We start from the raw sequence: 453,567 nt of genomic DNA, 5'->3' as shown, positions 1-453,567 counted from the left end.
GGTCAGCTCGTACTCGACGTGCGGAGGGATCTCCGGGTACGCGGTGCGCGTCAGGATGCCGTCGCGGACGAGGCTGCGCAGCGTCTGGGTGAGGACCTTCTGCGAGATGCCGCGTACGCGTTTGCCGATCTCGGTGTACCGGAGCGGGCCGTCACCGAGCACGCCGACGATCAGCACGGTCCACTGATCGCCGATGCGGTCGAGCAGCGCGCGGGTGGGGCAGTCGGGGTCGTACGGGTTTCCGAGCACGTGACCTCCTCACTCTCCCCGGGAGAGTAACACGCCTAGTGAGAGGGAGCGGGCTGCATCAGCGCCTCGAACAGCAGGATCAGATGACGGCGGCCGCGCTCCCACCGCGCTTCCAGTTCGGTCTGGTCGCGGGTCGCCCAGCTGGCGATGAGGATGCCGCGGACGACGTCCATCGCCGTGTACACCGCGTGCAGGAACTCCGGATGCGCCGCGTGGTCCGGCAGCAGCGCCTTGCCGAACTCGACCAGGCTGCTGGTCGCGATCGGCTCGACCACGGCCATCTGGGCGCGCAGTTCCGCGTCGGTCCGCGACGCCACCCACAGCTCCACGGTCGCCGAGAACACCGGCCCCTGATGCATCTCCCACATCAGCTGCAACGCGTCGCCGACCGGGTCGGACGACGCCTTGAGCCGGTCGATCTCCGCCATCGCGACCTCGGTGCGCCTGGCCGCGAGATGCCGGATCGCGGAGGTGACGAGGTCGGTCTTGGTCGGGAAGTGATGCACCTGCGCACCGCGGGTCACCCCGGCGCGATCGGCGACGCGGGTGGTCGTGGTGCCCGCGTAGCCGTACTCGACGAGGCAGTCGATCGTGGCGTCGAGCAGCCTGACGCGCATCGCGGCGCTGCGTTCCTCCTGCGTGCGTCGTGGTGCGGCCATGCGCCTACTTTATGGTGCGCCGCGCGAGGCGCGGGCGACGACCGGCACCGACAGCGAAGTCCCGCCCAGCTCGAAGGTCACCTCGGCACCGGTCGCGGGCAGCGCCGGGTCGAACATGTCCCCGTCGGTCCCGCCCAGTACGAGCGCGAGCCGATGCCCCGCCGGGACGACGTGGTCGAGGCTGCTCAGCCGGAACGTCATCGTGTACGCCTTGCCCGGTACGAGCGGTTCGCCCCGCCACAGTGACCGGTGATGGCCGAGGTCGGCCCAGCCGGTGGCCACGATCCGTTTATCCACAGTGGTCAGATCCGCGACGGTGTCGAGAAAGCACCCGGTGTCCGCTGCGGTACCCGCGCCCCAGCAGGAGCGGGTCTCCGAGTTCTTGATGCCCAGCGCGGGGAACTTCGTGTTCCGCACGGTCGCAGGACCGTAGTCGACCAGCACCGCGCCGAGCCGTGCGCTCGGTTTGTCGGAACGGGCGGTCACCGTCACGGTGGCGGTCCCGGCGATCCGCGTGTCCGTCCGTACCGGCTCACCGGTGAAGACCAAACGGTCCGGGCTGGCTTGCGACGGGTTCTCGACCCACTTCGACGCCCCGCGCGCCGGGTCGTCGGTCACCGAAGCCGTACCGCTTCCCGGGCGGCTCGTCAGCCCGCCCGACGCCGAAGGCCACAACTCGCGCGACTTCGTGGCGAGCGGCCAGCGGCGTTCGTCGGTCCAGCGGTCCGGCGTGTGCTCGATCCGGATGGCGGGTTCGGTCTCGACGCCGTTGCGGACGCCGAGCAGCCACCGGTCGAACCAGCGGTGCAGCGTCTTCACGAACAGCGACCGGTCGAGGTCGAACGGGTCGACGTGCGCCGCCTGGTGCAGCCACGCCTTGCGCGGCACGCCGTGAGAGTTCAGCGCCTCCCACCAGGGCCCGAACTGGATCGGGTTGACGTTGAGGTCGTGGAAACCCATCGACGCGAAAACGCTCGCGCGTACCTTGCCGGTCTTCGCCACGTAGTCGAGGCCGCGCCAGTATTCGTTGAAGTTCCCGTCGGTTCCCGCGCGCCGCGCGTTGTCCTCCTCGAACGGGCGGCACAGCTTCTCGGCGCGTTCGTTGTACAGGCCGGGGCCGCCCGCCCAGCCGAAGTAGGCGCCGTGGGAATTGTGAACCTCGTAGTAGGAACTGACCCCGGCGATCGGCACGATGGTCTTCAAGCCCTCGATCCCGGACGCCGCCATCCCGATCGCCGTCGCCCCGTCCTGCGACTTCCCGATCGCGCCGACCGACCCGTTCGCCCAGCCCGCGCTGGCCAGCTCGGGCCCGAACGGCGTGCGGAACGCGTTCGCGCGCCCGTTGAGCCAGTTCACGACGCCGTTGCCGGACGCGACGTCGTCGAAGCATCCGGAGGAGCGATTGGTGCCCCCGACGTCGACCAGCACGACCGCGTACCCGCGCGGGACGAAGTAGTTGTCGTAAAAGAGCGGGAACTGCGACGGCGTGCCGTCGGGCAGGTACGTCTTCGGCTGGCGCTCGTTGCCGCGGCCGATCTTTTCGAAGTACGGGCTGACGTCCATGATCACCGGAACGCGGTGCCCGCGCGCGGCCGGTTCGGCCGGACGGATGATGTCGGCGGCGACGCGGTCGACCTGGCCGTCGCGGTCGAGGTCTTGGCCGGTCTCCACCCAGGCGGTCTCCCGGATGGCCTTCTCGTAGGAGAACACCGGCTCACTGACGCCGTCACGCAGGACGAACGCGGGCGTCGCGATCGCGGGTGCGGCGGTGAGCAGCAGCATCGCCACGACGGTGGCGGTCACACTCTTGAGCCCCATCGACCGAGTATCGCTTACAAAACCCGAACATCGTCCCCACAATTCTCGTATCCGGCCGCGCGACGCTCTTCGCATGCTGAAACACACCATCGCCGTCTGCCTGACCGCGGCCGGCCTCGTCGCCCTCGCCCCCGCCGCCTCGGCGCAGGCCCCGATCACTCTGAGCCCCGAAGAGTCGCAGCAGCTGTGCGCCGAATGGCTGCCCAAGCTCACCCAGCGCACCGCGAAGCTCACCGAACGCATCAACGGCGGCCCCGAGATCCGCGGTTCCGTGGCGAATCTCAAGGCCAGGGCCGAAAACCAGCGCAAGAAGGGTCACAACGACACCGCCGACAGGCTCCAGAAGCGGGCCGACACCCGCGGCGGACGGCTTCCCGAACTCGCCGCAGCGAAGCAGAAGCTGGACGCGTTCACGGGCGCGCACTGCAAGGCGGGCAAGTGAAGCGGCTCCTTGCCGCGTCCCTCACCGCGTTCGCGCTGTTCGGCGCGGCCGCCTGCACCGAGGAAAAGCCTGCTTCGAGCCCGGCGCCGGGTGAGCTGAGCGACGTCCAGCGGACCCTCGACGCGATCGAGCGGGACATGGCAGGCGACCCTGCCCCGTGACAGGATCGGCCGGTGACGACGCAACCGGGACGCGGGCTGGTACTGGTCGTCGAGGACGACCCCGCGATCGCCGAACTCGCCTCGCTGTATCTGCGGCGGGACGGGTTCGGCGTGCACGTGGAAGCGGACGGCGGCGCCGCGCTCGCCACGATCCGGCGGCTCCGCCCGGTCGCGATCGTCCTCGACATCGGGCTGTCCGGAATGGACGGTATCGAAATCTGCCGGAACCTGCGCACCGGCGGCGACTGGACGCCGGTGCTGTTCGTGACGGCCCGCGACGACGAACTGGATCGCTTGCTGGGCCTGGAGATCGGCGCGGACGACTACCTGACGAAGCCGTTCAGCCCGCGTGAGCTCTCGGCCAGGGTCCGGACCGTCCTGCGCCGCGCCGCCGGAGCACCGTCGCCCGCCGAGACCTACACGGCCGGTGGCGTCCGCGTCGACGTCACCCAGCGCCGCGTCTGGGCGGCCGACACCGAGATCGCGCTGACGTCGACCGAATTCGAGCTGCTCACCCATCTGGTGCGGCGGCCCGGTCAGGTGTTCAGCCGCGAGCAACTGCTCAGCTCGGTCTGGGGTTACGCGGCGTCGGCTGGCACGCGGACCGTCGACGTCCACATCGCCCAGCTGCGCGGGAAACTGGGCGTTCACAGTCCGATCAGGACGGTCCGCGGCATCGGTTACGCGGCGGACGCCGGATGAAACGGACGTCGCTCGCGCTGCGGATCACCGTGGTGTGCCTCGCGATCGCCGCGGTCGCGGTGGTGGTCGCCGGCCTGGTCGCGGCGCGGCTCGTCCGCACCGCCGGGGTCGAGGTGCTCCGGCAGTCGCTCTCGGCGCAGGCCGATGTGGTCGCGAGCCAGCTCGACGAGACCGGGATCGGCAATCGGCTCGCCGTCGGCAAGGTCGCGGAAGTCGTTCGCGGGCAAGGGATCGACGTGGTCGTCCGCCGTCCGAACGGGACACTCGACGGTGCCGGGACGGTCGCGGCGATCGCCGCTTCGAAAGCGGGACTGACGCGCGCCGGCTCGGACACGGTGCTCGTCGAAGGACGGCAGTACCTCGTCGAAGTCCGCACCGTGGGCGCGAAGGGCGCCGCGTTCGCGCTCGTCCAATCGACGAAGATCGGCGAGGCACGCGGACGGCTGCTGGTGCGCAACATCGTGCTCGCGCTCGGCGCCGGGCTGGCGGTCGCCGCGGTGGCGGGGCTGGTGCTGAGCCGGATGCTGTCGCGGCCGCTGCGCCGGGCCGCGTCGGTGGCGAACGGGATGCGGTCCGGACGCCGTGACCTGCGCGTTCCGGTCGAAGGCCCGTCCGAGGTCGCGGACGTGGCGAAGTCGGTCAACGAACTGGCCGACGCACTGCAGTACAGCGAGGCGCGGCAACGCGAGTTCCTGCTTTCGGTTTCGCACGAACTGCGGACGCCGCTGACCGCGGTCACCGGATTCGCCGAGGCGATCGGCGACGGCGTGGCCGAAGGCGAGGACGCGCGCCGCGCCGGGCAGACCATCCATCGCGAGGCCGTGCGACTGGAACGCCTGGTCAGCGACCTGCTGGAGCTGGCAAGGCTCGGCGCCGACGAGTTCCGCCTCGACCCGGCCCGGCTCGATCTCGCCGCGCTGGTCGGCGAATGCGCCGACGTCTGGCGGCTGCGGTGCGAACGGCAGGACGTCACGCTGCTGGTCGAACGGCCCGCCGGTGAGGTCCCGGTCATCGCCGATCCGCGACGGCTTCGGCAGGTCGTCGACGGGCTGGCCGAGAACGCGCTGCGCGTGACCCCGGCGGGCGCGCCGATCGTGTTCTCCCTGGTGACCGCCGAGGGACAGGCCTGGCTGGCGGTGCGCGACGGCGGCCCAGGGCTGGCGCCGGAGGACTATCCGGTCGCGTTCGACCGCGGCGTGCTGAACCGGCGGTACCGCGACAGCCGCCCGGTCGGTTCGGGGATCGGGCTCGCACTGGCGTACGGCCTGGTCACCCGGATGGGCGGAACGCTGACGGCGGGTCCGGCGCCGGAAGGCGGAGCCGCGTTCACCGTGGCGCTGCGGCTAGGGTGAACGAGTGGAGATGTTGCACCTGCGGTACTTCGTGGCCGTCGCCGAGGAACTGAACTTCTCCCAGGCGGCCCGCAGACTGCATATGGCCGCCTCCCCGCTGAGCCAGCGCATCAAGGATCTCGAACACGAACTCGGCCACCGGCTGTTCGACCGCAGCACGCATCACGTCACCCTCACCGCGGCGGGCTCCGCGCTGCTGCCCATCGCGCGGGACGTCCTCGAACAGGTCAACGCGATCCCCTGGCGGCTGCAGGAAGCGGTGAAACCGCGGCGGAGCACCGTGTTCATCGGCATGCCCGCCGGTGTGCACCCGGCCTTGCGCGAACGCGTCAAACAGCTCGAAGAGCGCAGCCACGACCGCTTCGAACTCAAACGCTGGCCGGGCACGACACCCGATCTGGTCGCCGCGGTGCACGAGGGCAAACTGGCGTTGTCGCTGGTCCGGATGCCGGTCGCCGATCCCGCGCTGGAGATCGTCCCGGTGCAGGTGGAGCGGCTCGGCGCCGTCGTCCCGGCCGACCGGTTCGCCGGGCGGGAGACCGTCACCATCGCCGAATTGAGTGATCTGTCCTACATTCCGTCGGCCTCGGAAAGCATTCCGGCCTATTCGGACGATATGGACCACACGTTGTCGAAGGCGGGCATCAAGAAAAGGCTCAAAGTCGGCGGAACCGAATATTCGGGCATTTCCGAATTGGTGGCGAACGGTTCCTCGTTCTCGATCACGATGCTCGACCCGGCCAGCCCGATGCATCTGTTCCTCGTCGACGGCGCCACCATCCTCCCGTTCTCGGATTTCCGCCCCCAGCTGGAGACCGCGCTGGTGTGGCGCCGCGACCGCGCCGCGGAGGGCGACCTCGCCGGACTGGTCGAGGCGGCCCGCGAGATCTTCGCCGAACCGCTTTCGACCTGACGCCATCCCCGGCAATGTCTGATTGATGACTAGATGTGCGGTTCTCGATGGGGGTCGTGAGTGGCAAGTGCCGTTAGAACGACCATTGCCACTCACGACCCCGCCACAAAACGCCTGAAGGACCCCTTCCTTGCGCCTAGGTACAGGAAGGGGTCCTTCATGTACTTCAAATTCGACTCAAGAATGGTATGACCACCGTGGTCATACCATTCTTCGTTTCTTGATCATTCCCTTTCCTGCTATTCGCGCCTAACTTCGGTTGTAGAGCGAACAACGGCGAAGGGAAGCAAAATGACACAAACCGCTACCGGACCGCTGGACGGTGTTCGCGTGATCGACCTCTCGACGGTGGTCATGGGCCCGTACGCCGCGCAGATCCTCGGCGACCTCGGCGCCGACGTGATCAAGATCGAGTCTCCGGCCGACACCGTCCGGGTCGGCAAGTTCCGCACGACACCGGGAATGACGCCGCTCAACCTGAACGTGAACCGCAACAAGCGCAGCGTCGCCCTCAACCTCAAGGACGAGGAGCAGCGCGAGCAGGTGCTCAAGCTGATCGACACCGCCGACGTACTGATCACCAACATGCGTCCCGGCGCGCTGAGCAGGCTCGGCATGAACTACGCCGACGTCGCCGCGCGCAACCCCGGCCTGGTCTACGCCCACGCGCAGGGTTTCCGCAGCGACTCCGACCGCGCGGGCCACGCCGCCTACGACGAGACCGTGCAGGCGTCGTCCGGTCTGGTCGACGTCGCGAACCGCGCCCTGGGGAGGCCGGTGTACCTGCCGACGATCATCGGCGACAAGGTGTCCTCCTTGACCATCGCGTACACCGTGCTCGCCGCGCTGGTGCACCGCGACCGGACCGGCGAGGGCCAGCGCGTCGAGATCCCGATGACCGACACGCTGATCGCGTTCAACCTGGTCGAGCACCTGGCCGGGCACGTTTTCGAGCCCGCGGAAAGCCCGACCGGCTTCGGCCCGTCGCTGAACCCCGGTCACCAGGCCGTGCACACCAAGGACGGGATGGCCTGCGTGATCCCCTACAACCCGCAGAACTTCCGCGACTTCTTCCACGCCGCCGGGCGGCCGGAACTGGCCGAGGATCCCCGGGTCAACGGCGACGCCATCGACGGCGCCGACCACGAAGCGCTGGCCGGGATGATCGCGGACTGCGCCCCGGCGCTGACCACCGAAGAGTGGACCGAGGTCTGCGCGAAGCACAGCATCCCGATGGCCCCGGTCCTGGAACTGGACACCGCGCACGACGACGACTACGTCCGCGACGGTCACCTGCTCGACGTCGTCGAGCACCCGAGCGAGGGCGCGATCCGCACCATCGGCATCCCGGTGAAGTTCTCCGCGACGCCGGGTTCCGTGCGGCGCCTGGCTCCCCTGCCGGGTCAGGACACCGAAGACGTCCTGCGTGAACTCGCCACCACTCGCTGAGGAAGAACCATGAGCACCAACGAAGTAAGGACCGAGCGGGTCGGCGCCACGCTGCTGATCACGATCGACCGGCCGCAAGCCCGCAACGCGGTGAACGCCGCCGTCGCCACCGGTCTGGCCGAAGCACTCGACCTCCTGGAAACCGATCCCGGCCTGCGCGCCGGAGTCCTGACCGGCGCGGACGGCTCGTTCAGCGCCGGCATGGACCTCAAGGCGGCACTGAAAGGCGAGTCGCCCGAGATCCCCGGCCGCGGGTTCGGCGGGCTGACCGAGGCCGAACTGTCGAAGCCGCTGATCGCGGCGGTCGAAGGCTGGGCGATGGGCGGCGGATTCGAACTGGCGCTGGGCTGCGACCTGATCGTCGCCGCCGAAGACGCCAAGTTCGGGCTGCCCGAGGTGAAACGCGGGCTGATCGCCGCCGGAGGTGGCGTGATCCGGCTGCCGAAGCGGATCCCGCACCACCTGGCGATGGAGTTCCTGCTCACCGGCGAGCCGATCGGCGCCGAGCGCGCCGGAAGCCTCGGTCTGGTGAACCGGGTCGTCCCGAGCGGCGAGGCCGCCGCGGTCGCCCTGCAACTGGCCGAACAGGTCGCCGCCAACGCTCCCCTGGCGCTGGCCCTGGTCAAGAAGATCGTCCGCGCCGCCGACGGAGTCCCCGACGCGCAAGCGTTTGCCACCCAGCGTGCGGAGCTTCCGGCGCTGATGAAGTCGGCCGACGTCCGCGAGGGCATGCAGGCCTTCGCCGAACGCCGCGCTCCACAGTGGACAGGTAAGTGAGATGAAGCAGCAAGAAGTCCTCCGGCATGTGACCACGCCGCTCACGAACCCGGCGTACGCGCCGGTGGTGCCCCGGTTCACGAATCGCGAGTACCTGAACATCGTCTACCGCACCGACGCCGACGCCCTGCGCGCCGTCGTGCCGGAGCCGCTGGAGATCGACGAGCCGCTGGTGCGGTTCGAGGTGATGAAGATGGGCGACGTCAGCGGTTACGGGCCCTACACCGAGTCCGGACAGGCGATCCCGGTGAGCTTCGAGGGTGAGCGTGGCGAGTACCTGCACGCGATGTACCTCGACAACTTCCCGGCCACCGCGTCCGGCCGGGAGATCAGCGCCTACCCGAAGACCATCGGATCGCCGAAGCTGTTCGCCGAGAACGGCGCGCTCGTCGGAACGCTCGACTACGGCAGCCAGCGCGTCGCGACCGCGACCATGGGCTACAAGCACCACCGGCTGGACGTCCGCGAGGCCGAAGCACAGATCACCGTGCCGACGTTCATGCTCAAGACCATCCCGGACTACGACGGTTCGCCCCGGGTCTTCGAACTGGTCCGCACCGAGATCACCGACGTGGTGGTCAAGGAGGCGTGGACCGGGCCGGCGCGGTTGCAACTGTTCCAGCACGTGCTGGCCCCGCTCGCCGATCTCCCGGTGCTGGAGGTCGTTTCGGCGAGCCACATCCTCACCGACCTGACACTCGCCCCGGTCAAGCCGGTCTTCGACTACTTGAAGGGAGCACGGTCATGACTTTCCGGAACGCCGCGGTGATCGGCGCGGGCACCATCGGCCTGTCGTGGACGGCGTTGTTCGCCGCGCACGACATGGAGGTCCTGGTCTCGGACCCGCGGCCGGATCTCGCCGACGCCGTCGCCGACGCACTGGAGACGTTCGCGCCGCATCTCGGCCGGGACGCCGCGGACCTCGCCCCTCGCGTCCACCTCGCCGCTGACGTCTCCGAAGCCGTCCGGAACGCGGATGTCGTGCAGGAGAACGGACCCGAGAACGTCGAGTTCAAAAAGGAACTGTTCGCGACCCTGGTCCGTGAGGCACCGTCTCACGCGCTGCTTCTCAGCTCGTCTTCCGCGATCCCCTCGACGGCTTTCGCTGCGGAGCTGGGCGACGCGTCGCGAGTCCTGATCGGACACCCGTTCAACCCGCCGCACCTGATCCCGCTGGTCGAGGTCGTACCCGGTGAGCGCACCAGCGCCGAGTCGGTGGATCGTGCCGTCGAGTTCTACCGGTTCGTCGGCCGCACCCCGGTGGTGGAACGCAAGGAGATCCCCGGTTTCGTCGGCAACCGGCTGCAGAACGCGCTGAGCCGCGAGGCGATCTACCTGGTGGAACAGGGTGTCGTGTCACCGTCCGAATTGGACGCGGTGATGACGAACTCGCTCGGCATCCGCTGGTCCACCGTCGGGCCGTTCCTCGGCTCGCATCTGGGCGGCGGCCCCGGCGGCTACCGGCACATGGCCGAGCACATCGGCAAGTCGATGAAGAAGATGTGGGCGGGCCTCGGTCAGCCCTCGCAGAACCCCGAAGAACAGGAACGGCTCATCGAAGCCGTGGAATCCGCTTACGGCTCCTCCACGTACTCGGAACTCGCCGAGGCGCGCGACCGCAAGCAGCTCGCGGTGCTGTCCGCTTTGGACAGTGCCGTCAGTACCCGCAAGGAGGAGAACTGAGATGACCGCCGACTTCTACGACTACGAGGATCTGCTGCCGGAGGAGGAGCGCAAGCTGCTGCTCAAGACGCGTGACTTCATGCGCGCCGAGGTCAAGCCGCTGGTGAACGAGTACTGGGCCAAGGGCGAGTTCCCGCACGAGCTCGTCGGCAAGTTCCGCGAACTCGGTGTCGCCGGGCTGCCCTACGAGGGCTACGGCGAGCACCTCCCGGCCACCAGCCACCTGCTCAGCGGCATGATGGCGATGGAGATGACCCGCACGGACCCGTCGGTGGCGACCTTCTTCGGCGTCCACAACGGACTCGCGATGTACAGCATCTACTCGGGCGGCGACCAGGAACAGCGCGACCGCTGGCTCCCGTCGATGGCGGCGATGGACAAGATCGGCGCCTTCGCGATGACCGAGCCGCTCGGCGGATCCGACGTCGCGGGCGGCATGCGGACGACGGCGCGCCGTGAGGGCGACACCTGGATCCTCAACGGTGCCAAGAAGTGGATCGGCAACGCGACCTTCGCCGACCTGGTCATCGTGTGGGCCCGCGACGAGGAAGACAACCACGTCAAGGGTTTCGTCGTCGAGAAGGATTCGCCCGGGTTCGTCCCGGTCAAGATCGAGAACAAGTTCGCGTTCCGGATCGTGGAGAACGCGGAGATCACCCTGACCGACGTCCGGGTCCCGGAGGCCGATCGGCTGCAGGGCATCGATTCGTTCCGCGACGTCGCCGAGATCCTGCGCGCGACCCGAGGCGGTGTGGCTTGGCAGGCGCTGGGCGTGATGATCGGCGCCTACGAACTCGCGCTGGACTACGCCAAGGAGCGCCGGCAGTTCGGCCGTCCGATCGCGCGGTTCCAGCTGGTGCAGGACCTGCTCGTCAAGAGCCTCGGCAACATCACCGCTTCGTGGGGCATGCTGGTGCAGCTCGCCCGGTTGCAGGACGCCGGGATCTTCAAGGACGAGCACTCGTCGCTGGCGAAGGCGTTCGTGACCTCGCGGATGCGTGAGGTCGTCGCCTGGGGCCGGGAGATCTTCGGCGGCAACGGGATCGTGCTGGACAACGACATCATGCGGTTCTTCACCGACGCCGAGGCGATCTACTCGTTCGAAGGCACCCGGGAGATGAACACGCTGATCGTCGGAAAGGCCATCACCGGCCAGAGCGCTTTCGTGTGACCTGACCGCCTGTCCGTGAAGGCCTCCTTGAGGGACCCAGGGTCCCTCAAGGAGGCCTTCACGGACTTGCTAGCGGTACTTGTCACCGCAGGTGCTTTGGCTTCCGGAGGAGAAGCCATCGCGGAAGGCGGCGACCCTGGCGAAGCCCGCCGGAAGTGTCCGGCCCCGGACGTCCGCCGCGATCAGGCTGTTCCGCGTCAGCATCTCGGCGATCGCCTCGTCGAGGTCGCCCGGTGACAACGTGAGCGCCCCGCCGTCCACGATGGTCGACGCCCAGAAACCGGTGAGACAGGCCGTCCGCTGCGCGGCCACCGGACCGTCGAGCCGGAAGCCGCCCTCCTGCTGGACCGCGAGCGTGTAACGCGACGCGACCTCCGCGAACGCGGCGAAGTCACCGATGCCGCCCTGCCGTCCCCTGCGCGGCGGGGTGCCGATCCGGACGAGGCCGTCGAGGTCGAGGTTGATCTGGTTGGACTCCGAGCAGTACGACGCGAGCGCGTCCTCGGCCGTCACGCCGCAAGCCGCTCCGGTGGTGAGCGTCGGCGGGGCGGCCGCGAGGCGGAAAGCCTGCCGCAAACTGGTGGTGAGGTCGGCCAAGGCCTGACGGTCGTCGAGGCGGACGTTCTCCGCCGCGGCCCGCTCGTCGGCCGCGCCTTGGGTACTACGGCCTTCGACTTCCCGCTCGTCGATCTCGGCGCATCGGGCGGGCCCGTCGGTGAACCCGAACTGAAACGCGGACACCCGATCGAACGCGTTGCCGTGCGCGCTGTCGTCGTCGAAAGCCACGCCGGCGGAATCGCGGATCTGAAACAGCGCCGTGAGCACCTCGTTCAGCCCGCGGCCGGTGGAGACCTGGAACATCGGCGACTTACCCTCGGCGACCCAACGGAGATACGACCCGGTGTAACAATCGGCCTGCTGCTCCTTGACGATCGACGGCGTCGCGGCGGGCAGCCCCAGCCGGAACTGGACGGCGTGGCCGATCTCGTGGGCGAGCACAGCCATCACCGCCGCCTGCCCGATGGAGTCGTTGAGCATCGGCAGCAGTTCGCCGCGATCCCAGGCGACGACGTCCTGCCCGGCACAGTAGAAGGCGTTCACCAACCCGGCCGTCGAGGTGCCGCAGATCTTCCGGCCGCGACCGGCCGAATCGTAGGAGACGAGGCTCGCCAGCGGCCGGAAGTCGCGCTTGAACACCGCGGGCAGATGCTCCCGCCAGTACCGCTGGACGTCGGCGACCGCGTTGGCCGCGAGCCTGTCGATCTCCCCGCCGTCACCACCGTCGACAGGGAGACCGGCGTCGAGCACGCCGGGCTTGAGACCGCTGGGGCCGTCGGTGATCTCGAGGCCGGCGACCAGGGTGGGATCCACCGGTTGCGCCACTCCGCCCACGGTCCCGGTGCAAGCGGTGAGGCAGAGGCTCAGCAGAATCATCCAGGCAGACCGACACTTCATCACACGATCCCCCGTCTCCCGTGGTTTCCGACGTCCTCTACACGGACGGCGGTTCGGTGCGGTTCAAAAGAATCTTGGGCGGGCTCGGGCTGGCGTTCGCAAGTAGGTGACTAATTGCTTCCTCGACCTGCGCCCAAATCACCCGGGAGTGGTAAATGGACTCGCTGATTGTCGCTTAAAATTACGAACGCTTGTTCGATTGTTTTGCGGTATTCTTGTGGGGTGTCCGAGACCTTTCTTCCCGAGTTGCCGCAGGAGTTGTGGCGCGCTGGCAAGCTGGAGCTTGCCCAGGGCGTGCAGCAGTCTTTGCAGGTGATCAGGATGGCCACCGCCGGACTGGGGCAGTTCTTGGCGGAGATCGAGTCTCGTGGTGTCAAAGACTTGTACGGCTATGGCCGCACGGCGAACTGGTTCGCTGATATAGCGGGATTGTCGGTTAGTGAGGCGGGTGCGGTGGTGAACCGGGCCATCGCCCTGAACCCCACGCGGACCTTGGACGGCACGGAGGTTCCGCCTGTCGCGCCCGCCACCGCCGCTGTCGCCGCCGAGGGGCTTGTCGGGGATGAGCGGATCGACCAGATCCTGGAGATCTTGAAGAAGCTCCCCGCCGATACCTCTGTTGAGGATCGGGCGAGTGCGGAGAAGATCCTCGCCGACCTCGCCCGCGACGCCGGACCCCGCCAACTCGCCGACGCCGAAGCGAACCTGCTCGCGTGGCTCGACCCCGACGGCAATGAACCGAAGGATCCTGAACCCAAGGAACCGCGCCGCGAGATCACCCTGGAACGCCGCAAGGACGGGTTCTGGAAGCTCACCGGTCTTCTCGATGACGAGACGGGTGCCCGCACCGCGGCGGCTTTGGAGGCGCACGCGGCGCCGCGGCCGGTGGACGAGTTCGGCCAGGCCGATCTGCGGATGAAATGCGAACGCATGGGTGATGCCTGGGTCGACATCCTGGACTTGGCGATCGCGTGCCCCGACCAGCCGGGCACCAGCGGCTACCGCACCCTGCTGCATGTCACCATCGGACTCGACGAACTCAAATCCGGTCTCGGCACCGCCTGCTTGGACTTCGTCGGCACGATGACCGCTCGCGAGGCCCGCCTGGCGGCCTGCGACTGTCTGATGCTCCCGGTCGTGATGAGCGCCGCCGGGGAACCCCTCGATGTGGGACGGTTGAGGCGGTTCGTCACCCCCGGCCAGAGACGCGCCCTCAACATCCGCGACGGCGGCTGCGCCTTCCCCGGCTGCCACCGGCGGCCCAAGAACTGCCACGCACACCACATTCACCACTGGGCAGACGGAGGCCCCACCGACCTCCGGAATCTCGTGCTGCTCTGCGGTTTCCACCATCGGCTGATCCACCACGGTGATTGGGAAGTCCGGATGGCCGCCGATGGGTTACCGGAGTTCATCCCGCCTCAATACCGAGATCCGCTCCGAAAACCCCGGCGCAACACCCTGCACCACGTGTGACCCGAGGAGCCCGCCAGCCGCACCGGCGACGGGCCCCTCGGCATGCCCAGCGGACTTGAAGTACATGAAGGACCCCTTCCTTGCGCCTAGGTATAGGAAGGGGTCCTTCACGTACCCGGGAACGCGTGAAGGACCCCTTCCCTCGGCTCAGCCGAGGAAAGGACCCCTTCACGCGCTCAAGTTCCGACCCGCCGGTGCCACCGAGATTTCCCGTTCCGTGAAGGCCCCCTTGAGGGACCCAGAGTCCCTCAAGGAGGCCTTCACGGAACGACGATCCCGAGCCAACAGAAATCCCCCACAGAAGCGTCCCGCGTGACCGGACCGATCACGCACGACTGTGTGGATTTCTGGTCATCCAACGCACCAAAATCCACACAGTCCCCACCGCAAGAGAACATGAAGACCTCCTGCTGCTCTGCGGTTTCCACCACGGTGATTGGCAAGTCCGGATGGCCGCCGATGGGTTACCGGAGTTCATCCCACCCCAATACCGAGATCCACTCCGAAAACCCCGCCGCAACACCCTCCACCACCGCTGAACCCGAGGAGCCCGCCAGCCACACCGGCGACGGGCCCCTCGCCATGCCCGCAGCTCCGTCTGACCGCTCAGTTCACGCAGCCGGCCATCTCGGGCGGCGCGGAAGACTTCGACGAAGGCGGAGCGGCGACCGAAGACGTGGCCGCCACCGGCTTGATCCCGATCCCCCCGGTCGGCTCCCCCACCGCGGCGGCACTCGTCGACGTCAGCGCGGACTTCACGAACGCCTTCACCTCGGCCGGGTCGACCTTGACCGCGTCGCCGTCGGACGGCGTCGGCAGGGAAAGGCTCTGGACGGGGATGGTCTGGAACTTCAGCGCCCCCGAGCTCATCCCCCGCAGCTGTTGCGCGAAGCCGATCACATCCCAGCCGCGGTCGAGTACGACCGAACCCTGGATCGCGCCGACCAGTGCGCTGAGCCTGGAGGGATCGGTGAACGTCCCGGCGTCGAGGACGGTCTTGGCCATACTCGAAAGGAACGCCTGTTGCCGCGCGATGCGGTCCAGGTCGCTGGGCAGCCCGTGCCGTTGCCGGACGAATGCGAGCGCCTGCGGCCCGGAAAGCAACTGTTTGCCCGCCGGGAACGATGCCCCGGAGAACTTGTCCTGCACCGGTGCGTTGAGACAGACCTCGACACCGCCGACGGCTTCGCTCAGCGCGGAGAAACCGGCCAGGTTGACCGCCGCGTAGTGGTTGATCGAAAGCCCGGTGAACTGCTCGATCGTCTGGATCGTGAGTTTGGCGCCCGCTTCGTTGGCCTTGACCTCGAGCTGCGGACCGCTCAAGCCCTGAGCGCGCAGGGTGTTCATCGCGGCGTTCTTGCCGCGACTGTACGCCGAGTTGATCTTGTGCTTGCCGAATCCGCCCGCGATGTCCACATAGGAATCACGCGGGATGGAGATGGCTGTCGCGCCCGCTCCGCCCGCCGGGATGTGGACCACGATCATCGTGTCGGTGGTGTCGCCGCCGTCGTCGTCGCTGCCGGCGTGCAACGCGTCAAGGACGTTCTGCGGCAACGGATTCCCGTTGGAGTCGGTCCGCGAGTCGATTCCGACGAGCAGGATGTTCTGCGCCACCTTCAGCGGCTCGCCCGCCGGGCCGTCGGGCACCTGCGCGGAGGGCGCGATCACGTCGGCCGTGACGATCGCGTCGTCCAAACGGCTCAACTGCGTCCACGCGAAACCCGTGATCCCCAGAACGGCCGTCGACACCAGGCCCAGTGCGACGCGGCCGCCGATCCGCCGTCCTCGCGACGTGAGCAGCACGACCTTCTCCCCGCTTCCGTGAATGATCCCCCGCGATCGAGGATCACCGCGTTAGCTGGGAATTACCTGAGAAACGTGTCATAGGCAGGTCTTAAAGCCCGTTCGGACCAGCCGAAGTGATCAAGCAGACAATCGATCGCGACACGGAGTGCCGGACCGACCGCGCAGCGCTTTCCTAGCGGGGCATCCGGCGCCAGATCGCGCGCGGCACCATGCGCATCACCGCGAACACCAGCCTCAGCAGTCCCGGGACCCACACCGTATCCCGGCGTTTCCGGAGCGCGGCGACCGTCGCGTCGGCGACCTGGTCGGGGGTGCTCGAGAACGGCGCGGGCGCCATCCCCTCGGTCATCCGGCCGATGACGAACCCGGGCCGCACGAGGAGAAGGTGCACGCCGGTGCCGTGCAGGGCGTCGGCCAGCCCGCTCGCGAAGCCGTCGAGGCCCGCTTTCGCCGATCCGTAGACGTAGTTCGCCCGCCGGACCCGCACCCCGGCGACGGACGAGAACACCACGAGGCTTCCGCTTCCTTGCTCACGAAGCACATTGGCCACATGTGTCAGCACACTCACGTGAGCCACATAGTCGGTGTGCACGATCGCGACGGCGTGGCCGGCGTCGGCCTCGGCGAGCGCCTGGTCGCCAAGGATCCCGAAGGCGGTGACGACGACATCGAGCGGTCCGTGCTCGGCGACGACCTTTTTGAGGAACGGACCGTGGCCCGCGAGGTCGTCGGCGTCGAACTCGGCGACGTCGACGGTCTCCGCTCCCGCGGCCAGCAGCCGCTCGGACTCCGTGCCGAGGTCCCCGCTCCGTCGCGCGGCCAGCACCATCCGGCGCGCCCCGCCCTTGGCGAGCCGCTCCGCGACCGCGAGGCCGATTTCGCTGCGTCCGCCCAGTACCAGCACCGTTCCGCTCACGGGACGCAGTCTGCCAGGCGGCTCGTCGCCGCCCGGCAGTGGCACGGTTCACAAACTGCAATTTTGCAGTCTCTGCATCTTTGGGCGTATCGTGGTGTCCATGCCCGAACCCGTCAAAGGTCTCCGCGAGCGCAAGCGGCTGGAAACCCACCGCGCGCTGGCGACCACCGCCGTCCGGCTCGTCGCCGAACGCGGTCTGGACCAGGTGACGGTCGAGGACATCAGCGCGGCGGCGGGGGTCTCACCGCGTACGTTCTTCAACTACTTCGCGTCCAAAGAGGACGCTGTCGTCATCGCCCACGCCGACACCGCCGAGCGGTCACAGCGCACCATTGAACGATTCCTCGCCACACCGAAGGAAGTCAGCGCTCCACGCGCTTTCGTCGATGCGCTGAAGGAGGAATTCGCCCACATCGACGAGAACCGCGAAGAGTGGCTCGGCCGGATGAAGGCGATCCACGAGAACGCCACGCTGCATTCGCGAGCGGTGGCCATGAATCACGACACCGCAGAGCAGACGATCGAGGCGATCGCGCGCCGCGTCGGCATGGACTCCAAGGCCGATCTCTACCCGACGTTGCTGCTGTCCGCGCTCGGCGGCGCGATCAACGCCGCGCTCATCCTCTGGTACCAGCAGGACGGCCGGGTGTCCGCGCTCGATCTGCTGGACGAAGCCGTCGAAACACTTCTCGCCGGGCTCCCGGAGCCCGGCGGCCGCGCGCGCTGACCGCGCCCGGCAGCACAGGAACACGAAGGGGGACCACCATGTCCGTATCCACGACCGAACCGCGAGAACCGGACGCGCCGCCGGGCGCGATGGGCCGCAAACAGGTCCTCGAAGCCATGTCGGGGCTGATGATGGGCATGTTCGTCGCCATCCTCGCCTCGACGGTGGTCGCGAACGCGCTGCCGCGGATCGTGTCCGAACTCGGCGGCTCGCAGTCCTCCTACACCTGGGTGGTCACCACCGAGCTGCTCGCGATGACCGCGACGGTTCCGCTCTGGGGCAAACTTTCCGACCTGTACAACAAGAAACTGCTGATCCAGCTGTCACTCGGGCTGTTCGTGGTCGGTTCGCTGGTCGCCGGTTTCGCGGGCAACATCGAGCTCCTGATCGGCAGCCGGGTCGCGCAGGGCATCGGCGCGGGCGGGCTCACCGCGCTCGCGCAGGTGATCATGGCGGCCATCGTTTCGCCGCGTGAACTCGGGAAGTACTCGGGGATCTTCGGTGCCGTGTTCGCCGTCGGTACCATCGCGGGCCCGCTGATCGGCGGCCTCATGGTGGACACGTCGTGGCTCGGCTGGCGCTGGTGCTTCTTCCTCGGGGTCCCGTTCGCGATCGCCGCGATCCTGCTCCTGCAGCGCACCTTGAACCTGCCGACGATCAAACGTGACGTGAAGGTCGACTACCTCGGCGCGTTCCTGATCATGGCCGGTGTCTCGACGCTGCTGGTGTGGTCCTCGCTGGCCGGGCACCAGTTCGCGTGGGGCTCGTGGTGGACGGCCGGCCTGGTGACCGCCGGTGTGGTCATCCTCGCCCTCGCCGTCTACGTCGAGTCGAAGGTGGCAGAGCCGATCTTGCCGCTGAGCCTGTTCCGCAACCACACGGTCACCCTGACCACCCTCGCGAGTTTCCTCGTCGGTGTCGCGATGTTCGGCGGGACGGTGTTCCTTTCGCAGTACTTCCAGCTGTCGCTCGGCAAGTCGCCGACGGTGGCCGGGCTCCTGAGCCTGCCGATGATCTTCGGCCTCCTCGTCTCGTCGACGGTCTCGGGCCAGCTGATCAGCCGGACGGGCAAGTGGAAGAGCCACCTGCTGCTCGGCTCGGTGCTGATGACCGCGGGCCTTGCCCTGCTGGGGACGCTCGACGCCCACACGAACCTCGTCGTGCTCAGCGCGTTCATGGTGGTGCTCGGGGTCGGCGTCGGCATGCTGATGCAGAACCTGGTCCTGGTGGCGCAGAACGACGTCGACGCGCACGACCTCGGCACGGCGACCTCCACGCTGTCGTTCTTCCGCAGCCTCGGCGGCTCCATCGGGGTGAGCGCGCTGGGCGCGGTGCTCGCGAACCGGGTCGTCGCGCTGATGAGCGAGAAGCTCGGACCGCTGCCCGGTGGCGGCGAGGGTGGCGCGGTGCCGAACATCGCCACGTTGCCCGAGCCGGTCGCGAACGTCGTCCGCGAGGCCTACGGGGACGCGACCAGCGAGTTGTTCCTGATCAGCGCACCGATCGCGCTGCTGGTCGTCGTCGCCGTCGCCTTCCTCAAGCACAAGCCGCTCAAGACCCAGTCGGGTAACGAGCGGCTGGCCGAGGAGACCGTCGCCTGACCACCACGACAGAGGGGCCCGGTTCGCCGAACCGGGCCCCTCTTTTTTCGCGCGCGAAGAACTACGGTGGAAATTCGGTAACGCGATCAAGTGGTTTCAGGCGGCACTGCCGACGCGAATCAGACGGCGCCGTTCGCTGCCGGTCAGCCCACCGAAAACGCCATCGGTCAACCCGTTGTCGACGGCGTAGGCCAGACAGGCGGAAATGACCGGGCATCGTGCGCAAACGGCCTTCGCCCTCGCCGCCTGCCGTGCGCCGGGACCGGTTTCGGTGACCGGGAAGAACAGTTCGGGATCCTCACCGCGGCAAGCGGCCTCACCGAGGTCGCCCGCCATTCTCGTTTCCATTTTCCTATCACCTCCTCTTTCCCGATTTTCCCTTCCTCGTCAAACGACTTCTCCCTCGATGCCGGGTATCCGGCCCCGTACTCCACGCAAACCTCACCTTGACCGAATCGTTACACTCAGCGGCCCGCTCACTGCACCTGTCCTGTGAGGGCATTCGCGTCAGGCGGCTGAGAGCGGTGAGTGCGGGTGATGGGCCACGACGGGTTCGACGAGTTCTTCCACGCCGAATTTCCGCTGCTCACCGGCTTTCTCTGCAAAACGGGCCACGCACTGGACCCGGCCCGGGACGCGGCGGCCGAAGCGATGCTCAACGCCTACGAGGACTGGCAGAGCATCACCCAGCCGGAATCGTGGGTCCGCCGCGTCGGGCAACGGCGCGCGAAGGAGCAGACCGCGGTCCGGGGCGACTGGGCCTTCGCCGACGCCGGCCGGGAGGACAAGCTCACCGTTCTCGCCGATGAGGCGTCGTCCATCCTGACCATGCTGGGGCGGCTGCCGAAACGCCAGCAGCTCGGCATGGCCTGGTCACTGGACGGCTACACGTCGCGGGAGATCGCCGGGGTGCTCGGGATCGCGGAGGAGGCCGTCCGCGCGACACTGCGTCACGCGCGCGGCCGGCTGGCGGAGACCGACCCCGAGTTCGTCGACCACCTGGACAGCGCGAACGCCGCCTTCATCGACGCGCTGCGGATGGGGCTCGACGCCGACGACACCCTGTCCCGGATCAAGAACCGCGCGATGATCAGGGAACTCGCACTGGTGGAGCCGGGTAAGGCGGAACCGGAACAGGTGACGGCGTCACGCTGGTACACCCTGGACGAGCCCGTCGCCGCCGCCGGACGAGGTGACCGGCGGGCGCTGGACCACCTGCTGGCCACCATCCGCCCGCTCGTGATCCGATACTGCCGGGCGCGGATCGGCAGACAGGAACGGACGTACGCCTCCGCGGACGACGTCGCGCAGGAGGTCTGCGTGGCGATCCTCCGCGCGCTGCCCACCTACCGCGAACGCGGACGGCCGTTCCTCGCCTTCGTCTACGGCATCGCCCAGCACAAGGTCGCCGACGCCCGCCGCGCCGCCGCCCGCAACCGCACCGAACCCGTCGCCGAAGTCCCCGACGGCGTCTCCGATTCCGCCGGCCCGGAACAACACGCGCTGCACAACGAATTGAGCGACCGGATGGGCGAACTGCTCCGGATCCTGCCGGACAAGCAGCGGGAGATCGTCGTGTTGCGGATCGTCGTCGGCCTTTCCGCGGAGGAGACCGCCGGTGTGGTCGGCTCGACGGCCGGCGCCGTGCGGGTGGCGCAGCACCGGGCTTTGACGCGGCTGCGCAAGATTCTCACCGAAGACTGGTGAGATCCGCGGATACCTGATCGTTCGCTTCGCGTGTCTGGGAGGACGACACACGTGATCGGGCGGACGACACGCGTGTTCAGACGGACGGCTCGCGGCTCACGGGCGGCAGCGTTCCGCGGTCGCCGCGGCCGTCTTCAGTTCGGGTGCCCCGAGGATGGCCGCGACCGGATCGAGCGCGCCGTGCGTGTCCTTCTGGGCGGAGATGAGTCCTTCGACCGCACGGGCTTGCGCCGCGGTGTCGTTCTTCCCGGCCGCGTCCAGATCGGCCTTCGCTTTCACGGTCTTGTCGCGTGCCGAGGTGTACTTCCCCAGAAAGTCCTTCTTCGCCGTCTCTCCGGCCGGGACCGGCGCCGCGGCCGCGGCGCCGAGGCCGTCGACGGTCTTGCTCAGAATGGTCGCGTAGTGCCCGAGCTGGTCGCTCGTGCTCTTCTTGATGGCCTCGACGGTGTCGCCGGTCGCCGAGGTCATCTTGTTGTTGCCTTCGATGAAATCCTTGACCGCGCCGCAGAATCCGTTCATCCAGGCCACCGCCACGGCCGATTCCGCGACGGACGGCGATGGCGACACCTGTGCCGCCGCCGGGCCCGGAGCGCAACCGGCCAGCACCGTCGCGGCCAGCGCGATCCCCGCCGCGCCCAGGATCCCGGTCGTCGTCTTGTGGGCTGCGCACATGTTCGTTTCCCCTCTCTTCCGGCAGGTTTTCCGGCCGGCGCGAGGACTTTGACATGGCGGAACACGCGGAGTCTGCGTCATCTGACTCAGAACGGAAGCTCCGCGCTCGAACTCGTAACGTTCGAGGCACGGCGGCCGGATGGCGTAACGAGGCGCGGACAGGAGGCGAGTACCGCATTACCCCTGTTCGCTTCGAGGGCAACCAGCCGAAGAGGAAGCACCATGGCCATCAAGATCATCGCAGCGCGGCTCGAAGGTGGGAAGTTCCACGAAAGCATCACGAAACTGCGTTGGATCAATCCCGGCAGCGGCGAAACCGGCGAGAGTTTCGTTTCGGCGATCGTGGCGTGGATCGAGGACGACGACGGCAAGGCCTACGTGGACGAGGGAATCCACCGGGTCGCCGTGGAGATCCTCAAGCTGACCTTCGGCCCGAAATTCCTGCGCACGCGGGCGGACGGGATCTGGAAGAACAACCTGCTGGAGCTGCCCCGTTTCTGAAGGAGGAGCGTCCACAAAGGACCGATGAGCCATCTTTCCGACGGCATCATCTCGAAGCCCTCACGTCCGCGCTGGACCTGACCATCGATCGCGGAGCCGACCTCAGTGGCCGACTGAGGGTAGGCGGTGAGAGTCGTGCCCCTCGGGCCACGACAAGTTGCGCACTCCACGAGTCGCTACAGGTGGCCTTCGTCAACGACTGGCAGCGCACCGGCGCGTTACCCCGCTGCCGGACCGGGCACCGCGGCCCAAGATCGCACCAGGATGATCGAGGTCAGATTGGCAGGAATACGTGCTTGTGACCAGTTCCCCGGATGGCTTCATGCTCGGCATGATCGCGATCGTCGCGCTACTCGCCATTGCAGTGATCCTGCTGGCGTACATCGCGTTCAAGCTCAGCGGTCGAAGCTGAGCTGTGAGAACAGCCCGCTCAAACGGTCTCAACCCCACATCGAGACCGTCTTCTGACAACCGCTCAACAGCACCGTGCGGCAATGCTCGCCGAAACCGGTGCGGATGAAGATGGGACAGGCCAACCTCGTCCGCACGCCGGTGAATGATCCTTCCCCACGCCCAACGCACTTGTCTTGTGCACGCAGGTATCGCCGCACCGCGTCCCCTGCCGCCGGGCCAAACGAAACTTGCTAGCCATCTCCGCCGATTGACCTCATCAAGAGCGCGGCAGACCCCGATCCCGCGAGGGCCGCCGGACCGAAGCATCAGATAGCGGTGACGCGCTGGGACTGCGGGCCCTTCTGGCTCTGGCCGATCTCGAACTCCACACGCTGCCCTTCATCCAGGGACTTGAAGCCGTTGCCCTGAATCTCCGAGTAGTGCACGAACACGTCTGGCCCGCCACCGTCCTGCTCGATGAAGCCGGAGCCCTTCTCGCTACCCGCTCTTCATCGTGCGTCAGAGCGAGGCACGCACAACAACTGACGGTCACGTGGAATGGCTCGGTGAGTGTGGCTTTCACCGCGGATCCGCGAAAGCCACACTCACCGCATTCACTTGAGGCGTACCGGAAGACTCGTGTGCCCATTCGAAATGAACGACGGCATCTTCTCCAGTTCGGAAACCTCCGCCGCCAGGGCCAGATCGGGGAACCGTTCGAACAGCGCCGGTAGTGCGAGTTCCGCCTCCAGCCGCGCCAAGGGCGCACCGAGGCAGTAGTGCACCCCGTGCCCGAACGACAAGTGCTGACTCTTCGACTCCCGCGAAAGCCGGAACTCGTCCGCGTCGGAACCGTGCGCCTCGGGCGAACGGCCCGCTGCCGCGTACGAAGCCAGGATCGCCTCGCCCGCCTTGATGTGCACGCCGTCGATCTCGATGTCCTCCACCGCGTACCGCAGCGGAAGGTTCGCGATCGGCGCCTGCCACCGCATGGTCTCGTCGATCACCTCGGCCCAGGTGTGCTCCCCGGAGCGCACCTTCGCCAGCTCCTCCGGATGCGTCAGCAGTGCCAGGATCGCGTGGTGCAGCAGGTTCACCGTGGTCTCGTGCCCGGCCGAGATCATCAGGATCAGCGTGTCGATCAGCTCGGCCTCCTCCAGCACCGAACCGTCCTCGTCCCGCGCGGCGATCAGGCCGCTGGCGAGGTCTTCACCGGGGTTCACCCGCCCGTTCGCCACCAGCTGCCCGAGAATCCCGTACATCAGCACGCCGTTCGCCTGCGCCTCCTCGGCGCTGAGCGAGGTGTTGAACACCCCGTCCACCGCGCGCCGCAGCTCCGGCCGGTGCTCCTCGGGCACGCCGAACAGCTGGCAGATCACCTCGATCGGCAGCGGGTAGGCGAAGTTCTCCCTCAGGTCCACCGAATCCGGCCCGGCGGCGAGCCGGTCCAGCAGGCCGGTGGTCAGCTCCTCGACCCACGGCCGCAGTGCTTCCACCCGGCGCGGGGTGAACGCCTTCGACACCAGCGAACGGAGCCGCCGGTGGTCGCCGCCGTAGGCAGTGAACATGTTCTGCACCGAGACCCAGATCCGCAGCGGCCAGTCCTCTGGGATCTCACCGTCGCGGTAGGCCGCCCAGTGCAGGTTCGGGTTCTTCGACACCCGCGGGTCGGACAGCAGTTTCCGCAGCAACTCCGGCTGGGTTACTGACCACGCCACCACTTCGCCAGGGAGTTCCACCAGTGTCGCGGCTCCCCGGGCGCGGAGTTCGGCGCCTTCGGCGTGGATGTCACGGCCGTTGGGATCGAGGACGAACGGGCGGGCTGGTGCCATGGGTGCTCTCCTGTCGGGTCGGGAACGGGACTGGCCGGTGCGACGACGGGGGTGAACAGGACCGGGAGACCGGCCAGCGCGCGGTGGAATGGGCCCGGCCGCCAGCGCAATTCGGTGTCCGGCACAGCCAGGCGCAGATCCGGCAGCGCGTCGAGCAGGGTCTCGATGGCGGTGGTGGCGATCAGCCGCGCCGGACCCTGCGCCGGGCAGGAGTGCACCCCGGCGCTCCAGGCGATGTGCGCGCGGTTACCGGCCCGCTGGGCCTCGCCCAGCTCGGGATCGGTGTTGGCGGCGGCGAAACTGATCACCACGGGCTCGTCGGCAGGCAGACGAGCGCCCATCAGGTCGGCCGCCGGATAGGGGTAACCAGCGGAGTAGTTGGCCATGGGCGGGTCGCCCCAGAGGATCTCCTCCAGCGCGTCCTCCACGTGCAGGCTGCCGCCGGCCAGGTCCCCGGCGAAGCGCTCGTCCACCAGCAGCAGCCGCAGCCCGTTGGCGATCAGATTCTGCTGCGGTTCGGTGCCCGCGCCCATCAGCAGCACCAACTGGTGCAGCATCTCCTCGTCGGTCAGCCCTGAGGGGTGCGCCATCATCCACGAGGGCACGTCCTGGCTCGGCTGCCGCCGCTTGAGCGCCAGCAGGTCCAGCATGGCCGCGGTCAGCTCAGCGTTGGCGCGCTCCGGATCCACCATGTCGAAGATCCCGCGCATCCCCGCGGTGAGCCGCTCGCCCAGTTCCGGCGGGCAGCCGAAGAGGTGGTTGAACACCTGAAGAGAAAGGGTTCCAGCGTACTCGGTGAGCAGGTCCGCCCGGCCGTTCCGGGAGAACTTCGCGATCAGCTCCCGCGCGGCCTTCTCCACGTAGTCCAGAAGGGCGTGCGGGTTCACCCGCGAGATGCTGTCGGTGACCGCGCTGCGGTAGCGCGCGTGCACCGCGCCGTCGGTGAACAGGCAGTTCGGCCGGTAGCCCATCATCGGCATCACCGGGTTGTCCGGCGGCTGATTGGCCTGCCAGCGGCGCGGGTCCCGCGGATAGGTCTGCGGGGAGCGCAGCACGTCCAGCGCCGCCTCGTAGCTCAGTACCAGGCTCGCGTTCACCCCCGGCGCCAGCTCGACCGGCGCGACGTGGCCGTGTTCCTTGCGCATCCGCGCGTAGACCCCCGCCGGGTTCGCGGCGAATTCCTCGTCGTAGAGCGGGGTGCGCGTGGCGTGAGCGGGACAGCCGGGGGGCGGGATGGCGGGAACGGTCACGAATGCTCCTGGCGGACGGGAGTGAACAGGTAGTCGACCAGGCTGATCAGCGCCGAGGCCGCGGACGCGCGATCGCGGGCGTCACAGGTGACCAGCCGGGTCTGGGGTAGCAGATCGAGCGCCTCGCGCAGCTCGGCATCGGGAAAACGCGGCGCGCCGTCGAACTGGTTGACCGCCACCGCGTAGGGCAGGTCCAGTTCCTCCAGCAGGCCCATCACATCGAAGGAGTCCTGCAGGCGGGTGGGATCGACCAGCACCAGCGCCCCGAGCGCGCCGTGAGCCAGGTCCTTCCACATCTGCGTGAACCGCTGCTGGCCCGGGGCGCCGAAGAGGTAGAGCACCACCTCGTCGCTCAGTGTCAGGCGTCCGAAGTCCATGGCCACCGTGGTGGTGTCCTTGCCGCGCACGCCGGACAGGTCGTCGACCAGTGCGCCCGCCTGGGTCATCCGCTCCTCGGTGCGCAGCGGGCGGATCTCCGAGAGTGTGCCGACAAAGGTGGTCTTCCCTACCGCGAACGGGCCGACGATGAGGATCTTCACCGAGGTCCGGACCGAGGCGGGAACGTATCGGTCAGGTGAGAGCACGGAGGCCATCGAGTACCTTCTGCAGGAGTTGCTGGTCGGGGACTTCGGTCTCGCGCACCGCGGCCCGTGATTCGATGTGCCCGCTGTCGAGCAGGTCCGACAACAGCACCTTGGTGACGCTGGTGGGCAGCTTGAGATGCGCCGCCACCTCCGCGACGGCCAGCGCGCCGCCCCGGCACAGCTCCATCACCCGCCGTTTTTCCGGGCTCAGCCCGGCCACCGGCGCCCAGGTGGCCAGCACCACGGTGGCCACGTCGAGGGTGTTGCGGGTCGGATGGGCCCGGCCCTCGGTGACCACGTGCGGCCGGACCAGCGCCCGTTCCCGCCGCTGCCCGCTCATGCCGGGTTGCCAGGTCCCTCGGCCGGAAAGCGCGGTGGCGCGGTGAGTTCCTGGCCGAGTCTTTGCACCAGCTCTTGCAATCGCGAGGAAACACCCTCGATGTCCACCCGGCCGGTGGTCGACACCGCGACGTAGGCGCCCTGTCCGGCGGAAGTCAGGAAGACGAACCCGCCGTCGAATTCGATCAGCGTCTGCCGCCACTGCTCCGGCGGCTGACGGCAGAACTCGCCGGTGGCGCGGGCGAGCGACTGAAGCCCGGAGACCGCGGCGGCGGTGCGCTCGGCGTCCTCCACGGTGATTCCCTGCGAATGAGCCATCAGCAGGCCGTCGGCCGAGAGCAGCACCGCGGAGATGGTCTCCGGCATCTGCAGGGCCTGATCGAGCATCCAGCCCAACCGGTTGTTGGTGGTGACGGAGCTGCTCACTGGAAATCCCTTTCGTCATCGGTGGAAGAAGCGCGGCCCTGGCGGGTGCCGCGCTGCCAGGCCGTGGCCGTGGCGACCGGGCTGTGGTTCACCGGGGACTCGGTCACTTCCGGCGCGGTGGGCGGCGGCACCGGAACCGACAGCGTGGTGGTGGCCGACGCGGTCGCCGGGGCGCGTCGGCGACGGCGAGGAAGGCCGTGCGCGGTGGTGCCCAGTTCCTCGGCCGGTTCGGCCGGCTGTGGTTCCGGCGCGGGAACGCGCACGTGCGGGGTCGGGCTGGGAGTGATCGCGGCCGGACTGGCAGGCGCGGCCAGCGACGGGACTTCCTGCGGCGCCGGCGCCGGGACGGCGGCGCGGGTGAGCAGCTCGCTCGGCAGGAACAGAACCGCGCGCACCCCGCCGAAGGGCGAGCGCATGTCCACAGAGACGCGGAAACCGTAGCGGCGGGAAAGCACGCCGATGACGGCAAACCCGATCCTCGGCGGCACACCGAGCGCGGCGATGTCCTGACCGCCGTGGCCTTCCAGTAACCAGCCCGCGCGCTGCACCGCTTCCACCGTCATGCCGACCCCGGCGTCGTCGATGACGATCGCCAGCCCGTTGTGTGCCTGCTGAAAGGTGACCTGCACGGGTGAGCCGGGCTGCGAGTGGCGGGCGCCGTTGTCCAGCAGCTCGGCCACCGCCAGCACCACCGGTTCCACGGCCTGGCTGACCACCGCGGTGTCCGAAGGCGCCGGGATCTGCACGCGCGCGTAGTCGCGGATGCGGCCGGTGGCCCCGCGCACCACGTCGGTCAGGGTCGCGGCGGAGCGCTGCAGGCCCGGCCACGAACCGCAGAGCACGGCGGTCGCCTGGGCGCGGCGGCCCAGCTGCGAGTTCGCGTGGTCCAGGCCGAGCAGACCGTCGAGCACGTCGGGATTGTCGTGGTGCTCCTCCATCGCCGAGATCAGCACCTGCTGCTCCCCCGCGAGGTTCTGCACCGTGCGCATCATCGCGCGCAGGGTGGCGGCGGCGGATTCGGCGGCGTTGCGGCGGGTCTGGCCGGTCAGCTCGCTGATCACCACGAGCAGTTCGCGGTGGGGGTCCTCGCCGTTGAAGGCACGCAAGGGGCCGGGCACGGTCACGGCCTGGTTGACCTGCGACTCGACGATGGCAGGCAACCGCCTGTGCAGCAGGTGCCGGTCCTCCTCCTCCCGCGCGCGGAGTTCGGCCAGCAGCTGCTCACCACGACGGCCGGTGTTGGCGGTGACCCGGCGCTGGCGCACCAGCAACAGCGCGAAGGCCGCGGCGAGTAGCGAGACGCAGACCAGCGCTGCCGTCAGCAGGGGGTACTCCATGAAATCCTCACGATCGACAGGGCAAGGACGCCTGGGCCGAGCCGGGAGATCATGCGGCAGCTCCACGGCAGCGGGGATCGAAGGACGTCATCAGCAGCGAGTACCGTAGCGCAAACACGCCGTGAGCGGCAGCCGCTTCCCGCGAGAAAAGTGGTTCTGTGCAGGCTAAGCCGAGCGGGAAAGTTCCGCATCGTGCCCGCGGGGCCACCGGCGGCGGGGACTCAGGGCGACGGAGGGCACCCGGATGCCGTCGACGGATGGGCTGCGCGTTCGGACAACGAGTCGTGTTCGTTCGTCCATCTTTTCCCGTGAAGCCCACGAAGCACTGTGCCCCAACGGCATCGTCGTCAAGTGAACGCGATCACCGGGTTCGCGTGATGCGCTCCGCTCTGCGCGCACGAAGAGGAACGCGGGAATAGCACCGGCACGACCGCGAACAAGCCAGCCGCCACCATTCGCGTGTCAGCGAACATTGCGAGGCCATCGAGCTCGTCAGGCCCAGCCAGGGGAACGGGTGCTCCGGCTCCCGGATCACCTCGTCAGGACCAGAGACCACGCCGACCGTGCTCACGCTGCCACCGTCACCCGCCACGATGTCCGACACCGTCGCCCGTGCCGCGCGCACCCTCGGCGCGGCACGGGCGGGCTGAGCGACGTGCGCGGTCTCGCACTACGGTCGTCTCGTGACACCTGCCGATGCCCGCGAAGCCCTCCTGTTCCACTCCGGCGCGCACCCGGATGTGGACGATCCGCGGTGGCAGACAGGGTTTCTCGGGTCTTTACGACCCTTCAGTGGCTTGCGCGAGGAGAACTACCATGAGGTGATGGCCGCGTTGCGGGCTCTCACCGAACAGCTGCAAGCCGACTCGGTGCCGCGTGAAGTCGTTTCCGCCGTGGTCGGGATCTGTCACTTCGCACGGGCCTGGGGCGTCGCGCCTGACGGCATGCTCCGTGGGAACGGCCTGATCGACGACGAGGACGCGGCGCGCCTCGAGGAATGGATCTGGGCTATCTCCTACGCACTGTCGATGATCTTGGACGGCGACGCGGCGGAGGCCTTCGCCGCGTACGACGACGAACGTCTCCGATAGACACGGATACGTGACAGGGCGCGAAGTCGTGGTGAAGGCGCGGGAAGACGACGGCCGCGCCGCTTCGTGTGTCGCCGCGCAGGCCCGGTTGGCCGAGGAGCAGGAGGTCGCGTGGGCGGCGGCGCACGACGTCCGCTGGGAAGTACTGCACGGCGCTCCCCGGGTTCGCATGACGTTGTCCGCGCGCAGGTGACTGAACGCCTGAGAGGAGGTCAGCAGACCTTGACGACGACCGAGTGCGCCTTGCCGCTCGATCGCAGACTCGGTGAGGCCCAGCAAGGAGAGATCAGATCGGTCCGTGCCGGTCACGTCCTAGCGGGGCTCCTTAACGAGGTAGAGCCTCGCCATCGATGCCGGGTGTCGCCGAGGCAAGCCGGCCACTGCGACGGAGCCAGATCTCCAAGGGAAGGGTTACCAGTGGAGGGATCGCTGCCAGGACAGCCATGATCGTGACCTTCCGGCTCCAACGCAAGGAGACCGCGGCGGCGATGGTCACGATCACATAGGCGATGAAGGCGATGCCGTGCATCATCCCGAAGATCCGCACGCCTAGTTCGGTGGTTTCGGTGACGTACTTCAGGAACATCCCGGCCAGCAGGCCTGCCCATGTCGCTGCTTCAACGAAGGCGACCGCGGCGAAAGCCTTTCCGATGCGGGCGATTGGGCGAGTGTCGACATCGATGTCGAGGGTCACGTTCCACATCCGTTCGTTGGGCAGTCGATCCAGCGATTATCCCGGACAGCCGTGCGGTTCTGTCGGCAGCCCGCGGCGGGCATGCCCGCCGCGCGGAGGCGGCGTGGGCGGACTTCCCCGAGCGCGGCCGTACCTACCTGGCCCCCCAGCTACAAAAAGAAATCATTCACGCGACGCTCGTGGCGAGGCCTGAGTTCAGCACAATGCCCACTGTGGACCTCGTACGCATCGTTGGATCGCAACGGGCGGCGGCCGGCGCCATAGTGCCGTTCCGGCACTGTGAGGTTCACCCCGGGTAGCGGACAGGCCGAGGGCGAAACCGTGGACGTCACTGACCTTCTGCTCGAGAACACGGATCACGCCCCGCCGACCTGCGACCGCACCCAGCTTGTCGAACTGTGGAAGCAAAGAACTCCGGACCTGCCGATGCCCCCACCGCAGCGGTTGTGACGAGGAAGCAGAACGGCTGCTACGCCACCACCGGCTCCGCAGAGCACTTCTCCAACTATCGGCACACCTGAGCAAACGGAGACAAAACGGAGCCCAATCGCGATTAACGCCAAGGGGAAATTGCCGCCGAAGGCCCAACAACCCTGCAGATCGGCAACGATTTTGACGCGGTGGGCCGGGTCGGGCTCGAACCGACGGCCAAGGGATTATGAGTCCCCTGCTCTAACCAACTGAGCTACCGGCCCCAAGGGTGACCTGACACCTCCGCGGGAGTCGCCCCAGCCCGAACAGCGGGTTTGCGAACGCACAGAAGTCCCAGTTCGCTCCAAGTTATCACAGCGCTCACCTGCCACGATCGCCTAGGCCGTGTCCGGTAAGTGTGTCCGATGGGCTTCGTGATCCAGGTGGTTCCTGGCGGCGCGGGCGGTTCTGCCTCGTACCGGGCTGTACTCGGCTGGACCGCCCGTGCCGTCAGGGACCACCTGGGCGCGAAGACCGCGGACAGACTTACCGGACACGGCCTAGGCCGAACAGCTGGTTTCCGGCACAGGACGGGGTCCGCTCGTCTAGGTTGCAGGGATCAACGCCGTGCGGCTCGCCGCCCGGGACACGCTGACCATCGGGATGGGCCTGGGGTATCAAGTCCATCGGGCAGGGAGGCGCTCGTGGCGAACCCTGTCGCCATCGGGCTCGGTGTCGTGGTCGTCATCGGCGTCGTGTTGTCACTGAGGGCGAGCATCCGGGCACTGCGGCGAGCCGGTCTCCGTATCGATGCGATCTTCTCCGACGAATTGGACGACCGGCCGCCGCCACGGTAGTCGATTTACGGTCCTGTTTGGACGGTCAGCCGCCCAATCCCGAGCCGCCGCCCGGCGTAGTAGTCCCCGGCAGCTCAGAAGTAGCAGTGGGCGGCGCTTGTGTAGTCGGCGTCGTGGTCGGTGGCGTGACCTTCGTCGGTGTGGGTGAGCTCTTCGGTGGGCTCGGCGTGGTCGTCACCGGCGCCCCGCCATACGCCGCGAAGCTGAACCAGATCGCCCCACCGGCCTTCGGCGTGGTCTGGTTGAACATCGCCCGCACCTGGAACGTCGTCGCCGTGTACGAACCCTGCACCGTGTTCAGCATGTACGCGTTGAACTGTCCCGGCGTGTTCGCCGAAACGACCACCGCTGCCGGGACGGTCCCCAGCGCGTGCTGCACGGTGCACATGCCGGCGCCATCGGTCACGCACGACGCCTCCGCGGCCTGCACGCTCGGTGCCGGCGACGGGCCGACGGCGCCGGATGTCCCGGCGAGCACCGTGCCCCCGGCGGCGGCGACGGCCAGCCCGGCGACGGCGACCGCGGCCTTCTCCCTGGTCCTCATGTTCGTCCTCCCTCTGATCCCCCGACAGCAGGGGTCGGACGCCGCGGCGCGATCGTTACGCCACGCCGAGCCGCCGCAGCGCCGGCCGCCACCGGTTCCCGCCGGTGGCCAGCCCCAGCGCCACCAGGCCCGCGCAGTACTTGCTCACCGACTGCTCGCGGATCCGCAGCTTCGCCAACGCTTCGGTGACGCTGTTGCGTTCGGAGGCCGACTTCACCTCCAGCAGCACCAGGTCGCCCCCGGCGGCCAGGCTTCGCGGCCCGGACCGCCAGACGAGTGACGTGTCGCAGGTGATGCGCGCGTCGGCGGTGACGAGGGTGGTTCGCCGGTAGTCGGTGATCAGCGCCGGGGTCAGCGGCCGGGGCGCGGGGCGGCCGTAGGCGGCGGTGAGGGCGTCGTCGAGGAACGTCAGCGCGGGCGCGGTCAGGCCGTGCGCCGCCTCGGCCGGATGCGGACGGCGGACCTTGACCGTTTCGTCGCGCCGTCCGCTGACCTTGAGCTCGCAGTAGGTGTCGGCCGAGTCGGTGTAGGTGCGCGTGCGGATCTTGAACCGGCGCCGCCGATCCTGCCGGTGCGCCCGGAAGATCGCCAGATCCGGGGTGTCGAAATAGGTCGACGAGTAGCCGAACACGCGTTGCCCCTCGATCTCCAGACAGCGCAGTGACGCCCTCAGCGACTCGGTGACGGCCAGGAAGTCGTTGAGCTTCAGGACGTATTTGCGGTCCGTCCGGCTCATCAGCCCGCTCGTGGCGACGACTTCCGCGAGCGACAGCGAAGGGAGTCCCTTGGCCACCGCGGCGACGGTGGCCGTTCCGCGCCCGCTCACCGGTGCCCCGCCGGGGCGCCGTGGACGACCGCGGCGGCGTCCGGCCGGAAGCGGACGTCGACGACGGTGACCTCGCGGACATAGTCCACTTCGGACACACTGTGCCGCACGACCGTTCCGCCGAGGCGCGCCCGCAGTTCCATCAGCATCGTCTGTTCGTCGGGGTACACGGTGTCGAGCACGACCGTCCGCCGCTGCGGACCACGGGTGCGCGACGGGTGGTCCGCGACGTACATGACGGCGAGCAGCAGGACGTTGAAGACGGCGACGATCCGCCAGTCCGCGGACGGCAGCCCGTTCACCAGACCCAGAACGAGCGCGACGAAGTAGTACGCGACCTCCTGCTGGCTGATCGAATCGGACCGCAGGCGGATGATCGACAGCACGCCGAACAAGCCGAACCCGAGCGCGCTCGCGGTCGGCACGGAAAGCAGCACGGCGACCGAAACGCAGACGCCGACGTTCAACGCGAGGTAGGCGCAGGCGAGATCACCTCGCAGGTGGCGACGGTAGTAGATACCGTAGGCGAGGATGACGGCGGCGACGAGGTCGACGGCGAGATGAAGCAGTGTCGTGGTCATGGAAACCACTGTGCCGCCGGAAGAAGAGACCGTCGTGAGAGCATGATGAGAACCGTCTCATCAGGACTCACCGAGCCGGTATCCCATCCCCCGCACGGTTTCGATCCGCTCGGCGCCGATCTTCGCGCGCAGGTACCGGATGTAGACGTCCACCACGTTCGATCCGGGGTCGAAGTCGAAACCCCAGACCCCGCCTAGCAATTGCTCGCGGGAGAGCACCTGGCCGCGGTTGCGCAGCAAGGTTTCCAGCAGCGCGAACTCGCGGGCGGTGAGGTCCTTCTCCTCCCCCGCGACCGAAACCTTTCGCGTGCGCAGGTCGAGCGAGAGCTCCCCGGCGCGCAGCACCGCCGGTTCGGCTTCGGGATTTCCCCGTAGCCGCAACCGGATCCGTGCCAGCAGTTCCTCGAACGCGAAGGGTTTGGCCAGATAGTCGTCGGCGCCGCCGGACAGCCCGGCGACCCGGTCGACGACGCTGTCCCGCGCGGTCAGGATGATCACCGGCACCGTCCGGCCCGCCGCGCGCAGGGCCCGCAGAAGATCCGAACCGTCGAGGTCCGGCAGCCCGAGGTCGAGGACGACCAGATCGTGCGCGCCGGTCAACGCCTCGGTCAGCCCTTCGGCGCCGGTCTTGACCCAGCGGGTCGCGAAACCCTGCGCCCGCAGCCCTTTCTCGACGAACGCGCCGATCCGGGCGGAGTCCTCCACCACCAGCACACTGGTCACCGGTCCACACCTTCCGCGACGGGGATCTCGATGGTGAACCGCGCGCCTTCGCCGGGCGCGGTGTCGAGCAGGACTCGGCCGCCGTGCGCCTCGGCGATCGCGGCGACGATCGCCAGGCCGAGCCCGGCGCCGTCGTCTCCGCTGGAGTTGCTGCCTCGTTTGAAGCGTTCGAAGATCCGGCTCCGCGAATCGGGCGGGACACCCTCGCCGGTGTCGCGGACCCAGAGCCGCGCCGTCGTCGCGGTCACTTCCGAGCCGAGGGCGATCTCCTGACCCGGCGCAGTGTGCCGGACGGCGTTGGAGACCAGTTGCAGCAAGGCCTGCGCGAGGCGCTGACCGTCCGCGCGGACGGTCATCTCGGCGACCGCGTCCAGCCGCCAGGCGCGGTCGGCCAGCGGGCGGGATTTGGCGAGGGTCTCGACGGTGAGGTCGGCGAGGTCGGTGTCGCCGGGCGCGAGGAAGTCGGGGCCGCCGGATTTCGCGAGGACCAGCAGGTCGTCGACGATCCGTTGCATCCGCCCGAGTTCGTCGAGGACCAGATGCCGGGTGGCCGCGTTCTCCCCGGGATCGTCACCCATCAGCTCGATATGGCCGCGGACGATCGTGATCGGCGTGCGCAGTTCGTGCCCGGCGTCGTCGATGAAGTCGCGTTGTCCGGCGAAGGCGCTTTCAAGCCTGTCCAGCATCGTGTTGAAGGTGCGGCCGAGCGCGGCGACGTCGTCGGAGCCCCGGACCTCGATACGGCGGGAAAGGTCGGTCTCGCCGATCTGTTCGGCGGCCAGCCGGACCTCCCGCACCGGCGCGAGGATGCGGCCGGCGACCAGCCAGCCGATCAGCCCGGCCAGCACCAGCGCGGCCCCCGACATCGCGGCCATCACGCCGGCGACGTCGTTGATCTCGCCCGCGGCGTGGTCGACGAACTCGACGATCACCAGCGCGCCGCGGCCCGGTGAGCCCTCGATGGTCACCGGGACGACGCCGTAGCGCGCCGACCCGACAGCGGTGGTGACCGTGCCGTAGGCCGGGCTCGTGGCCCGGGACAGTTCGGCGACGAACTTCGGGTCGGTGTCGAGCCGGACCGGCGGCTCGATGGCGCTCCGCCTCGACGCCACGCCGTCGCTGATCGAGAAGAACGTCTCGTACTTCTCGGGCAGGTTCCGTTCCAGGTGACGGCCGAGGACCGCCTCGACGGTGGCGGGTTGCCCGGCCGGGCGGGCGTCCGGTGACGCCAGGAAGGCGCGGAGTTTGCCGGTCTCGTGCGCGATCTCGTTGTCGAGCCGCTGGTCCAGCTGGTTGTGCAGGACGGTGCGGGTCGCCAGCAGCGACCCGGCGAGCGCCAGCAGCACGACCAGCAGGACCCACGCGAGGATCCGGGCGCGGGCGCTCATCGGCCCCGCTCAGTCGTCGAGGTCGAAGTCGAAATGGTCGTCACCGTCGCGGTCATGGTCGCGGTCATGGTCATTGTCATCATCGAGGTCGTCGTCGTGCCCGGCCAGCCGGGGCGGGACGACGGCGGGCGGGGCACCCGGCTCCCCCGGCCCGGTGACGGCCCGTCCCGCGGGGGCGACGACCGCCGGGCCGAGGTCGGGCGGCGACACCGCGGTGGCCGCGATGACGGCGAACGTGCCGGTGGCCGCCACCACGACGGCGGCGACCCCGGCCAGGACGATGATTCGGACTCGCATGACACCAGGCTGCCCGGCGCCGGTGAGCCACCGATGAGGACTCGATGAGAACTTTCTCATCGAGCCCGCGTCTCACTGGTGCGCGTGCGGATACTCCGGCGAGCGGTGCTGGAACGACAGGATGTCGGGGTTGCGGATCTTGCCCTCGCTGATCTCGATCGCCCGGTCGAGGATCGGATCGGCGGCCCACGCGGACGGGCCGGCCAGCACCTGCTTCAGATGCGGCAGCAGGGCGCCGCTGATCTCCCAGGTCGCCGAATCCCAGAGGTAGGACGGGCTGTGGTCGACGGCGTAGTAGGTGAGGCCGCCGACCTCGAAGGTCGGCTCCATGAACGTCGTCGGCTTGGCCCAGCCGAAGCCCATCGCCTCGTCGCAGGAAACGTCGATGACGAGGCTGCCGCGCCGGAACTCGGCGAGGTCTTCCTCGACGAGGAAAGTCAACGGCGCCTTCGGGTCCTGCAGCACACAGTTGACGACGATGTCGTGCCCGGCGAGGAACTCCGCCAGCGGCACGCGGCCGTCCTCGGTGATGGCGTGGCTGCGGCGGAGGTCGGCCGGGCCCTTCAGGTCGTGGTCGAGATGCACGATGTTCGCCGAGTGGATCGGCGAACCGACCGCGGTGACGCCACGGTGGGTGAGCACGTGCACGTCGTGGATTCCGTGGGCGTTCAGCGCCGTCACCGAACCACGCGCCGTGGCGCCGAAGCCGATCACGACGGCGCGGAGACGGCGGCCGTAATCGCCGGTCGAGCCGGTCAGCTGCAGCGCGTGCAGCACCGAGCAATAGCCTGCCAATTCGTTGTTCTTGTGGAAGACGTGCAGGCCGAAAGAACCGTCGCTACGCCAGTGATTCATCGCTTCGAAGGCGATGAGGGTCAGTTTCCGGTCGATGGCCAGCTGGGTGATCTTGTCGTCCTGAACGCAGTGCGGCCAGCCCCAAAGGGTCTGGCCCGGCCGGAGTTCGGCCAGGTCTTCCGCGAGCGGTTTGGCGAGGAGAATGACGTCGCAGTCCGCGATCAGTTGTTCACGGGAGCGCAGGCCCCCGACCAGGGGCGCGAGGTCCTCGTCCGGAATGCCGAAGCGTTCGCCGTAGCCGTTTTCGAGGAAAATGGACGTCCGGAGACCGGGGTCGATCCGCTCGAGATGCCGCGGATGGATCGGAAGCCGCCACTCGTTTTCTTTTCGCGAGTGGCAAATGACGCCGAGAGTGAGTTGGTCCACTTGGGGCCCCTTAAATAGACCTCCAGTCTAAACGCAAGGCCCGGCGTGGACTCAGGGTGTCCGAGAGCATCCCGTGCGCCGGCGTTCGAGCCCGCGTCGTCCTCGCCGCCGCCGACGGCATCGAGGCACTGCTCGCCGCGAGGTGAGAGGGACCGTTCCCCCTGCGGCCCATGGCGTAAAGTTCCCTTGAATCCAAGGGGGAATCCGTGCGTCTTCGGTCTGTGTTGTGTGCTGCGTTGATCTTGTTCGTCGCCGGCTGCGGAAGTACGCAGAAAACCGGCCAGGCCGCCGTGCCGAGCACCGCGGCGTCGAGTCCGGCGACGACGGCGGCCGCCACCGGGACCGAGCAGGCCATCCCGCGCACCCGGATCTCGCTGCCGGTTCCGGACGGCATGCGGGTGGAGCCGAGCCTGCCCGGTATCGGCCGGTCGAACTCCCGGACCTCCATCGTGGTCGTGGAGCAGCCCGCGAACGGCAAACCGGCCCGCGAAGCGATGGCCGAGATAGCGGCGGGCTTCACCAGCGAACAGGCCCGGCAGAAGGGGCTCGACCTGGAAAAGCCGGTCGAGACCACGATCGCCGGGTTCCCGGCCTTCCTGACCAGCGGCGTCCAGCGGGCATCGGCGGGCACCTTCGCCAAGGTCAACGCGATCCTCGCCGCCGAGGACGTGCTGGTGATCATCACCGGCACCCTCGAACCGGGCGACCCGCTGACCGTCGACGACGTCAAGAAGACCATCACCGGCGCCCGCTGGAGCACCGAGGCCGCGCCGGGCGACATCGGTTTCGACCTGACCCCGGCGGAGGGCTACCAGCGCAAGGAAGCCACCTCGAGCCTCAGCTTCACCCGTGGCGCGCAAGGCGGCCCCAAACTCATCGCCGCACCGTCGATGGGCGAGCCGCGGCTGCCCGGGGACAAGCGCGCCTACGCGGTCGACAGATTCGGGAAGCTGCCGGCGAAGCCGTCCGCCGACACGGTGACCGAGGTGACGATCGCGGGGATGCCCGGTTTCGAGATCGTCGGCCACGACAGCAAGGGCAAAACCGCGTACGCCGTCATGACGTTCACCGAAACCGGGTACATCCTCGTCGTCGGTGACTTCGACCCGGCCAAGGACGGCGACCAGCTTCCCGCCTTCAAGCAGATGGCGCGGTCGCTGGTACTCAAGTAGTCACTTGAACGCCGCCGCGTTCCGCGTCGCCCAGTCGGCGAAGGTCCGCTCCGGTCGTCCGAGCACCTTCTCGACGTCGGGGCTGACCCGCTGTTCGTCCTCCGTCGGCCTGCCGAGGATCGCGAGCGTGGCCTCCACGACCACCGGCGGCATGAACGCCGACATCGCCGCACGGGCCTCGTCTTCGCTCAATTCGGCGAAGCTCAGCGCCTCGCCCACCGCGGCGCTGAGGTCCGCCGCCTGCCGCCGCGGCGAGATCGGCTCGGGTCCGGTCAGCACGTAGGACCGGCCGTGGTGGCCGGATTCCCGCAGCACGGCCGCCGCGACGTCGGCGATGTCGGCCGGGTCGATGACGGGCAGCGCGACGTCGCCGAACGGCGCCGCGACGATCCGATCGGCCCGGATCGCCGGTGCCCATTGGAAAGCGTTCGACGCGAAGCCTCCCGGCCGCAGCACTGTCCACTCCGGACTCGACGCCTTGACCGCCTTTTCGTACGCGGGCGCGTGCCGCCCGGTTCCGACGCCCTGGGAGGACAGGAGCACGATCCGGGCGCCACCGGCCGCCGCGACGACCTCGGCGACGTCACCGCCTGCCGCCAGGAATTCTCCCGATGTCAGAAGGAAAACCCGGTCCGCGCCGTCGAAGATCTCCTTGAGCCCGTCGGCCCGGGCGAGGTCGGCCCGCACGGTCCGCACGCCGTCGGGCACGTCCGACGGCGAGATCCGGCGCGACACCGCCGTCACTTCTTCTCCTGCGGCGGCAAGGTTTTCCACCAGCAGACGTCCTACATTCCCGGTCGCTCCGGTCACCACGATCATGGTCGCTCCTCGGTTCGCGTTTCGTTGACGCGGCCGAAGCTACCGGCCCGGGGATAGTAGGTACCTAGAGGAAAGTAATGGGAAAACCGGCTTTTCGTGAGCGTGATCACACTCGCCAAACCGTCCACAAGGGACACTTTCGACCGGCGAAATGTCCGGTCAGCGGCTTTCGCTGGTGAGGGAAGAACGAACGTGTCGTGCAGCGGGGCCACTGCCGCTCCTGCGCTCGCGTTCTCCTGGTAGTGAGGGCCTCCTTGCCTACCCTGACGGTAGTGAAGGAGGCTTTCGCTACCGTCGGATGTGATCCCTGGTGACCGTGGGACGGCTGTGACCTCAGCGGCCGGTCGTGAAGTACATGAAGGCCCCCTTCCTTGCGTCTAGCGCAAGGAAGGGGGCCTTCATGTACTTCGGCAAGGCGTGACTCGCGTGCTTGGAGACGTAACTCACGCGAGTGCGGTCGACACCCGTCGAGACCTCCGGAGGACTTCCTTTGGCGACCACTTAGTCTCGGGCCCATGCCCGAAACCGCACTCGGCCCCCTGCGCGTCCTCGACTTCTCGCGGGTGCTCGCCGGCCCGTTCGCCACCATGCTGCTGGCCGATCTCGGCGCGACGGTGATCAAGGTGGAGCGGCCGGGCATCGGCGACGACACCCGCAGCTGGGGGCCGCCCTACGACTCGACCGGTCAGGCGACGTACTTCCAGTCGGTCAACCGGAACAAGACGAGTGTGGCGCTGGACCTCGGCGACCCGGAAGACCGCGCCCATGCCCGCGCGCTGGCGCTGGAGGCCGACGTCGTGGTCGAGAACTTCCGGCCCGGCGTGATGGACCGGCTCGGTCTCGGCCCGGAGGTCCTGCTGGCGGCGAATCCCGGCCTCGTCTTCTGCTCCGTCACCGGTTTCGGTTCCGGCGGCGGCGCCGCGCTGCCCGGTTACGACCTGCTCATCCAGGCCGTGGGTGGGCTGATGAGCATCACCGGCGACCCGGCGGGCGAGCCGCAGAAGGTCGGCGTCGCGCTCGTCGACGTCCTGGCCGGGCTGTTCGCGAGCGTCGGCATCCTTGCCGCCTTGCGCCACCGCGACCGCACCGGGCAGGGGCAGCGTGTCGAGATCGACCTGCTGTCCAGCCTGCTCGCCGCGCTGGTGAACCAGGGCAGCGCGTACACCTCCGGCGGGACGGTCCCGGCGCGGATGGGCAACCGGCACCCCAGCATCGCGCCCTACGAGCTTCTCCCCTGCGCCGATCACGAACTCGCGCTCGCCGTCGGCAACGACCGGCAGTTCGCCGCGTTGTGCGAGGTCATCGGTCTGCCGGAGGTCGCGGGCGACGTCCGGTTCGCGACCAATCCGGCGCGGGTCGAGCACCGGGACGGACTCCGCGCGCTACTCGAAGACCACCTGGGCAGGCGCCCGGCGGCCGAGTGGGCGGCGGAGTTGAGCGCGGCCGGGGTGCCCGCCGGAGAGGTCAACGACGTCGCGGGCGCGTTCGCCCTCGCGGAACGGCTCGGCCTGAGCCCGACGGTCGATCTCCCCCGGCCCGACGGCACCACCGTGCGGCTGACCCGCAACCCGATCGGCCTGTCGGCGACGCCGCCGCGATACGAGACCGCGCCGCCGGACGATCCCGCGCAGCTCACCCTTCCCTTGCCCGGCTGGAGCTGACGAAGGGCCGTCAGCGGACTGTCAGTGCTTCGTCAACGTCGGCCGCGAAGCTCCTGCCATGACCAACAGGACAGTCCTCATCTCCGGCGCGAGCATCGCCGGTCCCGCCCTCGCCTTCTGGCTCTCCCGCCAGGGCTACGCGGTCACCGTCGTCGAACGGACGGCGGAACTCCGCACCGGCGGCCAGGCGGTCGACTTCAAAGGCGCGACCCACCGCGCCGTGCTGGACCGGATGGGGATCCTCGACGAGGTGTACCGGCGCCAGACCGGCGGACACGACCAGACCATCATCGACGCCACGGAGCGGCCGCTGGCCGTCATGCCCGGCGAGTTCACCGGCGGTGACGTCGAGATCCGGCGCGGCGACCTGGCCGCGATCCTCTACGAACGGACCGTTCAGGACTGCGAGTACGTCTTCGGCGATTCCATCGCCTCGCTGACCGAAACGGCCGACGGCGTCGACGTCACCTTCGAGCGCGGTGCGCCGAGGCGGTTCGACCTCGTCTTCGGCGCGGACGGCATCCACTCCACCGTGCGACGGCTCGCGTTCGGCCCGGAAACCGACTACGTGGAACACCTCGGCCACTACTACGCCCTGGTCGAGACCGGGGAGAGCGACGACTTCCGCGGGCCCGGCGGCACCTCGATCATGTACAACGAGCCCGGCAGGCTCGCCGCCACCGGCGGACCCAAAGCGGCCGCGTTCTTCGTGTTCGCCTCCCCCGAAATCGCCTACGACCGCTACGACATCGGGCAGCAGAAGGAGATCCTGACCGCGGCGTTCGCCGACGGCGGCTGGCGGCTGCCCGAACTGATGGAGGTGGTGAACCGCTCGGACGACGTCTACCTGGACTCGATCAGCCGGGTCACGATGGACGGCTACTCAACCGGGCGCGTCGCGCTCCTCGGCGACGCCGCGTACGGCAACACCCTAGGCGGCTTCGGCACCGGGCTCGCCATCGTGGCCGCGTACGTCATCGCGGGCGAACTCGCCGCGGCGAACGGCGACCACGAGGTGGCCTTCCGGCGGTACGACGAGAAGTTCCGCGGCTACGCCAAGGTGGCCCGCGGCGCCAACGCAGGCCCGTTCCTCGCGCCGCCGACGAAACTGCGGATCAAGCTGCGCGACCAGCTGTTCCGGCGGGCGTTCATGCTGCGCTGGATGCTGTGGGTGACCGACAAGTTCGCCACCGACATCACCCTCGACGAGTACCCGGCGCTCGCCCGTCAGGGTTGATTCACAAGGCCGGCGCGGCACCCTGGCCGCGCTCGTCTCCGGCCCCGTGCTCGGCGACCTGGAGCAGGAGGCCCGCCGCCACCCGCACGATTTCCCGTTCGGCGGGTGTCAGCGTTTCGTCGAAGGCCCGCGCCAGCCAGCGGTTGCCGTCCCGCACATGCGCGCGCAAGGCCTCGCGGCCCTCGCCGGTGATCGCGATCCGCTGAGCCCGCCGGTCGTGCTCGTCGGGGCGCCGCGCGACGCGGCCTTCGGCTTCGAGCGCGTTCAGCACCCTGGTCAGGGACTGCGGCTGGAGTCCCTCGATCGCGGCGAGCGCGCTGACGGTCAGCGGCCCGCTGTGCCGCAGATTCGCCAGCACCGACGCGGCCAGCCTGCTCAAGCCCCGGTCTTCCCCGGGTTGTTCCGCCCGAAGCCGGGACGACAACCGCGAAACGGCCCAGCGCACCGACTCCGCGACCTGCGTGGTTTCACTCACAGTACAACGCTAACACTTGCTTCTTTAGTGGCAAGTCCAGGTCTGCGCATGTAATAAGCAAGCGTAAGCTTCGCATATGGCTCCGAGTCCGTGGCGTGTGTTCTGGGGTCTGCTGGAGCACGATCTGCTGATCACCCGGAAACAGCTCGGCGGAGTGCTGGCGCAGGTGCTCATGCAACCTCTGCTGATGCTGCTCGTGTTCGGGAAGGTCCTCGGCACGCTCGGCTACACCCCGCCCGGTTACGCGCGGCTGCTCCTTCCCGGGCTGGTCGCGCTGAACGCGTTCTTCGCCGCCGCGCAGAACGCGTCCTTCCCGCTCGCCATGGAATTCGCCACCCGCACCATCGAGAACCGGCTGCGGGCCCCCGTGCCGCTCGCCTGGATCGTGGTCGAGCGGATCTTCGCGGCGGCGTCGCGGGGCCTGGTCACCGCCGTCCTCATGGTCCCGGTCGGCGCGCTCGTTCTCGGCGAGCTGTCCTGGCGGGCGGCCGGTCTCCCGGCGGCGTTCGGCTACACCGTGCTCGGCGCGCTGGCCGGCGGCGACGCCGGGGTGACGATCGGCTCACTGGTCTCCCCCGCCCGGATCGGCATCACCTTCTCGCTGGTGATGCCGCCGTTGCTGTTCACCGGTTCCGCGCAGTTCCCCTTCCCCGGACTCGCCGCCGTCCCCTGGTTCCGGGCGCTGTGCGCGCTGAACCCGATGACCTACGTCAGCGAAGGCCTGCGCGGGGCGCTGACCCCGCAGGTCGCCCACCTGCCCGCCTGGCTCTGCGTGCTCGGGCTTGCCGTCGCGCTGGCCGTGTTCACCCCCGCGAGTCTCTGGGCGTTCCGAAGGCGGGCGATCACCTGACTTTCGGCGTGCGCGATCCCCCGTGCCGTGGTCGGCTGGGTTTCCCGCGTGACGTTTCCCGGGAAGCCGTGTCTTAACGATTGTCACCGGACCTTGGTGATGTGAAGGGAGCTTCGGCATGACGGCGCTGCACAGGTGCGCTCGATGACGACGTCGGCGAGAAGTGACGCGCCCGCCGCCGGCGAAACGGTGCTGGACGACGCGACACTCGTGGCGCGCGCCCGCGACGGCGAGATCCGCGCGTACGAGCAGCTCGTCCTGCGGTTCCAGGGGCCGATGTACCGGCTGGCGCTGCGGATGCTGGGGAACAAAGGGGACGCCGAGGACGTCGTCCAGGAGGTGTTCCTCGTCGCCTGGCGGCGGCTCGATCAGCTGCAGGAGGACGCGGCGTTCGTCGGCTGGCTCTACCGGACGACGACCAACCGGTGCCTGAACGTGATCCGCGCCAGGAAGCCGGTGGCCGACGTCGAGCTGGACCAGCAGGAATCCACCGGTTCGGCGGGGCGCCCGGAACGCGCGGCCGAGACGAGCGCGCAGCTGGCGGCGCTGACCGGGGCGCTGGACCGGCTGACCGCCGAGCAACGGGCCTGCTGGCTGCTGCGGGAGGTCCACGGCCGCTCCTACGAGGAGATCGCGAAGGCGATCGGGGCGACCACCACCGCGGTGCGCGGACGCATCGCACGAGCACGAGCGGAGTTGGCGGAGGTGATGGCGCCATGGCGATGAACCACGCGACTCAGGACTACTTGCTCCCGTGCGGCCGGGACGTCGAATTGGTTTGGGAACGGCTCGACGAGGTCGACGCGGGCCACGCGGACGCGCACGAACTCGAATGCCCGCACTGCCGGGCGACCCACGAGAGCCTCCGGGTGCTGCGCGGGCTGACCAGGGAGCTGGCCGACGACGACACCGAGCCGTCGCCGGATCTCACCAGCCGCATCATGTCCGCGGTCCGCGCCGAGGTCCGGCGTCGTGACCTGGTGCCGCTGGACAGCGCGGAACCGGGCGAGGTGCAGGTGAGCGATCAGGCGGTCGCGGCGGTGCTGCGGTTCGCCGCGGATTCCGTGGACGGCGTCCGCGCGCGACGCTGCCGGGTCCTGCCCGCGCCGGACCTCACCGACATGGCGGCCGTGAACGTGGAACTGAGCCTGGCGATCGCCCATGACTTCGACGGTGACTCGCTGGACGTGGTCCGTGAGCGGGTCACGGCGGCGGCGGGAGCCAGGGTCGGCCTACGCCTGGCCCGGCTCGATCTGGTGGTGGAGGACATCTATGACGCCTGAGCAGGCCCCTGCCAGACAACTGACCGAAACGGTGATCTCCCCACCGGTGATCGCGGCGGTCGCCGCGCACGCCGCGGCGAAGGTCCCCGGCGTGGTACGCCTGGAACCCGGGTTACGCGGGCTGGCAGGCTCGTTGACCCGGATCGCGCGGCAGCGGATCAAGGGCCTCGAACCGGCGCCGACCGAAGGAGTCCGCGCGGTCGTCGACCAGGACGACGTGCGGGTGGAGATCGACCTTTCGCTCTCCGGGCTGGACCAGGCCGCCGCGACCGCGCAAGCGGTGCAGCGTGCCGTCAGCCGGGCGGTCACCGAGGCGACCGGGCTCACCCCGTCGGCCGTCTCGGTGTCCATTTTGGACATCGAAATCCGTGGAGGACTGCTGTGACCGCACGTTCCGAACTGACCGCTTCGCTGCTGAGCACGCTTCGCGACGTACCGGGGCTGCGCGCGGCGAAGGCGTCGACCACGGCCGCCGCCTCGGCGGTGCCGTGGGATCTCGACGTGATGGCCGTCGACATCACCGAGAACGTCGTCGAGATCCGCGTCGTCGCGCTGGAGGTGCCGATCCCGCCGGTCACGGAGGCCGCCGGGGCCGCCTTGCGCGCGGTGCTGACCGGAACCCCTTGGGAGAACGCGAGTCTGCGTCTCGTGGTGACCGACGTGGACGCCGCCGCGCTCGTTCCCTGACAGACGAAGATCGCGGTGGCCGCGCCCGAGGGCGTGGCCACCGCGATCAAGGGTGGGGACCTAGTTCTTGTTGGTGCCCGGGGTCAGCACCTTGTCGATGACGAAGACGGTCGCGTTCTTGGTGGGGATGTTGCCGCACAGGACCTTCGCGCCGTTGACGGTCATGTTCTCGCCGGAGCCCTCGATCTTGACCGGGCCGCCCGCGGTGTTCAGGCTCTCCACGGACTTGGCGGACTCCAGGCCCTTGGCGTCGTAACGCTTCCCGACGACGTGGTACTGCAGGATCGGGGCCAGCTGGTCCGGCTTGCCGGCGAGCTCGGCGAACTTGGCGTCACCGAGTGCGGCGAAGGCCGGGTCCGCCGGGGCGAACACGGTGATGGCCTGCTGGCTGTTGAGCGTGTCCACCAGGTTCGTGGCCTTCACCGCGGCGACCAGTTTGGTCAGCAGCGGGTTGGTCGACGCGGCGCTGGCCACCGGCTGCGGGCCCATCGAGTCCAGCGAACCCGCCGCACTGCCCTGCGGCAACTGCGAACACGCGGGACCGAACACGTCGGCGTTGGTGGTGACACCGTCACCCGAGGCGGCACTGGACATCGGGGCCGACATCGACGAGGACGGGGCGGGCGCGGGGGCACTGCTGGAGCTGCCGGACGAAGCGCTGTCATTGCTGCTGCAGGCGGCCAGGGCCAGCGCGGTGACCGCGGTGAAACCGATTCCTGCGACGCGAAGCTTGTTCACGGAAAATCACTCCATTTGTTTTTCGGACTCTTACCGGGTATTCGGAACCACCACGGAATCGGATTGCCACTCTTTCGAGTGACCCCGATCACCGTGCGGTGAAACTGATGACATGCCAGCCCGTCGCACCGTCCGGAACGGTTCCGGCGCGTGCGTCGGTCTGGGTGTAGCCGGATTTGTCGACCGCGCGGACGGTGACCTGGTGACTGCCGGCCGGGACGTCGAATTCGGTCCACCACATCCGCCAGGTGTTGAGGCCCACCTCACGGGAAAGCATTGCGGGCTGCCAGTTCCCGCCCGCGCCGAGCCGGACTTCGACCCGCTCGACACCGGTGCGCTGCGCCCACGCGACACCCGAGATCCGGACCTTGCCCGCGGGTACCGTTTCGAATCCTTTCGGACTGTCGATCCTGGACTGCGTTTTGATCGGGGCTTGTTCGCCCCAGCCTCGGTCGAGCCAATACGCGCGACGCGCTTTCCAGGTGGTGATCTCCAGATCCTTGACCCATTTCGTCGCCGAAACGTAGCCATAGAGACCGGGGATGACCATTCGGGCGGGAAAACCGTGTTCGACCGGCAGCGGTTCCCCGTTCATCCCGATCGCCAGCATCGCGCCCCGCTCCGGATCGAGCGCGGCGACGACCGGGCTGCCCGCCGTCCAGCCGTCGACGCTGGTGGAGAAGATCTGCTCGGCACCGGGCAGGACTTCGGCCTCCCGCAACAGCTCTCCGAGGTCCACGCCGATGAAGTTCGCCGTGGACACGTAGGTGCCGCCGACCTCGTTGGACACGCAGGTCATGGTGATCGTGCGCTCGATCAGCGGCCGGTTGCGGATGTCGTCGTAGCTGTACCGTTTTTCGTTGCGCACCATGCCGTGCAGGCGGAGACTCCAGTCCTCGGCCCGGACCTGCGGCACCGACAGGGCGGTGTCGACGCGGTAGAAGTCGCGGTTCGAGGTGAGGAACGTCGGCGTGCCCAGTTTGGCGAAATCCGCGTCGGCCGGGATCGGCGGCGCCGGCTCGGCGGGAACGAGCCGCCCGATGGCCGCGCGGGAGGACTCCGCGTCTCGCGTGCCGGCGAGTAGCTGCCCTCCGGCCCCCGCCGCCCCCGCGGCCACGACGGCACCCGCCCCGGCCAGCAGCACCGACCGGCGCGACGGAGCGGCACCGGAGGCCTCCTCGACGGTTCGGGACCTCGTGATGGCGATGCGATGCAGCCAGAAGAAGACGCCGACTCCGGCGATCAGGCTGGCCAGCGGCGCGAGCAGGGCGACCGAATCGAGGTCGGGACGCTGCGACACGGCGAACCCGCCCAGCAGACCGAAAGCGGCGATCAGCACGATCCCCGGAACGGGCGACCGGCGCGAGGCGACCCCCGCCGCGGCCGCGGCGAGCACCATCACCAGGGCCATCCCGCCGAGCAGCACGAGCTTGTCGTAGACACCGAACGTGCGGACCGCGAAGTCCTTCAGCTCGATCGGGGTCAGATCGATCGCCCCGTTGCCGACCGCGAGGTACGGCGAAGCGTTGGCACTGATGAACCCGGCCACCAGATGACCGGCCGCCAGTGCCGCGGCGAGGGCCACGACACCGATCAGCGCCGCTCCGAAGAAGGGGAGGCGTTGGTTCCGATCGGCCCGCGAAGTCTTCATGCCAGGTATTCGCAGCCGTCGGGGCTACGGACTGGTTTCCTTTTGCGGCAAGGGAAATCGGCGCTTTTCGCAGGGGGCGTCACCAAGTATTCGTGGCGGAAGCCCCCGCGGACAGGTCACGAATCGGACACGGGCGCGAGTGCCGCGTCGGCCGGGGTGGTCGTGAGCGCCTGCCCGCCTGAGTACATGAAGGACCCCTTCCTTGCGCCTAGGTACAGGAAGGGGTCCTTCATGTACCTCGGCAAGGTGTGAAGGCCTGGCAGCAACCGCAGCCGGAACCCGCGTAGTACCTAAGACCCGAATCGCCACTCACGACCACCCGGCCCACCACCCGCCCGAGTTGCCCTGCTCACCCCGGCTTGCATGGTCATACACACCTATGCATATACTTCCATCATGTCCAAGGTACTCACCTCTCTGCCTGTCGGCGAACGCGTCGGGATCGCCTTCTCCGGCGGCCTCGACACCTCGGTAGCGGTCGCGTGGATGCGCGAGAAGGGTGCTGTGCCGTGCACCTACACCGCTGACATCGGCCAGTACGACGAACCCGACATCGCGTCGGTCCCGGGCCGGGCGAAGGCCTACGGCGCCGAGATCGCGCGCGCCGTCGACTGCAAGGCCGCGCTGGTCGAGGAAGGGATGGCGGCGCTGGCCTGCGGCGCCTTCCACATCCGCAACGGCGGTCGCACCTACTTCAACACGACCCCGCTCGGCCGCGCGGTCACCGGCACGCTGCTGGTGCGCGCGATGCTCGAGGACGACGTCCAGATCTGGGGCGACGGTTCCACCTTCAAGGGCAACGACATCGAGCGGTTCTACCGTTACGGCCTGCTCGCGAACCCGTCCCTGCGGATCTACAAGCCGTGGCTGGACGCCGCGTTCGTCAGCGAGCTCGGCGGCCGCAAGGAGATGTCCGAGTGGTTGCAGGCCCACGGCCTGCCCTACCGGGACAGCACCGAGAAGGCCTACTCCACGGACGCGAACATCTGGGGCGCGACGCACGAGGCCAAGTCGCTCGAACACCTCGACACCGGCATCGAGATCGTCAACCCGATCATGGGCGTCCGGTTCTGGGACGCCGAGGTCGAGATCGCGCCCGAGGACGTCACGATCGGCTTCGAGCAGGGCCGTCCGGTGACGATCAACGGCAAGGAGTTCGCCACCGCGGTCGACCTGGTCCTGGAGGCCAACGCGATCGGCGGGCGGCACGGGCTCGGCATGTCCGACCAGATCGAGAACCGGATCATCGAGGCCAAGAGCCGCGGCATCTACGAAGCGCCGGGGATGGCGCTGCTGCACGCCGCGTACGAGCGGCTCGTCAACGCGATCCACAACGAGGACACCCTCGCCAGCTACCACAACGAAGGCCGCCGCCTCGGCAGGCTGATGTACGAAGGCCGCTGGCTGGACCCGCAGGCGATGATGCTGCGCGAGTCGCTGCAGCGGTGGGTCGGCGCGGCCGTCACCGGCGAGGTCACCCTGCGGCTGCGGCGCGGCGAGGACTACTCGATCCTCGACACCACCGGCCCGTTCTTCAGCTACCACCCGGACAAGCTGTCGATGGAGCGCACCGAGGACTCGGCGTTCGGCCCGGTGGACCGGATCGGCCAGCTCACCATGCGGAACCTCGACATCGCGGACTCGCGCGCCAAGCTCGAGCAGTACGCCGGGCTCGGCATGGTCGGCGGCGGGCATCCGACGCTGATCGGCGCCGCGCAGGCCGCGTCGACCGGGCTGATCGGGGCGATGGACGCGGGCGGCGCGCAGGCGATCGCCTCCCGCGGCAAGGCCTCGGCCGAGGACGAACTGCTCGACCACGCCGCGATCGAATCCGGCACGGACTGACCCGAATATCCGGGACGCGAAAGCGCCGGGCGCGCGGCATCGAAGCCGTTCGCCCGGCGCTGTTCTCATTCGGCGATGGCCGGTTCACTTGCCGCTGAGCGCGGACCGCCGGTTCCCCAGTTCGTCGATCAACCGCTTGATCTCGACCTGGCCGATCGCTTCGGCCAGGACCGAAACCGACGCGATGCTCTCGATCCGGTACTGGACCGGCACCCCGCCCGAGGCCCGAGACTGCGCTTCGGCCTCCGCCTTCTTCTCCGCTTCGACGGCGCTGAAGACACTCCCGGCCCCGCCGTTGACGCAGCTGATCGAGCCCGAGCCGTTCAGCGGCAGGGTCGCCGTTTCCCGGCAGCTGCCCGCCGAGCGGCCGCCGATGGTCACGTTCGCGGTCATCGTGGCCTTGACCTGACCGGTGACCTTCCCGCCGCTGTTCGCCGAGGCGGAGTTGGACACGTTCGCGGTCACCGTGCAGCCCGAACCGCTGCACGCCACGGTCGCCGCGCCGTCCATGTCGAACCGCACACCGGTGTCGACGGCGTCGGACAGCTTCTGGGTGTTCACCATCAGCTTTTCGTAGACTTCGACGGTTTCCGACGGCGACAAAGCGTCCACATCGGAGTCACCGACTCCCGCGCCGGGCGGCATCTGCGGCAGCGACCCCGCGTCGGGCATCGTCGGGACCTTGGGCATCGACGGCATCTTCACGGAGTAGCGAAGAAGCCGGTGCGGCGCCTCCTTCGAGACGTACAGGTCCCCGGCGGGTGTGCTCGCCTTGAGCGCCGGGACGTCCCGGACGGTCTCGTTCTGGTCGCCGGGGATGTCCTCCGCCCGCTCCAGCGCCTCGCGCAGGCGGGCGGCGAGCTTCTCCGGGGACTCGAACTGCTGCAGGACCGGGCCGAACAGCGCTTCCTCGCCGGTGATCCACCGGTCCTTGAGGTCTTCGGTGCCCGCAGAGTCCGCACCCAAGCCGGGCAGCAGGCCGTCGGGTGCCTTGAAGAAGACCTTGCCGCCGACGACCAGGAGCTCGATCTTCTTGCCCTGGAAGGACATCGTGCCGGACGTCTCGCCGTACGCGGTGGTCTTCACGTCCGTCTCGATCATCCCGCCGACCGCGGAGGTGCTGTTGCGGACGGCCGGCGCCGAGGAAAGGCCTGCCAACGCCTGCTCGAAGGGTTCACGGCCCGCTTTCGACGGCCACAGCAGCCAGGTCGTCAGGCCGGCGAGGAGCACCAGCACCAGCCCGGCGATACCGCCGAACAGCAGCCACCGGGGTTTCCGGGCAGGCGGCGCCGGTGCCGGTTGCGGGACCCAGCCCTGCGGCGGCGGCCACTGCGCGCCTCCGGGTGGGAATGTTTGCTCCACGTCGCCCTCCATCACTGAATTCACCGGACGGCATGACGCTATGGAGGGATGATGAAAACTTGATGAAACGCGTGGGGCCGGATCCCGGCCGCGCCGGGCGGACGCGGCCGGGAAGCGGGTGTCAGCCCTTGCGGGCGAACGAGATCCGGTGCAGCCCGCCGGGTGTTTCGTCGGCCAGGTACAGCTCGCCGTTCAGGTCGGTGCCGAACGTGGTGGCGTCGAGCGGGAACTCGCCGATCCGGGCGCTTTCGTAGGTGCCGTCGGCCTTCTTGCGGACGGCCCAGGCGGTTCCCTGGCAGAAGTCGGTGGCGAGGTAGGTCCCGCCCGCCAGCGCGGCGTACTTCCTGCCGCGGTAGACGTGCCCGCCGATCACCGCGCAGCCCTCCGTGCCGGAGACGTAGTGGAAGACCGGGTCGGTGTAGGTCACGCCGTCCTTGCAGCGCGTCTCGTCGAAGACGACCGGACCTTCCTTGCAGGACCAGCCGAGGTTCGCGCCGCCCTTGTCCTTCGCGAGATGGTCGACCTCCTCGAACCGGCCCTGGCCGACGTCGCCGATCCACAGCGAGCCATCGGCCCGGTCGAAGGAGAACCGCCACGGATTGCGGAGCCCGTACGCCCAGATCTCCGCCCGCGCGCCCGCGACACCCACGAACGGGTTGCCCGCCGGGACGCAGTAGCGCAGCGGACGGCAGGCGCGGTTGACGTCGACGCGCAGGATCTTGCCGAGCAGCGTGTCCAGCCGCTGCCCGCTGGCCAGCGGATCGCCGCCTCCGCCGCCGTCACCGATCCCCCAGTACAGGTACCCGTCCGGGCCGAAGGCCAGCTGGCCACCGTTGTGGTTGGGGAATTCGGCATGCGGCTGGGTCAGCAGTTCGGTGAGCTCCCCGGTGTCCAGCCGGACCCGTGCCAGCGTCACCGCGCTGTCGGACTTGCGGGTGTAGGCGACGTACGCGCGCCTGTCCTTGGCGATCGCGAGCCCGAGCAACCCGCGTTCGACGTCCGCGCCGTTCACCTTGTCGCTGATGTCCAGAACCGGTTTGGCGGCGAGCCCGGTCCTGGGATGGTAGGCCCGGACGACGCCTCTCTTCTCCACGATGAGGATCCGGCCGCTCCCGTCGTCGAGCGCCGTGATCGCGGTCGGGTTCACCAGCCCGGACGCGACCTTGGTCGCCGTGGCGGTCAGTTCGCCGAGCGGAACACCCCGCGCTTCCACGGTTTCCGCGCTGCTCGCGGCCGGGAGCAGCGCTCCGGCCAAGGCGAGCCCGGCCACCAGGGACAACCCCCGGCGGAGGTGCCGTCGCGTCATGTGGACTCCAATCGCCGTTGAATGGTCTGGTCCAATTCAAGCGCGGCCGGAGCAGCGACGGTACCTCCATCCGCGAGCTTTTCGTCGGTTTCTTTCCGCCGGAGCCCCGTTGCCTACTCGCCCAAGATCGTTTTCTCGGCGTTCACTCTTCTATCGGGGCAATTCGGACATGAGCCATACCCCTGAGTAGCCACATGTATGACCTCTGTATGCTCCGCTCTCGCTCGATGGGATTAGTAACCCCCCATCTGGGCGAGCCGTTGCGGTCGGGGCCTGTGGTCGCATTCGGCACTGGCATTCGTGGTCCGTATTCGGATGGGAGACACATGCACGGCAGGTCAGTTCTGGTTCGCGGCGGGATCGCGGTGGTCAACGCGGCCGTCGCGCTGACGATGGCGGCCCCGGCCGCCCTCGCGGACGACGGCGCGGCTCGCGGCCGGGTCGTCGAAGGCAGCGGCACCGACGGTTTCAGCGTCAGCTTCGAGGGCGGGCAGAAGTACGTCACGAAGCTGTTCGGGCTGAAGCTCTCCGACGGCAGCAAGCTCAAGATGTACTGCGTGCAGGTCGAGGTCGGCATGCGCACCGACCAGGACATGATCGAACGCCCCTGGAACAAGTACCCGGACGCCGCTTCGCCGTTCAACAAGAACAACGCGAAGATCAACTGGGTGCTGCACCACGGCTACCCGGCGGTCGCCGTGAAGAAGCTCGAGGGCGCGCTCGGCAAGGACGTCAAGCTGAACGGCGGCCTGTCCGTCGAAGAGGCCGTCACCGCGACGCAGGCCGCCGTCTGGCACTTCAGTGACGGCAAGAACCTCGACCGCAAGAAGCCGCTGCCGCACGAGGGCGCCGAAGAGTCCGCCGACGTGCTGGCCGTCTACGACTACCTCGTCGGCAAGGACAACGTCGGCATCGGCCAGCAGCCGAAGCCGACCCTCGACATCGGCCCGGCCAAGGCCTCCGGCGCGACCGGCTCCAGGATCGGCCCGTTCAGCGTGGCCACCACCGGCGACATCACCGAGCTGACCAGCAAGCTGCCCGAGGGCGTCAAGGTCACCGACGCCGACGGCAAGGAGATCAAGGCGGCCGCCATCAAGGACGGCACCAAGGTCTACGTCGACGTCCCCAAGGACGCCAAGGACGGCAACGGCTCCTTCACGCTGAAGGTCAGCGGCCACCTCGACACCGGCCGCCTGTTCGTGGGCGAGAACTACGCCAAGGTGCCCGCCCAGTCCCTGATCGTGGCGGAGTCCGAGAAGACCTCGGTCGTCGCGAACGCGACCGCGAGCTGGAAGCAGGGTGGCGCGCCCGTCACCGAAACCCCGGCCCCCACCACCCCCGGTGGCGCCGAGTCGGGTGGCGGCGACGAGCTGGCCAACACCGGTGCTTCCGCGACCATGCCGCTGGTGATCGGCGGCGCGCTCCTCGGCGCGGGTGTGCTGATGGTGCTGCTGGTGCGCCGTCGCCGTAGCGAGGCGTAAGAAGCGAACGACGAAGCGGGGCCGGTCCACTGTGGACCGGCCCCGTTTTCATTGGGGGGCGTGGGTGGCAAGGGCATCGGAACGTGGGGGGTCGGGTTGGTCGTGAGTGGCGTTTCGGGTTAGAACCCGAAACGCCACTCACGACCCGCCGGACCGGCGCGCGTCGTAGTGCGTGCCCGGCGTATGCCCGAAGGCGCGGCGGAAGACGTCGATGAACGCACTGGTGGACGACCACCCGCAAGCGTGCGCCACCGCGGTCACCTGGGTGTTCTCGGCCAGGAGGACCAAGGCGCGGTAGAGCCGCAGCTGCGTGCGCCATTGCGGGAACGTCATGCCGAGGTCGGCTTTGAAGAGCCGGGCCAGGGTGCGGTCGCTCGCCCCGACGCGGGCGCCGAGAGCGGCCAGGGTCCGGTTGTCGGCCGGATCGGCGCTGAGGATCTCGCACAGGGCACGCAGCCGGGGATCTTCGGGCGTCGGCAAGTGCAGGGGTTGCTGCGGCGAGGCGCGAAGCCGGTCGAGCAGGACCGCTCGCAGCCGCCGGCGTTCCGGGGTGTCGTCGTGCGGCGGGTCGGTGTACGCGCAGATCAGTTCACGCAGGAGCGGGCCGACGGCGAGCACGCTCGGTTCTGCCAGCCGCAACGGGTTCACCGTGGCGGGCAGGCCGACCAGCCGGAGTTCGAGGTCGCCGTGCGCCTGATGGGCGTGCACGGTCCCGGCTGGCACCCAGATGGCCCTGGTGGCGGGCGCGACCCAGGAACCCCTGTCGGTGGTGATGGCCAGTACGCCACGGGCGGCGTAGACGACTTGGTGATCGTCATGCCGATGCGCGTCGACCGTCGTGCCGGAGGCCAGCGACCGGACCTGGGTCGGCGCCGCGGGCAAGTGGCGGATTTCCGTCATCGTCTGTCATTTTATCGGAAGCGCGACAGCCGTGGCCGCGACGAACATGGCGGGATGTCGAAGAACAAAGCGATCGTCCTGCTCTCGGCCGGGCACGCGTGCGTGGACGTGTATCAGGGTTCGGTCGCCGCGCTGGTGCCGTTCTTCGCCGCCGAGCGCACCTACGGATACGCGGCGGTGTCGGGCATCGTGCTCGCCGCGTCGCTGCTGTCGTCGGTGGCGCAGCCGGTGTTCGGCGCGCTGACCGACCGATGGGCGATGCCGTGGCTGCTGCCGGCGGCCACCCTCCTCGGCGGGCTCGGCATCGGCCTCGGCGGGCTGTTCGGTTCGTACGCGCTGACGCTCGTTTTCGTCGCGGTGTCGGGAATCGGCGTGGCCGCCTACCACCCCGAGGCAGCGCGGGTCGCGAGAATCGCCGGCGGCGGCGGGCATACGGCCATGGGCTGGTTCTCCCTCGGCGGGAACATCGGGTTCGCCGCGGCGCCCGTGCTCGTCGCCGCGGTCATGTCCCTCGGCGGACTCCGGATGTCGCCGCTGCTCGTCGTACCCGCACTGGCGGGCGCCGTGCTCTGCCTGCCCGTCCTGCGCGCGCTCGCCGGAAGTGCCCGCTTCCGCGGCTCGTCGGCGGACGCCGCGGGCGTCGACGACTGGAGGTCCTTCGTCAGGTTGTCGGTGGCGGTGGTCTTCCGTTCGATCGTGTTCGTCGGGCTGAGCACGTTCGTCTCGCTCTACGCCCAGCAGCGGGTCGGCGGCGGCACGACGACGGGCAGTGCCGCGCTGTTCCTGCTCTACCTCGGCGGCGCCGCGGGCACCCTGCTGGGCAGCAGGCTGGCCGGACGCCGGGGTCGCGTCACCGTGGTGCGCCGGTCATATCTGGCCACCATCGGCGCGGTCGCGGGCGTCGTGTTCGTGCCGGGCCCGGCGTTCTTCCCGTTCGTCCTGCTGGCCGCGGTGTGCCTGTACATCCCGTTCTCCCTGCAGATCACGCTCGCCCAGGACTACCTCCCCGGCCGCGTCGGCACCGCCAGCGGTGTCACCCTCGGCCTGACGGTCAGCATCGGCGGTCTCGCGAGCCCCGTCATCGGCACCGTCGCGGACCACACCTCCCTCCAGACGGCGCTGCTGCCGCTGACGGCGCTGCCGCTTTTGTGCTGGATCACAACGCGCACCCTGTCGGAGCCGTGCTCCGTCCAAACCGGAACGGCCGCGGAAGAAGAAATGTCAAGAACGCGTCGATAAATGATGTACGACCCTGTACACCATCGGTTACCGGCTGGTAGGTTCCGAGCATCCAAAACGTGATCCACTTCATGATTCAAAGGGGAGTCATGACCCGAAAGCCCGCTCGTCTGCTGGCCGTCGCGATCGCCCTCATCGTCACTTTCGCCGCCGCGCCCGCCGCCTCCGCCGCCACCGCGACCGATCCGTTCTACAGCTACGACGGCAGCGAACCGCTGTCTTCGTACAGTCCCGGAACAGTCTTGAAGACGCGGACGCTCAATTACCACGTCCTCGGCATTTCCACGCCGCTCAAGGTGACCCAGCTGCTCTACCGGACCACCGACGCGCAGGGAAAGCCGTCCGCCAACGTCACTTCGGTGCTGCGCAGCCTCACCGGCGACAGCACGAAAGCCGTTTCGTACCAATCGTTCTACGATTCGCTCAATCCCGAGCACGGCCCGTCGAGGGCGATCGCGGGTGATGTCTCGTTCGGCGGCCTGATCGCCAACGCGGAGTCGCTCTTCATCGCACCGGCGTTGCTGCTGGGCTACAACGTCGTCATTCCCGACACCGAAGGCCAGAAGGCGAACTTCGCCGCCGGGCCGGAATACGGGACGAACACCCTGGATTCGGTCCGCGCCGCGACACGGGCACCGGAAACGGGAATGAACGACAAGACCCGGTTCGGTCTCATCGGCTATTCGGGTGGTGCCATCGCGACCGGCTGGGCCGCCGCTCTCGCGCCGGATTACGCCCCCGAGGTCAACAAGAATCTCGTCGGTTTCACCGAAGGCGGCGTGCTCGTCAAACCGTCGCACAACCTCAAGTACGTCAACGGAAGCGTCGCGTGGACCGGCGTCATTCCGATGGCACTCATCGGCGTCTCGCGGTCCTTCGGTATCGATCTCAAGCCGTACGCGAATTCCTACGGCCTTCAGGTGCTCAAGGACATGGAAAAGGCGTCGATCGCCGACGCGCTCGGCCGTTATCCCGGGCTGACGTGGGAGAAGTTCGTCAAACCCGAGTACGTCAACCCGAACAAGGTGCTGCCGTACGTCGAGGCCGTGAACAAGATCAACCTCGGCTCCGCGCCGACGCCCACCGTGCCCGGCTACATCGCGCAGGGCAACAACGGTGTCGTGGAAGGCACTTTCGGCAACCCGCCGGGGATCGGGACCGGCGACGGGGTGATGGTCGCCGGTGACGTGCGGTCGCTCGCGCGCCAGTACTGCGACACCGGCAACAAGTCGATCAAGTACGACCAGTACAACACCTTGAGCCACGTCGGGGCGGCCGTCGCCTGGGCGCCGCAGGCCATCGGCTGGCTCAACGACCGGTTCGCGGGCAAGCCCGCGCCGTCCACCTGCGGAAAGATCGCACCCGGCAACTCCCTCGCCCCGGAGGTTCCGGTCGGCTGACCACGGAAGTCCGTGAGGGCCTCCTTCCCTACCCTGACAGTAGGGAAGGAGGCCCTCACGGACCACTGGTCCAACCACCGGGACCGGTACCGTGCGGCACGTGACCGAGCACCGCAAGCTGCCGAAGGGGCCGCACAATCTCAGCCGTGACGAGGTCGCCGGAACCCAGCGGGCCCGGCTGATCGACGCGGTACTCGAGAACACCGGTGAACGCGGCTACGTCGCCACCACCGTCGGCCACATCACCGCCACCGCGCGCGTGTCACGGACCTCGTTCTACGAACAGTTCGCCGGCAAACAGGACGCGTTCCTCGCCGCCTATCGCGACATCACCGGCGAGTTCATCACCCAAGGCGTCGCCGCGGGCGCACAGGCCGCGACTCCGCTGGACGCCGTCACCGCCTGCTGCGACTTCCTCGTCGACTACGTGCACCGGCGGCCCACCGCCGTCCGCGCCGTCCTGCTGGAGATCTACGCGCTCGGCGACGCGGGACTCGAAGTACGGGAGAACACCTTGCGCGCCGGGGAAGCCGTCTTCGACCGGACGGCGAAATGGCTGCGCGCCACCGATCCCACGCTGCCGGCGCCGCCACCGTTCACCGCACGGACGGTGGTCGCCGCCACCATCGAACTGATCACGCAGGCCATCTGGATCGGCACCGAAGAGGCTTACGGCCAGGCACGCGAAGCCGTCCGCTACACCTGGCTGCTCGGCTTGCTCGGGCACCGGAGCGTCGACGCCTAGCGGGCGAGGCGCCGTCGTTCGAACTCGACGATCAGCTTCGGGTACCGGCGCGGGAGCAGCCGGACGAGCCGGTCGACCAGTTTCGCGTCGTTTCCGACGAGTACACGCGATTTCCCGGCCTCGACCCCGTCGATGATGATGCGGGCGGCCTGGTCGGCCGGCATCTTCAGCAGCTTTTCGTTGTACAGGCGGACACGTTCCCGCTGTTCGGCGGTGGGTTCGATGCCGCGGGCCTGGGCCTCCTTCAATGCCGCCGAGGCGATGCCGGTCTTGACCCCGCCCGGGTGGACGACCGTCACCCGCACCGGATGCCTGCCCGCGATCATCTCGGTGCGCAGTGCCTCGGTGAAACCGCGGACGCCGAACTTGCTGGCGCAATAGGCACTCAACGTCGGCTGGGCCATGAAACCGTTGAGGCTGGAGACGTTGACGACCTGGCCGTCACCGGAGTCGATCAGATGCGGCAGGAAGGCCTTGGTGCCGTTGATGACGCCGAAGAGGTTGACCGCGAGCGTGCGGTCGTACAGTTCCCAATCGGCGTCGAGGACGGTCTGCCCGCCGCCCGCGATCCCCGCGTTGTTGTAGATCTGGTGCACCACACCGAACTGCCCGGCGACGGTGGCCGCGTACTCCAGGACGGCCGCCCGGTCGCTGACGTCCAGCGCGGCGCCCTGCACCTCCGCGCCAAGGGCCTTGACCTCGGCGACGGTCTCGGCCAGCCCGGTTTCGTCCACATCGGACAGTGCGAGCCGGGCACCGCGCCGCGCGAGTTCGAGGGCCAGCTGACGGCCGATGCCGGAACCGGCGCCGGTGACGACGGCGACCTTGCCGCGAACGCTGCTCATCGCGTTTCTCCTGCCGGGTCGAGGGCCAGTTCGGCGGTGAGCTCGACGAGCCTCTCGACGAGGCCCGGGGCGATGTGGTGGCCCATGCCGGGGATCTCGACGTAACGGGCTCCGCCGATGGCCTTGGCCGTCGCCCGTCCGCCGCTGTGGTGGACCATGCGGTCGGTGTCCCCGTGGACCACGACCGTCGGGCAGGTGATGCGGCCGAGTTCGGCGGTGCGATCGCCGCTGGCCTGGATCGCGCCGATCTGGCGGGCGATGCCGCTGCGGGCGCGCCGTCCGCCCGCCCGTTCCCAGAGAGCGGTGGCCCAAGCCGTTTCGACGTCCTTGTCCAGCGGGAACGTGGCCGAACCGAGGTGGCCCATCATCGCCAGATGCCCGGTCACCGACTCCTCGGCCGTCCGTGCGGGCCGCCTCGCCATGCGCAGCAACGTCGACCGCGCCGGCTGCCCGACGCGGCGGTGCCCGGTGGTGGAGAAGATCGACGTCAGCGACCGGACCCGGCCGGGGTTCCGGGCGGCGACGGTCTGGGCGATCATGCCGCCCATCGACATGCCGGCCAGATGCGCCTGCTCGACGCCCAGGTGGTCCAGCAGGCCGACGGTGTCCGCCGCCATGTCCCCCAGGTCGTACGCGCCGGGCAACGGGCGGGCCAGCAGTTGCCGGAGCTTGCCGGGATTCGGTGCCTTGATGCGATCCGAGCAGCCCGCGTCGCGGTTGTCGAACCGGATGACGCGGAAACCGCGGCGGGTGAACCCCTCGATCATCGGCCGCGGCCACGACGTGAGATCGAGACCGAGACCGGCGATCAGCACCAGCGGCACACCGTCGGCCGGGCCGTCTTCGCGGTAACAGATCTTCGGGCCGCCGGGCAGGTCGGCGAAGCTGTCGGTCACGAGCTCACCGCTTCCCGGACGTTGGCGTGGGAGAAGTGCAGCTCGGGATCGGTGATGTCGTCCGCGCGCAGCAGCTTGATGTCCGAGTGGTAGCTCATCGAGGTCAGCCATGGCATGCGGTCGCCTTGGCGCGGGAGCTGGTCGAGCGCGCGCTGGACGTATCCGGCGGCGAAGTCCAGGAACGGCTTCTTCGGCATGTCCGGGTCGGCGACGACAGGACGGCAGACGTCGTAGCCGTGGGCGTCCATATGCGCCAGCAGGCGGCAGAAGTGCTCGCACAGCAGGCCTATCTTGAGCGTCCACGACGAGTTCGTGTAGCCGATCGCGAACGCGGCGTTCGGCACGTCCGAAAGCATCATTCCCTTGTACGCGACGGTTTCCGGCAGGATCACCGGTTCGCCGTCGACGCTGAGCTTCGCCCCGCCGAACACCTGGAGGTTCAGGCCGGTGGCGGTGACGATGATGTCCGCTTCCAGCTCACGCCCGGATTCGAGCAGGATCCCCTTTTCGGTGAAGGTCGCGATCTTGTCGGTGACGACGTCGGCCTGCCCCTTCCGGATGGCGGCGAACAGGTCGCCGCCGGGGACGGCGCACAGCCGCTGGTCCCACGGGTCGTACGGCGGGTTGAAGTGCTCGTCGACCGGATAGTCCTTGGGAAGCTGCTTCTTGTTGACGTACCGGATGAGCCCGCGGGCGGTCTTCGGGAACTTCTGGCAGAACTGCCAGACCGCGAGTCCCTTGCGGATGTTCTTGCGGCGGGTGAGCGCGTACGCCCGCTCGTCGCCGAGGATCTTGCGCAGGCCGTTGGCGATCTTGTCCTCGCGCGGCACCGGCATGACGTAGGTCGGGGTGCGCTGCAGCATCGTCACGTGCGCCGCGGTCCCCGCCATCGCCGGGATCAGGGTGACCGCGGTGGCGCCGCTGCCGATCACGACGACGCGTTTGCCCGCGTAGTCGAGGTCTTCCGGCCAATGCTGCGGGTGCACGATCGTGCCGGCGAACCGGTCCCGGCCCTCGAAACGCGGGGTGAAGCCCTCGTCGTAGCGGTAGTAGCCGCCCGCGTTGAACATCCAGCCCGCGCTGAGCCGGGTGCGCTCGCCGGTGTCGGTGCGCTCGATCTCGAGCAGCCAGCGGGCCTCGTCGCTCGACCAGGCCGCCGAGAGCAGCTTGTGGTGGTAGCGGATGCTGGACTCGAGGCCGTTCTCGGAGACCGTCTCACGCAGGTACGACAGGATCCGGGGCGCGTCGGCGATGGACTGCTTGTCCCGCCACGGCTTGAACTCGTAGCCGAAGGTGTGCAGGTCGGAGTCCGACCGGATGCCGGGGTAGCGGAACAGGTCCCAGGTGCCGCCGGACGTGCCGCGGGCCTCCAGGATGGCGAACGTCTTGCCCGGGTTCTCGGTCTTCAGGTAGCGCGCGGCCCCGATCCCGGAAATCCCGGCACCGATGATGACCACGTCGAGGTGCTCGACGGGTGTGCTCGTCGTCATGCGGTACTCCAGCCTCGTCTCGGTTGTCTCCACGATGCGGGTCAGGCGGGGAATTGCGCTAGCACTATCTGCACCATCATGATGTACGGATGGTGCAAAGTGCCGCATCGCCGTGGCCGACCCTGTCCCCCGAGGCACGCGATCTCTTCCGGCGTGGCGCCGAGATCGTGCTGCATCCGCGCGCCGAGTGGATCGAGGAACTGCACGAGGCCTCGCTCGGCGGGGGCAGTATGCGCGCGGTCGCCGAGGACCCCGTCCTCACCGAGGGCACCAAACGCGCGAATTTGGCGAATCTGCTGCACTGGGCGGCCGCGAACGTGCAGCGCCCCGGGATGCGGGTGTCCGCCAACCTGAACCAGGAAGTGCTCGACGGCGCCCGCGACATGGTGCGCCGCGGCTTCGACTCCGGCGGCCTCGACGCCTACCGGCGGGCGCAGGGGGTGGCCTGGCGCCGGTGGATCGAGATCTGCTTCGACCTCACGTCCGACCCGGTGCTGCTGCGCGAACTGCTGGACGTCTCGTCGCTGTCGATCACCACGTTCATCGAGGACACCGTCGCCGCGGTGTCCGACCGGATGGCCGCCGAACGCTCGGAACTGACCCGCGGCGCCCACGCCGAACGGCGGGCCACGGTCACCCTCCTGCTGGAAGGCGCGCCCATCAGCCGCTCGCGGGCCGAAGCCCAGCTCGGCTATCCGCTCGCCGGCCCGCATACGGCCGCGATCGTCTGGAGCGGCTCGGCCACGCCGTCGTCCCAGCAACTCGAAAGCGCCGCCGAAACCCTCATGCGGGCCAGCGGCGCTTCACACCGGCTGACCGTCGTCGCCAGTGCCGCCGCCCTGTGGGTCTGGCTGCCCGGCCGGACCCCGCCGCGCGCGGACCGGCTCGCCGAAGACCTCGCGCCCCATCCCGACGTCCGGGTGGCGCTGGGGCGGCCAGGCAGCGGGATCGACGGCTTCCGCCGCAGCCATCTGGACGCCGCCGCCACCCAGCGGATGCTCGCCAGGCTCACCTCACCGCAGCAGATCGCGCGGTACCAGGACATCCAGCTGCTCGCCCTGCTCACCGGCGACCCGGCGCAGGCAAGCGAATTCATCGCCGACACCCTCGGCGAACTCCGGCACGCCGACGCCGAAACCCGGGAAACCGTCCGGACCTACGTGCACGAACTGGGCAACACGACACGGACCGCGGAACGGCTCTACACCCATCGCAACACCGTCGTCCGACGGCTGGCGCGGGCCGACGAACTGCTCCCCCGTCCGTTGGCGGAGAACGCGGTGAACGTGGCGGTGGCGCTGGAAACGTTGCGGTGGCTGGGAAGCGGCGCTTGAGGTCGCGAGTTTCGGCGAAGTGGGCGGGGTAAGGCAAACGTGGCATGGTCGGTGCAGGTGGTCGTGAGTGGCGATTCGTGTTCTATTGAACCGAAGGTCGAACGTGTCTTGTCGGGCGGAGTGTCCGAGGACCGGGGGCCGCTGGGTGGTCGTGAGTGTTATGTGTCGTTCTAACGACCCGAAACACTCACGACCACCCAGCGGCCGTGTCGCCACCTTTGCCTTACCTCTCAGTAACCCGAATCGCCACTCACGACCCGTGGCAGGTCCAGGTTCCGGAGCATGGCGCGCTGTTCGGCGGTCGGCTCACCCTCGACCGTGATGGTGAACGGGGGCGTTTCCTTGCGGGAGCGCAGAAAGTTGCCCCAAGCGATCCCCAGGTTCGCCAGCCCGGTCAGGGAGCCGGTCGACATGCGGATGGCCTCGAAAGCGCCCGTGTCGCCGGATTCCGCGGTGCTGATCGTCGCGGACCGCGTCACGTCGGCATCATCACGGAGCCAGTTGTAGAACTCTTTCAGCGCTTGTTCGTCGCCGGCGGCGTTGATCGTCAGCTCCACGGGACCTCCCTCGAAACGCGATATCCCTACCAGTCGCGGCTTTGTCCCGGGGCGTAACAGGAATCCTGTTCTGAGACTGACCGGTGATCCCGAGGGCGGACAACGATGTCATCGCTGCGCCATTTCGTCCTTTGCCTGATTCTGACGGCGATTCCCTTACCAGCAGGGAAACCGGTGACCGCCGCGCGGCAGGACACGTTCCCGGTTCCGACCGGCTGCACATCGGCCGCCTGCTCCGGCCGCACGTGTCCGATGTGGACGGTACGGTCCCGGCAGAGCAGTTCAAGGGCATCTTCATGCGGTTTCTCGCCGACCTGGCCGCCGCGACGAATTCCCCGGTATACCGTGACTACGCCCGGCGGCAGACGACTGGCGGACCCAGGCGAGCGGGCTCGGCGCGCTCACCGCGGCGTCGCGAGTGCTCCCCTCCTTGCGTCGGCCTCTAGATTGGAGGCATGGTTTCCCCCGCCGAAAAGGCCACCCGGCTGCAGGACTTGCACGCCGCCCCCGAACTGCTGCTCGTCGTCAACGTCTGGGACGCGATCACCGCGAAGGTCGTCGCCGAAACGCCCGGCACGCAGGCGCTCGCCACCCCCAGCCACGGCATCGCCTCCGCCCGCGGCTACCCCGACGGCGAGGTGATCCCCCGCGACGAGATGATCGCCGAGGTCGCCCTGATCGTCCGGTCGGCGGGTGACCTGCCGGTCACCGCCGACCTGGAAGCGGGCTACGGCGACCCGGGCGGCACGGTCGCCCGCGCGATCGAGGTCGGCGCCGTCGGCTGCAACCTCGAAGACCAGATGAAACCGCTGGACGAGTCCGTCAAAGCCGTCGAGGCCGCGGTCGCCGCCGCCCAGTCCGCCGGTATCGACTTCGTGCTCAACGCCCGCACCGACGCCTTCCTCCGGGCAGGCGACCGTGACCCCGAAGAGGTGCTGGCCGACGCGATCACCCGGGGCCGCGCGTACCTGGACGCCGGCGCGTCGAACGTCTTCGTGCCCGGCAAACTCGACGAAACCCAGGTCGCCAAGCTGGTCGAGGCGCTGGGCGAGCGCAAGGTGAACCTGATCGGCGTCCCGGGGTCGATCCCGCTGGCCACCGCGCAGAAGCTCGGCGTCTCCCGGGTGTCCTACGGGCCGTTCAGTCAGAACGTCGCGCTCACCGCGCTGGCGAAGCTCACCGAGGACGTCTACGCCGGCGGCGGCCTGCCCGCCGACATGCGCAAGCTGAACTGAACTCGGCGCTCCCCGTAGCGGGGTCAAGGGGACTTTCACCGCATCTCATGCGGTGAAAGTCCCCTTCGCTACACGTGCCGTCCCGTCACTCACGAACCGGCGGTGATCCGCACGCCGCTGTAGGGTTTTCCGCATGGTGCGCGGAGTCGGCCGGGCCGAAGGATTCCTGCTGGCCGGCGTGGTCCTCGCGGTGCTCGTGGTGACCGGGATCCAGGCCAGGTCCCTCGGCACCTGGCTGATGGAAGTCGTCTGGGTGCTGATCGGGCTGCCGCTGGTGGTGGCGCTGCGCAAACGCTTTCCCTTGACCCGCTTGCTGGTCTGGCTGTTGGCGCTGCACGCGATCGTGCTGTGTTACGGCGGCCAGTACACCTACGCGGAAACCCCCGCCGGGGAATGGGTGCAGGGGCTGATGGGCACCCAGCGGAACAACTACGACCGGTTCGCCCACGTCGTCCAGGGTTTCGTCCCGGCGATCGCCGTCCGCGAAGTGCTGCTGCGCCGGACCCCGCTGCGGCCCGGTGCCTGGGTCGCGTTCCTGACCGTCTGCGTCTGCGTGACGATCGCCGCCGGTTTCGAGTTCGTGGAGTGGTTCAGCGCGCTCGTCGCCGGTTCGGGTGCGGACGATTTCCTCGGCACCCAGGGAGACGTCTGGGACACGCAGTGGGACATGTTCCTCTGCCTGTGCGGCGCGGTGCTCTCCCTGCTGATCTGGCGCCGGGTGCACGATCGGCAACTCGCGGGTGATCGGCCGGGTTAGAGTGGCTCGCGTGACAGGGGGAACGGCATGACGCCGCGCGTCGGTGAAGACTTCGGGGGATTCCGGATCGACGGCATCCTCGGCCGCGGCGGGATGGGCGTGGTCTATCGCGCGTGGCAGCACCGCATGCGGCGGCCGGTGGCGCTGAAGGTCCTGCCGCCCCACTACGCCGAAGACCCGGTGTACCGCGAGCGTTTCGGCCGTGAGGCGGCGGCGCTGGCCAGGCTCGATTCACCGCATGTCGTCGCGGTTCACGACCACGGCGAGGTGGACGGCTGTCTGTACCTGGCGATGCAGCTGGTCGACGGGCCCGATCTGGCCAAGGTGCTCGAAGCCGGGCCGATGGACCCGGACCGGGCGCTGGCGGTGGTGGACCAGGTGGTCTCCGCGCTCGGCGACGCGCACGCCATCGGCGTCGTGCACCGGGACGTCAAGGCCGCCAACGTCCTGCTGCGGCCGCGTGCCGCGCATCACGACGAGGATTTCGCCTACCTGTGCGACTTCGGCATCGCGCGGTCGGCGGAGATCGACCGCGGCGCGGAGACCAGCGGCGTGATCGGCACCGTCGGCTACATGGCGCCCGAACGTCTTCGCGGCGAACCCGCCACCGCCGCTTCGGACGTCTACGCGGTGGGCTGTCTGCTGTGGGTGACCCTGACCGGCGAGCTGCCTTACAACGGCAGCCAGCCCGAGGTGATCGTGGCGCACGACAGGGCCCCGATCCCCCAGCTCGTGGTCGGCGATCCGCGCACCGCGGCGGTCAACGGTCTGCTGAAGTCCTTGCTGGCCAAGGATTCCCGTGACCGTCCCACGGTGCGTGAAGTACGTGACCGCATCCGGGCCATCCGTGCCGACGCGCCACCCGCCGGTGTCGTCGTCGAGCAGCCTCGCCGCCGCCGGACCGGTTTGGTGGCAGGCCTGGTGGCCGGTGCCGCACTCGTGATCGCGATCGTGCTCGCGGCGGTCTTCCTGGTGTCGCCGGGCGTGCCCGCCGCCGACCGGATCGGCCGCAGCACCCCGGCCGGGCTCACCTGCTCGCCGGTGACGGCGGCCGACGAGGGCGTCCGCGCGCAGGTCGTCTGCCAGACCGGCGGGGAGACCGGCGAGCTCCGGATCGCCGCCCTCGACGACGCCGACGCGGCCACCGCCTACCTGCGCACCGGCGCCGGAACGGACCCCGCCGGTCTCACCGCCGGTAAATGCCCCGCTGACCTGCCCGCCAAGCAGTCCTGGTCGCGCGACGGGCACAAGGGGACGCTGGTGTGCACGGTGCTCGGCACGACCACGCGCTACGCCTGGACCGACGACGAGCACGCGACCGTGTCGGTGCTCGACGGCCGGGTCGGCACGCCCTATCCCGCCGACCTGCGCGCCGTCGAAGACTTCTTCGCGGCGATCCGGTTCGGCTGAATCACCGCGAGCCGCGCTGCCAGCGTTCCATCAGCGCCTCCGGCGACGAACCCGGTGCGCCGAAGAACCAGCCGTAGATCAGTTTCGCGTCGTCGTCGAAATAGATGGCCGGGCTGCGGTCGTCGGCGGTGACGAACCGGATGAACTGGCCGACGACCGGGCCGCCGAGCCGGTTCCAGGTCCGCACCTCGACACTTCCCGGCACCACACCGCCGTTCGCCGAGTTCTCCGAGCGCAACTTGATCAGCGCGTCGTGGTCGGACGCCGAACTGAACACCAGCATCGCGCCGTCGGCCAGCGGGCATTTGACCGTCTCGGCCGTGCCGGTCGTGGCGGGGACCGCTTGGCACTTCGCGGACTGCTCGTTGAGCACGTGTGCCTGCGCGAAATCCCACAGCGCGCCGGAGGAGAACGCGGCCCCCGGTACCTCGGGGCGTTTGAGCACCCCGAATTGACGCGCGTCGTAGAACTCCACCAGTGCGGGGAGCCCGGTCTTCCGTGCCGTCAGCGTCGCGCTGACCGGACGGGGACTGTCGACGTCCCAGTAGACCGTCGATTCCCCGGACGGGAGTTCCCGCATCGCGAACGCCGCGCCCTGACCGAGGTTGCCCGCCGAACGCACCGCTCCGGCGGCGCTCGCGAGCGCCCTGGACTCGGTGAGCCTGCCCGGCACGTCGTAGGTGACCAGGGTGAGGGCGTACAGCCCGGCGTCGCAGCCGACCCGTTCCATCTCGCCGGGCTTCGCGGGCTGCTGAGCGCATCGGACCGCGCCGTCGAGCAACCGGGCGCCGAGCGCGCGGTAGCGGCCGGCAACCTGGTCGAGCGCGTAGCGGTCCGGTGGTGGCGCGGCGGGCTTTTCCTTGCCCTGCACGAAGACCACCACGCCGGTCGCGATCGCGGCCACCAGCAGTACCGCCCCGCCGAGGAGCCACCTCTTGCGTGCGCGAGAAGGAAGCAACCGTGTCGTGCGACCCGGACGGCCGTCCCAGGTGAGCCGGTTCTCCACGCGAGTGGGGTTCAGCGGGGGCCCGGTCGGCTCGGGATCACGTGGAAGGGCCGCTTCCAGCGTTCCCGAATCGCGCAGCGCGGCCACGAGCGAGTCGATTTCGGCCGCGCTGAACGCGTTTCCGGACTGCTCCAGCGCGGACCGGAGCGCCACCGGATCGGTCAGCGCGTGGCGGCCGAAGCGGCGTACGACTTCGGCGAGGCGGGGATCCCGGTCGTCCATCACGCGTCCGGATCCGCCCAGAACTTGCGGAGCACCTGCTGATCGTCGGTGCCCGCCTGCATGTAGACGGCGACGCCGGTGGAGTCCTCGTCGAAGTAGAGCCGGGCGTAGCCGTTTTCCGGCTCCAGGAAACGGATCCGGGTGCCGTCGCCAGTGCGCGGGGTGCCGACCGGGATGCCCGCGCGGATACCCGGCCGCCCCGGCACGTATTCCCAGCGCAGCGTCCGGATCGAACCGGGCCGCGCGCCGTCGTTGTCTGTCTGCAGCACCGTGCGCAGCGCGGTGAGCTGTTTGGGGAAGAACAGCACGCGGAAGCTGGCGATGATGCCGGAACCCAGCTCGCAGTTGACGGTTTCCCGGACACTCACGATGGATTTCGCCGCTTCGCAGCGGACGTCGGGGTGATCGAGGTACGGCTTCGCCGCGGCGAGCAGATCCGGATCCTTGAAGACCGCGGCCGCTTCCTCGGGAACCGGTGCCGAGGAAGATCCGCCCTGGGGCGCCGAACCCAACGGCGCCGAAGTGGGCACGGAGGACGACGGCGCGCCCGGTGGCGCGGCCTCCGGCTCGTCGTCACGGCCGAGCGCGAGGACCACGCCGGTCGCGGCGACGGCCGCCACCAGGACCACCGCCCCGGCGATCACGGCGATCCGGTTGCCGCGCTTCGGCTCCTCGCCGGTCAGCACCGTGGTCAACGCGGTGGTCGGTTCGTCGGCCGCGGTGTCCCTCGGGAGAAAGCCGAGTGCCGCGCCGAGTTGCCCGCACGCCCATTCCGCACCCGCGTCACCACCGCAAGCTTCTGTCGCCGCCCGATGGGCTTCGGCGGGCGTGCCCCCGTCTTCGAGTACGGCGCGCATCCGCTGGGCCGCGCCCGCCCCCGCCGCCGCGGCGAGCACGGTGATCTCGGCGTCGGGAGGCGGGTCGGGAAGACTGCGCAGCGCGCCGGTGAGGACGATCGGGTCGGACAGCGCGTCGCGTCCGTGCCGGTCCACCACGTCTTCGAGTGCGGTCAATGTGGTCATGGCGGTCAGTTAAGCCCATCTCGCTTCAAGGTCGCTTCAAGCTGCCGGAGGAACCTGAGATGATCGGCCCCGTGACGGTGGAGGTGCGGTTGCTGGGGCCGGTGGAGCTGGTCGTCGACGGCGTATCCGCCACACCTGGTGGTCTGCGGCCGCGGGCGGTGCTCGCCGTGCTTGCCGCTTCCGGGGAGGCGCCGGTGAACGCGGACAGGCTGGCGGAGGCGATCTACTCCGACACCGGCAAGCCCGCGTCCCGCGCCACCGTACAGGTCCACGTGCACCATCTGCGGCAGAACCTGGGGGCGCACGGGGGATCCCTGCTCCACGGACCGGCGGGTTACCGGCTTCTCGGCGCACGCGCCGACATCCGCGAGGCGGAGGACGCGATCGGCCGGGCGAGGGCCGCCGAACGGGCACGCGACACCGGCGGCGCCGCGGCGGGATACCGGCGGGCACTCGAAGTGTGGCGGGGCCCGTTCTGCGCCGACCTGCCGGATCACACCGCCTTCGGCCCCGCCCGCGCCCTCTACGCGGAGATGCGCTGGGAGGCGTTGGAGGCGCGGATCGCCGCGGATCTGCGCGCGGGTGACGTCCCCGGTCTGGTGCGGGAGCTCGAGGACCTGGTCTCCGGACATCCACTGCGGGAACGGTTCTGGGGTCAGCTGATGGTCGCGCTCTACCAGGAGGGACGTCAGGCCGAGGCCCTGGACCGGTTCCGGCAGGCGCGGCGGATCCTGGCCGAGGAGGCGGGCGTCGATCCGGGGCCGGCGTTGCGGGAACTGGAACGCGCGGTGCTCGCCCACGCCGGGACGGCGACCCTGCTGCGGGTGGCCGCCCCCGGTGCCGCCGGGGCCGGGCGACCGGCGCTGACCTGGGTCGACGGTTCGGGGCGGGCCCGCCTGCGGGAACTGCCCGTGCTGGGGCGGCTGGCCATCGGCCGCGACGCGAATGCCGACGTCGCCCTTCGCCATGACGGTGCCGTGTCCCGCGACCACGCCGAGATCACCGTCGGTGAGAGTGGCGCGGTCCTGGTGGATCTCGGTTCGCGCAACGGGACGTTCCATAACGGCGAACGCGTCGCGGGGCCGGTCCCGCTCGCTCCCGGCGACGTCGTACGCTGCGGCGACACGGTACTGGCGGTGACGAGCGGCGGCGCGGCGGTCAGCCCGGTGGACGGAACCACCCGGTAGAACGATTCTTCACGATCGACTGGTACCGTTCAACGAATCGCCTGTAATCCAGGTAACCAAGCAACGATCTCCTGTTCTGCGGGTTCGGCACGGCGGATACGGTCCTCGGCATGACTTTGCGAGCCGCGGCGGTGCGGCGGAAACCGGTCGCCGATCTGATCGCCGACAGTGAGCACGGCACGCTGAAGCGCTCCCTCGGGCTCGGGCAGCTGACCATGCTCAGCATCGGCGCGACGCTGGGCAGCGGGATCTTCGTCGTGCTCGGCGAAGCGGTGCCCGTGGCAGGCCCGGCGGTCGTGCTGTCGTTCGTGCTCGCCGGGATCACCGCGCTGTTCTCCGCGCTCTCCTACGCCGAACTCGCCGGAATGATCCCGGTGTCCGGTTCGTCCTACTCCTACGCTTACGCCACGCTCGGCGAACTGGTCGCCTGGGTCTGCGGCTGGTGCCTGGTGCTCGAATACGGCGTCTCGGTGGCGTCGGTGGCCGTCGGCTGGGGGCAGTACCTCAACGAACTGCTGCGGCTGGCGTTCGGATTCGCCATCCCCGACGCGTTCAGCCAGCCGCCGGGCTCGGGCGGGATCGTCAACGTCCCGGCCATCGTCGTCGTACTGCTCGCCATGTTCCTGTTGCTGTCCGGCGCGAAGGAGAGCGCGCGGGCCAACGCGATCATGGTCGTGGTCAAGGTCGGCACGCTGGTGCTGTTCTGCGCGATCGCGTTCTCCGCGGTCCGGGCGGCGAACTTCGCCCCGTTCCTGCCGCTCGGCCTGGCCGGGCTGAGCGCCGGCGCCGCGAAACTGTTCTTCTCCTACATCGGTTTCGACGCGGCCTCCACGGCGGGTGAAGAGGCGAAGAACCCGCAGCGGGATCTGCCGAGGGCGATCCTGCTCTCGCTCGCGATCGTCACCGTGCTGTACTGCCTGGTCGCCGTGGCGGCCGTGGGCGCGCTGCCGTGGCAGGAGTTCGACGGCAAGGAGGCCGCGCTCTCGCACGTGCTCGGCGCCGTTTCCAGCAACCCGCTGTGGGCCGGGCTGCTGGCCGTCGGCGCCATCGTGGCGATCTCCAGCGTCGTGCTGACCGTCCTCTACGGACAGACCCGCATCCTGTACTCGATGTCCCGCGACGGCCTCGTCCCCGCCTCGCTGTCCAAAGTGGACCCCAAGACCGGCACTCCCCGGATCAACACCCTGGTGGTCTCGGGCTTCGTCGCGACGCTGGCCGCGTTCATCCCGCTCGGGAAGCTGGCCGACGCCACCAGCATCGGCACGCTGTTCGCCTTCGGGCTGGTGAACGTCGCCGTCCTGCTGCTGCGAAAGCGGCAACCGGAGGCCCCGCGCTCGTTCCGCGTGCCGTTCTCCCCCGTCACGCCGGTCCTCGGCGTGCTGTGCTGCGGTTACATGATGCTCAGCCTCGACGGCGCGACCTGGATCGTCTTCGCCGGCTGGATGGCGCTCGGCCTGCTGATCTACTTCGGTTACAGCATGCGCCGATCCCGGCTCGCCGCGGATTCGCCCGTTCGCCGCCATAATTCCTAGCCTGTACAGCCGTAGTACGAGCCGGATCATTGAATTAACGGTGATCGGTAGGGGACACTTCCGTCCGCCCCACGGAAAACCCTACCGTGAACCGAGGTCCTTATGCGCCGATATGGCATTACCGTGCTGACCGCGTGCCTCGCCCTGTCCCTCACCCCATTCCCTGTCTCCGCCCAGGAGACGGCGACCGCCCGCGCTCCCTTCTGTTATGAGGAACCCGTACAACCGAAAGCCGATGTAAGTGACATAAAGGCCGGTTTCCAGTCCACGAAGTGGCTTCAGACGATCCAAGCCGTGTACAAGCGGCGCTGGCCCAGCGGAGAGGGTCTCGCGATCGCTCAGGCCAAGGACAAGTACTTCAGCCAGTTCGTGAACAAGACCAGCTTCAACGCCCTCGCCGAATCCCTGATGGTGGCGATCCATGAAGAGACCCACATGTGGGATCTGGATCCTTCGAGAACCTCCTGGGACGTGTACGTCTCCGCGTGGATCGACGCTTCCCGCAAGGCGATGAAGGTGCCGATCCACGGCGGCTTCCCGCGCCGCGAAATACTGCCGCTCATCACGGACGGTCTGACGCGTTCGATGGACGACATCTACCTGCGGGACCAGCAGCAGGGCTCGTACAAGATGCAAGGCGTCATCGCGGAACTCAACGCCGGACTCATGGGACTGCCCGCCGCGACCGTCGTCGCCGAGTACATCCAGGGAGTGGGCGCGAGCAATTCGCGGGACATCGCGGCCACGAACATGCGCTACCTCCAGCTCTACCTGCGCGTCGCCAAGGCGAACCATCCCGCTTACTGGGCCAAGATCAAGGCCCAGCCCGAATTGCGTGAATTCGTGCTCATCGAATTCCTCCGGACGGCCTACTGGCTGGATCAATCCGCGCCCCACGCCGCCAAACTCGGCAGTGCGGACGTGGCCAAGATCGTCGCCAAGAACTACGCCCCGGAGAACATCGCGATCATCGAGGAGTTCACCGGCGCCAAGGTGAACACGGGTACGGCCAGGAACTGCACGATCTGACGCCGGGGCAGGCGGTCGTGAGTGGCGCTTCGGGTTAGAACCCGAAGGGTGGCTTAAGTACCTACTGCCGGTGCGCTGGTGGCGGTTTCGCGTGACTGAACGGACGGCACGCGTGTTGGAAGGGACGGCACACGTGATCCGGCGGACGACTCGTGGCGGAACCCCGGCTGCGGTCGTGTCGTCCGTCCAGTCACGCGTGTCGTCCGTCCAGTCACGCGTGTCGTCCGTTCAGTCACGTGACATCGCCGGTGCTGGAACTCGTGAGTGGCGATTAGGGTCAGAACCCAATGCCACGTAGCTTAAGTTGATCTTGGACGGGGTTTTGATCGCAAGTGGCGACGGTTGCCGCAGGTCAAGCGCTCGGTTGTCCTGCCCGACGAAAGCCTGCACGCCCCTAGCGTCCACTGTGGACACATCTCGATGACTGAATGCCCGATTGATGATGAAATGGGCGGTTCTATCAAGGGGTCGTGAGTGGCAAAGGTGGTTCTAGCGAGCTTCCCCTTGGGTACCTATTGCGTGACCTGTGGCGCTTCTTGCGTGATGACGTGATGCCGGGTTGAAGTACATGAAGGACCCCTTCCTGTACCTAGGCGCAAGGATGGGGTCCTTCATGTACTCGGGTTCTGCGCGTGAAGGGCCCCTTTGAGACGTTCATCGTCTCAAAGGGGCCCTTCACGACATCACCACGATCGCGAAAACTCACGTGAGCGCCTGGCTGGAGTCCTTTGGGTACCTGGGGGAGGTGTGAAGGTCGAGTTTCCTCGGCTGAGCCAAGGGAAGGCGGCCTTCACGCGCCACTGCTGTGACTGCTGGCGCCTGTGGGGCGAACGCGGCGATGACCGAGTCCGGGGCCTGGCATCAACCGCAGCCTCAACCACGTAGGCACCTAAGACACCCTTGACTCTAACGCTCATTGCCACTCACGACCCCCTCTCGCAGCTGCGCAAAGTACCCAAATCGGGCACCTTGATCCGGACTGGCGTCCCGTCTGGACAGTCGCACCCCGGGTCCACTGCCGGTGACTTGTCCGGCTTGATCGAGCAGACCGGCAGCCGCCCAAGATCAACTTAAGCTGCGCGGCATTGCGTTCTAACCCGAATCGCCACTCACGACCCCCTCGCACCTGACCTGGGCCGAGGCTCCCTTAGTCGCATCAGAAGCGGCGAAGGGAGCCTTCATCCCACCCCCAGCCTCAGCAACCACAACGATGGCGGGTGAAGGCCACCTTCCCTACGGCACGAACACCGGCTGGTCCAGCGCCCAGAGCCAGGATCCGTCCGGCTGACGGCGGGCGACCTCGATGGTCGTCTCACCGGTGGTCAGCGTGGACGCGGTGAGTGCCAGGTCGCCGCCCACCAGCGCCGGATGCTGCCTGCCCGGCAGGAGTTCCGGCGCGGCCGCGACGAACTCCTCGTAGACCTTGCGGATCTCCGCGTGCCCGGTCGCGATGTTGCCCGGCGGGAACGCCAGTACGGCGTCCGGTTCGTACAACGCCACCAGTCCGTCGACATCGCCCGCGTTGCCTCGCTCGATGAAGAATTTGCCAAGATCGTTCGGCTCGGTGGCCACAGTCCTGCTTGTCATGGGGATGAGCCTCGCAGCGAATCACGACATCCTGTGTCGTGTATTCCGCTAGAGTTTTCCCATGCGTGCCGACCGGCTGGTCTCGCTGGTGTTGCTGCTGCGGCACCGCGGCCGGCTGTCCGCGACCACACTCGCCCGCGAGCTGGAGGTCTCCACCCGCACCGTGCTGCGCGACATCGAGGCGTTGTCCGCGGCGGGTGTCCCGGTCTACGCCGAACGCGGCAGGCACGGTGGTTTCGCGTTGCTGCCCGGTTTCCAGACCGAACTCACCGGGCTGAACAACGACGAGGCGCTCGCGCTGCTGATCGCCGGATCACGGCGCGGCGCGCAGGCGTTCGGCCTCGGCTCGGCGCTTGCCTCGGCCATGCTCAAGGTGATCGACGCGCTGCCGGAAAGCCAGCGGGACACCGCGGCGGGCGCGGCCAGGCGGCTGCTCGTCGACCCGGAGATCGACCTCCTCTCCCGCCGCGAGGCCGCCGAGGAGGTGTCCGACGCGATCGTGACCGAGGTGCGGCGGGCGGTGTTCGCCGGGCACAAGCTGCGCATCCATTACGCGCCGACGGGGCGGGCGGCGCAGTGGCGCACGGTGGACCCGATCGGGCTGGTCACCGTCCGGGACCGGGGTTACCTGCTGGCCACGAGATCCGGTGAAGACCGCACCTACCGGCTGTCCCGGCTGCGGGCCGCCGAGGAACTTCCCGAACCGGCGCAACGACCGGACCGGGTCGATCTGGACCGGGCCTGGCTGGAACGCAGCACGCGGTTCCGGACCGGCGGGGACCAGGTCGCCGTGCAGGTGCGCGTCGCCCCGGGGCGGCGGGAAGAGCTCGTGGGCACCGCGCTGGCCGTCCTCGCCGAGGAGACCGACGAGGACGGCAGGCTGCGACTGGAGGTGACCTTCCAGGACGCGCGCCACGCCGAATGGGCGTTGTGGCAGCTCTCCACGGACGCGGAAGCCCTGGCCCCGCCTTGGTTGCGCGCCTCCCTGCGCGACCGCGCCGCCGCGATCACCAGCCGCTACGACGAACCGTCCTGACTCCGGTCTCGTGAGCGGTGAGGGCCTCTCTACCCGCGAGAGTGCGGGCCGGGTGCGGCGCTGCCGCTGTACTCGTTGAGGCCTGCCACCAGCTCGGCGACGTCCGGCACGTTCTCGAATCGGCGCCGGTGGACGTCGGCGATCTTCGCGCCGATCTCCGGGTCCGGGTCGTCCGTGACGTCGTACGACACGAATCTGTCGATCAGCGGCAATCCGGTCCGGTCCATTTCGAGGTGCGCGGGATGATTCATGTACTGCTCGTAATCCTCGATGTCTTCGAGCACCGTGACGGCGCCGTACTCGAATTCCCCACCGAAGTCGGGGCCGACGACGCGAGCCTTGATGACGGGAATGGCGGTGCTGTGCTCGGCCATCCGCGCGAGCCCTGCCGTCTTTTCGTCCTCGGTGACACCGGGTTTGAGAGTGAACCGGATGCAGTGGTAGATCATCGGATTTCCTTTCACACGGAAGCGAAAGCGGCGGCGTGGTCGCGGGCGAAGCCGACGATGTCCCGCGCGGGTTTCCCGGTGAGGTCGGCGACGGACGTGTGCACTTCGGCGGCTTCGCCTCTGGCGTAGTGGGCGTAGTCCTCGACGAGGCCCTCGATCTGCCAGGGCGGGAGCAGACCGGTCAGCGCGGCGGCGAACTGATCGGCGGTCGTGTGGTGGAAGGTGACGCTCCGCCCGGTGGCCGTGGAGAGCGCGTCGGCGATCTGGGTGTGGGTCACGGCGCGGGGTCCGGTCAGCGTGTAGGTGCGGCCGGCATGTCCCGGACCGGTCAGCACGGCCGCGGCGGCGTCCGCGATGTCCCTGGTGTCGATGGCGCTGACGGCCGCGTCGCCGATGGGCGCGGCGAAGAAGCCCTGCGAGATGGTGCCGGCGAAGGCGAGCAGCGCTTGCAGGTAGAGGTTGGGGCGCAGCACGGTGTGCTCCAACCCCAGTGATCCGACATGCGCCTCGACTTCCGCGTGCCACCGCAGGAATCGCACCGGCGAGTCCGCCTGTGCCGCGTACTGCGAGAGCAGCACGAGCCGGTTCACCCCGGCGTCCCTGGCGAGGTCGGCGAACCTGATCTGGAGCGAGGCGGCGTCGGGTGCGGAGGGGCTGTTGAGGAAGGCCGCGTCGACGCCTCGCAGCGCCGCGGCGACCGATCCGGGATCACGCAGGTCGGCGACCACGGTTTCGGCGCCGGGAACGAGGTGACCGGGGTCGCGGGTCATGGCGCGGACGGTGACTCCGCGAGCCTGAAGGGCGGGGATCAAGGCGGATCCGACGGTTCCGGTCGCGCCGGTCACCAGCACGGTGTCCATTGTGGAGTGTCCTTTCGTTGCGGAGATCAGTGTCGTGTCCTTGCCGCGGAAACGAGCGACACCGCGAGGGCGATGACGACGAGCGCGGCCTCGCCGAGGAAAGCGGTCGTGAACGAGATGTCCCCGTGTGTTCCCGCGGCGCCGATGGCGATTCCGGCGAGCGCGGCGAGCCCGACCGCGCCGCCCAGTTGCTGCGCGGCGTTGACCAGTCCGCTGAGCAGGCCCGCTTCCCCGTCCGCGCTGTCGCGGACCGCCATCGCGGTGGCGTTGACGGCGCCCAGCCCGAGTCCGGCGCCGATCAGCAGGAACGCGCCCAGCAGGCCGGCCGAGAAGCCGCTGGTCGTCGGATCCAGTGCCAGCCAAAGAAAACCGGCGAGCAGGACGACGAAGGCGAGTGGCAGCGCGCGGCTCGGTCCGACGCGTTTCGCGAGCATCGGCGCGAGGACGCTGCCCACGATGATCATGACGGCGAGCGGGAGCTGGGTCATGCCGGTCGCCAGCGGGCTCATCCCGAGGATGTCCTGCTGGTATTGGGGAAGGAAGAAGAACAGGCTCGTCAGGGTGCCGCCGATCAGGACCATCACCAGGTTCGCCGTGACCACCGGTTTCCGGCGGAACACGCCGAGCGGGACCAGCGGCCGGGCGGAACGCCGCTCGACGAACACGAACGCCACCAGGGAAACGAGTCCGGCCACGAGGCCGACGATCGTGCCGGGCGCGGTCCATCCCGCGTCGGAGGCGGAGACCATGCCCAGCGCGAGCCCGGAGATCCCGACGGTGATCGTGACGGCGCCCAGCGCGTCGAACCGGCCCGGCCTGCCGGGGACCGGCGGCACCGCTCGCCACACCACGATCGCCCCGATGACGCCGAACGGCACCGGGGTCACGAACACCGCCTGCCAGCCGAGCAGTTCGGTCAGCGTTCCGCCGAGGAAGACGCCGACGAGACTGCCCGTTCCCGCGACCGCGCCCCAAATCCCCATCGCGCGGGTGCGTTCCGCGGGAGACGAGTAGATGCCGAGTACGAGCGAGAGCGCGGCGGGCATCAGGACCGCCGCCCCGATCCCCTGCCCGATCCGCCCGGCGATCAGCATCCCGCCGCTGGTGGCCAGCGCGCAGAAGGCCGAGGCGGCCAGGTAGACGCCCATCCCGGTCAAAAACACCTTCCTGGCCCCGAGTACGTCGGCGAGCCTGCCGCCGAGCAGCAGCAGACCGGCGAACGTCACCAGATAGCTGTCCACGACCACTGTCAGCTCGGCGGCGGTGAGCGCCAGCCCCTGACGGATCGTGGATCCGGCGAGATTCACCATCGCGGCGTCGAGAATGACCAGGAACATGGCTGACGCGAGGCCGACCATCGCCACCCCACGCGATATCCGTGTCTTCGCTCGTACTGTCATGCCGTAACGATCGCGCGGGCACTCCTCCGCTCGCGTCGGTGACAATCACCTAAGCCGGACACGGCTTGGTTCACCTCGCTAGGGTTCGGGCCATGGCCCCGACGTCCTCCCGCTCGCTCGTCGGCAGGCGGGACGAGCTAGATCGCCTCCTCGCCCTGGTCCACGCGGCGGGCCGAGGCGAGGGTGGCGTGCTCGTCCTCCGCGGTGAACCCGGCATCGGCAAGAGCGCGCTGCTGGACCACGTCGCGCACGCGACGGCGGGGGAATTCCAGCTCATCCGCGCGTCCGGTTCGGAGTTCGAGGGTGAGCTGCCCTTCGCCGCACTGCATCAGCTGTGCGTCCCGGCGCTGGCGCACCTCGACAAGCTGTCGGCTCCTTACCGTGACTCCCTCCTCGTCGCGTTCGGGCTGGCCGACGGCGCGCCGGACCCGTTCCGGGTCGGTCTCGCCGCGCTCGAACTGCTGGCAGGCACCGCGGGGGCGCGTCCGATGCTGTGCGTGGTCGACGACGCGCATTGGCTGGACACCGCCTCGGCGAGGGCGTTGACGTTCCTGGCGAGGCGTATCTCGGCCGAGCCGATCGCGATGGTGTTCGCAGCCCGTGACCAGAACCCGATCCGCGGGCTGGACGAGCTGCCGGGGTTGACGGTCGGTGGCCTGAGCGACGCGGACGCGCGTGCCTTGCTGGCCGAGGAGAAGACCGTGACACTGGACGAGCGCGTGCGTGATCGCCTGCTCGCCGAGGCACGCGGCAATCCGCTGGCCCTGATCGAACTGCCGAAAGCGGGTGGCTTCGCGCTGCCGGCGCCGTCGCCGATCGCGAGCCGGATCGAGCGGAGTTTCCGGGCGAGGATGGCGGAACTGCCCGCGGACGCGCGGCACCTGCTGATCCTCGCGAGCGCCGATCCCACCGGCGACCCAGCCCTGCTGTGGGCGGCCGCACGGCGGTGGGGCCTCGACGTGCCCGCCGAGAGCGCCGCCGCCGAAGCGTCCGGGCTGATCGTGTTCGACACGCGGGCGCGCTTCTGCCATCCGCTGGCGCGCTCGGCGGCGTACCGCGCGGCCGAGCCGGACCGGCGCCACGCGGCCCATCGGGCGCTGGCCGAGGTCACCGATCCGGAAGCCGCGGGAGACCGGCGGGCCTGGCACCGTGCTCAGGCCACCACCGGACCGGACGAGCAGGTCGCGGCGGAGCTGGAACTGTCGGCTTCGCGGGCGCAGGCACGCGGGGGTGTCGCGGCCGCCGCCGCTTTCCTCGAACGCGCGGCGGCGCTGTCACTCGACCCCGCCAAGCAGACCGAACGCACGCTCGCGGCGGCGCGGACGACGCTCGAGGCGGGCGGGACGGACGCGGCGGCGGATCTGCTGGCCAGTATCGACACCGAAAACCTGGCTGTCCCCCAGCACGCCTCGGTGGACTTGCTGCGCGGGCGGATCGCCTTCGTGCAAGGCGCGGAGGGTGCCGTCCGCGGGCCGGAACTCATCCTGCGGGCCGCGCAACGGCTCGCCGGAGTCGAGCCGGAGCGGTCGCGGGAGTGTTTCGTCGCGGCGCTGGAGATGGGGCTCGTCGTCGGAAGGGCGGCAGGCGTCCTGGACCGGGTCCTCGACGCGGCCCGTTCGGCGCCGCCGGTGTCCGGGCCGCCGGATCTTCTCGACGCACTCGTGCGGTTGACCACCGAGGGCCACCACGCCGGCGTACCGGCGCTTCGCCGGGTCCTCACCGGCGACGACGACGGCTGGACCAGGACACCGGCCTTGGCCACCGTGCTCGCGGGTGAACTGTGGGACATCGAGCTGCACGCGACGATCGTCGGCTGGCTGGTGCGGACCGGGCGGGGCACGGGAGCGCCGATGACCATCCGGCTCGGCCTGTCGCAGGTGGCGCTGCACGCGGTGCTCACCGGGAAGTTCGGACAGGCGATGGCCGCGATCGCCGAAGAGGAAGCGATCGCGGACGCCGTCGGCGATCCGCCGCAGCTCTACCCGAGAGTGCATCTGGCGGCGATGCGCGGACGCCGTCAGGAGGTGCTCGACCTGTTCGCCGAGGCGACGAGCCGGGGCAACGGCCAGCTGACCGCGAACGCCCACTGGGCCACAGCCGTGTTGTACAACGGACTCGCCGAGTACCCGGCCGCGCTGGACGCGGCGAAGCGGGCCGTGGCGAGCGGCGACCTGTTCCTCGCCGGCATCGCGCTGCCCGAGCTGGTGGAAGCCGCGGTCCGGTGCGGGGACGACGACGTCGCCCGGTCGGCGCTGGAATCGCTGGCCGAACGCACGGAACCCGCGGGAACCACCTTCGCCCTCGGTGTCGTGGCGGGTGCGCGGGCGCTGGTCAGCGACTCCGAAGACGACCACCGGGAAGCCCTCGAACACCTGGCCGGTGGCCCGCTCGCGGTGCATCTCGCGCGGGCGCACCTGCGGTACGGGGAGTGGCTCCGCCGCGCGGGGCGCCGTCGCGACGCGCGCGAACATCTGCGCACCGCGCACGAGCAGCTGTCGGAGATCGGGCTGGAGGCGTTCACCCGGCGGGCCGCCGACGAGCTGCGCGCGACCGGGGAGGTGGCCCGAAGCCGCTCCGGACACTCCTACGACCACCTGACCATGCAGGAAACGCATATCGCGCGCCAGGTCGCGGCGGGTGCGACTTCGAAAGAGGTGGCCACGCGCCTGTTCCTCAGCCCCCGCACGGTGGACGCCCACCTCCGCAACATCTTCCGCAAGCTCGGGATCACCTCGCGCAGGCAGTTGCGGGGCATGCCCGACCTCCGCGACGCGGATCAGTAACGCGAGGAAAAGGGGGCCGGCGGCCGAAGGACGCTTTCCCCGCATGCCATGCGACGAAAGCTCCCTTCACCGCACGAGACGCGGGGAAAGGCCCCTTCGGCCGCGTATGCCAGAATTGCGCTCAAAGATATCTTTGGAGTGAACATGTCCCGGATCGATTCGCCAACGGCTTGCGGACCGAATATTCGACGCCCACTCTGGGTTCGGCTATTCGATTCGCGGGCTCTGAGGGGGAGCGATGCGGTTCTACGACACCGAGTACCCGGCCGCCGTCTTTCGGGAAGCGGACTGGATTCGTTCGAGTTACAGCGGGCCCAATGGGGGAACCTGCGTGGAGGTGAATTTCGGCGACCAGGCCGTCACGGGGGTGCGCGACAGCAAACTCGGGCGGCGTTCGCCGATCCTGACCTTTCCCGCCCGCAGCTGGCAGGCCCTGCTCGAGGTCCTGAAGGGGCGCGACCGGCCGTCGCCCCGGGACGGTGCGAGCGGTGACCGTGGACGATCGGCAGCCCCCCACCGACCAGACCGTTCGCCGTGATCTCGGCGAGTTGCTGACCGCCGCGCGAAAGAACGCGGGCAAGCGGCAGGTCGACATCCAGCGGCTGATCGGGAAGTCGCAGAGCACGGTGACGAAGATCGAGCACGGGACCACGTCGATCTCCCACGAGGATCTTGGCCTCTGGATCACCGACTGCGCCGTGGAAAGCCGGCTTTCCGAGAAGATGTGGATGCTGTGGAGCAGGGCGAACGCGCCTCGGCGCGTCTGGTCCGGCGAGCGGATCGGCACCCCGGAATGGTTCGTGAAGGTACTGGCGACGGAGGCACGGGCCGCGGAGGTCCACTCCTGGACCGGCGAGCGGATCCCCGGCCTGATCCAGAGCGAGGCCTACATGTACGACCAGTTCGGCGGCACCGGGCTCAGCATGGAGGTCTCGCCGAGGTTCACCCAGCGCGTGAAGCGGCAGGAATTGTTCAACCATCCCGCCAAGGGTTTCGTGTTCGTGATCAGCGAAGCCGCGCTCGACCGGTTGTGCGCGCAAAAGGACGACATCATCGAAGACCAGCTCGGTCATATGCTGGCACTGACCCGCCGCGCCAATGTCACCATTCGCTACGTTCCCTACCGCGCGGCCGCCTACGTCGATCCGGATTTCATCATCTTCCGTCGCGCGGACCACGGAAAAGACATCGGATACAGCGAGAACAGCGCCGGTATCGACTGGTCGACCCGGCGGTCCATCAAGACCTACGCCAAGGCTTGGGACGCACTGCTGGACACCGCCGCCACGGCGGACGAGACCCGTACGGAATTGCACCGCCGGTTTCAGCGGCAAAGGTCCGGTGGCCCCGATCGCGAGTGAGCCTTCCTTCGAGTGCCGTCTATTGCGTGAGGTCACTCGGCCGCTACGTTCGGTCAAGAGGTTCAGGGTGGAGACGAGGAAGGGAACGGCCGTGGCCGAAGAGGCGTACCCACCACCGGGGGTCGACATGGGCAAACCCAGCGTCGCCCGGGTTTACGACTACTACCTCGAAGGCACCGCTTCCTGGGCCATCGACCGGAAATTCGGCGACCGGGTGCTCGGCGAATTCCCGATGCTGCGGCCGATCGCCAAGGCCAACCGCGTTTTCCTGCACCGGGTCATCCGCCATCTCCTGCGCCTGGGGGTCACCCAGTTCATCGACATCGGCGCCGGACTGCCCACCATGCAGCACGCCCATCAGGTCGCCGACGACGTGGCGCCGGGAAAGGCACGCGTGGTGTACGTCGACTACGAGCCCGTCGCGGTGACCCATTCCCAAGCCCTGCTGGAAGAACACGGCGATCCCCGGCGCCACGCCGCCGTCCACGCCGACCTGCGCGCGCCCGACCGGCTGTGGGCGAAGGTCGCCGAGCAGAAGATCCTCGACCTCGACGAACCCGTGGCCGTCCTGCTCATCGCGGTCCTGCACGTCCAGCAGCCGGCGTCCCCGCGCAGTGGCGACACCGGCGACGTCGGCCCGGCCTCCGTCGAACGCTATCGGGAACTCGTACCGAGCGGTTCCTATCTGGCGATCTCCCATATCACCGACGAAGGTGTGCCGCCGGAATACGAAAAGCCGCTGGTGAAGCTCAAGGAACTGTACGACAGCGGCAGCAGTCCGGTGATCTGGCGCAATCACGGCGAGATCCGGGAATTGTTCGGTGACTTCGACCTTCTCCCGCCAGGATTGACCTGGACAACGCAGTGGCATCCCGAAGACGCGAGCCCGGCCGAACCGGAGATCACGTTCGCGACCCCGAACGGCTCGCTCATCCTCGGCGGTGTCGGCCGGAAGCCCTGAAGCGCCTCGTCCTCGACTCGCTATGGTGATGGGAACGCCACCCGGAGACGAGGCGTCGCGACCTGAACCGAAAGGGATGGAACCACGGATGGCACCGATTCCGGATTCCTTCCCTCTCGATTGGACCGATCAGCGCCTCCAGGAACTGCGGAATGCGTTGAGCACGGCGATCTACCGCGACCGGGACATCGAACTCGTCGCGGTCGGGGCGGGGGTGCCCCCGGCCCGGATCTCCTGGAATCAGCCAGCCGAACGCCTGTGGTTCGACATTCTGAACGAAGCCGCGGCACACTTTCGGGTGAAACAATTGCTGACCGACGTCGGTGACAAATGGCCTGCGTTGGCCGCCCGCATCGACGAGTTGTCGAAGACGGCGCCGGTCCTCACCGCGCGGATCCCCGAGGACCAGGCTCCCGCGTTGACGCCCGATGACGGGCGCTGGACCAACTTCGGCGGCCTCGAGCGGCAGATCTTCGACGACGAGGAGACGTTGTTCGACGTGTCCTTCCTGGAACAGGGCCTGGACAGGGCGAAGTCGGTCTGCCGGATGACGGTGTCGTTCGAGAAGGAGGGCTGTCACGGCACGGCCTTCCGGATCGGCCCGCGCACGCTGCTGACGAACCACCACGTCCTCCACGACTGGCGGTATGGCGACAGGCGGGCGAAGGCCGTCCAGGCGGAATTCCACTACGAGCTGGACAGCGCCGGCGCACCGCGGACACCGGTCGTGATCCGGTGCGAGGCCGCGTCGATCGACGGCGACCGGGCGCACGACTTCGCCGTCGTCACCACCGCCGAGCCGATGCCGGACGACGTGCCGATCGTGCCGCTCCACCGGGCCGCCACCGTCGAAGCGGACGACCGCGTCTACATCATCCAGCATCCGCGCGGCCTGCCGAAGAAGATCGCCATGCACCACAACCTCGTGCGGTACGCCGATGACGACGTGGTGCAGTACTGGACCGACACCGAAGCGGGCTCGTCGGGCTCGCCGGTGTTCGACAGGTATTGGCGTGTCGTCGCGCTGCACCACCAATGGGTGCGATCGACGGCCGACGACGGTGTCGCCTATCGCAATCAGGGACGGGCCATCGGCCGCGTGGTGGAGCGGCTCACCGAACTCGGCGTCCCTCCGGGCCGGGAGTGACATGGTTCGTTGGATCCATTTCCCCGACTGGGGCGACGGCACCGCACGCCTGTTGCACGACACCCTCAACAAGGCGTTCTACCTGCGTGACGAACTGATCGACATCTACCGCGGCGCCGGCTTGGCGCCGTTTGAGGTCGATTGGGGCCAGCCGGCCGCGCAGCTGTGGCCGACGATCACCCGGGACGCAGCCGACGCGGGACGGCTGGCCCACCTGATCGAGCTGGTCAAGGCTCGTTGCCCGGCCGTCGGGCCGGATCTGGACGCCGTGCTCGCCGCGCACAACACCGACGGCAGCTGGTATTCCCCACGGGAACGGCATTTGTCGCTGCTGCTGGGGCCCGGCTGCCAGCGCGCGCTGCTCGACCGGCGGGATCTGCGCGCGCATCTGGTGGACCTGGCCAGGAAACAGTTCCCCGTCCTCAGCATCACGGGCGAACCCGGCAGCGGGAAGTCCTACAGCCGCCACCTCATCCAGCATATGGCCGGTGATCCCGCGCTCGCCTGCGAATTCAGGCTCGTCAACGTCGAGGACGACTTCTACGACCACGTCGACGCGACCGGCTTCATGACCGCACTCGCCGCCAGGCTGGGCCTGCCCACCTATTTTCCCGTCGACCAGCACACCGAACAAGCCCGAACGGTCCGGGAGCTAGTCGACGTCTTCGTCGGCCGTTTCGCCGCCCTGCCGAAGAAAATGCGGTGGATCTTCATCGACGGCCTCGACCGGCCGCAGGTGTCGTCGGGGGTGCACATGGTCGTCGCCCAGCTGGCGAAGGAGGTGGAGGCCGGCCAGCTCCCCGGCGCCAGGCTCATCGTCACCGGTCATCCCGGTGACTTCTCCCCCGCCGTGCTGGAGGTGCTCCGGCACGAGAAGCTGACCGGCGTCACCACTTCGCACCTGCAGGGTTTCTTCCGCGGGCTCGCGGATCACGTGGGCAAACCGATCTCGGACGACGAACTCGAGGCACTGGTCGACCAGGTGCTCGGCGAGGCGGACCTCGACGACCTCCGCGTGCTCGGAAGCGCCGCGTGCCGGGCCGCGCATCTGCATTTCACCCCGGCGGGTGCGCCATGACCTCTCCGCACGAATTACGGCTGCGCGCCACCCTGCTGTCGCATTACGAACTGCCGTGGCTGGGGGTGGGCGCCGAACTCGCCGAGAAGGCCGGGCCGGCGCTGTTCCCGGATTCGACAAGGGTCCGCACCGGCGACGGCCACCGGCATTGGCGGCTCAACGATTCCGTGCGCCGCTCACTCGTCCTGCAGGTCGGCTTCGCCGCGCTGCGCGACACCTGGGAGAGGATCCCGCGCAGGCCGTCCGACGACCGGCAATGGGCGATCGACCAGTACGTCGGCGCGGGTGCGCCGGTCGATCTGGACTCGCTCAGCCTTCCCCGGCTCCGCGCGGTGGCCTGGCTGGCACGCTGGCTCGGCGGGGCCGCCGAGCACGTGCCGACCGGGGACGAACTGGCGAGGGAACTCGGCGTCGGCGAACTGCTGGAACCGTTCCGGGTGCTCGCGGGCGACCATTTCGTCGGCCGCGCGGAGGTGTTGCGCGCACTGGAAACCCGGTTCCGCGACGGTGGCATGCCGGTGCTCGTCCACGGTCTCGGCGGGATCGGCAAATCCGCGGTGGCCGTCCGTCATCTGCTGAACCTCGCCGATCGGCGGCGCGCTTTGGTCGCGTACCTGAACTTCGACCACAGCGCGGTCGATCCGGCGGAACCGGTGAGCCTGGTCGCGGCGATCGCGCGGCAGGTGACCGTGCAGCTCACGGATCCGGCCGGGCACGACGCCGTCGCGAGCCTGGCCACCCGGTGCCATGAGCGGCTGCGCTCGGGCAAACGCGTCGTCGAGTCCCCGAGCGCCGGCAGCAGCGGCAGGCTCCCTCACGAGGACCTGATCGAGCGGCTGGCCGGTGCCCTCGGCGGCGAGCGCCTGCTGGTCGTCTTCGACACCTTCGAGGAGGTGCAACGGCGCGACCGGCCCATCCAGCGCCGGTTCTCGGACTTCCTCGGCGGGCTCTCGCGCCGGCTGGAGCGGCCGTCGATCGTGCTCGCGGGCCGGTCGCCCGCGCCCGAGCTGGACTTCGACGAGATCCGCCTGGACGGGCTCGACCACGACGAAGCCGTCGAGCTGCTGCTCAAGCTCCTGCCCGCGCATCCGCCGACGGACGCGCGGCGGATCGTCGACCAGGTCGGCACCAGCCCGCTCGCGCTGCACCTGGCCGCCGGGGTGCTGCGCAACGCCTCGGACGACGAGGCGCTGCGGGACATCGCCGTACACCGGGGGACGATCGAGGGCGAGCTGTACCGGCGCCTGCTCGGGCACATCCAGGACCCGGACGTCCGGCGCCTCGCCCATCCGGGACTGACCTTGCGCCGGGTGACACCCGAGCTGATCCGAGACGTCCTCGCCAAGCCGTGCGGTGTCGACGTGCCCGACGCCGAACGGGCGTTCGCCCTGTTCGACGGCTTGGCGCGCGAGGCGATGCTGGTGACCCGCACGCCGGACGGGCGCGCGGTGGTCCACCGCGCCGACGTGCGGCAGACCATGCTGCACCGCCTCGCCGCGGATGAATCCGTTGTGGCGAACCGGATCCACCGGGCGGCCGTGAAGTTCTACAGTGGACAGGGCGGGGTGGGCACCCGCGCCGAGGAGATCTACCACCGCCTGATGCTCGGCCAGCGGCGGGAAACCCTCGACACGCGCTGGGACGGCCGCGTGCTGGCCCATCTGCTGCCGACGCTCGACGATCTCCCTCCCGCGTCCAAGGCGTACCTTGCCGCGAAGTCCCCGACGCTGTCCGTCTCCGACGAGGACCTTCGCCAGGCCGACACCGAGGTCGGCAGACGGCTGGTGACCCGCCGGGCCGCGGAACTCGTCAGCGCGGGCAACGGCGAAGACGCGCTGCGGGAGCTGGCCGAGCACGTCGGCCGGACGGACGACGAGTCCCCCGTGCTGAGCGGGCTGCGAGTGCAGGCGCTGGAACAGCTCGGCCGGTACGAGGAGGCCCTGTCCGTCGCCGTCGCCGAACGCAAACGCCTGGCCCGCACCGGCGCGATGCAGGACTTCGTCCTCTTCACCCTGCACATGGCCAGGATGGACGAGCGGCTCGGACAGGCCGCGCGGGCGAAGCCCTACCTGCTCGAAACACTCGGCCAAACCCGCCGCCTGCCGCCGACCGGTCCGCATCTGATCTGCCGGCTGAGTCTTCTCGTGTGCTTGCTCCGGTTGCGACGGTACGGCCTGCCGCTGGGCGAAAGCCTGGCGGACGACCTGGGCACGGAGGCCGTCACGGTCGCCGATCGGCTGTCGATCAAGGAGATCACCGCGATCCCCGGCCTGTTGCGCGACCTCGCGGCCGAGCTGGGGGAACGGTCTCCCCGGCTGCTGAACGCCGCGCTGCGCCGGATCGGCCTCGCCGGTACGGAATCCGAGCTCGCCCTCGATCAAGACGACCCGACAGCGCGGGACATCGCCGAGTCGTACCAGTCGGACGCGGAATCCGCGCTGTACCGCGACTATCAGGACCACGGCGACTCCGTCTCACCGCACGGCACGCTTCCGTTCGGCGACGGCGCCGAAGGGGAACTCGCGAGACGGTTCCACCGGTCGGGCCGGGCGGCGGAAGCGTTGCCGCACTACGACCGCGCGATCGGCCAAGGCGGGCGGATCGCGCCGCTGCTGCTCGATCGAGGCTTGGCGCATCTGGCGCTCGACAACGTGCAGGACGCGGAGCGGGACCTGTCCGGCAGCCTGCGCCTGGCGCGCGAACAGGATCAGGGCCTGCTGCGCGCACACGCCCACCGGAGCTTGGGCACGCTCGCCAGGCATACCGGCGACTTCGCGACCGCGTTGCGGCACTACGAACTCTGCCTCCGCCTGTATGCCGTCGAGGCGCCGGACCTGCTTCCGGCGGCGCAACTGGATCAGGCCAAGGCGCTGCTCGACGCGGGGCTGTCCGGCGAGGCCGACACCGTGCTGGACGAAGCCCTGCCCGCGTTGCGCAGGCAGAGCTCGGGGCACGAACTGGCACAGGCGGAACTCGTCGCCGCCGCCGCGAAACTCCTCCAGGACGATCCGGAGGAAGCCCGCAAGCTCGCCGCTTCGGCGCAACGACGCTTCGCCCGTCGGCACGACGACGACTGGGTGGAGATCGCCAAGCTGACGCGGCTGCGGGCGGACACGGCACTGACGCTGGCCGGAACACCCGCCAGATCCGCGTCGGTGGCCAGGGCCACCGCGCTCGCCGACCGCCTGACCGAGTTCGGTCTCTCCGGCGAAGCCGCGACGGCGAAGCTGCTCGGCGTCCGCTTGGCGGTCCACAAAGGACAGCTGGACGTCGCTTTGTCCCTGCTGCGGCAGGTGCGCCGCCCTGGCAAGAACGCCCCGATCGAGCAGTGGGTGCTCTGGCATCTGGCGCGTACCGAACTCGCGGCCGCATCGGGCCACGGTCGTGCCCTGACCCAAGCGCGGCGCGGACTGACGGAACTCAACGCCACCAGGGACCGCCAAGGCGGGATCGACGTGGTGTCCGGTGCCGCGGCACACGGCAGGGAACTGGGCGAACTGGCCGTCGAACTGGCCCTGCGGCAGGGAAATCCGCAAACCCTGCTCCGTGTCCTGGAACTGACCAAGGCACAGGTGTACCGCTATCGCCCGCTGACGACGTCACGGGACCCGATCATGCGTGACCGGGTCGACGAGATGCGATCGGTGGCGTGGTCGTTGCACTCCGCGCGCCGGGAAGGAAAGCCCGCCACCCGGCTGGCGGCGCGGCTTTCCGAGTTGCAGCAGGACATCACGCGTCTCGCGTGGCATTCGAGCCCGTGGGGAAGCCCGCGGCCGGCGGCCGATCTCGCGAGTATCTCCGCGCAGCTGGGAAGCCGCGCGCTGGTCAGTTTCGCCCGCTCCGGGGAGACCTGGTACGCCGTGGTCGTGGTCGACGGTGCCGCACACCTCGTCCAACTGGGCTCCGCGTCCGAAGTGGACGAACGGGCCCGGAGGCTGCACGCCGATCTCGACGCGCTGGCCCCGGACGATCTCCCCCGCCCCCTCGTCGACGTCGTCGCCAGATCGGCTTCACATTCGGCGGAGCAGCTCGACCGGGAACTGCTGTCGCCGATCATCCGCGTGACCGGTGAGCGGCCGCTGATCATCGTGCCGACCGGCACCCTGCACGCGGTGCACTGGGGAGCGCTCCCCTCACTGGCGGGCACCGCAGTCACGGTCGCGCCGTCGGCGACGGCGTGGCTGGCCGCGGAAGACGTCTCCCCGCGACCGGGCGCCGGAGCGGTCGTGCTGGTCTCGGGGCCGCATCTTCCTTCGGCCGTCGGCGAAGTCGACGTCCTCCGCGCCATCCATCCGCAGGCGTGGACGCTGACCGGCCGGGAGGCGACCGTCTCGCGGGTCCTGGACGCCCTCGACGGCGCCGAACTCGCCCATGTGGCAGCACATGGCCGGCACGAACCCGGCAACGCGCTGTTCTCCCGCATCGACCTCGCCGATGGCCCCTTGTACGCCCACGAGTTCGTGAATCTGCGTCGTCCGCCCCGCCAGGTCGTGCTCGCCGCCAGCGAACTCGCCCTCTCCCGCATCCGGCCGGGCGACGAAGCGCTCGGGTTCGCCGGCGCGCTGCTCGCGTCCGGTTCGGCGACGATCGTCGCGGCGGTCAACCGAGTGGGTGATCAGGCGGCCGCGGCGGTGTCCGTCGAACTGCACGAGGAGCTCCGGCGGGGCCGGTCCATGGCCGAGGCGCTGGCCGAGGTCGTCGGCCGGGATCCGCTGCGCCGCCCCTTCATCTGCCTCGGCAGCGGCCATCGAGTGCCGTCGCGGTGAGCCTTCGAATCGTCAGATACCGGAATCGGCCGCGCCTGCGCTCAATGGTCACCAGCACGCGCCGGACAGGCGACGTCCGTGCGGCCGCACGGACGTCCTCGACCGTACCGGCTCGCGAATATTCGAGCATGCGCCATTTCTCACCCAGGAGAACTCACCCCACTGTGCTTTACTGCGAAGTAGAAAGCGACATGCCGCACCGAAAGTGAGATCGAGTCACACTTTCGGGTGCATTATGGGAAATGGCGAGACGCGGATTCACGCTCCGCGCCGGAGCGATTATTACCCCTCGACCGCTCACCCTCGTTGAGAGACCGGTCGCCGATTACCTACTCGTGCGACTCGCCTTCTCGCGTGCGTTTCTGCAAGCTGGCTTTCAACGGCGGTCGGGGAGGCAACGTCGTGCGACCAGTGTGTGCGTCGCCTTCCCGCACTCAAGCCAGAAATGGACGCGGCCCCCTGCTGGCACAGGGAGCCGCGTGAGTGTTCGTCGTGAAGCCAGACCCAGATCAAGAGCAAGGAGACACGAGAACATGGAGACCGTACCGTTCGATACCGGTGAACCGCCAGAGAAACCATCGCTCGATCCGGTCATTTCCGATCCCGGAAGTAACGTGGTGCCGCCCGCCGCGGCGGCGGAGTACGTGAGTCTCGACGAGTTGCTGGACGCCACGGCCATCCCGGCGCTTCAGCCCGCCGAAACCGCGCTGGTGTTCCAGCCGCCGTGCCGGTCTTCCGCCCGCGGCTGGTGGGACATGGCGAACCGCGTCACCTCCGGCGAGTGGAAGCACACGTGGCAGGCCGTCATCCTGCTCGTCGTGCTCGGCACCGTCCTGTGCGGCGTGCTGCTCGCCGGGTCCGTGGTGCTGCGGGCAGCGGCGCTCTCGGCGCTCGGCCTGTCGGCGTGGGTGTGGCTGAGCAAACGCAACGCGGCCCAGGCTCACCACGCGTAACCGGATCACCTGAGGAAGAAGGGACCATGCCGTGCCGCTGTTGCTACCAGCGGCACGGCATCCCCGGCGAGGGCGGACGGCCAGGCCGGCCACCCTCACCGTCGGGGATACGTCCGAGCTACGGCGTTCTTACGTCACACGGCCGAATCCGCCGTTCCTTCACCCGGTTGGCGGCAGGAACGCGGCTCACACCGGGACGTCGCCCGGTACCCCCCACTGGGTGGTGAACAGGCCGAGGCCGTACCAAGTCCCGTTCGAGGGACGCCACACCACGAAGTCCGCCCGTGGGTCGCCACCGAAATTGCCTGCCAGGGGCACATCGCCGGCGACGCCCCATTGCTGCGTCGCGATACCGAGCACGTACCAGACACCGTTGCTCGGCCGCCACACGGCGAAGTCGGCACGTCCGTCCATGTTGAAATCACCGGCCACCGGGATGTCACCCGCGACACCCCATTGCTGCGTCGCGATTCCCCGTACGTACCAGACGCCGTCACTGGGGCGCCAGACGGTGAAATCGGCCCGTCCGTCCGCGGTGAAATCGCCGGACACCGGGACGTCACCGGCCACTCCCCACTGCACGGTGGCGATGTTCAGCACGTACCAGACACCGTTGCTGGGCCGCCACACGGTGAAATCGGAACGCCCGTCACCGTTGAAATCGCCGGTCAGCGGAACGTCACCGGCCACGCCCCACTGCTGGGTCACCACCGCGCCGGTGCTGCTCTGGATGACGTACCAAGTACCGTTGCTCGGCCGCCATACGGCGAAGTCGGCCCGATGGTCGCCGTCGTAGTCCGCGGCGACCGGAACGTCACCCGAAACGCCCCACTGTTGCGTCACCACACTTCCGTTGCTGCTGCGGATCACGTACCAAATGCCGTTTCCGGGGCGCCACACCGCTTTGTCGGCGAACCCGTCACCGTCGAAATCCGCGGCCGCCTTCTGAGACGAAGGCGAGGCGGTGATACCGATGCCGTCCTCCTCCGCACCCGCGGCCGGTGGTATCACGATCAGCCCAGCGAGCAAAGCAGCCAACGCCGTCCCCACCCGAATGGATCTTCGCATTTCCCGCAACCCCTTTTCCGTTCGATGGACGCACTCTTCCCAGTTCGTGGTTTTTGACCGAAGATACGCACCGGGAGGAGTTGCAGCCTGACATCGACGGCCTGCCCTTGTCAGCAAGGATTCCGTCCAGTGGACCGCGCGAGGGGAATTTCAATGGAAACCGGGAGAAGACCGAGAAGCGTTCTCGAAGGCGCTTTCACCCTATTGGATGCCTTGGTACGACATCAAGGTGAAGCAGGATTGACCCAGCTGGCGAATTCCTGCTCGATACCGAAAGCGACCGCACACCGATTACTCGAGCAATTGACCGAGCTGGAGGTTGTCCAGCGCAGCGAAAACCGCTATCGCGTCGGCGCGCAGGCATTCCGGCTCGGCCAATCGTGGCAGCCTTATCCGCGACTGCTGGAACTCGCCCGCGGCGAACTCCGGAGATTGGCCGTGGCCACCCGGGCGAGTTCGGTACTCGCCGTGCCCTGTGACGGCCGTATCCTCATCGCCGCCGCCAGCCTCATCCGGCCGGAAGACGGCATCCTGCTCCGGCCGGGTTCGACGGTGCCGCAACGCACCGGCCACTTCTGCCCCGTCTGGCAGGCCGAACACGGCCTCGTCGCCGTCGAAGCACCCATCCTGTTGCCGACCGGCGAAACGGTCGGTTCGGTCGCGGCCGTGACCGCGCCGGCAGCGTCACCCGGCGCGGTGCCGGACACCGTCGCCCGCGCCGCCCGCACCATCGGCGCGGCGCTGGTGAACCGAGTTGAGACGCACGCGTAGTTTCTCCTTGTGGGATCAGGAATGAAGCCGCGCCGGGTGGTGATCGTCGCGTTCGACGACGCGCAGATCCTCGATGTGGCCTGTCCCAGCGGAGCGCTGGAGATCGCGAGCTCGCACGGCGCCGCACCGCCCTATGTCGTCGAACTGGCCACGGTCGACGGGCGGACGACACGGAGTTCGTCGGGGATCATGCTCGCCGGTGCCCGGCGGCTGGCCGAGGTGTCCGGGCGGATCGACACGATGCTCGTGGTCGGCGGCGCGGGAACGGGACCGGCCGCGGCGGACGAGCGCCTGCTGACGCAGGTGCGGCGGCTGGCCGAACGAAGCAGGCGGGTCGCCTCGGTGTGCACGGGCACGTTCGTGCTGGCGGCCGCCGGCTTGCTCGACGACCGGCGGGTCACCACGCATTGGGGCTACGGTGAGCAGCTCGCCGCGGCTTTTCCCGCGGTGACGGTGGATCCGGCCCCGCTCTACATCCGTGACGGCAACGTCTTCACCTCGGCGGGGGTGATCAGCTCGCTGGATCTCACGCTCGCGCTGATCGAGGACGACCACGGGCCGACGCTGGCCCGCGAGGTCGCCCGTGAGCTGGTGACGTATCTGCATCGCCCGGCCGATCAGGCGCAGATCAGCACGTTCCTGGCCGCTCCGCCGCCCGGCAACCGGGTCGTGCGAGATCTGTTGGGGTACATCGCCGCGCATCTCGGCGAAGACCTCAGCCCGTCGGCGCTGGCCGCGCGGGCGGGCGTCACCACCCGGCACCTCAACCGCTTGTTCGGCACGCATCTCGGCAAGACCCCGGCCCGCACGGTGCGAGCGGCCCGGACCGAAGCCGCCGCCCACCTGGTGCGGTCCACCGCGTTGCCGCTGTCCGCGGTCGCGCGGCGGTGCGGGTTCGCCTCGGCGGAAACCCTGCGCACCGCGTTCCGCCACCACTACGGGCTCACCGGGGACACACTTCGCAGGATGACGGACATGCCGCGCCCGATCGGGACTTGAGCGCCCCAGAATCCGCGGCATGAACAGTGCGAGAACAACGCGCAGAACAGTACTGACCGGCGTCGCGGCGGCCGCGGCGTTCGGCCTCGCCACCGGCACGGCCCAAGCGGAAACCCAAGGCCCGCGGATCGGCATGCTGCTCTACGACGGCTTCAGCCTGCTGGATCCGACCGGCCCGGCCGAGGTGCTGTCCCGGCTTCCCGGCGCGACGGTGACGATGATCGCCGAGCACCGCGGCCCGGTGCGCACGGACACCCGCGATGTCGCGGTGCTGGCGGAACGTTCGGTGGCCGAGGTGAACCGGCTGGACGTGCTGCTGGTGCCGGGCGCCGGCAACCGCGGCACGATCGCCGCCATGGAGAACCAGGTGCTGCTCGACTGGATCCGCCGCGTCCACCGGCACACGACGTGGACCACGTCGGTGTGCACCGGGTCACTGATCCTCGGCGCGGCCGGGTTGCTCCGCGAGCGGGCCACCACGTACTGGGCCTCGGCGGACTATCTGGAGAAGACGTTCGGCGTGCGCTACGTGCCCGAGCGGTACGTTCAGGTCGGCAAGATCATCACCGCCGCGGGCGTTTCCGCCGGCATCGACCTCGCGCTCCACCTCGCTTCCCTGCTGGCAGGCGAGGAAACCGCCCGCGGCATCCAGCTCGCCGTCGAATACGACCCGCAACCGCCCTTCGACTCCGGCAACGCGGCGACCGCGAGTCCGGAACTCAAAGCGCTCGCGCTGAAACTGCTCGCCGATTCGCAGGAGTAGCACGCGGGAACGCCGTCACCGCTTAGGATCGCCACGGCACAGACCGGGCGTCTCGATCCCCGGCGGAGAGCGGTGGAAGGCAAGGCATGTCAGACCTCATGTACACGATCATCGAGGCCATTCCGCGGGTATTGCTGCTCGTGGTGGGTCTCCTCGGCCTGATCTTCTCGATCAAAGGACGCTCCAGGGGAGTCTCCGGCCTGATGGTGGCCGCCTTCGTCGTCATGCTCGTCGCCACGACGGCGAGCATCATCTGGCAGTTCGTGGTGCTGAACGTGTCGTCCTGGATCGCGTCCGAGCAGCTCACCGGCGACGAAGTCCGCTTGATCTTCATGGGTGTCAGCGTCCCGCTCGACGCCATCGCGCTGCTCTCCTGGTTCCTGGTCGCGATCGCGGTCCTCAAGAGCGGCCGTCCGACACGGCGACCCGGCGTCGCGCCGTACCCGGGGCCGGTCAACTACCCGATGGCCGCACAGCAGGGTTTCCCGAACCCGCAGCCCGACAACGCCCAGCCTGGCTACCCGCAGCCCAACCCGCCTGCTCAGCAGCCGCCGAACTAGTGTCCCGAGTCCTCGTGAGTGGTAAGTGTCGTTAGAACGACACTTACCACTCACGACCCCCGCGCAATGTACCCAAAATGGACATTTACGGCGCGAACTTCCGCTAGAGCGACGCGGGGCCAGCGGTGAGGTGAAGGCTCCCTTCACCGCGTGCGATGCGACGAAGGACGCCTTCGCCCGCGAGACTCAAGCATCGACAGGCACGAGCAATCCGAACACCCGCAGCGCCACTCGTCCCTCAAGCAGTGGTGCCGGGCTTTCCGCCACCACCACCTCGCCGGCGGGCCACGGCTCGCTGTCCAAGAGGACCTCATTGTTCAGCAGCCCGCCGTCGTGATGCGCGACGAACAGCCGGAGCCCGTGCACTTTCCGCTCGAGCTTCTCCGCGCGCAACGCCTCCAGCAACCGGTCCAAGACCGGCTCGGCGGACAACGTCGCGTCAGTGAACAGGGTGATCTGAGCACCCAGCACCAGCTCGAACACGCCATCCGGATGTTCGTATCGTTCACGCGTGACCTGATCCGGCGCGGCGCCTGGAGAAAACAGACCGTCGACGATCGGATGCAAGGCCCCTTGGCTGAACATGTGCACCGCGCGGCCGATCGCCTCGCGCCACGTGGCTCCGAACCCGGCGAAGCTCTCCACCAGCCACGGTTTGGCCAGCGCGGGATGCGCGACGGCGAAGTCCACTTGGGCCATCACCATGCCCGCCGGGGCCGGATGCACGATGAGCTTCGTGTCGACTTTCGTGTCCTCATCGAGTGAGATGCCGTGCTCGCGCAAGAATCCCTCGAAAACCAGCTGCGGCGAAGGCACACCACCGTCACCGTCGACCACCGGTTCCAGATCGGCGCCGAGGGTGGGCTCGCTCAGCTGGAGGTCCGACATCTGCGCGCCGTCGTTCAACGCCTCGTTGATCACCGCGAACGCGCTACTGCGCACCGCGATCCGCTCGAACTCGCCGCGATCCGCCTGCCTCGCGCGTTCCGACGCCGCCACGAAGACGGGCTCCTCGGACAGCACCACTCGGCCGCCGGGCCCCACCACCGCGTCCGGGTACGACACATCCGGCAGCAAGCGCCGCGTGTACGCCATCGGCAGGAAGATCAGCAGCCGTTCGGCCAGCCACGGTTCGACTCCCGCGCCCGTCAGCCTTTCCCACACCTGGTCGTCACTCGGCGGTTCCTCGCCCACGCGGAACGCGGCGATCCCGACCTCGAGCGCGGCGTCCGGCCCCCATGATGCGATCACCACGGAAGTCTATGCGTGCCACCAAAGCGGACGAACCTCAGCGTCAGAGTGCGGGGCCCGCGATATAGCGGCGGCGCAAATCGGCGTTCCCGTGGTCGGTCACATCCGTGTTGTCGACGTACTGGTCGATCGCACCGACCGGCGGCAGAGCCCGGACGGCCGGGTCGCTGATCGTCGCGACAAGCGCGTCGGTGAACCGGTAAGCGTCGAGAACCTGGAACGGCCTGTCGTGGAAGTACCGGACCGACACCTCCAGCGGCTCCGTGAGACCGAGTTCGTTGTGCATCCCCGCGGCGATCTCGTAGGCGGGAGAAAGGTGTCGTTCCCGTTCCTGCCAGCTTTGCGCGGCCAGCGCGCCGGACAGGCAGGGAGTCAGCGCCTCGGCGCAGGGCAGCGCCGCGAACGCGGTGCCCAGCCATTTGCTGTACGGCGGATACACCCTATTCATCAACAGGCACAGCTTCATCACGTCACGGACCTGGCGCGCGGCGACCACGGCCGAACCCAGGTCGTCGCCGACCTCACCGCAGCGTCCGACAAAGGGCTCCTCCTGGGACAGGCGCATCCATTGACAAGCCAAGACGTAGCGCCATACGTCGTCGGGAAACCAGGCGAGATGATCCCGGTAAGGCTCCAGCAGGCCGACCCCGTCGTGGAAAACCGTGCCACCGGTCAGTTCACGCAATACCTGTGTCGGGACCGTCAACCACGCCGGAATCGGCAGGCCGCCGTCCGGCTCGGCGCCGAGCTGCGCGGCGAAGAAGCCCCGCAGATCCGTGACGTGCACCCAATGCCGGGCCGGCACGCCCGTTGGGAAGGCGAAGCGGACCGGGTAGCCGCGGAACTCGACCGGCAACTCGCGATCGAGCAAAGCGTCCAGATCGTCGGCGAGCGCGTGAAAGTCTTCGCTGCCAAGGAAAAGCTGCATCCTCGGGCCCCAAGCGTGGTCGGTGGAGCGCACCGTGTCGAAGCCCTGCACCTCCGAGCCCCAGCCGATCAGCGCCGCCGAGTACGGCACGTCGTCCAGCGCGTCCTCCAGGATCGGAGCGACGACCTCGGCGTAAAACAGCTGGGACAGTTCAAGCCCTGGCAGGAAAGATCGCGTCACGTCCGCCACCGTGGCAGGAATGACGGACGACGGCCAGTGGATAAAACCGAGCGTTGCCCGGCCGGCGGAGTCACCGCTCCGTGGGCCAGGTCCGCCTCAGACTGTCGATCACGTCGATGAACAAGGCGAAGGTGCTGTCGACGCGTTCACGGTCGTTGGTGGTGAGCAGGTCGAGTTGCAGGCCGCGGGCCTGGGCCACGATCATCGACGCCACCAGCGGTGCCTGTTCCGCAGGGCAGCCGTCTGCTGTGACGAGGCGTTGCATCAGGGTCAGCGAGTCGTGCACGACCTGCTGCAGGAAGCGTTCGTAGCGTTCCGGTTCTCGCGCGGCCTGAGCGAAGACCTCGAACAGCAACCGGTAGACGGGCAGGCGTTCCGTGGTCGTCGAGTTCCGCCACCAGGCCGCAAGGTCGGCAGGCTGGGTCGGCGGGTCGGCCAGGCCTGCCGCGTCGGCCAGTCTCCGGCGCAGCAGGTCGATCACCTCGGTGACCAGATTCTCCTTCGAGCCGAAGTGGTGCAGCAGCGTCCCATGGCTGACGTTCACCGCCGCGGCCAGCGGCCGCATCGCCAGACCGGCCAGACCGTTTGTCAGGACGTAATCGGTCACCGCGTCGAGCAGTTCGGGCCGCCGGTGCCGGTAGCGGACGCTGCGGCCGTCGATGCGCTCCTCCATCGGCCGGACGATACGGCAACACGAGATAGATTGACCGATTGGTCGAACTAATTTTAGAGTGACCGCATGGCTTCCGAGATCACTCGCCTGCACCACGTCGGCCACGTCGTCCGGGATATGTCCGCCGCGCTCGACCTCTACCGGCGGCTGGGCTTTGCCGTGCCGGCGCCCGGTTATCCCGCGATGTCACCCCGCGAGGGCGCCGAGCCGGAGCCGTTCGGCGCGGCCAACACCCACGCCGACTTCTCGCACGACTTCCTTGAACTGTCCACCGTGGTTCAGGCCGATGGCCGCCTGCCGTCGAACGCGCGGCTCGTACCGCTGCAGGCCCCGCCCGACGTGCTCCCGACGCTGCTGGAGCGGATCCACGCCACCAGCGCGAACTTGGCGGAATGCCTGGACCGTTTCGAGGGCCTGCACATCCTGATGTTCTCCTCGGCCGACATCGACGCCACCGCCGCACGGTTGACCACCGCGGCGGTGCGGCACGGCGGGGTGAACACCGTGCGGCGACCTGCCGGGGACCACGTCGAGACCGTTCGATACCTGGAGATCGACGGAGTGAGGCCAGGCGTGGAGGCGGAAGGCAGAGTCGGCGTCGTCGCGGATCTGGATCCGCGGATTCAAGCCACCCGGCTGACCGACCATCCGAACGGCGCTGTCGGCCTCCTCGATGCCACGCTCTGCGTCGCCGACGACGAACTGGACGCCACCCAGGCGCGCTACGAGCGTTATCTCGGCCGGACGCCTCGCCCGGAAGGGTCCACCCGGGTCTTCGACCTCGACGGCGCGACGCTCACCCTCGTGCCCGCCTCCGGTCTCGCCACACTGTTCCCCGGTGAGCGGCTCCCCGCGCTGCCCGCTCTCATCGCGTGCACGGTCGCCGTCACCGACCTGACCGCAACGAAGAAACTGTTGCGGGACAACGAGGTCCCGCTGCGACAGACGCCGCTCGGAGATGTCTTCGTACCGGCCGGGACCTCCCTCGGCGCCACCATCGTCTTCCGGCAGGCGAGCGCCGATCTCAGGCGCGGGCGGCGACCAGCAGGGCGAAGGCCGCGATGATGACGGCGACGCGAACGTAGTGAAAGCGGTCCCAGCGGATCATTTGCTCCTTCCAGTCCGCCGGCCGGTTCTCGGCGGTCCACGTCTTGCTCCGATTGTTGATCGGGACGAGCAGCAGGATCGACATGACCACGCTGACGATCAGCAGCGCGCCGGCGGTGACCACGAGTCCGGCGCCGGGGAGCTGCCATCCCGCGATGGCCCAGATCGCGACGAGGACGAGCGAACCGATGTACCAGACCGGCATGACCGCGCCGAGCATGCGGCCCCCGTGGGCACGGCCGCTGACCATGCTGTCCTCAGGAAGGGCGTTGAGGATCGGGTTGATGACGAACGAGACGGAGAACTCCACCCCCACCATCACGCCGACGAGCACGGTCGTGACGATCTCAAGTGCGTTGAGCATGACTACCTCTTCTGAAATCTAGCGCTGCTAGCTGATGCGGCAACGCTAGCACTAGCACTGCTAGTTTGCCTAGCAATGCTAGAAATGTCTCGTTCACCAACCGCCTATCGTGACGACTCCGTGGCCACCGGCGTCGGCCTGCTCGAGCAGTGCGATGTGCGAGAACGTGAAGTAGCGGAAGTCGTGGAACCACAGCACCGCACCGTGTGGTGGATCGCGTTGCTCCTGCGGTATCGCGTCGCATTCCTCACCGAGACGGGTCAGGAGGTCCCAGGGCAGCCGGTGAGCCGCGTCGAGCAACTCACGCACACCGGCCGGGCGCAGCGTGTAGTTCAGCAGGTGGCGCCAGTCCCCGGGGTCGGCTGAGCGTGCGGTCCCGCATCCGCCGCCAGGTCGTCGCGACGCTGCGGCTCCCACTCCTCGGTGTAGACGTAGCCGGTGGTCAGTGTGCCGAGCACGGTGTCGGTGAGTGCGCGAGTCTCGGCGGTGAGCCGCGGGCGCAGACAGTCGCCGTAGTACCAAAGGCTGTTCCAGTGGCCTTTGGTACCGGGCATGTCGTCCACGGACAGAAACGGCGCCATCGGCTCTTCCGCGTCATCCCACAGCCACACATGATCCCAATGCGGCTCGCGAGTGAGGGCGAGCAAGGGCTCCCACTCGACCACGGCCCCGTAGGCGTCGTACCCCATGCCGCGAGTATCACTCACCGGATCGGTTTCAGGGAGCGAGGTTCGTGCAAGGCACTCAGATGTTCAGCCGCCGGAGGGTGCGCTGCTGAGGTCGACAACGCAGAAGCGGTTGCCATCCGGGTCGGCGAGAACGACGAAGTCCGGGTTGGGCGGATAGCGGTCCCAATCGACGTCTCTGGCCCCGAGTTCCTTCAGACGTGAGACTTCGGCTTCTTGCTCCGCGGCGGTATCGACGAAGAGGTCGAGATGGATCCGCGGATAGGGCTCGATCGGCGAAGTACTCGCCATCAGCCCCAGCACGCGACCGGTTCCATCGGCGCCGACCAGAGTCCGCCAACCGTCGCTCGCCCACTCGTCGTCGGCAATGAGATTCAGCGCCGCGGTCCAGAATTCCACCGCCCGCGGCAGATCCGACACACCGATCACGGGCAACCCGAGCCTGAGCATGCCTTCAGGGTAGCCATGCTCCGGCTTGTCCGACGGGAACCTGCGCCTGGACCACTCGGCCGGCCGGGTCAGCAGCATTGGGGTCGCGTACTCGATCGGTGACCAAGAAGCCGGGGAGTTCAAGCCCATGGTCTTCCGTGAGCAAAAAGGTTCCACCGCGCACGTCCGGTTCCCAGCCGACCGTCAACGCGTGTTCGATCAGTCGTCGAATGTCGACAGCGCCCGGATACGACCCATCCGTCTCGGCAGGGGCCCACCCCACCCCCATGTCCTTGGAAAGCAGGTCCACCTCCAGCGCACGACTGTTCTTGCCGTCGCCCCAAATCCGTACGTTGATACATCGATGGAGACTTCCAGCATCGCCTGACACCGCACCGATCCGGGCACGCCAGGTGAAGTCCCGTTCCCCCACGCGGAGTGCCCGCAGTCTCCTCCGCACTCTCCGGAGCTTACGGGCCTGCGCACGATTGTGCGCTTCTTTTACAGGTCACGGCGTCACGCCCAAAACACTGGTTCTGGCCGGCGCCGCGGACGTCGGCCATCAGGTGCGGCGCTAGACAAACGTTCGGGCGTTCCTGGTTCGGTCAGTGCTCGGCGGCGATCCTGAGGAATCTCGCTATCGAAGATGACCGGCTCCCTGAGCGCCAGAGTGCCAGGGTCCGGTACGGCGTCGCATCACCGACCGGCAGGTAGACGACGTCCGGGCGGACGTTCACGGCGGCCAGCGAGGCGGGCACCAGTGCCACGGCCTGCCCGAGAGAGACCACCTCCAGCATCTGGGCGGTGTCGCGGACGACCGGCCCGTCGGACCGGCGCTCGGGATGGCCCAGCCAGTAGCCGCGCTCGACGATCCGCGAATCCGCCCATCGCGGAGCGGGCTCGGCGAGCAGATCGGCGACGTTGAGCACGTCGTGCCCGGCGAGCTCGTGATCGGCGGCGAGCGCGGCGACGCGCGGTTCGGTCGTCAGGAGTTCGGTTTCGAGGCCTTCGCCGTCCACACAGGCGGCGATCGCCAGATCGGCGCGTCCGTCGCGGACCAGCTCGGCCTGTTCACCGAACCCGCTCACCACCACACGGATCTCCGGCGCGGCCGGATCCTCCTGGAAGCGTTCGCGGACGCGGTGCAGCAGTCGGGTGGCCACTCCTGGTTTGGCGGTCACCACAAGCGCGTTCCCGTCCCGACGCGTCCGGCGAACGGCTGTGTCCAGTGCGGCGAGGACCTTGGCCGACTCGGCGAACAGGGTCTCCCCGGCGGGAGTCAGCGCCAGCCGCCGCCCGGTGCGATCGAACAGTTCCGCGCCGATCCGGCGTTCGAGCCCACGGATGGCCCGTGACAGCGGCGGTTGCGCGATACCGAGACGACCGGCCGCGCGGGTGATGTTCAGGTCTTCGGCGACGGCGCGGAAATAGCGCAGTTCGCGGATCTCCGGATCCGGCATACCGTCAGGGTAGGGCCCGCACACCGGATCGGTGCTTCTGTTCCGGCGTGCGGTCGGCTGAGGTGGTGGCATGCACCCCCACGAAGTCGCGCTCGTCACCGGCGGTGGCAAAGGCATCGGCAAGGAGATCGTCCGGCGACTGGCCGGACGCGGACTCACCGTCTACCTCGGCGCGCGGGATCCGGAAGGGGGCGGCGCGGCCGGACCGGGCATCCGGCCCATCCGGCTCGACGTCACCGACGAAGCGTCCGTGGCAGCGGCGATCGAAGCGATCGAAGCCGAGACCGGCAGACTGGACGTCCTGGTCAACAACGCCGGCATCACCAGCGAATGGGGCCTGCGCACCACCGACTTCACGGCCGCGCATCTGCGCGAGGTGTACGAGGTCAACGTTTTCGGTGTCGTCACGATGATCTCGGCCTGCTTGCCCTTGCTGCGCCGCTCCCCCAACCCGCGCGTGGTCAACCTGTCGAGCGGGCTCGCGTCCCTCACTCTGCTGAGTGATCCGGAGATTTCCCTGCCCACCGAAGGATTCCTTGCCTACAGCTCATCCAAGGCCGCGCTCAACGCCTTGACCCTGCTCTACGCCGAAACCCTCCGTGCCGACGGCATCAAGGTCAACGCCGTCAGCCCCGGCATGGTGCCGACCGACCAGAACGCCGGCGCTCCTTTCCCACGCGGGCACCGCACCGTGGCCGAGGGCGCGTCCGTTCCGGTCCTGCTCGCGACGATCCCCGCGGACGGCCCGTCCGGCGTCTTCCGCGGCCCAGATTCCCTCGAGGACGTCATCCCCTGGTGAACCGGACTCCGCCGTCAAGGACCACCATCTCCGACGCCGCCTCCGCCATCCGATACCCAGGACTGCTCGCGCTCGGGCTCGCCACTCCCCTCTGGTGCACGGCCTGCTGCTGGAGGATCCGTCGGCGCTGCCGCGCGCCGAGAAAACGACCGGTGCGGTGCTGATGCGCCTGGCCGCCGAGTACCTCCGTGATCGTCCTGAGGAGGATTTCCAGCGGTATTACGTGGACCGAAGCGGCTATTTCGCCGGGCTGATCGTGGTGCGCTGACGCGGCTGCTTCCGGATTGTCCGCATGGTGAAAGGGTGTGGCGGACAGCCTTGCTCAGGGGCTCGGCACCGTGTCGCCGACCAGAACCGAACGAGTGGACAGGAGCGGGTATGACCGACGATGTGGCAGGCCAAGTGATCAAGGCTGAGCAGGATCGGATCCAATGTCTCCTCGACGTGGATCGCGGCACTTACGACCGCTTGCACGCCGCGGAGTACCGGTTGTGCAACCCGACCGGCACCGTGTGGACGAAGGCCGAATACCTGGATCTCCTCACCACCGGACGCGTCGCCTACCGGGAACTGCGGCTGACCGGCGACGTGGACGCCATCGTCGGCACCGACGTCGTCGTCCTCCGCTACCGGTGCGTCATCGAACTCACCGTCGACGGCGCGGACATCCCGCGGCACGAGGCCTGGCACACCGACGTCTACACCCACGCCGGCGGCACGTGGCGCTGTGTCTGGTCACAAGCCACCGGCATCATGGACCCGCCGTTGACCACACCCTGACCCAGCACGACGAAGGCGCGGACCGAACGAAAGCACTGTAGGTTCTCGCCGCTCGTGACATGTCGATCTTGTGCGACCTGGGAGGCGGCTTCGCGACGTAGCAGCGCTGGTGGTACCCGCTGTGTTGGCCGTTGCCGCCTACCGAAGGACGACTGTCAAGCGCAAGCCGCCGCCCTGCAGCCACTCGGCCGGGGACCGGTCGTCGTGCCTGTACGTCAGATTCGGTTCAGTCCCCCACCCTGCCGGTGTCGTACGCCCACATCGCGATCTCGACCCTGTTTCGGGCGCCGATTTTGGTCAGCAGGCTGGCGACGTGGGTCTTGGCGGTCGTCAAGCCGATGAATAGCTCGGCGGCGATCTCCGCGTTCGTGCGGCCGCGGGCGACCAGCGTCAGCACCTCCTCCTCCCGTTCGGTGAGCGGCTCGATCGGTTGAGTCAGTCGGCTCGACGGTTCCCTGGCGGCGAGCGTGGCCAGCAGCCGCCGGGTGATGTTCGGCGCGATCAGGGCATCGCCGACGGCGGCCGCATGGACGGCCTGGACGAGCAGCTCCGTCCCGGCATCCTTGAGCAGAAAGCCCCGGGCGCCGGCCCGGAGCGCGCCCTGGACGTACTCGTCGAGGTCGAACGTCGTGATCACCACTACCGCGATCGGGTCCGGGACGCCCCGCCCCGCGAGGAGCTTGGTCACCTCGATGCCGTCGAGCCCGGGCATCTGGATGTCGACCAGGCACACGTCGGGGCGGAGCCGATGCGCCAGCTCGACGGCGGCGTGGCCGTCGGCGGCCTGGCCGACGACCTCAATGCCGGGCTGCGCGTCAAGGATCATCGACAGGCCGGTGCGCACCAGATCTTGGTCGTCGGCCACCAGCACGCGCACCGTCATCGGCGTACCTTAGTCGGCAGTTCGGCGTCGACCGTCCACCCGCCCTCGGGCGCCGGCCCGGCACGCAGCGTGCCGCCGAGCAGCTGCACACGCTCGGTCATCCCCAGCAGCCCGAAGCCGTGGTTCACCGACCGTGCCGGGTCGATCTGTCCGTCGTCGGTCACGCGTAGTCGCAGCGTTCCCGCGCCGTCCACGACCCGGATCTCCACACGCGAGGCGTTGCGGGCGTGCCGCAGGGCGTTGGTCACCGCCTCCTGCGCCAGCCGGTAGACCGCCGCGTCGATCTGGGGCGGAAGTTCGTCCAGGTCATCCGGCAACTTCACATCGACGACCGGGACCGGGGCGCGTCTGGCGAGAGACACCAGGTCGGCAACGCCGGGCTGGGGGGCGTACCCCGCCGGCGCTCCGTCGCGCAGCACGCCGACCATCACCCGCATCTCCGCGAGCGTCCGCGACGCTTCCCCTTCGATCGCCGCCAGCACCTCGAGTGCCGCCTCAGGTCGCTGCCCGGCCATCGCCCGGCCCGCCTGCGCCTGCACAGCGATCGCCGAGACGTGGTGGGCGACGATGTCGTGCAACTCGCGCGCGAGACCGACCCGCTCCTGGCCGCGGATCCGGTCCACCTCCCGGCGCCGGCTCTCGGCGCGGTAGCGGAACGCCGCTCCGCCCGCCGCCGCCGCCGCGAGAATGGCGAACCCGCCGAAGATCTCGGTCGGCCCGATGTAGTCGGGGACCATACCGATTCCCGCGGCGACCGCCACCACCGCCAGCCCGATCACGATCTCGCGCCCTGAGCCCCAGCGGACCAGCGCGTAGACGAGCACCAGGACGTAGATCATCGTGTCGAGGCCCACGCTCGGGGCCCCGCCCAGCAGGCTCGCCAGTCCCAACGCCATCGCGGCGCCGAAGGCCACCACGACACAGGCCAACGGGTGGGTCCGCCGCCACAGCAGCACCGGCGCGAGCCCGACCGCCACGATCGTCGCGAACGGCCGCCAGGCGACGTCGTCCCGGAGGACTCCCTCGAGCAGCGCCGTCACCATCAACGCCCCGACCAGCACCCAGTCGCGCGACACCCGTTCGGGAGCGTCCGTGGCGCGCGGCTCGGCCCACAGCGAGCGCAGGGCGTTGGTGGTCACGCACCCAGCCTAGGGACCGCCGAGGCGCCGGGGACCGACCGAAAGAACGAGACGCCGCTCCTCCTCACGGCCGGGGCGGGTCCGGCCTCGACGACGATGTGCCCGCCGCCGGGCTCGGCGATCGTTGGCCCACCAGTCCTCACCACGATAACGGAGCCCACGATGAGAACACGTCAACCCACCACGACCGCACTGGACGAGCAGCGGATCCCGGTGAGAGCCAAGCTCGCCGCAGCGTGGACGAGCCTCGTGCTCCTGTACGCCTACGTGGACATTCTCGCCTTCTTCAAACCCGGCGTCATCAAAGACATCGAGGCCGGCGTCGTCTTCGAGTTCGACATCAGCCAGACGTTGTTCACCGTCTTCCTCACGCTCATGGCGATCCCGATCCTCATGGTCGTGCTGTCGATGACCTTGCCCGCCCGGGCGAACCGCACCACGAACCTCATCGTGGCCTCGGTACAGGTCCCCTTCGCGGCGTTCAACGCGGTGGGCGAGTCCTGGACGTACTTCTACGGCCTCGGCGTCGCGCTGGAATTGATCGTTCTCGCCCTCATCCTGCGGTACGCCTGGACCTGGCCCCGCACCGCACCGTCGGCGACCACGGCGACCATAGCCACCAGCCCGGACCGTGAAACCGTTCGCGCCCAGCAGCAAGCGTGAACCCAAGCCCAGTCCCCGTCCTGTTCGGAGCCATCTGCCTCGGTGCCGCGGTGTGGGCCTGCCGGCGGTGGGACACCAACTACCACTGGGACGTCGCGTAGGCCCCTACCGGCAGGTCAGATCAATCGGATTCGCACACCGGCCCAACGTCCGCCAGTCCCCACCCTCCACTTCACCATCGCGCCCGGCACTGTCACGGTCAACGGCAAGCCCTGCGGGCAGCCGCCCGGTCGCCCAGCGCGGTGGCCATGCCAATGGCTCGAAGAGCGCGGGATGCCGGCGGGTTGCAATTCGTCAGGAGCGGCGTACACGAGATAGCCCGGCCGCGCGGCGTCGGTCATGACCTTCATCGTCGCGGAACGTGGTGACAGCGTTTCGGCCGCCACCAAGCGCGACCACCGCGACCGTGGTCAGCACCGCGATCACGGCTGCTGTGGCCCACATGGCGCCGTCGTGCAAGGCAGCTCCAGCTCGCGAGCCGCTGGGCGTAGTCTGCCGCGGTCGTCGGTTCGCTGCTCATGTCAGGGGCCGCTACAACGGGCCACCGACAGTTCCAATCCGGTAGCTCGGGCGCGTTGTGCTCAGTCCGCCGGGCTGGGTTTGGGTATGTCGGCAGAGGTGAATTCCTTTGGCTCGTAGGGTTTTCCGGCGAGTGTTGCTCTGCCGAAGTCGGGTGCGAGGTCGCAGGTTGCCTGGGAGATGCTTGGAGGGCTTGCGAAGGCTGCCCCCTCGAACGATGTGACACCGGAGAAGTTCGTCTTGACGAAGTCGGCTTGGCCGGTGAAGGCCGTCTTGCCGAATAGCGCGTGGTGGGAGAAGGCCGTCGCGTCGAAGGTGACATTTTTTGAGAAGGTTGCCTGGCTGAAGGTGGCCGAGCTGAAGTCGCAGTCGTTGAACCAGGCGCTGCCGTTGAAGGAAACGTTGTCAAAGTCTGCGTGCTCGAAAGACGCATTTCGGAACCATGCAGTGCCGCCGAAGGACGCATTGGGAAATCTGGCGAGGTTTGCGAATTTCGTTCCGTCGAACCAGGCGAGATCGTTGAAGATCACGTTGTTGAACATGGCGATCTCGGTAAAGGTGGTGTCAGCGATCGTGGTGGGTCCCGTGAAAATGGCGTGCCCGAAGTGCGCGATTCCGATGTTCGCTTCGTTCAGGTTGAAGTCGATGAGTTGGGCGCCGACGAGGTCGAGGTCCAAGGGGCCCCAGTAGGCGGTGCCGAGGTCGGGTTGAAGGTGGTCGCCGAGGAGGCGTTGGGCGGTGAGCCGGACTTCGCGTTCCTGGACGAGGGCTCGGTACTGCTCGTGTCGTTCGCTGCCGGCGTGGCCGGGTGGTGGCTCGGTGAGTTCGTAGGGCATGCGGAGGTAGGCGCAGAGGACGTTGACGATGGTCTGCCGCTGGGTTTCGTTGTCCTGGGCGAGGCGCTCGAGGGCGTAGAGGCCGCTGAGCCGGACCGGGGCCTTGTCCGAGCCGAGCAGTTCCGCGGCTTTGAGGTAGAGCTCGGTGATCCGGCGGGCCGCGGCGAGGATCCGGGCGTCGGCGGCGACCTGTTCCTGATGCGCCTGGGTGGTGGCGGCGACGGCCTGCTGGTGGGCGAGGGTGTTCGCGGCGGTACGTTCGGCGAGTTCGTGTGCCTCGTATTTGGCCAGGAGGTCGAGTTCGGTGGAGCGCTGGCGTCGGATGGCCAGCCACAGGACGAGTACGCCGCCGAGTCCTACGCCGAGGGTGCCGCCGGTGCGGATCACGTCGAGCTTCGTGCTGTCCATGCCGACCCCGAGCATCAGCCATACCGCGCCAATCGCGACCAGCAGCATCATCGGGATCCCGACGGCGATCACCCAGCCCGGGATCGGCCGCAGCACCGGCCGCACTTCACCACTCGATGTCGAGCCCGGTGGTGGGGTGCTTGTGGTCGGCGGCCGTGCGTCGTTGGTCATGACCTTCATCGTCGCGGAACATGGCGCGAACGTTTCGGCCAACTTCCGGACCGGCTCAGGCAGACGCCGCGCTGACGAAGCAGCGTGTTCGGCAGCGCAGGGGCACTGGAGGCCGAGGACTACCCGGCGATGGGGGCGAGCGCGGTTGCCGGTTCGCCGCTCATGTCCGAGACGCTACAGCGGGGCACCGACAGTTCGGGGCTGGTTGCGAGAGTTACCAGGCTGACGATCCGCCACGTGCGCCTTCGTCGCGCATCGAACGGGCCGTCACAACAGTCCCGGGTAGTCACTGGACGGGCGTCAAAATCGGCACTGGTACCCCAGACACGAAGAAGCCCAGGCCGCGTGGCCTGGGCTTGTGCTCCCCCGCTTGGACTCGAACCAAGAACCCTCCGGTTAACAGCCGAATGCTCTGCCAGTTGAGCTACAGGGGATCGTGCTCCGCACCGGCCGGATCGCTCCGACCGATGAGAGAACTTTAGCCCATGCCCTCCGGTGGCCGTGCACCCACCCCCACTTTCTCCGGCCACCTCGTCAAGCTCGCGTTTTGAGGGACAATGGCAGCCGGAGCAAGATCGAAGGAGGCGTGGACTCGGATGAAGATGTTCCTGCTGGGTGCGGCCGCGGGCTACGTATTGGGCGCGAAGGCCGGCCGGGGACGGTACGAGCAGATCGTGCGGACGTACCGCAAGATCGCTGACCACCCCATGGTGCAGGGCGCCGCCGGGGTCGCTCGCGCCAAGGTCGGTGAGCGGTTCGGGCGGCCTCAGCGCTGACCGCACCCGAGACGTGCCGAAAGGGCCCTTCACCGCATGAGACGCGGTCAAGGGCCCTTTCGCAGACAGAGAAGTCAGCCCACCGTGGCGACCACGAAGACGCGCCGGAACTCGAACCAGGTGGTCCCGTCGGGGCGCGGCGGGTAGGCGTTGTCCAGCTCGCGGGCGATCTGCGCGCGGAACTGGTCCCATTCGGCTCCGGCGAGGGCCTCCTTGACCGGCAGCAGCGAGGTGCCGGTGATCCATTCGAGTATGGCGTCCTTCCCCGCCAGCCGCTGCAGGTACGTCGTCTCCCAGGCGTCGACGGCGCAGCCGGCGTCGGCGAGCAGGTTCCCGTAACCGAGCGGGCTGTCGACGGCCTCGTTCTCCCGCAGGACGACGTCGGCGAGGCGCGGAGCCCACTCCTCGGTGCGCGCGAGGGCGCGGACCAGGGCATGTGACGGGGCGTCGAAGTTGCCGGGGACCTGGAACGCGAGCGTCGCCCCGGACGGCAGGAGGCCCACCCAGCGGCGGAGCAGGTCACGGTGCTCCGGGACCCACTGGAGCACGGCGTTCGAGATGACCACGTCGGTGTCCGGTTCGGGCACCCAGTCGTTGACGTCGAGCACTCGCGCGTCGACGCCGCGTGAGCGTGCGGCTTCGACCATTTCGGGTGAACTGTCGCTCGCCTCGATGATCGCGTCCGGCCAGCGTTCCGCCAGGCCCGCGGTCAGGTTGCCGGGTCCGCAGCCGAGGTCGGCGACCCGGCGGGGTTTCTCCGCCGTGATCCGCCCGACGAGGTCATGGAACGGCCTGGCCCGGAGGCCGGCGTAGTCGAGGTACTTGACCGGATCCCACATGGCGCCTCCCAGCGATACAGTACGAGCGTACTGCTAGCCGTGGGGCTTCGCCAGTTTCTCGGCCGCTTCCTCGGCGATCGCCTTGACCACGTCGGCGTCCGTGCCCGGATCGGGCCGCACCTGCAGCACCGTGCCGTCCTGGCCGGGGACCTTGCGCTCGACGAACCACGCTCCGCCGGTCCCGAAGTCCTTGCGATGCCGCCCGCGGACCGAGCCGTCGACCCGCTGCCGCACCAGGAGCGGGACCTTGCCGGGCCGGGCGAGCCGGAACCGGATCGGGGTCTTGTCGGCCAGCAGCACGGCCTTCCCCGCGGTCCCGGTCTCCTCGGACTCGGTCAGGGTCAGCACCCCGTCCGACCACGCGGCCTTGCCGACCAGATGCCAGCCGACCCTGCGCGGCCCCGGAATCCACAACCCCAGCGCCGTCACCAGCAGGTATCCGCCGCCCTCGACGGCCGCGCTCCCGACGACGTGCTCGCCGTCGTCCAGTGTGCCGTCGAAATCCGCCGGGACACGGTCACCCAGCAGGTGACGCAGCCAGCCCATGCTCAGTCCAATCCGCCGATGGCCTGTTCCTTCAGCGCCTTCCGGTACTGCTCGAGCGCGACGAGGTCGCCGAACAGCGCGCGGTAGTCGTCCGGCGCCTCGACCGGCGAAAGCCGCTGGAGCTTCGACTTGATCTCGTTGATCTGGCGGGCGACCAGGCTTTCCTGCACCGCCGCGAGCTGCGCGGAAATGTAGCGCGAGTCGACTTCGCCCTTGGCACGCAACGGTTCCACCGAAAGTTCGCTGAGCACTCGCCGCACCGTCCCTTGCGGACAGTGCGGGACGGCCGCGTCGAGCAGGGATGGCCCGGTCAGCCCGGAACCCGCTCCCCCGGCGGACAGCAACGCCTTGTGGATGGCGACGTAAACCGGATGGGTGAACGCGTCCTCGGGGAGCGCGTCGTACTCCGCCCCGGCGAGCATCGGCTGCTGCAGGGCCGCCTTGAGCGCCTCGCGCTGCGCGATGAACCGCGGATCGCCGGGCGCGGGGCGTGGCAGATCCTCCTCGGCGGTGGCCGTGGCCCCCGTGGCCGGCCGCCGGACCTCGATCGTCGTGGAGCGTTTCGCCATGGCACCCGCGCTGCCGCGGACCCGGTTCACCACCTGTGCCGCGTCCTGCCACCCGACCCACCAGGCGAGTTTCGACGCGTAGCCGTCGCGGCTGGCGCGGTCCTTGATGCCCGCGACCATCGGGACGGTCTTCTGCAGTGCCGCGACCTGACCGTCGACGGAGTCGAGGTCGAAGCCCTTGAGCATGCTCTTGATCGCGAATTCGAACAGCGGGATCCGCCGCGCGACCAGGTCGCGCACGGCGGTGTCGCCCTTGGCGAGCCGCAGTTCACAGGGATCCATGCCGTCGGGGGCGACCGCGATGTAGGTCTGCCCGGCGAAGGTCTGGTCGCCCTCGAAGGCCTTCAACGCCGCCTTCTGGCCGGCTTCGTCACCGTCGAAGGTGAAGATCACTTCGCCGCGGAAGGCGTCGTCGTCCATCATCAGCCGCCGGAGGACCTTCATGTGGTCCTCGCCGAACGCCGTGCCCGACGACGCCACGGCCGTCGGCACCCCGGCGGCGTGCATCGCCATCACGTCGGTGTAGCCCTCGACGACGACGACCTGGTGCCGCTTCGCGATCTCGCGTTTGGCCAGATCGAGGCCGAACATGACCTGCGACTTCTTGTAGATCGGCGATTCCGCGGTGTTCAGGTACTTCGCCGAGACACGGTCGTCGTCGTACAGGCGCCGCGCGCCGAACCCGACCACCTCGTTGCCGACGTCGCGGATGGGCCAGAGCAGCCGCCGGTTGAACCGGTCCATCGGCCCGCGCTGGCCTTCCTTGGCCAGCCCGGCGGTGAGCAGTTCCTTGACTTCGAAGCCGCGGTTGAGCAGATGTTTGGTGAGCTTGTCCCAGCCGGCGGGCGCGTATCCGCAGCCGAACGTCTGCGCGGCGGCGGCGTCGAAACCCCGTTCGGACAGGAAGTCCCTCGCCGCACGCGCGTCCGGGGTGAGCAGCTGCTCGGCGTAGAACTCCTGGGCCGCGCGGTGCGCTTCGATCAGCCGGGCGCGGGTGCCGCGATCCCGCTGGACGCTTCCGCCGCCGCCTTCGTAGGTCAGCCGGAACCCCGCGCGATCCGCGAGCCGCTCGACGGCTTCGACGAACGAGATCAGGTCCATCTTCTGGATGAACTTGATCACGTCACCGCCTTCGCCGCAGCCGAAGCAGTGGAAGGTGCCGTGGGAGGGGCGCACGTTGAACGACGGGGTCTTCTCGTTGTGGAACGGGCAAAGCCCTTTCAGGCTGCCGCCGCCGGCGTTGCGGAGGGCCACGTAATCCGCGATGACCTCGTCGATCCGGTTGCGCTCGCGCACCTCCGCGATGTCGCTGTCCCGAATCCGTCCTGCCACGCTCATCACTCTAGGCCGTGTCCGGTAAGTCGGTTCGATGGGCTTCGTGATCCAGGTGGTTCCTGACGGTGCGAGCGGATCGCCCTCGTACCGGGTCGTACTCGGGCGCATCCGCCCGTGCCGTCAGGAACCACCTGGGCGCGAAGACCGCGAACCGACTTACCGGACACGGCCTAGTTCCCGCTCACGGAGCACTGTGCGGCACACTCGGGGAATGAGCACCGCCCTGGACGAACTAGCCGGGAACTTCGCCACGCTGCGCCCTCATCTGGTGTCGGTCGCGTACCGGCTCACGGGCACGCTGTCCGACGCCGAGGACGCGGTCCAGGAGTCTTGGCTGCGCCTGAGCGGCCTGGACGAGCGCCGCCGTTCGGCCATCGAGGACCACAAGGGCTGGCTGACCACCGTCGTCAGCCGGATCTGCCTCGACCGGCTGCGGTCCGCGGTGGTGCGCCGCGAACGGTACGTCGGCGAATGGCTGCCCGAACCGGTCCTCGGCCCGCTGGGCACGCCGTCGTCGGAAGATCCGCTGACCGTCGCGGTCCGCGACGACGGGATGCGGATGGCGGCGATGGTGGTCCTCGACCGGCTCACGCCGGAGCAGCGCGTCGCGTTCGTCCTGCACGACGCGTTTTCGGTGCCGTTCGGCGAGATCGCCGAGATCCTGGGCTGCACGCCGGAGGCCGCGCGCCAGCACGGTTCCCGCGGCCGCCGCGCGGTCGCCGACGCCGATCCGCCGCCCCGGACGGCGCTCGCCGAGCAGCAGCAGATCATCGAGAAGTTCATGACCGCGATGCTCACCGGCGACATCCAGGCGGTGGCGGAGGTCCTCCACCCCGACGTCGTCCTCGTCGGCGACGGCGGCGGCAAGGCGCGCACGGCGGTGCACACGGTCGCCGGATTCGACAAGGTCACCCGGCTGTTCCAGGGGCTCATGCGGATGTACGACCCGGCCGGGATCGAGCAGGCAAGGGTCGCGCTCGTCAACGGCGACCTCGGGCTGTACATCCCGCCGCAGGCGGCCTCCGCCGATTACCGGGCGCTCGACGAGCACGTCGACGCGTTCGTCATCCGCGACGGGAAGATCGTGGCGATCTACGACATGGCGAACCCGGACAAGCTCACCACCGCGCGGACCCGCGTCGGCCCCTGACCGCGTTTAGTCCTCTGAATGCGCCCTGGCGCATTCAGAGGACTAAACGCGGGAGTTTCAGGGAAGCGGGATCTTGCAGGCGTCGCCCGAGGTGAAGCCCTGCGCGGTGATGTCGAGCGCGCTGTTCATCCGGGCACGCATGTTCTCGAGCCCGATCTGGTAGGTCAGCTCGATGACGCCCTTGCGGCCGAACTCGCGTTCCAGTTCGGCGACCTGCTCGTCGGTGACGGTCACCGGGCTCGCGGTCATCGCGTCGGCGTACGCGAGCCCGAGCCGTTCCTGGTCGGTGAAGGCGGGCGACTTCGCGTAGTCGTCGATGTTCTTCAGCCGTTCGATGTCGAGCCCCTCGTGCAGTTGCAGCATGGTCCCGAAGTCGATGCACCACGTGCAGCCGAGCTGGGTCGCGACGCGGTACACGGCCAGCTCGCGCACGTTGGCGGGCAGCGTCTTGCTGGCCTTTTCCGCCAGCATTTCGTGCATGCCGTTGGCCCGGAGCAGTGCCGGGTGGTGCGCGTAGACGGCCATCGGCTCGGGGACGGCACCGAAGCGCTTGCCGGCGAACTTGTAGATCAGCTTCAGCAGGAAGCCGGCTTCGGCGGTCTTGACGGCGGGAATGCGCGGCATGGTGTCCTCCTCGTGCGGTTGCGATCACCCTCTGGACGAGGCCGGCGGCGCAGACGTGACAGGCGCTTCGGTGACGTGGACCACGCGGAGTATTTAGCCTTTTCGCCGGAACCCTCATTCGATCAATGAGGGTACGCTCACACTCTGCGATTCCTTCGATACAACCGGCGAGCCCTCCGCACTCTCCCCCGGAGGAAACACATGGACCATCCGAGGCTCGCCGTCGAGAATCCCGCGACCGGGCGGCCGATCACGACCGTCCCGGACGACGGCCCGGCCGATGTCGACAAAGCGGTACGCGCCGCCGTCGGGGCCTGGCCCGCCTGGCGAGTCTCGGATCGGCACGCGGCGCTGATGTCGTGCGCGGTCGTCGTCGAGGAGGCCGCGCCGGTGCTGGCCCCCGTGCTGACCGAGGAGCAGGGGAAACCGCTCCGGGAAGCCAAAGAGGAGTTCGCCGAGGCCGCCGCGCGGTTCCGGTACTTCGCCGGTGCGCGGGCCGGATCGCTTCTCGTCGGCCACGGCCCGGTCGCCGCGATCACGCCGTGGAGCTTTCCCGTGCGACTGGCCGCCGCGGAACTCGCGCCGTCGTTCGCCGCGGGCGACACGGTAGTGCTCACACCGTCGCCGCATACCCCGCTCACCACCCTGCACCTGGGCCGGATGCTGGCGGAGGTGCTGCCGCCGGGGGTGCTGACGGTGCTCACCGGACGGGATCCGCTCGGCGAACGGCTGGCCGCCACGCCCGGACTGCGACGGCAGGCGCCGGAACCGGGCGGCAACGATCCCGCGATCGTCCTCCCCGGCACCGATCCTGCCCTCATCGCGGAAAGCCTGTTCTGGAGCGCGTTCACCAATTGCGGGCAGCTGTGCACGGCGGTCGAACGGGTCTACGCCGTCGGATCCGCGTACGACGGCGTGGTCGAGGCGCTCGCGGCCTCGGCGGCGAAGGTCGTGGTCGGCGACGGGCGGACGCCCGGCACGCAGATCGGCCCCGTGAACAACCGGCCGCGGCACGACCGCGTCACCGGCCTCACCGAGGAGGCCAGGTCGGACGGCGCGCGGATCGTCACCGGCGGACCGCTCGACCGACCCGGCTACTTCTTCGCCCCGGCGATCGTCGCCGAGGCGCACGACGGGATGCGCGTGGTCGCCGAGGAACAGTTCGGCCCGGTGCTGCCGGTCGTCCGATGCTCCACAGTGGACGAAGCGCTCGGGCTCGCCAACGCCACGACGCCCGGCTCGCGCGCATCGGTGTGGGGCACGGACGAGGAGCACGCCGTGGAAGTCGCGACACGGCTCGACTACGGGACGGTGTGGGTCAACGAGCACAAGGTCTCGTGAGTCCCGCGGTCAGGGAGTGATCGTCCGCACGTCCCACACCCAGACGCCGTCGACGAACTCGGCGGGTTTCCGCAGCAGCAGGTCGACGGTGGCCCGGAAGGCGTCCTGGTGCTCGCGCGGGATCAGCACGAGCACGTCGGCGTTCCAGTACCGCAGATCCTCCAGCGCCTGCTCCCGCTGCGACTCGGTGATCGTCGCCGGGATGCCGGTCTGCTTGATCTGGTCGAAGATGACCGACGTCGGCCGCTGGATGGCGCCGTAACGGCCGCGTTTGTCGTCCGGGCCGCTGGGCCCGACGAAGTAGCCCTCCGGCATCGCGTAGCCGAGTCCCGCGTCGATCTGCCAGTGCAGTGGTTCGGATTCGCCGGAACTCGGCAACGGCACGGGTACCACGGTCCCGCCGGGCGCGACGTAGCTTCGCCAGGTCCCGTCGGCGAGGAACCGCGGCGTCTGCGGCCGGTCCTTCACGATCAGTTGCGTCGGCGCGATCGGCAGCAGAACCGCGATCACGACGCCGATCCACACCAGCCGCAACGGGAATCGCCGCTCCCCCGGCACTTCCGGCAGTTGCGACGCGACCGCGTAGACACGCTCGGTCGCCAGCGCCAGCAACGCGCCGATGAGCGGGATGCAGCCCATCGCGAGCCGCGATTCCAGCAGCGATTCGAACAGGGGCAGTTCGGAGAAGAGTTTCCACGGCCCCGGGATCCCGGTCTCCTCGTGCACCACGATCAGTTGCACGCCAAGGGAAAGCCAGGCCATCACGAACATCGAGATCGCCAGCGCCCGCGCGAACACCTCACGCCACAGCCAGGCGGTGATCACCACCATCAGCACGATCAACGGCCAGCCGAAGAAGGCGTTCTCCTCGGTGCGGTTCATCGACACGTCCGCGGCGGCCTGCGGCTGCCCGGCGACCGACTGGGTGGCGAACCGGGTGAACGCGGCGGTGTCGTTCCCGACGGGGCCGTGCTCGATCGCCTGATAGCTCTGCGGGCCGAAGAACTGCCACCACAGCGGGAAAGCACACAGCACGAGCGCCACGAGGACACCGATGCCGACACCGATCCCCAGCGGTTTCGCCATCGGCGGGAACTCGCGGTAGTTCGTCGCGAAGTAGGCGATGGCGAAGATCGCGAACGCCATCGCGAAGATCAGCAGCGGTTCTTCACCGAGGAAGATCTGGTACGCCGCCAGCAGGCCGAGGAAGATCCCGTTGCGCACCGGACGCTCGCCGCGCGCGATCTTGAACACCAGCAACGCGATGAACGGCAGGACGAACCACGCGACGAAGTTCGGATGCGCGTTGCCGTGCGAGATCATCGGCGGGGCGAAGCCGACGAACGCGCCGCCGATCGCCGCGCCGACCCGGTGGGTGACCAGATGCCGCGAGAAGACCCAGTACCAGGCCGCCGCCGTGCCGGCCAGACCGCCGGTGAGCGCGATGGCCCAGGTGACCGTCGGGCCGAAGGTGAGCGTGACCGGCGCCAGCGGGATGCCGATGCCGAGCATGGCCGTGTTGGCCATCAGGTTCACGCCGAGCGGATGATTCTGGAAATGCGAGCTGAGCGGATTCCTCAGGTGCAGCACGTTGTCCGCGGTGACGGAGAAGAACCACTCCCACAGGTTCTGGTCCGACGCGCTGTTCCAGAGATAGCCCTCCTTGAGGTCGAGCCAGAGCCCGTTGTAGAGCAGGAAGGCGAACAGCAGGAAGCCGCCCATGATGGCGGCGTCGGCGGCGGCGAACCGGCGGGGTCTCGTGGGAGTCTTCCCGGCCTCCACGTCCGCCGCCTCAGCCTGGAAAAGACTCACTGACCATCCTCACGGCTCGACAACGCGGGCGAGAAAGTAGATCACACCCGTCGAGGCATGCCTGACGAGCAGAAGGAAGGGGCGATCGACGGCGACTTCCAGGGGTTCGTCGACGATGAGCGACGTCAGCCGCATCAGCACCGCCGTCGCGGCGGCGCCTTCGAGGCCTTGTTCGTCGATGCGCAGCACGGACTGGTGGACGACCTCGGACACTTCGAGCCGGTCGTCGTCGGCGAGCGCGGTGAGGTCGGCGGCGGCGGTGAACATCGTGCGCACACCGAGATCCTGGAGTTTCGCCGTCAGCGGGCTGTCGACGTCGAGGTCGAGTTTCGGCAGTGACAGGGCGATCGTCTTGGACCGCGTGTTGTCCAGCAGTACCGCGAGCTTGCCCGCGTCGAGTTCGGCGTCGTCGAGATCGCCGTCCGGCAGCAGGATGACCGCCTCCACCCCACCCTCGGCGCCGAGGCGGACGACCTGCCAGCCGTCCTCGTGGGTGTGGTCGAGCTGTTTTTCGAGCCACATCGTCGGCACCGTACGGGTGCCGGACGGCGCGTGGAAGTCCGCGGGCGCGGTGTTGTCACCGGAGAACGGATTGGTCCACGCGGTTTTGAGATACAGGGCGTTGACGATCGCGGCGACGGTGTCCGGCGCGACGGTCCCCTGCTTCAGCAGTTCGGGGATCAGCTCGCGGGTGGCCTCGGCGACATCGGCGTTGATCAGCCGCCGCGCGGCCTCCGGATCGTCGCCGAACGGGGCGCTCTCGACCTTCCCGCCCGGCCAGGTGGCGAGTTCCGCGCGGAAGGAATCCTCGATCGGCAGCCCGTCCCAGGCCCAGAGCGTGTTCGCGACCGCGAGTTCGGGGCCGTCGTCGAGCAGCGACGAGGCCTTGCCCAGGAGGTCGGCGAGCTCGTCCGGGTCGCCGAGCAGCGCGATCAGTTCCTCTCTGGTCTTCCCCTTGGCGGCCTGCGTCACCAGGCCGAGCGCGCTCGCGATCGAGTACGGCGAGAAGCACGCGTTCTCCGTGCGGCTCGCCAGCACCCGATAGAGGTCCAGACCAAACCGGAGGTGGCTTTCGACAGCGCCCATGCCGCAGACCGTACCGTGCACGGGCCCGTCCGTCTCCTGTCCGAAAGTTCCGCCTTGCCGGCGGTCCGGCTCAGGCGGCGCAGGTGGCGGTGTCGCGTGATCGAACGGACGACACACGTGATCAGAGGGACGACACACGTGTCGTCCGTCCCGTCACGTGTGTCGTCCGTCGGATCACACGTGCCGTCCGCTCAGTCACGCGAAACCGCCGTTCGGTACAGGTGCTCGTAAGTGTTTCGGGTCACTCTGGCGAGCCTCCTCTTAGGTACCTGCGGCGCTTCGTGTGTGATGCCAGGTCTGAGGTACATGAAGGACCCCTTCATGTACTGGGGTTTGTCCGTGAAGGCCTCCTTGAGGGACCCAGAGTCCCTCAAGGAGGCCTTCACGGACCCGGCCCTGAGATCAACCGCAGCCGGAATCCACAGAGGTACCTAAAGACTCCGTCAGCCGTGCCGGCCCGTGTGCCAGGCATGCCACGCGTAGGCCTGCGCGTCCGTGAGCGACGCCACCTGGTCGACGACCACGCGCAGGCGTGCCGCATCATCCGGGGCGGCCTCCCACGCGGGCAGGAACAGCCCGTCGAGCGCGTCGGGCGCGCGGCGGCACAGCGCCTCGACCAGTTCGGCGAGCGTCTGACGCTGGCCGTCCTGCATCGCGAGGCGCCGCCTGTCGCTCATCACGTACCGCAGCGCGAGCGCCTTGAACAACGCGACCTCGGCCGCGACCTGCTCCGGGATGACGAGCCGCGCGGCGTAGCGGCTCAGCGGTCCTTCGCCGTGCACCTCCCGCGTCGCGCCGACCACCGCCGTCGCGAACCTGCCGACCAGCTCACTCGTCAGCCGCTTCAGCGCGACCTGTGCCTTGAGCGATCCGTCGAGCCCCGGTTCGATGAGTTCGGCGACCACGGGCAGGTCGAGCAGTTCCTTCGCCGCACCCTCCAAAGTGGACTGAGACTGCCCCGAGAATCGGCGCGCCGCCTCGGCCACCGCCGCGCGTTCCTCCGCGTCGGCCAATACTCGCAACGAGATGCGGCCGGCCAGCACCCCGTCCTCGACGTCGTGCACCGAGTACGCGACGTCGTCGGACCAGTCCATGATCTGCGCTTCCAGACAGGTGCGGCGCTCCGGCGCACCCTCCCGGACCCACGCGAACACCTCGGCGTCGTCGGCGTAGACGCCATACTTCGGATTGCCCTCTTCACGCTGCCACGGGTACTTCGTCGAGGCGTCGAGACAGGCGCGGGTGAGATTCAGCCCGCCGACGACCCCGCCTTCGAGCAGGACCTTGGGCTCCAGCCTCGTCAGGATCCGCAACGTCTGCGCGTTGCCCTCGAAACCACCGCACGGCTGCGCGACCTCGTTCAGCGCGCGCTCGCCGTTGTGCCCGAACGGCGGATGCCCGATGTCGTGCGCGAGACCGGCGGTGTCCACCAGATCCGGGTCCGCGCCCAGTTCGTCCGCGATCCCCCTGCCGATCTGCGCGACCTCCAGCGAATGCGTCAGCCGGGTGCGCGGCACGCCGCTGACCTCGGCGCCTTCACCCGGCCCGACCACCTGCGTCTTGCCTGCCAGCCGCCGCAGGGCCGCCGAGTGCAGAACCCGCGCGCGATCACGGGCGAAGGCGCTTCGCCCGTCACTGGCGCCCTCCAGCGCCGCGCCCTTGGGCCGCTCGGGCAGCAGACGCGCCCTGTCGGCCTGGGTGTAGGTGTCGCTCACCCGACCAGCTTAAGCCTGGTCACCGACACTCAGCGGGTTTCAGACGACGGCCGGGGACTTCGTGAGCCGGTAATACAGCAGCGCGCCGGTCTCGCGGACGATGTAGCGCGCCTGGGTCTCGCGGGCCTGCACGACCGGACCGCGGTGGGTCGGCGAGGTCCAGGTCTCCAGCCCGAGGTCGTCGGCCATCACCCGCGCGCGGAAGGAATGCCACGGGTCGCTGACGAGCACCGCTGTCTTCCATCCCCGCTTCTGCACCTGCTCGGCGACCGCGCGCAGGCTGCGCAGGGTGTCGCTGCCCTCGCCGACGGGCAGCGTCGCCGACTGGGGCACGCCGCGTTTGCGCAGCCACTGCACACCCGCCTGTGCCTCGGTGTAGTTGTCGTCGGCCTTCTTGCCGCCCGCGGTGACGATCACCTTCGCGACGCCCTGGTCGTACAGCGTCTTCGCCTTCGCCAGCCGGGCCTGGAAGATCTCCGACGGCCTGCCGTTGTACTGGGCGGCGCCGAGCACCACGATGACGTCGGCCTGATCGCGCACGTCCTCCCGCGCGACCTGCCAGACCCGGAACGCCGTTCCGCCGATCACCGCGACGACGATCAGCAGGAAACCCGCCAGGATCCGGCGCACCCAGTTCGCGCGGGTGGGTTTCGTCCGTTCGGCGGTACTCACGAGAGTGATTCTCGCAGAGCGGCGAGACGATCTCAGAGCCAGCCGTGCTCTTCCGCGAGCCGCACCGCCTCGGCCCGCGTCCTCGCCCCGGTCTTGCCCATCGCGGCCGAGAGATGGTTGCGCACGGTGCCTTCGGAAAGGTGCAGCGCACCCGCGATGCCGGCCACCGTGCCGCCGTCCTTGGCGGCCCGCAGGACGTCGTGCTCGCGTCCGGTGAGCGGGCTCGCGCCGGTGGCGAGCGATTCGGCGGCGAGCGCGGGATCGACCACCCGGAGCCCGCCGTGGACCCGGCGGACGGCGTCGACGAGCTGCTCCGGCGGCGCGTCCTTGACCACGAATCCGGCGGCGCCCGCCGCCATCGCCCGCGAGAGATAACCGGGTCTGCCGAAGGTGGTGCAGATGATGATCCGGCACAACGGGAGCGCGCCGTGCAGTTCCGCGGCGGCTTCGAGACCGTCCTTACCCGGCATCTGGACGTCGAGCAGCGCGACGTCCGGAGCAGTCTCCTTCGCCCGTTGGAGCACTTCGTCGCCCGAGCCGACCTGCGCGACCACCTCGATGTCGGTTTCGAGGCCGAGCACGGTGGCCAACGCCCCGCGCACCATCGCCTGGTCGTCGGCGAGCAGGACCCGGATCACGCGCAGCCTCCAGCTGGTTCGGAGAGCGGCGCACGCGCGACGCTCCGCAAGGCGGATTCGGGTACCTCCGCCCGGACGAGCCATCCTCCCCCAGGCGGCGTGGTGGCGGTCAAGGTCCCGCCGACCGCGGCCAAGCGTTCGGCGAGCCCGCGCAGGCCGTTGCCCGGCTTCTCCTCGCTGCCCTCGCCGTCGTCCTCGACCTCCAGCCACGTCCCGCCGAAGCGGACTTTGACCCGCTTCGCCCCGGAATGCCGGAGAACGTTGGTCACCGCCTCCCGCAGCACGTAGCCGAAGGTCCGTTGCAGGGCGGGATCGACGTTGTCCACCGCGTGCGGCAGATCCGCGTCGATCTCGGCCGCCCGCAGCGCCGCCCTCGCCCCGGCGACCTCCGCCGACAGCGACACCTCGCGGTACTCGGAGACCGTGGCGCGGATGTCCGTGAGCGCGCTGCGGGTCAGGCTCTCGACCTCGCTGATCTCCTGCAGCGCGCGGCTGTCGTCCTTGCCGCTCTCCAGGATCCGGCGCGCGAGCCCCGCCTTGACCGTGATGGTGGTGAGACTGTGGCCGAGGATGTCGTGCAGATCCCGCGCCAGGCGCTCGCGTTCACCCGCGACCGCGAGCGTCGCGATCTCCTGGTTGGCCGCCTCCAGTTTCCGCACCGCGCGGACCAGGTTCGCCATGAAGAACATCGCCGCCGTGATCGAGGCGACCGCGATGAGATCACCGAAGTCGTCCCTCCCGACGACCAGGTGGACGCCCGCGACCAGCAGCAGGGCGCCGCCGTCCAGGATCACCGCCCACGCCGGCGGCAGCGTGAAGGCCAGCACCGCCGTCGCGTAGATCAGGATGTACGGGTTGTTGTCGTGCAGGAAGACCAGGACGAGGCCGAGGAGCAGCATCACCACCGAGAAGAGGTAGGTCCTCTTCCGCCGGGTCGGCCGCAGAACGAGCGGGAACAGCAGATAACAGGCGCCGTAGGCGATGAGGAAACCGGTGATCACCACCTCTTCCGCGGTGACCCCGTCGGTGGTCAGCTCGACCACCGTGGGGATGAAACTCGGCAGGACGAAGGCGGTGCCGAGCACGGCCCACCTCGCCGGCCGGGGCCCGCGACCGGCCCGCGGCGGCATGTCCGCCCACCAGTTCTCCCGGTTGTCCAAGCCCGTCCTGACCCTGCCCGGGTAGTCGTTCACCGGTTCACCCTCTTCTCAGACCCGCGCACTGTCCTTACGGTAACGCCTGATCACCAGCGTCCCGAGGACCGCGGTCCACGCCGCCAGCACGCCGAGCGCGGCCGTGAGGCTCACCGTGAGATGGTCGGTGACCACCGGGCGGACCAGCTGGATCAGCCAGTACGTCGGCGTCAGCTGAGCGAGGTCGGCCATCCACGACGGCATCCCGTCGATGGGGATCCACAGGCCGCCGAGGAAGCCCATGCCCATCATCACGATCATGTTCACCGGCTGCATCGACTCCGGCGTGCCGAACTGGCCGAGCAACAGGCCGAGCAGCACCAGCGGGATCGCGCCGAGCCAGATGCCGGACACCAGCCGCAGCCAGCCGGCGGCGTCGAGGTGGACGCCCTGGAAGAGGACGCCGACCAGTGGGACGACGAGCAGCGCGGGAAGGGCGACGAGCATCGACGAGAGCGCCTTGCCGCCGAGATAACCCGCGCCGGTCAGCGGGGTGAGCCGCAGCTGGCGCTGCCATCCGGTGGACCGCTCGATGGCCAGTTTCGCGCCGCTTGTCATCGCGGCGGAGAAGGTACCGAAGGCCATCATGTTGACCATGATCACCCCGGTGATGTTCCCGTTGGAGCCGCCGAAAACGTTGGCCTGCAACAGGAACATCAGCACCGGGAAGGCGACGGCGAAGAGCACGAACCGCGTCGAACGGAAGGTGCGGACGATCTCGGTCTTGAGATAGGTCGGGTTCATCGGACGGCTTCCTCGGTGCTGTCGGTGGTCAGGGAAAGGAACGCGCCTTCGAGGCCGACGGCGCTGATCTCGATGTCGCGCGCTTCGGGCACGTGGGTCAGCAGCGCCCGCAGCGTGACGTCGGAATCGGAACTGGAGATCGCGGCACGGCCGCCCCGGAGTTCGAACCCGGTGATCGCGGGCAGCCCCGCGATCACCGGCTCCGCCGCCGCGGGCACCGCCGCGCGGATCGTGCGTCCCCCCGCCAGCGCACGGACCTGCGCGACCGAACCGTCCGCGACGATCCGCCCCGACCGCATCAGCACGACACGGTCGGCGAACTCCTCGGCCTCTTCGAGATAATGAGTGGCGAACAGGACCGTGCGGCCGGAGTTCGTGTACTCGTACATGGACTTCCAGAACTCGCGGCGCGTGCCGACGTCCATCGCGGCGGTCGGCTCGTCGAGGATCAGCAGATCGGGGTCGCTCACGAGCGCGACGGCGAACCGGACACGCTGCTTCTGCCCGCCGGAAAGCTTGGTGGAGCGCCGGTTCGCGAGGTCTTCGATCCCCGCGCGGCGCAGCGCCTCGCGCACGGGCATCGGCTTGCGGTGCAGCGCGGCGACCATACCGACGGTCTCGCCGACCGTGAGATCCTCGACGAGCGCGCCGCCCTGCAGCATCGCGCCGATCATCCCGTCGCCGACCGCGTCGCCCGGCTCGCGCCCGAAGACGGTCACGGTGCCGCTGTCGGGTGCCGTGAGCCCCAGGATCATGTCGACCGTGGTGGATTTGCCCGCGCCGTTGGGGCCGAGGAGGGCGACCACCTCGCCCGGCGCGATCGTCAGTTCCACGCCGTCGACGGCGTGGACGTCGCCATAGTGCTTACGCAGCCCGGAAAGCCGTACCGCCGCCCCCGCGGTGATGTCTTGTTCTCGCATGCCTAAAGCATGTCGCGGCGGGGCGCCGTGGACGTGGGCCGCGCGTCATGACCTGAGGGTGACAGTTGTCAGGGGTGGGCTTCAGCGGCTCGCTCACGACCGGTCCCGGATGTCAGGAAAGGGTCGTTCAGGACGAAAAACGTCCTGAACGACCCTTTCATGACATTTACGATCGAGCCGAACAGAGGGTCAGGCGCCGATCAGGCGACCCGCCAGGTACGACTCCAGCTTGTCGATCGCGACCCGCTCCTGCGCCATGGTGTCGCGCTCGCGCACGGTCACCGCGTGGTCGTTGAGCGAATCGAAGTCGACGGTGACGCAGTACGGCGTCCCGATCTCGTCCTGGCGCCGGTAGCGGCGGCCGATCGCGCCGGCGTCGTCGAAGTCGACGTTCCAGTGCTTGCGCAGCGCCGCCGCGACGTCGCGCGCCTTCGGCGTGAGATCGGCGTTGCGGGACAACGGGAGGACGGCGACCTTGAACGGCGCGAGCCGGTAGTCCAGCTTGAGTACCGCGCGGGTGTCGGTGCTGCCCTTGGCGTTCGGCACCTCTTCCTCGTGGTACGCGTCGACGAGGAACGCCATCATCGACCGGCCGACACCGGCCGCGGGCTCGATGACGAACGGGCGGAACCGCTGCTTCGTGGCCTGGTCGAAGAACGACAGGTCCACGCCGGAGTGGTTCGAGTGCGTCGTGAGGTCGAAGTCGGTGCGGTTCGCGATGCCCTCGAGCTCGCCCCACTCCTGGCCCGCGTTGAACGCGAAGCGGTACTCGATGTCGACGGTGCGCTTCGAGTAGTGGGAGAGCTTTTCCTTCGGGTGCTCGTAAAGGCGGAGGTTGTCCGCCTTGATGCCGAGGTCCTTGTACCACTCGGTGCGCGCGTCGATCCAGTACTGGTGCCAGGTCTCGTCCTCGCCCGGCTCGACGAAGAACTCCATCTCCATCTGCTCGAACTCGCGCGTGCGGAAGATGAAGTTGCCCGGCGTGATCTCGTTCCGGAACGACTTGCCGATCTGGCCGATGCCGAACGGCGGCTTCTTGCGTGCCGCGGTCTGCACGTTGAGGAAGTTGATGAAGATGCCCTGCGCCGTCTCCGGGCGGAGGTAGTGCACGCCTTCCTCGGACTCGACCGGGCCGAGGTAGGTCTTGAGCATCATGTTGAAGTCACGCGGCGCGGTGTACTGCCCGCGGTTGCCGCAGTTCGGGCACGGCACCTCGGACAGGTCGTCCTCGGACACCTCCTTGCCCGAACGGGCGGAGAAGTCCTCGGCCAGCTGGTCGGCACGGAACCGCTTGTGGCAGGAGAGGCATTCGATCAGCGGGTCGGTGAAGACGTCGAGGTGACCCGACGCGACCCACACCTGACGCGGCAGGATCACCGAGGAGTCGAGGCCGACGACGTCGTCCCGGCTCTGCACCACGGTCTTCCACCACTGGCGCTTGATGTTGTCCTTGAGTTCGACACCGAGGGGCCCGTAGTCCCACGCCGACTTGGTACCGCCGTAGATCTCTCCACACGGGAAAACGAAGCCTCGACGCTTGCACAGGCTGACGACGGTCTCAATGGTGTTGGCGGGCACTCCACGCTCCGAAGCATGCGGGGACGGTTATCGGACTAGAACGACAAGACTAACCGGGAGGTCCCGCGCGACTTCCGGCGAGGTTGGAACGGGTCAGGGGCGACTCACCAACGAGGCGGTGACGATGCGGTTGTCCTCGTAACCGTCGGTCCCGCCGACGTACTCGCCACCGCAGGTGACCAGCACCAGCCGATGCGGACCGTCCGGCCCGAACAGCTTCTCCGCCTGCTCGGCCAGCTTCGTCTTGTGCACGGTGACGACCTCGTCGATCTTGTAGCCCCACTTGCCGCCGTCGGTGTCGACGACATCCACCTGCTGACCGGCCTTGAGCCGCCACAACTCGTCGAACGGGCCCTTCTTCCCCTTCCAGTTCACATGCCCGGAAAGGAGCGACGCGCCCTGGTCGGCGCCCAGTTTCGCGCCCCACCAGGTGGCTTCGTCGAGACCCTCGGGGATGGGGAGGGTCCCGTCGGCGGTCAGTTCCTTGCGGATCAGTTTCGCCGTGCCACCGCCGGGAAGCTTGACCGTGCCGGGCGCCTGCCCAGCGGCGACTTCGGACGTTTGCACGGCCGACGTGTTCGCCTGGTCTTGGGCGGCGGCCGCGACGACGGGATCACTCTTTTCAGTGAACACAAGCCCGGTGAAGACGAACACCGCGACCACTGCCGCCACCACGAAGATCGCGCAACCGGCGAGGATCCACCGCAGGCCGGAGCGCTTCTTCGGCTGCTCCTCCCTCGCCGCGGCGGTGTCACCCACGTCAAACTGTCCCACCATCGGGTATTACTCCTTGCTCGCGTCAAGCCGCCGAAGCGGCCGGTGTCGCTAGACACGCGACGCGAGCCGAGAGAGGTTGCACCGACTTCCCGCATTTAGTCCTCTGAATGCGGTAGTTGCACACGCAAGGACCGCATTCAGAGGACTAAATGCGGGAAGTCAGGCGGGCGGTCCGGAGACGGGAGTCGCGACGATGACCCGGTTGTCCCGATAGCCGTCCGTTCCGCCGAGGTAGTCGCCGCCGCAGGTCACCAGGACCAGCCGGTGCGGCCCGCTCTGCGCGAACAGCTTCGCCGCCTGCGCGGGCAGGTCGTTCTTGTGCACCGTGACGACCTCGCGCACGCGATAGACCCAGATGCCGCCCGCGGCGTCGCTGACGGCCACTTCCTGGCCTTCCCGCATCCGCCACAGCTCGTCGAACGGCCCTTTGAGGCCGCCCCAGTTGACGTGCCCGGAGATCAGCGACGTACCCGCTTCGGCGCCGAGTCGCGCACCCCACCATGCCGCGTCGCCGAGCCCTCGCGGGATCGGGAGGACGCCGTCGGAATTGACCTCGGAGCGGACGAGCTTCGCCGATCCGCCTTCGGGCAGCCGGATGGTGCCGGGCCGCTGCCCGCGTGTCGAACTGTCGGCGGGCAGAGCCAAGGGTGCGCCGTCTTCGCCCGGTATGACCGCGGGTTCCGCGAACGAGACCGCCTGTTCGGGCGGGATCCAGGTCAGCACGATCACGCCCGCGGAGATGGCGAGCGCGGAGACGACGGCGGAGAGTCCCGCCAGCCAGGGCCGCACGGGGGCCGCTACTTCTCCCGCACCGGAACGGGCTTACGACGGCGAAGGAACAGCATCGCCGCGGCGCCGATCACGATGCCGCCGCCCAGCAGGCCCAGCCCGACCACGGTCCTCGTCGAGTCGGCGGTCTGCGGCGGGATACCGCCCGCGGGGACCGTTCCCGGCACCGCGGGCTGCTCGGGCGCCGCGCCCGGTCCCGTGCCGCCGGCGGGCTTCGCCACGAAGTTCCTCGGGATCGCGCAGCTCACGCCGCCGAGCACGATCGTCGTGCGGGCCTCGCGCAGGTCCTTGCCCGCGTCGTCACGCACGTGCGTGACGATGTCCAGCTTCCAGCCCGCCGCCTTGGTCACGTCACCGCTGCGCCAGCCGTCCTGCCGGATGAGCTGGTCGAAAGCGGTCACCCGGGACACGGTCAGGTCGGAGGTGGTGTCGTCCTTGCTGGCCGTCTTGTCGATATCGCCGGTCGACGGCGGACCGAGCTTGAGCCCCTTGATGTCCACGCCCGAAGCACCGGACGGCTGAAGCTTGCCGGTTTCGTCACGCACCCAGATCTTGCTCACGCTCGTCGCCGACGTCGCCTTGCTCGGCGACGAGCAGTCCACCGAGCTCTTCGCGCCTTCGAGCACCAGCACGGTGTTTTCGGCGGGTGTCGCGCCGCCGCGGCCGTTGTCGATCAGGGCGTAGTTGCTCTCCGCGACCGCTGTCGGGACCGTGGTCTGCTGCAACGCGGCGATCACATTGTGGTCGCGGCTGGGGATACCGGCCGGGTACGGGCTCTGCGCCCCGTAGCGGCCCAGGTTGATGTCCCATTTCTTGCCGAAGGTGGTCCGCTCGCCGTCGTCACGCGGGACGACGGTGCGATCCGGGGAGAGTTTCGACTGGCCGGGCGTCAGCGGCGAGCGCTGGGTCTCGGTGATCAGCGATCCCGGGTTACCGATGCGCACGGACGCGACGTTCGCGAACGACACGGGGCCGGACTTCTCATCGACGGCCTGTGTCGTCTGCGCCGAGGCGAGCCCCGGAGCCGACGCCAAAACGAAGGCCGCCGTCGCGGCGGCCAGCTTCGTCACGAAACGAGTCATGTCTCCCCACTGCCTCTCCGGGCCCTCAGAGCGCGGTCGTCAGCGTACGAGAAGCGACGAAACGCTCCGCGACAACCTTGCACCGTTGGCGACCACATGCGAAGTGGAATGGTCATTTCTTCGCGAAGTCACCCGAATGGAGCAGTAACGACGCGGCCAAGTGGTCCCCCGCTCGGCGAACAGACCGCCGGGGACGGGGAACACTAAGATGGCCTGGACTGTTACTGGCAATGACTTCGGAAATCATGATGGACATGGAGGCGGCGATGGCTACGGTGACCCCGGACTCGGCCGCCCCTGGCTTCACGGAAGACCCCGGACCGCATTCGACGGCCCGTCCCCCCGCCGAACCCGCGGCCTCGGCCTCGGCCGCCGCCCTCGCGGACGCCGGCGACCTGCTCAGAGCACTCGCCGCGCCCGTGCGCATCGCGATCGTCCTGCAACTGCGTAACGCGGACAGGTGCGTACACGAACTGGTGGACACGCTCGATGTCGCGCAGCCGCTGATCAGCCAGCACCTGCGGGTGCTGAAGACCGCGGGTGTCGTACAGGGTGAGCGACGCGGCCGTGAGGTGGTGTACCGGCTGGTCGACGATCACCTTGCGCATATCGTGGTGGACGCCGTAGCCCACGTTCAGGAGGGGAAGTGAGCATGAGTCCGACGACGGCCAACAGTTCCGCGCCGGTCCCGGGACGCCGGTCGACGAAACAGCGGGCCGCCGTGGTCGAGCTGCTCAAGGAGATCGACGACTTCCGTTCCGCCCAGGAACTGCACGACGAGCTGCGCAAACGCGGCGACGGCATCGGGCTCACGACGGTGTACCGGACGCTGCAGTCGCTCTCGGAGGCCGGCGAGATCGACGTCCTGCGCACCGACACCGGCGAGGCCATCTACCGGCGCTGCTCGTCGCACCACCACCATCACCTGGTGTGCCGGATCTGCGGCAGCACCGTCGAGGTCGAGGGACCGGCCGTGGAGCGATGGGCGGAAAAGATCGCCTCGGAGCACGGGTTCTCGGACATCAGCCACACCGTGGAGATCGTCGGGACCTGCTCGAACCACTGACGCCCGTGCTATGAACGGTCCGTTACTTGCAAATTTTGCAAGTAACGGACCGTTCATAGCATCCGGCTCAGTACTCGGCGTGCCTCCCGCGAAGGGGCCTTCTCACGGCCGCCGACCAGGGCAAAAAGCTGCGATGAAGGGGCCTTTCATAGCAAATTTTGCTATGAAAGGCCCCTTCATTGCACGCCGCAGGGGCTTCCGGGCTCAGTACTCGTAGGGGTCCTTCGGCGCCGGCACCTGCCGCACCGAAGTGAGCGTCAAGTCCGGCATGTAGCTGTTCTCCCGCACCGCGGTGCCCGGCACGACCGTCCCGGTCACCTCCAGCCAGGTGTCGTCGCGGAAGCCCGACACGTCCTCGCCCACGAGCCGCACGGTGATCGGGAAGGCGTCCGCGGCGCAGCAGCCGATCACCATCCTGGCCAGCATCGTGTTGCCGTCGTTGTGCACGACGAACCCGGACAGCCGCACCGGACGCCCGTTCAGGCTCCCGCTCTTGTCCCACCCCGCGCGGCTGACGAACTCGTTGACCTCCAACGGAACCACGTCACCGGCGGGCAGGGGCGGGAAGGCGGCCGCGTTGCTCGCCGAAGCGCTTTGCGGCGCCCTGGCCTCGGTGCGGGTCACCGAGTCGGCACCGAGCGCGGGCGGCGCGACCAGGAAGACGGCCAGCACCGGCACCATCAGCAGCCAGGCCGAACGGGTGTTGTGCTCGTGCGCGTGGACGTCGCCGGATACGACAGCGGCGGCCCGCGCGGCCAGCAGGTCGCGGACGATCGCGATCGCGCCCAGCGTGACCATCACCGCGCCGCCCGCGATGATCCACGGCTGCTGCGCGGGTTTGACGTAGCGCAGGTAGTCGCCGTTGATCGTGATCTTGAGCAGCGCCCCGCCGAGCAGGATCAGCAGGATGTTCTGGGTCTCGCGTTTCACGCGCCACCTCCGAGGATGAGCATGCCGGAGACGACGGCGCAGGACAGCGCGACGACGAACGTCACGGGCGCGAACCGCATCGCGAAGGATTTGCCGAAGGTGCCGGTCTGCAAGGCGAACAGTTTCACGTCGATCGCGGGCCCGACCACCAGGAATACCAGTTTCGGCAGCAGCGGCATCGCGGTCAGCGACGCGGCGACGAAGGCGTCGGCCTCGCTGCACAGGGCCAGCACGACGGCCAGCACGGCCATCACCAGCACCCCGAGCACGATCTGCTCGCCGAGCACACCGAACCATTTGGCGGGCACCAGCACGTTCATCGCGGCGGCGATCATCGCGCCGAGTACGAGAAAACCGCCCGCCTCGACGAGATCCGCCCGCGCGGTTTCGGCGAAGGTCTTCCAGCGCGAACCGTGCTGGACATCCGGCATACGCCGCAGCGCGCGCTCCGCGATCCAGTCGAGCTTGCCCCACTTCGCCCACAGCCAGCCCATCACCATCGCCGTGGCGAGCGAACCGGCGAACCGGGCGAACACCATTTCCGGGTTCCCGGGGAACGCCACCGCCGTCGCGACCAGCACCACCGGGTTCACCGCGGGCGCGGCCAGCAGGAACGTCAGCGCGGCCGCGGGCGCGACGCCCTGGCCGATCAGCCGCCGCGCGACGGGCACCGACGCGCATTCACAACCCGGCAGGGCGACCCCGGCCAGCCCTGCGACACCGACCGCGGCACCGGCTCGGCGCGGAAGCACCTTCTGCAGCACCCGCGCGGGCACGAACGCCGCGATCGCGCCGCTGATCAGCACCCCGAGCACCAGGAACGGCAGTGCCTGCACGCAGACGGCGACGAACACCGTGGAGCCGGTCCGCAGCGCGGGCACGTCGAACACCTGCTGGAGCCAGCTCTGCCCGAGGATCGCGATCAGCAGGATCGCGCAGAGCACCTCGATCGAGGTGATCTTGAACCGCCGGGCCGGCTTCTCCGGGGCGCTTCTGGAAATGGTTTCCATGCGCGAGATGATGCCAGGTGACCCTGTGTGGAGACGGTCAGTCCCCGGTGGCGGTCCCCAGGAGGTCCGAGCGCAGCTGCGACGCGGTGGAGACGACCAGCATGAGCAGCGTCCCGAGCGGCGAGGCGTCCATGCCCTCGGCCGGGAACGCGTACCTCAGCGTGATGTCGATGCCCTTCTCCGACCGCACGACGCCGAGCGTGCCGAACAGGCCCTGTCCGGCACGTTCCGCCGCCGAGGCCGCGATCGCCGGGTCGTCCGGCAGGTCCCAGGCCACCACGCAGGTCAGGCTGAGCACGGTCAGCCCTTCGGCCAGCCGGGTCGCCTGGATGACACACGGGACGTCCGCGTGCGAGAAGGTCAGCGCGCCGTCGTCGTCGACGTGGACTTCGAGATAGCGCTCGAGGGCTTCCCGTGCCGACGTCAGCAACGCCGCCGTATCGGCTGCTTCGGTGGTCATGAGGTCCCTTCGGAAGCCTTGTCGATGGCCCCGCCGAAGCGGCGGTCCCGTTTCGCGAACTCGAGGCACGCCCGCCACAGGTGGGTGCGGTCGAAATCCGGGAAGAGCGTGTCCTGGTAGACCATCTCGGCGTAGGCCGACTGCCAGAGCAGGAAGTTCGACGTCCGCTGCTCCCCCGACGGCCGCAGGAACAGGTCCACGTCCGGCATGTCGGGCTGGTACAGGTACTTGCCGATGGTCTTCTCGGTGACCTTGTCCGGGTTCAGCTTCCCGTCGGCGACGTCCTGCGCGATCCGCCGCATGGCGTCGCCCAGTTCGGCACGGCCGCCGTAGTTGACGCACATGGTCATGTTCAGCGCCGTGTTGTTCTTGGTCTTCTCCTCGGCGACCTGCAGTTCCTTGATCACGCTCGCCCACAGCTTCGGACGGCGGCCCGCCCAGCGGATGCGGACGCCGATCGAGCCGAGGTAGTCGACCTGACGACGGATGGTGTCGCGGTTGAAGCCCATCAGGAAGCGGACCTCTTCCGGGCTCCGCTTCCAGTTCTCGGTGGAGAAGGCGTACACCGAAAGCCATTTGACGCCGAGCTCCACGGCACCGCTGGCGACGTCGATCATCACCGCTTCGCCGCGTTTGTGGCCCTCGATGCGCGGCAGTCCCCGCTGGTTGGCCCAGCGGCCGTTGCCGTCCATCACCAGCGCGACATGCTTCGGGAGGAGTTCCCGGGGGATCTCCGGCGGCCGGGCACCGGACGGATGCGGCTCCGGCGCGCGAAGTTCGAATTGTGACGCCTTGTTCTCGCGTCCCCTGCGCAGCACCTTCGAGCCTCCTGATCGAGTGAACCTGTGCCTGCGACCCTACTGCGCTCCGGTGGTGCTCTCCCGAGCACGCCTCTCCACCAGTGGCAGCGAGCGCAACTGACGCTCCAGATGCCATTGCAGATGCGCCGCGACCAGTCCGGACGCGTCACGCCTCGGCACCGGCTGCGACGCTTCGGCCACCGGCCATTCGCCGTGCAGAAGCGCCGCGAGCAGGGTCAGCACCTCGTGAGAGGGGTGGACACAGCCGGGAACCCGGCAATCCGGGCACATCGAGCCGCCTGCCGACACGCTGAACGCCTTGTGCGGACCCGGCAGGCCGCATCGGGCGCATTCGGTGATCGCGGGCGCCCAGCCTGCGTAGGCCATGGCCCGCAGGAAGAAGGCGTCGAGCACGAGGGAACTGTCACGTTCACCGCCCGCGAGAGCGCGAAGGGCGCCGACGACGAGCATGTAGAGCTTGAGCACCGGCTCGCCCTCTTCGGCGGACAACCGGTCCGCCGTCTCGGCGATGGCGCTCGCGGCGGTGTAGCGCTGGTAATCGGCCACCAGCGGAAGGGCGAAGGCGTCGACCGTCTCGACCTGGGTGATCACATCCAGGGAGCGGCCGGTGTAGAACTGGACGTCGACGTGGCCGAACGGCTCCAGCCGCGCGCCGAAGCGCGAGGACGTCCGACGCACGCCTTTCGCGACCGCACGGACCTTGCCGTGCCGCCGCGTGAGCAGGGTGACGATCCGGTCGGCCTCACCCAGCTTGTGCGTCCGCAACACCACCCCGGTGTCGCGATAGAGGTTCACCACCCCGACATCGTCCCACCCGGGACCGACATCGGGGTGGTGCGCCCCGGAATCAGCAGTAGCGCCCGTAGCAGCTGGGCACGGACGAGGCCGCGACGATCGAGATGATGATCATCACGATGGCGAAGACGCAGCCGAGGCCACCGATGATCGACGCGATCATGCACATGGTCCTCGTGGACCGCGACGCGTCCGCGGCGGCGGCGTAGTTGCCCTGCATCTTGTAGGTGTTGACCTCGTTGGACTTCATGATCGCGAAGATCGCGATGATCCAGCAGAGGAAGATGCAGCCGATCGCCCAGCCCTTGTAATCCTTGATGGCGTTGATGTCGCCACCGCCGCCGGGCATGCCGCCCGGGGCACCGTAGGGAGAAGGCTGGCCGTACGGAGCCGGCTGACCGTAGGGGGCGGGCATGCCGCCGGACGGCGGCCCGTAGCCGGGCTGCTGTCCGTAGGGCTGCTGCTGGCCGTAAGGGTTGGTCATAAAAGTGGTCCTCGTTGTTCTTTCGTTCTACGGTCGGGCTAGAACGCCGTCGCGGCGGCCAGGATGATCCAGAGGATGGAGAAGAGGCAGCCGACGCCGCCGATGATCGAGGCGATCATGCACATGGTCTTCGTCGACTTCGACGCGTCCATGGCGGCGGCGTAGTTGCCCTGCATCTTGTAGGTGTTGACCTCGTTGGACTTCATGATCGCGAAGATCGCGATGATCCAGCAGAGGAAGATGCAGCCGATCGCCCAGCCCTTGTAATCCTTGATGGCGTTGATGTCGCCACCGCCGCCGGGCATGCCACCCGGAGCGCCATACGGCGCGGGCTGACCGTACGGCGCGGGCTGGCCATAGGGCGCCGGCTGGCCGTACGGCATCGGGTTCGCACCGGACGGCTGACCGTACGGCGCGGGCGTGGCGCCGGACGGGGGTCCGTATCCGGGCTGAGGCTGCTGGCCATAGGGCTGCTGCTGGCCGGGGCCGGGCTGCTGGCCGTACGGGTTCGTCATCGGGTTCCCCACTTGTGTCGTGCTTCCCGGCGGGTGGATCCCGCCGGTCGTTCCTTACTGCTGCGGTGTGCCGGGCCCGTTCGACCCGTCCGCTCCTGGCAACTGCTGCCTCAGCTGCTCCGGCGTGATCTTCTGCGTCGGCTCGGCTTCGTCGAACCCGGACGGCGCCTGCTGAGGCGGCTGGCCGGGGCGAAGGACCTGAGTCGGCTCGGCCTCGCCCAAGGCCGGTCCCGGCTGGGACTCCGGGGACGGCGCCGCGGTTCCCTGCGGCTGCTGACCGAACGGCTGGGACGGCTGCTGCCCGAACGGCTGCGGCTGCTGGGCCTGCTGCCCGAACGGGGACGGCTGCTGCTGCTGCTGTTGTTGCGCGCCGAACGGCTGCTGCTGCGGCTGCTGGCCGAACGGCGAGGGCTGCGCGGGGAACGACGGCGAAGAAGGCGGCGGCGCGGGGAATCCCGGGTTCTGGCCGAACGGTGCCGCCGCCGCGACCGCGGCGGCTTCGCCCGGGACGACGACGGTGCTGAGGATCTTGTCGGCGAACGTCTGCTTCTTCTCGTCCCACAGCGGCCAGAGATAACCGAGGCCGCAGATCCAGCCGTCGAGGTTGTGGCACAGGTCCCGGACGAAGGCCATCAGCGGCCCGATCGGCTGCCCGTCGGCCTCGCGGACGAGCTTGATCTTCAGGATCTTCTTGCCGAGGGACTGGCCGGTGGTGCCCATCCGGATCCATCGGTTGTAGACGGTCCAGCCGAATCCGGCGAGATAACCGAGACCGGCGATGAACAGGCCGACCGTGCGAAGCCCTGTCGCCGAAATGATCATGCCGATGATCGGGAGCACGACGATCGGGCCGAAGTCGATGAGGGTCGCGCCCGCGCGAAGGCCCCAGTGGGCGTAGTCGGTCTGCGGGCCGAACTGGGCGGCCTGGCCGAACGGCGAAGGCTGGCCGGGCTGCTGCCCGAACGGCGAAGACTGCGGGGGCTGCTGCCCGAACGGCTGCTGCTGCGCGCCGAACGGCTGACCCGGTTGTTGCGGCTGCTGGCCGAACGGAGCCTGCGGCTGCTGCCCGAAGGGCGAAGACTGGTCACCCTGCGGAGCCTGCTGCGGCTGCTGACCGAACGGCGAAGGCTGCTCACCGGAGGGCTGCTGACCAAACGGTGAGGGCTGCTCACCTTGAAGAACCTGCTGCGGCTGCTGGCCGAACGGCGAGGGCTGTTCTCCCGACGGCGGCTGTCCGAACGGCTGCTGCGGCTGCGGTGACTGCCCGTCCCCCGGCGCGGGCCCGGACCCGGGCGGCGGCTGCTGTCCCGGCGGCTGCTGGCCGTAGGGAGTGGTCATCGAAATCCCCTCGCTGGTTCCTCGCCCCTGGCGCACGGGGCCTCGTGCGGCGACCCGGGCTGAATGTACGGCATGGGTATCCGCCGAGCAGACCGGTGCGCGGGAGCGTACTCGGTACCACCGACGATCCGGGCCTCGGCCCGGCACTCAGACGTAGAGCGAGGTGAACGGGGCGAAGGGCAGGTTACGGATGATGAACCAGACGACGAACACGACGCCGAACGCGAGCGGTGTCCAGCGCCAGTGCAGCCAGCTGTTCACGGCCCGGCCGCGAAGTCTGCCCACCGCCCAGGCGACGGTGCTCCAGACGAGCAGCAGAACGACCACAAAGGACACCGCGTTGTAGTGCAGCGCGGCGGGGATGTCCCCGTGCAGCGCGCTGTAGACCATGCGCATGCCACCGCAGCCGGGGCAGGCGATGCCCAGCAAGGACTTGGTGGGGCAGACCGGAAGCGGTCCGCCCGGAGTGGTGGGATCACCCAGCCAGAGGACGACGCAGCCGAGGCCGGCGCCGGCCGCGATGGCCAGGTCCGGCCCCAGCGCGCGGGCCCTTGCTTTGAACCCGCGCGCCGGGAATCCCGTGTAGACGGACGTCGTCACGGCGTGAAGCTTCCCGCCGACGCGCCGATGATGACCATCACCACGATGAAGATGATGTACAGCAGGAAAAGTCCACCGGTGGCGATCGCTCCCCACATGGACCATTTCTTCGCGTCGTCGGCGGCCTTCTGGGCTTCCGCGTGGAAACCCTGTGACCACAACGTCTGCACCTGGCTCGACTTCACGATCGCCACGATACCCAGCGGCAAGCAGCACAACACCGTGCAGAGAATGGCCCACACCAGGTTGTTGTCCGGCGGGGGACCGTAGTTCGGCATACCGCCGTAATACGGCTGCTGCGGCGGAGGCCCGCCCGGAGGCGGATAGTTCGGGTACTGGTCGGTCATGAGGTCTCCCCCTCGATCGCCGGGATCAGCGGTAGTTGTTCACGTCCACCGAGGCCGCGAAGACTCCGAGAACGACGACGAGGACAACGTACAGAACGATGATGATGCCACCGACGATCGCCGCGATGATCGACCACTTCTTGGCGGCGTCGGCCGCTTCCTGCGCCGCGGCGGGCTGGCCCTGCGCCCAGAGGGTGTTCACCTGGTTCGCCTTGACGATGGCGACGATGCCGAAGGGCAGGCAGCACAGGATCGTGGTGAGGATGGCCCACACCAGGTTGTTGTTGGGCGGCGGGCCGGGGTTGTTGAAGCCGCCACCGCCCTGAGGGTCGCCGGAGTAGTTGGGCAGGCCCTGGTTGTCGGTCATTTACCGCTTTCCCTTCACGAATGATATGCAGAACTACGACCCGGGCGCGCCGCCCGATCAGCGATCACCGGAGTCAAGGGTTGAGACTCTAAGGTCACCCGTCCGGTTCCACATCATCAACCGGTCTCCGCGACCGAATCGAGACATTCCGTTCAGTCAGAAGCCCAGCCGTCGCAACTGACGGGGGTCGCGCTGCCACTCTTTGGCGACCTTGATGTGCAGGTCGAGGTAGACCTTCGTGCCGAGAAGCCCCTCGATCTGCTGCCGCGCGCGGGCGCCGACGTCCTTGAGCCGCTCACCCTTGTGCCCGAGGATGATGCCCTTCTGGCTCGGTCGTTCCACATAGAGGAACGCGTGCACGTCGATCATGTCGTCCCTGCCCTCGTGCGGCAGCATTTCCTCGACGGTGACGGCGATCGAGTGCGGAAGCTCGTCCCGGACACCTTCCAGCGCGGCCTCGCGGATCAGCTCGGCGACCAGGATCTGCTCGGGCTCGTCGGTGAGTTCGCCGCCCGGATACAGCTGCGGGCCTTCCGGAAGGTGCCGTACCAGCAGATCCGAGAGCGCGCCGACCTGGAAACCGTCCACAGCGGACACCGGGATCAGCTCGGCGAACTCCATCACCTCCTGCAGGGCGAGCAACTGCTCGGCGACCTGCTCGGGTTTCACGAGATCCGTCTTGGTGACCACGCCGATCACCGGGGTCCGCTTGGCGATCTTCTTCAGTTCGGCGGCGATGAACCGGTCACCGGGACCGACTTTTTCGTTGGCGGGCACGCAAAGTCCGACAACGTCCACTTCGGACCATGTCGAGTGGACGATGTCGTTGAGCCGCTCGCCGAGCAGTGTCCTCGGCCGGTGCAGCCCCGGTGTGTCGATGATCACCAGCTGGGCGTCGTCGCGGTGGACGATACCGCGGATGGCGTGCCGGGTGGTCTGCGGTTTGCTGGAGGTGATCGCCACCTTGCTGCCGACGAGCGCGTTGGTCAGCGTGGACTTGCCCGCGTTGGGCCGCCCGACGAAGCAGGCGAAACCGGAACGATGCGGCTCGGCCATCAGCTCAGCACCTTGCCACTGGGATCCGCGAGATAAACGGGGGCGTCTTCGGCGATGTCCCGCACCGCCTGGAGCGAGGCACCGTTCAGGATGGCGTCACCACTGACCACGACGGCGGCCTCGATTCCTTCGGCTCCGCTCGAAACGGCGGCGGCGACGGCGGCCTGCAGCGCGGTGAGTCCGAACGACGGCTGGTCGACCGTGCTCGCCGCGTAGGTGCGGCCGTCGGTGTCGCGAAGCGCGGCGCCCTCGGCGGCCTGGGTGCGGGCTCGCGCGGACCTGGCCAGGGTCACCAGCTTCTGGTCCTCGGCGTCCAGCTCAGGCATGTTCGACACTCCTGTCACTTTCATCGGGCTGCGGGACCCGGGTGCGACGCCTGCCCTGGGCTGCGTCGGTCACCGCGTCCGCGTCGGCGGGGTGGACGACCACCGTGGTGATCCGCATCCGCCCGCGCCGGTCCTTACCGCCTTCGGCGAACAGCCGAAGTCCGGCGACCTCGGCTTCGGCCCCCGGCAGCGGGACCCTACCCAGTCGCTCGGCGAGCAGTCCGCCCACGGTCTCCACGTCATGGTCTTCGAGATCGATCCCGAACAGTTCGCCGAGGTCGTCGATCGAGAGCCGGGACGAGACGCGGACCGCGCCGTTTTCGAGTTCTTCGACCTCGGGACGCTCGTCGGTGTCGGATTCGTCGGTGATCTCGCCGACGATCTCCTCGAGGACGTCCTCGATGGTGAGCAGGCCGGCGGTGCCGCCGTACTCGTCGACGGCGATCGCCATGTGGTTGTGCGAGACCTGCATCTCCTTGAGCAGATCGTCGAGCCGCTTCGAGTCCGGCACGAAGCTCGCCGGGTTCATCAGTTCCTCGACCTGCCGCTGCGAACCGCCCTCGGCCATGTACGCGGGCATGAGGTCCTTGATGTTGACCACGCCGACGACGTCGTCGACGGAGTCGCCGATCACCGGCAGCCGGGTGAACCCGGTGCGCAGGGCCAGCGCGAGCGCCTGGCGCACGGTCTTGTCGTGCTCGATCCAGACGATCTCCGTCCGCGGCACCATGACCTCGCGTGCGACGGTGTCGCCGAGTTCGAACACCGAGTGGATCATCTCGCGTTCGGATTCCTCGACGACGCCGCGTTCCTGGGCGAGGTCGACCAGCTCACGCAGTTCGACTTCGGAGGTGAACGGGCCTTCGCGGAAGCCGCGGCCGGGGGTGATCGCGTTACCGAGGACGATCAGCAGCCTGCTGAGCGGGCCGAGGATCGAGCCGAGGACGCGGACGGGGCCCGCGACGACGAGACCGATCCGGTACGGGTGCTGGCGGCCGAGGGTGCGCGGGCCGACCCCGATGAGCACGTAACTCACCACGACCATCACCCCCGCCGCGACGACGATGGCGAGCCACAGCGGCCGGATCCAGCGGAGGATGTCGACGGTGACCAGCACCGTGGCGGTCAGCTCGCAGGTCATCCGCAGCAGCAGGATCAGGTTGATGTGGCGGCGGCGTTCGGCGATGACCAGCGCGAGCTGACGCGCGCCGGGGCGGCCGAGCCGGACGAGGCCGTCGGCACGGGCCTTGGAGACCGTGCTGACCGCCGCGTCGGCGGCCGCGAACACCCCGGCGAGCAGGATCAGCGCGATGGCGATGACCAGCAGGGCCGTGGGACTACCCATTTCTAGGCGGGGGGTTCGTCGGCGGGCACGGTGTCGAGACCGGCGGTGCCGAGGAGCCTGTCGTCCGCGGTGCGCTGCGCGTCGCGCCTGTTCACCGCGGCCACGGCGGCCTGGAACTCGCCGAGGATCCGCTTCTGCAGACCGAACATCTCGCGTTCCTCGGCGGGTTCGGCGTGGTCGTAGCCGAGCAGGTGCAGCACGCCGTGCGTGGTGAGCAGATGCAGCTCGTCCATCAGCGAATGGCCCGCCGTCTTGGCCTGGTCCTTCGCGAACGCCGGGCACAGCACGATGTCACCGAGCAGCGCGGGTGAGGCGTCGGGCGCGTCGGGGCGGCGCGACGAGTCGAGCTCGTCCATCGGGAAGGCCATCACGTCGGTGGGACCGGGCAGGTCCATCCACCGTTCGTGCAGGTCCTCCATCACCTCGAGGGTGACGAGCAGGATGGACAGCTCGGCGAGCGGGCTGACCTCCATCTTGTCGAGCGCGAAGCGGGCGGCCGACACGATCGACGTCTCGTCGACGTTCACGCCGGACTCATTGGCGATCTCGATGCTCATGACCGCCGCTGCCCCTTCCAACCATTGCCCTTGTCCTGGCTGTCCTGCAGCGCCTGCCACTTCTCGTACGCGTCGACGATGTCGCCGACGAGCCTGTGCCGCACCACGTCCTGGCTGGTGAGCTGGGCGAAGTGCAGGTCTTCGACACCTTCGAGGATGTCGCGGACCACCCGCAGGCCGCTCTTCTGGCCGGTGGGGAGGTCGACCTGGGTGATGTCACCGGTGACGACGATCTTGGCGCCGAACCCGAGCCGGGTGAGGAACATCTTCATCTGTTCCGGCGTGGTGTTCTGCGCTTCGTCGAGGATGATGAACGCGTCGTTGAGGGTGCGGCCACGCATGTACGCGAGCGGCGCGATCTCGATGGTGCCCGCCTGCATCAGCCGCGGGATCGACTCGGGCTCGACCATGTCGTGCAGCGCGTCGTAGAGCGGGCGCAGGTACGGGTCGATCTTCTCGTTGAGCGTGCCCGGCAGGTAGCCGAGGCGCTCGCCCGCTTCGACCGCGGGGCGCGTCAGCACGATGCGGGTGACCTGCTTGGCCTGCAGTGCCTGGACGGCCTTGGCCATCGCGAGGTACGTCTTGCCGGTACCGGCGGGGCCGATGCCGAACACGATGGTGTGCTTGTCGATGGCGTCGACGTAGCGCTTCTGGTTCAGCGTCTTGGGCCGGATCGTCTTGCCGCGCCGGGAGATGATGTTCATGCTCAGCACTTCGGCCGGTGACTCGTGGTCACCGGTGGAGAGCATGCCGACGGTGCGGCGGACGGTGGCCGGGTCGACCTGCTGGCCGCGGCCGGCGAGCGTCACGAGTTCGGCGAAGACACGTTCGGCGAAGGCGACGTCGGCGGGGGCGCCGGTCAGCGTGACCTCGTTGCCCCGGACGTGGACGTCGGCGGCGAGGAGTTCTTCGGCGACGCGGAGGTTTTCGTCCCTCGAGCCGAGCAGGCTGAGCGCGGCGGCTTCGGGGATGGGGAATCGGGACTGGGCCGCTTCGATGACAGCGGCCTCGTCGGCCTTCGTCGGGGTGACGTCCGTGGGAACGTCGGGTCGGGCGGCTTCACCCGGTACGGTTCCGGCCACGTGGCCTCTGGCCTACTTCCTGCGCTTACGCTGCGATTTTCAACGACAGTGACAAGGTCGATGTTACTGGTTGCGGGTGCCGGCACGCAGTCCGGTTTCCGCAGGCCGCGCGCTTCAGCGTCCGAAATGCCCCAGCTGCTCGCCGCCGAGCACGTGCGCGTGCACGTGGAAGACGGTCTGCCCGGCGTCACGGTCGGTGTTGAAGACCACCCGGTACCCGGATTCGGCGATCCCCTCGAGCTCCGCGACCTTCTTGGCGGTGGCGGTCACGTCGGCGAGGAGCTGCGGGTCCGCCGCGGCCAGCTCTGCGACGTTCCGGTACCGCTTCTTCGGCACCACGAGCACGTGGACCCGCGCCTGCGGCGCTATGTCCCGGAACGCATAGGTCGTCTCGTCCTCGTACACCTTGTCGGACGGGATCTCGCCCGCGATGATCCGCTCGAACAACGTCTCCGCGTCACTCATTCCCCCACCCTAACGTCGCGGTTGGTCTCGCTGGTGATGTGCTCGAACAAACCGGCGTGGATGCGGGTGCGCACTCCCTCGGCCCACGGTTCGTCGAGTTCGGCGGCGTCGAGGGCGGCCATGTTGTTGAGAAGCATGCCGAAGGCGAGGAACGACTTCAGGGTCACCGGATCGAGCTGCGCGGCTCCGGCGACCGTGTCCCACATGTGGCCGAACCGCGACCGCACGAAATCGCGGACCTCGCTGTCCCCACAAGCCGCGAAGCCCTGCAGCTGCACCATGAGCGTGGTCCGATCGGCCAGCAACCCGTGATACTGCGCGCCCATCAACGAAAGCGCGTCAAGCCCCTCGACCCCCTCAGCCGCCTCCGCCATCCCCTCACTGAACCGATCAAAGGCAGCCCCCACCACCTCGAGAAACAACGCCTTCTTCGTCCCGAACATCCGGAACACATACGCCTGCGTAATCCCAGCCTCGCGCGCGATCGCCTCAACAGACGCCCCATGCAGCCCGTTCTCCGCAAACTCGCGCGCCGCGATCCCCACCACCTGCGCCCGCCGCTCCGCCCCACCCATCCGCTTCGCCATCCCGCCAAGCTACTGCCCACCACCCACAAACCCCCGCACGGCAAGGGCCGCCAGGCCCTATGCCGAGACCCACCCGCCAACCGCCGCCGGACGCACCGTGGGGGGTGCGGGGGGCTCGGCCCCCGGGCAGACACGCGGAACCGCGCCGCGGCGCGGAATTTGGGACGCAGCAAGGAGCGAAGCGACTTGCGAAGCCCCCAAATGAAGACGCCGCGGCGCGGTGGACCCTGGGGGTCGGTCCACCGCCGCCGCGGCTCCGCCGGACCGAGGGGGGAGGTGCCCGGCGGGGATTCACGCGCGCGACTGGGCTTCATCCCCCAGTGGCGCGCCGAAACCGTGTGTTGCGCGTCAGTTAACGAGAGTAACGGCTGTTTGCGTGATCGCGCCATAACTCGCCGCAAATTAGTGGGGTGTTTTTTCACTTCCAGCGGTCGGTGAGTGCGCCGAGTGCGCCGAGTGCGACGGCGGCGGCGGTGGAGGTGCGTAAAACGGTGGGGCCCAACCGGATGGCGGTGGCGCCGGCGTCGGTGAGGGTGGTGAGTTCTTCGTCGGTGATGCCGCCTTCGGGGCCGACGATGAGGAGGATGTCGCCTTGTGCGGGGAGTTCGATCTCGGTGAGGCGGGTGGTGATGCCGGATTCGAGGACGAGTGCGCGGGAAACGGTCTGGGTGAGTTCGGCGAGTTCGCGGGTGGTGGCGGGTTCGGCGACTTCGGGGACGTGGGCGCGTCGGGCTTGTTTGGCGGCGGCGCGGGCGGTGGTGCGCCAGCGGCCGAGGGCTTTGTCGCCGCGGGTTCCTCCTTCCCAGCGGGCGACGCTGCGGGCGGCGCGCCAGGGGACGATGGCGTCGGCGCCCGCTTCGGTGGCGAGTTCGACGGCGAGTTCGCCGCGGTCGCCTTTGGCGAGTGCCTGGGCGACGATGACGCGCAGTGCGGGTGGTTCCTCGGTCCAGTGTTCTTCGATGGCGAGGGTGAGTGCCGCGTCTCTGCCGGCTTGGACGGCTTCGACGACGCAGCGCGCCATGCCACCTTCGCCGTCGGACAGCACGAGGCGTTCGCCGACGCGCAGTCGCCGGACGGTGGCGGCGTGCCGGGCTTCCTCACCGTCGAGGGTGGTGCGCCCGGAGCCGGGCAGCGCGGCGGTGAGGAAGACCGGCAGTGTCGTCTCTGGCACGGGTTACCGGTGGTTCTTGGTGCGCAGCTTGGAGAACAGCCCGCCGGGCTTGGAGCCGTTCGACGAGAGCGAAGGGACGTCTTCGCCGCGCTGCTGGGCGAGTTCGACGAGGAGGTCGCGCTGGGCGTCGTCGAGTTTGGTCGGCACGACGACGTCGATGTGGACGTGCAGGTCGCCGCGGCCGTCGACGCGGCCGGAGGACCGCAGCCGCGGCATGCCCTTGCCGGTGAGCACGAGTTCGGTGGCGGGCTGGGTGCCCGGCTCGATGTCGAGTTCGTAGTCGCCGTCGATGAGGGTCTCGATGGGCACCGTGGCGCCGAGGGCGGCGGTGGTCATCGGGATGCGGAAGTTGCAGTGCAGGTCGTTGCCCTGCCGGACGAAGACCTCGTGCGGTGCCTCGTCGATCTCGACGTACAGGTCGCCGGCGGGGCCGCCGCCGGGGCCGACCTCGCCCTGTCCGGAGAGCCGGATGCGCATGCCGTCGCCGACGCCCGGCGGGATCTTCGCGGTGACGTTGCGGCGCGAGCGGACCCGGCCGTCGCCGCCGCACTGGCGGCAGGGGTCGGGGATGACCTCGCCGAAGCCGCGGCAGACCGGGCAGGGGCGGGCGGTGACGACCTGGCCGAGGAACGACCGCTGCACGGACTGGACCTCGCCGGCGCCGCCGCAGGTGTCGCAGGTCTTGGTGCCGGTGCCGTCGGCCGCGCCGGCGCCGCGGCACAGGTCGCAGAGGATGGCGGTGTCGACGGTGATCTCGCGGTCGACACCGGTGGCGCAGTCCTCGAGGGTCAGGCCGAGCCGGATGAGCGCGTCGGAACCGGGCTGCACGCGGCTGCGCGGGCCACGGCCGCGGCCCCCGCCACCTCCGGCGGCGCCGAAGAAGGCGTCCATGATGTCGCCGAGGCCGCCGAAGCCGGAGAACGGGTCTCCGCCGCCGCCGCGCGCACCGCCGTCCATCGGGTCGCCGCCGAGGTCGACGATCTTGCGCTTCTGCGGATCCGACAGCACCTCGTACGCGGTGGTCACCTCGCCGAAGCGATGCTGGGCGTCCTCCGACGGGTTGACGTCGGGGTGCAGTTCACGGGCCATTTTGCGGTACGCGCGCTTGATCTCCTGATCCGTCGCGTTCTTCGCAACCCCGAGAATGCCGTAATAGTCCCTCGCCACCGTCTCCGCCTTCTCCTTCTGCTTTGCCCTCACCGCCGCGTTCAGCGGCCGGCGAGGATCTGCCCCACGTAGTTCGCCACCGCGCGCACCGCGGCGATGGTGTTCGGGTAGTCCATCCTGGTGGGCCCGACGACGCCCATCCCGCCGAGCAGCAGGTCGTCCATGCCGTAGCCGATGGACACCACCGAGGTGCTGCGCATCTGCTCGTCCTCATTTTCCTCACCGATGCGGACGCTGATCGCACCGGGGTTGCGGGCGGCCGCGAGCAGCTTGAGCACGATGACCTGCTCCTCGAGTGCCTCCAGCACCTGCCGCAGCGATCCGGGGAAGTCCGAGACGTTGCGGGTGAGGTTCGCCGTGCCGCCGAGCACGAGCCGCTCTTCGGGGTGCTCGACCAGCGATTCCACCAGCACGGTGCAGACGCGGGTGAGGTTGTCGCGCAGTTCGCCCGGCGACTTCTCGGGCAGTTCGGCGACCGCCGCCGCGGCCTCGGAGAGACGGCGGCCCGCCAGCGCGCCGTTGAGCACGGTGCGCAGCCTTCCGACATTCTCTTCGGTGATGACGTCCCCGAGGTCGACGGTGCGCTGGTCGACGCGGCCGGAATCGGTGATCAGCACCAGCATCAGCCGCGCCGGGGTGAGCGGCACCACTTCGAGGTGCCGGACCGCGGAGTTGGTCATCATCGGGTACTGGATGACCGCGACCTGCCTGGTCAGCTGCGCGAGCAGCCGGACGGAGCGGCGCAGGACGTCGTCGACGTCGGTGCCGCTGTCGAGGAAGGCCGTGATGGCCCGGCGTTCGGCCGCGCTGAGTGGTTTGACCTCGGCGATCCGGTCGACGAAGAGCCGGTAGCCCTTGTCGGTCGGGATACGGCCCGCGCTGGTGTGAGGCTGTGTGATGTAGCCCTCTTCTTCCAGCGCCGCCATGTCGTTGCGCACGGTGGCGCTGGACACGCCGAGGTTGTGCCGGTCGACGATCGCCTTGGATCCGACGGGCTCCTGGTTGGAAACGTAATCGGCGACGATCGCGCGAAGCACCTCGAAACGCCGCTCTTCCGCGTTGGCCACCTGCACCTCCCTCGGCTCGTCCTCACAACGAGTTTACGGAAGGCATAGTGCCCGAGGAGCCGCCGGACGTCTTCGGGGCCTCGTGAGGGCTGTCCCGCGACTCTCCCCGCGGGGTCGCGTGCGGCGGCGGGCGGGCGTTCCCCGAGTGTCATGAAAGGGTCGTTCAGGACGAAAAACGTCCTGAACGACCCTTTCATGACATCCCCGGAGCCCTCAAGCGTCAGCTGTTGCGCGGGAACCCGAGGTTCACCCCGCCCTGCGAGGGGTCCGGCCAGCGTGAGGTGACGACCTTCGTCCGCGTGAAGAAGTGGAACCCTTCCGGCCCGTACGCGTGGCTGTCGCCGAACAGCGAGTCCTTCCAGCCGCCGAACGAGTAGTAGCCGACCGGCACCGGGATGGGCACGTTCACGCCGACCATCCCGACCTCGACCTCGTTCTGGAACCGCCGCGCGGCCCGCCCGTCGTTGGTGAAGATCGCGGTGCCGTTGCCGTAGGCGTTGGCGTTGATCAGCTCCAGCGCCGCGTCGTAGCCCTCGGCCCGCGCGACCGCCAGCACCGGCCCGAAGATCTCGTCGGTGTAGATCGACATGTCCGGGGTGACCTGGTCGAACAGGGTCGGGCCGAGCCAGAAGCCGCCGTCCTCGCCGTCGACCTCGATACCGCGGCCGTCGACGACGAGCCGGGCTCCCGCTTCCACTCCGGCTTCCACATAGGACTCGACGCGTTCGTGGTGGGCGGCGGTGACGAGCGGCCCCATCTCCGAGGTGGGCCGCATGCCGTCGCCGACGCGGAGCCGCTTGATCCGCTCGGCGATCTTGGCGACCAGTTCGTCGCCGACCGGGTCGACCCCGACCACGACCGACACCGCCATGCACCGCTCCCCCGCCGAGCCGAAGCCCGCCGAGACCGCCGCGTCGGCGGCGAGGTCGAGGTCGGCGTCCGGGAGGACGACCATGTGGTTCTTCGCGCCGCCGAGCGCCTGGACGCGTTTCCCGTGCCCGGTCCCGGTTTCGTAGACGTACTTCGCGATCGGCGTCGACCCGACGAACGAGATCGCCTTGACGTCGCGGTGTTCCAGCAGCCCGTCGACGGCCACCTTGTCGCCGTGCAGGACGTTGAGGACGCCGTCGGGCAGGCCCGCCTCGGCGAACAGTTCCGCGATGAACACGGCCGCGGACGGGTCCTTCTCGCTCGGCTTGAGCACGACGGTGTTGCCGCAGGCGAGCGCGTTCGGCACGAACCACAGCGGGACCATCGCCGGGAAGTTGAACGGCGAGATCACCCCGACCACGCCCAGCGGCTGCGAGATCGAGTAGACGTCGACGCCGGTGGAGGCGTTTTCGCTGAACCCGCCCTTGAGCATTTGCGCCGCGCCGCAAGCGAACTCGACGTTCTCGATGGCGCGAGCGACTTCGCCCGCCGCGTCGGATTCGACCTTGCCGTGTTCGCTGGTGACGATCTTCGCCAGCTCGTGACGCCGCGCCGAAAGCAGCTCACGGAAGGCGAACAGCACCCGCGTCCGCCCGGCCAGCGACGTCCCGCGCCAGCCCGGCAGCGCACGGGAGGCGGCCGCGACGGCGGCGTCGACGTCGTCCTGCGCGGCGAAGGCGACCTTCGCGCTCACCTGGCCGGTGGCCGGATCGAACACGTCACCGGATCGTTCGCTCACGCCTTCGCACGGTTTGCCGTCTATCCAGTGGGTGATGCGGTCGGTCACGGATTCGCCTTCCTGTTCGCCGGATGCCTGCTCCCGGTCGAGTCTGGGCGCGCGCGCCACACCGACGCCATCGGCAACGTGTACGGACTCCCGGTCCCGGCCGTACAGTCTGTCTCTGCGTTCCGACCAGGTGGGAGGCCGATGTACCCGACCGTCGCCGAGGTGCTCGCGCTGCCGGTGCTGCGTCAGGGCAGGCCCCACGTGGTGGCGGGGGCGGCGCGGCTGGACGCGCCGGTCCGCTGGGCGCACGTCGCCGAGGTCGCGGACATCGCCCCGCTGCTGCGCGGCGGGGAACTCGTGCTCACCACCGGGGTCGCGCTGCCCGACGACGGCGCCGCGCTCGCCAGATACATCGCCGATCTGGCCGGTGTCGGAGTGGTCGGGATCGTCATCGAACTGGTCCGGCATTGGAGCGAGAAGCTGCCGTCCGCGCTGGTCGACGCCGCCGACCGCCACGGTGTCCCGCTGATCACCCTTTCGCGCGAGACGCGCTTCGTGTCGGTCACCGAGGCGGTGAACGGGCTGATCGTCGATGCCCAGGTCGACGAACTCCGCGCGGCGGAGCGGGTCCACGAGACGTTCACCGCGCTGACGGTCGCCGGCGCCGAACCGGGCGACATCCTGCGCGAGGTCGCGAGACTCACCGAACATCCCGTCGTGCTGGAGACGCTCGCGCACGAAGTCCTCGCCTACGACACGGCCGGGACCGATCCCGGTGAACTGCTGCCCGGCTGGCCGTCCCGGTCGCGGCCGGTGCAGGTCGGCGAGCGGACCGGCTACCACCCGGGCGCGGGCTGGCTGATCACCGTGGTCGGCGCGCGCGGGCACGACTGGGGACGGCTGGTCGTCGTCTGCGGGGATCCGCCGCCGCGACGGCACGTCGTGGTCGCCGAACGCGCCGCGTCCGCGCTCGCGGTCCACCGGCTGGTCGCCAAGGACACCGACTCCCTCGAACGCCAGGCGCATCGCGCGATCCTGACCGAACTGCTGGCGAATCCGGTGCCGCCCGGCGAGCTGACCGCGCGGGCGTCCGCGCTGGGTGTCCCCCTGACGGGACGGCTGCTGGTCGGGGTCGCCGTGCGGCCGAGGATCACCGCGACCGCCAAGACCACGCAGTCGACCCCGGTGCTGCTGCGGGAACTCGCCGAGGCGACCGCGCTCGCCGCCCGGCGCGCCAAGGTGTCCGCGCTGGTGGCCACGGACGACACGCTGGTGCGCGCGCTGATCGCGCTCTCGCCGGAGGCGGGGGTGGACGCGGTTTTGCGGCGGCTGGCCACCGACGTCCACGAGGCCCGCGCCGGGGCGCCCGCCGTGGTCGCGGTCGGCACCACCGGCAGCGGGCCCGCCGAGGCACGCCGGACGCTCGTCGAAGCCGCGCAGGTCGCCGCCGCGGCGCTCACCGAAAACGTCGAGCGGGTGGTCCAGCGGCTCGACGACGTCCGGTTGCGCGGGCTGCTGCATCTCCTGTCCGGCGACGAACGGATCACCGCGTTCGCCGCGCGGGAGCTCGGCCCGCTGCTGAACCGGGACGCCGCACAGGGCAGCAGACTCGTTCAGGCGTTGAGACATTACTGCGAACACGGCGGCAACAAATCGGCGGCCGCGGCGGCCGCGCACACCTCCCGCACCGCCTACTACCAGCAGCTGGCCAGGATCGAGCAGGTACTCGGGGTACGGCTCGAAGAACCGGAGTCGATGCTCTCCCTTTATGTCGCTTTGCTCGCCCACGACATTCGAGAAGCGGACGACCACACGTCCGAGTGAGCAAATCTCACCCAAGCGTGGAACACAGTCACCGGGTCATGTCAGCCGATAGGGTTGATATGGCTTTCTTCGAACCGATCGGCGCCTGCGTACTCGCGTTGGCCTGCATGGCCCCGGCGCAACCCGCCGAATCCACGTTTCAGCTGACCAGCCACGACACCAGGGGCCGGATCGGCACCGTCTCACTCACCTGCGAACCCACCGGGGGGTCTCACCCGGGACGCGGCGGCGCCTGCGCCAAACTGTCCGAAGTGGACGGAGAGTTCGACAGGCTACGGCCCGAACCGCGGGCCTGCACCTTGGAATACTCCCCGGTGGACGTCTCCGCCGTCGGCAAGTGGCGCGGCGAACCGGTCACCTACCGCACCTCGTACGCCAACCGCTGTGTCGCCGACGCCGAATCGGCGGGCGTCTTCACCTTCTGACCGCTCCCGACTCCGGCGAGGTGATCGCCGGGCCTCCCCCTCGGTGGCCCGGCGGCGCCGTTCACCGCGGCCTTGATCGCCCTCACCCCCACGAGGGCGATCAAGGCCGTGGTGTCACGGCTCAAGAACGGGGCAGGTACCGGCACCCGATCCCGTCCTTCGCGGCAACGGGGGTCTGACGCGCGAGGGACCGGCTCAGGTTCCATTCGCGCCAATCATCTTCCGGGATTCCCGTCACGACCCGGCCGAGCACGCACGACCGCAGCGGCTCCGGGAGCCGGTCGGCCGACGGCACGACGTCGGCGGAAAACCGGGACAGATAACCGGTATCGAGGGTTTTGCCGTGGGCGAGGCGGTCGATGTTGCGGTCGGCGATGAACCGTTCCGGATCGAGGACGGCCAGCCCCAGCAGCGCCGCGACAGCGGCTCCGATGGCCGCGCGCGGCAGCCAGGCCGACCGCAGCGGGATCAGGGAAACCAGCACCAGCAGGAAGATCAGGCCGATCCAGAGTTCGCAGACCTCGACCAGCAGCCGCAGCACGGTGAACCCGTACGCCTGCTGATATGTCCACATGCGACTCAACGCCGACGCGACCAGCACCAGGCTGAGCACGCTCAGCGCGCCGAGCAGCCCGCGCTGCCAGGCGCGATCGGCCGCCGAGGACTTCGGCGCCCAGCGCAACGCGGCGGCCACCAGCACCAGGGTCAGCACGGTGATGGCGGACAGCTGCCAGAACCCGCTCCTGGCGTATTCGGCCGCCGTCAGGCCGCTCGTGGCCAGGAGGTATTCGGTGCCGCCGAACAACACGACCAGGCGGACCACGACGAAACTCGTGAACAGCAGCACCAGCACACCCAGCGGCAACGTCCATTCGAGCCGGTGCGCGAGCCGTTTGCGGGGCGCGTCGTCGTCGGCGGGCAGCGGTGGCGCCGCCAGCAGGTAGCACGCCCCGGTGACGGCGAACGCGGCCACCACGAAGAGGAAACCCCAGCGCACGAAGGTTCCCGGGCTCAGCTCGGGGATCACCGCGTCGACGACGCTCGCGAACGCGGCGTCCGCGCCACGCAGCAGCGGGACGAACACCAGCAGCAGTCCGGCGCTCGCCAGCACCGGCACCAGGAACCTCGGCCGCGCGCGGCCTTCCTGTTTCGTGCCGAGCTTCGCGAGCCCGCGCCCGATCCACGGGATCGAAAGCAGCGCTTCGATCGGGACCGCGAAGACGTCATAAATGATCGTGTTCACCGTGCGTTTCCCGACCACCGCGAGGGATCCGGCGACGAACGCGGCCAGCACGCACAGCACGTTCAGCCACACCGACGCGCGGAACATACCGACCGCGAGCAGTCCCAGCGCGGCCGCCGCCCACACCGCGTTGACCAGGCGGAAATGCGGTTCGGCGTCGCCGCGGGCGCGTTTGTCGGCGAAGTAGACGGCCACCGCGAAGGCGAGCCCCACGACGAACCAGCCGGCTCCGGGATCGTCCGGCATGGCGAAAGCGGTGACCAGTCCGGCCCCGACCGCCGCGGGCAGGACCGAACCGGGCAACGGGACGATCGTCGACTTGGGCGGCACGCGTGGCCGCATCAGGACCGGGACCGGCGGCGCGGGCGGCAAGGGCTTGGGCGGCAGTGTGGTCGTCGCCGACGGGGGCGACGCGTGCGCTTGCCGGTCTTCTTGGTCTTCGCTCATCAAATCCTCCAGTTTGCGAAAGCACATATCGCAGAGTGTGTCGAGCCGCCGAAAACAAGCGGCAGGGAACTACGGAACGGGGATCACGACGCGGATGACACAGCCCTGCCGCTGCTCGGGGGTGACGACGGCGATGCTGCCGTCGTGGAGGTCGACCACCCATCGCGCGATCGCGAGACCGAGGCCGGTGCCCCCGCCGCCTGCCCGCTCGCCGCGGGTGAACCGCTCGAACACGCTGTCCCGCTCCCCCGGCGGGATCCCGGGGCCTTCGTCTTCGACCTCGATGACGACGTCGGCCTCACGGACCTCCGCCCGTACCCGGACCTCGCCCCCGGCCGGTCCGTGCCGGACGGCGTTGTCGAGCAGGTTGACCACGACCTGGTAGAGCCTGCCGCGGTCGGCGACGGCCGTCGCTCCGGGCGGCTGGACGTCGACGGCGAACCGCACGCCACGGCCGGTCGCGGCGGCGGTGATCCCCGCCTCGGCGGCGACCTCCTCCAGCAGCAGTTCGAGGTCGAATTCCTCCAGCTGCAACGGGAAAGCGCCCGCGTCGATCCGTGAGAGGTCGAGCAGTTCCGAGACCAGCCTGCCGAGCCGTTCGGTCTGCTGCAGCGCGGTCTTCAACGTCGCCGGATCGGGTTTGGCGACGCCGTCGACCAGGTTCTCCAGCACCCCGTTCAGCGCGGTGATCGGTGTGCGGAGTTCGTGGGAGACGTTCGCGATCAGCTCGCGCCGTCGCTGATCCGAGGCGTCGAGGTCGGCGGCCATCTGGTTGAAGGCGTGCGACAGCTCCCCGACCTCGTCACGGGCGGTCGCGCGGACCCGCCGGGTGTAGTCGCCCTTGGCCATCGCACGGGCGGCTGCGGTCATCTCCCGCAGCGGCCTGGTCATCCCGTGCGCCAGAATCTGCGAGGTGACCACGGCGAGCACCATCGCGGCGATCGTGGTCCGCGGCGGCAGCCAGCCGATCTGCCAGTTGAAGAAGGCGAACGCGATACCGCCCGAGGACACCAGCAGGATCGCGAGTTTGAGCTTGATGGAGCGGACCGGATCGAGCGGTCTCGGGAGCGCGTCGACGATCCGGCCGAGCAGCGGACGAAGCTTCACGATCCCACCTCCAGCGCGTAACCGACGCCGTGCACGGTGCGGATGAGGTCCGCGCCCAGTTTGCGGCGCAGCGCCTTGATGTGGCTGTCGACGGCGCGGGTGCCCGAACCCGTACCCGCGACGTCCCAGTCCCAGACCTCGCTCAGCAGGCGTTCCCTCGGCTGCACGGCTCTCGGACGTTTCGCGAAGTGGACGAGGAGGTCGAACTCGATCGGCGTCAGCTGGGCCGGATTGCCCGCCCGCGTGACCCGCCGCTGCTCGACGTCGATTTCGAGGTCGCCGAGCACGATCTTCGTACCGGCTTCGCTCACGTCGGTGCGGGCCGACCGTTCGACGCGGCGCAGCAGCGCGTGCACCCTCGCCGAGAGCACCCGCATGGAGAACGGCTTGGTGAGATAGTCGTCCGCGCCGACGCCGAGACCGATCAGCATGTCCGTCTCATCCGAACGGGCGGTCAGCATCAGCACCGGGACCGGGCGGCGGGCCTGGATCCGGCGGCAGACCTCGAGCCCGTCGAACCCCGGCAGCATCACGTCGAGCACCACCAGATCCGGCTCCCGCTCGGCGTCGGTCTCGACGCCGGAAGGGCCGTCGTGCGCCAGGTCCACGGTGAATCCCTCGGCCCGCAGCCGCGCGGCGATGCTCTCGGCGATCGTCACGTCGTCCTCGACGACCAGCACCCGGCGTCCTCCCAGTTCCATGGGGATGACTGTAAGCACCGGCCGTGGAGACCATCCGGGTGAGCTGTGGAGATCCTGTGGAGATGTTTCGGCCGGTTTGCCGGATTGCTACGACCGTGTGTGTGACGCAGGTCATGCACCAGGAGCCTTCGAACGCAATCGACAGTCTGCGCTCCGACGCCCTCAACAGTGAACAGTCTGCCAGTCCCACCCGCGCGGCGCGGGCGAGCACGATTCCGCAATGGAGCCGACGGCACGCGGAACGCAGCACGTGCATCCTGATGGCCGGGTCGAACTCGGCGAGGTCGAGTCCTTGAAGGACAGCCGCTTCTACAACGAAGAACTCGCCCCGGTCCCGGTCGAAAAGCGGACCTGGACCACCTACACCTACTTCGCGCTGTGGATGGGCATGGCGCACAACATCCCGTCCTACGCGCTCGCCGCGTCGCTGATCGCGCTCGGGATGAACTGGGTGCAGGCGCTGCTCACGATCACCATCGGCAACCTGATCGTGCTGATCCCGATGCTGCTCAACAGCCACGCCGGGACGAAGTACGGCATCCCGTTCCCGGTGTTCGCCCGCGCCTTCTTCGGCATGCGCGGCGCGAACCTGGCGGCGTTGCTGCGGGCGTTCATCGCGTGCGGCTGGTTCGGCATCCAGACCTGGGTCGGCGGCGAGGCGATCTACATCATCGTCGGGCGGCTCGCGGGCTCCGGCTGGAAGGACTCCACCGTCGTCCTCGGCCAGCACTGGACGCTGTGGCTTTCGTTCGGGGTGTTCTGGCTGGTGCAGATGCTCATCATCTGGCGCGGCATGGAGGCGGTCCGCAAATTCGAGAACTGGACGGCGCCGCTGGTGTCGGTCGGCTTCCTGATCCTGCTGGGCTACGTGCTGGTCAAGGCGGGCGGCTTCGGCCCGATCCTGGCCGAGCCGGGGAAACTCGGCTGGGGACCGGACTTCTGGAAGGTGTTCGCCCCGGCGCTGATGGCGATGATCGCGTTCTGGTCGACGCTTTCGCTGAACATGCCGGACTTCACCCGGTTCGGCGGCAGCCAGGGCAAACAGGTCCGAGGCCAGCTCCTCGGCCTGCCGACCACGATGACGTTCATCGCGATCGTGGCCATCCTGACCACCTCGGGCGGCAGCGTCCTCTACGGCGAGCAGATCTGGGACCCGGCGAAACTGGCCGACCGGTTCGACTCGCCGGTCGTCGTGGTGGTCGCGCTGATCGCGCTGGTGCTGGCGACGGTGTCGGCGAACCTCGCGGCCAACGTGGTCAGCCCGTCCTACGACTTCTCCAACGCGTTCCCGAAGAAGATCACCTTCGCCGTCGGCGGGCTGATCACCGGGCTCATCGGCATCCTCATCCAGCCGTGGCGGCTCTACTCCGATCCGAACATCTACATCTTCGCGTGGCTCGGTTTCTACGGCGGTCTGCTCGGCGCGGTCGCCGGGGTGCTCGTCGCCGGCTACTGGGTGGTCAACCGCACGCACCTCAACCTGCGGGATCTGTACACCGAACGCGGCGTCTACTGGTTCAACGGCGGCTGGAACTGGCGCGCGCTGGCCGCGACGCTGGTCGGCGCCGTGCTCTCGGTCGGCGGCGCGTACGGCGGGCCGTTCCCCGAAGACGGCCTGATCCCGCTCCTGAAACCGCTCTACGACTACAACTGGGTCGTCGGCCTGGCGGGCGCCTTCGTCGTCTACCTGCTGTTGTCCCTGTCCGAACGCAAGCGCACCACCTATATCGAGGAGGACGCAAGTGAGCGACCTGGTCCGAGCCGGATTGATCCAGCAGCGGTGGACGGGTGACAAGGAGTCGATGATCGCGAACGCGGTCGAAGCCATCGGCAAGGCCGCTTCGCAGGGAGCGCAGGTCGTCTGCCTCCAGGAGTTGTTCTACGGCCCGTATTTCTGCCAGGTGCAGGACACCGACTACTACTCCTACACCGAAGGCATCCCCGACGGGCCGACGACCAAGCTCATGCAGGAGGTCGCCGAACGCCACGGTGTCGTGCTGGTCGTCCCGATGTACGAGGTCGAGCAGCCCGGCGTGTACTACAACACCGCCGCGGTGATCGACGCCGACGGCACCTACCTCGGCAAGCACCGCAAGAACCACATCCCGCAGGTGAAGGGGTTCTGGGAGAAGTTCTACTTCCGGCCCGGGAACCTCGGCTACCCGGTGTTCGACACCGCCGTCGGCCGCATCGGCGTCTACATCTGTTACGAGCGGCATTTCCCGGAGGGCTGGCGCGCGCTGGGCCTGGCGGGCGCGAAGATCGTGTTCAACCCTTCGGCGACCAGCCGGGGCCTTTCGGAGTACCTGTGGCGGCTGGAGCAGCCCGCGGCAGCCGTCGCGAACGAGTACTTCGTCGGCACGATCAACCGCGTCGGCGTGGAATCACTGGGCGACAACGACTTCTACGGTCAATCGTACTTCGCGGACCCTCGCGGTCAGCTGATCGGCGAGGCCGCTTCCGACACCGAAGAGGAGATCGTCATCCGGGACCTCGACATGGGCAGGCTCGCCGAAGTCCGTGACCTGTGGGCGTTCTATCGAGACCGCCGCCCCGACAGCTACGGACCCCTCGCGGAGGCGTGATGACCACCCTCATCAGCGGCGGTCGGGTGCTGTCCACGGCGGGCGCTTCGGCGGCGGACGTCCTCGTCGACGGCGAGACGATCTCGGCCGTCGGTGCCCCCGGCACGCTGGGGCCCGCCGACGAGACCATCGACGCCACCGGGAAGTACGTGCTGCCCGGCGGGATCGACGCGCACACCCATATGGAGATGCCGTTCGGCGGAACGCATTCCGCCGACACCTTCGGCACCGGGACGACGGCGGCGGCGTGGGGCGGCACGACCACGATCATCGACTTCGCCGTCCAGGCCAAGGGCACCTCTCTGCTGTCCACTATGGACAAATGGCACGAGAAGGCCGACGGCAACTGCGCCATCGACTACGGCTTCCACATGATCGTCTCCGACGTCAACGATTCGTCGTTGAAGGAGATGCAGGCCTGTGTCGACGGTGGCGTCGGCAGTTTCAAGATGTTCATGGCGTATCCCGGGGTGTTCTACTCCACGGACGGCGAGATCCTGCTGGCCATGCAGAAGGCGCGCGAGATCGGCGCGACGATCATGATGCACGCGGAGAACGGCATCGCGATCGACCAGCTGGCCGCTCAGGCGTTCGCCGCCGGGAAGATCGATCCGGTGCAGCACGGGCTCACCCGACCGCCGGAGCTGGAGGGCGAGGCGACCTCGCGCGCGATCCAGCTGGCCAAGGTCACCGGGGCGCCGCTGTACATCGTGCACCTCTCGGCATCGCAGGCGCTGGCCGCGGTCGCGGAAGCGCGCGACAACGGGCAGAACGTCTTCGCGGAGACGTGTCCTCAGTATCTCTATCTGTCCATTGAGGACTTGGCCAAACCGGATTTCGAGGGTTCGAAGTACGTCGCCTCTCCCCCGCTGCGGGAGAATTCGCATCAGGCGGACCTGTGGCGAGGGCTGCGCACCAACGACCTCTCGGTGGTGTCCACGGATCACTGTCCTTTCTGTTTCAAGGACCAGAAGGAGCTCGGCCGCGGCGACTTCCGCGCGATCCCCAACGGGATCCCCGGCGTCGAGCACCGGATGGACCTGCTGCATCAGGGTGTCGTGGCCGGCGAGCTCACCCTCGGCCGCTGGGTCGAGACCTGCTCGACCACCCCGGCGCGGATGTTCGGTCTGTACCCGCGCAAGGGCGTCATCGCGGCGGGTTCGGACGCGGACATCGTCGTCTACGACCCGGCGGCGAAGCAGACCCTGTCGGTCGAGACGCACCACATGAACGTGGACTACTCGGCCTACGAGGGCATGGAGATCACCGGCAAGGTCGAGACGGTGCTCTCACGCGGTCGCGTGGTCGTGTCGCCGTCCGGCTTCTCGGGCAGTACGACGCACGGGAAATTCCTCTCGCGCGACCTGAACCAGTACCTGAACTGAGGCGGTGGCCGGATGGATTTCGGGATAGTTCTCCAGACCGACCCGCCCGCACACGACCTCGTGCGGCTGATGAAGGCCGCCGAGGACCAGGGTTTCCGCTACGGCTGGACGTTCGACTCGTGCGTGCTGTGGCAGGAACCGTTCGTCATCTACTCGCAGATCCTCGCGGCGACGTCGTCGATGATCGTGGGCCCGATGGTGACCAGCCCGGCCACCCGGGACTGGTCGGTGATGGCGTCGACCTTCGCCACGCTCAACGACATGTACGGCAACCGGACCGTCTGCGGGATCGGCCGCGGCGACTCGGCGCACCGGGTGGTCGGCCTGCCACCGTCCACTTTGGCCACCGTGCGCGACTGCATGCACGTGGTCAAGGAACTGGCCGAAGGACGCGAAGTCCTGCTGCGGGACAAGCCGGTGCAGATCCCCTGGATCCGCAACGGCAGACTCGAAATGTGGATGGCGGGATACGGGCCGAAGGCGCTGAAGACGGTCGGCGAACACGCCGACGGCTTCATCCTGCAATGCGCCGATCCCGCGATCGCCCGGTGGACCATCGGTTCGGTCCGTGAGGCCGCCCGCGCGGCGGGACGGGACCCGGCCGGGATCACGATCTGCCTCGCGGCCCCGGCGTACGTCGGCGACGATCTGGCGCATCAGCGGGAACAGTTGCGCTGGTTCGGCGGAATGGTCGGCAACCACGTCGCGGATCTCGTGGCGCGGTACGGCGATTCCGGGCCGGTGCCGCACGAACTGACCGACTACATCCGCGAGCGGCAGGGTTACGACTACTCGCACCACGGACGGGCGGGGAATCCGTCGACCGATTTCGTCCCGGACGAGATCGTGGACCGGTTCTGCCTGCTCGGGCCGTCTTCGGCGCATGGGGAGCGCCTGGAGGAGCTGGCTTCGCTCGGTGTCGACCAGTTCGCGCTGTACCTCATGCACGACCAGCGCGAGGAAACCCTGAAGCGGTACGGCTCGGAGGTCATCAACCGCTGACGACCCGCATTTCGTCCTCTGAATGCGTTTTTACCGCATTCAGAGGACGAAATGCGTGGGATCAGGCGCCGAACCAGGTGGCGAGGGACTCACCGAGCCCGTCCGGGTCGTCGCCCGCCCAGGCGACGTAGCCGTCCGGGCGGATCAGGAGGACGTCGGCGGGCCGGTCCTCGGCCTTCGCGGTGTGAACGTCGACGCGTCCCTGCGCGAGTTCACGCAGTTCGGGCCGTCCGGCGAGGTCCAGCAGAACCGGCCGTGCCGGCCGCAGCAGTTCGGCGACGCTGGTCGCGCCCTGGTCGGTCTCCAGCGCGAGATCCGGGACGAACGTGCCGGCGAGTGCGTGCCCGGAGCCGGGCATCGGGTAGCGCGTGTCGGTCCCGGCGACGTGGGAGGCCAGCCGTCGCGCGGCCTGTTCGTCGTCCAGCAGTTCCTGGAAAACCGCACGGAGCGCTTCTGCGGCTTCGTCGTGCCCGCGCCGCAACGCGACCTGCGCCTGGGACTGCAGGAGCGCACGAGCACCGGCGGCGTGCCGTTCCGCGTGATAGGTGTCCAGCAGTCCTTCCGGCGCCCGGCCCTGGATCTCGGCGGCCAGCTTCCACGCCAGGTTGACCGAGTCGGACATGCCGACGTTGATCGCCGTGCCGGTGGACGGCAGCAGGTGGGCCGCGTCGCCCGCCAGCAGGATCCGCCCCTCGCGATAGCGCTCCGCCTGGCGGGCGGAGAACTGGTAGCGAGAGAGCCGGACCGGGTCGCCCAGCGGGACGATGCCGCCGAGCACCCGGCGGATGCTGTCCCCGAGTTCGGCCAGGGTCATCGGCACGTCGTCGTCGACCTCGCCGGGATCGTCTTCCGTGGTCTGGATGAACAGGATCCCCGGTGTCAGCGAACCGAGCGCGAACACGCCGGCGTCGGTACGGGTGAAGCCCGCCTTGATCCGGCCCAGTTCCGGCGTCTCGATGTCGCCGTTGTCGTGGACGGTCAGCCCGTCGGGGATCTTGACCTGCCCGATCCGGTTGACCTCCGGATAGGTGGTGCCGGGGAAGCCGATCCCGGCCATCGCACGGACGGGGCTACGGCCGCCGTCGCAGCCCACCAAGTACGGGACGGTGACCTCGTACGATCCGTCCGGGCCGCGCACCTCGGCGGTCACCGACTCGTCGTCCTGGCGCAGCCCGACGACTTCGTGCCCGCGACGCACCTCCGTGCCGAGCTCGATGGCGTGCTCCTCAAGCAGCCGCTCCAGCGACTGTTGCCGCACCGAAAGCGCCTTCAGCGGCGGCTCCTCGAACCGGGTGAGGTCGACGTGCACCCCACCGAACGGGAACCGGTGCGGCGGGACGGGGTCGGTGACGAGCCCCCGCACCCGCTCCAGCAGGCCGCGATAGTGCAGCAGGTCCAGGATCTGCCCGCTGAGGCCGTGGGCCTTCGGAGTGCTCCCCTGTTCCGGCCGCCGTTCCAGGACCAGCGGGCGCGCACCGGCCAGCCGGAGTTCGGCGGCCAGCATCAGACCGGTCGGGCCGGCACCCACGATGATCACGTCGACGTCCGTCAAATCTTCACTCCTGTTCGGCCTGTTCTCGCTACGGCCGAGGATTCTGCGGCACCACCGGGGTCTTGCCGCAAGCCCCCCGGTGCGCTATATGTTGAACATGGAGGGGCGTACCCCACCATCTTTCCGGGTACGAGCACCAGGGATCGCGCGCCCGCGAGGCGAGACGCTGGCCGGGTGACCAGATTCCGCATCGCTACTGTGCTCACTCTCACCGCACTCGCCGCCGTCACGATCACGCCCGCGGTCTCGGCCGCGCCGAAGGGTCTCGCCTGGGGCCCCTGTCCGTCCGGCTCTCCACCGGGTTACGACTGCGCCGAGATCGAGGTCCCGATGTCCTATCAGGACCCTGGCGGACCTCGGATCACCATCGCGCTCGGCCGTCTCCCCGCGACGGACCAGAAGCACAAACGCGGCACCCTCTTCACCAACCCCGGCGGACCCGGGAACCCCGGCCGTTTCAGCAAGTTCCAGACGCCGTCCCTGCACCGGCAGTTCGACATCGTCGGCTTCGACCCGCGCGGTGTCGGCGCCAGCACGCCGGTCCGCTGCTTCACCAGCGAGGCGGAAACCGAGCCGCTCAAACGGGTTCTGGGGAACTTCCCGATCACGACCGAACAGGAGACCCGGCAGTTCGCCGACGTCCGCGAGGTCGCCGCCGCGTGCGGCCGCAACGCCGGGCCGCTACTCGGGCACCTGTCCACCGCGAACGTCGCCAGGGATCTCGACAGGCTGCGCGAAGCCGTCGGCGAGCCCCGCCTGCGCTATTACGGCCTTTCCTACGGCACCTACCTCGGCGAGGTGTACGCCAACCTGTTCCCGCATCGCGTCGGCGCCTTGGCGCTGGACGCCGTCAACGATCCGATCGCCTGGTCCACCGGGCACCGTCCGGAGGACGCGAACGTCCCGTTCAGCACCAGGCTCGGCGGCTTCCGGGACGCGGACCGCGCGCTGCAGGCGTTCCTCGACGCGTGCGCGGCCGACACCCGATGCGCGTTCCGCGAGCCGGGGAAGGACTTGCGGGCCAAGTACGACGCGCTCCTCGACCGGCTCGAAGCCACACCGGGCGCGATCACCTATCAGGAGGTCATCCGGCGTACCCACAGCGCGCTGACCGACGAGGCTCGCTCCCCCGCGCTGGCGGAATTTCTCCAGTCCGCGACGAAATCCGTTGCGGCGAAGGCCATCCCGACCCCGTTCGACTCCGCGTTGGGTGGCGGCGGGACGATCTGCGCGGACGCCACGAACCCGCGTGACCCGGCCGCCTGGCCCCGCGCCGCCCACGCGGCCGACCGGGAAAGCCGCGGTTTCGGTTCCTACGACACGTATCTCTCCCTGCCGTGCGCCTTCTGGCCCGCCTCCGATCCGGCGCGGTACACCGGACCGTGGAACCGGCCGACCGCGCCGATCCTGTTGCTGGCCAACGGCAAGGGCGACCCCGAAACGCCGTACGCCGGGGCGAAACGGGCCGAACGCATCCTCGGCAACGCCCGGCTCCTGACGCTGGACGCCTGGGGGCACGGCGCCGCGAACCGCAGCGCCTGTGTCGACGCGGCACTCGACGCGTACCTGGCCAACGGACGCCTTCCGGCACGCGGCACCGTCTGCGCCCCGGATCACGCGCCCTTCGACGCCAGGTAGGCGCGAGCGGCGCCCTCGTCGGTGAGCCAACCGGCGTAGTCGACGGGGTCGGAGAAGATGTTCGCGAACCGGCGCGCCACCTCGGGCGCCGTCTGCGCGGCTTCCAGCGTGGCCAGCACGTGATCCGGCGGCGGAGCGAGGAGATCGTTGCTCAGCCGGGTCGCGTGCTGCGCCTTTTCCCAGTATTCGGCGAAAGTGCCGCGCAGGAACGCTTCGTCGAACGGACGGTCACCGTGGTCGAGGATGCGCCGTTCGTAGACCGCGGCCGCGTGCGCCGCCATGTTCGCGCCCTGTCCGGCGACCGGGTCGTTCGTCACCGCGGCGTCGCCCATCGCCAGGACCTTCGCCCCCGACGGCAGCGTCCCGACCGGATCGCGCACGATCGGCAGGACCCGGCCGCGCAGGACGTCCAGCGGCCCGCTGGGGCGGGCGTCGGCGAGCGACTCCTCGACCCACGGGAACTGCCTGCGCAGCAACGTCATCGCAAGGGCGAAATGCTCGTCGAGGCCGGTGACATCGGCCCAGACGTCCATCGGGCCGCCGGGCACGCCGAAGAACCCGAGACCGAAGACGGGTCCGCGCACGGACTGGATCGGCAGCCCGAACAGCTCACCGGCCGGAGAGAGCCCGAATGTCAGCCCCGGATACACCGGAAGCGGTTCGCCCCGACCCGACACGAGGTACAGGATCCCGATGGTCCGCTGCGGTTCGCGGTGCGGGGAACGTGCGTCGTCACGTGGGAAGAGGGCGTCGAACTGCGGTCCCCGTCCGGCCGCGACCAGCACGAGATCGAACTCGCGGGCGTACTCCTCCAGCCCGTCCGGGGTCACCTTGCCGATCCGGATTTCGCCGCCGCGTTCGGCGAAAGCGGTCAGCCAGGCGGACACCTTGACCCGCTGATCGACCGACTGCGCGGGATGGTCGAACCGGGCCTGCCACGAGACGGCGGGCTCCGGGGAGTCCCCGGCGAGCCCGAACGACGCGCCGAGGATCTCCGGGGCCTGTCCGTCCCAGAAGTTGATGCCCAGCGCGCGTTCCCTGGTCAGCGCGGGGTGGAACACGCACTGGTTCGAGATGAGCCTGCCCGCGTGGATCGTTTCGGCGTCGCGGTCGGTGACCACGGTGACGGCGTATCCGTGCCGTTGCAGGCCCAAGGCCAGGACCAGCCCGGCTTGTCCGGCCCCGACCACCACGATCCGGCGCATGGCTCCCCCTCAGTCGACCAAAGCCTGATACACCAGGTTCCTCAATTCGACGCGGATCGGATAGGTCGACGACGGCAGCAACTGGGTGAAGAACAAGACCGTGATGTCCTCGTCCGGATCGACCCAGAACGCGGTGCTCGCCGCGCCACCCCAGGCGAATTCCCCGGCGCTGGCGAGGGTCTTGGCCTTCACCGGGTCGTCGAGCACGGAAAAGCCCAGCCCGAAGCCGAAACCGTCATACGGCGCCTCGGAGAACCCGGTCCGTCCGCAGGTCTCCAGGTCCACGCCGCCGGGCAGGTGGTTGGTCGCCATGAGCCGCACCGTACGCGGGCCGAGCAGCCGGACGCCGTCGAGTTCGCCGCCGCGTACCAGCATCTGGGCGAACCGGTGGAAGTCACCCGCCGTGGAGACCAGCCCTCCGCCGCCCGAAAAGCACGAGGGCGCGACGCGGCCGACGTTGCCCAGCTCGTCGTGACGGAACGGCTCCTTGGTGACCGGGTGCGGCACGTAGAGCGCGGCCAGCCGGTCGAGATCACCGGCGGCGGCTTGGAACCCGGTCTCGTGCATGCCGAGCGGGGTGAAGATCCGCTCGGCGAAGAAGGCGTCGAGCGACTGACCGGAGACGACCTCGATGAGCCTGCCGAGGATGTCCGTCGCGACCGAATAGTTCCATTCCGAACCCGGCTGGAACAGCAACGGCAGCCGCGCGATCGCTTCGGAAACAGCCGCCAGATCGAGCCCCGGCGCGGTGCCGAGGTCGAACCCCGCCTCACGGTAGAGCGCGTCGACCGGATGCGTGCGGTGGAAACCGTAGGTCAGCCCCGCGGTGTGGGTGAGCAGATGCCAGAGGCGGATCGGTTCGGCCGAGGGCACGGTCGCCTGCTTCACCGACGAGCCACCGGCGAACACCCGCGGTTCCGAGAACTCCGGCAGCCAGCGGGAAATCGGGTCCTTGAGGTCGATGAGCCCCGCTTCGACGAGCATCATCGCGGCAACGGAAGTGACCGGCTTCGTCATCGAGTAGACGCGCCAGATCGTGTCGGTCTCGACCGGCAGCCCGGCCTCGATGTCGCGCTGCCCGTTCGACGCGAGATGCGCGACCTTCCCGTTCCTGGTCACCACGGCCAGGTACCCGGGAATCCGATTGCGCTCCAGGTACCCGTCGAAGTGCTTGTCGATCCGGCGCAGTCGCTCCGCGTCGAAACCCACCTCGGCCGGGTCGACGTCCACCTTCAGCTCGATCATGCGACCGAGGCTACGCGTTCCGTTCGGCCCGTTTCTCCAGTCGCCACGCCTCGTCGGTCTTCCCGATCCGCCAGTATCCGGAGATGGACAGCAGGTCGCGCCGCATGCCCCGGTCGTCCAGCAGATGACGCCGCAGGTCACGGACGAACCCGGCCTCGCCGTGGACGAACGCCTGCACGACACCTTCACGCCAGTCGAGCGCGCGGACGGCGGCCGCGAGATCGTCACCCCGGCTCCGGTGCAGCCAGGTGATCCGCGCGTCGCCCTTGGTGGTCAGCGACTGCTCTTCGGCCGCGTCCTCCACGAGGATCACCGCGTGCACGGGCACACCCGCCGGCATCGCCTCGAGCGAAGCGGCGATCGCCGGCAGGGCGCTCTCGTCCCCGGCGAGCAGATGCCAGTCGGCCTCCTCGCCCGGCGCGTACGCCCCGCCGGGTCCGGAAACGATCAGTTCGTCGCCCGGTTTCGCGGCGGCGGCCCACGGCCCGGCGACGCCCTCGTCACCGTGGTGGACGAAGTCGAGCACCAGTTCGCCGAGGTTCGGGTCGAACGCCCGGACGGTGTAGGAACGCATCCGCGGCCACTGTTCGCGCGGCAGTTCCTCGCGGACCCGCGTCAGGTCGAACGGTTCGGGATAGGTGACGCCGGGTACCGGGAAGTGCACCTTGACGTAGGCGTCGGTGAATTCGTTGGGCTTGAACGAGGCGATCCCTTCGCCCCCCGCGACGATCCGGACCATATGCGGGGTGATCCGCTCGGTGCGCAGCACCCGCAACCGGGTCGCTGATACCGCTCTCCTCGCCTCGGCCATGCACACTTCCTCTCCTGGGTTAGGTGAACCTAACCCAGCGTACGCCTCTCGCCCGTCTACCGGTCAGGTTTTTCCATCATCCGATCAAAACCGGACGCTTCACGAAGCCTTCGCGGCCGGATCACTGACCCGGGTGTTCTGGAAGGACGCGACGCGCCAGCCGCCGGACTCCTCCACGAGCACGTACGTCAGCGTCGATTCCCGGCCCGGCTCCGGCGTGCCGCCCGACAGCGACGACCCGCCACCGGACACGACGATCGCGACGTCCGGCCGGATGAACCGGACCTTCGGCTCGCCACCGCCCGCCACCAGCTTCGATCCCTTGAGCGGCCGTTCGAACAGGGCCCGGTGCGCGCTTTCGATGACCGCGCGGCCCGGCATGTTCATCCCGAAGAACGTGACGTAGTCGGCGTCTTCGGTGAAGAGCGACGCGTACGCGGCCGCGTCGCCGTCGTTCCACGCGTCGGCAAGCCTGCTCAGCACGGCGAGTACTTCGGTCTGTCGTTCGGTCATGACTTCCTCCAGTTGGACGAACGGCGTTCGTTTGACGAACACCGTTCTACAAGCGAACGGCGTTCGCGTCAAGTAGAGTGCCCCGGGAACCCCGACCAGGAGGCGAACGAAGTGAGCAGGCCCCGGCGTCGCGCCGAGAAACCCGTGCTGTCCCAGGAACTCGTGGTGAAGACGGCACTGGACCTCCTCGCCGCCGAGGGGCTGGAGGCGGTGAGCATGCGGCGCGTGGCCCAGGCGCTGGAGACCGGTCCGGCGTCGCTCTACGCCCATGTCTCGAACAAGGAAGAGCTCCACGAGCTGATGGTCGACCACGTGCTCGCCTTCGGCCCGTTCCCCGAACCCGATCCGAACCGGTGGGTCGAGCAGGCGAAAGAGCTCCTGCGGGAGAACGTGCGCGCACTGACGTCGTTCCCCGGGATCGCCAAGATCGCGTGGGCCATCCCCGTACCCGTCGGCGCGAACGCCTTGCAGCAGGCCGAAGCCATGCTCGCGGTACTGCGCGCGGGCGGCCTCGACCTCAAGCGGGCACTGTTCGCCGCCGACGCGTTATGGCTCTACGCCAAGGCTTTCGCCTACGAAGGCGCCGGCTGGCAGCACGGCGACATCGACCTGGCCGAACAGGAGGAACGCGGCAAACGGATGGTCGAGTACATGACGTCGTTCCCGCCCGGCGCCTTCCCGAACCTGCTCGCTTCGGGCGAGTACTTCACCGCGGAGACCGCGCAGGAACGGTTCGAGTTCGCCATCGATCTCTTCTTGCGGGGCTTGGCCTCGACCGCCTCGTGAGTGCCCGCGTCCCGGCCGCACACGTGTCGTCCATCCAGTCACGCGTGTCGTCCGCCTGATCACGCGTGTCGTCCATCCAGTCACGCGTGTCGTCCACCTGATCACGCGTGTCGTCCGGGCGCACTCAGAGCAGCGCGACCGCGGCCGCGTACTGCGGCACCAGATGCGCCCCCAGTGAAGCCTTCATCTCCGACATCTTCTTCCCGAACACCACCTGCGGCCGCCCGGTTTCCACCGCCCACCGCACCGCTTCGCCGTAGAAGTGGAAGTACAGATCGGGCCGCCCGCCGAGTTCCGGCGGCAGCGCCGCCCAGTGCCGGGCGATCGGCAGCGTCGGGTGGTCGAGCAGGGTCGCGACGGCGATCGCCCGGCCCGTCTCCGTCTCGCGGTATTCGATGACGTGCACGTCCGGCTGCCGCAGGAGGGCCCCCACGTAACCCACGAACGCCGGTAGCGGCACGATCGGCACATCGTGGTGTTTGGATTCGTTGTACCGCAACAGTTCCGCGATCTCGACCGGATCGGCCTCGGCACCCGGACGCACGCGTACCCCGATCGACGGGTCGGCATCGAAGGTCCGGAAGATCTTGCGCAGGTTCTGTTTGCGTTTCCTGGCCAGCGAGTGCATCCAGTCGTCCCGGCCCGAGAACGGCGATACGTCGAGTACCGCGACGTCCTCGGTCCGCCGCACCATCTTCGGCCCGCCGCGGACACTGTCCACTCCGGACTCCCCGACCTGGCGCACCAGCAGCGCGCGCAGGCCGAAGCCGAGTTCCGCGCGCATGGCCGGGACGAACAAGTCCAGCAGCATGCCGACGCCGCCGTCCTCTTCCGCGCCGTCGAACCACCAGCCCGGCATCGCCCCGGAGCCGGGGGAACGGACGTCGAGCCCGCCGAACCGTCCGCGTCCCCTCGGGCGGGCGAACCGGTGCCGCCGGGTGATCCCGGTGACCCAAGCGGAACTGACCACGCCACGCGGTTCCCCGTCTTCGAGCAGGACCGTGACCGGCTGCTCGGTGCGCGCGGCCCACGCCTGGGTGGTGAGCACCTCCCAGCTCCAGTCCGCGCGCAGACCCGCCTTGGCCCGCAACGGTTTCCAGTAGGCGGGCTCCGGATCGCGGCGGGGGTCCAGCACTTCGATCACCATCGCGTCACCGGTCTCGGCACGACGACCCCGAGCAGCGGGACCGGCTGGAAACCGAGTGTCGCCTTGAGGTCGGTCAGCCCCCGCCCCATCGACAGGGACTTCCGGTTGCCTTCGACCATGTAGCGCACGTTCCGGACGACAGCCTCGAAGTAGAGGTGCTTCGGCCGTCCCTCTTCCGGGGCCAGCGCCGCCCAATGCTGGTGCAGGGGTGCGACGGGATGGTCGAGCACGTTGGTGAACGCGAGCAGCCTGCCCTCACCGTCATGGTAGGTCGAGGTGATCACGTCCGGTCTGCGCACGAGTTCGCCGAGGTATTCGGCGGTGACCGGACCGCGCCGGTCGAATTTCACCGGCCCCATCCGCGCACGGTGCTCCCGCAGCATGGTGGCCAGTTCGAGGGCGACGAGGTCGGTGCGGGCGGCCTCGGTGCGGACGATCACGTCCGGGTCGGCGGCGATCTTCTTCGACTGGCCGCGCAGGCTCAGCCGCCTGCTCCGGCGCAGGGACGCCAGCCACCCGTCGACGTCGACGAACCGGTTTTCCAGGACCGACGTCGGCATCGTGTCGCGCACGGGCCTGCCCCGTCCGGTCAGCATGTCGAGCGACTCCGGCTCGACGGTCCGGTACAGGACGCCGAGACACCCGGGCCCGGTGTAGCGGCAGACGGCGCGCTCGAACCGGCGCATGATCTCCCGCCTGTCGGCGGCGCCGACACCATCCGTGAACAGCCACGGCGGGTATCCGGAAAGCCACGCGTGCTGCACCTCGACCCAACGCGGGCCGAGCCGCGCCAGGCCGCGCACGGCACCGGGGCGGTCCGGGGAGACCGGTGCGCACAGCATCGCCAGTACCGCGGCGACGATCTCGCCTCCGTCACTGATCACGGTGAGCGCGTTGGGGCTGCGGGAAAAGCGCGACTCCACGCGCAGCAATCCGTAGTCCCACGGGACCGGTGCCTGCTGCGCGGCGAGGAATCCCGCCCAGCCGTCGGGTTCCGGATCGGTCCGCGGGTCGAGTACCCGCACTTCCCAGGTCATCGGCCCAGCACCGGTCTCGGCACGGCGACCGACACCAGGGACCTGGTGCCGAAGCCGAGCGGGGTCTTGTTTTCGAGCATCGCCCGGCCGGCGGTGAGTTCCGGGCGCCGGTGCGCGATCATGTGCTCCACTCCCCTGGCGTAGAAGTCGACATAGAGCCCTTTCCGTCCGCCGCCCGCGCTCGGCAACGCGGCCCACTGGTGCAGCGCGCAGCCGTCTTCGGCGTCGAACACCGTGCCGAAGCCCAGCAGCCGCCCGGATCCGTCGCGGTAGGTACGGGTGATGACGTCCGGGCGGCGGACGAGCGCGTCCAGATAGGACGGTGCGATCGGGCTGCGAGTGTCCATGTGCAGCCCGCCGAACCGCGACCGCTGTCCCCCTGCCCAGGCACGGTCGTCCTGCCTGGACCGGTGGGCGTTGAGCAGCACGGCGAGTTCGTGGCAGTCCAGGTCCCGGCGGGCCGGCGCCGCCTCGGTACGAAGGTCCTCGTCTTCACGCAGTCCGTGCAGCGTCTTCCGGGTCCCGTCGTCGAGCGACCGTTCCCATTCGTCCACGGTGGAGTACTCGTTGGTCAGCACGGCGGCCGGGTCGATCTCGCGGGACATCCGGCCGCGTCCGTCGAGCGCCGGGAGGAGTTCCGGGTTCATCGCGCGGTAGATCACGCCCAGCAGTCCCGGGCCGAGGTGGGCGCACAGCGCCCGTTCGAACCGGCGGACCAGTTCCCGCCGCTCGCTCTCGTCCAGCCGCTCGTCGAGCACCCCGGCGGGATACCCGCTGAGCTGCCAGAGGTAGGCCTCCGCCCAGCGCGGGCGGAACCGTCCACCCAGGACGGACAGCGGCGCGAAGTCACCCGCTCGCCAGCTCCGGCACACCATCACGGTGAACGCGCCGACGATCGTCCCGTTCCGGCGGAGCACCGCGAGCACCGCCGGGTTCTTCGCCATCCAGGCTTCCCGGCGCAGAACCTCGTACTCCCACACCGGCCACAATCGCGCCCGCCGCAGGAAACCACTCCAGCCCTCGGGTTCGGCCGCGGTTCTCGGATCGAGCACCTCGACGTCGAACGCGGTGCTCCGTGCCGCCACCTTCACCGTCACGTGAGCACGACCGGTGTCCCGTGTCGCGGGCACGGCGCAATCTCACCACGGACACCGCCCGCCGGGAGCACGTCCACGAACCGCGGGGAGTCCTGACGCAGCAGTGTGAACGCGAGACCGCCCGTCGTGGAACGAGCGTAGACGCGGGGCCAGTCGAGGTGCCACCGGCCGCATTCCTCGATCGCGCCCAGGTAGCCCAGCACCGGATCATGGAGAACCCCGTACGGGCCGGAATCCATTGTGTCCAGTTCTCGTCGCGGTACGGATTCGACCCGGTACGCACGGTCCTCGGGCAGTGACGCGGTGAAGACGGCCAGTTGCTTGTCGTCACCGATCGCGAGCACCCGCTGCCCTCGGCGCAGCGCGGCGGACAGTTCCGCCAGCACACCCGGCGCCGGGACGTCGGGATCCACCACACAGCAACGAACTCCGCGCGGCAGGTCCACCGACGGCCGCACCCCGTCGTCACCGAGCACGACGGCCAGTGCGTCCCCGGTCACCGAACGTGCCTTGCGCAGCACGGGACCCAGTCCCCGGCTCGACTCGATCCGTTGCGTGCCACCGGCGAGCGGCACGAGATCGATGATCTTGTGCACCGCCTCGGCCAGCAGCGCCGCGCCGGAATCCGTCCCGGTGCGACCGGGCACCAGCACGGGATCCGTTCTGCCGTCGAGTGCCCAGCGCTCCCGGTAGAACGGCACCGTCGCGAAGGCCGACCGTACCGAACGCCGATAGGCGGCCCGCCAGGCAGCACTCACCCCCACTGTCCACATGGCGCGCAAGCCTGCGTCATCGACGCCGGTTTGGGAATACCCCGCGCCGGGTTCATCCGGTTTCCGGCCTACTTCCCACCTTTTCGACTGAGCTGAAAGGACGAACTTTCGGTATGTGCTGGCGATAACAAAGCGAGTCTGCCTATAACACGGGAACTTTCGAGCCGGCACGACCTGCCGGACGCCTGGGGCCAAGGGGACTCATGAACCGTGAAATCACGACGAGTGACGCTACGAACACAATAGCGCAAGCAGCGGGAACCGAAAGATGAGCTGGTCGGTCCCCGGTCCGGCGCAGAGTGGACTCACCGTAGTCGTTCCGTGCTTCAACGAAGTCGACAACGTCGAGCCCTCCTATCAGGAGATCGTCGCCGAGTTGGGAAATCTCCCACTCGAACTGCTCTATGTGGACGATGGGAGCACCGACGGGACGCTGGACGTCATCCGGGCGCTCGCGCATACCGACCCCCGGGTGCGGTACCTGTCCTTCACCCGGAACTTCGGGTTCGAAGCGGCCTTTTCCGCGGGTTACCGGTACGCGGGGAAACCGTGGATCTTGCATATCGACGCCGACCAGCAGTTCCCGGCCGCCGAGGCGGGGAAATTGATCATCGCCGCCGAGGAGGGCAACGACGCCGTTTTCGGCGTGCGCACAAATAGGCAAGATCCCTTACTAAGACGCTGGGGTACCGCGGCCTTCCATTTCCTCGGCCGCCGCGTGCTGCGTATCGAGATCCCGCCCGGCGCGACGGCGTTCCGGCTGGTGCGCACGGAGCTCGCGCGCAAGATCGTCGACCTCCGCCTGGGGACCCCGTACTTCCTCGCCACCGTGCCGAGGCTGACCAGCCGCTACACCACCGTCCCGGTGGCACACCGGGCACGCGAACGCGGCGAGTCCAAGGTGGGCTTCGGTTTCCTTTCCTCGCACGCCATCGAGTTGTTCGTCGGCTTCACCAGACGGTTGACGACCATGGCTTCGGCCACGGCGATGGCGGCCGCCGGGATCTCGGTGCTCGCCGGGATCGCGGCCGCCACCGGCCTGCTCGGCCTGAACGCCGCGTCGACGCTGGAGTTCGTCCTGTTCGCCGTGCTGCTGACCGTGCTCGCGCTGACCGTCCGCTACCTGGTCGTGGTCGGTGCGGGACAGGCGCGGCCACGGCAGTTCTACATCAGGGAAGCCAACTTCCCGGTCGACGAGGACGACCGGCTCTACGCCTCGGCCACGGCCGAGATCCATCCTGGGGAAAGGCAAGCGGGAGTGAAGAAAACCGAAGAGACGGCGGCACCTCGGAGCCTGGTGATCCTGGGCGGGGCCGACGGTTCGGTCAGCACGTACCACCGGGCGCGGGAGCTCGGTTTCCGCACCATCTGCGTGGACGTGCGCGCGAGCGCGCCCGCGGCGGCGCTGGCCGACGAGTTCGTCCAGGTCAGTGTCCGCGCGCCGGAACAGATCGCGGCGGCGCTGGACGGACGGGACGACATCGCCGGGGTGCTCTGCCCGGCCAGCGACGTCGGGCTGCCCGCGCTCGCCTGGCTCACCCGGCACTGGAACCTGCCGGACCCGCTGCCCGAAGCCGCCGTCGCCGCGTCCGTCGACAAGTCCGTCTTCCGCGAACTCTGCGACAGGCTGCGCCTGCCGACCTACCGCAGTGTCGGCGGGAAACCCGGACCGGACCTCGCGCTCGCCGCGCAGCAACTGCGGTTCCCCACGCTGGTGAAACCGGTCGACTCCTCCGGGAGCCGCGGTGTCGTCTCGTGCGCGAGCCCCGGCGGCCTGGACACCGCGTTCACCGACTCGCTCGCGTTCTCGCCGTCCGGACGGCTGGTCGTCGAGGAACATCTCGACGGCTCGCACTACACGATCGAAGCGCTCGTGGTCGACGGCCGGATCGTGTTCCACGCGGTCACCCGGCGCACGCTCACGCCGCCGCCGTTCTTCGTGACGGCCTCCCATCTCCTGCCCGCCGGGCTGCCGCCGATGGTCGACCGCGCGCTCCCGGTGATGCTGGCCGGGTTGTGCGCGGAACTCGGCTACCGCACCGGGCCGCTCACCCTCGACGCCGTTCTCGGCCGCGACGGGAAGTTCTACCTGATCGAGATGGGCGCCAGGATGGGCGGGAACGGGCTGGCGGAGGCGATCGAGCTCAGCACCGGCGTCGACCTGATCGCCGCGGGGATCGCCGCCGCGACCGGCGGTGAAGTGGTGCTCGCGCCGCGCGACCCGCGGCCGACCCTGATCCACATCCTCGCCTCCGACCGCGGCGGCCGGATCGTGCGGATCGAAGGCGCCGACGAGGTCCGCGCCATGCCCGCGGTGCACAACCTGGAACTGTTCGCGGAGCAGGATTCCTACGTCAAACCGTACGAGCAGGCCGGCTACAAGATGGGTTACGCCGTGCTTACGGCGCCGACCGTACCCGAAGTCCTCGCGGCGGAGGACGAGTTGCGCGGCACGCTGAAGTTCCTGCTCGACGAACAGGGTATGGCGGTGCCGCTCCCTTGACCGGCACTTCGCTCACCGGCGCCGGCACCGCGTCGATCGCGGCGCCGAAGCCGTCGATGGTGCTGCGGCTGCTCGCCGGTCGCGGCGTCTTCCGGCTGGCGATCCAGGCGATGGGCCTGGTGCTGATCACCGCGTGGGGGGCGCACGACTACGGCCGGTTCGCCACCGCGCTCGGGCTGATGACGTGGCTCAACTTCGTGCCGTCCGCGGCGGAGAAGTCGGCGCTGAAATGCCTGCCCCGCCTGCGGGTGACGCGGGACGCGGTCGCGGCCTTGGCCGTCCGGGTCGCCTTCGTGCCGGTACTGGTGGTGCTGGTGGCGATGGCGGTCGCGCTGCTCGTCGCGCCGGGCTCGGACGCCGCGCTGTACCTGACGGCGGCGGGCTGGTCGATCTCCGGCGGCCTGCTGATGACCGTCTCCGGCCTGCACCGGTTCAACGGCAAGTCCACTTTGGACGCGCTGGCGTTCACCGCGGGCGCGATCGTGGTCGGCGCGGTGACCGTGGGCACCTGGGTCGCCCGCTGGCCGCCCCTGACGCATCTCGGTCTGCTGCTCGGCGGGATCCTGCTCATCCTCGGCTTCTCCGCGGCGCTGCTGCCGAGGAAATGGCTGCGCGTCCAACGGATCGAGGGGCACCGGCTCCTGCCCGCGTTCGGCCGGACCACCGTGCTGCTCGGGATGACCGAGGTACTGGACGTCCTCGCGACGTCGTCGGTGTTCGGCGTGCTCGCACTGGCCGAACGCACCGTCGACAGTGGACCGTTCTACGTTGCCTTGCTGGCCGGCAGCGCGTTCTGCTCGCTGCTGTTCTATCAGCTCCGGGTGCACCAGCCGACGATTTCCGCCCGGCTGCGCGGAAGCGGGGCGGCGGCGGGCCGGGCCCGTGCGGTCGCACTGATGAAACTGGTCGAACGGGGCGCGCTCGCCTTCCTCGTCCTGGTGGGCATCGGCATCGTGATCCCGGCGGCTCGCACGGTGCTGACCGCCGAAGACACCACCGGCGCCTATGTGGTCCTCGGTGTCTTCGTCCTGGCCGAAACGGTGCTGTTCGCCGTGCTGCTCTACGCGGGCTTCCTGATCGAAAACACCAACAGCAAGGTCCTCACGCTCACCGCGGCCGCCTCGATCGCCGGTCTGGTCGCCACCCCGCTGGCCGCCGCCGCGCTCGTCCCGGCGATGGGGCCGGTCGGCGGATTCGCGGCCGTCGTCTTCGCCGTCGGCACGCGGGCGGCCGTGCTCCGGCGGCTGTTGCGCCGCCACCACCCCGAACTCTGAACGTCGCACTGGAGAAGGAACATGTACGTACTGGGAATCAGCAGGGTCCACGACTCGGCGGCCGCGCTCGTGCGCGACGGCGAGATCATCGCTTTCGCCGAAGAAGAACGCTTCACCCGGAAGAAGCACGACGGGGACTTCCCCGCCGAGGCGATCAAGTTCTGCCTGGAGCGCGGCGGGATCACCCTCGCCGACGTCGACCACGTCGCCTACTACTGGCAGCGCTGGCGCGAAGGCATCCACGCGGCGAAGGTGTTCGCGAAGTACTTCCCGGCGACGCTGGAGGTCTTCCGCAACCAGAACGGCGACGAGGGCGGCTCCTCCGCGGGCATGGTGGAGACGTTCAAGACCGGTGGCGGCAAAGGCGTCGACGACTACCACGTCGGCGGCGCGGTGCTCGCGCACCTCAAGCGGTCCTACACGCTCGAACGTGACGTGAAGGAGGCCGTGGGCTGGACCGGCCCGACGAAGTTCAAGACGCATCTGGTCGACCATCACAAGGCACACGCCGCCAGCGGCTACTTCATCTCGCCGTGGGAAGAGTCGGCGGTGCTCACCTTCGACGGTATCGGCAGCGACGGGACCGCGACCTATCTGGGGCACGGCAAGGGAAACCGGATCATCGACATCCGGCGGATCAAGTTCCCGCATTCACTCGGCGCGATGTACGCCGGCGTCACCGGGTACCTCGGCTTCTACCCCACCCGTGACGAAGGCAAGATCATGGGGCTGGCGCCGCTCGGCAACGACACCTACGTCGACGCGTTCAAGCAGCTGATCCACCTCGACGACGATGGCGGATACGAGCTCGACCTGAGCTTCTTCGGCCACCACCGCACCGGCAAGCACGTGATGTCGAAGAAGTTCACCGACCTGTTCGGCCCGGCGCGGCCCAAGACCCGGGTCACCGCGGAGAACCCGGTGCCGCAGCACTACTGCGACGTCGCCTACGCGTTGCAGGTCACCCTGGAGGAAGCGGGGCTGCATCTCGCACGCTGGCTGCAACGGGAAACCGGGTCGCGGCGGCTGTGCGTCGCGGGTGGTGTCGCGCTGAACAGCGTGATGAACGGCCGGATCCTGCTGGAAACCCCGTTCGAGGACTTCTTCGCCCAGCCCGCGGCCGCCGACGACGGCTGCGCGCTCGGTTCGGCGCTGGAGGTGTCGGTCGGCAAGTACGGCAAGCCGCGCCCCCGCGACGGCTACACCTACACCGGCCCGGACCACACCGAGGCGGAGATGGAACTGGCGCTGCAGGACGCCGGTGTCCGGTACACCAAGGTCGACGACATCGCCGCCCACACGGCGAAGAAGATCTCCGAGGGCAAGATCATCGGCTGGGTGCAGGGCCGGATGGAATGCGGGCCGCGCGCGCTCGGCAACCGTTCGCTGGTGGCCGACCCGCGCGACCCCGACTCGAAGACGCGGATGAACGAGAAGGTCAAGCACCGCGAGGCGTTCCGGCCGTTCGCCCCGTCGTGCCTGGCGGAACGCGCGGGCGACTGGTTCGTCAGCGATTACCCGTCGCCGGTGATGCTGCTGGTGTTCGACGTCCTGCCGGACAAACGCGACGAGGTCCCGGCCATCACCCACGTCGACGGGACCGCCCGCGTGCAGACGGTGAGCGAAACGGACAATCCGTTGTACTACCGGATGATCAGCGAGTTCGAGAAGCTCACCGGAGTGCCGATGGTGGTCAACACCTCGTTCAACGACAACAACGAACCGATCGTCGCCAGCCCGGCCGACGCGGTGGCCTGTTACCTGAAGACCGACGTCGACGCGCTCGCCCTCGGGCCGTTCTGGGCAGAGAAGGACGACCTGTGACCGCCACGCTGCCTGACACGGACGGATGGGTGCCCGCGCTTTACCGGCGGCGCAAATGGTTGTGGCTGGTGGCCGCCGTCCCGGCCGTGGTGACCACGCTGCTGATCATGGTGATCCTGCCGCCGGACCAGACGCTCGACAACGTCGTGGACTGGGCGTTCAAGCTGTGCCCGTTCGTCTTCGCGGTCTTCACGGTGGCGCTCTTCCCGCGCACCAAGTGGGGCCCGGCGCTGATCGTGCTCGCGGTGTTCGTCTACATGTCCTATTTGGACACCGAACTGATCATGCGGATCCAGGCGTTCGCCAGGAACGCCGCCACCGACGAGAACGCCTTCCAGCCGGTGTACCAGTTCGAACTGTTCATCGTGACGTTCATCGTCCTGTTCGGGCTGATGGCGTACCGGCTGGGCGGCGGCCGGACGGCGAACGTGCTCAAAACCGGCATCGCGGCGATCCTGGTGGTGATCTCGGGCGCGAACGACCTGACGTTCTGGGCGCTCAACGACGTCTGGGCCGCCGGGACGAAACCGACCGAGCTGAAGTGGGCGTCGCATATGATCGTGTTCCTCGGCGGACCGCCGAGCGTTCCGGTCGCGGTCGGGTTCATGCTGGTGCACCTGGTGCTGGCGGCGATCGTGGTGGCGCTACCGGTGGGCCGGTGGGTGGACCGGGCACTGGGGCTCACTTCGACCTGACGCACGGTCACTTTCCAGGTGGCGTGTCCGTGACTCGTGGCTTCCGGCGAGGCGCTCACGAGCCCGCCGCTCAGGTGAGCCGCCGCACCAGACCGTCCGCCAGCAACCGCCCGCGGTCGGTCAGCACCGCACGTCCCTGACCGTCCAAAGCGGACTGATCGAGCAGCCCTTCTGCGGCGGCGACCCGGGCTTCGGCCCGGCCGTCGTCGTCGAGGGCGTCGAGCGGAAGCCCTTCGGAGAGCCGGAGTTCCAGCATCACGCGTTCCAGATGCCGGTCTTCGTCGGTCAGCAGTTCACGGCCCGCGGCCGGTGAGTCCCCGGCCGCGAGGGACGCGGCGTAGCGGGCCGGGTGCTTCACGTTCCACCACCGGACTCCGCCGACGTGACTGTGCGCGCCGGGTCCGGCGCCCCACCAGTCGCCGCCGCGCCAGTAACCGATGTTGTGCCGGCAGCGGGCTTCTTCCGAGGTCGCCCAGTTGGACACCTCGTACCAGCGCAACCCCGCCGAAGCGAGGACGCGGTCGATCATCTCGTAGTCGGCGGCGAGCACGTCGTCGTCCGGCGCGGGCAGTTCACCGCGGCGGATGCGGCGGGCGAGCGCGGTGCCCTCTTCGACGATCAGCGCGTACGCCGAGACGTGGTCGACGCCGGCCGCCAGCACCGCGTCCAGCGAAGCCTGGAGGTCTTCGATCCGCTCCCCCGGCGTGCCGTAGATGACGTCGAGGTTGACGTGTTCGAATCCGGCGGCACGCGCCTCTTCGGCGGCCATGACCGGGCGGCCCGGGGTGTGCACGCGATCGAGGATCTTCAGCACGTGCTGAGCGGCCGACTGCATCCCGAGCGAGATCCGGTTGTACCCGGCGTCGCGGATGCCCGCGAAGAACTCGGGCGAGGTGGACTCCGGATTGGACTCCGTCGTCACCTCGGCGTCCGGCGCGAGCCCGAAGGTGTCACGAACGGCGTCGAGAACGCTTCGGAGCCCTTCGGCGCCGAGGAGGGACGGGGTGCCGCCGCCGACGAAGACGGTGTCGACCGCGGGCGGCTTCCCCAGCACGCGCGCGGCCAGGTCGAACTCGCGCTTGAGGCCTTCGAGCCAGGACTGCGGCGACGAACCGCTGTCCAGCTCTCCGGCGGTGTAGGTGTTGAAGTCGCAGTATCCGCAGCGGGTCGCGCAGAAAGGGACGTGCACGTAGACGCCGAACGGCCGGGTGCCGAGCCCTTCCAGCGCGCTCTCGGGGAGCGCGGACTCGACGGGCGTGGTGGTTTCGGGCAGCAACGCGGGCACACCCCAGTGTCCCCCACGCCGTGAAGGCCTCCTTCCCCGGGGAAGGAGGCCTTCACGGACGAGCTACCGGTCAGCGATGCGCACCTTGACGGAGGTGGAGCGGGTGCCGTCCTCGAACCGCACCCAGACCAGGGTCTCCATGCTCAACGAGTAGTCGTTGACCACGTGGTCCACCGACCAGTCACCGTGTTCGTCCGAGGCGGCGTCGCGGCTCATGGCCACCTCGACGAGCACCATCTGGGACAGGTGTCCCCGGACGTCCCGCGAACAGCCGACCGCTTCGAACCGGTACGAGCTGCCCTTGTGCAGCACCGCACCCTCCTCTGGCGAAACCAGCCTGCACCCCTGCTGAGCCCCGGCGGCCGTACCCGGGATCAGCAGGGACGCCAGCACCATCGCGGCGACCACCCATCGGCGCATGCGCAACTCCTCCGTCCTCTGTGGATCGAAGATCGAAGCTAGCGGCGTCGGCGACCCGGCGCGGCCTCACTCACCCGAAGCGGTACTAGGCCAACCCGTTAGCGGCCAGCCACTCCGGCGACGGCGGGATCACTTCGATGATGTCGATCAGGAAGCCGTTCAGGTCCTCGATGTAGAAGTGCCGCTGGCCGAATTCCTCGTCCACGAGTTCGGTGACGATCTTGACCCCCTCCTCGCGCAGCCGCTCGTATTCGGCCGCCGCGTCGGCGACCATGAAGCCGACCATGGAACCGGCCGCTTCCTGCGCCCGCCACGGCTCCGGCGTGGCCTTGTGACCACGCTTCGCGAAGCTCATTTCATAGCCGGGCACTCCGACGTTGAGGCTGGAGAACCAGTCGAGCTCGACCGTCACCGTCAACTGCAGGTGCCGCTTCCACCAGGCGGTGGTCTCGGCGATGTCGTCGACGAGCACACAGGCACCGAAACCGCTGAGTTGCATCTGGTGTTTCCTCCCAGTTGTTTACCACTTGATGCGTAGTACTATAGGCATAGTGGTTTGACTGAGGCAAGGAGAATGTTCCGATGCGACAGAACCCGGAGCGCCGGACCGCGCTCACCGACGCCGCGATCACCGTCCTCGCCCGCGAAGGCGCGCGCGGCCTCACCTATCGCGCCGTGGACGTCGAAGCGGATGTCCCGCCGGGAACGACGTCCAACTACTTCCGCAACCGGGACCAGCTGCTCGGCGAGGTCGGCGTCCGCGTGCACGAACGGCTGTCGGCGCCGGCCGACGTGATGGCGAACCCGCAGGCCGAAACGCCGTCCCACGACCGGGTCGGCGTACTGCTCGGCGAGCTCATGGGGCGGCTGACCGCCCACCGCGAGCCTTATCTCGCACTGCTCGAACTCAGGCTCGAAGCCACCCGGCGCCCGGATCTTTCGGCCGAACTGACCAAGACCATCCGCGAGGGCATCGACATGAGCGTCGACTGGCACGTCGCGGCAGGAATGCCGGGCGGGCGCGCCGAGGTCCTGCTGATGTACCTCGCGCTGACGGGGCTCACCGTCGAACGGCTGACCCTGCCGGAGGTGCTCGCGGACGTCACCGACGAGGACGTCATCCGGGTCATCGTGGACCGCGTCCTGCCTTCTTGAACCGTGCGCGTTCTGCGTCACAATGCCCGGTCGCGAACCCGGACTTGACCTCCAAAGCAGGCCTCTGACCTGCGAATACAGCCAAGTTCGGACAGTGTTCCCAGCATTCGGACCGGCCTGGACCACATAGTGGGCGCGTGGCACGCTGATTCAATGACCCGCGCCGGAATCACCCTCGTGGCACGCCGCCACGTGGATCTCCGTCGTGTGGCGAGCGCGCTCTGTGCGACGAACCGCTGACTCCCCGCCACCACCACGATCTGCCGGAGGACTCCCATGTCGTCGCCCACGCGCGAAACGCCTGCCCGCACGCCCCGGGTGAAACAGAAACGGGGCGAGGGACAGTGGGCTTTGGGCTACCGCGAGCCACTGAACCCCAACGAGCGGTCCAAGAAGGACGACAACCCGCTCAACGTCCGTGCCCGGATCGAGAACATCTACGCCCGCGGTGGCTTCGATTCCATCGACCCGGGTGACCTCCGCGGCCGGTTCCGCTGGTTCGGTCTCTACACCCAGCGCAAGCCGGGGATCGACGGCGGCCGCACGGCGACGCTGGAGCCCGAAGAGCTCGACGACCGCTACTTCATGTTGCGGGTCCGGCTCGACGGCGGCGCGCTGACCACCGATCAGCTGGCCGTGCTCGCCGAGATCTCGCAGACCCACGCCCGCGACACCGCCGACATCACCGACCGGCAGAACATCCAGTACCACTGGATCCAGATCGAGGACGTCCCGACGATCTGGGCGAAGCTGGAGAAGGCCGGGATGACCACGATGGAGGCCTGCGGCGACAGCCCGCGCGTCATCCTCGGCTCCCCCGTCGCCGGCATCGCCGCCGACGAGATCATCGACGGCACGCCCGCGATCGACGAGATCAAACGCCGCTACATCGGCGACCCGCGCTACTCGAACCTGCCGCGCAAGTTCAAGACCGCGGTCTCCGGGCAGCAGGACGTCGCGCACGAGATCAACGACGTCGCCTTCGTCGGCGTGAACCACCCTGAACACGGCCCCGGCTTCGACGTCTGGGTCGGTGGCGGCCTGTCCACCAACCCGATGATCGGGCAGCGGCTGGGCGCCTGGGTCTCCCTCGACGAGGTCCCCGACGTCTGGGAAGGCGTGATCAGCGTCTTCCGCGACTACGGCTACCGGCGGCTGCGCGCCCGCGCCAGGATCAAGTTCCTGGTGAAGGACTGGGGTGTCGCGAAGTTCCGCCAGGTGCTGGAAGACGAGTACCTCAAGCGCAAGCTGACCGACGGCCCGGCACCCGAGGTGCCCGCCGCCCAGATCGACCACGTCGGCGTGCACCCGCAGATCGACGGAAAGTTCTACCTGGGCGCCGCACCGATCGCCGGCCGCGTCTCCGGGGCCACCCTGCTGGCGGTCGCCAAGGCCGCCGAGCGGGCCGGGTCGAACCGCGTCCGCCTGACCCCGCACCAGAAGCTCGTGGTCCTCGACGTTCCCGAGGCCGAGGTGAACGGGCTGAAGACCGAACTGGCCGATCTCGGCCTCCAGACCGAGCCTTCGCCGTGGCGGCGCGGGATCATGGCGTGCACCGGCCTGGAGTTCTGCAAGCTCGCGATCGTCGAGACGAAGGCCCGCGCGATCGAACTGGTCACCGAACTCGAGAAGCGCCTCGCCGACATCCAGGCCGAGATCGAGAACCCGGTGACCGTGCACCTCAACGGCTGCCCCAACTCCTGCGCCCGGGTCCAGACCGCCGACATCGGGCTCAAGGGCCAGATCGTCACCGACGAGGACGGCAAACAGGTCGAAGGCTTCCAGGTGCACCTCGGCGGTGGGCTCGGCCTCGACGCCGGATTCGGCCGGAAACTGCGCGGGCACAAGGTGACCGCGTCGGAGCTGACCGCGTACGTCGAACGCGTCGTGCGGGCGTACATCGCCGGCCGCGAACCCGGCGAGCGGTTCGCCCAATGGGTCCTGCGGGCCGACGAGGGCGTCTTGCAATGACCGAACGCGCGACCCCGTACTACTGCCCTTTCTGTGGCGATGAAGACCTGCGGCCCGAAGAGGGCGGCTCCTGGCTGTGCTCCGGCTGCCGCCGGGTCTTCACCGTGAAGTTCCTCGGACTGTCCTTTCCGGAGGTGTCACCAGGATGACCGCCACTGCCGACTACAAGACGCTCGCCGAACGGGCTTCGAAGGAGCTCGCGGAGGCGACCGCGACCGAGGCCCTGCGCTGGACCGCGGAGACCTTCGGCGACGACTTCATCGTCGCGTCGAACATGCAGGACGCCGTCCTGATCGATCTGGCCACCCAGGTCAAACCCGACGTCGACGTCCTGTTCCTGCAGACCGGCTACCACTTCCCGGAGACCATCGGCACCCGTGACGCGGTGCAGGCGGTGTACCCCGGGGTGCGGATCGTCAACGCCGAGGCCGCGCAGAGCGTCGCCGAACAGGACGCCGAGTACGGCCCGAAGCTGCACGAGCGCGACCCGAACCAGTGCTGCCAGCTCCGCAAGGTGGTGCCGCTGCGGAACACGCTCGCGAAGTACTCGGCGTGGGTGACCGGCGTCCGCCGCGTGGACGCGCCGACCCGCGCGAACACCCCGATCGTCACCTGGGACGACCGCAACGGACTGGTGAAGATCAACCCGATCGCGCCCTGGTCCGACGACGAGTTCAGGGACTACATCGACGAGCACGGGATCCTCGAGAACCCGTTGGTGTCCATCGGTTATCTGTCGATCGGCTGCGCGCCGTGCACCGCGAAGGTCGCTCCGGGCCAGGACCCGCGCAGCGGCCGGTGGGCCGGGCAGGGCAAGACCGAGTGCGGCTTGCACGGGTGAGAAGGGACGACATGACCACGCTCGAACCGGTCGCGGCCGCGGCACAGGACAACTTGGCGGCGTTGGAATCCGAGGCCATCCACATCTTCCGCGAGGTGGCGGGTGAGTTCGACCGGCCGGTGATCCTGTTCTCCGGCGGCAAGGACTCGACACTGCTGCTGCATTTGGCGATCAAGGCGTTCTGGCCCGCGCCGGTGCCGTTCCCGTTGCTGCACGTGGACACCGGGCACAACTTCGACGAGGTCATCGACTTCCGCGACCGGGTCGTCGAGCAGCACGGGCTCCGGCTGGTCGTGGCGAAGGTCCAGGACTGGATCGACGACGGCAGGCTCGAAGAGCGCGCCGACGGGATGCGCAACCCGTTGCAGACCACGCCACTGCTCGACACGATCGCCGAGAACAAGTTCGACGCCGTCTTCGGCGGCGGACGCCGCGACGAGGAACGCGCCCGCGCCAAGGAGCGGATCTTCAGTCTCCGCAACTCCTTCGGCCAGTGGGACCCCCGGCGGCAGCGCCCGGAACTGTGGAACCTCTACAACGGGCGGCACCGCCCCGGCGAGCAGGTCCGCGTCTTCCCGCTGTCCAACTGGACCGAGGCGGACGTCTGGAACTACATCGCGCGGGAGAAGGTCGAACTGCCGTCGATCTACTACGCGCACCGGCGCGAGGTCTACCAACGCGACGGCATGTGGCTGGCCGAAGGCCCGTGGGGCGGGCCGCGGCCGGACGAGGTCGTCAAGGAACTGACCGTGCGCTACCGGACCGTCGGCGACGGTTCGTGCACGGGCGCCATCGAATCGACCGCCGCCACGGTGGACGAGGTCATCGCCGAGGTCTCGGCCTCCCGGCTCACCGAACGCGGCGCCACCCGCGCCGACGACCGGATGTCGGAGGCGGCGATGGAAGACCGCAAGCGGGAAGGGTACTTCTGATGTCCAGCCTCCTCAGGCTCGCGACCGCGGGCAGCGTGGACGACGGGAAGTCGACCCTGGTCGGGCGGCTCCTGTACGACACCAAATCCGTGCTCGCCGACCAGCTGGACGCGGTCACCCGCGCCAGTGTCGACAAAGGACTGTCCACTCCGGACCTCTCGTTGCTCGTGGACGGCCTTCGCTCGGAACGCGAGCAGGGCATCACGATCGACGTGGCGTACCGGTACTTCGCCACTCCGAAGCGCAGTTTCGTGCTCGCGGACACGCCGGGCCACGTGCAGTACACCCGGAACACGGTGACCGGGGCGTCCACCGCGCAACTGGCCGTGCTGCTGGTCGACGCGCGCAAGGGCGTCATCGAGCAGACTCGCCGTCACGCCGCGGTGCTCGCCCTGCTGGGCGTCCCGAACCTGGTGCTGGCGGTGAACAAGATCGACCTCGTCGGCTACGACGAAGCGACGTTCACCGTGATCGCCGAGGAGTTCGCCGAGCACGCCGCCTCCCTCGGCTACGAACGGGGTTCCGTGCTCGCGGTGCCGGTTTCGGCGCTGGTGGGCGACAACGTGGCGGAGAAGTCGGACAAGACCCCGTGGTACTCCGGCCCGACCCTGCTGGAGCATCTGGAAACCGTGCCGGTGGCGCCGGATCCGCACGATTCGGCGTTCCGCTTCCCGGTGCAGTACGTGATCCGGCCGCGCACGGCCGACCACCCCGACTACCGCGGGTACGCGGGGCAGATCGCGGCGGGCACCGTCCGGCCGGGCGACGAGATCGTCGTGCTGCCGCAAGGCATCCGCAGCCGCGTCGAAGGCATCGACACCGCCGACGGACCGCTCGCCGAAGCCGGGGCGGGCACCTCGGTGACCCTGCTGCTCGCGGACGATCTCGACATCTCACGGGGTGACCTGATCTCCGCCGCCGACCGTCAGCCGACGGTGACCGACGAGATCACCGCGACCCTGTGCTGGCTCTCGACCAAGGCGCTGAAACCGGGCGCGCGAGTGCTCGTGAAGCACGGGGCGCGGACGGTGCAGGCACTCGTCGGCGAACTCCACGCCCGCTTCGACGAGCAGACCCTGTCCAGTGTGGACGATCCGGGCACGTTGGAGCTCAACGACATCGGCCGGGTCACGCTGCGGCTGGCCGAGGAGATCGGCGTGGACGACTACGGCGTCAGCCCGCGCACGGGCGCTTTCCTGGTCATCGACCCGAAGGACGGCGATACACTGGCGGCCGGACTCGTCGGCGAAAGGTTCGCATGACCCCAAGCCTCACGCCGCCACTGGTCGCCGTCGCCCACGGCAGCCGCGATCCGCGGTCCGCCGCCACCATCCGCGCCCTGCTCGACGTCTCCCGCGGGCTGGCGCCGGGTCTCGACATCCGTGAGTCCTTTTTGGATCTCTCGGAGCCGCTGCTCACCGATGCCCTGCGCGGGTTGTACGCCGAGGGGCATCGCGAGGCCGTCGTGGTGCCCCTGCTTCTCGGCGTCGCGTACCACGCCCGGGTCGATCTGCCCGCGCTCGTCGCCGAGGCGACCGCGGACTGCCCTGGCCTCGACGTGCGGGTTTCCGGGGTGCTGGGCATCGACCCGCTGATCGAGACGGTCGCGCTGGACCGGCAGGCCGAGGCCGGCGCCGATCCGGACGATCCGGGGCTGGGTGTCCTGCTGGCGGGTGTCGGTTCGTCGAACGTCGCGGCGAACGACGCGGTCGCCGGGATCACCACCCGCTGGCAGCTGCGCCGCGGGCTGCTCGCGACGCCCGCGTTCGCGAGCGCCGCGCAGCCGGACGTGCCCGCCGCCATCGCGCGGTTGCGGCTCAACGGCGCACAGCGGCTCGCGGTCGCGGGCTGGTTCCTCGCGCCGGGGCTGTTGCCGGACCGGATCGCGCGGCTGGCCCGTGAAGCCGACCCGTCGGTGGTCGTCGCCGGACCGCTGGGGCCGGATCCGCGGATCGCCGGGCTCGTCCTGGACCGCTACGACGCCGCCGCGGCGCGGCTCGCCGCCTGAGTAGAGCAATCGCGTCCCGTTCGGGCGCTTGATACCGATTTTCGGTGGGTTCCGTTCCCAGTTCCGTCACGCCTCGCGTATGGGAACGGAGATTTCTTGACGAGTTACTTAACTTGCCGGTAACTCTCTAATCGCTGCGCAGCTCCCTCTCTCCCCATCGAACCCCCAGGTAGGTGGAACATGAAGGCTGCCATCCGTGCCCTCGTCTGCGCGTCGGCCGTGCTCGTCCCGCTCGTCGGTCTCGCCGCGCCGGCTTCGGCGGCGACCACCGTCGTCTTCGACTGCGAGGCGAAGCCGCCGCTCGTCGGCAACAAGTACCTCAAGCTGAACCAGGACGCCGACGTCACCGCGCCTGCCACGGTCGCTCCCGGCGCCGCGCTCGACATCGTCATCGACCCGGCGCCGAACACCGTCCCGGCCGAGGTCAGCGGGTACCAGGTCAAGCAGATCAAGGACTTCTCCCTGAAGATCCCGATCCCGGCGAACTCGACCTGGGTGAGCGCCGACCTCGCCGGCGGCTCCGGCATCGGCTCGACCCCGCCGAAGATCACCGTGTCCGGCAGCGTCGCGACGCTGAGCTTCCCCGGCCCGATCGCGGGCGGTTCGACGTTCGAACTGCCGACCGTGACGGCGCACCTGACCGCCGGATCGTCCGGCACCATCGAGACGAAGCTGGGCGGTTCCAGCTACGCCGACCCGGGCCTGACGTTCACCGCCGTGGTCAGCGCCGGTTTCGACGTCTCCGCCCCGACGTCGTGCTTCCCGAACCCGAGCCCGACCTTCACCACCACGACGATCGGCTGACCCGTGCCTGCGCCACCGTCGGAGGATGGTGGCGCAGGCCACTGCCCGGCCCGACTTCGCCCATGCGAAGGTGAGGCATGGCTGACGAACTGGTGCACTACGACGTGGTGGGCGGCACCGCCACGATCACCTTGGACTCCCCGCACAACCGCAACGCGCTCTCCGCCCAGCTGCGGCGTGAACTGAGCGAATCGCTGGACAAGGCACGGGCGGATGACGCCGTGCGGGTCATCGTGCTCACCCACACCGGCCCGGTGTTCTGCGCGGGGATGGATCTCAAGGAGGCCCGCGGCGCCGGTGCGGGCGCCCAGGGCGTCAACGAGTTCCCGAAGATCCTCGAGCAGCTGTGGACCAGCCCCAAACCTGTCGTGGCGAAGCTGGCGGGCCCCGCGCGGGCGGGCGGGATCGGCATGGTGGCCGCGACCGACATCGCCGTGGCCGTCACCGAAGCGACCTTCGCCTTCTCCGAGGTGCGGATCGGCGTCGTGCCCGCCGTCATCTCGCTCACCGTGCTGCCGCGGCTCAATGCCCGCGCCGCCCACGAACTGTTCCTGACCGGTGACACCTTCGACGCGAAGCGCGCCGTCGAGATCGGCCTGCTGAACTCGGCCGTCTCCGCCGACGAACTCGACGGCGAGGTCGCTCGCTACGTCAAGGCGCTCGCCCTCGGCGGGCCGAAGGCGCTCGCGGCGACGAAGGAACTGCTCAGCAAGCCGCGCCCGGCGACACCGTCCGAAGGCTTCGAGGCCATGAACAAGCTGTCCGCCGGCTTCTTCGCGAGCGAAGAGGGCCAGGAAGGCATCACGGCCTTCGCGCAGAAGCGCAAGCCGAACTGGGTGCCCGAAAGCTGAGCCTCAGTCGGGCAGGACGACGGTGAGGCGCCGGGAGTCCGTCCGCTCACCGGACGGCCCCAGTGCCCGCTGCGCGTCGGAAAGCACGCTGCGGACGGCCAAGTACGCCTTCGGATCGCGCTCCTTGAGCAGCGAGGAACCGGTCCAGATCAGCACGTGCTCACCCGGCGCGAGCCAGGACAGGTCGGTGAGGCAGTCGTAGAGCGCGTCGAGGTTCTTCCCGAAGTAGTCGGGGAAGGACAACGCCTCCGCGATCGCGTCGAGTGTCGAAGCCTTGTCGACCGTCTTGCCGCCGTCGATCAGATGCGGACGCGCACCACGGGCGAACGCCTTGTCCGCCGCTTCCTTCGCCGCGCTCATCGGCTGGGGTCCACTACGACGAAGGACTTGTAGTGGTCCTCGGTGTAGTACAGCTCCTTGCCGGAGCCGGTCACCATTCGCCGCGCTCCGCGATCCGGGCTGCCCGGCGTCTTGACCGTGTACTCCCGGTAGTAGCCGGAACCCTTGGCAGGCAGGACCTTTTCCCGGTTCTGGAAGGTCACGTCGTCGTTGCGAGGATACGGGTACGGCCCGCCCGCCTGGATGAGCTTCCAAGTGTCGGACGCCTGCGGGGGAAGTCCGGTGAGCGGTTTGACCGGAAGACCGGAGTCCGCACCCGCGACCTTGCCCTTCGCCTGGCTCGCGGCGTCTCCCGGCGGCGCGGCCGAAGCGGACGAACTCGCCGGGGCGCTCTTCGTGTCGTCACCGCTGATGCCGTCCTTGACGAACCAGCCTGCGAGCACCAGCACGATCAGGCCGATCAGGGCGGCGGTGATCCGCCTACGGTTGAACATGGTGTGCCAGCTTAGGAGGGCCGGTCGGAGTCGTTCGCATCGCGGGCCGTACCGAAGAGCCGGGCGACCTTGCCGAAGACCGAATCGAGCACCCAGGCGGCGACCAGGCACAGCGGCACGACGACCGCCATGACCAGCACGAACTGCACGGGAAACGGGGCCTGCGCGAGCCACAACTCGACGCCGTCCCACCAGTCTGCAAGCCCGTTGAACACGAATGTGAGCCTACGCTCGCACCCACTGCCACCGCCCGTCAGGCCATGTAGGTTGCTGGCATGTTCGCCGTTTACGCTTCCGAACCCAACGCCGAAAAGCCGCTGGACTCGCTCGTGATCGGCGAGCGACCCGAACCCGAGGCACCCGAAGGCTGGGTGCGGGTCAACGTCAAGGCCGCCAGCCTCAACATGCACGACCTGTGGACGCTGCGCGGCGTCGGCATCAAACCCGAGCAGTTCCCGATGATCCTGGGCTGCGACGGCGCGGGCACCCTCGACGACGGCACCGAGGTCGTCATCCACTCGGTGATCAACGCACCCGGCTGGCAGGGCGACGACACCCTCGACCCGAAACGCACCCTCCTCACCGAGAAGCACCAGGGCACCTTCGCCGAGCAGGTCGTGGTTCCGGCCCGCAACGTCGTGCCGAAGCCGTCGGGCCTGACCTTCGCGGAAGCCGCGACCATGGGCACGGCGTGGCTGACCGCGTACCGGATGCTGTTCGTGAAGTCCGGGCTGCGGCCGGGACAGACGATGCTCGTCCAGGGCGCCTCCGGCGGCGTCTCGACCGCCCTCGTGCAACTCGGGCGGGCGGCCGGATTCCGGGTTTGGGTGACCGGGCGTAGCGAAGAGAAGCGTGCGCTGGCCGAGAGCCTGGGCGCACATCAGACCTTTGAGTCCGGCGCGCGCCTGCCGGAGCGGGTCGACGCGGTCTTCGAAACCGTCGGGAAGGCGACCTGGTCGCATTCGGTGAAGTCGCTCAAACCGGGCGGGATCATCGTTGTTTCGGGGTCGACCAGCGGTCCGGACGCTCACGCGGAGTTGCAGCGCGTGTTCTTTCTGCAACTGCGTATCGCGGGTTCGACAATGGGGACCAGGGACGAACTGAACGATCTCCTCGCCTACCTGGAGCTCACCGGGGTGCGCCCGCAGATCGGCGCCGAGTTGCCATTCGCGGAAGCCGAAACCGGGTTTAAGAACATGCTCGACGGGGAAACTTCCGGCAAGGTGGTCTTCACGCATTGATCGGAGGGGTGAGCGCTCCCCCTCGCGGTGATCAAGCACGCACGCAAGCGCACGTCCGCGCGTTCCTCGCAGGTCAAACAGTCATTTCGGAGTCTTGTCAAGTGTCAAGAACGTTATGACTCAGCGAGCTTTTCACGACCAAAGTTCGACCAAAATCCGACCTCTCGCGGTTAGCCTGGAAAGATGACCGCATCGCAGCGGCCCGAACCGGCGGACCCCGGGGGCCGGACCACCACGGACACCGACCCGATCCGCGTCTCGTTCCGGCGCTACGCCGGCGTTCGCACCAGAGTGCTCGAAGTCGGGCCACAGCCGGTGGAATCTGCCGACCGGGCTCCCCGGAGGGTGCTCGGCAAGCGGGCCGCCGCACGCGCGCACGCCAAGCCGACGGCGCCGCGGCTGGTGCTGCTGCACGGCTATTGCGACAGCGCCGACACCTGGCGCCCGGTTCTGGAGCTGCTCGCGGCCGCCGGTGTTCCGGCGGTCGCGGTCGATCTACCCGGATTCGGTGACGCTCAGCCACTGCGGCCGGGCTCGATGCTGCCGCAGCTGGACGCGTTCACCGCGGCCGTGATCAAGGAACAGGCCGTCCTCGGCACGGTCGTGCTCGCCGGCAACTCGCTCGGCGGCACGATGAGCCTGCGCGCCGCGGAGAACCACCGGCTCCCGGTCGCGGGCGTGGTCTCGATCGCCGCGCCCGGTTTCGTGGACAGCTGGCTCATCCGCACCGTGGCCCGCTACCCGCTGCCGCTGCGGATGTACTCGGCTCTCCCGCTGCCGATCCCCGGCTTCCTCGTGCGCGCCGTCGCCGAGCAGGTCGTCCCCCGGCTGCTGTACGCGAACGCGACCGCCGCGGACGCCGAGCAGGTGCGCCGGTTCACCTCGCTGTTCCCGGACTACCGCTCCACCACCACCCGGCTCGAACAGGCGCGGCAACTGGTCGAAGAGCTGGCGGACGCGTACCGGCTCGAAGAGATCCGCGTCCCGCTCCTGGTGGTCGTCTGCGGCAAGGACAAACTGGTCAGCGCCGCCTCCGGACGGCAGCTGCACGCGCTGGTCCCGCACAGCAGGCTGATGGTGCGCGAGGACTGGGGCCACTGCCCGCAGCTGGACGACCCCGTCGAGATCTCGGAACTGCTCACCTACTTCTCCGCCAGTGCGTCGAGGCCGTCGAAGATCGCCGCCCGCGTCGCCGCCGAAGTGAGCGAGGACACCGTCGCCGGATAGGTGCGATGTCCCGACTCCCGCTACGGTGCCTCTCGGACTGTGACCCAGTCCGAAAAGCACGAACTGTTGGGAGACGACGATGTCCGCACCGCGCAGCCTGGGCTCGGGATCCGGGATATTCCGACGCAAACCGATCGAGCAGATCCAAGAACTCAGTGACGGCGGCGGGGGACTCCAGCGCACGCTGGGCCTGCGCCAGCTGACCGCGATCGGGGTCGGCGGCATCATCGGCGCGGGGATCTTCTCCCTGGCCGGCGCGGTCGCGAACGAGAAGGCCGGCCCTGCCGTGCTCATCTCCTTCCTCATCGCGGGCATCGCCAGCGCCGCCGCCGCGTTCTCCTACGCCGAGTTCGCCGGGCTGATCCCCCGGGCCGGATCCGCGTACACCTACGGGTACACCGTGCTCGGCGAGATCGTCGGCTGGTTCATCGGCTGGGACCTCCTGCTGGAGTACACCGCGATCGTCGCGGTGGTCGCGATCGGCATCTCCGGCTACTTCAACGAGCTACTGGGCTACCTCGACATCAACCTCCCGGTCTGGATGCTGGGCGCCCCCGGCACCGAGAAGGCCGACGTCGCAGCGGGCTCCTACAAGATCAACCTGTTCGCCGTGCTGCTGTGCCTGCTGATCGCCTTCATTCTCAACCAGGGCATGAAGAACGCCGCCCGGTTCGAGACGCTGCTGGTCTACCTGAAGGTCGGCCTGGTCCTGCTGGTGATCGTCGTCGGTGTCTTCCACATCAACACCGACAACTACTCGAACTTCTTCCCGTTCGGCCTCAGCGGCGCGTTCGCCGGAGCCGCGACGGTCTTCTTCGCTGTCTTCGGCTACGACGCCATGTCCACCGCGGCCGAGGAATCGACCGACTCCCAGAAGCACATGCCGAAGGCGATCATCTACTCGCTCGCCATCTCGATGGTGCTCTACGTGCTGGCCTGCCTGGTCCTGACCGGGATGGTCAACTACAAGGACATCGACGGCGAAGCCGCCTTCTCCAGCGCCTTCGCGGGCGTCGGGATGAAGTGGCTCGGCCTGATCATCGCGGTCGGCGCGATCATCGGTATCACCACCGTGCTGTTCACCTTCCTCATGGGCGCGAGCCGCGTCGGCTACTCGATGAGCCGCGACGGCCTGCTGCCGAAGTGGTTCAGCAAGACCCACCCGGTGCGCAAGGTGCCGAGCCGGATGACCTGGGTGCTCGGCATCGCGTCGGCGATCATCGCCGGGCTGCTGCCCATCGGTGAGGCCGCGGAACTGACGAACATCGGCATCCTGCTCGCGTTCGTCGTCGTCTGTGTCGCGGTGATCGTGCTGCGCTACAAGCAGCCGGACCTGCCGCGGACGTTCAAGACCCCGGGCATGCCGGTCGTGCCGATCATCGGCATCGTCTTCTCGATCTGGCTGATCACGTTCCTGAACTACCACACCTGGCTGCGGTTCGCGGCCTGGTTCGGCCTCGGCCTGATCATCTACTTCGCCTACAGCCGCCGTCACTCCGCGATGAACGCGAACAACGGCGACGCGAAGCAGGTCAGCGGAGACGACTCAAACGCGTAGCGGCTTCGCGGGCTTCGGCCTGGAGGCGTTCGACGATCGACGCCGCCGGGCCGGAGCCCGCGAGTTCGTAGGTCTGTCCCGCGTAGAGGGACATGATCTCGGGATCGCCCGCCTTGCCCGCCGCCGCGCGGATCGGTTTGGTCAGGTTGTTGACCTGCGGATACGCCGACGGCGCGGTGGCCGAGAAGTCCGCGACCGCGCGGTTGACCAGTGACCGGGCGGGACGTCCGCTGAACGCCCTGGTGAACGCCGTCGGCCTGCCCCCGTCCGCGAGCGCCTGCCGATGCGCGGGCTGCGTGCCGGCCTCATCCGCCTTCAGGAACGCGGTGCCCAGCTGCGCCGCGACGGCACCCGCCGCCAGCACCGCCGCGATGTCGGCACCGTGCACGAGCCCGCCGGTCGCGACGAGTGGCAGGTCCGTCCGCGCGGAGACCAGGCGGAGCAGGCTGAGTACGCCGTACTGCGCTCCCCCGCCTTCAGCTCCGGGCTCGTCAGCGAAGAGCCCTCGATGCGCCCCGGCTTCGAATCCCTGGACCACGAGCGCGTCCGCGCCGACCGCCACCGCCTGATCGGCTTCGACCGGGCTGGTGACGGTGACCGCCACCTTGCTCCCGTTGGCGTGCAAGCGTTCCACGTCTGCGGCCGAGGGCGTGCCGAACGTGAAGGAAACGACCGGAACCTTCCGCTCCAGGACGACCTCGAGCTTCGCGCCATAGGCGTCGTCATCCCAGTTCGGCTCGCCGGGCTCGACGCCGTGGCGTGCGGCCTCCGCGCGCCAGCGCTCGACGTGGCCGCTGAGATCAGTCTCGGCTGAGTCACCCGGAACGAAGAGATTCACGCCGAACGGCGCACCGGTGAGTTCGGCCGTCTTCGCGATCCGGTCCGCGAGGACATCGGCGCTCAGATAGCCCCCGGCCAGGAAACCGAATCCGCCCGCCGCGGTCACCGCGGCGACGAGCTCGGGAGTGGTCGGCCCGCCCGCCATCGGGGCCGCGATCACGGGAAAACGCAGATCTTCGAACACGGATCCGACGATAGTCCCCTCGCGACGACACGGTATGTGACGTTCGAGTCACTCCAAGGATCGCCCAGGGTGGTCTAGACCTTTAACGCAGAAAATGCGACGATCTGAACCGGCCGTGACGCGGGTCACGTTCCCTGTCCCCCTGGAGGCCCCGGTGAAGACCTTGAGAGCGCGGCTGAGCCGCGCCGTCGTCGGGGTGACGCTGCTCGCCGGCGTCACCACCGCAGCCGCCCCCGTCGCCGACGCGGCCACCCCGCCGCTGCAGGCGATCGTCCCGGTCCCGGTCTCGGCCCGAGCGGTCACCGGATCCGACCACGCCCTGACCGCGAACACCAAGATCTACACCCAGGCCGGCTCGGCGCAGGCCAAAGCCGTCGGCGACTACCTCGCCGGGGTCTTCCGCACCTCCACCGGCTTCCCCCTGCCCGTCTCCGACGCGCTGTCGGGCACACCCACCGACGGCATCTCGCTCCTGCTGTCCGGCGCCGACGCCCGCGTCGGCGACCAGGGCTACCAACTGAACTCGACGTCCGCTTCGGTCGTCCTCCGCGCGACGACGGCACAAGGCCTCTTCGGCGGCGTACAGACACTGCGGCAGTTGCTGCCCGGCAAGATCGAAAGCTCCACGGTGCAGCAAGGCCCCTGGACGATCCCGGGCGCCGACATCCTGGACTACCCGCGCTTCGGCTACCGCGGCGCGATGCTCGACGTCGCCCGGCACTTCCACCCGGTCGCCACGGTCAAGCGGTACATCGACCAGCTGGCGCAGTACAAGATCAACAATCTGCACCTGCACCTGGCCGACGACCAGGGCTGGCGCATCCAGATCGACAGCTGGCCGCGGCTGGCCACCTATGGCGGCAGCACTCAGGTCGGCGGCGGCGCCGGTGGCTACTACACCAAGGCCCAGTACACGGAGATTGTGAACTACGCGGCTTCGCGGTTCATCACGGTCATCCCGGAGATCGACATGCCCGGGCACACCAACGCCGCCCTGGCGTCGTACGCCGAACTGAACTGCAACAACACCGCTCCCCCGCTGCGCACCGACACCGCCGTGGGCTACAGCTCGCTCTGCATCTCGAAGGAGATCACCTACACCTTCGTCAACGACGTCATCCGGGAGATCGCCGCACTGACCCCCGGGCCGTACTTCCACCTCGGCGGCGACGAAGCCCAGGCCACCAGCGACGCGGACTACCGCACGTTCATGAACCGGGTGCTGCCGATGGTGGCGGCCGCGGGCAAACAGGTCGTCGGCTGGCACGAGATCGGCAAGGCCACCCTGCCCGCCACGGCGACCCCGCAGTTCTGGGGCACGACGACCTCCAGCACTGAGGTTTCGAACGCCGTCGCCCGCGGCAGCAAGGTGATCCTGTCGCCGGCGAACAAGGCGTACCTGGACATGAAGTACAACTCCAGCACGCCGATCGGGCTCTCGTGGGCGGGCTACATCGAGGTCCAGGACGCCTACAACTGGAACCCGGGCGCCTATCTCGCCGGTGTCCCCGAATCCGCCGTCCGCGGCGTCGAATCCCCGCTGTGGACCGAAACCGTGGTGACCCCGGCGAACATCGACTACCTCGCCTTCCCGCGACTCCCGGCGCACGCCGAACTCGGCTGGTCTCCGTGGTCGACCCATGACTGGACCGCCTTCCGGGTACGCCTCGGCGCACAGGCTCCGCGCTGGCAGGCACAGGGCATCGGCTACTACGCGTCGAGCCAGGTGCCTTGGGAAACGGGATCCGGCAACCCGGGCACCTGTTCACTCCCGGCCTGGGACCGCGCTTCCGTCTACACCGGCGGGGCCACCGTCTCCCACAACGGGCACAAATGGACGGCACAGTGGTGGACGCAGGGCGAAGAACCCGGCGCGGGCGGCCAATGGGGCGTCTGGCGCGACAACGGGGCCTGCTGAGCCCCTCCCCTCGCCCGCTCGGCCCCTTGCACCGGCCGGGCGGGCTACGGTGGATCCATGGCCGCTGATCTCGAACTCGTACGCACTCTTTCCTTGCGCGAAAACGGACTCGCGACCGTCTCGACGGTCCGCGCGGACGGCACCGTGCACTCGTCGGTGGTGAACGCCGGGGTGATCGAAGACCCGGTCACGAAAGCGCCGGGGGTCGGTTTCGTCGCGGTGGGCGGGGCGAAGAAACTCGACCTCTTCCGCCGGGCCGGCCACGCCACGATCACCTTCCGCCGCGGCTGGGAATGGGCGGCGGTCCAGGGCTCCGTCCACCTCATCGGCCCGGACGACCCGGACCCGGACTTCGACCCGAGCGGGCTCCCCGGGCTGCTGCGCGAGGTGTTCGTCGCGGCGACCGGGACCCACGACGACTGGGACGAGTACGACCGCGTGATGGCCGCCGAACGCCGCGTCGCCGTCTTCGTCGCGGCGAACCGCATCAGCGGAAACCGCTGACACGAAAAAAGGCCGCCCGGATCGTGATCGGGCGGCCTTTTCGTCTGCCGTTACTGCTTCTTCTTGCCTGAGTCCTCTGTGGACAACGCGGCGACGAAGGCTTCCTGCGGGACCTCGACCCGGCCGACGGTCTTCATCCGCTTCTTGCCTTCCTTCTGCTTTTCCAGCAGCTTGCGCTTACGCGAGATGTCACCGCCGTAGCACTTCGCGAGCACGTCCTTGCGGATCGCGCGAATGGTCTCGCGGGCGATGATGCGGGCGCCGATGGCGGCCTGGATCGGCACCTCGAAGTTCTGCCGCGGGATCAGCTCGCGAAGCCGGTTCACCATGCGGTTGCCGTAGTTGTAGGCGTCGTCCTTGTGCACGATCGCGGAGAACGCGTCGACGCCCTCGCCCTGAAGCAGGATGTCCACCTTGACCAGATCCGCCGCCTGCGCGCCGGCCTCTTCGTAATCCAGCGACGCGTATCCGCGCGTCCGCGACTTCAGCGTGTCGAAGAAGTCGAAGATGATCTCGCCCAGCGGCAGGTTGTACCGCAGTTCGACCCGGTCCTCGGACAGGTAGTCCATGCCGAGCAGCACGCCGCGCTTGTTCTGGCACAGCTCCATGATCGTGCCGATGAACTCCGACGGCGCCAGGATGCTCACCTTGCTGACCGGCTCGAGCACCTTGTCGATCTTGTTCCCGGTCGGCCAGTCCGACGGGTTGGTGACGTGGATCTCCTTGCCGTCGTCCAGCACCACGTCGTAGACCACGTTCGGTGCGGTGGAGATCAGGTCGAGGCCGAACTCGCGCTCCAGCCGATCGCGGGTGATCTCCAGGTGCAGCAGGCCGAGGAAGCCGCAGCGGAAGCCGAAGCCGAGCGCCACCGAGGTCTCGGGCTCGTAGTCCAGCGCGGCGTCGTTGAGCTGCAGCTTGTCCAAGGCCTCGCGCAGGTCCGGGTAGTCCGAACCGTCCACCGGATACAGGCCGGAGTAGACCATCGGCTTCGGCTCGCGGTAACCGGCGAGCGGCTCCTTCGCGCCCTGGCGCTCGGAGGTGACGGTGTCACCGACCTTCGACTGCCGGACGTCCTTCACCCCGGTGATGAGATAGCCCACCTCGCCGACGCCCAGCCCCTTGCTGGGTTTGGGCTCCGGCGAGATGATCCCGACCTCGAGGAGTTCGTGGGTGGCGCCGGTCGACATCATCTTGATCCGCTCGCGCGGCGTGATCTTGCCGTCGACGACCCTGATGTAGGTCACGACGCCCCGATAGGTGTCGTACACCGAGTCGAAGATCATCGCCCGTGCCGGAGCGTCGGCGTCACCCTCCGGCGCGGGCACCTGCTTCACCACCGCGTCGAGCAGGTCGCCGACGCCGACACCGGTCTTGGCCGACACACGCAGCACGTCCGAGGGCTCGCAGCCGATGATGTGCGCGAGCTCGGCGGCGTACTTGTCCGGATCCGCCGACGGCAGGTCGATCTTGTTGAGCACCGGGATGATCTGGAGGTTGTTCTCGAGCGCGAGGTACAGGTTGGCGAGCGTCTGCGCCTCGATCCCCTGTGCGGCGTCGACCAGCAGGACGGCGCCTTCACACGCCTCGAGCGCGCGGGAGACCTCGTAGGTGAAGTCGACGTGGCCCGGCGTGTCGATCATGTGCAGGACGTGGTCCTGCCCTTCGACCTTCCAGGGCAGGCGCACGTTCTGCGCCTTGATGGTGATCCCGCGTTCCCGCTCGATGTCCATTCGATCGAGGTACTGAGCCCGCATGGCCCGTTCCTCGACCACGCCGGTGAGCTGCAGCATCCGGTCGGCCAGGGTCGACTTGCCGTGGTCGATGTGCGCGATGATGCAGAAGTTCCGGATGAGCTCCGGGGGCGTGAAGGTCGTGTCGGCGAACGTCGTCAACGGGTTTCCTCGCGAAGGTCGGGGTGTGCCACCTCTATGGTCCCATGCCGCTCCGGGTGCGAGTGGGGGTCATCCCCGATGCGGCCCGTGGTGAGCTGTGGTGCCCTCGAAGTATGAGTACTTCACTGTCCCAAATGCTCGATCGCACGTTCGGCCATCCCAGGGGACTGCTCGGCCGGTTCGGCGGCCTGGCGATGGCGCACGGCAACGCCGCCACCGAACTTCGCATCGTCGAACTGGCGTCGATCGAGTCCGGCGAAACCGCGCTGGTCGTGGGCCCCGGCCCGGGGGTCGGCCTCCAGGCCGCGGCCGAACGCGCGGACCGTGCGGTCGGCGTCGACCCCTCCCCGGAGATGCTCGCCCGCTCCCGCCGCCGCTGCGGCGACAAGGTCGAGCTACGGCGCGGCTCCGCGGACTCCACCGGTGAGCCCGACGAGAGCGTCGACGTGATCCTGAGCGTCAACAACGTGCAGCTGTGGGAAGACCGGGCGGCCGGTTTCGCCGAGCTGTTCCGCGTGCTGCGGCCCGGCGGCAGGCTGCTGCTGTCTTCGCACGAGAAGTGGCTGCCGGTGTCCCGGCACGAGCTGGCCGACGAAGCGGCCACCGCCGGCTTCACCGACCTGCAGACCTGGACCTGGGACCCGCCGGGCTTCGGCGCCTCGCTCGCCGCTCAGCTGCGCGCGATCAAGCCGCGGCCCTAACGCGGGTCGGTGCGCAACGGATGCTCACGCGGCACCTCGACCAGCACGATCCTGGTGCCGTCCGGGTCGGCGATCCACGCTTCGTCCAGTCCCCAGGGTTCACGACGCGCCCCGCGGACCGGTTCCAAGCCCTTCGCCACGAGCTCTGCGAGCGCCGCGGGAAGATCCCGGACCTGGAGCCACAAGGCGACATCAGGGGTCGGGCCGGTCTTCCCGGTACCGACGATCTCGATCGACCCGTTCCCGGCGAAGAACACCGTCCCGCCGGGGAACTCCTTGTCGATCGCCAAGCCCAGGGTGTCCCGATAGAACGCCGTCGACACCTCGAGGTCCTTCGGGTGGATCAGCACCCTGCTGCTCAGCACGTCCATGACCCCATCCCTACCGGATGGGTTCAGGCCATCGCAATCGCGGTGATCCCGGCCAGCACCACCACCGACCCGGCCAGCCTGCGGACGGCGTTCGCCTCCCCCAGGACCAGCCAGGCGGCGACGCCGCCCAGGACGATGCTCAGCTCCCGCGCGGGTGCGACGAGGCTCACCGGGGCCATCTGGAGGGCGTAGAGGACCAGCAGGTAGGCGACTGGTGAGAGCAGGCCGACGATGAGGATTTCGCGCTTGTGCTCGCGCCACAGCCAAGCGACCTCCTCGCGGTCCTTCAGCGCGTATGGCGCCATGAGCAGGCTCTGCACGATCGCACCGGTTCCGAAATAGATGATCGGCGGGACACCGAGTCCGGTGACCGAATGCGCGTCCCACAGTGTGTAGGCGGCGATCGTGACCCCGGTCAGCAGTCCGTAGGCCACGCCTTTGCGGCGGGCGACGCGATCAGCGGCGTCGGCGTGCGCCGGTGCGCGCCCGGTGCCGATGACCAGCACCCCGGCGATCACGAGGATCGCGCCGATCAGGCCGAGCACTCCTGGCCGCTCGCCGAGCAGCACGACGGCCGCGAGCACCGAGAGCAGCGGCCCGGTACCGCGGGCCACGGGATAGACGACGGACAGATCGCCGACGGCGTAACCCCGTTGGAGGACGATCCCGTAGGTGACGTGGAACACCGCCGTGACCACGGCGGCGAACAGCCAGGTCCACTGTGGACGTTGCGCCTCCACCGCCAGTGAGACCGCCATGACGGGCACGAGAAGGATCGCGGAGAAACTGTAGTAAGCCCAGACGAACCGGGCTCCGCCACGGCGGATCCGCTTGGCTGCCAGATTCCAGCCCGCGTGGATGACTGCGGCGATGACGACCAAGGACAGAGCGGTGGCGTTCACGGCGGACCTTCCCGTTTTCCGCGCATGCGGAAAACACCGGTCCTCCAGGCTTTTGTCCCGTCAGATGAACGGCGACGCTTCCGGCCCCGCCGATGGTGCCGCTCGGACCTGTCCCGTCTGCCCTGATTGTGTGTTTCGCTGAACGGGCAGGCGGCGGAACCCTAGGCACTACGATCTTCACCGTACCGCAATCACCCCTCCCCAGGTGGCCGTGAGCGGCCCCGGGGCGGCTGTTAAGCTTGCCTCTCACCGTCGTGTGGCATTCCGTCATGGAGGAAACCCGCGCCGCTCTCACGAGCATGCAGGGCCGGTCACAGCGCGGCGGCGAAAACCACCGAGAGATTCAAGAGGAGCGCCCCCGTGGCCAACATCAAGTCGCAGATCAAGCGCATCACCACCAACGAGAAGGCGCGTCAGCGCAACCAGGCGATCCGGTCCTCGGTGAAGACCGCGATCCGCAAGTTCCGCGAGGCCGCCGACGCCGGCGACAAGGCCAAGGCCCTGGAGCTGCAGAAGGACGCGGCCAAGAAGCTGGACAAGGCTGTGACCAAGGGCGTTCTCCACGCCAACCAGGCCGCCAACAAGAAGTCCGCGCTCGCGAAGCGCGCGAACTCTCTCTGATCGGCTTTCGAAGGGCCCCTGCGACTCGCGTCGCTGGGGCCCTTCGCCATGTTCAGCGGCTGGTGCCGTGGGCGTCGACGACCTCGAGCACGGCGCGTTCCAACGCGTACTCCGGGTTGGCCGCGACCCCCTTGACCTCGGCGTTGAGCCGGGCGACCACCCGCATCGCGGTGGCGAGACCGTCCTGACCCCAGCCACGGGCCTGCCCCTGCGCCTTGCGCACCTTCCACGGCGGCATCCCCAGCTCGCCCGCCATCTGGTTCGGATTCCCGCGACCGGCGCCGGACACCCGCGCGATCGTGCGGACCGCGTCGGCGAGAGCATCGGCGACCAGCACGTGCGGCACGCCCAGTTGCATCGCCCAGCGCAGCGATTCGAGCGCCGCGGCCTTGTCGCCGGCGACGGCCTTTTCGGCGACGGCGAATCCGTTCACGTCCGCGCGGCCCCGGTGGTAGCGGCGGACAGCCTGCTCGTCGACCGTTCCGCCCGCGTCCGCGACGAGCTGGGTCGCGGCCGACGACAACTCACGCAGATCCGAGCCGACCGTGTCGATCAGCGCGAGCACGGCCGCACCGTCGATCTTCCCGCCGACCCTGCGAACCTCGTTGCGGACAAAGGACTCCCGCTCAGCGGCCTTGGTCAGCTTCGGGCATTCGACGACCTCCGCCCCAGCCTTCTTCAAGGCGGCGGGGAGCGCCTTCGCGGCCTTGCTCCGACCGCCTCCGCTGTGCACGACGACGAGCACGATGCCGTCGGCGGGCGCCTTGACGTAGGCCATCACCCCGTCGGCGAGCTCCTGCGAAATGTCCTGCGCCGATTCGAGGACGATCACCCTTCCTTCGGCGAACAGCGAAGGGCTGACCATCTCCGCGAGCGCCGGGACTGTGAGGTCCGACACCCGGATCCGGGAGAGATCCGCCGTCGGATCGGCGGCTTTGGCCGCGTCCGAAGCGCCGCGGATCGCGCGTTCGATCAGCAGCTCTTCCTCACCGAGAACCAGGACCAGCGGCGATGGGGCGGAAGCTTGCGTCGTCACGGTGACGATCCTGCCACTCGTCCTCTCGTGTGCTTTGTCCGGTGATGTGTTCCGGGCACGGTGGCCCCACCTGAGGCTCATGTCGTACGGTGTTGGCGAGGCGACGCGATGACACGCGTGCCGACAATCGAATACCGCTCATCCAGAGGGGCAGAGGGAACGGCCCGACGAAGCCCCGGCAACCGGCGTCAGCCTGTCATTCCGCGATCGCGGGATAGCTGACGAACACGGTGCCAATTCCGGCCCGCCACGGCGGGGCAGATGAGGAAAGGACCTCGCGATGACCGCAACCCTCGGCACGACCTCCACCACCAAGACCCCGGATCTCGGACCGGCCGTCGAACTGGTGTCGAAGGAAGAGGGACACCGGCAGCCGCTCGCCCCCGAATTCGTTTCCGCCGAGGACTTCTCGCCGCTCGAAGTCGCCTACGACTTCGGCCGCGTGCGCCGCGAGGACATCGAAGCCGGACCGAAGAACATCTGGCGCTACAAGAAACTCCTTCCCGTTCCGTCGAACGTCGAAGAAATCCCCAACACCGAACCCGGCGCCACCCGGCTCATCCAGGCCGACAGGCTCGCGAAAGCCTTGGGTGTCAAGAAGGTCTGGGTCAAGGACGACACCGGCAACCCGACGCACTCGTTCAAGGACCGCGTGGTCGCCGTCGCGCTGGCCGCCGCCCGCGAATTCGGCTTCGACGTGCTCGCCTGTCCGTCGACCGGCAACCTGGCCAACGCCGTCGCCGCCGCGGCGGCCCGCGCCGGCTGGCGGTCGGTCGTGCTGATCCCGAAGACCCTCGAGCGCGCGAAGATCCTCACCACCGCCGTGTACGACGGCGACCTGATCGCGGTCGACGGCAACTACGACGACGTGAACCGGCTCGCCACCCAGCTCGCCGCCGAGCAGGAGAGCTGGGCGTTCGTCAACGTGAACGTCCGGCCCTACTACTCCGAAGGCTCCAAGACGCTGGCCTTCGAGGTCGCCGAACAGCTCGGCTGGCGGCTCCCCTCCCAGATCGTGGTGCCGATCGCCTCCGGTTCCCAGCTCACCAAGGTGGACAAGGGTTTCCGCGAGTTCGGGCAGCTCGGCCTCGTCGACGAGACGCCGTACAAGGTGTTCGGCGCGCAGGCCACCGGCTGCTCCCCTGTCTCGGCGGCCTTCCGCGCGGGCCACGACGTCGTCCAGCCGGTCAAGCCGGACACGATCGCCCGGTCGCTCGCGATCGGTAACCCGGCCGACGGCCCCTACGTCCTCGACGTGGTCAACCGCACCGGCGGCGCGATCGAAGACGTCACCGACGAAGAGGTCGTCGAGGGCATCCGGCTGCTCGCCCGCACCGAGGGTGTCTTCACCGAGACCGCCGGCGGGGTCACCGTCGCGACGGCCAAGAAGCTCATCGAGACCGGCAAGCTCGACCCGGACGAGGAGATCGTCCTGCTGATCACCGGTGACGGTCTCAAGACCCTCGACGCCGTTGAGGGCAAGATCGGCCCGAAGGCCACCGTCAGCGCCTCGGCCGACGCGGTCCGCGAAGCACTCGGCATCTGAGTTCCCGCCCGGCCCGCCTCAAGAACGAGGCGGGCCGCGGGGCTCACCCCGGCGCAGCAAGGCAAGTCCTCGCGCGTCGGCGACGACCGCGGTGTCGCCGTCCGTGTCCGTTCTGGCGATCGACGCGCCGACCGCGGCCAGATTATCCAAAGTGGACTTGTTCGGATGACCGTAGGTGTTTCCGGCTCCGACACTCACCAACGCCACCCTCGGTGCGACGGCGTTGAGGAAATCCGGTGCCGTGTAACGGCTTCCGTGATGCGGGACCTTCAGGATCTCGGCTTGCAGATCGGCACCCTCGGCCATCAGGTCGGTCTGCGCGGCGAGCTCGACGTCGCCCGTCAGCAGTAGCCTGCCCGCCGGGGTCCCGGCGCGCAGGACGACCGAACCGTTGTTGATCACCGTGCCGTCCTGTTCGAGGACCGATCGCCGGGTGACATACCGCGGCCCCAGTACGTCCAGCGACAGCCCCGGCCAGTCCAGCCGCTGCCCGATCCCCAGCTCCAGCAAGGGAATCCCGCGGCGTGCGGTCTCGTCCGCGACCTGCTGCCACGCCCAGGCGGGAGCCCGGCCCGGGCCGACGGCGACCGCACCGACCGACCGGCCCTCGAAGACGGATTCGAGGCCGCCGATGTGGTCGGCGTGCAGATGACTCAGCACGATCAACGGAACACGATCCACGCCCAGCCTGCTCAGGCATTCGTCGACCGGTCCCGGTTCCGGCCCGGTGTCGACCAGGACCGCTCTGCCCGGCTCGCCCGTGGCGAGGGCTACGGCATCTCCCTGTCCGACGTCGCAGGCGACGGCACTCCACGACGCCGGTGGCCACGCCGGTGCCAGCACTCGCACCGGTACGAAGACGAGCAGACCGGCGGCCAGCGCGACCGCCAGCAAGATCCTGGCGTGACGCAGCCGGACGACGACGAGCACCACGACGAGCAGGCCGGCCGCCAACAGCCCACCCCACCAGCCATCCGGCCAGTCCACGACCGCACCCGGCGCCCGGGCGCCGTGGCGGGCCACGGTGATGAGCCAGCTCGCCTCGGGTTCGGTCAGGCGAACCAGCAGCCTGCCCGCCGACGGCCACCACGGTCCGACGACGGTGGCGAGCACGCCGAACACGGTGGCCGGGGCGACCACCGGCGCGGCGAGCACGTTGGTCACCACCGAGACGAGACTGACCGATCCCGCCATGCCCGCGATGACCGGCGTCGTCACCACGAACGCGGCAAGCGGGATGGTCAGCCCCTCGGCGTAGCCCGCCGGAACTCCGCGTCCGACCAGCCACTCGGCCCACCGCGGTGCCAGCAGGACGAGCCCGGCCGTTGCCAGCACCGAAAGCGCGAACCCGAAGTCCGCGGCCATGGCCGGATCGGCCACGACGAGCCCGGCGACCGCGAACGCCAGCGCGGGAAGCGCCGAACCCCGGCGCCCCAAGGCCAGCGCCAGCAGCCCGACCGCCCCCATCACCCCGGCGCGGAGCACGCTGGGCGCGGGCCCGGCGAGGACCACGAACCCGGCGAGCCCCGCGGCGGCCGCGGCGGCGGACGTCCGCGGCCCGACCCGGAGCACCCTCAGCAGGAGAAGGATCGAGCCGCAGACGATCGCCACGTTCCCACCTGACAATGTTCGTCAGGCACATGAGACCTGACGGACCCCGACCCCGGGAGCTTGAATGTCAGGGTTCATGTGGCACGTCACGCCGATCGCGGTGCTGGTCAGCGCCGTCGCGGTGATCGTGCCGGTCTTCCTCGGAGTACTGCCCGCGCTCGCCGCGCTGGGCGGCATCGTCGCGGGTATGGGCGTCGGCTGGCTCGTCGGCCGCGTCGTGGTCGCGCTCGCCAACCGGGCGGGGGATGCCCGATGAAGCGGGCGGCGGCCGTCGTCGCTGCTCTCCTCGGTCTCGTCGTCCTCATCGTCGTCCTGGCGTTGCTGGCGCTGTGGGCGTCCGGCGCGCTCTCCGTCTCCAGCCGCCCCGTCCCGCAGCCGACAGTCGCTTCGAGCACCACCGCGCCGTCGCCCGCGCCCCAGCACGAGGTCGTCATCTCGATCACCGGCGCGCCCGGCACTCAGTTCCGGGTGCTCGGCGAGGTCTTCGGCGACACCGGCCCGATCGATCTCCCGGCCGCCGGGCGTGACAAGGCGCGGTTCGAGACGGCGAAGTCGTCCGCTCAGCTCGACCTCGTCGTGTACGTGGCCGCGCCGATCGGCGACGACTCGGCCAGCTGCACGGTCACCTTCGACGGGCGGGTCATCGCCCAGTCCGAGCCGGTGCCGCTGGAGAACACGCACACCCTCGCCTGCCGGGTGAGGTCCGCGTGAACGGTTACCGCACGAGCGGCATCGCCTTCGGCGGCCTGGTGGCGGTTGTCGCCGCCGTCGCCTCGTACACGCACATGCGGACGCTGGCGGCGAAGCACGGCGAGGACTGGCTGTCCTGGCTGAGCCCGCTGTCGGTCGACGGTCTCCTGGTGGTCGCCAGCCTGGCGATCCTGCGCGCCCGCCGCGATGGCGGGCGGGCGCCGTGGCTGGCGTGGCTGGCGGTCGTGGTCGGCATCCTGGTGTCGTTGGTGGCGAACGTGGCGGCGGCCGGTCCGGATCTGGCGAGTCGCCTGGTGGCCGCGTGGCCGCCGCTGGCGTTCGCGCTCGCCTTCGAGCTGGTGATGTCGCTCGTCCGCCAGGTCGACGCCAGCCCGGCCGAGGCATCTGGCGAGGAGTCACCAGCCTGCCAGGAGCCGCACCAGGAGGCTGGTGACGCTCACCAGGAGCCTGGTGAAAACCTGGTGACCAGCGAGAACGCTCACCAGGACGTGCCCCCGCTGCACACTCGGGTGGCCGAGATGCTGGCGGAGGCCGAAGCCGCGGGTCAGCGCCCGCCTGGTCGCGTCGCCATCGCCCGCCAGCTCGACGCCAGCGAGTACGAGGTCCGCCAGGTGCTCGACGAGCTGCGCCAGGCGCCGCCTGCCCGGCTGGCGGTCGTTCGCCAGGACGCCCGGTGAGCCGCCGGTACCGCACCCGGCGGCGGTCGCTGATCGGGAAAGCCGCCAGGTGGTTAGCCGGGTGGCTGGTGCGGCGAGCCTGGCGTCACCGGGCCGCCCTGGCACCGGTCTGGGTCGCCGCCGGGCTCACCATCGCCGGACTGGTGCTGTTCCTGGTGCCCGGCGCCTGGTGGCTGGTGCCCGCCATCGGCGGCCCGGTGGCCGGCGTCGCCGTCCAGGTGTGGGGCGCCCGGTTGTCCCAGCCTCTCCAGCGTGTCCTGGCGTTCTTCGTGCCGGACGGTTTCGACGAGGGACGCAAGGGTGTGCTGGACCGGGAGGTCGAGCGGGCATACCTGGCGGTGCTGCTCGCGGTCGGTGGCGGCTGGGTGGCGATTCTGGGCGCGCGCGGACTCTCCACGCCGGGCATCTGGCAGCTGGGTGGGCTGCTGTTCCTGTTCCTGGCCGCGCCCTGGTGGTGGCACCGCCGCATCCGGCGCACCGGCCGAGGTAACCGGTTCGCCCGCCGCTGGCCGGTCGTCACCGAGGACGTCCTGGCGTTCAAAGATTCGAAGGTGCTGCCGACCGGCGTGGAGACCATCGCCGGGACGAAGGGCGGCACAGTGCTCTCGGTGAAGCTGGCCTCGGGCAAGACGATCGAGGACGTCGCCTACCGGGCACCGGCGGTCGGCTCGGTCTTCAACCTGCGAAAGGGCGCGGTCACCATCTCCCCCGGCCGCACCGAGCGGCAGGTGGCGGTGCGCATCCTGCCGCGCGACCCGTGGCAAGCGCGGATCGAGCACCCGCTGATCGCGAACCCTCGCCCGCACTCGCTGGCCGAGTCGTCGCTGCTGCCGATGGGCGTGCTCGACGACGGCCGGGACCAGCTGTTCCAGCTGCGGCACCTGGCCGTGGTCGGACAGAACGGCTCGGGAAAGTCGGCGTTCCTGGAGTCGCTGCTGGTGTGGCTGCTGTCCAGTGTGGACGCCGCTGTCATCGGAGCGGACATGGCGGCCGGGGCCACGCTCGGCGCCTGGGAGTCCGCGCTGGCGGCCCCGTTGGCGACGACGACCGAGGACGCCGTCCGGCTGCTGGTGGGGCTGGAGCAGGTCGTGCAGTACCGCGAGGGGCTTCTGGCCGACGGCAAGCGCGCGGCCGGTGGCGGCGGGCCGGACGTCCTGGAGGTGTCGCCGGAGGTGCCGTGGCTGGTGGCGATCCTGGAGGAGTTCCCTGATCTGGTCGCCGAGGGCGGCGAACAGGTGGTGAAGCTGGTGGGCCGGATCGCGAAGCGGGCGCGGAAGACGAAGACGACGCTCGTGCTGGCGGCGCAGAACTCGACGAAGACCGATATGGGATCGACGGAGCTGCGTGCTCAGCTCGGGATGGCCGGGTTCCGGTTGGACTCGCAGCAGTCGAAGACGTCGTGGGGTGAGCTGCGCGGCCGCGGATACACGTCCGTGGGGCTACCGACGGGCGTTTTCCTTCTGTACGACCAGGAGCACGATGTCCCGCGTCAGTCGAAGGGGTTCTTCGTGACCCCGGCGGAGCGAGCGCGGTTCCTCGCCGGGCTGTCCGGCGCCCGGCTGCTGGATGGCGGGTCGACGGCGAGGCTGCTCGGCGCCGACGGCGAGCCGGTGCACGCCGAGGCGGAGCGGATCCAGCAAGAGGGCGTGGTGCCGCTGGCCATGCCGACGGTGCCGGTGCAGCGCGTGGCCAGCAAGCGCGACCAGGTCGCCGGTCTGCTGAGCGCGGCCCCCGTGAGCCCAGCACAGCTGCGTGAAGCCACCGGTTTCGCCGACTCGACGCTTCGGCGGCTGCTCACCGAACTGGAGGCCGAGGGCCGGGCGCGGCGCGAGGGCCGGGGAAAGTGGGTCCACGCTGAGTGATCAGCTCGCAGAGCGCTCAACGCTCACGCTCGGCCTCATATGCGCAGGCGAGGGCGAGCGTTGAGCGCTCGGTGAGCGTTCAGAGATCACAGAAAGTGACGCGAAGCCTCAGGTGAACGGCTGAATCTGTAACAGCTGGCCAGGTCGGACCGAGCTAGTGACCAGGTTTGAGGACGAGGGAGCAACGACATGCCGGACACAGCGATCCACGAGATCTTGGGGAAGTACCGGAGCATCAAGTTCGACGGCAAGGCGGTGACGATCACGATCGTCACCGGAAGCTGGGTCTCCCGGGCCGAGCTGGTGCACCGCTTCCGTCTACGCAAGATTCAGGCCATCGAGGTCAGGCGCCCGTCCAGGCTGGACCCCGGCGGCATGCTCACGTTCCGTCTGTCCGGGGAACCGCCCGATCTGCCCAGCATCATGCCCGCAATGTCCTCGAAGGCTCCGACCAACGCCTTCTGGTTCTCGAAGGAGAACCTCCCGCAGATCGAGGCACTCGTGGAAGCGATCGAGGACGCGCTGGACGACCTCGACTGATCAACACAAAAGACGCCCCCGGCACGTTGCCGGGGGCGTCTTTACGGACTGCTCATTCGGCAGGCCATTCGTAGGTCAGCTCGTACAAGTTCGCCGGAAGGACGATGTCGTTCATCTCCAGCGGCCTGCCGTCCGTGCTGTACGCGACCCGCGTGATGGTCATGACCGGCACGCCGCCCGACAGCTGGAGAAGCGTCACTTCGTCCGGCTTCGGCATTCGCGCGCCAACGTGTTCGGCGAATGAGCCGATGGTGTGACCGGCCTCTTCGAGGCGTGCGTAGGCGCCACCTTCGCCGGTGTTGACCTTCTCGATCAGGGTGCCGCGCGTCAGTTCACGAGGTAGGCGCGACACCGCGAGCTGAGCAACCAGCCCATCGGCCCGCATCACCCGATCTCTCACGGTCAGTTCGGTTCCGGCGTCCACCCGGAGGAATTCGGCCGCTCGCTCATCGGCGCGCTCGAAGCGGACCTTGACGTTGCTCGAAGCAGCGAAGCCCTTTGCCGCGGCCTCCGCCAGGAAGGCGCCTTCGTTCCGTTCGCGTGCGGCACGCGACAACCGCGAACGCGCCAGACGCTGGATATTCGACGGCGGACGGACGAACACGCCGCGTCCATGCTCGACGTTGACCACGCCTTCGGAGCGGAGCAGGTTGACCGCTTCGCGGACGGTCGGTCGAGATACGCCGTAGGTATCGATCAGTTCGCGTTCACTCGGGAGCTTGGCGCCAGGTGGGTACTCACCGGCGTGGATCTTCTTCCGAAGATCGGTCGCGACTTGCCGGAACGCTGGCACTCCACTCGTGCGATCCATCATGGCAAGCATTCTCCACTCGCCAACTCGTCTTGACCAGTTGCTCGGCACATGTCACCTTTAAGTGGTCAAGACGTCATGACGAGTAGCGGTGAGGATGCAGCCATGGGGACGAACGTCACCGAAGCGGCAGGCTTGAACCGGGTCACCGAAGCCGACTACGCACAGCGCTACTACACGGACGACGGTTTGGTTCACGACTACCTCAAGCGTGAACTCGCTGACCCCGGCTTCGTCCACCTCACTCCGTGGTGCCAGCGGGGCAAGCTCCTTCCCACTCAGCACTTGCGACGGAAGGTCGACAGACACCCGGTCGCGCGCCACTCCAAGCACCAGGCCTGCCCGCCGTGTGCCCAGGAGCGGCACGAGATGCGGCAGGGACGACCGTCATGAAGACCGAGGAGCCTCCCGCCGTCGTCAGGACCCGCAACGACCGTCCGTTGCCGGACGAGAAGTGCCCGTGTGACAACGAACCGGCATGGGTCAGGGTCGAGACCTACGAAGATGGAACCGAAGTCCGTGTGCCCGTCTGTGGGTACTGGCCATGAGCGTCGTCCTGTTCCTCGATCAGGCTCGACTTCAACCGGTCCTTGACGATGCCTGGCACAGGGTCGCCATGATCAGCTTCTCCGACGGGACCCTGACAACTCTGTGCGGCGAGACCGACGACATCGAGTACAAGCCCGCCGCGCTGCGCCCCGGCGCTCTCAAGACGTGCTGGGAGTGCGACAAGGCCTACCGACGAAGCCACAACATCGCCTCACCGCCGGGCTCATGACCTACCTGCATCTCCCGCTGGGCGCCGCCACACAGACGCGCCGGCCGAACTCCACGTTCCCGCCCGTTCTACCTGAACGAGTGGACAACAAAGCGGTCAGGGAGATGGACAAAATACGGCCTGAAATCCTAGGGTGGAGACATGTCCGCAGGTAGAGAGTATGAATCATCGCATCCGTGGATCACCTTCAAGTACCAGGTGCGGTTCAACGCGACAAGCGCGAAGCTTGGTGAGGCGTACTCCAAATGCCGCCATCTGGCGGGGACGCCCTTGCAGCCCTCTCTCGCCAAGAAGCTCGCTGGCGTCTATCTCGTGAAGGGCGCCGTCGCCACAGCCGCGATTGAGGGCAACACTCTCCGAGAGGACGAAGTCCACGACATCCTGGAGGGCCGCAAGGAGCTGCCGCCAACTCAGCAGTATCTGGAGCAGGAGATCCGGAACGTGCTGCATGGTTTGCAGCTCATCGATCAGGCATCCCGCCGCGGTGAAAGCCTGGCGATCACCGCAGAGTGGATCAAAGCACAGAACAAGATCGTGCTCGACGGTCTCGAAGTCGAACCCCACGTTGTTCCCGGCGAGTTCACCGTCGAACGTGTCGCGGCGGGAAACTACCGGGGTGCACCTCCAGCTGACGTCGAGTTCTTGATTGACCAGTTATGCGACTGGATCGCACAGTTGCTCGACGTGGTCAACGACACCAACAATGCGGAAGATCTCCGCTTCACCCAAGCGTTTTACGCTGCCACCCTTGCGCACCTCTACATCGCTTGGATCCACCCCTTCGGCGACGGCAACGGCCGCACTGCCCGGATGGTCGAGTGCGCCATCCTCGCCCATTGCGGAATCGTGCCTTGGGTGTCCAGCAACCTGCTCTCGGACCACTACAACCGTACTAGGTCCCGCTACTACCAGAAGCTGTCCAACGCCTCCCGCCACGGCGACGTCGATGGGTTCATCTCCTACTCCGCAGCAGGCTATGTCGACATGCTCCGCGAGCAGATCCACGACGTCCAGCTCATGCAACGCCACACTGCCTGGGTCAATTACGTCCACCAGACTTTCCGCAGCGAGCCCACAGGGGAAACATACAAACGACGCTGTGGGGTGGTCCTAGCGCTTCCTCCGGATCAGGCCATTCCGAAACGGAAGATTCCCACGGTCACCGCAGAGATAGCGGGAATGTACGCCACCCGTGGACCGAAAACCCTGAGCCGCGACCTACACCGCCTCGAAGAACTCGGACTCGTCGTGGCCACCCCTAAAGGCTATATCGCCAACACAGCTGTCATCGACGCGTTCTTGCCGATGCGAGTGAAATAGCCACCGGACACGGCAAAAGGCCCCACCCTCCTGCCAAGGAGGATGGGGCCTTATCGCTGTTCAGCGCTTGCGGGAAGTCTTCGGCTTGCCGCCGTCGTCCTCGGCATCGGTGTGCGCCGCGACGATCCCGGCCTCGGCCGGGGCGTTCGCCAAGGCGGCCTCATCGCCCTTGAACTGCTCGACGATGCCAGCCTCGGCCGGCATGTCCACCGGCTTCGAGCCGTTCGCCCACGCGGCGTTATCCGGGTGAGCGGGATTGAACTGGGCGCTGGGGTGATACTCCTGCTCGCTCACGGGCAGGCTCCTTTCCTTATGCGGTGTCACGCCTTCACGGCGAGCGCGGCCAGGACCCGGTCGAGTTTCGCCGCCAGTTCGGCCTGCGCCTTCTCGACCGCGGCGAACCGGCTGTCGTGTTCCTGCTTGAAGTCGATGGCGTCCTTGTTCGACGCGCGGAGGAAGTCGACCGCCGTGAGCTTGATGTGCGGGTACTTCTTGGATGGGAAGCCAGGGAACCCGGCCTTGACGTCCTCGGTGCCCGTGAGCTGGCCGTAGATCCGCTTGAGCATGAGCTTTTCGTCCGGGGTCAATTCGTCCTCCTGGTCTGATCCTGCGGGACCGAGATGCCACGCTGCTGCGAGGTCGCCGATGGCCCCGGCCTTCACCGAGAGGTGAAGGTGCTTCCTGTGATCGTTCTCGCCCTCATACGGCTTCCACCCCACGCCGGGCGTCCAGATGCGGTCCCACCAGATGATGTACCTGATCCGGTTGTCACCCGACGCGATCAGCGCGGCGGCCAGCCAGTTGCAATCGAGGCCGCCGCCGAGATCGTGGGTGAAGTCCCGGGCGCACACCTGGCGGGCGCCGTCCCAACGCCGGTAGTTGTTCGGGTTGTGTTCGGAGGCCCGGCCTTGGTGCGCAGAGTCGCCGATCCCGCCGTCGCTCGCGGTACTCCGGTCCGGCGCGAGCGCGTTCAGCTGACGCCTGAGTACCTCCAGCGATTCAGCGATGTACCAAGGGAAAGGCCACTGCGCCATCACGGCACCTCCGGCAGGTAGAGCGGCGGCGGGTCGACGATCGTGCCGCCCAGCTGACGAAGCTGGTCGACGACCTGTTCGTCCCAGCGGTGATGCACGCGCAGCACGTCGTCGTGACGGCGCTGCGTGGTCCTGACCTCGCGCAGTTCAGCGCGAACTTCCCGCAGGTCGTCACCGAGGTCCTTATTGGACTCGGCGGCGGTCTGGATCAGCACGGCAGCGGAGTCGGCGTTGACCTTCCGGGCATCAGCCCGGCTCTTGACGAGATCGAAGATGGCCTTCGCGACCGCGCCTACACCGCCCGCGCCGCCGAGCCAGGTCAGAAGTTCGTTCACCGCAGCGCCGCCTTTCTCGCACTCGAGATTTGCCGCGCCCGCCACGCTGCGGCGATGGCCATCGCAAGCAGGAACAGGCAGAACGCCAACGCCCTCACGCCGGTCGTGCCGAGGCCCCAGCACGCGTAGGCGAAGCCGACGCCGGCCAAACCGGTGAGCCCGGCGCGTTCGAGCAGCACGCCGCGCACGGTGGCGGCCCGGATGATTCCGGTCAGTGCCACCGAGCACGTGATGAGTCCGATGGCGAGGAACACGTGGCCGAATGGCGGCGGGTAGCCGCGCAGGGTCGTGGTGGCGACCTTGTCGAACATCGACAGTGCCACCGCGCAGTACAGGCCGAACGCGGCGACGATCAGTGTCTCGAACGGATTTCGGGTACTCGTGATCACGAGCCACCCCCTTTCAGGTTCAGGTGAGCCAGGACGCCGCGAACGCTTTCGACGTGCCCAGCATCGAGACGGGGGTGACCGCGACGGCCGAGCTGGCGCCGCCGGACACGACCCGGGAAAAGATGTCGACGCCGATGGAGTTGCCGATCGAGGTGTCGGGCACCTGCACGGCGTATGGGCCACAGGTGGTCAGCACGCCGGGTGCGGTCGTCGTAGACGCAGGCGCCGTCACGGTCGGGCTGGTCCAGTCCCACCCGGTTACCGAGTCGGTGATCTTCACGTAGCTCTCGACGACCGAGGCCGCTCCCGCACCGCCCCACGAGTTGTTCATGCGCCACTGGGCGAGGAAGCAGCTGTTGAGTTGCTGCGCCTGCCCGGTGTAATAGGAGACGAACGAACCACCGCTGTTGAAGATCAAGCCGGGGTTCGTCGGGTACATCGGCACCTGGATGAACGGCTGCGCGAGCCCGTAGCCCACGTCAGCGTCCGATCCGAGCACCAGCTTTCCGGTGCCGTCGAAGACCTGCACCACCGCGCCGTCGGCGCTGGCCCGGGGCACCACGGCGAAGTCGACGACCCCGCCGTGTGAGACGACGAAAGGGAACTTCGACTGCCGGGTCAGCTCGTCCACGGTCTGCTGGAGGTCTCGGAGCTGGTTGATCAGGTAGTCCAGCGATTTCGGGCGCTCGATCGGCTGGTTGGCGACCACTCAGGACCCCCTCACCGCTTGGAGCTGGTGCAGCACCTTGTCCCGCTCGGAGGCATTCGACACGCCAAGAATGCGGTAGGAGTACTTGCCATTGCGCAGCCAGTGGTGGTCTTTCACCGAATAGTCGGCGAAGTGGCCGGGCAGGTACGAGCCGAGCCGCGGTTCCGTGTCGGCCAGCACTGTGGCCTGCCACTGCTCGGGTTGTGAGTTGTACAGCGCCACATCGGCGGAGGCCCATCCGTCCAATGTGGCCTGTTCGGAGGCCGAGGTGTGGCCGGAGTCGACCATGTCCAGCATCGGCCACCCCGCCGAAGTCAGCGACGTGTCGGTGGCGTAGCCGTAGAGCTGACCGGCCTCGTTCCCGGTGCCCTTGACGAAGGAGGTGTTCGCCTGGTTCGAGCCGTCACCGGCGATGGTGAGCTTCACCAGGTTCGACCGGTAGTCGAACAACACCGGCACGCCGGGCTGCACGAGGTACGCGTTCCCGATCAGCATCCGGTGCCGGATGTAGCGGAGCCCGCCGATCACCGTCAGGTACGGCTGGAACAGGACGTCAGGACCGCCGTCAACCTGCGTCAGCTCCTGGAGTCGCTGACCGGCGAACGCCATCTCGTAGCCGTGGTAGGTCCGCGTGTGCGTTCCCGTCGCGGTCGGCGTCGGCAGGTCCAGCGGCAGCGCCGAGCCCGCTCGGTAGGTCATCGACGTGGCGTGGTCGGCGATCTCCCGGGCGATGTTCGGCAGGCTGTCGTTGATCGTCAGGTCAGCCGAGGCGTCCGTGATTCGCTTCGCGCCCGGGTTCCACGCCCTGTTGTGCAGCGCCCGGCGATTCAGCAGTTCCCAGAAACCTTTGCCGGACACCGTATGCACGGGCCTGTCGTCGTCCGGCGCATACGGGACGATCGGCCCGGCCTGGCACACCGTGTCAGAGGGAACGCCTCGCCCGCGCACGATCGCGACGGAGAACCGCCACGGCACGCACCACTCTCGCACCTTCGCCGTGCGCTCCAGACCGTGCAGCGGCACGGTGATCTTCCAGCCGCCGACGTCGTTGATCCGGGCTGACCATTCCGGATCAGTGGTCAGGTCCAGTTCGAACAGGACGCGGCCGGTGACCGTGTCGTAAGCCAGCGCTGTGTACGCGCGCTCGGCGGCGGCCACGGCCTATTCCTCGGCCACGACGTCGAACTGCACGGCGAGATCGCCGGGGGTGATCCACCACGTGGTGATCCCGCCGGGGCCTTCGACCACGCCGTCGCCGATGTCGATCGGCCCCATCGACGGGCCGTAGCTCAACTGGTTGACGTTGACAACCTTGGCATTCGGAAACCGTTCCTGCCACTCGGAAAGGTTGCTGCCGGTCCACGCCAGGAAGCGGTACTTCGGAATCACGGGAACCCAGCTCATCGACTTCTCCGTTCTGTCATGCAGCGGCCTGCTGTTTCCAGATCTTGAACATCGGATAGCGGGTGGTGTAGCTGTTCGCCGTCGCGCTGCCGGAGTAGTACCAGGCACAAACCTGAGTGCCTGCGGTCAGATACACCGATCCTGAGACGTGCACGTCGCCGTACCCGCTCACCGACGATCCGGGCAGAATCAGCGTGGAGTCGCTGTAGGTCGTGCCGGTGATGTGCATCGCGTCCTGCGCCGCAGCAACGGTTTTCCGCGCCTGCGCGAAGAACGAGTACACGCCGTCTGACCCGATGGTCCACGTGTTCGTCCCGTTGAATGTGATCCCGTTGCCCGCGACCACTGCGGTAGGGAAGTTCAGCCGCACGGCGCCGCCGTTGGTCAGCGACTGCGCGGCATTCGCCCGCCATTCACCGCCGATGTCCGAGCCGAAGCGGATCTTCCGCCAGTTCCCGGCGCTGTCGCGCACCTCGAACGTGTCGGTCGCCGGGTTGTATCGGGTGTCACCGACGTTGCCCGCGGTGTCGCTGTCACCTTCCATCAGCGCGCGGGTCGCGCCGATGACGCCGACCGAGCGCCGCAGCCGGGTCAGCGTGATCACTCCGCCGGTGGACACCTGCGCTCGCGCGAGAGGGATACCGATCCCGCCGCCCGTGGTGGGGAAGCTCGTGTAGACACCGAGGCTGTTCGCCGTGATCGGGTCCACAGGTACCGCGCCCGGCGTGCCGGTGATGATCTCGATCCGGCACGGATTGCCGTCCGGCGATGTGTCGCCCTGCGTCGAGTCGTACCAGCGCATGACGACCAAGTCGTTGCGCGGGTTCGAGGCGGGCGCGGGGTCGCACGTCACCGACGCCGCCGCGAGCAGCCAGCCCTCGTAAGGGCCTTGGCCGGACCGGTGCGCCACGGCCGAGCCGGGCGCCACGCTCATCGTCAGCCCGGACGTGACCGTCACCAGCAGGTCGGCGAAACGGGTGTTCGCCGCGTCCCACGTCGTCGGCACGACACCGGAGCGCGTGCCGTTCATCGGGGTCGCGTCGTTGTTCTGGTAGACGCCCTGGAGCAGGGCACGACCCTGGCGGGCGTTGTTGGCGCGCGAGCCGCCGGGCATCGCTGACCAGAAGCCGGTCGCTGCCGCGTTGGTGGGCATCAGGCCCCCTCTCAGTTGTAGGCGTATTGCCAGGTGGCGGTGACGGTTCCCGCGCCGGTGCCGGAGAACTGGACAGTCACCTGCCCGCCGGGCGGGATCTCGATCCATTGGGCAGAGGCGAGGAACCCAAAACGGTCGACGCCGTTGAGCGCGACCGAGCGGGTGAAGGGGCTGGTGTCGATCACCAACGTCTGTCCGGCCTCGACGGTGCCGGTGTAAGCGATCACGTCGCCGGTCGCCGGGTTGGTGAATGTCGGGTTCGTCAGAGGTCCGACGATGGTGAAGACCGGCCACGTTGGCGCGGTGCCGAGATTGTTCAGCGACAGCACGCCGCCGTTCCCGCTGGTGCCCCAGTCCAGGCCGCCGTTCGCCCAGTCCAGGCCGCCGGTACCCCAGTCGAGGCCGTCGGTCGCCGCGCCGCCGACGGTGAACGGCCCGGCCGTCTGCACAGCTGTGTCGAGCCAGCGCGGATCGGCTGCGTAGAGCGGCAGTTGCCAGTCGAAACCCTGTGCATCCGCCCAACCGTCGAGCTTCGGCGCATCCGCGTCCAACTCGACCAGCAGCTGCCGCGCCGAAATGCCGTCGGACTTCACGAGCGCGAGCTGCGCACCGTCCGGGAACAGGCCGAGCAACCGGTCTCGTGCTGCTGCCGCTCCCGCGAAGTCCGGTGCTTGGCACCAGCCTCGCAAGGTGTCGGAGCGGGCCGCCGAGTACGAGCGCGCGCGGTATGCACCCATCCCGAACGGCCGCTCCGTCACGTGCAACTTGCGGCCTGAGCCGCTATTGAGCGTCTGTGCTGTGACTACCCACCGACAGCCGAAGTCGTCGTCCACATTGGCCGACCAGCCACCGATCGAGTACACCGGCAGGATCACCGAGGTAGGCACATCAGCCTCCCCTCATGGCCCAGCCGAGTTCCGCCGAGACCGCCGCGGCTACGGCATAGGGCTCCATCGCGGCGGTGTGCACGGTGATGTGGTTGGTCACCCCACCGCCGGCCACCGGCGTGCGGCCCATGCGCGCGTTCGTCTCGTCCAGCAGCCGCTGTGATCGCGCCGAGCGCGGGTCAAGCGGGATGTAGGACTCGGGCACGCGCATGTTGTCCCCGACGACGCGCCATGTGTTCGGCGGCACGATCTGCGCCATCGACGACATCGGGGTCAGGCCCTCGAAACCACCGCCCGCGAAGAACTTCAGGATGTTGCCCTGCGCGTTCGGGACCCTCGGCCCGTTCAGGCTGCCGCCCCCGCCACCGCCTGGCGTACCGACGGTGATGGTGCGGATGTAGGCAGTCCGGTCTCGCGCGGCATGGTTGAGCGCTGCCTCGGCCGCCGCCACATCTGCGCGGGCATGGGCTTCAGCCCATGTACCGTCGGCCTGCTGCTTCCAGACTCGCACCGCTCCTGTGGCCGGGTTGATGTCGGAGAACGTCCGGGTGATGGCGCCCGTCGCGTCCGTGGTGGCCTTCCACTGCCGTACCGCTCCGGTGGCCGGGTCGGTGCTCGTGTACGTGGTCGTGTTGCCGACTGTGGCCGTGGTGACGTTCTTCCAGTTCGTCACCGCACTGTCCGCCGGATTCGTGTTGGCGAACACGGTGGCGGTCGCGTCACTGTTCCCGACGTCGTTGAGCAGCTTGGCCGCCGCCGCCCTACCGGGTTCGGTGTCGGCGAAGACTCGGAACGTTCCGTCCGGCAGCTTCACGACCTTCATGCCCAGCTCGCCGAGCGCACGGATCGCCGGGTCGGTCAGCGCCTTGACCGCGATGCCCTTGTTGTCCGGCACAGCGGCGAGCTGCGACCGGATGTCCGTCAGCTGCCGCTGGGTCTCGGCGTCACCTTCGAGGCCCAGTTGCGTGATCACCTTGTCCGGCAACATCCCGTAGTGATCGAGGATCTTCCCGATCTGGGTGTCGTTCAGGCCGAGTTGCTTCAGCTGCGCGGCGAACTCGCCGCGCATGCCGGTGAGCTTGCCCTTGATCTCCTCCACCGGCGTGCCCGCGTCCTTGAGGGACTGGGCGTAGGCGGCGAAGTCGGTCGCTCCCTTCTGCACGGTGTCCTGGAGCTTCGACCCCGCGTCGGACACGGTGTTGATCGCGCCGGAAGCATCCACGAGATCCTTCGCATGGCCCGGGATGTTGGCGCCCTTGAAGGATTCCCCGATGCCGCGCAGCCCGTCGTTCCACGCCTGCAACGCTTCCTCGACGCTCGGAGTCTGGCCGGAGAGCCGCAGCATCACGTCGATGATCGCCTGGCCCTTGGCTGCCACGTCTCCGCCGGTCTGGTTCAGCGTCTCGAACGCGGCCTCCAGATCCGCCGAAGCGGCCTTCGCCGCGTACATCGCCGGGGGCATGCCCCGTGCGGCGATGGATTCGATCTTGCGTAGCCCGGCTTCCAGCTCGGCCGCCTTGCGTGCGCCCTCGGCGGATGCCCCGGCCTGCTCGTTGATCGCGCGGACGTTCTTCAACGTCGAGACCAGCTGCGCCTCTTCGGCGTCCGACAACTCCAGCGACGCCATGCGCCGCGCGGTCATCGCGTCGACGGTGTCCTCTGCCGATCCGCCTTCCTTCACGTAGGCGTCCGCCTGGCGCAGGACCATGTCCAGCACGTCGCCACCGACCTGGTGGGACTGGACGAGGTTGGTCAGGTAGCCACGGAAGCTGTCGTTGACGGTCTTGAGCGCGTCCGCCTGGCCGAAGCCAGCCGCTGACACGGTGCCCATCGACACGCCCAGCCGCTCGTTCGAGTGGAACGCGCCCTTGTCCGCCAACGCTTTCAATGCGGTCTGCCGGACGTTCTCGCCGATGACGCCGTTGTCGCGGCGGTACGCCTCGGTCATGTCGTTGACCGCCTGCGTGTGCCGCGAGGCACGCTCGGCAGCTTCGGCCTGCTTCTGCCCGAGGATCGAGAGCAGCAGCCCGAACGCACCCACCGCCAGGGTGGCCGGGGTGAACCCGCCCGCCAGGCCGCCGAGGAAGGTCGTGAACTTGTTCCCCGCGCCCTGCGCGTTGCGGACCTGGTCCCCGATGCCCCGGAACCCGGCGCCGACGTCCACACCGAACCGGTTCGCGATCATCGCCGCCGCAGTCAGTGATCCGGCGAACTGGCCGATCCCCGGCGGCAGCATCGACAGCAGCGACACGAGCAGCCGCAGCATCGACACCGCGCCGACACCGGTGTTGGTGAAGCCGCCGAGGAACCCGATCGCCGCCGAACCCTGCGCGGTCATGTCGTTCAACGCGCCCGTGGCCTGATCGACCAGGACGTACAGCGACGACAGCGGGCCCGAGCTTCCGCGCGCGAGGTTCGCGAACAGCGTCCCGAGCCGCGCTTCCAGCAAGGCGACCGTCGAGCCGAGCACGACGAACCCACGCTGCGCGCCTTCGCTGCCCTGTGCGGCGTTCGCGAAGAACAGGCCGAGCCCGGTGCCTGCCTGTGAGGCGAGGCTGTGCAAGCCCTTGAGGGCCGGTTCCGAGGCCTTGACCGCGGTGACCATCCCGGGCATTGCGTTCTCGGCGAAGTCGGTCACCGAACCCGTCAGCTCGCGCACAGCGGGCTTGGAGGCGTTCACCGCGCTGTGGACCTGCGGCGCCAGCCGGTCCCATGCCTGCCCAGCGTGCCCCAGCGCCCCGACGATGTCGTCTTCCAGGGCGCTGCCCATGCTGGTCACGTCGTCGAGGACGCCGTTGGCCATGCGTTTGGCGGCCGCCTGCACCTGGTCCGAGGACGAGGCCGCGTACACGCCGAGTGCGGCGAATCCGCCGGCCACCAGCGCGAGCGACGCCGTCGCCCCGGCCGCGCCAACCGCTGCGGCAGCAGGCAATCCGACCGACAAGCCGAGGAATTTCAAGGCGTCGAACTGCGCGTTAGCGCGCCGCGCCGAACGGCTCAGCTCATCCTCGGCGCCCTTGCCCGCTTTGCGCGCGGAGTCGCGCGTGGACTTCTCGTCGACCTCCGGCCGTAGAACCGGCTTCGTCTCCCGCTCGATCTTCTCCTTGATCAGGCGGGTGTTCTTCGGGTCCTTCAGCGCCGTGTCGAGCGAAACAGGCTTCTCGCCCTCGATCTTCGCCCGGATGCGCTTCTCGTCGCCGGACGTTTCGTCCTTCAAACGGACTTCGACGTAGGCGCCTGCCAGTTTGAAGTCGCCACCAGGTGCGGTCACCGCGTGCCCCCTCCCCGGTCAGCCGAAGTCGAAGACCCCGGCTTGGTTCACGCCCAGCGGCCCGTATTCGCGGGTCTTGTTCAGCGCCTTCAACTCGTCGGCGGTGTGCGCACGCACCGGCTCCGGCGGCGCGTCAGCGGGCCGGGTTTCTGCTTGTGGCGCGGGTATTGCGGACAGCTCGGCGTCGCGGCGCAGGGCGTGGCGCACGGCGCCGTCGTAGAGCGTCAGGCGGACCATGCGCGGCAGGAACACCGACGCGGGCAGCTGGTCCAGCTCGTCGACACGGTGGAACACGGACATGTCGCTCAACACGTCCTCGATGTGGGCGAAGAACCAGCCCACCGCCGACAGCCGCGCGTGCCAGGCGTCCATCACGCTTTTGGGCCGAGAACCCCATCCGGCAGAATCCGGTCCACCAGCGCATCGAGCACGGTGCGCATCTTGGACTCGGTGACGGTCTCGCACTCGACCAGCGCGTTCCACGCCTCCGGGGTCAGCAGCTTCTCCGCCGCGAAATGCAGCGACGCCGCGCTGCCCTGCTCCACGGCGATCCTGTACGCCTGCAACGACCACGACGGCGGGACCCGCTTCGGGATCGTGTACGTGACGCCGCCGATGGTGAACAGCGGCTCCCGGTCGGCGATCAGGGCGTCGATTTCGGCCTGCGCTTCGGCGTCGTCGAGCACGACACCGAGATCGGCCTTCGGCTTCGTGGGCGTGCTCTTACGCGGTGCGGTCTTGCGGGTGGTCGTCTTGCGCGGGGTGGATGCGGCCATGAGGTGGTCCTCCTGACAGGACAAGGAAAAATGGGGGCAGCCCCGCCCCGCACGCCGTCAGGTGCGCGCGGAACGAGGCTGCGTCTTGGGGATGGATCAGACTTCGTCTTCGTCGATGACCCGGATCGGGCTGATGGCCTCGGTGACGAAGAACGCCTGGAACTCGGCGGCCAGCGCCTGCTGGTTCGCCTTCTCCCAGTTGAGCGCGGTGTCGCCCGAGGGCAGCGACTTCCGCAAGATCGCACGCCGCTTCAGCGACACCGAGCCGTCCTCGACGTCCGGGCCGAGACCGTCGACCAGCAGCGTCCGGTACGGCGCCCGGTTCGCGGTCTGCCCGGCGTTGAGGTCCGACACCCGGTAGTTCGAGCCGGTCGGGCCCGCGGTCATGTTCCACGCGTAGGCGAGGTTCGTGCGCGTCATCTCGGCGAAGTTCACCGTCGCCTTGATGTCGCGGTCGGTCAGCCTCGCGCCGAGCTTGTCGACGAGCTGGTCACCGGTGAGCGGCGTCCACGTCGGACTGATGCTGACGTTCGTGCCGCCGAGCGTGATGCCCGTGTCGTACCAGGCCGACGCGGCCGGGGCGATGTTGATGTCCGCCAGCGCGGGCTCGTAGGACAGCGTCGGGTCGAAAGCGAAACGATAGATGTAGAGCCGGGCGGGCCCCATCACCAGGTTTCCCGGCTGGAGGCCAAAGGTGTCGGCCATGATCACTCCAAAGAGGACTGAGGGCCTTGTGGCCCGAAAGGTTGGTGGTCAGTCCCCTCACGGGGTGCTCTTGGCGACCGGAACCCAGTTCAGAACCAGATCCAGGGCGTACACGGCGTAGTCGCCGAAGTCGCCATACGCCCGCCTCGGTTTCCCGAGGACGTAGGCCGTCTTCACGACGGCGTTCTCACTGCACGCGGTCAGCGGCACGAACCACGGCTCCCGCCGGTAGGTTCCCGCCTGCACGCTCAGCGCGAGGTTGCGCGCCTTGTTCCACGGTGGCGCGTCCGTGCCCGGTGTGGTCGCCCACCCGCGCACGTCCATTACCGGCGACTCCAGCCGGAACTCCGGCACCGTCGAACCGCCGGCCACCGCCACGGTCACGAACCCCGATGTCGCCCAGGCACTGGTGTCGCGGGGAAGCGTCTCTCCGACCATCCCGGCCGAGAACCCGTCCAGTTGCGTCAGCCAGGCCAGCGTCACCGCCTCGTCCGAGGCGTACAGGAACGGGGCCGTCATCACGCACCCCGCCGTCGGTAGAGCGCCGGACGCAGGTACGGCTGCGGCGGCACCACGTCACCGGTGAAGACGGTCTCGCCGTCCGGCCCGGCGTACGCGACCCGGTGGCCTTCCTCGACGTACAAGGCGTAGTTCAGCTCCGAGCCGATCCGGGCGGTGTCGCCGTTGATCTCAGCCGACAGCGATTCCCGCAGGTGCCCGGTATCCACTGGAACCAGGCGCTTCGCGTCGTCGAGGACTTCGCCGACCAGGCGGCCGAACAACTCGCGGACGTCGGCGGTGATCTGCTCCCGCCAGTCCGGGGTCTCGCGGTACTCCGCCACGGCTCACCCCCCGTCGTCGCCGACCCGTTTGAGGTCCAGTTGCACGTCCGGGACACGGCCTGCCGTGCGTGGGCGCGTGACGTTCTGGACCAGGTACAGCACGCCGTGCGTGTCGTCTTTGAGCCGGTCGCCGGTGAGGATGTCCGTCGTGGACGGAAGCGCTGCCTTGGCGACGCGGACCACGCGCGCGGTCTGCGTCGCCGGGTCCCAGACCCGGGAGTCGCGTTCCTCGATCGCGGCGAGGACGCCGCTGGCCGCCGGAATGAGGTTGTTCGGCACCGGATCGCCAAAGTCCGACGGCGTGGTGCCCCGGTAGATCGATGCCCGGCACGTCGCCCGTGCCCACATCAGATTGTCCGCCAGGTGCCAGGATCGCCGTCGTCATCGCCGTACACCTCGCGCGGCCCGTCCGAGGTCTCGCCCGAGGCCCGGACGTGTAGTGAACCGGAGCCGAGCCAGGACACGCGCCGCAGCGCCTGCGCCGCGTGCGGGGCCAGAGTCAGCCAGGTCTCGGTGCCCTGCGTCGACTGCCCGCCGCCGGTGGACGTGATGTCCTGCCGCTCGAACTGGTCGGGCTGCGCGAGCTGCCACGCGGCCTGGTAGGCCACGGCGAGCTTCAACCAGTACTGGTCCCGGGCGCCGATCCGGTCGGCGTCCACCGGCAATCGGCCGGCGTAAGTGTTGATCACGGCCTGCGCCGACAGCACCTCGTCTTGGTCGACGGTGGCCTTGGCGTAGGTGAGAACGTCGGCCACGGTGGCCCAGGTGTCCGGCATGACGCCCTCCTTCCGGAAACGGGGCCACGCAACGAGAAGTCGCGCGGCCCCATCACGGCCTCGGTCAGTTCTTCACCAGCATCGAGAACGCGCCGGGCGCGCCGACCGCGAAGGCCTTGCGGGCACGGAAGTACAGCAGGTTCTCGTCGGTGTCGACGCCGATTCCGGTGTCGGTGTCCTGGAAGTTGACCGCCAGCTCACCGCCGGTGCGGTGACCGACCTGAAGGAACTGCCGGTTACCGAACACGATGAACGGGAAACCAGTCGGGGTGGCCGAGCCAGCGGCGGACGTCTTGGCGCCCATCGACCACTGGAGGTCGTAGCCGAACAGTTTCGGCGTGCCGCCCTGGCCACCACCGGCAACGCCCGCGGTCGACTCGTTCAGGATCGGGGCACCGGTGCTGTCCTTGATCCCGCGCAGCACCTGCTTGAACGACGGGTGCGCGATCACCACGGTCTCGGCCTCGTCGAAGAAGTCGCCGACTTCGTACAGGCCGAGCGACGCCGACAGGTTGTCGTAGGTGATCCCGCCCGTGCCCGCCAGCGTCAGGTTCGCGTTCGCGGTGTAGCCGGTGGTCGCGTCGGCCTGGGTGAGGACGTAGTACAGCGAGTCGAAGCCCCACCCGCTGGTGCCCTTCGCCGCCGTGATCCCGAGGGTCACGTTGTCGAACAGCTTCGCGAACGAGGTACCGGCGTCGCCCGACTTGGTGTCCACGATGGACGCCAGCGAGTCCTCCATGTCCTCGGCCTGCACGACGACCTTGCCGCCGAACTTGTCGGTGTTGAGCAGCACGGAGTCGTTCGGGCTGCTGTCGGCCGGAGCCGAGGTGGAGCGTGCCCACCGGCCGATCACGACGCCGCCCGAGCGCGGGGTGTACTTCGTGTTGCTGCCCATCGGCACGGGGTGGCCGAAGCGGAGCACCGCCGAGGACTGCTTGACCTTCTGGATGACGTCGGGGTTGGTCTCGATCGGGATCCAGCCCGCCCCGGTGAAAGCGACAGCCATGATGGCTCTCCTTTTCTGTTGGGATTAAAGGGAAAGTCACCGCTTCCCATCACGGGTGCGGTTGGACGCCCTCACGGGCTGCTCATGGTTCTGGTGTGGCGGGCTCGGATCAGCCGCCGTAGCGGGCGGCGATGATCTCGCCCGCCGTCTTCTCGGTGGCGGCGGTGGTCTTGCCGCCGGGAGTCAGCTTGCCGGGACGCGGCCGCTCGCCTTCGCCCTCGGTCTTGAAGAACTCGGGGTACTCGGCCTTGACGCGCTTCACCTCGGCGTCCAGGCCTGTGATCTCGCCCTTGTCGTCGATGTCCAGCTTGGACACATCGAGCAGGCCAGCCAACGCGGCCACGCGTTCCGTCTTGGCGTCGGCTTCCAGCAGCGCCGACTTCGCCGACGCCTTGATCGCCGTCGGCTTGTAGAGCGCCGTCGCGGCCTCAAGCGCTTCGCGCTTGGCCTTCTCGGCGTCGGTTTCGTTCTTCTGCTCCAGTTCCTTGAGCTTGACGCGGCGGCCAGCGGACTCGGCGTTCACACGCGCGAGTTCGGCCATCTTCGCCTCGTACTCAGCCTTCGTCGGAGGCGTCCACTCGGCCGGAGCGGGCTCAGAGGCCGGAGCCGGTGGGGCTGCGGGCGTCGGGTCCGGCGTAGGGGTGGGGTCGTCAGCCATCTCGGCATCTCCTCGTGTCTGCCCTCACGGGCTATCTGGTGAACCGGCCGCGCTTCACGGCCCGCTCGGCCCGCGTCTTCACCGACGCGGGCACCCGCCACCCAGAGGGCGCGGGCGAGTTCTTGCCGGACCCGATCCGGGCCAACAGCCGGTCGGCGGCGGCCAGGCGCACGTTCTCCGATTCGGCCGGCAGTGCGTCGCCGCGCAGGATCGACCGCTCGGCCTCGCGCCGCAGCGCCGCCGGGAGGTCGAACGCGGCAGAGGACTGGGCTGCCGCAGCCGCTTTGCGCGCCGCGTCGACGGCCGCCTGGTCGCCGTTCGCCTGTGCGTCCTTGATCGCCTGCGCCCAGTCGTGGGTCACGGCTCGCGCGGTGGCCTCGTCGTGGCCGAGCCAGGGCGAGACCCGGCACCGGCAGTACGGATGCCGGGGCGGCCGCTCCAGCTCGATGTCGACGAGTTCACCGGCGGTGTTGTAGTCCTTCGGCTGGTACGCCTTGGCACCGAAGGTCAGCCGCCAGTCGAAGACGTCGCCGGGCTCGACGACCTGGCCGGACAACGCGAGGCACGCCACGCAGGCATCCCGCTCGGCGATCCACAGCAGGCGGCCGCCGATGTGCTTGGCGGCGTCGGCCAGGCCCTCGTTCAGCTCAGCGTTCGTGACCGTGCGCGCGGCCCGCTCGACGAGGTTCCCGGCCTGGTCGGCGACGGCCAGTTGCCGGTTGATCGTCTTGAAGCTGCCGCGGTTCAACGCCTCGACGAGGTCAGCCGCTTGTGCCAGCTTCGCCCGCGCCGACGTCGTGGCTTCGTCAATGTGCCGTCGTGTCTCCTCGCGAAGCCAAACCTCGAGATTTTGCTGTGGAGCACCCGCCTCGATCAGGCCCTGCGAGACGCCGAGCACCCGGGCCCGCTGCGCGAAGTCGAGCAGCACGGGCGCCGGGTCGATCTCCACGGCACGGAGACGGGCGGCCACCTCGGCGGTGTACGCGTCGAACTCTTCGCCGGACCGCAGCCCGCGCGGCGCGCCGAATCGCTTCGACCAAGCCACGTGCGCCCACGAAAGAGCTGCCTTCAACGCCTCACGCACCGGCCAGGCAGCGGCCAGAACGGCCGCGTCCTCCAGCGTCAGGGCTTCGCCGTCGTGCTCGACGATGACCGCCGGGATGACGCTAGCCGGAGCCGTCATCGTCCGGGCCCGTCACGTCGCCGACCAGCTTCGCGATCACCTGCTGAACCGTCGCCTGGTCCATCAGCCCGGCCGCGACAGCCGAGGCGAAGTCGCCGACCGCGTCGCCGAGCTGGGCCAGCAACGCGATCCGCTGCGGAAGGCCGCCGTCGCCGTCTTCCATCCACCGCTTCACGTCGTCGGGCTTGTAGCCCAGCTCTGTCAGCGACTGATCGACCGGGACGCCGATTTCCTGCTTCTGCTTGGCCTGTGCCAGCTTCGTGGTCTCGTCCGTCGACTCGATCGGCGCCCACGCCAGTGTCACCGGCGCGTCGTCGTGGCCGAGGATCTTGAGAACGAACCGGTAGAACGCCCGCCACGTCGGATCGAACGCCGTCTTCCGGCGGCCAGATTTGTTGTCCAGCGGTTCGTTCGCTGTTTTTAGCGACTCGCCGCTGGGGATCTGACCGGTGCGGTCGAACAGGTGCAGCGGCGTCTTCGACACCACCGAGCCTTCACGCAGGTACGCCGCGCGAGGGTCGAGGAACACGGCCGCGGTGGTCGGCTCCAGCTGCTTGACGTCGCGATAGCCCTCCAGGTCCCAAAACGAGCCGGGTTCGCTGGAGAGCTTCGACTTCCGGTCACCGGTCGTCGAGCTGGTGCGCTGGCCGTCCGGGCTGGCGAGGAACTCATCCTCGTCGAGGTCGTCGACCGGCGACGGGCCGGGCGTTCCGGCGTCACGCAGGCCAAGCCGCTGCGGGAGCGTGTTGAAGTCCACGCCCGCCATGTGGCTGATCTCAAGCTTTAGCAGCTTGTTTTGCGTACCGATGAAGCACTTGTGCTCCGGCGTGCCGTATTCACCCGGCAAGCCGGTGCCATGGAAGTGGAACACCGGGAAGCCGTAGGGGTTCTCCTCGACAGCGTCGCGGTCGTCGGCCTCGTACGGTTTGAAGTCGCCCGCCCGGCTCGACCGCGCGCCCTGCGAGATGTAGTGCTCGATCCGGTCGTCGTACAGCAGATCCACACGAACGCGCTTCGCACCCAGTGGCGTCTTCACGGTCCACTTCTGGATCGCGACACGCGGCGTGCCCGGCTGGTCCTCGTCGTACAGCACCCGCATCGCCTTCGGCGAGTGCACCGAGATCAGCACCTTGCCCGGTACCGGCTCGCCTGCCGCGTCGAGCACGGGCCAGGCGGACAGATACGAGTCACCGAGCTGGAGCGCCCGGCGCATCACCGCCGGCCGAACCAGCGCCATATTGTTCGCCTCGTCGACGTCGGCGATCAGCTTCGTGCGCGGCTCGGTGTCGCTGGTGATTGCCTCGATCGTGAGCTTGTCGGCCACGGCGTCGATCACGACGTCGCCCATCAGGGTCTCGAAGCTGACGCCCTGGTTGCGCAGCAGACGCCGCACCCGGCGGGAGGTGAACACCTCTTCCACCGGACCGTCGCTGTACGCCTTCGCCGTGTCGTAGCCGTCCTCTGCGCCGCGCATCGCCTCCAGGGCGTCGTCAAGATCTGACATCAGGCAGCCCCCTCACGTGCGCTTGCCCGCTGCGGCGGGGCATCGGTTTTCAGGAACACCTCGACCCCGGTGCCGACGGCGTCGACGAGGTCGTCGTGCGCGTCGAGCGGGAACTTCAACATCTGGGCTTCGAGGCGGTGCAAGCGTTTCTCATGGAAGACGCGGCCGCGCTGGTATTTCGCCAGCAGCGATCCGGCGCGGACTTCCTTCGGCCGGTCCTGGTGGACGGTGCGGACCTGGACCGGCAAGTCGTGCAGGATCGCCAGCCACGTATCGCCGCCCTGGTTCGTCTCGACGACGACGCCCGTGATATCCGGGTATTCGTTCAAGATCTCCAGCACGCGCAGGCGCAGCTTCTCCCCCGGCGGGATCTTCACCTGCTGGGCGAACCGGACCACGCACACGCGGTCCGGGCCCGGCAGCGTCGCGCCGATCACCGCCAAGGCGGTGAAGTCGCTCTTCGCCTTGGTCGTCACGGCCGGGTCGATCGACAGCAGCTGCCGCACGATCGGCAGATCCGCGCGGTAGACGAAGTCGTCACCGGACCAGAACGCGGTGTCCGCGGCCATCGGGTCGTTGCGCATCTGCGACTGGAACGAGCGCGTGTGGCGGACCGTGTTGATCCACGCCATCGTCCAGCGCTCGGGCCACAGGCTGCGCTCGGTGCCGTCCTCGCCGGTCTGGATGACGTCGTAGTAGCGCGGGATGAACCGCTCGTCGTCGACGTAGTCCGGGTACTGCTCGCCGCGCTGCTTCGCCGCGATGTCGTCGATGATCGCGCCGGGGATGGCGACGGTGCCCGCCATCGTCACCGAGGCGAGGTTGTTCATCGGCAGAATGCCCGACGTGATCGTCTTGAGCCGGGATTCCTTCTGCGTCGGGCTGTAGTTGCCTTCGGTGCCCTCGACGTCGTCCAGGATCAGGTGATCCGGCCGCCGAGTGCCGATCTTCAAGCCGAGCACCTGCGAGTCGATACCGCGCGCGGTGAACACGAACCCCGAGGCGGCGACGTACATGTGCTGCGAATCCGACACTGTGGTGCCCGAGGGGCGCCGGGCCGGAGTGCACAGCTTCGGGAAGTCCGACCGCAGCAGCGCGTTGTTCTCCAATTCGCGTTTGAAGCTGCCGAGGTGGTCGGTGGCCTGCGTGTCGCTGTTCGCGAAGGCAGCGATGAACTTGCGGTGCCCGTGCGCGGCGAGCCACATCGGGATGATCAAGAACCACCAGGTGCTCTTGCCGAGTCCGCGTGGGGCGATGATCGCGTCCCGCAGGGCGCCTGGTTCGAAGGCGGTGATCGGCGCGACGTAGCGCTGGGCCAGCTCGCACCATTCGAGGTGGGCTTCGCTGAACGTGATGTTCTCGCCGGTCTCCTGTGCCCGCAGGTGGTGCGGGAGGTAGAGCACGGCGAACAGCAGCGGGTCCATCTCGGTCAGGACACGGCGGCCCTCGGGCAGCGCCAGCAGCCTCTCGTCGAGGCTGGCCAGGTGAGCGTCGAGATCGAACATCGCTCACCTGCCCATGCCCTGTGCGGAACGCCACAGTGATTGGCCGAAATTCCGTAGTCCTGTCGAACCGCGCTTCTCAGCAGCCAATACGCGCAGAAGCGGGCAACGCTCCTGCGGCGCTCAGCGCCCGGCTCGGCTCACTCAGGAGCAGCAATGTCGGACAACAGGATCGGCCTGGCGATCATCGCCAGCTACATCTCCACCGTCGGGTTCATCATCGGCAGGTCTTACCCCGAGAACGCGATCGCGTTCATGGGCGTGGCGACCATCCTCGTCGCCGTGATCGTCACCAACGCGGAGGAGTGAAGGATATCCGCCGTCCGGGCAGCCCACAGCCGCCCGGACGGCGGGCCGCTCCACGCCCCGCTCGTGCGCGAGCCTGGGCCGACGGCGCTCCCCCGCTCCGCAGGGGAGCCTCATGGCGAGGATTTGTCGTAACAGACGAAGCAAGATCGACGACTTACGTGCACCCACAAAGGAGTGATCACATGTCTGTGGAAGTTCACACTGGGAACGCGACACACACCTTCGAAGCGGGCACGGACGTTGACGTGCACAACGAGGGACATCTGTCCGTCAGAGGTTCCGGCGGCACGGTCCTGGGCATTTTCGCGCCCGGCAGCTGGTCGTCAGCCACGAAGGGCGGTGTGGCGACAGTCAAAAGGAAGACGCCAGGACAACCGTGATCATTTGCCCGAGCGCACCAGCCACGTGTCGTGGAACAGCCGAACATTCGGGTTCTCCTGCGACAGGTCGTGGTGCGTCTCCGGGTGCCAGAACTGGATCAGCGGCGTGCCGGGGTATGTCTGTGGCGCTGCGCGCGGGACGTCCCGCTGGAGCCGGTACCAGAGGTCGACGTCCTCGTAGGCCCAGCCCTCGTACCGCTCGTCGAAGCCGCCGACCTTCTCGAACGTCGCGCGGGTGAAAGCGATCGGGCCGACGCACGGCGAGGCGAACCGTTCGCCGAACCCGGCGGCGACGTGTCCGCCACCGCCCTCGATCCAGCGTGCTGTGTCCTCTTCGGACAAGCCCACACCTCGGTCGAACAGCAGCGTCCACGGCTGACGGTCCAGCTCGGCGGCCGCCCATCGAACTGTCGTGGTGCACGGCAGCATGTCCGCGCCGAAGCACACGAACCGGTCGTACCCGGCCGGGGCGAGCCGCACAGCCTGGTTGATCGCCCGGCCTACGGCGAACTTGCCGCGCAGGGTGAACAGCGGGTCGGCGGCCACGATCAGGTCGCAGCCGCTCTTCTCCCACAGGGCGCGGACCTTCGTCCACACGCGTTCGCGCGGCCCGTTGTCGGTACCCCAGGGCACGATGACTGCGACCGCCATACGCCCGTCCTCCAATTCTGAAGAGCTGGAGGACGGGCTTATTGGCTAGTCCTTCAATTCCACGTAGTTGCCGGGCGCGACCTTGGTGAACTGGCTCTGGCAGGCACTGCAATGCCACCAGCCGCCTCCGGGCACATCCATACGCAGCCAGACGATTTCGCCTTCTCGGCACTTCGGGCAGATATCCATACGGGGACGGTAAGACCGCTAGGCCGTAACTTGACCCCAACGTATGTCGGTTCGTTACACATAACTCAGCTGTAAGCCGACTCCCACAGACCTACGTTCGCCTCGATGGTTCGGCCGGCGGCCCACTCCCGAGCCTCTTTCCCGAGCTGCTCGCGCGCCTCGGGGTTGTCGACGAGGTACCGCAGGTGCTCGGTCCAATCGCTGGCCTTGCTGGCCAGGTGCGCGACCGGGTCGGCGTAGCCCTTGAGCACGCGGTACGGCGACCCGTGCCAGCCGGAGACGATGGAGGGGATGCCGAGCGCGGACATCTCCACCAGCGCCAGGTCGCTCTTCGCCTCGTTAAAGATCGACGGCCGCAGCGGGATCACGGCCAGGCCGAAGTCGACGGCGCGCAGGAAGTCGCCGACTGCTTCGTGCCAGCCGGTCCACCGGGTGCGGCCGTGGTTGCTGGCCACCCGGGACGTGTAGTCGGCGCCCATCGCGTGGAACTCGACGCGGCCTCGGTGCGCCGGGTGCTGAAGGAAGGCACGCAGCGGCCGGGCCAGCTCGCCGAAGTCACGGTTGTGCGACAGCCCGCCGCGCCAACCGATCGTCAGCAGCTCCGGGTCCGGGGTAGCAGGCTTCTCGTGGTCAAGCAGCCAGCCAGGCACCTGGTTGGGCAGCACGTGGATCGCGGCGGTGGCGTTGATCGAGCACGCGTAGTCGGCCAGCCGGTCCGTGGTCACCGTGATCACGTCGGCCACGGCCATGTTCTGGTGGTATCGCTCGACAGTCTCGCTGTCGTAGAACCCGGCGGCCTGCCGGTTGGACGGGTCCACGGCGGACAGCAGGTCATCGGTCTCGAAGACGAGCTTCGTGTGGCCTGCGCGGGCGAGCTTCTGCCAGGTGACCGAGGCCGCCTCGTTGCACACCCGCTGCCCGACGACCACATCGCATTCCCCGGCGTGCACCTCGGCGGGGACCACGCGGCCGTCGGCCATGACGTCATGGCCGCGGTTCGCCAGCTCGGAGCCGGGCAGCAGGGCGCGGTAGAAGCCGCAGCCGGAGTAGTCGGCGAGCCAGTAAAAGATCTTCATGTCGCCCCCTTGTCGTTCATGCGCGTTCGCATCGAGGGGCGGCATACTCGCCCGGTGAATGACAACTGGCGCCGTTGGGCGGGAGCTGCTGGCACTGCGGCGATCATTGGAATGATCACGCTGACCGCGTTCAGCATCGCCTTCAAGAAGGGCACCGATTGGTGGGCCGCCTGGGGCCAGTGGGTCGGCGGAATCGGCAGCATTGCGGCTGCGGCGGTTGCCGTTTGGATCGCCGTCGTGGGGTGGCAGAAGTCCGACGCTCAGTATCGCGAGAAGGCCGAGCAAGACCTTGCCTCGAAGTTCGGGGCGTGGATCGATCGCGAAGATCTCCTGGCACCGAAGGTCATGGTGGCCAACACTGGCCCGCTACCCATGTACGAGGTTCAGCTGGGCTTCGACTTCCCGCATCCGGGGAAACTCACAGCCAACTTGGACAAGGGGTCACCAGCCCGCATGAAGTCGGTAATCAGGATCGACACCGTCGGTCCGCAGCCCGAACCATACGTGCACCTCTACGCAACGGAGTACCTAACGAGGTACATCAGTGACCTGGCCGAGGACCACCTGGGGCGGGAGGCACTCATCAGGGTCCCGGGGGGCCAGACGTTGCTGTCTAAGGTCGGGGAGAGCGCCGCCCGCAACATCGTTCCGTTCGGCTGGCTGGAGGTGCATTTCTCTGACAGCAACGGACAGCGGTGGACCCGGACACACGAAGGCAAGCTGAAGCCTTGCGAAGGATGGTCATGATCTGCCCGCCTGGTGACGCTCGCCTTCCTTGCTCCGATCGTGATCAGCACAAGCGAAACGGCTGGACGCCGACGCGCGACGTACCGGCATGACCGAGAACGAAGAGCCGCTTGCCGACACCGATCACGACCTACGCCACCTGAGCGCGGTCGCGTCGATGGCGGGCATGAAGGACGAGCAGATCTGGACGGACGCCCTGGCCGAGTGCGTCCGCAACAACCAGCCGTGGACCCTCATCGCCCACGCGCTCGGTATTTCCAAGGAGGAGCTGCGCGAGCGCTTCCGGCCAGTCCCGGGCATCTATGCCGATCCGCAGACCGGCAACGAATGGCACGTGCGCAGCGCTGACCGGATCATCATCGTGATGCCTGGCGGCGGGCAGATGCCCTATGGCGACAGTCCGGATGAGTTCGTGTGGTTCGCAGCCCGAGAGCGACTGGAGCTGCGACCTAACCAGCCTCGCCGCTGATCTCGCCGCGCCGGGCCTCGTTCCTCTCCCGCGCCTGCCGCATCAACTCGGCGACGTCGGCCGGCACTTCGGTCACGACGGCGTTGAGGTTGCCCTCGATCTTCTGCGCCATATCGGCGCCGGTCAGCTTGGCGACCCGCTCGTTGATCCGCAGCAGCCGGTCCACGGCGGCGAGGTGCGCCGAGTGGTCGCGAACTGGCTCGCCCGTCTCGGGGTCATAGACCACACCGCCTTCACGGCCCGCGGTGACGGGCGCGGGCATCAGCTCCAGCTTCGCCAGCACGACGCGCCGGGCGTCCTCCAGCTGCGCGAGCAGGACAGCCCGGTACTCCTCGGCCGGACCGGCGACGCGCTCGATGGCTTCGGCCGAGATCAGGCCACGCACCGATTCGTGCGAGATGCGCTCGCCCTCGGCGGACATGATCGCCGCGACAGCGCGGAGACTGTGACCCGCCAGCGACAGCTCGAAGGCACGCACCTGGCGTTCGGCCCTGGCCGCGACGGCGCCGGAGGCTTGATGATTCGTTCCGCCGCTCGACATCGCCACCACCTCCGACATAGAGGAAGCCCCCGAACACCGACGCGTTCAGGGGCTTCACGGGCCGTCGTCTCGCCGTTCCAGGAACCCCCGAGCGGGCAACTGGGATCTTCGGGCACGACGGTGCCTCGTGCTGAAACGTACGCGACCGCGACAACTAATGCAACACGGGTCGCATTAGGCCGCAACTCCTGCCGCTGCGTCGATCAGGGCCAGGACGTCCGCGAGCCGGTAGCGCCCATACGGATCGGCACTGATTCGCCCTCGGTGCCGCCAGACCCGCACGCGACCAGCGGACACCGGGGTTCCCCAGGTGCGTGTCTCCTGCTCGATCTCGACGGGCGTGAGCCATGTGGTTTCGACGTAATCCCGCGCAGCAGCAACGGATTCCGCGCGGTCCATCCACTCGCCGCAGGCGGGGCACTGCGCGGCCACGCGGTCGAACTCGCACACGACCGGCGAGCCGCACTCGCACAGTCCGAGAGGAACCCGCAGCGGCCGCTCGATCCGCGCCATGGCGGCCGCCTCCAGCTCGAAGTACCGCGGACCGGCAGCGCCAGCGAGCGCGTCACGCAGCTCCAGCGCGTCGAGGTCGATCGGCGGCGCCGAGCCGAAACCGGACTTCGTGCCGATCGCTCCCGGCCGAGAGGTCACCGCCTGGCGGGCGACGACGTGGTCCAGCAACTCGATCAACTCGGACATCGTGACCTCCCGACCAGCAACAACATCGCAAGATCAGCATAACCGACGTTCCTGTTTAGACGGTTACGTCAAGGTGCCAGTGTCAAGCAGTACCGCACGAACCCCGCCGGCCACATGCCGACGCGAGCGGGCCTGAGCGGGTTGTGAGCGGGTTTGCCCAGACGACGATCACAAAGTCTCCGCAGGTCAGAGCACGGAGGCACGCGAGGTGAGCGGGTTGAGCGGGTTTTCGGCCGTTTGCGCCCCATAAGCAGTAGCCCGCTCCGGAGATTCTCGATAGGCCTGAACCACTCAAAACCCGCTCAACCCGCTCACCTGGTCGCAGAAGTGTGCTCTGACCTGCGGAAACCGGGTGAGCGGGTTGTGCGGCAAACCCGCTCACAACCCGCTCAAACCCGCTCACCCCGCACCCAGCACAATGCCCCCGGACGCCGTATCGACGGCATCTCGGGGGCATGTGCTGGGAACAGTCAGAGGACGGTGCCCCCCGCGTGTTCGGTGGCGACCAGACGTAGCCCGGTGCGCGCCTTGACGCGCTTCGGGCCCACCTGACGCGTGGTGAATCCGCGGTCGGTGAGACCGCGTCCGAACGCTGTCAGGGTGAGCCGTTTGTCGTCCTTGATGCGCGCGTAGTCGCACCAGTCATTAAAGGCGTCCCAGAGGTCGCCCATGGGCGTGATGTATTCGGCGTCTTTCTCGGTGGCTTCGGACAGCCACACGTCAATGGGCGACAGGTTATCGCGAAGCCGCATAGTTGCGTCAACAACAGCGTGGGGGATGTCATCGATTCCCTCGGCCTGATAGAGGTTCCAGCCTTCGATGAGCCAGGCAAGGACGGCTGAGCCGTGTTCGCCGCCCAGCCGCGCCTCTTTGGACGTGTCTTCTTTTTCGATGGTATCGCCGCAGGGGATGGCGATGAGGCGGGTCCAGAGTGCCTGGTCGGCGCCCACGATGGTCGGCGGCTTGTTGCAGGCGATCCATCCGGTGAATGCGGGAATCCGCTCAGTGAACTCGTCGGAGCGCATCCGGCGCGCTTCTTGTTTAACGTTGCCCGCCAAGGCCTTGATCTCGTCGGCGTACATGACCCAGCGCTCTGGCGGGTCGTCGGCGTGGATGATGCGCCGAGGCAGTGCTTTGAGAATGTCGGGCCTGGCGGCGTCGGTCTGTTTTCCGGCGAACAGGCTGATGGCGAAGGGACCGGCATAGTCACCGAGTACTTTGCCGATGACCTTCAGGAGAGTGCTTTTTCCGCTGCTGGTCGGCCCCATCAGGAAGATCAGTTTGCGCTTGTTGTTTTCCCCGAAGAGCGAGTACCCCATAAGTTTTTGCGCATAGGCGCGCGCCTTGGCGTCGGGGATGACGTGCGCGACGAAGGCGTCCCACTCGGCCGAGGTGGCGTCGGGGTCGTAGGCCGCTTTGGCCACGCGGGTGAGCCGGTCGGCGCGCCGGTGCTCGCGCACCGTGGCGGTCTCGCCCAGTTCGACGGTGCCGTTGGCGACGGTGAGCAGCTCGGGCCGGGCGTCGAACTGCTCGGCGTCGACGGCAAGCCCCTCGGAGCGGGCGAGGGTAAGCGCGTTGGCGATCGTGCGCGCCTTCTGTGCGTCACGGGCGAAGTTGCGCACGGCCTTGGCGTGAGCCTCGCCGCTCTTAACCTTGGCAGCGGCCGCCTCCTTCGTGACCTCGTCGGCCTGAGCGGCGTCTTCGGCGGCGACCTTGGCCGCCGCCTCGGCCCGGACGACTTCGCGGGCGAGCGCGTCGACAGTGCGCACGGCGAGCCCTTGCGCGAGGTGGTCGCCGTTGTCAGTGCGCCAGCGTTTCCCGTCCCACGTGGCCCAGCCGCCGAGACTCCTGCTCCACGCGAGGTCTGCGCCGTGTTGGTCGGCGATGCGTCGGGCGAGGCCCAGTTCGGTGAGTGCCCGGTCCTCCATGCGACCGGCGATCATCGTGAGCACGGTGGCGGGGTTGCGCCCGGCGGTGGCGGGATGCAGCGGTGCGAAACGGGCCCAGTCGTCGTTGGGGATCTCGTGGTAAGCGAGGTGCGCCAACATCCGGCGGAAGCCGTCAAGCTGATCCTCTTGTGCGGCGAGCAGGTGAAGTCGGTCGGCGAGGTCGTCGAGTGCGCCGGGGCGGGCCAGGGTGCCGTATCCGGGCACGGTGACGGCGTTCGCGGCAGCCCGCCACTGGTCGATGGTGGTCACGGGGTCACCCACTTGCGTGCCGCAGCACCGCTGACCGACGTCCAGTTGTCGAGCACGACGACGCGGGGGAAGTCGTCGGGGTCGTCGGCGTCGGTGGCGCAGTACCGGCGGCGTATCCCGTAGTCCTCGGTGGGCTCGATCTCGGCCCATGAGTCGATGAGGTCGCGGGCGCGGCCGTGGAGAACGTCTTGAAGGGCGAAGTCGGTCAGCTCGTGGTGAGTGAGGGGCCGTTCGTAGCCTTCGCCGCCGTTGTCGACGAGGGCACGGAAGTCTTCGGCGAGGACACGCCGGATAGGCAGGTTGCGGGCGCAGCTGTGGTGCCAGCTCGGCATCTGGCTGCCGTTTCGCTCCAGGTGACAGCCGATGCACTTGGAACGTTTCCCGGCAGGGTGGCGCGCCATTGTTGCCTCAATTTCTCGGTCGAGAGGTCCATCAACGAGGCGCAACACGCTAGACTCGTTACGACCGCTACTTTTCCTGCGAGCTGGTCCCCCGCCGCCCCGGATACCAGCCGGGGCGGCGTTCTTGTCGTTGGTCACCTGGCACCACCCTTTAGAAGTACTGAGAGTTTCTGCTTCTGCGTCACCGAGAGGGGCGGTGCGGCTGCGAGGACTTCGGCGATGCGCGCGGCCAGCCGGTCCTTGATTTCCTCGGGTGGCTGACTCATTCCTCCTTGGCTCGTTTGAACGCTGCGGCAGCGGCCTTCCGGCCGATCTCGACGTAGTGCCGGTGCCGTCGCTGTTCGACGAGTACGGCCAGTTCCTCGGCGTCGAGCAGGCCTTCCGGGTCGATCTCGCGGGCGAAGCGGCGGCGGAGGCCGTCCTGGACGGCGGCACCGTGAGCACGGCGTTCCTGCGGCCCAGCGTTGTCCCAGCGCCTACGCGCTAACGCACGCGCGGCACTGCTGGCGTTTTCAGACATGAAGGTTCACCATCTCGAATAAGGTGGATTCCCGGCTGCGATTGCCGGTTGATGTGACTCCAGATTAAACGCATTAAATGGCCACCCGCAAGGCCGTAAACAGCATTGGGAATACGAGCCGATTTGAGGGCGGCTATTAATTCACCCATTTATTAGCCGCCCCGAAATCGGCTCGAAAATTCTGACCAGCACGTTTACGAAACCGGGCACGAAAAAGGGCCACCCCCAGCGGGAGCAGCCCTTGCCGTCGCGACGAAATCGTTACTTCGCCTCGTGGTGCCACAAGAAGTCCAGCGCCGCCGGATCGCGCCACCGGCCGCGCCCAGTCGGCAGGATCACCGGCACGCCGAGCACGCGAATCACCTCGCGCCGCTGCGGAACGGTCAGCCGCTCCCAACGCTCACGCGCGCCCGGTCCGGCGATCTGTGCGAGCAGAGGGGACGCGGCGGCAGCGTGCTGCTCAGCGCGCCGCTCAGCGGCCCGGATCAGCGGGATCAACTCCTTCTCGATCCGGGCGACGCCCTCGTCCGAAATCTCGCCGCGCGCGCCCCGGCTATAAAACTTCTCCAGGCGAGCCCGCAGAACCGCAGCTTCCTGCCGTGCGGCGTTGGCCTGTCCGCTCTCGTCGGGGACCAGCAACTCCAGGGCATCCTCGCGCTCCAGGCGGCCGATGACGACCTCGGTGACGAACGTGTCGACCAGCCCTTGTGTGCGGGCGACGCAGAACTTCCTCTCGCACGCATACGAGGGCGTTCCGCGGTTCTTGATCCGGCGGCACCGGGCACCACACATCTCGCCGTTTTCCAGAGTCTTTCCGCAGCGTGCGATGTTCACGAGCAGATGCTTTGTGCTGCCGTCCGCGTACGATTTACGGCGAGGGTCGCACAGCTTCGCGACAAGCTGGTCGTGCAGATCGCGGGACTTCTTGCGCGCCTCGCCGGGATCATCGTCATCGTCGAGAATCGCCGGCCAGCTGGCCTCCACGCCAGTGGCGATCTCGTTGTTGTGCACGCGATACGCGGCGTAGGTCGGGTTGATCGCCACGCGCCGAACGCGGATGCCGTCCCATCGCGCGCCTTCAGGGAATTTCTTCGTCGGGCGGGTACGGATGCCGCGCTCGTTGAGGTCGGTGGCGATCGTGGCCAGCGGTTCCCCGGCCAGCGCGCGCTTCGCGATTTCCCGGACGATCGGCGCCGTTTCTTCGTCAGCGACCCAATTGTCGAGTTTCCCGGTCTCGGGGCTGCGGATGGGGCGGTAGCCGAACGGGGGTTTCCCGGTCGGGCGGCCAGAGGCGAGCGACGATCGGCTGCCGCGCTTCACGCGGCGTTGAGTCTTGCCCGACTCGCGAACGGCAAGCGCGGCTTGCAGGTCGAGCTGGAACGCGTCCTCTTCGTCTGCGAGGTCGTAGACCCGGCCGCCGACGCCGATCTTGACATCGTTCTCCTCGCACGCGGCGAACAGTGCGGCGAAGACTCGACGGTCACGGGAAGCGCGACTCAGCTCCCAGCAGAGCAACAGGTCGATCTCCCCGGCCTCGATCGAAGTCATCGCCTGTTCCCAGCCCGGCCGGGCCTTGGTGGCGAACTTCGAAGCGGAGCGGCCGTCGTCGCGCTTGACCCAGACCGTGCGCCACGTGGGCTCCCGCGCGACCCAGGCATCGTTTTCGATCAGCTGGTCGTCGACGGAGCGTTCGTTGAGGTGGGAGGCCCGGCCGTACTGGCCGACGCGCACGATGCCACTTGACATGCCCCATGTGTAGCACGAACAATGTCTCCGCTCACGGCCATCAGGTGGGACATGCCGGAGTCCGTGAACTCGCGTTCGACCCTCGGGGACAGTGTGCTCGTGTCCCCCACGACCAGTCCTGGCACCAGACCGGCCTGCTCCTCCGGGAGGACGGCGCACAGCTCCCGGAGCCCGGTGCGCAGCGATTCCGCGGCTCGCTGCCACCAGGGCGCCGGTCCGAGGGCCGAGGGCGGACCTCGCACCGAGAGGACCGCGACCGTGAGCTCGGCCCCCTTCGCCGGTGCGAGCCGCCCGGAGGCGGTGACCTGCTGCCCGGGCAGCAGGTCCGTCCACCCCTCGGCGGGAGCGAGCAGGAGGATCCGGCCGGCCGAATCCACCGCCCGCTCACCCGTCACCACGGTGTCCACCGTCGCGGCGATGACCACCAGGCGGGTGCCTGCCCGGCGATCGGCGTATCCGGCACCGCGGACCGGACGTGGCCGCTCGGTGACCACCACCTTCGTGGTGACTTCGCTCCCCCGTGCGGCGGCGGCACGGAGGTCGTCGTGCTCGGCGGCCCGGATCCGCAGCGCCACCGGACCGGCGGTGAGCACGCCGAGGACCGCGAGCGCGCCGAGGCCAACCACCCACCGGGACGCCGTCCGGTGGGCACGGACACCGGCGGTGATCGCGAGCACCACGGCGACCGCACCGCAGAGCATCGTGATCCACCAGCCGCCCAGCAGCCCGGAAAGAGTGCCGAGCCAGGCCGTCGCCGCGGCCGGTACCAGCCGCAGGTCCTGCCCTCGCCACGACGCGGTGTCCACTTCGGACGGATCGGCGGACGGGTTCATCCGACGGACACCAATTCCCGGACCTTCTTGAATTTAGATTCGCCGATCCCTTCTACTTCACGGAGTTGCTCGACACTGGTGAACCCGCCGTGCCCGGACCGCCAGTCGACGATGCGTTTCGCCATCACCTCGCCGACCCCGGGCAGGGTGTCGAGTTGCTCGGCCGTGGCCGTGTTCAGGTCGAGCGGCCCCACCGGTGCCGCCGTTCCGGCCGCGGCCGGAACGGCGACGCCGACGGCCACCTGCTCGCCATCGGTGAGCCGCCTGGCCAGGTTCACCCCGGTCAGATCCGTTCCGGGCTGTGGCCCACCGGCCGCCGTGAGGGCATCGGCGACCCGTGCGCCCGGAGGGATCGTGACCAGGCCGGGTTTGAGCACCCGGCCGACGACGCTGACCACCAGAGGTGCCTTGGCCGCCGCGGCGGCGGGGGCGTCTCCGGCGGCCTTCGCCGACGGCAGGGGCGGCGCGGTCTCCGCCCCTGGCCGGTGTCCGAACAAGGCGATCGCGCCGGTCACGATCACGGCCACCGCGATCAGCACGGCCACCACGGCGAACCACCGCCTGTTCACCGGGATCCCGTCCGCCGTGAACCGGGCGGGCACCCAGCGGCGGGCGAGCCTGCCCACGGGCGGGCCCTGGCTGGGCGACGACAGCTGCGCGGTCAGCCACGCCAGCCTGGCGTTGACGGAGGGACCCGGTGGACGGGCGGTTTGGTCGAACACGTGAACGACGCTACGGAGCGGGGATGGCGGGCGGCAGTGGCAAATCCCGGGGCTGTGGACAAGTGGGGTGTTGTGGACAACTCGGCCCCTGCCGAGGCCGGATCACCGGTTTCCGTCGGTGCCGTATGGGAAGCTGGCGGATTGCCCTAACCCGCGCGCTGGATCACGACACCGAGCACACCGGGGCCGGTGTGGGCCCCGATGACCGCGCCGATCTCCGAAACCACGCACCCCTCCGGGCAGCTGATGGCCTCCTCCAACCGGTTGGCCAATTCGACGGCGCGTTCCGGGGAAGCCAGGTGATGGACGGCGATGTCGGCGAGTCCACCTTCGGCCGCCTTCACGGCGAGCTCGACCAGGCGAGCCACGGCGCGATTCATCGTCCGGACCTTCTCCAGCGGCTGGATCCTGCCTTCGGATATGTGGAGCACCGGTTTCACCGCGAGCGCGGTGCCGAGGAGGGCGGCGGCCGGGCCGATCCGCCCGCCACGGCGCAGGTATTCGAGGGTCTCGACGGCGAACAGGGTTTCCGAGCGGCTCACCGCGTCGACCGCCGCGGCCTCCACTTCGGCCGGATCCGCCCCGTCCGCGGCGGCGCTCGCCGCTCGCAAGGCGGCGAAGCCGAGCCCCATCGCGGTGCTGCGTGAATCGACCACCCGCACCTTGTCCGGCCCGACCTCCTGAGCGGCAAGCACCGCCGCCTCCCAGGTCCCGGACAACTCACGGGACAGATGGACCGACACGACGGCGTCCGCGCCCTCGGCCAGCGCCGCCCGGAACTCCTTGACGAACTCGGCGGGTGTCGGCCGGGACGTCGTCACCAGACTGCGTTTGCCGAGCGCCTCGGCCAAGGCCGCGGGCCCCATTTCGACGCCGTCGAGAAAGACGACACCGTCCACGAGGACGTGCAGCGGGACCACCCGGATCCCGTTCCGTTCGGCGAAGCCTTCCGGCAGGTGGGCGGTGGAATCCGTGACTACGGCGACCGACACGGCAGCCAGCCTACGTTGCCGCGGGGCGGAGCACCGGGGCCATCAGGCGGGCCATTTCCGCGCCGACGGCGGCATGTCCTTCCCAACCCCAGTGCATGCCGTCCGGATTGCCCCGGCCGCTCAGCACGTGTTCGCCGACGACGGCTTCGAGATCGAGCAGCGGGACGTCCGCGCGACGGCCCCAGTCGGCGAGGGCGGCGGCGGCACCGGCGCGGGCGGTGTGGACGCGGCCGTACGAGTCGGATCGATGCACGGAGGGCAGCATGCCGAAGATCGGCAGTTCCGGTCGCAGCGCGCGCAAGGCTCCGACAGCGGTGTCGAGATACTGGACGGTGAGCTTCGACGGCAAGACCACCGGACGACCTCGGAGTGCGATCGCGAGCCGGGGCTGAGCGGCCAGGTACGCCTTCCGCACCACGCGTCGCAGCGGGTCGGGCCGCAGATAGCGGAGACCTGTGCGCAGGTAGGTGGGCAGCGGCGAGGGCAGGGTGTCCATGCTCCCGATGGCCAGCACGACGGCGTCGACGTGATGGAGGTCGGCCCAGACACGCGGATCACCGATCAACGACCACCAGGCGTCACGGGCATTCCAGCCGAACCCGGCGACGAGGTCCGCGACGCCACCGAGCGCTTCGGCGGTGATGTTGGGCCACAGACGCGCGTCGTCGGCGGCGTGCGGGCCGTCGGGGCCGTGGAAGCTGAGGGAATCGCCGAACACCAGCAGGCGCGGGGCCATGGGTCAGCCGGTGATGCCCGCGTTGTAGGCGGCCAGCCGCCAGTTGCCGTCGCGCCGGGTCAGCTCGACCCAGTGACAGTTCGCGATGCCGCCCAGCGCCGGCCAGGAGGTGACCGGGAGACCGAGCAGTTTCGCGGTCAGCGCGATGATCAGGCCACCGTGCGTGGCGAGCAGCACGGCGTCGCCCGCGTCGGAATTGGGCAGGTCCAGGTCCGCGACGACCTCCATCGCGCGTTCGGCGACGTCCACCCGCGACTCGCCACCGGGCGGGGCCCATGTCGCGTCGACGCGCCAGCGTGCGCGTTCACCCGGGTACGACTCGTCGACCTGCTGGCCGGTGAAGCCCTGCCATTCACCCAGATGGGTTTCCCGAAGACGCTTGTCGATCCGCAGCGGGACGCCGATGGCCTCCGTGAGCACGGTGGCCGTGTCGGTCGCGCGGCGCAGATCCGAGGCGATCACCAGATCCGGCGAGAACCGGGCGAGCGCGGGCACGGCGAACCTGGCCTGGTTCCAGCCGACCGGCGTCAACGCGGAGTCCAGATGCCCCTGCATCCGGCCCGCCGCGTTGTAATCGGTCTCACCGTGGCGCCAGAGCACCAGCCGCCGCGGGCTCATGGGGCGCCTTGCGCGTCGGCGGGGTCCTCCTCGGCTGGGTCCTGATGATCCGGCACTGCCAGACCGGCGACCTCGATCCGCGGGCAGTCCTTCCAGAGCCGCTCGAGACCGTAGAAGGAGCGTTCCTCCTGGTGCTGGACGTGGATGACGACGTCGACGTAGTCCAGCAGGACCCAGCGGCCCTCACGGGCGCCTTCACGGCGGACGGGCTTGTGCCCGCCGAGCCGCAGCTGCTCCTCGACGTTGTCGACGATGGCGCCGACCTGGCGTTCGTTGGGCGCGGACGCGATAACGAAGGCGTCGGTGATCACCAGCTGGTCGGACACGTCCAGCACGACCACGTCGCTCGCCTTCTTGTCCGCCGCCGCATGGGCGGCCGCTACGGCCAGCTCTCGTGCCTCGGACGTGGCTGTCACAGTTCTCCTCAAACAGATGGCTTTACTCGCGGGTGCGCCCGACGAGGGTACCCGGTGGGGAACCCCGGTCTTTCCGATAGAGGTCCTTTTTGGCGATGTAGCGCACCACACCGTCGGGGACGAGGTACCAGACGGGCTCCCCGGCCTCGACCCGCTCACGGCACGCGGTGGACGAGATCGCCATCGCGGTCACCTCGACGAGGCTCACCTTCCCGCTCGGCAGATGCTGCGAATTGAGCCGGTAGCCAGGCCTGGTGACGCCGATGAAATGCGCCAGGTCGAACAGCTCGTCGGCGTTGCGCCAGGTGAGGATCTGTTCGAGCGCGTCCGCGCCGGTGATGAAGAACAGCTGGTCGTCGGGATACTCCGCACGCAGGTCGCGCAGGGTGTCGACGGTGTAGGTCTGCCCGACGCGGTCGATGTCGACGCGGCTGACCGAGAACACGGGGTTGGACGCCGTCGCGATCACGGTCATCAGGTAGCGGTCCTCGGCCCGGGTGACCACTCTGTCGGACTTCTGCCACGGCTGACCGGTGGGCACGAAGATGACCTCGTCGAGCGCGAACCGGGACTGGACTTCGCTGGCCGCGACGAGGTGCCCGTGGTGAATGGGGTCGAACGTGCCGCCCATGACCCCGATCCTGCGTGGTGACATGGGTCGTGAGCCTATACAGCGCGCACGGCTTCACGCGCGGGTCGCCGGACCCACCGACCGGTGGTGATCTGGGTCACATTACAGTCCGTTCCATGGATGAACGGTCCGTTCACGACATGCCGATCGCGACTTCGTCGGTGGCATGGGGTAGAGGTGGGGACGTGGACACATCGACTCTCCGGGACCGCGCCGAGACCCTCCTCCAGTCGTTGGCGGGCGACGGCGCCCGCCTGCGTGACGACCAGTGGACGGCCATCGAAGCGCTGGTCGCGCACAGCCGTCGCGCGCTCGTCGTGCAGCGCACCGGCTGGGGGAAGTCCGCGGTGTACTTCCTGGCCACCGCGTTGCTGCGGGAACGCGGCAACGGCCCGACCGTGATCATCTCGCCGCTGCTCGCGCTGATGCGCAACCAGATCTCCGCGGCGGCGCGGGCGGGTATCCGCGCGGTGACGATGAACTCCGCGAACCCGCAGGAGTGGGATCAGGTCCAGGCCGCGATCGCGGCGGGCGAGGTCGACGTCCTCCTCGTCAGCCCGGAACGGCTCAACAACCCGGACTTCCGCGACACCGTCCTGCCGAAGCTGACCGCGACGGCCGGCCTCCTCGTGGTCGACGAGGCGCACTGCATCTCGGACTGGGGCCACGACTTCCGGCCGGACTACCGGCGGCTGCGGACGCTGCTGAAGGATCTGCCCGACGGCGTCCCGGTACTCGCCACCACCGCGACCGCGAACGACCGCGTGGCGACCGACGTCGCCGAGCAGCTCGGCATCGGCAACGGGGGCGACACCCTCGTCCTGCGCGGCAGCCTGGACCGCGAAAGCCTGCATCTGTCGGTGGCCAAGCTGCCGACGTCGCAGGCCCGGCTCGCCTGGCTGGCCGAACACCTGGCGGAGCTGCCGGGATCCGGGATCATCTACACGCTCACCGTCGCGGCCGCGCACGATGTGGCCGGCCTGCTGACCGAGCGCGGCTATCCGGTCGCCGCCTACACCGGGAAGACCGACCCGGCGGACCGGCAAGCGGCCGAAGACGATCTGCTGAACAACAACGTCAAGGCACTGGTGGCCACTTCGGCGCTGGGCATGGGGTTCGACAAGCCGGACCTGGGCTTCGTCGTCCATCTCGGCGCTCCGTCCTCCCCCATCGCGTACTACCAGCAGGTCGGCCGTGCCGGTCGTGGTGTCGATCGCGCCGAAGTGATCCTGCTGCCGGGTCACGAGGACAAGGACATCTGGGCGTACTTCGGTTCGCTGGCGTTCCCGGACGAACTTCGGGTGACCCAGGTGCTCAACGCGCTGGCGTACGCGGACCGTCCACTGTCGACACCGGCGCTCGAACCGTTCGTCGAGCTCTCCCGCTCCCGGCTGGAGATGGTCCTGAAGGTGCTGGACGTCGACGGCGCCGTGCGCCGGGTCAAGGGCGGCTGGGAAGGCACCGGCGAAGAGTGGCGCTACGACAAGGAACGCTACGCGCGAGTGAGCGCTGCGCGGACCAACGAACAGAACGCCATGCTGGCGTACCTGGAGACCACCGGCTGCCGGATGGAATTCCTGCGCAAGCAGCTCGACGATCCCGAAGCCACTCCCTGCGGACGTTGTGACAACTGCACCGGAAAGCATTGGGACACCACGATTTCCGACGACGTCGTCGACGCCACCCGGCAACGGCTCCGCCGTCCGGGGGTCGAGGTCGCGCCGCGGAAGATGTGGCCGACCGGGATGGCCGGGCTGGACGTCCCGCTTTCCGGACGGCTGCCGGCAGGCGAGCAGGCCGAGACCGGCCAGGTCGTCGGCCGTGTCACCGACGTCGGCTGGGGCACACGGCTGCGTGAACTCGTCGGCCCGGCCGCGGCGGACGCCGAACTCCCCGATCCGGTGTTCCAGGCCTGTATCGAGGTGCTCAAGGGCTGGCAGTGGACGGAACGTCCGGTCGCGGTGGTGGAGGTGCCCTCCGCCACGCGGCCCCAGCTGGTGCACAGTCTCGCGATGAAGCTGGCCTCGATCGGACGGCTGGACTATCTGGGCGCCATCACCTCGGCGGGGCCGCCTCCGCGGCAGGCGAACAGCGCGCAACGGCTGGCCGATCTGTGGAAACGCCTCAGCCTTCCCGACGAGCTCGCCGCCGAGGTCGCCGCGGCCGAGGGCCCGATCCTGCTGGTCGACGACCTCATCGACACCGGGTGGACGATGACGTTGTCCGCGCGTCTGCTCCGCCAAGCCGGAGCCCGTGCGGTGCTGCCGTTCGCTCTCGCCAGCACTTCGTGACCGAGGAGCCCGATCCCGGCATTCGACAGGTTCTTTCCCGCGCGGGAACTTTCTGGCAAGGTTCCGTCCACGCGCGAGTACGGAGGTGCCGATGGCGGAGGCGACGACGGAGCGGCTAGAGCATCGGCTGCCGGTGAAGAAACTGTTCGCCGCCAGTGTCGGGAACGCGCTGGAATGGTTCGACTGGACCATCTACGCGACCTTCAGCATCTACTTCGCCAGCGAGTTCTTCCCCAAGGGCAACGAAGCCCTCGCGTTGATCAACACCTTCGCCACGTACGCGCTGGCGTTCTTCTTCCGGCCGCTCGGCGGGATGTTGCTCGGCCGCTTCGCCGATGTCAGAGGCCGGAAGCCCGCGATGATCCTGACCATCGTGCTGATGGCGGGCGGTTCGGTGGCGATCGGCCTGCTGCCGACGTTCGACCAGGTCGGCTGGTTGGCCCCGATCCTGTTGCTGCTGGCGAGGGTGGCGCAGGGATTGTCGCTCGGCGGCGAGGTCTCCAATGCTTCGGCGTACCTGGGTGAGATCGCCCCGCCCACCCGGCGCGGGCGGTACTCCGCCTTCTTCTACATCTCGACCGGTTCCGCCGTCCTGCTCGCCTCGATCCTCGGGTTCGTGCTCGCGCGGACGATGTCCAAGGCGGATCTGACCGCGTACGGCTGGCGGATCCCGTTCCTGCTCGGCGGCGTTCTCGGCATCATCGGCCTGTGGCTCCGGCGCAGTCTCGCCGAGACGGAGATCTTCGAGGCGAAGAAGTCGACGGCGCGCCGGGTCGAACGGCCGCTGCGCACCACTCTTCGCGAGCACCCTCGGGCCGTCGTGCAGCTCGTCGGTTTCTCGATGCTCTCGACCCTTTGCTACTACACGTTCTTCAGTGCCCTGACGTCGTTCGCGGTCAAGACCCGCAAGGCCGACGACGTCGACGTGTTCCTCGCGTTGTCGATCGCGACGGCGTTGTTCGTCGCGCTTCAATACCCGATGGGTGCGTTGTCGGACCGCTTCGGCCGGAAACCACAGCTGCTCTTCTGGTCGGCGGCGACCGCGATCCTCATCGTCCCACTGTCCACTTTGGTCCGGCCGGGACTGCCGGGGTTGTTGGTCGTGTTCTGCGTCGGGCTCTGCCTGTACACGGCGATGACGTCCATCGCGCCCGCGATCATGAGCGAACTGTTCCCCACCGAACTACGCGGGCTGGGCATCGGCGCCTGGTACAACCTGACCGTCGCGCTGTTCGGCGGCACCGCTCCCCTGGTGCTCACCGCGCTGTCCGACGCCGGACTGTCGACGTTGTTCTTCTGGTACGTGGCCGCCGGAGCGGCGATCGCGTTCTTCGTCATCCGGACCCTGCCGGAGACCAAGGGCAGCGACCTGCGCTGAAAACTCCGTCGCCGACAACGCGGTGAGGTGGCTACCCTCGCGCTCCTACGACGAGCGCGAAGGAGGGGCACCGTGTTGTTCGGCGATGTGAGCGAGGAATTGGCGCGACGCGTGGTGGAAGCCCTCCGTCACGTCACCGACATCGAGCCGCCGTCCGCACTGGTGCGGGTCTCCTCGCAGAGCGGGGTCGACTATCAGTGCGATCTGGCGATGAGTCTGGGCAAACGGCTCGGCAAGCCGCCGAGGGAAATCGCCGCCGACATCGCGGCACGGCTCGACGTCGCCGATATCGCCGAGCCGCCGGAGGTCGCGGGGCCGGGCTTTCTCAACTTCACGCTGCGCTCGTCCTGGCTTGCAGAGCGGACGACCGCGCTCAACGGTGACCCACGGCTGGGCGTCGGGGTGACGCCGCGACCGCGGCGGATCGCCATCGACTACAGCAGCCCGAACGTGGCGAAGGAAATGCACGCCGGGCATCTGCGGTCGAGCGTCATCGGTGACGCCATCACGCGGCTGTCGCGGTTCGCCGGGCACGAAGTGATCCCGCACAACCATCTCGGCGATTGGGGCACTCCGTTCGGCATGCTGATCGAGCACCTGCTCGACGAACGCCCGTCAGGTCCTTACACGATCGGAGACCTCAACGGCTTCTATCGGGCCGCCCGGTCGAAGTTCGAAACCGACGAGGACTTCGCGACCCGGTCACGGGAACGTGTGGTGCTGCTTCAAGGCGGCGACGACGAGACCTTGTCGCTGTGGCGGCGTCTGGTCGACGAGTCGACCCGGCATTTCAGCCAGGTCTACGAACTCCTCGGGATCGGCCTGTCGAGCGAGGACATCTACGGCGAGAGCTTCTACGGCCCGTTTCTCGCCGCGGTCGTGGACGACCTGACCACCGCCGGGTCGACCGAGATCAGCGATGGCGCGGTCTGCGTCTTTCCCGACGGTTTCCGCAACCGGGAAGGCGAGCCGCTGCCGCTCATCGTGCGGAAGCGGGACGGCGGTTACGGCTATGCCGCCACCGACCTCGCGACCCTGCGCTACTGGACGGAACAACGTGGTGTCACCGATCTGCTCTACGTCGTCGGAACGCCACAAGCACAGCACTTCGCGATGGTGTTCGCCGTCTGCCGGGCCGCTGGCTGGCTCAGCGAGGAGCATCGGGCCGAGCACATCGGGTTCGGCTCGGTGCTTGGCGAGGACGGCCGTGCCATGAAGACCCGCGCGGGTGAATCGGTCCGTCTTTTCGATCTGCTCACCGAGGCGGTTTCCCATGCCGCCGAGGTGATCGAGGGCCGAGGCGACCTCTCCCCCGAGGTCCGGGAAGAGGTCGCCAGGGCGGTCGGGATCGGCGCGCTCAAATACGCGGATCTTTCCGGCGATCGCGAGCGTGACTACGTCTTCTCCTGGGAACGCATGCTCTCCAAGAACGGGAACACGTCGGTCTACCTGCAGTACGCCAACGCACGGATCCGTTCCGTGCTGGCGAGGGCGGATCAGGACCTCACCGGAGCGCGGATCCTGCTCGGCCATCCCGCGGAACGGGCACTGGCGCTCGCGCTGACCCGCTTTCCCGAGGCGGTCGGCGCGGCGACCGCCGGGCATCTCCCCCACAAGCTGTGCACCTACCTGTACGAAACCGCCGTCGTGTTCTCGCGGTTCTACGAACTGTGTCCGGTGCTGGACGCGGAAGGCGACGGCGTCCGCGACTCTCGTCTGCTGCTGGCCGAACTCACGTCGAAGACCTTGACGCTGGGTTTGTCCCTGCTGGGCATCTCCACCCCTGCCCGGCTATGAGTCGCCGTGGTCGCTGAAGACCTTGCGCTTCAACGGAGGCACCGCCTGGAAGAAGCGGAACATCCCTCGCGCCATCGTGCGACCCGCCCGGTTCTCCGAAACGAACTGACGGGCGCTGCGTTCCGAGTCGCGCACCGCCGCGAAGCCGTAGTCCCGCATTCGCCGCTCGTAGTCGGCGATCGCGGGAAGCAGCGTGCCGGTCTTCCGCGCTTCGATGAGGTTGCGGCACAACAGTTGCGCGTCCCGGAGCGCGGTGTTCGCGCCGATGCCGCGGAACGGGGTCATGCTGTGGATCGCGTCGCCGAGCAGGGTGACGTTGCTCGTCGGCCATGGCTCGACGGGCTTCGAGGTGAAGATCGGCAGCCGGGACACGGTCCCTCCGGGCGAGCCGGCGACCAGTTCCTTCAACGCATGGTCCCAGCCGTCGATCAGGTCCAGCACCAAGGCCCGCAGCGCTTCACCGTCCAATGAGGACAAGTTCTCCGGATAGCGCCGGCTGTCCGCCGCGAACGCCCACATGATGTAGCTCGAGGTGTTGTCGAACAGGACGGGGTCGTGGCCGGCGGTCTCGTCGTTGACCGACGAAGCGTCGGTCAGCTCGTGCGGCGCACTGAACAGTCCCGCGCCGGTTCGCGGCATCACCATGCTCGGGCCGTCGGTGAGCCGGGAAGGCAAACGCTTGCGGGTCTCGTCGTTCAGTGGATGCTTGCCCGCGATCGCGACGATCCCGGTGTCCACTCGGCCGGCTTCGGGCAGGAGCTGTCCGCGAACCCGGGAGTTGGCCCCGTCGGCGCCGACGACCAGGTCGGCCTCGACCGTGCTGCCGTCGGCGAACTCGCAGACGACCGCTTCGCCCTCGCGGCGGTAGCCGACGAACTCCTTGCCGTGGTGCAGAACTCCGTCGAGCCCGTCGGACAGCACCTGGTGCAGGCTGATCCGGCTGACCGAGTGGTGGTTCGACGCGGGATCGGGGCTCGACGTGAGTTCGCTGTCGATCACCATCAGCTCCCGCAACCGCTCGGTCACGAAGGTGAACGGACCGCTCGTGGTACCGACGGTGGCCAAGAACCGTTCCCAGAGTTCGGGCGGCAGGCATTCGTGCAGTGCGGCCGAGCCGTGCGGGTTGATGTGCACGCGATAGCCCTGCAGGCGTTCGGTCCGGGTGCGGCTGCGCTCGTGGACGGACACGTCGATTCCCGCCTTGCGCAGCCCGTGCGCCAGGCAGAGCCCGCCCGTTCCGCCGCCGATGATCGCGATTCTCGTGGTCATGGGTTCTCCTCTCTCCGCCGTCCACTATCAACCGTGTGGATAATTAAGTCAACCATACGTTTGAAAGAGTCAGCGGCTAAGGTGATCCCATGTCCGAAGCCGCCCCGCGCAGCCCACGCCGCGCCCCCGTCGAACGCCAGCGCGACCCCGAGCGCACCAAGACGCAGCTCCTGGAGGCGGCGAAGGCCGAGTTCGGCGCGAAGGGTTACGCCGCGGCACGAGTCAGCGAGATCGCCGCGAAGGCGGGCGTGAACAAGCAGCTGATCTCGTACTACTTCGGCGGCAAGGAAGGGCTGTACAACGCGCTGACCGCGACGATGTACGACGGCTACGCCGCGGTCGCCGACCACGACAGGCCGTTCGCCGAAGTGGTCCGGTTCTTCGTGCAGTCAGGGGTCCGGGACCACGATCTCGCCAAACTGTTCCTCTGGGAGAACCTGACCGATGGCGCCCCGGGCGCGATCGGAGTCGAAGACCAGCGCGAATTCCTCCGGCGGCAGGTCGAGTACGTCCGGGCCCGCCAGGCCGCGGGCGACTTTCCCGCCGACCTCGATCCGGCGTTCCTGCTGGTGATCTTCATGGCCGCGTCCAGCGCCGCGCTGGCCCTGCCCCGGATCGTGAGAGCCGTCTCGGGTCAGGAGCCCGACTCGGCCGAGTTCGCCGAGGCGTACGGCGAACAGCTGGCACGGCTCGTCGGCCACCTCGCCGATCCGGGGAAGCGATAGTAAAGGCCCCCTGCTATTCGCTTGAGCCTTTCGGTGGGGCCTGGTGCCCTAGCGACGAAGGGGGACGAGGTCGTCCGCGTGGACGACCTCGCGTCGCTGTTCGGCGGGGAGGTCGTGGCTGGAGCGGCCGATGAGGTCGGGCAGTTCGCCCGCGTCGAAAGCCACGACGCCGCGCGCCACGGTCCGCTGCCGGGTGTCGACCAGGTCGACGACGTCGCCCGCCTGGAAGTCGCCGTCGACGCCGGTGATCCCGGCGGCGAGCAGGGAGCGGCGACGACGGACGACGGCCGCGACCGCGCCGTCGTCGAGATGCAGTTTCCCGGACGCGCCCGCGGCGTAGCCCAGCCAGAACCGGCGGGCCGACAGCCGGGAGTCCGCGGCGGCGAACGCCGTGCCGACCTCGGCGGTCGTGAGGGCTCGCGCGGCCTCGGAAGCGGCGGCGAGCAGGACCGGGATGCCGGCGCCGGCGGCGGTGCGGGCCGCGGCGAGCTTCGAGACCATTCCTCCGGTACCGAGCCCGGAGCTCGACATGCCGACGGTGATGCCGTCCACATCGGAGTCTCCGGCGACCTCGGCGATCTTACGAGTCGCGCCGTCACGCGGATCCCCGTCGTACAGACCGTCCACATCGGACAAGAGGACCAGGGCGTCGGCGCCGATGAGGTGGGCCACCAGCGCGGCCAGCCGGTCGTTGTCGCCGAAGCGGATCTCTTCGGTGGCCACGGTGTCGTTCTCGTTGACCACGGGCACCGCGCCGAGGGCCAGCAGCCGGGTGAACGTGTTCTGCGCGTTGCGGTAGTGCGCACGGCGCACGACGTCGTCCGAGGTCAGCAGGACCTGGCCGACGGTCAGGGAAAACCGGCCGAACGACTCGGCGTAGGCATGGGCCAGCGCGAGCTGGCCGACGCTGGCCGCGGCCTGCTGGGTGGCGAGGTCACGCGGTCGTTTTCCGAGCGCGAGCGGCGCGAGTCCCGCGCCGATCGCTCCCGAAGACACCAGCACGATCTGCGTGCCGCGGGACACCCGGTCGGCGATCGCGTCGACCAGCGCGTCCAGCCTGGCGACGTCGAGACCGTCGCCGGCGGTGGTCAGCGCGGAGGAACCGACTTTGACGACCACCCGCTTCGCGTCGGCGATCGCACCACGGGTCGAGCTCACTCGTCGTCCATCTCGTCTTCGACACCGTCCGGGCCGTCACGACGGATCCGGCGGGCTTCCTTGCGCTCGGCGGCACCGATCCGGTCGGTGTTCTCCAGCCGCACGTCCGTGCCGCGGCCCGAAAGGTGCACCGCGACGCCCGCCGGGGTCGACGGCTCCCACTCGAACTGGACGTCGCCGATGGTGACCGGGCTCCCCGGTACGGCGCCCTTGCGAGCCAGCGCCTCCTCGACGCCGAGCCGCTGCAACCGGTCCGCAAGGTAGCCGACGGCCTCGTCGTTGCCGAAGCTCGTCTGGCGGATCCACCGCTCGGGACGGACACCCCGGACGATGAAGGCGCCTTCCTCCTCCGGGTCGTGCTCGACGGTGAAGCCCGCGTCGTCGACAGCCATCGGGCGCAGCACGACCTTCGCCGGCTCCGGGGCGGGCTGGTCGGCGCGGTACTTCTCGACCACGGCGGCGAGCGCGTAGGTCAGTTCCTTGAGTCCCTGCCTCGTCGCCGTGGAGATCTCGAACACACTGAGCCCGCGGGCTTCCAGGTCGGGGCGCACGAACTCCGCGAGTTCGGCGGCCTCCGGGACGTCGATCTTGTTGAGCACCACCACGCGGGGCCGGTCGGCGAGGTCGCCGCCGAGACTCGGGGTGTAGCGGGCGAGTTCCTCTTCGAGAGCGTCCATATCGGACAGTGGGTCGCGTCCGGGCTCCAAAGTCGCGCAGTCGATGACGTGCACCAGCACCGCGCAGCGTTCGATATGGCGCAGGAAGTCGAGGCCGAGGCCCTTGCCCTCGCTCGCGCCGGGGATCAGGCCCGGCACGTCGGCCATGGTGAACACGGTCGACCCGGCGGTGATCACGCCCAAGTTCGGCACCAGGGTGGTGAACGGGTAGTCGGCGATCTTCGGCTTGGCCGCGGACAGCACCGAGATCAGCGACGATTTGCCCGCGGACGGGAAGCCGAGCAGGCCGACGTCGGCGACCGAACGCAGCTCCAGGACGAGGTCGCGAGCCTGCCCCGGCTCGCCGAGCAGCGCGAACCCGGGCGCCCGGCGGGCCTTGGAGGCCAGCGCCGCGTTCCCGAGTCCGCCACGGCCGCCTTGCGCGGCGACGAAGGTGGTGCCGGGGCCGACCAGGTCGGCCAGGATCTCGCCGTCCTCCGTCATCACGACGGTGCCGGACGGGACCCGCATCTCCAGCGTCTCCCCCGCCGCACCGGCGCGGTTGCCGCCCTGGCCCAGCTTGCCGTTGCCGGCGCGGGCGTGCGGACGGAAGTGGAAGTCGAGCAGCGTGTGGACGTTCGGGTCGACGATCAGCAGGACGTCGCCGCCGTTGCCGCCGTTGCCGCCGTCCGGGCCGCCGAGGGGTTTGAACTTTTCGCGGTGCACCGAGGCGCAGCCGTTCCCACCGTCACCGGCGGCCAGATGGATCACCGCACGGTCCACGAACCGGGACGCCATGACTTGCCTCTATTCACTCGCGAAAAAAAGGGATACACAAAACAAACGAGGGGTGGGCCCGGATATTCCGGCCCACCCCTCGTCAGAGGTCTAGCTTGAAGCCGAAACTCAGGCTTCGGACGGCACGATGTTGACCGTCTTGCGGCCACGCTTCTCGCCGAACTGGACCGCACCGGCGGCCAGGGCGAACAGCGTGTCGTCGCCGCCACGTCCGACGTTCACGCCGGGGTGGAACTTGGTGCCACGCTGGCGGATCAAGATCTCGCCCGCGTTGACTTCCTGACCACCGAAACGCTTGACGCCCAGTCGCTGCGCGTTCGAATCGCGACCGTTGCGGGAGCTGGACGCACCCTTCTTGTGAGCCATGGCTCAGTCCTCTTTCTGACGAAGATCCGGAGAAAGTCCTACTTGGAGATGCCGGTGACCTCGACGCGGGTCAGCTTCTGCCGGTGACCCTGGCGCTTGTGGTAGCCGGTCTTGTTCTTGAACTTGTGGATCCGGATCTTCGGACCCTTGGTCTGCTCGACGACCTTGCCGGTGACCGAGACCTTCGCCAGTGCATCGGCGTCCGTGGTGACGTCGCCACCGTCCACAAAAAGGACTGCGGGGAAGGTGTGCTCGGTACCCGGCTCGCCTTCGAGCTTCTCGACCTCGACGACGTCGCCGACGGCCACCTTGTACTGCTTGCCGCCAGTCTTGACGATCGCGTACGCCGACACGGAAGTCTCCTGCTTACTCGACAACGGGTGGGGGCTTGCGTGATCGGCCCACCAGGAAAGTCTCGGTGGTCCAGATGCTGCGCAAGGTGCCCGCTCTAGGTGGCGGGCCGTTCTACAGGTTACGTGGGGCTCCCCGGTGCGATCACACCGGGGTGCCCCTAGGTGTTCACTAGCTCTTTTCCGACGCCTTGACCGGCGGACCGGCCGGCCGCGAGGCCGCCCGTCGCGGACGACGGCGAGTGGTGGCGGGACCGGCCGGGGCCGGAACGTCCACCTCGGACTCGGAAACCTCTGGTGTCACAACGTTCTCAGGAGTCACCGGAACCTCGGGAGCTTCGGGCTCAGGGCCCGATTCCCCGACGACGGCGATCTCTTCGTCCCGCGCGGCCGGGGCCTCGTCGTCCGGAGTCGTCACCGGTTCACCGGCGAGTTCGGTCGCGGGCGGCTCGACGACCGGCTCCGAAACCGGCTCAGCTGCCGCCTCGGCCGCCTGTTCGACGGTCGCCTCGGCAACGGGCTCCGAAGCTTCCTTCACCGTCTCAGCGGGCTGCTCCGCCGCCTGCGGGGCGTGGCCGTTGAGCGCGGCGCCCTCGGTGTTCTCGGTGACCTCGTGCGGGTGCTCGCCCTTGGCCGCCTTGGCGGCGTTGGCCACGGCCTGGACCGCCGAAACCACCGACTCACGCTGGCCGGAGGCCTGCGGAGCCTCGGTCTTGGCCGCCGCGGGCTCGTTCTGCCCCTGGTCCTCGCCCTTGCCGCGACCGCGGGACCGGCGGGAGCCCTGCTCCTTGCCACCGCCACCGCCACTGCTGCTGCCGCCACTGCCGCCGTGGCTGTGACCGTTGCCACCGCCGGCGGTGCGCTGCGGCTCGGTCGAGACGACCACGCCGCGGCCCTTGCAGTGCTCACACGGCGTCGAGAACGCCTCGAGCAGGCCGGTGCCGATCTTCTTGCGGGTCATCTGCACCAGGCCGAGCGAGGTGACCTCGGCGACCTGGTGGCGGGTGCGGTCGCGGCCGAGGCATTCGGTCAGGCGGCGCAGCACCAGCTCACGGTTCGATTCGAGCACCATGTCGATGAAGTCGATGACGATGATGCCGCCGATGTCCCGGAGCCGGAGCTGGCGGACGATCTCCTCCGCCGACTCCAGGTTGTTCCTGGTCACCGTCTCCTCGAGGTTTCCACCCGATCCGGTGAACTTGCCGGTGTTGACGTCGATGACCGTCATCGCCTCGGTGCGGTCGATGACCAGGTAGCCACCCGAGGGCAGCCAGACCTTGCGGTCCAGCGCCTTGGTGATCTGCTCGTCGATCCGGTGGTCGGCGAAGGCCGAACCGGTGCCCGTGTACCGCTTGACCCGGTCGGCCAGATCCGGCGCCACGTGCTGCACGTAGTCGTAGATGGTGTTCCAGGCCTTGTCGCCCTGGATCTCCAGCTTGGCGAAGTCCTCGGTGAACAGGTCACGCACGACCTTGACCAGCAGGTCCGGCTCTTCGTAGAGCATGACCGGGGCGCTGTTCTTCTTGCCGCCGTTGCCGGCTTCGGCCTTCTCCTTGATGACGTCCCACTGTGCCTTGAGGCGGCGGACGTCACGGTCCAGCTCCTCCTCGGCGATGCCCTCGGAAGCGGTGCGGATGATCACACCGGCGTCCTCGGGGACGATGCGCTTGAGGATGTCCTTCAGGCGGCGGCGCTCGTTCTCCGGGAGCTTCCGGGAGATGCCGGTGGCACCGCCCGCGGGCACGTAGACCAGGAAGCGGCCCGGCAGCGAGATCTGCGTGGTCAGCCGGGCGCCCTTGTGCCCGACCGGGTCCTTGGTGACCTGGACCAGCACGGAGTCGCCGCTGGAGAGCGCCTGCTCGATCTTGCGGGCCTTGCCCTCGAGACCGGCGGAGTCCCAGTCGACCTCACCGGCGTAGAGCACGGCGTTGCGGCCGCGGCCGATGTCGATGAAGGCGGCCTCCATCGACGGCAGCACGTTCTGCACGCGGCCGAGGTACACGTTCCCGACGATCGAGCCGGTGCCCGACGAGGTCACGAAGTGCTCGCACAGGACACCGTCCTCGAGCACGCCGATCTGCGTGGACTCGCCCTTCTCGGCGACGACCATGGTGCGCTCGACCGACTCGCGGCGGGCGAGGAACTCGGCCTCGGACAGGATCGGCGCGCGACGCCGGCCCGCCTCGCGGCCGTCCCGGCGGCGCTGGCGCTTGGCCTCGAGCCGGGTGGAGCCGCGCACGCTGCGGACCTCGTCCCTGGCGGGACGCTCGGTCTCGGCGGCGGCCTTGGCCTGGCGCACGTGGACGACCGTGTTGGGCGGGTCGTCGCTGGTGGCCTCGGTGGCGTCGTCGTCCCCGCCCTTGCGACGGCGACGGCGACGGCGGCGCTTGCTGCCGTTGTCGGAATCGGCGTCGTTGTCCGAATCGGAGTCGGCGGACGCCTCTTCGGCGTTCTCGGCCGCGGCCTCTTCGGCCTCGGCGGCCTTCTCCTTGTCCTTCGCACGCTGCTGACGACCGCGCGGGGCTTCGGGCTGCTCGTCCTCGTTCTCGTTCTCGGACTCGGCCGAGTTCTCGTCCCCGCCCTTGCCGCGGCCACGGCCACGACGTCCGCGACGACGGCGGCGACGGCCGTTGGCGTCGTCACCGTCCTCGTCGGTGCCGTGGCCCTCGGCCTGGTCGTTCTGCGTCTCGTCCTCGTCGGAAGCCGTCTCTTCGGTGAAGGCCGGCTCCGGCTTGCGGACGGGCTTCGCCGAGACGGGCTCCGGCGGCAGGAACACCGGCGACGGCGCGGCGAACACCGGGACGTGCACGGCGGCCTTCGATCGCCGGGTCGTCGTCTGCGGCGGCTCCGGGGTCACCGGGGCGGCCAGCGCGGGCGGAACACGCCGCGAAGGGGCCTCCACCTGCGGAGCGGGCTCCGGCTCGGCCTCGGGCTTCGCCTCGGGTTCGGGAGCCGCCGGGGTCTCGGCGACGGGTGCCTCGACCGCAGGAGCCTCCGCAGCGGGGGCCGCCTCGGGCTCGTCTCCGCCGGCAAGGGCTTCGGCGAGCTTGAAGGCCACATCGCGAGTGACGCTGGACTGCGCGCTCCGGACGGTCTCGCCGAGCTCACCGAGCTTGGCCATCAGTTCACGGCTGTTGGATCCCAGCAGCTTCGCCAGCGCGTGCACCCGGATCCGGGGAGGCAGTTCGCCCAGCTGGGCTGCGATGGGTGTGGCGGTATTCCCGCCGGTGACGGCGGGTGTGTCCGCGTTCGACATATATCTCCTCCGCCCCCGGGCGCGTCGGCTGGCTCACACCGGCTCGACGCGGCCGCGCAGGGGCCCCTTTCTGTTCGTTCCGCCGTGGTGGTCACCAGCAGCGGGAATCCTTGCCCGGCACCGCGACGGCGCGCCGGGGTTGTCCGGGCGCCGCATACGGCTGAAGGTCTACTCGGCGGAGCGCTGGCCACGTTCGCGACATCGGGCCGCCCGCCACGTCGTCGAGCCGCATACAAGCGGCGACGCGTGTGGAGGATGTGCAGCACACCACCGGGCCACGAGACCGCGAGCGCCACCTCTCACGTGTGCCCGTCGGCCAGCGGCCATCGTGAGTATCCCACACCCCGGCCCCACTCCGGTGTACTCGGTGCCACAGACCCGGCTCCCGGGCGCGCCGCGACCACCGGCCGAGCGAACTTCGCGGGAGAGCTTGTCGACCCGGCCGAGGGTGGCTACCGTGCCGCTCGGGGGTACCGACGTCCAGGCAGGCCCAGGTCGCGGCGACCCCCGTTGTCCGATGTTCTCCGGTGGGAGGTCCGGTGTCCCTGCTGGGGCGGCCCCTGCGAGCGGCCGCGTGCGCCTTCTTGGTGCTCTGCGGCTCGGTCGCCGCTGTCGCGACGGCCGAGGCGGAGCCATCGTGTCATCCCCAGGGACGTGCGCTGCGTTACGTCATCGCCTTCGACCGCGGCACCTCCGAGGCCGAGGCCAGGGCGGCCGTCACCGGCGGCTGCGGCAGCACGACGATCTACTACCCGCAGATCGCGGTGGCCGTGGCGACCTCGGCCGACAAGGACTTCGCCGAGCTGGTCCGGCCGGCCGCCGCGTTCAGCGCGCAGGCGGAACGGCTGGCCGTGCAGCGGGCCAACGGCACGTCACCGGCCAGATCGGCGCCCGCGCGCGCCGAACTCGAACCGACGGATCCGGCGAAGGTGCCTTCCGCGGACCGCACCGGCGAGCAATGGGACATGCGCGCGATCGGCGCCGACAGGGCCCGTGAGCGGGAGCCCGGCAGCCGGGACGTCGTCGTCGGCGTCCTCGACTCCGGCGTCGACCCCACCCACCCCGAACTGGCGAGCGCCCTCGATCCCGGCAAGTCCGCGGGCTGCCTGACCGGCGCGCCCGACCGGAACTGGGCCGCGACGACGTCGGTGCACGGCACCCACGTCGCGGGGATCATCGCCGCCGCCGACGACGGCAAAGGTGTCACCGGGGTGGCGCCCGGCGTGCGGATCGCCTCGGTGAAGGTGATCGACGATCGCGGGTACGCCGACCCGGAGGCCGCCGTCTGCGGGCTGATGTGGGCAGCCTCACAGGGCATGGCCGTGACGAACAGCAGCTACTTCGTCGATCCGTGGTCGCTCTCGTGTGCCCACGACGATCAACGGGGCGTGGTGAACGAGGTCATGGCCCGCGCCGTCGAGTACGCGACCTCGGCGGGCACGCTCACCGTCGCGGCGGCGACCAACGAAGCCGTCGCGCTGGTGCCCTCGCCGCCCTCGGGTGCGCGGACCCAGAGCGAAGGCTGCCAGGCGCTGCCCGCCGGCCTCCGTGACGTCGTCACGGTGTCGTCGGTGAGCGAAGAGCGGGTCAAGGCCGGTTACAGCTCGTACGGGCTGGGCGTGATCGATGTGACCGCTCCCGGCGGCGAGGCCGGGCGGTGCGTGCTTTCGACCGTTCCCGGCGGGTACGCGCCGCTCTGCGGGACGTCGATGGCGGCACCGCACGTCGCCGGTGTCGCGGCGTTGCTCGCTTCGGAACACCCCGGTCACAGCGCCCGCCAGCTGAGGCGGACGCTGAACGGCCAGGCCACCCCGATCGCGTGTCCCGCCGACTACGACCTGACCGGTGACGGCTCTCAGGACGCGTACTGCACCGGGTACGCGGGGTTCAACGGCTTCTACGGGCACGGCATGGTCGACGCGCTGGCCGCCGTGGCGCCGCGGCGATCCAGCTCGAACCCGGCCCGCTGAGCAGCAGGGCCGCTGTGACTGCTGTGCCTATGGGGCGCACGTGGCGATCACCCAGTCCGTGAAGGCCTCCTTGAGGGCCCCAGAGTCCCTCAAGGAGGCCTTCACGGAACTGGGCGTACCCGCGGCAGGTCCGTACGGGTCAGCGCAGCAGGAGCTTGCCGAACCGCTTCGAAGACGCGTAGATCCCGACGGCCGCCAGCGCCAGCAGATACGCCACGTTCCCCGCCATACCCCACGACAGGACGCCGACCGAGAGGCCGCGCATCAGCTCGATCCCGTGGTACAGCGGGAAGATCTGCACGATCCACTGGATTCCCGCGGGGTAGACCGAAAGCGGGTAGAACGTGGTGGAGAACAGGAACAGCGGCATCAGCACGAGGTTGATGTAGTCGAACTGCGAGACCGACCGCAGGAAGGTCACCAGCACGATGCCGATGGCCGAGAACGCCATCGCGATCAGCAGTGCCGCCGGGATCATCAGCAGGGCCCACCACGACCCGGGCAGCCCCATCACGGTCATCACGCCGAGGAAGGTCGCCGAGTAGATCCCGCCGCGCAGCACCGACCAGCCGACCTCGCCGAGCGCGATGTCCAGCGGCCCGATCGGGGTGGCGAGCATGGCGTCGTACAGCTTGGCGTACTTCAGCTTGAAGAACAGGTTGTACGTCGAGTCGAGGATCGCGCCGTTCATCGCCGACGCCGCGAGCAGGCCGGGCGCGACGAAGGCGACGTAGCTCATCGCCTGCCCGCCGGGCCCGACGACCTCGCCGACGAGTTTGCCGAAGCCCAGCTGGAAGGCCATCAGGTAGAACAGCGGCTCGAAGACGCCGGACACGAACAGCATCCAGGCGTGCGAATACGTCAGGAAGGTGCGCTCAAGCACCGCCGTCGACCGGCCGCTGTACAGCGCGGACGGCAGGACACGCAGCAGCACCCCACGCCGCGGGGCTTCGGTGAGCACTGCCATTTCAGACCACCAGCCGTCGGTAGAAGTACTTGTGCGCCAACGCCCAGCCCGCCCCGGCCAGCACCACCAGGAAGGCGAGGTGGCCCAGGGTGGCGAGCGGGCCGACGGTGCCGAGGCTGACCGCCCTCGCCGCTTCGTTGCCGTGCCACAGCGGGGAGATCCAGGCGATCCACATCAGCGGATCCGGCAGCTGCGAGATCGGGAAGAACGTGCCGGAGAACAACGTCATCGGGATCAGGACGAACCGGAACACCAGGCCGAACCGGGTGCCCTCGTCGTAGGTGGTCGCGGCCAGCGCCATCACCGGGGTGCCGCACGCGATCCCGGTGAGCGTCCCGATCAGGATGACGGCGAGAACGCCGAATCCGGTCCAGGATCCGAAGAGCGCCGCGATGACGGCGTAGATCGTGCCCGCCAGGGTCAGCCGCAGGCTCACCCACATGATCTGGCTGCCGAGCACCTGCCCCGGGGTGATCGGGGTGGCGGTGACGGCCAGGTAGTCCTTTTGCCACTTGAACCCCGACAGCACGGGATAGCTCGACTCCCCCACCGCCAGTTGCGCCGCGCCGGCGACGAGCAGCGCCGGGGCGACGTACTCGAGGTACGAGAACCCGCTCGTCGCCGCGCCCGCCTGCACCTGGGAGCCGAATCCGAGCCCCATCGCGGCCAGGAACAGCACCGGCTGGAGACCCGTCGAATACAAGGTGGACACCCAGTACCGGCGGTACCACATCCAATGGCCCTCGACCCGCAACCAGGCTCCCGCCCAGCGCGAGACCACACGACCCGTCGACGCCTTCGTCTGTGCTGTCGTCATCAGTCGACCAGCGTCCGGCCGGTGAGGCGGAGGAAGACGTCCTCCAGCGAACTGCGGCGGACCAGACTCGACAGGGGACGCAGCCCGCGTGCGTGCGCCTGTTCGAGAGTGGCCTCACCGGTCATCGTGTAGAGCAGGACTCGGTCCGGCAGCACCTCGACGCGTTCGGCGAGGCCCTCGATCTGCTTCGCGGCCGCCTCCTGCTCGCCGTTGGGGAAGCGCAGCTCCACGACCTCGCGGGTGGAATACCGGCTGATCAGATCCGCTGGCGAACCTTCGGCGGCGATCCGGCCGTTGTCCATCACGACCAGCCTGTCGCAGAGCTGCTCCGCCTCGTCCATGTAGTGCGTGGTGATGATCAGCGTGGTCCCGCCTGCCTTGAGCCGGAACAGTCTGTCCCACAACAGGTGGCGGGCCTGCGGGTCCAGCCCCGTCGTCGGTTCGTCGAGCAGGAGCAGTTCCGGGTCGTTGACCAGTGAGCGGGCGATGGTCAGCCGCCGTTTCATCCCGCCGGAGAGCGAATCGACCTCCGCGTTCGCCCGGTCGGTGAGCTGGGCGAACTCCATCAGCTCCTCGGCCTTGCTCCGCACGTGTGACCGGGAGAGCCCGAAGTAGCGGCCGTAGATCTGCAGGTTCTGCCGGACGGTGAGCTCGGTGTCCAGGTTGTCCTGCTGCGGCACGACCCCGAGCCGGGCACGGATCTTCGGCCCCTCGACGTCCGGATCCATGCCGAGGACCCGCAGGTCGCCGTCGCTGCGCGGGGAGACGCTCGCGATCATCCGCATGGTGGAGGACTTGCCCGCGCCGTTGGGCCCGAGGAAGCCGAACGCCTCCCCCGGCCGGACCTCGACATCGATCCCGCGTACGGCCTCGAAATCGCCGAAACGCTTGACCAACGCCTTCGCCTGCACCATCGCCGGTTCGTGCTCTGAGTCGCCCACGGTTGGCACCCTAGGACCTGCCACCGACAAAATTCGACCGGTTTACCGGCACCCTTGTTGGACGGCCCCGGCTCGTCGATACTCACCGACCATGAGGCTCAAGACCGGAACCGCCCTGTTGTCCGTTTTTGTCAGCGCCGGGCTCCTGGTGGCGCCCGCCGCTCAGGCCGCCGAGACCGCTGCGCCCACCGAGACCACGGCGACCACTGTGGACGGTCGGACCGTCGACCCGCGGCCCTCCACCGCCAAGCTGGCCTTCGAACTGCACAAGCTGGCCGTGCTCAGCCACGGGAAGATCCGGGTGGACAGGATCGGCCGCAGCAACGAGGGCCGTCCGGTGTGGGCGGCCAGGGTCGGCCACGGCAAGACCCGGATCCAGTACGTCACCCAGCAGCACGGCGACGAGCCGCTCGGCACGCCCGCCGCGCTCGAGTTCCTGCGCAAGGTCGGCGTCGGGCACAGCGCGTGGCAGCAGAAACTGCTCGCGAAGGTGACCGTCGACATCATCGTGCGCGCCAACCCGGACGGCCACGAGCGCGACTGGCGCTACAACTACGACCCGACGGCCACTCCCGAATACGGTGAGAAGGGCAAGGGTTACGACATCAACCGCTATCACGACCCGGCCGTCGCGCCCGAGGACAACCCGGCCACCGAGGCGGGCCTGATCCAGCGGCGGAACGCGTCGTTCAAGCCGGACATCATGGTCGACTACCACATGCAGGGCCGGTACCGGGACGCCGACGGCAAGGAGATCACCGCTTCGACGATGTGGCCGACGCATCCGGGCGTGAAACCGTCCGATGTGGACTTCGCGAAGCAGATCGCGGTCGTGGTGCAGCGGTCGATCGACGGCAACGGCGGCTACGTCTCGCAGTACCCCGGCGGTGACTACCAGGGCATCGCGCGCAACGGGTACGGGCTGCTCGGCAACGGCAGCGTGCTGATCGAACTGAGCCTCATCCCGGAGCGGGAGCAGCAGCAGATCCAGGACGCGCTGGCCTCGATGCTCGCGATCGCGCGGACCGCGGCCGACGGTTCGGTGCGGAAGGTGGACCCGGCCGCCGCCGAGGCGATCCCCCCGCGGGGTCCGGCGCTGCCGGGTACGGTCGAAGAGGAGCACGAAGCCGCCTGACGCGTGCAATGAACGGTCCGTTCCTTGCAAATTTTGCAAGGAACGGACCGTTCATAGCGTTAGCGGACGGTGACCGACAAACTCCGCGTCACCCCGTTGACGGTGACCGAAAGGCTCGCCACCCCAGCCCGCAGCGCGGTCAGGACCCCGGTCGCTGGATCGAACGACGCGACATCCCACGGCATCGCGGGCACGAACCCGCCGGCGACATGCGTGCCCCAGCCGCCCTTCCAGTCCGCGCTGACCGGGTACGAAACCGGCACCTGACGCGCTCCCTGCGTCACCACCGCCCGCACGTCCGCCTTCTCCCCGCGTGCCAGCGACGAGGGCCCGGACAGCGTCAGCGCGTCGACGTTCGGCCGCGTTTCGAACCGCACCGGCTGCGCCTTGTCGCCCGGCTCGAACCGGACCATCGTCCAGCCGACGAAGCCGCCGTCACCGGGAGCCGCCGCGGGCGACTTCCCGGAGTTGCCGTTCACCAGATACGGCACGCCGTCGACACGCGAAAGGGAGAAAACGCCCGCGTGCGAGGCGATCGCGGCCGTCTGCTTCCCGGACTCGCGTTCGAAGGCGGTCAGCCAGCCGGTCAGCATGGCGGCTTCCTTGCGGTCGGCCAGTTGCGAGTTCCCGGCCGGGCTCGGGTCCTTGACCGGATGGTGCATCGCGACGACCACGCCGCGGATCCGCCTGTCCGTCTTCGCACTGTCCAGCGCCTCGCGCAGCATCCGGACCTGGTCGAATCCGCCCGCGCGCAGCGAACCGCGCGAGGAATCCATCAGTACCAGTCGGATGCCCGCGACGTCGGCGACGCGGTGGGTCTCCCCGAACGCCGCCCGGAACTCCGCGAGCCCGTGCCCGCCGTCGGCCTCGTGGTTGCCGGGAACGTAGTACCAGGGTGCCTTGCCGACCAGTTCCTCGTCGATGATCGACTTCGCCAGCACGAAATCGGCGGCCGTGCCGCGGTCGACGAAGTCGCCGTTGATCAGCACGAGATCGGGTTTCGCCGCCACCGCCTCGCGCAGCGCGCGCCGGGCCTGGGCGACCAGCGGGCCATCAGGCTGGTCCGCGGTGAACTGCGCGTCGCTGACCACGGCGATCCGCAGGCCACCGGTCGCGGCGCCGTCGATGATCAGCGCCGGGTCACGCGGCGCCGGGTCGGCCGGGACGGCGGCCGCGGGCGCGACCTCGAAGGTGAGGTCGTCGAACACCAAACGTCCCTCGTACTGCTGGTCCGGGACGTTTTCGACGGCGTAGAACTTCGTCAGCCGCTGCCCGTCGGGAAGCCCGGCCGGGATCGCCGCGCGGACGTAGCGCCAGCCCGTCCAGTCGACGCTCAGCGAAAGGTCCACGACGGACGGGACGTTGGCGGCGTCGCGGAGTTCCGCCCGCAGCCAGGCGCCCTTCGCGTCGCCGTTGACCCACAAGCCGACCCGCTGGGTGCCGGGCGGCAACGCGACCGGTGACGCAGAGTTGACGTACGCGGCGCGCGTGGCGTTGGTCCCGTTCAGCCGGTAGTCCAGTGCGAGACCGCGTCCGCCGTCACGCCCGGGTGCCTCGGAAAGCGCGGCGCCGACGACGGCGGGGAAGACGCTGGCGGTCCAGCCCGCCGGGCCGTCCAACGACGCCGCCACCCGGGATTCCGTGCCGACGGACGCCGCCAGATGCGTCACCTTCCCGCCGGCGGTGGCGGTGATCGCCGAAGCACCCGAGGCCTTCAGCGCGGTGACCGCGAACCCGTCGCCGGACGGTTCGATCCGCACCACCGCGGGGTCGTAGTCGAGTTTGACGTCGTCGGGCTCGATCCACGTGCCGTAGCCGTCGGCGTCGTAGCCGAACACCTTGAAGGTGCTCTTCGCGCCTTCGCCGGACAACGCGACCTGCTCGGTGCTCGTGCCCAAGCGGACCGGTGAGCCGAGGACGTTCAGCGTCGCCTTGCCCATGACGCCGCCGCGCTTGGCGTAGACGTCGACGTTCGCGGGCGCGTCCGGGCGGAGCCTGTCTGCGTGCGCGGTGAACACGCCACCGGTCACGGTGCCGCGGACAGGATTCGTACTGAGCCACTGGACCTTGCCGTCGACGGCGGCGCCGGTCTCGTCGTGGCCTCCGGCGGCGAGTTTCCGCGTCAGCCCGGAGAGCACACGCGTCGCGTCGGCGGTGTCCTGCGCGGGACGGGGCGAGAAACCGGTCAGGCGCCCGCTTCCCGGTACGGTGGCGACGCCGATGCCGTTGGGCACCAGGCGTTCCCCGCCGTCCGACGGCGCATTGCGCACCAGCGGCGACTTCTCGCCCTCCTCGCGGGCGAGCATGGTCGACGAGCCGCCACCGTCGAGGTTGATCGCGTCGTCCGCGCCGAGCGACTTCAGGTGGCGGGCGAGTTCCAGTTCGGTCATGCCGCGGCTGTCCGCCTGACGGCCGTCGACCGTGGCCAGCCACATCTTCGTGCCGTCGGCGGAGAACCCGACCGCGGTCCGGGGGTGCATGGCGACGTTGTCGACCGGCTGGATCGCGCCGTCCCGCACCAGGACCTTGTTTCCGCCGATCGACACGGACAGCTTGCCCGCGTCGCTCTTCGGCGCGTACGCGACGCCCACCCTGTCGCCGGTCTTCAAGCCGGACAACGTGTCCACGCCGCCGTCACGGGCCAGCAGGATCGTCGCGCCTGCCGCGATCGGACCGTCCGCGGGCTGCGGACGCACCTGCGTGACGACGCCGTCGGAAACCTCGATTTCGACGACACGCTGGGCTCCGGCGACTGAAGTCCGTCGCGAAGACGCGCCCCACAGCGGGGTGTAGACGCCGATCGCGTCACCGCTCAGCACAGGGCTGTTGAAGTTCGACGCGGGCACGACCCGGCCGTCGGGCAGGGTGACCGACGCGTCGAGGAACACCTCCGCGAGCCGTGCCTTGCCTTCTTCGGTGATCGACGCGGTCAGGTTGTGACCGCGCGCGGGCGCCGTCTGGAGTTTCCCGGCGTCGATGCCGACGCCGATCGGCGCGCCACTGGCGTTGATGTCGAAGAAGTCCCCGTTGACCCCGGCGACCGCGCTCGCCCTGGACACCTGCTGCGAAAGCGGTGTCCGCGCGGAAACCGTGCCAGGGCTGAGATACGTCGGCTTGAGCGTCTTGCTGGTGAGGTCGACGGCGAGGGTGTCGCCGCGGATCCAGCCCGCCGGGTCGTAGCGGTCGAACTCGGTCAGGCTCAGGCCCGGCGCCACGCGCGAAGTCGCGCTGGTGGTGACGAGACCGTCGTCGGGCGCGGCCACGGCGTACGCGGACGGCCCCTCCTTCGCCGAGGAGCCCGCGGGGGCGGCTTCGATGGGCGCGGGGCCGAGTGGCGCGGCCAGAGGATCGGCGTGCGCCGGTGCGGCGACGAACAATCCGGGCAGCAGGGCAGCGAGCAGCAACAGGCGTGATCTTCTCACGAAATACCCCACGATCGAGTGACAGGCAGCTCCGCTCAGCACAGCGGACGCGAGCCGCCAGGAGAAGACCCGGAGGTGAACGTGAACCGAACGGCGTAGGGCGCCGAAGGTCAGGGCGTGAAAGGCCCGGCGAGGAACGTCTCCGCCGCCGCGACGTCACCGGTGCTCCGAAGGCCCGACTCGGCGAGCCCGACCCGTTGCCACAGCAGCAAGTCCAGCCCTTCCGCGGGCCCTTCGACGACGGCTTCCGCGGTCTCGGCGGGATCGGCCGTTCGCGAACCGGGGACGTCGTTTTCGCCCGGTGGTGTGATCAACCAGGCGTGTCCGGTGTCGGATGTCTTCAGCAGCAACGGAACGGTGACCACGGGCGGGGTGTGCCAGCGCTTCACCTTCGGCAGCATGCCGAGGAGGACCTCGTCCACGCCGTCTGCGGCGATGGACGGGTCGAGGGTGTACTCGGTCCCCGCCGCGCGGTGCGCGTCGAGCAGATGCACCGCGGTCTCGTGGACCTGGCGGCGGAACCAGAAGGCCTTGGTCTTGGCGGCGGCGGTGAAGTTCCAGGCGCCGTCCTGCGGGGAAGCCGCACGCAACGCCTCGATGAGGTCATCCGCGCATTCGCCGTACCAGGCGGCGAGATCCGCGCCCGGTTCGGCTTCGAAGATCTGCTGCGAGGGGTCGCCGGTGCGCACGACGCCCGCCGCCCAGCGGTGCACGTTGCCGAGGTGGACGACCAGGTCACGCAGGCGCCAGTCGCCGCAGCACGGCACGGGCGCGGCGTGGTCGCCGGTGCGTACCACCCGCGCGAAACCGGTGGTGAGTTCCCGCAGCCGTTCCAGGTACTCGTCCGGTGTCATCGAAGCTCCCCCGATCCGTGGACGGCGCGGCGATCCCGCGCCGCCCACGAGTGTGTCAGACCTCGGGGAACCAGAGCTTGAGCTCGCGCTCGGCCGACTCCGGGGAGTCCGATCCGTGCACCAGGTTGTACTGGGTCTCCAGCGCGAAGTCGCCGCGCAGGGTGCCGGGGGTGGCCTTCTCGACCGGGTCGGTGCCGCCGGCGAGCTGACGGAAGGCGGCGATGGCGCGCGGGCCCTCGACGGCGATCGCGACCAGCGGGCCCGAGGTGATGAACTCGAGGAGGTCGCCGAAGAACGGGCGCTCCTTGTGCTCGGCGTAGTGCTCCTCGGCGACCGAGCGCTCGACGGTGCGCAGTTCGAGGGCGGCGAGCTTCAGGCCCTTGCGCTCGATGCGCGAGATGACCTCGCCGACGAGGCCGCGCGCGACGCCATCGGGCTTGACGAGGACCAGCGTGCGTTCAGTCACGGCGGTATTTCTCCTTGGGTGGGTTTCGTGCTATTCGCCCGGAGCCTACTGGGTGCTTCGCCGCTCACTTCACGTCGGACCAGGGAATGGCCTCGATACGCTCCTGGTGCTCCTCGCCCCACTCCCCCAGCGCCGCCATCGCCGTGTTGAGGGAATCCCCGAACGCGGTCAGCGAGTACTCCACCTTCGGCGGGACCTGGTGGTACACCTCGCGATGCAGCAGTCCGGTGGTCTCCATCTCCCGCAGTTGCAGGATCAGCACCCGTTCGCTGATGCCGGGCACCGCGCGCCGCAGCTCCCCGAAGCGCAGTGGCCCGTCCTGGAGCGCGAACAGGATGAGCCCTTTCCATTTGCCGCCCACGACGGCGATCGCGGCGTCGAGGCCGCAGGTGAACGTCCGGTTCTTGGTCATCATCACTTACCTTTTTGTCAGTACCCGGCAAAATAGTAGGTACTTGATCGAATGTACGCGACCGTCCAGCATGAAGTCATCCCGAAGACTTCCTTTGACTGGAGCGAAAAATGCCGAAGACGCCGGTGACCGTCCTGGGCCTCGGTTCGATGGGCTCGGCCTTGGCGAGCGCGTTCCTCACAGCCGGGCATCCGACCACCGTGTGGAACAGGACGGCCGCGAAGGCCGATCCCCTTGTCGCGTTGGGAGCGCGGCGGGCCACGACGGCCGAAGAGGCTGTGCGGGCAAGTCCATTGGTCATCGCCTGCCTGACGACCTATGAGGACACTCGCGCGGCCTTGGGAGCCCTTTCCTTGGCCGGACATGCTTTGGTCACCTTGAACAGCGGCTCACCGGCGGAAGCGCGCCGGATGGCCGAGTGGGCGACGAGCCGGGGTGCGCGGTACCTCGACGGCGCGATCAAGAACGTGCCATCGGCCGTGGGCGCGCCGGACACACTGCTGTATTACGGCGGCGACAAGACCGTTTTCGACGAACACCGGGAAACGTTGCGGGTACTGGGCGGCGACACCGTCCACCTCGGCGAAGAGACGGACCTCGCGGCGCTGTACGAAACAGCCGTCGGCGGCACCCTGCTGCCCGCGCTGATCGGGTTCTTCCAGGGCGCCGCCGCGCTGCGGTCGCGCGGCCTCGAAGCCGAGACGCTCCTGCCGTACGCCACCAAGTGGTTCGAGATGATCATCTCGGTACTTCCGATGTACGCCAAGGAAATCGACAGCGGCGACTACTCGGATCCCGCCGCCTCGGTGGACATCTTCCACGCCGGCGCCGCCGCCGACCTCGGACTGGCCGAGGAAGGCGTCGACGTCGGATGGCAGCTGCCGATGCACGACCTCGTGCGGCGCGGCGCCGAGGCCGGGCACGGCGACCGCAGCATCGCGGTCCTGACGGAACTGCTCAGCGTTGGGGCTGCAGGGTCTTCGACCACAGAGAAGCGCCAGTAGCGTCCCTCAGGTCGACAGTGAGCGCACCGCTCCGTCCGTCGATGTTCACCTCGCCGAAGTGCTGGAACCCATCGGCGGGTGAGGTGTTCGCGGCGGGCGGGGCGTGCACGAACACCGCTTCCGGCCCGAAGGTCGGGTCGAGCGTGTTCGGGCCGAACGCGCCGGCGTTGAGCGGGCCGGAGACGAACTCCCAGAACGGGTCGAAATCGGTGAAGGAAGCGCGATCCGGCGAGTAGTGGTGCGCGGCGGTGTAGTGCACGTCGGCGGTCAGCCAGACGACGTTGCGCACCCGGCGCCGCGAGATCTCCCGCAGCACCCAGGCGAGTTCCGTCTCGCGGCCGCCGGGCGCGCCGGGCAGGCCGTTGGCGACGCCCTCGATGGCCTTGCCGTCCGGCACGGTGAGGCCGATCGGGAGGTCGGCCTGGATGATCTTCCACGTGGCGGTGCTGCGGTCGAGCGCGTCGACGAGCCAGCGCGCCTGGCGGTCGCCGAGGATCCGGCCCGGTTTGGTCTGGTCGGCGGTGTTGGCGTCCTTGTAGGTCCGCATGTCCAGCACGAAGACCTCGGCGCGCGAACCGTGCCGGAAGTTGCGGTACACGCGGCCGTCGACGGCCTGGCGCCGGTCGATCGGATGCCATTCGTGGAACGCCTGGAACGCCCGCGCGGCGAGCACGTCGACCCGCTTCTCGGTGTATTCGGGACGGTCGTTGAGGATCTCACCCGGGTACCAGTTGTTCACGACTTCGTGATCGTCCCACTGGACATAGGCCGGCACGTTGGCGGTGAACCGCTTGAGGTTGTCGTCGAGGAGGTTGTAGGCGAACTGGCCGCGGTACTCGTCGAGCGTTTCGGCGACCTTCGACTTCTCCGGGGTGACGATGTTGCGCCACACGCGCCCGCCGGGCAGCGCGACCGTCTCGGTGAGCGGCCCGTCGGCGTAGACCGTGTCTCCACAGTGGAGGAACAGATCGGGACGGCGGTCGGCCATCGCGCGGTAGATCGTCATTCCGCCGCGTTCGGGGTTGATACCCCAGTTCTGCCCCGCGACGTCACCGGACCACACCAGGCGCACGTCGGACCGGCCGACCGGGGCGGTGGCGAACCGGCCGGTGACGGCCTCGCCGTACGTCCGGCCGTCGAGTGCTTCCGCGGTCACGCGGTAGTGGACCTCGGTCCCCGGCGGCAGGCCCGCGACACGGATCTTGCCGGTGCCGCCGGTCTCCGGGCTCATCACCGGCCCGCGCACGCGGCGCGCGTGCCGGAACGAGGGGTCCCTGGAGACCTCGACGATCAGCCGCGCGGGCCGGTCGGCGCGCGACCAGACGATGCCGGAACCGGTGGTGACGTCGCCGGACTGGACACCGTGGGTGAGCACCGGACGGTCGCCGCGGATCAGCGGGACGGCGTTCGCGGTCGCGGTTCCGGGGAGGAGCAGGCCGCCCGCGACGGCTCCGGCGCCGGTGAGACCGGCTTTGAGCAGCGTGCGGCGGTTGTGGTGGGAAGCGGTCATGGCGCGGTTCTATCCCGCGGCGACGGCCGGTGGGCCAACGGCGGTTGACCTGGTGATGAACGAACGGACGGTAGCCGGCTCAACCGTTCGGCCGATGCTTCCCGGCGCTCGCCGCCGGTAGCGTCGATCACCGGGGACGATCGATCCGGATGGGGGAACGATGCGAAGATTCCAGCGTGGTCTCGTGCTGCTCACCGCGGCCTTGGCGACGTCGAGCCTGGTGACAGGGGTTTCGTCGGCGGACGAGCTGGGCCGCACGAGGGCGGTGATCGCGTACACCGAGTACGGGATCCCGCACATCGCCGCGAAGGACTTCGACGGGCTCGGCTACGGCTACGGGTTCGCCGCGGCCAAGGACAACATCTGCGAACTCGCGAACACCTATCTGACGGTCTCCGCGCGGCGGTCCGCGCACCTCGGGCCGGGTGGCCAGGGCAATCCGGCGATGAGCGAGGCGAAGAACAACCTCGACAGCGACCTGCACTTCCAGCGGATCAACGATTCCGGCGTGATCGAACGGCTGCTCGCGCGGCCCGCGCCGCACGGCCCGCGGACGGAGGTCCGGGAACTCGCCGCCGGATACGTCGCGGGGTACAACGAGTACCTGAAGCGGACCGGTGTCCGGCGGATCACCGATCCGGTGTGCAGCGGCGCGGACTGGGTCCGGCCGATCAGCGAACTGGACTTCTACCGGCACCTGTACGCCATCTCCTCGGTGGGCGGGCAAGGCGTGCTCGCGGCCGACCTGGTCCGCACCCAGCCTCCGTCCACAAAGGACTTCCCGGCCGCGGGACCGGAATCGGCACCGAAGATCGCCGACGGACTCCGCAAGGCCATGGGCTCGGGTGAGCTCGGCAGCAACGGCATCGCCATCGGCGGCGACGGGACGAAATCCGGCGGCGGCCTGCTGCTCGGGAATCCGCACTATCCGTGGCAAGGCGGACGCCGGTTCTGGCAGTCGCAGCTGACCATCCCCGGCCGGTTCGACGTCGCCGGCGGGAGCCTGCTGGGGCTCCCGCTGCCGCAAATCGGCCACAACGCCGACGTCGCATGGACGCATACGGTGTCGACAGCCGTCACGTTCGGCCTCTTCGAGGTACCGCTGACCCCCGGCGACCCGACGACGTATCTCGTCGACGGGAAACCGGAGAAGATGACCGCGCACGAGGTGAAGGTCGAGGTCCGGGAGCCCAACGGCGAGCGCAGGCAGGTCGGCCGCACCTTCTACGGAACGCGTTACGGCCAGGTGATCGGGTCGGCGTTCGGCGTGCCGACGCCATGGACGACGACGTCCGCACATGCGTTGCGAGACGGAAACGCGGGCAATCTGCGCGCACTGAACACCTGGTTCGAACTGAGCGGATCGCGCAGCACCAAGGACGTCGCCGCGGCACTCGCGCACACCCAAGGTGTCCCGTGGGTCAACACCGTCGCCGCCGACCGGGCGGGCAACGCGTTGTACAGCGACATCCAGGTCGTCCCGCACGTCACCGACGATCGGGCGGTGAACTGCGGCACCCCGCTGGGCCGCGCGCTCTTCCCCGGCACCGGACTGTCCATCTTGGATGGTGCGAAGTCCTCGTGCGACTGGGGTTCCGACCCGGACTCCCTGGAGCCGGGCCTGTTCGCACCATCCCGGCTGCCACTGCAGCAGCGACGCGACTACGAACTCAACGCCAACGACAGCGCCTGGCTCTCCAACGCCCGCGCGCCGATCGCGCCACTCCCCCGGATCGTCGGCACGACCGGGACCCAGCGGTCGGACCGGACGAGGGAAGCGCTGATCTCCACCGAAGAAGGCTTGACGGGCAAGGGTTTCACGCCGTCGTCGATGAAAGACATGCTGTACCGCGATCGAAGCCGCACCGCCGAACTCGCGGCCGCCGACACGGCGAAAATGTGCGCGGCCTTCCCGGAAGGACAGGCTCCGTCCACGTCAGGGCCGGTGCCCGTCGGCAACGCCTGCGCGACACTTTCGGCCTGGGACCGCACCTTCCGGCTCGACAGCCGCGGCGCGCTCTTCTTCGAGCGATTCAGAAACCGGCTCAACGGACTCCGGAACATCTGGCAGGTCCCGTTCGACCCGAACCAGCCGGTCACGACGCCGCATTCGCTCGCGATCGGGAATCCCGACGTGCAAAAGGCTTTCGGTGACACACTCGCCGACTTCCGCGCCAACGGGCTCCCCGTCGACGGCAGACTCGGCGACAACCAGGCGGTGACCCGCGCCGGGCAGCGGATCCCGATCCACGGCGGGCCGGGCGGCCTCGGCGTGCTCAACGTGATCACGTCGCTGTGGGATCCGGCCAAGGGCAACCACGAGGTCGTGCACGGATCCAGTTACGTGCAGGTGGTCGGATTCAGCGGCAAAGCCTGCCCGGACGTCTCGACGATCATGACGTACTCACAGTCGGCCGACGTCACCTCGCCGCATTTCACCGACCAGACGCGGTTGTACTCGCAGGGCGGCTGGGTGCGGGGACGGTTCTGCGCCGCGGATATCGCGAGGTCACCGGAACTGCGGGTGGTACGACTACGATAAGCGCTCCCAATGTCATGAAAGGGTCGTTCAGGACATCTTTTGTCCTGAACGACCCTTTCATGACATCCGCGAAACGCTACTGCGGTTGCTGCTGCTGACTCGGGAGTGTCCCGGCCGCCATCCGCCGCGCCACGTCCTTCCGCAGCCACAACAGCCACAGCCAGATTCCGAGGAAGACCACTCCGAGGATCGCCACGGCGGGCAGTGCGACGAAGAAAGCGATCAGCGCGACCTGCAACACCAGCACCGCGGGCACCGCCCAAGGCTTCTTCAGGAAGCCGCATAGCACGATCAGCGCGACCGCGATCACGATCACCGACCAGCCGGTCAGCGAGCCGACGCCGCCGCCGAGTTTCGCCACCACCGGCAGCGCGAGCGCGACGGTGATGCCCTCCATGATCAGGGAACCGGCCATCACGCCGCGGAAGGACTTCATCGGGTCCTTGGCGGGCGGTTTCGGGGTCTCGTCGGTCACGCCGGCTCCTTACCGAACAGGGTCCTGGCCTCGCCCGCGGTGACGACCGAGCCGGTGACCAGCACGCCGCCGCCCGCCAGGGGCTCCTCGGGGTCGTCGCTCTGCTCGACGAGGCCGATGGCGGTCTCGATCGCGGCGTCCAGGCTCGACTCGGCCACGACGCGGTCTTCGCCGAAGATCGAGATGGCGATGTCGTTGAGTTCGTCGAGCGGCATCGCGCGCGGGGACGAGTTCTTGGTGACGACGATCTCGGAGACGACCGGTTCGAGGGCGTCGAGGATGCCGCGGGCGTCCTTCTCGGCCATCACGCCGACCACCGCGACGAGGCGGCGGAAGGCGAACTCCTCGGCGACGGTGGTGGCGAGCGCCTTGGCGCCGTGGGGGTTGTGGGCGGCGTCGAGCAGCACGGTCGGTGCGGCGCGAACGCGCTCCAGCCTGCCGGGGGTCTCGACCTCGGCGAAGGCCTCTCGGACGGCTTCGACGACCAGTTGCCTGTCCTTGCCCGCGCCGAAGAACGCTTCGACGGCGGCCAGCGCGAGCGCGGCGTTGGCCGCCTGGTGCGCGCCGTGCAGGGGCAGGAAGATCTCGTCGTAGATCCCGCCGAGACCCTGCAGCTTCAGCATCTGCCCGCCGACGGCGATCTCGCGTTCCATCACGCCGAACTCGCTGCCCGCGCGGGCGACGCTGGCGTCGACCTCGATGGCGCGTTCCAGCAGGATCTTCAGCACTTCGGGGTCTTGATCGGCGATGACCGCGACGCTGCCGGGCTTGATGATCCCGGCCTTCTCCACCGCGGCTTTGGCCGGCGTGCCGCCGAAGTACTCGACGTGGTCGACGCCGATCGGCGTGATGACGGCGACCTCACCGTCCACGACGTTCGTGGCGTCCCAGGAGCCACCGAGGCCGGTTTCGACGACCGCGGCTTCGACGGGGGCGTCGGCGAAGGCCGCGAACGCCATCCCGGTGAGCACCTCGAACTTGCTCATCGGCACCGCGTCGGGTCCGCCCGCGTTGTCCACCATGGTCACGTACGGCGCGACATCGCGGTACAGGTCGACGTACGCGGCGGCGGAGATGGGGGCGCCGTCGAGCGCGATCCGTTCGGTGACCAGCTGCAGGTGGGGGCTCGTGTACCGGCCGACGCGCAGGCCCATGCGGGTCAGCAGCGCGTCGATCATCCGGGTGGTCGAGCCCTTGCCGTTGGTCCCGGCGACGTGCAGCACCGGATAGCCGCGGTGCGGTTCACCCATGAGGTTGACCAGGGCCGCGATCCGGGCGAGGGACGGCTCGATCTTGGTCTCGGGCCACCGCTGGTTCAGCTCGGCTTCGACGGCGAGCAGCTCGCGGCGCGCCTGCTGCCCGTTGGGGTCGGCCGGGGCGAACTCGTCGCCCTGGTCGTCCAGTTCGTGCAGTTCCACGTCCTCCGGGGCGACGAGGTCCGGCACGGGGCCGAGCGCGAGGTTGTCCCCCAGCTGCCCGATCCCGCCGATCCCGCCACCGGCACCGCCACCCGCCTGGTATGCGGCGTCGGGTGCGTCCAGATCCGGATCGGTGTCGTCGGACGGATCGTGGGCACGTGCCCCCAATTCGTCGACACCGGCGAAACTGTCCAGATCTGCCAGGTCCGGGGATTCCTTGAAGTCTTCGGAATCCCGGCCGTCACCTCGCGGCACGAACTCTCCTTTTAGCCTTACTCCCTGTCGGACCGAGTCTACGTGCGGCTTTTGCTGGCACTCTCGACGCATGGGGTTCAACCACAACGACCACTACCATCCGCTGCTGCTCGACCAGCTGCCTCCCGGTCCCGGCGTGGCGCTGGACGTGGGCTGCGGCGGCGGACGGTTCGCGCGGCGGCTCGCGGCGACCGGGATGCACGTCGAGGCGATCGACCGGTCCGCTTCGATGATCGACCTGGCCCGCGCCGCCGGCTCGCCGGGCCCCGGCACGATCTCGTACCGGCAGGCCGACGTCGTCACCGAGAAACTGCCGGAGGGCGCGTACGACTTCATCTCCTGCCTCGCGTCGCTCCACCATGTGCCGTTCGACACGGTCACGAGGCTGCGGGACGCGCTGGTCCCCGGCGGTGTCCTTGCCGTGCTCGGCCTCGGCAGACCCAGCACGTTCGCCGATTACGCGCGCGCCGCCGTGGCGTCGCCGGTCAACGCGCTGGCCAGGGTGATCGTGTACGCGGGCGACCGGCTCAACGGCGGGATCGATCCGCTGCCGACGGCGCCGGTCGACGAGACGTACCCGCCGATGAGCCGCGTCCGGCGCGACGCGGCCCGGCTGCTGCCGGGCAGCAAGGTGCGGAACCTGCTCTTCTACCGCTATCTCCTGGTCTACCGCAGGCCGGAAGATGATCACCCGATCTGACACCCCAAGCGGGTGAAACCGGTGCTCGTCCACCCGATCGGCGGCGCCGGGCAGGCCGGATCCGGTTCATTTTTGAGAGGCCATCCAGTCCGGAGATCGGGGTTCTCATGCGCTTAAGACGTGTCCTGTTCGCGGCCGTCTCGACCGTCGTCCTGCTGATCGCCTCCGCCACGGCGGCCACCGCCGCCGAGCGGTCCTACCGGAATTACGTCGCGCTGGGTGATTCCTACACCTCCGGACCGCTGATCCCGCTCCCCCGCCTCGACCCACTCTTCTGCGGCAAGTCGACGCAGAACTACCCGTCGATCCTCGCCACGGCGCTGCGGGTGCGCTCGTTCACCGACATCAGCTGCGGTGGCGCCGACACCACGAACATGACGCAGCGGCAGCGGGTGACCCTCGGCAGCAACCCGCCGCAGTTCAGCGCCCTGCGCGCGAACACCGACCTGGTCACCGTCGGTATCGGCGGCAACGACTACGGCGTCTTCGGCACGCTGGTCGGCATCTGCCCGTCGCTGCGCGCGAGCGATCCCACCGGGAGCCCGTGCCAGGACAGGTTCACCGTCGGCGGCATCGACACCATCAAGGCCAAGATCGCCGACACCGGCAAGAACGTCGAGAAGGTGCTGGCCGGCATCCACGCCCGCTCGCCGCGCGCCGACGTGCTCGTCGTCGGCTACCCGCGGATCGCGCCGGAATCCGGCTACTGCCCGAAGATCCTGCCCTTCGCCGAGGGCGACTACGCCTGGCTCAACGACGTCGAGAAGGCGTTGAACTCGGCGATCGAGAAGGCCGTCGCCGCCGACGGCAAGGCGACCTTCGTGGACACGTTCGGCCCGTCCGCCGGGCATGACGCCTGCGCGCCGAACGGTGCCGCGTGGATCAACGGGCAGCACACGAAACTGCTCGCCGCGGCGGCGTACCACCCGTACCGCACCGGGATGGCCGGGGTGGCCGGAGTGGTCCTCCGACACCTCCGCTGAACCACCGCACGTGCAATGAAAGGTCCTTTCCTTGCGAAATTTGCAAGGAAAGGACCTTTCATAGCGCTCGTCAGGAGGCGGGCAGCGTCGCCAACCGCGCGTTGATGCGCTCGATATCGGCCACCGCGGTCTCCTTGCGGGCCCGGATCTTGCCGATCACCGGCTCCGGCGCCTTGTCGATGAAGGCCTGGTTGCCGAGCTTGGCCTCGGCCTGCGCGAGTTCCTTCTCCGCCGCGCCGAGGTCCTTCTGCAGGCGCTTGCGCTCCGCGGCGACGTCGATCGTGCCGGACAGGTCCAGTTCGACGGTGACGACGCCGGCCGACAGCCCGACCTCGAGCGACGCGCTCGGCGCGAAGCCGTCTTCGGGCTGCGTGAGCCGGACCAGCGCGCGGATCGGCTCGTCGTGTCCGGTGATCTCGGCGAACCCGTCGCCGGACAGCCGCGCGGCCACCTTCTGGCTGGGCTTGAGGCCCTGGTCCGCGCGGAACCGGCGGACCTCGGTGACCAGTTTCCGCACGTCCGCGATCCGCTTGTCCGCCACGGCGTCGGCGTACGAGGAGTCCGCCACCGGCCACGGGGCGATCACCAGCGACTCGCGGCCGGTCAGCGCCGTCCACAGCTTTTCGGTGATGAACGGGATGAACGGGTGCAGCAGCTTCAGCACGGTGTCGAACACGTGCCCCAGCACCGCGCGCGTCGCCGTCACGCGGGCTTCGTCGCCCTGGAAGACCTGGACCTTCGACAGCTCCAGGTACCAGTCGCACAGCTCGGTCCAGGTGAACTGGTAGAGCGTGTCGGTGGCCTTCGCGAACTGGTAGTCCGCCAGGTACCCGGTGACCTCGTCGACGACGGTCCCGAGCCTGCCGAGGATCCAGCGGTCCGCCTCGGTGAGTTCGGCCGGGGCGGGCAGCGGGGCGTTCGCGTCCGCGCCGTTCATCATCGCGAACTTGGTGGCGTTCCAGAGCTTCGTGGTGAAGTTCCGGGAACCCGCGACCCACTCCTCGCCGATCGGCACGTCGGTGCCCGGGTTGGCGCCGCGGGTGAGGGTGAACCGCAGCGCGTCGGTGCCGTAGCGGTCCATCCACTCGATGGGGTCGACACCGTTGCCCGCGGTCTTCGACATCTTCTTGCCGAACTGGTCGCGGACCATGCCGTGCAGCGCGATGGTCTTGAACGGCGCCTCGCCGGTGGCGTAGAGGCCGAACATCATCATCCGCACGACCCAGAAGAACAGGATGTCGTAGCCGGTGACCAGCACCGACGTCGGATAGAACTTGTTCAGGTCCGGGGTCTTCTCCGGCCAGCCGAGGGTGGAGAACGGCCACAGGCCCGACGAGAACCAGGTGTCGAGGACGTCCGGGTCCTGGGTCCAGCCTTCGCCGGAGGGCGGCTCCTCGTCCGGTCCGACGCAGACGACCTCGTCGTTCGGGCCGTACCAGACCGGGATGCGGTGACCCCACCACAGCTGACGCGAGATGCACCAGTCGTGCAGGTTGTCGACCCAGTCGAAGTAGCGCTTCTCCATCTCCGGCGGGTGGACGTTCACGCGGCCGTCACGCACCGCGTCGCCGGCGGCCTTCGCGAGCGGGCCGACCTTGACGAACCACTGCAGCGAAAGCCGCGGCTCGATCGGCTCCTTCGAGCGCTCGGAGTGTCCGACGCTGTGCAGGTACGGACGCTTCTCCGCGACGATGCGGCCCTGCTCGCGCAGCTTCTCCCGCACCGCGACACGGGCCTCGAAGCGGTCCATGCCGTCGAATTCGGTGCCGGTGCCGTCGATACGGCCCTGCTCGTCCATGATCGTGATCATCGGCAGGTCGTGCCGCTGGCCGATCTCGAAGTCGTTCGGGTCGTGCGCGGGCGTCACCTTGACGGCGCCGGTGCCGAACTCCGGGTCGACGTGCTTGTCCGCGACGATCGGGATCTTGCGCCCGGTCAGCGGAAGCTCGACCTCGGTGCCGATGAGGTGCGTGTAGCGCTCGTCGTCCGGGTGGACCGCGACGGCGGTGTCGCCGAGCATCGTCTCCATCCGGGTGGTGGCCACGACGATCGCGTTCTCGCCGTCGCCGTAGCGCATGGAGACGAGTTCGCCCTCGACCTCTTCGTGCTTCACCTCGGCGTCGGACAGCACCGACCGCAGCTCCGGCGACCAGTTGACCAGCCGCTCGGCACGGTAGATCAGGCCGTCGTCGAAGAGCTTCTTGAAGATCGTGTTGACGGCCTTGGACAGGCCGTCGTCCATGGTGAACCGCTCACGGGACCAGTCGACACCCTCGCCGAGGCGCTTCATCTGGGCGAGGATCTTGCCGCCGTGCTCGTTCTTCCATTGCCAGACACGCTCGACGAAGGCCTCGCGACCGAGCTCACGGCGGCTGGTGCCCTCGGCGCGGAGCTGCTTCTCGACCAGGGCGTGGACCGCGATGCTCGCGTGGTCCATGCCCGGCAGGTACAGCGTCTCGTCGCCGAGCATGCGGTGGTAGCGGGTGCTGGCGTCGATCAGGGTGTGCTCGAACGCGTGCCCGATGTGCAGCGAACCGGTCACGTTCGGGGGCGGGATGACTACCGTGAACGGCGGCTTGTCCGACGTGGGGTCGGCCGTGAAGTAGCCGGCGTCTACCCAACGCTGGTAGAGCGAGGCTTCTTCGTCGGCCGGGTTCCAGGCACCCGGAAGGTCGGTCTGCTGCGGCTGGGCGTTCTCGGTCACAGTTGACAAGTCTACGAACCCTCTCCAGCGAGTTCCTCACCGGCCGTAACGCCCGCTGTTCCCAGCCGATGAGGGGATGTCGTCACGCACTGGGGAAGGGCGGGCTCTTGGAAGACCGGCAGCTGGAGACGCATCCGGATCTGATGGATCCGGAATGGCGCAAGCGGGCCGAACGCGCCGCCCGGCTCGGCGCGAAGCAGGACCTCAAACGGCGGCGGAAACAGAAGCCGCGACGGCGGTTCCGGATGTCCCGGTGGCACGTGGTGGTCCTGTTCCTGGTCATGACCGTGGCCGTGCTCGCGGCCGCGGTGGTGGTCGTGAACCAGCTGCGGGGAAGCTCCAGCGCCGCACAACCTCCGAAGGTGGCTCCGGTGCTCAGCGGCGTCGACCTCGCCCGGCCTTTCGACCGCACCCCCGCGGCGAACTGGCGCGAAGGCGTCGCCGGGATCGCCGTGCCGCCGGGGCAGGCCATCGGCGGCTTCACCGCGCAGGAGGTCGACGCGGCGTATCAGACGGTGACGAAGGCCATCGCGGCCGCACGGCTCGGTTCTCGGGCGCTCCGGGACCACAACGGCTCGGAACTGCTCGCCCTGCTGACCCCGAACGAACGCACCCGGCTCGAACAGACGCTCACGAGCGGTCCCACCCTCGAAAAGGATCGGTACTTCACCCTCATCGGAGCGAAAGGGCTGTCGCAGGTGCCGCCGCGCATGACCGGGTCACTCACGGCGAAGCCCGGCGGCAAGGGCGAGTTGATCGTCCACGCGAGCTACGCGGTCGCCTACGCCTTCGACGCGCGCCCGGACGAGGCCCGGTCACCGGCGGACATCGTCCCGTTCCTCCGCGAGGAACAGGACTACATGATCCGCAAGGCTCCGCCGTTCGCGAAGGCCGACGCCGGGCTCAGCATCGGGCAAGGTTCGGGCTACCGCTCACGCATGGCCTGTGACGCGATCAAGACGGGTATCCTCGCGCCCCAGTACGCTGACAAGGACAGACCGGTCGTCGGCGTACCCGTCGGCGACGATGCCGCTGCCTACGATCCGACGAAACCCCTGCCGTCGCTGGACACCTGCGGGTAGCGGGCCGAAACACTGGGGAAGAGGACAGAGATGGACGAAGAGGACCGGCGGATCGAGACCCACCCGGACCTGGTCGACCCGAACTGGCAGAAACACGCCGAACTGGACGCCTGGCTGGGTGCGAAGAAGGAACTCAAGAAGAAGCGCCGCAAGCAGCGCAAGGCGGCCCCCTCCGGTGGCGGCTACTCCGCGCCGGGTTCGAGCCGGTGGCCGGGCATCGCCGCGATCGCCGGCCTGATCGTGCTGGTCGTGGCCGCGGTGACGGTGAACGCGGTGCAGGAACGCGGCGTCAACGAGACGCCATGGTTCCCGCTGGACGAATCGCAGATCACCCGGCTCGTCACCGACGCCTGACCCCCCTCGGTCGCGCGCGGAGGCGGCAAGGCGCACGATGGGGTCCATGACCCGCGAAGCACCCGCGAACGACGTTGACGAGACACAGCTCGAGGTCGGGAAACCGAAGAGCTGGGCGGCCGGGATCCCCGGGGTCGCCGTCTCCCTGATACGCGGCATGGAGCAGATGGGCGCCGCGCGCACGGTGAAGACGCTGCGCCTGCTGAACCAGCGCGACGGTTTCGACTGTCCCGGTTGCGCATGGCCGGAGCCGCGCGAGGTCGACGGCGAGCACCGCAAGCTCGCGGAGTTCTGCGAGAACGGCGCGAAGGCCGTCGCCGAGGAGGCGACGAAACGCCGGGTCGGCCGCGAGTTCTTCGCCGAGCACTCCATCCACGATCTCGCGGACAAGACGGACTTCTGGCTCGGGCAGCAGGGCCGCATCACCGAGCCGTTCGTGCTGCGCGAAGGGGCCTCGCACTACGAGCCGATCTCCTGGGACGACGCCTTCACCCTGGTCGCGGACGAGCTCCGCGCGCTGCGGAACCCGGACGAGGCGATCTTCTACACCTCCGGCCGCACCAGCAACGAGGCCGCGTTCCTCTACCAGCTGCTCGTGCGTTCCTACGGCACCAACAACCTCCCGGACTGCTCCAACATGTGCCACGAGTCGTCCGGCGCGGCCCTCGCGGCCACGACCGGGATCGGCAAGGGCTCGGTGTCGCTCGCCGACATCCACAAGGCCGACCTGATCGTGGTCGTCGGCCAGAACCCCGGCACCAACCACCCGCGCATGCTCTCCGCGCTGGAGGAGGCCAAGGGCAACGGCGCCAAGATCATGGCCGTCAACCCGCTGCCCGAAGCCGGCCTGATGCGGTTCAAGAACCCGCAGAACGTCCGTGGCGTCATCGGCAAGGGAACCCCGCTTGCCGACGAGTTCGCGCAGATCCGGCTCGGTGGCGACCTCGCGTTGTTCCAGGCGATCGGTCATCTGCTCCTGAAGTGGGAGCAGGAGACCCCCGGCACGATCGTCGATCGCGCGTTCGTCGAGTCGTCCACCGAGGGCTTCGAGGACTACGCGAAGCATCTGCGGGAGATCGACTGGACCGAAGTGGGCGCCGCGACCGGGTTGCCGCGTGAGCAGATCGAGCGGCTGGCGCGGATGATCGCGACGTCGGAGCGGACCATCTACTGCTGGGCGATGGGCCTGACCCAGCACAAGCACGCCGTGCAGACGATCTCCGAGGTCGCGAACCTGGCGCTGGTGCGCGGCATGATCGGCGAACCGGGCGCGGGCCTGTGCCCGGTGCGCGGGCACTCCAATGTCCAGGGCGACCGGACGATGGGCATCTGGGAGAAGATGCCGGAGTCGTTCATGGACAGTCTCGACGCCGAGTTCGGCATCAAGGTCCCGAGGGAACACGGCTACGACACCGTCGATTCGATCCGCGCGATGCGGGACGGCAAGGGCAAGGTCTTCTTCGCCGTCGGCGGCAACTTCGCCTCCGCCACGCCGGACACGGAGCTGACCGAGAAGGCGCTCAAGTCGTGCTCCTTGACCGCGCACGTGTCGACGAAGCTCAATCGCTCGCACGTCGTCCCCGGCAAGACCGCGCTGATCCTGCCCACCCTCGGCCGCACCGAACGCGACGTCCAGGCGGGCGGCGAGAAGTTCGTCACCGTCGAGGACTCGATGTCGCAGGTGCACACCTCACGCGGCAGGCTGGCCCCCGCCAGTGACAAACTGCTCTCCGAGGTCGCGATCATCTGCCACCTCGCGGAAGCGCTGTTCGGCGCCGGGCACCCCGTGCCGTGGCGGGACTTCCACGCCGACTACGACCTCATCCGCGACCGGATCGCCCGTGTCGTCCCCGGCTGCCACGACTACAACGCCCGCGTGCGCGAGCCCGACGGCTTCGTCCTGCCGAACGCGCCGCGCGATTCCCGGCAGTTCAACGGAACCGCCAACGGCAAGGCGAACTTCACCGTCTCCGAACTCGAGTATCCGCAGGTCCCCGAAGGCAGGCTGCTGCTGCAGACGATGCGCAGCCACGATCAGTACAACACCACGATCTACGGTCTTTCCGACCGCTACCGCGGCATCGAGGACGCCCGGCGCGTGGTGCTGGTCAACCCCGAAGACCTGGTGTCGCTCGGGCTGACCGACGGCGCGATGGTCGACCTCGTCTCGGAATGGCGGGACGGCGACCGCCGCGCCCCGCGGTTCCGGGTGGTCTCGTATCCGACGGCGAAGGGCTGCGCGGCGGCCTACTTCCCCGAGGCGAACGCCTTGGTGCCACTGGATTCGGTGGCGGACAAGTCGAACACCCCGGTGTCGAAGGCGATCGTGGTGCGGCTGGAACCGGTGACCGCACCTTAGGCTGCCCGCTTGGCGGTGCCGGGCGGGCTAGAACCGGGTCCACCGTGAAGTGGCCAACCCACTTCGCGGAAAGGCCTTGCCATGTCACGAAGATCGACTTCGCGTTGCTTCGCCGCACTGGCCTCGCTCATGCTCGTCGCGGTACTGCCCGGCACGGCCACCGCCGCTCCGGGCGCACCACCGCCGCTCCCCTTCGTCTCCCAGCTCGACCTGTCCTGCTACCGGACCGAGGGCTACAAACCGCCACCGGCGGAGCTCACCCTCAAGCACCTCAACCCCGTCCTGGCGAAGCTGCCGATGGAGACGGTCAAGCTGGGTGAGCGCCAACAGCTCTGCGTGCCGGTCGCGAAGAACGGCGAGATCCCGCCGCCGGGAATCGTCGACTTCGTCCGCTGGGTGGATCTGTCCTGCTACCGGATCGAGGGCGGCGCGGTGAACTTCCCGCTGACGCTCAGCCACCTGAACCCCGTGGTGCGGAAGCTGGGCATCCAGGACGCGCACGTGACCATGTTGTCGCCGGAGCAGTTGTGCGTCCCGGTCGCGAAGAACGGGGTACTGCCGCCACCGGAGGTCCTGTCGTTCGTGCGGCACATCGACCTCGAGTGCTACGCGTTGCGCGTCCTCGGCATCCCTGCCGTCCCCTTCCCGCTGACGCTGGGCCACCTCAACCCGGTGCTGGCCGACCGGCCGAAGGTGGACGTGAAGGCCGGCAACGCGCGGCAATTGTGCGTGCCCGTGGCCAAACGCGGCGACGAGATCCCTCCGGAGGTACTCGACACCTTGCAGTGGCTGGATCTGGCGAAGTACGACGTCACCACCGGGCCGAGCGTCGTCGGGCCGGTCACGCTGAAGCTGACCCATCTGAACCCGGTGCTGGCGCGCCTTCCCAGCGAAGAGGCCGTCATCACCGAACCGGCTCAGCTCGGTCTTCCGGTCGCCAAGAACGGCAAGATCCCACCTGGCTGAGGCTCAGTCGATGCAGCCGGCGGCGTCCGGGGTGATCGGCTGGTCGCCCTGCGCGGGCGCTCCCCCGCCCGCGGACACGCCCGGTCCTTTGTAGACCTGGCCGAGGACGACCTCGATGGTTCCCGCGGCGACCGAGTCGGCTTTCTGGACATCCAGTCCACCGAGCAGCTTCGCGACCTCCGCCGCGGGTCCGGCCGCGTCGCTGTACCGGACGACGGAGGTACGCCGCCCGGCTTCGGCCTTCGTGTCGCCCTTGCCGAAACCCTTCTCCGCCAACAGGTCCGAGACGCGGGCGGCGAGACCGTCCTTGCCGCTCGCGTTGACGACGTCGACCTTGGGGCCGGCGGGCGCCTGCGACGACGCCGCGGGCTGGGCGCCGATCAGCGAGGCGGCGAACGCGCGCACCTGTGCGGGGTCCACCTGCACGGCGGTCCAGGTCGGGTGCCGGGGGTCGTAGCGGTAGTCGGGGTTGACCACCGGGATCGTCTCGAAGGCGATGCCACCGCCGGAGACCCCGCGCATCTGCCGGACGAAGTCGAGCAGATTCCACGAACCGTCGAGCACCACCGAACGCTTCACCGCGTCGATCAGATCGGACACCCGCGCCGGGTTGGCCAGGGTCCCGCCGGACAGCACCTTTTGCGCCAGTCCGGCGAGGAAAACCTGCTGACGGCGGACGCGGTCGAGGTCACTGCGGGGCAGGTTCTTGCGCTGGCGGACGAAGGCGAGCGCGTCGGCGCCCTGGATCGTCTGCCGTCCGGCCGGGAAGTCCGCGCCCGAATCCCGGTCCTTGGTGGCCTTGTTCAGGCACACCTCGACCCCACCGACGGCCTTGCTGATCTCGTAGAAGCTCAGCAGGTTGACCTCGGCGAAGTGATCGATCTTGACGCCGCTGAGCTCCTCGACCGCTTTCAGGGTGGCCTTCCGCGCGGCGGTGATCGCCTGCTTGTTGATCTCGGCCTTGTCGGTCTTGCCCGCCGCGCGCTGCTCGTTCGCCGAGGCGAACTTGGTCCGGCCGAAGATCTCGTTGATCTTGCTCTTGTCCTTCGTTCCCGGCTGCGCGACCCACGAGTCACGCGGGATCGAGAACGCCTTCACGGCCTGCTGCCCGTTGGGGATACGGAGCACGATGAGCGTGTCGGTCAGGTCGTCGCCGTTCGCCCCGGCCCGCAGTTCGCGCAGGATCTCCGGCGGGAGCGGCCGGTCCTGGTTGTCGGTCCGCGCGTCGCGCCCGACCAGCAGGATGTCCAGCGAACCGTCGGCGGGCTGTTCTCCCGGGTCCGGCGCTTCGATCACGTCTTCGCGGGTGACGCCGTCGAGCGACTCCAGCGTCGTGTATCCGTACGCGGTCCCGCCGAACACCGCCACCGCCATCGCGGCGACCAGGACCTTCCCCAGCTTGTGCACGTCCCTAAGACGCACGGGAGGCGGTCATTGCTGCAAGGGTGATCCACTTCACATCCGCAGATGCGACGCGCCGTTCAGGTCGAGGATCGCGCCGGACGCCCATGCGGCGTCGGCGGAGGCGAGGTAGAGCACCGCCGCGGCGACCTCCTCCGGCGTCCCGACCCGGCCGAACGGGCTCTCGCCGCGCGCGCCTTCGACCTTCGCCGCGACCCGGTCGGTGGCGGTGAAGCCGGGTGCGACCGAGGTCACCGCGATCCCGTGCGGGGCGAGGGCGACGGCGAGCGACTGCCCGAGCGAGTGCAGCGCGGCCTTGCTCGCGCCATAGGCCGGGAACTCGGGCTCACCCTTGAACGCGCCCCGCGAACCGATGTTGACCACCCGGCCCGCCGCGCCGCGCTCGATCATGTGCCGGGCCACGCAGTAGGTCACGTTCGCGGTGCCGAGCACGTTGACGTCGACCATCCGCCGCCAGATCCGCTGCCAATCCGCATAGGACACTTCGGCGATGGGGTGGGCCGCCGCCGCGGACGGCGCGTAGGCGGCGTTGTTCACCAGGACGTCGACGCCGCCGGCCAGCCCCTCGGCTTCGTCGGCGACCCGTTGGGCCACTTCGGGATCCGAGAGGTCGCCCTGGACGAGCCCGTGGCCGGAACCCGGCAGTCCGGCGAGCGTCCGCTCGGCGTCCTCCCGGTTCGAGGCGTAATGGACGGCGACACGATCGCCCTTTTCCGCGAAGGCCCGCGCGATCGCACGGCCGATGCCACGCGACGCCCCGGTGACGAGAATTCCCACGGGCCGACCCTACTCAGCCGCCGAAGAGCTGGACCACCTTGCGGAACAGTTCGTAGACGCCGTAAGCGAACGGGAGCGCGACCCACAGCCAGGCGAAGACCATCAGCCCGGTGCGGCGGCGTTCGGGAGCCTGTCCGGTCATCGGGCCTCACTCCTCGCGGGCTCGCCGGACGGCGACGGCTCGTGGAACTTCGGGTTGACCGGGCGCACCAGTTCGTTGGCGACGAAACCGGCCACCAGCAGGCCGATCATGATGAACAGCGACGTCGTGTACAAGTCGGGGCCGACCTTGCCCGCCGCCTTCTGGCTGTCGGAGATGGCGTTGACGATGAGCGGCCCGAGCACGCCTGCCATCGACCAGGCGGTCAGCAGCCTGCCGTGGATCGCGCCCACCTGGTAGGTGCCGAAGAGGTCCTTCAGATACGCCGGCACGGTCGCGAAGCCGCCGCCGTAGAACGACAGGATCAGCATGGCGCACAGGACGAACACGAGCTTCGAAGCGTTGGTGGTCAGCGCGATCACCAGGTACAGCAGCGCGCCGACACCGAGGTAGAGGCGGTAGATGTTCTTGCGCCCCACCAGGTCCGAAGTGGACGACCAGACGAACCGGCCGAGCATATTGGTCAGCGAGAGCAGCGCGACGAACCCGGCCGCGGCCGCGGTGCCGACCGGCGTCGACGTCTCGCGGAAGAAGTCCGCGATCATCGGCGCCGCCTTCTCCAGGATGCCGATGCCCGCGGTCACGTTGAAGCACAGGACCACCCAGAGCAGCCAGAACTGCGGCGTCTTGATGGCGTTGCGCGCCGACACGTTCGCGGTGGTGATCATCGCGTTGCCGTGGTCGGTCTTCGGCGTCCAGCCCTTCGGCTTCCAGTCGTCGGCGGGGACCCGCACCAGCAGGATGCCCAGGCTCATGAAGACCGCGTAGACCAGGCCGTGCACGAGGAAGGCGGTCGCGACCGTCCCGATCGACCACGGCGAGCCGCCCAGCATCTGCGTCGACCACGGGGAGGCGATCAGCGCGCCGCCGCCGAAGCCCATGATCGCGATCCCGGTGGCCATCCCCGGCCGGTCGGGGAACCATTTGATCAGCGTCGACACCGGCGAGATGTAGCCGATCCCGAGCCCGATGCCGCCGATCCCGCCCCAGCCGAGCACGACGAGCCAGTACTGCGAGGTCGCGACACCCAGCGCCGAGATCAGGAAGCCCGAGCTGAAGCAGACCATCGAGACGAACATCGCCCAGCGCGGCCCGTTGCGCTCGACCAGCGTCCCGCCGAAGGCCGCCGAGAGCCCGAGCATCACGATCCCGAGCTGGAACGGGAGCGCGCTCTGCGTGCCGGTGAGCCCGAGGGTCTTCTCCAGCGGCGCCTTGAAGACGCTCCACGCGTACGCCTGCCCGATCGACAGGTGGACGGCCAGCGCGGCGGGAGGGATCAGCCAGCGGCTCCAGCCCGGTGGTGCGACGATGCGGGAACGGTCCAGGAAGCCGACAGCCATCCGGCGCCTCCGTACTCTGGGGATGTGCACTGGGAATGTATTACTTAATTCCCGACGTTGCAGTACTCAAGTGTCGAATAACCGGTCAGAAGGGTGGACAAGTGGGCAGGGTGACGGTGCGGCGTCCGGTGCGGATGATCTCCGCGACGAAGGACGTGCGACGACCCGACTCGCTCGCGGCCGAAGAACCGCTGGAGATCCGCGTCGGCGGCAAGGCACTCGCGGTCACCATGCGGACACCCGGTAACGACGTCGAACTGGCGCACGGGTTCCTGTTGTCCGAGGGCGTGCTCACCTCCCGCGAGGACGTCGCGGTCGCCCGGTACTGCGACGGCGTCGACGACCAGGGCCGCAACACCTACAACGTCCTGGACATCGCGCTGGCCGAAGGTGTCGCGCCGCCGGAGACGGGCGTCGAGCGGAACTTCTACACCACGTCCTCGTGCGGCGTCTGCGGCAAGGCCGCCCTCGACGCGGTGAAGCTCAAAAGCCGGTTTTCACCGGAGAAGTCCGGATTCACCGTGAGCAAGGACGTGCTGGCGAAGCTACCGGACACGCTGCGCACGCATCAGAAGGTCTTCTCCAGCACCGGCGGGCTGCACGCGGCCGCCCTGTTCGACGGCGACGGGAACCTCGCCGTCGTCCGCGAGGACGTCGGCAGGCACAACGCCGTCGACAAGGTCCTCGGCTGGGCGTTGCAGGAAGGCCGGATCCCCGCCTCGGACGCCGGCCTGCTGGTGTCCGGGCGTGCCTCGTTCGAACTGGTGCAGAAGGCCGCCATGGCGGGCATCGGCCTGCTGGCGGCCGTTTCCGCGCCGTCGTCGCTGGCCGCGGAACTGGCCGACGAGAACGGCATGACCCTCATCGGTTTCCTGCGCGGCGAGAGCATGAACCTCTACACCGGCGAACAGCGGGTGCTCGGGCTCGACTGAGTGGGTCGGATGTGATCGCTGGTGACAGTGGGACGGTAGTGACCTCGGCGGCCGGTCGTGAAGTACATGAAGGACCCCTTCCTTGCGTCTAGCGCAGGGTCCCGGCAAAGTCGCATAACTGCTGGTCGGCTCCGCCGCTAGAGCAGGACAAGACGAACGTGCCGTGGCGGACCCGACAGGAGCGAGCCTCACCCGGCTCGTGACTGTCCACAAGGGACGCTTTACGAGGCAAAGGTGCCCGATTTGGGCGACTTGCACGGTTCCGCGTGGGGGTCGTGAGTGGCAATGAGCGTTCTAACGCTCATTACCACTCACGACCCCCACGCGAAATCACGCAAATACCCTGAACCGGGCATCCGCGCCCCGAGAAGCGTCCTTTGTGGATAGTCAAGTGGTGTCGCAGGCTCACTCAGGAGTCACTGCCGGCCCGAAGGCGTCCTTCACCGCATCAGACGCAGCGATGGGAGCCTTCGCCCCACCACTGACTCGCCCGGGAACGCGACCCGTTTGCCTTACGGGTCAATAACCCTCATTGCCACTCACGACCCCCCGCAGAACCGCACATAGCGGCGTCAATCGGACACGCAATCGCCCGGCGGAGTCCCTTGTGGACACTGAAGCCCCGCCGGCGCCCAGAATCAAGCCCCACCACCGGCACGTGCGGCCCCGCGACAGCGCAGGAATAGTCGCCTGACCTGCAAGATCTCGACTTTGCCGGGACCCTGGTGGTGGGCGGAAAGCGTCCTTCACCACGTGACATGCCGGGAAAGTCCCTTTCAGCTCACCCAGTTACCGTGGAAACCGTTGGGCACCCGGTCCGGCAGGTGCACGGCACCGACGGTCTCCAGCGTTCCCGCGTCCAGGATCGTCAGGTCGCTCTTCTGTGTCGCGGGGTCGTAGACGAAACCCATCAGCACGCCCTCGTCCTCACCGGCGTCCACTGAGGACGGGACGAACACGAACTCCCCGACCTGGCTGCCCTCGCCGAATTCCCGCGAAGCGACCGACCGGTTCCACAGATCGTGCTTCAGCAAGGAACCCGAGGACGCCGATCCGTCCCTTGTGGACACCGAGTAGCCGAAGCGGTGCCGTCGCCCGACCAGCCGCTCGTCGACGCGCGGGAATTCCTGACCCTGGTCGTCGAGGCGTTCCTCGACGACCTTGCCGACGGTCAGATCGATGGTCCAGCGGTCCAGGGTCGGCGGCCCTTCGGCGGGGCCGAGCAACTCGGTGTCGAACATCTTCGGGTGGCGGACGACGTCCAGCACGATGTCGTCGCCGTCGTCGTAGGCGTTCATCGGGTGGAACACGTAGCACGGCTCGATCTCGAACCAGCGGACGTCGCCGTCGCCGCCCTCTCGCGGCATGACCCCGATCCGCGCCGGGTACTTCGGGTTCCAGCGATACGGCAGGCCGGAGTTGCCCGAGATCCGCTGACGCAGCCTCGCGCTGAGGGGGTCCGGCACCTTCACCTTGCCCACGAGCGCGGACAGCACCAGCTGGGCGGGAGTGCGCAGGAACGCCGGGACGGACGCGGCGACGGCCTGTTCGGCGTCGAAGGTGACCGGGAGGTCGTAGAAGACGACGTGTTTCTCGGTCAGGGAGAAGTCGTGCATCATCGGCGAACCGGTGACCTCGATGTCCACCTTGCGCCGCGCGCGGCCTTGGGCGTCGATCACCGAGTACTGCACTTTGTTGCCCTGACCGAAGAAGTACGACACGGCGTGCAGTTCGCCGGTCTCCGGATCACGCTTCGGATGCGCGGTGTAGCCGCCGGGAAGGGTGCCGTCGAAGTCGCAGACGCCGACGGTGTCGAGTTCGTCGGTGAGCTCGAAGCTGGTGGACCCGCCTTCGATCAACGCGAGGGTCTTGCCGGCGTGGCCGATCACGTTCGTGTTGGCCCCGAGGGAGGCGACCCCGGAAACCGGTCCGCCTTCCCAGCGTTCGCCGATCTGCCGCGACAGCCGGGGGTTGCGCACCCAGCGGTTGCGGTACCACTCGGCGCGGCCGTCACGCAGCCGGACGCCGTGCACCATGCCGTCGCCCATGAACCAGTGGTAGGCCTCCGGGTCCACTTCGGACAGCGGGTTCGGCCCGTTCCGCAGGTAGCGCCCGTCCAGGTACTCCGGGATGTGCCCGGTGACGCTCAGTTCGGTGATCGTGTGCTCACGGCTGACCGGGGCGAAGTTGCCCTGGAGGAACTTGTTGCCCATCGAAGGCCCCCTAGCGACGGATATAACACAGTTATGGATATATTTATAACAGGGTTATGGAATACTGGCAAGCATGTCACCGAAACCCTCCGCCACCGAGGTCAAGGCGAAACTGGTCGAAGCGGCGATCCGGCTGCTCTCGGACGGCGGCCCGGAGGCACTGCAGGCCCGCAAGCTGGCGGCGGAGATCGGCGCGTCGACCATGGCCGTGTACACCCACTTCGGCGGGATGGGCGCACTGGTGGACGAGGTCGCGCGCGAGGGATTCCGGCGGCTGTCGGCGAATCTGGGCGAGGTCGAGGAAACCGCCGACCCGGCGGCCGACATCCTCACCCTGGCGCTGGCGTATCGGCGGACCGTGGTGGACAACCCGCAGCTCTACGCGGTGACCTTCGGCCAGAGCCAGCCCAACGGGCAGAAGGCGGCACTGGTCGACATGACCAGCAAGGAGACCCGCGAGAGCCTCAGCGATGAGGGCATCGAGGCCTTCGGTTACCTCGTCCGTGCCGCCAAACGCGTGATCGACGCGGGCCGGTTCCGGCCCGCCCCGGAGTTCGACGTCGCCGCCCAGCTCTGGAGCGCCGTGCACGGCTACATCACGCTGGAGGTCGCCGGCCACTTCGGCGACAGCGGGAATGGTGTGGACCACATCCTGATTCCCCTGGCCACCGCCCTCGGCGTGGGTCTCGGCGACACTTACGAGGCCGCGACGCGCTCCGCGCGGATCTCGATCGAGGCATGGCGCGCGAAAGAGGGAAACATCGGCACCTGATCCGGCGATACCCCGGTCACAGGTCGGTGACATGTGCAACCTTCCAGCGGAAACGTGCGTCTGACCTGGTGGAAGCAAAACGGGGGAACGGGGATCGGTGAACGAGGACGATCAGGGGCACACGCCGCTGCCGGGGGTGGACGGCGCCCGTCGCTGGCTGAGCCGCCGGTCCGTGCTGATCGCCGGCGCCTCGGGTCTCGGCGTCGCCGGGCTCGCCGCCGGAACGGCCACCGGGGCCCTGCCGTTCAGTGAGGCGCTCCAGCGGGCACTCGGCGTCGCGTCGCCGACCCCGGCGACCCAGCTGGGCAGCCCCCGCGTCGAGCGTGTCTATTCCGAAGCCCGCGGGCGCGAGGTCGACCTGGTGCTGATGCTGCCGACCAAGGCGCCGCCCAAGGGCCTGCCGATGTCGCTGATGCTCCACGGCCTCCACGGCACCGCGCGGCACGCGGCTCCCACCGGGCTGCTCAAGCAACTCAGCAGCGAGGTCGCCCGCAAGGCGGTGCCCCCGTACGGGTTCGTCGCGGTCGACGGCGGCGACCACTACTGGCACGAGAACCAGCCCGGCGACAACCCGATGGCGATGCTGCTCGAAGAGGTCCCCCGCTGGCTGGCCGCCCGAGGCCTCGGCGGCCGGGACGGGCTGCCGTTCGCCGCCACCGGGCTTTCGATGGGCGGTTTCGGCGCGCTGCTCTACACGCGGCGCCGTCTCGAACGCCGTCGCCCGCCCGCCGCGGTCGCGGCGCTCGCGCCCGCGCTGATGACGTCGTGGGCCGAGATGAGCAAACGGCGCGCGTTCCGCGACGCCACCGACTGGGGCTCGCTGGACCCGTTGCGCCACATCGACGTCACCAAGAAGGTGCCGACCGGGATCTGGTGCGGCACCGAAGATCCGTTCATCGGCGGGGTGCGGAAGTTCATCTCCGAAGCGCGGCCCATGGTCGCGCACACGGCGCGCGGCAAACACGGCGACACGTTCAACCGCACCGTCGTGCCGAGCCTGGTCGCGTTCCTCGGCAAGCACGTCCCGAAGAACGCCTGAACGCTCAGACGCGGAAGAAGATCCTGGTCACGGTCGAGCCCGGTCTCAGGTACTGCCGGACGAGATCGGCGACCTGGTTCACCAGCACCAGGCCGCGTCCACCGATCTGCCCCGCGGTGGCGGGCCGCCTGCCGGCCAGTGGATCGCTCAGGGTGCCTTCGTCGATGACCTCGCAGAGCACATGGGCCTCGTCGCGCCAGACGCGGACGACACCCTGGCCCGAACCGTGCAGCACGCTGTTGGCGGACAGTTCCGCCACGGCGAGCACGAGATCCTCCACCCGGCCCGGGGACAGCCCGCTCTCCTCGGCGCGCACCTGTGCGAAGTGCCGCACCGCGCTGAGCCTCGCGAGATCGAACCGGAACGCGTCGGCCACGACCGGTTCGGGCAGCGGCAGGTTGTACTGCTCGACGACCGCGTCGGGCGCGTAACCCTCGCTGCGTCGGTCGCCGTCGGCGCCGGAGAGGATCGGATGGGTCCGCTCGGCGTCGGCGAGGACGCCGTCTTCGAGTCTGGTCCGGTCGTACGGGCACAGGATGCTGAGGTCACGGTCGCCGAACGCGAAGTTGATCAGCGCCTCGTGCTGTGCACACGCCGGGTACTCGAGGGGCGAACGGCCCGCCCAGATCGGTTCGCCGATGATCCGGACCGGCCCCGGCCGGTTGTCGGCGAACGCGAGCAGCACACCGGGAAGGATGCGGCCGGGGTTACGGCCCGCTTCGGTCATGTCGATGAGCTCGACCTCGGCGGCGGAATCGCCCAGCGCGTCTTCGATCAGCGTCAGATTCCGGCCCGGGACGGCGACCGCGACCGGCTCGTCGAGCTTCAAACCCTCGAGGATGTACGGAATCGTTCCGTTCAGGTACTCGGTGTCACCGGAGTAGAGCAGGCCCACGTGGGTGAAGGGACCCGCGGTGACTGTCACGGACTCGTCTTACCCCGTTGGGGCAGTTCTGAAACCCTGCTAACGGAGGGAAATCCGAAAATGGTGCCGGGCCGATCAGCCGAGCCAGCGTCCCGCCATCGAGATCAACCAGAATCCGGCGAGCGTCGCACCGGTGAACAGTCCTGTCCAGGCGACGAGTGAGGAGTTCGCCTCCGCGCTTCGCGCCGTCTTGATCCGGAAGAGCGCGTACGCCGAGACGGCGAAGAACGGCAGCGGGATCAGCGGCAGCGGCGACAAGCGGACGACACCGGCCACCAGGCAGGTCGCCACCAGCACGCCCAGCACGATCGTCAGCGCGCGCGGGATCCACGGATGCCCTCGATACGCCCCGACGACGATGCGTTCGGTGAGTTCGACGAGTCCCCTGACCTCGCGTGGACTCGCGGCTTCCAGCTCGGGAGCCTCGTTCTCGTCCTTCGTGGGAGTCAGCGGCACCATCGCATCCTATCTCGGTCCGGTCACCGGCCGGACCTGGCCGGAGAAACCGATGCCCCGGCCGGAAGGCTCCGGCCGGGGCATCGTTGACGCTGACGTGCTTTGTCAGGCGGACTTCTCGCCGCGTTCGCTGCCACGACGGCGTGACGGCTGACGCGCCACGATCGTCGGGTTCACGTTCTCGCGGACGGTCTGCTCGGTGATGACGACCTTCGCGACGTCGTCGCGGCTGGGGATGTCGTACATGACCGGCTGCAGGACCTCTTCCATGATCGCGCGCAGGCCACGGGCGCCGGTGCCGCGGAGCACGGCCTGGTCGGCGATGGCCTCGAGCGCGGTCTTGGTGAACTCCAGCTCGACGTTGTCCATCTCGAAGAGCTTCTTGTACTGCTTCACCAGCGCGTTGCGCGGCGTGGTCAGGATGCTGACCAGCGACTCCTTGTCCAGGTGGGTCACCGTCGCCACGACCGGGAGGCGGCCGATGAACTCCGGGATCAGCCCGAACTTGATCAGGTCCTCCGGCATGGTGTCGGAGAAGATGTCGCTCTCGTCGATCTCGGCCTTGGTGCGGATCTCCGCGCCGAAACCGAGGCCGCGCTTGCCGACCCGCTCGTTGATGATCTTCTCCAGCCCGGCGAACGCGCCGGCCACGATGAACAGCACGTTCGTCGTGTCGATCTGGATGAACTCCTGGTGCGGGTGCTTGCGGCCGCCCTGCGGCGGCACCGACGCGGTGGTGCCTTCGAGGATCTTCAGCAGCGCCTGCTGAACGCCCTCACCCGACACGTCACGCGTGATCGACGGGTTCTCCGACTTCCGGGCGATCTTGTCGACCTCGTCGATGTAGATGATGCCCGTCTCGGCGCGCTTGACGTCGTAATCCGCCGCCTGGATCAGCTTGAGCAGGATGTTCTCGACGTCCTCGCCCACGTAGCCGGCTTCGGTGAGCGCCGTGGCGTCCGCGATCGCGAACGGGACGTTCAGCATCTTCGCCAGCGTCTGGGCCAGATAGGTCTTGCCGCACCCCGTCGGCCCGAGCATCAGGATGTTGGACTTCGCCAGTTCGACGGTCTCGTCCTTGGAATCCTTCGGCCCGGCCTTGTCGTCGGACTGCACACGCTTGTAGTGGTTGTACACCGCCACGGCCAGCGAACGCTTCGCGTCGTCCTGGCCGATGATGTACTGCTCGAGGAACTCGTGGATTTCGGCGGGTTTGGGCAGCTCGTCGAGCTTGACCTCACCGGCTTCGGCCAGTTCCTCTTCGATGATCTCATTGCAGAGATCGATGCACTCATCGCAGATGTAGACCCCGGGGCCGGCAATGAGCTTCTTCACCTGCTTTTGGCTCTTGCCGCAGAAAGAACATTTCAGCAGGTCGCCGCCGTCACCGATCCGTGCCATGGCCGTTGACCTCGTCCCCTCCGGCGCGATACGCGCCTGACTGTCTTACCGCCCCGGTCACGGATGACCGCTCGGAGCCTCACACACTGCCACTGACGGTACCCGCCCGATGGCGTCGGCGGGAGAACCAACGTCACATCTGAGCACGCCAGAAGCTGACCTTAGACCAGGGATCCGGTGCGTGTCGTCTCCCGACACGCACCGGGCCCCTCCCGCGATCAGCTGCTCGAGGCCTTGCGGTACTCGAGCACCTCGTCGACGATCCCGTACGCCTTGGCCTCGTCGGCCGTCAGGATCTTGTCGCGCTCGATGTCCTTCTTGATGTCGTCGGCTTCCTTGTTCGTGTGCTTCGCCAGGATGACCTCCATCTGGCGCCGCACCCGCTGGATCTCGTTGGCCTGGATCTCCAGGTCCGAAACCTGGCCGTAGGTGCCCTCGGTCGCGGGCTGGTGGATCAGCACCCGCGAGTTCGGCAGCGTGAACCGCTTGCCGGGGGTCCCGGCCGCCAGCAGCACGGCGGCGGCCGAAGCGGCCTGGCCGATGCACATGGTGACGATGTCGGGGCGGACGTACTGCATCGTGTCGTAGATCGCCATCAGCGCGGTGAACGAGCCACCGGGCGAGTTGATCAGGATCATGATGTCGCGGTCCGGGTCCTCGTGCTCGAGGTGCAGCAGCTGGACCATGACGTCGTTCGCCGACGCGTCGTCGATCTGCACGCCGAGCATGATCTGACGCTCTTCGTACAGCTTGTTGTACGGGTTGGATTCCTTGATGCCGTAGCTGGTGCGCTCGACGTACGAGGGCAGCACGTACCGCGACTGCGGCAGCTGGAGCCGCGACTGCATCCCAGGCGCCTGCGACCCGATCGGAAGCTGGAAGTTGCTCATTGAAAATTCTCCTGTGTGCCGGCGCGGATCAGCTGTTGGGAAGCGGGTTCTCGCGCGTGAGGACCTGGTCCACGAAGCCGTAGTCCTTCGCCTCCTGCGCGGTGAACCAGCGGTCGCGGTCACCGTCCTTGACGATCTGCTCGACGGTCTGGCCGGTCTGCTCGGCCGTGATCTTGGCCAGCTCCTGCTTCCACTTGCCGAACACCTCGGCCTGGATCGCGATGTCGGAGGCCGTGCCGCCGACACCCGCCGAGGGCTGGTGCATGAGGATGCGCGCGTGCTGCAGCGCGTACCGCTTGCCGGGCGTGCCGGAGGAGAGCAGGAACTGCCCCATCGACGCGGCCAGGCCCATCGCGTAGGTCGCGACGTCCGGGCGGATCAGCTGCATGGTGTCGTAGATCGCGAAACCCGCGGTGACCGAGCCACCGGGCGAGTTGATGTAGAAGCGGATGTCCGACTCGGAGTCGTCTGCGTCGAGCAGCAACAACTGGGCGGTGATCCGGTTGGCGACCTCGTCGTTGACCTCGGAGCCGAGGACGACGATGCGCTCCTGGAGCAACCGCTCGAAGACCGAGTCGGTGAGGTTGAGCCCTGCGGTACCGGTCCGCGCCTGGGGCGTGTGCTGCGTCACGTCTGCCTGCCTTTTCGCCGACGGCGGCGGGTGGAACGTTCGCCGCCGCGTATGTCCAGATGCTTGAGGATCTTGCAACCGACCCTAACGAACTTGGGCGGTGCAGAATGCCTGACACCGCCCAAGTTCGCTTACAGCTTTACGGTCCGTTTCGACCGGACCGCGTATTCCCTACTCGGCCGCAGTCTTCGCGGCCTCTTCGGTGACCTGCGTCTCCTCGGCTGCGGGGCCGAAGAGCTCTTCGAGGTCGACCGTGGCGCCGGAGGCGTCGGTCACGGTGGTCTTGCGGACCACCGAGGCCAGCGCCTTGCCGCGGCGCACGTCGGCGTAGATCGCGGTCAGCTGGCCGGACTGCTGCGCCCGCTGGACGTACTCGTCCGGGCTGACGCCGAAGCGCTGCGCCTGGTAGATGATGCGTTCGGTGAGCTCGCCGTCGTTGACCGACGTCTGCTCGGCGTCGGCGATGCTGTCCAGCAGCAGCTGCGTGCGGACCGCCTTCTCCGACTCCTCGCGGACCTCGGTGTCGAACTCTTCGAGGGTGCGCCCTTCGGCCTCGAGCGCCTGCGCGAACTGCGCCTCGTCGTGGTCGAACGGGTGGATCGCGTCGTGCTTGCGGTTCTCGATCTCGGCCTCGAGGACCTTCTCCGGGATCGCGACCTCGGTGCGCTCGAGGAGTTCCTCGAGGACCTTGTCGCGGGCCTGGACGCCCTGCTGCATCTTCTTGACGCGGCCGAGACGCTCGCGAAGGTCGGCCTTCAGCTCGTCGATCGTGTCGAACTCGCTCGCCATCTGGGCGAACTCGTCGTCCGCCTCGGGCAGCTCGCGCTGCTTGATGGTCTGCACGGTGACGGTGACGTCGGCGTCCTTGCCCGTGTGCTCGCCGGCGACCAGCTTCGTGGTGAAGGTCTTGGTCTCGCCCGCCTTCGCACCGATGATGGCCTCGTCGATCCCGTCGACGAGCTGGCCGGAGCCGATCTCGTAGGACAGGCCGGTGGTCGAGGCCTCCTCGACCTCCTCACCGTCGACGGTGGCCGCGAGGTCGATCGAGACGAAGTCGCCGTTCTCGGCCGGACGGTCGACGCCGGTCAGCGTGCCGAAGCGGGCGCGCAGCTCGTCGAGCTGCTCGTCGACCTCGGCGTCGGTCAGTTCGACGTCGTCGACGCTGACCGCGAAGCCCTCGAGGTCGGGCAGCGAGATCTCCGGGCGGATGTCGACTTCGGCGGTGAACTCGAGGACCTCACGGTCCTCCAGCTTGGTCACCTCGAACTCGGGCTGGCCGAGCGTGCGGACCTCGCCCGCGCGCACGGCTTCCATGTACTTGGCCGGAATGACCTCGTTGACGACCTCGTCGAGCACCGGGGCTCGCCCGATCCGGCTTTCCAGCACGCGAGCCGGCGCCTTGCCCGGGCGGAAGCCGGGGATGCGCACCTGCTGGGCGATCTTGCGGTAGGCGCGGTCGAAGTTCGGCTTGAGCTCGTCGAACGGCACCTCGACATTGATCTTGACTCGCGTCGGGCTGAGCTGCTCGACGGTGCTCTTCAACGTATTCTCCTCGAGCGGTAAACGATGTGATGGGCATCCGCATGCGGTCGACAGCGGATGTGCCCTGGCCAGCTTGTGGACAGGGCCGTCCGAGTCTAGGCCGTGTCCTGTGGGTCTGTTCGACGGGGTTCGTGATCCAGGTGGTTCCTGGCGGTGCGGGCGGATCGGCCTCGTACCGGGTCGTACTCGGCCGCATCCGCCCGTGCCGTCAGGGACCGCCTGGGCGCGAAGCCCGCGAACAGACCCACGGGACGCGGCCTGGGTCGTGGCCCTCGCCGCCCCTGGCCCGGGGCCATCAGCCCGCCCTCCCCCGCCGAGCACAGCAGTCGCGCACGGTCCGACGAACAGGGCACGGACCACCCGATCGGACGAGTTTTCGGTTCTTCTCTGTTACGAAGCCGTCCGTTCCTGGACACGGATGCGCGCCACGCCTCACCATCGGGCGCTGTGACGTGGTGTTTCGGCACTCACATGAAGTTTACAAACCAGTACTAATTGTCTACGGTGTGACAGCTTGTCCCGGTAGCCATCGACCGAGGGGAACGATCGATGACCGTCGCCGTAACCCGGTCCGAGGACACGGGGGAGATACCCGAGAGAAGACCGAGACGCGGCGTGCCCAACCCGCGCGTCCCGCTGCCGGTCGTCTCGGTGCCGACAGTGTTGTTGTTCACCGGCGGCCTCATGGTGTGGAGCGGCGCCACCTGGCTGGTCGTCAACGAGGCCGCGCCGCTGTGGGTGACCATTCCCCTGCACGCGCTCGTCACCTTCACCATGTTCACCGTGCTGCACGAGTCGACGCACCACGCGGCCGGACAGCTCACCTGGGTCAACGAACTGCTCGGCAGGCTCGCGATGCCGTTCGTGGCGGCCTACGGCTCCTTTCCCTTGGTGCGCTACATCCATCTGGAGCACCACCGCAACACCAACGAGGACGCCCACACCGATCCCGACGCCTGGACCGCGCACGGCCCCTGGTGGCAGTTGCCACTGCGCTGGCTGACCATCGACTTCTGGTACGCCCGCTTCTACGTGGCCCGGCAGCGCACGCGCCCGCGGTCGGAGCGGATCGAGACCGCGGCCGTCGTCACGCTGAGCCTCGCCGCGTTCGCCTGGCTTGCCGTGACCGGCCACGGCTGGGAACTGCTGATGGTCTACCTGGTCCCGCAGCGCCTCGGGCTGGCCGTGCTGGCCTGGTGGTTCGACTGGCTCCCCCATCACGACCTCGGCGCGCAGCGGCAGAACCGGTTCGGCGCCACCCGCGTCCGCGTCGGGCTCGAATGGCTGATGACGCCGATCATGCTGTGCCAGAACTACCACCTGGTGCACCATCTCCACCCGGCGATCCCGTTCTACCGGTACCTGCGTACGTGGAAGGACAATCGCGACGCCTATCTCGCCAGGGACGTCCCGATCGCGACCCCGTGGGGCCGCGAGCTGACGTCGACGGAGTACCGCGAGTGGCGTCAGCTCACCGGTTCGTTCGACGAGGAACCGCCCGCTCCCCAGCCCCGGGGGCCGAGCCGGTTCCACTCGCTGCGCGTGGCCGAGATCCGGCCGCTGTGCGAGGGCGCCGTCACCGTGATGTTCGACGTGCCGGAGCGGCTGCGGGAGACCTTCCGGTTCACCCCCGGCCAGCACCTCGTCATCCGCGCCGAGGTCGACGGGGAAGAGGTGCGGCGCGCCTACTCGATCTGCTCGACACCGGACTCCGGGATCCTGCGGATCGCGATCAAGCACCAGCTCGGCGGCGCGTTCTCGACGTTCGCCACGACGGAACTCGCGGCGGGCGACGAACTGGACGTCCTGCCCCCCGACGGCGTTTTCACCCTGACGCCGGACCAAGGCCGCGCGGGCCGGTACGTCGCGCTCGCCGCGGGCAGCGGGATCACGCCGATCCTGTCGATCCTCACCGCGACACTGGAGAACGAGCCGAACAGCAAGGCGACCCTGCTGTACATCAACACCTCCGGCGCCAGCACGATGTTCGCCGACGAACTCGGCGGCCTCGCCGCGCGACTGGGCGGACGGCTGCACGTCGTGCACTACCGCACCGACGAACGCGACCCGGACCTGCGCACACACCGGCTGGAGAAGCCGTTCGACATCGTCGGCGAGGCGCTGGCCATCTCGCACGAGCGCTACCAGCGCGGCCGGCTCGACAGCACCCGTCTCCGCGCACTGCTGCAAGCGCGGCTGCACCCGGCGAAGGTGGACGACTGGTTCCTGTGCGGCCCGCGCGACCTCGTCGACATGGCCCGCCGGACACTTGCCGATCGTGACGTCCCCGAGGAACACGTCCACTTCGAACTGTTCCAAGGCGCGCTCCCCGTCCGCCCCTCACGGCGGCCGGGCCCGACGCTGACGGTGACGGCGGCCGGGAAGACCGTCGAAATCCCCGCGACGGTGGGCGAAACCGTGCTCAGCGCCGCGCTGCGGCACGGCGTCGACGCGCCGTACGCATGCGTCGGCGGCGCTTGCGGCACCTGCCGGGCGACGGTGGTGCGAGGCAGCGCGCGGATGGACGTGCACTACGCGCTCGGGGACGAGGAGGTCGCGGCCGGGCAGATCCTGACCTGCCGGGCGGTGGCGACTTCGGCCGAACTGGGCGTGGACTACGACCGCTGAGCCTCTTCGGGCTTGCGGGCGCGCGAAGGCACGCCGACGGGTAGCGAGGGCCTCCTTCACTACCCTCAGGGTAGGCAAGGAGTCCTTCACGGACCGGTGCGTCAGGGCTTGCGGCGCGGAGCTCAGCTGTCCGACCGGCGCCAAGAGAGCGCTATGAACGGTCCGTTACTTGCAAATTTTGCAAGTAACGGACCGTTCATAGCACGCGACGCGCCAGTCACCGACGCGTCGCGCTTGACTCCCCAGTCCGAAGTGGACGGTGTGTTTTCGTTCATGATCGGATCTCCTGTGCCTCACGCGCACAGCGGGCTCACAGGCGGGACACAACGCGCGCATACGACCGCGGCGCACCCTCGGGGTCATGGCACCCGGTTCGGTCCCGACCACCGGCCCGCGCCGGTCGTTCCGGCCCGGGCGGCTTTCCCTGCGCGCCAAGCTGACCGGCTCGATGGTGCTGTTGCTCGCCTTCGTCTGCCTGGTGATCGGCGTCGCGAGCGAGGTCGCCTTGCGGTCGTTCCTCACCCGCCAGATCGACGACCAGCTCTCGGCCGCGTCGGCCCGTGCCCACGACTTCGCGAACCGGCCGCCGGAGGACGGCTTCGGTCCCGATCCGCTCGACGCGCCGGGCCAGGCGTCCGGGACGCTCAGCGTGCGTTTCTCCGGTGACCGGGTGCTGTACGCGGGAATCCTTACCGTGCAAGGACTTCCGCAGGGGTTGTCGGCCGAACAGGAGTACGGCCTGTTCGCCGTCCCGGCGGACCGGCCGCCGATGACGATAACGCTCGGCGGTCTGGGCGAATACCGCGTGCAGGCCGTCTCGATCCCCGGCGGCGCGGTCGTCACCGGGCTCCCCCTCGGGCCGATGCAGGACACCTTGACCACGGTCCGGTGGATCCTGTTCGGGGTCGCGCTGGCGGGGGTCGCCGGCGCGGGGTTCCTCGGCGCGTTCGCGGTGCGGCGCACGCTGCGGCCACTCGACCGGGTCGCGGCGACCGCGGGCCGGGTGTCGGCGATGCGGCTCGACCGCGGTCACGTCGCGCTTTCGGTGCGGGTGCCCGAGATCGACACCGATCCGCGGACCGAGGTCGGCCAGGTCGGTTCGGCGCTGAACCTCATGCTCGGGCACATCTCGCGGGCACTGGAAGCCCGGCACGCCAGTGAGACGCGGGTCCGCCGGTTCGTCGCGGACGCGAGCCACGAACTCCGCACGCCGCTCGCGGCGATCCGCGGGTACGCCGAACTCGCCGGTCGCGGCAGCGCGCTGGTGCCGCCGGACGTCGCGCGTTCGATGTCCCGTATCCAGTCCGAGGCCGCCCGGATGACGACACTGGTCGAGGACCTCCTTCTCCTGGCGAGGCTCGACGCCGGACGGCCGCTCGAAGCGGCCGAAGTCGACCTCACCCGGCTGACCGCGGACGCCGTCGCCGACGCGCACGTCGCCGGCCCGGACCATCGCTGGCAACTGCGGCTCCCGCCCGAATCCGTATTCGTGCGCGGCGACGTCCAGCGCCTGCACCAGGTCCTGGCGAACCTGCTGTCCAACGCGCGCACGCACACCCCGCCGGACACCACGGTGATCACCGCGCTGAGCCGCTCCCACAACGGGTCCGCGGTGCTCACCGTCACCGACAACGGTCCCGGGATCGCCCCCGAACTCCTGCCGGCCGTGTTCGAACGCTTCGCCCGCGGCGACACTTCCCGGTCGCGGACCGCGGGCAGCACCGGGCTCGGGATGGCGATCGCGTCGGCCATCGTCGTGGCCCATCACGGCACGATCGAGGTGCACAGCCGTCCAGGGCACACCGAGTTCGCCGTCCATCTGCCGGTGATCGGATCCTCACAGCGGGTGCACAGCTTCGGCACAACCACGCCCCAGGTCGGCCCCCGACGCTGAGCCCATGACCCTCCTCGCCTCCCGCGACGAAGCCGATCGAACCGCTCCCCCCGCCCGAGGCACACCGGCCGATCCGCGCTGGGTCCGGCCGTCCGTGGCCGCGCTGCTGCTCACGACCGCGGTCCTGTACCTGTGGAACCTCGGGGAATCCGGCTGGGCCAACGCTTTCTACTCGGCGGCCGCGCAGGCCGGGTCGCTGAGCTGGAAGGCGTTGTTCTTCGGTTCCAGCGACGCCGCGAACGCGATCACGGTGGACAAGACACCGGCCGCGTTGTGGGTGATGAGCCTTTCCGCGCGCCTGTTCGGTGTCAACGCCTGGAGCGTCCTGGTGCCGCAGGCGCTGATGGGGATCGGCTCGGTGGCGTTGCTGTTCGCCGCGGTGCGGCGGACGTCCGGCCCGGCCGCGGGTCTGCTGGCGGGGGCCGTCCTCGCGCTCACCCCGGCCGCCGCGCTGATGTTCCGGTTCAACAACCCCGACGCGCTGCTGGTCCTGCTCCTCACCGCGGGCGCCTACTGCGTCGTCCGCGCGCTGGAGAAGGCGAGCCCGCGGTGGCTGGCGCTGGCCGGGGTCGCCGTCGGATTCGGCTTCCTCGCGAAGATGCTGCAGGCGTTCCTGGTGCTGCCCGCGTTCGGGCTCGCGTATCTGATCGCCGCGCCGGTCCCGCTGGGCCGCCGGTTGCTGCATCTGCTCGGGGCCTTGATCTGCACCTTCCTGTCCGCCGGCTGGTACCTCGCCGTCGTCGCGTTGTGGCCCGCCGCGGACAGGCCGTACATCGGCGGCTCGCAGGAGAACAGCCTGTGGGAACTCGCCTTCGGCTACAACGGTTTCGGCCGCATCACCGGTGACGAGGTCGGCAGTGTCGGCGGAGGCGGCGGGGGCGGCACGGGCTGGGATCGGTTGTTCGGCAGCGAGATGGCGGGCGGGATCGCCTGGCTGCTCCCGGCCGCCGTCCTCGCGCTGGCCACCGGGCTGTGGTTCACCCGCCGGGCACCGCGCACCGACCGCGGCCGCTCGGCACTGATCGTCTGGGTCGGCTGGTTCCTGGTGACCGCCGTGGTGTTCAGCTCCATGAGCGGCATCATCCACGCCTACTACACGATCGCGCTCGCCCCGGCGATCGCGGCGCTCGTCGGGATCGCGGGCACGCAGTTGTGGCGCGCACGGGGGAATCCGGCCGCCGCGGGTGCCTTGAGCGCCGGAATCGGGCTGACCGCGTTGACGGCGTATCTCCTGCTGTCGCGGCAATCCGACTGGCTTCCCGGCCTGTCGATCGCGATCCTCGTCGCCGGTCTCCTATGTGCTTTCCTGGTCTTCGTCGCAGCGCGCTTACCTGACGTGGCAAGGCGTCTGGTCGCCGTCGGCGCGCTGATCACCGTTCTGGCGGGCACCGGCGCGTACACCGTCGCGACGGCCGCCACCCCGCATTCGGGCGCACTTCCTTCCGCCGGACCGGAAACGGTCCGTGGCATGAGAATGGGCGCTCCCGGCGGCCTGCTCGGCACGAGCCTGCCCGGCGAAAACCTGGCCGCCCTGCTCCGGCGGGGAAGCGAGAACCACACCTGGACGGCGGCGACCGTCGGCTCCAACAACGCGGCGGGCTACCAGCTCGGCAGCGGGGCACCGGTGATGGCCGTCGGCGGGTTCAACGGCACAGATCCGGCACCCACCCTGGAACAGTTCCAAGAGTATGTCCGAAGTGGACGGATCCACTACTTCCTCGGCGACGGCATGATGATGCGCGGGGAGACCGGCAGCGACGCCGCCGAGCGGATCGCCGCCTGGGTCGCGGAAACCTACCGGCCGACCACTGTGGACGGCGTCACCGTCTACGACCTGAGCCGGTGAAACCCGTGCCGGAACACAGCGACGGCACAGCCGGGACACAAGCCGGCCTCAGCGCGATGGCCGAGATTGACGATATGACAGCCGCGATCATCTCCGGCGCCGAAACCGGCCGCCGCCCCGCCATCGCCCCGGACGGCTCGCCCGTCCTCGACGTCGTCATCCCGGTCTACAACGAGGAAACCGATTTGGAGCCGTGCATCCGCGGGCTGCACGCGCACCTCGTGGAGCAGTTCCCGTACCCGTTCCGGATCACCGTCGCGGACAACGCCAGTACCGACGGCACCCTCCGGGTCGCCGAACGGCTGAGCCGCGAGTTCGACGACGTCGAAGTCCGTCACCTCGAAGAGAAAGGCCGCGGCCGCGCGCTGCGTGCCGTCTGGTCCACTTCGGACGCTCCGGTGCTGGCCTACATGGACGTCGACCTCTCGACCGATCTGGCCGCGCTCGGGCCGCTCGTCGCACCACTGCTGTCCGGGCACTCCGACCTCGCCATCGGCAGCAGGCTCGCCCGCGGCGCGCGGGTGGTGCGCGGGCCGAAACGGGAGTTCATCTCCCGCTGCTACAACCTGATCCTGCGCGGCACGCTGGCGGCGAGGTTCAGCGACGCGCAATGCGGGTTCAAGGCGATCCGCGACGAGCTCGCCGAGCGCCTGCTCCCCCACATCCAGGACACCGGCTGGTTCTTCGACACCGAATTGCTCGTACTGGCGCAGAAAGCGGGGCTGCGGATCCACGAGGTCCCGGTCGACTGGGTGGACGACCCGGACTCGTCGGTGAACATCGTCGCCACCGCGACCGCCGACCTCAAAGGCATCGCGCGCCTGACCAAGGCGACGCTGACCGGCCAGATCCCGATCAGCGGCCTGCGCGAGCAGCTCGGCCGCGCGCCGATCCAGGTGCGGGCGCCGGGAGTGCCGCCGAGCCTGGTGCGGCAACTGGTGCGGTTCGCCGCCGTCGGCGTCGCCAGCACCATCGCCTACCTCGTGCTCTTCCTGCTGCTGCGGACGTTCACCGGCGCACAGGTGGCCAACCTCGTCGCACTGCTGGTGACGGCGATCGGCAACACCGCGCTCAACCGGCGCCTGACCTTCGGCATCCGCGGCCGGGAAGGCGCCGGGCTGCACCAGTTCCAGGGCCTCATCGTGTTCGGCCTCGGGCTCGCGCTCACCAGTGGTGCGCTGGCGTTGCTGCACACGATGACGGCACCGGGACTGCCGCTCGAGATCACCGCGCTCGTGCTCGCGAACCTCGCGGCCACCGTCCTGCGCTTCCTGTTGCTGCGCGGCTGGGTGTTCCGCCGCCGCACCGCCACCGAGATGGAGAGCTGACCCCATGACCACCGCACTCGCTTCCCGGGCGGAGCCTGGACACGTCGAGGAAAACGCCACGAAATCACCCGGCCGGTGGGTCCGGCCCGCCGTCGCCGGCGTGCTCGCCGCCACCGCGCTGCTGTACTTCTGGAACCTGACCGCCTCCGGCTACGGCAACTCGTTCTACGCGGCGGCGGTGCAGTCCGGCACCCAGGACTGGAAGGCGTGGCTGTTCGGCTCCCTCGACGCGGGGAACGTGCTGACCGTCGACAAACCCCCGGCCGCGCTCTGGGTCACGACGGCGTTCGCCCGGCTCTTCGGCTTCTCCAGCTTCACCGTGCTGGCGCCCCAGGCGTTGATGGGGGTCGCCTCCGTCGGCCTGCTGTACCTGACGGTGAAGCGGACCTCCGGACCGGTCGCCGGGCTGTTCGCCGGGGCGGCGCTCGCCGTCACCCCGGTCGCCGCGCTCATGTTCAAGTTCAACAACCCCGACGCACTGCTGACGCTGCTGCTGATCGCCGGCGGGTACTGCACGATCCGCGCGATCGAAAAGGCGAGCCCGCGCTGGCTGGCCTTCGCCGGTGTCGCCGTCGGATTCGGCTTCCTCACCAAGATGATGCAGGCGTTCTTGGTGCTGCCCGCGTTCGGGCTCGCCTACCTGATCGCCGCGCCGGCCTCGCTGGGCAAACGCTTGCTGCACCTGTCCGGAGCTTTGGGCGCGACCGTCCTGTCGGCAGGCTGGTTCATCGCGCTGGTCGATCTGTGGCCGACCGACTCACGGCCGTACATCGGGGGTTCGGACGGCGACAGCCTGCTCGAACTGGCGCTGGGCTACAACGGCCTCGGCCGGATCTTCGGCATGGGCGGCGGCGTGATGGTCGGCGGTCCGAGCGGGGTCGTGAGCGGCTCGGCCGGCGGGAACGTCGGCTTCGGCGGCGAGAGCGGCCTGACCCGGATGTTCGGTGCCAGCTTCGGCGGCGAGGTGTCGTGGCTGCTGCCCGCCGCGCTGATCGGGCTGGTGGCGGGGCTGTGGTTCACCAGGCGGGCCGCGGGGACCGACCGGACGAGGGCCGCGCTGATCATGTGGGGTGGCTGGATGCTCGTCAGCGCGCTGGTGTTCAGCTTCATGAGCGGCATCGTGCACCCGTACTACGCCGTCGCGCTGGCGCCGTCGATCGCCGCCGTGGTCGCGATCTCCGGGACCTCGCTGTGGCGCGGCCGGGCGCATCTCGCGCCGCGGGTCTTCCTGTCGCTGATGATCGCGGCCGGCGCCGTCTGGGCGTACATCCTGTTGGACCGCAACGCCGACTGGCTGCCCGCGCTGCGCTGGACCATCGCCGGGCTCGGCCTGGTGACCGCGACCGTCGTCCTGGTGGGTGTCCCGCCGATGCGGAAACTCGCCGCCGTCGTGGCGACGGCCGCCGTGCTGACCGTCGGCCTCGGCACCACCGCGTTCGGCGTCGAAACCGCTTCGCAGGCGCACTCCGGCTCGATCCCGATCTCCGGTCCGGCCGTGAACGACCCCCGCGGGATCGGCAGCATGGGAATGGACGAGGGTTCGTCGGCGGAGATCGGGGCCCTGCTCGCCGCGACCACGACGAAATGGGCGGCCGCGGCGCCGAGTTCGCAGTCCGCGGCGAATCTGGAACTCGCGAGCGGGAAGTCGGTGATCGGCATCGGCGGCTGGAGCGGTTCGGATCCGGCCCCGACACTCGCGGAATTCCAGCAGTACGTGGCGAACGGCGACATCACCTACTACGTCGAAGGAGGCCGCGGCGGTCCCGGTGGCGGCTCGGACGAGATCGCCGAATGGGTCGCGGACAATTTCGCCGCCACCACCGTCGGCGAGCAGACGGTGTACCGCCTGCTCTCCTGAAAATGCTTCGACAAGTGTTGGGGCGCACGGGAATCCTGGACGGCGTGAATCGGCCGTACCGCTGGGACCTCGTGCGCCCCGACCAGCTCGGGACGCTGCTGGAACGCGCCGAAAAACCTTCGCTGTGGTTCCTCGACGAGCTGATCGCGTGCGCCGCGAAGGTGATCGCCCGCGCGGGAGACGCGGACCTGTATTTCGTCGGGCGTTCCGCGGACAGCGTGCACGACCTGTTGAGCGGAACCCCGTGGCGGGACCGGATCCACCAGCTGCCGTTGTCGTTCGCGGGAGCCCGTGACGGCCTGACGGCCGCCGACGTGGCACAGCTGCGTGCCAATCTCACCGCGGCGGGGCTCAGCCCGTACGACCTAGCGCGCGGACGGCCGAAGGTGTTCGTCGACCTGGTCTACACAGGACAGACGTTCACCGAGCTGTACCGGCTGCTGCGCGACTGGATCGACGACGAACGCGAGGCCTGGAGCATCATCCGCGGTCGGCTGCGGTTCCTCGGGATCACCATCCGCGAGGACACGACACCGTCGGCGTTCCGGTGGCAGCAGCACTTCGACTGGCCCGCCGAACTGCCCGCGAACGGGGTCCGGAACATCTCGCTCGACTGGCCGGTCTGGCACTACTTCGGCGACGTGCAGGCGAAACTCACCGCGTCCTTCCCGCGGCCGCGCTGGTCGGACGAGAACGGCCGCGCGCCGGAGCATTCGGAAAAGCGGCTGCGGGGGCTGGCCGAAGCGGTCGCGATCGTCGAGGCGGGCCGCTCGAAGGCGGCACGGGACCTGCTGGTGCGGCACCTTCGGAGTGAACCGGCGATGGCGGAGAGCTGGCTGCGGACGCTGATCACCCGGCTGCGGTGACCGGCCGCGCGCGTGTCGTCCATCCAGACACGCGTGTCGTCCGTCTGATCACGCGTGTCGTCCCAGCAGTCACGTGAGACAGCCAGACGGGACCGACAGGCGGCTATCACCCCACCCTCAGGTCGTCCACAGGAAAGGGGCGGACGCTGGAAGCAGGCGGGTCACCCAGGGGTGAGGAGAAGACCATGAGGGAACTTCCACACTGGCACACGGCGAGCGCGCAGGGGCCGCGTGCGCACAACGCGGACGCCGTCGCGGCGTATGCGGCCGCGGGCGGCCGGGGAATCGTGTTCGCGCTGGCCGACGGAGTCGGAGATCACCCGAACGCGGCACGAGCGGCGCGGACGGCGGCTTCGGCGGCGGCCCGGACACCGGTCGAGCAGGGCGCCGCCGGGGCTGTTCTCGCTGCTCAGCGCGCTGTACTCGGGCTCGGCGGGACGGGTGACTGCGTCCTCGTCGTGGCCGTCCGGACCGACGAGGGGTATGGCATCGCGTGGGTCGGGGACGCGCGGGCGTACGCTTGGGATGGTCACACCGTGCGGCAAGTGACCAAGGACCATACGCTCGCGCAGTACTTCCGCGACCACGAACAGCCCGTGACACCGCGGATGGAACACGTCGTCACCACCAGCGTCCGCACGGCCGCCGCGCACGAGATCGGCACGGCCACCGTCACGACCGGCGGGCTCGTGCTCACCAGCGACGGTGTGCACAAGACGCTCAGCGGTCCGACCATGCTCGACATCCTCGGGATGCCGGACAGGGCGGCCACCGAGCTGGTGCGGACGGCGATCTCGCTCGGTGGCTCGGACAACGCCACCGCGATCGTGGTGGATCCGCCCAGTGCGGAGGTCACCACGGAAAAGTTTCGCGTCGCGGCCTGAACCGGGCGGTCAGGCCGCGACGCGATCCCGTTTCAGCTGCCGGTACTCGCGCAGCACCAGCACGACGATCACGACGTCGAGGGCGGCGAAGAACGGCAGCGCCAGCGAGTGCGTGTGGATCGCGCGGAAGATCTCGTAGACCACGAACGCCGAGAGCACGACGGCGGCGACGGGGTACGCCCGCATCACCTTCTTCGCCAGCGCCCAGACCAGGCCGAGTTTGATCAGTCCGTGCACGACGAGGTACACGACGGCGAACGTCCGCCCTTCGACGAAGTGGCCGGCGGCGAGTTCGAGGTGCCGGGCCAGCGTCCCTTCGGGGTCGCCGAGCAGGTCTCGGGTGACCACGGCGTGCGCGAACCCGGAGATGGCCGACGCCGGCACGAGCATCAGGACGAGCCCGCCCACCAGCTGCAACGCGCCGTCGAGCCCCTTCAGGGTGATGGCGATCCGGAACAGCTTCTCGGTGTTCATGGGCGCTCCCTCCGCGATCACCTCACCCTGCCCCACGTGACGGCCGTCCGCAGCCGCCGTCACCGGAACAGGCGGTCCCGGCAGGCCGGGCACCGCTCGTGCCGCGCGGTGCGGCCGGAGGGGTCCCTGCCGTAGAAGGGAAAGCACGGCGCTCCGCAGAGGGCGAGATAGATCCGACCGCAGCGCAGCGGCCGTCCGCCGACGTTGTGGGCCACGCTCAGCGACCGATGATGCTCGCCCGCTCCGGGCAGCCAGCCGTCGTCCGGCAGCTTCGCCAGCACACCGGCGTTGACGTCGTCCGAGCGGCGGAGCAGCGCGCCGCCGAGGTCGGTGAGCCGTTCCCCGAGATCACGGAGGACGTCGGCGCGCGGCACGTCGTCCTCCACCATCCGGGTGACGAACGTGATGTCGGTGCTCAGGGAGCCGTGGAGGTCCCGGAGCCGGTCGAGCAGGCGGTGATCCATGCCCTTCCATTAAGGCGTTGCGCCCCGGCAAGGAAAGGGTCAAGCCGCGTAGGTGACCCGCCCGTTCATGACGGTGGCCGTGACGGGGATGTCGCGCAGCCCGGCCGGGGACAGCCGCGACGGGTCCACCGCGGTGACGACCAGGTCCGCGACGTCTCCGACGGCCACTCCGGTCCGGCCGCCGGACGACGCCGCGAGCGCGGCCTCCAGCGGCATGGCCTGCTCGGGATGCCACGGCGGGCGGTCGTCGTCGGTGCGGCTGACCGCCGACGCGATCGCGTCCCACGGGTCCAGCGGCGCGACCGGCGCGTCGGAGCCGAACTCCAGCCGCACCCCGGCGCGATGCAAAGCGCCGTAAGGGAAGGCCCGATCGGTCCAGCCGTGCCAGTGCCGGTCGGCGACGTCGCGGTCGTCCGGCTGATGGGCGGGCTGGACGCTCGCCACGACACCCAGTTCGGCGAAGCGCGCGACATCCTCGGCGCACAGCAGCTGCGCGTGTTCGATGCGGCCCGAGCATCCGACGCCGTCGAAGGCGTCGAGCGCGATCTTGTTGGCGTGATCGCCGATCGCGTGCACCGCGGGGGAAAGACCGTATTCGGAAGCCTTGCGCATCAACGGTTCCAGCTCCTCGGGCGGCAGTTCGAGCAGCCCGTGGGACTCCGTTCCGGCGTAGTGGCCCACGCAGTACGCGGTGCGGGTGTTCAGCGAACCGTCGACGAACAGCTTGTACGGGCCGACCGTGAGCAGGCCGCCGGTGTCTTCGAGGACGTCGCCGGTGCGGTGACCGCGTTCGACGGCGGTGTCGAGCAGGTATTTCGCGATCACGCAGGAGATCCGGACCGGCAGGGGTTTCCGCGCCAGCCGTCGCCGCCAGTCGGTGACGGTGTCGGCGTACTCGTAGTCGACGATCTTGGTGACACCGCGGGCGGCCGCCGCGTCGAGCGCGTCGGCGACCCAGCCGTCGATCACGTCGTCGGGGGCGACCGGGAGTTCGGCCGTCGCGCTCATGCAGTCGTTCTCCAGCAGCACGCCGGTCGGATGCTCGCGGCCGATGAGCTTCAGCGCGGCCGGGCTGAGCCACAGCGTGTGGAGGTCGGCGCTGAACAGCGCGACCGGATGCCCGGGCAGCGCCTTCTGCAGCAGGTCCTTGTGCGGGGCGTCGGACCAGAGGCCGTCGCGGAACCCGGCGCCGAGGACGAGATGTCCGGGCGGCACGGGATTCGCCAGCAGATGGGCGAGCACGAGTTCGACCGTGTGCGCGGCCGAAGTCGCCTCCCCGAGCGGGATCCGGCGGCGCGCGGCGGACCACTGAGCGGTGTGCACATGCGCGTCGACGAGGCCGGGCAGCAGCGTGCCGCCGTGCCCGTCCAGGATCTCCGACGCCTCACCCGCCTGCCCCGGTCCCGCGATGGCCGCGATCCGCCCGTCCTTGATCAGCACGTCCGACAGGGAACCCGCCAAGCCGACCCGGACCCGGCGCAACAGAAGATCTTCCACGCCCTCACCTTGCCAGCCCGGCCGCGTTTAGTCCTCTGATTGCGATCCTCGCGCACGCCCCCGCCCGCGTTTAGCCCTCTGGATGCGGTGGTTCGTGATGCCAACTACCGCATCCAGAGGACTGAACGCGAGAGTTCAGGAGCGGGCGAAGGTGAGCTTTCCGAGCGCGGCGACCAAGGGCGCGAGTTCGGGGAGTTCCTCGGCGGCGGCGAGTGCCTCGGTGAGGACGGTGTCGTGCGTCGGCCGCGCGGCCGCGAGTAGTTCCTGCCCGGCCGGGGTGACCTCGGTGTAGATCCCCCGCCGGTCGTCCGGGCACAGGTACCGCTGCAGCAGTCCCCGGTCCTCCAGCCGCGACACCAGCCGCGTCGTCGCCGACTGGCTGAGCACGACGGCGTTCGACAGCTGGTTCATCCGCAGGTGGAACCCGTCCTGGCGGGCGAGCACGTCCAGCACGGTGTACTCGGTGACGGACAGCTCGTGCTTCTGTGCCAGCGCACGCTCGAGCGCGTCCTCGATCCGCGCGTGCAGTGCGGCCAGGGTCCGCCAGCCCTGCGCGCGTGCCTCCACGGCGTCGTCGGCCAGTGACACGGTTCACCTCTTCCCCGGTTGCCCAAGCTTCGTTGCGTCCTGCATCATCAAGCGTGTGCAATATACGGCGCGTGCAACTATTTCGGACGCTCGTAGTTGCTCACGCCAGTAACCCCACTCTACGGGAAGAAGTGAGAACCCCATGCCTGCCGCTCTGCTCGCATTGGCGATCAGCGCCTTCGGGATCGGCACCACCGAGTTCGTGATCATGGGCCTGTTGCCCGAGGTCGCGGCCGACTTCGGCGTCTCGATCCCCTCCGCCGGGCTGCTGATCTCCGGATACGCGCTCGGCGTCGTGGTCGGCGCCCCGGTACTCACCGCGCTCGCGTCGCGGGTGCCGCGCAAGACGGTCCTCGTCGGCCTCATGGTCCTGTTCATCGCCGGCAACGTCGTTTCCGCGCTGGCCCCCACCTACGGCCTGCTGATGACCGGCCGCGTGGTCGCCGCGCTCTCGCACGGCGCGTTCTTCGGCGTCGGCGCGGTCGTCGCGGCCTCACTGGTCGCGCCGAACAAGCAAGCCGGCGCCATCGCGATGATGTTCACCGGGCTCACCGTCGCCAACGTCCTCGGCGTCCCCGCCGGTACCGCGCTCGGGCAGGCGCTGGGCTGGCGCTCGACGTTCTGGGCGGTCAGCGCGCTCGGGGTGATCGGCCTGATCGGGATCCTCGCGCTGGTTCCCGTCCAGTCGACGACGAAGAGCGCGGGACTGCGCAGCGAACTGGCCGTGTTCCGGCGTCCGCAGGTGTGGCTCGCGCTGGCGATGACGGCACTCGGCTTCGCCGGGGTGTTCGCGTCCTTCACCTACATCGCCCCGATGATGACCGAGGTCGCCGGCTTCTCCCCCGGCGCGGTGACCTGGCTGCTGGTGCTGTTCGGCGCCGGGCTGTTCGCGGGCAACCTGGTCGGCGGCAAGGCGGCCGACCGGGCGCTGATGCCCAGCCTGTACGTCATCCTCGCCGTGCTCGCGGCCGTGCTGGTCGTGTTCGTCTTCACCGCGCACGCCCAGCTCCCCGCCGCGATCACCATCGCGGTCTTCGGCGCGGCCGGTTTCGCGACCGTCGCGCCGCTGCAGGCCCGCGTCATGAACAAGGCCGAAGGCGCGCCCGCGATGGCTTCGGCCGCCAACATCGCCGCGTTCAACCTCGGCAACGCCGCGGGCGCGTGGCTCGGCGGCAAGGCCATCGACGCGGGTCTCGGCTACACCGCGCCCAACTGGATCGGCGCCGGGCTCGCCCTCGCCGGACTGCTGGTCGCGGTCATCTCCGGCATGCTCGACAGCGGGCGGCGAAAGGCTCGTCGCGCCGAACTGGCCCCCGCCGCCTGACCCGCGAATACCCACGAAAGGAACGCAAGTGACCGACATTCCCACCGTCAAGCTCACCAACGGGGTGGAGATGCCGCAGCTCGGGTTCGGCGTCTTCCAGGTGCCGGACGAGGAGACCACCGCCGCCGTCAAGGCCGCGCTGGACGCGGGCTACCGCAGCATCGACACCGCCGCCATCTACGGCAACGAAGCGGGCGTCGGCAAGGCGCTCGCCGAGTCCGGGATCGCCCGCGACGAACTGTTCATCACCACCAAACTGTGGAACAGCGAACAGGGCTACGACGCCACGCTGAAGGCGTTCGACGCCAGCATGACCAAACTCGGCCTGGAGAAACTGGATCTGTATCTCATCCACTGGCCGACGCCGGAGCGCGATCTCTACCGGGACACGTGGAAGGCCTTCGAGAAGCTCTACGCCGACGGCCGGGTGCGCGCGATCGGCGTGTCCAACTTCCAGCCCGCGCACCTCGAACGGCTTCTCGACGCCGGTTCCGTGACCCCGGCGGTCAACCAGGTCGAGGTGCACCCGTACCTGCAACAGGCCGAAGTGCGCGAGTACGACGCGAAGCACGGCATCGCGACCGAAGCGTGGAGCCCGCTGGCCAAGGGCGGCGACCTGCTCGGCGAGGACGCGATCAAAGCGCTCGCTTCGAAGCACGGCCGCACCCCGGCACAGATCGTGCTGCGGTGGCATCTGCAGCTCGGCAACGTCGTGATCCCGAAGTCCGTGACGCCGTCGCGGATCAAGGAGAACCTCGACGTCTTCGGGTTCACGCTGTCGGAGGAGGACATCGCGTCGCTGTCCGTGCTGGACCGGGGCGAGCGCACTGGCCCGGACCCCGACACCTTCAACGTCGCCTAGCCCCTTCCCGCAATTGGTCACCTACTTGCGGCCTCGCGCGCCCAGTGAGCGCAAGTAGGTGACTGATCGCGTGTTCGCAGGTCGTGGGCGTAGCTCTTTGTTCCGGCACGAGCCCGCTGTGTAGCCGGTTACTATTCGGCCGCACAGACGGCACTTGTGCGAAAAGAGGTAACCGGACGATGCAGGCCCGAGGACGCGCCGTCCTCGCGACACTTCTGCTCGTGGCGTTCCCAGTGGTGGTCGTCGCGGTGGGTGTCGCCAGTGTGCTGGCGGGCCTGCGGATCCAGGGCAAGATCGGCATGTACGTCATGTTCGCCGGGCTCGCGGTCATGATCGCGCTGGGCTTCGGGCTGGTGAGCGCGTTGCGGGCGCGGCGTCCCCCGATCGAAGGGCCGCGGCTCGGCCGCGACGCCCATCCCGCGTTGTGGGAGATGATCGACGACCTCGCCGCCCAGGTGAAGACGCGGCCGCCGGACGAGATCGTGCTGATCGGCGAGATCAACGCGGCGGTCAGCGAGGACGCCCGGTTCCTCGGTCTGCGGCAGGGGCGCCGCACGATGCTGATCGGGCTGCCGTTGCTGGCCGCGATGAGCGTGAGCGAGCTGCGTTCGGTGCTGGCGCACGAACTCGGGCACTACAGCGGCGGCCACACCCGTTTGCTCGCGCTGACCTACCGGGGCACCCAGACGCTCGCCTTCACCGTCGACAGGCTGGACGGCGGCCCCGCCAGGGCGCTGCTCTCCGCCTACTCGAAGCTGTACCTGCTGGTCGCCCGGTCGGCGAACCGGCGGCAGGAACTGCAGGCCGACGAGGCGTCGGTGCTCGCGGCGGGCAGCCGGACGGCGGCCGCGGCGCTGCGGAAGGTCGCGACGCTGAGCCCGCTCTGGAAGGACTACGCCGAGCGCTACCTCTCACTCGGCGCGACGGCGCGGCGCACTCCCCCGGTGCTGCTGGGGTTCCGGTCGTACCTCAATCACCCCGTCCAGCGAGACTGGGTGGCCGAGTACGCCGAAGACATCATCGACAGCGAAGAGCTGTCGAAGTACGACAGCCATCCGCCCACGAAGCGCCGGATCGCCGCGCTGGCCGGTGTGCCGGACAACCCGGTGAAGCCGGACGCGCGGCCGGGCTGGTCGCTGCTGGGGGCGCCGAAGGTCGACGTGCCCGAGGCGGAGCTGGACGTGCTGATCCGCGACGTCGGGCCGCGGGCGGACTGGGACGAGGTCGTCAAACGCGCGGGCCGGGCGTCGGTGGCGGAGGGCGCAAGGCTGCTGACCTCGGCCGGGCTCGAAAGCAGGCTGGCGCCGCGCGGCACGATCGGCGAGGTCGTGCGGGTCCTGCGCGACGGCGACGCCGAAGCGCTCGCCAGACCCCTGCGGGCCCCGTCCCGCGAAGAGGGCCTCGAACTGCTGACCGAGCTGTTCGCCGACACCGTCACCGCCGCGATGATCGACAACGGCGTCGCCGCGCACCGCCTGAACTGGGGCGGCGGCTGGGAACTGTGCCTCGGCGACGGCGAGCCGTTCGACGTCGCCGAGCTGGTCGCCCCGGCGGTGCGGAGCCCGCGCGCGGTCGACGAACTGGTCCACAACCTGCAACTGCTGAACGTGCCCGCCGCGTACTTCTGCAAGCAGGAACCCCAGCCCGAGCCCGATCCCGCCGAAGCACGGATGCTCGGGCTGTTCACCGCGCTGAAGGCCAAGCGGAGGCTCTACGACCTGATCGTCTGCGACACCGAAGTGATCTTGCTGCCGATGGCGCGCTCGGTGCTGGTCCGCCGCGGACTCGCCGGCCTGATCGGGGCGCGCGGGGTGTCGGACCGCAAACGGATCCGGAAGCTGCGGGAGCGCGGCCTCGACGATCTGCGCGCCGAACCGGGCGCGCGGCGGATCCCGTTCACGGACATCGTCGCGGGCGGTTTCCCCCGCCGGAAACTCACCGTGTACCTGACGATGGAGCTGTCCGACGGCGAAACACTGGAACTCGCGATCACCGGCAACACCGAGGACTTCGGCACGGCCCACGACGAACTGAAGGCGTTCTTCAGCTCACTGAAGGCCTGAGGCCGGGCGGCGCCAGTGTCACTCCCGCGTACTCGTTCTCCTGGTAGTGAGCGCCTCCTTGCCTACTCTGACGGCAGGGAAGGAGGCTTTCGCTACTTTCAGATGTGATCTCTGGTGACGGTGGGACGACTGTGACCTCGGCGCCGGTCGTGAAGTACATGAAGGCCCCCTTCCTTGCGCTAGACGCAAGGAAGGGGGCCTTCATGTACTTCGGCAAGGCGTGTCTTGATGCCGCACTCGCGAGTGCGGTGTCGCGTCACCCAGCCCACCGTCTCACCCTAAACACGACACGTTTGCCTTACCCCTTACGAATCCCACCGCACGAGTGACTGCCCGGCTTGCCCGCCGGAAGTACGTGAAGGTCGAGTTTCCTCGGCTGAGCCGAGGGAAGGGGTCCTTCACGAGCCGCCGCCGTCACTGGTGGTGCCAGAGGGACCGGCAACCTAGAGCTTGAACCCCACGCCGCCGAGGCTCAGGTGGTTCAGCTCGGTCAGCGGCGCGAGGCGGGGACCTTCCGGCCACCATTCGTGCAGGTGGACCACGCCGGGCTCGAGGATCTCCAGCCCGTCGAACAGGGACTCGATCTCCTCGCGGTTCCGGTGCACCGTGCGGTGCCCGGTGCTGCCCATGAGGTCGTCGAGTTTCCGCGCGAGCGCCGCGCGGGCGCCCTCGCCGGGGGTGAAGTCGTGGGTGATCAGTACGTAGGACCCCGGTGCGATCGCGTCGACGTAGGCGCGGACGACGGCCTGCGCCTTGCCGAAGTCTTCGATGTGGTGCAGCACGGAGTTCAGGATCACCGCGACGGGGCGGTCGAGTTCGATGTACTCGGCGACCACCGGATCGGCGAGGGTCTGCTCGGGATCGGTCAGATCAGCGCCGCTGACGTGGACGAGGTGGTCTTCCAGCAGTGCCAGCCCGTGTGCCTGGACGACCGGGTCGTGGTCGACGTAGACGACCAGCGCGTCGGGGTTGTACCGCTGCGCCGCCTGATGGGTGTTCTCCGCGGTGGGCAGGCCGGAGCCGAGGTCGAGGAACTGGTCGATGCCGCGGGCGCCGGCGAGGAACCGGACCACCCGGTTCGCCCAGGAGCGGAACTCCTTGGCCATCGCGGCGGCGTCGGGGGCGAGGGCGAGCACGTCGTCGACCGCCCGCCTGTCGACCTCGTAGTGGTCGTGCCCGCCGAGGAGGACGTCCTTCATCCGGGCGAGGTTGGGCTTGCTGTAGTCGAGGGGAAGCGGGCGCCTCGGCACAGACCGGACCTCGTCCGAAGTCATGGACACGTTCCACCCTTCAGCCGCGCACGGGCCACGTGAACGTGCCCACGGCTCCCTCGACATCGACGGACCGTACACAGATTACGACATGGCGTGCATCCCCGTGAACCTCCCCAAGGGCCTTGCCCACCTGCGACGATCACCCGAAGGCGAGCTCACGCCACGTGCCACCGCCGTCGGTGGTGCGGTACACGGCCGATCCGCCGTCGGCGTCGGGCAGCCCGTCCACGACCACGCCCACCCGTTCGTCCGGGAAGTCCAGGTCGTTGAGGCAGACGCCGCGGCCGCTGAGCTCCGTCGTCGTCCAGGTCGCGCCGCCGTCGGCGGTGCTGTGCAGGAATCCGGTGCCGCCGCCTTCCGCCGCGACGGTCGCCGACGTGGGCGACGCCGCGCTGAAGCTCTGGTTGATCCCGAGGGTGGGCGCCTGCGCCGTTCCGGTGAAGTGGCCGCCGAGCTTCGGCGCGCGCCACAGCCGCCGGACGGTCGCCCCCGGCTGCGGTGTCCCCGGTCCGCCGCTGCACAACGCCAGCACGTGCCCCTGCCGGACTCCGCTCAGTGAAGCCGCGCTGTCCGCCGGGCAGGGCGGCGGCGCGGGCGCGAAGGTCAGGCCGTCGGACGACGTCCAGTACTTCTGGACGCGGTAGTCCGCTCCCATCGACACCTGGATCCCGCCGCTGGTGGCGACGTCCCCGTAGGTGGACGAGCCGGTGACGGTGAACCCCGGGACGGGCTGGAGGAGCCGCGTTCCGGAGATCCCCGCGTACAGCGTCGTCGTCGACGGGCTACCGAAACCTGTCACCATCGCGAACACCCGAGGCCCCGCTTCGGTGATTTTCGAAATATAGAAGGGCTCCCGAGCTCCGGCGAGCCGGACCTCGGACCACTTGCCGCCACCGTCGCGGCTGGCGAGCAGCCGGGTGCCGTCGGAGAGGTAGACGTCGCGTTCGTCGACCACCGTGAGTTTGACCTGATTGTGGTTGTCCGGCAACGAGATCGGCGGTTCGCCGACGCGCCGCCACCGCTTCCCGCCGTCGGCCGTCGACAGCAGGGACGCGCACCATCCCGGTCTGCCACAAGGAAAGAAGCCGAGGACGAAGCCGCGCAGCGGTCCGGTCCAGCTCGTCGAAGCGGGAGCGAAACCCTTGGGCACAGCCGAATCGGCGGCGGCGGGCGGAGTTAAGACGGCCAGGGCGGTCAGTGCGATGGCGGCGAGCGCGGCCCACCGGTTCGGCTTCATGACCAACGAGACGTCCGGCCCCCGCCGGGGTTGCCCGCCGTTCGGGGTGAACCCGCAGATCATCTCCGCTACGCTGTCGAACCTTGTTTCACCCGGGGCCGGACCGGGTATACGGCGTTCGGCCGGTGAGACGGAGGTAGCACCGATGGACGACGCGGGTCCGCGCGCTGACGGTGAGGTCGAGGACCCCGGCGAGCCCGACGCCGGGACCACCGAGCGACGGTTCAGCCTGAACGTCCACGACCCGGACCATCTGCCGCGCAGGCTCGCAGGCCGGTACGAAGTCGGCGAACTGCTCGGCCGCGGCGCGACCGCGCGCGTTTTCCGCGCCTACGACCTGCGCGAAGGGCGCGAAGTCGCGTTGAAGCTGTTCCACGCCGACACGATGCTCCGGGACGAGCGCCGCCGGGAGCAGGAGATCGAGACCCTCAGCGCGGTCCGCCATCCCGGGCTCGTCCCGCTGTACGACGCGGGCTCCGACGACGGCTACACCTATCTGACGATGCGCCTGGTCGACGGGCCGAATCTGGCCCAGCGCCTGCGCTCGGGCCCACTGTCCCAGGACGTGGTCGTCGAACTGGCCGCCCGGTTGACCGACGCGCTCGCGCACGTCCACGCGCACGGCATCACCCACCGCGACCTGAAACCGGCGAACATCCTGATGGCCGGCGACGGCCCGCTGATCGGTGATTTCGGGGTCGCGCACGCCTTCGACGCGACCAGGGTGACCGAGACCGGCGGTGTCGTCGGCACGGCGGCGTACATGGCGCCCGAACAGGTCCGCGGTGAGAACGTCGGCCCGCCCGCCGACATCTACTCCCTCGCCCTGGTCCTGCTCGAATGCCTGTCCGGGGAACGGGAGTACACCGGGACGCCGGTCGAAGCCGCGGTCGGACGGTTGCACCGGCCGCCCCGGATCCCCGACGGGCTGTCGGTGACCATGACGACGCTGCTGCGCGGGATGACCGCGCGGAAGCCGTCGCAACGCCCGACGGCCGCGGCGATCTCGCGGATCCTCCTGGAGGATTCCACCGGGACGAAGGTCGTCCATCTCGCGCCCGCCACCCGCAGGCGGGCGGCCGTGGTCGCCGCCATCAGCGCGCCCGCCGCCGCGATCACCATCGGTGTCCTGCTGGCGGCCAACCAGACCGGGGCGAACCCGCCGGCTCCGCCGGCCGGAATGTTCCCCCCGGCGGCGACCGGTTCGTCCGCTCCGGTGGCAGGTCAAGGAGCGCGGTCCTCGGAGGCCGTCGAGGTGCCCACAGGCGGCGTGAACGCGCCCCAGGGCACGGTCGCGGTGACCGAGGCCGTCCCGGTTTCCGCGAATCCACCGGCCACCACCGAAAGCACCGGCGCCACCTCGACGCCGAAAAGCACGACCGCTTCCAGCGACCGGCCGGAAACCTCGGTCAAACCGAGCAAAACGAGACCCAACCCGCCGACCAAGAGCAGGCCAGGGCCACCCGGCTGAGCGACCGCCCGGCCGGGGTGTCCGCAGTGGATGGGAGACGGTGATGAGCTACATCGACGACCCGCGCGAGCCGCAGGAAGAGATCGTCGAACGGACACCCGCCAGGATCCGCGCCGTGCGGATCATCAACGCCGTCGTCCACGCGGTGTGCTGGATCTTCGCGCTGGTGCTGATCGTGCACATCCTGCTCGTGTTCGGTGAGGCCAATCCGCGGAACGGGTTCGCGCAGCTGATCGACCAGTGGTCGCGCGGCGTCTCGCTCGGGCTCCGCAACCTGTTCACCCCGGAGGGCCTCAAACTGCGCACCCTGTTCAACGACGGTCTCGCCGCGCTGCTGTGGCTGATCATCGGCGGCGTGGTGACCGACCTGGTCTCACGGATCGGCCTCCCCGGGCCGAAACGGGTCTGGTACCGGCGCACGCTCAGTTGAGCGAACCCGGCTTCGCCTCGGGGGCGTCACCGGCCTGGGCCTGCTCGGCCTTGGCATCGGTGACGTCCGGGGTGGTGGCGGCCTCCGCGGGCTGTTTCGGATCCGGCTCGGGCTCGGTGTCGAAATGCTCACGGCACCACCGGCCGTAGCGTCGGGCATGCACGGTCATCGCGGCACCTCCTCTTCTGCCACCACGATCCCCCATCCCTGTGACGCGCGCCACTCGTTTACCCCGCGAAGGCGGTCACGATCGCGGAGCAGAACGCGGGCAGGTCGCCGGGATTCCGGCTGGAGATCAGGCCTTTGTCGACGACGACCTCCTGGTCGACGACGGTGCCGCCGGCGTTGCGGATGTCGGTGCGCACGCTGGGGTACGAGGTGAGCGTGCGGCCGCGGACGACGTCGGCCTCGACCAGCGTCCACGGGCCGTGGCAGATCACCCCGACCGGTTTGCCGCTGTTCACGAAGTCGCGGACGAAGCTGACCGCGTTCTCGTCCGCGCGCAGATTGTCCGGATTCATCGTGCCGCCGGGCAGTACTAGCGCGTCGAAGTCGTCGACCGTGACGTCCTTGACGACCCGGTCGACGGTGAACTTGTCCGCCTTGTCGATGTCGCCGTTCATGGCCTGGATCTCGCCGGGTTCCAGCGAGACGACCTCGGCCGTCGCCCCGGCGTCGGTGACCGCTTTGCGGGGTTCGACCAGTTCGACCTGTTCCACGCCGTCCGCGGCGAGGATGGCCACGCGGCGTCCGTTCAGCGATGTCGCCATCGGGTTTTCCCTCCTGTGTCGTGGTCGCTTTCCGACTACCCCGGACCGGGCCGGGCGAACCATGGGCATGAACTCCCGCCGGGGCGGGTATCAGCCCGCATGCGACTTCGGCGAGCGGACCTGGGGTCCCCCGGAATCCGGAGGCGGCGCAGAGGTCGTGGCTTCGGCTATCTGACCGCGGACGGCGAACCGCTGAAGGACCGGCGAACGATCGAGCGGATCGACGCGCTGGCGATTCCGCCCGCTTGGCGGCGTGTGTGGATCTCCCCGGACGAGAACACCCACATCCAGGCCGTCGGGGTGGACGACGCCGGGCGGAAGCAGTACCTCTACCACCCGGAATGGCGGCGGGCCAGGGACGAGGAGAAGCACGAACGCGTCCTCGCGCTGGCACGAAAGCTGCCCAAGCTCCGCGAAACGGTTCGAGAGGATCTCGGCGCACGCGGCCTGAAACGGGAGCGGGTGCTCGCCGGTGCCCTCCGCATGATCGATCTGGGCGTCTTCCGGACCGGCGGGGAAAGCTATGCCGACGAGCACGGCACGCACGGGGTGGCGACGTTGCTGTGCGAGCACGTCGAACTCCGCGACGAATGTCTCGTCTGCGATTACCCCGCGAAGCACGGCATCCAGCGGAAGGTCCGGCTGCGTGACGAGGCACTGGTGCGGCTGGTCCGCTCCCTCCGGCGGGTACGGAGCGGCGACGTGCGCCTGCTCGCTTATCGCAACGGCGACGGCTGGCACGAGGTGAAGGCCGACGACATCAACGACCGGCTCCGGGAAATCGTCGGCGACGGCTTCACCGCCAAGGATCTGCGCACCTGGAACGCCACCGTCCTGGCCGCTTCGGCCTTCGCGGACACGGAAAAACCGTCCAGCGAACGAGGGTTGAAGCGGGTCGAGAAGGCCGTGATGACGGAAGTCGCCGATGGGCTCGGCAACACGCCCGCCGTGGCGCGACGGTCCTATGTGGACCCACGGGTGGTCGAGGCGTACCGGCGGGATCGGACCGTCGAACGCGCGATGCGGCGGGCCGGGAAGGTGGCGGATCCGGACGAGGCGCGGCAGATCGTCGAGCGGGCGGTGGTGCGGCTACTGAACGGGTCGTGACGCCTCGATGGCGAGGACGGCGATGTCGTCGTGTGCCCCGCTGCCGAGCCATTCCCGCACCGCGGACCGGATCCGGGCGACCACCTCGCGGCCGGACAGCCCCCGGCAGCCGACCAGCAGGTCACGCAGCCGTTCGTCCCCGAACAGGTCCGACGGCCGCTCGTGATGCCGCGCTTCGGTGATTCCGTCGGTGTAGAGCAGGCAGACGTCGCCCTCGCCCAGCCGGATGGCCGTCTCGGCGAACCGGGCCTGCGGGGAGATGCCGACCAGGGTGCCGGGCAGGGTGATCTCCTCGACCCCGCCGCGGCGGCGCACCACCAGCGGCGCGGGATGCCCGCCGGAGGCCAAGGTGACGCCGAGACCGTCTTCGCCCGCCAGCACCGAACCGAGCACCAGGGTGGCGAACCGGCCGCTGCCGCCGGTGATGAGCAGGGAGTTGAGCAGGCTGAGCAACGTCGTGTTGTCGTGTTCGACGAGGTCGAGCGCGGCGAGGGTCTGCCGGACCCGGCCGGTGAGCGCCGCCGCTTCGGCACCCTTTCCGCAGACGTCGCCGAGGACGAACATCGCGCTGCCGTCTTCCCGCGGCAGGACGTCGTAGAAGTCGCCGCCGACGTCGAGCAGCCCGCCGGACGGCTCGTACCAGACGTCGAACTTGACGCCGTGCACGTCGGGCGGCGGTGTCGGGCGCAACGTGGTCTCCAGACCGCGCGTCGCCTCTTCCTGGCGGGCATAGCGGTGCGCGTTGGCCAGCGCCGTACCTGCCGCGCGGGCGAACTCGGTCACCGCGCGCGGGTGGTCCTCGCCGAACGCGGCCGCGCCACGCCTGCCGAGCACGACCGCGCCGGTGACCCCGGCACCGCCGTCGAACCCGAGTGAGACCACGGTCACCGACGGATGGACGGCGAGCCGTTCCGCGACGACCGCGGGCAGCGTCGCGACCTCCTCCTCCGGGACCGCCTTGGCCTCGGGCTCCTCGGTGGAGGCGAAAGTGCCGGCGAGCACCGGCGCCAGCTGGGCCGGGACGCGGCGGATCCGGCCGTGGCCGTGGTTGGTGCGATGGTCGCAGCTCCACCACTCCCAGCGGCCGCGTGTGGTCGGCAGCAGGACGAACACGCAGTCGGCGAGTTCGGCCGCGGCGACCTCGGCGATCGCCTTCGCCGTCCCGTGCCGTCCGCGTGCGGAGGCGAGCCTGGGCGCCGAAGCGGCGAGGAAGCCGTCCACCCGCGGGCCGTCGGCCGCGACCGCGGAGGTCACCGTCCACGCGTGCCAGCCGCCGGGCAGTGTCCGGATCCGCGCGGGGAACCGGCGGCCGGTGTGTTCGACATGCCCGACGTCGGGGCCTTCCGCGGTCAGCACCGGGCGGCCGCCGCCGAACAGTTCACGGGCGGCGGGATTCGACCAGCGCAGCGCGCCGCCGACGTCCTGCACGAGCACCGCGTCACGGACGTCTTCGAGCAGCTCGCGCCAGAACCTGCCGGATTCGGGCAGCGCGCCCTCGCTCGTCGTGGTCGACGACTCCGAGGGGAGCGACGTCGAGGCCGGGGCGGGCCGTGACACCATTCCCGGACCTCCTCCTGCCTTGCGGGTAGCGCAGTGTGAGCGGGCGGACTGGCTCGAAGTGTAGGTCGAATCATGGCACGCTGATGCGACGACCATGGCTTGGCATGCGTGGTGGAGAGGGTCGACACAGATGACACAGCACTCCCAAAGGGACCGGCTCCCCGTCGAAGGTGGTGGCGGCCAGGTGGACGAAGCGACCCTGGAACGCCTGCTCGCGGCGGCTCGTGACCTCGGGGACGGCAACTTCCGGCGGCGGCTCGTTGCACACGGAGACGGGCTCGCGGCCCAGCTCGCGGGCGCCTTCAACGACATCGCCGAACGCAACCAGCGACTGGTGACCGAACTCCTGCGCGTCCGCGAGGCGGTCGGCAAGGAAGGCAGGCTGACCGAGCGTGTCGCGGCCGAGATCGGTCCCGGCGGCTGGGCGACCGCGGTCGACGTCGTCAACGGGCTGATCGAGGACGTGAGCAGGCCCACGGCCGAGCTCAACCGTGTCCTCGGCGCGGTCGCGGAAGGCGATCTGTCCGAGCCGATGCCGCTGGAAGTCGGCGGGCGGCCGCTGCAGGGCCAGTTCGCCGAAGTCGCGAAGACGGTCAACGGCCTGATCAAGCAGCTTTCGCGGTTCGCGACCGAGGTCACCAGAGTGGCCCGCGAGATCGCCACCGAAGGACGGCTCGGCGGTCAGGCCGAAGTCCCCGGGGTGGCGGGCACCTGGCGTGATCTCACCGACAACGTCAACGTGATGGCGAGCAACCTGACCGACCAGGTCCGCAACATCGCCCAGGTGACCACCGCGGTGGCGCGGGGCGACCTGACCCAGAAGATCAACGTCGACGCGCGCGGCGAGATCCTGGAGCTCAAGAACACCGTCAACATCATGGTCGACCAGCTCTCGGCCTTCGCCGACGAAGTGACCCGGGTGTCGCGCGAGGTGGGTAGCGAAGGCCGTCTCGGCGGCCAGGCGCAGGTCCCCGGCGCGGCGGGCACGTGGCGCGACCTCACCGACTCGGTGAACCTGATGGCGGACAACCTGACCGACCAGGTCCGCAACATCGCCCAGGTGGCCACCGCGGTCGCCCAGGGCGACCTCTCGCAGAAGATCAACGTCGACGCCAAGGGCGAGATCCTCGAACTCAAGAACACGCTGAACACCATGGTCGACCAGCTGTCGTCGTTCGCGGACGAGGTCACGCGGGTGGCGCGCGAGGTCGGCAGCGAAGGCCGCCTCGGCGGTCAGGCGACCGTACCGGGCGTGGCGGGCACGTGGCGCGGGCTCACCGACTCGGTCAACCAGATGGCCGACAACCTGACCGACCAGGTCCGCAACATCGCCCAGGTCACCACGGCGGTGGCGAAGGGCGACCTTACGCAGAAGATCACCGTCGACGCGCGCGGCGAGATCCTCGAACTGAAGACGACCGTCAACACGATGGTCGACCAGCTCTCGTCGTTCGCCGACGAGGTCACCCGGGTGGCGCGCGAGGTCGGCACGGAAGGTCAGCTCGGCGGGCAGGCGCAGGTGCCCGGGGTCGCCGGGACCTGGCGCGACCTCACCGGGTCGGTCAACTTCATGGCGAACAACCTCACCGCGCAGGTCCGGAACATCGCCCAGGTGGCGACGGCGGTGGCGAAGGGCGACCTGTCGCAGAAGATCGCCGTCGACGCCAAGGGCGAGATCCTCGAACTCAAGAACACACTGAACACCATGGTGGATCAGCTGTCCGCGTTCGCCGACGAGGTCACCCGCGTCGCCCGCGAGGTCGGCAGCGACGGGCGGCTCGGCGGCCAGGCGCAGGTGCCCGGCGTGGCCGGGACCTGGAAGGACCTCACCGACAACGTCAACTTCATGGCGAAGAACCTGACCGACCAGGTCCGCAACATCGCCCAGGTCACCACCGCCGTCGCGAAGGGCGACCTGACCCAGAAGATCATCGTCGACGCGCGCGGCGAGATCCTGGAGCTCAAGAACACCGTCAACATCATGGTCGACCAGCTCTCGGCCTTCGCCGACGAAGTCACGCGGGTGTCCCGCGAGGTCGGCACCGAGGGCAAGCTCGGCGGGCAGGCGCAGGTGCGCGGCGTCGCCGGGACCTGGAAGGACCTCACCGACAACGTCAACGTCATGGCCACCAACCTCACCGACCAGGTGCGGAGCATCGCGACGGTGACGACGGCGGTGGCGAACGGCGACCTGTCGAAGAAGATCTCGATCGACGCGCAGGGCGAGGTCGCGGTCCTCGCCGAGACGATCAACAGCATGGTCGAGACGCTGCGCGCGTTCGCCGACGAGGTCACCCGGGTCGCCCGCGAGGTGGGTACGGAAGGCATCCTCGGCGGCCAGGCCCGCGTGCCGAACGTGGCGGGCACGTGGAAGGCGTTGACGGACAACGTGAACGTCATGGCCGACAACCTGACCGGCCAGGTCCGCAGCATCGCGACGGTGACCACCGCGGTGGCGCAGGGCGATCTGTCGAAGAAGATCGACATCGACGCGCGCGGCGAGATCCTCGAACTCAAGACCACCATCAACACGATGGTCGACCAGCTCTCGGCCTTCGCCGCCGAAGTCACCCGTGTCGCCCGCGAGGTCGGCACGGACGGCACGCTCGGCGGCCAGGCCGAGGTGCCCGGGGTCGCGGGCACGTGGTCGCGGCTGACCGAAAGCGTGAACCAGCTGGCCGGGAACCTGACCACCCAGGTGCGGGCGATCGCGCAGGTGGCCACCGCGGTGACCGCCGGCGACCTGACCCGGCACATCACCGTCGACGCGTCCGGGGAGGTGGCCGAACTCAAGGACAACATCAACCAGATGATCGCGAACCTGAAGGAGACCACCCGGGCGAACCGCGAACAGGACTGGCTCAAGACCAACCTGGCCAGGCTGTCCGCGCTCATGCAGGGGCACCGCGATCTCGCGTCGGTGGCGTCGCTGATCCTGTCCGAGCTGACCCCGCTGGTGTCCGCGCAGCAGGGCGCGTTCTTCCTCGCCCGCGAAGACGAGCAGGAAGAAGTGGTCCTGGAGAGCATCGCCACCTACGGGCTGGCGAAATCCCAGACGGGCCTGCGGTTCTCCCCCGGCGAATCGCTCATCGGACAGGCCGCCGTCGACCGCCGCACGATACTGGTCCACGAGGCCCCGCCGGAGTACGCGCTCATCTCGTCGGGACTGGGGTCGGCCGCGCCGGTCAACGTGATCGTGCTGCCGGTGCTGTTCCAGGGCGAGGTGCTCGGCGTGCTGGAACTCGCGACGATCAACGCCTTCAGCACCGTCCACATCGACCTGCTGGAGCAGCTGAAGGAGACCATCGCGGTCAACGTCAGCACCATCCAGTCGAACTCGCGCACCGAGGCACTGCTGACCGAATCCCAGCGCCTGGCACAGGAACTGCGCGCCCGGTCCGAGCAGTTGCAGGCACAGCAACGGGAACTGCGCCGCTCCAACACCGATCTCGCGGAGAAGGCGGCCCTGCTCGCCCAGCAGAACCGCGACATCGAGGTCAAGAACAGCGAGATCGAGCAGGCGCGGCAGGAACTCGAAGAGCGTGCCGGGCAGCTGACCATGGCGTCGCAGTACAAGTCCGAGTTCATGGCGAACATGTCGCACGAACTGCGGACCCCGCTCAACAGCGCGCTGATCCTCGCGAAACTGCTTTCGGAGAACCCGGACGGGAACCTGTCGGAGAAACAGATCCAGTTCGCGCGGACGATCTACTCGGCGGGCAGCGACCTGCAACAGCTGATCAACGACATCCTCGACATGGCCAAGGTCGAGGCCGGTCACCTCGACCTGCAGATGTCCGACGTCACGCTGCCCGAACTGGTCGAGTACGTCGAATCGATCTGCCGTCCGCTCACTTCGGACAAGGGCCTGGAGTTCGCCGTCCTGATCGACCCGCCGGTACCGTCGTCGATCCACACCGACGAACACCGGTTGCAGCAGGTGCTGCGGAACCTGCTGTCCAACGCGGCGAAGTTCACCGACGAGGGCGGCGTGCGCCTGCACATCCGGATGGCCGACCCGGGCGAGGTCGAAGCCGACTCGCTCCGCCAGGCCCCCGGCGTCCTCGCGTTCGCCGTCGAAGACACCGGGATCGGCATCGCCCCGGACAAACTCGCGATCATCTTCGACGCGTTCCGCCAGGCCGACGGCACCACCAGCCGCAAATACGGCGGAACCGGGCTGGGCCTGTCGATCAGCCAGCAGCTGACGGAACTGCTCGGCGGCGAACTGCGCGTCCGCAGCGAACCCGGCAAGGGCAGCACGTTCACCTTGTACCTGCCGGTGAGCGCCTCGAACCTGGTCGTCCCGACCACGCAGGCGAGCGGTGTCCCGCTGATCATGGCGGTGCCGCAGGTGATCCCCGTGAGCTCGTCGCTGCGGTTCCACGGCGAGAAGATCCTGATCGTCGACGACGACCTCCGGAACGTCTTCGCGCTGGCCGCCGTGCTGGAACGCAACGGCCTGGAGGTCATCTACGCCGAGACCGGCGTCGCCGGCATCCGGGCCCTGGAACGGCACGAGGACACCGCGCTCGTCCTGATGGACGTGATGATGCCCGAACTGGACGGCAACGCCACCATCACCGCCATCCGCGCCGAGGCCGCGCACGAAGACCTGCCCGTGATCGCCGTCACGGCGAAGGCGACCGCGGAGGACAAGGCGCGCACCCTGGCTTCGGGCGCGGACGACTACGTGACCAAGCCCGTCGACACCGACAAGCTGCTGGACCTGATCGCCGCCCACCTCGAAGCGGATGCCGCCTCCAGCGGCCTCTCACAGGCCGTGGAGCCCGCCGGCGAGTCCTCGGACGTCGGCGCGGACTGAGCCTTCGGTCCAGGTGGTCGTGAGTGGTAAGTGACGTTAGAACGTCACTTACCACTCACGACCACCCCGGCCGATGCTTCCGCGTGACCGATCGGACGCCACACGTGATCCGGCGGACGCCACGCGTGTCTGGACGGACGACACGATGCGCGGCCGGGTTCCGCCGCGAGTCGTCCGCCTGAACACGTGTGTCGTCCGTCCAGACACGTGTGTCGTCCGTCCAGACACGCGAACCCGCCGATACTTCCCTTACACGAAAGAACCCGCAGGCCAGGAGCCTGCGGGTTCTGATGTGGAGCTGTGGAGCGGGTGACGGGAATCGAACCCGCGTAGCTAGTTTGGAAGACTAGGGCTCTACCATTGAGCTACACCCGCGTGCCCCCGGAGTACCGGGTGCGAAAACAGCTTAGCGTGACCCGCTAGGCTGTGCGCACACCCCCCGGGAGATCGGGGGAGTCACGGGATGTGGCGCAGCTTGGTAGCGCATCCGCTTTGGGAGCGGAGGGTCGCAGGTTCAAATCCTGTCATCCCGACCTTAGGCCTTTGGCCTGCATGAACACCCTCTTTCGGAGCAGCCGATCCGTTTCGAAAGCTAGTGCGGCGCTCGGTGACAGTCCGCTTTGAGGATTTTCACATGCCGCCTCTCGTCCTTCAGCCCGTTCCCGGAGCGTGGAAATCGCTACTCCCCGAGTTCGCGATCGACCTTGAGTCCGACAACAAGAGCAAGAACACCATCCGCAACTACACCCGCAACTACACCGACGCCGTACGCAAGCTCCACCTCTGGCTGGTCAACCCGATCGCTCCCCCGGACGTCGACGACCCCGAGGACTGGCTCGACTCAGTGCCGGACGCACCCGAGGACTACCACCCCCGGCACATCCGGCGGTGGCTGTCCTACCGGCTGGCCACCACGAGCCCCGGCAACGCGAACAACAACTACCGGTCGCTACAGCCCTGGTTCAAGTGGCTGATCGACGAGGACGAGATCACGGTCAACCCGATGGCCAAGATCAAGGCGCCGTACGTCCCGCCGCAGCCGGTGCCGGTGGTGTCGGTCGACCTCATGAAGCGCGTCCTCGCGGTATGCCAGGGCAAGGACTTTCTCAGCCGCCGCGACGAAGCGATCATCCGGCTCATCTGGGACACCGGCGTGCGCCTGTCCGAGATCGCGTACCTCGACGTAGACGACGACGTCGACATGACACTCCGGGTCATTCACGTCACCGGCAAGGGCAGCAAGCGACGCTCGTGTCCATTCAGCGCCGCCACAGGCAAGGCCCTCGGCCGCTACCTCCGCATGCGGGCCCGCCACCTGCAAGCCGAGAACACCACGCGCCTGTGGCTCAGCGAACGGCGCCGGCACCCCTGTCGGACAACGGGATCAAACTCATGCTCAAGCGGCGCGGCCTCGAAGCCGAGGTGAACGATGAGATCGGCCGCAACCTCCACGCACACCTCGGCCGCCACTACCAAAGCCACAACTTCCTCAAGGCAGGCGGCAGCGAGAGCGACCTCATGCTCTTGAACGGCTGGACCACCTCGCAGATGGCACGCCGCTACGGCGCGAGTACCGCGGTCGAGCGGGCCCACGACGCATCACGGAAGATCCGCGTCGGCGACCTGCTGTAGGTGACAGGCGAGCGCCACGCTAGCCGCATGGCCGCATCAACGAACCTCACCCCGAAACAACGCGTGTTGCGCGCGAAGATCGCCGCCAACGCCACGTGGGCAAGGGAACCCGACCGGGTCGGCCGAATGGAGAAGGTCCGCAATGCCGCCGAGTGCCGCTTCGAGAAGCTGGTCGACCCGGACGGGATCCTTTCGCCCGAGGAACGGGCGCGACGGGCGGCGAACGCCCGGCGCTCGCACATGCAGAGTCTCGCCCTCAAGTCGGCGCAGGCACGCGCGAAGCGATCAGCCTAAAGGGCTGACCTCGGCTTCGCGGACGACACGGAGACGCGCTCCCCCGCGCTCGTGCTCGTCCTCGGCCTGCCGCGGGATGAGCGCGGCCGCGGTCGCGGCACCGCCGCCGGCAGGGCAGCCGCCGAACGTGGCGACCGCTCGACGACGAACCGTTCGACGCGACAAGCGACAGCACCGCCGAGCGTGTGCAGGCGAAGATGTGGCGCAAGGGCTACACGGCGGGGAACCCGGTACAGCTCGTCCAGTGACAACCCGGCCACACCACGGCCGCATGTCGAACCTCACCGAAGGCAAAGAGTGCTGGTCTATTACTCCGCTGTTACCGGTTTTGCTTCGTTGACCTCAGTCGCAATACCGAGAACGTGAATATGTCCTCGCAGGATCAGCTTTCCATTTGAAAGGCGTCGCCACGTTTTCTCACCATCGGAAAAGTCCATTTGAACGCTAACCTTGTTCTCGTCGAAAAGATCCGTGATGTAGTTGTTAATTTCAGTATCACCCGACTCGCTGACAGAAGATCCCGGAAACTTCACCTCTCCCAGACCTCTGACGAAGTCGTTCATATGCCTAGTCGCGCGCGAGAGACGTTCGGGCGCATTAGTGGGATCGAGCGTCGGATACTGGATGATCGCCCGCTTACCCTCGGCAAAGAAAGTAAGCGTTACGTCATATACGGGCAAGGGGCCAGCGTTGTGGTACCGGACCTCCTGGGATCGGGCCAGTGAATTTTTACCGGAGAAATAGATCCAAGCGGCCATCTTCGAGGCTTGCTCGCGCAGGTTAGTTTCTTCTAATCGTCTCAGCTGCTCGGATTGATTGCGGTTTGTCTCAATTGTCGCCATGGCCGCCACGCTAGCGATACACAACGCAATGACGGCCACTACGGCACTCGCTCCGGATGCCCACGCCGAAAACCATTCGGCCTTCTTGTCTTGCCGGATTCCCCACACCACGACAACCACGACGACCGAGATGAAGACGCACGTAGCAGCGATCAGGGGTTTCTTCCAACGTCGATCCATAAGGCAGATATCCCCGCTAGGCCTAAGATCGTTACGAGAATTCGCACATCACGTATGGCGCGCTGCTGCAACCGGGCTCCGCGGCGGGCGGAAGATGCGGGCCGCCCTTGCCGAGTGACAGTCGGGCGCGATTCTCGGCGCTGGTAGCTACCTCACCGTCCCTAGGAGGGCACACCCGCTATGCCTCGTATCGCACTCACCCCGCAAGCCGTCACCCGCGCCGGCGGCGGCGTCTACTACAACAAGCAGAGCAGCAGCGGCTACGCGTTCAGCGTCTCCGTACACGTCGAAGAGTGGTTCACGGCGAACACCGAGATCTGCTTCTTCGTCTACAACAGCACGGCGTCGTCGATCGTCCGCGAAGGCTCGTCGCTGATCACCGGAATCAAGGCGACTCAACTTCGGGCCACTTAGCAAAGGCAGCAGGGACGGGGCGTTCGTGCTGTTCGGCTGCTGGTACTCGGCGGACTCGCTCGCCGCGTGGAAGTGCGGGATCTGACCGCGCGCCGCTCCGATCTGGCGCCCTACCCTGTGGCTATGACTGTTCATCTTGTCGTGACCACGACTACCCCTGATCGGGAATCCGGCGAGAAGCTCGCTGGTTCGGCCGTCGCTGCCCGCCTCGCCGGTACCGCTCAGGTCGTCGGCCCGGTCACGTCGTTCTTCTGGCATCTCGGCGAAAGCGGCCAGGGCGAGGAGTTCAACGTGACGTTCAAGACGACCGACGCGCGGTACGCCGAGCTGGAGGCGCACATCATCGAGAACCACCCATGGAACAAGCCCGAGGTGACGGCCGTCGAGCTGGTCCGCGGCTCGGCTGAATACTTCGCGTGGGCCGAGGAGTCCACACGTCCCAGCTAGACCTCCAGCCGGACAAGGAGATCGGCGACGGCCGGTGTCGCACGGTGGCGGGCAAGACTGCGCGCCACCGTTTCGATCCGACGTGCCGGACGGACAGACGTGACACCCGCAGCGAGGTCCGCCGCGTGGCCCAGCGTCGCCGCGGCCTGCTCGACCTCGCGTGCCTGGAGGTAGGACGTGGCCAGCCACGTCAGGTACAGGGCCTTATCGCGCGCGTGCGTGTCGTCGAACTCGCCGAGCACCCGTTCCAGGACCGGGACGGCGCGCAGCGGCCGCCGGAGCTCGGTCCAGCAGCGGCCGGCCATGATGTCGATTTCGGCGGCGTCAACCCAGAACACCCAATCCGGTTCTGGCCTGGTCGCCGGGGCGTTCAACGCCTCCCGCGCGAGGTTGAGCGCGCGGTCAGCTTCCTGTGCCTCCCTCGCCGTCGCATGCGCCCAGGCTTTCCGTTCAAGCAGCAGCGCCTCTACCTTCGGCGTGGCGACCTGGCGCGCGACCTCGTACGAGTCCGTTGCGAGCGCGGTCCCGCTTTGCTGCGTCGCAGTCTGCTGGTATGCGGCGTAGGCGAGCGCGTTCCCCGCGAGATCCAAGGCCTGCGCGTCCTCAGCATTCTTGCGGCTGTCGTTGTACAGCTGTTCCGCGAGCGAGTGCTGCCCGCGGTCGAATGCCGCCCACCCGGCCTGCTGCTGTTGTTCGGCAAGCAGCGCAAGCAGTTCTCGCCCAATGTCCTCGGTGTGGCTGGATTCCCGGATCAGCCGTTGCGTGACGTTTGCTTCGGCGCTGTAGACCGGGAAGGTTTCGGCGCCGCCCATGATGTTGTCCAGGCGCCGTAGCCGAGCCGTACGGCGGCGCAACTCCGCGAGGTCAGATCGACCGATCCGGCGACCAGTGGGCTGATCGGTACGCGCGAGCGGAATTGCCATGGCGGCGATTGCTCCGATGAACTCCCGCCGTTGCACACCGCCCGTCCTTTCCTTTCGTCGCTTAGCGCGTGCAGTGGAAACAGCACGCTTGATCGTGTTCCCTTCGACCCCGAAACTGGCAGCGAGGTATTCCTGCCAGAACGGAGTCGGTAGCCGCCGCTCGGCCTCCCAACGAGAGACCTCGTTTCTGCTGATGGCCTGCCCCGATAGCTCCGACAGAACAGCGGCTTGATCGGTTTGCGACCGCCCTGTGCCCTCACGCAGGGTCCGGAGCAGTTCGCCGATGTCGTCCTGCTCCACAGGTACCCCTCACGTCGCTCGCCCCACAGGTGGCCATCATGCGCCCGGCCCCGGTTTCTGGCCACCCTCTCGGAATGGCCACCCTCCGGGGCTCCTCTCACCAGGCATTATCGCTCTTAGCGTCAACATCGTGACTAACCGGACTGATCGGGCCCCTGGCCGGGGCCGTAGCAACGGATCCTCCGACCTCGGTTTCGACCAGCTCAGCTGGCGGCGGTCGGGCGAGATCCACCGGGCGCGGATTCCGTCGCCTCGGAGCGGGTCGCTTTCGCGGGCGGCCGAGTACGAATGGCACGGGTTCCTGCTCAGCGCGGAAGCACACCTGTACCTACGCGCGCAGCTGGCGCCGGACGTGGACTGGCCACCCATGCTGCTGCCGTGGTGCGAGGAGAACCGGCCAGAGCCGCGGCGCCACGAGCGCGGCAGCATCAGCCGCGAGCGGATCGCGGCGCCGACGGTGAAAGCGCGATGCCCGCTGTGTCGCGACAAGCTTCTGACGGCGAACGCGGAGGCACGCAGTGGACAAGCGTGATCGCGACCTTCTCGCGACTATCGCGCGAGTCAATGCCGACATTGGCAAGGTCACGCTAGACCTGCTGACCTTGCAGCCCTCGGACGAGCACTACGCGGCCGGACTCCGGAAGCTCGGCCGGGATCTCCTCATGATCGGTTCCGCTCTTGCTCGACGCGCTAGCGAGCTGGACGGCGAGGAACTACCCGCGGACCTGTTCGGCATCGAAGCGAGAGCAGACCCGCCGACATAGTCCGCCCGGCGCCGCACCCCCTCTCTCACCGTGCGGCGTCGGGCTGCCTGGTCGGCGTGGCGGTCTCCCCTGATGCGTTGGCCAGGCTCCAAACCCCCGTCGTCCTGGTGCAACGGGACGACGGGCAACCGGGAGCGGCGAGTGGTGGCTTGCTCCCGGCTTCTCCCGTCGCGTCTGGGGGAATGCGCCCGCGACGGGCGCCGGGGGCGGGCCCCATCCCGCCCCGGCACTGACCATCGGCGACCGAAACGCGCCCGCTGATGGAGCCGGGGCCGGGCTGCTCGCCGCGATCGGCCCCGACCTTCACCCACAAGAAGAAAGGCAGGCCGAGCCATGCCACCGATTTGGATGAACGCCGACGATTACTTGCCCGACGAGTCGCCGGAACCACCCCCGCCCGCCCCCGCCAAGAAGAAATCCGACGACGAGGACGAGGAATAGCGCGATGGCACGCGAACGCAACCCGGCGGGGACCAGCCCCACGAATCCGGGGCCAGGCAAGGACACACCCACAAGGCCTACAGACAAAAACTCCGGTCCGCCCAACGTCCCCAAGCCGCCGGACCCCCCGTCGAGGGATTAGCCGTGCCCAAGAAACGACGACGGCGACGCGACACCCGAAGCTGCCTTGTCGGTGGCCAGGTCGGAAACAGGGTCCCCGGAAGCGCGGGAAGTCGACCACCAGGGCAACCGGCTGGGCCGACTTACCCCGGTGCCGGCTACCCGTCCTGGCGGTTCGCGTGGCTTCCACGCCCGCCGGAAGTGGACGAGGGCGACTAGAATCGGACCATGCGGTCAGCCCGAGACAAGAGCCGGCTAGCGGACGTGTTCCTCGCGGGAGGCGCCGAAGCCCGCTTCTACGCCCAGGATCTCCGGCGTGCAGCGGCCGTCAGTCATCGGCGACTGGCGGAGATGCTGGCGGAGATGCGTAACCTCGGTTGGGTCGCCCATGAGTTCGACAAGTCCACACCCGACTGGCGGCCGTACTACATGCTCACGGACGCCGGTCGGCGCGAACTGACCAGGTCGTAGACGACGGATGGAACGAAAGGCCCAGGCGTCTCGACGCCTGGGCCTTTCGTTGATGCCTGGTCCGGATGGGGACCGGGGGCCCGGTGCGATCGTCGGCGTGCCGGGCCTCGCGTTCCGCCCCGGGGGCTACGACCGTCCCCCGAAAGGGCGGCAGACTGGGAATCGGAACCCACGCGGCGGACAAACCTCTAACATCTAAGGTTATTTGCTGACAAAAGGCGGCGACTGAAACCCAAACCGTGCAATATGGACTGTTCACTCCGGACAGACCATGCGCCCGGTTTGGAAGCGCTTTCCGCAACACCGGTACGTGTGCCGACCCGGGCGCACACGCACCGGGTGCACATCGCCCGGGAGTAGGGGCCGGGGATGAACGATGCACCGGACCAGGAACGCCCCGTCTGCACCCTCTGCCACGGCCAGAAGAAGATGTGGGTTACTCGACGTAGCCCCAGTACGGGCCCGGTAACCCGACGCGAGCTTTGCCCGCGGTGTGATGGCTCTGGGATCGAGCCTGAATCGCCTCAGTAGGCCCGCTTCAAGATACTGTCACTCTGAGTGATTGGCACGCGTAAAACCGAGATCATTCTTGGACCCTCCGCTTTGCGAACTTTCGCTCAGCACCGACCAGCCGATATACTGGTTAGTACGGCGCACAGCCGCTTCCGCTTTGGGAGCGGAGGGTCGCAGGTTCAAATCCTGTCATCCCGACCAACGGTCTTCGACCTGCGGTTTCACTTTTCTGACGGGCCTTCGGGCCCGGAACGAAAGCCGGTGCGACCCTCCGCTTGGAGGTCTGCGCGCCGCGTGACCGGCCCGATCGCAGCAGGTGTGTGGGAATAGGGACACTCAACGTCCCTATTCCCACACACCTCTCACTCCAAGTCACCGGCCGCCCCCGCCGTGACCCTCCGCTTTAATGAGGATCATGGAGATTCGCCACGCCCTCGGGACCGACGCCCCCGCCGTGACCACGCTGCTCGCCGAACTGGGTTACCCGGACAACGACGAAACCGACGTGCGCGGCCGGCTCGAACGGTGGGCCCGCCATCCCGAGGGCGCCGCCTTCGTCGCCGAGGCGGACGGCAAGGTGGTCGGTGTCGTCGCGGTGGTCGCGATCCCGCTTCTCGAGCGGCCGGGTTCCGGCGGGCGGATCGTGGCCTTGGTGGTGGACGAGACCCGGCGCGGCTCGGGCGTCGGACGCGAGCTGGTCGCGGCGGCCGAGGCGGAGGCGCTGCGCTTGGGCTGCGACACCATGGAGGTCACCAGTTCCCGCCACCGAACCGCCGCGCACGCCTTCTACCGCGCGCGTGGCTACGAGGATCGCTGCGAGCAGAGCGCCCGGTTCATCCGCCCGCTGACCGCCTGACCAGCTCCCGGATCGTGAGAGCCCTAGGCCCACCCGCACCCGCTTGCGAACATCGGCACCGTGACGGGCAGGCGGAGCGCCAGTGCCAGTGCGGTGCTCCGCGCGGTGCTGGACGAAGGGGCGATAGCGCGCAGCACCATCGCGCGCCGCACCGGGTTGAGTGCCGCCGCCGTCACGGGGCACGTTGCCGAGCTGCTGCGCCGCGGGTTCCTCACCGAACTGCCCGAGGTGGCAGGCGCGGTCGGCAGGCCGCATGTGCCGGTGGATCTCGACACGGAACGGTTCGTGGTGTGCGGGGCGCATGTCGCGGTCGACCATCTGACGGTCGGGCTGCTCGACTTGCGCGGGAAAGTGCTGGCACAGCACGAGGCACCGCATCACGGCGCTGAGCCGGCGGTGCAGGCCGCGCAGATCGCGGAGCTGCTCGACGACCTCCTCATCGGACACGCGCCGGAGCGGACGCCGCTCGGGCTGGGGGTGGCGACCGGCGGGTGGGTCGACGAGGCGTCGGGGACGGTGGTGGAGCACGGTCTGCTCGGCTGGCGCGGGGTCCCGTTGCGCGCTCTGCTCACCGAGGTCACCGGTCTCGACGTCCGCGTCGACGGGCATTCGCGGGCGCTCATCCACGCCGAACGCCTGCTGGGGCAGCCGAGAGCGCGCAGCAGTGTGGTGCAGTTGTTCACCGGCAACGTGGTCGACGCCGCCTTCGCCACCGGTGACACCGTCCATCATGGACCGCGGTCGGCGGCGGGCGCGGTGGCGCATCTGCGGGTCGACGACAGCGAGGAACCTTGCCGCTGCGGGCGAACCGGCTGTCTCGAAGCCACGGTGTCCGAGCGCACGGTCGCCCGCAAGGCTTGCGAAGCGGGGCTTGTCGAAGAACCGATTTTCGCCGATGTACTCCATTCGGCGGCATCGGGAAACGAAAGCGCAATAGCACTGTTCCACGAGCGCGCGCGAATTATCGGACAGGCCGCCGCATTGCTCTTCGACGTCCTCAATCCGGAAATCCTCATCATGCTCGACCAGAGTGTACGCGACGTCGAAGGTTGCCTTTCCACGATCCGGGACGAGGTCGCGCAGCGCTCCTGGATCTGCCAGGACGCGGCGAAAAACGTTGTGGCGTCGAGCTTTCCGGGAAACGAGCTGGCGACAGCGGGCGCGGCGGTCATGCTGAACGCCCTGTACGAAGATCCGCTCTTCACAAGGCTCGCCAACGCCTCTTGAGTTACTTCACTAAATCGCAAAATTGACGCTCTCCGCCGGGCCTGCGAAGAATCTTCTCCATCGACGCGAACCCGAACGAAAGAGCCCACCGTGAAGAAACCAGTGCCCTTGCTCGCCGCGCTCCTCGCCGGATTGGCGCTGTCGGGCTGCGGCGCCTCAGCGACCCCGGCAGGCGTGGCCGGACAGCCGGAGAAGCTCGAACTGCGCTACCAGGGGTCGGCGAACAACGTCACGTTCCCCGAACTCGCCGAGGACCTCGGGTACTTCGGCCCGGTCAAGCTCAAATGGGTCGGCAACACGATCAGCGGACCGCAGGACATCCAGTCCGCCGCGACCGACCAGACCGATTTCGGCGGCGCTTTCACCGGCGCGGTCGCGAAACTCGTCGACGCCGGCGCCCCGATCAAGGCGGTCGTCAACTACTACGGCTCCGACGAGAAGACCTTCTTGGGCTTCTACGTCAAGGAAGACAGCCCGATCCGCACCCCGCGCGACCTCATCGGCAAGAAGGTCGGCGTCAACACCGTCGGCGCGAACCTGGAGGCCGCCCTCGACACCTGGCTCAAGCGCAGCGGCCTCTCCGACGCCGAGATCGACCAGGTGCAGCTCGTCGTCCTGCCGCCGATCAACACCGAACAAGCCCTGCGCAACGGCCAGATCGACGTCGCCGCGCTCAACGGCGTCCTCCAGGACCGCGCCCTCGCCGGAGGCGGCGTGCGGCCCATCGTGAAGGACGTCGAGGCGTTCGGTCCCTACAACGGCGGGCCGTACGTGCTGCGGACCGACTTCATCAAGAGGTACCCGGAGACCACGAAAACCTTCGTCACCGGCGTGGCCAAGGCGATCGAATGGGCTCGCACCACGCCACGCGACGAGGTCATCGCCCGGTTCACCAAGATCATCCAGAACCGCGGCCGCAACGAGAACACCGAAACGCTCAAGTACTGGAAGAGCACCGGCGTCACCAAGGGCGGGCTGATCTCCGACCACGACTACACGCTCTGGACCGATTGGCTCAAGCAGTCCGGGTTCATCAAGAACGACCAGGTCGACCTCAAAAAGCTTTACACCAACGAATTCAACCCGTACCGCGAAGGCGGTGGCGCATGACCGCCAAGATCAGCCTCCGCTCGGTCACCAAGACCTTCGACACGCTGACCGCGCTGGACGACGTCTCCCTCGACATCGAGGACGGCACGTTCCTCTCCCTCGTCGGGCCGAGCGGCTCCGGGAAGTCCACGTTGCTCGACCTGCTCGGCGGGCTCGCGAAACCCACCTCCGGTGAGGTCCTGATCGACGGGAAACCCGTCACCGGCCCGGGTCTGGATCGCGGGGTCGTGTTCCAGCAGTACGCGCTGTTCCCCTGGCGCACCGCGCGCGCCAACGTCGAGTTCGGCCTCGAAGGCGGCACGCTGAACAAACGGCAACGCGCCGAAAGGGCACGGGAATTCCTCGACCTGGTCGGGCTTTCCGGTTTCGAGGAGCATCTCCCCCACCAGCTTTCCGGTGGTATGAAACAACGCGTCGCGATCGCGAGAAGCCTCGCCTACGACCCGGACGTGCTGCTGATGGACGAGCCGTATGCCGCGCTGGACTCCCAGACTCGTGAACTGTTGCAGGAGGAACTGCGGCGGATCTGGCAGCGCACCGGCAAGACCATCGTCTTCATCACCCACAGCATCGAAGAGGCCGTCTACTTGGGACAGAAGGTCGCGGTGCTCACGTCGCGGCCGGGCAGGCTCAAGGACGTCGTCGACATCGACCTCGGCGACCGCTCGAACGACGACCTGCGCTCGGCGCCCGCGTTCGTGGCCCATCGCCACCGCCTGTGGGAACTCCTGCACGACGAGATCCGGAGGGCCGCCTGATGACCGCCACCCTGGAGGCGCCGACAGTCCACACAGGACCGAAGGCCGCCGTGAAACCCCGCAAGAAGAAGCGGCTCAGCAAGGCTTTCCGCAGTTCCGCGGCGATCCTGCTCTTCCTCGCGGTCTGGGAGCTCGCTCCCCAGTACGTTCTCGACGAGGGCACGAGGACCTTCCTTCCGCCGCTGTCGGAAGACCTCGCCGCGCTCTGGGAGCTGATCCTCAACGGGCAACTGGCCGACCATCTGCTGGCGAGTCTCGGCCGGTCCGCCGCCGGATTCGTGCTCGCGGTGGCGGTCTCGGTGCCGCTGGGGCTGCTGATCGCCTGGTACCGCCCGCTCGCCGAATTCCTGAACCCGTTGCTGGAGCTCGCCCGCAACACCGCCGCGCTGGCGCTGCTGCCGGTGTTCACGCTCCTGCTCGGCATCGGCGAGGTGTCCAAGATCGCGCTGATCGTCTACGCCTGCGTCTGGCCGGTGCTGCTCAACACGATCGCCGGCGTGAATACCGTGGATCCCTTGCTGGTCAAGGCCGCGCGTTCGCTCGGGCTGTCGAGCCCGAACCTGTTCCGCAAGGTGATCCTGCCCTCGGCGGTGCCGACCATCTTCACCGGCATCCGGATGGCGGCGGCGTACTCGATCCTCATCCTGATCGCCGCCGAAATGGTCGGCGCCAAGGCGGGCCTCGGCTATCTGATCAACAACTCGCAGGTCAACTTCCAGATCCAGCAGATGTACGCCGCGATCATCACGGTTTCGGTGCTCGGCCTGGCCATCAACGCGGGCTTCGTCGCGCTGGAGCGGCGGTTCTCCACCTGGCGTGTCAAGGAGAAGGCATGAAGCACTTACACCTCAACGCGTTCGTGATGCCGAACGGTCATCACGAGGCGGCCTGGCGGCATCCGAGCACGGATCCGCACCGCGCCGCGACGCTGACGCACTATGTCGACATCGCCCGCACGGCGGAACGCGGCAAGCTGGATTCGCTGTTCCTCGCCGACGGCGTCGCGTTGTGGGGCAACGTCCGCTACAACTCGCACACCCTGTTCGAGCCGCTGACGCTGCTTTCGGCGCTGGCCGGGGCGACGGAGCACATCGGGCTGATCGCCACCGCGTCGACGACCTACAACGAGCCGTATCACCTGGCGCGGAAGTTCGCGTCGCTCGACCATCTGAGCGGCGGACGCGCGGGCTGGAACATCGTGACGTCGGCAGGCGAGGACGAGGCCCGCAACTTCAACCGCGACGCCAGGCCGTCGCACGCGCTGCGCTACGAACGCGCCACCGAATTCGTCGAAGTCGCCAAGAAGCTCTGGGACAGCTGGGACGACGGCGCGGCCGTGATCGACAAGGCGAGCGGCGTCTATGCCGACACCGGCCGCATCCACCCGATCGACCACGACGGCCCGCATTTCCAGGTACGTGGCCCGTTGAACATCCCCCGTCCGGTGCAGGGGCACCCTTTGCTGGTCCAAGCGGGTTCGTCGGAGACGGGCAAGGAGTACGCGGCCCGGTTCGCCGAGGCGGTGTTCACCGCGCAGCAGACTTTCGCCGAGGGCAAGGCTTTCTACGACGACGTCAAGGGCAGGCTCGCGAAATACGGGCGCTCGCCGGAGGAGATCAAGATCCTCCCGGGGATCAGCCCGATCCTGGGCCGCACGGAGGCCGAGGCGAAGGAACGCGAGGCCGAACTCAACGCCCTCATCACGCCCGCGTACGGCGTGCGGCAGCTGTCGACCATGCTCGACCACGATCTGACGCCGTACCCGCTCGACGGTCCGCTGCCCGACGTCGGCACGTTCACCGAAGGCGCGCAAAGCCGGTTCGAACTGGTCACCGGTCTGGCGAGGCGCGAGAACCTGACCATCCGCCAGCTCATCGAGCGGTTGGCCGGCGGGCGAGGTCACCGCGTTTTCGCCGGGACCGCCACGCAAGTAGCCGACCAATTGGAGCACTGGTTCACCGAAGGCGCCGCGGACGGCTTCAACGTCATGCCGCCCACGCTTCCGGGTGGTCTCGAGGACTTCGTGGACCTCGTCGTCCCGGAACTCCAGCGGCGCGGGTTGTTCCGCACCGAGTACACCGCCACGACCTTGCGCGGCCACTACGGCCTCGCCCGCCCCGTCACCCGCACCCGAGTAAAGGAGCACGCCGCATGACCGCCATCGACACCCAGGTCGAAGTCCGCAAGATCACCGGCAGGATCGGCGCGCAGATCGTCGGCGTCGATCCGGCCAAGGATCTCGACACCGCGACCGTCGCGTTCGTCACCGAGGCCCTGCACGAGCACAAGGCGCTCGTCTTCTCGGGCGTCGACCTCGACGACGCGGGCCAGCAGCGGTTCGCCGAGCATTTCGGCGACCTGACGAAGGCGCATCCGACCGTCCCGTCGGTCGACGGCGAGCCCGCGATCCTGCCGGTCGACAGCGAACAGGGCCGCGCGAACCAGTGGCACACCGACGTCACCTTCGTGCTCAACCCGCCGAAGGCCAGCACACTGCGAAGCCTGGTCGTCCCGCCCTACGGAGGCGAGACATTGATCGCCAACTCGGCAGCGGCCTACCGGGACCTGCCGGAGCCGCTCCGAGCCTTCGCGGACACGCTGCGCGCCGAGCACACCAACGACTACGACTACGCGAAGGCGCCGGAGACCCTCGACGAGGCGGAGCAGGAACGCCGGAAGGTGTTCGTGTCGCAGAAGTTCCGCACGGTCCACCCGGTGGTGCGGGTCCATCCGGTGACCGGAGAGCGCGGGCTGTACATCGGCGGGTTCGCGCAGCGGATCGTCGGGCTGTCCAAGGGCGAGTCGCGGGACATCCTGCGGCTGCTGCAGTCCTACGTGACGCGGCCCGAGAACGTCGTGCGGGTGAGCTGGGAGCCGAACCAGCTCGTGCTGTTCGACAACCGGATCACCCAGCACTACGCCGTCGACAACTACGACGACCTGCCGCGCCGCCTGAACCGGGTGACCGTGGCGGGTGATGTCCCGGTGGGCATCGACGGGGTGCCGAGCGAATCCCTCGAAGGCGACGCTTCGCACTACTCCCCCGTCGCCTGACCCTCCGCATTTAGTCCTCTGAATGCGGTGGGTGGGTACGCATCCAGAGGACTAAATGGGGTAAGACTGGCGTCGTGAAGGACGATCGTCAGGTGGAAGCGCTCCTGCGGGAGCTGGCCCCGCAGGTCATCGGGTTGCTGGTGCGCAAGCACGGGCAGTTCGACGCCTGCGAGGACGCCGTCCAGGAAGCCCTGCTCTCGGCCGCGCAGCAGTGGCCGGTGCAGGGCATCCCGGACAGTCCGAAGTCGTGGCTCGCGACGGTCGCGACCCGGCGGCTGGTGGACGAGTGGCGCAGCGAGAGCGCGCGACGCCGTCGCGAGGAGAACTCCGCGCTGATGGAGCCGGCCGGTGAAGCGTCCACTGTGTCCGAATCGGACGACACGCTCACCGTCCTTTTCCTGTGCTGCCACCCTTCCCTGTCCGCGCCGTCGCAGCTCGCGCTCACCTTGCGCGCCGTCGGCGGCCTGACCACGGGCGAGATCGCGAACGCCTTCCTGGTCCCGGAATCGACGCTGGCCCAGCGGATCAGCCGGGCGAAACAGACCATCAAGAAGGCGGGCGCCGAATTCGTCCTGCCGCCGGCGGCGGAGCTCGCCGAGCGGGTCCGCGTCGTCCTCCAGGTGCTGTACCTGATCTTCAACGAGGGCTACACGACCAGCGGCGGCCCCGACCTGCACCGCGCCGACCTGACCGCCGAGGCGATCCGGCTGACCCGGCTGCTGCGGCGGCTCATGCCGGACGAGGACGAGGTCACCGGTCTGCTCGCGCTCATGCTGCTGACCGACGCCCGCCGCGCCGCCCGCGCCGTCGAAGACGGCTCGCTCGTCCCGCTCGCCGAGCAGGACCGGTCGAGCTGGAACGCGGAACTGATCGCCGAAGGCGTTTCGCTGGTGAGCGCGGCACTGGAAGCGGGCCCGGTCGGGCCGTACCAGGTGCAGGCCGCGATCGCCGCCGTCCACAGTGAGGCGCCCACGGCGGCCGACACGGACTGGTCCCAGATCCTCGCGCTCTACGACGTCCTCGAGAAGGTTTCGCCCGGCCCTGTCGTCACGCTGAATCGCGCCGTCGCGGTCGCGGAGGTCAACGGGCCGGAAGCGGGTCTCGAACTGCTCGCCACCCTCGACGACGACAGCCGGATGAGCCAGACCCACCGCCTCGTTTCCGTGCGGGGGCATCTGCTGGAACTGGCAGGCGACACCGCCGCCGCGCGCGAGGCCTACCTCCGTGCCGCCGCCAAGACCGCGAGCGAACCCGAGAAGCAGTACCTGACCCGGCGCGCGGAGCGGCTCACCTGAGCACCTGGAGGATCGTCTCGTGCGACTTCTCGTGGACGTAGCCGGTGTAGACGGCGTGGATCCGGTGCACGGCGCCGTTGTAGAGGGTCACGGTCGCCTTGAGCGGGATGTCACGCTGCTTCTCCACGCGTGACAATTCCTCGTACGGCAGCCATATCGCGCCCGCCCTGGCGGCGACCGCGAACGGGGCCTGTGCCATCAGCGCGAGCAGTGCCTCCTTCCCGGAGTCGGACTCGGTCCCCGGAGCGGGCGAGAAGATCAGGCCGCGTTCGGTGATGACCAGATGGCCGAGCAGATCGTCGAATTTCACGTTCGCCAACCCGCCGAGCACGGGCGCCTCCCCCGGCGAGAGCCGCTCCGTCCCGCCGTTCGCGGCCGCCGGGTCGATGCCCAGCCCCGCCAGTGCCGCGCGGGCACGCGCGACATGCTCCGGTTCGCCGATCAGCAGATCCTCGACGAGGTCGAAGTCCAGGAAAGACCCGTCGGCGAGGACGAAATCCGGTTCGTCGTCCCACCGGTGCACGAAGCGCATCGTGCCCGCGTCCAGGGCCGCCAGGACGACGGCGGCCATGACCCCGTCTTCCGGGACATCCTCTCCGGACAACGTGAGAAGCGTTTCGAGGCTGCCGCCTGGCTGCCCCGACGCCCGGGCGATGGCCCGGTACGCGGCCTCGGCTTCGACCTTCAGCCGCGCCAAAGCCGCCTCGCGCGGGTAGGTGTCCCAGGGGAGACGACGGCGCTCGCCGAAGTCGAACGACGCCTCTTCGAGCCGGGCGGCGGACCGGACGGGGTCGGCGAGCAGGCCCAGCGCCGGTCGTTCGTCCACATCGGACTTGTCGGGCGCGGTTTCCAAGGCCCACAACCGTTCCGACGTCGGCGGGTGAGTGTCCCAGCGCAAGGGGAGCCGGAGGGGCTCGTCGACGGTGGCCAGCCATTCGCGCCGCGCTTCGAGCATTCTGGCGAAACCGCCGTAGACGGTGTCGGGGGCCATCTCGACCTCCGCCCCGGGTTCGACGTGGACGCCGAGATACCGCGTCCATTCCCCGTCGAGCCGCGCGTGCAGCCGCAACGCCGAATGCGCGGCGGCCCGTCCGGCGAGCCGGCCCATGACCTGGTCGGCCCCGTATTCACGGCGGCGGCTAGCCACCCGCTGGGTGAGGACGAACAGCCGCGCGTAGCCGCGGAACAGCCACGCCAGCGGGTTGATCGTGCTTCGGGGAAAGCGGTCGAGCATCCGCGCGACCGCGACGTGGGAGCGGTAGCCGGTCACGCTGGTCCGGCCGTCGAGCTGCCCGTAGTGGGCGAACTCGTGCGCCAGCACGGCGCGAGCCTGGGCACGCGTGAACGCTTGGAGCGTCGGCAGGCCGATCGACAGGAACCGGCGACCGGGTTTCAGCCCGAACAGCCGCGCTTCCTCGACGACCGACGCCCCCGGCCCGGCGGTGAGCCACACCTGGTCCGGCAGCCGGGTGCCGATCGCCTCCGCCAGTTCGGTGAGGGTCGCCCACAGCTCAGGGGCGTCGTCGCGGTAGAGCGGAACCCCTTTCGGCACGAAGGGCGCCGGGCGCAACGGAAGGAGCGCCGCGACCCCGGTGCCGAACAGCAGGCCGAGGCCGAGCCCGGCGAGGATGAACAGCGGGACGTTGTCGATCCCGGCCAGCAGGAAGCCGCCACCGAAGGCGAGCAGCAGGAAGATCAGCGTGTCCAAGGCGTAGAACCCCACCACCAGGAACACGACCTTGACCACGCCGATCCGCATGGCGTGAACCTACCCGGTGGCGAGGGTCACTCATCGGCTTTCCTGGCGGTGGCCATGGCGCGCTCGGTTTCCCAGAACGCGCGCATCGACACGATCAGCCCGTCCTCGCGCACCCGGTAGACGAACACGCCGTCGGTGTCGACGCGGTAGCCTCCGGGCAGATACGTCGTGATGGTGCCGACGTTCGCGACCTCGTCACCGGCGGCGTGGGAGTCGCGGATGGTGAACTGGAAGCGCTCGACGTTCGCGATCGTCTTGTCCCAGAAGGCACTGATCCCGTCGTGCCCGTGATGTCCCTTGCCCTCTTCGTCGAACATCGAGGGGCCGATGGGGTCCTCGACGACGGCGTCACCGGCGAAGAGTTCGAGCCAGGCGGCCTTGTCCCCGGCGGTGACCGCGGTCATCGAACGGAACGCGGCTCGGCGCGCGGGCGGCTGCGTGGCGGCCGGATCCCAGCAGACGTCGACACCCATTGTTCAGTCTCCCATCTTCGCGATGATCTCGTCGCCGAACTTCTTGATGGAATCGAGTTTCGGGCCGACCTCGGCGTCGAAACCGAGACCGTCGAACACCCACGGCATGGTGATGATGTCGGTGACGCCGATGTCGCCCTGTTCGCGATAGCCGTCGAGACCGAACTTGTCGATGCACACGGCCTGATACTCGAAGGGATCGTCGGCGCGGCCCCGTTCGGCCAGCAGCCCGCGCAATTTGGCGATCGTGTCGCGGAGGTCGTCGAACTTCATCATCGCCGACGACCAGCCGTCGGCGACGCGGGCGGCCCGGCGCAGCGCGACGTCGGTGTGGCCGCCGATGTAGAACGGCACCCGCGACGACGGCGCCGGGCTCATACGGAGCTTGTCGAAGTCGAAGAACTCGCCGTGGAATTCGACCATCCCGCCGTCGAGGATCAGCCGCAGCACCTCGATGGCCTCGTCGACGCGTTTGCCGCGCTTCTCGTACGGGGCGCCGCACCAGCGGAACTCCTCAGGCGACCAGCCGACGCCGAGCCCGAGGCCGAACCGGCCGCCGGTCAGCGCCGCGACCGAGTTGACCTGACGCGCGAGCAGGACCGGATTGCGGGAGCCGAGTTTGAGCACGGAGGTGTAGAACGTGAGCCGTTCGGTGACCGCGCCCATCGAGGCGGCCGCGACCAGCGGATCGGCCCAGGGCGTCTCCTCCGTCCAGAAGCGACTGCCGTCGGGCGTGTACGGATAGTCGGCCGAGACCGTTTCGGAGTAGAACAGGGAATCCGGGAGCGCGATCGAGGAGAAACCCGCCTCTTCGGCGGCGCGGGCGAGCTCGCCCAGCTGATCGAGCGGATTCATCGCGATCGACAGGGTGAACTTCATGGAGCCGAACTATAACGTGTTCTAGTTTCTGCCGCCAGTGTGCGCGGGAACCACGGGCGGGCCGTCCGCGTTGATCGGAGCAAAGGCCGAACGATTCCTGGAGTGAACCCATGGGTACCGCGATCTTCCTGATCGTGCTCCTCGTCGTCGTGGTCGGCGGCGGCATCTACTTCGCGAAATCCCAGGCGGCGGCCAAGAAGCGCCAGCTGGACGACGCGAAGGCCGACGCGCGGCGCCTCGTCGAGCGGCTCGGCGGTCAGGTCATGAACCTCACCGGCACGGACACCGCCTCCCAGCAGGCGATGGCGGACGCGTCCGAACGCTTCACCGCGGCGGGCTCGCAGATGGAGCAGGCACAGACCGTCGAACAGGCCCGGCTGGTGCGCGAGACCGCCATCGAAGGCCTCTATTACGTCCGCGCGGCACGGCTCGCGATGGGCATGGACCCCGGTCCGGAACTGCCCGCCAGCGAAGAGCGCGACCGCGCCGGCAAGGTCACCGAATACCGCTCCGTCGACGTCGAGGGCGAGCACTACGAAGCCTCGCCCGACCCGAGCCAGCGGACGCCCCACTACTACCCCGGTGGCCGCGTGGCAGGCCGGCCGGTGCCGCAGGGCTGGTACAGCGAGCCGTGGTGGAAGCCCGCGCTCGTCGCCGGCGCCTGGGGTCTCGGCTCGATGCTGCTGTTCAGCGCGATGTTCTCCGGGATGGCGGGAATCGCGAGCGCGTCGGCCTGGGAATCGGGCCATGACGCGGGCCAGGAGGACGCCGGTGCCGGTGACGCGGGCGGCGATGCCGGAGGCGACGCGGGCGGAGACGCCGGCGGGTTCGACGGTGGCGGCTTCGATGGCGGCGGGTTCGACGGCGGAGGCTTCGACTTCTAGCCCGCGCCCCCTCCCCCAAGCGCTATGAACGGTCCGTTACTTGCAAAATTTGCAAGTAACGGACCGTTCATAGCGTTCGGGAAGCTCGTCAGGCGGGCAGGCAAAGCCGTGAGGGCCTCCTTCCCTACCTTGAGAGTAGGGAAGGAGGCCCTCACGGCTTTGCGGCACCTTCGGCAACGTCGCGGCGGCAGAGACGGCTCTTGGGCGGTAAGGGCACTGTGGCATGTCGTGAAAGCCACTTTCGGGACGTCAGTGGTCCCGAAAGTGGCTTTCGCGACATCTCACGTCAGTGCCACTCAGCTCATCAGGCGGGCTGGCAGGTCGGGCACCAGAAGAGGTTCCGTGCCGCCAGATCGCTCCGCAGCACCGCCGTCCCGCACACGAGACAAGGCATCCCCTCGCGGCGGTAGACGTAGACCTCGCCCCCGTGCCGGTCCTGCCGCGGCGCGCGGCCGGTCGCCTCGGGCAGATGCTCCGGCGCGACCGTGTCGATCCGTCCCACCCGGACACCGTGCCGCATGAGCGTCACGAGATCCGCCCACATGTCGTCCCACAGCCCGCGGTCGAGCGCGCGGCCGGGGACGAGCGGGGCGACACCGTGCCGGAACAGCACCTCGGCGCGATACACGTTGCCGACGCCCGCCAGCACCGACTGGTCCATCAGCAGTGCCGCGATCGACGTCTTCGACCGCGAAATCCGCTCCCACGCTTTGTCCGGCTTCGCGTCCCGGCGCAGCGGGTCCGGGCCGAGCCGTGCCTTGATCGCGTCCACTTGGGACGCGTCCAGGAGTTCGCACTGGTTCGGGCCGCGCAGGTCGGCGGAATGCGTCGGGCCGACCAAGCGCATCCGCACCTGCCCCACCGGCGCCAGAACGGGCAGCGGCACGTCGGAGAACGTGCCGTAGAGGCCGAGGTGGACGTGCACCGTCCCGTGTGGACCGTAGTCGTGGAACAGGTGCTTCCCGTACGCCTCGGCCTTGACCAGCGACCGGCCGTCCAAACGGGACGCTTCACCGGCGAATCGTCCTTGCGGGCTGCTCACCTCGACCGGGTGACCGGCGAAACGGCGTTTGTGCAGCCGTGCCAGGCGATGGAGCGTGTGCCCCTCGGGCATGTCAGTGCTCGGGCAGCGGCGGCGGCCAGCCGGTGTTCTCGTAGTCCAGGATCTGCTGGACGCGGCGGCCGTGGCGCTCGTCCGGGCTCGGCGGGGTCGCGAGGAACGCCTCGACGATCTCCGTGGCCTCTTCGGTGGTGTGCATCCGCGCGCCGACGCCGATCAGCTGGGCGTGGTTGTGCTCGCGGGTGAGCTTCGCGGTCTCGACGCTCCACGCGAGGCCGGCGCGAGCGCCCTTGACCTTGTTGGCCGCGATCTGCTCGCCGTTGCCGGAGCCGCCGACGACGATGCCGAGGCTGCCCTCGTCCGCGACGACGCGGCGGGCCGCCTCGATGCAGAACGCGGGGTAGTCGTCGGCCGCGTCGTAGACGAAGGGACCGACGTCCTCGACGTCGTGGCCCTGCTCCTTGAGGTGGGCCACGAGGTGGTTCTTCAGTTCGAAACCGGCATGGTCAGAGCCAAGGTAAACACGCACAGCGCGGAGTCTGCCATCACGTTCCCGGACGAGCATGCTGTGGGGGTGGACATCAGACTCGAATGGGGAACCGAGGGAGTCGGCGCACTGGGCGCGGACTGCGCCGTTCTCGTCATCGTCGACGTACTTTCCTTCTGCACCACAACGGATCTCGTCCTCGGCAACGGCGGCAGGGTGCTGCCCGTCCGCTGGCGCGATCAGCGCGGCGCGGACGCCGCGAAAGCGCGAGGTGCCATCCTCGCGGGTGAAGAACGCTGGACCTTGCGACCTTCGTCTGTGACGGAAATCCCTTCCGGCACCCTCCTCGCGCTCCCCTCCCCCAACGGCGCCACGCTCTGCGACGCCGCCGCCACGACCGGTGCCGTCGTCCTGGCGGGATGCCTGCGCAACGCGACGGCCGTCGCCGAACGCGCGGCGGAACTGGCGGACGGCGCGCCGATCGGCGTCATCCCGGCCGGGGAACGCTGGGGCATCGACATCCACACCGAGGCCAAGACGTTCGGGCCGCTGCGGCCGTGCGTCGAGGATCAGCTCGGCGCGGGGGCGATCGTCGCGGCGCTGGACGGCTACGGCCGCCTGTCCGCCGAAGCCCGCCTCGCGGCCATCGCGGCGAAATCGATCGACATCGCCGAAGCACTGACAGAGTGTTCTTCAGGACGTGAGCTCGCCGCGGCCGGACACGCGAACGACGTGACACTCGCCGCGAAGCTCGATACGAGCAGCATGATTCCCTTGCTGCGCAACGGAATTCTGGAGGATTCGTGACTTGGCTCGAACTCGCGGACGGCGTGTACGCCCGCCGTTACGAGGAGCTGGACCTGACCGTCGGCCTCGTCGTGGGCAGTGAGCGCTGCCTGGTCGTCGACGTCCGCGGTGACGTCGATCAAGGCGCCGAACTGGCCGCGGCGGTACGGGAGATCACGCCGCTGCCGTGGTCGGTCGTCTACACCCACGCGCATTTCGACCACGCCTTCGGCACGACGGCGTTCCTGCCGTGCGACGTCTGGGCACACGAAGGGTGCTCGGCCGAGCTGACCACGTACGGGGAGGGCGCGCGGCGCAAGTGGATCCAGCACTACCTCGGCGAAAACCGGCCTGAGATGGCGGAGGCGCTGGAGCGCACCGAGGTCACCCTGCCGGACAAACCGGTCACCGACACCGCCGAGATCGACCTGGGCGGCCGCACCGTCGTGCTCAGGTTCCTCGGCCGGGCCCACACCGATCACGACCTGTTCGTGGACGTGCCCGACGCGGGCGTCATCTACGCGGGCGACGCCGTCGAGAACGCCGAAGCCGGCTTCAGCGCATTCTCCTTCAACGACGGCAGTTTCCTGGCCGAATGGACCGGCGTGATGGACGCGATCCTCGCGCTGGAGCCGAAGATCATCGTGGCCGGGCACGGCGACCCCGTCGACACCGCGTTCATCGGGAAACACCGCGACGGGTTGCGTGAACTCGTCGCGCTCAAGAACCAGATCGCGGCGGGAGACCTCACGACGGACGAAGCCGTCGCGAGGTCCTCCTACCCCGACGATGTCACCAGGGCCGCACTGGCGACGCCTTAGTCGAAGTTCAGCTCACCGGACCGGGTGCGCTTCAGCTCGAAGAAGTCCGGGTAGCTCGCCAGCGCGCGGGCGCCGTCGAACACCTTGACGGCGTCCTCGCCACGCGGGATCGAGCTGAGCACCGGGCCGAAGAAGGCGACTCCGTCGATGTGGATGGTCGGGGTGCCGACGTCCATTCCGACTGGATTCATACCTTCGTAGTGACTCTTTTTCAGCGCTTCGTCGTACTCGGTCGACTCCACGGCCTCGGCCAGCTCGGCCGGGGCGCCGATGGCCTCGAGGGTCTCCTTGATGACCTTCGGGATGTCCTTGTCGCCCTGGTTGTGATGGCGCGTGCCGAACTCCGTGTAGAAGTCGCGCAGGGCCTCTTCGCCGTTCTTCTGCGCCAGCGCGGTGGCGACGCGGACGGGGCCCCAGCCGCGGTCCAACAGCTCCTTGTACTGCTCAGGCAGGTCCTCGCGGCCGCTGTTCAGCTCGGACAGGCTCATGATCCGGAACCTCAGGTCGAGGTCGCGGTGCTTCTCCACCTCGAGGATCCAGCGCGAGCTGATCCAGGCGAACGGGCAGATCGGATCGAAGTAGAAGTCGACCTTGGTCGTCTCGGACGGGGCGGTCATCAAGTTCTCCCAGTGCCATCGTCTTGGGTGGGCCGGTACGCACAGAGTGCTACACAGCGAGCCAACATCGCGGCCATCGGCGTTGTTCCCGTCGTCAGCACCGGCCTGGACATGATTGGATGCCAGTAGTTGGAAACCAAAACCGATACCGATGACCAGAGGTGCCAGTGCCCGCCCCCAACCTGACCCGAGACCAAGCCAAGCTGCGCGCGGAGCTGCTCGACGTCGAGTCCTACGACATCGAGCTGGATCTGACCGACGGCCGCGGCGGTCCCGGTGAGAAGACCTTCACGTCGAAGACGACGATCAAGTTCGCGAGCGCCAGAAGCGGCGAAGCGTCGTGGGTCGACATCGTCGCCGAGGGGATCGAGTCGGCCGTCCTCAACGGGACGGAACTCGACGTCAGCGGGTACGTCGAGGACAAGGGCGTCGAGCTGCCCGCGCTCGCCGAGTCGAACGAGCTCGTCGTGGACGCGGTCTGCCGGTACATGAACACCGGCGAGGGCCTGCACCGCTTCGTCGACCCGGTCGACGACGGCGTCTACCTCTACACGCAGTTCGAGACCGCGGACGCGAAGCGCATGTTCGCCTGCTTCGACCAGCCCGACCTCAAGTCGGTCTACCGGCTCACCGTCGTCGCGCCGAAGGACTGGAAGGTCATTTCGAACGCGCTGATCGAGTCGGCCGAGGAGACCCCGGAAGGGGCCGTCCGCACCGTGTTCAAGGTGTCCGAGCGGATCTCGACCTACCTGGTCGCGTTGATCGCCGGCCCGTACAGCGAGTGGCGCGACGAGTTCTCCGACGACCACCGCACGATCCCGCTGGGCATCTACTGCCGCGCCTCGCTCGCCGAGCATATGGACGCGGACAAGCTGTTCACCGAGACCAAACAGGGTTTCGCCTTCTACCACGAGAAATTCGCCACCCCGTACCCGTTCTCCAAGTACGACCAGCTGTTCGTGCCGGAGTTCAACGCGGGCGCGATGGAGAACGCCGGCGCCGTCACCTTCCTGGAGGACTACGTCTTCCGGAGCCGCGTCACGCGCTACTACTACGAGCGCCGCGCCGAGACGCTGCTGCACGAGATGGCGCACATGTGGTTCGGTGACCTGGTCACCATGCGCTGGTGGGACGACCTGTGGCTGAACGAGTCGTTCGCGACCTTCGCGAGTGTGCTCGCCCAGGCCGAGGCCACCGAGTACAAGAACGCTTGGACCAGCTTCGCGAACATCGAGAAGTCGTGGGCATACCGGCAGGACCAGCTGCCCTCGACGCATCCGATCGCCGCGGACATCGTCGACCTGCACGCGGTCGAGGTGAACTTCGACGGGATCACCTACGCCAAGGGCGCGAGTGTCCTGAAGCAGCTCGTCGCCTACGTCGGTCTCGACCACTTCCTCGAAGGCCTCAAGGTCTACTTCGGCAAGCACGCCTGGGGCAACGCGACCCTGGCGGATCTGCTGGGCGCGCTGGAAGAGGCCTCGGGCCGCAACCTGTCGTGGTGGAGCGCGCAGTGGCTGGAGACCACCGGTCTCAACTCGCTGAGCCCGCGCTACGAGGTCGGCGCCGACGGCGCGTACACCTCGTTCGCCGTCACCCAGACCGGTGCCAAGCCGGGTGCCGGTGAACTGCGCACGCACCGGGTCGCGGTCGGCGTCTACGACGAGGACGAGAACGGCAAGATCGTCCGCAAGCACCGCGTCGAACTCGACGTCGACGGCGAGCGCACCGAGGTGCCGTCGCTGGTCGGTCTCCCGGCGGGCAAGCTCGTGCTGGTCAACGACGACGACCTGACCTACTGCACGATGCGGCTCGACCCGGCGTCGCTGACCACGCTGATCGACCGCATCGCCGACATCACCGAACCGCTGCCCCGCACGCTGTGCTGGTCGGCGGCGTGGGAGATGACGCGCGAGGCCGAGCTCAAGGCCCGCGACTTCGTCACGCTGGTGCAGCGCGGCGTGCACACCGAGACCGAGGTCGGCGTGGTGCAGCGGCTGCTGCTGCAGGCGCAGACGGCGCTGAACTCGTACGCGAACCCGGCGTGGGCGGCGGACAAGGGCTGGCCGGAGTTCAGCTCGCGGCTGCTGGAGCTGGCGCAGGGCGCCGAGGCCGGTTCGGACCACCAGCTCGCGTTCGTCAACTCGCTCGCCGGATGCGTGCTCGACGAGAAGACGCTGGCGATCATCGCGGGCTGGCTCGACGGCACGGCGCCCCTCGACGGCCTGACCGTCGACACCGACCTGCGCTGGCGGCTGCTGCACGCGCTCGTCGCGCACGGCAAGGCGGAGAACCCCGAGATCGACACGGAGCTCGCGAAGGACGACACCGCCGCCGGACGGCGTCAGGCGGAACGCTCGCGGGCGCTGCGGCCGACCGCCGAGGCCAAGGCCGACGCGTGGCAACGGGTGGTGTACGACGACGAGCTGCCCAACGCGGTCAGCGACTCGCTCATCACCGGCTTCTCCCACCCCGGCCAGAAGCACCTGCTCGGCGACTACGTGACGCGCTACTTCGAGGTCATCGACGAGGTGTGGCAGCGGCGCTCCAGCGAGCGGGCGCAGCCGACCGTGGTCGGGCTGTACCCGTCGTGGGCCGTCGAACCGGCGGCCGTCAAGGCGTCGGACGAGTGGCTGACCGGGGAGCACCCGGCGGCGCTGCGCCGTCTGGTGTCGGAAGGCCGGGCCGGGATCGTGCGGGCGCTGGCCGCCCGTGAGTTCGACTCGCAGGCCGGGGTCTAGTCCCGTAATGCAATGAACGGTCCTTTCCTTGCAAATTTTGCAAGGAAAGGACCGTTCATTGCGCTTGAAAGCGGCTGAAGAGCGTCAGTGCTGCGGAGCGCCGGCCTGGTCGCTCAGCATGCGAAGTGCGTTCACGAGGCCGCCGATGAGGTCGCCTTCCTTGAAGGAGGCCACCATGCTGGCCACGGCGAGCTTCGCGCCGCGGTCGGGCAGGCGGAATCGGGCCTGCGAGCCCGTCACGATCTCGATGGCGCGCTGTCCGGGCGACACGGCGACGACCACGGCGTCGGCCGGGTTGTCGGTCGAGGCCAGCAGGCCTTCGGCGGTGACGCGCGTGTCCTCACCGAGGTCGCCGAGGTACACACTGAAGTCCAGGCCGGTCTCGCGGCTGGCCAGCGTCAGCGCCTCGTCCAGCCGGGCAAGCTGCTGGGTGGTGAATGGGCTGATCGGCCCAGCCGGTTCGTACATCTTGGCGGCGGAAACCCGGCCGCTGGAAGTAACGGCGGCGCCGTAACCGGGCTCTTCGTCAACAGCGGTGGACGAATGGGTCAGTTCACCAGTTGCCACGAGCGCCTCCCGTCACCGAAGCTCCGTCCGCCGCACCGACGGCGGTCGCGCCGCCCGCGTGCGAATGCCTGGCGCCGACCCCGTCGGGGTTGGCGCTCCACCACATGGCCGGGTACTCCCACGGCTGCCCCGGCCGGTACCGGGCGACGCCCGCGCCCTTCGACCGCAGCGTGGCCACCCCGCAAAGCGCGTAGATGGCCAAGGGGATCACCGCGAAGACCAGGATCGTCTCGACAAGGTTCACGCGCGTGAGCGTATCCGATGCCGCGCGGCCGCACCCGCTCGCACGGGTGTGCGCCCCGGCACCTACCGCTCACCGTCCGGAGGGGGCCGTCCGCCGCTTGCCGCGAAAGCGCTCCCACGTTGGGGCGAAGCCCTCAAGGCCGAAAGGTTGCAACTCAACGTACGGGCGGCCGCACCCGGCGCTGTCGTCTTGTCGGAGCCTTGAAATCCTCGTAGCTTTTTCACCTGTACGGGCCTTGCGCCCAGCTCTCCCACCCCAGCAGGTAACGCACCGGTCGCAGGAGGATATGTCATGCAGAGCACCCAGACACCCGGCCAGGCGATCATCGACGACGTTTCGTCACTCTTCGAAATTGGATTCGTCCCCGGCACGCGTGTGACGGCGGGCACACGGGTTACTCGCGGTACTCGTGTCACTCGGGGTACGCGGGTCACCGCCGGTACCCGGGTCACTCGGGGAACCCGCGTCACCCGGGGCACTCGTGTCACCGCCGGCACTCGGGTCACCCGTGGCACGCGCGTCACTCGCGGCACCCGCGTGACCGCCGGAACGCGCGTCACCTGCGGCACGCGAGTCACGCGCGGAACCCGCGTCACCCGTGGCACCCGCGTCACCTGCCAGAGCGACTTCTCCCTCGCCGCCTGAGTTCGGGCACGACCGGTCAGCGGGGGACGGCGCACTCCGTAACGAGCTTCATCACGGCATCATCGGCTCGCCCCGGCCGCCGAAAGGCAGCCGGGGCGCCGACGTGTTCATAGCCGGATCAGGCCGCGGTTCCCAGGTACGGCCGCCACAACGGGTCGGCCTCCTTCGAATGCGCGAGCAGCCGCCAGTGCGGCCCGTGCGGGGCCCTCGGCACGACGCGAAGCCGCCAGCCGATCTCGGAAAGCAGCTTGTCCGCCTTCCGGTGGTTGCACTTGGCGCAACAGGCCACGCAGTTCGTCCAGCTGTGGGGGCCACCGCGGCTGCGCGGGACGACATGGTCGATCGTCTCGGCCCGCCCTCCGCAGTAGGCACAGCGGTATCGATCGCGGTGCATCAGCCCGGCCCGGGTCAGCGGCACCTGTGCGCGGTAGGGCACGCGCACGTAGGTGCTCAGCCGGATCACCGAAGGCACGGGCAGCGAGACCGTGGCGGCGTGCAGTTCGTGCCCTCCCGGGTCTCCGTGCACCACCTCGGCCTTGCCGCACATCACGAGGACCACCGCGCGCCGCAACGGCAGCGCCGTCAGCGGCTCGAACGTGGCGTTCAACAGCAATACCCGTCTGCGACCCCAAGACGACGCTGATGTCGTCGTGGGTGCCGCCGTAGTCGACGGGTCCCGCCCTCTACGCTGTCCGGGCGGGCGGGCTACACCCCCTGGCCGCGTTCCGGGCCCTCCCGGTGGCGCCCCGTGCGAGGGGGCACCTCCCGGATGAGCGCGCAACACGACCTCCGGCGCCTGTCCGGCCAAGGCTTGGCTCGGGACGCCGAGGGGGATGGGTTGTCGGTCTGGCACTCGACCACCTCCACCGGTGCAGGCATAGTCGACCACAGATCAGCCCCAAAACGCACGTGTGTTAGTGGACGTGTCACATGCCCGCGACCCGGCGGCCACCTGTAAGCACGTATTTCAAATCCCGTCGCGCGGAGCAGCGCGAACGAACCCGCCGAGTACGAAAGGACATTTCTTCTCAGTGAACCTGCTGCCCACCGAACCCCCGGCTTGCACGCGAGACGTCGAAACCTTCTGTTACCAGGTGTTCCAGGTCACAAAAAACGAGTGGCTGTCCGCGTCGGCAGGCTGGCTGCTGACGAAGCCGATCAAGATCCTGATGATCGTCGCCGTGGCGTTCCTGCTGCGGTACCTGGTGCGACGTCTGATCAACCGCGTGACGCGGATGCCGAGCGGTTCCAAGAAGCTCCCCGCCCTGTTGAGACCGCTGCGGGAGAAGGCTCCCGAGGTGCTGGGATCGGCTGTGGTGGAACGACGTCGTCAGCGTGCCGCCACGATCGGCTCGGTGCTCAAGTCGATGGCCACGTTCCTGATCTACGGCCTCGCGTTCATCCTCGTACTCGGCGAACTGGGCATCGACCTGGCGCCGATCATCGCCTCCGCCGGCATCGTCGGCGTCGCGCTCGGTTTCGGCGCGCAGAATCTCGTCAAAGACTTCCTCTCCGGGATCTTCATGATGATCGAGGACCAATACGGCGTCGGTGACGTCGTCGACGTCGGTGAGGCCTCCGGCACCGTCGAGGCCGTGGGCCTCCGGATCACCACCCTGCGTGACATCAACGGCACCGTCTGGTACGTCCGCAACGGCGAGGTGCTCCGGGTCGGCAACTCGAGCCAGGGCTTCGCGGTCGCCGTCGTCGATGTCCCCCTCAGCTACTCCGCCGACGTCGAGAAGGCCATCGAACTGATGGCCCAGAAGTCGACGACGCTCCTGGAGAGCGAAGGGCTGGCCCCGAGCGTCCTGGAGCCGCCGGAGATGCTCGGTGTGGAGACCGTCACGCCCGAAGGCATCAAGGTCCGCATGACGGTGAAGGTCCGCCCGGGCAAGCAGTGGGCAGTGCAGCGCGCGTTGCGGGCGCATCTGCTCGCCGCGCTGGACGAAGCCGGCTTCGAGCCGCCGCTGGGACGCTTTATGTCCACCGGCCCCGCCCCGCAGTAGGACAAGGGCAGAATGGAGCTGTGCCCGTGACCGAACCTGACCCCACCACCTTGTACGAAGCGATCGGCGGTGAACCGGTCTTCACCCGGATCGTCGCGCGGTTCTACGCCGAAGTCGCCGTCGACGAGGTGCTTCGCCCGCTGTACCCCGAGGAGGACCTCGGCCCGGCCGAGGAGCGTTTCCGGCTGTTCCTCATGCAGTACTGGGGCGGCCCGCACACCTACTCGGATCAGCGCGGTCACCCTCGGCTGCGGATGCGGCACGCCCCGTTCAAGATCGGCCCGATCGAACGCGACGCCTGGTTGCGCTGCATCAAGATCGCGGTCGACGAGGAGAACATCGAGGAGCCCTACCGCTCGCAGCTGTGGGCGTATCTCGAAATGGCCGCCAACAGCATGATGAACAGCTTCGTGTGATGGCGACGGGCGCGGCTTGGTGGGACCAGGCGGTCTTCTACCAGGTGTACGTGCGCTCGTTCGCCGATTCGGACGGGGACGGCGTCGGTGACCTCGAAGGCATCCGCGGCAAGCTCGGGTACCTGGAGCTGCTCGGGGTCGACGCGTTGTGGCTGACGCCGTTCTACCGCTCCCCCATGGCCGACCACGGCTACGACATCGCGGACCCGCGCGACGTCGACCCGATGTTCGGCACCCTCGGCGACTTCGACGTCCTCCTGACCGAGGCGCACAAACGCGGCATCAAGGTCACCGTCGACGTCGTCCCCAACCACACCAGCAACACCCACGCCTGGTTCAAATCGGCGATGGCGGCGCCGCCGGGCGGCCCCGAGCGGGATCGCTACATCTTCCGTGACGGGCTGGGCCCGCGCGGCGACCTGCCGCCGAACAACTGGGTCAGCGCGTTCGGCGGCCCGGCGTGGACGCGGGTCCCGGACGGCCAGTGGTACCTGCACCTGTTCTCGCCGCAACAGCCGGACCTGAACTGGGCCAACCACGAGGTCGCCGCCGATCTGGAGCGGACCCTGCGGTTCTGGCTGGACCACGGGGTGGACGGCTTCCGCGTCGACGTCGCGCACGGCATGGCGAAACCGCCGGGCCTGCCGGACATGGACCCGCGGGTGAACCCGCTCGGGCCGAGCGAGTTCTACGACCCGAGGTTCGACAACGACCGCGTCCACGAGATCCACCAGATGATCCGCAAGGTGCTCGACGAGTACCCGGGCACGATGGCCGCCGGCGAGATCTGGGTGACCGACGACAAACGCCTCGCGCGCTACCTGCGGCCCGACGAACTGCATCTGGCGTTCGACTTCCGGCTCGTGCTCACGCATTTCGACGCGGACGCGCTGCGGACGGCCATCGAGCGGTCCCTGGCGGTGCCGAAGTCGGCCGGGGCCCCCGCCACCTGGACGTTGGGCAACCACGACGTCTGGCGGCAGGTCAGCCGCTACGGCGGCGGCGAACGCGGCGTGCGGCGAGCGCGGGCGATGGCGCTCGTCGAACTCGCGCTGCCCGGGGTGGTCTACCTGTACAACGGCGAGGAACTGGGGCTCGGCAACGTCGACCTCCCGCCGGAAGCGCTCGCGGACCCGCGCGCCAAGACCTCCGGCGCCGAGTTCGGCCGCGACGCGTCACGGGTGCCGCTGCCTTGGGAAGGCGACCTGCCGCCGTTCGGGTTCTCGCGCAATCCGCGGACGTGGCTGCCGATGCCCGCTTCGTGGGCGTCGGTGACGGTGGAAGCGCAACTGGAGGATCCGGCGTCGACGCTGTCGCTGTACCGGCAGGCGATCGAGATCCGCAAGTCGCACAAGGCCTTCGGCGGTGACGATCTCGAGTGGTACGGCGCGCCCGCGGGATGTTTCGCGTTCCGGCGGCGCGGCGGCGGGCTGGTGTGCGCGCTGAACACGTCGGCGAGCCCGATCGCGCTGCCGCCCGGTGAGGTGCTGCTGTCGAGCGTTCCGCTGGTGAACGGGAAACTGCCGCCGGATGCGGCCGCCTGGCTCGTTTGAGCCCCCCACGAACGCTATGAAAGGTCCTTTCCTTGCAAAATTTGCAAGGAAAGGACCTTTCATAGCACCGCTAGTGGGTCACTTGTTGAAGCCCGGGTGCAGCTTGTACTGCGTCTGGGCGTTGAACTCGTTCTGCCGGACGAGCTTCGCCGGTGAGGTCCGCCAGTCGTTGAGGTCCAGGACGTCCAGGCCCTTCACGATGTCGGACGAGAAGATGTGGCCGTTGTACCAGTACGCCGACCAGGTGCCACCGCCGACGAGCTTCTCGTTCGAGAGCGGGCCCCGCTCCCAGTACGCGATCTCCTTCGGCCGCTTCGCGTCGGTGAAGTCCCACACCGAAATGCCGCCCTGGTACCAGGACTGGACCATGATGTCCTTGCCCGGCACCGGGATCAGCGAACCGTTGTGCGCCACGCAGTTCTCGGTCTCGGACTGCAACCGCGGGATCTTGTAGTAGCTGATGAACTCCAGCTTGCGGTTGTCGCCGCGGCCGGTGATCTCGTAGATGCCGTTGGCACCGCGAGTGGGGCCGAACTTCTCCAGGCAGGTCGCCATCCCGCCGCCGCCGAGCTCGTCGGTGAAGACGACCTTGGTGGCGTCGTTGTTGAAGGTGGCGCTGTGCCAGAACGCGAAGTTCACGTTGTCCTGCACGCGGTTGATGACCCGCGGCTTGAGCCGGTCGGAGATGTCGATCAGGACGCCGTCACCCATGCAGGCACCGGCCATCAGATCCTTCTCCGGCAGCGCCGTCAGGTCGTGGCAGCCGGTGGTCTCCGACCGGCGGGTGCCGTCGGGGTTGGGACCGCCGGGGTTGCCGCCGCCGTCGGCGGCCGGGAACATCACCGGCGTCGCGACGAGCGAAGCCTTCGCCGGGTCCTTCACGGGAACCTTGATGATCGACAGCTTGTCGTGCGGCGGCTGGCAGTCGGGCAGGTTCGCCGCCGGCGCGTACGACGAGACGTAGATGTAGACGTCCTTGCCGCGCTTGTCCGGCACCAGGGTGTTGGTGTGCGAACCGCAGTCGGTTTCGACCGCCGCGACGTACTTCGGCGCCGCGAGGTTCGAGATGTCGAAGATCTTGATGCCCTCCCACGCCGTCTTGTCCGACGCGGGCTTCGAGACGCTGTTGCACGAGTTGTCGCTGCGCGACGCGTCGGTCGAGAGGAAGAGCAGGTCGCCGGAGACCGACACGTCGTTCTGCCCACCGGGGCACAGGACCTGGCTGACGATCTTCGGGCGGTACGGGTTGCGGACGTCGTAGACGTTGAAGCCGTCGTACGTGCCGATGATCGCGTGGCCCTTGGTGAACGCGATGTCGGTGCCGGTCGAGTCCTTGGTGAACGGTCCCTGCTGCGGGACGTTCGCGATCGACCGGAGGTTCGGGCTGTGGACGATCTCGTCCACCCCCGGAATCGCGGTCGCCGACGGTTCGGCGATGACGGCCGGCGCGGCGAGCGCGCTGGAGGCCCCGAGGGCGGCGACGGCGACCGCCGACACGAAGCCCCTGGTCAAGCGGCGTTTCAGCCCAGGCTGCAGCACGATATGGCTCTCCTTCCACCCAGCTTTACGCGCACCTTATTCCTTATTTAGGCTCAGCAGATACCGACCAACGGAGGAACTCCCGGGATGAGAAAAAGTTTGACATCGGCGCTGCTCGTTGCCGCTTTCGTAGTCTCGGGCTGCGGTGGCGACGAAAACCCGGCCACACCGGCCCAGAGCGCACCGGTCATCGTTCCCGGAAAGCCCGGCGAGCAGGCGGGTACCGGTGTTCCCGGCCCGGTGAACCGCGATCAGCCCAACGAGGCCGACGTCGAGTACATGACGATGATGATCCCCCACCACCAGCAGGCGAAGGTGATGACCGACCTGGTGCCGGGCAAGACGGCGAACGAGCAGATCCGGGCCATCGCCGGCCGGATCTCGGTCGCGCAGGACGGCGAGATCGCGATGATGAAGACCTGGCTGGCCGACCGCGGCAAGCCGGTGCCGGGCGCGGGCCACGGCGACCACGGCGGCGGGCACGATCACGCGCTCATGCCGGGCATGGCGACCGAGGCCCAGCTGGCGGATCTGCGCGCGGCGAACGGGGTGGCGTTCGAAAAGCTGTTCCTCGACCTGATGATCGCGCATCACCAGGGCGCGCTGACCATGGCCGAAACCCAGCTCGGGAAGGGTGTGGAGATCAAGGCGCAGGAGATGGCGCAGGAGGTCATCACCGGCCAGACCGCCGAGATCGAGCGGATGAAGACCATGCGCTCGAAGCTCTAGCCCCTCCCGCGTTTAGTCCTCTGAATGCGGTAGTTGGCGTCGCGAACTACCGCATTCAGAGGACTAAACGCGGAGTCAGGCGTCGCCGGAGGAGCCCATGTCGAACCCGGAGTCGCCGGAGTCGTCCAGGGTGCCTGAGACGATCCAGGTCGCCAGCGCGGCGGCCTGGACGTAGGGCGCCGCCTTCGCCGCGGCCCGTCCGGCCGATTTGGCACGGCCCCATTTCTCCGGGCGTTCGGCGCGTTCCGGCGCCTCCTCACCCGGCGGACGCTCGGTCCGCCACGGGGTCTCCTCGGGCCGGACCTCGGCGAGGAAGTCCGCGGTCGGGTCTTCCCCGTCCTTACCAGCGTCCTTGTCGCTCATGGGGACAGCCTGACACCGCGGGCGGCCAGAAGCCACCCGCGGTGTGAAGCGTAAGAAAGCCGTCAGAACAGCAGCGGCAACAGCGCGTGGCGACGCTTGAGCACGGCGCCATACCTGGCGTCGATGCGCATCCACGAATCCGTCGCGGTGACGCGGACGACGTCGCCGTCGATCGTCGAGTCGACGAAACCCATCCCCGACAACGCGAACAGGCACCGCATCTGGACCTTGATCTCCTGCTCGCCGCCGGTGACGGTGAGCACCGTCTGATCCATCAGCGAGGCGGGCGGGTTGCCGTGCGGGCCGACGTTGTCGCGGGCCAGTGTGACGCCCCGATCGGCCAGCTCCGAGATCACCGTCGCCGGTAGTTCGTCCACCAGCTGCCAGCGGCCCGAAGCGGGCAGCTCGGAATGCCACATCAGGTCACGGGCCGGGCCCGGATCCATCCGCTCACCGCCGGCGACGGTCAGCGCGGCGAGCAGCTCGTTCCCGGATACGGTGACGTCCGACGGCGTGATGTCGCCGGCCACCGCCCTGGTGGCGAGGACCTCGAACGGGGTCGTGCTCCACGCCTCGACGACGCCGTCACCGCGCTGCCGAAGCCGCACCAGCGTGTTCTGGTCGAGCCGGACCGCTCTGGCCACGAACGCGCCGAGCGTTTCGCGGTCGCCCGCATCCGGGATGACGAGCTCAGGCATCCGCGAACCCCTTCTCCAGAAAGGCGCGTTCGTCCTCGGTCAGCCGCCGGGGCCGCTCCGACCCGGTGTCGTACGGCGCGAGCACCGTCTCCGCGGTGACCGCGACCTTGTCGGACCCGGCGGGCCCGGCGTGCACCCGGTAGCCGAGAGTGAAGCTGGCGTGCTTCAAGTCCTTCAACGAGATCTCCACCCGGATGTCCTGATCGGACACCACGATCGGCGAACGGTAATGGACGGCCAGCTTCACCACCACGATGCCCTTGGGCAGTTCGGTGAGCCCGGCCCGGACGGCGTCCCCGAACAACAGGGGGATCCGTGCCTCTTCGAGCAGGGTCACCAGATTCGCGTGGTTGACGTGCCCGTAGACGTCCATATCCGACCAGCGCGGCCGGATCAGGGAAATGTACGCCACTACCTCACCGTGCTCCGGATCTGCCTCGCCGCCACCGACAGCGTCGCCAGGTCGAGTTTGCCGAACTGGCTGATCTCGTCCAGCGCGACGCGGGCCCGCTGCAAGCGCGAAGCGTTCGTCTTCTCCCAGTGCGCGATCTTCTCGTCCGGGTCGGTGCCCGAATCGCTGTGCCGCAACGCGTCCAGCGTGATCGTCCGCAAGGAACCGTACACGTCGTCCCGCAACGCCAGCCGCGCGAGCGCGTGCCAGCGGTTGCCGCGTTCGAGACCGCTGATCGACGTCAGCATCTTGTCGATGCCGAGGTGGTCGGAGAGCGCGTAGTACAGGCCCGCGGTCTCCGCCGGGGTGTGCACCGCGTCGATGCCGGCCTGCTGCTCGGCGAGCTCCGCGACGTCGGTGACGTCGAGCAGGCCGAAGGTGTGCAGCAGGAGTGCCACGCGCTCCGCGAGTTCCGCCGGGACGCCCTTCTCGATCAGCCGCTCGGTGTTCGCGTCCACCGAAGCGCACTCGACACCGCGAAGCAGCTCATGCGCCCGCGGGGCCAGTTCGCCGACGACCCGGCCGAACCGGTTGATCTCGGCGAGCGGGGCCAGCGGCTGCGGCCGGTTGGTGAGGAACCAGCGGGCGGCCCGGTCGAGCAGCCTGCGGGTCTCCAGCATCATCTCGTCCGCGACCTCGGTCGGCACGACGTTGTCCAGCGCGTCGATCTGGGCCCACAGCGAGGGCAGGTCGTACACGTGGGTGACCACGGCGTACGCGCGGACGGCGTCGGTCGCGGTCGCGTTCATCTCCTCCATCAGGCGGAAGACGTACGAGATCCCGGCGCCGTCGACGACCTCGTTGGCCACCATCGTCGTGATGATCTCGCGCTTCAGCGGGTGCTGGAAGATCGCGTCGCCGAAGCGTTCCCGAAGCGGCTTCGGGAAGTACTCGGGCAGGCGGCGGGAGAACACCTCGGAGTCCGGCAGCTCGCTCGCCAGCAGCTCGTCCTTGAGGTCGAGCTTGACGTGCGCGAGCAGCGTCGCCAGCTCCGGCGAGGTGAGGCCGTCACCCGCCTTCTCCAGCGCGCGGAACTCCGCCGAACTCGGCAGCGCTTCGAGCTTCCGGTCGAAGGCGCCCTTCGCGACCAGCGCCGCGACGAGCCGCTGGTGCACCGAGACCATCGGACCGGCGTGCGCGCGGCTGACGCCGAGCACGGCGTTCTGCCGGTAGTTGTCGGCCAGCACCAGCTCGCCGACCTCGTCGGTCATCTGCTCCAGCAGTTCGTTGCGCTGCTCGGCGTCCAGCGATCCGGTCGAGATCAGGTGATCCAGCAGGATCTTGATGTTGACCTCGTGGTCGGAGCAGTCGACGCCGGCGGAGTTGTCGAGCGCGTCGGTGTTGATCTTGCCGCCCGTGCGGGCGAACTCGATCCGGCCGAGCTGGGTCAGCCCCAGGTTCCCGCCCTCGCCGACGACCTTGACGCGGAGCTGGTTCCCGTTGACGCGCACGGCGTCGTTGGCCTTGTCGCCCGCGTCGGCGTGGGTCTCGTTCTCGGCCTTGACGTAGGTGCCGATACCGCCGTTCCACAGCAGTTCGACCGGGGCCAGCAGGATCGCCTGCATGAGGTCGTTCGGCGCCAGCTTCGTGACGTCCTCGCCGAGGCCGAGCGCCTCACGGACCTGCGGGCTGATCGGGATCGTCTTCGCCGACCGCGAGAAGATCCCGCCGCCCTCGCTGATCAGCGAGCGGTCGTAGTCCTCCCACGACGAGCGCGGCAGGTCGAACAGCCTGCGCCGCTCGGCGAACGAGGTCGCCGAATCCGGGTTCGGGTCGAGGAAGATGTGCAGGTGGTTGAAGGCGGCCACGAGCCGGATGTGCTCCGAGAGGAGCATGCCGTTGCCGAAGACGTCACCCATCATGTCGCCGATGCCGACGACGGTGAAGTCCTCGGTCTGGGTGTCCTTGCCCAGCTCGCGGAAGTTGCGTTTGACGCTCTCCCAAGCACCCTTCGCGGTGATGCCCATGGCCTTGTGGTCGTAGCCGACCGAGCCACCGGAAGCGAAGGCGTCGCCCAGCCAGAACCCGTAGTTCGCCGAAACCTCGTTCGCGATGTCGGAGAACTTCGCGGTGCCCTTGTCGGCCGCGACCACGAGGTAGCTGTCGTCACCGTCGTGGCGGACCACGCCCGGCGCCGGAACGGTCTTGCCCTCGACGCGGTTGTCCGTCACGTCCAGCAGGCCGGAGATGAACATCCGGTAGCAGGCGATGCCCTCGTTCAGCTGGGCGTCGCGATCCAGGCCCGGGTCACCGGTGGCCGTCGGCGGACGCTTCACGACGAAGCCGCCCTTCGCGCCGACAGGCACGATGACCGCGTTCTTGACCGCCTGCGCCTTGACCAGGCCGAGGATCTCCGTGCGGAAGTCCTCCCGGCGGTCGGACCACCGCAGGCCACCGCGCGCGACGTCACCGAAGCGCAGGTGCACACCCTCGACCCGGGGCGAGTACACGAAGATCTCGTACTTCGGCCGCGGCTCTGGCAGTTCGGGCACCGCGCTCGGGTCGAGCTTGAGCGACAGGTACCGGCGGGAGTTCCCCTCGCCGTCGGTGACGTGGTAGTTCGTGCGCAGCGTGGCGAGGATGACCGCCATCAGCCGTCGCAGGATCCGGTCCTCGTCGAGGCTGGTCACCTCGTCGACCAGCTTGCCGATCTCGGTGGTCAGCTGCTCGGCCTGCGACGCGCGGGCCTCCTCGCCGAGCGAGAGATCGAAGCGGGTCTCGAACAACCGCACCAGCGCGGTGGCGATGTCGGTGTGCGCGAGGACGGTGTTCTCGATGTACTCCTGCGAGAACGGGATCTTCGTCTGGCGCAGGTACCGCGAATAGGCCCGCAGGATGGCCGCCTGACGCCAGGTGAGCCCGGCGCGCAGGACGAGTCCGTTGAAACCGTCGACCTCGCAGTCGCCGCGCCAGGCAGCATGGAAGGCGTCCTGGAAGCGGGTGCGGAGGTCGTTGTCCGCCTGGTCGAGGACCTGCGGGTCGATCCGCAGGCCGAAGTCGTAGATCCACGACCGGCCGCCGTCCTCGCGGCGCAGTTCGTACGGACGTTCGTCGACGACCTCGACGCCCATCCGCTGCAGGACCGGGAGCACCTGCGAGAGGGTGACACCTTCGCCGCGCAGGTACAGCTTGAAGCGCCGCTCCCCCGCCTCGGCGTCGGCCGGCAGGTAGAACGACATCGACAGGTCGCCCTCGTCGGTCAACGCCTCCAGGGCACGGAGGTCCGCGAGCGCTTCGAGCGCGGTGAAGTCCTCTTTGTAGCCCTCGGGGAACACCGCGGCGAACCGCTGCCCCTGTTCGCCCGCGGACTCCTCGACCATCAGGCCGATCGCGACGCCACTGTCGCCGGCGCGCTCGCGGCGCTCGGCGAGGATCGCCTCGACCATCCGGTCGTCCCAGCCGCGAACGGCTTCGTTGAGCCGTTCCTGGATGCGCAGGGTGTCCGGTTCGGACCGCTGCGACGGATCGGTGTGCACGATGAAGTGCACCTGCGCGAGCACGGTTTCGCCGATGCGCGCGCTGTACTCCAGTTGCGTGCCTTCGAGTTCTTCGAGCAGGACCTCCTGCATCGCGAGCCGCGAACGGGTCGTGTAGCGGTCACGCGGGAGGTACACGAGGCACGAGTAGAAACGGCCGTACGGGTCACGGCGCAGGAACAGGCGCAGCCGTCTGCGATCCGACAGCGTGATCGCGCCCGTCGTCGTCGAGTACAGCGAGTCGGTGTCGGCCGAGAACAGGTCCGCACGCGGCCAGTTCTGCAGCACCTCGAGCATCCGCTGGCCGGAGAACGACTCCATCGGGAAGCCCGCGCGGTGGATGACCTCGCGGACCCGGTTGCAGACCACCGGGATGTCCAGCACGTTCTCGTGCAGGGCGGTGGTGGTGAACATGCCGAGGAAGCGGTGTTCGCCGGTGACGTTCCCGTTGTCGTCGAACGTTTTCACGCCGACGTAGTACGGGTAGACCGGGCGGTGCACCGTCGACGGCGCGCTCGCCTGCGTCAGCACCAGCAGCGTCGGCGCGAGCGCGGACGCCGCCGTGTCGGGACCGGCGGTGAGGCTGCGCGCGGCCAGGCTGTCCTGGCGCAGCACACCCAGACCGGTGGCCAGCACCGCGCGCAGGGCGGGGTCGTCGCTGTCCGGATGCGGGTTGTCGATCAGCTCGTAACGGCGGTAACCGAGGAAGGTGAAGTGGCCGTCTGCCAGCCAGCGCAACAGCCGGGCGCCCTCCGCGACCTCGTACTCGGGCAGCTGCGGCGGATTCCCGTCCAGCTCGTCGGCGAGACGGCGAGCCGTCTCCGCCATCTTGTCGGTGTCCTCGACGACCTCGCGGACATCACCCAGCACCGACGACAGCCGGTTGTCCAGCTCGCGGGCGCGGTTCGGGTCCGTGACCAGGTCGATCTCGATGTACATCCACGATTCGGCGGCCGAGTTCGACGGCGGCTCCGCCGGGTCGGCGTCCGGGTGGACCTCCAGCAGCTCACCGGTCAGATCGCGGGTCACCACGACGATCGGGTGCACGATGCGCTGCACCTGCACCCCGTCCCGCGCGAACTCCGCCGCGACGGAATCCACCAGGTACGGCATGTCGTCCGTGACGACCTGCACGACCGTCGCCTCACGCGTCCAGCCGTCTTCGGGGCCCGTCGGGTTCAGCAGCCGCACCGCGGGACGGCCGGGCATCCGGTCCTTCGCCAGCTGGAGGTGCGAGCGGACGGCGCCGACGAGGTCGACCGGGTCGTCACCGAGAATCTCTTCGGCCGGGATGTGCCGGTAGTACAGGCGGATCAAGTCGCCGATCTCCGGGGCGTATGCCGCGGCGGCGTCGATCAGGTCGTCCCGGATCTGCTCCGGGTTCGCCGACCGGCGCCGGGCGCCATCCTCGGTGCCGACATCTTTTCCGGGCAGGGACGAGACTCCCGTCGAGCTCATTTGAGGCAACTCTCCACTGTAGCGAGATTGACACCGCGACCGGCACGACTCTGTACCGGCCCAGACCCAACCTACAGCTCCGGACAGTCGGCCCCACAAGGCCGGGTCCCTCCTGGCCGTCGAAGATTTCCCTGCTCAGATACCGGAATCGCCGTGATCGGTTCAGCTACTCGCCGGTCACGTCGACGGTCTGTCCGGCCCTTCCCGCACCCCGCCGCACCGGGGTGACCAGCACCCATTGCCCCGCGAGGGCGCGGCGGACGGTCCCACCGGGCTGGCTGAATCGTTCAAGCCACGTTCGGTTCCCGCCGAGGTGAAGCAAGGGACCTTTGCTATCGCGCGATCAGTCGCTTCCGTTGGTGCGGTGCCGGTCGTGGCCGTTGACCGGACGCTTTCCCGAGTCCTGGGAACCGAGCTGCTTCACGAGCGCGGCGGCGCTGGCGGTGCCCGCCTGGTGCTCCGCGAGCGCGCGGTGAAGCAGGTCGGCGAGACCGGCGTCCGGCGGCGGCTCGTCCTCCGCGATCGCGCGGGCATAGCTCTCCGGGAACGGCGTGATCGGCCGCCAGGAACCGGTGTCGGTCAACGGATCCAGCGCGGGCGGCATCCGCAACCGCGGCAGCCACGGATCCGCGACCTCTTCCTTGGCGCCCGGGCGAGGACTTTCCCGGGTTTCGCGGCTCGGCGGCGGGTCTTCCCGAGGCGGCGGCGCGAGCGGCACGGCGGGTTCGGTGTACTCGACCGGGGGCTGCTCTCGACGGGCACGGCCGGCGTCGGCGCGCTCTTCGGTGACGGGTTCCGGATGCACGGGATCCGCGGCGGCGTCCGCGCGACGGCGGCCACCGCTTTTCCCTCCGGTGCCCGAGATCCCGAGCCGGTCCAGCACCGATTTCGCCGCCACGGAACCGTGTTCGGCGTCGTGCCTGGTCTTGCGCGAAACGGGCGCCGAAGACCGGCGGGCACGCTCTTCGGCCGCCCACTCGTCGCTCTCCCACAACGGTGCGGCGGTCCCCGGCGGACGCGGAGTCCGGACCTCCGCCGCCATGCGCGGCCGGGGTTCGGCCGCGGGTTCGGGAGCGAGAAGCAGCTCCGGGGCCACGGATTCCGAGAACGCCACGGGCACCGGCTCCTCGGTGCGGACGGGCGTCTCAGTCGGAACGGGCGTCTCGGTGCGAACGGGCGCCTCGGGCTCGGGCCGCCGGCGCGCGGCCGGGGTTTCCGGCTGGGCGACCGCTGGTTCGGCCGCGACGGTCTCACGAGGCGCGGGAGCCTCCGGACGGCGTCGCCGCCCGGTCTCCAGACCCGGACGTGACACGGGCTCGGGCCGCGGCGCGGGCTCCGGCTTCGGCGGCGGCATCAGTTTCGGCGCGACAGGTTCGGCCCTGGGCTCGAACCGGATCGACGGCTTGGGTCGCTGAGGTTTCTTCGGCACCCGGCGACGCCAGTCGCTGTCGGACGCCGCCGCTTCCTGAGCAGGCTCGGGACGGGCCGGCGGTTTCAACACCGGTGTTTCGGTCTTTTCCACGACCGGTGTCACGGCAGGCTCCACCGGACGTGGCGGTTCGGCGGGACGGGGGACCTCGACGAGCGTCTGCCGCACCGGCGCGGGTTCTGTCTGACGGCTCTGCCGCACCCGCGCGGGTTCCGCCTGCCTGTTCTGCCGCACGGGCTGCGTCGGCTCGCGACGAACCGGCGGCTCGGCCGCGGCTCGCTTCGGGGGCGCCGCGTCGATCGGCGCCATCACCGCGGTCACCTCGGCCGGTTCCGGCGCCGGAACCCGCATCGGGGTGGCCGACGGCCTCCCGGCGACGGCCCGCAGGACGTCGTCGAGGTCGACAGCCGCGTTCTCGGCCGCGCCGAACTCGCCGACCAGGACGTTGCACGCCTGCCTGCGCGCACGCGAGTGCAGGTGCTCGGCGGCACGCGAACGATGGAGGCAGCCGATGGCCTCCTCTGCCCGTCCGAGCCGTTCCTCGATCTGCGCGAGTTCCAGCCACAGCCGTGCCGTGACGGCGTGCAGGTTGTGATCCTCGGTCGCGGCGACCGCTTCACGGACGAGCATGCCCGCGGCTTCCCCGGACCCCGCGGGAAGCAGGACACGGGTGGCCACCGCCAGCCGCAGCCATGCGGCAGGCGCGATCCCGGCGGCCCGGACGGGTGCGTCGAGGATCGGCTGCGCGACCTCCAGCGCCAGGTCCGTGTCGCCCCTGTCCAGCAACGTGCAGACGAGCTGCAGTGCCAGCCTGATCCGGACGAGACCTCCGTCGTCGTCCCGATTCGCGAGCTTTTCGAGCATGCCGAGCCCGGTCCGCGCGGCGTCGGCGGCCGACGTCAGATCTCCGTGACGGCGACGGTGCGCCGACACCCCGACCCGCAGCATCGCGCGGATCAGCAGTTGCGAGTCCGCCGTCATCGAGCCATCGCCGAGCACCAGCTTGTCCGCCTCGGCCAGCACCCGATCCAGTTCCGCCTTGCGGCCGAACTGCGCCAAGCAGCCGACGAGGTGACACAACGCCTCTGCCCGGTGCGCCGGTGAGACCGCCGGATCCGCCAGCAACGGACGCAGCGCGGCCAGCCCCGTCAACGGGATGCCGACACTGCGCGCGCAGACCGCCAAGTCGATCCGCAACCGGGCGGCGATGTCGCCGTAGCCCGCGTGTTCGGCGGCGCGCAGGGCGGCCACCGCCCTGCCGACCGTCCGGGGACGGCCACCGAGCCGCACCCGCGCGCTCACCACCAGGCTCTCCGCGCGGATCCACTGTTCGTCGGCACCGGCGGCCTCGGCGAGCGCTGCCGCGCGCTCCCCGAGGACCAAGGCGAGCTCGGGCGCCCTCAGGTGCAGGGCGTCCGCGCGTTCGATCAGCCTGCCGACAGCGGACAGGGTTCCCCCGGTGGCAGCCGTCCGCCCACCCACCAAGGTGGTGGGCGAGCCCGGCCGTTGGCGCTTGCTGGCTTCCACGGGGAACCCCCGGCCCTCAGTCGCGGGTCAGCTTGCGATGGGTGACGCGGTGCGGACGAGCCGCCTCGGCACCGAGACGTTCGACCTTGTTCTTCTCGTAGCCCTCGAAGTTACCTTCGAACCAGAACCATTGCGAGGGGTTCTCGTCGGTGCCTTCCCAGGCGAGGATGTGCGTCGCGACCCGGTCGAGGAACCACCGGTCGTGCGAGATGACCACGGCGCAACCGGGGAACTGCTCGAGAGCGTTCTCCAGCGAGCCCAGGGTCTCGACGTCCAGGTCGTTCGTCGGCTCGTCGAGCAGGATCAGGTTCCCGCCCTGCTTGAGGGTCAGCGCCAGGTTCAGCCGGTTGCGCTCACCACCGGAGAGCACGCCCGCCGGCTTCTGCTGGTCCGGACCCTTGAAACCGAACGCGCTGACGTAGGCACGCGAGGGCATTTCGGTCTGCCCGACGTGGATGTAGTCCAGCTTGTCCGAAACCACCTCCCATACCGTCTTCTTCGGGTCGATCCCGCCACGGTTCTGGTCCACATAGGACAGTTTGACCGTCTCGCCGATCTTCACCCGGCCGTCGTCCGGCTCCTCGAGCCCGACGATCGTCTTGAACAGGGTCGTCTTGCCGACACCGTTCGGCCCGATGACGCCGACGATGCCGTTGCGCGGCAGGTCGAACGACAGCCCGTCGATCAGCACGCGGTCGTCGAACCCCTTGCGCAGCTTCTCGACCTCGACGACCACGCTGCCCAGCCGGGGCCCCGGCGGGATCTGGATCTCTTCGAAGTCGAGCTTGCGGTGCTTGTCCGCCTCGGCGGCCATCTCTTCGTAGCGGTCGAGCCGGGACCGCGACTTGGTCTGGCGCGCCTTGGCGTTGGACCGGACCCAGTCGAGTTCGGACTTCAGCCGCTTGGCGAGCTTGGCGTCCTTCTTGCCCTGGACCTCGAGCCGCTCGCGCTTCTTCTCCAGGTACGTCGAGTAGTTGCCCTCGTAGCCGACGACGCGGCCGCGGTCGAGCTCCATGATCCACTCGGCGACGTTGTCCAGGAAGTACCGGTCGTGGGTGACGGCGAGGACGGCACCGGCGTAGTTCGCCAGGAACTGTTCCAGCCACAGCACGCTTTCGGCGTCCAGATGGTTGGTGGGCTCGTCGAGGAGCAGCAGGTCGGGCGCGGACAGGAGGAGCTTGCACAGCGCGACCCGGCGGCGCTCACCACCGGAGAGGTGGGTGACCGGCTCTTCCGGCGGCGGGCAACGCAGGGCGTCCATCGCCTGCTCCACCGCGGAGTCGATCTCCCACGCGTCGGCGTGGTCGAGGTCCTCCTGGAGCTTGCCCATCTCCTCCATCAGCTCGTCGCTGTAGTCGGTCGCCATCAGCTCGGCGACCTCGTTGAAGCGGTTGAGCTTGACCTTGATGTCGCCGAGACCCTCTTCGACGTTCTCGCGGACGGTCTTTTCCTCGTTGAGCTCCGGCTCCTGCATGAGGATGCCGACGCTGGCGCCAGGCTGGAGGAAGGCTTCGCCGTTGCTGGCCTGCTCGATCCCCGCCATGATCTTCAGAACGGTGGACTTACCCGCGCCGTTCGGCCCCACCACGCCGATCTTGGCGCCGGGGTAGAACGCGGTGCTGACGTCGTCGAGGATGACCTTGTCCCCGACGGTCTTGCGCACCTTCTTCATGGTGTAGATGAACTCGGCCATACAAGCGATCGTAGAGCGAGCCGATCGCGGCCTTGACGGCGGTCACCATCGAGCTACCGTCAGTCAGCCCGACATCACTGAACGAGCATCGGCACCGCCCGCCACGGGTGCGTCCTCCAGTGCGGTGACCATGGGATTCCCCACGGGCGGCGGGGACAGCGGGATCGCCCTCGGCCGGTCACGTCCCATCCGGTGGATCTCGGCCGAGCAACGCGCGAGATTGGGCCCGATGGAGAAGGCCTCAAGCTCAGGTAGACCCAGAGGCGCCGGGATCTCCTCCGCGGTCTCGGCGCCGCGCAACCGCCCGGCCACGATCACCGGATCGCCCTTGCTCAGGCAGGAGAACGCCGCCATCGCCAGCTTGCGCCAGCAGGTCACCTTGACCGCGAGCTGCCGCCCCTCGCCCCACTCCCCTCTTTCCTTGTCGTACCGGCGTTCGACACTCCGCAAGCCGAACGACACGACATCGTGCCCGTGCACCCGCTCCGGATGGTGGACCGGTTCGCTGGTCAGGTTGCCGATCATGGTCACCCACGTTTCGCCCATCGCCATCACACTCGCCTTTCTCCTCGTTCCGGGCCGCTCCCGGTGTTTCCCTTGATCACAAGACTGCCTCGGATCGAAGGGCGGAAAAGGACGCGAACCGGATCTGTGGACAACTCCGGGCGATGTGGGCTTCCTGTGGACAACTCGGGCTGAACGGCCGGCGTGGGCGCGGAGATGTGGTAGGCGACGGTCAGCGCCGGAGCGAGTAGTGGCCCTGCCTATGCCCGGCCGGCGCGAGTCCGGCCAAAGCGCTACGAGCCGGAACCCGGCCCCCGGCCCTGATCCGCGAGTTTCTTCAGCATCGCGTTGTAGGCGTTCAGATCCGCGTCACCCGAGGCGTCCTCGCGGCGATCCCGCCGCCGGGCCTCCCGTTCGTCCTGACGCGCCCACTGCACCAGCAGCGCGACCAGCACCAGCAGGACCGGCAGTTCGCCGGACGCCCACGCGATCCCGCCACCGAGCCGCTGATCGGTCAGCAGGTCGGTGACCCACGGCAGTTTCAGCCCGCGGTAGAAGTCCTGTCCGAGCACGGTCTGCATGCTCATCAGCGCGATGCCGAAGAACGCGTGGAACGGCATGGCGGCGAACATCATCCCGAGCCGCCCCAGCGGCGGGAGCCGTCGTGGTGCCGGGTCGACGCCGATCACCGGCCAGTAGAAGACGTATCCGGCGAGCAGGAAGTGCGCGTTCATCGCCAGATGCGCCCAGTGGTAGTTCAGCGCGGAGTCGAACAGGCCGGAGAAGTACAGGCCGTAGAAGGAACCGACGAACAGCAGCAGCGCGACGATGGGATGCGTCAGGAATCGCGAAAGCGGCGAGTGCACGAAGGCGAGGAGCCATTCACGCGGTCCGGGCGGGGCGTCCTTGCCCGCGGCGGGCAGCGCGCGCAGCGCGAGCGTCACGGGTCCGCCGAGTACGAACAGCACCGGCGCCACCATGGACAGCAGCATGTGGTTGCCCATGTGCACGCTGAACATCGCGGGCGCGTACCGGCCGATGCCGGACGACGTCGCGATCAGCAGCACGAAACAACCGCCGAGCCACGCGACCGTCCGGCCCGTGGCCCAGGTGTCACCGCGGCCCCGCAGCCGCCGGACTCCGGCGAGGTACAGCCCGGCGAGAACGAGCGCGAGCGTGCCGTAGACGAGGTCGAACCGCCAGTCCGTGAGCAGCCGGAAGACGGTCGGCGGACCGTAGAGGTCGTAGCCGATCAGCAGTTCCGTTGTCGACGGCTGGGTGAGCGATTCCTGCGGTGGCGGGGTCTTCGCGAGCCCGGTGGCGATGCCGATGGTGATGAACATGATCAGCACCTCGACGGCGGCGAGCCGCAGCAGCTGCCCGCCGCCCGCGCCGTTCACCAGCCCGGCGACACCCTTCTGCCGCTGCTGGTGGCCGAAGACACCGAGCAGCAGCAACGCGACGATCTTCGCGAGTACGAGCAGGCCGTAGTCGGTGGTGAACAGGTCGGCGATCCTGATCCGCACCAGCGCGTTGACGACACCGGAGACCGCCATCACGATCCAGCAGACCAGCGCCAGCTTGGAAAACCGCGTCGCGGCGAGCTTGAGGTTCTCGCCGCGGCGCCAGCCGAGCGCGAGCAACGCCACCAGGCCGCCGACCCACAGCGCGGCGGCGACCAGGTGGTACAGCAGGCTGTTGGTCGCCATGTCGTGCGAGCCACCGCTCGCGGAATGGCCCGTGACCGCGACCGGGACCAGGCCGCCGACGGACAGGAAGAAGACCACCGTCGTCCAGCCCCAGGTCAGCGCGAGACGGCAGCCGAGCGCGACCAGCAGCGCGATCAACGCGGTGAACAGCCAGGCCTTGGGCTGCTCGATGGCGTCGACGAGGTCGATCAGCACCTGCGGCGAGAGCACCTCGGTGAACGGGCGCCCGGCGCCGTCGGCCGCGGAGAAGAAGATCGACGCGGCGGCCGCGAAGAACCAGACCCATGCGGCGACGCCCGCGACACGGATGGCCGCGTAACCGTCGGCCGCGAGCGTGCCGGATTTCTGCGGCGGGACGAGGAACGCGGCGAGCAGCAGCGAACCCACGCACAGCACCGAAGCCGCCTCGGCCAGCACCCGGACGACGGTGATGCCGTAGCGGGTCACCAGTCCGGGATCCGGCAGGCCGGCGATGACGTAACCGGCGCCACCGGTCAGCGCGACCAGGCCGACGGCCACCACCGCGGCCAGCAGCGCACCGATCGACACCAGCGGCAGGACACCGGCCTTCCGCGCGGACGGGGCCGGTTTCGTCTCGGGGTCTGAACGCACGTCACGAGGGTATGCCGGGCGCGCAAGGGGCAAGATGGCGGCGTGCGGATCATCCTGCTGAGGCATGCCGAGTCGCTCGGCAACGTCGACGAGCTCGCTTACACCCGGATTCCCGACCACGCTCTCCCGCTGACCGAGGCCGGCCGCGAGCAGGCGAAACTGGCGGGTCCGGAGATCGCGGAACTCCTCGGCGGGCAACGACCGGCGGTCTACGTCAGCCCGTATCTGCGGACGCGGGAAACGTTGCGGCTACTGGACATCAGGGACGCGTGCGAGCGGATCGTGCCGGAGCCGAGGCTGCGGGAGCAGGACTGGGGAAACCTACAGGATCCGCTGGAGCAGGAGGTCCAAAAGCAGCGGCGCCACGAATTCGGGCACTTCTTCTACCGGCTCCCCTTCGGCGAATCCGGGGCGGACGTCGACGACCGGGTCGCGGCGTTCCTCAGCGAGCTGGCGGCGTGCGGCGAAGATCACCCCGAAACCGTGCTGGTCGTCTCGCACGGGCTGACCATCCGGTTGCTGTGCCGCCGTCTCTTCGGCTGGAGCATCGAGCTGTTCGAATCCCTGTCGAACCCGACGACCTGCGAATACCGCGTCGTCGAGCGTACGGATGGCAAATGGATGCTGGACCGCCCGTTTCGCCAGTGGCGCGACTCACCCGACGGGGACACGCAAGACTGACGGCGCGAGGAGCACCACCCGGGTCCCCAGTCCCGGCGTGGATTCGATCCGCGCGAAACCGCCGATTTCCGCCATCCGCGCGATGATCGAGTTCTCGAGGCCGAAGCCGCGCCGCCGGTCGCCGACATCGAAACCGGCGCCGTGATCGCGCACCGTCAAGGAAACCCCGCCGCCGATCTCCTCGACACTGACGACGGCCCGCCGGGTCCCGGAGTGCTTCAGCGTGTTGCGCAAGGCTTCCCTTGCCGAGTCGTGCAGGGCCATGGCCGCTTCTTCCGGGAGTTCCGGGGCACAGTCGTCCTGGATGACGACCTCGGCGCGCAGGCCTTCCGCGGCCATTTCGGCGGCGAGCAACCGCAACCGCTGGTGCAGTCCGATCCTCTCGGAGGATTCGTGCTCGAGGCTGATCCGGATGCGCATCGCCTGGGCGCGAGCGGTCCGGCGGACGCGGTCGAGGCTGGCCGCCGGATCGAGTTCGTCGGCGGGCGCGGGGATGGCGAACGACTCCATCACCTGCAGAACCGTGTCGTGGACGTCGCGGCGATGCCGTTCGCGTTCCGCCGCCCGGCCTTGCTGCTCCCCGAACCCGAGCGCGAACCGCATCGAAGCGCCGACCATGCCGACGATCGCGAGGGACGCCACCAACGCGGTCGCGAGGGTGAGGAAGAGCCCCAGCGTGGAGGCCGGGTCCAGCACGGTGTTCAGCGCCACCGCCCCGCCGGCGACCAAGGACCCAGCCAGCGCGCCACGCAACAGGGCCCAGATCATCACCGTGCCCATCAGATGGGTCCAGGTGATCGACGTGATCGCGACATCCGGCGAGATCAGCGCCGCCGCCAGGATGAAGAGGACGGCGAACCCGGCGTCGGCCACCGGCACCATTCGCGTACCGGCCGGAGACCGCCGGAAGGCCCAGACGGCTTCGGCGACGTTCGGCACGAGGTGCATCAGCGCGAACGCCCACAGCACCGAGGGCCCGCCGAGACCCGCCGACCACAGCGCCTGCGCCAGCATCACCAGCCGGAAGACCAGCGGGACCAGGACGAGCCGGGGCAACGTGGTCTGCACCAGTCGCGCCGGGATCCCGGGCACCTGGTGACGGCCGGTCAGGATCCCCACGCCGCCCCCGAGCATCAGCACCCTCACGCCGCTCCTCCCCGGATCAGCCGTCCTGAAACAGCGAACGAGTCGCATTCATTTCAGTTTACGAGCAATCAGCTTGCCCGCGTTACGGCGAGGATGTCAACGGCTGACGGGTTCGGAGGCCTTCTCCCGTTTGCCCGCCCGCGCCGCGGCCACCGCGGACGGCACGATGAGCGCGGCGGTCAGTCCGACGAACAGGAAGGACACCGAAAGCGACGTCACCTGCGCGATCCCGCCGATCAGGGGTGGCCCGGCGAGGAAACCGGTGTAGGCGATCGCGGTGACGAAGGCCAGTTCCCGCTCGCCTCCGGTGCCGTCCGCGCGTTTACCCGACGCGCCCGCGAGGCTCAACGCGATCGGGAAGGCCGCGGCCAGCCCGGCGCCCGCCAGCGCGAAGCCGACGAACCCGAACACGGGAACGCGGGCCAGCGCGGCGAGGACGAGCCCGGCCGCGGCGATCCCGGCACCCACCGCCAGCGCACGGGTCGCGCCGAAGCGGTTCTGAACCCAGGCGCCCGCGAGCCTGGCTAGCGCCATGGCCAGTGCGAATCCGGAATAGGCGAACGCGGCGGCGCCGTCGCCGACCCCGTGCACGGACGTCATCAGCAGGGCGGACCAGTCCGAACTCGCGCCTTCCGCGATCGCCGAGAACAACGCGATGGCGGCGAGCAGCCAGAGGACGGGCCGTTTGATCGGCGCCACCCGCGGCTTCTCGACGGGTTCGGTATGCGCGGGCCGCGCGCCGGGCACGGCGACGATGACGAAGGCGAGCACCACCAGCGCGGCCAGCGCTGCGACCGTGAGATGCCGCCCCGGTGACCAGTGGTGCGACGCGGCGAATCCGGCGGCGACGGAACCCGCCAACGCGCCGAAACTGAACCCGGCGTGCAATATCGGCATGATCGCGCGTCCGGACCGGCGCTCGACCTCGACTCCGGCGACGTTCATCGCCACGTCCAGCGCGCCGACGCTCGCGCCGAGGACGAACAACGCCCCGGCGAGCAGGGCGACCGACGTCGAGAAGCCGATCATCGGCAGCGCGGCGCAGGCGATGATCGTGCTGCCCGCGACCACGGCGCGGGCACCGTGCCGCTCGATCAACCGCCCCGAAACCGCGGCCGCGATCAGCATGCCGACGCTGGCGCCCAGCAGGGCAAGGCCGAAGACACCCGGCGAGGCGCCCACCCGTTCCGACAACGCGGGAGTCCGCGGCGCCCAGGAGCCGAGCGCGGCCCCGTTGAGCGCGAACACGACGAAAACGGCCGTACGGTCACGCATAGACCCCAGTCTCCTTCCGATTCCTCTTCCACCAGAATGACTTAAGCGCTTCAGAAAGTCCACCGGCTCCTGGCGGGACTAGACTGTTGCGGTGACCACCGCGCGACGGCGAAGGCCGACGTTGGACGATGTCGCCGACGCCGTCGGGGTGTCTCGGGCGACCGTCTCCAACGCCTACAACCGGCCCGATCAGCTGTCCGCGCAACTGCGCGAAGAGGTGCTTCGCGCGGCCAAGAAGATCGGGTACGCGGGGCCGAACCCGACCGCACGCAGCCTGGCCACCAGCCGCACCGGCGCGATCGCCGTCCTGCTCGACACGAATCTTTCGACGGCGTTCTCGGATCCCGCGTTGTCGCTCACCCTCGACGCCCTCTCGACCGTCGTCGATCCCGAGGGCCACGCCCTGCTGCTGCTCCCCGGCGACGGCGAGAGCGGCGGCCCGCGCGCGGAGCGGATCCTGACCGCGCAAGCCGACATCGCGGTGGCTTATTCGCTGCCCGACGGCGCGCCCGCGCTGAACGCGGTGCGGGATAGAAGCCTGCCGCTGGTGGTGATCGACCAGCCGCATATCCGCGGTTCGGCCAGGATCGGGGTGGCGGACCGGGCGGGAGCGGCCGCCGCCGCCCGGCATCTGGTGGAACTCGGGCACCGGCGGATCGGGATCTTGTCGGCGCAGTGCCTCTCGGCTCCCCGCGGCGGCGAGCTGAGCATGGCGGAGGCAGGCAACAGCCGCTTCCACGACAACCGCGAGCGGATGGCCGGCTACCTGGAGACCCTGGCCGAGGCAGGGATCCCGGCGGCGGACACACCGATCTGGGAGGCGTCGGGACTTTCGGCCGAAGCAGCGTTGCCGAGCGCCTTCGGCCTGTTGGAGCGGCAACCGCGGCCGACCGCGCTGTTGTGCATGTCGGACCTGCTGGCACTGGCGGCGATCTCGGCGGCGAGACATCTCGGGCTGTCGGTTCCGGGTGATCTTTCGGTCGTGGGCTTCGACGACGTCCCGCCCGCTCGGTGGTCCGAACCACCGCTGACGACCGTCCGGCAGGACCTCGCCGCCAAGGGGCGCGCGGCCGGTGATCTGGTGCTGACCCTGCTGCGCGGGGAAAAGACGCCCGCGCCCGCCGAGATCCCCACCGAACTGGTCGTCCGCGAGTCCACCGCGCCCGCCTAGCAGCCGATTTCGGCGAGCACAAGGCGGTCCCGGTGATATGTGGACAACTCGCCCCGATCGAGCGGCGCACAACTACTTATCCACAGAAGTAGAAATGCGGGCTGACAAAGCCTCCTCCTCGGGTCATCGTGGAATCACACATTCACCGACGGCACCCGAGCCGCCGAATCACGGGGGAGAACCCAGCCATGCAACGACGTTTGACGAACCTGCGCGCCCGCCTCCCGCACGTGCTCCTGCTGGCCATGTTCGGCCTGCTGACCAGCGCCGGAGTCGCGAACGCCACCACGGCGCCGCCCGAACCCGCCTGCCAGAAGGGCGAGTTCTGCGTCTGGGGCGAAGAATCGTACGGCGGCGCGGTGCACAAATTCGACCTGCGTACCTCCAATCCCGACGAATGCATTCCCTTACCCGAAGGCTTCGACGGGCATTCGTTCGTCAACCGGCTGAGCCGGGACGTGACGATTTACCAAAGCGAGGAGTGCACGACCGAAGGAGATTTCATCACCTATCCGGGTGGCGGCACCTACGTACCCCAGGGACCTTTCGTGATCCGCGCCCTCAAGATCTGGGACTGACCACCCCGGCGGTTCGTGCCGGTCACTCGCGGAAGAGTCGACTCGCGACCTGCACGAACCCAGGGGCCGCTCCCCCGAAGCGGCCCCGGCCCGTGGGCGCGTCACCCCGCGTCGTGACGCGCTCACGGGTGTTCCAAAAAACGGTGGGCTCGACCTGAAACGATCTGGCGGTGTCGAACGATCGACAGGTTGGCGACGGCTAAGCTGCCGATGCTGGGCGACACCCAACGTCGCCGACGTCGGCCCTCGTAGCTCAGCTGGATAGAGCAAGAGCCTTCTAATCTCTAGGTCGCAGGTTCAAGTCCTGCCGGGGGCACGCCGCCACAGGGAAACCCCTGGTCACGCAAGTGGCCAGGGGTCCCCCATCAAGTGCCGTCCGGGGCTCTCAGCCTGCCCGTGAAGGCCGAGGAAGCCCGACTTCCGTGACTCGGATCACCGTGGCGTAGAGCCAAATGGCGCAAGCGTCAAAGCCCGCCGAGGTTTCCCGATCCGGCGCCAGTAATTCACCAATGGGGCGACGCAGACCTGGATGTCGGCGAGGTCTCACCGGGTCGCGGCCTTCGTGTCGTCGTTTCTTTGCTTTGTTCACTTTGGACACGCAGCCGCCCCGCGAGCTTCGGTCTCGCGCGAGCTCGACCGGTCACGATCAGCCAGTCGACCGCCACGACGACGCCGAGCCACGGTGGCTTGCGTCGCCGATCAAGGCGCGTGACACACAACCAAGGAGGAAGATCGAGGCCAACCGAGCCGGCGAACCACCGCGAACAGCACGCGAGGCCCCGACGAGCGCCTTCACTTCCTGATCAGGTGACACCCCGTAGTCAGGGACACAACAGTGCTCGTTCCTGATCCAACCGACAACTGCGCACCGAACTGGTCGGTGAGGTTGAGCTGGGCGTCGCCTGCCTTGTTCACGTCGAGTGTCACGGTGGTGAACCCGGATCCACCCGCGACTTCGCGAACCACCGATTTGACTTGGTCCCATCGTGCGAGCAACGACGTTGGCGCATACCAACGCGGCAGGAACTTCTTGGCCGCTTCCTGCTCGTTCAACGCGGGGAACTGCGGTGCGCATCCGCTGAACTCAGCTGACCCAGGTTCCTCGGTCCACTGCGTGACACCGAACTCGGCGGTGAGGCGGTCCCGGATCGTGACGCGGAGCTTCTCGTAACCAGCGACGGCCTCGTCCAGCGTCGACCGGGTCGCCAGTTGTGCCTGTTGCTGCTGTTTCGACATCGAGGGTCCTGTGGGTTGTGGATCAAGGTACTGGTGACCGTCGCTGCACGCGGCCAGCAGCACGGCGCCGGTCAACACGGCCGCGAACAGCCCTACTCGTGACAACACGTGATCAACTTCCTAGTGGGCGGAGACCGCCAACTGCGGCCTGCCGGCCACGATCGCGGCGATATTGTGCTTACTGGTGCTGTCGACACCCTCCGGCGTGGTCCGGGTGTACTCGCTGTGCCCATGCGATGCGGCGAGTGGGCTTCCGTCCGGATCTGTGGCCGCATCCGCCGAGAGCTGGTTCATGCCGTCCATCGCGTACGGGGCACGTCCATACCGCCAGGTCTCCGGGACGTATTGGGCGACGTCGTCCCCGTCAGCCTTGATGTTGTAGGCGTGCCCTTCAGGAACCTTCAGGTCGCGCGCGGTGTTATCAATCCCGAAATGATCCGCCACACCGGGCGAGCCGAACACGACCGCATCATCGACCCCGGTAGCGCCATGGGTGAGGCTGATCCCCGTCACGATCGAACCTTGCGAATGCCCCAACGCGGTCAAGTGCGGATCTGTGGGACGCGAAGCGTTGATGCCCTGGTCGAACTTCGCGAGCTTGTCTCCGCCTGAAGCCGAGTTCTCGCCGGTGACCAATCCCAACAGGGAGCTCGGGTCATCGCCGGTGCTCGGCTCGTAGCCGATCCAGGTCACCGTGGCGACGTTCGACATGTCCCCACCACGGCGCAGCATGTCCTCCGCGCTGTGACGAACACCCTGCATGTCGTTCACATAGCCCGACAGATTCCCGTCGACGGTGGAGTTCATACCGGGAGTGAACACCGCGACGTGCTGTGCGGTGTCGACATCACCGTTGGCGATCGCCGCCTTCGGGTGATCACCGGTCAGGTCCAGCGACATCAGCTGCCGGTTCGGGTTCAGACTGCCGTCCGGGTTGTGCATCATGCCGGTGATCGAGTCGATCGCCTTCACCCGCTGTTCCAGGCGCGCGATCTCGTCAGAATCGCCGTCCTCCCGCCGGAGCCGCTCCAGTTCCGCGGTGAAGCTGCGTTTCTGCTGCTCGAGCAGGCTCAGGTTGGCTTTGCTGCGATCAGCGGCCTTCACCCCGTCCCGGTTACCGACCCAGTCCGGGTGCTGCGCGATCAGCTGCTTGCGCTGCGCCTCGGACAAGGCGGCCCACCACGCGGCGTTCGTCGACGGATCCGCTCCCACCGGCGGTGGAGCCAACACCGACAAGGCACCGTTCACAGCCCCCGAATTGCCGGCCGCGGCCAAGCTGGTGTTCTCGTTGTCGTTCCCCGTGGCGTCGATGACGTTCCCGGCTTCGATCCGCTCCAACACCGCACACAGGTCATCGTCGATGTCGGTGGCTTGCCGCAAAACCTGTACGACCCGATCTTTGAGCTCCTCGGCGAGCCGGGTTCGTTCCTCTGCCATCAGTTGCGCCCGCTCCGGCGGTACGTCCGGCACGCCGTTGTCGACGACCCCTCCGTCCGGGGCGATCGTGAAGTGATTGCTCGAGGCGATCACTTCGGCTTCCCGCACCCCGTTCTGCACACCTGTTATCGCATCGCCGGTGTCGCCTGCCGCTCGGCGCAGCGCCGCGATGTCGGCGGCATACTCCTCCAAGCCGTCGATGATCTGGTTGACCTCCGCGGCCGCAGCGCCGGCCGAGTCACCGTGCCAACCCTCAGGCGTGTTGATGTCGCGCAGATCATCCGAACACGCCACAAGTTTGTTGTAGGCAGCGTTGATCTCTCCGACCGCCTCCTGCAACACTGCCGGATTCCAGCGCGTCGCCTCACCCCAGCTGACCATTAGCTCGACTTCACCTGCCCCGGAGCTCGCACGCTCAGATCTGCCGCCGCGGCATCTTCCCGACTGGCATAGTGGTCCGCAGCCTTCGCCATATTTCCGGCATAGGCAGCAAGCCGGGATTCGAAGCCCGCCTGTCGAGACACCAACACGTGCTTGACCCGAGCCATCGCCAACGCCGCCCGCGACCCCGGCATACCAAGATCACCAGCCGGCACCGCGGTCGGGCATCCAGCGCCCCGTAACCCGTCGACAACCCCCTCTGCGGCCTGACCGGTGCCGCGGATCTTGTCGACCACCACCTGATAGCCCGTCACGAACGCCTCCCCGCCGTTGGTAACCAATGGTCACCTTACGACAGCGATGCGTGTCCACTCAACCCGTCAGCCTGCCCGTGAACAGCGAAAACAGTGTTTCGAGCCGATCTACCCACAACCTGGCAAGTAGGACTACTCAATCCTTAACACCAGTTGCCGGATCGCCGGAATCCGGTGATATCTCGCGGACGGCGGCCCGCTCGAGTCGGCCGGCCGACTCCAGAGCGCTCGTCTGACCCCGGCCATGAGCGGCTTTCCCGGCGAAGTGGTCCATCCGCGTCGCCTGTCGCTATAGGTTATCCCCATGTTCGTGCCGACGCCGACGCATCACGACCAGCAGCCGACCGCCGGACCGCCCTGGTGGCTGGTGATCGGGCCGGGGTTCGCCGCGCTCATCGGGCTGTTCCTGCTCACCGTGATCTACCGCTTCGACGGCTCGTCTGCCCTGCAGATCGAGCTGGGTATGTCGAGCCAGTCCCTGCTGCTGAGCGGGCTCGTCGCGTACCTCGTCGCGGCCGCGATCGCCTTCCCGGCGGGTCTGCTGCTCGGTGCGCGCTTCCCGACGTCGGTGACGGTGCCCGCGCTCTTTCTGATGCTCCTCGGCGTGGTGCTGGTCGCTTTCGTTCCGAGCAGCGGCCTGCTCCTCGTCGGGCGGGTGCTCAACGGGCTCGGCGCGGGCGCGGCGATCGGCGTGACGGTCGCGTTGATCCGGCGGCTCCAGTCCGGTCGCGGCGCCGCGACCGGTGCGGCAGCGGGCGTCGGTGTCCTTGCCTTGGTGATCGCACCGTTCCTCGGCGGGCTGCTCTCGGACGCTTTCAGCTTCCGCCTGGTGTACGTGGTGGCCGCGCTGTTCGTGGTCGTCGCGCTCGTCGTCACCGGTGTTGTCGGCATCGTCGCGCTGACGAAGGCGAAACCACAGGCGCGGCCGATGCCGTATCCGCCGCAGGCCTGACCTTCAGTCGCCGAGGCCCCGCAACGCCACGAGGACGTCGTCCGTCACGTCGAGACGGGCTTCCACCTCGGCGACCTTCGCGGCCACGCGCCGGTACGTCGCCCGGCCGCGGGCGCTGAGGTGCACGAGCACCCGGCGCCTGTCCGCGGCGTCGACCTCGCGGTACGCCTGCGCGGTGGTGACCAGTTTGTCGACCACCCTGGTCAGCGTCGGGGCGGTGGCCAGGGTCCGGTCGGCGAGGTCGGCCATGGCGAGGCCGCCCTTGCCGCTCAGCGCGTCCAGCACCAGCCACTGGTCCAGGGTGAGACCTTCCTTGGCGAGCACCTGCTCCACCTTGCCGGCGACGGCCCTGGCGGCACGGGTGAGCGAGCCGGTGAGCGACGTTCCGGCGGTCGCGACGCCGCGTGTCCCCATATCCCGTCCCCTTGCCAAAACCGGACACCCTCGCAATACTTCCAGGTGAAAGCACTTTGACCTTACCGGGCCACCGCACGGAGCGCCATGCCCCTACGCCTCGCCACCCGGACCCGCGACGACACCTGGCGTGTTGCCATGGTGGTCCCGTTGCAGGGGCCCGCCGGGCTGTTCGGCCCGTCCTGCGAGGCGATCACGGATCTCGCCGTCCACGAACTCAACGAGTCCGGCGGGATTCTCGGCAGGCAGGTCGAGGCCGAGGTGGTCGACGGCGGCGGCACCCCCGCGCAGGTGGCCGAAGACCTGCGCCGGCTGGTCGACGCGGGACGGGTCGACGCCGTGAGCGGCTGGCACATTTCGTCGATCCGGCACGCGCTCGCACCGGTCGTGGCCGACAGGGTGCCGTACGTGTACACGTCACTTTACGAAGGTGGCGAGCGACGTTCGGGCATCTTCTGCACGGGAGAGACGCCGCGCTGCCAGATCGAACCGGCGCTGCGCTGGTTGCGCGACCACCTCGGTGTCCGGCGGTGGTACGTGGTCGGTGACGACTACGTCTGGCCACACCGGTCGACCCGGGCGATCCGGCAGTACGCCAAGGATCTCGATCTGCGCATCACCGGCGAGGCGTTCGTGGGGCTCGGCGCGGGCGACATGTCCACAGTGGTCCGTTCGGTCGAACAGTCCACAAGCGACGGTGTGCTCATGTTGCTGGTCGGGCAGGACGCGGTGCGCTTCAACCGCGCCTTCGCCGCGCAAGGGCTCAGCGACCGGCTGGTCCGGTTCAGCCCGCTGATGGAGGAGAACATGCTCCTCGCGAGCGGCGCGCACGCCACCGGCAACCTCTACGTCTCCGCCGCGTACTTCCGGTCGATGGTCACCGCCGACGCGATGGATCTGCTCGGCCGTTATGTCGACCGCAACGGTCCCGGCGCCCCGGCTTTGAACAACGCCGCCGAATCCTGTTACGAGGGACTGCACACACTGGCCGAACTCGTCCGCCGGGCAGGCAAGCCCGACCTGCCCGCGCTCAACGCGGCGATCGACGGCGTCGCCTATCACGGCCCGCGCGGCACGATCGAGTTCCGCGGGCAGCAGGCCGACCAGCACGTCCATCTCGCGGTCGCCGACGGTTACGACTTCGAAGTCCTGACCCGGCTCTGAACTCCACCCTTGACTCACTCCGGCACACCACATACTTTCATTTGAAATTATTCCACGTGATGCACATTACGCGGAGGTGAGCATGGGCAACGTGGGCCTTCTCTACGTCGGCGCCGCCTTGATGATCAACGGCCTGATGTTGCTCGGCCGGATACCGCCACGCTCGGCGGCGGTGCTGAACCTGTTCGTCGGCGCGCTCCAGTGCGTCACCCCGACCGTGCTGATCGTCCAGGCGGGCGGGAATCCGGACGCGATCCTCGCCGCGTCCGGGCTGTACCTGTTCGGTTTCACCTATCTGTACGTCGGCATCGCGAACCTCGCCGGCCTCGAACCCGAAGGCGTCGGCTGGTTCTCGCTGTTCGTGGCGGGCGCCGCCGTGGTGTACGCGGGAATCGCGTTCTGGCACGACGCCGATCCGGTGTTCGGCGTCATCTGGCTGTCCTGGGCACTGTTGTGGACGTTGTTCTTCCTCGTCCTCGGCCTCGGCAAGGAAAAGCTGACCCGGTTCACCGGCTGGGCCGTCCTGCTGCTCAGCCAGCCGACCTGCACGGTGCCCGCCTTCCTCGGCCTCACCGGCGCCTACCGCAGCGACGGCGGGACGGCGCTGATCGCGGCCGCGATCGCCTGTGTGTTGGTCGCGGCGGCCATGTTGCTCCAGAAAACCCATCAGGAGAAGAGGAATCCAAATGCGACACGGTGACATTTCCGCCAGTCCCGACACGGTCGGCGTCGCGGTGGTCAACTACAAGATGCCGCGGCTGCACACCAAGGCCGAGGTGCTCGACAACGCCCGCAAGATCGCCGAAATGGTGGTGGGCATGAAATCCGGGCTGCCGGGCATGGACCTCGTGGTGTTCCCGGAGTACTCGACCCAGGGCATCATGTACGACCCGAAGGAGATGTACGAGACCGCGGCGACGATTCCCGGCGAGGAAACCGAAATCTTCGCCGCCGCCTGCCGGGAAGCCCAGACCTGGGGCGTCTTCTCCATCACCGGCGAGCGACACGAGGACCACCCGGACAAGCCGCCGTACAACACGCTCGTGCTCATCAACGACCGCGGCGAGATCGTCCAGAAATACCGCAAGATCCTGCCGTGGTGCCCGATCGAAGGCTGGTACCCCGGCGAGGACACCTACGTCAGCGACGGCCCGAAGGGCATGAAGATCTCGCTGATCATCTGCGACGACGGGAACTACCCGGAGATCTGGCGCGACTGCGCGATGAAGGGCGCCGAGCTGATCGTGCGCTGCCAGGGCTACATGTATCCGGCCAAAGAGCAGCAGATCCTGATCGCCAAGGCGATGGCGTGGGCCAACAACTGTTACGTGGCCGTGGCGAACGCCGCCGGATTCGACGGCGTGTACTCCTACTTCGGCCATTCCTCGATCATCGGCTTCGACGGGCGCACACTCGGCGAGACCGGCGAAGAAGAGTACGGGATCCAGTACGCGCAGCTGTCGGTGTCGGCGATCCGTGACGCGCGGACCTACGACCAGTCGCAGAACCACATCTTCAAGCTGCTGCACCGCGGTTACACCGGCGTGCAGGACGCGGACGAGGGCGACAAGGGCGTGGCGGACTGCCCGTTCGATTTCTACAAGCTCTGGGTCACCGACGCCAAGAAGGCGCAGGAGAAGGTCGAGTCGATCACGCGCGACACCATCACTCCTCGGACCCCATGATGAGGACGGTGAGCCGGACACCCCGTGACGTGTGGGCGAAACTCAGCGCCAGCGGGACGAGCACCAGCGCGAAGTAGGTCCACAAAGGCCAGTGGTACAGATGGTTCAGGTGCCACGTTTCCTTGAGGGCGATGAAGAAGGCGCCCGCGGTCACGATGAACCAGCCGCGGGCCTTGTTGGCGAAGGTGGCCATGGTGCGCCGCTGCTCGGTCGTGAACGACTTCATGACCTCGCGGTGCACCTTGCGCCGCCGTCGCCGTTCCTTGGCGATGGCCACCGGTGGCAGCAACCACCACCAGCGCGAAACGGGCCGTCCGAAGTCGGGGCGGGGCATCTCCTCGAGCGAGCGCAGGTCGGCGAACCGCTTGCTCTCTTCACGGAGTTCGAGCGCGCCCTGGTACATGGGCCCGGCGACGAGGAGCCAGCCGCCGAGGAAGGCGGACCAGGCGACGAAGTACTCGATGTGGATCACCCCTCCCGGACCACCGGCGTCCGTGATCCGCGATGATCAGCTTATCCGCCCTAGACTCGGGAGGATGGACAGGATCGACAGCGGCCGCCGGGTGATCGCCGCCCCGCCCGAGACCGTCTACCAGGCCCTCCTCGACCGCGAGTCACTGGAGGCCTGGCTGCCGCCCGAAGGTATGCGCGGCCGGATCGATCGCTGGGATCCGCGGCCGGGTGGCGGTTTCCGGATGGTCCTCACCTACCTCGACGCGTCCGCCGCGCCCGGCAAATCTTCGGACGCGACGGACGTGGTCGAAGTCGGGTTCGCCGACCTGGTGCCCGCGGAACGCGTGGTGCAGCTGGCCGTGTTCGAGTCCGAAGACCCGGCGTTCGCGGGCACCATGACGATGACCTGGGAGCTGGCCGCCGCGGGTGACGGCACCGAAGTGACCGTCACCGCGACGGACGTCCCGTCCGGCATCGGCCAGGCGGATCACGAGACCGGGATCGCCTCTTCGCTGGCCAATCTGGCCTCCTTCGCCGAAACACGCTGACGGCCCGACGCGATGACGATCGCGGCGAGGACGGCCATCACCAGCGGCACGACCAGTGCCGCGCGGAAGCCGCCGAGCGCGGCCTCTCGCGACCCGTCACCGAGGGCGGCGACGTTGACGGCGGTCACCGCCGACAGCCCGAGCGCCGCGCCGAACTGGAACGCCGTGTACAGCAGACCGCCGGCGAGTCCCTGTTCCTCCTCGGCGATCCCGTCGGTGGCGACGATCGTCAGCGGACCGTAGGCGAGGGCGAACCCGAGGCCCAGGATGATCATCGACGGGAACATCGCCGCGTATGTCCAGTCGAGGCCCAGCGGCAGGAAGAGCGCGTACGCCACGGCGGCCAGCACGAGGCCGCCGAAGATCAGCCGCGTGTTGCCGAACCTCGCCACCAGGCGCGGGGTCAGCGTCGGCGCCAGGATCGCGTCGATCCCGACGGCCAGCAGCGCCAGGCTCGTCTCCAGCGTCGACCAGCCCCGGAGTTCCTGCAGGTACAGCGTGACCAGGAACTGGAACCCGAAGAACGAACCCGCGAAGAGCAAGGCGCTGACGTTCGCCCGCACCAGCGGTCCCGACCTCAGGATGCCCAGGCGCACCAGCGGCGCGGGCGAGCGCCGTTCGACGGCCACGAAGGTGACCAGCGCGGCCACTCCCCCGGTGAAGGACGCCACGGTCCAGCCCCAGCCTTGCGCGGGGTGCTCCAGCCGGACCACCGCGTAGGCGATCAGCAGCATCGCCATGGTCACGGTGAGCGCTCCGGCGAAGTCCAGGCGACGGGGCCCGCGCTCCTGCCGCGCGGGTTCCTTGATGAGCCAGAGCGCGGCGACCAGGATGACGGCGGACAGGATCACCGGCGTGAAGAACACCCAGCGCCAGTCGATCCTGGCCAGCAGGCCGCCGATGACCAGGCCGAGCGAGAAGCCGCCGGCCCCGGTTCCGGCGTAGAACAGCAGCGCTTTGTTGCGTTTCGGGCCCTCTTCGAAGCTCGTGGTGATGATCGAGAGGCCGGCCGGGGTCATGAAGGCCGCGGCGACACCGGTGACGAACCGGGCGAGCAGCAGCATCCAGCCCTCGGTGGCGAACCCGCCCAGCCCGGAGAAGACGAGGAACACCACCAGCCAGCCGAGGAACATGCGGCGGCGGCCGTACAGGTCGGCGGCGCGCCCGCCCAGCAGCATGAATCCGCCGTAGCCGAGCACGTAGGCGCTCACCACGCCGCTCAGCGTCGCCGTCGACAGGCCGAGTTCGGCCCGGATGGACGGCAGCGCCACGTTCAGCATCGCGACGTCGATGCCCTCCAGGAAGATGGCGCCGCACAGCACTATGAGCACGCCCCAGGCCCGGCCGCCCATCCGGTCGGCGGCACGCGGCGGCGTTTGCGAGTTGGTCAAGGTCTTCTCCCTCAGTGAACGGGAACCGACGGTTACTCATCAGCAGGTCGGTTCCCTCTTGTAACCAAGGGGATCTTCCGTCACTATCGATGACCATGGAAGAAGGCACTTTGAACTCACCTAGTCGTTGTGAACTCACCGAGGAGGACTACGAGGCCTTCCAGTGGGACACGCGCGAGGACTGCGAGGTCCGCCAGATCCTGGACAGGGTGGCGGACAAGTGGTCGCTCCTGGTCATCGCGCTGCTCGACCGGAACACGCTGCGGTTCACCGAACTCAAGTACAAGATCGACGGCATCAGCCAGCGCATGCTCACCACCACGCTGCGTCATCTCGAACGCGACGGGCTGGTGAACCGGACGGTCTATCCGGTGGTGCCGCCCCGGGTCGAGTACGCGCTGACGCCGCTGGGGATGACGCTGCACAAGACCATCCAGTCGCTGGTCACCTGGACCGAAGACCACCAGAGCGAGATCGCCCTCGCGCGCGCCCAGTACGACAAACGCGTCACCGTTTAGGGAGCCGCATGGCCAGACTGTCGCGGGGGGATCCATCACTGCTGCGGCGGCTGAACGCCATCGCCGTCCTGCGGGCGCTGTACGCGGCCGAGGAACTCACCCTCGCGGAACTGGTCAAGGCGAGCGAGGTCTCCCGGCCGACGGTCGAGGAGATCGCCGCCGACCTCGGCGAACAGGGCCTGGTCGAGGAGGTGCCGCTGTCCCCCGACGCGCCGCGACCGGTCGGCAGACCCGCCAAGCGCTACCGCTTCCGCCCCGAGGCCGGCCACCTCGACGGCCTCGAAGTCGGCCCGCATCAGGCGTTGTGCCTGGTCGCCGACCTGCGGGGCGAGGTCGTCGGGCGGGCGAAGACCGGCCTCACCCCGGAAATGGCCGCCTCCGACCGGCTCGGCGCCGCGCGCCGGGTGCTCGGCACGGCCGTCGAAGGCCACGTCAACGTGCGGCTGCTCGGCGTCGGCACCACCGGCGTGGTGTCCGGCGGCAAGGTCGTCCGCGACGACCGCCTTCCCGGCTGGACCGGTGTCGACCTTCCCGCGGAGTTCGGCGGCGGATGCCCGGTGCTGGCCGGGAACGACACCAAGCTCTCGGCACTGGCCGAACACTGGCGCGGCGCCGCGCACGGCCTCGACGACGTCGTCTACGTGCACGCCGGGCGCACCGTCTCACTGGGCCTGCTGCTCGGCGGAAAGCTGCACGCCGGCCACCACGGCGCGGCGGGTGAGATCGGCGCCCTGCGCCAGGCCGGTGGGTTCGTCGAACTCGTCGCCGCGACCGTCCTCGCCGTCGACCCGCAGCTGGTGGTGGTCGGCGGCACCGGAAACCCGCTGGCCCTGCTGATGGCGCCGCTGCGTGCCGAACTGGCCCGGCTGTGCCTGTTCCCGGTGCGTGTCGAGACGTCGACACTCGGCGAAGACTCGGTGGCGCTCGGCGCGGTCCGGCTCGCCCTCAGCCGCGTGGAGCGCGAGCTGTTCAGCGTCGCGGATGTCGCCTGAGCAGGCCGATCACCACGATCAGCACGGCCACCGCGCCGCTGGTGAACAGCTGTGTCCGCGCGTCGGCGTCCGTCCACATGAGAATGAGCACGCCCGCCATCGCGATCAGCGCGATCCAGCTGAGCCACGGGAAACCCCACATCCGCACCGGCAGCTCCGCGGCCGTGCCGTCGCGGTCGGCGGCCCGGCGCAGCCTGAGCTGCGAGATCGCGATGAAGATCCACACCAGCAGGATGTTGGCGCCGATGGCGTTCAGCAGGAACGGCAGTACGTGTTCGGGAGCGAGGAAGTTCAGCAGTACGGCCACGAAACCGAAGGCCACCGACGCCAGCACCGCCGTCCGGGGGACGCCCGCTCCCGACAGCTTGAGCATCGCGCGCGGCGCTTCACCGCGGTCGGCCAGGGAGAACACCATCCGCGAGGCGCCGTAGAGGTTCGCGTTCAGCGCCGAAAGCAGCGAGGTCAGCACGACGAAACTCATCAGCAGCGCCGCCGCCGGCACCCCGATCTGCTCCAGGATGGTCACGAACGGGCTGGTGTTCGCCGAGGCGGACTCCCACGGCAGCAGCAACACCATCAGCGCCACGGAACCGATGTAGAACAGCAGCAGGCGGACGATGACGGTGCGCGTGGTGCGGCGGATCGAGTCCGCCGGGTCGTCGGACTCCGCCGCGGCGATGGTGACCAGCTCCATGCCACCGAACGAGAACGCGACCGCGAGCAGACCGGTCAGCACCCCTTGGAGGCCGTTGGGCAGGAAACCGCCGTGCCCGGTGAGATTGTCCAGCCCGACCGGTGACGTCCCCGGCAGGACCCCGAACACCGCCAGCGTGCCGAGTACCAGGAAACCGACCACGGCGGTCACCTTGATCGCGCCGAACCAGAACTCGAATTCCCCGAACGAGCGCACCGCGAACAGGTTCACCCCGGTCAGCACCGCCATGAACAGCAGTACCCAGGTCCACTGTGGGATCACCGGCAGCAGCCCGTTCGCGATGCCTGCCGCCGCGGTGGCCGCGGCGGCGACCACGACCACCAGCAGCGACCAGTACAGCCAGCCGACGGTGAACCCGGCCCAGCGCCCGAGCGCCTTCTCCGCGTACACCGAGAACGAACCGCTGCTCGGCTCGGCGGCGGCCATTTCGCCCAGCATGCGCATGACCAGCACCATGAGCAGGCCCGCGACCACATAGGACAGCAGGATGCCGGGGCCCGCGGTCTTGATCCCCGCGCCGGTGCCGACGAACAGGCCGGCGCCGATTGCCCCGCTGATGGCCAGCATGGTGACGTGGCGCCGCCGGAAACCGGTGCCGAGCGATCGGGTCTCGATCGCGGTCACGGGTTCGGCGGGACCTGGTTCGGGCATGGCGGATCCATTCGTCTGCGGCGTACTGAGAAGCTCAACCGCGGGACAACTCTTCCAGCCGCTCGTGGAGCCGGTCGACGTGGTCCTCGCTTTCGGGCTTCATCAGCACGCTACGCAGGATCCTCGCGCCGTCCGCATCCGCGTCGACTCCGGTGTGACGCAGACCGAACTGCGGCTCGCTCACCCGCAGCGTGCTGAGGAACACCGGTTCCCTCGCCGCGGCCATGCCGTTGCGCAGGATCCGCGCGCTTTCCTGGTCGATCTTGGACAGCGAAAACGGTTCCGTGCGGGGGAAGTAGCTGACGATGTCGAGTTCCGGTGGCTGGTACAGGTCGAACCGCTCGGAGTCCTCCAGCAGTTTCGCCCACCGCAACGCCGCGCGGCGCCCGGCCGCGAGCACCCGGCCAAGGCCGTCGGGGGTGGGCGGCAGCACCCGGAAGGTGAGCCACAGCGCGGCGGCCGCGGCACCCGCGCGGGAGCATTCGAGGCTGATCTCGCCGAGGTGCAGGTCTTCCGAGGTGAAATAGGTGTACGGCGAATCGTGCAGGTAGAACCGGCCCGCCCCGGGGTCCTTGAACAGCACCGCGCCGCAGCCATAGGGCTGGAGACCGTGCTTGTGCGGGTCGATGACGATCGAATCGGCCTCGGCGATGGCGAGCCAAGGAGCCTCGGGCAGCCCTTCCGGACCGTCCAAACCGGACAGAAGCCGGAAGAACCCACCGTAGGCGGCGTCGACGTGCACCCGCACGCCGTACCGTTCGCGCAGCGCCAGCACCTCGTGGACCGGCTCCACCGTGCCGAGCGCGGTCGTGCCCGCGGTGACCACCACGGTGCCGATCTTCCCGGTGCGCAACAGTTCTTCGAGCGCGTCGAGATCCATCGCGCCCCGGGCGTCGACGGGCACCGTATGCCCCTCCACGCCGAGTACGCCGCACATCCGGCCATGCGTGTAATGCGCCTCGGCGCTGTACGCGATCCCCTTGCCCGGATGCGTTTCCCGCGCGACGAACAGCGCCTCGAGGTTCGCCACCGTGCCGCTGGTGGTCAGATGCCCGAGGTGCTCCGTGTAGCCGAACATCGTGGCCAGCTGCCGGACGACCTCGCGTTCCATCTCGGCCGTCGCGGGGCCGCCGTCGAGCGCGTGGTTGTTGGGGTTGACCAGCATCGCGGTCAGGTAGCCGACCACCGCGGCCGGATGCGGCGGTTTGAGCATCTGACCGGCGTAGGACGGGTGGAAGAACGGGTAGTTGTCCTTCAGCCGCTCGGTGAGCTCCTCGAACGCGGCCTCGAACCGCCCGTCGGAGATCTCCAGCGACGGATGCGGCCGGAAGGGGGCGAACGTCTCCCCCCACGCCTCGTTCGACGTCAACGCCTGACCGAGCCAGTACCGGAAGTCCATCAAGCGCGCCCTTCGCGTCGTTCGGCTCCAAAAAACGTAGGAGTCGCCGGAGGTCTCGCGCAACCGTCTTCGGTAGGGGTCAGTTGCCCCGGGCCGCCGCCTGACGCCGCTCCTCGCCCTTCTCCTCCAGCTGCCTGACGATCTCGCGCAGCGAAGCGGCCAGCTCGGTGCATTCCGCGGGGCTGAGCCGATCGGTGACGAACGCTTCCTCCTGGTTGAACTCGGGGAAGAGCTCCCGCATCAGCCGCTCCCCCTCGGCCGTCAGCGCGAGCAGCACCAAACGTCCGTCGACCGGATGTTTGCGCCGGGTGACCAGGCCGTGTGCCTCCAGCGTCTTCATCACGCCGGTGAGCGTCCCCTTGGTGATCCCGGACTCGGCGGCGACATGCCTGGTCTCCTTCTCACCGAAGATCCACACCACCCAGAGCACCACGAACGCGGTCCAGGTGAGGCCCGCGTTGCGCAGGACCGAGTTCTCGAAGTGCAGCCGCACCGCCGTCGCGGCACGGTGGAGGTTGGCGACCGCCTCCATCCGCTCCCACAGCAGCGGGATCCCGCCCAGTTTGGCCCGCACGGCGTTCTCGGTCTCGGCCAGTGTGTGATACCCGGTCAACAGCCACATCCTCACCGGCCCCGGAGGCACCAGCCCGATGAGCGCGCACCCCCGCGCACCCGCTCCGCCGATCGTATGCGGAACGGTGGGAGTCCACAGTGGTCTTTCCGGGTTGCTCCGCGCTAGGCCGCGGACGCCAAGGGCTCCAGCAGATCCTGTCCGGTTTCGGACAACTCGGCGGCCACGCGGCTGCCGGGAACGCCTTCACGCGGCGTCCGGATCAGCCCGGCGTGGGCGAGACGGTGGGCCGTGCTCTGGTCACTGCACGGCAGGCCGTCGACGTAGAGATCCGGCTCCAGGCTGACGGTGATCTCGGCCCTGCCCTGCGCCACGGCTCGCAGCATGGCCAGGGCGCGGCATGACAGGCTTTCGGGGTCTTTGACTGTCTCGTTCATTCGGGGTCACTCCTCCGACCTGGGAGTTTCCCGTACGCAGCCGTTCAAACATGACACCGGTCACCGGGCGGGGACGGCCGCGCGATGCTCGGTGATGTCGCCGAACAGGTCACCCATCTCCTCGACGCGTTCGATCACCTGATCGGCGGTGAACAGCAGGTCGGCGGCCTTGCGGCAGGCTTCGACCTCCTCCCAGGTCACGGGCGTGGAGACGGTCGGGATCGCGCGGCCCCGCAGCGAGTACGGCGCGATGGTGGTCTTGGCGGTGTTGTTCTGGCTCCAGTCGATGAACACGCGGCCGGGGCGGATCGCCTTCGTCATCCGCGCGACCACGGACTCCGGTGACCGGCGCGCGAGCTCCTCCGCGACCGCCTTGGCGTACTCGGAGGTGCGTTCGTCCGACCGGGTGCGCACCGGGCAGTACAACTGCATTCCCTTGTTGCCGCTGGTCTTCGCGTAGACGGTGAGACCGTCTCCGGTGAGCAGGTCGCTGAGCGTCTCGGCCACCCGGCAGCAGTCGACGACGTCCGCGGGCGGGCCGGGATCGAGATCGAAGACCAGCAGATCCGGTGATTTCCGCGCGCCGCGCGGGCCGACCGTCCACTGTGGAACATGCAGCTCCAGCGCGGCGAGATTGGCGGCCCACATCAACGTCGGCAGGTCGCCGACGACGGGGTAATCGAGTGTCTCCTCCCCGCCGCGACGGCCCCGGTTGGTGAGCCGCGCGGTGCGCACCCAATCGGGCGCGTGCCGGGAAACGTTCTTCTCGTAGAACGGTTCCCCGTCGACACCGTCGGGAAAACGGCGGAACGTGGCGGCGCGGTCGCGCAGATGCGGAAGCAGCACGGGGGCGATCCGGCGGTAGTAGTCGAGGACCTCCCGTTTGGTGAAACCATGCGACGGGTAGAGCACCTTGTCCAGATTGGACAGCGCCAGCCGCCGTCCCTCGACCTCGACCGTTATCCGCTCCTCAGGCACCCTTCGACGGTACCGTGAGGTATGCCCACCGTGCCGGATGCGATCGCCCCGATGCTGGCGACCGACGGTGACCTGCCCACCGGCGGGTGGGGGTACGAGTACAAATGGGATGGCTACCGCTGCTGTCTGCGGGTCGCCCGCGACGGCGAGACGCGCTTGACCAGCCGGCGCGGCCTCGACACGACGGCGACGTACCCGGACCTGACCGGCGAAGCGCTCGATGGCCGCGAAGCCGTCCTCGACGGCGAGATCGTCGTCCTCGACGACAAGGGGCGGCCGAGCTTCCCGCTGCTGCAAACACGGCATCTGCGTACGCCGGACGCGTCACTGCTGGAGCGCAGCCCCGTGCATTTCTTCGCCTTCGACGTGCTGTTCCTCGACGGCGACCTCCTGGTCGACGAGCCCTACGCCGCCCGCCGCGAGCTGCTGACGTCGCTGGGCGGCGGTGGCCGCATCGTCATCCCACCGGGGTACACCGACATCTCCCCTGATCGACTGCTCGAGGTCGCCAGAGAACACGGGCTCGAAGGGCTGATCGCGAAGAAGCTCGACAGCCGGTACTACCCCGGCAAGCGGACGCGGCAATGGATCAAACGGGCGCTGTGGCACACCCAAGAGGTCGTCATCGGTGGCTGGCGCGCCGGCGAAGGGCGGCGTTCGGGCACTCTCGGTGCCCTGTTGCTTGGCGCGCACGACGAGTCCGGCGATCTGCGGTACATCGGCGACGTCGGCACCGGGTTCAGCGACAAGACCCTCGAAGACCTGCATGCCAGGCTCGCGCCATTGATACGGAAGACACCTCCTTTCGCGTCGGAAGTCCCGCGTGACCGGGCGCGGCGGGCGCGGTGGGTGGAGCCGGAACTCGTCGGAGAGGTCGTGCACCGGAACTGGACCCCGGACGGCCGCCTGAGGCACACGACCTGGCGGGGGCTGCGCGCGGACAAGACCCCCGACGAGGTCGTACTGCCGTCGTAGCGGCTCACATCGGCCGGATGACCTGGTCACCGGGATCGGTGAGATGGCCCTCCTCCCACCATTGTTCTGCCACTCCGCGAGGGCGGGACTGTCCCGGCTTGTTCCGGCCAGCGGCCCTTCGACGTCGCGTCCCCGGCATGTCAGCGTCGTGGCGGTGCCGTGTCAGCCCAGTCGGCGATCGTTGCTCTCACAACGAAAGACCACCGCAACGAGGAGTTCCTCTCATGTCTGTCTTCCCCACGCCGTCACCGATCACCGCCACGCTGACCACCGCGGGCGCCCGGGTCCGCGTCACCGCGAGCGAACGTCCGGACACGGTCGTACTCGTCGAGCCGATCGACGCCGCGAGCAAGTCGGACGTGAAGGTCGCCGAGAACACCGAGGTCGGCTTCGACGGCGGCAAGCTGTCGATCGAGACGAAGAAGGCGGGTGGCAAGAACGGTTCGGTCGCGATCACCATCGAGGTGCCCACCGGTTCCCAGCTGGTCCTCAACACGGCCTGGTCGGACGTGACCGCCGAAGGCCGGTTCGGCGAGTGCGCGCTGGAGGTGTCGTCAGGCCGGATTCAGGTCGACCGCGTCGCGTCGGTGCGCGGGAACCTCGCGGCGGGCGAGATCGCGATCGGGCACGTCGCCGGCACCGTTGACGTCGACGGCGGCTCGGCCGGAGTGCGGATCGGCGAGGTCGAGGGCACCGTCCGATACGAGGGCGCGACCGGCAAGGTCTGGATCGGGCACGCCCGGTCCGACGTCACCCTCTCCGGTTCGAGCGGGAGTTTCGACATCGACCGCGCCGACGGCGACGTCGCCGCACAAGCCGCCAACTGTCCGATCCGCGTAGGCAGGCTGTCGCGCGGCGAGGCCGAGCTGATGAACGCGTCCGGCGGCATCGAGGTCGGGATCGAAGGGAACACCGCGTCGGTGGATGCCAAGAGCACCAAGGGATCCGTGCGCAACTCCTTCGCCACGGACGGCGGGCAGGGCGGGGTCAAGGTCTACGCCCGCACCCGGCTCGACGACATCGTCATCCACCGGGCGGCTTGAGTCCTGGTGTTGCGGGGTCGCGGGTTCGCGGTCTTTAGGCGGCAGTGCCTTCTAGGGTTTCTTCGGGACGCTTGGGTGGCGCTGCCGTCTTGGAGTGGTGAGGCGGGGCGGGTTGGGTTGGCGCAATTAGCCACCTAATTGCGAAGCGCTTCGCGCGCTTAAGAACGCTTCGCAACTTTCTCCACTTCGCGACTTTCCCCGCTTCGCACGCTTCACGGCTTTCTCTGCACATGCATTTTGCGGACTTTCGAATGCTAGGCCGTTCGGGCTCGCACGCCTGTTCGATTCGGTGTATCGTTGGGGTCGTGGCCAGCAACGACGCAACCCCGACAACGCCCACCGAGTGGTGGCGCGTCGACACCGCGACGCTGCACGCCCGCAAACAAGAACTCGAAATCATCAAACGACAAGCGGATGCGGAACAGAACGCGATCCTCGCGGAAATCAATTCCCGCGGCGTACGCGGATGCAGCGGCCATTCGACACTAGCGGCACTGATCTTCGAGGACTTCCACGTGACGGACAAGGAAGCCAGCGCCCGCGCCGCCGCCGTCCTCGCCCTGCACCCCGGCCCGTCCATCGGCGGAGACCCCGAACCACCGCTGGCGCCGCTGACCGCCGCAGCCGCCGCGGAGGGCGCGATCGGGAGTTCGCAGATCGACGCGATCATCCGCACTCTCGCGCGCATCCCCTCGACTGTGCCCGAGGAGGACGTGCGAGCCGGAGAGAAGATCCTGGTCGATCTGGCTCGTCACGCGGGGCCGCGGCAGATCGCCCGCGCCGGACGCCGCCTGCTGGACGAACTCGACCCCGACGGCAAAGAACCCCGCAACGAGGATCCGAAGGATGTCCGGCCGGAGATGCGGTTCGTCCAACACCGCGACGGCACCCTCGGCTTGAAAGCCACCCTCGACCTCGAAACCTACGCCCGCCTCAAATCCGACCTCGACCCCATGGCCAAACCCCACAAAGCCATCGACGGCATCCGTGACTCCCGCACCCAAGACGAACGCTACGGCGACGCCTTCACCGACTACGTCCGCCTGAAAACCACCAGCCGCAACCTCCCCGGCCAAGCCGGCGAAGCCACCCACATCCTCGTCACCATGTCCTACGACGACCTCATCCGCGACATCGGCGAAGCCCACCTCGACCTCGTCGGGCCGATCAGCGCCACCGACGCCCGCATCCTCGCCTGCGACGCCCGCGTCCGACCCGGCGTCCTCGGCACCGCAGGCGAACCCTTGGACATCGGCCGCTCCAAACGCACCGTCTCCCTCGCCCAAAAATACGCGTTAACCATCCGCGACGGCGGCTGCGCCTTCCCCGGCTGCGACATGCCCGTACCGCGCTGCACCGCCCATCACATCGTCTTCTGGCGCCACCACGGCGAAACCAAGATCGACAACCTCGTACTGCTCTGCACCCGGCATCACCGGCTCATCCACCACAGCAAATGGAAAGTCCACATCGCCCAAGACGGACTACCCGAATTCACCGCCCCCACCTACCTCGACCCCGCCGGAACACCACGAAGGAACACCATGCACCTCAGGATTTAAGCCGACCACCCGATCTATCCACCCCTGGGACATAAGGACAACGTGCCGACACCGCGACGCTCTCGATATGGTGCCGCAGGGTACGTCACCGATCCGCAGACTTATTGAGGGGTAAGGCAAACGTGTCGTGTCTCGGACGAGACGGTGGGCTGGGTGACGTGACACCCGTACTCGCGTGTTCAAACCCGATCTCGCGTGTTTGTAGACGGAACTCGTGTGTTCAGGCTCCGCACTCCCGAGTGCGGCGTCAAGGCACGCGAATCACGCCTTACCGAAGTACATGAAGGCCACGGAGGTCACAACCGTCCCACCGTCACCAGGGAACACATCCGACGGTAGCGAAAGCCTCCTCAACCACCATCAAGGTAGGCAAAGAGGCTTTCACTACCAGGAGAACGCGTACGCAGCAGCGACACCGGCCCCACGCCAAGACACGTTTGACTTACCCCTCAATAAAACAGTTCACCTTGGAGTCGCTCGATGAGGTTGGATTGGGAAGGCTGCCTCAACGGCCGTGACGTAGGCGGACTGCCCTCTGCTGACGGCCAACGGGTCCGTTTCGGCGCGCTTCTCCGGTCGGACAGCCACAATCGGTTGACCGCCGGTGGGATAGCGGCGGTTCGCGCGGCGGGGACCGGTCGCATCTTGGACCTCCGATGGGCGCGAGAGACCGCGCGGGAGCCCAGTCCGTTCGCGGACGATCCCGGTTATCTCAACGCGCCCCTGATTGCCGAACTGGCGGAACAAGGCACCACCATGCCGGATGCCTACCGGTCCATGCTCGACGACAACCAACGCCAGATCACGGACGTCTTCCTGCGGCTGGGTGACGCGCCACCCGGTCCGATCGCGGTGCACTGCAGCGCCGGGCGAGACCGGACGGGGTGCTCGTGGCGCTGGCGCTGAGCGTCGCGGGCGTGCCCGCCGCGTCGATCGCCGCGGACTACGCGCGCACGGATGGTTGCAGTGGCGCCACAATCCTCCGGACGCTGGCCCACCTGGAAGACCGTCATGGAGGTGTGCCGGCTTACCTGCTGACGGGCGGCGCGACCGAGCGCCAGCTCAGGCGGCTAAGGAGTCACCTACTTACCTGAAGCCGACCCTCGTGAAGCGAACCGGTCCAGCGCCGCGAGTTTCCAGGCCCGTTTCACGTCGCTCGACCGATGCCCGGAGCCGTCGTCGATCAGCAGTTCCGCCCCGGGCCAGGCGCGGGCGAGTTCCCAGGCGGTGTCCACCGGGCAGCTCAGGTCCCGGCGTCCGTGGATCAGCACACCGGGGATGTCCCGCAACAGGACGGCGTCGCGGATCAGTGCGCCGGGGTCCAGCCAGCCGGCGTGGGAATAGTAGTGCGTGACGATGCGCGCGAAGGCCAGTTCCCAGTCGCCGATCGGACCATTGTGGACGGTCGCGCCGGGTTCCAGTGAGAGCACGGTGTCCTCCCAGGCACACCAGGAGCGAGCGGCCTCGGTCCGCACGTGCGGGTCGGGATCTTCCATGAGCCGCGCGTAGGCCGCGACGAGGTCACCGGAGAGATCGCCGCGGAAGCGAGCCCATTCTTCGGGGAAGAACCGGCCGGCGCCGCGGTACAGCCAGTCGATCTCGGAAGGCCGTGTCGTGCTGATCGCGCTGACGACGATCTCGGTGACCCGCTCCGGGAACCGTTCGGCGTAGGCGAGCGCGAGCGTCGTACCCCACGAACCGCCGGTGACGAGCCAGCGTTCGATACCCAGGTGTTCCCGCAGCCGTTCCATGTCGGCGACGAGATGGTGGGTCGTGTTGTGCCGCATGTCGGTCGCGGGGTCGCTCGCGTGCGGGGTGCTGCGGCCGCAGCCGCGTTGGTCGAACAGCACCGCGCGGTAGCGGGCCGGGTCGAACATCCGCCGCATGCCCGGCGTGCAGCCCTGCCCGGGGCCACCGTGCAGCATGACCGCCGGTTTGCCGTCCGGGTTCCCGCAGGTCTCCCAATAGACGAAGTTGCCGTCACCTACATCGAGCAGTCCTTTGTCATAAGGCTCGGCAGGGGGATACAGATCGATCATGAACCAACCCTAGACGGTCAGTGAGACCACGAAACACTTTCGCCGCAACGAAGTTCAGCACACCGGCCCTTTCCCCGCCGCGCTCGGAGGAGGAGATTCGGAGGTACCGGCGAAATCCCCGGAAACGGAGAGACATGGCGGTCGACGGCATGGACTTCACCCTTGGGGTGGAGGAAGAGTTCGTCCTTCTCGACCCGGTGGACGGCGCGGTCGCGTTGCGGGCCCCCGAACTTCTCGCGAGTCTCGCTTCCGGGCCGGACGTCAGCGGTGAGCTGATGCGGTTCCAGATCGAGACCGCGACCGGCGTCTGCCGCGGCCTCGACGAGGTGCGCTCGGAGCTGACGCGGTTGCGGCAGACCGTCGCGACGGCGGCGGAGGCCGACGGTTGCCTCATGGTGGCGGCGGGGATCCCGCCCGGCGACCTGAGGGGAGACACGCTCACCCCCGAACCGCGGTACCGGCGGATGGCACAGGCGTTCCCGGAGCTGATCGACGAGGCGGGGACGTGTGCCTGTCATGTGCACGTCGGCCTGCCGTCGCGGGAGCTCGGCGCGCGGATCCTCACCGGGCTGCGGCCGTGGCTCGCCCCGTTGCTGGCGCTCAGCGTGAACTCCCCGGTGGAGCGCGGCGCCGACTCCGGGTGGTCGAGCAGGCGCTTTCCGATCTGGGACCGCTGGCCGACGGCGAAACCGCCGGACGAATGGTCCGGCGCGGCCGCGTACGACCGGAGTATCGGCGACGCCTTGCGCCGAGGCGACGCGCTCGACGCGGCGGGGGTGTACTTCTACGCCCGCCTTTCCCCTCGCCATCCCACGGTCGAGGTGCGGATCGCCGACGTCTGCCTTGCCGCCGACGACGCGGTGCTCCTCGCCGCGTTGGTGCGCGGACTGGTCGCGACCTGCGCCGTGACGACGAGGCCGCCGCGGGCCCGCGGGTCCCGGATCGGTGCGGCTTTGACGGCCGCCGCGCGCCGGGGTCTCGACGGGCCGGGCGTCGACGTCTTCACCGGCAGGGAGGCCGATCAGCGCGATCTGCTCCGCGAACTGGTCGATTTCGTCCGGCCGGCGCTCAAGGCCGCGGGCGACGAGGAAGACGTCGAGCGGGGGTTGGACGCGGTGTTCGAACACGGGACCGGCGCTGCCCGGCAGCGCCGGTTGTTCGCGGAAGCCGCTTCGCCGGGCGAGTTCGCCGCGGAGCTCGCCCACGCGACGATGAACGTCCCGACCCGGTGAACCGAACCGGCGTCACAGCCAGCCGGACTCCTTGGCGATCCGCACCGCGTCGACCCGGTTGCGGGCGCTGAGCTTCGACACGATGGTCGTCAGGTAGTTCCGCACGGTGCCGGCGGACAGGAACAGTTCGGCCGCGATCTCGGTCGGGTCGGAGCCGACCGACGCGAGCCGGAGCACCTCGATCTCGCGGGCGGTGAGCGGGCATTCCTCGCTGTCCCAGGCGGCGAGCGCCAGATCGCCGTCGACGACGCGGCCTTCGGCGGCGACCCCGCGGATCGCGTTGGCGAGCCTGTCGGCGGGTGCGTCCTTGCGCAGGAAACCGTTGACCTTCGCGGCCAGGGCCCGCCGAAGGGTTCCCGGGCTGCCGAGTGAGGTGAGGATCAGCGTGCGCACGCCAGGCAGTTGTTCGTGCAGTTCGGCGGCGGCGGTGAGCCCGTCCTTGCCAGGCAGGTCGATGTCGATGAGCGCGATGTCGGGATTCGCGGATCGCGCGAGCGGGAGGATCTCGTCGCCGCTGGCGCATTCGGCGACGACCTCGATGTCGGGTTCCAAACCGAGCAGCGCGACCAGGGCCCCACGGACAATGTGCATGTCCTCGGCCACCAGGACCTTGATCATCGACCCCATCTGCCTTTCGCCGCTTCCCGCCCCCGAGCCGCCGATACTATCCTCACACACACGTTCCGCGAAATGGAAACCGGCCCTTGACCGCCACGGGGGGACGCGGTCAAGGGCCGGTTCTGTGTTGCCGCGGGAATACGTTCTTCGGACCGCGCCAACACGGCCGGGGAAGTTCCGGCGTGAATGCGCTACCAGGAATTCTGCGAGCATCGGCCGGTGAGATCCAGTGTGCCCAGCACCGCCGGACCGTGGTTTTCGCATGTCCGGGACCCCGTGAAATTTTCACGTCGGCGCACACATGAATCCATATCCGGCGGTGAATCAAGCACTTCAGGAGAAGCGGCGGCGAACACTAGTGTCGAAACCGCAAAGCAAGCCAGAATTCCTCGAGCGAAAGGACGGTACAATGGATGAGACTGTCCGGCGAGCCGTGGAGCGAGCCATTGGGGCCATGAACGAGAAACTGGGCGAAGAGCTCACTATCGATGACATCGCCCGTGCGGCGACGTTCAGCAAATTCCATTTCACCAGGGTGTTCCAGCAGGCCACCGGCGTCTCGCCCGGCCGGTTCCTGTCCGCGCTGCGGCTCGACGAGGCCAAGAGCCTGCTGTTGACGACCTCGATCACGGTCGCCGACATCAGCCGCCAGGTGGGCTACAACAGTGTCGGCACCTTCAGCACGCGGTTCAGCAGCCGGGTCGGCCTCTCCCCGTCCGCGTACCGACGGCAGGGCGGGTTCCAGCGCCACCTCGCGGGCGATCCCCGTCCGGGCGCGAAGCGGGCCGTCGTCCGAGGGTTCGTGTCGGCGCCGCCGGAGATCTCGCCCGGCCTCGTCTTCGTCGGCCTCTTCCCGACGCGCATCCCCGAGGGCGCGCCCGTGCGTTACACGGTCATCGACGCCCCCGGCCCCTATCAGCTGACCGATGTCCCGGAAGGCACCTGGCACCTCGTCGCGCACTGCGTGACCGGCCCGCCCATGCGCCGCGGCACCGGGTACACCGGGCACCACGGCCCGATCACCGTCGAACCGGGCGTCTCCGCGCGGCTGGCGGATCTGCGGATGCGCCCCAAGCGCCTGTTCGACCCGCCGGTCCTGCTCGCGCTGCCCGACCTGCGGCACCGGCCGGAGCCGTTCAGGCGCGCGGCCTGATCTTCTCCCGGATGTCAGGAAAGGGTCGTTCAGGACGAAAAACGTCTTGAACGACCCTTTCCTGACATCTGCGGCACCTCAGGCGGACAGGCGGCCCGCCGCGGGGGCCAGCCCGTCCCGGATGTTCTGCCGCCACAGTTCATAGGCGGGCGTCCCGTCCGCGGCGTCCGCGGTGACCTCGGTCGAGTCGGCGAGGTCGACGGCCTCCTCGATGCTCAGCCCGGCGAGTGCCCGCGCGGCGAGGCGGGTGTGCGGCGGGACGAACGACGAGAACGTCCTCGCCTTCACCGCGAACACGACACCGAGGCCGAGTTCGTCCTGGTGCTCCCCCGCCGACTCGCGCAGCCTCACCAGTCCCGGCCGGTCGCAGCCGCCCGCGAAGGTCGAAGCCAGCCCGACCCCGCTCCACAGGTCCGGGCGGCGTCCGGCGGGGAAGCGGTTCACCGCCGCGGCGACCTTCACCGGGTCGCCACCGTTGATGAACCACAGCGCCCGCCCGATGCCCTGGTCGCAGGCGCGCGGGAAGTACGCGGGGGCGCCCGCCCACGGGTACGGCTTGGGGACGAACTGCTCCTCGACCCACTTGCGCGTGTCGAAGTAGGCGCGATCGAAGGCGTAGCCGTCGACGGCCAGCCAGCTCATCGTCGGGTGGAACGGGACGCCGTCCAGTTCCGGCAGCACCTTCTTCCACAGCGGGCGGGGCAGCCGGGCCATCGCGAACCCGATGCCGATGTAGGTCAGGAACACGTGCGGGAGTCCGGGGCCGCTCATCAGTTCGGCCGTGCGGTCCGTCCGGCCGCCGGGCATGACGTCGAGGATGGTGAACGCCATCGCCGCGCCCTCGTAGGCGAACCCGCGCAGCTCCGGCTCGACCATGTCCAGCCGCCGCTCGGCCTCCCACAGCGCCGGCGCGTCGATCCCCCACTCGAAGCCGCACACCACCGACTGCGGGATCGACTCCAGACGGGCGGTCGCCGGCGTCGGCGATACTCCGAAGCCTCGCCCCTCGAAGCCGACCGAAGCCAGCGAAGGCGCGAACATGACCTTGCGCAGGGCACCCAGCAATGAGCTCATCACTTACGTCCTTTGTGGATAGTGTCGGCTTCGCGCGCGAACTCGGCTCATGCGAGGAGACCACGCCGCGCTCGACGGCCGATCGAGGTCGGCGCCCCGGTACCGCCGAACAGTCCAGCCGCGTCTTCGAAAGACGTCGAATTCACCCGTTCGCCGGACGAATTCACCGTAATGGAACGTGCTCAACAGGGAATGAAAACCACTTATGGCAATAGTTTTTACCGTCTTCTCACCTAACAGCGAGTAATCGATCGCTCTCAGTTTCACCATGGTCGAAGCCATGCCATCGTCGCAGCTCACCAGGGTTCCGCCCGGTCGAGCAGGCCGCCGAAAAAAGCGCAACCTTGTATCGTGCGATTCCGATTCACTCTTCCGGGTTTGCTATGTACACTGAGAGTTAGCGCGTTTCTGGGGAAGAGGAGGTCGGAGTGATCCGAGTCCTATTGGCCGAGGATATGCACATGGTCCGCGGCGCCTTGGTCGCTCTGCTGAACCTCGAACAGGACATCGAGGTGGTCGCGGAGGTCTGCTCGGGCGACAAGATCCTTCCGATGGCCGCGGAGTATCTGCCGGACGTCGCGATCATCGACATCGACCTGCCCGCCAAGGACGGGCTCGCCGCCGCTTCCGAGCTCTATCAGCAACTTCCGAGCGTCCGCACGCTGATCCTCACCTCGCTCGGCCGCCCGGGCACGGTACGCCGCGCGCTCGACGCGAAGGTGAACGGTTTCCTGCTCAAGGACGCGCCCGCCGACAAGCTCGCCAACGCCGTCCGCTCGGTCGCCATCGGCCGCCGCGTCATCGACAGTGAACTCGCGCTGTCCGCATGGGAAACCGAGGATTGCCCGCTGACCCCGCGGGAAGCCGAGATCCTCCGCCTCGCCGCGAACGGGCGCACGGTCGCCGACATCGCGGCGGAGCTGTTCCTGTCACCGGGAACCGTGCGGAACTATCTCGCCACGGTGGTCACGAAACTCAACGCCCGCAACCGGGTGGACGCCATCCGCATCGCCACCGATTCCGACTGGCTCTGACCCTTTCCGCGTCTTCTCTTTTGCCACAACCGGTTCTCCGCTCCAGGTCGTGACGATCGCATACGGGGCAACGAAGAAATCACCGTCCGCCGGGTGTTTCCGGCACTGTTCCGAAGGTTCCGCCTCTGTCACCGTCATTGAGGGGGATTCCGCCGGAGGGGCAGGGATGCACGCGATGACCATCGGACCAGGTGACACGGCCAGGGTTCTGGGGCCGCTCGAGCTGCACATCGGCGGTGTCGATCGCGCGCCGAGCACGCCGAAACTCCTGCAACTGCTGGCGATGCTGCTCATCCGTCCCGGCAAGACGGTCCACGTCGACTCGCTGGTCCACGAGCTGTGGAACGACACGCCGCCGCGCAGTGTCCGCCGGACCCTGCACACCTACGTCCATCACCTCCGCCGCCATCTCGACCCGGACGGCGCCGGTGGCCTGCTGGTCACCAGCGCGCCCGGTTACCGGCTCGACATCGACGCGGGCGTGGTCGACGTGTCGGAGTTCCACCGGCTTCACCGCCTCGGCCGCGACCTGCTGGACGAAGGCGACAACGCGGCGGCCGCGCACGCGTTCCGCACCGCGCTGGACCTGTGGTCCGGTCCCCCGCTGGCGAACATCCACTGTGGACCGACCTTGGCCGCCTACACCGTCTATCTCCTGGAGCATCGGCGCAACGCCCGTGACCTGTGGATCGAGGCCGAGATCCGCGCCGGGAACCACCGGGAGATGCTCGGCGTGCTGCGCTCGCTCACCACCGCCGACCCGTTCGACGAAACCCTGCACGCCCAGCTGATCCGCGCGCTCGGGCTCAGCGGGAGGCGCAGCGACGCGCTCGCGACGTTCGAGTGGCTGCGGACCCGGCTGGAGGACGAACTGGGGGTGAAACCCTGCGCCGAGCTGCGGGAGCTGCATCGCGAACTGCTTTCCGAGGGACACCCCGTCCGCTGAACGAGCACCACCCCGTCACCAGATCAAGGAAGTTGAGGAGTCAAGCATGACCGCTCGCACCTACGGCCAGTTCTGCGGCCTCGCCCGCGCGCTCGAGATCATCGGGGAACGCTGGTCCCTGCTCGTGATCCGCGACCTGGTGCTCGGCCCGAAGCGTTTCGACGAGCTGCAGCACGGCCTGCCGAAGATCCCGACGAGCATCCTGTCGACCCGGCTCAACGAACTCGAACGGCACGGCGTCGTCCAGCGCCGGGTGCTCTCGCAGCTCGACGCCGGGGTGGTCTACGAGCTCACCGAGTACGGCAACGACCTCGACCAGATCCTGCTGCAGCTGGGCCTGTGGGGCGCCCGGTCGCTGACCGACCCGGCGGCCGACGACCTGTTCACCCTCGACGCGGCCATCCTGTCGCTCTACACGACGTTCCAGCCGGACGCCGCCCGCGGCATCCAGTGCTCGTTCGAGCTCCACTACGGCGATCAGATGATCGTCCACGCGGTGATCGACGACGGCGCGGTGACCGCGGGCGAGGGCCCGCTACCGGAGCCGGACCTCATCATCGAGCCGCGCGGCCCGGTCGTGCTCAAGCTGCTGAACGGCGAGCTGGACGCCGCGAGCGCGCTCACCTGCGGCGCGGTGGCCGTGAAGGGCGATCCGGCGATGCTGGAGCTGTTCACCCGGCTGTTCCACATCCCCTCGGCGCCGTCGAAGACCGAAGGGCTCGTCACGCACTGAAGATGACGTCCGCCATTCGGCACCTGCTTGCGGTCCTTGCACACGCGACGATCGCGACCAGGTGCCGAATCGCGTCATTCGAAGCGTGAGGTGTCGCCGGCGCCGCGCCGCACGATCTCCGGCTCCCCCGACGAGAAATCGATGACCGTGGTGGGTTCGACCCCGCATTCGCCGGAATCGATCACCGCGTCGACCACGTGCTCCAGGCGTTCCTTGATGTCCCAGCCCTGGGTCATCGGCTCCTCCTGGTCGGGCAGCAGCAGCGTGCTCGACAGCAGCGGCTCGCCGAGCTCGCCCAGCAGCGCCTGGGTGACCACGTGGTCCGGGATGCGCACGCCGACGGTCTTCTTCTTGGCGTGCAGCAGACGGCGCGGCACCTCCTTGGTCGCGGGCAGGATGAAGGTGTAGCTGCCCGGCGTCGACGCCTTGACCGCGCGGAAGACGGCGTTGTCCACGTGCACGAACTGGCCCAGCTGGGCGAAATCCTGGCACACCAGGGTGAAGTGGTGGCGGTCGTCCAGTTTGCGGATGCTCCGGATGCGGTCGATGCCCTGCCTGTTCCCCAGCTGGCAGCCGAGGGCGAAACAGGAGTCCGTCGGATACGCGATGAGCCCGTCTTCGCGCAGGATGCCGACGACCTGTCCGATCGCGCGTCGTTGCGGATTCTCCGGATGTACGTCGAAATACCTGGCCATGCGCCGAGCTTAGGGCCACCGGGCCGCGGCCGCCGCGAGAGCCCGCCCGGCAGGGCGTACACGGCGTACACAGTGGAACGGCGGATCGGCGCACGTCTTCCATCGTGGCGTCTTCCGCGATCGCGCTCATGGTCCGAACGAACCACACCCGCGTGGGTGATCGAGGCGATTTTCCCTGTCCCCAGCCGGGAAAGCGTCTCCCTTGCGGCCGTCCGCCCCTACCCGGAAGAAGCCACCGGGGTAACGAACATGGGTTAGGATCCGAATCACACGGCGATGGAAGGTCGTGCGGCGGCCTGCCACGGCCAACGCAGGGGGAAGCACGACGAAGACCGAGACTTCTTCTGTGACCACTGGGGTGCCTGTGCCGGAACAGCTCGCGGTGACCGCCGAACCTCTGGGTACCGCCGGGGTCGACCGGCGCCCCCGGCGGGCACTGTTCCTCGCCGGGCTGATCATCACCGTCGTCTTCGTCAACTCCTGTCTGTTCGGTCTCCTCGCGGTTCTGCTGCAGCCGGGGGTCGACTTCTGGCATGGCCTGCTGGCGGTGCTGTACGTCGGGCCCGTGCTGGCGATCCAGCTGCTGTTCTTCAGCCGTCCGGCGGTCCGCCTGGACACCAGGCTCGCGAAAGCGATGCTGGTGGTGCAGGCGTGCCTGGCCTACCTGTCGACCGTGCACTTCGACGCGGCGCTGAGCTCGCTGACCACCCTCGCCGCGGGCAGCGCGCTGCTGCTGTTCCGGCCGAGGACGGGCTGGACCGTGTTCACCGTGTTCATGGCGGGCACGATCTGGATCCTGTGGACCTACGACGAGACCTGGCTCGGGGCGTTGTTCGACAGCGTCACCGCCGTCTTCTACGCCCTGGTCGTGTATCTGCTGACCTGGCTCGCGCGGCTGGTGACCGAGCTGCACCAGGCCAGGACCGAACTGGCGCGACGGGCCGTCGCGGAGCAGCGGCTGGCCTTCGCGAGGGACCTGCACGACCTGCTCGGGCTCAGCCTGTCGGCGATCGCGCTCAAGGGCGAGCTGGTGCACCGGCTGCTGCGCAAATCCCTGGACCAGGCGCGGGCGGAACTCGCCGAGATCACCGGGATCGCCCAGCGGACGCTGTCCGACGTGCGGTCGGTGGCCAGGGGCTACCGGGAGCTTTCGCTCGACAAGGAATCACGGACCGCGGTGTCGCTGCTCTCGGCGTCGAACGTCGCGGTGCGGCTCGACCTCGAACAGGTCGAGCTGCCGGTGAAGCTGCGCACCCTGCTGGCGAAGGTGCTCCGCGAGGGTGTCACGAACGTGCTCCGCTACACCGGCGTCGAGCACTGTGAGATCACCGTGCGCGAGACCGGTGGCAGGGTCGCGCTGGAGATCGTGCACGACGGGACGGCGCACGAGGACGTCCCGGAGGAGACGGCGGAGAGCCTGCGTGAGGTGACCGAGGAGGTCGCCGGGCACGGCGGGAAGCTCGGCGCGGGCCCCGACGCGGCGGGCCGGTGGCGGCTGCACGCCGAACTCCCGGTGCCCGAGCAGGCCGAACCCGCCGAGGCGGCGCTGGAACAGGAGCCCGGCCACTGGTCCCGGATCGACGCCAGGAACGTCCAATGGACGATGTCCGCGGTCTTCCTCTTCTTCAGCCTCTCCGCGATGGCCCGGGCCTTCATGCTGACCGACGACGGCTGGTCCCTCGTCCTCATCGCCGGGTATCTCACCGCGTTGACCACGCTGCAACTGTCCTATTTCGCCCGGCCGAACGTCCGGTTGCGCTCGCGGCAGAGCTACGCGCTGCTGTTCGTGCAGGCCTGCCTGATCTTCCTGCCGCTGATCCCGCTCGGGCACGCCTGGGTGAGCCTGCCCAGCCTGTTCGCCGGCACCGCGCTGCTGGTGCTGCCGCCGCTGGCCGGATGGACGGCGTTCGCCGCGACCGCGGCGGGCGTGGTGCTGATCCGGATCGGCTACGGCACCGACTTCCTCGGCGGCTTCTACAGCTTCGCGTCCATCCTGAACACCGGGCTGATGGTCTTCGGTCTCATCTGGCTGATCCGGCTGGTGACCGAACTGGGCGAGACCAGGAAACGCCTCGCCGAGGTCGCGGTCGCCGAGGAGCGGCTGCGGTTCGCCCGCGACCTGCACGACCTGCTCGGGATGAGCCTCTCGGCGATCGCGCTGAAGAGCGAGCTGACCAGCCGGATCATGGACATCGACACCACCCGCGCCTCCGACGAGCTGCTGGAGATCCTCGGGCTGACCAGGCAGGCGCTGGGCGACGTCCGCTCGGTGGCCAGCGGCTACCGTGAACTGTCGCTGGATCAGGAGTCCCGTTCGGCGCAGGCCGTGCTGGTGGCCGCCGACGTCCAGGTGCGGCTGGAGATCGAGCAGGGCGACCTGCCGACGACGGTGCGGACGGTACTGGCCGTGGTGCTGCGCGAAGGCGTGACGAACGTGTTGCGGCACAGCAAGGTCGAACGCTGCGAGATCGCCGTGCGGCGGACCGTGAACGGTGTCGCGCTCGACATCGTCAACGACGGCGTCCAGAACGGACGGCCGCCGAATCCGGGACGGCCGGAGCGGCAGGCGCGGGTCGAGGCCCCGGGCAGCGGCATCACGAACATGTCCGACCGCGTCGCCGGACTCGGCGGGGAGCTGACCGCCGGGGTCGAGGCCGACGGGCGGTTCCGGCTGCACGCCGTGGTGCCCGTCTAGATCCAGCCGGAGTCCCTGGCGATCCGGATCGCGTCGACCCGGTTGCGCGCGTTGAGCTTCGAAACGATCGTGGTCAGGTAGTTGCGCACGGTTCCGGTGGAGAGAAAGGCCTTCGCCGCGACCTCAAGGGTGTCGCGGCCTTCGGCGGTCAGCCGCAGGACGTCGATCTCCCGCGGGGTCAGCGGGCATTCCACGGTGTCCCAGGCGGCGAGTGCCAGGTCGCCGTCGACCATCCGGCGCCCGGCCGCCACACCGCGCACGGCGTTGGCGAGTTTCTCCGCGGGGGCGTCCTTCAACAGGAACCCGTTCACCTTGGCCGCCAGCGCCCGGCGGAGCGTGCCGGGCCTGCCGAGGCTGGTCAGGATCAGGGTCCTGACCTCGGGCAGCTGCTCGTGGAGTTCGGTGGCCGCGGTGAGCCCGTCCTTGCCGGGGAGGTCGATGTCGATGACCGCGACCTGCGTCCGGGAAACCCGCGCGGCGGCGAGGATCTCGTCACCGGAAGCCACTTCGGACACCACTTCGATGTCGGGCTCCAGCCGCAGCAGCGCCACGAGCGCTCCCCTGACGATATGCATGTCTTCGGCCACCAGGACTCTGATCACCATCGCGCCATCCCCTCACGCGCACCCCCATGGCCCCCAACATAAACACGCCCGGACGGAACGCGTTCCACCGTTCGGGTGGTGCGTCGGTCCGGTCCGTTTTGGGGACGTCACGGCAAAAGCGGCGCGGGGCGACCGGTTCCGCAGTCGGTCGGCTACTTTCCGTCGACATGCCTGACCGCCGCTCGCCTTCGGGGCGCGAGCGGCGGTCCGGTGAGGTGCGCTCAGCTCGCCTCGGCCAGTGGCGGAGCGGTGCAACAGGCTCCGGTGAAACAGTTGAAGACCTCACCACGCGGCTGATTGGTCCAGTTGTCGAAACGGTCGATCACCAGGTCGACCTGGTTTCCGGCGAAACCGGTGTCGATTCCCCGGACGGCGAAGAGCGAGCGGACGTTGTCGGTCACAGCGTTCTTCATCGAATGACTCCCAGGCTGTTCGGCGGTTTTCCTTCGCTGAGGGAATCGTGCTGCCCAGGGCCGGTTCGCGGCCAGTGCCATGCATCATCGCGGGGATGTGCTTTTCACCTACGCCAGAAGGTTCTCCTCGACTGCTCCACTTCCGCGCCCTCCGCTGTCGAACGGAGTAACAGAGGCTTTCGCCGGTGACGGAACGCGGCCGGCCGGTCTCGGTGAGGCACCGTTTGTCCGGTGTGGACAGTCGACTCAGGATTCGAGCAGGCGCGCCAGCCCGGCGTACCCGCCCTCCTTCAGCCGCACGCCCGAAATCTTCGCGTAGGCGTCGTCGGCGCGGATCCCGAGCCCCTCGACCATCCGGTTCATGAAGTTGAACAGGGCGCAGACGAGGACGGCGTCGTGCAGCGCGGCCTCGTCCCAGCCCGCCGCGAACACCGCTTCGGCGTCGGCGTCGGTCATCCGGGACGGCGTGCGCGTCAGCTTGCCCACGTAGGCCAGTACGGGCTTCATGCGCCCGTCCACGGGCGAGGAGTCCAGATCGGCCAGCGCGGCCGCCAGAAGCCCTTCCGGCACACCGAAAGCCTCCGCGGTGACGGTGTGGACCCCGTGGCAGTACCGGCAGTCGTTGACGCCGGAGACGTAGGCCGCGATCAGCTCCCGCTCCCCCGCGTCGAACGCCGACGGCGCCCGCATGATCAGTTCGTGGAGATCCAGCAGTTTCGACGCGGGGGCCGGGAACTTCCGGAAGACCTGCAGCAGCGTGGTGTCAGTCGGCAAAGACCCGAGATAGGACATCGTGTGTACCGCTCCCCTTTTCCGGCGCCCGCCCGTGTTCGGCGAACTCTTTGACGTCGTCGCGCCGCAGCCAGCAGGCCGCGAGACAGGCAACCGAAGCCGGTCCCAGCCCGGTCACCGTGGCGGCGACCCGCGCGGTGGCGTGTTCCCATTCTCGGCGCAGGGAGCCCGCCGCTGTCATCTCCGGACCTGCTTCGATCAACGGGCGCACCGCACGCCAGCGGGCGATCCCGGCTTCGACGAGCGCGCCGGTGCCCAGGTCGAGCGCGTCGTGCCGGGCCTGGTCCACGGCGAGGGCGACCAGCGCGGGCTCGTCGGCGAGACGGGCGAGCCCGACGCCGGCCAGCAGGCGTTCGGCGTCCAGGCCCAGCAGGATCACCCCCGCCTCGGTGGAGGGAGCGTCGTCGATCGACGGCAGGGTGAAGCGGGAATCGTACGGTTCAGACACGGGCGACGTCCTTCGCGGCCGTCCGCAGCGGGGCTTCCCGCCGCAGGTTCTCGGCGACGGCGGCCGCGACCCGCGCGGTGGCGACGCGGTGGCCGTCGATGTTGCGGGCGGCCGGGCCCAGCGCCATCCCCGCGGCCGCGCCGACGGCGAAGACCCGGGGCGCGCCGAGGTAGGCGAAGGTGCGCTCGTCCAGCTCAGGCCAGCCGCCGCGGTCGAGAACGGCCTCGCCGGGCATCAGGCCGTCACCGATCGACGGCGTGGTGCCGAGCGCCAGGACGGCTTGGTCCACGGAAACCCGCGAACCGTCTTCGAGGTGCAGGGCGACCCCCGGTGCGACCTTCGTGATCGCCTTGCCGCGATGCACGATCAGCCGTCCCTCGGCTTCGGCGGCCTCGAGCATCGGCCGGAACTCGAACATGATCGACGCGCGCCGGAAGCGGCCCATCAGTTCGAGCCGTTCCGGCCGGCTCACGCCGTCGAAGCGGGCGCGGCCTTCCGGCCGGAAGAACGACGAGTTGACGTCGGCGCACTGGTAGCGCTCGCCCGTTTCACGAACCACCCAGTGCACCTCGCGGCCTTGGGCGAGCCCGTTGGAGATCAGGTGTGCGGCGGTGAGGCCGGCGCCGACGACGGCGAGCCGCTTCCCGCCGGCGGGAACGGGTTCGTCCCAGTAGCTCACCCCGCGTGGCGGATGACCGCCGCCCCACCAGGTGTCCGGGGCGGACCGGCGCTCCTCGCCGAGGCACAGCACGACGTGGCGCGCGGTCACGGAGAACCGGTCGGCGCGCACGGTGACCGCCTCGGACGTCGGCAGCACCTCGCGTACCGAACCGCGCCAGGTCCGTTCGGTGACGTGATGGCTCGCGGCCAGATGACGGCAGTAGGCCTCGAAGACGTCGACGGGGACGACGGACCGGTGCCCGGCCTGCGCCATCCGGATCTCGCGGCGCTCCACCGGCGTCAGCACCGACCAGTGCAGCCGGGCGAAGTCCAGCAGTTCGCAGTCGCGGTAGCCCTCGACGCCGGGGTGGTGCTCGTACGGCGACCGCAGCACGCGCTGGCCGAGCAGGTCGATCCGGTCGAAGAACCGGCCGCAGGGACGGCCGTCGCGGTCGACGATGACGAGGTCTCGCACGCCGTGGTGCCACAACGCGGAAGCGACCGCGAGCCCCGCCGGACCCGCGCCGACGATGACCACGTCGGCGCCGGACGGCGGTTCCGCCGTCGCCGCCGCGCGGGCGCCGGGGACGACCGGCCACTCCCGCCCGCGCGGCGATTCGAGCAGATGGGGTTCCGGGACGAACGTGATCACCGGCGTACTCAGCCGATCACGGTCACCGGGACGATCAGCTCGATCACGGGTCGCTGTTTCATCCCGTTGCTGATCATTTCGTCCAGGGTCTGCTGGGACTGCTCGGCGGTGTCGGTCGCGATCGGGCTGTACCGGGAGTAGGAATAGGTCGGCTTCCGCCCGCCCGCGTCCAGCGAGTACACCTTCAGCACGGCCTCGCCGGGCCGGACTTCACCGTCGTAGAAGGTGAGGCGGCGCTGGTCGGGCGTCATGAAGGACTTCGAGAACTGGCGGGAAAGCACGAGGGTGTCGGCGTCGTTGACGAAGGTCGAATCCTCGTCGGTGACGACCTGCATCGCGACCCAGGTCTTGTCGGTCAGGTTGGTCTCGGACTTGATCACCTGCCAGCGACCCGGCTCCGGGAGGTTGACGCTGACCGAAATATCGTGGTCGGTGGTGTCGATCGCGCCGGAGATCATCAGCACCCGGCGGCGGACATCGGCGACCCCGGCCATCTGAATGTCACGTGCGCGTACCCGTGTGGAAACATCCAATCCCGGGAATTCAGGTGATGACATCTTTTGTGCCTCCAGCCCTCGAGACGAAAACAGAACACAAATTCCAGCCCGGCAGAATTCCCCCGCCCCCAAACACCGGAAGAATTTCACGCCGAACTGGACGATGTCAAGATGAGGAACGCATGACCCGCTGGTACGAAAGGCTGCCGGTAAGGGGCAGGAGACTGGTCCGTTCAGCGGTACCGGCTCAGGAGCCGTCGGCGTCCTCGACCCAGGCAGCGGCGGGCGTGCCGTGCTCCAGCGCGCCGATGTAGACGATCTCGAACGAGGAATCGGACCGCTTGAGCCCTATCCGGATGACGAGATCATGCTTCACCAGAATAATGAACTGATGCGGATCGCGGCCGTCTCCGAAAATGTCGTAGATGAGAAAGGCGGATCCGTCGGCCACCGCGAAAAGTGCTTCGTAGATGACATTGCGATCGGCCTGCGGTGCATTGATCGCCCATTCTTCCAGCACCTGCAAACCCGACGTGAGCTGGAGGCGCATAGCCATCCGGAGGCCTCCTCGTGGTCTGGCCGGGTCGTGGGCGATCTTCATTCTCGCGCGCGCGATACCCGGTGGTCTTCTTTGTCCGTGCTTTACGTACCGGTCGAGCTAGTTGTAGCCGAGGATGATGTGCTCTGCCGCCGGCTCGTTCTCGGCGGTCCGCCGCGGCTCCGGGACGAGCGCCGTCGCGTCGGCCTCGACGGTCCCGCGCGGGTCGAAATCATCGCCGACCACTCGAATTCGCACCTGTGCCGTCATGGCGTTCCTCCCGGCCTTCGATGAACGACTCACTTGACAACCAGGATGAACCCGTCCGATCGGGAACCGATCGTGACGCGATCGAGGACACCGGAGGGCTCGTGCTGAGCAAAGAAAAAGTTGCGGGCGAGGGGGTACCGGTAGTGCCCTTGTGGTATCCGGAAAACCAAGGAGCACACCATGACCGAGCGCCTCGACCCGTACGAGATCTACGCCGACGACGAACTCGACGTCGACCTGCTGGGCCTGTCGTGGCCCGACCCGGCCGTCCCCGAGCAGCGAGACAGGCAGTGAGCGCGGCGGAACGGCAGCGGACCTGCGCGGCCTGCGGAGGCCCGTTCGCGCCTGGGGAGCGAACGGACCTGGAGACGGTGATCGACGGCGACGTCCTCTACGTCGCCGTGCACGCCTGCCACAGCACGTATCCGCCGCGGCGGGAAACCGAGGCCGCGCGACGGCTCACCGCGTAGTGCGGCGCTCTTCGTGGCGTGGCTCCTGACTGCGGACCGGAGTTCGCCGCACCCTGCGAGTAGGGGGCGTCACCGAGCCTCAGAGATGAAGGACTTGTTCGCTGGCTTCAATGTGCGACGGTGCCCACGGTGGTTCTATTGAAAGGTAATGCAAAGGTGGCATGATCGAGTCGGTGGCGGAGCGGGGTCACCAGGGGACCAGCGTACTCCTGACCGTCCACAAGGGACGCCAGTCGGACAACCGTGTCCGTTATGAGTACTTTTCGTGGGGGTCGTGAGTGGTAATGAGCGTTAGAACGCTCATTACCACTCACGACCCCCACGAGCGCTCACTAGACGCTGTGTCCATCTGGCGGGTCCGGCGTCCAGCGTCATGTGGCGACGCGCGTCAGCGCAAGACCGAAGTGCGCCAGGTCGCCGCGGTTCGGGACGACCAGGCGGATCGCGCCGGCGCGGCGGGCGGAGGCGCGGCCGAAGCGAGCGCGGTGAAGACGGCGACGAGTGCCGCCAGTTCGGCGTCTTCCGGGTCCCCCCGCAGGACCCGGAAGACCGGCTCACTGTCCTTTTCGGACGACGACATGGTCCCCCCGTTCAGATCGGATGGTTGCCGTGCTTGCGCTGGGGCGCGGCCTTTCGCTTGTCCTGCAGCATGTCCAGCGCCCTGGCGACGGCGGAGCGGGTGTCGGCGGGGTCGATGATGTCGTCGACCAGCCCCCGTTCCGCCGAGTACTGCGGGTTCATGAACTCCTCGGTGTACTCGGCGACCAGGTGGGCGCGCAACGCGTCCGGATCGGGCGCGACGGCGAGGTCCTTGCGGAACAGCACGTTGACCGCGCCCTCGGCGCCCATCACGGCGATCTGGTTGGTGGGCCACGCCAGTGACAGGTCGGTGCCGATGGACCGCGAGTCCATCACGATGTACGCGCCGCCGTACGCCTTGCGCAGGATGACCTGGATCCGCGGCACGGTCGCCTCGCAGTAGGCGTGCAGCAGCTGCGCGCCGTGGCGGATGATCCCGGAATGTTCCTGCTCGACCCCCGGCAGGAAACCCGGGACGTCCACAAGGGTCACCAGCGGGATGCTGAACGCGTCACAGAACCGCACGAACCGCGCCGCTTTTTGCGAAGCGGGACCGTCGAGCACGCCGGCGAACACCATCGGCTGGTTGCCGACCAGGCCGACCACACGCCCGTCGATCCGCGCGAGCGCGCACAGCACGTTCGCCGCCCATCGCTCGTGCATCTCGAAGAACTCGCCGTCGTCGGTCAGTTCCGTGAACACGTCCCGCATGTCGTAGGGCTTGTTCGGCTCCACCGGGACGAGCTCGGCGAACGCCGGGCGCCGGTCCTTGCCCGCGTCCTGTGACGGCTCGCGAGGCGCGGGCTCCAGATAGTTCGACGGCAGCAGCGAAACCAGGTAGCGGACGTCGGCGAGGCAGCTCTCCTCGTCGTCATGCACCACGGTCGCCACGCCGGACGACGCGCCGTGCACGTCCGCGCCGCCCAGTTCGTCGTGGCTGACCCGTTCCCCGGTCACGGTCTCGACGACGTCGGGCCCGGTCAGGTACATCCGGGCGGTGTCGCGCACCATGAAGACGAAATCCGCGAGCGCCGGCGAATACGCCGCCCCGCCCGCGCACGGTCCCAGCACCACGCTGATCTGCGGGATGACGCCGGACGCCTCGACCTGGCGGCGGAAGATGCCGCCGTAGCCGTTGAGCGCCATGACGCCTTCCTGGATCCGCGCTCCCCCGCTGTCGTTGAGCCCGATCAGCGGCGAACCGGTGGCGATCGCCAGATCCATCACCTTGTGGATCTTCGCCGCGTGCGCCTCGCCGAGCGAACCGCCGAAAACGGTGAAGTCCTGCGCGTAGACGAAGACGCGCCGTCCGTCGATGGTGCCAGAGCCGGCGATCACCCCGTCGGTGTACGGCCGGTTCTCCGCCAGCCCGAGCCCGCTCGCCTGATGCCGCCGGTACAGCTCGACCTCGGTGAAGGAGTCGGGGTCCAGCAGCAGATCCAGCCGTTCGCGCGCGGTGTGCTTGCCGAGCGAATGCTGCCGACGGACGCCGTCGAGCCGCCCGTCGACGATATGTTCGCGCAGTTCGTCGCGCTGGGTGCGCAGCAACGGCATCGTCGGTTCCGGCGGGTGCACCGGTTCGGCGCCCCTGGCGAGCGGGATCACCTGCCCGTCGGTCGCCCTCGGGATCCGGGGGCGCCGCAGCCGGTCCTCCGGCAGCGGCACCACCTCGGAGTCCTCCGTGCGCTGAGCGCCCGGATCGCCCTGCAGGGTCACGCCGCCTCCCTGAGCCTGGCCTCGCGCTCGAGCTCGTCGAGTTCGATCTCCCGCTTGATGTCGCGCCAGCACACCCCCCGTCCGAGACGGGGCATCGTGGTCACCACCGGCGGCCGTTCGGCCGGGTGCGCCGGGGCGGTCGTGGCGGATTCGTTGATGGTCATGACCATTCCTCTCCGTGTCAGGCCGATGCCCGTATCCGGCCGTCGATCTGGTGGTAGCCGCCGCCGTAGAAGACCAGCGAGTCCTGCGCGGTGCCGCGGCTGGAGGCGACCACCTTGCCGAGGAAGATCGAGTGGTCACCGCCCTCGTAGACCTCCGCCAGCTCGCATTCCAGCCACGCCAGCGCGCCGTCGAGCAACGGCGCGCCGGTCCGCGGCCCCGCTGTCCAGTCCACCGAGTCGAACTGCGCGAGCCCGGCCGGGCGGCGCCAGTCCGCGAAGTACTTCGCCAGCTCCTTCTGGTCCGACGCCAGCACCGTGACCGCGTACGACCCCGCCGTCACGATCGCCTCGTGCATCCGTGCCGCGCGGGAAACGCAGCACAGCACCATCGGCGGCTCCAGCGACACGGAGGTGACGGCGTTGGCGGTCATCCCGTGTGCCCGTTCACCCCCGGCGGTCAGCACGGTGACCCCGGTGGCGAACTGGCCCATCACCTCCCGCAACCCGGACTGCGCGGACAGCCGTCGCCGCGCGGCGGGTGTCGGCAGGCGTTTCAGCACCGGCCGCGAAGGTTCCTCCACCTCGCCCACGTCACTCCCCCTTGCCGTCGACGGCGTACGGGGCCAGCGCCTCACGCAGTTGCTCGGGCACCCTGCTGGGCACGGTCGCCGTGTTGGGGCCGCGCATGCACGCGATCCGCTGCCGTCCGCGCGCCACCAGCCGCTCCCCCTCGCCGGTGAGGTGGACGTAGTCGAAGGTGAACTGGATCTGGGTCTGGGTCAGCTCTTCCAGCCGCAGCCGGATGGAGAGCTCGTCGAACGCGGTGATCTCCGCGTAGAACTCGCAATCCACCTTGAGTGTGAAGAGCTTCAGGTCGCGGCGGACCTCTTCGAGCACCGCCGGCGCCTTGTCCTTCAGGAACATCTCGCGGCACCGGCCCTGCCAGCGCACGTAGTTCACGTAGTAGACGTTGCCGACCAGGTTGGTCTCTTCGAACCCGACCGTGTGCAGGATCTCGTAGTAGTCGGCCATGTCAGTTTCCCTCTCCCTGTAGCACCGCGAAGACCACGGGATCGGTCCGGTCGTTGACGGTCGTCACCCAGGTGGCGATGCGGGCGGCACCGTGCGAGAGCACCGCCCAGCCGTCCGGATCGACCCGGTGCACGGTGAGTGCCTGTGTCATGTCCCCGGTCTTGCGCACGCATTCGAGCGCGCTCCAGACCCTGGTGTGCGCGACCGAAAGCGGCTCGCGGGCGTCCGCGGCGAGCAGTTCGCCCACCGCGAGCAGATCCTCGCCGAGCAGACCCGCCCAGTCTTCCGGTGTCCGTTCGATCGCCGTCTCGACGTCGCAGGCGATCCGGCCGTCGCCCGCGATCGCCAAGGTGAGTCCGGCGCTGTGCGACGCGCTGACCTCGACCCCGTCGGCCTCCGGTTTCCCGTCCGGCCGGTAGCGGATCTCGAGCGGGGTGTCGACGGCACGGCCGGCGGCCAAGGCCGTCTGCGCTCGCCGTTCCGGCGTGGTCTCCACGGAAACGCCCACCGGGTCCGGTTCGACGACGATCGCGCGGGACGAGCCGAGGAGCCGTTCGACGGAACGCTCCAAATAGGACCCGAGCATCGACGGGACCCAAGGCCCTTCGCCGTCGCGTTTGCGCACCGCGCGCAGTTTCAGCCCTTCCCACCGCTCGACGAGCTTCCCGTCGGGGTTGCGGACGTCGAGGTCGTAGAGGTAGCTGTCGCCGTCCTGCGAACGCTCGCGGGCGTCGAGGAGCACGTACTCCGGGTCCTGCTCGCCGGGCTCGGCCAGGTACAGCCGCTCGATCCCTTGCGGCAGCAAAGTCGCGTCCGGGACGCAGCACTGGATCGCGTGCATCATCGCGTCGCGGGTGCCAGGGTCGGCCAGAAGCTGTTCCTGCGGAAGGAACGGCGCGAACCAGTCGACCTCGGCGCCGGTCGCGATCTCCGCGACCGCGTGCCGCGCGCTGGCCCGGCGATAGCCGGTGACCCGCTGGAATCGCTTGCCCTGGAACAGGACCGTGCCGTAGAGCTCGGTCGTCGGGTCGACCGGGACCGGCGGCAGCGCGACGTCGCGGGCGACGGTGTCACCCAGCGGGTCGGGCCGCGAGAACCGCAGCCGGGCGCGGAAGTGGTCGGCGCTGAACCCGGTCTCGCCGCTGCGCAGCACCACGTCCACCGTTTCGGCGTCCCTGGCCAGCGCGGCGAGCCGGATCGTGGTCGACCCGCCCGGTGAGACGATGATCGGGCGCAGGAACTCGACGTCGGAGAACACCGGTGCCGGCAGGGTTTCCACGCCCAGCGCGGCCTTGGCGACCTGGGTCATCGCCTCCATGCCGATCACCGCCGGGAACAGCAGCTGGCCGTCGAGCAGATGGTCGGCCAGATACGGGTCGCTGCCCGCGGAGAGGTCGGCCTCGGTGATCAGCTCGACCCCCGGGTAGTGCACGACGGCGCGGTCGACGAAGCGGGTCAGCGGCAGTTCGCGTTTCTCCACCGGCAGGGTGACCAGGCCCGCTGTCCGGCCGCAGACGACCAGTACCGACGGGGCGGCCGGGTCGCCGACGACCTGCCGGAGGATCTCGATGCCCTCCTCGGTCGGGATCGGGGTGATGCCGTCGCGCATCAACGCGCTGACGACGCCGAGCTTCTCGCCCATCCCGGTCCCCGACCAGACCGACCATTCGAGGGCGATCGCGCGGGCTTGGGGGTGTTCGCGGCCGAAGCGGACGGTCAGTTCCGTCATCCAGTCGTTGGCCGTGGCGTAGTGCGCCTCACCGCGCAGCCCCGCCCGTCCGATGATGCTGCCGAAGGTCACCAGCAGCTTGATCTTGTCCTTGTCGACCGCGTCGAGGACGGCGTTGAGACCGCCGATCTTCGGGGCCAGCGTCTTGCGGAAGGTCTCCTCGGTCAAGGAGAACAGCGCGGCAGGCTCGTTGCGGCCCGCGCCGTGCAGTACCGCGGTGACCGGGCCGAACCCGGCCTGGATCCGGTTGATGGCGTCGGACACCTGACGGGCGTCGGTGACGTCGGCGCGTTCGTAGCGGTAGTCGATGCCCGCCGCCGCCATCCGGCCGAGGTTCTCCGACAGTTCGGCGTCGTCGGCGGGGTCGCTGCGGCCGAGCAGCGCGAGTTTCGCGCCGGAATCCTTGGCCAGCGCCAAAGCGCTCTCCGCGGTGATGCCCTTGCCGCCGCCGGTGACGAGCAGGACGTCTTCGGCGCCCAGCGGTGTCCCTTCGGCCTCGGACGGTTTGAGGGCACCGAGCTTCGGCACCGTGCGGACACCGGCGGAGTCGTAGCGGACTTCGCTGAAGTCGTTGGTGGCCGCCACTTCGGTGACCACAGTGGACACCGCGGCACGGATGGCCTCGGGGTCGGCCGGGCGGACGTCGGCGAGATCGACGATCGTGGTCCTGGCCGACGGGTCTTCCAGCCGCAGCGTCTTCGCCAGGCCGGAGGCACCGAGTCCGTGCTGCACCACGACGAACCGCGTGCCGTTGGGCGCGGACAGCACCGCGCGGCCCGCGTCCAGGAACAGGCCCACGTCACCGGAATCGCTGTCCGCGTTCAGGCACAGGACGACACCGTCGCCGACGCCCGCGGCGGCGAGCGCGGCGCGCAGCGGCTCCGCCAGCGGGTGCCCCTCCGGGGCGAACGCCGTCCACTCCGCCTGCGAGAGTCCGGCGGTTCCCGGCGTGAGGTCAGGCGACGGCTTCGGCGCGACGACGTACTCGACCGCGAACGGCCGGACCCACGGTCCCACCCCGGCGACCTCGGCCTGGTTGCTGTCGGCGGGTTTGGCGGTCTGCGCGAGTTCGTCGATCATGTCGGCGAGTTCGCCGAGACAGACGGTCGCGAAGTTCGGCATGCCCTCCAGCGCCGGACGGCCGAGCGCGCGGGTCACGTCGTTGACCAGCTGGCCGACGGTGATCGACGAAAGGTGCAGGTCGTCGAGCGGATGCGTGTCGGCGGTGACCGCTTCGAGCGGCAGTTCGACCCGCTCGGAAGCGAGTTTCCGCAGCAGTTCGAGGGTGCTGCTGCCGCTTTCCGACGCCGTTCCGGTCGTGGCGGCGGCGGGGGCGGTGGGGTCGGTGACGCGGTCGCGGGCCAGTTCCGCGTCGATGGACGGCGCGGCCTCACACGGGCTGGTGAGGAACGAGAACTTCCCGTCCACCGGCAGCGCCCGCACGACACGGCCGTCGAAGAGCGCCGACGTCTCCAGCGGGGCGCCGAACGCGAACGCAGCGCCGGCCACCTTCAGCACCGATGCCAGCGTCGGGCTGTCGGTGTCGATCGCGAGCGCCGGGGTGCCGGGCGCGATCGCACCGAACAGCCCGGTGAGCACGCGGCCGGGGCCGACCTCGATCACCAGGTCGCTGCGCTCGGCGACCTTCGCGGCCGCCTCACGGAAGCGGACCGGCAGGACCACCTGATCGCGCAGCAGGTCACGCAGGTCTTCGGCGGCGTGCAGGACGTCGCCGGTCACCGTGGAGACGACCGGCCGGTCGAGCCTGGCGAAGTCGAACGTGGCGAGCTCACCGGTCATCGCCTCGGCGGCCGGCACTACCGCGGGCGAGTGGAACGCGTGCGAGACGTTGATGCGGGTGGCGGTGACACCTTCCGCGCGGGCACGGGCGACCACCCGGTCGATCGCGTCCGCCGGTCCGGAAAGGACGGTCTGCTCGGGAGCGTTGTATCCCGCGATGACCACCTCTTCGCCCTCGGCGAGCCGCTCCGCGACCCCCGGGGTGGCGGCGATCCCCGCCATGGCACCGTTTCCGTCGCTCGCGGTCGCCATCACCTTGCCGCGGATCTTGGCCAGCCGGAGGACTTCGCGTTCGGTGAGCGCGCCGCCCCAGTGCAGGGCGGTCAGTTCACCGAGGCTGTGTCCCGCGACCGTCCGCGCTTCGATGCCGAGGCTCTTCAGCACCCGGAGCCCGGCGAGCGAGCCGGTGACGATCCGCGGCTGTGCGACGTCGGTGGCGACCTGGTCCGCGCCGGTGGACAGACCCGCGGCGCGGTAGATGTCGTCGGCGTGGCCGAAGCGTTTGCGCAGCGCGCCGACAGTGCCCTGCCCGGAACCCTGACCGGGGAACAGGAAGCCGATCTTCGGCTCCGTCGAACGCCCACTGGCGAAGATGCCTTCGCGGGAGGAGAAGATTTCCGGCTCTCCCTCGCCGAGAAGGTCGAGGAGCTTGGCCAGCTTGCGCTCGGCTTCCTCGGGGTTGGTCGCGACGATCGCGGCGCGAACCGATTTCCCCGACAGCTCCGAGGAAAGCGTGCCGGCCAGGTCCGCGAGCTCCGCGAACGAGAGCTTCGGGACGACCTCCAGCAGACCGGTCACCTTGCCACGCAGCGACGCGGCGTCGTCGGCGTCGAGGAGCAGCAGTTCGCTGTCCTGGCGTCCGGCGACCAGCGACCGGGTCTTCTCGTCGAGTTCCTTGCGCCGGGCCGCACCCGGCGCTTCGGTGACGGTGACGTGCGAGTTGATGCCGCCGAACCCCATCGCGGAGACACCCGCGCGGACCGGGTGGTCCGAGGGCCACAACCCGGCCTCGGCCGGGACGTACATCCGCGCGGAGTCGCCGACCAGCGACTCGTGCGGATCGAAGTGGCCGGTCGCGGGCGGGATGACCTGGTGGTAGACCGCCAGCGTGGCCTTGATCAGCCCGGCGACCCCGGCCGCGGCCTTGGTGTGGCCGATGTTGCCCTTGATCGTGCTCAGCGCGGCGGGGTCGGCGAGCGGGTCGGCGTCGCGTCGGGCGGTGGACAGCGCCTCGATCTCGGTGGCGTCGCCCAGCGCGGTCCCAGTGCCGTGCCCTTCGAAGTACGAAACGGTCTCGACCCCGTAGCCGGCCTTCTCATAAGCCCGTTTGAGCGCGAGGCGGTGACCCGACGCCTCGGGGCGGGTGATGCCGCCCTTGCCGTCGGAGGAGACACCCCAGCCGCCGATGGTGGCGTAGATCCGCTTGCCCTGCGCGATCGCGTCGTCCTCGCGCATCAGCACGAGCATGCCGGAACCCTCGCCAGGCCAGAAACCGTTGGAATCGGCGTCGTAGACCTTCATCTCCCGTTTCGCGAGCGCGCCGGTCTTGGCGAACCCGATCACCTCGAACGGGTCGATCGACAAGTCGACACCACCCGCGACGGCGACGTCGAGGTCACCCTCCGAAAGCGCGTTCGCCGCCGTGACCACGGAGAGCAGCGACGACGAGCAGGCACCGTCCACGGTGAAACCGCCGCCGCCGAAGTCGAAGAAGTTGCAGACCCGGCCGGCGATCGTGTTCGCCAGCCCACCCGCGAGGGAGTCCTCGTCGATCTCCGGGAACGGCGCCTTGTACTGCACCTCGAGATCGTGGAGGAATTCGGCGGTGTCGCCCTCGGCCCAGCCGCGTTCGGCGAGTGCGGCCGCGATGGTCCGGCGCACGTACGGCCAGCGCAGCCGCATGATGTTGGCCCGCGAGAACTCGCCGGTCAGGCTGTTGCCGATGACCACACCGGTGTTGGGCCGCGGCAGGCCGTCACCCTCCGGGAAACCCGCGTCCGCCAGCGCCTGCGCGGCGACGTCGAGGGCGAGCCAGTGCGTGGTGTCGGTCGAGCGGAACGTACTGCCCGCGACCTTGTACTTGATCCGGTCGAACTCGTAGTCCCGGAGGACCGCGGCCTTCTGCGCGTAGAAACGGTCCGGCGCCTTGGGGTCGGGCGAGTAGTAGTCCTCGCGGTTCATCCGCTCGTCGGGCAGCCTTCGGAACGCCCGGCGGCCGGCGAGGACGTTCTCCCACAGTTCTTCCGGGGAACCGGCGTCCGGGTATCGGAGACCGATACCGACAATCGAAATCCGCTCAACGCTCATGCCACCGCACTCCCCTAGCTCTCAACCACTCAAGTCACGGAATCGGAGTCTCGGCGCCAGAACCGGTGTTCCGGGAACGAGGGCGCCGTCCGCACCTGCAGTCCGGTCAAGCATGAACCGGAGCAGGGCGAGAAGTCTTCTCTCATGTTGTTGAAGGCGAGCCCGATAGCGAGACGCGGTGGGCGGCCGCGGCGAAACTCGTCCACCCCACGAGCTCGACCAGCTCTCGATCGCCAAGGCCCGCGGCGGTCACCAAAGCGTCGTCGACCTGATAAGGCGCCTTCGCCACCACCAAGGCCAGCCGGACCGCCGGATCGTCGAAGGCGTCCACCCACGAACGGCTCAGTCCGGGCGCGGAACCGTCCCATGTGGACAGTTCGCGCGCCACCACGTCCCGTACGGCCGAAGGCACCGCCAGCGAGGCGAAAGCCGACGCGGCACGGGAGAAGGCGTCCTCCATGATCGGATTCCCCGCGGCCCAGGAGAAATCCCTCGACCCTGCCGGAAGCAAGTCCAGCGACTCACCGGGCAGGGCCGCCGACGCCGGGCGAAGGAGCCGCCCGAGGACAGCCTTCGCCTTCGAACGTGCCGAATCCGGCACGTTCGGCGGCAGCGGCGACGGCCCGAGGAACACGCTCACCACCCGGTTCAGGTAGTGGAACGTGAAGGCGACCGCGGTCAGCTCCGCCCTGGCCGCCACGGACAACGCCCCGGCGAACGGATCCGCGACGGGACGCCCTTCCGCGGTCGCCGAAGCCTCCGAGGAGCGCCCGAGCGAATCCAGCGTCATCCCATGGACCTCGACACAGTACGGGCACGAGTTCGCCCGCGACACCAATGTCGCGACGACCTCCCGGTCCGCCCGGCTCGTCACCCCCGCCGCCACCAGCGATTCCCGCAGCATCACCCAACTCGCCGCGAGCACCGTCGGTGACGGCGAATGCAGTGCCACCGGCGGGGCCAGCATGCCGAATTCGCGTTCCAGCCGACGGTAGACGTCACGCACGAGCCCGGTCGCCCGGCCGTACGGAACCGGCCGGACGTACCGGACTTCGCGCAACACCCGTCTCAGCGCGAGTCTCACCAGTGCGGGGGCCATGTTCAGCTCCCGGCGACCAGCGACAGCTTGCTGACCGCCCGCCGTCCGGTGATCGAGCCGTCCGGCGCCGGCGCGCCGTACGTAACGTCGACACCGCGAGCCTGCAACGCCCGCACGATGCCCGGTACCGAACGTTCGGCCAGCGCCGCGATCGTCATCGCCGGGTTCACCGTCAGCGCGCCCGGTACGGAGGCGCTGTCGGTCACGAAGATCCCGGGATGGTTGCGGAGTTCGTGGTTCGGGTGCAGCGCCGAGGTCTCCGGGTCGTCACCGATCCGGCACGACGCCAGCGGGTGCACGGTGTACGCGCCGACGACGTCGTTGGTCCACGGCGACACCTTCGCCAGGCCGTCCTTCTCGAGGATCTCCTTGCACTCCGCGTCGGCCAGCGACCAGCCGTGCAGGGTGTTCGGCGTCGGGTCGTACTTCAGCGGGCCGCGGCCGAGCATCTGCTGGGAGATGCGGTACGCGTTGCCGGTGGGCGGCGGCGCGCCGAAGACGCCCTCGTTGTCGTCCTCGGTCATCAGGAAGATGGTCAGCCACGACGACCACTTCTTGAGGATCTCCTTCTTCTGCGCGCCGAACCACCGCGGCTCGTCACCGTCGGGCACCTGCGCGAGGATCGTGCCGAGCCCCGGCGGGAAGTACAACTGCTCCAGCGAGTACCGCTCGTACTCCGGCAGCGAACCGTCGAGTTTGTCCCAGTTCGCCACGGTCGGGCCCTTGCCGATGTGGTTGGCCTCGTAGACCTTGCCGTCCTCACGGGACAGTCCGAGCACCTCGCGGACGCGCTCCTCGTCGATGATCGCGGTGTTGAGCCGCTCACCGTTGCCGGAGAAGTACCGGCCGACCGCGTGCGGCATGGTGCCCAGCGCCGCCTCGGAACGCTGCAGGATCACCGGGGTCGCCCCGGCGCCCGCGGCGATGATGACGACCTTCGCGTCGATCGTCCCGCTGCCGGTCTGCGCCCGGTAGTCCGTGTCGTCGACGACGTTGAAGTGCACGCGGTAGTCACCGTCGTCGATCCGCTCGATGCGCTGGACCTCGTGCAGCGGCCGGATCTTCGCACCGTGCGCGAGCGCGGCGGGCAGGTAGTTGGTCAGCAGCGAGCGTTTCGCGTCGAACCGGCAGCCCGCCATCATGAAGTTGCAGTTCACACAGCGGTCGTTGTCCACCGCGACCGGCGCCGGGTTCGCGGTCCGGCCGGAATGGTCGCACAACGCGGCCCACAGCCCGCCCGCGTACGAGACGTCGTTCCAGTCCTGTGTGGACACCGGAAGCGAATCCGAAACCCGGTCGTACCAAGGCTCCAGGGTGTCCCGAGTCAGCACCGACGGCCACATGCGCCGACCGATACTGCCGTGGCGCTCGAACACGAACTTCGGCGCACGCGGCATCGCGGCGAAGTACACCACGCTGCCGCCGCCGACGCAGTTCCCGCCGAGCACGCTCATCCCGTCGCCGACGACGAAATCGAAGGCCCTGGTGTAGGACGAACCGAGCAGGTAGTCGTGCTCGAACTCCTTCGTCTCCAGCCACGGCCCGCGTTCCAGCACGGTGACCTTCGCCCCGCCCGCGGCCAAGTGGTAGGCGGGGATGGAGCCACCGAACCCGCTGCCGACGATGACGACGTCGGTCTTGTCGTAAGCGCTCATGCGGGACTCCCGGAAGGCGTGGTGTCGGGGTGGAGTCGCGCCAGTTCGCGACGGTAGGAGAACTTCGGGAACCGCCACAGGCCGTCTTCGTCCGGCGCGGTGTACCCCATGGCCAGCAGGCCGGGGTGCCCCTCCGCGATCGCTTCGGCGGTGTGCTTGTGCGCCGCGCTGTCGAAGGACATGTTGCAGAACAAGGCGAGACTGACCCAGCCGTCCTTCTCCGGATGCCCCGGCGCGGTCAGCGACCGTACGAGCGCCGTCCTGTCCACGAAGGACAGTGCGACGAACGACGGCAACCCCTCGTCGAGTTCGAGGTCGTTTTCCTTCGCGTAGATCTTCGCGTGATCGTTGAGGGCCTGCGCCAGATAGGGCAGCCCGACGGTCACCCCGGTCGCCTCGGTGTGCAGCAGTTCGAGCGCGCCGGCCACGACCGCGCCCGGCCCCGGCGAGGCGCCGGCGATCGCGTGATCCCCGGGGAACCGCTTCTCTCCCGGCAAGATCGTGTCCGCGTAGGCCTCCAAAGTGGACACCTTGACCTGTTCGTCCGAATCCACGGAACCTACCTCCTGTTCCTGGTGTGCACCGTCATCGGCAGCCCGCCGCGCACCCGCAGCGACAACATCGCTTCGGGGACCACGTCGTAGCCTGGGACCTTCCTGAGTTCGAGGTCGCGCAGGACCATCGTCAGCACGAAAACGGCCTCCATCACGCCGAGGCTGTTGCCGATGCAGAACCGCGGCCCCGCGCCGAACGGGATGTAGGCGTACCGGGGCCGCCCGCTCGGCCGGTCCGGATCGAACCGGTCCGGATCGAATTTCTCCGGCTCCGGCCAGAACGCCGGATGCCGGTGCAGGGTGAAGGGCACGACGACGACGTCGGCTCCGGCCGGGATGTGGTAGCCGCCGATCTCGTCGTCGGCCTGCGCCACCCTCGGCAGCAGCCACACCGGCGGGTACAGCCGCATGACCTCTTCGACGACCCTGGCCGTGTACGGCAACCGGTGCAGATCGTCGTGCGTCGGCAGCTGGTCGCCCAGCACCGCGTCGGCCTCGGCACGCAGTTTCGCCGCGACGCCGGGATGTTCGTCGAGCAGGTGGAACGCCCAGCCCAGGGTGCTCGCCGTCGTCTCGTGCCCGGCGAGCAGCAGGGTGATGAGCTCGTCCCGCATCTGCTCGTGGGTCCCGTCGGTCGCGATGAGGCGGGACAACACGTCCTCGCCACCCTCGACCGGGTTCGCCAGCCGCTGCTCGACGAGTTCCTCGGCGATCCGGCGGAGGTCGTCCCGGGATTCCCGGAACCGCAACTGTTTCTTCAGCGGGGCCCACTGCGGGACCATGCTCAGCGTCACCGCTTCGAACATCGCCTGGTCCTGCACGGCCTCGAACGAATGCCCCAGCGACGTGAAGCCGCCGAGGTCGGAATCGAGCAGGGTCTTGCCGAGCACGGCGAGCGTCAGCCCGGTCATCTCGTGCAGGATCTCCACCGGCCCCTCGGTGTCCCGCAAGCGTTTCACGAGGCCTTCGACCTCGTTCGCGACGACAGAGGCCTGCCGCGCGATCCGCTTGGGCTGGAACACCGGCTGGATGGTCCGGCGCTGTTTCTTCCAGACGTCGCCGTCGCTGGTGAGCAGCCCGTCGCCGAGCGCCCGCCGCGCCTCCTGGAGGCCGATTCCCTTGTGGTAGTTGGCCGCGTTGTCCGCGAGCACGTGTTTCGCCAGTTCGGGGTGGTTCACCAGGTACATCGTCTTGGGCCCGATCGCGATCCGGACGACGTCCCCGTGCGCCTCCGCCGAATCCGACATGAGCGCCAGCCGGTCGGTGAAGAGCTTCTTCAGCAGACCGAAGGTCGCCCGGCGCGGCGGGCCGGGCGGCGCGAGACGCGCCGCCCGGCTGAGTTCCGCCTCGTGGGTCATGCCGCCACGGCCCCGGTTTCCGGCTTCTCGGCCGGCTTCGGCAGGCTCGTGACGTCGGCCGACTTCGCCTGGTCGGCCTCCCACTTTTCGGTGGCCTTCTTGGAGAAGTGCAGGCCCCACAGGAACGCGCCGCGGATGAGGCAGACCAGCGCGGTGGCGAGGAACAGGCCGTACGCCACGTGGACCACCATGAAGAACCCGTAGGCGATCGCCACGCCCGAACCGAACAGGATCTGCGACGCGGGCTTCGACGGTGTCGTGCCGGGGTCGGTGACCATGTAGTTCGTGTAGAGCACGAACGCCACCCCGGTCATCATCCCGAGCGCGCCGGGAATCGCGGTGTCGAACAGCAGGCCACGGATGATCGCCTGCAGCGCGAAGGTGATCAGCCAGGCGCCGATCAGCCACATGCGCTGGGTCAGCATCGCGTTGAGCACCGTGCCCGACACGATGATGATGCCGACGATCAGCCAGCCGACCCACGAGTCGACCTGCTCGGTGAAGTGATACGGCGGCGCGATGCTCGCCCACGGGAACACCAGCAGGATGATCGTGATGCCGAAGTTCGACGGGTTCATGTAGTGACGGAGCCGGCCGCGCACCGGGGCCTGGAGGACCCACTTGGCGCCGACGGCGACCACGACGCCGAAGATCATGACCAGCACCTGGTCGTTGACGTAGGTCAGCATGTTCAGCGCGAGACCCGTGATATGCGCCGGGAAGAGGAACTCCACCAGCCCCTTGAACCCGTTGCCGCGGAAGCGGACCGGACGGCCCTGTGCCCGCGCCCCGATGATCTCCAGCAGGATTTCCGTGGTGTACGCCGTCGCCAGCGCGATGAACGGATAGGTGTAGGGCTGCTCGAATCCGAGCACGGTGTAGCCGATGATGTTGAAGACGGTGATCGAGATCGCGAACCGGCGAAGGGCCGTGATCGTCTTGTTGCTCTTGGGTGCGGTGAGTGTCTGCTCAGCCATGACGGTCACTTCTCCTTAGCCTGAGCGCCGAGCTGGAACGTGTGGCCGCCCGGGGTCAGCTGGACCTCCTGGGTGCGGATGGTCCCGGTCAGGTCGCGCCATTGCAGGCTCACCTTCACCGGCCCGGTGACCTTGCCGAGTCCGATCTGGATCTCGTGGCTGCGCTTGCCGGAGTGGCCGCTGCCACCGTCGACGCGGTCCATGTACTTCTTGCCGTCGGGGGTGACGACGGTGACCTGCGCGCCGATCGCCGCGGTGCCGGCCGCCTTGCGCGGACCGTCCGCCGAAGCCTTGTCGTGCAGCAGCTTCAGGTTCAGGTACGACCCGGCATCGGGACTGACGTTGTGGTAGAAGATCGGCTGCTCCCACTGGCGGGCCACGGCGAAGTCGAGCTTGCCGTCACCGTCTGCGTCACCGGTGGCGATACCGCGGGTGGGCACCGGGACGGCGAGACCGAGGCGCGGGGCCAGGTCGGTGTAGCGGCCGTCGGAACCCTTGGCCCAGAAGTGCAGGGTGTGGTCGCCGCCGACGTCGTCACCGGCCACCATGTTCGGCCAGAAGGACGGGTGCTTCAGCAGTTCGTCGTTCGACGTCGCCAGTTCCTGCAGCTGCGGCCACCGGTTGACGTCACCCTTGACGAAGCCGGTCGCCTGCGTGATCACCGATTCGCCGCTGTTGTTGTAGTCGGCGATCTTCACGTCCCAGCCCCAGCCGGACCACGCGGTGCCGGCCTGCGCGCTGCGGTCCACCCACGGTGCCTCGCCGCCCTGCAGACGGCCACGCAGATCCGCGGTGTCCTTGGCGGTGTTCATGAACTGGAAGTGGCTTTCCTCGATACCCCAGGACGTCGTGATATTGCTGACGTACAGGTCGTAGAGACCGTCGTGGTCGAGGTCGGCGAAGTCGACGCCCATGCCCTTGAAGGAGTCGTTGCCGAGCACCTTCGACTTCGGCTCGTTCGGCCCGCGGACACCCTTCACCTCGGCGAATTCGACGTGACCGGGGCGGGACTTGTTGTACAGCAGGCGGTCGTGCCCGAAGTCGTTGCCGATGTAGAGCTCCGGCAGGTTGTCCCCGTCGACGTCGGTCGCGCTGGCCGCGAGCGACCAGCCGCCCTGGGCGTCGGCCGGGATGGCCTTGTCGTCGAGCGCGAACGTCGCACTCGGCTTCGCGCCCTGCGTCGCGCCGGTGAACCGCAGGATGTACTTGCCACCCGCGTTGTCCGCGTGCGACATCGACTTGTTCATCTCGACCCCGCCCTGGACGCGGTCGTCCAGCACCGCGCTGTCGGGGAAGTAGTTGCCGATGAAGATGTCCTGGTGGCCGTCACCGTCGAAGTCACCGACCGAGGCGGCGTTGGTGTTCCACAGTGGACCGGAGTACTCACCGTTCTTGGAGTTGTTGCCCGGCACCAGTTCCACCGGCTCGTAGGCCTTGGGCTCGAGCTTCGTCGCGCCCGGCTTCGAGAGGAACAGGATCGGGGTCCGGCCCCAGTAGTAGGCCAGCAGGTCGACCCGGCCGTCCTCGTTGTAGTCCGCGGGCACACAACCCATGGGCGCGATGTACTTGCCCATCGGCAGCGGCGCCGCGTCGAGCGCGAACGGCGCGTAGCGGTCGCCGCCCTTGCCCGGCGTCGGGGTGATCACCAGCTGGTCGCTGCGCGGGTCGACGAAGCACAGGTCGTTCGCGAGCTCGTCCCCGTCGAGGTCGTTGACCGCGATCGCGGCACCGACCGAGGAGATCCAGGCCCGGATGTGCTCGTAGTCCTTGTTCACCGTCCGGATCGACTGGCTCTTCGCCGCCTCCGGCAAGGCGATCGTCAGCGGTTCGAACGCGTACTTCGAGGCCATCGTGTCGGCCTCGGCGGTCGAGACCGTGGGCAGCTGGGCCACCACGAACAGTCCCGCCATCAGCACCAGCGCCACGATGCCCGCAAGCTGCTTGCGGAGCCAGCCCAAGGTCGCGGTCATTTCCCTGCACCTCCAGAGTTGAGAACCTCGGCGGCGATACGCTGTCGCCAGGTTTCGAATGCCGGGAGTTCGCCGTCGACCACCACGGCCGGGCGCACCTCCTGGGTGATGGCCGCGGCCCGTTCGGCCGGCAGCCCGCAGATCGCCTGCGTGGCGACCTCGGTCTCGGGGATCAACAGCCCGGCGCGGACGCGGGCTTCGGCGGCGAAAGCGCTGCCCTGGGCCAGATTCCCGCGATGCTCACCGGCGAACTCGGCCAGCTTCCGCAGTTCGTCGCCGGTCACACCGCACGCGTAGGTCGAGGCGAGCCCGACACCGGCGTAGAGGTCTCCGTGCCGCCGCTCCGGGAAACGCGCGATCGTGTCGGCGACCAGATCGACGTCGGTGCCGCAGATGAACCACAGCGCCCGCCCGATGCCCTGGTCGATCGCCCTCGACGAGTAGCCGTCGTTTCCGGGCGGCCAGGAGAAGTCCGGGTCCTGGTACTGCCCGTCGATGTACTTCGCCGTCTTGAAGTAGGCCTGGTGGAAGCCGTACCCGTCGAGCACCAGCCAGCGCAGCAACGGGTCGAAATCCTCGGCGGACGGCCAGCGGAACCGCGGCAGCCGCGCCATCGCCCAGCCGACGCCGACGTAGATGATGTAGTCGTGCTTCTCGGCGGGACCGTCGAGGAAGTCCGCGATATGCCCCCGGCCGCCGCCCGGCAGGCCGTCCAGCATTCCGTATCCCATTCCCGCGCCTTCGTAGGCGAAGCCGCGGTACTTGACCGGAATACGCTCCAACCATTCTTCGGCCTGCCCGGTGGTACGCGCTTCGACCGCGTGCGCATAGCCGAGCAGGAATTTCTCACCGACGGTCTCCAGCAATTCCTGAGCGGCTGGGCTCTTCTTGTGGAAACCCCGCTTCTCCAGCGTGGTCTCGGAGACATCCGGCGTGATCATGCGACGTCTGATCGTGCGCCAACCATTGCCCAACGCACTCTCCCCCTAACGGGTGGATTCGAATTCTGGATTGGTTAAAGGCTCACACGCGCGACGAGGGCGCGGCTACTCCGCGGTTGCGCCCCGGTTCTCCCGGTTTGCGAGACCGGGAGAACGCGGGAATACCGTCGGTCAGGCCACCGCGCGCAGGTAGTCGGGTGCGGGCATGGTCATCCGGTTGCCCGCCGACGTCGGACCGCCGGCGAGGGTGATCGCCATCGGCGCGTCGGTCGGCCGGGGCGCGCGCATCGGCATCCGCAGATGCACCCGGCCGTACCGGGTGATGTCGACCCGGCCGGGCAGGGTGCCCACGGAGAACGCGGAGGCCGCGGTCCCGGCGGCGTGCTCGGCCACCCCGATCACGGTCCACCGGCCCTCGGGGACGTTCTGGATCTCGATGTCCGCCGACAGGACGTTCGCCCTGCCGCCGAACGCGACCGGGCCGCACTGCGGGATCGACTCGGCGAACAGTCCGATGAGGACACTCGCCGGACCCGCCCCGCGCGGGGTCTCGACGCGCACGCTGATCGTGCCGGTGCCGCTGCGCATCGTGGCGCTGCCCATTCCGGCGCTGTGCAAGGCTTCCAGTGTCGGGAGCCGCTGGAAATGCGGGGCCAGCGCGACGAGCAGTTCGCCGACCTCGGGGTCACGGTACCGGGTCGGGGTCATCCCGACCGCACGGGTGAAGCGGCTGGTGAAGGTACCCACGCTGCTGTAGCCGACGCTGCACACGATGTCCGACACCGTCAGCGATGTCGTCAGCAGCAGTCGTTTCGCTTCGAAGAGCCGGATCGCGGTGAGGTACCGGCCGGGGGTGACCCCGGTCGCCTTGGTGAAGATCCGCGAGAAGTGGAACGGGCTGACGAAGACTTCCGATGCCAGGTCGCTCAACGTGATCGGGTCGAAGTACCTCGCGTGCATCGATGAGATGGCCTGCAGCACCGCAGGTTGCAAGGGGGACGCCGGCTCGGGGGGCCGACCGGGTTCGGTGACGCCTTTCTCGTTCGCCGCCATGGCGACTGTTCGTAGCTGCATCAGACCAACCTCGGATTCGCTGTCGCTTTTCCTCTGCTGACAGCAAACGCGGCGGCGATTTCGGAGCACTCGACTCGCGATGGAGAGGGGGCCGTCCGGCGCAACGGCGACGAGCAAGAGGCCAAAGGGTCCTATCGCCGCATCAGACGCGGCGAAGGGCCCCTTCAGCCCATGATCGGCACAAGACTCAGACGGGGAGGTCGAGCACGCACTCGCCGACGCTCACCTCGGCGGGCCAGTCGAGTTTGAGGGCGCGGTCGACGCGGTCGCCGGCGTCCACCCGGACGGCGTGCGCGGCCAGCCCCATGGCGCGGGCGACGAGGTACAGCGTCTGTTGGAGGGCGCCGACATGGGCCAGCGTCGTGGCGTACGCGCCGCCGCCGAGCACGGACGCCATCCGCGGCATCCGCGCGGTCACGGTGATGAGCGCGGAAGGCCGCTGATGGTTGCCGCCGCCGATCATCGCCATGTCGAGCATCGCGTCGAGATCGGCCTCGTCGTCGTTGACGAGGACGAGCCGGTGCTCCAGCGGGTCGTAGTGGTAGATCCCGCGATCCAGCCCCGAGCACCGGTTGACCGAGACGTACAACTCCAGCTCGTACAGGCAGGCGACGCTGAAGTACGGCCGCTGCGAGGCACTGTGCGCGGGCCCGTTCGGGAGGTGCGCGGGCCCGATCGACCGGATCCGCGCGCCGCGGAACAGGAACTCGCCGATCTGTTCGGCGGACAGCACGCCCTCGGTGAATTCGGGGCAGGTGTGGTCGTGCTCCAGCAACGCCGTCAGCGTCGGATCGGTCTGCGCGCGGTCGTCCAGATCCGGCCGGTACAGCGGATAACCCGGCCCGGTCCCTGCCATGGCCTTGACCACCGGCGGTTTCCCGAGCCCTGGCAGATCGGCCGGGCCACCGGGCCGCCAGGTCCGGCTGGTGGTGTGGAACGACAGTTCGTCCGGGGACCACAGGCCGAGTTCGGGATCCTCGTCCTCGGCGAACCGGCCGTTTTCCCCGGCGGCCTGGACGACGCCCGCGGCGACCAGATACGACACGATCGCGCCGGCCACCCCGGCGTCGATACCCGTCGTGGACGCGATGTCCGCGACCGATTTCGCGGTCGCCAGAGTCGCCGCGACGTGCACCGCCCACGGTTGGGACAGCACGACGCGATAGCGCGCGGACGGCGACTCCAGCCCCATCCCGTCGGCGTCGGACCGCAGGGAACTGAAGCGGGACAACCGGATCGGGCGCGTGGGCGGGATCTCCGCCGGCGTGAACACCGGCGCGAGCACCACCGGGACCACGGACAGCAGCGGCCCCCGGCCGTCGGCGAGGCCGAGCGAGCGCACCACGGAACCGCCGAGTTCCTTGAGCGCCTGCCGCAGCGCGTCGGCGCCCTCGGCCGTCCAGCTGAGCTCGCCTTCGAGATCGGGCTCCCGCTCGACCGGCTCCCAGGACGAGGTCACGTTCGCGAGCGAGACCGGCCCCAAGGCCATCCGCCGCAACGATTCCCGCACCAGCGGTTCCGCTTGGCCGAACTCGTACTCGCCCCAGCGGGTGACGACCACCAGCGAGCCGTCCTCACCGATCTCGACAAGGCTGTCGTCGGTGAGCGACCACAAGGGGATCGTCTCGGCCACACCGCCGGGGGAATCTGTCGTCAACTGCTGCTCCAGCCGGATCTACAAGAACATGGGGAAGGGATTGAGCCGTTCGTACGGGGTCGGTTCGGCGAGCCTGCCCATCCGCACCGGCACGTCGAACAGCCGTCCGGGGGCGAAGCGGCTCCAGAACGGACGCAGCCCCGGAACGACCACCCGGACCACCGGGAGGTCGATGTCGGGCCTGGTCTGATCCAGCACGAGCGTCTCCATTCCCGATGCGGAAAGCTTGCGTACCAAGCTCTCGACGTCATCCCGGACATCGGGCCGCCGGACGAACTTGAAGTCCGCGGCGCGTTTCGCCGACCGCCCCGGCGCCGGAAGCAGGTACGGCTGGTTCGCGACCGTGGCGTACCGGAGCCATTTCGACGCGTCGGGGTCGTCGAGTTCGACGTCGTTCGGGAGCACCGCCGGGATCATCTGGTTGAGCTCGCTGACCGCCCTCCTCAGCGCGGTCCTGGGGTCCAGATGGGCACCGAAGCCCATCATGACGTTCTCGCGCGGCCCGGCGATACTTCTGGACAGCGCGACCATCACCGGCACGCCGAGGTCCGCGGTCAGGTCGAGCACCCACAGTTCCCGGCCGGCCCGCGCGTACTGGCCGACCATCTCCTCGGCCCACGGGTCGTCGAACGACGCGATGTCGACGCCGGGCACGGGAAGCCGGTTGTACCACCACATCGCGACGGCGTCGCGTTCGACGAGTTCGAGCAGCCCCTGCAGGATCGCGTCCTCGATGCTGCTTCCGGCCGCGCAGCCGTTGGAGTCCGCGCGCATCCCGGTGATCCCGCACTCCGGCGGCACCCCGTAGTAGAGGTACGCGGTCGGCATCAGTTTCCGGCGCTGCTGCGAAAGCGACCACAGCGGCGTCCAGTCGACGGCGGCCTCGGTGTCGAACCGGTCGGGGACGTGCTGGAAGTTCGCGTGTGCGGCGTTCCACTCGACACGGCCGTCGTACTGGCGCTCGTCGAAGAGCATGCACGAGTTCGGGTGGACGGCGTCGTCGCCGAGCGCGCGGAAGGTGTCGCGGATCCGCAGTTCGTCGCCCTGGTAGTTCGCCGAGAACCGTTCGATCGCCTCGCACAGCGCGCCGACCTCGGCGTCGATCGGGCTCGCGCCCTTGCCGCCGTTGTCGCCGCGCAGCCCGGCCTGCAACCCCGCCTCACCGCGCACGCGGCGCGCGACGTTCAGCCCGGAGCGGTACGCGTTCACGAATGCCGGCGCCCTCGGGTCGCGGGCGATCTCCTTGACGATGCCGGTGACCGGGCTGACCAGATGGCCGAAGCGGTCGAGCACCTCGACCGGGGTGAGCGTGCGGTGCCCGCCACCGCCCGACGTCGCCTTCTTGGCCTCCCGCAGCACGATCGGCTCGGCGGTCCGCGCGGCGACGATGCCTTCGTCCCCGCATTCGGGGCACTGCGGGCGCCGGCGCAGTTCGTGCAGCCGCCCCTGCAGGTCGAGGGTGTCCAGGATCCACACCGCCTGCTGCCCCGGATAGCGGTGTCCGGCCAGCCATTTGGACGCTTCGAGGGAGATCAGCTGCGACGCGGCCGCGGTCAGCGGCGGCACGGCGGGCATCGGGAACGAGGCGGGACCGTCGTGCCCGAGGACCTCCTGCACACATGCCTCCGCGTGCCGGTGCCCCCACAACCGGTTCGTCAGGCAGTGCCAGCAGCCGGACCGGCCGGGCTGCATGATCGGGCCGATCCACACCTGCGAACCCGACGGACGGGCCAGCAGCCACGGCCGCCCGGTGCGCCGGTGCTCCGCGTCGATCTCGGCCAGCCTCGGGTCGAGGTAGTCGTCGCACAGCACGATCGCCAGCTCGGACGCCGTCCCGACCACCTCGATGCCGCTCGCGGCCAGCGCGCTCGCGACCTGCGAGGTGTCGACGCCGCGGCCGATCGCGGTCAGGCTCGCCGTCGCCGGCTTCTGGCGGCCCGCCACCGCGGACGCGTCGAGCCCGCAAGCGTCCCAGTACGCGAGCGCGCGTTCGTCCCCGCTGACCTCTTCCGGCACGTGGACGGTGACGAGACCGGCCTCGACCAGCCGGGCCAGCACCCCGGTGACCTGTTCGGCGTTCATCCCGTCCGGGCAGGCGGACAGGAGACCGTCGAGGTCACGGGTGCCGTCGAGCAGGGCCGCCACCGACGCGACCTGCGCGCCGCGGATCGCGATGACCCCTTGTTCCGAGAACAGGTAGGCACCGTGGCCCTCGCTGATCTCCGCACGCAGATGCCGTTTGAACCCCAGACCGCCGCTGACCGAGCCGGGCGTGGACGATGCCTCGCGCATGAAGACCCCCATAGGTCGATTGGTCCTCGAATCCTGCTGCGCGGAGCCTTGTACCGGCCAGTGTCCGTTTCACGCTTCCGGCATGAAAAACCCACGTCTTCCCGGGACGCACGCACGCGGGACCTGGTGGACGGCTCACTGGCCCGGCGACCCGCCGCTCTGTCACTGTCGACGTACTGGGAAACAGCCCACGACGCGTATCGAGCTGGAGGGCGCTTGCGATGTACACCGGATCACGAGTAGCGGACAAGCACCACGGCTCGGCACCGAACCCGGCCTCGCCCGCGAGCCCCGTCCGTTTCACGCTCCTCGGCCCGCTGGAACTCGTGCGGGACGGGATCGACTACGCGCCGACGACGCCGAAGCTGCTGCAGGTGCTCGCCATGCTGGTGATGAGCCCGGGGAAGATCGTGCACATCGACACGATCGTGCAGGAACTGTGGGCGAACGACCCGCCGCGCAGCGTCCGCACCACCATGCACACCTACGTCTACCAGCTGCGCAAGTGCATCGACGAGAACGACCTCGCCCCGTACGGCGAGACCATGCTGGCCACGAAGCCGCCGGGATACGTGTTCCGGATCGCCCCGCAGCAGGTGGACGTCTTCCAGTTCCAGGAGCTGCAGCAGAAGGGCAGGGAGCTGCAACTGCGGGGCGAGCACGTCGAAGCGGCGAAGGCCTTCCGGTCCGCGCTCGACCTGTGGTCGGGGCCCCCGCTCTCGAACGTCCACTGTGGACCGGTGCTGTCGGCCTACGCGGTCGACCTCGTCGAACAGCGGCGCAGCACCCTGCACCTGCGGATCGAGGCGGACATCGCGGCCGGGATGCGGCACGAGCTGATCGGCGAACTGCGCTCCCTGGTCACCGCGAACCCGCTGGACGAGGCCCTGCACGGGCAGCTGATCCGCGTACTCGGCCGCAGCGGGCGGCGCTCCGACGCGCTCGCCACGTACCGTCAGGTGCGCGCGAGGCTCAACAACGAACTCGGCGTCGAGCCCTGCGACGAATTGCAGGTACTGCACCACGGCCTGCTTTCCGAGGGTGAACCCGCGTGAACCCCCGCTCCCACCACGGAAACGAAAGTGAGGATCGACGGATGAGCAGTCGTACCTATGGGCAGTTCTGCGGCCTCGCCCGCGCGCTGGAGATCATCGGCGAACGCTGGTCGCTGCTGATCGTCCGTGACCTCGTCCTCGGCCCGAAGCGGTTCACCGAACTGCAGGCGGGTCTGCCCAAGATCTCGGCGAGCACGCTGTCGGCGCGGCTCAACGAACTCGAGCAGTCCGGGGTGCTCCGCCGCCGTCTGCTCCCCCAGCTCGACGCCGCGGTGATCTACGAACTCACCGAATACGGCAGCGAACTCGACCAGGTCGTGCTGGACCTCGGCCTGTGGGGCGCGCGGTCGCTCGGCCGCCCGGCCCCCGAGGACGTGCTCACCAAGGACGCGGCGATCCTCTCGCTGTACACGACCTTCCAGAGCGAGAAGGCCAAGGGCGTCCAGGTCACCTACGAAGTGCGTCATCCGGGCGACATGGTCCTGCACGCGATCGTCGAAGACGGCGCGTTGAAGGTCGCGGACGGCGCGCTTCCCGGCGCCGACGCGGTCATCGAACCGCTGGGCCCGTTCATCAAGGATCTGCTGAGCGGGGACCTCACCGCCGCCGAAGCGATGCGAACCGGGAAGGTCCGTATCGAGGGCGCCTTCGAATACCTGGAACTGTTCACGGAACTGTTCCACATTCCGGCGGCACCCAAGGCCTCGCAGGGAATCGTAGTGCGCTGAATGGCCTAACGTCGCAGGTCGGATCAGCAATCTGGAGTAATTGAACCGCCGTTTCACGGGCTATCGTCAACTTCCGTCACCGGCCGGTCTTTCGCCCAAGGAGCCCCTTCATGGCCGCACTCGATTCGGATCGTCCCGGTCTCATCGCGTCGCTCAACGGTAAATACCACCGCGCCGCGCTCGGCGTCTTCGCGGTCGTGGTGGTGGCCCACTGGGCGGAACACCTGGTGCAGGCGTTCCAGATCTACGCCCTCGGCTGGAAGACCCCGGACGCCCGCGGCGTGCTCGGCATCCCCTTCCCCAAGCTGATCAGCTCCGAATGGCTGCACTACGGCTACGCCATCGTCATGCTGATCGCGCTGTTCGCCCTGCGCAAGGGCTTCGCCGGCCGCTCGCGGCAGTGGTGGAACCTCGCGCTCGGCCTGCAGTTCTGGCACCACATCGAGCATCTGCTGCTGCTGGTCCAGGCGCAGACCGGCTGGCGCCTCGGCGGCGGCACCGCGCCGAGCAGCATCATCCAGCTGTTCATCCCCCGGGTGGAACTGCACCTGTTCTACAACACGATCGTCACCATCCCGATGATCATCGCGATGCTCGTGCACCGGAAGGCCTCCGCCGCCGAACGGGAGCTCACCGGCTGCACGTGCTCGCCCGAAAGCCGGCGTGAGCTGGCGACAACGGCCTCGTGACCAGGAGGCTCTTCGCGCTCCTGGTCCTCGTGGCGGCGTGGTTCGGGGTCGCGGTGCTCGCCGCGGCCCCCGCTTCGGCCCACGTCGAACTCCTCTCCTCGAATCCCGCAGACGGCGCCCGGCTCACGTCGGCGCCGGCGCAGGTCTCGATCACCCTGTCGGAGAACATCGGCATCCAGCCGAACTCGATCAAGGTCGTCGACCAGCAAGGCACCGACGTGGTGTCCGGTCCGGTGTTCCAGCCGGGCGAGGTCGCCGAAGAGGTCGCCGTCAAGCTGGAGCCCGATCTCCCTGACGGCAGTTACCTCGTCGAGTACGCCTTCGTCTCGACCGACTCGCATCCGGTACGCGGCACGATCGCCTTCGTGATCGGCACCGGCCCCCTGATCACCTCGGCCGGTGCGGTGTCCGCCTCCACCGGGACCGATCCGGTGACCGACGCGCTGTTCACCACTTTCCGCTGGGGTTCCTTCGGTGGTGTCGCACTGCTCGGCGGAATGGTGTTCTTGCTGGTCTGCCGTCCGGGAGGCCGGACCGATCCGGCGGCGCGGAAGCTGATCACCACCGGACTGTGGCTCTCGGGTGTCACGGCCGTGGCCGGGTTCCTGCTGCAAGGCCCCTACGTCGCGGGCCGCGGGGTGGGCGCGGTCTTCGACCCGGCGCTGATCGAGGCGACCCTGCGGGTGGCGTACGGGAAGCTCCTGCTCCTGCGCCTGGTCGCGATCGTCGCGCTCGTCGTGATCGTGCGACGGCTGCTGGCGGGCGAGCTGCCGCAGCGGCTGCGCTCCCGCTACGAGAACCTCGGCATCGCGGCCGGGTTCATCGTGATGCTGAGCTTCTCCGCGACCGGGCACGCGGTGGCCGACAAGATCATGTTCCTCTCGGTCAGCGCCGACCTCGCCCACTTCGGCGCCATGGCCGTCTGGGTGGGCGGGCTGATCCAGCTGGCCGTGCTCCTGCGCGGCAAGCACTCGGCGGAGGAGGCCGAGCCGGCGCTGGCGCGGTTCCATCCGATCGCGACCTGGTCGATCGTGATCATGGTGGCCAGTGGCGCCTACCTCGGCTTCCGGCTGGTCCCGTCGGTGGAGGCGCTCTGGACGTCCGCGTACGGCATCGTCTTCGTGCTGAAGCTGACCGGGTTCGCCGCGTTGCTGCTGGTGGCGAACCTGAGCCGCGCCGCGGTCCGGCGCGGCATCTCCGGCCGCGGCGGCACCGGCGTGGTGACCGCCGACCTGCGGAAACTGCGGGTCAGCGTCGGGGTCGAGGTGCTGATCGTGGCCGTGGTGCTCGCACTGGCCGCGGCGCTGTCCTCGATGTCCCCGACCGGCTGATCAGCGCTCGATCTCCTCGTCCGGCGGGGCGAACGGCCCCCAGGTGAAGGCCCGGAGCCACGGCTCCGGATCGCCCAGCCAGTCCAAGGCGGCGATCTGGACCGGGCTGCGGCGCCCGGCGAGCGACCGGTACAGGTCGACCGGCCTGCCCGAGAGCACCGCGGCGACCGGTTCGGTACCGGCGATCCACGTCGCACCCTCGGTCTCGATCCGCATCCCGGGCAGTCCATGCCTGCCCAGCGAGCCGCCGAGGCCGCCGACGAGCACTTCGAAACCCCGCAGCCAGGCCCCGTGCGCCTCGGGCGGCGGCGCGCCCAGCGCGAACCGGAGATCGAGTTCGTGGGTGAAGGCGTCCATCACCATGATGTCGCCGCGGCTCTTGCCGTCACCGTCGACGGCGAGGAGCGCGTCGGCCTCGGGGCCGCGCTCGATCCAGAGCCGCAGCAATTCGGCGACCGACGCCGTCTCGGGAATCGGGCAGGCCTCGCCGCCGAACCGGGTGATCACCCGATCGCAGATCTCGGTCAGATGGGCGATCACGTCCCGGACGGTCCACTGTGGACAAGCCGGGACGGGCCGCCCGCCCGCGCTCGCGTGATCGGTGAGCAAGATCGCGATGTTCTCCCTGACCTGCCGATACCCTTCGGCCGCGGTCGCCGGATTCCAGCCAGGGACCCGAATTCGGCTGCTCGTCACGCGGCCACCTCCAGTAGGGGCAAGGGATGATCGTCCATTCTCCCATCGTTCACGGAAGCACCCTTCTTCTCGCTTGCGGCGGACCGTTCACCGCAAAGACCACCCACCCGTGGCGCATGTCGCCGAGGCTTCAGGCACACTGGTCGATGAAAGCCCCGTGTGGCAACGCCCGTGCGCTGTAAGAGAAAGCGCCCAATGGCGACACATCGACCACTGTGGAGGTGACCAATGGAGATGCCCGGCTTCGATCTGGCGTGGCGCGGATTCAATCGCGCTCAGGTCCGGGAATTCGTTCGCGAGGTGGAAGCCGAACTACGACGAGTGGAAGCCGAACGCGACGAAGCCATTCGCCGCGGCGAGGCGCTCGCCGCCAGGCTCACCGCCACCCAAGAGGAAAACCGCGAACTGAAGGCCAGCGTCGACCGGATCAGCCGCGTGCCGATCGCGCCGGACGCGTTGCAGGAGCGATCGCGCCGGATGCTGGAACTCACCCGCGAGGAAGCCGACGACATCACCGCCCGCGCCGCCGAAGAGGCCGCCAAGGCCGAGGCTGAACGGAAGCGGATCACCGAAGATTTCGAACGCGCCATGACGCTGCGCCGCGCGGAGGCGATGCGCGCGCTCGCCGCACAGGACGAAGCAGCGCAGGAGCGGGCGCGGAAACTGCTCGACGCCGCCGCCGAAGAGAGCGAACGCCTGGTCGCCGAAGCGCGGCAGGAGGCCGACGTGGCCCTCCGCCTGCGCGATGACGTGCTGAAACAGCTGGTCGGCTGCCGCGAACTGCTCACCGAGGCAGACTCGGTCCTGGCCGTTCCCGACTCGCCGAAACCGGAAGTGCCCGTTCAGCGCCGGAGCAGAGCCGAAGCTCGCGCCGGCGCCGAAGCGGCCACTTAGGCGTTGTCGCCGGAGGAGAACACGACGGGCCGGATCTCCATCGCGTTGATGTGCGCGTCCGGGATCTGGCCCGCGATCTCGATCGCGCGCTCCTTGCTGTCGCATTCGACCAGGTAAAAGCCGGCCAGATACTCCTTCGACTCCGCGAACGGACCGTCGGTGACCACCGGGACGCCGTCACGCACCCGGACCACCGTGCTCTCCTTCGGCTCCCCCAGCGCCTGCGTCCCGAGCAGTTCGCCGCTCTCGGTGAGCTTCTTCATGAAAGGGTCGATGCGGGCGACCACCTCGTCGCGCTCCTCCTCGGGAAGGGCGTCCCAGGCGGTGGGGTTCATGGTGATCATGATCATGTACTTCATCGGTGTTCCTCCTGGTCGTCCGGCCGGCTCCCCGGCCGCTCACGGGTGAGTCGGAGCCGCCGGATCGTCCTCGACATCCTGGCACCCGCGAATTTCGAGCTCCCCGGGCACATACGCGGGGTGGGTATAGTGGTCGCCGACGGGCGAAGGACGAGAGAACGGGTGTGCGATGACGGGCTACGGCAGCGAGCGGGAGGCCTATCTCAAGCGCCTGCGCCGGATCGAAGGGCAGATCCGCGGTCTGCAGCGGATGGTCGAAGAGGACAAGTACTGCATCGACATCCTGACCCAGGTGTCCGCGGCCACCAAGGCACTGCAGTCGTTCTCCCTCGAACTGCTGGACGAGCACCTCGCCACCTGTGTGGTCCACGCCGCCGCCGCGGGTGGTGAGGAGGCCGACCTCAAGGTCCGGGAGGCGTCCGACGCCATCGCCCGGCTGGTCCGTTCCTGATCAGGCCACACCGGCGAACCGTCGCAACCGCAGGCTGTTGGTGACGACGAAGACCGAGGAGAACGCCATCGCGGCCCCGGCGATCATGGGGTTGAGCAGGCCGAACGCGGCCAAGGGCAGCGCCGCGACGTTGTAGGCGAACGCCCAGAACAGGTTGCCCTTGATCGTGCCGAGCGTGCGGCGCGAAAGGCGGATGGCGTCCCCGGCCGCACGCAGGTCACCGCGCACCAGCGTCAGGTCACCCGCTTCGATCGCGGCGTCGGTCCCGGTGCCCATCGAGAGGCCGAGGTCGGCCTGCGCGAGCGCGGCCGCGTCGTTGACGCCGTCACCGACCATGGCGACCACGCGGCCTTCGGCCTGCAACCGCTTGACGACGTCGACCTTGCCGGTGGGCAGCACCTCCGCGATGACCTCGTCGATCCCCACTTCGGCGGCGACGGCCTTCGCGGAGCCGGTGTTGTCGCCGGTCAGCAGGACCGGCCGGAGCCCGAGCGCTTTCAGTTCCGCCACGGCCTTGGCCGACGTCGGCTTGACCGTGTCGGCGACGACGACCACACCACGGGCCTCGCCCTCCCAGGCGACGAGGACAGCGGTCGCGCCGCGGTCCTCCGCGGCCGTCTTGACCTGGGCGAACTCGGCGCCAACGGGGATGCCGTGCTGGTCGAGGAGAGCGACACGCCCGGCCAGGACGGTCTTGCCCTCGACCTCGCCTGAGACACCCAGGCCCTCGACGTTGCGGAACCCGCTGACCGGCGGCAGCTCACCCAGCCGGTCTTCGGCGGCCGTGACGATCGCGCGGGCGATCGGATGCTCGGAAGCGTGCTCGACCGCCGCGGCCAGCCGGAGCACTTCGGTCTCGTCGTCTCCGTACAGGTCGGTCAGGCTCATCTTCCCGGCGGTCACCGTCCCGGTCTTGTCCAGGACGACGGTGTCGACCTTCCGAGTGGATTCGAGCACCTCCGGGCCCTTGATGAGGATGCCCAGTTGCGCGCCGCGGCCCGTGCCGACCAGCAACGCCGTCGGCGTGGCCAAGCCCAGTGCGCACGGGCAAGCGATGATCAGGACCGCGACGGCGGCGGTGAAGGCGGCGTCCGCCCCGCTGCCCGCGCCGAGCCAGAAGCCGAGCGTGCCGACGGCGAGCGCGATCACCACCGGGACGAACACGGCCGACACCCGGTCGGCGAGCCGCTGGACGCGTGCCTTGCCGTTCTGCGCGTCCTCGACCAGCCGCGCCATCTGCGCGAGCCGGGTGTCGGCGCCGATGCGGGTGGCACGGACGACGAGCCTGCCGCCCGCGTTGACCGTCCCGCCGACGACGGCGTCCCCGGCGATCACCTCGACCGGAACGGCTTCACCCGTCAGCATGCTCACGTCGACGGCCGATCCACCGTCGGTCACCACACCGTCGGTGGCGATCTTCTCCCCCGGCCGCACGACGAACTCGTCGCCCGTCTTCAGCGCGCCGATCGGGACACGGCTCTCGACACCATCCCTGAGGATGGCGACGTCCTTCGCACCGAGTTCGAGCAACGCCCGCAGAGCGGCACCGGAGCGGCGCTTGGACCGGGCCTCGAAGTAGCGGCCTGCCAGAAGGAACGTGGTCACCCCGGCGGCGACTTCGAGATAGAGGTTGCCCGCGCCGGACCCGCGTTCCATGGTCAGCTCGAAGCCGTGCCGCATCCCGGGCACCCCGGCGGTGCCGAACAGCAGCGCGTACAGCGACCAGAGCGTGGCGGCCACGACGCCGAGTGAGATCAGGGTGTCCATGGTCGCGGCGCCATGGCGGAAGTTCGTCCATGCGGGGCGGTGGAACGGCCACGCGCCCCAGGTGACGACGGGGGCGGCCAGCGCCAGCGAGACCCACTGCCAGTAGGTGAACTGCCAGGCCGGGACCATCGCCAGCACGATCACCGGCACGGCGAGCACGGCGGAGACCACCAGCCGCGTTCGCAGGGAGGCGGCCTGGTCGTCGTCCTCATCGGGCTTGGGCGGCTGGGCCGTGTAACCCGCGGACTCGACGACACCCACCAGATCGTCGACCGAGACCGCGGCCGGGAAGTCGACCTGCGCCTTCTCGGTGGCGTAATTGACCGTGGCGGAGACGCCGTCGACCTTGTTCAGCTTCCGTTCGACCCGCGCGGCGCAGGACGCGCAGGTCATCCCGCCGATGGCCAGTTCGATCCGCTGGGATGTCACGACGCTCACGGCGTACCTCCCGGGTGGTGCCCCTGGTGTTCGCTGGTCGGCGGCGGCGGCGCTTCGTCCAGCGGCCCGACCGCGGACCCGATCGCCCAGGCGAGGGCGAACACCGCGACCAGAGCCGCGGCGAACGCCGACACCTTGACGACGGTGCTCACGAGACGAGCTGGTAACCGGCCTCGGTCACGGCCGCGTCGACGGCCTGGACGTCGAGGGGCGACTCGCTGGTGACGGTCACCTTGCCGCTGGCGACGTCCACGTTCACGGCGCTGACGCCCGCGATCCCGCCGACCTCCTCCGTGACGGACGAGGCGCAGTGTCCGCAGGACATGCCCTTGACGGTGTAGGTGGTTTCGGCCATCGGTACGAACTCCTCTACGGGACGGGCGAAGCGATCACTTCCTTTATACCCCGTGGGGGTAGGGGTTTGCACAGAGGGTGCGGGCACACTGCGGAAATGAGGAAGATCTCCGCCATCGGCATCGGCGCCGGCGACCCGGAACACCTGACCGTCCAGGCCGTCCGGCGGCTCAACGAGACCGATGTGTTCTTCGTCCTCGACAAGGGGTCGGAGAAGCAGGACCTGGTGGGCCTGCGCCAGGAGATCCTCGACCGCTTCGTCGAGCAGCCCGGCTACCGCGTCGTACGCGCACTGGACCCCGAACGCGACCGTACTCCTGACGACTACCGCAAAGCCGTCGCCGACTGGCACCGGCTCCGGACCGACGTCTACGAGAACATGATCGCGTCACTCGGGCCCGACGAGCAGGGCGCCTTCCTCGTATGGGGTGACCCGGCGCTCTACGACTCGACCCTGACGTTGCTGGACGCAGTGCTCGCCCGTGGGAACGTCGAGTTCGAGTACGACGTCATCCCCGGCGTCAGCAGCGTGGCCGCGCTGACGTCCCGGCACCGGACCACGATGAACCAGATCGGGCGCCCGGTACTGGTCACCACCGGCCGTCGCCTCGAGGCAGGCTGGCCCGCGGACGTGGACGACGTCTTCGTGATGCTGGACGCTCAGTGCACTTTCACCCAGTTCGCCGACACCGGCCTGGAGATCTACTGGGGCGCGTACCTCGGAACCCCCGACGAGCTCCTGCTCTCCGGTCCCCTGTCCGCCGGCCTCGCCGCGGAAATCCGCTCCGCCCGCACCGCGGCCCGCTCACGCAAGGGCTGGATCATGGACATCTACCACCTACGCCGCCCAGTGACGCCTCAAATCACGCGAGTTACGCCTCTAATCACGTGAGTGACGGCTTCAATCACGGGAGTTGCGTCTCTGATCACGTGAGTGGCGGGTTCAGTCACGTGGGTTTCGGGTTTGGTCGCCTGTGCCAGTCGCGTGACTCGCGTGTTCAGGGGCGTAACTCTCGTGATCCGGTGGACGGCACGCGTGTTTGTGTGGACGACACGTGTGATCAGGGGGACGACACGGCGCAGATCCCCCGCAACGACGTGTCGTCCGTCTGATCACGCGTGTCGTCCACCGGATCACGCGTGTCGTCCGTCTAATCACGGGTGCCGCGGGTTTCGGGCATGAAAAAAGGTCTGGGCCTGGGAGAACTCGGGGTTCTCGACCAGGTCCCAGACCTATTTTCAATGTTAGTCCGGCGGTGTCCTACTCTCCCACAACCCTTCGGTTGCAGTACCATCGGCGCTGTCAGGCTTAGCTTCCGGGTTCGGAATGGGACCGGGCGTTTCCCTGACGCTATGACCACCGAAACACTG

At 68.8% G+C, this 453,567-nt stretch carries 441 protein-coding genes, 5 tRNA genes, 1 rRNA gene, 4 pseudogenes and 1 riboswitch (1 of these 452 only partly in view); of the genes and pseudogenes, 189 read left to right on the top strand and 262 right to left on the bottom strand.

Features of this window, described 5'->3' with window-relative positions; all coding sequences use genetic code 11:
* The 3 genes in view from DMH03_RS18900 to DMH03_RS18890 are tightly spaced (at most 51 nt apart) and all read right to left on the bottom strand, a layout consistent with a single transcriptional unit that may run on beyond the window.
* A protein-coding gene (locus tag DMH03_RS18900; RefSeq protein ID WP_125793338.1) for a helix-turn-helix domain-containing protein crosses the window boundary here: on the bottom strand, window positions 1-249 show its 5' portion. 114 nt of this gene lie to the left of the window's left edge; only the first 249 of its 363 coding nucleotides appear in the window; it begins with the start codon at window positions 247-249; its stop codon lies beyond the left edge, outside the window.
* Between the two features lie 35 nt (window positions 250-284).
* Complete coding sequence (locus DMH03_RS18895) at window positions 285-866, bottom strand: TetR/AcrR family transcriptional regulator (protein WP_125793976.1); 582 nt, start codon at window positions 864-866, stop codon at window positions 285-287.
* Between the two features lie 51 nt (window positions 867-917).
* Window positions 918-2,726 (bottom strand): CocE/NonD family hydrolase, encoded by a 1,809-nt coding sequence (locus DMH03_RS18890; protein WP_125793337.1) that lies wholly within the window; start codon window positions 2,724-2,726, stop codon window positions 918-920.
* Window positions 2,727-2,799: 73 nt separating this feature from the next.
* On the opposite strand from DMH03_RS18890, the gene DMH03_RS18885 reads away from it, so the two are divergent.
* The 10 genes from DMH03_RS18885 to DMH03_RS18845 all read left to right on the top strand — a co-directional run bounded on the left by DMH03_RS18885 (window position 2,800) and on the right by DMH03_RS18845 (window position 11,376).
* Entirely contained in the window at window positions 2,800-3,168 is a 369-nt protein-coding gene (locus DMH03_RS18885; protein WP_125793336.1) for a hypothetical protein, read from the top strand.
* Window positions 3,165-3,329, top strand: a complete 165-nt coding sequence (locus DMH03_RS42345) for a hypothetical protein (RefSeq protein WP_199748924.1) — start codon at window positions 3,165-3,167, stop codon at window positions 3,327-3,329. Before DMH03_RS18885 ends, DMH03_RS42345 begins: the two co-directional genes overlap by 4 nt.
* Before the next feature lie 12 nt (window positions 3,330-3,341).
* Entirely contained in the window at window positions 3,342-4,031 is a 690-nt protein-coding gene (locus DMH03_RS18880; RefSeq protein WP_125793335.1) for a response regulator transcription factor, read from the top strand.
* The gene (locus DMH03_RS18875; RefSeq protein ID WP_125793334.1) at window positions 4,028-5,383 is read left to right on the top strand and encodes a HAMP domain-containing sensor histidine kinase; all 1,356 of its coding nucleotides are present in this window, start codon (window positions 4,028-4,030) and stop codon (window positions 5,381-5,383) included. The genes DMH03_RS18880 and DMH03_RS18875 overlap by 4 nt, the downstream gene beginning before the upstream one ends.
* Window positions 5,384-5,387: 4 nt before the next feature.
* A complete protein-coding gene (locus DMH03_RS18870) occupies window positions 5,388-6,296 on the top strand; it encodes a LysR family transcriptional regulator (protein ID WP_125793333.1) in 909 nt (302 codons plus the stop codon).
* Window positions 6,297-6,587: 291 nt separating this feature from the next.
* Entirely contained in the window at window positions 6,588-7,745 is a 1,158-nt protein-coding gene (locus DMH03_RS18865) for a CaiB/BaiF CoA-transferase family protein (RefSeq protein WP_125793332.1), read from the top strand.
* 9 nt (window positions 7,746-7,754) lie between these two features.
* The gene (locus DMH03_RS18860; RefSeq protein ID WP_125793331.1) at window positions 7,755-8,522 is read left to right on the top strand and encodes a crotonase/enoyl-CoA hydratase family protein; all 768 of its coding nucleotides are present in this window, start codon (window positions 7,755-7,757) and stop codon (window positions 8,520-8,522) included.
* A 1-nt stretch (window position 8,523) separates the two neighbouring features.
* Window positions 8,524-9,270 (top strand): acetoacetate decarboxylase, encoded by a 747-nt coding sequence (locus DMH03_RS18855; protein ID WP_101606260.1) that lies wholly within the window; start codon window positions 8,524-8,526, stop codon window positions 9,268-9,270.
* Complete coding sequence (locus DMH03_RS18850; protein WP_125793330.1) at window positions 9,267-10,205, top strand: 3-hydroxyacyl-CoA dehydrogenase NAD-binding domain-containing protein; 939 nt, start codon at window positions 9,267-9,269, stop codon at window positions 10,203-10,205. The genes DMH03_RS18855 and DMH03_RS18850 overlap by 4 nt, the downstream gene beginning before the upstream one ends.
* Window position 10,206: 1 nt before the next feature.
* Complete coding sequence (locus DMH03_RS18845) at window positions 10,207-11,376, top strand: acyl-CoA dehydrogenase family protein (RefSeq protein WP_125793329.1); 1,170 nt, start codon at window positions 10,207-10,209, stop codon at window positions 11,374-11,376.
* Between the two features lie 69 nt (window positions 11,377-11,445).
* Here DMH03_RS18845 and DMH03_RS18840 read toward each other — a convergent pair whose 3' ends face one another.
* Window positions 11,446-12,759, bottom strand: coding sequence for a neutral zinc metallopeptidase (locus DMH03_RS18840; RefSeq protein WP_233611556.1), 1,314 nt, complete (start codon window positions 12,757-12,759; stop codon window positions 11,446-11,448).
* Between the two features lie 294 nt (window positions 12,760-13,053).
* Here DMH03_RS18840 and DMH03_RS18835 point away from each other — a divergent pair, with 294 nt between their 5' ends.
* Window positions 13,054-14,307 carry an HNH endonuclease signature motif containing protein gene (locus DMH03_RS18835; protein ID WP_125793328.1) on the top strand — a complete coding sequence of 418 codons (1,254 nt, stop codon included), beginning with the start codon at window positions 13,054-13,056 and terminating at the stop codon, window positions 14,305-14,307.
* 401 nt (window positions 14,308-14,708) lie between these two features.
* A pseudogene (locus DMH03_RS42580) lies at window positions 14,709-14,846 on the top strand (HNH endonuclease); the annotation flags it as partial.
* Between the two features lie 67 nt (window positions 14,847-14,913).
* On the opposite strand, the gene DMH03_RS18825 reads toward DMH03_RS42580, so the two are convergent.
* Window positions 14,914-16,110 carry an LCP family protein gene (locus DMH03_RS18825; protein WP_125793327.1) on the bottom strand — a complete coding sequence of 399 codons (1,197 nt, stop codon included), beginning with the start codon at window positions 16,108-16,110 and terminating at the stop codon, window positions 14,914-14,916.
* Between the two features lie 175 nt (window positions 16,111-16,285).
* Window positions 16,286-17,029 (bottom strand): SDR family NAD(P)-dependent oxidoreductase, encoded by a 744-nt coding sequence (locus DMH03_RS18820; protein WP_125793326.1) that lies wholly within the window; start codon window positions 17,027-17,029, stop codon window positions 16,286-16,288.
* Window positions 17,030-17,129: 100 nt separating this feature from the next.
* Here DMH03_RS18820 and DMH03_RS18815 point away from each other — a divergent pair, with 100 nt between their 5' ends.
* Complete coding sequence (locus tag DMH03_RS18815; RefSeq protein ID WP_125793325.1) at window positions 17,130-17,756, top strand: TetR/AcrR family transcriptional regulator; 627 nt, start codon at window positions 17,130-17,132, stop codon at window positions 17,754-17,756.
* A 38-nt stretch (window positions 17,757-17,794) separates the two neighbouring features.
* A complete protein-coding gene (locus DMH03_RS18810; protein ID WP_233611555.1) occupies window positions 17,795-19,357 on the top strand; it encodes an MDR family MFS transporter in 1,563 nt (520 codons plus the stop codon).
* Between the two features lie 96 nt (window positions 19,358-19,453).
* Here the strand turns inward: DMH03_RS18810 and DMH03_RS18805 are convergent, their stop codons facing one another.
* Window positions 19,454-19,705 (bottom strand): WhiB family transcriptional regulator, encoded by a 252-nt coding sequence (locus DMH03_RS18805; RefSeq protein ID WP_125793324.1) that lies wholly within the window; start codon window positions 19,703-19,705, stop codon window positions 19,454-19,456.
* 189 nt (window positions 19,706-19,894) lie between these two features.
* Here DMH03_RS18805 and shbA point away from each other — a divergent pair, with 189 nt between their 5' ends.
* Window positions 19,895-21,064 (top strand): RNA polymerase sigma factor ShbA, encoded by a 1,170-nt coding sequence (gene shbA, locus DMH03_RS42975; protein ID WP_125793973.1) that lies wholly within the window; start codon window positions 19,895-19,897, stop codon window positions 21,062-21,064.
* 96 nt (window positions 21,065-21,160) lie between these two features.
* Here shbA and DMH03_RS18795 read toward each other — a convergent pair whose 3' ends face one another.
* Entirely contained in the window at window positions 21,161-21,736 is a 576-nt protein-coding gene (locus DMH03_RS18795; protein WP_125793323.1) for a hypothetical protein, read from the bottom strand.
* 222 nt (window positions 21,737-21,958) lie between these two features.
* Between DMH03_RS18795 and DMH03_RS18790 the strand changes: the two genes are divergently transcribed.
* Window positions 21,959-22,237 carry a DUF3892 domain-containing protein gene (locus DMH03_RS18790; protein WP_125793322.1) on the top strand — a complete coding sequence of 93 codons (279 nt, stop codon included), beginning with the start codon at window positions 21,959-21,961 and terminating at the stop codon, window positions 22,235-22,237.
* 719 nt (window positions 22,238-22,956) lie between these two features.
* On the opposite strand, the pseudogene DMH03_RS18785 reads toward DMH03_RS18790, so the two are convergent.
* From DMH03_RS18785 to DMH03_RS18755, 7 genes and pseudogenes are all read right to left on the bottom strand, one after another.
* Window positions 22,957-23,130, bottom strand: a pseudogene (locus DMH03_RS18785) (cold-shock protein); the annotation flags it as partial.
* 114 nt (window positions 23,131-23,244) lie between these two features.
* Entirely contained in the window at window positions 23,245-24,351 is a 1,107-nt protein-coding gene (locus DMH03_RS18780) for a cytochrome P450 (RefSeq protein ID WP_125793972.1), read from the bottom strand.
* Window positions 24,333-25,712 carry a cytochrome P450 gene (locus tag DMH03_RS18775; protein ID WP_125793320.1) on the bottom strand — a complete coding sequence of 460 codons (1,380 nt, stop codon included), beginning with the start codon at window positions 25,710-25,712 and terminating at the stop codon, window positions 24,333-24,335. Before DMH03_RS18775 ends, DMH03_RS18780 begins: the two co-directional genes overlap by 19 nt.
* On the bottom strand, window positions 25,709-26,305 hold the full coding sequence (locus tag DMH03_RS18770) for an ATP/GTP-binding protein (RefSeq protein WP_125793319.1): 597 nt from the start codon (window positions 26,303-26,305) through the stop codon (window positions 25,709-25,711). The genes DMH03_RS18775 and DMH03_RS18770 overlap by 4 nt, the downstream gene beginning before the upstream one ends.
* Window positions 26,283-26,636, bottom strand: coding sequence for a DUF742 domain-containing protein (locus DMH03_RS18765; RefSeq protein ID WP_125793318.1), 354 nt, complete (start codon window positions 26,634-26,636; stop codon window positions 26,283-26,285). Before DMH03_RS18765 ends, DMH03_RS18770 begins: the two co-directional genes overlap by 23 nt.
* Window positions 26,633-27,061 (bottom strand): roadblock/LC7 domain-containing protein, encoded by a 429-nt coding sequence (locus DMH03_RS18760; protein WP_005153253.1) that lies wholly within the window; start codon window positions 27,059-27,061, stop codon window positions 26,633-26,635. The genes DMH03_RS18765 and DMH03_RS18760 overlap by 4 nt, the downstream gene beginning before the upstream one ends.
* Window positions 27,058-28,398, bottom strand: coding sequence for an ATP-binding protein (locus DMH03_RS18755; protein WP_125793317.1), 1,341 nt, complete (start codon window positions 28,396-28,398; stop codon window positions 27,058-27,060). The genes DMH03_RS18760 and DMH03_RS18755 overlap by 4 nt, the downstream gene beginning before the upstream one ends.
* A gap of 683 nt (window positions 28,399-29,081) precedes the next feature.
* Here DMH03_RS18755 and DMH03_RS18750 point away from each other — a divergent pair.
* The gene (locus DMH03_RS18750; protein ID WP_125793316.1) at window positions 29,082-29,489 is read left to right on the top strand and encodes a hypothetical protein; all 408 of its coding nucleotides are present in this window, start codon (window positions 29,082-29,084) and stop codon (window positions 29,487-29,489) included.
* 10 nt (window positions 29,490-29,499) lie between these two features.
* Window positions 29,500-29,682 (top strand): hypothetical protein, encoded by a 183-nt coding sequence (locus tag DMH03_RS18745; protein ID WP_125793315.1) that lies wholly within the window; start codon window positions 29,500-29,502, stop codon window positions 29,680-29,682.
* Window positions 29,683-29,814: 132 nt separating this feature from the next.
* Here the strand turns inward: DMH03_RS18745 and DMH03_RS18740 are convergent, their stop codons facing one another.
* Window positions 29,815-30,183 (bottom strand): DUF3817 domain-containing protein, encoded by a 369-nt coding sequence (locus tag DMH03_RS18740; RefSeq protein ID WP_233611554.1) that lies wholly within the window; start codon window positions 30,181-30,183, stop codon window positions 29,815-29,817.
* A 621-nt stretch (window positions 30,184-30,804) separates the two neighbouring features.
* A tRNA-Ile gene (locus DMH03_RS18735) sits at window positions 30,805-30,878 on the bottom strand.
* A gap of 420 nt (window positions 30,879-31,298) precedes the next feature.
* On the opposite strand from DMH03_RS18735, the gene DMH03_RS42340 reads away from it, so the two are divergent.
* Window positions 31,299-31,451 carry a hypothetical protein gene (locus tag DMH03_RS42340; RefSeq protein WP_199748922.1) on the top strand — a complete coding sequence of 51 codons (153 nt, stop codon included), beginning with the start codon at window positions 31,299-31,301 and terminating at the stop codon, window positions 31,449-31,451.
* 25 nt (window positions 31,452-31,476) lie between these two features.
* Here DMH03_RS42340 and DMH03_RS18730 read toward each other — a convergent pair whose 3' ends face one another.
* The 7 genes from DMH03_RS18730 to DMH03_RS18700 form a co-directional block, all read right to left on the bottom strand.
* On the bottom strand, window positions 31,477-31,995 hold the full coding sequence (locus tag DMH03_RS18730; RefSeq protein WP_125793313.1) for a hypothetical protein: 519 nt from the start codon (window positions 31,993-31,995) through the stop codon (window positions 31,477-31,479).
* A gap of 55 nt (window positions 31,996-32,050) precedes the next feature.
* Window positions 32,051-32,821 (bottom strand): polyphosphate polymerase domain-containing protein, encoded by a 771-nt coding sequence (locus tag DMH03_RS18725; protein ID WP_125793312.1) that lies wholly within the window; start codon window positions 32,819-32,821, stop codon window positions 32,051-32,053.
* A complete protein-coding gene (locus DMH03_RS18720) occupies window positions 32,818-33,402 on the bottom strand; it encodes a DUF4956 domain-containing protein (protein ID WP_125793311.1) in 585 nt (194 codons plus the stop codon). Before DMH03_RS18720 ends, DMH03_RS18725 begins: the two co-directional genes overlap by 4 nt.
* Window positions 33,403-33,462: 60 nt before the next feature.
* Window positions 33,463-34,125, bottom strand: coding sequence for a response regulator transcription factor (locus DMH03_RS18715; protein ID WP_125793310.1), 663 nt, complete (start codon window positions 34,123-34,125; stop codon window positions 33,463-33,465).
* Window positions 34,122-35,513 carry a cell wall metabolism sensor histidine kinase WalK gene (locus DMH03_RS18710; protein WP_125793309.1) on the bottom strand — a complete coding sequence of 464 codons (1,392 nt, stop codon included), beginning with the start codon at window positions 35,511-35,513 and terminating at the stop codon, window positions 34,122-34,124. Before DMH03_RS18710 ends, DMH03_RS18715 begins: the two co-directional genes overlap by 4 nt.
* 9 nt (window positions 35,514-35,522) lie before the next feature.
* The gene (locus tag DMH03_RS18705) at window positions 35,523-35,810 is read right to left on the bottom strand and encodes a hypothetical protein (protein ID WP_125793308.1); all 288 of its coding nucleotides are present in this window, start codon (window positions 35,808-35,810) and stop codon (window positions 35,523-35,525) included.
* Window positions 35,811-35,882: 72 nt separating this feature from the next.
* Window positions 35,883-37,031, bottom strand: coding sequence for a N(5)-(carboxyethyl)ornithine synthase (locus tag DMH03_RS18700; RefSeq protein WP_125793307.1), 1,149 nt, complete (start codon window positions 37,029-37,031; stop codon window positions 35,883-35,885).
* Between the two features lie 236 nt (window positions 37,032-37,267).
* On the opposite strand from DMH03_RS18700, the gene DMH03_RS18695 reads away from it, so the two are divergent.
* On the top strand, window positions 37,268-38,203 hold the full coding sequence (locus DMH03_RS18695; RefSeq protein ID WP_125793306.1) for a hypothetical protein: 936 nt from the start codon (window positions 37,268-37,270) through the stop codon (window positions 38,201-38,203).
* On the opposite strand, the gene DMH03_RS18690 is transcribed toward DMH03_RS18695, so the two are convergent.
* Window positions 38,204-39,022, bottom strand: coding sequence for an NAD(P)H-binding protein (locus DMH03_RS18690; RefSeq protein WP_125793305.1), 819 nt, complete (start codon window positions 39,020-39,022; stop codon window positions 38,204-38,206). It lies immediately after the preceding gene.
* A gap of 515 nt (window positions 39,023-39,537) precedes the next feature.
* Here DMH03_RS18690 and DMH03_RS18685 point away from each other — a divergent pair.
* Window positions 39,538-40,683 (top strand): CaiB/BaiF CoA-transferase family protein, encoded by a 1,146-nt coding sequence (locus tag DMH03_RS18685; protein WP_125793304.1) that lies wholly within the window; start codon window positions 39,538-39,540, stop codon window positions 40,681-40,683.
* A 58-nt stretch (window positions 40,684-40,741) separates the two neighbouring features.
* Complete coding sequence (locus tag DMH03_RS18680) at window positions 40,742-41,920, top strand: FAD-dependent monooxygenase (protein ID WP_125793303.1); 1,179 nt, start codon at window positions 40,742-40,744, stop codon at window positions 41,918-41,920.
* Window position 41,921: 1 nt separating this feature from the next.
* On the opposite strand, the gene DMH03_RS18675 is transcribed toward DMH03_RS18680, so the two are convergent.
* Window positions 41,922-42,395 carry a MarR family winged helix-turn-helix transcriptional regulator gene (locus DMH03_RS18675; protein WP_125793302.1) on the bottom strand — a complete coding sequence of 158 codons (474 nt, stop codon included), beginning with the start codon at window positions 42,393-42,395 and terminating at the stop codon, window positions 41,922-41,924.
* A 76-nt stretch (window positions 42,396-42,471) separates the two neighbouring features.
* Here DMH03_RS18675 and DMH03_RS18670 point away from each other — a divergent pair, with 76 nt between their 5' ends.
* From DMH03_RS18670 to DMH03_RS18650, 5 genes are all read left to right on the top strand, one after another.
* Window positions 42,472-43,245: an ABC transporter permease gene (locus DMH03_RS18670; RefSeq protein ID WP_125793301.1), complete on the top strand. Its 774-nt coding sequence runs from the start codon at window positions 42,472-42,474 to the stop codon at window positions 43,243-43,245.
* A 144-nt stretch (window positions 43,246-43,389) separates the two neighbouring features.
* Window positions 43,390-43,971 carry an RNA polymerase sigma factor gene (locus DMH03_RS18665; RefSeq protein WP_125793300.1) on the top strand — a complete coding sequence of 194 codons (582 nt, stop codon included), beginning with the start codon at window positions 43,390-43,392 and terminating at the stop codon, window positions 43,969-43,971.
* Window positions 43,962-44,528, top strand: coding sequence for an anti-sigma factor (locus tag DMH03_RS18660; RefSeq protein WP_125793299.1), 567 nt, complete (start codon window positions 43,962-43,964; stop codon window positions 44,526-44,528). The genes DMH03_RS18665 and DMH03_RS18660 overlap by 10 nt, the downstream gene beginning before the upstream one ends.
* A complete protein-coding gene (locus tag DMH03_RS18655; RefSeq protein WP_125789492.1) occupies window positions 44,518-44,913 on the top strand; it encodes an Asp23/Gls24 family envelope stress response protein in 396 nt (131 codons plus the stop codon). The genes DMH03_RS18660 and DMH03_RS18655 overlap by 11 nt, the downstream gene beginning before the upstream one ends.
* On the top strand, window positions 44,910-45,215 hold the full coding sequence (locus DMH03_RS18650) for a hypothetical protein (protein WP_125793298.1): 306 nt from the start codon (window positions 44,910-44,912) through the stop codon (window positions 45,213-45,215). Before DMH03_RS18655 ends, DMH03_RS18650 begins: the two co-directional genes overlap by 4 nt.
* 60 nt (window positions 45,216-45,275) lie before the next feature.
* On the opposite strand, the gene DMH03_RS18645 is transcribed toward DMH03_RS18650, so the two are convergent.
* Both DMH03_RS18645 and DMH03_RS18640 read right to left on the bottom strand, forming a co-directional pair.
* Complete coding sequence (locus DMH03_RS18645) at window positions 45,276-45,953, bottom strand: fasciclin domain-containing protein (RefSeq protein ID WP_125793297.1); 678 nt, start codon at window positions 45,951-45,953, stop codon at window positions 45,276-45,278.
* 88 nt (window positions 45,954-46,041) lie between these two features.
* A complete protein-coding gene (locus DMH03_RS18640; RefSeq protein WP_199748921.1) occupies window positions 46,042-47,604 on the bottom strand; it encodes a molybdopterin-dependent oxidoreductase in 1,563 nt (520 codons plus the stop codon).
* Between the two features lie 396 nt (window positions 47,605-48,000).
* Between DMH03_RS18640 and argG the strand changes: the two genes are divergently transcribed.
* The gene (argG, locus tag DMH03_RS18635; protein ID WP_125793296.1) at window positions 48,001-49,449 is read left to right on the top strand and encodes an argininosuccinate synthase; all 1,449 of its coding nucleotides are present in this window, start codon (window positions 48,001-48,003) and stop codon (window positions 49,447-49,449) included.
* 84 nt (window positions 49,450-49,533) lie between these two features.
* Here argG and DMH03_RS18630 read toward each other — a convergent pair whose 3' ends face one another.
* Together DMH03_RS18630 and DMH03_RS18625 are read right to left on the bottom strand one after the other, a co-directional pair.
* Window positions 49,534-50,811 carry an SON protein gene (locus DMH03_RS18630; protein WP_233611553.1) on the bottom strand — a complete coding sequence of 426 codons (1,278 nt, stop codon included), beginning with the start codon at window positions 50,809-50,811 and terminating at the stop codon, window positions 49,534-49,536.
* A gap of 121 nt (window positions 50,812-50,932) precedes the next feature.
* Window positions 50,933-52,117, bottom strand: a complete 1,185-nt coding sequence (locus DMH03_RS18625; RefSeq protein ID WP_125793294.1) for a sorbosone dehydrogenase family protein — start codon at window positions 52,115-52,117, stop codon at window positions 50,933-50,935.
* A 326-nt stretch (window positions 52,118-52,443) separates the two neighbouring features.
* On the opposite strand from DMH03_RS18625, the gene DMH03_RS18620 reads away from it, so the two are divergent.
* Window positions 52,444-53,598, top strand: coding sequence for a thioester domain-containing protein (locus tag DMH03_RS18620; protein ID WP_125793293.1), 1,155 nt, complete (start codon window positions 52,444-52,446; stop codon window positions 53,596-53,598).
* Window positions 53,599-53,736: 138 nt separating this feature from the next.
* Here DMH03_RS18620 and DMH03_RS18615 read toward each other — a convergent pair whose 3' ends face one another.
* A complete protein-coding gene (locus DMH03_RS18615) occupies window positions 53,737-54,498 on the bottom strand; it encodes a helix-turn-helix transcriptional regulator (RefSeq protein ID WP_125793292.1) in 762 nt (253 codons plus the stop codon).
* A gap of 54 nt (window positions 54,499-54,552) precedes the next feature.
* Here DMH03_RS18615 and DMH03_RS18610 point away from each other — a divergent pair, with 54 nt between their 5' ends.
* The 3 genes from DMH03_RS18610 to DMH03_RS18600 all read left to right on the top strand — a co-directional run bounded on the left by DMH03_RS18610 (window position 54,553) and on the right by DMH03_RS18600 (window position 57,882).
* Window positions 54,553-55,737, top strand: coding sequence for an MFS transporter (locus DMH03_RS18610; RefSeq protein WP_125793291.1), 1,185 nt, complete (start codon window positions 54,553-54,555; stop codon window positions 55,735-55,737).
* An 89-nt stretch (window positions 55,738-55,826) separates the two neighbouring features.
* Complete coding sequence (locus DMH03_RS18605; RefSeq protein WP_125793290.1) at window positions 55,827-57,137, top strand: lipase family protein; 1,311 nt, start codon at window positions 55,827-55,829, stop codon at window positions 57,135-57,137.
* 100 nt (window positions 57,138-57,237) lie between these two features.
* Window positions 57,238-57,882: a TetR/AcrR family transcriptional regulator gene (locus tag DMH03_RS18600; protein WP_233611552.1), complete on the top strand. Its 645-nt coding sequence runs from the start codon at window positions 57,238-57,240 to the stop codon at window positions 57,880-57,882.
* Here DMH03_RS18600 and DMH03_RS18595 read toward each other — a convergent pair.
* Genes DMH03_RS18595 through DMH03_RS18585 form a run of 3 tightly spaced genes read right to left on the bottom strand, consistent with a single transcriptional unit; the run spans window position 57,879 to window position 61,113 of the window.
* Window positions 57,879-58,727, bottom strand: a complete 849-nt coding sequence (locus DMH03_RS18595; RefSeq protein WP_125793288.1) for an SDR family oxidoreductase — start codon at window positions 58,725-58,727, stop codon at window positions 57,879-57,881. The two genes, DMH03_RS18600 and DMH03_RS18595, sit on opposite strands and share 4 nt — an antisense overlap.
* Complete coding sequence (locus DMH03_RS18590; RefSeq protein WP_125793287.1) at window positions 58,724-59,623, bottom strand: alpha/beta fold hydrolase; 900 nt, start codon at window positions 59,621-59,623, stop codon at window positions 58,724-58,726. Before DMH03_RS18590 ends, DMH03_RS18595 begins: the two co-directional genes overlap by 4 nt.
* Window positions 59,620-61,113: an NAD(P)/FAD-dependent oxidoreductase gene (locus DMH03_RS18585; RefSeq protein ID WP_125793286.1), complete on the bottom strand. Its 1,494-nt coding sequence runs from the start codon at window positions 61,111-61,113 to the stop codon at window positions 59,620-59,622. The genes DMH03_RS18590 and DMH03_RS18585 overlap by 4 nt, the downstream gene beginning before the upstream one ends.
* Before the next feature lie 89 nt (window positions 61,114-61,202).
* Here DMH03_RS18585 and DMH03_RS18580 point away from each other — a divergent pair, with 89 nt between their 5' ends.
* Window positions 61,203-62,447, top strand: a complete 1,245-nt coding sequence (locus DMH03_RS18580) for a CdaR family transcriptional regulator (protein ID WP_125793285.1) — start codon at window positions 61,203-61,205, stop codon at window positions 62,445-62,447.
* A 230-nt stretch (window positions 62,448-62,677) separates the two neighbouring features.
* Here the strand turns inward: DMH03_RS18580 and DMH03_RS18575 are convergent, their stop codons facing one another.
* Window positions 62,678-63,004, bottom strand: a complete 327-nt coding sequence (locus tag DMH03_RS18575; RefSeq protein ID WP_125793284.1) for a hypothetical protein — start codon at window positions 63,002-63,004, stop codon at window positions 62,678-62,680.
* A gap of 455 nt (window positions 63,005-63,459) precedes the next feature.
* Between DMH03_RS18575 and DMH03_RS18570 the strand changes: the two genes are divergently transcribed.
* The 3 genes from DMH03_RS18570 to DMH03_RS18560 all read left to right on the top strand — a co-directional run bounded on the left by DMH03_RS18570 (window position 63,460) and on the right by DMH03_RS18560 (window position 66,406).
* Window positions 63,460-64,239, top strand: coding sequence for an isocitrate lyase/phosphoenolpyruvate mutase family protein (locus tag DMH03_RS18570; RefSeq protein ID WP_125793283.1), 780 nt, complete (start codon window positions 63,460-63,462; stop codon window positions 64,237-64,239).
* Between the two features lie 133 nt (window positions 64,240-64,372).
* Window positions 64,373-64,996, top strand: coding sequence for a DUF2238 domain-containing protein (locus DMH03_RS18565; protein WP_125793282.1), 624 nt, complete (start codon window positions 64,373-64,375; stop codon window positions 64,994-64,996).
* Window positions 64,997-65,023: 27 nt separating this feature from the next.
* Window positions 65,024-66,406: a serine/threonine-protein kinase gene (locus DMH03_RS18560; RefSeq protein ID WP_125793281.1), complete on the top strand. Its 1,383-nt coding sequence runs from the start codon at window positions 65,024-65,026 to the stop codon at window positions 66,404-66,406.
* Window position 66,407: 1 nt separating this feature from the next.
* On the opposite strand, the gene DMH03_RS18555 is transcribed toward DMH03_RS18560, so the two are convergent.
* Both DMH03_RS18555 and DMH03_RS18550 read right to left on the bottom strand, forming a co-directional pair.
* The gene (locus tag DMH03_RS18555) at window positions 66,408-67,634 is read right to left on the bottom strand and encodes a hypothetical protein (protein WP_148106384.1); all 1,227 of its coding nucleotides are present in this window, start codon (window positions 67,632-67,634) and stop codon (window positions 66,408-66,410) included.
* A complete protein-coding gene (locus DMH03_RS18550; RefSeq protein ID WP_125793279.1) occupies window positions 67,634-68,656 on the bottom strand; it encodes a hypothetical protein in 1,023 nt (340 codons plus the stop codon). The genes DMH03_RS18555 and DMH03_RS18550 overlap by 1 nt, the downstream gene beginning before the upstream one ends.
* Before the next feature lie 59 nt (window positions 68,657-68,715).
* Between DMH03_RS18550 and DMH03_RS18545 the strand changes: the two genes are divergently transcribed.
* The 3 genes from DMH03_RS18545 (at window position 68,716) to DMH03_RS18535 (ending at window position 72,404) form a co-directional block, all read left to right on the top strand.
* On the top strand, window positions 68,716-69,843 hold the full coding sequence (locus tag DMH03_RS18545; RefSeq protein ID WP_158633102.1) for a BTAD domain-containing putative transcriptional regulator: 1,128 nt from the start codon (window positions 68,716-68,718) through the stop codon (window positions 69,841-69,843).
* Between the two features lie 110 nt (window positions 69,844-69,953).
* Complete coding sequence (locus DMH03_RS18540; protein ID WP_125793277.1) at window positions 69,954-71,375, top strand: amino acid permease; 1,422 nt, start codon at window positions 69,954-69,956, stop codon at window positions 71,373-71,375.
* Window positions 71,376-71,669: 294 nt separating this feature from the next.
* A complete protein-coding gene (locus tag DMH03_RS18535) occupies window positions 71,670-72,404 on the top strand; it encodes a hypothetical protein (protein ID WP_125793276.1) in 735 nt (244 codons plus the stop codon).
* Between the two features lie 1,233 nt (window positions 72,405-73,637).
* On the opposite strand, the gene DMH03_RS18530 is transcribed toward DMH03_RS18535, so the two are convergent.
* On the bottom strand, window positions 73,638-73,976 hold the full coding sequence (locus DMH03_RS18530; RefSeq protein ID WP_125789601.1) for a nuclear transport factor 2 family protein: 339 nt from the start codon (window positions 73,974-73,976) through the stop codon (window positions 73,638-73,640).
* 76 nt (window positions 73,977-74,052) lie between these two features.
* Here DMH03_RS18530 and DMH03_RS18525 point away from each other — a divergent pair, with 76 nt between their 5' ends.
* Window positions 74,053-75,027, top strand: coding sequence for a YafY family protein (locus DMH03_RS18525; RefSeq protein ID WP_125793275.1), 975 nt, complete (start codon window positions 74,053-74,055; stop codon window positions 75,025-75,027).
* Between the two features lie 29 nt (window positions 75,028-75,056).
* Here the strand turns inward: DMH03_RS18525 and DMH03_RS18520 are convergent, their stop codons facing one another.
* From DMH03_RS18520 to DMH03_RS18510, 3 genes are read right to left on the bottom strand one after another with little or no spacing between them, the layout of a single operon-like run.
* A complete protein-coding gene (locus tag DMH03_RS18520; protein WP_125793274.1) occupies window positions 75,057-75,476 on the bottom strand; it encodes a Dabb family protein in 420 nt (139 codons plus the stop codon).
* An 11-nt stretch (window positions 75,477-75,487) separates the two neighbouring features.
* Window positions 75,488-76,336, bottom strand: coding sequence for an SDR family oxidoreductase (locus DMH03_RS18515; protein ID WP_125793273.1), 849 nt, complete (start codon window positions 76,334-76,336; stop codon window positions 75,488-75,490).
* 26 nt (window positions 76,337-76,362) lie between these two features.
* Window positions 76,363-77,736 carry an MFS transporter gene (locus tag DMH03_RS18510; RefSeq protein ID WP_233611551.1) on the bottom strand — a complete coding sequence of 458 codons (1,374 nt, stop codon included), beginning with the start codon at window positions 77,734-77,736 and terminating at the stop codon, window positions 76,363-76,365.
* Between the two features lie 92 nt (window positions 77,737-77,828).
* Between DMH03_RS18510 and DMH03_RS18505 the strand changes: the two genes are divergently transcribed.
* The 8 genes from DMH03_RS18505 (at window position 77,829) to DMH03_RS18470 (ending at window position 90,785) form a co-directional block, all read left to right on the top strand.
* Window positions 77,829-80,519, top strand: coding sequence for an AAA family ATPase (locus DMH03_RS18505; protein WP_125793272.1), 2,691 nt, complete (start codon window positions 77,829-77,831; stop codon window positions 80,517-80,519).
* 238 nt (window positions 80,520-80,757) lie between these two features.
* Entirely contained in the window at window positions 80,758-81,057 is a 300-nt protein-coding gene (locus DMH03_RS18500) for a DUF397 domain-containing protein (RefSeq protein WP_125793271.1), read from the top strand.
* Complete coding sequence (locus DMH03_RS18495; protein ID WP_158633101.1) at window positions 81,008-81,880, top strand: helix-turn-helix transcriptional regulator; 873 nt, start codon at window positions 81,008-81,010, stop codon at window positions 81,878-81,880. The genes DMH03_RS18500 and DMH03_RS18495 overlap by 50 nt, the downstream gene beginning before the upstream one ends.
* Before the next feature lie 127 nt (window positions 81,881-82,007).
* Window positions 82,008-82,841 (top strand): SAM-dependent methyltransferase, encoded by an 834-nt coding sequence (locus DMH03_RS18490; RefSeq protein ID WP_125793969.1) that lies wholly within the window; start codon window positions 82,008-82,010, stop codon window positions 82,839-82,841.
* Between the two features lie 88 nt (window positions 82,842-82,929).
* A complete protein-coding gene (locus DMH03_RS18485; RefSeq protein ID WP_158633100.1) occupies window positions 82,930-83,988 on the top strand; it encodes a trypsin-like peptidase domain-containing protein in 1,059 nt (352 codons plus the stop codon).
* 1 nt (window position 83,989) lies between these two features.
* Window positions 83,990-85,066 (top strand): hypothetical protein, encoded by a 1,077-nt coding sequence (locus DMH03_RS18480; protein WP_125793268.1) that lies wholly within the window; start codon window positions 83,990-83,992, stop codon window positions 85,064-85,066.
* The gene (locus DMH03_RS18475; protein ID WP_125793267.1) at window positions 85,063-89,832 is read left to right on the top strand and encodes a CHAT domain-containing protein; all 4,770 of its coding nucleotides are present in this window, start codon (window positions 85,063-85,065) and stop codon (window positions 89,830-89,832) included. The genes DMH03_RS18480 and DMH03_RS18475 overlap by 4 nt, the downstream gene beginning before the upstream one ends.
* Before the next feature lie 533 nt (window positions 89,833-90,365).
* A complete protein-coding gene (locus tag DMH03_RS18470; protein ID WP_125793266.1) occupies window positions 90,366-90,785 on the top strand; it encodes a hypothetical protein in 420 nt (139 codons plus the stop codon).
* Window positions 90,786-90,971: 186 nt separating this feature from the next.
* Here the strand turns inward: DMH03_RS18470 and DMH03_RS18465 are convergent, their stop codons facing one another.
* Window positions 90,972-91,853, bottom strand: a complete 882-nt coding sequence (locus DMH03_RS18465) for an FG-GAP-like repeat-containing protein (protein ID WP_125793265.1) — start codon at window positions 91,851-91,853, stop codon at window positions 90,972-90,974.
* Between the two features lie 153 nt (window positions 91,854-92,006).
* Here DMH03_RS18465 and DMH03_RS18460 point away from each other — a divergent pair, with 153 nt between their 5' ends.
* The 4 genes from DMH03_RS18460 (at window position 92,007) to DMH03_RS18445 (ending at window position 94,946) form a co-directional block, all read left to right on the top strand.
* Window positions 92,007-92,624 (top strand): helix-turn-helix domain-containing protein, encoded by a 618-nt coding sequence (locus DMH03_RS18460; RefSeq protein ID WP_125793264.1) that lies wholly within the window; start codon window positions 92,007-92,009, stop codon window positions 92,622-92,624.
* Window positions 92,625-92,645: 21 nt separating this feature from the next.
* Window positions 92,646-93,623: a GlxA family transcriptional regulator gene (locus tag DMH03_RS18455; protein ID WP_199748920.1), complete on the top strand. Its 978-nt coding sequence runs from the start codon at window positions 92,646-92,648 to the stop codon at window positions 93,621-93,623.
* 19 nt (window positions 93,624-93,642) lie between these two features.
* Window positions 93,643-94,386, top strand: coding sequence for a DJ-1/PfpI family protein (locus tag DMH03_RS18450; protein ID WP_125793263.1), 744 nt, complete (start codon window positions 93,643-93,645; stop codon window positions 94,384-94,386).
* 86 nt (window positions 94,387-94,472) lie between these two features.
* On the top strand, window positions 94,473-94,946 hold the full coding sequence (locus DMH03_RS18445) for a hypothetical protein (protein WP_125793262.1): 474 nt from the start codon (window positions 94,473-94,475) through the stop codon (window positions 94,944-94,946).
* A gap of 186 nt (window positions 94,947-95,132) precedes the next feature.
* On the opposite strand, the gene DMH03_RS18440 is transcribed toward DMH03_RS18445, so the two are convergent.
* The 3 genes from DMH03_RS18440 to DMH03_RS18430 form a co-directional block, all read right to left on the bottom strand.
* Window positions 95,133-96,197 (bottom strand): DUF6348 family protein, encoded by a 1,065-nt coding sequence (locus DMH03_RS18440; RefSeq protein WP_125793261.1) that lies wholly within the window; start codon window positions 96,195-96,197, stop codon window positions 95,133-95,135.
* Window positions 96,198-96,240: 43 nt separating this feature from the next.
* On the bottom strand, window positions 96,241-97,305 hold the full coding sequence (locus tag DMH03_RS18435) for a DUF4037 domain-containing protein (protein ID WP_125793260.1): 1,065 nt from the start codon (window positions 97,303-97,305) through the stop codon (window positions 96,241-96,243).
* A 70-nt stretch (window positions 97,306-97,375) separates the two neighbouring features.
* Window positions 97,376-97,978: a TetR/AcrR family transcriptional regulator gene (locus DMH03_RS18430; protein WP_125793259.1), complete on the bottom strand. Its 603-nt coding sequence runs from the start codon at window positions 97,976-97,978 to the stop codon at window positions 97,376-97,378.
* 66 nt (window positions 97,979-98,044) lie between these two features.
* On the opposite strand from DMH03_RS18430, the gene DMH03_RS18425 reads away from it, so the two are divergent.
* Complete coding sequence (locus tag DMH03_RS18425; protein ID WP_125793258.1) at window positions 98,045-99,043, top strand: VOC family protein; 999 nt, start codon at window positions 98,045-98,047, stop codon at window positions 99,041-99,043.
* Here the strand turns inward: DMH03_RS18425 and DMH03_RS18420 are convergent.
* The 6 genes from DMH03_RS18420 to DMH03_RS18395 all read right to left on the bottom strand — a co-directional run bounded on the left by DMH03_RS18420 (window position 99,003) and on the right by DMH03_RS18395 (window position 102,024).
* Window positions 99,003-99,449, bottom strand: a complete 447-nt coding sequence (locus DMH03_RS18420) for a DUF1772 domain-containing protein (RefSeq protein ID WP_125793257.1) — start codon at window positions 99,447-99,449, stop codon at window positions 99,003-99,005. The two genes, DMH03_RS18425 and DMH03_RS18420, sit on opposite strands and share 41 nt — an antisense overlap.
* Before the next feature lie 93 nt (window positions 99,450-99,542).
* On the bottom strand, window positions 99,543-99,758 hold the full coding sequence (locus DMH03_RS18415) for a hypothetical protein (RefSeq protein WP_125793256.1): 216 nt from the start codon (window positions 99,756-99,758) through the stop codon (window positions 99,543-99,545).
* A gap of 23 nt (window positions 99,759-99,781) precedes the next feature.
* The gene (locus tag DMH03_RS18410; protein WP_125793255.1) at window positions 99,782-100,138 is read right to left on the bottom strand and encodes a hypothetical protein; all 357 of its coding nucleotides are present in this window, start codon (window positions 100,136-100,138) and stop codon (window positions 99,782-99,784) included.
* A 63-nt stretch (window positions 100,139-100,201) separates the two neighbouring features.
* Window positions 100,202-100,585: a VOC family protein gene (locus DMH03_RS18405; protein WP_125793254.1), complete on the bottom strand. Its 384-nt coding sequence runs from the start codon at window positions 100,583-100,585 to the stop codon at window positions 100,202-100,204.
* A gap of 4 nt (window positions 100,586-100,589) precedes the next feature.
* Window positions 100,590-101,024, bottom strand: a complete 435-nt coding sequence (locus DMH03_RS18400; protein ID WP_125793253.1) for a hypothetical protein — start codon at window positions 101,022-101,024, stop codon at window positions 100,590-100,592.
* Between the two features lie 145 nt (window positions 101,025-101,169).
* Window positions 101,170-102,024 carry a LysR family transcriptional regulator gene (locus tag DMH03_RS18395; protein ID WP_125793252.1) on the bottom strand — a complete coding sequence of 285 codons (855 nt, stop codon included), beginning with the start codon at window positions 102,022-102,024 and terminating at the stop codon, window positions 101,170-101,172.
* A 70-nt stretch (window positions 102,025-102,094) separates the two neighbouring features.
* On the opposite strand from DMH03_RS18395, the gene DMH03_RS18390 reads away from it, so the two are divergent.
* The 3 genes from DMH03_RS18390 (at window position 102,095) to DMH03_RS18385 (ending at window position 103,603) form a co-directional block, all read left to right on the top strand.
* Window positions 102,095-102,823 carry an SDR family NAD(P)-dependent oxidoreductase gene (locus DMH03_RS18390; protein WP_125793251.1) on the top strand — a complete coding sequence of 243 codons (729 nt, stop codon included), beginning with the start codon at window positions 102,095-102,097 and terminating at the stop codon, window positions 102,821-102,823.
* A gap of 94 nt (window positions 102,824-102,917) precedes the next feature.
* On the top strand, window positions 102,918-103,091 hold the full coding sequence (locus tag DMH03_RS42090; RefSeq protein WP_158633099.1) for a hypothetical protein: 174 nt from the start codon (window positions 102,918-102,920) through the stop codon (window positions 103,089-103,091).
* Window positions 103,092-103,201: 110 nt separating this feature from the next.
* Entirely contained in the window at window positions 103,202-103,603 is a 402-nt protein-coding gene (locus DMH03_RS18385; protein ID WP_125793250.1) for a nuclear transport factor 2 family protein, read from the top strand.
* A gap of 226 nt (window positions 103,604-103,829) precedes the next feature.
* Here DMH03_RS18385 and DMH03_RS18380 read toward each other — a convergent pair whose 3' ends face one another.
* Complete coding sequence (locus DMH03_RS18380; protein WP_125793249.1) at window positions 103,830-104,486, bottom strand: response regulator transcription factor; 657 nt, start codon at window positions 104,484-104,486, stop codon at window positions 103,830-103,832.
* Window positions 104,483-105,625: a sensor histidine kinase gene (locus DMH03_RS18375; RefSeq protein ID WP_125793248.1), complete on the bottom strand. Its 1,143-nt coding sequence runs from the start codon at window positions 105,623-105,625 to the stop codon at window positions 104,483-104,485. The genes DMH03_RS18380 and DMH03_RS18375 overlap by 4 nt, the downstream gene beginning before the upstream one ends.
* A 162-nt stretch (window positions 105,626-105,787) precedes the next feature.
* On the opposite strand from DMH03_RS18375, the gene DMH03_RS18370 reads away from it, so the two are divergent.
* A complete protein-coding gene (locus tag DMH03_RS18370) occupies window positions 105,788-106,288 on the top strand; it encodes a DUF6326 family protein (RefSeq protein ID WP_125793247.1) in 501 nt (166 codons plus the stop codon).
* Between the two features lie 581 nt (window positions 106,289-106,869).
* Here DMH03_RS18370 and DMH03_RS18365 read toward each other — a convergent pair.
* Window positions 106,870-108,222, bottom strand: coding sequence for a pentapeptide repeat-containing protein (locus DMH03_RS18365; RefSeq protein ID WP_158633098.1), 1,353 nt, complete (start codon window positions 108,220-108,222; stop codon window positions 106,870-106,872).
* A gap of 361 nt (window positions 108,223-108,583) precedes the next feature.
* Window positions 108,584-108,656 (bottom strand) — tRNA-Asn (locus tag DMH03_RS18360).
* Window positions 108,657-108,818: 162 nt separating this feature from the next.
* Here DMH03_RS18360 and DMH03_RS18355 point away from each other — a divergent pair.
* On the top strand, window positions 108,819-108,998 hold the full coding sequence (locus DMH03_RS18355; protein ID WP_007031230.1) for a hypothetical protein: 180 nt from the start codon (window positions 108,819-108,821) through the stop codon (window positions 108,996-108,998).
* Window positions 108,999-109,072: 74 nt separating this feature from the next.
* On the opposite strand, the gene DMH03_RS18350 is transcribed toward DMH03_RS18355, so the two are convergent.
* From DMH03_RS18350 to dnaG, 3 genes are read right to left on the bottom strand one after another with little or no spacing between them, the layout of a single operon-like run.
* Complete coding sequence (locus DMH03_RS18350; RefSeq protein ID WP_125793245.1) at window positions 109,073-109,837, bottom strand: trans-aconitate 2-methyltransferase; 765 nt, start codon at window positions 109,835-109,837, stop codon at window positions 109,073-109,075.
* Between the two features lie 33 nt (window positions 109,838-109,870).
* The gene (locus tag DMH03_RS18345; RefSeq protein ID WP_125793244.1) at window positions 109,871-110,383 is read right to left on the bottom strand and encodes a hypothetical protein; all 513 of its coding nucleotides are present in this window, start codon (window positions 110,381-110,383) and stop codon (window positions 109,871-109,873) included.
* 2 nt (window positions 110,384-110,385) lie between these two features.
* On the bottom strand, window positions 110,386-112,290 hold the full coding sequence (gene dnaG / locus DMH03_RS18340) for a DNA primase (protein WP_233611549.1): 1,905 nt from the start codon (window positions 112,288-112,290) through the stop codon (window positions 110,386-110,388).
* A gap of 208 nt (window positions 112,291-112,498) precedes the next feature.
* On the opposite strand from dnaG, the gene DMH03_RS18335 reads away from it, so the two are divergent.
* On the top strand, window positions 112,499-113,437 hold the full coding sequence (locus DMH03_RS18335; RefSeq protein ID WP_125793242.1) for a sigma-70 family RNA polymerase sigma factor: 939 nt from the start codon (window positions 112,499-112,501) through the stop codon (window positions 113,435-113,437).
* Between the two features lie 57 nt (window positions 113,438-113,494).
* Here DMH03_RS18335 and DMH03_RS18330 read toward each other — a convergent pair whose 3' ends face one another.
* Entirely contained in the window at window positions 113,495-114,061 is a 567-nt protein-coding gene (locus tag DMH03_RS18330; protein WP_125785830.1) for a carboxymuconolactone decarboxylase family protein, read from the bottom strand.
* Window positions 114,062-114,262: 201 nt separating this feature from the next.
* On the opposite strand from DMH03_RS18330, the gene DMH03_RS18325 reads away from it, so the two are divergent.
* Window positions 114,263-115,402, top strand: a complete 1,140-nt coding sequence (locus DMH03_RS18325; protein ID WP_125793241.1) for an aldehyde dehydrogenase family protein — start codon at window positions 114,263-114,265, stop codon at window positions 115,400-115,402.
* Between the two features lie 9 nt (window positions 115,403-115,411).
* Here DMH03_RS18325 and DMH03_RS18320 read toward each other — a convergent pair whose 3' ends face one another.
* The 12 genes from DMH03_RS18320 to DMH03_RS18265 form a co-directional block, all read right to left on the bottom strand.
* Window positions 115,412-117,214 carry a glycosyl transferase gene (locus tag DMH03_RS18320; protein WP_125793240.1) on the bottom strand — a complete coding sequence of 601 codons (1,803 nt, stop codon included), beginning with the start codon at window positions 117,212-117,214 and terminating at the stop codon, window positions 115,412-115,414.
* Window positions 117,215-117,223: 9 nt separating this feature from the next.
* Entirely contained in the window at window positions 117,224-118,300 is a 1,077-nt protein-coding gene (locus DMH03_RS18315) for a serpin family protein (protein ID WP_125793239.1), read from the bottom strand.
* A 443-nt stretch (window positions 118,301-118,743) separates the two neighbouring features.
* A complete protein-coding gene (locus DMH03_RS18310; RefSeq protein WP_125793238.1) occupies window positions 118,744-120,015 on the bottom strand; it encodes a deoxyguanosinetriphosphate triphosphohydrolase in 1,272 nt (423 codons plus the stop codon).
* 39 nt (window positions 120,016-120,054) lie between these two features.
* Window positions 120,055-120,687: a YdcF family protein gene (locus tag DMH03_RS18305; protein ID WP_125793237.1), complete on the bottom strand. Its 633-nt coding sequence runs from the start codon at window positions 120,685-120,687 to the stop codon at window positions 120,055-120,057.
* A gap of 32 nt (window positions 120,688-120,719) precedes the next feature.
* Window positions 120,720-121,325, bottom strand: a complete 606-nt coding sequence (locus DMH03_RS18300; protein ID WP_125793236.1) for a response regulator transcription factor — start codon at window positions 121,323-121,325, stop codon at window positions 120,720-120,722.
* Window positions 121,322-122,518 (bottom strand): sensor histidine kinase, encoded by a 1,197-nt coding sequence (locus tag DMH03_RS18295; protein WP_125793235.1) that lies wholly within the window; start codon window positions 122,516-122,518, stop codon window positions 121,322-121,324. Before DMH03_RS18295 ends, DMH03_RS18300 begins: the two co-directional genes overlap by 4 nt.
* Window positions 122,519-122,533: 15 nt before the next feature.
* Complete coding sequence (locus tag DMH03_RS18290; RefSeq protein ID WP_125793234.1) at window positions 122,534-123,262, bottom strand: ABC transporter permease; 729 nt, start codon at window positions 123,260-123,262, stop codon at window positions 122,534-122,536.
* Complete coding sequence (locus DMH03_RS18285; RefSeq protein WP_199748918.1) at window positions 123,259-124,182, bottom strand: ABC transporter ATP-binding protein; 924 nt, start codon at window positions 124,180-124,182, stop codon at window positions 123,259-123,261. Before DMH03_RS18285 ends, DMH03_RS18290 begins: the two co-directional genes overlap by 4 nt.
* 189 nt (window positions 124,183-124,371) lie before the next feature.
* Window positions 124,372-125,760, bottom strand: coding sequence for a glycine--tRNA ligase (locus DMH03_RS18280; protein ID WP_125793233.1), 1,389 nt, complete (start codon window positions 125,758-125,760; stop codon window positions 124,372-124,374).
* A 93-nt stretch (window positions 125,761-125,853) separates the two neighbouring features.
* Window positions 125,854-126,537 carry a class F sortase gene (locus DMH03_RS18275; protein WP_125793232.1) on the bottom strand — a complete coding sequence of 228 codons (684 nt, stop codon included), beginning with the start codon at window positions 126,535-126,537 and terminating at the stop codon, window positions 125,854-125,856.
* 159 nt (window positions 126,538-126,696) lie between these two features.
* On the bottom strand, window positions 126,697-127,326 hold the full coding sequence (locus DMH03_RS18270; protein WP_125793231.1) for a class F sortase: 630 nt from the start codon (window positions 127,324-127,326) through the stop codon (window positions 126,697-126,699).
* 8 nt (window positions 127,327-127,334) lie between these two features.
* A complete protein-coding gene (locus tag DMH03_RS18265) occupies window positions 127,335-128,408 on the bottom strand; it encodes a hypothetical protein (protein WP_125793230.1) in 1,074 nt (357 codons plus the stop codon).
* Window positions 128,409-128,674: 266 nt separating this feature from the next.
* On the opposite strand from DMH03_RS18265, the gene DMH03_RS18260 reads away from it, so the two are divergent.
* Together DMH03_RS18260 and DMH03_RS18255 are read left to right on the top strand one after the other, a co-directional pair.
* On the top strand, window positions 128,675-129,058 hold the full coding sequence (locus DMH03_RS18260) for a metalloregulator ArsR/SmtB family transcription factor (RefSeq protein WP_101613013.1): 384 nt from the start codon (window positions 128,675-128,677) through the stop codon (window positions 129,056-129,058).
* 2 nt (window positions 129,059-129,060) lie between these two features.
* A complete protein-coding gene (locus tag DMH03_RS18255) occupies window positions 129,061-129,474 on the top strand; it encodes a Fur family transcriptional regulator (protein WP_034316411.1) in 414 nt (137 codons plus the stop codon).
* A 204-nt stretch (window positions 129,475-129,678) separates the two neighbouring features.
* Here the strand turns inward: DMH03_RS18255 and DMH03_RS18250 are convergent, their stop codons facing one another.
* From DMH03_RS18250 to DMH03_RS18145, 22 genes are all read right to left on the bottom strand, one after another.
* Complete coding sequence (locus DMH03_RS18250; RefSeq protein WP_125793229.1) at window positions 129,679-130,404, bottom strand: TIGR03943 family protein; 726 nt, start codon at window positions 130,402-130,404, stop codon at window positions 129,679-129,681.
* The gene (locus DMH03_RS18245; RefSeq protein ID WP_125793228.1) at window positions 130,401-131,414 is read right to left on the bottom strand and encodes a permease; all 1,014 of its coding nucleotides are present in this window, start codon (window positions 131,412-131,414) and stop codon (window positions 130,401-130,403) included. The genes DMH03_RS18250 and DMH03_RS18245 overlap by 4 nt, the downstream gene beginning before the upstream one ends.
* Window positions 131,415-131,451: 37 nt before the next feature.
* Window positions 131,452-131,874 (bottom strand): hypothetical protein, encoded by a 423-nt coding sequence (locus DMH03_RS18240; protein ID WP_125793227.1) that lies wholly within the window; start codon window positions 131,872-131,874, stop codon window positions 131,452-131,454.
* A complete protein-coding gene (locus tag DMH03_RS18235; protein ID WP_125793226.1) occupies window positions 131,871-132,692 on the bottom strand; it encodes an isoprenyl transferase in 822 nt (273 codons plus the stop codon). The genes DMH03_RS18240 and DMH03_RS18235 overlap by 4 nt, the downstream gene beginning before the upstream one ends.
* Before the next feature lie 39 nt (window positions 132,693-132,731).
* Complete coding sequence (gene recO / locus DMH03_RS18230; protein ID WP_125793225.1) at window positions 132,732-133,493, bottom strand: DNA repair protein RecO; 762 nt, start codon at window positions 133,491-133,493, stop codon at window positions 132,732-132,734.
* Between the two features lie 49 nt (window positions 133,494-133,542).
* Window positions 133,543-133,974 (bottom strand): CD225/dispanin family protein, encoded by a 432-nt coding sequence (locus DMH03_RS18225; protein WP_125793224.1) that lies wholly within the window; start codon window positions 133,972-133,974, stop codon window positions 133,543-133,545.
* Window positions 133,975-134,012: 38 nt separating this feature from the next.
* A complete protein-coding gene (locus DMH03_RS18220; RefSeq protein WP_125793223.1) occupies window positions 134,013-134,489 on the bottom strand; it encodes a CD225/dispanin family protein in 477 nt (158 codons plus the stop codon).
* A gap of 54 nt (window positions 134,490-134,543) precedes the next feature.
* Window positions 134,544-135,827, bottom strand: a complete 1,284-nt coding sequence (locus DMH03_RS42970) for an RDD family protein (RefSeq protein WP_125793222.1) — start codon at window positions 135,825-135,827, stop codon at window positions 134,544-134,546.
* Between the two features lie 147 nt (window positions 135,828-135,974).
* A complete protein-coding gene (locus tag DMH03_RS18210; protein ID WP_125793221.1) occupies window positions 135,975-136,427 on the bottom strand; it encodes a DUF2752 domain-containing protein in 453 nt (150 codons plus the stop codon).
* A complete protein-coding gene (locus DMH03_RS18205) occupies window positions 136,424-136,774 on the bottom strand; it encodes a CD225/dispanin family protein (RefSeq protein WP_007034859.1) in 351 nt (116 codons plus the stop codon). Before DMH03_RS18205 ends, DMH03_RS18210 begins: the two co-directional genes overlap by 4 nt.
* A 25-nt stretch (window positions 136,775-136,799) precedes the next feature.
* Entirely contained in the window at window positions 136,800-137,141 is a 342-nt protein-coding gene (locus DMH03_RS18200; RefSeq protein ID WP_125785852.1) for a CD225/dispanin family protein, read from the bottom strand.
* A gap of 156 nt (window positions 137,142-137,297) precedes the next feature.
* Window positions 137,298-138,197, bottom strand: coding sequence for a GTPase Era (gene era, locus DMH03_RS18195; RefSeq protein ID WP_125793220.1), 900 nt, complete (start codon window positions 138,195-138,197; stop codon window positions 137,298-137,300).
* Window positions 138,197-138,523, bottom strand: coding sequence for a cytidine deaminase (locus DMH03_RS18190; protein WP_125793219.1), 327 nt, complete (start codon window positions 138,521-138,523; stop codon window positions 138,197-138,199). The genes era and DMH03_RS18190 overlap by 1 nt, the downstream gene beginning before the upstream one ends.
* Complete coding sequence (locus DMH03_RS18185) at window positions 138,516-139,868, bottom strand: hemolysin family protein (RefSeq protein WP_125793218.1); 1,353 nt, start codon at window positions 139,866-139,868, stop codon at window positions 138,516-138,518. The genes DMH03_RS18190 and DMH03_RS18185 overlap by 8 nt, the downstream gene beginning before the upstream one ends.
* 2 nt (window positions 139,869-139,870) lie before the next feature.
* Window positions 139,871-140,425 carry an rRNA maturation RNase YbeY gene (gene ybeY, locus DMH03_RS18180; RefSeq protein ID WP_125785856.1) on the bottom strand — a complete coding sequence of 185 codons (555 nt, stop codon included), beginning with the start codon at window positions 140,423-140,425 and terminating at the stop codon, window positions 139,871-139,873.
* Window positions 140,422-141,507 (bottom strand): PhoH family protein, encoded by a 1,086-nt coding sequence (locus DMH03_RS18175; RefSeq protein WP_125793217.1) that lies wholly within the window; start codon window positions 141,505-141,507, stop codon window positions 140,422-140,424. The genes ybeY and DMH03_RS18175 overlap by 4 nt, the downstream gene beginning before the upstream one ends.
* A 114-nt stretch (window positions 141,508-141,621) precedes the next feature.
* Entirely contained in the window at window positions 141,622-141,972 is a 351-nt protein-coding gene (locus DMH03_RS18170; RefSeq protein ID WP_125793216.1) for a histidine triad nucleotide-binding protein, read from the bottom strand.
* On the bottom strand, window positions 141,969-142,559 hold the full coding sequence (locus DMH03_RS18165) for a TetR/AcrR family transcriptional regulator (RefSeq protein ID WP_233611548.1): 591 nt from the start codon (window positions 142,557-142,559) through the stop codon (window positions 141,969-141,971). Before DMH03_RS18165 ends, DMH03_RS18170 begins: the two co-directional genes overlap by 4 nt.
* Window positions 142,560-142,977: 418 nt before the next feature.
* A complete protein-coding gene (locus tag DMH03_RS18160) occupies window positions 142,978-143,730 on the bottom strand; it encodes a 16S rRNA (uracil(1498)-N(3))-methyltransferase (protein ID WP_125793215.1) in 753 nt (250 codons plus the stop codon).
* 3 nt (window positions 143,731-143,733) lie between these two features.
* Window positions 143,734-144,897 (bottom strand): molecular chaperone DnaJ, encoded by a 1,164-nt coding sequence (gene dnaJ, locus DMH03_RS18155; RefSeq protein WP_125793214.1) that lies wholly within the window; start codon window positions 144,895-144,897, stop codon window positions 143,734-143,736.
* Window positions 144,898-144,938: 41 nt separating this feature from the next.
* Entirely contained in the window at window positions 144,939-145,964 is a 1,026-nt protein-coding gene (gene hrcA / locus DMH03_RS18150; RefSeq protein ID WP_125793213.1) for a heat-inducible transcriptional repressor HrcA, read from the bottom strand.
* Window positions 145,965-146,184: 220 nt separating this feature from the next.
* Window positions 146,185-147,681 carry a CoA-acylating methylmalonate-semialdehyde dehydrogenase gene (locus DMH03_RS18145; protein WP_125793212.1) on the bottom strand — a complete coding sequence of 499 codons (1,497 nt, stop codon included), beginning with the start codon at window positions 147,679-147,681 and terminating at the stop codon, window positions 146,185-146,187.
* 141 nt (window positions 147,682-147,822) lie between these two features.
* Here DMH03_RS18145 and DMH03_RS18140 point away from each other — a divergent pair, with 141 nt between their 5' ends.
* A complete protein-coding gene (locus tag DMH03_RS18140) occupies window positions 147,823-149,445 on the top strand; it encodes a PucR family transcriptional regulator (RefSeq protein ID WP_125793211.1) in 1,623 nt (540 codons plus the stop codon).
* Between the two features lie 59 nt (window positions 149,446-149,504).
* The gene (locus DMH03_RS18135; protein WP_125785870.1) at window positions 149,505-149,870 is read left to right on the top strand and encodes an SSI family serine proteinase inhibitor; all 366 of its coding nucleotides are present in this window, start codon (window positions 149,505-149,507) and stop codon (window positions 149,868-149,870) included.
* 121 nt (window positions 149,871-149,991) lie between these two features.
* Here the strand turns inward: DMH03_RS18135 and DMH03_RS18130 are convergent, their stop codons facing one another.
* From DMH03_RS18130 to DMH03_RS18120, 3 genes are all read right to left on the bottom strand, one after another.
* Window positions 149,992-151,560, bottom strand: coding sequence for a DUF4153 domain-containing protein (locus DMH03_RS18130; protein ID WP_125793210.1), 1,569 nt, complete (start codon window positions 151,558-151,560; stop codon window positions 149,992-149,994).
* 69 nt (window positions 151,561-151,629) lie between these two features.
* A complete protein-coding gene (locus DMH03_RS18125; protein WP_125793209.1) occupies window positions 151,630-152,667 on the bottom strand; it encodes a HAMP domain-containing sensor histidine kinase in 1,038 nt (345 codons plus the stop codon).
* The gene (locus DMH03_RS18120) at window positions 152,664-153,347 is read right to left on the bottom strand and encodes a response regulator transcription factor (RefSeq protein ID WP_255431248.1); all 684 of its coding nucleotides are present in this window, start codon (window positions 153,345-153,347) and stop codon (window positions 152,664-152,666) included. The genes DMH03_RS18125 and DMH03_RS18120 overlap by 4 nt, the downstream gene beginning before the upstream one ends.
* Before the next feature lie 241 nt (window positions 153,348-153,588).
* Between DMH03_RS18120 and DMH03_RS18115 the strand changes: the two genes are divergently transcribed.
* Genes DMH03_RS18115 through DMH03_RS18100 form a run of 4 tightly spaced genes read left to right on the top strand, consistent with a single transcriptional unit; the run spans window position 153,589 to window position 158,340 of the window.
* Window positions 153,589-155,160: an NCS1 family nucleobase:cation symporter-1 gene (locus DMH03_RS18115; protein WP_125793208.1), complete on the top strand. Its 1,572-nt coding sequence runs from the start codon at window positions 153,589-153,591 to the stop codon at window positions 155,158-155,160.
* A complete protein-coding gene (locus DMH03_RS18110; protein WP_125793207.1) occupies window positions 155,111-155,953 on the top strand; it encodes a nitrilase-related carbon-nitrogen hydrolase in 843 nt (280 codons plus the stop codon). The genes DMH03_RS18115 and DMH03_RS18110 overlap by 50 nt, the downstream gene beginning before the upstream one ends.
* Window positions 155,953-157,338 (top strand): dihydropyrimidinase, encoded by a 1,386-nt coding sequence (gene hydA, locus DMH03_RS18105; RefSeq protein WP_125793206.1) that lies wholly within the window; start codon window positions 155,953-155,955, stop codon window positions 157,336-157,338. Before DMH03_RS18110 ends, hydA begins: the two co-directional genes overlap by 1 nt.
* A 12-nt stretch (window positions 157,339-157,350) precedes the next feature.
* Window positions 157,351-158,340: a TIGR03842 family LLM class F420-dependent oxidoreductase gene (locus DMH03_RS18100; RefSeq protein ID WP_125793205.1), complete on the top strand. Its 990-nt coding sequence runs from the start codon at window positions 157,351-157,353 to the stop codon at window positions 158,338-158,340.
* Between the two features lie 61 nt (window positions 158,341-158,401).
* Here DMH03_RS18100 and DMH03_RS18095 read toward each other — a convergent pair whose 3' ends face one another.
* Window positions 158,402-159,892: an FAD-dependent monooxygenase gene (locus tag DMH03_RS18095; protein ID WP_125793204.1), complete on the bottom strand. Its 1,491-nt coding sequence runs from the start codon at window positions 159,890-159,892 to the stop codon at window positions 158,402-158,404.
* Window positions 159,893-160,066: 174 nt separating this feature from the next.
* On the opposite strand from DMH03_RS18095, the gene DMH03_RS18090 reads away from it, so the two are divergent.
* Window positions 160,067-161,530, top strand: a complete 1,464-nt coding sequence (locus tag DMH03_RS18090; RefSeq protein ID WP_125793203.1) for an alpha/beta hydrolase — start codon at window positions 160,067-160,069, stop codon at window positions 161,528-161,530.
* Here DMH03_RS18090 and DMH03_RS18085 read toward each other — a convergent pair.
* The 4 genes from DMH03_RS18085 to DMH03_RS18070 form a co-directional block, all read right to left on the bottom strand.
* Entirely contained in the window at window positions 161,506-162,735 is a 1,230-nt protein-coding gene (locus tag DMH03_RS18085) for a styrene monooxygenase/indole monooxygenase family protein (RefSeq protein ID WP_125793202.1), read from the bottom strand. The genes DMH03_RS18090 and DMH03_RS18085 overlap by 25 nt on opposite strands.
* A gap of 9 nt (window positions 162,736-162,744) precedes the next feature.
* Window positions 162,745-163,980 carry a serine hydrolase gene (locus tag DMH03_RS18080; protein WP_125793201.1) on the bottom strand — a complete coding sequence of 412 codons (1,236 nt, stop codon included), beginning with the start codon at window positions 163,978-163,980 and terminating at the stop codon, window positions 162,745-162,747.
* Between the two features lie 10 nt (window positions 163,981-163,990).
* On the bottom strand, window positions 163,991-164,791 hold the full coding sequence (locus DMH03_RS18075) for a siderophore-interacting protein (RefSeq protein WP_199748915.1): 801 nt from the start codon (window positions 164,789-164,791) through the stop codon (window positions 163,991-163,993).
* A gap of 99 nt (window positions 164,792-164,890) precedes the next feature.
* Window positions 164,891-165,304: an SgcJ/EcaC family oxidoreductase gene (locus tag DMH03_RS18070; protein ID WP_125793200.1), complete on the bottom strand. Its 414-nt coding sequence runs from the start codon at window positions 165,302-165,304 to the stop codon at window positions 164,891-164,893.
* A gap of 111 nt (window positions 165,305-165,415) precedes the next feature.
* Here DMH03_RS18070 and DMH03_RS18065 point away from each other — a divergent pair, with 111 nt between their 5' ends.
* Entirely contained in the window at window positions 165,416-166,090 is a 675-nt protein-coding gene (locus DMH03_RS18065) for a TetR/AcrR family transcriptional regulator (RefSeq protein ID WP_125793199.1), read from the top strand.
* A gap of 124 nt (window positions 166,091-166,214) precedes the next feature.
* Here the strand turns inward: DMH03_RS18065 and DMH03_RS18060 are convergent, their stop codons facing one another.
* Genes DMH03_RS18060 through DMH03_RS18045 form a run of 4 tightly spaced genes read right to left on the bottom strand, consistent with a single transcriptional unit; the run spans window position 166,215 to window position 170,144 of the window.
* Window positions 166,215-167,237 carry a GNAT family N-acetyltransferase gene (locus DMH03_RS18060; protein WP_125793198.1) on the bottom strand — a complete coding sequence of 341 codons (1,023 nt, stop codon included), beginning with the start codon at window positions 167,235-167,237 and terminating at the stop codon, window positions 166,215-166,217.
* Entirely contained in the window at window positions 167,231-168,274 is a 1,044-nt protein-coding gene (locus tag DMH03_RS18055; protein ID WP_125793197.1) for a GNAT family N-acetyltransferase, read from the bottom strand. Before DMH03_RS18055 ends, DMH03_RS18060 begins: the two co-directional genes overlap by 7 nt.
* Window positions 168,271-169,371 (bottom strand): hypothetical protein, encoded by a 1,101-nt coding sequence (locus DMH03_RS18050; RefSeq protein WP_125793196.1) that lies wholly within the window; start codon window positions 169,369-169,371, stop codon window positions 168,271-168,273. Before DMH03_RS18050 ends, DMH03_RS18055 begins: the two co-directional genes overlap by 4 nt.
* Complete coding sequence (locus tag DMH03_RS18045) at window positions 169,368-170,144, bottom strand: hypothetical protein (protein WP_125793195.1); 777 nt, start codon at window positions 170,142-170,144, stop codon at window positions 169,368-169,370. The genes DMH03_RS18050 and DMH03_RS18045 overlap by 4 nt, the downstream gene beginning before the upstream one ends.
* A 268-nt stretch (window positions 170,145-170,412) precedes the next feature.
* Here DMH03_RS18045 and DMH03_RS43050 point away from each other — a divergent pair.
* The 5 genes and pseudogenes from DMH03_RS43050 to DMH03_RS18025 form a co-directional block, all read left to right on the top strand.
* A pseudogene (locus DMH03_RS43050) lies at window positions 170,413-171,366 on the top strand (glycosyltransferase family 2 protein); the annotation flags it as partial.
* Between the two features lie 36 nt (window positions 171,367-171,402).
* The gene (locus DMH03_RS42545) at window positions 171,403-172,647 is read left to right on the top strand and encodes an ATP-grasp domain-containing protein (RefSeq protein WP_370310845.1); all 1,245 of its coding nucleotides are present in this window, start codon (window positions 171,403-171,405) and stop codon (window positions 172,645-172,647) included.
* Window positions 172,644-173,921 carry a hypothetical protein gene (locus DMH03_RS18035; RefSeq protein WP_125793193.1) on the top strand — a complete coding sequence of 426 codons (1,278 nt, stop codon included), beginning with the start codon at window positions 172,644-172,646 and terminating at the stop codon, window positions 173,919-173,921. Before DMH03_RS42545 ends, DMH03_RS18035 begins: the two co-directional genes overlap by 4 nt.
* A 21-nt stretch (window positions 173,922-173,942) precedes the next feature.
* Entirely contained in the window at window positions 173,943-175,745 is a 1,803-nt protein-coding gene (locus tag DMH03_RS18030; RefSeq protein WP_125793192.1) for a carbamoyltransferase C-terminal domain-containing protein, read from the top strand.
* Window positions 175,742-176,440 carry a hypothetical protein gene (locus DMH03_RS18025; protein ID WP_125793191.1) on the top strand — a complete coding sequence of 233 codons (699 nt, stop codon included), beginning with the start codon at window positions 175,742-175,744 and terminating at the stop codon, window positions 176,438-176,440. The genes DMH03_RS18030 and DMH03_RS18025 overlap by 4 nt, the downstream gene beginning before the upstream one ends.
* A gap of 70 nt (window positions 176,441-176,510) precedes the next feature.
* Here DMH03_RS18025 and hemW read toward each other — a convergent pair whose 3' ends face one another.
* The 3 genes from hemW to DMH03_RS18010 all read right to left on the bottom strand — a co-directional run bounded on the left by hemW (window position 176,511) and on the right by DMH03_RS18010 (window position 178,644).
* Window positions 176,511-177,725: a radical SAM family heme chaperone HemW gene (gene hemW, locus DMH03_RS18020; protein WP_125793190.1), complete on the bottom strand. Its 1,215-nt coding sequence runs from the start codon at window positions 177,723-177,725 to the stop codon at window positions 176,511-176,513.
* Between the two features lie 63 nt (window positions 177,726-177,788).
* The gene (locus tag DMH03_RS18015; protein WP_125785891.1) at window positions 177,789-178,145 is read right to left on the bottom strand and encodes a hypothetical protein; all 357 of its coding nucleotides are present in this window, start codon (window positions 178,143-178,145) and stop codon (window positions 177,789-177,791) included.
* A gap of 85 nt (window positions 178,146-178,230) precedes the next feature.
* On the bottom strand, window positions 178,231-178,644 hold the full coding sequence (locus DMH03_RS18010; protein WP_125793189.1) for a VOC family protein: 414 nt from the start codon (window positions 178,642-178,644) through the stop codon (window positions 178,231-178,233).
* Window positions 178,645-178,727: 83 nt separating this feature from the next.
* On the opposite strand from DMH03_RS18010, the gene DMH03_RS18005 reads away from it, so the two are divergent.
* The 10 genes from DMH03_RS18005 (at window position 178,728) to DMH03_RS17965 (ending at window position 186,707) form a co-directional block, all read left to right on the top strand.
* Window positions 178,728-179,300, top strand: a complete 573-nt coding sequence (locus DMH03_RS18005) for a TetR/AcrR family transcriptional regulator (RefSeq protein ID WP_125793188.1) — start codon at window positions 178,728-178,730, stop codon at window positions 179,298-179,300.
* Window positions 179,301-179,453: 153 nt separating this feature from the next.
* Window positions 179,454-179,540, top strand: coding sequence for a putative leader peptide (locus DMH03_RS43045; protein WP_360907593.1), 87 nt, complete (start codon window positions 179,454-179,456; stop codon window positions 179,538-179,540).
* Between the two features lie 36 nt (window positions 179,541-179,576).
* Complete coding sequence (locus tag DMH03_RS18000) at window positions 179,577-181,271, top strand: nitrite/sulfite reductase (protein WP_125793187.1); 1,695 nt, start codon at window positions 179,577-179,579, stop codon at window positions 181,269-181,271.
* Complete coding sequence (locus DMH03_RS17995; RefSeq protein WP_005158649.1) at window positions 181,268-181,420, top strand: hypothetical protein; 153 nt, start codon at window positions 181,268-181,270, stop codon at window positions 181,418-181,420. The genes DMH03_RS18000 and DMH03_RS17995 overlap by 4 nt, the downstream gene beginning before the upstream one ends.
* Window positions 181,417-182,112 (top strand): phosphoadenylyl-sulfate reductase, encoded by a 696-nt coding sequence (locus DMH03_RS17990; protein WP_125793186.1) that lies wholly within the window; start codon window positions 181,417-181,419, stop codon window positions 182,110-182,112. The genes DMH03_RS17995 and DMH03_RS17990 overlap by 4 nt, the downstream gene beginning before the upstream one ends.
* 11 nt (window positions 182,113-182,123) lie before the next feature.
* Complete coding sequence (gene cysD, locus DMH03_RS17985; RefSeq protein WP_125793185.1) at window positions 182,124-183,044, top strand: sulfate adenylyltransferase subunit CysD; 921 nt, start codon at window positions 182,124-182,126, stop codon at window positions 183,042-183,044.
* Window positions 183,044-184,306: a sulfate adenylyltransferase subunit 1 gene (locus DMH03_RS17980; RefSeq protein ID WP_125793184.1), complete on the top strand. Its 1,263-nt coding sequence runs from the start codon at window positions 183,044-183,046 to the stop codon at window positions 184,304-184,306. The genes cysD and DMH03_RS17980 overlap by 1 nt, the downstream gene beginning before the upstream one ends.
* Complete coding sequence (locus DMH03_RS17975) at window positions 184,303-185,052, top strand: sirohydrochlorin chelatase (protein ID WP_125793183.1); 750 nt, start codon at window positions 184,303-184,305, stop codon at window positions 185,050-185,052. Before DMH03_RS17980 ends, DMH03_RS17975 begins: the two co-directional genes overlap by 4 nt.
* 180 nt (window positions 185,053-185,232) lie before the next feature.
* On the top strand, window positions 185,233-185,856 hold the full coding sequence (locus DMH03_RS17970; RefSeq protein ID WP_125793182.1) for a cyclase: 624 nt from the start codon (window positions 185,233-185,235) through the stop codon (window positions 185,854-185,856).
* Between the two features lie 77 nt (window positions 185,857-185,933).
* Entirely contained in the window at window positions 185,934-186,707 is a 774-nt protein-coding gene (locus DMH03_RS17965; RefSeq protein ID WP_125793181.1) for an enoyl-CoA hydratase family protein, read from the top strand.
* Window positions 186,708-186,710: 3 nt separating this feature from the next.
* Here the strand turns inward: DMH03_RS17965 and DMH03_RS17960 are convergent, their stop codons facing one another.
* Genes DMH03_RS17960 through DMH03_RS17950 form a run of 3 tightly spaced genes read right to left on the bottom strand, consistent with a single transcriptional unit; the run spans window position 186,711 to window position 187,755 of the window.
* Window positions 186,711-187,067 (bottom strand): barstar family protein, encoded by a 357-nt coding sequence (locus DMH03_RS17960; protein ID WP_125793180.1) that lies wholly within the window; start codon window positions 187,065-187,067, stop codon window positions 186,711-186,713.
* Window positions 187,064-187,540, bottom strand: a complete 477-nt coding sequence (locus DMH03_RS17955; protein WP_125793179.1) for a ribonuclease domain-containing protein — start codon at window positions 187,538-187,540, stop codon at window positions 187,064-187,066. The genes DMH03_RS17960 and DMH03_RS17955 overlap by 4 nt, the downstream gene beginning before the upstream one ends.
* A gap of 11 nt (window positions 187,541-187,551) precedes the next feature.
* On the bottom strand, window positions 187,552-187,755 hold the full coding sequence (locus DMH03_RS17950) for a CDP-alcohol phosphatidyltransferase family protein (RefSeq protein ID WP_125793178.1): 204 nt from the start codon (window positions 187,753-187,755) through the stop codon (window positions 187,552-187,554).
* 60 nt (window positions 187,756-187,815) lie between these two features.
* On the opposite strand from DMH03_RS17950, the gene DMH03_RS17945 reads away from it, so the two are divergent.
* The 3 genes from DMH03_RS17945 (at window position 187,816) to DMH03_RS17935 (ending at window position 191,566) form a co-directional block, all read left to right on the top strand.
* Window positions 187,816-188,781: a zinc-binding dehydrogenase gene (locus DMH03_RS17945; RefSeq protein WP_125793177.1), complete on the top strand. Its 966-nt coding sequence runs from the start codon at window positions 187,816-187,818 to the stop codon at window positions 188,779-188,781.
* Between the two features lie 183 nt (window positions 188,782-188,964).
* Complete coding sequence (locus DMH03_RS17940) at window positions 188,965-190,008, top strand: alpha/beta hydrolase (protein ID WP_125785905.1); 1,044 nt, start codon at window positions 188,965-188,967, stop codon at window positions 190,006-190,008.
* 79 nt (window positions 190,009-190,087) lie between these two features.
* A complete protein-coding gene (locus DMH03_RS17935) occupies window positions 190,088-191,566 on the top strand; it encodes an amino acid permease (RefSeq protein ID WP_125793176.1) in 1,479 nt (492 codons plus the stop codon).
* Here the strand turns inward: DMH03_RS17935 and DMH03_RS17930 are convergent.
* Window positions 191,541-192,590 (bottom strand): nitronate monooxygenase family protein, encoded by a 1,050-nt coding sequence (locus DMH03_RS17930; RefSeq protein ID WP_125793175.1) that lies wholly within the window; start codon window positions 192,588-192,590, stop codon window positions 191,541-191,543. The genes DMH03_RS17935 and DMH03_RS17930 overlap by 26 nt on opposite strands.
* A 154-nt stretch (window positions 192,591-192,744) precedes the next feature.
* On the opposite strand from DMH03_RS17930, the gene DMH03_RS17925 reads away from it, so the two are divergent.
* Window positions 192,745-194,508, top strand: coding sequence for a family 20 glycosylhydrolase (locus tag DMH03_RS17925; RefSeq protein WP_199748914.1), 1,764 nt, complete (start codon window positions 192,745-192,747; stop codon window positions 194,506-194,508).
* Window positions 194,509-194,565: 57 nt separating this feature from the next.
* Window positions 194,566-195,012 carry a pyridoxamine 5'-phosphate oxidase gene (locus tag DMH03_RS17920; RefSeq protein WP_125793174.1) on the top strand — a complete coding sequence of 149 codons (447 nt, stop codon included), beginning with the start codon at window positions 194,566-194,568 and terminating at the stop codon, window positions 195,010-195,012.
* Between the two features lie 50 nt (window positions 195,013-195,062).
* Here the strand turns inward: DMH03_RS17920 and lepA are convergent, their stop codons facing one another.
* Window positions 195,063-196,904, bottom strand: a complete 1,842-nt coding sequence (gene lepA, locus DMH03_RS17915) for a translation elongation factor 4 (RefSeq protein WP_125793173.1) — start codon at window positions 196,902-196,904, stop codon at window positions 195,063-195,065.
* A 113-nt stretch (window positions 196,905-197,017) separates the two neighbouring features.
* On the opposite strand from lepA, the gene DMH03_RS17910 reads away from it, so the two are divergent.
* The gene (locus DMH03_RS17910) at window positions 197,018-197,605 is read left to right on the top strand and encodes a class I SAM-dependent methyltransferase (protein WP_125793172.1); all 588 of its coding nucleotides are present in this window, start codon (window positions 197,018-197,020) and stop codon (window positions 197,603-197,605) included.
* Here the strand turns inward: DMH03_RS17910 and DMH03_RS17905 are convergent.
* Both DMH03_RS17905 and DMH03_RS17900 read right to left on the bottom strand, forming a co-directional pair.
* Entirely contained in the window at window positions 197,602-197,976 is a 375-nt protein-coding gene (locus DMH03_RS17905; protein WP_125793171.1) for a VOC family protein, read from the bottom strand. The two genes, DMH03_RS17910 and DMH03_RS17905, sit on opposite strands and share 4 nt — an antisense overlap.
* 23 nt (window positions 197,977-197,999) lie before the next feature.
* Window positions 198,000-198,878, bottom strand: coding sequence for an EamA family transporter (locus DMH03_RS17900; RefSeq protein ID WP_125793170.1), 879 nt, complete (start codon window positions 198,876-198,878; stop codon window positions 198,000-198,002).
* Window positions 198,879-199,238: 360 nt separating this feature from the next.
* Between DMH03_RS17900 and rpsT the strand changes: the two genes are divergently transcribed.
* Window positions 199,239-199,499: a 30S ribosomal protein S20 gene (rpsT, locus tag DMH03_RS17895; RefSeq protein ID WP_007034798.1), complete on the top strand. Its 261-nt coding sequence runs from the start codon at window positions 199,239-199,241 to the stop codon at window positions 199,497-199,499.
* Window positions 199,500-199,551: 52 nt separating this feature from the next.
* Here the strand turns inward: rpsT and holA are convergent, their stop codons facing one another.
* Window positions 199,552-200,535, bottom strand: coding sequence for a DNA polymerase III subunit delta (holA, locus tag DMH03_RS17890; RefSeq protein WP_125793169.1), 984 nt, complete (start codon window positions 200,533-200,535; stop codon window positions 199,552-199,554).
* 135 nt (window positions 200,536-200,670) lie between these two features.
* A riboswitch (SAM riboswitch) is annotated at window positions 200,671-200,803 on the top strand.
* 12 nt (window positions 200,804-200,815) lie between these two features.
* On the opposite strand from holA, the gene thrC reads away from it, so the two are divergent.
* Window positions 200,816-202,081, top strand: coding sequence for a threonine synthase (thrC, locus tag DMH03_RS17885; RefSeq protein WP_125793168.1), 1,266 nt, complete (start codon window positions 200,816-200,818; stop codon window positions 202,079-202,081).
* An 18-nt stretch (window positions 202,082-202,099) separates the two neighbouring features.
* Here the strand turns inward: thrC and DMH03_RS17880 are convergent.
* A pseudogene (locus DMH03_RS17880) lies at window positions 202,100-203,707 on the bottom strand (ComEC/Rec2 family competence protein); the annotation flags it as partial.
* Window positions 203,708-203,756: 49 nt separating this feature from the next.
* Between DMH03_RS17880 and DMH03_RS42085 the strand changes: the two are divergent.
* From DMH03_RS42085 to DMH03_RS17855, 5 genes are all read left to right on the top strand, one after another.
* A complete protein-coding gene (locus DMH03_RS42085; RefSeq protein WP_158633097.1) occupies window positions 203,757-203,948 on the top strand; it encodes a hypothetical protein in 192 nt (63 codons plus the stop codon).
* Complete coding sequence (locus DMH03_RS17870) at window positions 203,945-204,403, top strand: hypothetical protein (RefSeq protein WP_125793166.1); 459 nt, start codon at window positions 203,945-203,947, stop codon at window positions 204,401-204,403. The genes DMH03_RS42085 and DMH03_RS17870 overlap by 4 nt, the downstream gene beginning before the upstream one ends.
* A complete protein-coding gene (locus DMH03_RS17865; protein WP_158633096.1) occupies window positions 204,400-205,080 on the top strand; it encodes a DUF2637 domain-containing protein in 681 nt (226 codons plus the stop codon). The genes DMH03_RS17870 and DMH03_RS17865 overlap by 4 nt, the downstream gene beginning before the upstream one ends.
* The gene (locus DMH03_RS17860) at window positions 205,077-206,942 is read left to right on the top strand and encodes an FtsK/SpoIIIE domain-containing protein (RefSeq protein WP_125793164.1); all 1,866 of its coding nucleotides are present in this window, start codon (window positions 205,077-205,079) and stop codon (window positions 206,940-206,942) included. The genes DMH03_RS17865 and DMH03_RS17860 overlap by 4 nt, the downstream gene beginning before the upstream one ends.
* Before the next feature lie 189 nt (window positions 206,943-207,131).
* Window positions 207,132-207,482, top strand: a complete 351-nt coding sequence (locus DMH03_RS17855; RefSeq protein ID WP_125793163.1) for a hypothetical protein — start codon at window positions 207,132-207,134, stop codon at window positions 207,480-207,482.
* Between the two features lie 52 nt (window positions 207,483-207,534).
* On the opposite strand, the gene DMH03_RS17850 is transcribed toward DMH03_RS17855, so the two are convergent.
* Window positions 207,535-208,296, bottom strand: a complete 762-nt coding sequence (locus tag DMH03_RS17850; protein WP_125793962.1) for a GntR family transcriptional regulator — start codon at window positions 208,294-208,296, stop codon at window positions 207,535-207,537.
* 102 nt (window positions 208,297-208,398) lie between these two features.
* Here DMH03_RS17850 and DMH03_RS17845 point away from each other — a divergent pair, with 102 nt between their 5' ends.
* From DMH03_RS17845 to DMH03_RS17835, 3 genes are all read left to right on the top strand, one after another.
* On the top strand, window positions 208,399-208,686 hold the full coding sequence (locus DMH03_RS17845; protein ID WP_125793162.1) for a hypothetical protein: 288 nt from the start codon (window positions 208,399-208,401) through the stop codon (window positions 208,684-208,686).
* 151 nt (window positions 208,687-208,837) lie between these two features.
* Entirely contained in the window at window positions 208,838-209,071 is a 234-nt protein-coding gene (locus DMH03_RS17840; protein WP_125793161.1) for a hypothetical protein, read from the top strand.
* A 141-nt stretch (window positions 209,072-209,212) separates the two neighbouring features.
* Window positions 209,213-210,391, top strand: a complete 1,179-nt coding sequence (locus DMH03_RS17835; protein WP_125793160.1) for a Fic family protein — start codon at window positions 209,213-209,215, stop codon at window positions 210,389-210,391.
* A gap of 60 nt (window positions 210,392-210,451) precedes the next feature.
* Here DMH03_RS17835 and DMH03_RS17830 read toward each other — a convergent pair whose 3' ends face one another.
* The 22 genes from DMH03_RS17830 to DMH03_RS17725 all read right to left on the bottom strand — a co-directional run bounded on the left by DMH03_RS17830 (window position 210,452) and on the right by DMH03_RS17725 (window position 228,528).
* On the bottom strand, window positions 210,452-210,685 hold the full coding sequence (locus DMH03_RS17830) for a hypothetical protein (protein WP_125793159.1): 234 nt from the start codon (window positions 210,683-210,685) through the stop codon (window positions 210,452-210,454).
* A gap of 26 nt (window positions 210,686-210,711) precedes the next feature.
* Complete coding sequence (locus DMH03_RS17825; RefSeq protein ID WP_125793158.1) at window positions 210,712-211,425, bottom strand: hypothetical protein; 714 nt, start codon at window positions 211,423-211,425, stop codon at window positions 210,712-210,714.
* Window positions 211,425-211,760, bottom strand: coding sequence for a hypothetical protein (locus DMH03_RS17820; RefSeq protein WP_125793157.1), 336 nt, complete (start codon window positions 211,758-211,760; stop codon window positions 211,425-211,427). The genes DMH03_RS17825 and DMH03_RS17820 overlap by 1 nt, the downstream gene beginning before the upstream one ends.
* The gene (locus DMH03_RS17815; protein WP_125793156.1) at window positions 211,757-212,149 is read right to left on the bottom strand and encodes a hypothetical protein; all 393 of its coding nucleotides are present in this window, start codon (window positions 212,147-212,149) and stop codon (window positions 211,757-211,759) included. The genes DMH03_RS17820 and DMH03_RS17815 overlap by 4 nt, the downstream gene beginning before the upstream one ends.
* A 19-nt stretch (window positions 212,150-212,168) precedes the next feature.
* Entirely contained in the window at window positions 212,169-212,858 is a 690-nt protein-coding gene (locus DMH03_RS17810; protein WP_125793155.1) for a hypothetical protein, read from the bottom strand.
* Entirely contained in the window at window positions 212,859-214,016 is a 1,158-nt protein-coding gene (locus DMH03_RS17805) for a hypothetical protein (RefSeq protein ID WP_125793154.1), read from the bottom strand. It lies immediately after the preceding gene.
* A gap of 3 nt (window positions 214,017-214,019) precedes the next feature.
* Window positions 214,020-214,262: a hypothetical protein gene (locus DMH03_RS17800; RefSeq protein ID WP_125793153.1), complete on the bottom strand. Its 243-nt coding sequence runs from the start codon at window positions 214,260-214,262 to the stop codon at window positions 214,020-214,022.
* Between the two features lie 16 nt (window positions 214,263-214,278).
* Window positions 214,279-215,415, bottom strand: coding sequence for a hypothetical protein (locus tag DMH03_RS17795; protein ID WP_125793152.1), 1,137 nt, complete (start codon window positions 215,413-215,415; stop codon window positions 214,279-214,281).
* Between the two features lie 11 nt (window positions 215,416-215,426).
* Window positions 215,427-216,302: a phage tail domain-containing protein gene (locus DMH03_RS17790; protein ID WP_125793151.1), complete on the bottom strand. Its 876-nt coding sequence runs from the start codon at window positions 216,300-216,302 to the stop codon at window positions 215,427-215,429.
* Window position 216,303: 1 nt separating this feature from the next.
* Window positions 216,304-219,573, bottom strand: a complete 3,270-nt coding sequence (locus DMH03_RS17785) for a hypothetical protein (protein WP_125793150.1) — start codon at window positions 219,571-219,573, stop codon at window positions 216,304-216,306.
* Window positions 219,574-219,591: 18 nt separating this feature from the next.
* Complete coding sequence (locus DMH03_RS17780; RefSeq protein ID WP_125793149.1) at window positions 219,592-219,945, bottom strand: hypothetical protein; 354 nt, start codon at window positions 219,943-219,945, stop codon at window positions 219,592-219,594.
* The gene (locus tag DMH03_RS17775; protein ID WP_125793148.1) at window positions 219,945-220,349 is read right to left on the bottom strand and encodes a hypothetical protein; all 405 of its coding nucleotides are present in this window, start codon (window positions 220,347-220,349) and stop codon (window positions 219,945-219,947) included. Before DMH03_RS17775 ends, DMH03_RS17780 begins: the two co-directional genes overlap by 1 nt.
* Before the next feature lie 96 nt (window positions 220,350-220,445).
* A complete protein-coding gene (locus DMH03_RS17770) occupies window positions 220,446-221,054 on the bottom strand; it encodes a hypothetical protein (RefSeq protein ID WP_125793147.1) in 609 nt (202 codons plus the stop codon).
* Window positions 221,055-221,111: 57 nt separating this feature from the next.
* The gene (locus DMH03_RS17765) at window positions 221,112-221,573 is read right to left on the bottom strand and encodes a hypothetical protein (RefSeq protein ID WP_125793146.1); all 462 of its coding nucleotides are present in this window, start codon (window positions 221,571-221,573) and stop codon (window positions 221,112-221,114) included.
* On the bottom strand, window positions 221,573-221,896 hold the full coding sequence (locus tag DMH03_RS17760) for an HK97 gp10 family phage protein (RefSeq protein ID WP_125793145.1): 324 nt from the start codon (window positions 221,894-221,896) through the stop codon (window positions 221,573-221,575). Before DMH03_RS17760 ends, DMH03_RS17765 begins: the two co-directional genes overlap by 1 nt.
* 3 nt (window positions 221,897-221,899) lie before the next feature.
* A complete protein-coding gene (locus DMH03_RS17755; protein ID WP_125793144.1) occupies window positions 221,900-222,175 on the bottom strand; it encodes a hypothetical protein in 276 nt (91 codons plus the stop codon).
* A gap of 68 nt (window positions 222,176-222,243) precedes the next feature.
* Window positions 222,244-222,672: a hypothetical protein gene (locus DMH03_RS17750; protein WP_125793143.1), complete on the bottom strand. Its 429-nt coding sequence runs from the start codon at window positions 222,670-222,672 to the stop codon at window positions 222,244-222,246.
* Between the two features lie 64 nt (window positions 222,673-222,736).
* A complete protein-coding gene (locus tag DMH03_RS17745) occupies window positions 222,737-223,678 on the bottom strand; it encodes a phage major capsid protein (RefSeq protein WP_125793142.1) in 942 nt (313 codons plus the stop codon).
* 109 nt (window positions 223,679-223,787) lie between these two features.
* The gene (locus DMH03_RS42080; protein WP_158633095.1) at window positions 223,788-224,336 is read right to left on the bottom strand and encodes a hypothetical protein; all 549 of its coding nucleotides are present in this window, start codon (window positions 224,334-224,336) and stop codon (window positions 223,788-223,790) included.
* A gap of 31 nt (window positions 224,337-224,367) precedes the next feature.
* A complete protein-coding gene (locus DMH03_RS17735; RefSeq protein WP_125793140.1) occupies window positions 224,368-225,519 on the bottom strand; it encodes a hypothetical protein in 1,152 nt (383 codons plus the stop codon).
* A complete protein-coding gene (locus DMH03_RS17730; RefSeq protein WP_125793139.1) occupies window positions 225,503-227,023 on the bottom strand; it encodes a hypothetical protein in 1,521 nt (506 codons plus the stop codon). Before DMH03_RS17730 ends, DMH03_RS17735 begins: the two co-directional genes overlap by 17 nt.
* Window positions 227,023-228,528, bottom strand: coding sequence for a hypothetical protein (locus DMH03_RS17725; protein WP_125793138.1), 1,506 nt, complete (start codon window positions 228,526-228,528; stop codon window positions 227,023-227,025). Before DMH03_RS17725 ends, DMH03_RS17730 begins: the two co-directional genes overlap by 1 nt.
* A gap of 153 nt (window positions 228,529-228,681) precedes the next feature.
* Between DMH03_RS17725 and DMH03_RS42075 the strand changes: the two genes are divergently transcribed.
* A complete protein-coding gene (locus DMH03_RS42075) occupies window positions 228,682-228,834 on the top strand; it encodes a hypothetical protein (protein WP_158633094.1) in 153 nt (50 codons plus the stop codon).
* Between the two features lie 380 nt (window positions 228,835-229,214).
* On the opposite strand, the gene DMH03_RS17720 is transcribed toward DMH03_RS42075, so the two are convergent.
* The 3 genes from DMH03_RS17720 to DMH03_RS17715 all read right to left on the bottom strand — a co-directional run bounded on the left by DMH03_RS17720 (window position 229,215) and on the right by DMH03_RS17715 (window position 231,130).
* On the bottom strand, window positions 229,215-229,865 hold the full coding sequence (locus tag DMH03_RS17720; protein ID WP_125793137.1) for a galactosyltransferase-related protein: 651 nt from the start codon (window positions 229,863-229,865) through the stop codon (window positions 229,215-229,217).
* A 45-nt stretch (window positions 229,866-229,910) separates the two neighbouring features.
* The gene (locus DMH03_RS42070) at window positions 229,911-230,054 is read right to left on the bottom strand and encodes a hypothetical protein (protein ID WP_158633093.1); all 144 of its coding nucleotides are present in this window, start codon (window positions 230,052-230,054) and stop codon (window positions 229,911-229,913) included.
* A 65-nt stretch (window positions 230,055-230,119) separates the two neighbouring features.
* On the bottom strand, window positions 230,120-231,130 hold the full coding sequence (locus tag DMH03_RS17715; RefSeq protein ID WP_125793136.1) for a glycosyltransferase family 1 protein: 1,011 nt from the start codon (window positions 231,128-231,130) through the stop codon (window positions 230,120-230,122).
* Between the two features lie 54 nt (window positions 231,131-231,184).
* Here DMH03_RS17715 and DMH03_RS17710 point away from each other — a divergent pair, with 54 nt between their 5' ends.
* A complete protein-coding gene (locus tag DMH03_RS17710) occupies window positions 231,185-231,877 on the top strand; it encodes a hypothetical protein (protein ID WP_125793135.1) in 693 nt (230 codons plus the stop codon).
* Between the two features lie 88 nt (window positions 231,878-231,965).
* A complete protein-coding gene (locus DMH03_RS17705; RefSeq protein ID WP_125793134.1) occupies window positions 231,966-232,346 on the top strand; it encodes a hypothetical protein in 381 nt (126 codons plus the stop codon).
* On the opposite strand, the gene DMH03_RS17700 is transcribed toward DMH03_RS17705, so the two are convergent.
* The 13 genes from DMH03_RS17700 to nadD all read right to left on the bottom strand — a co-directional run bounded on the left by DMH03_RS17700 (window position 232,327) and on the right by nadD (window position 243,423).
* Window positions 232,327-232,887 carry a hypothetical protein gene (locus DMH03_RS17700; RefSeq protein ID WP_125793133.1) on the bottom strand — a complete coding sequence of 187 codons (561 nt, stop codon included), beginning with the start codon at window positions 232,885-232,887 and terminating at the stop codon, window positions 232,327-232,329. The genes DMH03_RS17705 and DMH03_RS17700 overlap by 20 nt on opposite strands.
* Window positions 232,888-233,061: 174 nt before the next feature.
* The gene (locus DMH03_RS17695) at window positions 233,062-233,586 is read right to left on the bottom strand and encodes a hypothetical protein (protein WP_125793132.1); all 525 of its coding nucleotides are present in this window, start codon (window positions 233,584-233,586) and stop codon (window positions 233,062-233,064) included.
* 470 nt (window positions 233,587-234,056) lie between these two features.
* Window positions 234,057-235,784: a phage/plasmid primase, P4 family gene (locus DMH03_RS17690; protein WP_125793131.1), complete on the bottom strand. Its 1,728-nt coding sequence runs from the start codon at window positions 235,782-235,784 to the stop codon at window positions 234,057-234,059.
* A complete protein-coding gene (locus DMH03_RS17685) occupies window positions 235,781-236,116 on the bottom strand; it encodes a hypothetical protein (protein WP_125793130.1) in 336 nt (111 codons plus the stop codon). Before DMH03_RS17685 ends, DMH03_RS17690 begins: the two co-directional genes overlap by 4 nt.
* Window positions 236,117-236,447: 331 nt before the next feature.
* The gene (locus DMH03_RS17680; RefSeq protein WP_125793129.1) at window positions 236,448-236,705 is read right to left on the bottom strand and encodes a hypothetical protein; all 258 of its coding nucleotides are present in this window, start codon (window positions 236,703-236,705) and stop codon (window positions 236,448-236,450) included.
* 261 nt (window positions 236,706-236,966) lie between these two features.
* Entirely contained in the window at window positions 236,967-238,451 is a 1,485-nt protein-coding gene (locus tag DMH03_RS17675) for a recombinase family protein (protein WP_125793128.1), read from the bottom strand.
* Entirely contained in the window at window positions 238,373-239,284 is a 912-nt protein-coding gene (locus tag DMH03_RS17670) for a ComEC/Rec2 family competence protein (RefSeq protein ID WP_233611547.1), read from the bottom strand. Before DMH03_RS17670 ends, DMH03_RS17675 begins: the two co-directional genes overlap by 79 nt.
* Complete coding sequence (locus DMH03_RS17665) at window positions 239,281-240,006, bottom strand: ComEA family DNA-binding protein (protein ID WP_125793127.1); 726 nt, start codon at window positions 240,004-240,006, stop codon at window positions 239,281-239,283. Before DMH03_RS17665 ends, DMH03_RS17670 begins: the two co-directional genes overlap by 4 nt.
* Window positions 240,007-240,152: 146 nt before the next feature.
* A complete protein-coding gene (locus DMH03_RS17660) occupies window positions 240,153-240,998 on the bottom strand; it encodes a DegV family protein (RefSeq protein WP_125793126.1) in 846 nt (281 codons plus the stop codon).
* A 10-nt stretch (window positions 240,999-241,008) separates the two neighbouring features.
* A complete protein-coding gene (gene octT / locus DMH03_RS17655; protein ID WP_125793125.1) occupies window positions 241,009-241,734 on the bottom strand; it encodes a diglucosylglycerate octanoyltransferase in 726 nt (241 codons plus the stop codon).
* A gap of 3 nt (window positions 241,735-241,737) precedes the next feature.
* Window positions 241,738-242,352, bottom strand: a complete 615-nt coding sequence (locus DMH03_RS17650; protein ID WP_125793124.1) for a histidine phosphatase family protein — start codon at window positions 242,350-242,352, stop codon at window positions 241,738-241,740.
* A complete protein-coding gene (gene rsfS, locus DMH03_RS17645; protein ID WP_125785920.1) occupies window positions 242,349-242,768 on the bottom strand; it encodes a ribosome silencing factor in 420 nt (139 codons plus the stop codon). The genes DMH03_RS17650 and rsfS overlap by 4 nt, the downstream gene beginning before the upstream one ends.
* A 22-nt stretch (window positions 242,769-242,790) precedes the next feature.
* A complete protein-coding gene (nadD, locus tag DMH03_RS17640; protein ID WP_125785921.1) occupies window positions 242,791-243,423 on the bottom strand; it encodes a nicotinate-nucleotide adenylyltransferase in 633 nt (210 codons plus the stop codon).
* Between the two features lie 161 nt (window positions 243,424-243,584).
* On the opposite strand from nadD, the gene DMH03_RS17635 reads away from it, so the two are divergent.
* From DMH03_RS17635 to argS, 3 genes are all read left to right on the top strand, one after another.
* Window positions 243,585-245,690, top strand: coding sequence for a RecQ family ATP-dependent DNA helicase (locus DMH03_RS17635; protein ID WP_125793123.1), 2,106 nt, complete (start codon window positions 243,585-243,587; stop codon window positions 245,688-245,690).
* 91 nt (window positions 245,691-245,781) lie between these two features.
* Window positions 245,782-247,068 carry an MFS transporter gene (locus tag DMH03_RS17630; protein WP_125793122.1) on the top strand — a complete coding sequence of 429 codons (1,287 nt, stop codon included), beginning with the start codon at window positions 245,782-245,784 and terminating at the stop codon, window positions 247,066-247,068.
* A 72-nt stretch (window positions 247,069-247,140) separates the two neighbouring features.
* A complete protein-coding gene (gene argS / locus DMH03_RS17625) occupies window positions 247,141-248,865 on the top strand; it encodes an arginine--tRNA ligase (RefSeq protein WP_125793121.1) in 1,725 nt (574 codons plus the stop codon).
* Here the strand turns inward: argS and DMH03_RS17620 are convergent.
* Complete coding sequence (locus DMH03_RS17620) at window positions 248,860-250,134, bottom strand: NAD(P)/FAD-dependent oxidoreductase (protein ID WP_125793120.1); 1,275 nt, start codon at window positions 250,132-250,134, stop codon at window positions 248,860-248,862. The two genes, argS and DMH03_RS17620, sit on opposite strands and share 6 nt — an antisense overlap.
* 89 nt (window positions 250,135-250,223) lie before the next feature.
* Between DMH03_RS17620 and DMH03_RS17615 the strand changes: the two genes are divergently transcribed.
* Window positions 250,224-250,859, top strand: a complete 636-nt coding sequence (locus DMH03_RS17615; RefSeq protein WP_125793119.1) for a TetR/AcrR family transcriptional regulator — start codon at window positions 250,224-250,226, stop codon at window positions 250,857-250,859.
* Between the two features lie 48 nt (window positions 250,860-250,907).
* On the opposite strand, the gene proB is transcribed toward DMH03_RS17615, so the two are convergent.
* The 5 genes from proB to DMH03_RS17590 form a co-directional block, all read right to left on the bottom strand.
* Window positions 250,908-252,017: a glutamate 5-kinase gene (proB, locus tag DMH03_RS17610; RefSeq protein ID WP_125793118.1), complete on the bottom strand. Its 1,110-nt coding sequence runs from the start codon at window positions 252,015-252,017 to the stop codon at window positions 250,908-250,910.
* Complete coding sequence (gene obgE / locus DMH03_RS17605; protein ID WP_125793117.1) at window positions 252,014-253,471, bottom strand: GTPase ObgE; 1,458 nt, start codon at window positions 253,469-253,471, stop codon at window positions 252,014-252,016. The genes proB and obgE overlap by 4 nt, the downstream gene beginning before the upstream one ends.
* A 108-nt stretch (window positions 253,472-253,579) precedes the next feature.
* Entirely contained in the window at window positions 253,580-253,837 is a 258-nt protein-coding gene (rpmA, locus tag DMH03_RS17600; protein WP_086846674.1) for a 50S ribosomal protein L27, read from the bottom strand.
* Between the two features lie 38 nt (window positions 253,838-253,875).
* On the bottom strand, window positions 253,876-254,190 hold the full coding sequence (rplU, locus tag DMH03_RS17595) for a 50S ribosomal protein L21 (RefSeq protein WP_005158538.1): 315 nt from the start codon (window positions 254,188-254,190) through the stop codon (window positions 253,876-253,878).
* A 169-nt stretch (window positions 254,191-254,359) separates the two neighbouring features.
* A complete protein-coding gene (locus DMH03_RS17590) occupies window positions 254,360-257,443 on the bottom strand; it encodes a translation initiation factor IF-2 N-terminal domain-containing protein (RefSeq protein ID WP_125793116.1) in 3,084 nt (1,027 codons plus the stop codon).
* A gap of 539 nt (window positions 257,444-257,982) precedes the next feature.
* On the opposite strand from DMH03_RS17590, the gene DMH03_RS17585 reads away from it, so the two are divergent.
* Window positions 257,983-259,413, top strand: coding sequence for a S8 family serine peptidase (locus tag DMH03_RS17585; protein ID WP_125793115.1), 1,431 nt, complete (start codon window positions 257,983-257,985; stop codon window positions 259,411-259,413).
* 139 nt (window positions 259,414-259,552) lie between these two features.
* Here the strand turns inward: DMH03_RS17585 and DMH03_RS17580 are convergent, their stop codons facing one another.
* From DMH03_RS17580 to DMH03_RS17570, 3 genes are read right to left on the bottom strand one after another with little or no spacing between them, the layout of a single operon-like run.
* A complete protein-coding gene (locus tag DMH03_RS17580; RefSeq protein WP_125785930.1) occupies window positions 259,553-260,380 on the bottom strand; it encodes an ABC transporter permease in 828 nt (275 codons plus the stop codon).
* A gap of 1 nt (window position 260,381) precedes the next feature.
* Window positions 260,382-261,197 (bottom strand): ABC transporter permease, encoded by an 816-nt coding sequence (locus tag DMH03_RS17575; protein WP_125793114.1) that lies wholly within the window; start codon window positions 261,195-261,197, stop codon window positions 260,382-260,384.
* On the bottom strand, window positions 261,197-262,111 hold the full coding sequence (locus DMH03_RS17570; RefSeq protein ID WP_125786048.1) for an ABC transporter ATP-binding protein: 915 nt from the start codon (window positions 262,109-262,111) through the stop codon (window positions 261,197-261,199). The genes DMH03_RS17575 and DMH03_RS17570 overlap by 1 nt, the downstream gene beginning before the upstream one ends.
* A gap of 118 nt (window positions 262,112-262,229) precedes the next feature.
* On the opposite strand from DMH03_RS17570, the gene DMH03_RS17565 reads away from it, so the two are divergent.
* Complete coding sequence (locus tag DMH03_RS17565; RefSeq protein ID WP_125793113.1) at window positions 262,230-263,273, top strand: M14 family zinc carboxypeptidase; 1,044 nt, start codon at window positions 262,230-262,232, stop codon at window positions 263,271-263,273.
* Between the two features lie 59 nt (window positions 263,274-263,332).
* Here DMH03_RS17565 and DMH03_RS17560 read toward each other — a convergent pair whose 3' ends face one another.
* The 4 genes from DMH03_RS17560 to DMH03_RS17545 form a co-directional block, all read right to left on the bottom strand.
* Window positions 263,333-266,677 carry a phosphodiester glycosidase family protein gene (locus tag DMH03_RS17560; RefSeq protein ID WP_125793961.1) on the bottom strand — a complete coding sequence of 1,115 codons (3,345 nt, stop codon included), beginning with the start codon at window positions 266,675-266,677 and terminating at the stop codon, window positions 263,333-263,335.
* Between the two features lie 128 nt (window positions 266,678-266,805).
* Complete coding sequence (locus DMH03_RS17555) at window positions 266,806-267,549, bottom strand: maleylpyruvate isomerase family mycothiol-dependent enzyme (RefSeq protein ID WP_125793112.1); 744 nt, start codon at window positions 267,547-267,549, stop codon at window positions 266,806-266,808.
* Between the two features lie 55 nt (window positions 267,550-267,604).
* On the bottom strand, window positions 267,605-268,015 hold the full coding sequence (gene ndk, locus DMH03_RS17550) for a nucleoside-diphosphate kinase (RefSeq protein ID WP_037310703.1): 411 nt from the start codon (window positions 268,013-268,015) through the stop codon (window positions 267,605-267,607).
* Between the two features lie 64 nt (window positions 268,016-268,079).
* Window positions 268,080-268,427 carry a helix-turn-helix domain-containing protein gene (locus tag DMH03_RS17545; protein WP_125793960.1) on the bottom strand — a complete coding sequence of 116 codons (348 nt, stop codon included), beginning with the start codon at window positions 268,425-268,427 and terminating at the stop codon, window positions 268,080-268,082.
* Between the two features lie 110 nt (window positions 268,428-268,537).
* Here DMH03_RS17545 and DMH03_RS17540 point away from each other — a divergent pair, with 110 nt between their 5' ends.
* On the top strand, window positions 268,538-269,431 hold the full coding sequence (locus tag DMH03_RS17540; RefSeq protein WP_125793111.1) for an NAD(P)-dependent oxidoreductase: 894 nt from the start codon (window positions 268,538-268,540) through the stop codon (window positions 269,429-269,431).
* Here the strand turns inward: DMH03_RS17540 and DMH03_RS17535 are convergent.
* Window positions 269,385-270,941, bottom strand: coding sequence for an alkaline phosphatase (locus DMH03_RS17535; RefSeq protein WP_125793110.1), 1,557 nt, complete (start codon window positions 270,939-270,941; stop codon window positions 269,385-269,387). The genes DMH03_RS17540 and DMH03_RS17535 overlap by 47 nt on opposite strands.
* A 160-nt stretch (window positions 270,942-271,101) precedes the next feature.
* Between DMH03_RS17535 and DMH03_RS17530 the strand changes: the two genes are divergently transcribed.
* The gene (locus DMH03_RS17530) at window positions 271,102-273,483 is read left to right on the top strand and encodes a penicillin acylase family protein (RefSeq protein ID WP_125793109.1); all 2,382 of its coding nucleotides are present in this window, start codon (window positions 271,102-271,104) and stop codon (window positions 273,481-273,483) included.
* A 76-nt stretch (window positions 273,484-273,559) separates the two neighbouring features.
* On the opposite strand, the gene DMH03_RS17525 is transcribed toward DMH03_RS17530, so the two are convergent.
* Together DMH03_RS17525 and DMH03_RS17520 are read right to left on the bottom strand one after the other, a co-directional pair.
* Window positions 273,560-273,958, bottom strand: a complete 399-nt coding sequence (locus DMH03_RS17525; protein ID WP_125793108.1) for a DUF4233 domain-containing protein — start codon at window positions 273,956-273,958, stop codon at window positions 273,560-273,562.
* Window positions 273,955-275,631, bottom strand: coding sequence for a folylpolyglutamate synthase/dihydrofolate synthase family protein (locus DMH03_RS17520; RefSeq protein ID WP_125793107.1), 1,677 nt, complete (start codon window positions 275,629-275,631; stop codon window positions 273,955-273,957). The genes DMH03_RS17525 and DMH03_RS17520 overlap by 4 nt, the downstream gene beginning before the upstream one ends.
* A 70-nt stretch (window positions 275,632-275,701) precedes the next feature.
* Here DMH03_RS17520 and DMH03_RS17515 point away from each other — a divergent pair, with 70 nt between their 5' ends.
* Window positions 275,702-276,331 (top strand): bifunctional 2-polyprenyl-6-hydroxyphenol methylase/3-demethylubiquinol 3-O-methyltransferase UbiG, encoded by a 630-nt coding sequence (locus DMH03_RS17515; RefSeq protein ID WP_125793106.1) that lies wholly within the window; start codon window positions 275,702-275,704, stop codon window positions 276,329-276,331.
* Window positions 276,332-276,438: 107 nt separating this feature from the next.
* Complete coding sequence (locus DMH03_RS17510; RefSeq protein ID WP_125793105.1) at window positions 276,439-277,314, top strand: SGNH/GDSL hydrolase family protein; 876 nt, start codon at window positions 276,439-276,441, stop codon at window positions 277,312-277,314.
* A gap of 70 nt (window positions 277,315-277,384) precedes the next feature.
* Here DMH03_RS17510 and DMH03_RS17505 read toward each other — a convergent pair whose 3' ends face one another.
* The gene (locus DMH03_RS17505) at window positions 277,385-280,018 is read right to left on the bottom strand and encodes a valine--tRNA ligase (protein ID WP_125793104.1); all 2,634 of its coding nucleotides are present in this window, start codon (window positions 280,016-280,018) and stop codon (window positions 277,385-277,387) included.
* A 107-nt stretch (window positions 280,019-280,125) separates the two neighbouring features.
* Between DMH03_RS17505 and DMH03_RS17500 the strand changes: the two genes are divergently transcribed.
* From DMH03_RS17500 to DMH03_RS17485, 4 genes are all read left to right on the top strand, one after another.
* Window positions 280,126-281,100, top strand: coding sequence for a hypothetical protein (locus DMH03_RS17500; RefSeq protein WP_233611546.1), 975 nt, complete (start codon window positions 280,126-280,128; stop codon window positions 281,098-281,100).
* Between the two features lie 30 nt (window positions 281,101-281,130).
* Complete coding sequence (locus DMH03_RS17495) at window positions 281,131-281,454, top strand: hypothetical protein (RefSeq protein WP_125793103.1); 324 nt, start codon at window positions 281,131-281,133, stop codon at window positions 281,452-281,454.
* 46 nt (window positions 281,455-281,500) lie between these two features.
* The gene (locus tag DMH03_RS17490; RefSeq protein ID WP_125793102.1) at window positions 281,501-283,813 is read left to right on the top strand and encodes an FdhF/YdeP family oxidoreductase; all 2,313 of its coding nucleotides are present in this window, start codon (window positions 281,501-281,503) and stop codon (window positions 283,811-283,813) included.
* 81 nt (window positions 283,814-283,894) lie between these two features.
* The gene (locus DMH03_RS17485; protein ID WP_125793101.1) at window positions 283,895-284,779 is read left to right on the top strand and encodes a hypothetical protein; all 885 of its coding nucleotides are present in this window, start codon (window positions 283,895-283,897) and stop codon (window positions 284,777-284,779) included.
* Window positions 284,780-284,782: 3 nt separating this feature from the next.
* On the opposite strand, the gene DMH03_RS17480 is transcribed toward DMH03_RS17485, so the two are convergent.
* The 4 genes from DMH03_RS17480 to DMH03_RS17470 are packed head-to-tail and all read right to left on the bottom strand — an operon-like array spanning window position 284,783 to window position 288,478.
* Window positions 284,783-286,186, bottom strand: a complete 1,404-nt coding sequence (locus DMH03_RS17480; RefSeq protein WP_125793100.1) for an LCP family protein — start codon at window positions 286,184-286,186, stop codon at window positions 284,783-284,785.
* Window positions 286,187-286,234: 48 nt separating this feature from the next.
* Window positions 286,235-286,978 (bottom strand): SDR family NAD(P)-dependent oxidoreductase, encoded by a 744-nt coding sequence (locus tag DMH03_RS17475; protein ID WP_125793099.1) that lies wholly within the window; start codon window positions 286,976-286,978, stop codon window positions 286,235-286,237.
* Between the two features lie 13 nt (window positions 286,979-286,991).
* Window positions 286,992-287,120: a hypothetical protein gene (locus DMH03_RS42870; RefSeq protein ID WP_255431244.1), complete on the bottom strand. Its 129-nt coding sequence runs from the start codon at window positions 287,118-287,120 to the stop codon at window positions 286,992-286,994.
* Complete coding sequence (locus DMH03_RS17470) at window positions 287,117-288,478, bottom strand: OFA family MFS transporter (RefSeq protein WP_125793098.1); 1,362 nt, start codon at window positions 288,476-288,478, stop codon at window positions 287,117-287,119. Before DMH03_RS17470 ends, DMH03_RS42870 begins: the two co-directional genes overlap by 4 nt.
* 101 nt (window positions 288,479-288,579) lie before the next feature.
* Here DMH03_RS17470 and fdhD point away from each other — a divergent pair, with 101 nt between their 5' ends.
* Complete coding sequence (gene fdhD, locus DMH03_RS17465; protein ID WP_125793097.1) at window positions 288,580-289,410, top strand: formate dehydrogenase accessory sulfurtransferase FdhD; 831 nt, start codon at window positions 288,580-288,582, stop codon at window positions 289,408-289,410.
* Between the two features lie 776 nt (window positions 289,411-290,186).
* On the opposite strand, the gene DMH03_RS17460 is transcribed toward fdhD, so the two are convergent.
* Window positions 290,187-291,623 (bottom strand): carotenoid oxygenase family protein, encoded by a 1,437-nt coding sequence (locus DMH03_RS17460; protein WP_125793096.1) that lies wholly within the window; start codon window positions 291,621-291,623, stop codon window positions 290,187-290,189.
* A gap of 73 nt (window positions 291,624-291,696) precedes the next feature.
* On the opposite strand from DMH03_RS17460, the gene DMH03_RS17455 reads away from it, so the two are divergent.
* Both DMH03_RS17455 and DMH03_RS17450 read left to right on the top strand, forming a co-directional pair.
* Entirely contained in the window at window positions 291,697-292,395 is a 699-nt protein-coding gene (locus DMH03_RS17455; protein WP_125793095.1) for a TetR/AcrR family transcriptional regulator, read from the top strand.
* Between the two features lie 97 nt (window positions 292,396-292,492).
* A complete protein-coding gene (locus DMH03_RS17450; protein ID WP_125793094.1) occupies window positions 292,493-293,434 on the top strand; it encodes an alpha/beta hydrolase-fold protein in 942 nt (313 codons plus the stop codon).
* Between the two features lie 4 nt (window positions 293,435-293,438).
* Here DMH03_RS17450 and DMH03_RS17445 read toward each other — a convergent pair whose 3' ends face one another.
* From DMH03_RS17445 to tig, 6 genes are all read right to left on the bottom strand, one after another.
* Window positions 293,439-294,359, bottom strand: a complete 921-nt coding sequence (locus DMH03_RS17445; protein ID WP_305021767.1) for a sensor histidine kinase — start codon at window positions 294,357-294,359, stop codon at window positions 293,439-293,441.
* Between the two features lie 75 nt (window positions 294,360-294,434).
* Complete coding sequence (locus DMH03_RS17440; protein WP_125793093.1) at window positions 294,435-294,818, bottom strand: hypothetical protein; 384 nt, start codon at window positions 294,816-294,818, stop codon at window positions 294,435-294,437.
* A gap of 102 nt (window positions 294,819-294,920) precedes the next feature.
* A complete protein-coding gene (clpX, locus tag DMH03_RS17435) occupies window positions 294,921-296,216 on the bottom strand; it encodes an ATP-dependent Clp protease ATP-binding subunit ClpX (protein WP_125793092.1) in 1,296 nt (431 codons plus the stop codon).
* Between the two features lie 218 nt (window positions 296,217-296,434).
* Window positions 296,435-297,106 carry an ATP-dependent Clp protease proteolytic subunit gene (locus tag DMH03_RS17430; protein ID WP_125793091.1) on the bottom strand — a complete coding sequence of 224 codons (672 nt, stop codon included), beginning with the start codon at window positions 297,104-297,106 and terminating at the stop codon, window positions 296,435-296,437.
* Window positions 297,107-297,134: 28 nt separating this feature from the next.
* Entirely contained in the window at window positions 297,135-297,737 is a 603-nt protein-coding gene (locus DMH03_RS17425; RefSeq protein WP_125676314.1) for a ClpP family protease, read from the bottom strand.
* Between the two features lie 171 nt (window positions 297,738-297,908).
* The gene (tig, locus tag DMH03_RS17420; protein ID WP_125793090.1) at window positions 297,909-299,279 is read right to left on the bottom strand and encodes a trigger factor; all 1,371 of its coding nucleotides are present in this window, start codon (window positions 299,277-299,279) and stop codon (window positions 297,909-297,911) included.
* A 615-nt stretch (window positions 299,280-299,894) separates the two neighbouring features.
* Between tig and DMH03_RS17415 the strand changes: the two genes are divergently transcribed.
* The 7 genes from DMH03_RS17415 (at window position 299,895) to DMH03_RS17385 (ending at window position 310,583) form a co-directional block, all read left to right on the top strand.
* Window positions 299,895-301,907: a fatty acid desaturase gene (locus DMH03_RS17415; protein WP_125793957.1), complete on the top strand. Its 2,013-nt coding sequence runs from the start codon at window positions 299,895-299,897 to the stop codon at window positions 301,905-301,907.
* Window positions 301,908-302,268: 361 nt separating this feature from the next.
* Window positions 302,269-303,801 carry a cell wall metabolism sensor histidine kinase WalK gene (locus tag DMH03_RS17410; protein ID WP_125793089.1) on the top strand — a complete coding sequence of 511 codons (1,533 nt, stop codon included), beginning with the start codon at window positions 302,269-302,271 and terminating at the stop codon, window positions 303,799-303,801.
* Between the two features lie 4 nt (window positions 303,802-303,805).
* Entirely contained in the window at window positions 303,806-305,647 is a 1,842-nt protein-coding gene (locus DMH03_RS17405) for a glycosyltransferase family 39 protein (protein WP_199748913.1), read from the top strand.
* A 74-nt stretch (window positions 305,648-305,721) separates the two neighbouring features.
* Window positions 305,722-306,975, top strand: a complete 1,254-nt coding sequence (locus DMH03_RS17400; RefSeq protein WP_199748912.1) for a bifunctional glycosyltransferase family 2/GtrA family protein — start codon at window positions 305,722-305,724, stop codon at window positions 306,973-306,975.
* Window positions 306,976-306,979: 4 nt separating this feature from the next.
* Entirely contained in the window at window positions 306,980-308,833 is a 1,854-nt protein-coding gene (locus DMH03_RS17395) for a glycosyltransferase family 39 protein (RefSeq protein ID WP_125793087.1), read from the top strand.
* Window positions 308,834-308,877: 44 nt separating this feature from the next.
* The gene (locus DMH03_RS17390) at window positions 308,878-309,699 is read left to right on the top strand and encodes a hypothetical protein (protein ID WP_233611545.1); all 822 of its coding nucleotides are present in this window, start codon (window positions 308,878-308,880) and stop codon (window positions 309,697-309,699) included.
* Between the two features lie 185 nt (window positions 309,700-309,884).
* Window positions 309,885-310,583 (top strand): PP2C family serine/threonine-protein phosphatase, encoded by a 699-nt coding sequence (locus DMH03_RS17385; protein WP_125793085.1) that lies wholly within the window; start codon window positions 309,885-309,887, stop codon window positions 310,581-310,583.
* Between the two features lie 9 nt (window positions 310,584-310,592).
* On the opposite strand, the gene DMH03_RS17380 is transcribed toward DMH03_RS17385, so the two are convergent.
* From DMH03_RS17380 to DMH03_RS17365, 4 genes are all read right to left on the bottom strand, one after another.
* Window positions 310,593-311,057, bottom strand: coding sequence for a DUF2127 domain-containing protein (locus DMH03_RS17380; RefSeq protein WP_125793084.1), 465 nt, complete (start codon window positions 311,055-311,057; stop codon window positions 310,593-310,595).
* Between the two features lie 59 nt (window positions 311,058-311,116).
* Complete coding sequence (locus tag DMH03_RS17375; protein WP_125793083.1) at window positions 311,117-311,521, bottom strand: hypothetical protein; 405 nt, start codon at window positions 311,519-311,521, stop codon at window positions 311,117-311,119.
* 39 nt (window positions 311,522-311,560) lie between these two features.
* A complete protein-coding gene (locus DMH03_RS17370) occupies window positions 311,561-313,018 on the bottom strand; it encodes an amidohydrolase (protein WP_125793082.1) in 1,458 nt (485 codons plus the stop codon).
* A 135-nt stretch (window positions 313,019-313,153) separates the two neighbouring features.
* On the bottom strand, window positions 313,154-313,606 hold the full coding sequence (locus DMH03_RS17365; protein WP_125793081.1) for a MarR family winged helix-turn-helix transcriptional regulator: 453 nt from the start codon (window positions 313,604-313,606) through the stop codon (window positions 313,154-313,156).
* Between the two features lie 142 nt (window positions 313,607-313,748).
* Between DMH03_RS17365 and DMH03_RS17360 the strand changes: the two genes are divergently transcribed.
* From DMH03_RS17360 to DMH03_RS17350, 3 genes are all read left to right on the top strand, one after another.
* Window positions 313,749-314,930 carry an MFS transporter gene (locus DMH03_RS17360; protein WP_125793080.1) on the top strand — a complete coding sequence of 394 codons (1,182 nt, stop codon included), beginning with the start codon at window positions 313,749-313,751 and terminating at the stop codon, window positions 314,928-314,930.
* A 28-nt stretch (window positions 314,931-314,958) separates the two neighbouring features.
* Window positions 314,959-315,792, top strand: coding sequence for an aldo/keto reductase (locus DMH03_RS17355; protein ID WP_125793079.1), 834 nt, complete (start codon window positions 314,959-314,961; stop codon window positions 315,790-315,792).
* 221 nt (window positions 315,793-316,013) lie between these two features.
* Entirely contained in the window at window positions 316,014-317,855 is a 1,842-nt protein-coding gene (locus DMH03_RS17350; protein WP_233611544.1) for a M48 family metalloprotease, read from the top strand.
* A gap of 443 nt (window positions 317,856-318,298) precedes the next feature.
* Here DMH03_RS17350 and DMH03_RS17345 read toward each other — a convergent pair whose 3' ends face one another.
* A complete protein-coding gene (locus DMH03_RS17345; RefSeq protein ID WP_125793955.1) occupies window positions 318,299-319,129 on the bottom strand; it encodes an SAM-dependent methyltransferase in 831 nt (276 codons plus the stop codon).
* Between the two features lie 139 nt (window positions 319,130-319,268).
* Window positions 319,269-320,366 carry a hypothetical protein gene (locus DMH03_RS17340; RefSeq protein WP_125793954.1) on the bottom strand — a complete coding sequence of 366 codons (1,098 nt, stop codon included), beginning with the start codon at window positions 320,364-320,366 and terminating at the stop codon, window positions 319,269-319,271.
* 145 nt (window positions 320,367-320,511) lie between these two features.
* On the opposite strand from DMH03_RS17340, the gene DMH03_RS17335 reads away from it, so the two are divergent.
* A complete protein-coding gene (locus DMH03_RS17335; RefSeq protein ID WP_125793077.1) occupies window positions 320,512-321,837 on the top strand; it encodes a serine/threonine-protein kinase in 1,326 nt (441 codons plus the stop codon).
* A gap of 43 nt (window positions 321,838-321,880) precedes the next feature.
* A complete protein-coding gene (locus tag DMH03_RS17330; protein WP_125793076.1) occupies window positions 321,881-322,267 on the top strand; it encodes a hypothetical protein in 387 nt (128 codons plus the stop codon).
* Here the strand turns inward: DMH03_RS17330 and DMH03_RS42335 are convergent.
* Entirely contained in the window at window positions 322,260-322,436 is a 177-nt protein-coding gene (locus DMH03_RS42335) for a hypothetical protein (protein ID WP_199748911.1), read from the bottom strand. The two genes, DMH03_RS17330 and DMH03_RS42335, sit on opposite strands and share 8 nt — an antisense overlap.
* Window positions 322,437-322,494: 58 nt before the next feature.
* Entirely contained in the window at window positions 322,495-323,037 is a 543-nt protein-coding gene (locus DMH03_RS17325) for a type 1 glutamine amidotransferase domain-containing protein (RefSeq protein WP_125793075.1), read from the bottom strand.
* Between the two features lie 99 nt (window positions 323,038-323,136).
* On the opposite strand from DMH03_RS17325, the gene DMH03_RS17320 reads away from it, so the two are divergent.
* Window positions 323,137-324,144, top strand: coding sequence for a DNA topoisomerase IB (locus DMH03_RS17320; protein ID WP_199748910.1), 1,008 nt, complete (start codon window positions 323,137-323,139; stop codon window positions 324,142-324,144).
* On the opposite strand, the gene DMH03_RS17315 is transcribed toward DMH03_RS17320, so the two are convergent.
* Window positions 324,127-325,704, bottom strand: a complete 1,578-nt coding sequence (locus tag DMH03_RS17315; protein WP_125793074.1) for a SpoIIE family protein phosphatase — start codon at window positions 325,702-325,704, stop codon at window positions 324,127-324,129. The genes DMH03_RS17320 and DMH03_RS17315 overlap by 18 nt on opposite strands.
* Window positions 325,705-325,834: 130 nt before the next feature.
* Here DMH03_RS17315 and DMH03_RS17310 point away from each other — a divergent pair, with 130 nt between their 5' ends.
* The gene (locus DMH03_RS17310) at window positions 325,835-330,529 is read left to right on the top strand and encodes a HAMP domain-containing protein (protein ID WP_370310835.1); all 4,695 of its coding nucleotides are present in this window, start codon (window positions 325,835-325,837) and stop codon (window positions 330,527-330,529) included.
* A gap of 301 nt (window positions 330,530-330,830) precedes the next feature.
* On the opposite strand, the gene DMH03_RS17305 is transcribed toward DMH03_RS17310, so the two are convergent.
* A tRNA-Gly gene (locus DMH03_RS17305) sits at window positions 330,831-330,904 on the bottom strand.
* Window positions 330,905-330,988: 84 nt separating this feature from the next.
* On the opposite strand from DMH03_RS17305, the gene DMH03_RS17300 reads away from it, so the two are divergent.
* From DMH03_RS17300 to DMH03_RS17285, 4 genes are all read left to right on the top strand, one after another.
* Window positions 330,989-331,062: transfer RNA gene (locus tag DMH03_RS17300), tRNA-Pro, on the top strand.
* A gap of 101 nt (window positions 331,063-331,163) precedes the next feature.
* The gene (xerC, locus tag DMH03_RS17295) at window positions 331,164-331,955 is read left to right on the top strand and encodes a tyrosine recombinase XerC (protein WP_125793072.1); all 792 of its coding nucleotides are present in this window, start codon (window positions 331,164-331,166) and stop codon (window positions 331,953-331,955) included.
* On the top strand, window positions 331,922-332,161 hold the full coding sequence (locus tag DMH03_RS17290; protein WP_125793071.1) for a hypothetical protein: 240 nt from the start codon (window positions 331,922-331,924) through the stop codon (window positions 332,159-332,161). The genes xerC and DMH03_RS17290 overlap by 34 nt, the downstream gene beginning before the upstream one ends.
* A 27-nt stretch (window positions 332,162-332,188) precedes the next feature.
* A complete protein-coding gene (locus tag DMH03_RS17285; RefSeq protein ID WP_125793070.1) occupies window positions 332,189-332,455 on the top strand; it encodes a hypothetical protein in 267 nt (88 codons plus the stop codon).
* Here DMH03_RS17285 and DMH03_RS42065 read toward each other — a convergent pair.
* Window positions 332,447-332,620, bottom strand: coding sequence for a hypothetical protein (locus DMH03_RS42065; RefSeq protein WP_158633092.1), 174 nt, complete (start codon window positions 332,618-332,620; stop codon window positions 332,447-332,449). The two genes, DMH03_RS17285 and DMH03_RS42065, sit on opposite strands and share 9 nt — an antisense overlap.
* A 143-nt stretch (window positions 332,621-332,763) precedes the next feature.
* Complete coding sequence (locus tag DMH03_RS17280; protein ID WP_125793069.1) at window positions 332,764-333,477, bottom strand: hypothetical protein; 714 nt, start codon at window positions 333,475-333,477, stop codon at window positions 332,764-332,766.
* Between the two features lie 180 nt (window positions 333,478-333,657).
* Between DMH03_RS17280 and DMH03_RS17275 the strand changes: the two genes are divergently transcribed.
* Entirely contained in the window at window positions 333,658-333,891 is a 234-nt protein-coding gene (locus tag DMH03_RS17275; RefSeq protein WP_125793068.1) for a hypothetical protein, read from the top strand.
* Window positions 333,892-334,014: 123 nt separating this feature from the next.
* On the top strand, window positions 334,015-334,338 hold the full coding sequence (gene cutA, locus DMH03_RS17270; protein ID WP_125793067.1) for a divalent-cation tolerance protein CutA: 324 nt from the start codon (window positions 334,015-334,017) through the stop codon (window positions 334,336-334,338).
* Here cutA and DMH03_RS17265 read toward each other — a convergent pair.
* The gene (locus DMH03_RS17265; RefSeq protein WP_125793066.1) at window positions 334,335-335,561 is read right to left on the bottom strand and encodes a helix-turn-helix transcriptional regulator; all 1,227 of its coding nucleotides are present in this window, start codon (window positions 335,559-335,561) and stop codon (window positions 334,335-334,337) included. The two genes, cutA and DMH03_RS17265, sit on opposite strands and share 4 nt — an antisense overlap.
* Before the next feature lie 130 nt (window positions 335,562-335,691).
* Between DMH03_RS17265 and DMH03_RS17260 the strand changes: the two genes are divergently transcribed.
* The 11 genes from DMH03_RS17260 (at window position 335,692) to DMH03_RS17210 (ending at window position 346,170) form a co-directional block, all read left to right on the top strand.
* A complete protein-coding gene (locus DMH03_RS17260; protein WP_125793065.1) occupies window positions 335,692-336,093 on the top strand; it encodes a hypothetical protein in 402 nt (133 codons plus the stop codon).
* Entirely contained in the window at window positions 336,080-336,325 is a 246-nt protein-coding gene (locus DMH03_RS17255) for a hypothetical protein (RefSeq protein WP_125793064.1), read from the top strand. The genes DMH03_RS17260 and DMH03_RS17255 overlap by 14 nt, the downstream gene beginning before the upstream one ends.
* A gap of 789 nt (window positions 336,326-337,114) precedes the next feature.
* The gene (locus DMH03_RS17250; protein WP_125793063.1) at window positions 337,115-337,357 is read left to right on the top strand and encodes a helix-turn-helix transcriptional regulator; all 243 of its coding nucleotides are present in this window, start codon (window positions 337,115-337,117) and stop codon (window positions 337,355-337,357) included.
* A gap of 928 nt (window positions 337,358-338,285) precedes the next feature.
* A complete protein-coding gene (locus tag DMH03_RS17245) occupies window positions 338,286-338,726 on the top strand; it encodes a GNAT family N-acetyltransferase (protein ID WP_125793062.1) in 441 nt (146 codons plus the stop codon).
* 60 nt (window positions 338,727-338,786) lie between these two features.
* Window positions 338,787-339,953, top strand: a complete 1,167-nt coding sequence (locus DMH03_RS17240; protein ID WP_125793061.1) for an ROK family transcriptional regulator — start codon at window positions 338,787-338,789, stop codon at window positions 339,951-339,953.
* 90 nt (window positions 339,954-340,043) lie between these two features.
* The gene (locus tag DMH03_RS17235; protein ID WP_125793060.1) at window positions 340,044-341,063 is read left to right on the top strand and encodes an ABC transporter substrate-binding protein; all 1,020 of its coding nucleotides are present in this window, start codon (window positions 340,044-340,046) and stop codon (window positions 341,061-341,063) included.
* Window positions 341,060-341,821 (top strand): ABC transporter ATP-binding protein, encoded by a 762-nt coding sequence (locus tag DMH03_RS17230; protein ID WP_125793059.1) that lies wholly within the window; start codon window positions 341,060-341,062, stop codon window positions 341,819-341,821. The genes DMH03_RS17235 and DMH03_RS17230 overlap by 4 nt, the downstream gene beginning before the upstream one ends.
* Window positions 341,821-342,657, top strand: coding sequence for an ABC transporter permease (locus tag DMH03_RS17225; RefSeq protein WP_125793058.1), 837 nt, complete (start codon window positions 341,821-341,823; stop codon window positions 342,655-342,657). Before DMH03_RS17230 ends, DMH03_RS17225 begins: the two co-directional genes overlap by 1 nt.
* Window positions 342,654-343,976, top strand: coding sequence for an LLM class flavin-dependent oxidoreductase (locus DMH03_RS17220; RefSeq protein WP_125793057.1), 1,323 nt, complete (start codon window positions 342,654-342,656; stop codon window positions 343,974-343,976). The genes DMH03_RS17225 and DMH03_RS17220 overlap by 4 nt, the downstream gene beginning before the upstream one ends.
* Window positions 343,973-344,875, top strand: a complete 903-nt coding sequence (locus DMH03_RS17215) for a TauD/TfdA family dioxygenase (protein ID WP_125793056.1) — start codon at window positions 343,973-343,975, stop codon at window positions 344,873-344,875. Before DMH03_RS17220 ends, DMH03_RS17215 begins: the two co-directional genes overlap by 4 nt.
* Before the next feature lie 74 nt (window positions 344,876-344,949).
* Window positions 344,950-346,170 (top strand): RNA polymerase sigma factor, encoded by a 1,221-nt coding sequence (locus DMH03_RS17210; RefSeq protein WP_125793055.1) that lies wholly within the window; start codon window positions 344,950-344,952, stop codon window positions 346,168-346,170.
* Here the strand turns inward: DMH03_RS17210 and DMH03_RS17205 are convergent.
* From DMH03_RS17205 to DMH03_RS17195, 3 genes are read right to left on the bottom strand one after another with little or no spacing between them, the layout of a single operon-like run.
* Window positions 346,163-347,929 carry a M48 family metallopeptidase gene (locus tag DMH03_RS17205; RefSeq protein WP_125793054.1) on the bottom strand — a complete coding sequence of 589 codons (1,767 nt, stop codon included), beginning with the start codon at window positions 347,927-347,929 and terminating at the stop codon, window positions 346,163-346,165. The two genes, DMH03_RS17210 and DMH03_RS17205, sit on opposite strands and share 8 nt — an antisense overlap.
* 26 nt (window positions 347,930-347,955) lie before the next feature.
* Complete coding sequence (locus tag DMH03_RS17200; RefSeq protein ID WP_125793053.1) at window positions 347,956-348,402, bottom strand: nuclear transport factor 2 family protein; 447 nt, start codon at window positions 348,400-348,402, stop codon at window positions 347,956-347,958.
* A 3-nt stretch (window positions 348,403-348,405) separates the two neighbouring features.
* The gene (locus tag DMH03_RS17195; RefSeq protein ID WP_125793052.1) at window positions 348,406-349,281 is read right to left on the bottom strand and encodes a TIGR03619 family F420-dependent LLM class oxidoreductase; all 876 of its coding nucleotides are present in this window, start codon (window positions 349,279-349,281) and stop codon (window positions 348,406-348,408) included.
* A 110-nt stretch (window positions 349,282-349,391) separates the two neighbouring features.
* Here DMH03_RS17195 and DMH03_RS17190 point away from each other — a divergent pair, with 110 nt between their 5' ends.
* Complete coding sequence (locus tag DMH03_RS17190; RefSeq protein ID WP_125793051.1) at window positions 349,392-350,165, top strand: hypothetical protein; 774 nt, start codon at window positions 349,392-349,394, stop codon at window positions 350,163-350,165.
* A gap of 304 nt (window positions 350,166-350,469) precedes the next feature.
* Here DMH03_RS17190 and DMH03_RS17185 read toward each other — a convergent pair whose 3' ends face one another.
* Window positions 350,470-351,279 carry an Fpg/Nei family DNA glycosylase gene (locus tag DMH03_RS17185; RefSeq protein WP_125793050.1) on the bottom strand — a complete coding sequence of 270 codons (810 nt, stop codon included), beginning with the start codon at window positions 351,277-351,279 and terminating at the stop codon, window positions 350,470-350,472.
* A 1-nt stretch (window position 351,280) separates the two neighbouring features.
* Entirely contained in the window at window positions 351,281-351,754 is a 474-nt protein-coding gene (locus DMH03_RS17180) for a ribose-5-phosphate isomerase (RefSeq protein ID WP_007034718.1), read from the bottom strand.
* 39 nt (window positions 351,755-351,793) lie between these two features.
* Here DMH03_RS17180 and DMH03_RS17175 point away from each other — a divergent pair, with 39 nt between their 5' ends.
* Window positions 351,794-352,519 (top strand): 2-phosphosulfolactate phosphatase, encoded by a 726-nt coding sequence (locus tag DMH03_RS17175; RefSeq protein WP_125793049.1) that lies wholly within the window; start codon window positions 351,794-351,796, stop codon window positions 352,517-352,519.
* The gene (locus tag DMH03_RS17170) at window positions 352,516-353,319 is read left to right on the top strand and encodes an MBL fold metallo-hydrolase (RefSeq protein WP_125793048.1); all 804 of its coding nucleotides are present in this window, start codon (window positions 352,516-352,518) and stop codon (window positions 353,317-353,319) included. Before DMH03_RS17175 ends, DMH03_RS17170 begins: the two co-directional genes overlap by 4 nt.
* Here DMH03_RS17170 and DMH03_RS17165 read toward each other — a convergent pair.
* Window positions 353,316-353,936, bottom strand: coding sequence for a disulfide bond formation protein DsbA (locus DMH03_RS17165; protein ID WP_125793047.1), 621 nt, complete (start codon window positions 353,934-353,936; stop codon window positions 353,316-353,318). The genes DMH03_RS17170 and DMH03_RS17165 overlap by 4 nt on opposite strands.
* A gap of 167 nt (window positions 353,937-354,103) precedes the next feature.
* Here DMH03_RS17165 and pepN point away from each other — a divergent pair, with 167 nt between their 5' ends.
* Window positions 354,104-356,677, top strand: coding sequence for an aminopeptidase N (pepN, locus tag DMH03_RS17160; protein WP_125793046.1), 2,574 nt, complete (start codon window positions 354,104-354,106; stop codon window positions 356,675-356,677).
* A gap of 84 nt (window positions 356,678-356,761) precedes the next feature.
* Here pepN and DMH03_RS17155 read toward each other — a convergent pair whose 3' ends face one another.
* The 3 genes from DMH03_RS17155 to DMH03_RS17140 form a co-directional block, all read right to left on the bottom strand.
* Entirely contained in the window at window positions 356,762-357,244 is a 483-nt protein-coding gene (locus DMH03_RS17155; protein ID WP_125793045.1) for a DUF5130 family protein, read from the bottom strand.
* On the bottom strand, window positions 357,231-357,488 hold the full coding sequence (locus DMH03_RS17150; protein ID WP_125676385.1) for a hypothetical protein: 258 nt from the start codon (window positions 357,486-357,488) through the stop codon (window positions 357,231-357,233). The genes DMH03_RS17155 and DMH03_RS17150 overlap by 14 nt, the downstream gene beginning before the upstream one ends.
* Before the next feature lie 763 nt (window positions 357,489-358,251).
* Window positions 358,252-358,746: an HNH endonuclease gene (locus DMH03_RS17140; RefSeq protein ID WP_125793044.1), complete on the bottom strand. Its 495-nt coding sequence runs from the start codon at window positions 358,744-358,746 to the stop codon at window positions 358,252-358,254.
* Window positions 358,747-359,164: 418 nt separating this feature from the next.
* Here DMH03_RS17140 and DMH03_RS17135 point away from each other — a divergent pair, with 418 nt between their 5' ends.
* The 3 genes from DMH03_RS17135 to DMH03_RS17125 are packed head-to-tail and all read left to right on the top strand — an operon-like array spanning window position 359,165 to window position 362,111.
* Window positions 359,165-360,142 carry a mechanosensitive ion channel family protein gene (locus DMH03_RS17135; protein ID WP_125793043.1) on the top strand — a complete coding sequence of 326 codons (978 nt, stop codon included), beginning with the start codon at window positions 359,165-359,167 and terminating at the stop codon, window positions 360,140-360,142.
* 20 nt (window positions 360,143-360,162) lie between these two features.
* A complete protein-coding gene (locus DMH03_RS17130) occupies window positions 360,163-360,558 on the top strand; it encodes a globin (protein ID WP_125793042.1) in 396 nt (131 codons plus the stop codon).
* Window positions 360,558-362,111: a glycoside hydrolase family 13 protein gene (locus DMH03_RS17125; protein WP_125793041.1), complete on the top strand. Its 1,554-nt coding sequence runs from the start codon at window positions 360,558-360,560 to the stop codon at window positions 362,109-362,111. The genes DMH03_RS17130 and DMH03_RS17125 overlap by 1 nt, the downstream gene beginning before the upstream one ends.
* A gap of 78 nt (window positions 362,112-362,189) precedes the next feature.
* Here the strand turns inward: DMH03_RS17125 and DMH03_RS17120 are convergent, their stop codons facing one another.
* The gene (locus DMH03_RS17120) at window positions 362,190-363,650 is read right to left on the bottom strand and encodes an LVIVD repeat-containing protein (RefSeq protein ID WP_125793040.1); all 1,461 of its coding nucleotides are present in this window, start codon (window positions 363,648-363,650) and stop codon (window positions 362,190-362,192) included.
* Window positions 363,651-363,737: 87 nt separating this feature from the next.
* On the opposite strand from DMH03_RS17120, the gene DMH03_RS17115 reads away from it, so the two are divergent.
* Entirely contained in the window at window positions 363,738-364,379 is a 642-nt protein-coding gene (locus tag DMH03_RS17115; protein WP_125793039.1) for a DUF305 domain-containing protein, read from the top strand.
* Between the two features lie 75 nt (window positions 364,380-364,454).
* Here the strand turns inward: DMH03_RS17115 and DMH03_RS17110 are convergent, their stop codons facing one another.
* The 8 genes from DMH03_RS17110 to DMH03_RS17070 form a co-directional block, all read right to left on the bottom strand.
* Window positions 364,455-364,742 carry a hypothetical protein gene (locus tag DMH03_RS17110; protein WP_125793038.1) on the bottom strand — a complete coding sequence of 96 codons (288 nt, stop codon included), beginning with the start codon at window positions 364,740-364,742 and terminating at the stop codon, window positions 364,455-364,457.
* A 62-nt stretch (window positions 364,743-364,804) separates the two neighbouring features.
* The gene (locus DMH03_RS17105) at window positions 364,805-365,440 is read right to left on the bottom strand and encodes a hypothetical protein (RefSeq protein WP_125793037.1); all 636 of its coding nucleotides are present in this window, start codon (window positions 365,438-365,440) and stop codon (window positions 364,805-364,807) included.
* On the bottom strand, window positions 365,433-365,852 hold the full coding sequence (locus DMH03_RS17100; RefSeq protein WP_125793036.1) for a thioesterase family protein: 420 nt from the start codon (window positions 365,850-365,852) through the stop codon (window positions 365,433-365,435). The genes DMH03_RS17105 and DMH03_RS17100 overlap by 8 nt, the downstream gene beginning before the upstream one ends.
* Window positions 365,852-370,825 (bottom strand): NAD-glutamate dehydrogenase, encoded by a 4,974-nt coding sequence (locus DMH03_RS17095; RefSeq protein ID WP_125793035.1) that lies wholly within the window; start codon window positions 370,823-370,825, stop codon window positions 365,852-365,854. The genes DMH03_RS17100 and DMH03_RS17095 overlap by 1 nt, the downstream gene beginning before the upstream one ends.
* A gap of 343 nt (window positions 370,826-371,168) precedes the next feature.
* Window positions 371,169-373,781: a hypothetical protein gene (locus DMH03_RS17085; protein ID WP_125793033.1), complete on the bottom strand. Its 2,613-nt coding sequence runs from the start codon at window positions 373,779-373,781 to the stop codon at window positions 371,169-371,171.
* A gap of 16 nt (window positions 373,782-373,797) precedes the next feature.
* Window positions 373,798-375,474, bottom strand: a complete 1,677-nt coding sequence (gene ettA, locus DMH03_RS17080) for an energy-dependent translational throttle protein EttA (protein WP_125793032.1) — start codon at window positions 375,472-375,474, stop codon at window positions 373,798-373,800.
* A 63-nt stretch (window positions 375,475-375,537) separates the two neighbouring features.
* On the bottom strand, window positions 375,538-376,020 hold the full coding sequence (locus DMH03_RS17075; protein WP_233611542.1) for a single-stranded DNA-binding protein: 483 nt from the start codon (window positions 376,018-376,020) through the stop codon (window positions 375,538-375,540).
* Window positions 376,021-376,271: 251 nt separating this feature from the next.
* Window positions 376,272-378,299 (bottom strand): cytochrome c oxidase assembly protein, encoded by a 2,028-nt coding sequence (locus DMH03_RS17070; protein ID WP_125793030.1) that lies wholly within the window; start codon window positions 378,297-378,299, stop codon window positions 376,272-376,274.
* A 42-nt stretch (window positions 378,300-378,341) separates the two neighbouring features.
* Between DMH03_RS17070 and DMH03_RS17065 the strand changes: the two genes are divergently transcribed.
* Entirely contained in the window at window positions 378,342-378,980 is a 639-nt protein-coding gene (locus tag DMH03_RS17065) for a histidine phosphatase family protein (protein ID WP_125793029.1), read from the top strand.
* Here the strand turns inward: DMH03_RS17065 and DMH03_RS17060 are convergent.
* Together DMH03_RS17060 and DMH03_RS17055 are read right to left on the bottom strand one after the other, a co-directional pair.
* A complete protein-coding gene (locus DMH03_RS17060; RefSeq protein WP_125793952.1) occupies window positions 378,954-380,114 on the bottom strand; it encodes a sensor histidine kinase in 1,161 nt (386 codons plus the stop codon). The genes DMH03_RS17065 and DMH03_RS17060 overlap by 27 nt on opposite strands.
* Window positions 380,115-380,222: 108 nt before the next feature.
* Window positions 380,223-381,401: an MFS transporter gene (locus tag DMH03_RS17055; RefSeq protein ID WP_125793028.1), complete on the bottom strand. Its 1,179-nt coding sequence runs from the start codon at window positions 381,399-381,401 to the stop codon at window positions 380,223-380,225.
* A gap of 121 nt (window positions 381,402-381,522) precedes the next feature.
* On the opposite strand from DMH03_RS17055, the gene DMH03_RS17050 reads away from it, so the two are divergent.
* The 3 genes from DMH03_RS17050 (at window position 381,523) to DMH03_RS17040 (ending at window position 383,466) form a co-directional block, all read left to right on the top strand.
* Window positions 381,523-382,572 carry a LacI family DNA-binding transcriptional regulator gene (locus DMH03_RS17050; protein ID WP_125793951.1) on the top strand — a complete coding sequence of 350 codons (1,050 nt, stop codon included), beginning with the start codon at window positions 381,523-381,525 and terminating at the stop codon, window positions 382,570-382,572.
* A gap of 188 nt (window positions 382,573-382,760) precedes the next feature.
* Window positions 382,761-383,150: a peptidase inhibitor family I36 protein gene (locus tag DMH03_RS17045; RefSeq protein ID WP_125793027.1), complete on the top strand. Its 390-nt coding sequence runs from the start codon at window positions 382,761-382,763 to the stop codon at window positions 383,148-383,150.
* 242 nt (window positions 383,151-383,392) lie between these two features.
* Window positions 383,393-383,466, top strand: a tRNA-Arg gene (locus DMH03_RS17040).
* A gap of 476 nt (window positions 383,467-383,942) precedes the next feature.
* Here DMH03_RS17040 and DMH03_RS17035 read toward each other — a convergent pair.
* From DMH03_RS17035 to DMH03_RS17025, 3 genes are all read right to left on the bottom strand, one after another.
* The gene (locus DMH03_RS17035) at window positions 383,943-384,386 is read right to left on the bottom strand and encodes an LppA family lipoprotein (RefSeq protein ID WP_125793026.1); all 444 of its coding nucleotides are present in this window, start codon (window positions 384,384-384,386) and stop codon (window positions 383,943-383,945) included.
* A gap of 120 nt (window positions 384,387-384,506) precedes the next feature.
* A complete protein-coding gene (locus DMH03_RS17030) occupies window positions 384,507-386,204 on the bottom strand; it encodes an alpha/beta hydrolase (RefSeq protein WP_125793025.1) in 1,698 nt (565 codons plus the stop codon).
* Window positions 386,204-386,518, bottom strand: a complete 315-nt coding sequence (locus DMH03_RS17025; RefSeq protein WP_125793024.1) for a hypothetical protein — start codon at window positions 386,516-386,518, stop codon at window positions 386,204-386,206. The genes DMH03_RS17030 and DMH03_RS17025 overlap by 1 nt, the downstream gene beginning before the upstream one ends.
* A gap of 304 nt (window positions 386,519-386,822) precedes the next feature.
* On the opposite strand from DMH03_RS17025, the gene DMH03_RS17020 reads away from it, so the two are divergent.
* Window positions 386,823-387,470, top strand: coding sequence for an MFS transporter (locus DMH03_RS17020; RefSeq protein ID WP_125793023.1), 648 nt, complete (start codon window positions 386,823-386,825; stop codon window positions 387,468-387,470).
* Between the two features lie 3 nt (window positions 387,471-387,473).
* Here DMH03_RS17020 and DMH03_RS17015 read toward each other — a convergent pair whose 3' ends face one another.
* On the bottom strand, window positions 387,474-387,884 hold the full coding sequence (locus tag DMH03_RS17015; RefSeq protein ID WP_125793022.1) for a MarR family winged helix-turn-helix transcriptional regulator: 411 nt from the start codon (window positions 387,882-387,884) through the stop codon (window positions 387,474-387,476).
* Between the two features lie 87 nt (window positions 387,885-387,971).
* On the opposite strand from DMH03_RS17015, the gene DMH03_RS17010 reads away from it, so the two are divergent.
* From DMH03_RS17010 to DMH03_RS17000, 3 genes are all read left to right on the top strand, one after another.
* On the top strand, window positions 387,972-389,048 hold the full coding sequence (locus tag DMH03_RS17010; protein ID WP_255431243.1) for a substrate-binding domain-containing protein: 1,077 nt from the start codon (window positions 387,972-387,974) through the stop codon (window positions 389,046-389,048).
* Between the two features lie 82 nt (window positions 389,049-389,130).
* A complete protein-coding gene (locus DMH03_RS17005; protein WP_125793021.1) occupies window positions 389,131-389,748 on the top strand; it encodes an AmiS/UreI family transporter in 618 nt (205 codons plus the stop codon).
* Entirely contained in the window at window positions 389,735-390,733 is a 999-nt protein-coding gene (locus tag DMH03_RS17000) for an aliphatic amidase (RefSeq protein ID WP_125793020.1), read from the top strand. Before DMH03_RS17005 ends, DMH03_RS17000 begins: the two co-directional genes overlap by 14 nt.
* Here DMH03_RS17000 and DMH03_RS16995 read toward each other — a convergent pair.
* Complete coding sequence (locus tag DMH03_RS16995; RefSeq protein WP_125793019.1) at window positions 390,714-391,205, bottom strand: hypothetical protein; 492 nt, start codon at window positions 391,203-391,205, stop codon at window positions 390,714-390,716. The genes DMH03_RS17000 and DMH03_RS16995 overlap by 20 nt on opposite strands.
* A gap of 64 nt (window positions 391,206-391,269) precedes the next feature.
* Here DMH03_RS16995 and DMH03_RS16990 point away from each other — a divergent pair, with 64 nt between their 5' ends.
* Window positions 391,270-391,734: an SRPBCC family protein gene (locus DMH03_RS16990; RefSeq protein WP_125793018.1), complete on the top strand. Its 465-nt coding sequence runs from the start codon at window positions 391,270-391,272 to the stop codon at window positions 391,732-391,734.
* On the opposite strand, the gene DMH03_RS16985 is transcribed toward DMH03_RS16990, so the two are convergent.
* Window positions 391,674-393,086, bottom strand: a complete 1,413-nt coding sequence (locus tag DMH03_RS16985; protein WP_125793949.1) for an MFS transporter — start codon at window positions 393,084-393,086, stop codon at window positions 391,674-391,676. The two genes, DMH03_RS16990 and DMH03_RS16985, sit on opposite strands and share 61 nt — an antisense overlap.
* A 128-nt stretch (window positions 393,087-393,214) precedes the next feature.
* On the opposite strand from DMH03_RS16985, the gene DMH03_RS16980 reads away from it, so the two are divergent.
* On the top strand, window positions 393,215-393,643 hold the full coding sequence (locus DMH03_RS16980; protein WP_125786015.1) for a helix-turn-helix domain-containing protein: 429 nt from the start codon (window positions 393,215-393,217) through the stop codon (window positions 393,641-393,643).
* A gap of 8 nt (window positions 393,644-393,651) precedes the next feature.
* A complete protein-coding gene (locus DMH03_RS16975) occupies window positions 393,652-394,635 on the top strand; it encodes an ROK family transcriptional regulator (protein ID WP_125793017.1) in 984 nt (327 codons plus the stop codon).
* Here the strand turns inward: DMH03_RS16975 and DMH03_RS16970 are convergent.
* From DMH03_RS16970 to ligD (DMH03_RS16950), 5 genes are all read right to left on the bottom strand, one after another.
* Window positions 394,613-396,001 (bottom strand): amino acid permease, encoded by a 1,389-nt coding sequence (locus tag DMH03_RS16970; RefSeq protein WP_125793016.1) that lies wholly within the window; start codon window positions 395,999-396,001, stop codon window positions 394,613-394,615. The genes DMH03_RS16975 and DMH03_RS16970 overlap by 23 nt on opposite strands.
* 34 nt (window positions 396,002-396,035) lie before the next feature.
* Window positions 396,036-397,400 (bottom strand): aminotransferase class V-fold PLP-dependent enzyme, encoded by a 1,365-nt coding sequence (locus DMH03_RS16965; RefSeq protein WP_125793015.1) that lies wholly within the window; start codon window positions 397,398-397,400, stop codon window positions 396,036-396,038.
* A gap of 79 nt (window positions 397,401-397,479) precedes the next feature.
* The gene (locus DMH03_RS16960; protein WP_125793948.1) at window positions 397,480-398,022 is read right to left on the bottom strand and encodes a MarR family winged helix-turn-helix transcriptional regulator; all 543 of its coding nucleotides are present in this window, start codon (window positions 398,020-398,022) and stop codon (window positions 397,480-397,482) included.
* A 113-nt stretch (window positions 398,023-398,135) separates the two neighbouring features.
* Window positions 398,136-398,408, bottom strand: coding sequence for a hypothetical protein (locus DMH03_RS16955; RefSeq protein WP_125793014.1), 273 nt, complete (start codon window positions 398,406-398,408; stop codon window positions 398,136-398,138).
* 60 nt (window positions 398,409-398,468) lie between these two features.
* Window positions 398,469-399,386 carry a non-homologous end-joining DNA ligase gene (gene ligD, locus DMH03_RS16950; protein WP_125793013.1) on the bottom strand — a complete coding sequence of 306 codons (918 nt, stop codon included), beginning with the start codon at window positions 399,384-399,386 and terminating at the stop codon, window positions 398,469-398,471.
* Between the two features lie 21 nt (window positions 399,387-399,407).
* On the opposite strand from ligD (DMH03_RS16950), the gene ligD (DMH03_RS16945) reads away from it, so the two are divergent.
* From ligD (DMH03_RS16945) to DMH03_RS16930, 4 genes are all read left to right on the top strand, one after another.
* The gene (gene ligD / locus DMH03_RS16945; protein ID WP_125793012.1) at window positions 399,408-400,361 is read left to right on the top strand and encodes a non-homologous end-joining DNA ligase; all 954 of its coding nucleotides are present in this window, start codon (window positions 399,408-399,410) and stop codon (window positions 400,359-400,361) included.
* 224 nt (window positions 400,362-400,585) lie between these two features.
* Window positions 400,586-401,404 carry a DUF4097 family beta strand repeat-containing protein gene (locus DMH03_RS16940; RefSeq protein ID WP_125793011.1) on the top strand — a complete coding sequence of 273 codons (819 nt, stop codon included), beginning with the start codon at window positions 400,586-400,588 and terminating at the stop codon, window positions 401,402-401,404.
* Between the two features lie 305 nt (window positions 401,405-401,709).
* Window positions 401,710-402,966 (top strand): HNH endonuclease signature motif containing protein, encoded by a 1,257-nt coding sequence (locus DMH03_RS16935; protein ID WP_125793947.1) that lies wholly within the window; start codon window positions 401,710-401,712, stop codon window positions 402,964-402,966.
* Between the two features lie 480 nt (window positions 402,967-403,446).
* Window positions 403,447-403,872 carry a tyrosine-protein phosphatase gene (locus tag DMH03_RS16930; RefSeq protein WP_233611541.1) on the top strand — a complete coding sequence of 142 codons (426 nt, stop codon included), beginning with the start codon at window positions 403,447-403,449 and terminating at the stop codon, window positions 403,870-403,872.
* A gap of 176 nt (window positions 403,873-404,048) precedes the next feature.
* On the opposite strand, the gene pip is transcribed toward DMH03_RS16930, so the two are convergent.
* Window positions 404,049-405,005 carry a prolyl aminopeptidase gene (pip, locus tag DMH03_RS16925; protein ID WP_125793010.1) on the bottom strand — a complete coding sequence of 319 codons (957 nt, stop codon included), beginning with the start codon at window positions 405,003-405,005 and terminating at the stop codon, window positions 404,049-404,051.
* 134 nt (window positions 405,006-405,139) lie between these two features.
* Between pip and DMH03_RS16920 the strand changes: the two genes are divergently transcribed.
* Window positions 405,140-406,237, top strand: a complete 1,098-nt coding sequence (locus DMH03_RS16920) for a glutamate--cysteine ligase (RefSeq protein WP_125793009.1) — start codon at window positions 405,140-405,142, stop codon at window positions 406,235-406,237.
* Window positions 406,238-406,249: 12 nt separating this feature from the next.
* Here the strand turns inward: DMH03_RS16920 and DMH03_RS16915 are convergent, their stop codons facing one another.
* Window positions 406,250-406,855, bottom strand: a complete 606-nt coding sequence (locus DMH03_RS16915) for a DNA-binding response regulator (RefSeq protein ID WP_125793008.1) — start codon at window positions 406,853-406,855, stop codon at window positions 406,250-406,252.
* Between the two features lie 454 nt (window positions 406,856-407,309).
* On the opposite strand from DMH03_RS16915, the gene DMH03_RS16910 reads away from it, so the two are divergent.
* Complete coding sequence (locus tag DMH03_RS16910; RefSeq protein ID WP_125793007.1) at window positions 407,310-408,008, top strand: AraC family transcriptional regulator; 699 nt, start codon at window positions 407,310-407,312, stop codon at window positions 408,006-408,008.
* 78 nt (window positions 408,009-408,086) lie between these two features.
* Here the strand turns inward: DMH03_RS16910 and DMH03_RS16905 are convergent, their stop codons facing one another.
* Complete coding sequence (locus DMH03_RS16905) at window positions 408,087-409,082, bottom strand: DUF1702 family protein (RefSeq protein WP_199748908.1); 996 nt, start codon at window positions 409,080-409,082, stop codon at window positions 408,087-408,089.
* Window positions 409,083-409,510: 428 nt separating this feature from the next.
* Here DMH03_RS16905 and DMH03_RS16900 point away from each other — a divergent pair, with 428 nt between their 5' ends.
* The 3 genes from DMH03_RS16900 (at window position 409,511) to DMH03_RS16890 (ending at window position 411,795) form a co-directional block, all read left to right on the top strand.
* Window positions 409,511-410,116, top strand: coding sequence for a DNA-binding response regulator (locus tag DMH03_RS16900; RefSeq protein ID WP_125786028.1), 606 nt, complete (start codon window positions 409,511-409,513; stop codon window positions 410,114-410,116).
* A gap of 166 nt (window positions 410,117-410,282) precedes the next feature.
* Complete coding sequence (locus DMH03_RS16895; RefSeq protein WP_125793005.1) at window positions 410,283-411,062, top strand: AfsR/SARP family transcriptional regulator; 780 nt, start codon at window positions 410,283-410,285, stop codon at window positions 411,060-411,062.
* Between the two features lie 46 nt (window positions 411,063-411,108).
* On the top strand, window positions 411,109-411,795 hold the full coding sequence (locus tag DMH03_RS16890) for a winged helix-turn-helix transcriptional regulator (RefSeq protein WP_125793004.1): 687 nt from the start codon (window positions 411,109-411,111) through the stop codon (window positions 411,793-411,795).
* A gap of 74 nt (window positions 411,796-411,869) precedes the next feature.
* On the opposite strand, the gene DMH03_RS16885 is transcribed toward DMH03_RS16890, so the two are convergent.
* On the bottom strand, window positions 411,870-412,490 hold the full coding sequence (locus DMH03_RS16885; RefSeq protein ID WP_125793003.1) for an L-threonylcarbamoyladenylate synthase: 621 nt from the start codon (window positions 412,488-412,490) through the stop codon (window positions 411,870-411,872).
* Between the two features lie 364 nt (window positions 412,491-412,854).
* Here DMH03_RS16885 and DMH03_RS16880 point away from each other — a divergent pair, with 364 nt between their 5' ends.
* The gene (locus DMH03_RS16880) at window positions 412,855-415,185 is read left to right on the top strand and encodes a sensor histidine kinase (protein ID WP_125793946.1); all 2,331 of its coding nucleotides are present in this window, start codon (window positions 412,855-412,857) and stop codon (window positions 415,183-415,185) included.
* Here DMH03_RS16880 and DMH03_RS16875 read toward each other — a convergent pair.
* The 8 genes from DMH03_RS16875 to DMH03_RS42330 form a co-directional block, all read right to left on the bottom strand.
* A complete protein-coding gene (locus tag DMH03_RS16875; protein ID WP_199748907.1) occupies window positions 415,182-415,790 on the bottom strand; it encodes a DNA-binding response regulator in 609 nt (202 codons plus the stop codon). The genes DMH03_RS16880 and DMH03_RS16875 overlap by 4 nt on opposite strands.
* Window positions 415,791-416,011: 221 nt before the next feature.
* Complete coding sequence (locus tag DMH03_RS16870; protein WP_125793002.1) at window positions 416,012-416,203, bottom strand: hypothetical protein; 192 nt, start codon at window positions 416,201-416,203, stop codon at window positions 416,012-416,014.
* A gap of 246 nt (window positions 416,204-416,449) precedes the next feature.
* Window positions 416,450-416,995, bottom strand: coding sequence for a carboxymuconolactone decarboxylase family protein (locus DMH03_RS16865; protein ID WP_125793001.1), 546 nt, complete (start codon window positions 416,993-416,995; stop codon window positions 416,450-416,452).
* Window positions 416,967-417,443: a DUF6187 family protein gene (locus DMH03_RS16860; RefSeq protein WP_125793000.1), complete on the bottom strand. Its 477-nt coding sequence runs from the start codon at window positions 417,441-417,443 to the stop codon at window positions 416,967-416,969. Before DMH03_RS16860 ends, DMH03_RS16865 begins: the two co-directional genes overlap by 29 nt.
* The gene (locus DMH03_RS16855; RefSeq protein WP_125792999.1) at window positions 417,436-418,755 is read right to left on the bottom strand and encodes an FAD-dependent oxidoreductase; all 1,320 of its coding nucleotides are present in this window, start codon (window positions 418,753-418,755) and stop codon (window positions 417,436-417,438) included. Before DMH03_RS16855 ends, DMH03_RS16860 begins: the two co-directional genes overlap by 8 nt.
* Before the next feature lie 8 nt (window positions 418,756-418,763).
* Window positions 418,764-419,249 (bottom strand): DUF6423 family protein, encoded by a 486-nt coding sequence (locus DMH03_RS16850; protein ID WP_125792998.1) that lies wholly within the window; start codon window positions 419,247-419,249, stop codon window positions 418,764-418,766.
* A 250-nt stretch (window positions 419,250-419,499) separates the two neighbouring features.
* The gene (locus tag DMH03_RS16845) at window positions 419,500-419,808 is read right to left on the bottom strand and encodes a DUF6235 family protein (protein WP_125792997.1); all 309 of its coding nucleotides are present in this window, start codon (window positions 419,806-419,808) and stop codon (window positions 419,500-419,502) included.
* A gap of 102 nt (window positions 419,809-419,910) precedes the next feature.
* Complete coding sequence (locus DMH03_RS42330) at window positions 419,911-420,060, bottom strand: hypothetical protein (RefSeq protein ID WP_199748906.1); 150 nt, start codon at window positions 420,058-420,060, stop codon at window positions 419,911-419,913.
* Between the two features lie 290 nt (window positions 420,061-420,350).
* Here DMH03_RS42330 and DMH03_RS16840 point away from each other — a divergent pair, with 290 nt between their 5' ends.
* The gene (locus DMH03_RS16840) at window positions 420,351-420,530 is read left to right on the top strand and encodes a hypothetical protein (RefSeq protein WP_125792996.1); all 180 of its coding nucleotides are present in this window, start codon (window positions 420,351-420,353) and stop codon (window positions 420,528-420,530) included.
* A gap of 388 nt (window positions 420,531-420,918) precedes the next feature.
* Here DMH03_RS16840 and DMH03_RS16835 read toward each other — a convergent pair whose 3' ends face one another.
* The 16 genes from DMH03_RS16835 to DMH03_RS16765 form a co-directional block, all read right to left on the bottom strand.
* Entirely contained in the window at window positions 420,919-421,110 is a 192-nt protein-coding gene (locus DMH03_RS16835; RefSeq protein WP_125792995.1) for an acyl-CoA carboxylase subunit epsilon, read from the bottom strand.
* An 11-nt stretch (window positions 421,111-421,121) separates the two neighbouring features.
* Window positions 421,122-422,663: an acyl-CoA carboxylase subunit beta gene (locus DMH03_RS16830; RefSeq protein ID WP_370310844.1), complete on the bottom strand. Its 1,542-nt coding sequence runs from the start codon at window positions 422,661-422,663 to the stop codon at window positions 421,122-421,124.
* A 158-nt stretch (window positions 422,664-422,821) separates the two neighbouring features.
* Window positions 422,822-422,989, bottom strand: a complete 168-nt coding sequence (locus tag DMH03_RS42325) for a DUF6222 family protein (RefSeq protein ID WP_199748905.1) — start codon at window positions 422,987-422,989, stop codon at window positions 422,822-422,824.
* A 17-nt stretch (window positions 422,990-423,006) separates the two neighbouring features.
* The gene (locus tag DMH03_RS16825) at window positions 423,007-423,579 is read right to left on the bottom strand and encodes a flavin reductase family protein (RefSeq protein ID WP_125792993.1); all 573 of its coding nucleotides are present in this window, start codon (window positions 423,577-423,579) and stop codon (window positions 423,007-423,009) included.
* 1 nt (window position 423,580) lies between these two features.
* Window positions 423,581-424,021, bottom strand: a complete 441-nt coding sequence (locus tag DMH03_RS16820; RefSeq protein ID WP_125779735.1) for a thioesterase family protein — start codon at window positions 424,019-424,021, stop codon at window positions 423,581-423,583.
* A gap of 1 nt (window position 424,022) precedes the next feature.
* A complete protein-coding gene (locus tag DMH03_RS16815; protein ID WP_125792992.1) occupies window positions 424,023-429,857 on the bottom strand; it encodes a type I polyketide synthase in 5,835 nt (1,944 codons plus the stop codon).
* A gap of 142 nt (window positions 429,858-429,999) precedes the next feature.
* A complete protein-coding gene (locus DMH03_RS16810; RefSeq protein WP_125792991.1) occupies window positions 430,000-430,956 on the bottom strand; it encodes a carboxymuconolactone decarboxylase family protein in 957 nt (318 codons plus the stop codon).
* A 2-nt stretch (window positions 430,957-430,958) separates the two neighbouring features.
* The gene (locus tag DMH03_RS16805; RefSeq protein WP_125792990.1) at window positions 430,959-432,611 is read right to left on the bottom strand and encodes a GMC family oxidoreductase; all 1,653 of its coding nucleotides are present in this window, start codon (window positions 432,609-432,611) and stop codon (window positions 430,959-430,961) included.
* Window positions 432,608-433,165: a DUF5987 family protein gene (locus DMH03_RS16800; protein ID WP_125792989.1), complete on the bottom strand. Its 558-nt coding sequence runs from the start codon at window positions 433,163-433,165 to the stop codon at window positions 432,608-432,610. Before DMH03_RS16800 ends, DMH03_RS16805 begins: the two co-directional genes overlap by 4 nt.
* 5 nt (window positions 433,166-433,170) lie before the next feature.
* A complete protein-coding gene (locus DMH03_RS16795; RefSeq protein WP_125792988.1) occupies window positions 433,171-434,523 on the bottom strand; it encodes a cytochrome P450 in 1,353 nt (450 codons plus the stop codon).
* The gene (locus tag DMH03_RS16790; protein WP_125792987.1) at window positions 434,520-435,500 is read right to left on the bottom strand and encodes an enediyne biosynthesis protein; all 981 of its coding nucleotides are present in this window, start codon (window positions 435,498-435,500) and stop codon (window positions 434,520-434,522) included. The genes DMH03_RS16795 and DMH03_RS16790 overlap by 4 nt, the downstream gene beginning before the upstream one ends.
* 5 nt (window positions 435,501-435,505) lie before the next feature.
* The gene (locus DMH03_RS16785) at window positions 435,506-437,470 is read right to left on the bottom strand and encodes a CRTAC1 family protein (RefSeq protein ID WP_125792986.1); all 1,965 of its coding nucleotides are present in this window, start codon (window positions 437,468-437,470) and stop codon (window positions 435,506-435,508) included.
* The gene (locus DMH03_RS16780) at window positions 437,467-438,423 is read right to left on the bottom strand and encodes a DUF1702 family protein (protein ID WP_255431247.1); all 957 of its coding nucleotides are present in this window, start codon (window positions 438,421-438,423) and stop codon (window positions 437,467-437,469) included. The genes DMH03_RS16785 and DMH03_RS16780 overlap by 4 nt, the downstream gene beginning before the upstream one ends.
* A 159-nt stretch (window positions 438,424-438,582) precedes the next feature.
* Window positions 438,583-439,485, bottom strand: a complete 903-nt coding sequence (locus tag DMH03_RS16775) for a helix-turn-helix transcriptional regulator (protein WP_370310833.1) — start codon at window positions 439,483-439,485, stop codon at window positions 438,583-438,585.
* Between the two features lie 187 nt (window positions 439,486-439,672).
* Complete coding sequence (locus DMH03_RS16770; protein ID WP_125793943.1) at window positions 439,673-441,118, bottom strand: SagB family peptide dehydrogenase; 1,446 nt, start codon at window positions 441,116-441,118, stop codon at window positions 439,673-439,675.
* A gap of 42 nt (window positions 441,119-441,160) precedes the next feature.
* On the bottom strand, window positions 441,161-443,434 hold the full coding sequence (locus tag DMH03_RS16765) for a TOMM precursor leader peptide-binding protein (protein ID WP_125792984.1): 2,274 nt from the start codon (window positions 443,432-443,434) through the stop codon (window positions 441,161-441,163).
* Window positions 443,435-443,655: 221 nt separating this feature from the next.
* Between DMH03_RS16765 and DMH03_RS16760 the strand changes: the two genes are divergently transcribed.
* From DMH03_RS16760 to DMH03_RS16745, 4 genes are all read left to right on the top strand, one after another.
* Complete coding sequence (locus tag DMH03_RS16760) at window positions 443,656-444,489, top strand: AfsR/SARP family transcriptional regulator (protein WP_199748904.1); 834 nt, start codon at window positions 443,656-443,658, stop codon at window positions 444,487-444,489.
* Window positions 444,490-444,530: 41 nt separating this feature from the next.
* Complete coding sequence (locus DMH03_RS16755) at window positions 444,531-445,217, top strand: winged helix-turn-helix transcriptional regulator (RefSeq protein WP_125792983.1); 687 nt, start codon at window positions 444,531-444,533, stop codon at window positions 445,215-445,217.
* 110 nt (window positions 445,218-445,327) lie between these two features.
* Entirely contained in the window at window positions 445,328-445,906 is a 579-nt protein-coding gene (locus DMH03_RS16750) for a hypothetical protein (protein WP_125792982.1), read from the top strand.
* Window positions 445,903-447,237, top strand: coding sequence for a copper resistance CopC/CopD family protein (locus DMH03_RS16745; RefSeq protein WP_125792981.1), 1,335 nt, complete (start codon window positions 445,903-445,905; stop codon window positions 447,235-447,237). The genes DMH03_RS16750 and DMH03_RS16745 overlap by 4 nt, the downstream gene beginning before the upstream one ends.
* Here the strand turns inward: DMH03_RS16745 and DMH03_RS16740 are convergent, their stop codons facing one another.
* Window positions 447,238-447,846: a maleylpyruvate isomerase N-terminal domain-containing protein gene (locus DMH03_RS16740; protein ID WP_125793941.1), complete on the bottom strand. Its 609-nt coding sequence runs from the start codon at window positions 447,844-447,846 to the stop codon at window positions 447,238-447,240.
* Window positions 447,847-448,161: 315 nt separating this feature from the next.
* Between DMH03_RS16740 and DMH03_RS16735 the strand changes: the two genes are divergently transcribed.
* Window positions 448,162-448,827 carry a M protein gene (locus DMH03_RS16735; RefSeq protein WP_125792980.1) on the top strand — a complete coding sequence of 222 codons (666 nt, stop codon included), beginning with the start codon at window positions 448,162-448,164 and terminating at the stop codon, window positions 448,825-448,827.
* On the opposite strand, the gene DMH03_RS16730 is transcribed toward DMH03_RS16735, so the two are convergent.
* Window positions 448,824-449,186, bottom strand: coding sequence for a YciI family protein (locus DMH03_RS16730; protein ID WP_125792979.1), 363 nt, complete (start codon window positions 449,184-449,186; stop codon window positions 448,824-448,826). The two genes, DMH03_RS16735 and DMH03_RS16730, sit on opposite strands and share 4 nt — an antisense overlap.
* 169 nt (window positions 449,187-449,355) lie before the next feature.
* Between DMH03_RS16730 and DMH03_RS16725 the strand changes: the two genes are divergently transcribed.
* Window positions 449,356-449,637, top strand: coding sequence for a metal-sensitive transcriptional regulator (locus tag DMH03_RS16725; RefSeq protein ID WP_125779764.1), 282 nt, complete (start codon window positions 449,356-449,358; stop codon window positions 449,635-449,637).
* Here the strand turns inward: DMH03_RS16725 and DMH03_RS16720 are convergent, their stop codons facing one another.
* From DMH03_RS16720 to DMH03_RS16715, 3 genes are read right to left on the bottom strand one after another with little or no spacing between them, the layout of a single operon-like run.
* The gene (locus tag DMH03_RS16720) at window positions 449,638-451,797 is read right to left on the bottom strand and encodes a heavy metal translocating P-type ATPase (protein WP_233611588.1); all 2,160 of its coding nucleotides are present in this window, start codon (window positions 451,795-451,797) and stop codon (window positions 449,638-449,640) included.
* Window positions 451,798-451,838: 41 nt separating this feature from the next.
* On the bottom strand, window positions 451,839-451,994 hold the full coding sequence (locus tag DMH03_RS42320) for a hypothetical protein (RefSeq protein WP_199748903.1): 156 nt from the start codon (window positions 451,992-451,994) through the stop codon (window positions 451,839-451,841).
* Window positions 451,991-452,197, bottom strand: a complete 207-nt coding sequence (locus DMH03_RS16715) for a heavy-metal-associated domain-containing protein (RefSeq protein ID WP_125792977.1) — start codon at window positions 452,195-452,197, stop codon at window positions 451,991-451,993. The genes DMH03_RS42320 and DMH03_RS16715 overlap by 4 nt, the downstream gene beginning before the upstream one ends.
* A gap of 96 nt (window positions 452,198-452,293) precedes the next feature.
* Between DMH03_RS16715 and cobF the strand changes: the two genes are divergently transcribed.
* A complete protein-coding gene (gene cobF / locus DMH03_RS16710) occupies window positions 452,294-453,088 on the top strand; it encodes a precorrin-6A synthase (deacetylating) (protein WP_125792976.1) in 795 nt (264 codons plus the stop codon).
* A 356-nt stretch (window positions 453,089-453,444) separates the two neighbouring features.
* On the opposite strand, the gene rrf is transcribed toward cobF, so the two are convergent.
* Window positions 453,445-453,561: ribosomal RNA gene (rrf, locus tag DMH03_RS16705) — 5S ribosomal RNA — on the bottom strand.
* Window positions 453,562-453,567 lie beyond the last annotated feature (6 nt).

This window comes from Amycolatopsis sp. WAC 01376 (genome assembly GCF_003947415.1).
Classification (GTDB): Bacteria; Actinomycetota; Actinomycetes; order Mycobacteriales; family Pseudonocardiaceae; genus Amycolatopsis.
The sequence above is the reverse complement of the archived record's forward strand: the minus strand, read 5'-3'. Positions and strand labels throughout refer to the sequence as shown.

Bases quoted from the DNA above. Each gene is read 5' to 3' on its own strand.
- DMH03_RS18225 (WP_125793224.1), bottom strand. From the start codon at position 133,974: ATGACCAACCCTTACGGCCAGCAGCAGCCCTACGGACAGCAGCCCGGC.
- cysD (WP_125793185.1), top strand. From the start codon at position 182,124: ATGACCACGCTCGAACCGGTCGCGGCCGCGGCACAGGACAACTTGGCG.
- DMH03_RS17630 (WP_125793122.1), top strand. From the start codon at position 245,782: ATGGCGGAGGCGACGACGGAGCGGCTAGAGCATCGGCTGCCGGTGAAG.
- DMH03_RS17125 (WP_125793041.1), top strand. From the start codon at position 360,558: ATGGCGACGGGCGCGGCTTGGTGGGACCAGGCGGTCTTCTACCAGGTG.
- DMH03_RS43045 (WP_360907593.1), top strand. From the start codon at position 179,454: ATGACCCGCGCCGGAATCACCCTCGTGGCACGCCGCCACGTGGATCTC.
- DMH03_RS18805 (WP_125793324.1), bottom strand. From the start codon at position 19,705: ATGGAAACGAGAATGGCGGGCGACCTCGGTGAGGCCGCTTGCCGCGGT.
- DMH03_RS18135 (WP_125785870.1), top strand. From the start codon at position 149,505: ATGGCTTTCTTCGAACCGATCGGCGCCTGCGTACTCGCGTTGGCCTGC.
- DMH03_RS18060 (WP_125793198.1), bottom strand. From the start codon at position 167,237: ATGGTGATCGAAGTGCTGGACCCCCGCCGCGATCCGGAGCCCGCCTAC.
- DMH03_RS18690 (WP_125793305.1), bottom strand. From the start codon at position 39,022: ATGATCGTGGTGACCGGAGCGACCGGGAATGTAGGACGTCTGCTGGTG.
- DMH03_RS17455 (WP_125793095.1), top strand. From the start codon at position 291,697: ATGTCACCGAAACCCTCCGCCACCGAGGTCAAGGCGAAACTGGTCGAA.
- DMH03_RS42335 (WP_199748911.1), bottom strand. From the start codon at position 322,436: ATGACCGTGCATGCCCGACGCTACGGCCGGTGGTGCCGTGAGCATTTC.
- DMH03_RS18460 (WP_125793264.1), top strand. From the start codon at position 92,007: ATGGAAACCGGGAGAAGACCGAGAAGCGTTCTCGAAGGCGCTTTCACC.
- DMH03_RS17620 (WP_125793120.1), bottom strand. From the start codon at position 250,134: ATGACCACGAGAATCGCGATCATCGGCGGCGGAACGGGCGGGCTCTGC.
- DMH03_RS17705 (WP_125793134.1), top strand. From the start codon at position 231,966: ATGACCGAGAACGAAGAGCCGCTTGCCGACACCGATCACGACCTACGC.
- DMH03_RS17285 (WP_125793070.1), top strand. From the start codon at position 332,189: ATGGCCGCATCAACGAACCTCACCCCGAAACAACGCGTGTTGCGCGCG.
- DMH03_RS16915 (WP_125793008.1), bottom strand. From the start codon at position 406,855: ATGATCAAGGTCCTGGTGGCCGAGGACATGCACATTGTCCGTGGGGCC.
- DMH03_RS18615 (WP_125793292.1), bottom strand. From the start codon at position 54,498: ATGACGGAAATCCGCCACTTGCCCGCGGCGCCGACCCAGGTCCGGTCG.
- DMH03_RS18075 (WP_199748915.1), bottom strand. From the start codon at position 164,791: ATGGCCGAGGCGAGGAGAGCGGTATCAGCGACCCGGTTGCGGGTGCTG.
- DMH03_RS18115 (WP_125793208.1), top strand. From the start codon at position 153,589: ATGGAGCCGACGGCACGCGGAACGCAGCACGTGCATCCTGATGGCCGG.
- DMH03_RS17980 (WP_125793184.1), top strand. From the start codon at position 183,044: ATGTCCAGCCTCCTCAGGCTCGCGACCGCGGGCAGCGTGGACGACGGG.
- DMH03_RS17095 (WP_125793035.1), bottom strand. From the start codon at position 370,825: ATGAGCTCGACGGGAGTCTCGTCCCTGCCCGGAAAAGATGTCGGCACC.
- DMH03_RS17005 (WP_125793021.1), top strand. From the start codon at position 389,131: ATGGGCAACGTGGGCCTTCTCTACGTCGGCGCCGCCTTGATGATCAAC.
- DMH03_RS17055 (WP_125793028.1), bottom strand. From the start codon at position 381,401: ATGCGTGACCGTACGGCCGTTTTCGTCGTGTTCGCGCTCAACGGGGCC.
- DMH03_RS17045 (WP_125793027.1), top strand. From the start codon at position 382,761: ATGCAACGACGTTTGACGAACCTGCGCGCCCGCCTCCCGCACGTGCTC.
- DMH03_RS18815 (WP_125793325.1), top strand. From the start codon at position 17,130: ATGCCCGAACCCGTCAAAGGTCTCCGCGAGCGCAAGCGGCTGGAAACC.
- DMH03_RS42075 (WP_158633094.1), top strand. From the start codon at position 228,682: ATGTCGGACAACAGGATCGGCCTGGCGATCATCGCCAGCTACATCTCC.
- DMH03_RS18010 (WP_125793189.1), bottom strand. From the start codon at position 178,644: ATGCAACTCAGCGGTTTCGGTGCCTGTGTGCTCGTCGACGACATCGCC.
- DMH03_RS18185 (WP_125793218.1), bottom strand. From the start codon at position 139,868: ATGGGTAGTCCCACGGCCCTGCTGGTCATCGCCATCGCGCTGATCCTG.
- DMH03_RS18885 (WP_125793336.1), top strand. From the start codon at position 2,800: ATGCTGAAACACACCATCGCCGTCTGCCTGACCGCGGCCGGCCTCGTC.
- DMH03_RS17470 (WP_125793098.1), bottom strand. From the start codon at position 288,478: ATGGCTGTCGGCTTCCTGGACCGTTCCCGCATCGTCGCACCACCGGGC.
- DMH03_RS18865 (WP_125793332.1), top strand. From the start codon at position 6,588: ATGACACAAACCGCTACCGGACCGCTGGACGGTGTTCGCGTGATCGAC.
- DMH03_RS17030 (WP_125793025.1), bottom strand. From the start codon at position 386,204: ATGGTCAGCTGGGGTGAGGCGACGCGCTGGAATCCGGCAGTGTTGCAG.
- DMH03_RS18655 (WP_125789492.1), top strand. From the start codon at position 44,518: ATGACGCCTGAGCAGGCCCCTGCCAGACAACTGACCGAAACGGTGATC.
- DMH03_RS18720 (WP_125793311.1), bottom strand. From the start codon at position 33,402: ATGACCACGACACTGCTTCATCTCGCCGTCGACCTCGTCGCCGCCGTC.
- DMH03_RS18540 (WP_125793277.1), top strand. From the start codon at position 69,954: ATGACTTTGCGAGCCGCGGCGGTGCGGCGGAAACCGGTCGCCGATCTG.
- DMH03_RS17185 (WP_125793050.1), bottom strand. From the start codon at position 351,279: ATGCCCGAGGGGCACACGCTCCATCGCCTGGCACGGCTGCACAAACGC.
- DMH03_RS18480 (WP_125793268.1), top strand. From the start codon at position 83,990: ATGGTTCGTTGGATCCATTTCCCCGACTGGGGCGACGGCACCGCACGC.
- DMH03_RS18290 (WP_125793234.1), bottom strand. From the start codon at position 123,262: ATGAACCCGACCTATCTCAAGACCGAGATCGTCCGCACCTTCCGTTCG.
- DMH03_RS17460 (WP_125793096.1), bottom strand. From the start codon at position 291,623: ATGGGCAACAAGTTCCTCCAGGGCAACTTCGCCCCGGTCAGCCGTGAG.
- DMH03_RS17535 (WP_125793110.1), bottom strand. From the start codon at position 270,941: ATGACCGCTTCCCACCACAACCGCCGCACGCTGCTCAAAGCCGGTCTC.
- DMH03_RS17765 (WP_125793146.1), bottom strand. From the start codon at position 221,573: ATGACGGCCCCGTTCCTGTACGCCTCGGACGAGGCGGTGACGCTGGCC.
- DMH03_RS17615 (WP_125793119.1), top strand. From the start codon at position 250,224: ATGTCCGAAGCCGCCCCGCGCAGCCCACGCCGCGCCCCCGTCGAACGC.
- dnaG (WP_233611549.1), bottom strand. From the start codon at position 112,290: ATGAGCGTGGCAGGACGGATTCGGGACAGCGACATCGCGGAGGTGCGC.
- DMH03_RS16955 (WP_125793014.1), bottom strand. From the start codon at position 398,408: ATGAACGAGACAGTCAAAGACCCCGAAAGCCTGTCATGCCGCGCCCTG.
- DMH03_RS18770 (WP_125793319.1), bottom strand. From the start codon at position 26,305: ATGGCCTCCGTGCTCTCACCTGACCGATACGTTCCCGCCTCGGTCCGG.
- DMH03_RS16980 (WP_125786015.1), top strand. From the start codon at position 393,215: ATGACCATGGAAGAAGGCACTTTGAACTCACCTAGTCGTTGTGAACTC.
- DMH03_RS18200 (WP_125785852.1), bottom strand. From the start codon at position 137,141: ATGACCGACAACCAGGGCCTGCCCAACTACTCCGGCGACCCTCAGGGC.
- DMH03_RS17565 (WP_125793113.1), top strand. From the start codon at position 262,230: ATGAGGCTCAAGACCGGAACCGCCCTGTTGTCCGTTTTTGTCAGCGCC.
- DMH03_RS17515 (WP_125793106.1), top strand. From the start codon at position 275,702: ATGGGGTTCAACCACAACGACCACTACCATCCGCTGCTGCTCGACCAG.
- DMH03_RS16975 (WP_125793017.1), top strand. From the start codon at position 393,652: ATGGCCAGACTGTCGCGGGGGGATCCATCACTGCTGCGGCGGCTGAAC.
- DMH03_RS18445 (WP_125793262.1), top strand. From the start codon at position 94,473: ATGTCAGACCTCATGTACACGATCATCGAGGCCATTCCGCGGGTATTG.
- octT (WP_125793125.1), bottom strand. From the start codon at position 241,734: ATGGCCCCGCGCCTGCTGGTGTTCGGCGATTCCCTCAGCTTCCACGGC.
- DMH03_RS18395 (WP_125793252.1), bottom strand. From the start codon at position 102,024: ATGCCGGATCCGGAGATCCGCGAACTGCGCTATTTCCGCGCCGTCGCC.
- era (WP_125793220.1), bottom strand. From the start codon at position 138,197: ATGGCCGAGCCGCATCGTTCCGGTTTCGCCTGCTTCGTCGGGCGGCCC.
- DMH03_RS17555 (WP_125793112.1), bottom strand. From the start codon at position 267,549: ATGACACCGGACGAGTACCTGGAACGGCTGCGGGAACTCACCACCGGT.
- DMH03_RS17835 (WP_125793160.1), top strand. From the start codon at position 209,213: ATGTCCGCAGGTAGAGAGTATGAATCATCGCATCCGTGGATCACCTTC.
- DMH03_RS18850 (WP_125793330.1), top strand. From the start codon at position 9,267: ATGACTTTCCGGAACGCCGCGGTGATCGGCGCGGGCACCATCGGCCTG.
- DMH03_RS18565 (WP_125793282.1), top strand. From the start codon at position 64,373: ATGGTGCGCGGAGTCGGCCGGGCCGAAGGATTCCTGCTGGCCGGCGTG.
- DMH03_RS17990 (WP_125793186.1), top strand. From the start codon at position 181,417: ATGACCGCCACTGCCGACTACAAGACGCTCGCCGAACGGGCTTCGAAG.
- DMH03_RS17780 (WP_125793149.1), bottom strand. From the start codon at position 219,945: ATGGACGCCTGGCACGCGCGGCTGTCGGCGGTGGGCTGGTTCTTCGCC.
- DMH03_RS18220 (WP_125793223.1), bottom strand. From the start codon at position 134,489: ATGACGAACCCGTACGGCCAGCAGCCCGGCCCCGGCCAGCAGCAGCCC.
- DMH03_RS17795 (WP_125793152.1), bottom strand. From the start codon at position 215,415: ATGCCCACCAACGCGGCAGCGACCGGCTTCTGGTCAGCGATGCCCGGC.
- DMH03_RS17075 (WP_233611542.1), bottom strand. From the start codon at position 376,020: ATGGGCGAAACGTGGGTGACCATGATCGGCAACCTGACCAGCGAACCG.
- DMH03_RS18000 (WP_125793187.1), top strand. From the start codon at position 179,577: ATGTCGTCGCCCACGCGCGAAACGCCTGCCCGCACGCCCCGGGTGAAA.
- DMH03_RS17290 (WP_125793071.1), top strand. From the start codon at position 331,922: ATGCTCAAGCGGCGCGGCCTCGAAGCCGAGGTGAACGATGAGATCGGC.
- DMH03_RS17995 (WP_005158649.1), top strand. From the start codon at position 181,268: ATGACCGAACGCGCGACCCCGTACTACTGCCCTTTCTGTGGCGATGAA.
- DMH03_RS42330 (WP_199748906.1), bottom strand. From the start codon at position 420,060: ATGACGGCACAGGTGCGAATTCGAGTGGTCGGCGATGATTTCGACCCG.
- DMH03_RS18485 (WP_158633100.1), top strand. From the start codon at position 82,930: ATGGCACCGATTCCGGATTCCTTCCCTCTCGATTGGACCGATCAGCGC.
- DMH03_RS17395 (WP_125793087.1), top strand. From the start codon at position 306,980: ATGACCACCGCACTCGCTTCCCGGGCGGAGCCTGGACACGTCGAGGAA.
- DMH03_RS18390 (WP_125793251.1), top strand. From the start codon at position 102,095: ATGCACCCCCACGAAGTCGCGCTCGTCACCGGCGGTGGCAAAGGCATC.
- ligD (WP_125793012.1), top strand. From the start codon at position 399,408: ATGCCCACCGTGCCGGATGCGATCGCCCCGATGCTGGCGACCGACGGT.
- DMH03_RS16870 (WP_125793002.1), bottom strand. From the start codon at position 416,203: ATGAAGAACGCTGTGACCGACAACGTCCGCTCGCTCTTCGCCGTCCGG.
- DMH03_RS18080 (WP_125793201.1), bottom strand. From the start codon at position 163,980: ATGATCGAGCTGAAGGTGGACGTCGACCCGGCCGAGGTGGGTTTCGAC.
- DMH03_RS17310 (WP_370310835.1), top strand. From the start codon at position 325,835: ATGACACAGCACTCCCAAAGGGACCGGCTCCCCGTCGAAGGTGGTGGC.
- DMH03_RS18470 (WP_125793266.1), top strand. From the start codon at position 90,366: ATGGAGACCGTACCGTTCGATACCGGTGAACCGCCAGAGAAACCATCG.
- DMH03_RS18450 (WP_125793263.1), top strand. From the start codon at position 93,643: ATGAACAGTGCGAGAACAACGCGCAGAACAGTACTGACCGGCGTCGCG.
- DMH03_RS17335 (WP_125793077.1), top strand. From the start codon at position 320,512: ATGGACGACGCGGGTCCGCGCGCTGACGGTGAGGTCGAGGACCCCGGC.
- DMH03_RS16940 (WP_125793011.1), top strand. From the start codon at position 400,586: ATGTCTGTCTTCCCCACGCCGTCACCGATCACCGCCACGCTGACCACC.
- DMH03_RS17530 (WP_125793109.1), top strand. From the start codon at position 271,102: ATGCGAAGATTCCAGCGTGGTCTCGTGCTGCTCACCGCGGCCTTGGCG.
- DMH03_RS17345 (WP_125793955.1), bottom strand. From the start codon at position 319,129: ATGACTTCGGACGAGGTCCGGTCTGTGCCGAGGCGCCCGCTTCCCCTC.
- DMH03_RS17250 (WP_125793063.1), top strand. From the start codon at position 337,115: ATGCGGTCAGCCCGAGACAAGAGCCGGCTAGCGGACGTGTTCCTCGCG.
- DMH03_RS16890 (WP_125793004.1), top strand. From the start codon at position 411,109: ATGACCGCTCGCACCTACGGCCAGTTCTGCGGCCTCGCCCGCGCGCTC.
- DMH03_RS17850 (WP_125793962.1), bottom strand. From the start codon at position 208,296: ATGATGGATCGCACGAGTGGAGTGCCAGCGTTCCGGCAAGTCGCGACC.
- DMH03_RS16815 (WP_125792992.1), bottom strand. From the start codon at position 429,857: ATGAGCGTTGAGCGGATTTCGATTGTCGGTATCGGTCTCCGATACCCG.
- DMH03_RS16760 (WP_199748904.1), top strand. From the start codon at position 443,656: ATGTACACCGGATCACGAGTAGCGGACAAGCACCACGGCTCGGCACCG.
- DMH03_RS17275 (WP_125793068.1), top strand. From the start codon at position 333,658: ATGCCTCGTATCGCACTCACCCCGCAAGCCGTCACCCGCGCCGGCGGC.
- DMH03_RS18130 (WP_125793210.1), bottom strand. From the start codon at position 151,560: ATGAGCGAAGACCAAGAAGACCGGCAAGCGCACGCGTCGCCCCCGTCG.
- DMH03_RS17105 (WP_125793037.1), bottom strand. From the start codon at position 365,440: ATGCCTGAGCTCGTCATCCCGGATGCGGGCGACCGCGAAACGCTCGGC.
- DMH03_RS18255 (WP_034316411.1), top strand. From the start codon at position 129,061: ATGAGTCCGACGACGGCCAACAGTTCCGCGCCGGTCCCGGGACGCCGG.
- DMH03_RS18670 (WP_125793301.1), top strand. From the start codon at position 42,472: ATGGCTCCGAGTCCGTGGCGTGTGTTCTGGGGTCTGCTGGAGCACGAT.
- xerC (WP_125793072.1), top strand. From the start codon at position 331,164: ATGCCGCCTCTCGTCCTTCAGCCCGTTCCCGGAGCGTGGAAATCGCTA.
- DMH03_RS17970 (WP_125793182.1), top strand. From the start codon at position 185,233: ATGAAGGCTGCCATCCGTGCCCTCGTCTGCGCGTCGGCCGTGCTCGTC.
- DMH03_RS18660 (WP_125793299.1), top strand. From the start codon at position 43,962: ATGGCGATGAACCACGCGACTCAGGACTACTTGCTCCCGTGCGGCCGG.
- DMH03_RS17225 (WP_125793058.1), top strand. From the start codon at position 341,821: ATGACCGCCACCCTGGAGGCGCCGACAGTCCACACAGGACCGAAGGCC.
- DMH03_RS18560 (WP_125793281.1), top strand. From the start codon at position 65,024: ATGACGCCGCGCGTCGGTGAAGACTTCGGGGGATTCCGGATCGACGGC.
- DMH03_RS42870 (WP_255431244.1), bottom strand. From the start codon at position 287,120: ATGACCGGACAGGCTCCCGAACGCCGCCGCACCGGGCTGATGGTCTTC.
- DMH03_RS16895 (WP_125793005.1), top strand. From the start codon at position 410,283: ATGCACGCGATGACCATCGGACCAGGTGACACGGCCAGGGTTCTGGGG.
- DMH03_RS17360 (WP_125793080.1), top strand. From the start codon at position 313,749: ATGCCTGCCGCTCTGCTCGCATTGGCGATCAGCGCCTTCGGGATCGGC.
- DMH03_RS17920 (WP_125793174.1), top strand. From the start codon at position 194,566: ATGGCCGCTGATCTCGAACTCGTACGCACTCTTTCCTTGCGCGAAAAC.
- DMH03_RS17495 (WP_125793103.1), top strand. From the start codon at position 281,131: ATGGACGAAGAGGACCGGCGGATCGAGACCCACCCGGACCTGGTCGAC.
- DMH03_RS16845 (WP_125792997.1), bottom strand. From the start codon at position 419,808: ATGGCTATGCGCCTCCAGCTCACGTCGGGTTTGCAGGTGCTGGAAGAA.
- DMH03_RS18365 (WP_158633098.1), bottom strand. From the start codon at position 108,222: ATGACCAACGACGCACGGCCGCCGACCACAAGCACCCCACCACCGGGC.
- DMH03_RS18005 (WP_125793188.1), top strand. From the start codon at position 178,728: ATGCGACAGAACCCGGAGCGCCGGACCGCGCTCACCGACGCCGCGATC.
- hydA (WP_125793206.1), top strand. From the start codon at position 155,953: ATGACCACCCTCATCAGCGGCGGTCGGGTGCTGTCCACGGCGGGCGCT.
- DMH03_RS16910 (WP_125793007.1), top strand. From the start codon at position 407,310: ATGAACGAGAAACTGGGCGAAGAGCTCACTATCGATGACATCGCCCGT.
- DMH03_RS17320 (WP_199748910.1), top strand. From the start codon at position 323,137: ATGCGACTTCGGCGAGCGGACCTGGGGTCCCCCGGAATCCGGAGGCGG.
- DMH03_RS17840 (WP_125793161.1), top strand. From the start codon at position 208,838: ATGAGCGTCGTCCTGTTCCTCGATCAGGCTCGACTTCAACCGGTCCTT.
- obgE (WP_125793117.1), bottom strand. From the start codon at position 253,471: ATGGCGTCCCGGTTCGTGGACCGTGCGGTGATCCATCTGGCCGCCGGT.
- DMH03_RS18265 (WP_125793230.1), bottom strand. From the start codon at position 128,408: ATGACTCGTTTCGTGACGAAGCTGGCCGCCGCGACGGCGGCCTTCGTT.
- DMH03_RS18260 (WP_101613013.1), top strand. From the start codon at position 128,675: ATGGCTACGGTGACCCCGGACTCGGCCGCCCCTGGCTTCACGGAAGAC.
- DMH03_RS18405 (WP_125793254.1), bottom strand. From the start codon at position 100,585: ATGCTCAGGCTCGGGTTGCCCGTGATCGGTGTGTCGGATCTGCCGCGG.
- DMH03_RS16715 (WP_125792977.1), bottom strand. From the start codon at position 452,197: ATGGCCGAAACCACCTACACCGTCAAGGGCATGTCCTGCGGACACTGC.
- DMH03_RS42085 (WP_158633097.1), top strand. From the start codon at position 203,757: ATGTCAGGGTTCATGTGGCACGTCACGCCGATCGCGGTGCTGGTCAGC.
- ybeY (WP_125785856.1), bottom strand. From the start codon at position 140,425: ATGAGCATCGAGATCGCCAATGAGTCCGGCGTGAACGTCGACGAGACG.
- DMH03_RS18665 (WP_125793300.1), top strand. From the start codon at position 43,390: ATGACGACGTCGGCGAGAAGTGACGCGCCCGCCGCCGGCGAAACGGTG.
- DMH03_RS18610 (WP_125793291.1), top strand. From the start codon at position 54,553: ATGTCGAAGAACAAAGCGATCGTCCTGCTCTCGGCCGGGCACGCGTGC.
- DMH03_RS18045 (WP_125793195.1), bottom strand. From the start codon at position 170,144: ATGTGGACAGTGGGGGTGAGTGCTGCCTGGCGGGCCGCCTATCGGCGT.
- DMH03_RS16965 (WP_125793015.1), bottom strand. From the start codon at position 397,400: ATGGACTTCCGGTACTGGCTCGGTCAGGCGTTGACGTCGAACGAGGCG.
- DMH03_RS17205 (WP_125793054.1), bottom strand. From the start codon at position 347,929: ATGCGGATCGGCGTGGTCAAGGTCGTGTTCCTGGTGGTGGGGTTCTAC.
- DMH03_RS18190 (WP_125793219.1), bottom strand. From the start codon at position 138,523: ATGCCTGAGCTGGACGCCGAGGACCAGAAGCTGGTGACCCTGGCCAGG.
- DMH03_RS18795 (WP_125793323.1), bottom strand. From the start codon at position 21,736: ATGTGCGCAGCCCACAAGACGACGACCGGGATCCTGGGCGCGGCGGGG.
- DMH03_RS17960 (WP_125793180.1), bottom strand. From the start codon at position 187,067: ATGAGCGCGGCGAAGGAAGCGGCGGACAAGGCGTTCGCCCGTGGTGCG.
- DMH03_RS16850 (WP_125792998.1), bottom strand. From the start codon at position 419,249: ATGGCCGGGGTCGCCGATGTCCGCCGCCGGGTGCTGATGATCTCCGGC.
- DMH03_RS16985 (WP_125793949.1), bottom strand. From the start codon at position 393,086: ATGGGCGGCCGGGCCTGGGGCGTGCTCATAGTGCTGTGCGGCGCCATC.
- DMH03_RS18380 (WP_125793249.1), bottom strand. From the start codon at position 104,486: ATGACGGTGCGCGTGCTGGTGGCCGACGACCAAGATCTGGTGCGCACC.
- DMH03_RS18055 (WP_125793197.1), bottom strand. From the start codon at position 168,274: ATGACCTGGGAAGTGCGGGTACTCGACCCGCGGACCGATCCGGAACCC.
- DMH03_RS16930 (WP_233611541.1), top strand. From the start codon at position 403,447: ATGAGGTTGGATTGGGAAGGCTGCCTCAACGGCCGTGACGTAGGCGGA.
- DMH03_RS18680 (WP_125793303.1), top strand. From the start codon at position 40,742: ATGACCAACAGGACAGTCCTCATCTCCGGCGCGAGCATCGCCGGTCCC.
- DMH03_RS18475 (WP_125793267.1), top strand. From the start codon at position 85,063: ATGACCTCTCCGCACGAATTACGGCTGCGCGCCACCCTGCTGTCGCAT.
- DMH03_RS16920 (WP_125793009.1), top strand. From the start codon at position 405,140: ATGGCGGTCGACGGCATGGACTTCACCCTTGGGGTGGAGGAAGAGTTC.
- DMH03_RS17975 (WP_125793183.1), top strand. From the start codon at position 184,303: ATGACCCCAAGCCTCACGCCGCCACTGGTCGCCGTCGCCCACGGCAGC.
- DMH03_RS17400 (WP_199748912.1), top strand. From the start codon at position 305,722: ATGACAGCCGCGATCATCTCCGGCGCCGAAACCGGCCGCCGCCCCGCC.
- DMH03_RS16885 (WP_125793003.1), bottom strand. From the start codon at position 412,490: ATGGCCAGGTATTTCGACGTACATCCGGAGAATCCGCAACGACGCGCG.
- nadD (WP_125785921.1), bottom strand. From the start codon at position 243,423: ATGTCACCACGCAGGATCGGGGTCATGGGCGGCACGTTCGACCCCATT.
- DMH03_RS17720 (WP_125793137.1), bottom strand. From the start codon at position 229,865: ATGGCGGTCGCAGTCATCGTGCCCTGGGGTACCGACAACGGGCCGCGC.
- DMH03_RS18325 (WP_125793241.1), top strand. From the start codon at position 114,263: ATGGACCATCCGAGGCTCGCCGTCGAGAATCCCGCGACCGGGCGGCCG.
- DMH03_RS17775 (WP_125793148.1), bottom strand. From the start codon at position 220,349: ATGGCCGCATCCACCCCGCGCAAGACGACCACCCGCAAGACCGCACCG.
- DMH03_RS18545 (WP_158633102.1), top strand. From the start codon at position 68,716: ATGATCGGCCCCGTGACGGTGGAGGTGCGGTTGCTGGGGCCGGTGGAG.
- DMH03_RS18335 (WP_125793242.1), top strand. From the start codon at position 112,499: ATGAGCACCGCCCTGGACGAACTAGCCGGGAACTTCGCCACGCTGCGC.
- DMH03_RS17330 (WP_125793076.1), top strand. From the start codon at position 321,881: ATGAGCTACATCGACGACCCGCGCGAGCCGCAGGAAGAGATCGTCGAA.
- DMH03_RS17020 (WP_125793023.1), top strand. From the start codon at position 386,823: ATGTTCGTGCCGACGCCGACGCATCACGACCAGCAGCCGACCGCCGGA.
- DMH03_RS18085 (WP_125793202.1), bottom strand. From the start codon at position 162,735: ATGCGCCGGATCGTGGTGGTCGGGGCCGGACAAGCCGGGCTGGTCCTG.
- DMH03_RS17375 (WP_125793083.1), bottom strand. From the start codon at position 311,521: ATGGATCACCGCCTGCTCGACCGGCTCCGGGACCTCCACGGCTCCCTG.
- DMH03_RS18510 (WP_233611551.1), bottom strand. From the start codon at position 77,736: ATGACAGTACGAGCGAAGACACGGATATCGCGTGGGGTGGCGATGGTC.
- DMH03_RS17015 (WP_125793022.1), bottom strand. From the start codon at position 387,884: ATGGGGACACGCGGCGTCGCGACCGCCGGAACGTCGCTCACCGGCTCG.
- DMH03_RS16720 (WP_233611588.1), bottom strand. From the start codon at position 451,797: ATGACCTGCGCGTCCTGCGCCGCGCGGGTCGAACGGAAGCTGAACAAG.
- DMH03_RS17855 (WP_125793163.1), top strand. From the start codon at position 207,132: ATGCCGGACACAGCGATCCACGAGATCTTGGGGAAGTACCGGAGCATC.
- DMH03_RS18425 (WP_125793258.1), top strand. From the start codon at position 98,045: ATGGCTTCCGAGATCACTCGCCTGCACCACGTCGGCCACGTCGTCCGG.
- DMH03_RS17845 (WP_125793162.1), top strand. From the start codon at position 208,399: ATGGGGACGAACGTCACCGAAGCGGCAGGCTTGAACCGGGTCACCGAA.
- DMH03_RS17675 (WP_125793128.1), bottom strand. From the start codon at position 238,451: ATGTCAAGTGGCATCGTGCGCGTCGGCCAGTACGGCCGGGCCTCCCAC.
- DMH03_RS18730 (WP_125793313.1), bottom strand. From the start codon at position 31,995: ATGAGGACCAGGGAGAAGGCCGCGGTCGCCGTCGCCGGGCTGGCCGTC.
- DMH03_RS18275 (WP_125793232.1), bottom strand. From the start codon at position 126,537: ATGGTGGGACAGTTTGACGTGGGTGACACCGCCGCGGCGAGGGAGGAG.
- DMH03_RS18350 (WP_125793245.1), bottom strand. From the start codon at position 109,837: ATGTGGGATCCGGTCAAGTACCTCGACTACGCCGGCCTCCGGGCCAGG.
- DMH03_RS18240 (WP_125793227.1), bottom strand. From the start codon at position 131,874: ATGACCACCGAAGCAGCCGATACGGCGGCGTTGCTGACGTCGGCACGG.
- DMH03_RS18515 (WP_125793273.1), bottom strand. From the start codon at position 76,336: ATGGACACCGTGCTGGTGACCGGCGCGACCGGAACCGTCGGATCCGCC.
- DMH03_RS18205 (WP_007034859.1), bottom strand. From the start codon at position 136,774: ATGACCGACCAGTACCCGAACTATCCGCCTCCGGGCGGGCCTCCGCCG.
- pip (WP_125793010.1), bottom strand. From the start codon at position 405,005: ATGATCGATCTGTATCCCCCTGCCGAGCCTTATGACAAAGGACTGCTC.
- DMH03_RS17245 (WP_125793062.1), top strand. From the start codon at position 338,286: ATGGAGATTCGCCACGCCCTCGGGACCGACGCCCCCGCCGTGACCACG.
- DMH03_RS18895 (WP_125793976.1), bottom strand. From the start codon at position 866: ATGCGCGTCAGGCTGCTCGACGCCACGATCGACTGCCTCGTCGAGTAC.
- DMH03_RS17165 (WP_125793047.1), bottom strand. From the start codon at position 353,936: ATGACCGCCCCGTCCGAGACGACCAAGGTCGACTTCTACTTCGATCCG.
- DMH03_RS17035 (WP_125793026.1), bottom strand. From the start codon at position 384,386: ATGTCGAAACAGCAGCAACAGGCACAACTGGCGACCCGGTCGACGCTG.
- DMH03_RS16830 (WP_370310844.1), bottom strand. From the start codon at position 422,663: ATGCCGTTGCTGCGCACCCAGCGCGACGAACTGCGCGAACATATCGTC.
- DMH03_RS18015 (WP_125785891.1), bottom strand. From the start codon at position 178,145: ATGCGCCGATGGGTGGTCGCCGCGATGGTGCTGGCGTCCCTGCTGATC.
- DMH03_RS18710 (WP_125793309.1), bottom strand. From the start codon at position 35,513: ATGAGCGCCCGCGCCCGGATCCTCGCGTGGGTCCTGCTGGTCGTGCTG.
- DMH03_RS16805 (WP_125792990.1), bottom strand. From the start codon at position 432,611: ATGAGCGCTTACGACAAGACCGACGTCGTCATCGTCGGCAGCGGGTTC.
- DMH03_RS18330 (WP_125785830.1), bottom strand. From the start codon at position 114,061: ATGCCGCGCATTCCCGCCGTCAAGACCGCCGAAGCCGGCTTCCTGCTG.
- DMH03_RS16905 (WP_199748908.1), bottom strand. From the start codon at position 409,082: ATGAGCTCATTGCTGGGTGCCCTGCGCAAGGTCATGTTCGCGCCTTCG.
- DMH03_RS42080 (WP_158633095.1), bottom strand. From the start codon at position 224,336: ATGGCTGACGACCCCACCCCTACGCCGGACCCGACGCCCGCAGCCCCA.
- DMH03_RS17730 (WP_125793139.1), bottom strand. From the start codon at position 227,023: ATGTCAGATCTTGACGACGCCCTGGAGGCGATGCGCGGCGCAGAGGAC.
- DMH03_RS18505 (WP_125793272.1), top strand. From the start codon at position 77,829: ATGGCCCCGACGTCCTCCCGCTCGCTCGTCGGCAGGCGGGACGAGCTA.
- DMH03_RS18685 (WP_125793304.1), top strand. From the start codon at position 39,538: ATGCCCGAAACCGCACTCGGCCCCCTGCGCGTCCTCGACTTCTCGCGG.
- DMH03_RS17540 (WP_125793111.1), top strand. From the start codon at position 268,538: ATGCCGAAGACGCCGGTGACCGTCCTGGGCCTCGGTTCGATGGGCTCG.
- DMH03_RS18165 (WP_233611548.1), bottom strand. From the start codon at position 142,559: ATGGCGAAGCGGATGGGTGGGGCGGAGCGGCGGGCGCAGGTGGTGGGG.
- DMH03_RS17060 (WP_125793952.1), bottom strand. From the start codon at position 380,114: ATGCTCGGGGGCGGCGTGGGGATCCTGACCGGCCGTCACCAGGTGCCC.
- DMH03_RS18370 (WP_125793247.1), top strand. From the start codon at position 105,788: ATGAGAACACGTCAACCCACCACGACCGCACTGGACGAGCAGCGGATC.
- DMH03_RS18455 (WP_199748920.1), top strand. From the start codon at position 92,646: ATGAAGCCGCGCCGGGTGGTGATCGTCGCGTTCGACGACGCGCAGATC.
- DMH03_RS17910 (WP_125793172.1), top strand. From the start codon at position 197,018: ATGAGTACTTCACTGTCCCAAATGCTCGATCGCACGTTCGGCCATCCC.
- DMH03_RS16795 (WP_125792988.1), bottom strand. From the start codon at position 434,523: ATGACCCACGAGGCGGAACTCAGCCGGGCGGCGCGTCTCGCGCCGCCC.
- DMH03_RS17570 (WP_125786048.1), bottom strand. From the start codon at position 262,111: ATGGTGCAGGCGAAGGCGTTGGTCAAGCGTTTCGGCGATTTCGAGGCC.
- DMH03_RS17190 (WP_125793051.1), top strand. From the start codon at position 349,392: ATGGGTACCGCGATCTTCCTGATCGTGCTCCTCGTCGTCGTGGTCGGC.
- DMH03_RS17715 (WP_125793136.1), bottom strand. From the start codon at position 231,130: ATGAAGATCTTTTACTGGCTCGCCGACTACTCCGGCTGCGGCTTCTAC.
- DMH03_RS18860 (WP_125793331.1), top strand. From the start codon at position 7,755: ATGAGCACCAACGAAGTAAGGACCGAGCGGGTCGGCGCCACGCTGCTG.
- DMH03_RS17735 (WP_125793140.1), bottom strand. From the start codon at position 225,519: ATGACGGCTCCGGCTAGCGTCATCCCGGCGGTCATCGTCGAGCACGAC.
- DMH03_RS17490 (WP_125793102.1), top strand. From the start codon at position 281,501: ATGACCCGCGAAGCACCCGCGAACGACGTTGACGAGACACAGCTCGAG.
- DMH03_RS16875 (WP_199748907.1), bottom strand. From the start codon at position 415,790: ATGGTGATCAGAGTCCTGGTGGCCGAAGACATGCATATCGTCAGGGGA.
- DMH03_RS17680 (WP_125793129.1), bottom strand. From the start codon at position 236,705: ATGTCTGAAAACGCCAGCAGTGCCGCGCGTGCGTTAGCGCGTAGGCGC.
- DMH03_RS18875 (WP_125793334.1), top strand. From the start codon at position 4,028: ATGAAACGGACGTCGCTCGCGCTGCGGATCACCGTGGTGTGCCTCGCG.
- DMH03_RS18030 (WP_125793192.1), top strand. From the start codon at position 173,943: ATGTACGTACTGGGAATCAGCAGGGTCCACGACTCGGCGGCCGCGCTC.
- rpmA (WP_086846674.1), bottom strand. From the start codon at position 253,837: ATGGCTCACAAGAAGGGTGCGTCCAGCTCCCGCAACGGTCGCGATTCG.
- DMH03_RS17580 (WP_125785930.1), bottom strand. From the start codon at position 260,380: ATGGCAGTGCTCACCGAAGCCCCGCGGCGTGGGGTGCTGCTGCGTGTC.
- DMH03_RS18890 (WP_125793337.1), bottom strand. From the start codon at position 2,726: ATGGGGCTCAAGAGTGTGACCGCCACCGTCGTGGCGATGCTGCTGCTC.
- DMH03_RS16865 (WP_125793001.1), bottom strand. From the start codon at position 416,995: ATGTCCTATCTCGGGTCTTTGCCGACTGACACCACGCTGCTGCAGGTC.
- DMH03_RS16785 (WP_125792986.1), bottom strand. From the start codon at position 437,470: ATGACCGCGACCTTGGGCTGGCTCCGCAAGCAGCTTGCGGGCATCGTG.
- DMH03_RS17410 (WP_125793089.1), top strand. From the start codon at position 302,269: ATGGCACCCGGTTCGGTCCCGACCACCGGCCCGCGCCGGTCGTTCCGG.
- DMH03_RS18140 (WP_125793211.1), top strand. From the start codon at position 147,823: ATGTACCCGACCGTCGCCGAGGTGCTCGCGCTGCCGGTGCTGCGTCAG.
- shbA (WP_125793973.1), top strand. From the start codon at position 19,895: ATGGGCCACGACGGGTTCGACGAGTTCTTCCACGCCGAATTTCCGCTG.
- DMH03_RS18100 (WP_125793205.1), top strand. From the start codon at position 157,351: ATGGATTTCGGGATAGTTCTCCAGACCGACCCGCCCGCACACGACCTC.
- DMH03_RS18355 (WP_007031230.1), top strand. From the start codon at position 108,819: ATGAAGATGTTCCTGCTGGGTGCGGCCGCGGGCTACGTATTGGGCGCG.
- DMH03_RS16735 (WP_125792980.1), top strand. From the start codon at position 448,162: ATGGAGATGCCCGGCTTCGATCTGGCGTGGCGCGGATTCAATCGCGCT.
- DMH03_RS18595 (WP_125793288.1), bottom strand. From the start codon at position 58,727: ATGAGCAGCGTTCGCGGCAAGGTCGCCGTCGTCACCGGCGCCGGTTCC.
- DMH03_RS16765 (WP_125792984.1), bottom strand. From the start codon at position 443,434: ATGCGCGAGGCATCGTCCACGCCCGGCTCGGTCAGCGGCGGTCTGGGG.
- DMH03_RS18640 (WP_199748921.1), bottom strand. From the start codon at position 47,604: ATGAAGACTTCGCGGGCCGATCGGAACCAACGCCTCCCCTTCTTCGGA.
- DMH03_RS18620 (WP_125793293.1), top strand. From the start codon at position 52,444: ATGCACGGCAGGTCAGTTCTGGTTCGCGGCGGGATCGCGGTGGTCAAC.
- DMH03_RS17325 (WP_125793075.1), bottom strand. From the start codon at position 323,037: ATGGCGACATCGCTGAACGGACGCCGCGTGGCCATCCTCGCCGCGGAC.
- DMH03_RS17945 (WP_125793177.1), top strand. From the start codon at position 187,816: ATGTTCGCCGTTTACGCTTCCGAACCCAACGCCGAAAAGCCGCTGGAC.
- DMH03_RS17430 (WP_125793091.1), bottom strand. From the start codon at position 297,106: ATGAGCAACTTCCAGCTTCCGATCGGGTCGCAGGCGCCTGGGATGCAG.
- DMH03_RS42970 (WP_125793222.1), bottom strand. From the start codon at position 135,827: ATGACCACTCCCTACGGCCAGCAGCCGCCGGGACAGCAGCCGCCGCCC.
- DMH03_RS18170 (WP_125793216.1), bottom strand. From the start codon at position 141,972: ATGAGTGACGCGGAGACGTTGTTCGAGCGGATCATCGCGGGCGAGATC.
- DMH03_RS17485 (WP_125793101.1), top strand. From the start codon at position 283,895: ATGTCACGAAGATCGACTTCGCGTTGCTTCGCCGCACTGGCCTCGCTC.
- DMH03_RS16820 (WP_125779735.1), bottom strand. From the start codon at position 424,021: ATGGCCGACTACTACGAGATCCTGCACACGGTCGGGTTCGAAGAGACC.
- DMH03_RS42070 (WP_158633093.1), bottom strand. From the start codon at position 230,054: ATGGATATCTGCCCGAAGTGCCGAGAAGGCGAAATCGTCTGGCTGCGT.
- thrC (WP_125793168.1), top strand. From the start codon at position 200,816: ATGACCGCAACCCTCGGCACGACCTCCACCACCAAGACCCCGGATCTC.
- DMH03_RS18490 (WP_125793969.1), top strand. From the start codon at position 82,008: ATGGGCAAACCCAGCGTCGCCCGGGTTTACGACTACTACCTCGAAGGC.
- DMH03_RS18410 (WP_125793255.1), bottom strand. From the start codon at position 100,138: ATGGGGTACGACGCCTACGGGGCCGTGGTCGAGTGGGAGCCCTTGCTC.
- DMH03_RS17010 (WP_255431243.1), top strand. From the start codon at position 387,972: ATGCCCCTACGCCTCGCCACCCGGACCCGCGACGACACCTGGCGTGTT.
- DMH03_RS17695 (WP_125793132.1), bottom strand. From the start codon at position 233,586: ATGTCCGAGTTGATCGAGTTGCTGGACCACGTCGTCGCCCGCCAGGCG.
- DMH03_RS18845 (WP_125793329.1), top strand. From the start codon at position 10,207: ATGACCGCCGACTTCTACGACTACGAGGATCTGCTGCCGGAGGAGGAG.
- DMH03_RS18070 (WP_125793200.1), bottom strand. From the start codon at position 165,304: ATGACCGAACGACAGACCGAAGTACTCGCCGTGCTGAGCAGGCTTGCC.
- DMH03_RS16775 (WP_370310833.1), bottom strand. From the start codon at position 439,485: ATGCAGCTACGAACAGTCGCCATGGCGGCGAACGAGAAAGGCGTCACC.
- DMH03_RS18315 (WP_125793239.1), bottom strand. From the start codon at position 118,300: ATGGGCGCTGTCGAAAGCCACCTCCGGTTTGGTCTGGACCTCTATCGG.
- DMH03_RS16750 (WP_125792982.1), top strand. From the start codon at position 445,328: ATGGCCGCACTCGATTCGGATCGTCCCGGTCTCATCGCGTCGCTCAAC.
- DMH03_RS18525 (WP_125793275.1), top strand. From the start codon at position 74,053: ATGCGTGCCGACCGGCTGGTCTCGCTGGTGTTGCTGCTGCGGCACCGC.
- DMH03_RS17230 (WP_125793059.1), top strand. From the start codon at position 341,060: ATGACCGCCAAGATCAGCCTCCGCTCGGTCACCAAGACCTTCGACACG.
- DMH03_RS17380 (WP_125793084.1), bottom strand. From the start codon at position 311,057: ATGAACACCGAGAAGCTGTTCCGGATCGCCATCACCCTGAAGGGGCTC.
- ettA (WP_125793032.1), bottom strand. From the start codon at position 375,474: ATGGCCGAGTTCATCTACACCATGAAGAAGGTGCGCAAGACCGTCGGG.
- DMH03_RS18625 (WP_125793294.1), bottom strand. From the start codon at position 52,117: ATGACGCGACGGCACCTCCGCCGGGGGTTGTCCCTGGTGGCCGGGCTC.
- DMH03_RS18585 (WP_125793286.1), bottom strand. From the start codon at position 61,113: ATGACGACGAGCACACCCGTCGAGCACCTCGACGTGGTCATCATCGGT.
- DMH03_RS18555 (WP_148106384.1), bottom strand. From the start codon at position 67,634: ATGGACGACCGGGATCCCCGCCTCGCCGAAGTCGTACGCCGCTTCGGC.
- DMH03_RS17700 (WP_125793133.1), bottom strand. From the start codon at position 232,887: ATGTCGAGCGGCGGAACGAATCATCAAGCCTCCGGCGCCGTCGCGGCC.
- DMH03_RS18420 (WP_125793257.1), bottom strand. From the start codon at position 99,449: ATGCTCAACGCACTTGAGATCGTCACGACCGTGCTCGTCGGCGTGATG.
- DMH03_RS18765 (WP_125793318.1), bottom strand. From the start codon at position 26,636: ATGAGCGGGCAGCGGCGGGAACGGGCGCTGGTCCGGCCGCACGTGGTC.
- DMH03_RS16960 (WP_125793948.1), bottom strand. From the start codon at position 398,022: ATGTGGCTGTTGACCGGGTATCACACACTGGCCGAGACCGAGAACGCC.
- DMH03_RS17670 (WP_233611547.1), bottom strand. From the start codon at position 239,284: ATGAACCCGTCCGCCGATCCGTCCGAAGTGGACACCGCGTCGTGGCGA.
- DMH03_RS16835 (WP_125792995.1), bottom strand. From the start codon at position 421,110: ATGTCGTCGTCCGAAAAGGACAGTGAGCCGGTCTTCCGGGTCCTGCGG.
- DMH03_RS17110 (WP_125793038.1), bottom strand. From the start codon at position 364,742: ATGAGCGACAAGGACGCTGGTAAGGACGGGGAAGACCCGACCGCGGAC.
- DMH03_RS18550 (WP_125793279.1), bottom strand. From the start codon at position 68,656: ATGACCACATTGACCGCACTCGAAGACGTGGTGGACCGGCACGGACGC.
- DMH03_RS17195 (WP_125793052.1), bottom strand. From the start codon at position 349,281: ATGAAGTTCACCCTGTCGATCGCGATGAATCCGCTCGATCAGCTGGGC.
- DMH03_RS17280 (WP_125793069.1), bottom strand. From the start codon at position 333,477: ATGGATCGACGTTGGAAGAAACCCCTGATCGCTGCTACGTGCGTCTTC.
- DMH03_RS18605 (WP_125793290.1), top strand. From the start codon at position 55,827: ATGACCCGAAAGCCCGCTCGTCTGCTGGCCGTCGCGATCGCCCTCATC.
- DMH03_RS18500 (WP_125793271.1), top strand. From the start codon at position 80,758: ATGCGGTTCTACGACACCGAGTACCCGGCCGCCGTCTTTCGGGAAGCG.
- DMH03_RS17385 (WP_125793085.1), top strand. From the start codon at position 309,885: ATGAGGGAACTTCCACACTGGCACACGGCGAGCGCGCAGGGGCCGCGT.
- DMH03_RS16755 (WP_125792983.1), top strand. From the start codon at position 444,531: ATGAGCAGTCGTACCTATGGGCAGTTCTGCGGCCTCGCCCGCGCGCTG.
- DMH03_RS18580 (WP_125793285.1), top strand. From the start codon at position 61,203: ATGGTGCAAAGTGCCGCATCGCCGTGGCCGACCCTGTCCCCCGAGGCA.
- DMH03_RS18520 (WP_125793274.1), bottom strand. From the start codon at position 75,476: ATGATCTACCACTGCATCCGGTTCACTCTCAAACCCGGTGTCACCGAG.
- DMH03_RS17905 (WP_125793171.1), bottom strand. From the start codon at position 197,976: ATGGACGTGCTGAGCAGCAGGGTGCTGATCCACCCGAAGGACCTCGAG.
- DMH03_RS17955 (WP_125793179.1), bottom strand. From the start codon at position 187,540: ATGTTCAACCGTAGGCGGATCACCGCCGCCCTGATCGGCCTGATCGTG.
- DMH03_RS17340 (WP_125793954.1), bottom strand. From the start codon at position 320,366: ATGAAGCCGAACCGGTGGGCCGCGCTCGCCGCCATCGCACTGACCGCC.
- DMH03_RS17940 (WP_125785905.1), top strand. From the start codon at position 188,965: ATGACCGCATCGCAGCGGCCCGAACCGGCGGACCCCGGGGGCCGGACC.
- DMH03_RS18855 (WP_101606260.1), top strand. From the start codon at position 8,524: ATGAAGCAGCAAGAAGTCCTCCGGCATGTGACCACGCCGCTCACGAAC.
- DMH03_RS17745 (WP_125793142.1), bottom strand. From the start codon at position 223,678: ATGGCTGTCGCTTTCACCGGGGCGGGCTGGATCCCGATCGAGACCAAC.
- DMH03_RS17575 (WP_125793114.1), bottom strand. From the start codon at position 261,197: ATGACGACAGCACAGACGAAGGCGTCGACGGGTCGTGTGGTCTCGCGC.
- DMH03_RS17750 (WP_125793143.1), bottom strand. From the start codon at position 222,672: ATGCCGGACACCTGGGCCACCGTGGCCGACGTTCTCACCTACGCCAAG.
- DMH03_RS17440 (WP_125793093.1), bottom strand. From the start codon at position 294,818: ATGGTGCCGCTGACTCCCACGAAGGACGAGAACGAGGCTCCCGAGCTG.
- DMH03_RS17545 (WP_125793960.1), bottom strand. From the start codon at position 268,427: ATGACCAAGAACCGGACGTTCACCTGCGGCCTCGACGCCGCGATCGCC.
- DMH03_RS17000 (WP_125793020.1), top strand. From the start codon at position 389,735: ATGCGACACGGTGACATTTCCGCCAGTCCCGACACGGTCGGCGTCGCG.
- DMH03_RS17770 (WP_125793147.1), bottom strand. From the start codon at position 221,054: ATGGCCGACACCTTTGGCCTCCAGCCGGGAAACCTGGTGATGGGGCCC.
- DMH03_RS17405 (WP_199748913.1), top strand. From the start codon at position 303,806: ATGACCCTCCTCGCCTCCCGCGACGAAGCCGATCGAACCGCTCCCCCC.
- DMH03_RS17965 (WP_125793181.1), top strand. From the start codon at position 185,934: ATGGCTGACGAACTGGTGCACTACGACGTGGTGGGCGGCACCGCCACG.
- DMH03_RS18385 (WP_125793250.1), top strand. From the start codon at position 103,202: ATGACCGACGATGTGGCAGGCCAAGTGATCAAGGCTGAGCAGGATCGG.
- DMH03_RS17215 (WP_125793056.1), top strand. From the start codon at position 343,973: ATGACCGCCATCGACACCCAGGTCGAAGTCCGCAAGATCACCGGCAGG.
- DMH03_RS17870 (WP_125793166.1), top strand. From the start codon at position 203,945: ATGAAGCGGGCGGCGGCCGTCGTCGCTGCTCTCCTCGGTCTCGTCGTC.
- DMH03_RS18810 (WP_233611555.1), top strand. From the start codon at position 17,795: ATGTCCGTATCCACGACCGAACCGCGAGAACCGGACGCGCCGCCGGGC.
- DMH03_RS18245 (WP_125793228.1), bottom strand. From the start codon at position 131,414: ATGGAAACCATTTCCAGAAGCGCCCCGGAGAAGCCGGCCCGGCGGTTC.
- DMH03_RS17115 (WP_125793039.1), top strand. From the start codon at position 363,738: ATGAGAAAAAGTTTGACATCGGCGCTGCTCGTTGCCGCTTTCGTAGTC.
- DMH03_RS16790 (WP_125792987.1), bottom strand. From the start codon at position 435,500: ATGGCTGAGCAGACACTCACCGCACCCAAGAGCAACAAGACGATCACG.
- DMH03_RS18285 (WP_199748918.1), bottom strand. From the start codon at position 124,182: ATGCGAGAACAAGACATCACCGCGGGGGCGGCGGTACGGCTTTCCGGG.
- DMH03_RS17315 (WP_125793074.1), bottom strand. From the start codon at position 325,704: ATGGTGTCACGGCCCGCCCCGGCCTCGACGTCGCTCCCCTCGGAGTCG.
- DMH03_RS17725 (WP_125793138.1), bottom strand. From the start codon at position 228,528: ATGTTCGATCTCGACGCTCACCTGGCCAGCCTCGACGAGAGGCTGCTG.
- DMH03_RS17510 (WP_125793105.1), top strand. From the start codon at position 276,439: ATGCGCTTAAGACGTGTCCTGTTCGCGGCCGTCTCGACCGTCGTCCTG.
- clpX (WP_125793092.1), bottom strand. From the start codon at position 296,216: ATGGCACGGATCGGTGACGGCGGCGACCTGCTGAAATGTTCTTTCTGC.
- DMH03_RS17935 (WP_125793176.1), top strand. From the start codon at position 190,088: ATGTCCGCACCGCGCAGCCTGGGCTCGGGATCCGGGATATTCCGACGC.
- DMH03_RS18430 (WP_125793259.1), bottom strand. From the start codon at position 97,978: ATGGAGGAGCGCATCGACGGCCGCAGCGTCCGCTACCGGCACCGGCGG.
- DMH03_RS17800 (WP_125793153.1), bottom strand. From the start codon at position 214,262: ATGAGCTGGGTTCCCGTGATTCCGAAGTACCGCTTCCTGGCGTGGACC.
- DMH03_RS18570 (WP_125793283.1), top strand. From the start codon at position 63,460: ATGGTTTCCCCCGCCGAAAAGGCCACCCGGCTGCAGGACTTGCACGCC.
- DMH03_RS17220 (WP_125793057.1), top strand. From the start codon at position 342,654: ATGAAGCACTTACACCTCAACGCGTTCGTGATGCCGAACGGTCATCAC.
- DMH03_RS17650 (WP_125793124.1), bottom strand. From the start codon at position 242,352: ATGAGCCCGCGGCGGCTGGTGCTCTGGCGCCACGGTGAGACCGATTAC.
- DMH03_RS17825 (WP_125793158.1), bottom strand. From the start codon at position 211,425: ATGGCGCAGTGGCCTTTCCCTTGGTACATCGCTGAATCGCTGGAGGTA.
- DMH03_RS16970 (WP_125793016.1), bottom strand. From the start codon at position 396,001: ATGCCCGAACCAGGTCCCGCCGAACCCGTGACCGCGATCGAGACCCGA.
- DMH03_RS18790 (WP_125793322.1), top strand. From the start codon at position 21,959: ATGGCCATCAAGATCATCGCAGCGCGGCTCGAAGGTGGGAAGTTCCAC.
- DMH03_RS17685 (WP_125793130.1), bottom strand. From the start codon at position 236,116: ATGCCGAGCTGGCACCACAGCTGCGCCCGCAACCTGCCTATCCGGCGT.
- cutA (WP_125793067.1), top strand. From the start codon at position 334,015: ATGACTGTTCATCTTGTCGTGACCACGACTACCCCTGATCGGGAATCC.
- argG (WP_125793296.1), top strand. From the start codon at position 48,001: ATGTCCAAGGTACTCACCTCTCTGCCTGTCGGCGAACGCGTCGGGATC.
- DMH03_RS17200 (WP_125793053.1), bottom strand. From the start codon at position 348,402: ATGGGTGTCGACGTCTGCTGGGATCCGGCCGCCACGCAGCCGCCCGCG.
- cobF (WP_125792976.1), top strand. From the start codon at position 452,294: ATGAGGAAGATCTCCGCCATCGGCATCGGCGCCGGCGACCCGGAACAC.
- DMH03_RS18755 (WP_125793317.1), bottom strand. From the start codon at position 28,398: ATGGAGTACCCCCTGCTGACGGCAGCGCTGGTCTGCGTCTCGCTACTC.
- DMH03_RS18465 (WP_125793265.1), bottom strand. From the start codon at position 91,853: ATGCGAAGATCCATTCGGGTGGGGACGGCGTTGGCTGCTTTGCTCGCT.
- DMH03_RS18345 (WP_125793244.1), bottom strand. From the start codon at position 110,383: ATGGGCTGGCTGCGTCACCTGCTGGGTGACCGTGTCCCGGCGGATTTC.
- DMH03_RS16730 (WP_125792979.1), bottom strand. From the start codon at position 449,186: ATGAAGTACATGATCATGATCACCATGAACCCCACCGCCTGGGACGCC.
- DMH03_RS17590 (WP_125793116.1), bottom strand. From the start codon at position 257,443: ATGTCGAACGCGGACACACCCGCCGTCACCGGCGGGAATACCGCCACA.
- DMH03_RS16725 (WP_125779764.1), top strand. From the start codon at position 449,356: ATGACGGGCTACGGCAGCGAGCGGGAGGCCTATCTCAAGCGCCTGCGC.
- DMH03_RS16990 (WP_125793018.1), top strand. From the start codon at position 391,270: ATGGACAGGATCGACAGCGGCCGCCGGGTGATCGCCGCCCCGCCCGAG.
- DMH03_RS42325 (WP_199748905.1), bottom strand. From the start codon at position 422,989: ATGACCATCAACGAATCCGCCACGACCGCCCCGGCGCACCCGGCCGAA.
- DMH03_RS16810 (WP_125792991.1), bottom strand. From the start codon at position 430,956: ATGGCCCCCGCACTGGTGAGACTCGCGCTGAGACGGGTGTTGCGCGAA.
- DMH03_RS18705 (WP_125793308.1), bottom strand. From the start codon at position 35,810: ATGCGAGTCCGAATCATCGTCCTGGCCGGGGTCGCCGCCGTCGTGGTG.